Annotated in this window: 415 protein-coding genes, 3 tRNA genes, 9 pseudogenes and 1 riboswitch (1 of these 428 only partly in view); of the genes and pseudogenes, 195 read left to right on the top strand and 232 right to left on the bottom strand. The window is 67.1% G+C overall.

Translation table 11 applies throughout. From position 1 onward, the window contains the following. Positions 1–113: 113 nt before the first annotated feature. The 3 genes from ACFJGT_RS04515 (at position 114) to ACFJGT_RS04505 (ending at position 2,276) form a co-directional block, all read left to right on the top strand. The gene (locus ACFJGT_RS04515) at positions 114–683 is read left to right on the top strand and encodes a F0F1 ATP synthase subunit B' (protein WP_377846310.1); all 570 of its coding nucleotides are present in this window, start codon (positions 114–116) and stop codon (positions 681–683) included. 11 nt (positions 684–694) lie between these two features. Beyond that, positions 695–1,171, top strand: a complete 477-nt coding sequence (locus ACFJGT_RS04510; protein ID WP_173047713.1) for an ATP F0F1 synthase subunit B — start codon at positions 695–697, stop codon at positions 1,169–1,171. A gap of 298 nt (positions 1,172–1,469) precedes the next feature. Next, the gene (locus ACFJGT_RS04505; RefSeq protein ID WP_377846307.1) at positions 1,470–2,276 is read left to right on the top strand and encodes a dienelactone hydrolase family protein; all 807 of its coding nucleotides are present in this window, start codon (positions 1,470–1,472) and stop codon (positions 2,274–2,276) included. 170 nt (positions 2,277–2,446) lie between these two features. Here the strand turns inward: ACFJGT_RS04505 and ACFJGT_RS04500 are convergent, their stop codons facing one another. The 7 genes from ACFJGT_RS04500 to ACFJGT_RS04470 form a co-directional block, all read right to left on the bottom strand. Continuing rightward, a complete protein-coding gene (locus ACFJGT_RS04500) occupies positions 2,447–3,706 on the bottom strand; it encodes a murein L,D-transpeptidase (RefSeq protein ID WP_377846305.1) in 1,260 nt (419 codons plus the stop codon). A 126-nt stretch (positions 3,707–3,832) separates the two neighbouring features. Then, positions 3,833–5,404: an aminomethyl-transferring glycine dehydrogenase subunit GcvPB gene (gene gcvPB / locus ACFJGT_RS04495; RefSeq protein ID WP_377846303.1), complete on the bottom strand. Its 1,572-nt coding sequence runs from the start codon at positions 5,402–5,404 to the stop codon at positions 3,833–3,835. Then, positions 5,404–6,744: an aminomethyl-transferring glycine dehydrogenase subunit GcvPA gene (gcvPA, locus tag ACFJGT_RS04490; protein WP_377846301.1), complete on the bottom strand. Its 1,341-nt coding sequence runs from the start codon at positions 6,742–6,744 to the stop codon at positions 5,404–5,406. Before gcvPA ends, gcvPB begins: the two co-directional genes overlap by 1 nt. 159 nt (positions 6,745–6,903) lie before the next feature. Next, on the bottom strand, positions 6,904–7,278 hold the full coding sequence (gene gcvH, locus ACFJGT_RS04485; protein WP_377846299.1) for a glycine cleavage system protein GcvH: 375 nt from the start codon (positions 7,276–7,278) through the stop codon (positions 6,904–6,906). 35 nt (positions 7,279–7,313) lie between these two features. Next, complete coding sequence (gcvT, locus tag ACFJGT_RS04480; RefSeq protein WP_377846297.1) at positions 7,314–8,468, bottom strand: glycine cleavage system aminomethyltransferase GcvT; 1,155 nt, start codon at positions 8,466–8,468, stop codon at positions 7,314–7,316. Positions 8,469–8,630: 162 nt separating this feature from the next. Beyond that, a riboswitch (glycine riboswitch) is annotated at positions 8,631–8,721 on the bottom strand. Positions 8,722–8,797: 76 nt separating this feature from the next. Then, positions 8,798–9,403, bottom strand: coding sequence for a hypothetical protein (locus ACFJGT_RS04475; RefSeq protein WP_377846295.1), 606 nt, complete (start codon positions 9,401–9,403; stop codon positions 8,798–8,800). Continuing rightward, entirely contained in the window at positions 9,400–9,918 is a 519-nt protein-coding gene (locus ACFJGT_RS04470; protein WP_377846293.1) for an invasion associated locus B family protein, read from the bottom strand. Before ACFJGT_RS04470 ends, ACFJGT_RS04475 begins: the two co-directional genes overlap by 4 nt. Before the next feature lie 337 nt (positions 9,919–10,255). Between ACFJGT_RS04470 and coxB the strand changes: the two genes are divergently transcribed. From coxB to ACFJGT_RS04410, 12 genes are all read left to right on the top strand, one after another. Then, positions 10,256–11,134 (top strand): cytochrome c oxidase subunit II, encoded by an 879-nt coding sequence (gene coxB / locus ACFJGT_RS04465; RefSeq protein WP_377846291.1) that lies wholly within the window; start codon positions 10,256–10,258, stop codon positions 11,132–11,134. A 19-nt stretch (positions 11,135–11,153) separates the two neighbouring features. Further along, on the top strand, positions 11,154–12,776 hold the full coding sequence (gene ctaD / locus ACFJGT_RS04460) for a cytochrome c oxidase subunit I (protein ID WP_377846289.1): 1,623 nt from the start codon (positions 11,154–11,156) through the stop codon (positions 12,774–12,776). 141 nt (positions 12,777–12,917) lie between these two features. Continuing rightward, positions 12,918–13,862 (top strand): heme o synthase, encoded by a 945-nt coding sequence (locus ACFJGT_RS04455; protein ID WP_377846287.1) that lies wholly within the window; start codon positions 12,918–12,920, stop codon positions 13,860–13,862. Continuing rightward, a complete protein-coding gene (locus ACFJGT_RS04450) occupies positions 13,859–14,032 on the top strand; it encodes a hypothetical protein (protein ID WP_377846285.1) in 174 nt (57 codons plus the stop codon). The genes ACFJGT_RS04455 and ACFJGT_RS04450 overlap by 4 nt, the downstream gene beginning before the upstream one ends. Next, positions 14,032–14,643, top strand: coding sequence for a cytochrome c oxidase assembly protein (locus ACFJGT_RS04445; RefSeq protein WP_377846283.1), 612 nt, complete (start codon positions 14,032–14,034; stop codon positions 14,641–14,643). Before ACFJGT_RS04450 ends, ACFJGT_RS04445 begins: the two co-directional genes overlap by 1 nt. A 53-nt stretch (positions 14,644–14,696) precedes the next feature. Continuing rightward, entirely contained in the window at positions 14,697–15,557 is an 861-nt protein-coding gene (locus ACFJGT_RS04440) for a cytochrome c oxidase subunit 3 (RefSeq protein ID WP_377846281.1), read from the top strand. Between the two features lie 143 nt (positions 15,558–15,700). Continuing rightward, positions 15,701–16,075 (top strand): DUF983 domain-containing protein, encoded by a 375-nt coding sequence (locus tag ACFJGT_RS04435; RefSeq protein ID WP_377846279.1) that lies wholly within the window; start codon positions 15,701–15,703, stop codon positions 16,073–16,075. After that, positions 16,072–16,839 (top strand): SURF1 family protein, encoded by a 768-nt coding sequence (locus ACFJGT_RS04430; RefSeq protein WP_377846277.1) that lies wholly within the window; start codon positions 16,072–16,074, stop codon positions 16,837–16,839. The genes ACFJGT_RS04435 and ACFJGT_RS04430 overlap by 4 nt, the downstream gene beginning before the upstream one ends. Before the next feature lie 71 nt (positions 16,840–16,910). Continuing rightward, entirely contained in the window at positions 16,911–18,326 is a 1,416-nt protein-coding gene (gene thrC, locus ACFJGT_RS04425) for a threonine synthase (protein ID WP_377846275.1), read from the top strand. Positions 18,327–18,355: 29 nt separating this feature from the next. Then, on the top strand, positions 18,356–19,663 hold the full coding sequence (locus tag ACFJGT_RS04420) for a M16 family metallopeptidase (protein WP_377848920.1): 1,308 nt from the start codon (positions 18,356–18,358) through the stop codon (positions 19,661–19,663). A 6-nt stretch (positions 19,664–19,669) separates the two neighbouring features. Next, entirely contained in the window at positions 19,670–20,269 is a 600-nt protein-coding gene (locus ACFJGT_RS04415) for a GNAT family N-acetyltransferase (protein ID WP_377846273.1), read from the top strand. Positions 20,270–20,385: 116 nt separating this feature from the next. After that, entirely contained in the window at positions 20,386–23,283 is a 2,898-nt protein-coding gene (locus tag ACFJGT_RS04410) for an EAL domain-containing protein (protein WP_377848919.1), read from the top strand. Positions 23,284–23,466: 183 nt separating this feature from the next. On the opposite strand, the gene ACFJGT_RS04405 is transcribed toward ACFJGT_RS04410, so the two are convergent. Then, the gene (locus ACFJGT_RS04405) at positions 23,467–24,078 is read right to left on the bottom strand and encodes a YqgE/AlgH family protein (RefSeq protein ID WP_377846270.1); all 612 of its coding nucleotides are present in this window, start codon (positions 24,076–24,078) and stop codon (positions 23,467–23,469) included. A gap of 262 nt (positions 24,079–24,340) precedes the next feature. On the opposite strand from ACFJGT_RS04405, the gene ACFJGT_RS04400 reads away from it, so the two are divergent. Both ACFJGT_RS04400 and ACFJGT_RS04395 read left to right on the top strand, forming a co-directional pair. After that, entirely contained in the window at positions 24,341–25,204 is an 864-nt protein-coding gene (locus tag ACFJGT_RS04400) for a protein-disulfide reductase DsbD domain-containing protein (protein WP_377846268.1), read from the top strand. Between the two features lie 53 nt (positions 25,205–25,257). Further along, entirely contained in the window at positions 25,258–25,743 is a 486-nt protein-coding gene (locus ACFJGT_RS04395) for a peroxiredoxin (RefSeq protein WP_377846265.1), read from the top strand. Positions 25,744–25,852: 109 nt separating this feature from the next. On the opposite strand, the gene ACFJGT_RS04390 is transcribed toward ACFJGT_RS04395, so the two are convergent. Next, complete coding sequence (locus ACFJGT_RS04390) at positions 25,853–27,100, bottom strand: MFS transporter (protein ID WP_377846263.1); 1,248 nt, start codon at positions 27,098–27,100, stop codon at positions 25,853–25,855. A 193-nt stretch (positions 27,101–27,293) separates the two neighbouring features. Between ACFJGT_RS04390 and ACFJGT_RS04385 the strand changes: the two genes are divergently transcribed. Beyond that, a complete protein-coding gene (locus ACFJGT_RS04385) occupies positions 27,294–27,524 on the top strand; it encodes a hypothetical protein (protein WP_377846261.1) in 231 nt (76 codons plus the stop codon). Positions 27,525–27,597: 73 nt separating this feature from the next. Continuing rightward, entirely contained in the window at positions 27,598–28,047 is a 450-nt protein-coding gene (locus ACFJGT_RS04380) for a GNAT family N-acetyltransferase (protein ID WP_377846258.1), read from the top strand. Here the strand turns inward: ACFJGT_RS04380 and ACFJGT_RS04375 are convergent. Continuing rightward, on the bottom strand, positions 28,019–28,390 hold the full coding sequence (locus ACFJGT_RS04375; RefSeq protein WP_377846256.1) for a hypothetical protein: 372 nt from the start codon (positions 28,388–28,390) through the stop codon (positions 28,019–28,021). The genes ACFJGT_RS04380 and ACFJGT_RS04375 overlap by 29 nt on opposite strands. 105 nt (positions 28,391–28,495) lie before the next feature. Between ACFJGT_RS04375 and ACFJGT_RS04370 the strand changes: the two are divergent. Then, positions 28,496–28,798, top strand: a pseudogene (locus ACFJGT_RS04370) (GNAT family N-acetyltransferase); the annotation flags it as partial. A 71-nt stretch (positions 28,799–28,869) separates the two neighbouring features. Here the strand turns inward: ACFJGT_RS04370 and rnhA are convergent. The 3 genes from rnhA to ispH form a co-directional block, all read right to left on the bottom strand. Continuing rightward, positions 28,870–29,316: a ribonuclease HI gene (gene rnhA / locus ACFJGT_RS04365; RefSeq protein ID WP_257732444.1), complete on the bottom strand. Its 447-nt coding sequence runs from the start codon at positions 29,314–29,316 to the stop codon at positions 28,870–28,872. A gap of 109 nt (positions 29,317–29,425) precedes the next feature. After that, positions 29,426–30,391: a homoserine kinase gene (locus tag ACFJGT_RS04360; RefSeq protein ID WP_377846253.1), complete on the bottom strand. Its 966-nt coding sequence runs from the start codon at positions 30,389–30,391 to the stop codon at positions 29,426–29,428. A 21-nt stretch (positions 30,392–30,412) separates the two neighbouring features. Beyond that, complete coding sequence (ispH, locus tag ACFJGT_RS04355; protein ID WP_377846251.1) at positions 30,413–31,384, bottom strand: 4-hydroxy-3-methylbut-2-enyl diphosphate reductase; 972 nt, start codon at positions 31,382–31,384, stop codon at positions 30,413–30,415. Between the two features lie 394 nt (positions 31,385–31,778). On the opposite strand from ispH, the gene ACFJGT_RS04350 reads away from it, so the two are divergent. The 3 genes from ACFJGT_RS04350 to ACFJGT_RS04340 are packed head-to-tail and all read left to right on the top strand — an operon-like array spanning position 31,779 to position 35,967. Next, a complete protein-coding gene (locus ACFJGT_RS04350; protein ID WP_377846249.1) occupies positions 31,779–33,695 on the top strand; it encodes a monovalent cation:proton antiporter-2 (CPA2) family protein in 1,917 nt (638 codons plus the stop codon). After that, entirely contained in the window at positions 33,695–35,047 is a 1,353-nt protein-coding gene (locus tag ACFJGT_RS04345; RefSeq protein WP_377846245.1) for an MATE family efflux transporter, read from the top strand. Before ACFJGT_RS04350 ends, ACFJGT_RS04345 begins: the two co-directional genes overlap by 1 nt. Positions 35,048–35,082: 35 nt before the next feature. Next, entirely contained in the window at positions 35,083–35,967 is an 885-nt protein-coding gene (locus ACFJGT_RS04340) for a DUF937 domain-containing protein (RefSeq protein WP_377846243.1), read from the top strand. 85 nt (positions 35,968–36,052) lie between these two features. Here the strand turns inward: ACFJGT_RS04340 and ACFJGT_RS04335 are convergent, their stop codons facing one another. Beyond that, positions 36,053–36,415 (bottom strand): hypothetical protein, encoded by a 363-nt coding sequence (locus tag ACFJGT_RS04335; protein ID WP_377846241.1) that lies wholly within the window; start codon positions 36,413–36,415, stop codon positions 36,053–36,055. Between the two features lie 178 nt (positions 36,416–36,593). On the opposite strand from ACFJGT_RS04335, the pseudogene ACFJGT_RS04330 reads away from it, so the two are divergent. Next, positions 36,594–37,476, top strand: a pseudogene (locus ACFJGT_RS04330) (LysR substrate-binding domain-containing protein). 62 nt (positions 37,477–37,538) lie between these two features. Here ACFJGT_RS04330 and ACFJGT_RS04325 read toward each other — a convergent pair. The 3 genes from ACFJGT_RS04325 to ACFJGT_RS04315 all read right to left on the bottom strand — a co-directional run bounded on the left by ACFJGT_RS04325 (position 37,539) and on the right by ACFJGT_RS04315 (position 40,101). Then, entirely contained in the window at positions 37,539–37,715 is a 177-nt protein-coding gene (locus tag ACFJGT_RS04325) for a Flp family type IVb pilin (protein ID WP_377846239.1), read from the bottom strand. 90 nt (positions 37,716–37,805) lie between these two features. After that, positions 37,806–39,185: a glutamate--cysteine ligase gene (locus tag ACFJGT_RS04320; RefSeq protein ID WP_377846236.1), complete on the bottom strand. Its 1,380-nt coding sequence runs from the start codon at positions 39,183–39,185 to the stop codon at positions 37,806–37,808. 169 nt (positions 39,186–39,354) lie between these two features. Beyond that, positions 39,355–40,101, bottom strand: a complete 747-nt coding sequence (locus ACFJGT_RS04315) for a 16S rRNA (uracil(1498)-N(3))-methyltransferase (RefSeq protein WP_377846234.1) — start codon at positions 40,099–40,101, stop codon at positions 39,355–39,357. A 206-nt stretch (positions 40,102–40,307) separates the two neighbouring features. Here ACFJGT_RS04315 and ACFJGT_RS04310 point away from each other — a divergent pair, with 206 nt between their 5' ends. Continuing rightward, positions 40,308–40,775, top strand: coding sequence for a hypothetical protein (locus ACFJGT_RS04310; RefSeq protein ID WP_377846232.1), 468 nt, complete (start codon positions 40,308–40,310; stop codon positions 40,773–40,775). A 17-nt stretch (positions 40,776–40,792) separates the two neighbouring features. Beyond that, positions 40,793–41,758 carry a 4-hydroxybenzoate octaprenyltransferase gene (gene ubiA, locus ACFJGT_RS04305; protein WP_377846230.1) on the top strand — a complete coding sequence of 322 codons (966 nt, stop codon included), beginning with the start codon at positions 40,793–40,795 and terminating at the stop codon, positions 41,756–41,758. A gap of 3 nt (positions 41,759–41,761) precedes the next feature. On the opposite strand, the gene ACFJGT_RS04300 is transcribed toward ubiA, so the two are convergent. Further along, entirely contained in the window at positions 41,762–42,283 is a 522-nt protein-coding gene (locus ACFJGT_RS04300) for a DUF6101 family protein (RefSeq protein WP_377846227.1), read from the bottom strand. Between the two features lie 249 nt (positions 42,284–42,532). Between ACFJGT_RS04300 and ACFJGT_RS04295 the strand changes: the two genes are divergently transcribed. From ACFJGT_RS04295 to lpxK, 5 genes are all read left to right on the top strand, one after another. Then, on the top strand, positions 42,533–43,360 hold the full coding sequence (locus tag ACFJGT_RS04295) for a 3'(2'),5'-bisphosphate nucleotidase CysQ (protein WP_377846225.1): 828 nt from the start codon (positions 42,533–42,535) through the stop codon (positions 43,358–43,360). An 89-nt stretch (positions 43,361–43,449) separates the two neighbouring features. Continuing rightward, a complete protein-coding gene (locus ACFJGT_RS04290) occupies positions 43,450–43,692 on the top strand; it encodes a DUF4170 domain-containing protein (protein WP_377846222.1) in 243 nt (80 codons plus the stop codon). A gap of 30 nt (positions 43,693–43,722) precedes the next feature. Beyond that, the gene (locus tag ACFJGT_RS04285; RefSeq protein WP_377846220.1) at positions 43,723–44,460 is read left to right on the top strand and encodes a lysophospholipid acyltransferase family protein; all 738 of its coding nucleotides are present in this window, start codon (positions 43,723–43,725) and stop codon (positions 44,458–44,460) included. Beyond that, positions 44,457–45,761 carry a 3-deoxy-D-manno-octulosonic acid transferase gene (locus ACFJGT_RS04280; RefSeq protein ID WP_377846218.1) on the top strand — a complete coding sequence of 435 codons (1,305 nt, stop codon included), beginning with the start codon at positions 44,457–44,459 and terminating at the stop codon, positions 45,759–45,761. Before ACFJGT_RS04285 ends, ACFJGT_RS04280 begins: the two co-directional genes overlap by 4 nt. Continuing rightward, the gene (gene lpxK / locus ACFJGT_RS04275) at positions 45,761–46,765 is read left to right on the top strand and encodes a tetraacyldisaccharide 4'-kinase (RefSeq protein WP_377846216.1); all 1,005 of its coding nucleotides are present in this window, start codon (positions 45,761–45,763) and stop codon (positions 46,763–46,765) included. The genes ACFJGT_RS04280 and lpxK overlap by 1 nt, the downstream gene beginning before the upstream one ends. Here the strand turns inward: lpxK and ACFJGT_RS04270 are convergent. After that, positions 46,762–46,983, bottom strand: a complete 222-nt coding sequence (locus tag ACFJGT_RS04270; RefSeq protein WP_061964934.1) for a DUF2093 domain-containing protein — start codon at positions 46,981–46,983, stop codon at positions 46,762–46,764. The two genes, lpxK and ACFJGT_RS04270, sit on opposite strands and share 4 nt — an antisense overlap. 110 nt (positions 46,984–47,093) lie before the next feature. Here ACFJGT_RS04270 and ACFJGT_RS04265 point away from each other — a divergent pair, with 110 nt between their 5' ends. Beyond that, entirely contained in the window at positions 47,094–47,906 is an 813-nt protein-coding gene (locus ACFJGT_RS04265; protein WP_377846213.1) for a dienelactone hydrolase family protein, read from the top strand. A 3-nt stretch (positions 47,907–47,909) separates the two neighbouring features. Here the strand turns inward: ACFJGT_RS04265 and xseA are convergent, their stop codons facing one another. Then, the gene (gene xseA, locus ACFJGT_RS04260) at positions 47,910–49,505 is read right to left on the bottom strand and encodes an exodeoxyribonuclease VII large subunit (RefSeq protein ID WP_377846210.1); all 1,596 of its coding nucleotides are present in this window, start codon (positions 49,503–49,505) and stop codon (positions 47,910–47,912) included. A 91-nt stretch (positions 49,506–49,596) separates the two neighbouring features. Between xseA and purD the strand changes: the two genes are divergently transcribed. The 3 genes from purD to ACFJGT_RS04245 are packed head-to-tail and all read left to right on the top strand — an operon-like array spanning position 49,597 to position 52,649. After that, complete coding sequence (gene purD / locus ACFJGT_RS04255) at positions 49,597–50,874, top strand: phosphoribosylamine--glycine ligase (protein ID WP_377846208.1); 1,278 nt, start codon at positions 49,597–49,599, stop codon at positions 50,872–50,874. A gap of 33 nt (positions 50,875–50,907) precedes the next feature. Then, the gene (locus ACFJGT_RS04250) at positions 50,908–51,822 is read left to right on the top strand and encodes an alpha/beta fold hydrolase (protein WP_377846206.1); all 915 of its coding nucleotides are present in this window, start codon (positions 50,908–50,910) and stop codon (positions 51,820–51,822) included. Further along, positions 51,819–52,649 carry a patatin-like phospholipase family protein gene (locus ACFJGT_RS04245; RefSeq protein WP_377846203.1) on the top strand — a complete coding sequence of 277 codons (831 nt, stop codon included), beginning with the start codon at positions 51,819–51,821 and terminating at the stop codon, positions 52,647–52,649. The genes ACFJGT_RS04250 and ACFJGT_RS04245 overlap by 4 nt, the downstream gene beginning before the upstream one ends. Here ACFJGT_RS04245 and ACFJGT_RS04240 read toward each other — a convergent pair. Next, the gene (locus ACFJGT_RS04240; RefSeq protein ID WP_377846201.1) at positions 52,609–53,355 is read right to left on the bottom strand and encodes an ArsR/SmtB family transcription factor; all 747 of its coding nucleotides are present in this window, start codon (positions 53,353–53,355) and stop codon (positions 52,609–52,611) included. The two genes, ACFJGT_RS04245 and ACFJGT_RS04240, sit on opposite strands and share 41 nt — an antisense overlap. A gap of 105 nt (positions 53,356–53,460) precedes the next feature. Here ACFJGT_RS04240 and ACFJGT_RS04235 point away from each other — a divergent pair, with 105 nt between their 5' ends. After that, complete coding sequence (locus ACFJGT_RS04235) at positions 53,461–54,204, top strand: sulfite exporter TauE/SafE family protein (protein WP_377846199.1); 744 nt, start codon at positions 53,461–53,463, stop codon at positions 54,202–54,204. 101 nt (positions 54,205–54,305) lie between these two features. Continuing rightward, complete coding sequence (locus tag ACFJGT_RS04230; protein WP_377846197.1) at positions 54,306–54,557, top strand: hypothetical protein; 252 nt, start codon at positions 54,306–54,308, stop codon at positions 54,555–54,557. Between the two features lie 3 nt (positions 54,558–54,560). Here ACFJGT_RS04230 and ACFJGT_RS04225 read toward each other — a convergent pair whose 3' ends face one another. Next, complete coding sequence (locus ACFJGT_RS04225; RefSeq protein ID WP_377846195.1) at positions 54,561–55,025, bottom strand: nucleoside deaminase; 465 nt, start codon at positions 55,023–55,025, stop codon at positions 54,561–54,563. A 123-nt stretch (positions 55,026–55,148) separates the two neighbouring features. Between ACFJGT_RS04225 and ACFJGT_RS04220 the strand changes: the two genes are divergently transcribed. Further along, positions 55,149–57,377, top strand: coding sequence for a pseudouridine synthase (locus ACFJGT_RS04220; RefSeq protein ID WP_377846193.1), 2,229 nt, complete (start codon positions 55,149–55,151; stop codon positions 57,375–57,377). A 3-nt stretch (positions 57,378–57,380) separates the two neighbouring features. Next, positions 57,381–57,944 carry a 16S rRNA (guanine(966)-N(2))-methyltransferase RsmD gene (gene rsmD / locus ACFJGT_RS04215; RefSeq protein ID WP_377846190.1) on the top strand — a complete coding sequence of 188 codons (564 nt, stop codon included), beginning with the start codon at positions 57,381–57,383 and terminating at the stop codon, positions 57,942–57,944. A 29-nt stretch (positions 57,945–57,973) separates the two neighbouring features. On the opposite strand, the gene ACFJGT_RS04210 is transcribed toward rsmD, so the two are convergent. The 10 genes from ACFJGT_RS04210 to ACFJGT_RS04165 all read right to left on the bottom strand — a co-directional run bounded on the left by ACFJGT_RS04210 (position 57,974) and on the right by ACFJGT_RS04165 (position 70,667). Then, a complete protein-coding gene (locus ACFJGT_RS04210) occupies positions 57,974–58,402 on the bottom strand; it encodes a GFA family protein (RefSeq protein ID WP_377846188.1) in 429 nt (142 codons plus the stop codon). Positions 58,403–58,439: 37 nt separating this feature from the next. Beyond that, positions 58,440–60,245, bottom strand: coding sequence for a DNA mismatch repair endonuclease MutL (gene mutL, locus ACFJGT_RS04205; protein WP_377846186.1), 1,806 nt, complete (start codon positions 60,243–60,245; stop codon positions 58,440–58,442). 188 nt (positions 60,246–60,433) lie between these two features. Then, complete coding sequence (locus ACFJGT_RS04200; RefSeq protein WP_377846184.1) at positions 60,434–61,759, bottom strand: glucose-6-phosphate isomerase; 1,326 nt, start codon at positions 61,757–61,759, stop codon at positions 60,434–60,436. Between the two features lie 129 nt (positions 61,760–61,888). After that, positions 61,889–63,184, bottom strand: coding sequence for a M16 family metallopeptidase (locus ACFJGT_RS04195; protein WP_377846182.1), 1,296 nt, complete (start codon positions 63,182–63,184; stop codon positions 61,889–61,891). 58 nt (positions 63,185–63,242) lie between these two features. Continuing rightward, positions 63,243–64,532: a M16 family metallopeptidase gene (locus ACFJGT_RS04190; protein WP_377846180.1), complete on the bottom strand. Its 1,290-nt coding sequence runs from the start codon at positions 64,530–64,532 to the stop codon at positions 63,243–63,245. Positions 64,533–64,676: 144 nt separating this feature from the next. Then, a complete protein-coding gene (locus ACFJGT_RS04185) occupies positions 64,677–65,318 on the bottom strand; it encodes a hypothetical protein (RefSeq protein WP_377846178.1) in 642 nt (213 codons plus the stop codon). A gap of 74 nt (positions 65,319–65,392) precedes the next feature. Continuing rightward, positions 65,393–65,875, bottom strand: coding sequence for a signal peptidase II (gene lspA / locus ACFJGT_RS04180; protein ID WP_377846176.1), 483 nt, complete (start codon positions 65,873–65,875; stop codon positions 65,393–65,395). Further along, entirely contained in the window at positions 65,875–68,928 is a 3,054-nt protein-coding gene (gene ileS, locus ACFJGT_RS04175) for an isoleucine--tRNA ligase (protein WP_377846175.1), read from the bottom strand. The genes lspA and ileS overlap by 1 nt, the downstream gene beginning before the upstream one ends. Before the next feature lie 202 nt (positions 68,929–69,130). Continuing rightward, the gene (locus ACFJGT_RS04170; RefSeq protein WP_377846173.1) at positions 69,131–70,114 is read right to left on the bottom strand and encodes a bifunctional riboflavin kinase/FAD synthetase; all 984 of its coding nucleotides are present in this window, start codon (positions 70,112–70,114) and stop codon (positions 69,131–69,133) included. Positions 70,115–70,211: 97 nt separating this feature from the next. Then, positions 70,212–70,667, bottom strand: a complete 456-nt coding sequence (locus ACFJGT_RS04165) for a MaoC family dehydratase (protein ID WP_377846171.1) — start codon at positions 70,665–70,667, stop codon at positions 70,212–70,214. A gap of 226 nt (positions 70,668–70,893) precedes the next feature. On the opposite strand from ACFJGT_RS04165, the gene ACFJGT_RS04160 reads away from it, so the two are divergent. Beyond that, on the top strand, positions 70,894–71,280 hold the full coding sequence (locus ACFJGT_RS04160) for a response regulator (protein WP_257732403.1): 387 nt from the start codon (positions 70,894–70,896) through the stop codon (positions 71,278–71,280). A gap of 119 nt (positions 71,281–71,399) precedes the next feature. Here ACFJGT_RS04160 and ACFJGT_RS04155 read toward each other — a convergent pair whose 3' ends face one another. From ACFJGT_RS04155 to ACFJGT_RS04145, 3 genes are all read right to left on the bottom strand, one after another. Next, positions 71,400–72,269: a TIGR01459 family HAD-type hydrolase gene (locus ACFJGT_RS04155; protein WP_377846168.1), complete on the bottom strand. Its 870-nt coding sequence runs from the start codon at positions 72,267–72,269 to the stop codon at positions 71,400–71,402. A gap of 113 nt (positions 72,270–72,382) precedes the next feature. Next, a complete protein-coding gene (locus tag ACFJGT_RS04150; protein ID WP_377846166.1) occupies positions 72,383–73,867 on the bottom strand; it encodes an EAL domain-containing protein in 1,485 nt (494 codons plus the stop codon). Between the two features lie 149 nt (positions 73,868–74,016). Then, positions 74,017–75,774 (bottom strand): hypothetical protein, encoded by a 1,758-nt coding sequence (locus ACFJGT_RS04145; RefSeq protein ID WP_377846164.1) that lies wholly within the window; start codon positions 75,772–75,774, stop codon positions 74,017–74,019. 186 nt (positions 75,775–75,960) lie between these two features. On the opposite strand from ACFJGT_RS04145, the gene ACFJGT_RS04140 reads away from it, so the two are divergent. After that, a complete protein-coding gene (locus ACFJGT_RS04140) occupies positions 75,961–77,301 on the top strand; it encodes an aspartate aminotransferase family protein (RefSeq protein WP_377846162.1) in 1,341 nt (446 codons plus the stop codon). Between the two features lie 78 nt (positions 77,302–77,379). Here the strand turns inward: ACFJGT_RS04140 and ACFJGT_RS04135 are convergent, their stop codons facing one another. The 3 genes from ACFJGT_RS04135 to ACFJGT_RS04125 all read right to left on the bottom strand — a co-directional run bounded on the left by ACFJGT_RS04135 (position 77,380) and on the right by ACFJGT_RS04125 (position 79,166). Beyond that, positions 77,380–77,646, bottom strand: coding sequence for a hypothetical protein (locus tag ACFJGT_RS04135; RefSeq protein WP_377846159.1), 267 nt, complete (start codon positions 77,644–77,646; stop codon positions 77,380–77,382). 97 nt (positions 77,647–77,743) lie between these two features. Further along, the gene (locus ACFJGT_RS04130) at positions 77,744–78,238 is read right to left on the bottom strand and encodes a peptide deformylase (protein WP_377846157.1); all 495 of its coding nucleotides are present in this window, start codon (positions 78,236–78,238) and stop codon (positions 77,744–77,746) included. A 154-nt stretch (positions 78,239–78,392) separates the two neighbouring features. Continuing rightward, positions 78,393–79,166: an SDR family oxidoreductase gene (locus ACFJGT_RS04125; protein ID WP_377846155.1), complete on the bottom strand. Its 774-nt coding sequence runs from the start codon at positions 79,164–79,166 to the stop codon at positions 78,393–78,395. A gap of 116 nt (positions 79,167–79,282) precedes the next feature. Here ACFJGT_RS04125 and ACFJGT_RS04120 point away from each other — a divergent pair, with 116 nt between their 5' ends. Next, positions 79,283–80,185, top strand: coding sequence for a LysR family transcriptional regulator (locus ACFJGT_RS04120; protein ID WP_377846153.1), 903 nt, complete (start codon positions 79,283–79,285; stop codon positions 80,183–80,185). Between the two features lie 10 nt (positions 80,186–80,195). On the opposite strand, the gene ACFJGT_RS04115 is transcribed toward ACFJGT_RS04120, so the two are convergent. The 4 genes from ACFJGT_RS04115 to ACFJGT_RS04100 form a co-directional block, all read right to left on the bottom strand. After that, positions 80,196–82,397 (bottom strand): FAD-dependent oxidoreductase, encoded by a 2,202-nt coding sequence (locus tag ACFJGT_RS04115; protein ID WP_377846150.1) that lies wholly within the window; start codon positions 82,395–82,397, stop codon positions 80,196–80,198. Between the two features lie 156 nt (positions 82,398–82,553). Then, positions 82,554–83,762: an acetyl-CoA C-acetyltransferase gene (locus ACFJGT_RS04110; protein ID WP_377846147.1), complete on the bottom strand. Its 1,209-nt coding sequence runs from the start codon at positions 83,760–83,762 to the stop codon at positions 82,554–82,556. Positions 83,763–83,899: 137 nt separating this feature from the next. Next, the gene (locus tag ACFJGT_RS04105; RefSeq protein WP_377846145.1) at positions 83,900–85,687 is read right to left on the bottom strand and encodes an acyl-CoA dehydrogenase C-terminal domain-containing protein; all 1,788 of its coding nucleotides are present in this window, start codon (positions 85,685–85,687) and stop codon (positions 83,900–83,902) included. A 344-nt stretch (positions 85,688–86,031) separates the two neighbouring features. Then, positions 86,032–86,490 (bottom strand): MerR family DNA-binding transcriptional regulator, encoded by a 459-nt coding sequence (locus tag ACFJGT_RS04100; protein WP_377846143.1) that lies wholly within the window; start codon positions 86,488–86,490, stop codon positions 86,032–86,034. A 356-nt stretch (positions 86,491–86,846) separates the two neighbouring features. On the opposite strand from ACFJGT_RS04100, the gene ACFJGT_RS04095 reads away from it, so the two are divergent. The 4 genes from ACFJGT_RS04095 (at position 86,847) to ACFJGT_RS04080 (ending at position 92,109) form a co-directional block, all read left to right on the top strand. After that, on the top strand, positions 86,847–89,642 hold the full coding sequence (locus ACFJGT_RS04095) for a hypothetical protein (RefSeq protein WP_377846141.1): 2,796 nt from the start codon (positions 86,847–86,849) through the stop codon (positions 89,640–89,642). Then, a complete protein-coding gene (locus ACFJGT_RS04090) occupies positions 89,530–90,213 on the top strand; it encodes a tetratricopeptide repeat protein (RefSeq protein WP_377848918.1) in 684 nt (227 codons plus the stop codon). Before ACFJGT_RS04095 ends, ACFJGT_RS04090 begins: the two co-directional genes overlap by 113 nt. Positions 90,214–90,412: 199 nt before the next feature. Next, positions 90,413–91,342, top strand: coding sequence for a sulfite exporter TauE/SafE family protein (locus ACFJGT_RS04085; RefSeq protein ID WP_377846139.1), 930 nt, complete (start codon positions 90,413–90,415; stop codon positions 91,340–91,342). After that, positions 91,339–92,109 (top strand): TIGR02186 family protein, encoded by a 771-nt coding sequence (locus tag ACFJGT_RS04080; RefSeq protein WP_377846136.1) that lies wholly within the window; start codon positions 91,339–91,341, stop codon positions 92,107–92,109. Before ACFJGT_RS04085 ends, ACFJGT_RS04080 begins: the two co-directional genes overlap by 4 nt. Before the next feature lie 63 nt (positions 92,110–92,172). Here the strand turns inward: ACFJGT_RS04080 and glp are convergent, their stop codons facing one another. Beyond that, a complete protein-coding gene (gene glp, locus ACFJGT_RS04075) occupies positions 92,173–93,414 on the bottom strand; it encodes a gephyrin-like molybdotransferase Glp (protein ID WP_377846134.1) in 1,242 nt (413 codons plus the stop codon). 152 nt (positions 93,415–93,566) lie between these two features. Between glp and ACFJGT_RS04070 the strand changes: the two genes are divergently transcribed. The 3 genes from ACFJGT_RS04070 to ACFJGT_RS04060 all read left to right on the top strand — a co-directional run bounded on the left by ACFJGT_RS04070 (position 93,567) and on the right by ACFJGT_RS04060 (position 95,586). Next, positions 93,567–93,824, top strand: coding sequence for a sulfurtransferase TusA family protein (locus tag ACFJGT_RS04070; protein WP_377846132.1), 258 nt, complete (start codon positions 93,567–93,569; stop codon positions 93,822–93,824). 27 nt (positions 93,825–93,851) lie between these two features. Next, positions 93,852–94,967 carry an Mrp/NBP35 family ATP-binding protein gene (locus ACFJGT_RS04065; RefSeq protein WP_377846128.1) on the top strand — a complete coding sequence of 372 codons (1,116 nt, stop codon included), beginning with the start codon at positions 93,852–93,854 and terminating at the stop codon, positions 94,965–94,967. A gap of 220 nt (positions 94,968–95,187) precedes the next feature. Beyond that, on the top strand, positions 95,188–95,586 hold the full coding sequence (locus tag ACFJGT_RS04060) for an SRPBCC family protein (RefSeq protein ID WP_377846126.1): 399 nt from the start codon (positions 95,188–95,190) through the stop codon (positions 95,584–95,586). A gap of 6 nt (positions 95,587–95,592) precedes the next feature. Here ACFJGT_RS04060 and mobA read toward each other — a convergent pair whose 3' ends face one another. After that, entirely contained in the window at positions 95,593–96,210 is a 618-nt protein-coding gene (gene mobA, locus ACFJGT_RS04055; protein ID WP_377846124.1) for a molybdenum cofactor guanylyltransferase MobA, read from the bottom strand. Between the two features lie 8 nt (positions 96,211–96,218). Then, positions 96,219–96,734, bottom strand: coding sequence for a DUF2478 domain-containing protein (locus ACFJGT_RS04050; RefSeq protein WP_377846122.1), 516 nt, complete (start codon positions 96,732–96,734; stop codon positions 96,219–96,221). Positions 96,735–96,944: 210 nt separating this feature from the next. On the opposite strand from ACFJGT_RS04050, the gene ACFJGT_RS04045 reads away from it, so the two are divergent. The 3 genes from ACFJGT_RS04045 to ACFJGT_RS04035 all read left to right on the top strand — a co-directional run bounded on the left by ACFJGT_RS04045 (position 96,945) and on the right by ACFJGT_RS04035 (position 99,827). After that, complete coding sequence (locus ACFJGT_RS04045; RefSeq protein WP_377846120.1) at positions 96,945–98,201, top strand: peptide ABC transporter permease; 1,257 nt, start codon at positions 96,945–96,947, stop codon at positions 98,199–98,201. Between the two features lie 89 nt (positions 98,202–98,290). Continuing rightward, positions 98,291–99,274, top strand: a complete 984-nt coding sequence (locus ACFJGT_RS04040; RefSeq protein WP_377846118.1) for a threonine/serine dehydratase — start codon at positions 98,291–98,293, stop codon at positions 99,272–99,274. 31 nt (positions 99,275–99,305) lie between these two features. Then, complete coding sequence (locus ACFJGT_RS04035) at positions 99,306–99,827, top strand: GNAT family N-acetyltransferase (RefSeq protein ID WP_377846115.1); 522 nt, start codon at positions 99,306–99,308, stop codon at positions 99,825–99,827. Positions 99,828–99,844: 17 nt separating this feature from the next. Here the strand turns inward: ACFJGT_RS04035 and ACFJGT_RS04030 are convergent, their stop codons facing one another. Further along, on the bottom strand, positions 99,845–100,156 hold the full coding sequence (locus tag ACFJGT_RS04030) for a hypothetical protein (protein WP_377846113.1): 312 nt from the start codon (positions 100,154–100,156) through the stop codon (positions 99,845–99,847). 636 nt (positions 100,157–100,792) lie between these two features. Between ACFJGT_RS04030 and ACFJGT_RS04025 the strand changes: the two genes are divergently transcribed. Together ACFJGT_RS04025 and ACFJGT_RS04020 are read left to right on the top strand one after the other, a co-directional pair. Then, entirely contained in the window at positions 100,793–101,965 is a 1,173-nt protein-coding gene (locus ACFJGT_RS04025; protein ID WP_377846111.1) for a M20 aminoacylase family protein, read from the top strand. 11 nt (positions 101,966–101,976) lie between these two features. Then, positions 101,977–103,080: an NAD(P)/FAD-dependent oxidoreductase gene (locus tag ACFJGT_RS04020; protein ID WP_377846109.1), complete on the top strand. Its 1,104-nt coding sequence runs from the start codon at positions 101,977–101,979 to the stop codon at positions 103,078–103,080. A gap of 148 nt (positions 103,081–103,228) precedes the next feature. Here the strand turns inward: ACFJGT_RS04020 and eda are convergent, their stop codons facing one another. The 8 genes from eda to ACFJGT_RS03980 form a co-directional block, all read right to left on the bottom strand. Further along, on the bottom strand, positions 103,229–103,873 hold the full coding sequence (gene eda, locus ACFJGT_RS04015) for a bifunctional 4-hydroxy-2-oxoglutarate aldolase/2-dehydro-3-deoxy-phosphogluconate aldolase (protein WP_199084690.1): 645 nt from the start codon (positions 103,871–103,873) through the stop codon (positions 103,229–103,231). Between the two features lie 39 nt (positions 103,874–103,912). Beyond that, a complete protein-coding gene (locus ACFJGT_RS04010) occupies positions 103,913–104,599 on the bottom strand; it encodes a 6-phosphogluconolactonase (RefSeq protein WP_377846107.1) in 687 nt (228 codons plus the stop codon). Next, the gene (zwf, locus tag ACFJGT_RS04005; RefSeq protein ID WP_377846105.1) at positions 104,599–106,101 is read right to left on the bottom strand and encodes a glucose-6-phosphate dehydrogenase; all 1,503 of its coding nucleotides are present in this window, start codon (positions 106,099–106,101) and stop codon (positions 104,599–104,601) included. The genes ACFJGT_RS04010 and zwf overlap by 1 nt, the downstream gene beginning before the upstream one ends. A gap of 172 nt (positions 106,102–106,273) precedes the next feature. Further along, on the bottom strand, positions 106,274–107,026 hold the full coding sequence (locus ACFJGT_RS04000; protein WP_377846102.1) for an ABC transporter ATP-binding protein: 753 nt from the start codon (positions 107,024–107,026) through the stop codon (positions 106,274–106,276). Further along, on the bottom strand, positions 107,023–107,880 hold the full coding sequence (locus ACFJGT_RS03995; RefSeq protein ID WP_377846100.1) for an ABC transporter ATP-binding protein: 858 nt from the start codon (positions 107,878–107,880) through the stop codon (positions 107,023–107,025). Before ACFJGT_RS03995 ends, ACFJGT_RS04000 begins: the two co-directional genes overlap by 4 nt. A gap of 4 nt (positions 107,881–107,884) precedes the next feature. After that, positions 107,885–108,790 (bottom strand): nickel transporter permease, encoded by a 906-nt coding sequence (nikC, locus tag ACFJGT_RS03990; protein WP_377846098.1) that lies wholly within the window; start codon positions 108,788–108,790, stop codon positions 107,885–107,887. A gap of 10 nt (positions 108,791–108,800) precedes the next feature. Then, positions 108,801–109,865: an ABC transporter permease gene (locus ACFJGT_RS03985; RefSeq protein ID WP_377846096.1), complete on the bottom strand. Its 1,065-nt coding sequence runs from the start codon at positions 109,863–109,865 to the stop codon at positions 108,801–108,803. 211 nt (positions 109,866–110,076) lie between these two features. Beyond that, positions 110,077–111,669, bottom strand: a complete 1,593-nt coding sequence (locus ACFJGT_RS03980; protein WP_377846094.1) for an ABC transporter substrate-binding protein — start codon at positions 111,667–111,669, stop codon at positions 110,077–110,079. 246 nt (positions 111,670–111,915) lie between these two features. On the opposite strand from ACFJGT_RS03980, the gene ACFJGT_RS03975 reads away from it, so the two are divergent. From ACFJGT_RS03975 to ACFJGT_RS03965, 3 genes are read left to right on the top strand one after another with little or no spacing between them, the layout of a single operon-like run. Beyond that, positions 111,916–115,317 (top strand): DUF2126 domain-containing protein, encoded by a 3,402-nt coding sequence (locus ACFJGT_RS03975; protein ID WP_377846092.1) that lies wholly within the window; start codon positions 111,916–111,918, stop codon positions 115,315–115,317. 6 nt (positions 115,318–115,323) lie between these two features. Further along, positions 115,324–117,846 (top strand): circularly permuted type 2 ATP-grasp protein, encoded by a 2,523-nt coding sequence (locus tag ACFJGT_RS03970; protein ID WP_377846090.1) that lies wholly within the window; start codon positions 115,324–115,326, stop codon positions 117,844–117,846. Then, the gene (locus tag ACFJGT_RS03965) at positions 117,843–118,721 is read left to right on the top strand and encodes a transglutaminase N-terminal domain-containing protein (RefSeq protein WP_377846088.1); all 879 of its coding nucleotides are present in this window, start codon (positions 117,843–117,845) and stop codon (positions 118,719–118,721) included. Before ACFJGT_RS03970 ends, ACFJGT_RS03965 begins: the two co-directional genes overlap by 4 nt. A 4-nt stretch (positions 118,722–118,725) precedes the next feature. Here the strand turns inward: ACFJGT_RS03965 and ACFJGT_RS03960 are convergent, their stop codons facing one another. Beyond that, a complete protein-coding gene (locus tag ACFJGT_RS03960; protein WP_377846086.1) occupies positions 118,726–119,088 on the bottom strand; it encodes a winged helix-turn-helix transcriptional regulator in 363 nt (120 codons plus the stop codon). A gap of 99 nt (positions 119,089–119,187) precedes the next feature. On the opposite strand from ACFJGT_RS03960, the gene ACFJGT_RS03955 reads away from it, so the two are divergent. Then, complete coding sequence (locus ACFJGT_RS03955) at positions 119,188–120,201, top strand: zinc-binding alcohol dehydrogenase family protein (protein ID WP_377846083.1); 1,014 nt, start codon at positions 119,188–119,190, stop codon at positions 120,199–120,201. Positions 120,202–120,258: 57 nt separating this feature from the next. On the opposite strand, the gene ACFJGT_RS03950 is transcribed toward ACFJGT_RS03955, so the two are convergent. Together ACFJGT_RS03950 and ACFJGT_RS03945 are read right to left on the bottom strand one after the other, a co-directional pair. Then, a complete protein-coding gene (locus tag ACFJGT_RS03950; protein ID WP_377846081.1) occupies positions 120,259–121,704 on the bottom strand; it encodes an aldehyde dehydrogenase family protein in 1,446 nt (481 codons plus the stop codon). 116 nt (positions 121,705–121,820) lie between these two features. Then, positions 121,821–121,973 carry a hypothetical protein gene (locus ACFJGT_RS03945; RefSeq protein WP_173047845.1) on the bottom strand — a complete coding sequence of 51 codons (153 nt, stop codon included), beginning with the start codon at positions 121,971–121,973 and terminating at the stop codon, positions 121,821–121,823. Positions 121,974–122,144: 171 nt separating this feature from the next. Here ACFJGT_RS03945 and ACFJGT_RS03940 point away from each other — a divergent pair, with 171 nt between their 5' ends. Further along, on the top strand, positions 122,145–122,633 hold the full coding sequence (locus tag ACFJGT_RS03940; RefSeq protein WP_377846078.1) for a pyridoxamine 5'-phosphate oxidase family protein: 489 nt from the start codon (positions 122,145–122,147) through the stop codon (positions 122,631–122,633). 5 nt (positions 122,634–122,638) lie between these two features. On the opposite strand, the gene ACFJGT_RS03935 is transcribed toward ACFJGT_RS03940, so the two are convergent. From ACFJGT_RS03935 to ACFJGT_RS03920, 4 genes are all read right to left on the bottom strand, one after another. After that, positions 122,639–123,289, bottom strand: a complete 651-nt coding sequence (locus ACFJGT_RS03935; RefSeq protein ID WP_377846076.1) for a phosphatase PAP2 family protein — start codon at positions 123,287–123,289, stop codon at positions 122,639–122,641. A gap of 92 nt (positions 123,290–123,381) precedes the next feature. Further along, the gene (locus tag ACFJGT_RS03930; protein WP_377846074.1) at positions 123,382–124,281 is read right to left on the bottom strand and encodes a diacylglycerol/lipid kinase family protein; all 900 of its coding nucleotides are present in this window, start codon (positions 124,279–124,281) and stop codon (positions 123,382–123,384) included. Between the two features lie 44 nt (positions 124,282–124,325). Then, the gene (locus tag ACFJGT_RS03925) at positions 124,326–125,213 is read right to left on the bottom strand and encodes a transglutaminase family protein (RefSeq protein ID WP_377846072.1); all 888 of its coding nucleotides are present in this window, start codon (positions 125,211–125,213) and stop codon (positions 124,326–124,328) included. Between the two features lie 337 nt (positions 125,214–125,550). After that, a complete protein-coding gene (locus ACFJGT_RS03920; protein ID WP_377846070.1) occupies positions 125,551–125,934 on the bottom strand; it encodes a PRC-barrel domain-containing protein in 384 nt (127 codons plus the stop codon). Between the two features lie 259 nt (positions 125,935–126,193). Between ACFJGT_RS03920 and ACFJGT_RS03915 the strand changes: the two genes are divergently transcribed. Then, positions 126,194–126,460 carry a glycine zipper domain-containing protein gene (locus ACFJGT_RS03915; RefSeq protein ID WP_377846068.1) on the top strand — a complete coding sequence of 89 codons (267 nt, stop codon included), beginning with the start codon at positions 126,194–126,196 and terminating at the stop codon, positions 126,458–126,460. 75 nt (positions 126,461–126,535) lie between these two features. On the opposite strand, the gene ACFJGT_RS03910 is transcribed toward ACFJGT_RS03915, so the two are convergent. Together ACFJGT_RS03910 and ACFJGT_RS03905 are read right to left on the bottom strand one after the other, a co-directional pair. Beyond that, positions 126,536–127,285, bottom strand: coding sequence for a UTRA domain-containing protein (locus tag ACFJGT_RS03910; RefSeq protein WP_377846066.1), 750 nt, complete (start codon positions 127,283–127,285; stop codon positions 126,536–126,538). Between the two features lie 12 nt (positions 127,286–127,297). Continuing rightward, the gene (locus ACFJGT_RS03905; protein ID WP_377846064.1) at positions 127,298–128,665 is read right to left on the bottom strand and encodes a formimidoylglutamate deiminase; all 1,368 of its coding nucleotides are present in this window, start codon (positions 128,663–128,665) and stop codon (positions 127,298–127,300) included. A 179-nt stretch (positions 128,666–128,844) separates the two neighbouring features. Here ACFJGT_RS03905 and hutI point away from each other — a divergent pair, with 179 nt between their 5' ends. The 5 genes from hutI (at position 128,845) to ACFJGT_RS03880 (ending at position 134,762) form a co-directional block, all read left to right on the top strand. Next, positions 128,845–130,011, top strand: a complete 1,167-nt coding sequence (hutI, locus tag ACFJGT_RS03900) for an imidazolonepropionase (RefSeq protein WP_377848917.1) — start codon at positions 128,845–128,847, stop codon at positions 130,009–130,011. Continuing rightward, entirely contained in the window at positions 130,008–131,540 is a 1,533-nt protein-coding gene (gene hutH / locus ACFJGT_RS03895) for a histidine ammonia-lyase (RefSeq protein WP_377846062.1), read from the top strand. Before hutI ends, hutH begins: the two co-directional genes overlap by 4 nt. Next, positions 131,537–132,346, top strand: coding sequence for an N-formylglutamate deformylase (gene hutG / locus ACFJGT_RS03890; protein WP_377846060.1), 810 nt, complete (start codon positions 131,537–131,539; stop codon positions 132,344–132,346). Before hutH ends, hutG begins: the two co-directional genes overlap by 4 nt. Beyond that, a complete protein-coding gene (hutU, locus tag ACFJGT_RS03885) occupies positions 132,343–134,010 on the top strand; it encodes a urocanate hydratase (protein ID WP_377846058.1) in 1,668 nt (555 codons plus the stop codon). Before hutG ends, hutU begins: the two co-directional genes overlap by 4 nt. Positions 134,011–134,198: 188 nt before the next feature. After that, positions 134,199–134,762, top strand: coding sequence for a HutD family protein (locus ACFJGT_RS03880; protein ID WP_377846056.1), 564 nt, complete (start codon positions 134,199–134,201; stop codon positions 134,760–134,762). A 124-nt stretch (positions 134,763–134,886) separates the two neighbouring features. Here the strand turns inward: ACFJGT_RS03880 and ACFJGT_RS03875 are convergent, their stop codons facing one another. Further along, positions 134,887–135,966 (bottom strand): citrate synthase/methylcitrate synthase, encoded by a 1,080-nt coding sequence (locus tag ACFJGT_RS03875; RefSeq protein WP_377846054.1) that lies wholly within the window; start codon positions 135,964–135,966, stop codon positions 134,887–134,889. Positions 135,967–136,054: 88 nt separating this feature from the next. On the opposite strand from ACFJGT_RS03875, the gene ACFJGT_RS03870 reads away from it, so the two are divergent. After that, positions 136,055–137,194, top strand: a complete 1,140-nt coding sequence (locus ACFJGT_RS03870; RefSeq protein ID WP_377846051.1) for a citrate synthase family protein — start codon at positions 136,055–136,057, stop codon at positions 137,192–137,194. On the opposite strand, the gene ACFJGT_RS03865 is transcribed toward ACFJGT_RS03870, so the two are convergent. The 5 genes from ACFJGT_RS03865 to ACFJGT_RS03845 form a co-directional block, all read right to left on the bottom strand. Next, entirely contained in the window at positions 137,191–138,411 is a 1,221-nt protein-coding gene (locus ACFJGT_RS03865; RefSeq protein WP_377846049.1) for a class I SAM-dependent methyltransferase, read from the bottom strand. The genes ACFJGT_RS03870 and ACFJGT_RS03865 overlap by 4 nt on opposite strands. Before the next feature lie 174 nt (positions 138,412–138,585). Then, entirely contained in the window at positions 138,586–139,365 is a 780-nt protein-coding gene (locus ACFJGT_RS03860; RefSeq protein WP_377846047.1) for an ABC transporter ATP-binding protein, read from the bottom strand. Continuing rightward, a complete protein-coding gene (locus tag ACFJGT_RS03855) occupies positions 139,362–140,135 on the bottom strand; it encodes an ABC transporter permease (RefSeq protein ID WP_377846045.1) in 774 nt (257 codons plus the stop codon). The genes ACFJGT_RS03860 and ACFJGT_RS03855 overlap by 4 nt, the downstream gene beginning before the upstream one ends. Next, positions 140,132–140,653: a mismatch-specific DNA-glycosylase gene (locus tag ACFJGT_RS03850; RefSeq protein WP_377846043.1), complete on the bottom strand. Its 522-nt coding sequence runs from the start codon at positions 140,651–140,653 to the stop codon at positions 140,132–140,134. Before ACFJGT_RS03850 ends, ACFJGT_RS03855 begins: the two co-directional genes overlap by 4 nt. 123 nt (positions 140,654–140,776) lie before the next feature. Beyond that, positions 140,777–141,736: an ABC transporter substrate-binding protein gene (locus ACFJGT_RS03845; protein WP_377846041.1), complete on the bottom strand. Its 960-nt coding sequence runs from the start codon at positions 141,734–141,736 to the stop codon at positions 140,777–140,779. 242 nt (positions 141,737–141,978) lie between these two features. On the opposite strand from ACFJGT_RS03845, the gene ACFJGT_RS03840 reads away from it, so the two are divergent. Further along, positions 141,979–143,535: an acetolactate synthase large subunit gene (locus ACFJGT_RS03840; RefSeq protein ID WP_377846038.1), complete on the top strand. Its 1,557-nt coding sequence runs from the start codon at positions 141,979–141,981 to the stop codon at positions 143,533–143,535. A gap of 165 nt (positions 143,536–143,700) precedes the next feature. Then, complete coding sequence (locus ACFJGT_RS03835) at positions 143,701–144,447, top strand: acetoacetate decarboxylase (protein ID WP_377846036.1); 747 nt, start codon at positions 143,701–143,703, stop codon at positions 144,445–144,447. A 10-nt stretch (positions 144,448–144,457) separates the two neighbouring features. Here ACFJGT_RS03835 and ACFJGT_RS03830 read toward each other — a convergent pair whose 3' ends face one another. From ACFJGT_RS03830 to ACFJGT_RS03810, 5 genes are all read right to left on the bottom strand, one after another. Next, entirely contained in the window at positions 144,458–145,504 is a 1,047-nt protein-coding gene (locus ACFJGT_RS03830; protein ID WP_377846034.1) for a histone deacetylase family protein, read from the bottom strand. A 127-nt stretch (positions 145,505–145,631) separates the two neighbouring features. Beyond that, positions 145,632–146,234 carry a TetR/AcrR family transcriptional regulator gene (locus tag ACFJGT_RS03825; protein WP_377846031.1) on the bottom strand — a complete coding sequence of 201 codons (603 nt, stop codon included), beginning with the start codon at positions 146,232–146,234 and terminating at the stop codon, positions 145,632–145,634. A gap of 151 nt (positions 146,235–146,385) precedes the next feature. Next, a complete protein-coding gene (locus ACFJGT_RS03820) occupies positions 146,386–147,564 on the bottom strand; it encodes an acyl-CoA dehydrogenase family protein (RefSeq protein WP_377846029.1) in 1,179 nt (392 codons plus the stop codon). Between the two features lie 99 nt (positions 147,565–147,663). Next, a complete protein-coding gene (locus ACFJGT_RS03815) occupies positions 147,664–148,785 on the bottom strand; it encodes a diguanylate cyclase domain-containing protein (protein WP_377846025.1) in 1,122 nt (373 codons plus the stop codon). 169 nt (positions 148,786–148,954) lie between these two features. After that, positions 148,955–149,239: a hypothetical protein gene (locus ACFJGT_RS03810; protein ID WP_377846023.1), complete on the bottom strand. Its 285-nt coding sequence runs from the start codon at positions 149,237–149,239 to the stop codon at positions 148,955–148,957. A 259-nt stretch (positions 149,240–149,498) separates the two neighbouring features. On the opposite strand from ACFJGT_RS03810, the gene ACFJGT_RS03805 reads away from it, so the two are divergent. Further along, entirely contained in the window at positions 149,499–150,527 is a 1,029-nt protein-coding gene (locus tag ACFJGT_RS03805; RefSeq protein WP_377846021.1) for a hypothetical protein, read from the top strand. Positions 150,528–150,817: 290 nt separating this feature from the next. Further along, entirely contained in the window at positions 150,818–151,135 is a 318-nt protein-coding gene (locus ACFJGT_RS03800) for a hypothetical protein (protein WP_377846019.1), read from the top strand. Positions 151,136–151,141: 6 nt separating this feature from the next. Here ACFJGT_RS03800 and ACFJGT_RS03795 read toward each other — a convergent pair whose 3' ends face one another. The 6 genes from ACFJGT_RS03795 to ACFJGT_RS03770 form a co-directional block, all read right to left on the bottom strand. After that, positions 151,142–152,098 carry a succinylglutamate desuccinylase/aspartoacylase family protein gene (locus tag ACFJGT_RS03795; protein WP_377846017.1) on the bottom strand — a complete coding sequence of 319 codons (957 nt, stop codon included), beginning with the start codon at positions 152,096–152,098 and terminating at the stop codon, positions 151,142–151,144. 11 nt (positions 152,099–152,109) lie between these two features. After that, complete coding sequence (locus ACFJGT_RS03790; RefSeq protein ID WP_377846015.1) at positions 152,110–152,931, bottom strand: ABC transporter permease; 822 nt, start codon at positions 152,929–152,931, stop codon at positions 152,110–152,112. Positions 152,932–152,940: 9 nt separating this feature from the next. Continuing rightward, positions 152,941–153,876 carry an ABC transporter permease gene (locus tag ACFJGT_RS03785; protein ID WP_377846013.1) on the bottom strand — a complete coding sequence of 312 codons (936 nt, stop codon included), beginning with the start codon at positions 153,874–153,876 and terminating at the stop codon, positions 152,941–152,943. Positions 153,877–154,009: 133 nt separating this feature from the next. Then, on the bottom strand, positions 154,010–155,599 hold the full coding sequence (locus ACFJGT_RS03780) for an ABC transporter substrate-binding protein (RefSeq protein WP_377848916.1): 1,590 nt from the start codon (positions 155,597–155,599) through the stop codon (positions 154,010–154,012). A gap of 217 nt (positions 155,600–155,816) precedes the next feature. Continuing rightward, the gene (locus tag ACFJGT_RS03775; protein WP_377846011.1) at positions 155,817–157,439 is read right to left on the bottom strand and encodes an amidohydrolase; all 1,623 of its coding nucleotides are present in this window, start codon (positions 157,437–157,439) and stop codon (positions 155,817–155,819) included. A gap of 45 nt (positions 157,440–157,484) precedes the next feature. Next, on the bottom strand, positions 157,485–158,966 hold the full coding sequence (locus ACFJGT_RS03770; protein WP_377846009.1) for a M81 family metallopeptidase: 1,482 nt from the start codon (positions 158,964–158,966) through the stop codon (positions 157,485–157,487). A 189-nt stretch (positions 158,967–159,155) separates the two neighbouring features. On the opposite strand from ACFJGT_RS03770, the gene ACFJGT_RS03765 reads away from it, so the two are divergent. The 3 genes from ACFJGT_RS03765 to ACFJGT_RS03755 all read left to right on the top strand — a co-directional run bounded on the left by ACFJGT_RS03765 (position 159,156) and on the right by ACFJGT_RS03755 (position 160,703). Next, complete coding sequence (locus tag ACFJGT_RS03765; RefSeq protein ID WP_377846006.1) at positions 159,156–160,178, top strand: DNA topoisomerase IB; 1,023 nt, start codon at positions 159,156–159,158, stop codon at positions 160,176–160,178. Between the two features lie 62 nt (positions 160,179–160,240). Beyond that, complete coding sequence (locus tag ACFJGT_RS03760) at positions 160,241–160,534, top strand: hypothetical protein (RefSeq protein ID WP_377846004.1); 294 nt, start codon at positions 160,241–160,243, stop codon at positions 160,532–160,534. A 19-nt stretch (positions 160,535–160,553) separates the two neighbouring features. Beyond that, positions 160,554–160,703, top strand: a complete 150-nt coding sequence (locus tag ACFJGT_RS03755) for a hypothetical protein (protein ID WP_377846002.1) — start codon at positions 160,554–160,556, stop codon at positions 160,701–160,703. Positions 160,704–160,730: 27 nt separating this feature from the next. Here the strand turns inward: ACFJGT_RS03755 and hemC are convergent, their stop codons facing one another. After that, complete coding sequence (hemC, locus tag ACFJGT_RS03750; protein ID WP_377846000.1) at positions 160,731–161,669, bottom strand: hydroxymethylbilane synthase; 939 nt, start codon at positions 161,667–161,669, stop codon at positions 160,731–160,733. A 105-nt stretch (positions 161,670–161,774) separates the two neighbouring features. Then, on the bottom strand, positions 161,775–163,163 hold the full coding sequence (locus tag ACFJGT_RS03745) for a PLP-dependent aminotransferase family protein (RefSeq protein ID WP_377845998.1): 1,389 nt from the start codon (positions 163,161–163,163) through the stop codon (positions 161,775–161,777). 156 nt (positions 163,164–163,319) lie between these two features. Between ACFJGT_RS03745 and ACFJGT_RS03740 the strand changes: the two genes are divergently transcribed. Together ACFJGT_RS03740 and ACFJGT_RS03735 are read left to right on the top strand one after the other, a co-directional pair. Next, a complete protein-coding gene (locus ACFJGT_RS03740; RefSeq protein WP_377845996.1) occupies positions 163,320–164,186 on the top strand; it encodes a DMT family transporter in 867 nt (288 codons plus the stop codon). A 60-nt stretch (positions 164,187–164,246) separates the two neighbouring features. Continuing rightward, the gene (locus ACFJGT_RS03735) at positions 164,247–164,510 is read left to right on the top strand and encodes a DksA/TraR family C4-type zinc finger protein (protein ID WP_377845994.1); all 264 of its coding nucleotides are present in this window, start codon (positions 164,247–164,249) and stop codon (positions 164,508–164,510) included. Positions 164,511–164,557: 47 nt separating this feature from the next. On the opposite strand, the gene ACFJGT_RS03730 is transcribed toward ACFJGT_RS03735, so the two are convergent. Continuing rightward, entirely contained in the window at positions 164,558–165,445 is an 888-nt protein-coding gene (locus ACFJGT_RS03730; protein ID WP_377845992.1) for a LysR family transcriptional regulator, read from the bottom strand. Positions 165,446–165,572: 127 nt separating this feature from the next. On the opposite strand from ACFJGT_RS03730, the gene ACFJGT_RS03725 reads away from it, so the two are divergent. Genes ACFJGT_RS03725 through ACFJGT_RS03715 form a run of 3 tightly spaced genes read left to right on the top strand, consistent with a single transcriptional unit; the run spans position 165,573 to position 168,723 of the window. Next, complete coding sequence (locus ACFJGT_RS03725; RefSeq protein WP_377845990.1) at positions 165,573–166,946, top strand: acyclic terpene utilization AtuA family protein; 1,374 nt, start codon at positions 165,573–165,575, stop codon at positions 166,944–166,946. Then, positions 166,943–167,323 (top strand): hypothetical protein, encoded by a 381-nt coding sequence (locus tag ACFJGT_RS03720; protein WP_377845988.1) that lies wholly within the window; start codon positions 166,943–166,945, stop codon positions 167,321–167,323. The genes ACFJGT_RS03725 and ACFJGT_RS03720 overlap by 4 nt, the downstream gene beginning before the upstream one ends. Continuing rightward, on the top strand, positions 167,320–168,723 hold the full coding sequence (locus ACFJGT_RS03715; protein ID WP_377845986.1) for a dipeptidase: 1,404 nt from the start codon (positions 167,320–167,322) through the stop codon (positions 168,721–168,723). Before ACFJGT_RS03720 ends, ACFJGT_RS03715 begins: the two co-directional genes overlap by 4 nt. A 57-nt stretch (positions 168,724–168,780) precedes the next feature. On the opposite strand, the gene ureG is transcribed toward ACFJGT_RS03715, so the two are convergent. The 14 genes from ureG to ACFJGT_RS03645 all read right to left on the bottom strand — a co-directional run bounded on the left by ureG (position 168,781) and on the right by ACFJGT_RS03645 (position 181,217). Beyond that, the gene (ureG, locus tag ACFJGT_RS03710) at positions 168,781–169,401 is read right to left on the bottom strand and encodes an urease accessory protein UreG (protein ID WP_377845984.1); all 621 of its coding nucleotides are present in this window, start codon (positions 169,399–169,401) and stop codon (positions 168,781–168,783) included. Then, the gene (locus ACFJGT_RS03705) at positions 169,398–170,087 is read right to left on the bottom strand and encodes an urease accessory protein UreF (RefSeq protein WP_377848915.1); all 690 of its coding nucleotides are present in this window, start codon (positions 170,085–170,087) and stop codon (positions 169,398–169,400) included. Before ACFJGT_RS03705 ends, ureG begins: the two co-directional genes overlap by 4 nt. After that, positions 170,050–170,541 carry an urease accessory protein UreE gene (locus ACFJGT_RS03700; protein ID WP_377845982.1) on the bottom strand — a complete coding sequence of 164 codons (492 nt, stop codon included), beginning with the start codon at positions 170,539–170,541 and terminating at the stop codon, positions 170,050–170,052. Before ACFJGT_RS03700 ends, ACFJGT_RS03705 begins: the two co-directional genes overlap by 38 nt. A 13-nt stretch (positions 170,542–170,554) precedes the next feature. Continuing rightward, positions 170,555–172,267 (bottom strand): urease subunit alpha, encoded by a 1,713-nt coding sequence (gene ureC / locus ACFJGT_RS03695; protein ID WP_377845980.1) that lies wholly within the window; start codon positions 172,265–172,267, stop codon positions 170,555–170,557. Continuing rightward, positions 172,267–172,572, bottom strand: coding sequence for an urease subunit beta (locus ACFJGT_RS03690; protein WP_377845978.1), 306 nt, complete (start codon positions 172,570–172,572; stop codon positions 172,267–172,269). The genes ureC and ACFJGT_RS03690 overlap by 1 nt, the downstream gene beginning before the upstream one ends. A 4-nt stretch (positions 172,573–172,576) precedes the next feature. Further along, on the bottom strand, positions 172,577–173,158 hold the full coding sequence (locus ACFJGT_RS03685) for a HupE/UreJ family protein (protein ID WP_377845976.1): 582 nt from the start codon (positions 173,156–173,158) through the stop codon (positions 172,577–172,579). A 21-nt stretch (positions 173,159–173,179) separates the two neighbouring features. Then, positions 173,180–173,482, bottom strand: a complete 303-nt coding sequence (locus ACFJGT_RS03680; RefSeq protein ID WP_199084835.1) for an urease subunit gamma — start codon at positions 173,480–173,482, stop codon at positions 173,180–173,182. Between the two features lie 11 nt (positions 173,483–173,493). Continuing rightward, positions 173,494–174,330 (bottom strand): urease accessory protein UreD, encoded by an 837-nt coding sequence (locus tag ACFJGT_RS03675; RefSeq protein WP_377845974.1) that lies wholly within the window; start codon positions 174,328–174,330, stop codon positions 173,494–173,496. 47 nt (positions 174,331–174,377) lie between these two features. Further along, on the bottom strand, positions 174,378–175,073 hold the full coding sequence (gene urtE, locus ACFJGT_RS03670; RefSeq protein ID WP_377845972.1) for an urea ABC transporter ATP-binding subunit UrtE: 696 nt from the start codon (positions 175,071–175,073) through the stop codon (positions 174,378–174,380). Positions 175,074–175,077: 4 nt separating this feature from the next. After that, complete coding sequence (gene urtD / locus ACFJGT_RS03665) at positions 175,078–175,842, bottom strand: urea ABC transporter ATP-binding protein UrtD (RefSeq protein WP_377845970.1); 765 nt, start codon at positions 175,840–175,842, stop codon at positions 175,078–175,080. Positions 175,843–175,847: 5 nt separating this feature from the next. Then, positions 175,848–176,987 (bottom strand): urea ABC transporter permease subunit UrtC, encoded by a 1,140-nt coding sequence (gene urtC / locus ACFJGT_RS03660; protein WP_377845968.1) that lies wholly within the window; start codon positions 176,985–176,987, stop codon positions 175,848–175,850. Next, positions 176,984–178,585, bottom strand: a complete 1,602-nt coding sequence (gene urtB, locus ACFJGT_RS03655; protein WP_377845966.1) for an urea ABC transporter permease subunit UrtB — start codon at positions 178,583–178,585, stop codon at positions 176,984–176,986. Before urtB ends, urtC begins: the two co-directional genes overlap by 4 nt. Before the next feature lie 108 nt (positions 178,586–178,693). Beyond that, a complete protein-coding gene (urtA, locus tag ACFJGT_RS03650) occupies positions 178,694–179,989 on the bottom strand; it encodes an urea ABC transporter substrate-binding protein (RefSeq protein ID WP_377845964.1) in 1,296 nt (431 codons plus the stop codon). A gap of 445 nt (positions 179,990–180,434) precedes the next feature. After that, the gene (locus tag ACFJGT_RS03645) at positions 180,435–181,217 is read right to left on the bottom strand and encodes a DUF4394 domain-containing protein (RefSeq protein ID WP_377845962.1); all 783 of its coding nucleotides are present in this window, start codon (positions 181,215–181,217) and stop codon (positions 180,435–180,437) included. Positions 181,218–181,404: 187 nt separating this feature from the next. Between ACFJGT_RS03645 and ACFJGT_RS03640 the strand changes: the two genes are divergently transcribed. Both ACFJGT_RS03640 and ACFJGT_RS03635 read left to right on the top strand, forming a co-directional pair. Then, the gene (locus ACFJGT_RS03640; RefSeq protein WP_377845960.1) at positions 181,405–181,965 is read left to right on the top strand and encodes a sigma-70 family RNA polymerase sigma factor; all 561 of its coding nucleotides are present in this window, start codon (positions 181,405–181,407) and stop codon (positions 181,963–181,965) included. Then, positions 181,962–182,684 (top strand): anti-sigma factor domain-containing protein, encoded by a 723-nt coding sequence (locus tag ACFJGT_RS03635; protein ID WP_377845958.1) that lies wholly within the window; start codon positions 181,962–181,964, stop codon positions 182,682–182,684. The genes ACFJGT_RS03640 and ACFJGT_RS03635 overlap by 4 nt, the downstream gene beginning before the upstream one ends. A 62-nt stretch (positions 182,685–182,746) precedes the next feature. Here ACFJGT_RS03635 and ACFJGT_RS03630 read toward each other — a convergent pair. The 4 genes from ACFJGT_RS03630 to ACFJGT_RS03615 form a co-directional block, all read right to left on the bottom strand. Continuing rightward, a tRNA-Thr gene (locus ACFJGT_RS03630) sits at positions 182,747–182,822 on the bottom strand. A 91-nt stretch (positions 182,823–182,913) separates the two neighbouring features. Beyond that, positions 182,914–183,852, bottom strand: coding sequence for a prephenate/arogenate dehydrogenase family protein (locus tag ACFJGT_RS03625; protein WP_377848914.1), 939 nt, complete (start codon positions 183,850–183,852; stop codon positions 182,914–182,916). Positions 183,853–183,857: 5 nt separating this feature from the next. Beyond that, entirely contained in the window at positions 183,858–184,958 is a 1,101-nt protein-coding gene (gene hisC, locus ACFJGT_RS03620; protein ID WP_377848913.1) for a histidinol-phosphate transaminase, read from the bottom strand. 32 nt (positions 184,959–184,990) lie between these two features. Next, positions 184,991–185,824, bottom strand: a complete 834-nt coding sequence (locus ACFJGT_RS03615) for a chorismate mutase (RefSeq protein WP_377845956.1) — start codon at positions 185,822–185,824, stop codon at positions 184,991–184,993. Positions 185,825–185,993: 169 nt separating this feature from the next. Here ACFJGT_RS03615 and ACFJGT_RS03610 point away from each other — a divergent pair, with 169 nt between their 5' ends. Beyond that, positions 185,994–187,163 carry a homoserine O-acetyltransferase gene (locus tag ACFJGT_RS03610; RefSeq protein ID WP_377845954.1) on the top strand — a complete coding sequence of 390 codons (1,170 nt, stop codon included), beginning with the start codon at positions 185,994–185,996 and terminating at the stop codon, positions 187,161–187,163. A gap of 3 nt (positions 187,164–187,166) precedes the next feature. Then, positions 187,167–187,790, top strand: a complete 624-nt coding sequence (gene metW, locus ACFJGT_RS03605; RefSeq protein WP_377845951.1) for a methionine biosynthesis protein MetW — start codon at positions 187,167–187,169, stop codon at positions 187,788–187,790. 172 nt (positions 187,791–187,962) lie between these two features. Here metW and clpB read toward each other — a convergent pair whose 3' ends face one another. Next, positions 187,963–190,581 (bottom strand): ATP-dependent chaperone ClpB, encoded by a 2,619-nt coding sequence (gene clpB / locus ACFJGT_RS03600; RefSeq protein ID WP_377845949.1) that lies wholly within the window; start codon positions 190,579–190,581, stop codon positions 187,963–187,965. Positions 190,582–190,755: 174 nt separating this feature from the next. Between clpB and ACFJGT_RS03595 the strand changes: the two genes are divergently transcribed. Further along, on the top strand, positions 190,756–191,073 hold the full coding sequence (locus ACFJGT_RS03595; protein ID WP_377845947.1) for a DUF2293 domain-containing protein: 318 nt from the start codon (positions 190,756–190,758) through the stop codon (positions 191,071–191,073). 80 nt (positions 191,074–191,153) lie between these two features. Continuing rightward, complete coding sequence (locus tag ACFJGT_RS03590) at positions 191,154–191,939, top strand: MOSC domain-containing protein (RefSeq protein ID WP_377845945.1); 786 nt, start codon at positions 191,154–191,156, stop codon at positions 191,937–191,939. A gap of 70 nt (positions 191,940–192,009) precedes the next feature. On the opposite strand, the gene ACFJGT_RS03585 is transcribed toward ACFJGT_RS03590, so the two are convergent. The 6 genes and pseudogenes from ACFJGT_RS03585 to ACFJGT_RS03560 form a co-directional block, all read right to left on the bottom strand. Further along, a complete protein-coding gene (locus tag ACFJGT_RS03585; RefSeq protein WP_377845943.1) occupies positions 192,010–193,023 on the bottom strand; it encodes a DUF4167 domain-containing protein in 1,014 nt (337 codons plus the stop codon). A gap of 406 nt (positions 193,024–193,429) precedes the next feature. Continuing rightward, positions 193,430–194,320 carry a peptide chain release factor N(5)-glutamine methyltransferase gene (gene prmC, locus ACFJGT_RS03580; RefSeq protein WP_377848912.1) on the bottom strand — a complete coding sequence of 297 codons (891 nt, stop codon included), beginning with the start codon at positions 194,318–194,320 and terminating at the stop codon, positions 193,430–193,432. 14 nt (positions 194,321–194,334) lie between these two features. Then, positions 194,335–194,583: a hypothetical protein gene (locus tag ACFJGT_RS03575; RefSeq protein ID WP_377849084.1), complete on the bottom strand. Its 249-nt coding sequence runs from the start codon at positions 194,581–194,583 to the stop codon at positions 194,335–194,337. Between the two features lie 74 nt (positions 194,584–194,657). After that, positions 194,658–195,744, bottom strand: a pseudogene (prfA, locus tag ACFJGT_RS03570) (peptide chain release factor 1). Between the two features lie 56 nt (positions 195,745–195,800). Continuing rightward, the gene (gene ptsP / locus ACFJGT_RS03565) at positions 195,801–198,068 is read right to left on the bottom strand and encodes a phosphoenolpyruvate--protein phosphotransferase (RefSeq protein ID WP_377845941.1); all 2,268 of its coding nucleotides are present in this window, start codon (positions 198,066–198,068) and stop codon (positions 195,801–195,803) included. A 182-nt stretch (positions 198,069–198,250) separates the two neighbouring features. Then, positions 198,251–199,816: a trehalose-6-phosphate synthase gene (locus ACFJGT_RS03560; RefSeq protein WP_377845939.1), complete on the bottom strand. Its 1,566-nt coding sequence runs from the start codon at positions 199,814–199,816 to the stop codon at positions 198,251–198,253. 289 nt (positions 199,817–200,105) lie between these two features. On the opposite strand from ACFJGT_RS03560, the gene otsB reads away from it, so the two are divergent. Further along, complete coding sequence (otsB, locus tag ACFJGT_RS03555; RefSeq protein WP_377848911.1) at positions 200,106–200,897, top strand: trehalose-phosphatase; 792 nt, start codon at positions 200,106–200,108, stop codon at positions 200,895–200,897. A gap of 3 nt (positions 200,898–200,900) precedes the next feature. Next, positions 200,901–202,742 (top strand): glycoside hydrolase family 15 protein, encoded by a 1,842-nt coding sequence (locus ACFJGT_RS03550; protein WP_377845937.1) that lies wholly within the window; start codon positions 200,901–200,903, stop codon positions 202,740–202,742. A gap of 27 nt (positions 202,743–202,769) precedes the next feature. Here the strand turns inward: ACFJGT_RS03550 and ACFJGT_RS03545 are convergent, their stop codons facing one another. Further along, positions 202,770–202,991 (bottom strand): hypothetical protein, encoded by a 222-nt coding sequence (locus tag ACFJGT_RS03545; RefSeq protein WP_377845935.1) that lies wholly within the window; start codon positions 202,989–202,991, stop codon positions 202,770–202,772. A 104-nt stretch (positions 202,992–203,095) separates the two neighbouring features. On the opposite strand from ACFJGT_RS03545, the gene ACFJGT_RS03540 reads away from it, so the two are divergent. Next, the gene (locus ACFJGT_RS03540; RefSeq protein WP_377845933.1) at positions 203,096–203,677 is read left to right on the top strand and encodes a TetR/AcrR family transcriptional regulator; all 582 of its coding nucleotides are present in this window, start codon (positions 203,096–203,098) and stop codon (positions 203,675–203,677) included. A gap of 7 nt (positions 203,678–203,684) precedes the next feature. Here ACFJGT_RS03540 and ACFJGT_RS03535 read toward each other — a convergent pair whose 3' ends face one another. The 5 genes from ACFJGT_RS03535 to ACFJGT_RS03515 all read right to left on the bottom strand — a co-directional run bounded on the left by ACFJGT_RS03535 (position 203,685) and on the right by ACFJGT_RS03515 (position 209,631). Further along, a complete protein-coding gene (locus ACFJGT_RS03535) occupies positions 203,685–204,893 on the bottom strand; it encodes a M20 family metallopeptidase (RefSeq protein WP_377845931.1) in 1,209 nt (402 codons plus the stop codon). A gap of 118 nt (positions 204,894–205,011) precedes the next feature. Further along, positions 205,012–207,780, bottom strand: coding sequence for a tetratricopeptide repeat protein (locus ACFJGT_RS03530; RefSeq protein WP_377845929.1), 2,769 nt, complete (start codon positions 207,778–207,780; stop codon positions 205,012–205,014). A 103-nt stretch (positions 207,781–207,883) separates the two neighbouring features. Beyond that, complete coding sequence (locus ACFJGT_RS03525; protein WP_377845928.1) at positions 207,884–208,423, bottom strand: chromate transporter; 540 nt, start codon at positions 208,421–208,423, stop codon at positions 207,884–207,886. Beyond that, a complete protein-coding gene (locus tag ACFJGT_RS03520) occupies positions 208,423–208,989 on the bottom strand; it encodes a chromate transporter (RefSeq protein WP_377845926.1) in 567 nt (188 codons plus the stop codon). Before ACFJGT_RS03520 ends, ACFJGT_RS03525 begins: the two co-directional genes overlap by 1 nt. A gap of 9 nt (positions 208,990–208,998) precedes the next feature. Then, positions 208,999–209,631, bottom strand: a complete 633-nt coding sequence (locus tag ACFJGT_RS03515) for a LysE family translocator (protein WP_377845924.1) — start codon at positions 209,629–209,631, stop codon at positions 208,999–209,001. A gap of 172 nt (positions 209,632–209,803) precedes the next feature. Here ACFJGT_RS03515 and ACFJGT_RS03510 point away from each other — a divergent pair, with 172 nt between their 5' ends. Then, positions 209,804–210,361 (top strand): GNAT family acetyltransferase, encoded by a 558-nt coding sequence (locus ACFJGT_RS03510; RefSeq protein WP_377845922.1) that lies wholly within the window; start codon positions 209,804–209,806, stop codon positions 210,359–210,361. On the opposite strand, the gene ACFJGT_RS03505 is transcribed toward ACFJGT_RS03510, so the two are convergent. The 3 genes from ACFJGT_RS03505 to ACFJGT_RS03495 form a co-directional block, all read right to left on the bottom strand. Beyond that, entirely contained in the window at positions 210,358–210,864 is a 507-nt protein-coding gene (locus ACFJGT_RS03505; protein WP_377845921.1) for a DinB family protein, read from the bottom strand. The genes ACFJGT_RS03510 and ACFJGT_RS03505 overlap by 4 nt on opposite strands. 13 nt (positions 210,865–210,877) lie before the next feature. Continuing rightward, positions 210,878–212,101, bottom strand: coding sequence for an NAD(P)/FAD-dependent oxidoreductase (locus ACFJGT_RS03500; protein WP_377845920.1), 1,224 nt, complete (start codon positions 212,099–212,101; stop codon positions 210,878–210,880). Between the two features lie 93 nt (positions 212,102–212,194). Next, a complete protein-coding gene (locus ACFJGT_RS03495; RefSeq protein ID WP_377845918.1) occupies positions 212,195–213,109 on the bottom strand; it encodes a LysR family transcriptional regulator in 915 nt (304 codons plus the stop codon). A 152-nt stretch (positions 213,110–213,261) separates the two neighbouring features. On the opposite strand from ACFJGT_RS03495, the gene ACFJGT_RS03490 reads away from it, so the two are divergent. From ACFJGT_RS03490 to ACFJGT_RS03470, 5 genes are all read left to right on the top strand, one after another. Then, on the top strand, positions 213,262–214,782 hold the full coding sequence (locus ACFJGT_RS03490) for an aldehyde dehydrogenase family protein (protein ID WP_377845916.1): 1,521 nt from the start codon (positions 213,262–213,264) through the stop codon (positions 214,780–214,782). A gap of 195 nt (positions 214,783–214,977) precedes the next feature. Further along, complete coding sequence (locus ACFJGT_RS03485; protein ID WP_377845914.1) at positions 214,978–216,174, top strand: acyl-CoA dehydrogenase; 1,197 nt, start codon at positions 214,978–214,980, stop codon at positions 216,172–216,174. A gap of 139 nt (positions 216,175–216,313) precedes the next feature. Further along, positions 216,314–217,507, top strand: coding sequence for a CaiB/BaiF CoA transferase family protein (locus ACFJGT_RS03480; RefSeq protein WP_377845912.1), 1,194 nt, complete (start codon positions 216,314–216,316; stop codon positions 217,505–217,507). After that, positions 217,500–219,176, top strand: coding sequence for a thiamine pyrophosphate-binding protein (locus tag ACFJGT_RS03475; protein WP_377845910.1), 1,677 nt, complete (start codon positions 217,500–217,502; stop codon positions 219,174–219,176). The genes ACFJGT_RS03480 and ACFJGT_RS03475 overlap by 8 nt, the downstream gene beginning before the upstream one ends. A 95-nt stretch (positions 219,177–219,271) precedes the next feature. After that, positions 219,272–219,772, top strand: coding sequence for a hypothetical protein (locus tag ACFJGT_RS03470; protein ID WP_377845909.1), 501 nt, complete (start codon positions 219,272–219,274; stop codon positions 219,770–219,772). Between the two features lie 10 nt (positions 219,773–219,782). Here ACFJGT_RS03470 and ACFJGT_RS03465 read toward each other — a convergent pair whose 3' ends face one another. The 5 genes from ACFJGT_RS03465 to ACFJGT_RS03445 all read right to left on the bottom strand — a co-directional run bounded on the left by ACFJGT_RS03465 (position 219,783) and on the right by ACFJGT_RS03445 (position 224,924). Continuing rightward, positions 219,783–220,382 carry an HdeD family acid-resistance protein gene (locus tag ACFJGT_RS03465; protein WP_377845907.1) on the bottom strand — a complete coding sequence of 200 codons (600 nt, stop codon included), beginning with the start codon at positions 220,380–220,382 and terminating at the stop codon, positions 219,783–219,785. A 143-nt stretch (positions 220,383–220,525) separates the two neighbouring features. After that, on the bottom strand, positions 220,526–221,494 hold the full coding sequence (gene tal, locus ACFJGT_RS03460; protein ID WP_377845905.1) for a transaldolase: 969 nt from the start codon (positions 221,492–221,494) through the stop codon (positions 220,526–220,528). Between the two features lie 231 nt (positions 221,495–221,725). Continuing rightward, positions 221,726–222,562 (bottom strand): carbohydrate ABC transporter permease, encoded by an 837-nt coding sequence (locus ACFJGT_RS03455; protein ID WP_377845903.1) that lies wholly within the window; start codon positions 222,560–222,562, stop codon positions 221,726–221,728. Continuing rightward, on the bottom strand, positions 222,559–223,434 hold the full coding sequence (locus ACFJGT_RS03450) for a carbohydrate ABC transporter permease (protein ID WP_377848910.1): 876 nt from the start codon (positions 223,432–223,434) through the stop codon (positions 222,559–222,561). The genes ACFJGT_RS03455 and ACFJGT_RS03450 overlap by 4 nt, the downstream gene beginning before the upstream one ends. Positions 223,435–223,541: 107 nt before the next feature. Further along, entirely contained in the window at positions 223,542–224,924 is a 1,383-nt protein-coding gene (locus tag ACFJGT_RS03445) for an ABC transporter substrate-binding protein (protein WP_377845901.1), read from the bottom strand. A 236-nt stretch (positions 224,925–225,160) separates the two neighbouring features. Here ACFJGT_RS03445 and ACFJGT_RS03440 point away from each other — a divergent pair, with 236 nt between their 5' ends. The 3 genes from ACFJGT_RS03440 (at position 225,161) to ACFJGT_RS03430 (ending at position 229,290) form a co-directional block, all read left to right on the top strand. Then, the gene (locus tag ACFJGT_RS03440; protein WP_377845899.1) at positions 225,161–226,141 is read left to right on the top strand and encodes an ABC transporter substrate-binding protein; all 981 of its coding nucleotides are present in this window, start codon (positions 225,161–225,163) and stop codon (positions 226,139–226,141) included. A gap of 31 nt (positions 226,142–226,172) precedes the next feature. After that, a complete protein-coding gene (locus ACFJGT_RS03435; protein ID WP_377845897.1) occupies positions 226,173–227,924 on the top strand; it encodes an ABC transporter permease in 1,752 nt (583 codons plus the stop codon). A 67-nt stretch (positions 227,925–227,991) separates the two neighbouring features. Then, the gene (locus ACFJGT_RS03430) at positions 227,992–229,290 is read left to right on the top strand and encodes a diguanylate cyclase (protein WP_377845895.1); all 1,299 of its coding nucleotides are present in this window, start codon (positions 227,992–227,994) and stop codon (positions 229,288–229,290) included. A gap of 10 nt (positions 229,291–229,300) precedes the next feature. Here ACFJGT_RS03430 and ACFJGT_RS03425 read toward each other — a convergent pair whose 3' ends face one another. After that, positions 229,301–230,230, bottom strand: a complete 930-nt coding sequence (locus tag ACFJGT_RS03425) for a LysR family transcriptional regulator (protein ID WP_377845893.1) — start codon at positions 230,228–230,230, stop codon at positions 229,301–229,303. A 122-nt stretch (positions 230,231–230,352) separates the two neighbouring features. Between ACFJGT_RS03425 and ACFJGT_RS03420 the strand changes: the two genes are divergently transcribed. From ACFJGT_RS03420 to ACFJGT_RS03395, 6 genes are all read left to right on the top strand, one after another. Beyond that, positions 230,353–231,849 (top strand): CoA-acylating methylmalonate-semialdehyde dehydrogenase, encoded by a 1,497-nt coding sequence (locus tag ACFJGT_RS03420; protein WP_377845891.1) that lies wholly within the window; start codon positions 230,353–230,355, stop codon positions 231,847–231,849. Between the two features lie 22 nt (positions 231,850–231,871). After that, complete coding sequence (locus ACFJGT_RS03415; protein WP_377845889.1) at positions 231,872–232,414, top strand: hypothetical protein; 543 nt, start codon at positions 231,872–231,874, stop codon at positions 232,412–232,414. Continuing rightward, the gene (locus ACFJGT_RS03410) at positions 232,411–233,565 is read left to right on the top strand and encodes an isobutyryl-CoA dehydrogenase (protein WP_377845887.1); all 1,155 of its coding nucleotides are present in this window, start codon (positions 232,411–232,413) and stop codon (positions 233,563–233,565) included. The genes ACFJGT_RS03415 and ACFJGT_RS03410 overlap by 4 nt, the downstream gene beginning before the upstream one ends. 136 nt (positions 233,566–233,701) lie before the next feature. Then, on the top strand, positions 233,702–234,589 hold the full coding sequence (gene mmsB / locus ACFJGT_RS03405; protein ID WP_377845885.1) for a 3-hydroxyisobutyrate dehydrogenase: 888 nt from the start codon (positions 233,702–233,704) through the stop codon (positions 234,587–234,589). A gap of 43 nt (positions 234,590–234,632) precedes the next feature. Beyond that, entirely contained in the window at positions 234,633–235,589 is a 957-nt protein-coding gene (gene nudC / locus ACFJGT_RS03400; RefSeq protein ID WP_377845883.1) for an NAD(+) diphosphatase, read from the top strand. A gap of 22 nt (positions 235,590–235,611) precedes the next feature. Beyond that, positions 235,612–236,064: a PaaI family thioesterase gene (locus ACFJGT_RS03395; protein ID WP_377845880.1), complete on the top strand. Its 453-nt coding sequence runs from the start codon at positions 235,612–235,614 to the stop codon at positions 236,062–236,064. A 187-nt stretch (positions 236,065–236,251) separates the two neighbouring features. On the opposite strand, the gene ACFJGT_RS03390 is transcribed toward ACFJGT_RS03395, so the two are convergent. Both ACFJGT_RS03390 and ACFJGT_RS03385 read right to left on the bottom strand, forming a co-directional pair. Next, a complete protein-coding gene (locus tag ACFJGT_RS03390) occupies positions 236,252–237,106 on the bottom strand; it encodes a prephenate dehydratase (RefSeq protein WP_377845878.1) in 855 nt (284 codons plus the stop codon). Between the two features lie 56 nt (positions 237,107–237,162). Beyond that, positions 237,163–237,897, bottom strand: a complete 735-nt coding sequence (locus tag ACFJGT_RS03385) for a 3-deoxy-manno-octulosonate cytidylyltransferase (RefSeq protein WP_377845876.1) — start codon at positions 237,895–237,897, stop codon at positions 237,163–237,165. 202 nt (positions 237,898–238,099) lie between these two features. Here ACFJGT_RS03385 and ACFJGT_RS03380 point away from each other — a divergent pair, with 202 nt between their 5' ends. The 6 genes from ACFJGT_RS03380 (at position 238,100) to ACFJGT_RS03355 (ending at position 245,805) form a co-directional block, all read left to right on the top strand. Beyond that, a complete protein-coding gene (locus ACFJGT_RS03380; RefSeq protein WP_377845874.1) occupies positions 238,100–238,642 on the top strand; it encodes a c-type cytochrome in 543 nt (180 codons plus the stop codon). 178 nt (positions 238,643–238,820) lie between these two features. Next, positions 238,821–240,689, top strand: coding sequence for an extracellular solute-binding protein (locus ACFJGT_RS03375; RefSeq protein ID WP_377845872.1), 1,869 nt, complete (start codon positions 238,821–238,823; stop codon positions 240,687–240,689). Positions 240,690–240,696: 7 nt separating this feature from the next. After that, on the top strand, positions 240,697–241,785 hold the full coding sequence (locus tag ACFJGT_RS03370) for a microcin C ABC transporter permease YejB (protein ID WP_377845870.1): 1,089 nt from the start codon (positions 240,697–240,699) through the stop codon (positions 241,783–241,785). A 2-nt stretch (positions 241,786–241,787) separates the two neighbouring features. Continuing rightward, entirely contained in the window at positions 241,788–242,960 is a 1,173-nt protein-coding gene (locus tag ACFJGT_RS03365) for an ABC transporter permease (RefSeq protein WP_377845868.1), read from the top strand. Next, complete coding sequence (locus ACFJGT_RS03360) at positions 242,957–244,585, top strand: ABC transporter ATP-binding protein (RefSeq protein ID WP_377845867.1); 1,629 nt, start codon at positions 242,957–242,959, stop codon at positions 244,583–244,585. The genes ACFJGT_RS03365 and ACFJGT_RS03360 overlap by 4 nt, the downstream gene beginning before the upstream one ends. Positions 244,586–244,587: 2 nt before the next feature. Continuing rightward, positions 244,588–245,805 (top strand): phosphopentomutase, encoded by a 1,218-nt coding sequence (locus ACFJGT_RS03355; protein WP_377845865.1) that lies wholly within the window; start codon positions 244,588–244,590, stop codon positions 245,803–245,805. 3 nt (positions 245,806–245,808) lie between these two features. Here ACFJGT_RS03355 and ACFJGT_RS03350 read toward each other — a convergent pair whose 3' ends face one another. Both ACFJGT_RS03350 and ACFJGT_RS03345 read right to left on the bottom strand, forming a co-directional pair. Then, entirely contained in the window at positions 245,809–247,266 is a 1,458-nt protein-coding gene (locus ACFJGT_RS03350) for a methyl-accepting chemotaxis protein (protein ID WP_377845863.1), read from the bottom strand. After that, complete coding sequence (locus ACFJGT_RS03345; RefSeq protein ID WP_377845861.1) at positions 247,263–247,637, bottom strand: hypothetical protein; 375 nt, start codon at positions 247,635–247,637, stop codon at positions 247,263–247,265. The genes ACFJGT_RS03350 and ACFJGT_RS03345 overlap by 4 nt, the downstream gene beginning before the upstream one ends. Positions 247,638–247,815: 178 nt before the next feature. Between ACFJGT_RS03345 and ACFJGT_RS03340 the strand changes: the two genes are divergently transcribed. Then, a complete protein-coding gene (locus tag ACFJGT_RS03340) occupies positions 247,816–248,244 on the top strand; it encodes a TadE/TadG family type IV pilus assembly protein (RefSeq protein ID WP_377845859.1) in 429 nt (142 codons plus the stop codon). A 35-nt stretch (positions 248,245–248,279) separates the two neighbouring features. Then, positions 248,280–250,013, top strand: coding sequence for a pilus assembly protein TadG-related protein (locus ACFJGT_RS03335; RefSeq protein ID WP_377845858.1), 1,734 nt, complete (start codon positions 248,280–248,282; stop codon positions 250,011–250,013). 6 nt (positions 250,014–250,019) lie between these two features. Here the strand turns inward: ACFJGT_RS03335 and ACFJGT_RS03330 are convergent, their stop codons facing one another. From ACFJGT_RS03330 to ACFJGT_RS03305, 6 genes are all read right to left on the bottom strand, one after another. Then, positions 250,020–250,424 carry a low molecular weight phosphatase family protein gene (locus ACFJGT_RS03330; protein ID WP_377848909.1) on the bottom strand — a complete coding sequence of 135 codons (405 nt, stop codon included), beginning with the start codon at positions 250,422–250,424 and terminating at the stop codon, positions 250,020–250,022. Positions 250,425–250,465: 41 nt separating this feature from the next. Beyond that, complete coding sequence (locus ACFJGT_RS03325) at positions 250,466–250,954, bottom strand: UPF0262 family protein (RefSeq protein WP_377845855.1); 489 nt, start codon at positions 250,952–250,954, stop codon at positions 250,466–250,468. A gap of 37 nt (positions 250,955–250,991) precedes the next feature. Next, positions 250,992–252,284 carry a histidinol dehydrogenase gene (gene hisD, locus ACFJGT_RS03320; protein WP_377845853.1) on the bottom strand — a complete coding sequence of 431 codons (1,293 nt, stop codon included), beginning with the start codon at positions 252,282–252,284 and terminating at the stop codon, positions 250,992–250,994. Between the two features lie 209 nt (positions 252,285–252,493). Continuing rightward, positions 252,494–252,940, bottom strand: a complete 447-nt coding sequence (locus ACFJGT_RS03315; protein ID WP_377845851.1) for a DUF2948 family protein — start codon at positions 252,938–252,940, stop codon at positions 252,494–252,496. Between the two features lie 45 nt (positions 252,941–252,985). Next, positions 252,986–254,275: a UDP-N-acetylglucosamine 1-carboxyvinyltransferase gene (gene murA, locus ACFJGT_RS03310; RefSeq protein WP_377845849.1), complete on the bottom strand. Its 1,290-nt coding sequence runs from the start codon at positions 254,273–254,275 to the stop codon at positions 252,986–252,988. Positions 254,276–254,336: 61 nt separating this feature from the next. Next, positions 254,337–254,498: a hypothetical protein gene (locus ACFJGT_RS03305; RefSeq protein ID WP_265058095.1), complete on the bottom strand. Its 162-nt coding sequence runs from the start codon at positions 254,496–254,498 to the stop codon at positions 254,337–254,339. A 425-nt stretch (positions 254,499–254,923) separates the two neighbouring features. On the opposite strand from ACFJGT_RS03305, the gene ACFJGT_RS03300 reads away from it, so the two are divergent. From ACFJGT_RS03300 to ACFJGT_RS03285, 4 genes are all read left to right on the top strand, one after another. Further along, positions 254,924–255,865, top strand: a complete 942-nt coding sequence (locus ACFJGT_RS03300; protein ID WP_377845846.1) for an enoyl-CoA hydratase-related protein — start codon at positions 254,924–254,926, stop codon at positions 255,863–255,865. Positions 255,866–256,021: 156 nt separating this feature from the next. Continuing rightward, on the top strand, positions 256,022–258,352 hold the full coding sequence (locus ACFJGT_RS03295; protein WP_377845844.1) for a putative bifunctional diguanylate cyclase/phosphodiesterase: 2,331 nt from the start codon (positions 256,022–256,024) through the stop codon (positions 258,350–258,352). Between the two features lie 106 nt (positions 258,353–258,458). Then, entirely contained in the window at positions 258,459–259,904 is a 1,446-nt protein-coding gene (locus tag ACFJGT_RS03290; RefSeq protein WP_377845842.1) for an FAD-dependent oxidoreductase, read from the top strand. Between the two features lie 11 nt (positions 259,905–259,915). Beyond that, positions 259,916–261,364, top strand: coding sequence for a sensor histidine kinase (locus ACFJGT_RS03285; protein WP_377845840.1), 1,449 nt, complete (start codon positions 259,916–259,918; stop codon positions 261,362–261,364). 15 nt (positions 261,365–261,379) lie between these two features. Here the strand turns inward: ACFJGT_RS03285 and ACFJGT_RS03280 are convergent, their stop codons facing one another. Further along, positions 261,380–262,009 (bottom strand): helix-turn-helix transcriptional regulator, encoded by a 630-nt coding sequence (locus tag ACFJGT_RS03280; protein WP_377845837.1) that lies wholly within the window; start codon positions 262,007–262,009, stop codon positions 261,380–261,382. Between the two features lie 166 nt (positions 262,010–262,175). On the opposite strand from ACFJGT_RS03280, the gene ACFJGT_RS03275 reads away from it, so the two are divergent. Further along, complete coding sequence (locus ACFJGT_RS03275) at positions 262,176–262,520, top strand: DUF952 domain-containing protein (RefSeq protein ID WP_377845835.1); 345 nt, start codon at positions 262,176–262,178, stop codon at positions 262,518–262,520. Continuing rightward, the gene (locus tag ACFJGT_RS03270; RefSeq protein WP_377845833.1) at positions 262,517–263,605 is read left to right on the top strand and encodes a quinone-dependent dihydroorotate dehydrogenase; all 1,089 of its coding nucleotides are present in this window, start codon (positions 262,517–262,519) and stop codon (positions 263,603–263,605) included. Before ACFJGT_RS03275 ends, ACFJGT_RS03270 begins: the two co-directional genes overlap by 4 nt. 178 nt (positions 263,606–263,783) lie before the next feature. Here the strand turns inward: ACFJGT_RS03270 and ACFJGT_RS03265 are convergent, their stop codons facing one another. The 3 genes from ACFJGT_RS03265 to ACFJGT_RS03255 form a co-directional block, all read right to left on the bottom strand. Then, positions 263,784–264,038: a DUF6460 domain-containing protein gene (locus ACFJGT_RS03265; protein ID WP_377845831.1), complete on the bottom strand. Its 255-nt coding sequence runs from the start codon at positions 264,036–264,038 to the stop codon at positions 263,784–263,786. A 104-nt stretch (positions 264,039–264,142) separates the two neighbouring features. Further along, positions 264,143–264,823, bottom strand: coding sequence for a response regulator transcription factor (locus tag ACFJGT_RS03260; protein ID WP_199089256.1), 681 nt, complete (start codon positions 264,821–264,823; stop codon positions 264,143–264,145). A gap of 146 nt (positions 264,824–264,969) precedes the next feature. After that, positions 264,970–266,607, bottom strand: a complete 1,638-nt coding sequence (locus ACFJGT_RS03255; protein WP_377845829.1) for a cisplatin damage response ATP-dependent DNA ligase — start codon at positions 266,605–266,607, stop codon at positions 264,970–264,972. A 107-nt stretch (positions 266,608–266,714) separates the two neighbouring features. Between ACFJGT_RS03255 and ACFJGT_RS03250 the strand changes: the two genes are divergently transcribed. Continuing rightward, positions 266,715–267,491, top strand: a complete 777-nt coding sequence (locus ACFJGT_RS03250; protein WP_377845827.1) for an SGNH/GDSL hydrolase family protein — start codon at positions 266,715–266,717, stop codon at positions 267,489–267,491. Positions 267,492–267,711: 220 nt separating this feature from the next. On the opposite strand, the gene ACFJGT_RS03245 is transcribed toward ACFJGT_RS03250, so the two are convergent. Further along, positions 267,712–268,773, bottom strand: coding sequence for a ligase-associated DNA damage response exonuclease (locus tag ACFJGT_RS03245; protein WP_377848908.1), 1,062 nt, complete (start codon positions 268,771–268,773; stop codon positions 267,712–267,714). Between the two features lie 29 nt (positions 268,774–268,802). On the opposite strand from ACFJGT_RS03245, the gene ACFJGT_RS03240 reads away from it, so the two are divergent. From ACFJGT_RS03240 to ACFJGT_RS03220, 5 genes are all read left to right on the top strand, one after another. Next, positions 268,803–269,762 carry a methyltransferase domain-containing protein gene (locus tag ACFJGT_RS03240; protein ID WP_377845824.1) on the top strand — a complete coding sequence of 320 codons (960 nt, stop codon included), beginning with the start codon at positions 268,803–268,805 and terminating at the stop codon, positions 269,760–269,762. Positions 269,763–269,993: 231 nt separating this feature from the next. Continuing rightward, on the top strand, positions 269,994–272,480 hold the full coding sequence (locus ACFJGT_RS03235; RefSeq protein WP_377845821.1) for a ligase-associated DNA damage response DEXH box helicase: 2,487 nt from the start codon (positions 269,994–269,996) through the stop codon (positions 272,478–272,480). 41 nt (positions 272,481–272,521) lie between these two features. Continuing rightward, entirely contained in the window at positions 272,522–273,184 is a 663-nt protein-coding gene (gene pdeM / locus ACFJGT_RS03230; RefSeq protein ID WP_377845818.1) for a ligase-associated DNA damage response endonuclease PdeM, read from the top strand. Between the two features lie 111 nt (positions 273,185–273,295). Beyond that, positions 273,296–273,370: transfer RNA gene (locus ACFJGT_RS03225), tRNA-Thr, on the top strand. A 130-nt stretch (positions 273,371–273,500) separates the two neighbouring features. Continuing rightward, positions 273,501–273,890, top strand: coding sequence for a RidA family protein (locus ACFJGT_RS03220; protein ID WP_377845815.1), 390 nt, complete (start codon positions 273,501–273,503; stop codon positions 273,888–273,890). Here ACFJGT_RS03220 and ACFJGT_RS03215 read toward each other — a convergent pair. Genes ACFJGT_RS03215 through ACFJGT_RS03205 form a run of 3 tightly spaced genes read right to left on the bottom strand, consistent with a single transcriptional unit; the run spans position 273,869 to position 276,172 of the window. Beyond that, entirely contained in the window at positions 273,869–275,086 is a 1,218-nt protein-coding gene (locus ACFJGT_RS03215) for a cyanate transporter (protein WP_377845813.1), read from the bottom strand. The genes ACFJGT_RS03220 and ACFJGT_RS03215 overlap by 22 nt on opposite strands. A 4-nt stretch (positions 275,087–275,090) precedes the next feature. Further along, a complete protein-coding gene (locus tag ACFJGT_RS03210; RefSeq protein ID WP_377845811.1) occupies positions 275,091–275,564 on the bottom strand; it encodes a nucleoside deaminase in 474 nt (157 codons plus the stop codon). Between the two features lie 14 nt (positions 275,565–275,578). Next, positions 275,579–276,172: an ankyrin repeat domain-containing protein gene (locus ACFJGT_RS03205; RefSeq protein ID WP_377845808.1), complete on the bottom strand. Its 594-nt coding sequence runs from the start codon at positions 276,170–276,172 to the stop codon at positions 275,579–275,581. Between the two features lie 264 nt (positions 276,173–276,436). On the opposite strand from ACFJGT_RS03205, the gene ACFJGT_RS03200 reads away from it, so the two are divergent. Continuing rightward, on the top strand, positions 276,437–277,294 hold the full coding sequence (locus tag ACFJGT_RS03200) for a LysR family transcriptional regulator (RefSeq protein ID WP_377845806.1): 858 nt from the start codon (positions 276,437–276,439) through the stop codon (positions 277,292–277,294). Between the two features lie 6 nt (positions 277,295–277,300). On the opposite strand, the gene ACFJGT_RS03195 is transcribed toward ACFJGT_RS03200, so the two are convergent. The 8 genes from ACFJGT_RS03195 to ACFJGT_RS03160 all read right to left on the bottom strand — a co-directional run bounded on the left by ACFJGT_RS03195 (position 277,301) and on the right by ACFJGT_RS03160 (position 286,042). Continuing rightward, positions 277,301–278,185, bottom strand: a complete 885-nt coding sequence (locus ACFJGT_RS03195) for a DMT family transporter (RefSeq protein WP_377845803.1) — start codon at positions 278,183–278,185, stop codon at positions 277,301–277,303. Then, a complete protein-coding gene (locus ACFJGT_RS03190; RefSeq protein ID WP_377845801.1) occupies positions 278,182–279,471 on the bottom strand; it encodes an ArgE/DapE family deacylase in 1,290 nt (429 codons plus the stop codon). Before ACFJGT_RS03190 ends, ACFJGT_RS03195 begins: the two co-directional genes overlap by 4 nt. A gap of 178 nt (positions 279,472–279,649) precedes the next feature. Next, complete coding sequence (locus ACFJGT_RS03185; RefSeq protein ID WP_377845799.1) at positions 279,650–281,260, bottom strand: ABC transporter ATP-binding protein; 1,611 nt, start codon at positions 281,258–281,260, stop codon at positions 279,650–279,652. Then, positions 281,257–282,093, bottom strand: coding sequence for an ABC transporter permease (locus ACFJGT_RS03180; RefSeq protein ID WP_377845797.1), 837 nt, complete (start codon positions 282,091–282,093; stop codon positions 281,257–281,259). Before ACFJGT_RS03180 ends, ACFJGT_RS03185 begins: the two co-directional genes overlap by 4 nt. After that, positions 282,090–283,067 (bottom strand): ABC transporter permease, encoded by a 978-nt coding sequence (locus ACFJGT_RS03175; protein ID WP_377845795.1) that lies wholly within the window; start codon positions 283,065–283,067, stop codon positions 282,090–282,092. Before ACFJGT_RS03175 ends, ACFJGT_RS03180 begins: the two co-directional genes overlap by 4 nt. 203 nt (positions 283,068–283,270) lie before the next feature. Then, a complete protein-coding gene (locus tag ACFJGT_RS03170; RefSeq protein WP_377848907.1) occupies positions 283,271–284,827 on the bottom strand; it encodes an ABC transporter substrate-binding protein in 1,557 nt (518 codons plus the stop codon). A 135-nt stretch (positions 284,828–284,962) separates the two neighbouring features. Further along, positions 284,963–285,757, bottom strand: coding sequence for a hypothetical protein (locus ACFJGT_RS03165; protein WP_377845792.1), 795 nt, complete (start codon positions 285,755–285,757; stop codon positions 284,963–284,965). 114 nt (positions 285,758–285,871) lie between these two features. Next, positions 285,872–286,042, bottom strand: a complete 171-nt coding sequence (locus ACFJGT_RS03160; protein ID WP_377845790.1) for a LuxR C-terminal-related transcriptional regulator — start codon at positions 286,040–286,042, stop codon at positions 285,872–285,874. Between ACFJGT_RS03160 and ACFJGT_RS03155 the strand changes: the two genes are divergently transcribed. Beyond that, positions 286,041–286,391, top strand: a complete 351-nt coding sequence (locus ACFJGT_RS03155) for a hypothetical protein (protein ID WP_377845788.1) — start codon at positions 286,041–286,043, stop codon at positions 286,389–286,391. The genes ACFJGT_RS03160 and ACFJGT_RS03155 overlap by 2 nt on opposite strands. A 279-nt stretch (positions 286,392–286,670) precedes the next feature. Here the strand turns inward: ACFJGT_RS03155 and ACFJGT_RS03150 are convergent, their stop codons facing one another. After that, the gene (locus ACFJGT_RS03150; RefSeq protein WP_377845784.1) at positions 286,671–287,441 is read right to left on the bottom strand and encodes a GntR family transcriptional regulator; all 771 of its coding nucleotides are present in this window, start codon (positions 287,439–287,441) and stop codon (positions 286,671–286,673) included. Positions 287,442–287,500: 59 nt separating this feature from the next. On the opposite strand from ACFJGT_RS03150, the gene ACFJGT_RS03145 reads away from it, so the two are divergent. Together ACFJGT_RS03145 and ACFJGT_RS03140 are read left to right on the top strand one after the other, a co-directional pair. Continuing rightward, positions 287,501–288,442, top strand: a complete 942-nt coding sequence (locus ACFJGT_RS03145) for a PfkB family carbohydrate kinase (RefSeq protein ID WP_377845781.1) — start codon at positions 287,501–287,503, stop codon at positions 288,440–288,442. A gap of 120 nt (positions 288,443–288,562) precedes the next feature. Further along, on the top strand, positions 288,563–289,702 hold the full coding sequence (locus tag ACFJGT_RS03140; RefSeq protein ID WP_377845779.1) for a helix-turn-helix transcriptional regulator: 1,140 nt from the start codon (positions 288,563–288,565) through the stop codon (positions 289,700–289,702). 331 nt (positions 289,703–290,033) lie between these two features. Here the strand turns inward: ACFJGT_RS03140 and ACFJGT_RS03135 are convergent, their stop codons facing one another. Genes ACFJGT_RS03135 through pyrF form a run of 3 tightly spaced genes read right to left on the bottom strand, consistent with a single transcriptional unit; the run spans position 290,034 to position 291,379 of the window. Next, positions 290,034–290,342: a DUF1330 domain-containing protein gene (locus tag ACFJGT_RS03135; RefSeq protein ID WP_377845776.1), complete on the bottom strand. Its 309-nt coding sequence runs from the start codon at positions 290,340–290,342 to the stop codon at positions 290,034–290,036. A gap of 2 nt (positions 290,343–290,344) precedes the next feature. Beyond that, a complete protein-coding gene (locus ACFJGT_RS03130) occupies positions 290,345–290,632 on the bottom strand; it encodes a DUF1330 domain-containing protein (protein ID WP_377845774.1) in 288 nt (95 codons plus the stop codon). A gap of 42 nt (positions 290,633–290,674) precedes the next feature. Beyond that, positions 290,675–291,379, bottom strand: coding sequence for an orotidine-5'-phosphate decarboxylase (gene pyrF / locus ACFJGT_RS03125; protein ID WP_377845772.1), 705 nt, complete (start codon positions 291,377–291,379; stop codon positions 290,675–290,677). 180 nt (positions 291,380–291,559) lie between these two features. On the opposite strand from pyrF, the gene ACFJGT_RS03120 reads away from it, so the two are divergent. Next, positions 291,560–292,324, top strand: coding sequence for a TSUP family transporter (locus tag ACFJGT_RS03120; RefSeq protein ID WP_377845769.1), 765 nt, complete (start codon positions 291,560–291,562; stop codon positions 292,322–292,324). A 108-nt stretch (positions 292,325–292,432) separates the two neighbouring features. Here the strand turns inward: ACFJGT_RS03120 and ACFJGT_RS03115 are convergent, their stop codons facing one another. From ACFJGT_RS03115 to epmA, 3 genes are read right to left on the bottom strand one after another with little or no spacing between them, the layout of a single operon-like run. Beyond that, positions 292,433–293,095: a DsbA family protein gene (locus ACFJGT_RS03115; protein WP_377845767.1), complete on the bottom strand. Its 663-nt coding sequence runs from the start codon at positions 293,093–293,095 to the stop codon at positions 292,433–292,435. Between the two features lie 16 nt (positions 293,096–293,111). Further along, positions 293,112–294,179, bottom strand: coding sequence for a lysine-2,3-aminomutase-like protein (locus ACFJGT_RS03110; RefSeq protein ID WP_377845765.1), 1,068 nt, complete (start codon positions 294,177–294,179; stop codon positions 293,112–293,114). Continuing rightward, complete coding sequence (epmA, locus tag ACFJGT_RS03105; RefSeq protein WP_377845763.1) at positions 294,176–295,240, bottom strand: EF-P lysine aminoacylase EpmA; 1,065 nt, start codon at positions 295,238–295,240, stop codon at positions 294,176–294,178. Before epmA ends, ACFJGT_RS03110 begins: the two co-directional genes overlap by 4 nt. Positions 295,241–295,356: 116 nt before the next feature. On the opposite strand from epmA, the gene efp reads away from it, so the two are divergent. The 3 genes from efp (at position 295,357) to ACFJGT_RS03090 (ending at position 297,028) form a co-directional block, all read left to right on the top strand. Next, complete coding sequence (efp, locus tag ACFJGT_RS03100; protein WP_377845757.1) at positions 295,357–295,926, top strand: elongation factor P; 570 nt, start codon at positions 295,357–295,359, stop codon at positions 295,924–295,926. A 90-nt stretch (positions 295,927–296,016) separates the two neighbouring features. Continuing rightward, complete coding sequence (locus ACFJGT_RS03095) at positions 296,017–296,535, top strand: DUF1993 family protein (protein ID WP_377845755.1); 519 nt, start codon at positions 296,017–296,019, stop codon at positions 296,533–296,535. Between the two features lie 13 nt (positions 296,536–296,548). Beyond that, positions 296,549–297,028 (top strand): GNAT family N-acetyltransferase, encoded by a 480-nt coding sequence (locus tag ACFJGT_RS03090; protein ID WP_377845753.1) that lies wholly within the window; start codon positions 296,549–296,551, stop codon positions 297,026–297,028. A gap of 295 nt (positions 297,029–297,323) precedes the next feature. Here the strand turns inward: ACFJGT_RS03090 and ACFJGT_RS03085 are convergent, their stop codons facing one another. The 10 genes and pseudogenes from ACFJGT_RS03085 to ACFJGT_RS03040 all read right to left on the bottom strand — a co-directional run bounded on the left by ACFJGT_RS03085 (position 297,324) and on the right by ACFJGT_RS03040 (position 306,157). After that, positions 297,324–297,977 carry an MBL fold metallo-hydrolase gene (locus tag ACFJGT_RS03085; RefSeq protein ID WP_377845749.1) on the bottom strand — a complete coding sequence of 218 codons (654 nt, stop codon included), beginning with the start codon at positions 297,975–297,977 and terminating at the stop codon, positions 297,324–297,326. Positions 297,978–298,007: 30 nt separating this feature from the next. Next, positions 298,008–298,331, bottom strand: a complete 324-nt coding sequence (locus ACFJGT_RS03080; protein WP_377845747.1) for a hypothetical protein — start codon at positions 298,329–298,331, stop codon at positions 298,008–298,010. Beyond that, positions 298,328–299,944, bottom strand: coding sequence for a fumarate hydratase (locus ACFJGT_RS03075; protein ID WP_377845745.1), 1,617 nt, complete (start codon positions 299,942–299,944; stop codon positions 298,328–298,330). Before ACFJGT_RS03075 ends, ACFJGT_RS03080 begins: the two co-directional genes overlap by 4 nt. A 120-nt stretch (positions 299,945–300,064) precedes the next feature. After that, positions 300,065–300,526, bottom strand: a complete 462-nt coding sequence (gene ptsN / locus ACFJGT_RS03070) for a PTS IIA-like nitrogen regulatory protein PtsN (protein WP_377845743.1) — start codon at positions 300,524–300,526, stop codon at positions 300,065–300,067. 85 nt (positions 300,527–300,611) lie between these two features. After that, on the bottom strand, positions 300,612–301,196 hold the full coding sequence (gene hpf / locus ACFJGT_RS03065; RefSeq protein WP_377845740.1) for a ribosome hibernation-promoting factor, HPF/YfiA family: 585 nt from the start codon (positions 301,194–301,196) through the stop codon (positions 300,612–300,614). Positions 301,197–301,326: 130 nt separating this feature from the next. Continuing rightward, positions 301,327–302,855, bottom strand: a pseudogene (gene rpoN, locus ACFJGT_RS03060) (RNA polymerase factor sigma-54). A 157-nt stretch (positions 302,856–303,012) separates the two neighbouring features. After that, positions 303,013–303,867 carry an LPS export ABC transporter ATP-binding protein gene (gene lptB, locus ACFJGT_RS03055; RefSeq protein WP_377845737.1) on the bottom strand — a complete coding sequence of 285 codons (855 nt, stop codon included), beginning with the start codon at positions 303,865–303,867 and terminating at the stop codon, positions 303,013–303,015. Between the two features lie 37 nt (positions 303,868–303,904). Then, positions 303,905–304,588: an LptA/OstA family protein gene (locus tag ACFJGT_RS03050; RefSeq protein ID WP_377845735.1), complete on the bottom strand. Its 684-nt coding sequence runs from the start codon at positions 304,586–304,588 to the stop codon at positions 303,905–303,907. Between the two features lie 19 nt (positions 304,589–304,607). Further along, a complete protein-coding gene (gene lptC / locus ACFJGT_RS03045; protein WP_377845733.1) occupies positions 304,608–305,384 on the bottom strand; it encodes an LPS export ABC transporter periplasmic protein LptC in 777 nt (258 codons plus the stop codon). A gap of 158 nt (positions 305,385–305,542) precedes the next feature. Further along, positions 305,543–306,157: a ribonuclease D gene (locus tag ACFJGT_RS03040; RefSeq protein ID WP_377845731.1), complete on the bottom strand. Its 615-nt coding sequence runs from the start codon at positions 306,155–306,157 to the stop codon at positions 305,543–305,545. A 235-nt stretch (positions 306,158–306,392) separates the two neighbouring features. Between ACFJGT_RS03040 and ACFJGT_RS03035 the strand changes: the two genes are divergently transcribed. From ACFJGT_RS03035 to ACFJGT_RS03025, 3 genes are all read left to right on the top strand, one after another. Next, positions 306,393–306,821, top strand: coding sequence for a hypothetical protein (locus ACFJGT_RS03035; RefSeq protein WP_377845729.1), 429 nt, complete (start codon positions 306,393–306,395; stop codon positions 306,819–306,821). Further along, the gene (gene dapE, locus ACFJGT_RS03030; RefSeq protein ID WP_377845727.1) at positions 306,818–308,029 is read left to right on the top strand and encodes a succinyl-diaminopimelate desuccinylase; all 1,212 of its coding nucleotides are present in this window, start codon (positions 306,818–306,820) and stop codon (positions 308,027–308,029) included. The genes ACFJGT_RS03035 and dapE overlap by 4 nt, the downstream gene beginning before the upstream one ends. A gap of 69 nt (positions 308,030–308,098) precedes the next feature. After that, positions 308,099–308,683, top strand: coding sequence for a hypothetical protein (locus tag ACFJGT_RS03025; RefSeq protein ID WP_377845725.1), 585 nt, complete (start codon positions 308,099–308,101; stop codon positions 308,681–308,683). A 13-nt stretch (positions 308,684–308,696) separates the two neighbouring features. On the opposite strand, the gene truA is transcribed toward ACFJGT_RS03025, so the two are convergent. From truA to def, 3 genes are all read right to left on the bottom strand, one after another. Continuing rightward, on the bottom strand, positions 308,697–309,449 hold the full coding sequence (gene truA, locus ACFJGT_RS03020) for a tRNA pseudouridine(38-40) synthase TruA (protein ID WP_377845723.1): 753 nt from the start codon (positions 309,447–309,449) through the stop codon (positions 308,697–308,699). Continuing rightward, positions 309,449–310,378, bottom strand: coding sequence for a methionyl-tRNA formyltransferase (gene fmt / locus ACFJGT_RS03015; RefSeq protein ID WP_377845721.1), 930 nt, complete (start codon positions 310,376–310,378; stop codon positions 309,449–309,451). Before fmt ends, truA begins: the two co-directional genes overlap by 1 nt. Positions 310,379–310,565: 187 nt before the next feature. Then, positions 310,566–311,102, bottom strand: a complete 537-nt coding sequence (gene def / locus ACFJGT_RS03010) for a peptide deformylase (protein WP_377845719.1) — start codon at positions 311,100–311,102, stop codon at positions 310,566–310,568. Between the two features lie 114 nt (positions 311,103–311,216). Between def and ACFJGT_RS03005 the strand changes: the two genes are divergently transcribed. Then, positions 311,217–312,401 (top strand): DNA recombination protein RmuC, encoded by a 1,185-nt coding sequence (locus tag ACFJGT_RS03005; protein ID WP_377845717.1) that lies wholly within the window; start codon positions 311,217–311,219, stop codon positions 312,399–312,401. Positions 312,402–312,968: 567 nt separating this feature from the next. After that, positions 312,969–314,780 (top strand): methyl-accepting chemotaxis protein, encoded by a 1,812-nt coding sequence (locus tag ACFJGT_RS03000; RefSeq protein ID WP_377845714.1) that lies wholly within the window; start codon positions 312,969–312,971, stop codon positions 314,778–314,780. Between the two features lie 178 nt (positions 314,781–314,958). On the opposite strand, the pseudogene ACFJGT_RS02995 reads toward ACFJGT_RS03000, so the two are convergent. The 5 genes and pseudogenes from ACFJGT_RS02995 to ACFJGT_RS02975 form a co-directional block, all read right to left on the bottom strand. Beyond that, positions 314,959–315,475 (bottom strand): annotated as a pseudogene (locus ACFJGT_RS02995) (OsmC family protein). A 98-nt stretch (positions 315,476–315,573) separates the two neighbouring features. Continuing rightward, positions 315,574–316,284, bottom strand: coding sequence for an ATP-binding cassette domain-containing protein (locus ACFJGT_RS02990; protein ID WP_377845712.1), 711 nt, complete (start codon positions 316,282–316,284; stop codon positions 315,574–315,576). A gap of 160 nt (positions 316,285–316,444) precedes the next feature. Continuing rightward, a complete protein-coding gene (locus ACFJGT_RS02985; protein ID WP_377845710.1) occupies positions 316,445–317,227 on the bottom strand; it encodes an ABC transporter ATP-binding protein in 783 nt (260 codons plus the stop codon). Between the two features lie 15 nt (positions 317,228–317,242). After that, entirely contained in the window at positions 317,243–318,073 is an 831-nt protein-coding gene (locus ACFJGT_RS02980) for an ABC transporter permease (protein WP_377845708.1), read from the bottom strand. 17 nt (positions 318,074–318,090) lie between these two features. Beyond that, complete coding sequence (locus ACFJGT_RS02975; protein ID WP_377845705.1) at positions 318,091–319,053, bottom strand: aliphatic sulfonate ABC transporter substrate-binding protein; 963 nt, start codon at positions 319,051–319,053, stop codon at positions 318,091–318,093. Between the two features lie 306 nt (positions 319,054–319,359). Here ACFJGT_RS02975 and ACFJGT_RS02970 point away from each other — a divergent pair. The 3 genes and pseudogenes from ACFJGT_RS02970 (at position 319,360) to ACFJGT_RS02960 (ending at position 323,449) form a co-directional block, all read left to right on the top strand. Further along, a pseudogene (locus ACFJGT_RS02970) lies at positions 319,360–322,129 on the top strand ([protein-PII] uridylyltransferase). Between the two features lie 92 nt (positions 322,130–322,221). Then, the gene (gene grpE, locus ACFJGT_RS02965; RefSeq protein ID WP_377845703.1) at positions 322,222–322,824 is read left to right on the top strand and encodes a nucleotide exchange factor GrpE; all 603 of its coding nucleotides are present in this window, start codon (positions 322,222–322,224) and stop codon (positions 322,822–322,824) included. A 4-nt stretch (positions 322,825–322,828) separates the two neighbouring features. After that, positions 322,829–323,449: a trimeric intracellular cation channel family protein gene (locus tag ACFJGT_RS02960; protein ID WP_377845701.1), complete on the top strand. Its 621-nt coding sequence runs from the start codon at positions 322,829–322,831 to the stop codon at positions 323,447–323,449. Here the strand turns inward: ACFJGT_RS02960 and ACFJGT_RS02955 are convergent. The 3 genes from ACFJGT_RS02955 to ACFJGT_RS02945 all read right to left on the bottom strand — a co-directional run bounded on the left by ACFJGT_RS02955 (position 323,446) and on the right by ACFJGT_RS02945 (position 326,015). After that, a complete protein-coding gene (locus tag ACFJGT_RS02955) occupies positions 323,446–324,069 on the bottom strand; it encodes an alpha-ketoglutarate-dependent dioxygenase AlkB family protein (protein ID WP_377845698.1) in 624 nt (207 codons plus the stop codon). The genes ACFJGT_RS02960 and ACFJGT_RS02955 overlap by 4 nt on opposite strands. Positions 324,070–324,071: 2 nt before the next feature. Next, positions 324,072–324,878, bottom strand: coding sequence for a 4-hydroxy-tetrahydrodipicolinate reductase (gene dapB, locus ACFJGT_RS02950; RefSeq protein ID WP_377848906.1), 807 nt, complete (start codon positions 324,876–324,878; stop codon positions 324,072–324,074). A gap of 144 nt (positions 324,879–325,022) precedes the next feature. After that, entirely contained in the window at positions 325,023–326,015 is a 993-nt protein-coding gene (locus tag ACFJGT_RS02945) for a Tim44 domain-containing protein (protein ID WP_377845696.1), read from the bottom strand. Between the two features lie 193 nt (positions 326,016–326,208). Here ACFJGT_RS02945 and ACFJGT_RS02940 point away from each other — a divergent pair, with 193 nt between their 5' ends. Next, positions 326,209–326,508, top strand: coding sequence for a hypothetical protein (locus tag ACFJGT_RS02940; protein ID WP_377845694.1), 300 nt, complete (start codon positions 326,209–326,211; stop codon positions 326,506–326,508). A 586-nt stretch (positions 326,509–327,094) separates the two neighbouring features. Further along, the gene (locus tag ACFJGT_RS02935; RefSeq protein WP_377845691.1) at positions 327,095–328,240 is read left to right on the top strand and encodes an extensin family protein; all 1,146 of its coding nucleotides are present in this window, start codon (positions 327,095–327,097) and stop codon (positions 328,238–328,240) included. 104 nt (positions 328,241–328,344) lie between these two features. On the opposite strand, the gene mepA is transcribed toward ACFJGT_RS02935, so the two are convergent. Continuing rightward, entirely contained in the window at positions 328,345–329,283 is a 939-nt protein-coding gene (mepA, locus tag ACFJGT_RS02930; RefSeq protein ID WP_377845689.1) for a penicillin-insensitive murein endopeptidase, read from the bottom strand. A 118-nt stretch (positions 329,284–329,401) separates the two neighbouring features. On the opposite strand from mepA, the gene ACFJGT_RS02925 reads away from it, so the two are divergent. Further along, a complete protein-coding gene (locus tag ACFJGT_RS02925; protein WP_377845686.1) occupies positions 329,402–330,382 on the top strand; it encodes a tripartite tricarboxylate transporter substrate binding protein in 981 nt (326 codons plus the stop codon). 89 nt (positions 330,383–330,471) lie between these two features. Continuing rightward, positions 330,472–330,642 carry a DUF3309 family protein gene (locus ACFJGT_RS02920; RefSeq protein ID WP_377845684.1) on the top strand — a complete coding sequence of 57 codons (171 nt, stop codon included), beginning with the start codon at positions 330,472–330,474 and terminating at the stop codon, positions 330,640–330,642. A 95-nt stretch (positions 330,643–330,737) separates the two neighbouring features. Here ACFJGT_RS02920 and ACFJGT_RS02915 read toward each other — a convergent pair whose 3' ends face one another. From ACFJGT_RS02915 to rpsA, 6 genes and pseudogenes are all read right to left on the bottom strand, one after another. After that, entirely contained in the window at positions 330,738–331,685 is a 948-nt protein-coding gene (locus ACFJGT_RS02915) for an ornithine cyclodeaminase family protein (protein ID WP_377845682.1), read from the bottom strand. Continuing rightward, positions 331,685–332,023 carry a LapA family protein gene (locus tag ACFJGT_RS02910; RefSeq protein ID WP_377845680.1) on the bottom strand — a complete coding sequence of 113 codons (339 nt, stop codon included), beginning with the start codon at positions 332,021–332,023 and terminating at the stop codon, positions 331,685–331,687. The genes ACFJGT_RS02915 and ACFJGT_RS02910 overlap by 1 nt, the downstream gene beginning before the upstream one ends. Positions 332,024–332,199: 176 nt before the next feature. Further along, entirely contained in the window at positions 332,200–332,484 is a 285-nt protein-coding gene (gene ihfB, locus ACFJGT_RS02905) for an integration host factor subunit beta (RefSeq protein WP_199085290.1), read from the bottom strand. Positions 332,485–332,512: 28 nt separating this feature from the next. Continuing rightward, positions 332,513–333,485 (bottom strand): annotated as a pseudogene (gene sppA, locus ACFJGT_RS02900) (signal peptide peptidase SppA). Positions 333,486–333,645: 160 nt separating this feature from the next. Continuing rightward, on the bottom strand, positions 333,646–334,935 hold the full coding sequence (locus ACFJGT_RS02895) for an Hsp70 family protein (RefSeq protein WP_377845677.1): 1,290 nt from the start codon (positions 334,933–334,935) through the stop codon (positions 333,646–333,648). A 238-nt stretch (positions 334,936–335,173) separates the two neighbouring features. Further along, entirely contained in the window at positions 335,174–336,883 is a 1,710-nt protein-coding gene (gene rpsA / locus ACFJGT_RS02890; protein ID WP_199085293.1) for a 30S ribosomal protein S1, read from the bottom strand. 455 nt (positions 336,884–337,338) lie between these two features. Here rpsA and ACFJGT_RS02885 point away from each other — a divergent pair, with 455 nt between their 5' ends. Beyond that, positions 337,339–337,896, top strand: coding sequence for a LemA family protein (locus tag ACFJGT_RS02885; protein WP_199085294.1), 558 nt, complete (start codon positions 337,339–337,341; stop codon positions 337,894–337,896). Positions 337,897–337,930: 34 nt separating this feature from the next. Next, positions 337,931–339,004 (top strand): M48 family metallopeptidase, encoded by a 1,074-nt coding sequence (locus tag ACFJGT_RS02880; RefSeq protein WP_377845674.1) that lies wholly within the window; start codon positions 337,931–337,933, stop codon positions 339,002–339,004. A gap of 242 nt (positions 339,005–339,246) precedes the next feature. On the opposite strand, the gene ACFJGT_RS02875 is transcribed toward ACFJGT_RS02880, so the two are convergent. From ACFJGT_RS02875 to ACFJGT_RS02865, 3 genes are all read right to left on the bottom strand, one after another. After that, positions 339,247–339,522: a hypothetical protein gene (locus ACFJGT_RS02875; RefSeq protein WP_377845671.1), complete on the bottom strand. Its 276-nt coding sequence runs from the start codon at positions 339,520–339,522 to the stop codon at positions 339,247–339,249. Positions 339,523–339,660: 138 nt separating this feature from the next. After that, positions 339,661–340,170, bottom strand: coding sequence for a hypothetical protein (locus ACFJGT_RS02870; RefSeq protein ID WP_377845669.1), 510 nt, complete (start codon positions 340,168–340,170; stop codon positions 339,661–339,663). Continuing rightward, a complete protein-coding gene (locus ACFJGT_RS02865; protein ID WP_377845667.1) occupies positions 340,149–340,757 on the bottom strand; it encodes a 2-hydroxychromene-2-carboxylate isomerase in 609 nt (202 codons plus the stop codon). Before ACFJGT_RS02865 ends, ACFJGT_RS02870 begins: the two co-directional genes overlap by 22 nt. 348 nt (positions 340,758–341,105) lie before the next feature. On the opposite strand from ACFJGT_RS02865, the gene ACFJGT_RS02860 reads away from it, so the two are divergent. Next, positions 341,106–342,338, top strand: a complete 1,233-nt coding sequence (locus ACFJGT_RS02860; RefSeq protein WP_257735359.1) for an argininosuccinate synthase — start codon at positions 341,106–341,108, stop codon at positions 342,336–342,338. A 123-nt stretch (positions 342,339–342,461) separates the two neighbouring features. Here ACFJGT_RS02860 and ACFJGT_RS02855 read toward each other — a convergent pair whose 3' ends face one another. Continuing rightward, positions 342,462–342,887: a GIY-YIG nuclease family protein gene (locus ACFJGT_RS02855; RefSeq protein ID WP_377845665.1), complete on the bottom strand. Its 426-nt coding sequence runs from the start codon at positions 342,885–342,887 to the stop codon at positions 342,462–342,464. Between the two features lie 57 nt (positions 342,888–342,944). Between ACFJGT_RS02855 and ACFJGT_RS02850 the strand changes: the two genes are divergently transcribed. Continuing rightward, positions 342,945–343,301 carry a hypothetical protein gene (locus ACFJGT_RS02850; RefSeq protein ID WP_377845663.1) on the top strand — a complete coding sequence of 119 codons (357 nt, stop codon included), beginning with the start codon at positions 342,945–342,947 and terminating at the stop codon, positions 343,299–343,301. 70 nt (positions 343,302–343,371) lie between these two features. Here the strand turns inward: ACFJGT_RS02850 and ACFJGT_RS02845 are convergent, their stop codons facing one another. The 6 genes from ACFJGT_RS02845 to ACFJGT_RS02820 all read right to left on the bottom strand — a co-directional run bounded on the left by ACFJGT_RS02845 (position 343,372) and on the right by ACFJGT_RS02820 (position 347,516). Continuing rightward, complete coding sequence (locus tag ACFJGT_RS02845; protein WP_377845661.1) at positions 343,372–343,617, bottom strand: DUF2188 domain-containing protein; 246 nt, start codon at positions 343,615–343,617, stop codon at positions 343,372–343,374. Positions 343,618–343,671: 54 nt separating this feature from the next. Next, a complete protein-coding gene (gene fabI, locus ACFJGT_RS02840; RefSeq protein ID WP_377845659.1) occupies positions 343,672–344,505 on the bottom strand; it encodes an enoyl-ACP reductase FabI in 834 nt (277 codons plus the stop codon). 127 nt (positions 344,506–344,632) lie between these two features. Continuing rightward, on the bottom strand, positions 344,633–344,905 hold the full coding sequence (locus tag ACFJGT_RS02835) for a DUF3303 domain-containing protein (RefSeq protein ID WP_257735364.1): 273 nt from the start codon (positions 344,903–344,905) through the stop codon (positions 344,633–344,635). Between the two features lie 8 nt (positions 344,906–344,913). Beyond that, on the bottom strand, positions 344,914–346,140 hold the full coding sequence (fabB, locus tag ACFJGT_RS02830) for a beta-ketoacyl-ACP synthase I (RefSeq protein WP_377845656.1): 1,227 nt from the start codon (positions 346,138–346,140) through the stop codon (positions 344,914–344,916). A gap of 113 nt (positions 346,141–346,253) precedes the next feature. After that, positions 346,254–346,766 (bottom strand): 3-hydroxyacyl-[acyl-carrier-protein] dehydratase FabA, encoded by a 513-nt coding sequence (gene fabA / locus ACFJGT_RS02825; RefSeq protein WP_377845654.1) that lies wholly within the window; start codon positions 346,764–346,766, stop codon positions 346,254–346,256. Between the two features lie 114 nt (positions 346,767–346,880). Beyond that, complete coding sequence (locus ACFJGT_RS02820; RefSeq protein WP_377845652.1) at positions 346,881–347,516, bottom strand: LysE family translocator; 636 nt, start codon at positions 347,514–347,516, stop codon at positions 346,881–346,883. Positions 347,517–347,699: 183 nt separating this feature from the next. On the opposite strand from ACFJGT_RS02820, the gene irrA reads away from it, so the two are divergent. Next, positions 347,700–348,164, top strand: coding sequence for an iron response transcriptional regulator IrrA (gene irrA, locus ACFJGT_RS02815; RefSeq protein WP_113584714.1), 465 nt, complete (start codon positions 347,700–347,702; stop codon positions 348,162–348,164). 32 nt (positions 348,165–348,196) lie between these two features. After that, on the top strand, positions 348,197–348,967 hold the full coding sequence (locus ACFJGT_RS02810; protein ID WP_377845649.1) for a YbaY family lipoprotein: 771 nt from the start codon (positions 348,197–348,199) through the stop codon (positions 348,965–348,967). A gap of 5 nt (positions 348,968–348,972) precedes the next feature. On the opposite strand, the gene ACFJGT_RS02805 is transcribed toward ACFJGT_RS02810, so the two are convergent. After that, positions 348,973–349,503 carry an SH3 domain-containing protein gene (locus ACFJGT_RS02805; RefSeq protein WP_377845647.1) on the bottom strand — a complete coding sequence of 177 codons (531 nt, stop codon included), beginning with the start codon at positions 349,501–349,503 and terminating at the stop codon, positions 348,973–348,975. A 179-nt stretch (positions 349,504–349,682) separates the two neighbouring features. Between ACFJGT_RS02805 and ACFJGT_RS02800 the strand changes: the two genes are divergently transcribed. Then, positions 349,683–350,678: a 2-hydroxyacid dehydrogenase gene (locus ACFJGT_RS02800; RefSeq protein ID WP_377845645.1), complete on the top strand. Its 996-nt coding sequence runs from the start codon at positions 349,683–349,685 to the stop codon at positions 350,676–350,678. A 203-nt stretch (positions 350,679–350,881) separates the two neighbouring features. Here the strand turns inward: ACFJGT_RS02800 and ACFJGT_RS02795 are convergent, their stop codons facing one another. Both ACFJGT_RS02795 and ACFJGT_RS02790 read right to left on the bottom strand, forming a co-directional pair. Next, complete coding sequence (locus ACFJGT_RS02795; protein ID WP_377845643.1) at positions 350,882–351,562, bottom strand: HAD family hydrolase; 681 nt, start codon at positions 351,560–351,562, stop codon at positions 350,882–350,884. 21 nt (positions 351,563–351,583) lie between these two features. Then, positions 351,584–352,588, bottom strand: a complete 1,005-nt coding sequence (locus tag ACFJGT_RS02790; RefSeq protein ID WP_377845641.1) for a complex I NDUFA9 subunit family protein — start codon at positions 352,586–352,588, stop codon at positions 351,584–351,586. 286 nt (positions 352,589–352,874) lie between these two features. Between ACFJGT_RS02790 and ACFJGT_RS02785 the strand changes: the two genes are divergently transcribed. After that, positions 352,875–352,961, top strand: a tRNA-Leu gene (locus ACFJGT_RS02785). A gap of 428 nt (positions 352,962–353,389) precedes the next feature. Here the strand turns inward: ACFJGT_RS02785 and ACFJGT_RS02780 are convergent. From ACFJGT_RS02780 to ACFJGT_RS02730, 11 genes are all read right to left on the bottom strand, one after another. Next, complete coding sequence (locus ACFJGT_RS02780; RefSeq protein WP_377845639.1) at positions 353,390–354,139, bottom strand: HpcH/HpaI aldolase/citrate lyase family protein; 750 nt, start codon at positions 354,137–354,139, stop codon at positions 353,390–353,392. Beyond that, positions 354,136–354,963: a carbon-nitrogen hydrolase family protein gene (locus ACFJGT_RS02775; RefSeq protein ID WP_377845637.1), complete on the bottom strand. Its 828-nt coding sequence runs from the start codon at positions 354,961–354,963 to the stop codon at positions 354,136–354,138. Before ACFJGT_RS02775 ends, ACFJGT_RS02780 begins: the two co-directional genes overlap by 4 nt. Before the next feature lie 67 nt (positions 354,964–355,030). Beyond that, positions 355,031–356,668 carry an ABC transporter ATP-binding protein gene (locus ACFJGT_RS02770; RefSeq protein ID WP_377845635.1) on the bottom strand — a complete coding sequence of 546 codons (1,638 nt, stop codon included), beginning with the start codon at positions 356,666–356,668 and terminating at the stop codon, positions 355,031–355,033. After that, complete coding sequence (locus ACFJGT_RS02765) at positions 356,665–357,483, bottom strand: ABC transporter permease (RefSeq protein WP_377842896.1); 819 nt, start codon at positions 357,481–357,483, stop codon at positions 356,665–356,667. Before ACFJGT_RS02765 ends, ACFJGT_RS02770 begins: the two co-directional genes overlap by 4 nt. Before the next feature lie 50 nt (positions 357,484–357,533). Beyond that, complete coding sequence (locus tag ACFJGT_RS02760) at positions 357,534–358,478, bottom strand: ABC transporter permease (RefSeq protein ID WP_377842893.1); 945 nt, start codon at positions 358,476–358,478, stop codon at positions 357,534–357,536. Between the two features lie 63 nt (positions 358,479–358,541). Continuing rightward, the gene (locus tag ACFJGT_RS02755; RefSeq protein ID WP_377845633.1) at positions 358,542–360,089 is read right to left on the bottom strand and encodes an ABC transporter substrate-binding protein; all 1,548 of its coding nucleotides are present in this window, start codon (positions 360,087–360,089) and stop codon (positions 358,542–358,544) included. A gap of 52 nt (positions 360,090–360,141) precedes the next feature. Further along, positions 360,142–361,257 carry a C45 family autoproteolytic acyltransferase/hydolase gene (locus tag ACFJGT_RS02750; protein WP_377845630.1) on the bottom strand — a complete coding sequence of 372 codons (1,116 nt, stop codon included), beginning with the start codon at positions 361,255–361,257 and terminating at the stop codon, positions 360,142–360,144. A gap of 148 nt (positions 361,258–361,405) precedes the next feature. Continuing rightward, positions 361,406–362,248 carry an alpha/beta hydrolase gene (locus ACFJGT_RS02745; RefSeq protein WP_377845627.1) on the bottom strand — a complete coding sequence of 281 codons (843 nt, stop codon included), beginning with the start codon at positions 362,246–362,248 and terminating at the stop codon, positions 361,406–361,408. Positions 362,249–362,316: 68 nt separating this feature from the next. Continuing rightward, positions 362,317–363,597, bottom strand: coding sequence for an aspartate aminotransferase family protein (locus ACFJGT_RS02740; RefSeq protein WP_377848905.1), 1,281 nt, complete (start codon positions 363,595–363,597; stop codon positions 362,317–362,319). Positions 363,598–363,763: 166 nt separating this feature from the next. Beyond that, positions 363,764–364,657: an FCD domain-containing protein gene (locus ACFJGT_RS02735; RefSeq protein ID WP_377845625.1), complete on the bottom strand. Its 894-nt coding sequence runs from the start codon at positions 364,655–364,657 to the stop codon at positions 363,764–363,766. Between the two features lie 132 nt (positions 364,658–364,789). Next, a complete protein-coding gene (locus ACFJGT_RS02730) occupies positions 364,790–365,677 on the bottom strand; it encodes a LysR family transcriptional regulator (RefSeq protein WP_377845623.1) in 888 nt (295 codons plus the stop codon). Between the two features lie 97 nt (positions 365,678–365,774). Here ACFJGT_RS02730 and ACFJGT_RS02725 point away from each other — a divergent pair, with 97 nt between their 5' ends. Continuing rightward, entirely contained in the window at positions 365,775–366,113 is a 339-nt protein-coding gene (locus tag ACFJGT_RS02725; RefSeq protein ID WP_377845621.1) for a DMT family transporter, read from the top strand. Positions 366,114–366,115: 2 nt separating this feature from the next. Further along, positions 366,116–366,445: a multidrug/spermidine efflux SMR transporter subunit MdtI gene (mdtI, locus tag ACFJGT_RS02720; RefSeq protein WP_377845619.1), complete on the top strand. Its 330-nt coding sequence runs from the start codon at positions 366,116–366,118 to the stop codon at positions 366,443–366,445. 49 nt (positions 366,446–366,494) lie between these two features. Here the strand turns inward: mdtI and ACFJGT_RS02715 are convergent, their stop codons facing one another. From ACFJGT_RS02715 to ACFJGT_RS02705, 3 genes are read right to left on the bottom strand one after another with little or no spacing between them, the layout of a single operon-like run. Next, positions 366,495–367,904, bottom strand: coding sequence for an aldehyde dehydrogenase family protein (locus ACFJGT_RS02715; RefSeq protein ID WP_377845617.1), 1,410 nt, complete (start codon positions 367,902–367,904; stop codon positions 366,495–366,497). Beyond that, positions 367,901–369,187, bottom strand: a complete 1,287-nt coding sequence (locus tag ACFJGT_RS02710; protein WP_377845615.1) for an ArgE/DapE family deacylase — start codon at positions 369,185–369,187, stop codon at positions 367,901–367,903. Before ACFJGT_RS02710 ends, ACFJGT_RS02715 begins: the two co-directional genes overlap by 4 nt. 35 nt (positions 369,188–369,222) lie before the next feature. Beyond that, complete coding sequence (locus tag ACFJGT_RS02705) at positions 369,223–370,626, bottom strand: aspartate aminotransferase family protein (protein WP_377845613.1); 1,404 nt, start codon at positions 370,624–370,626, stop codon at positions 369,223–369,225. Positions 370,627–370,779: 153 nt separating this feature from the next. On the opposite strand from ACFJGT_RS02705, the gene ACFJGT_RS02700 reads away from it, so the two are divergent. Further along, a complete protein-coding gene (locus ACFJGT_RS02700; protein ID WP_377845611.1) occupies positions 370,780–371,244 on the top strand; it encodes an Lrp/AsnC family transcriptional regulator in 465 nt (154 codons plus the stop codon). 44 nt (positions 371,245–371,288) lie between these two features. On the opposite strand, the gene ACFJGT_RS02695 is transcribed toward ACFJGT_RS02700, so the two are convergent. Then, on the bottom strand, positions 371,289–371,828 hold the full coding sequence (locus ACFJGT_RS02695; RefSeq protein ID WP_377845609.1) for a MarR family winged helix-turn-helix transcriptional regulator: 540 nt from the start codon (positions 371,826–371,828) through the stop codon (positions 371,289–371,291). Positions 371,829–372,051: 223 nt separating this feature from the next. Between ACFJGT_RS02695 and ACFJGT_RS02690 the strand changes: the two genes are divergently transcribed. From ACFJGT_RS02690 to ACFJGT_RS02655, 8 genes are read left to right on the top strand one after another with little or no spacing between them, the layout of a single operon-like run. Then, positions 372,052–373,077 (top strand): ABC transporter substrate-binding protein, encoded by a 1,026-nt coding sequence (locus ACFJGT_RS02690; RefSeq protein WP_377845605.1) that lies wholly within the window; start codon positions 372,052–372,054, stop codon positions 373,075–373,077. 25 nt (positions 373,078–373,102) lie between these two features. Continuing rightward, positions 373,103–374,182: an ABC transporter ATP-binding protein gene (locus ACFJGT_RS02685; RefSeq protein ID WP_377845603.1), complete on the top strand. Its 1,080-nt coding sequence runs from the start codon at positions 373,103–373,105 to the stop codon at positions 374,180–374,182. Next, a complete protein-coding gene (locus ACFJGT_RS02680) occupies positions 374,179–375,030 on the top strand; it encodes an ABC transporter permease (RefSeq protein ID WP_377845601.1) in 852 nt (283 codons plus the stop codon). Before ACFJGT_RS02685 ends, ACFJGT_RS02680 begins: the two co-directional genes overlap by 4 nt. Next, positions 375,027–375,824: an ABC transporter permease gene (locus ACFJGT_RS02675; protein ID WP_377845599.1), complete on the top strand. Its 798-nt coding sequence runs from the start codon at positions 375,027–375,029 to the stop codon at positions 375,822–375,824. The genes ACFJGT_RS02680 and ACFJGT_RS02675 overlap by 4 nt, the downstream gene beginning before the upstream one ends. Before the next feature lie 11 nt (positions 375,825–375,835). Then, positions 375,836–376,669 (top strand): polysaccharide deacetylase, encoded by an 834-nt coding sequence (locus ACFJGT_RS02670; RefSeq protein ID WP_377845597.1) that lies wholly within the window; start codon positions 375,836–375,838, stop codon positions 376,667–376,669. After that, positions 376,666–377,427: an SDR family NAD(P)-dependent oxidoreductase gene (locus tag ACFJGT_RS02665; protein ID WP_377845595.1), complete on the top strand. Its 762-nt coding sequence runs from the start codon at positions 376,666–376,668 to the stop codon at positions 377,425–377,427. Before ACFJGT_RS02670 ends, ACFJGT_RS02665 begins: the two co-directional genes overlap by 4 nt. A gap of 19 nt (positions 377,428–377,446) precedes the next feature. Continuing rightward, complete coding sequence (locus tag ACFJGT_RS02660) at positions 377,447–378,199, top strand: SDR family NAD(P)-dependent oxidoreductase (protein ID WP_377845593.1); 753 nt, start codon at positions 377,447–377,449, stop codon at positions 378,197–378,199. Positions 378,200–378,207: 8 nt separating this feature from the next. Continuing rightward, a complete protein-coding gene (locus ACFJGT_RS02655; RefSeq protein ID WP_377845591.1) occupies positions 378,208–379,593 on the top strand; it encodes an amidase in 1,386 nt (461 codons plus the stop codon). Here ACFJGT_RS02655 and ACFJGT_RS02650 read toward each other — a convergent pair. Then, the gene (locus ACFJGT_RS02650; RefSeq protein WP_377845589.1) at positions 379,590–379,982 is read right to left on the bottom strand and encodes a nuclear transport factor 2 family protein; all 393 of its coding nucleotides are present in this window, start codon (positions 379,980–379,982) and stop codon (positions 379,590–379,592) included. The two genes, ACFJGT_RS02655 and ACFJGT_RS02650, sit on opposite strands and share 4 nt — an antisense overlap. A 14-nt stretch (positions 379,983–379,996) precedes the next feature. After that, positions 379,997–380,689, bottom strand: a complete 693-nt coding sequence (locus ACFJGT_RS02645; protein WP_377845587.1) for a GntR family transcriptional regulator — start codon at positions 380,687–380,689, stop codon at positions 379,997–379,999. A gap of 227 nt (positions 380,690–380,916) precedes the next feature. Here ACFJGT_RS02645 and ACFJGT_RS02640 point away from each other — a divergent pair, with 227 nt between their 5' ends. From ACFJGT_RS02640 to ACFJGT_RS02625, 4 genes are all read left to right on the top strand, one after another. Beyond that, complete coding sequence (locus tag ACFJGT_RS02640; RefSeq protein WP_377845585.1) at positions 380,917–382,746, top strand: gamma-glutamyltransferase family protein; 1,830 nt, start codon at positions 380,917–380,919, stop codon at positions 382,744–382,746. A gap of 40 nt (positions 382,747–382,786) precedes the next feature. Continuing rightward, the gene (locus ACFJGT_RS02635; protein ID WP_377845583.1) at positions 382,787–384,307 is read left to right on the top strand and encodes an ABC transporter substrate-binding protein; all 1,521 of its coding nucleotides are present in this window, start codon (positions 382,787–382,789) and stop codon (positions 384,305–384,307) included. A gap of 195 nt (positions 384,308–384,502) precedes the next feature. Further along, the gene (locus ACFJGT_RS02630) at positions 384,503–385,444 is read left to right on the top strand and encodes an ABC transporter permease (RefSeq protein ID WP_377845581.1); all 942 of its coding nucleotides are present in this window, start codon (positions 384,503–384,505) and stop codon (positions 385,442–385,444) included. A 14-nt stretch (positions 385,445–385,458) separates the two neighbouring features. After that, positions 385,459–386,331 (top strand): ABC transporter permease, encoded by an 873-nt coding sequence (locus tag ACFJGT_RS02625; RefSeq protein WP_377845579.1) that lies wholly within the window; start codon positions 385,459–385,461, stop codon positions 386,329–386,331. Positions 386,332–386,426: 95 nt separating this feature from the next. Here the strand turns inward: ACFJGT_RS02625 and ACFJGT_RS02620 are convergent, their stop codons facing one another. From ACFJGT_RS02620 to ACFJGT_RS02605, 4 genes are all read right to left on the bottom strand, one after another. Further along, positions 386,427–387,053: an alpha/beta family hydrolase gene (locus ACFJGT_RS02620; RefSeq protein ID WP_377845576.1), complete on the bottom strand. Its 627-nt coding sequence runs from the start codon at positions 387,051–387,053 to the stop codon at positions 386,427–386,429. A gap of 23 nt (positions 387,054–387,076) precedes the next feature. Further along, positions 387,077–388,546 carry a YdiU family protein gene (locus tag ACFJGT_RS02615; protein WP_377848904.1) on the bottom strand — a complete coding sequence of 490 codons (1,470 nt, stop codon included), beginning with the start codon at positions 388,544–388,546 and terminating at the stop codon, positions 387,077–387,079. 112 nt (positions 388,547–388,658) lie between these two features. After that, positions 388,659–390,185 (bottom strand): M81 family metallopeptidase, encoded by a 1,527-nt coding sequence (locus ACFJGT_RS02610; RefSeq protein ID WP_377845574.1) that lies wholly within the window; start codon positions 390,183–390,185, stop codon positions 388,659–388,661. Then, positions 390,182–391,762 (bottom strand): ABC transporter substrate-binding protein, encoded by a 1,581-nt coding sequence (locus ACFJGT_RS02605; RefSeq protein WP_377845572.1) that lies wholly within the window; start codon positions 391,760–391,762, stop codon positions 390,182–390,184. The genes ACFJGT_RS02610 and ACFJGT_RS02605 overlap by 4 nt, the downstream gene beginning before the upstream one ends. Before the next feature lie 462 nt (positions 391,763–392,224). Between ACFJGT_RS02605 and ACFJGT_RS02600 the strand changes: the two genes are divergently transcribed. Beyond that, positions 392,225–393,112, top strand: a complete 888-nt coding sequence (locus tag ACFJGT_RS02600; protein ID WP_377845570.1) for a DMT family transporter — start codon at positions 392,225–392,227, stop codon at positions 393,110–393,112. A 95-nt stretch (positions 393,113–393,207) separates the two neighbouring features. Here ACFJGT_RS02600 and ald read toward each other — a convergent pair whose 3' ends face one another. Together ald and ACFJGT_RS02590 are read right to left on the bottom strand one after the other, a co-directional pair. Continuing rightward, positions 393,208–394,323 carry an alanine dehydrogenase gene (gene ald, locus ACFJGT_RS02595; protein ID WP_377845568.1) on the bottom strand — a complete coding sequence of 372 codons (1,116 nt, stop codon included), beginning with the start codon at positions 394,321–394,323 and terminating at the stop codon, positions 393,208–393,210. Between the two features lie 57 nt (positions 394,324–394,380). Continuing rightward, on the bottom strand, positions 394,381–396,735 hold the full coding sequence (locus ACFJGT_RS02590) for a xanthine dehydrogenase family protein molybdopterin-binding subunit (protein ID WP_377845566.1): 2,355 nt from the start codon (positions 396,733–396,735) through the stop codon (positions 394,381–394,383). A gap of 502 nt (positions 396,736–397,237) precedes the next feature. On the opposite strand from ACFJGT_RS02590, the gene ACFJGT_RS02585 reads away from it, so the two are divergent. Together ACFJGT_RS02585 and ACFJGT_RS02580 are read left to right on the top strand one after the other, a co-directional pair. Further along, a complete protein-coding gene (locus ACFJGT_RS02585) occupies positions 397,238–398,377 on the top strand; it encodes a GNAT family N-acetyltransferase (RefSeq protein ID WP_377845564.1) in 1,140 nt (379 codons plus the stop codon). Between the two features lie 10 nt (positions 398,378–398,387). After that, positions 398,388–399,386: a glycosyltransferase family 2 protein gene (locus ACFJGT_RS02580; RefSeq protein ID WP_377845562.1), complete on the top strand. Its 999-nt coding sequence runs from the start codon at positions 398,388–398,390 to the stop codon at positions 399,384–399,386. Here the strand turns inward: ACFJGT_RS02580 and ACFJGT_RS02575 are convergent. Next, positions 399,381–400,676: a lipopolysaccharide biosynthesis protein gene (locus ACFJGT_RS02575; protein WP_377845559.1), complete on the bottom strand. Its 1,296-nt coding sequence runs from the start codon at positions 400,674–400,676 to the stop codon at positions 399,381–399,383. The two genes, ACFJGT_RS02580 and ACFJGT_RS02575, sit on opposite strands and share 6 nt — an antisense overlap. A 236-nt stretch (positions 400,677–400,912) precedes the next feature. Between ACFJGT_RS02575 and ACFJGT_RS02570 the strand changes: the two genes are divergently transcribed. Genes ACFJGT_RS02570 through ACFJGT_RS02535 form a run of 8 tightly spaced genes read left to right on the top strand, consistent with a single transcriptional unit; the run spans position 400,913 to position 410,323 of the window. Next, on the top strand, positions 400,913–402,337 hold the full coding sequence (locus ACFJGT_RS02570) for a GumC family protein (RefSeq protein ID WP_377845557.1): 1,425 nt from the start codon (positions 400,913–400,915) through the stop codon (positions 402,335–402,337). Continuing rightward, positions 402,334–403,653: an O-antigen ligase family protein gene (locus ACFJGT_RS02565; RefSeq protein WP_377845555.1), complete on the top strand. Its 1,320-nt coding sequence runs from the start codon at positions 402,334–402,336 to the stop codon at positions 403,651–403,653. The genes ACFJGT_RS02570 and ACFJGT_RS02565 overlap by 4 nt, the downstream gene beginning before the upstream one ends. A 49-nt stretch (positions 403,654–403,702) precedes the next feature. Beyond that, entirely contained in the window at positions 403,703–404,464 is a 762-nt protein-coding gene (locus ACFJGT_RS02560; RefSeq protein WP_377848903.1) for a polysaccharide deacetylase family protein, read from the top strand. Further along, on the top strand, positions 404,461–405,687 hold the full coding sequence (locus ACFJGT_RS02555) for a glycosyltransferase family 4 protein (RefSeq protein ID WP_377845553.1): 1,227 nt from the start codon (positions 404,461–404,463) through the stop codon (positions 405,685–405,687). The genes ACFJGT_RS02560 and ACFJGT_RS02555 overlap by 4 nt, the downstream gene beginning before the upstream one ends. Beyond that, on the top strand, positions 405,687–406,898 hold the full coding sequence (locus tag ACFJGT_RS02550; protein WP_377845550.1) for a glycosyltransferase family 4 protein: 1,212 nt from the start codon (positions 405,687–405,689) through the stop codon (positions 406,896–406,898). The genes ACFJGT_RS02555 and ACFJGT_RS02550 overlap by 1 nt, the downstream gene beginning before the upstream one ends. A 2-nt stretch (positions 406,899–406,900) precedes the next feature. Continuing rightward, the gene (locus tag ACFJGT_RS02545) at positions 406,901–407,806 is read left to right on the top strand and encodes a methyltransferase domain-containing protein (protein WP_377845548.1); all 906 of its coding nucleotides are present in this window, start codon (positions 406,901–406,903) and stop codon (positions 407,804–407,806) included. Continuing rightward, positions 407,803–409,044, top strand: coding sequence for a glycoside hydrolase family 5 protein (locus tag ACFJGT_RS02540; RefSeq protein WP_377845546.1), 1,242 nt, complete (start codon positions 407,803–407,805; stop codon positions 409,042–409,044). The genes ACFJGT_RS02545 and ACFJGT_RS02540 overlap by 4 nt, the downstream gene beginning before the upstream one ends. 7 nt (positions 409,045–409,051) lie before the next feature. After that, on the top strand, positions 409,052–410,323 hold the full coding sequence (locus tag ACFJGT_RS02535) for an acyltransferase family protein (protein ID WP_377845544.1): 1,272 nt from the start codon (positions 409,052–409,054) through the stop codon (positions 410,321–410,323). A gap of 60 nt (positions 410,324–410,383) precedes the next feature. On the opposite strand, the gene ACFJGT_RS02530 is transcribed toward ACFJGT_RS02535, so the two are convergent. Then, complete coding sequence (locus tag ACFJGT_RS02530; protein ID WP_377845543.1) at positions 410,384–411,976, bottom strand: glucan biosynthesis protein G; 1,593 nt, start codon at positions 411,974–411,976, stop codon at positions 410,384–410,386. 325 nt (positions 411,977–412,301) lie between these two features. Between ACFJGT_RS02530 and bglX the strand changes: the two genes are divergently transcribed. Continuing rightward, a complete protein-coding gene (bglX, locus tag ACFJGT_RS02525) occupies positions 412,302–414,698 on the top strand; it encodes a beta-glucosidase BglX (protein WP_377845541.1) in 2,397 nt (798 codons plus the stop codon). 43 nt (positions 414,699–414,741) lie between these two features. Here the strand turns inward: bglX and ACFJGT_RS02520 are convergent, their stop codons facing one another. Next, entirely contained in the window at positions 414,742–415,188 is a 447-nt protein-coding gene (locus tag ACFJGT_RS02520; protein WP_377845539.1) for a VOC family protein, read from the bottom strand. A gap of 263 nt (positions 415,189–415,451) precedes the next feature. On the opposite strand from ACFJGT_RS02520, the gene ACFJGT_RS02515 reads away from it, so the two are divergent. From ACFJGT_RS02515 to ACFJGT_RS02485, 7 genes and pseudogenes are all read left to right on the top strand, one after another. After that, positions 415,452–417,050, top strand: a complete 1,599-nt coding sequence (locus tag ACFJGT_RS02515) for an acyl-CoA carboxylase subunit beta (protein WP_377845537.1) — start codon at positions 415,452–415,454, stop codon at positions 417,048–417,050. 5 nt (positions 417,051–417,055) lie between these two features. Further along, positions 417,056–418,319 (top strand): annotated as a pseudogene (locus tag ACFJGT_RS02510) (acetyl/propionyl/methylcrotonyl-CoA carboxylase subunit alpha); the annotation flags it as partial. Positions 418,320–418,658: 339 nt separating this feature from the next. Further along, complete coding sequence (locus tag ACFJGT_RS02505) at positions 418,659–419,051, top strand: acetyl-CoA carboxylase biotin carboxyl carrier protein subunit (RefSeq protein WP_377848902.1); 393 nt, start codon at positions 418,659–418,661, stop codon at positions 419,049–419,051. A gap of 228 nt (positions 419,052–419,279) precedes the next feature. Beyond that, positions 419,280–420,698 carry a mannose-1-phosphate guanylyltransferase/mannose-6-phosphate isomerase gene (locus ACFJGT_RS02500; RefSeq protein ID WP_377848901.1) on the top strand — a complete coding sequence of 473 codons (1,419 nt, stop codon included), beginning with the start codon at positions 419,280–419,282 and terminating at the stop codon, positions 420,696–420,698. A gap of 228 nt (positions 420,699–420,926) precedes the next feature. Continuing rightward, positions 420,927–422,135 carry an MFS transporter gene (locus tag ACFJGT_RS02495; RefSeq protein ID WP_377845534.1) on the top strand — a complete coding sequence of 403 codons (1,209 nt, stop codon included), beginning with the start codon at positions 420,927–420,929 and terminating at the stop codon, positions 422,133–422,135. Positions 422,136–422,280: 145 nt separating this feature from the next. Continuing rightward, complete coding sequence (locus ACFJGT_RS02490) at positions 422,281–423,228, top strand: N-carbamoyl-D-amino-acid hydrolase (RefSeq protein ID WP_377845532.1); 948 nt, start codon at positions 422,281–422,283, stop codon at positions 423,226–423,228. Positions 423,229–423,246: 18 nt separating this feature from the next. After that, positions 423,247–424,098, top strand: a complete 852-nt coding sequence (locus ACFJGT_RS02485; protein ID WP_377845530.1) for a hypothetical protein — start codon at positions 423,247–423,249, stop codon at positions 424,096–424,098. Positions 424,099–424,116: 18 nt separating this feature from the next. Here the strand turns inward: ACFJGT_RS02485 and ACFJGT_RS02480 are convergent, their stop codons facing one another. From ACFJGT_RS02480 to ACFJGT_RS02460, 5 genes are all read right to left on the bottom strand, one after another. Then, the gene (locus ACFJGT_RS02480; RefSeq protein WP_377845528.1) at positions 424,117–424,791 is read right to left on the bottom strand and encodes an amino acid ABC transporter permease; all 675 of its coding nucleotides are present in this window, start codon (positions 424,789–424,791) and stop codon (positions 424,117–424,119) included. Then, positions 424,791–425,465, bottom strand: a complete 675-nt coding sequence (locus ACFJGT_RS02475; RefSeq protein ID WP_377845526.1) for an amino acid ABC transporter permease — start codon at positions 425,463–425,465, stop codon at positions 424,791–424,793. The genes ACFJGT_RS02480 and ACFJGT_RS02475 overlap by 1 nt, the downstream gene beginning before the upstream one ends. Positions 425,466–425,471: 6 nt before the next feature. Further along, a complete protein-coding gene (locus tag ACFJGT_RS02470; protein ID WP_377848900.1) occupies positions 425,472–426,197 on the bottom strand; it encodes an amino acid ABC transporter ATP-binding protein in 726 nt (241 codons plus the stop codon). Between the two features lie 38 nt (positions 426,198–426,235). Next, on the bottom strand, positions 426,236–427,111 hold the full coding sequence (locus ACFJGT_RS02465; RefSeq protein WP_377845523.1) for a substrate-binding periplasmic protein: 876 nt from the start codon (positions 427,109–427,111) through the stop codon (positions 426,236–426,238). A gap of 143 nt (positions 427,112–427,254) precedes the next feature. Next, positions 427,255–428,181 (bottom strand): LysR family transcriptional regulator, encoded by a 927-nt coding sequence (locus tag ACFJGT_RS02460; protein WP_377845521.1) that lies wholly within the window; start codon positions 428,179–428,181, stop codon positions 427,255–427,257. A 112-nt stretch (positions 428,182–428,293) separates the two neighbouring features. Between ACFJGT_RS02460 and ACFJGT_RS02455 the strand changes: the two genes are divergently transcribed. The 6 genes from ACFJGT_RS02455 to ACFJGT_RS02430 all read left to right on the top strand — a co-directional run bounded on the left by ACFJGT_RS02455 (position 428,294) and on the right by ACFJGT_RS02430 (position 434,254). Continuing rightward, complete coding sequence (locus ACFJGT_RS02455) at positions 428,294–429,391, top strand: DUF917 domain-containing protein (RefSeq protein ID WP_377845519.1); 1,098 nt, start codon at positions 428,294–428,296, stop codon at positions 429,389–429,391. 43 nt (positions 429,392–429,434) lie between these two features. Then, positions 429,435–430,784 (top strand): dihydroorotase family protein, encoded by a 1,350-nt coding sequence (locus tag ACFJGT_RS02450; protein WP_377845517.1) that lies wholly within the window; start codon positions 429,435–429,437, stop codon positions 430,782–430,784. 5 nt (positions 430,785–430,789) lie between these two features. Beyond that, complete coding sequence (locus tag ACFJGT_RS02445; RefSeq protein WP_377845514.1) at positions 430,790–432,034, top strand: Zn-dependent hydrolase; 1,245 nt, start codon at positions 430,790–430,792, stop codon at positions 432,032–432,034. A gap of 4 nt (positions 432,035–432,038) precedes the next feature. Next, positions 432,039–432,698, top strand: a complete 660-nt coding sequence (locus ACFJGT_RS02440) for a flavin reductase family protein (protein ID WP_377845512.1) — start codon at positions 432,039–432,041, stop codon at positions 432,696–432,698. Continuing rightward, complete coding sequence (locus tag ACFJGT_RS02435) at positions 432,695–433,378, top strand: aspartate/glutamate racemase family protein (protein ID WP_377845510.1); 684 nt, start codon at positions 432,695–432,697, stop codon at positions 433,376–433,378. Before ACFJGT_RS02440 ends, ACFJGT_RS02435 begins: the two co-directional genes overlap by 4 nt. Before the next feature lie 90 nt (positions 433,379–433,468). Continuing rightward, positions 433,469–434,254, top strand: a complete 786-nt coding sequence (locus ACFJGT_RS02430; protein ID WP_377845508.1) for an SDR family oxidoreductase — start codon at positions 433,469–433,471, stop codon at positions 434,252–434,254. 66 nt (positions 434,255–434,320) lie between these two features. Here ACFJGT_RS02430 and ACFJGT_RS02425 read toward each other — a convergent pair whose 3' ends face one another. After that, on the bottom strand, positions 434,321–435,427 hold the full coding sequence (locus ACFJGT_RS02425; protein WP_377845506.1) for a right-handed parallel beta-helix repeat-containing protein: 1,107 nt from the start codon (positions 435,425–435,427) through the stop codon (positions 434,321–434,323). A 446-nt stretch (positions 435,428–435,873) separates the two neighbouring features. Between ACFJGT_RS02425 and ACFJGT_RS02420 the strand changes: the two genes are divergently transcribed. The 3 genes from ACFJGT_RS02420 (at position 435,874) to ACFJGT_RS02410 (ending at position 440,016) form a co-directional block, all read left to right on the top strand. Continuing rightward, entirely contained in the window at positions 435,874–437,739 is a 1,866-nt protein-coding gene (locus tag ACFJGT_RS02420) for a type I secretion system permease/ATPase (protein WP_377845503.1), read from the top strand. Further along, a complete protein-coding gene (locus ACFJGT_RS02415; protein WP_377845501.1) occupies positions 437,736–439,064 on the top strand; it encodes an HlyD family type I secretion periplasmic adaptor subunit in 1,329 nt (442 codons plus the stop codon). Before ACFJGT_RS02420 ends, ACFJGT_RS02415 begins: the two co-directional genes overlap by 4 nt. Positions 439,065–439,383: 319 nt before the next feature. Then, on the top strand, positions 439,384–440,016 hold the full coding sequence (locus ACFJGT_RS02410) for a hypothetical protein (RefSeq protein WP_377845499.1): 633 nt from the start codon (positions 439,384–439,386) through the stop codon (positions 440,014–440,016). Between the two features lie 154 nt (positions 440,017–440,170). Here the strand turns inward: ACFJGT_RS02410 and ACFJGT_RS02405 are convergent, their stop codons facing one another. The 3 genes from ACFJGT_RS02405 to ACFJGT_RS02395 form a co-directional block, all read right to left on the bottom strand. Further along, positions 440,171–441,508: an HlyD family type I secretion periplasmic adaptor subunit gene (locus ACFJGT_RS02405; protein ID WP_377845497.1), complete on the bottom strand. Its 1,338-nt coding sequence runs from the start codon at positions 441,506–441,508 to the stop codon at positions 440,171–440,173. Positions 441,509–441,553: 45 nt separating this feature from the next. Beyond that, positions 441,554–443,380: a type I secretion system permease/ATPase gene (locus ACFJGT_RS02400; RefSeq protein WP_377845495.1), complete on the bottom strand. Its 1,827-nt coding sequence runs from the start codon at positions 443,378–443,380 to the stop codon at positions 441,554–441,556. Positions 443,381–443,626: 246 nt separating this feature from the next. After that, entirely contained in the window at positions 443,627–444,271 is a 645-nt protein-coding gene (locus ACFJGT_RS02395) for a hypothetical protein (RefSeq protein ID WP_377845492.1), read from the bottom strand. Positions 444,272–444,718: 447 nt separating this feature from the next. Here ACFJGT_RS02395 and ACFJGT_RS02390 point away from each other — a divergent pair. Both ACFJGT_RS02390 and ACFJGT_RS02385 read left to right on the top strand, forming a co-directional pair. Continuing rightward, a pseudogene (locus ACFJGT_RS02390) lies at positions 444,719–445,066 on the top strand (glycosyltransferase family 2 protein); the annotation flags it as partial. A gap of 52 nt (positions 445,067–445,118) precedes the next feature. After that, on the top strand, positions 445,119–445,614 hold the 5' portion of the coding sequence (locus ACFJGT_RS02385; RefSeq protein WP_377845490.1) for a glycosyltransferase family 2 protein. The gene runs 20 nt beyond the window's last position; only the first 496 of its 516 coding nucleotides appear in the window; it begins with the start codon at positions 445,119–445,121; the stop codon falls past the right edge of the window.

The following is a 445,614-nucleotide window of genomic DNA, read 5'->3' as shown; positions in this document are numbered from 1 at the left end:
TCTCGTCGCGCGTCAGGGCCATCCGGCCAAGCGCGCGACGGTTTCCTATCTTCAGCGCTGAAAGGCACGCTATGCCGGTTCGATCTTCAGGGTTCGCGCGAAAAGGATGGCCTGTGGCTGTCGCCTCGTTCGCTGCTCTGCTGGCGGGTGCGGCGCAGGCTGCCACTCCGGGCCTGAGCGGCGAGAAGGCCTCCTTCCCGCCCTTCGACCCCGCGCATTTCGCCAGCAACCTGTTCTGGCTCGCGATCACCTTCGGCGCCCTGTACTGGCTGATGTCCAAGGTCGCGCTGCCGCGCCTCGGCTCGATCCTGGAAGAGCGCGCCGAGACGATCGGCCGCGATCTCGACCAGGCCACCGCGATGCAGGCCAAGGCCGAGGACATGGCGCAGGCCTATGAGAAGGCCCTCGGCGAAGCCCGCAAGAACGCCCAGGGCATCGCCCAGACGGCGCGCGAGGCCGGTGCCAAGGCCAGCGACGCCCAGCGTCATGCGACCGAGGCCGAGCTTGCCGCCAAGATGGCGCAGGCCGAGGCGACCATCGCCAAGACCAAGACCAAGGCGATGGGCAATGTCCGCGATCTCGGCAGCGACATCGCCGCCGCCATCGTCACCAAGCTGACCGGTCAGGCTCCCAGCGCCACCGAGGCGTCGGCTGCCGTCGACCAGGCCCTGACGCGCGGCTGAGGAGAGATCAGATGGATACTTTCTGGGTCGGCGTCGCCCTCGTCATCTTCCTGGCCATCCTGGTCAAGTTCGGCGTGCCGGGCGCGATCGTGAAGGCGCTCGACGCTCGCGGCGAGAAGGTCGCGCAGGAGCTGGCGGAAGCCCGCCGCCTGCGTCAGGAGGCCGAGAAGCTGCTCGCCGAGTACGATGCCAAGCGCAAGGCCGCCGAGGCCGAAGCCGCCGAGATCGTCTCCTCCGCCAATGACGAGGCCAAGCGCCTCGCGGCGGAAGCCGAGGCCAAGCTCGCCGATTTCGTCGCCCGCCGGACCAAGGCGGCCGAGGAGAAGATCGCGCAGGCCGAGAGCCAGGCCGAGGCCGAGGTTCGCGCCGCGGCTGCGGAGGCCGCCACCAAGGCCGCCGAGACGATCCTGCGCGGCCAGATGGCCGGCAAGGCCGGTGAAGCCGCCTTCGCTGCGGGACTGAACGAGATCAAGGCCAAGCTCAACTGAGCCTGCAGCCGATCGTTACGAAGTTTGACGCCGCGCCCGCAAGGACGCGGCGTTTTTCTTTGGTCCTCTCCCGCCAAAGTCGGGGTGCAGGGTGAGATCGTTCTGCTCATCCACAGCCTCTGATTTCCGGCCAAACCACCGCGTCATCCCGGACAAACTGCGCAGCAGCGCAGATCCGGGATCCATCGGGGGGCTCGGGAGCTTTACGATGGATCCCGGGTCAAGCCCGGGGTGACGGCGTGTTTCCGAGAGCAGCCGGCACGCGTTCATTGAGCATTTGGTCGCCGAGGGGTTTGGGATGATCGGTTCTCTTGTTCGTGCTCTTGTCGTCACCATGCTCCCGTTTGCTGCGGCAGCGGCCCCCCCAAGCGCCTTCGAGAAGGTGAGCTTTCCGTCGCGCGATTCACGCGAACTCGTCGGCTGGCTGGCGCGGCCGACGGGAGCAGGCCCCTTCCCCGTCGTCATCGGGCTGCATGGCTGCGCCGGGCTTTATGCGCGCTCGGGCGAGATCAATGCCCGCGAAAGCGACTGGTCCCAGCGCCTGACCGGCGCGGGCTACGCCGTGCTCCTCGTCGACAGCTTCGGGCCACGCGGCATCAAGGCGCTCTGCAACGAGCGCGAGCGCTCGCTGACGCCGGCCGGCCGCGCCCGCGATGCCTTCGCCGCCATCGACTGGCTGGAGAAGCAGGGCTTTGCCGCGAAGCAGCGCATCGCCTTGATCGGCTGGTCGAATGGCGGCTCGACGGCCTTGCGCGTCGCTGGTGCGCCTGAAGCGAAGCGCCTGCGCCATGTCATCGCCTTCTATCCCGGCTGCCGCGTCATCCTGAAGCGTGGCTGGCAGGCGCAGACCGATACCGCGATCTTCCAGGGCCTGGCCGATGACTGGACGCCGGCTGCGCCTTGCGAGGAGCTGGCCCGCAGCGGCGGGGCACGCTTCGTCGGCTTCCCCGGCGCCTATCACGATTTCGACCATCCGAGCCTGAAGCTGCGCGAGCGCAAGGCGGCCTATTCGCAGCGGCCCGACGGCATGGTCACGATCGGCAGCGATCCGAAGGCTCGGGCGGAAGCGATCGACGCGGTGATGGCGATCCTGAAGCGGCCTTAGGCTGCGGGAGAAATCGCCCTTGTCATTCCGGGGCTCCGCGCAGTGAAGAACCCGGCACCCACGACCGGGTGCGTCGCTCGCAACCGAACACCTGATGTCTGACCCGGTCGTGGATTCCGGGTTCGCGCCTGCGGCGCGCCCCGGAATGACAAGCCCGGAGCTCGAAGGCCTTAGTTGCTGGCGGTCGCCGTCGCGGCCGGCCGATTGCCCGAGGCTGCCATTGGCGCCGCTGCAGGCCTTGCCGGCGGAACAACGGCCGCCTTGGGCTTCGGCTTGCGCGGCTGGATCGTCGAGGTGACGATGCCCTGCGGCGTGTCGAGCCCGTAGATGTCGTCGCGGAACTGGACCTGCCCGTCAGCGCCCTGCCAGCCGGTGAGATAGACCCAGGCGACGGGAACCTGCTTCTTCAGCGCGATGTTCTTGCGCTCGCCCTTGGCGATCTCGTCCTCGATCGACTGGCGGTTCCATTCCGAGCCTTCGAGCAGCCAGGCGGCGAGATCGCGCACGCCCTCGATGCGAGCGCAGCCTGAGGAGTTGAAGCGCACGTCATTGCGGAACAGCGTCTTCTTCGGCGTGTCGTGCATGTAGACCGCGTCGCTGTTGGGCATGTCGATCTTGAGCTGGCCCAGCGAGTTGGTCGGGCCAGGCTCCTGGCGCACGTAGAAATAGGGGTTTTTCAGCGTCGCCCAGTTCACGCTGGCCGGGTCGATTTCCTTGTTCTCGGCGCCGAGCAGCTTCATGTTCGACTTGGCGATGAAGCTCGGGTCCTTGCGCATATGCGGGATGATGTCGGCCTTCACGATCGACATCGGCACCGTCCAGTAAGGGTTCAGGTTGACCGAGGAGATGTTGGCCTGGATCACCGGCGAGGGCCGGTCCGCACGGCCGACGATCGCGAGATGGCGCTGGGCGACCGTGCCGTTCTCGACCGCCTCGACGCTGGCGCCGGGGATATTCACCACGACATAGCGGCTGGCGAAGTTGAAGCCGTTGCCCTTGAGGCGCTCCAGCGTCGCAGTGAGCTGGTTCAGGCGCAGTTCCACCGGCGTGTTCATCGCCTTGAGGGTCAGGCGGCCGACCGTGCCGAGATCCGATAGGCCGTGGCGGCGCTGGAAGCGCTTCACCGCCTCCGTGACGTTGGCATCGTAGACGTCGCCGGCGATAGCCTCAGGCGCGAGGTCCCCGCTGGCGAGCAGGCGCTGCTTCAGCGCGACGACATCGGCGCCTTGCGAATCCGGCTTCAGGGACGCGGCGCTTGCCGGCACCTTGGGCCAGCCCCCGCGACCGGCGACGTCCTCATGAGCGATCAGGGCTTCGAGCGTGCGGTCATAGGTGTTCGGGCCGTAGCTCGGCTCGTTGGCACGAACGAGCGCTGTCGAGGCCAGCAAAGCAGCAGCCGCGAGAGCGAGGATGGAGGGACGCGCAGACATGAAAACCCCCGGGCCGCACAGAGCGGCACCGGGGGATCATTCCGCGACATGGTCAAGGAATGCTTAAGAACCTGCCAGCGCCCTTCACCATGCTGACGAATGTCGTCAGCATGGCCGAAAGGCGCCTTACTCCGCCGCCTTGGCCGGAGCCGGCTTTTCCCATTTCAGCACCGGCGAGCGGGCGGCGCGGGTCTCGTCGAGGCGGCGGATCGGGGCGTGATGCGGGGCGCTGGTGAAGCGCTCCTTGTCGTTGCCCTTGGCCGCGATGGCGAGGTCGCGCAGCGTCGCGATGAAGAGATCGAGCGCCGCCTTCGATTCCGACTCGGTCGGCTCGATCAGCATGGCGCCATGGACGACGAGCGGGAAATACACCGTCATCGGGTGGTAGCCCTCGTCGATCATCGCCTTGGCGAAATCGAGCGTCGAGACGCCCGAGCCCTTCAGCCATTCGTCGTCGAACAGCACTTCGTGCATCGACGGGTGATCCGGGAAGGGCAGCGACATCAGGTCGCTCAAGCCCGCGCGGATGTAGTTCGCGTTCAGAACCGCATCCTCGGAAGCCTGGCGCATGCCGTCCGAGCCGTGGCTGAGCATGTAAGCCAAAGCGCGGACATACATGCCCATCTGGCCGTGGAAGGCGGTCATGCGGCCGAAGGGCTGGTTGCCCGCTGGCGCTTCATCGCGCGACTCGATCAGATGCGGCTTGCCGTTCTCGACATGGATGAAGGGCACCGGCGCGAAGGGCGCCAGACGCTCGGAGAGCACGACCGGGCCGGCACCGGGACCGCCGCCGCCATGGGGCGTCGAGAAGGTCTTGTGCAGGTTGATGTGCATGGCATCGACGCCGAGATCGCCCGGGCGGGCCTTGCCGACGATCGCGTTGAAGTTGGCGCCGTCGCAGTAGAAATAGGCGCCGGCCTCATGCATCGCCGCGGCGATCTCGACGATCTGCGGCTCGAAGATGCCGCAGGTGTTCGGGTTGGTCAGCATGATCGCGGCGACCTCGGGCCCGAGCAGGGCCTTGACGTCCTCGACCGCGACGGTGCCGTCCGGACGGGCGGGAACCGAGCGCACCGAGAAGCCGATCAGGGCAGCCGTCGCCGGGTTGGTGCCATGAGCCGATTCGGGGACGAGCACGACATTGCGGGTCGCGCCCTCGCCCTTGGCGGCAATGGCGGCCTTGATCGCCATCATGCCGCAGGCCTCGCCATGGGCGCCGGCCTTGGGCGACAGCGCCACGGCCGGCATGCCGGTCAGCGTCATCAGATAGCGGGAAAGCTCCAGCATCAGGTCGAGCGCGCCGGGCACGGTCGAGGTCGGCTGCAGCGGATGCACGTCGGAGAAGCCCGGAAGCCGCGCCATCTTCTCGTTGAGGCGGGCATTGTGCTTCATCGTGCAGGAGCCGAGCGGGAAGAGCCCGGTATCGATGCCGTAGTTCTTCTGGCTGAGGCGCACGTAGTGGCGCATCGTCTCGGGCTCGGAGAGGCCGGGCAGGCCGATCTGCTCCTTACGGGCATGCTTGCCGAGGCGCGACTTGAAGGGCGCGGGCTTGTCGATGTCGACGCCGGTCGCCTCGTGATGGCCGATCTCGAAGATCAGCGGCTCGATCTGCTGGAGAGCCTTGTTGCCGGTGAAGGTGAGGTGCTCCTCATGCGAGGCCTCGCCGGCCTGGGTGGGACGTCCCTGACGGTTCAACATCACAGCACCTCCACGAGCGCCGCCACGAGGGCCGCCCGGTCTTCATCGGTATTCACCTCGGTCGAGGCGATGATCAGCAGGTCGTCCAACCCGGCCTTGGGCAGGAGCCGCGAGACGGGGACGCCGGCCAGGATACCCCTGGCGGCGAGCACCTCGACGACCTCGGCGGCGGGCTTCTTCAGCTTCACGGTGAACTCGTTGAAGAAGCTGTCGTTCAGCACGGTCACGCCTTCGACGCCCGCGAGCGCGTCGGCGAGCTTCACGGCATTGGCGTGGTTCACCTCGGCGAGACGGGCGAGGCCAGCCTGGCCCAGCAGCGTCATATGGATGGTGAAGGCCAGCACACAGAGGCCGGAATTGGTGCAGATGTTCGAGGTCGCCTTGTCGCGGCGGATATGCTGCTCGCGGGTCGAGAGCGTCAGCACGAAGCCGCGCTGGCCGGTCGAATCGACCGTCTCGCCGCAGAGCCGGCCCGGCATCTGGCGGATATATTTCGACTTGGCGGCAAAGAGGCCGACATAGGGGCCGCCGAAGTTCAAGGCATTGCCGATCGACTGGCCCTCGCCGACGACGATATCGGCATCCTGGGCGCCCGGGGGCACGACGGCGCCGAGCGAGACGACCTCGGTGAAGACCGCGATCAGCAGCGCGCCATGGGCATGGGCCTTCTCGGCGATCGGCTTCAGGTCGCGCAGGTTGCCGAACACGTCCGGCGACTGGACGACGACGCAGGAGGTGCTGTCGTCGATCTGGGAGAGGATGTCCTCGCTGGCCGAGACGTCGGGTTTCAGGACCACGACGTCGTCATTGGCCATCTCGGAGAGGGTCTCGACGACCGCGGTGTAATGCGGGTGGAGGCCGCCGGAGAGCACCGCCTTGCGGCGCTTGGTGACGCGATGCGCCATCAGCACGGCCTCGCCGGTGCCGGTCGAGCCGTCATACATCGATGCGTTGGCGACCTCCATGCCTGTCAGCGCCGCGACCTGGGTCTGGAACTCGAAGAGATATTGCAGCGTGCCCTGCGCGATCTCGGGCTGGTAGGGCGTGTAGCTGGTCAGGAATTCCGAGCGCTGGATGAGGTGATCGACCGTCGCCGGGACATGGTGCTTGTAAGCGCCGGCGCCGACGAAGAAGGGCACGGCCGAGGCGGCGGTGTTCTTGCCGGCCATCTTGCCCAGGATGCGCTCGACCTCGAGCTCGCCCTTGGCGCGGGGCAGATCGACCGGGGCCTTCAGCAGCTTGCCGGCCGGCACATCGCTGAACAGCGCGTCGACATCGGAAACGCCGATCCGCGCGAGCATGTCCTCGCGGTCGGTATCGGTGAGCGGGAGATAGCGCATGGGGTGATTCCGTTTCGGAGTGTCATTCCGTGCGCGCTGCGGCATGGAATGCCGTTGCGCAGACACGGGATCGCATGACGGGAAGGCGCCTCTTTCGGAAGACGGTCCCGCATCTGCGCCGCAGCACTTCGTGCCGCGGCGCGTGCGGGATGACGCCCGTCAGAGCGACTTCACGTAGTCCTGGTACTCGGCCTCGCCCATCAGGGCGTCGAGCTCGGCCTTGTCCTTGATCCTGATCTTCAGGAACCAGCCCTTGCCGGCCGGGTCCTCGTTGACGGTGCCCGGCGCGGCCTCGAGCTCGCCATTGACCTCGACGACCTCGCCGGAGACCGGGGCATAGACCTCGGACGCGGCCTTCACGCTCTCGACCACGGCAGCTTCGCCGCCCTTGGACAGCGCCTTGCCGACGCTCGGGAGCTCGACGAAGACGACGTCGCCGAGCTGGCCTTGCGCGTAGTCGGAGATGCCGACGGTGCCGACGTCACCCTCGATGCGGATATATTCGTGGTCCTTGCTGTAGCGGGTCTCGGCCATGGTTTCCTCCTGGCGTCAGTTGTCCGGAAAAGGGTTCAGCGCTTGTAGCCGTTCGGCACGAAGGGCATCGTCGCCACGACGGCCGGCAGCGGCTTGCCGCGCACGATCAGGTTGAGCTGCGTGCCCGGCGCGGAATGGGCCTTGGCGACATAGCCCATGGCGCAGGGGCCGTTGAGCGTCGGGCCGAAACCGCCGGATGTCACGACGCCGATCACCTCGCCCTCGGGCGTTGCGATCTCGGTGCCCTCGCGAGCCGGGGCGCGACCTTCCGGCTTCAGGCCGACGCGGATCCGCGAGACGCCCTCGGCCAATTCGCGCTGGACGCGCGCGGCGCCCGGAAAACCGCCCTCCTCGCGACGGCGCTTCTGGATCGACCAGTTGAGCGCGGCCTCGATCGGCGAGGTCGTGGTGTCGATGTCATGGCCGTAGAGGCACAGGCCGGCTTCGAGGCGCAGCGAATCGCGGGCGCCGAGACCGATCGGCTTGACGGTGCCGTCGAGCAGCAGCGTATCCCAGATCTCGCCAATCCTGTTGGCGGCGGCGGAGATCTCGTAGCCGTCCTCGCCGGTATAGCCGGAGCGGCTGACATTGGCCTTGATGCCGGCGACCTTCATGGTGCGCGAGGACATGAAGCCCATCTCGGCCGCTTCGGGGGCGATTTTCGCGAGCGCCGCCTCGGCGCCAGGGCCCTGCAGCGCAATCAGGCCGCGATGCTCGGCCTTGACCAGCTTCACATTGGCCGGCAGGCGCGCCTCGATATGGGCGTAGTCGGCATCCTTGCAGGCGGCGTTGACGACGACATAGAGCGCGCCGTCCTCGTCGGGATCGATCGAGCGCGTCACCATCAGGTCGTCGAGGATGCCGCCCTCCTCGTTGAGGAGCTGCGAATAGCGCTGCTTGCCGGGAGCGAGATTGACGATATCGGCGGGGATCAGCGCTTCCAGCGCCCTGGCCGTGGTCTCGTGATCGGGGCCGATCAGGAAGCACTGCCCCATATGCGAGACGTCGAAGAGACCGGCCTTCTCGCGCGTCCAGTTATGCTCGGTCAGGATGCCCGCGGGATACTGCACCGGCATGTCGTAGCCGGCGAAGGGCACCATGCGGGCGCCGAGCGCGACATGTCGCGCATGGAGCGGGGTCTTCAGCGGCGCGGCAGCGCCGGCGGTGTCGGTATTGGCCTCGGCAGCCATGGCATGCCCCTCCCAGAGTCAAGCGCAAGCCCCGGACGATAGTGTCCGGAACGCGCCCCCTCTGTCTCGGCACCTGAGAGATTTCCCCATCCGACCCATGAGATCGGACAAGTTACACCCGTCGGTGGGCGGGCATCGCTGCCCGCCGCTTTCCAGAGCGCCAAATCCCCAGCGGCCCTTTTGCCTGAGCGTTTCCGGGGCGGTTGCGCCTTCGGCGCCGGGCTCGAAGCCCGGTCTCTCCCGCGGGGATATGCGGCTTGGGCACAGATACAAGACGCGCCGACTGAGTCAATCGGCGCGCCGCCCTCTTTCACGGCAAAGCAGCTTTCTCAGCGGCGCCGGCGTGCCGGCGCAGCAGCCCCGCCGCCGCCCAGGCTGACGAAGATCTCGACATCGCCCTGGCCGGCCGGCACCATGATGCCATCCTCGACATGGACGAAATCGGCGCCGCTCAGACCGGACGGAATCGCCGCGCCGACACGGGCGCTGCGCTTGCCGATGACCTTGTTCGCGCGCGTCACGGTGGTAGTCAGGGTCGCGCCGTAATTGCCCGGGCTGCCGGCAGGGCCAAGCAGCACCCTGCCCTCGACGCCGACCTTGAGGTTGAAGGCGCCGTTGCCCGTCGTCGTGCACTGGCGCGCGACGTTGGCGATCGAGATCTGGTAGCGCAGGCCGCTCGAATCCTGCCCTGCCTGCGCGCGGATCGCGGCACCGCCATCGGCAATGATGACCTCGGGGCACACCAGAGCCCCATCCTCGTCGTCCTTCGGCAGCTGATCAGCCGGCGGCGGCGTCGCGGACTGGAACATGATGACGTTGAGCGCGGTGTTGCCCGCGGAAGAGGACGAGCCCGAGCTCGAGCCGCAGCCGGCAAGGCCGAGGCACAGCAGCGGCAGGGCGAGCCAGCGGCCCCCACGAAGAGTTTGATCGATCACGGCAGCGCCTCCACACCCGGGCCGAAGCCATTGAGGGAGACGGGCACGCCCACCCCCTCTTCCGGCGTCTGGAATACGATGAAAGTCGCGCTCTTGCCGCCCTTGAGCTGGCCAAGCAGAGCGTCGTCCATGACGACCTCCGCCACGCAACCGGTGGTCAGGCAGCGCACGAAGCCGGCGCGGCCGATATCCTTGTCGTCGATCTTGAGGCCGAGGCCGGAAGGCAACAGCACGCCGAGCGGGGCGACGACGCGCAGGAGCCGGCTCTTCTGGTCGGCCGTCTTCAACACGATGACGAGAAGCGTCAGATTCGGACGATCCTCCGCCGCGACGTTCTGGACGAGCGCGCATTGCTCCGCCTTGGCGCCCGGGGGCACCTCGCAGCGCATCTGCCAGTCGCCATGTGTGGAGCGCACCGCGCCCTGCGCGAAAGCGGAGCCGGCGGCGAGGCTCGTCCCCATGAGCGCCAGCGCCAGGGCACCGAGCGCTCCGATGATCCTCATCATCCCTGCCATCCCTTCCAAACCGGACTTAGAAACCGCAGCAGGAGCGCAGAATTCAGGCAAAACGCCGACCGCGCCAGAGAATCCCGCTGCCTCTCAACATAAAACGCGTTCGGACCATGCAGGTCCGGTCCTGTCAAGGCGGCATGGCGGCTCGGTGCGCGCGTCAAGGCCTCGTGCGATTATGCCGCACGGTCGTTGGGGGCAGTCGTCATTGTCCCACTGGCGCAAGCGCGATCTTTGATTTATCGCAATCTCGAAGAATGAGGCGACTTCGCGGTCGCCCCTTCATGCGTGGGGCAAAGCCGGTCGGCTCCCAGGCAAGTCGATTGAGGAGCATGTCGGATCGATGCGATTTCTGAGCAGGACCTTTGCAACAGCGGCCGCCACGGCCCTTGCCGTCGCAGCGCTGGCGACCGTCCCGGCGATCGCCGGCACCGGCATGCCGTCTCCCTGGCAGATGAACCTGCAGGGCGCGGTCACCCCCGTCGCCGAGTTCATCCACTGGTTCCATGACTGGCTGAACATCATCATCACCATCGTCACGCTCTTCGTGCTGGCGCTGATGATCTATGTCGTCTTCCGCTTCAACGAGAAGGCGAACCCGGTCCCCTCCAAGACCACGCATAACGCGCTCCTCGAAGTGTGCTGGACCGTGATCCCGGTTCTCATCCTCGTCGTGATCGCGATTCCCTCCTTCCGCCTGCTCAAGCTGCAGCTCGAGGTGCCGCAGGCCGACATGACCCTGAAGGTCACCGGCAACCAGTGGCGCTGGACCTACGAGTATCCGAAGGAGAACGGCGGCTTCACCTTCGATTCGCTGATGCTGAACGAAGAGGATCGCGCCAAGGCGATCGCCAGCAAGCGCATCGCCGAGGCCGAGGCGCCCCGCCTGCTCGCCGTCGACAACGAGGCCGTGATCCCGGTCGGCAAGATCGTCCGCGTCCAGGTCACCGCTTCCGACGTCATCCACAAGTTCACGGTCCCGTCCTTCGGCATCAAGATCGACGCCATTCCCGGCCGCCTGAACGAAACCTGGTTCAAGGCCGAGCGAGAGGGCATCTATTACGGCCAGTGCTCGTTCATCTGCGGCCAGGACCACGCCTATATGCCGATCGCCGTCCGCGTCGTCAGCCAGGAGCGCTACACCGCCTGGCTCGCGGAAGCGAAGCAGAAATTCGCCAATGCCGAAGACGCGGGCAGCAAGTTCGCTGCCGCGTCCAAGTAAGTCGCCGAGGAGAAGAACGATGGCAACAGCGGCTCACGCCCACGGCCATGACGAGGCCCATCACGCCAATCCGACCGGATGGCGCCGGTGGCTCCTGTCGACCAACCACAAGGACATCGGCACGCTCTACCTGATCTTCTCGATCATGGCGGGCCTCGTCGGCGGCTTCCTCTCGATCATGATGCGCATCGAGCTGCAGCAGCCCGGCCTGCAGATCTTCGCCAACGGCCAGAGCTACAACGTCTTCGTCACCGGCCACGGCCTGATCATGATCTTCTTCATGGTCATGCCCGCCGTCATCGGCGGCTTCGGCAACTGGTTCGTGCCGCTGATGATCGGCGCGCCGGACATGGCCTTCCCGCGCATGAACAACATCTCGTTCTGGCTGACGGTCGCCGCCTTCATCCTGATGATCATCTCGATGTTCGTCGAGGGTGCGCCGGGCGCAAAGGGCGTCGGCACGGGCTGGACGGTCTATCCGCCATTCTCCACCGCCGGCCACCCCGGCCCGTCCGTCGATTTCGGCATCCTGTCGCTGCACCTGGCCGGTGCCGCATCGATCCTGGGCGCGATCAACTTCATCACCACGATCCTGAACATGCGCGCGCCGGGCATGACCATGCACCGCATGCCGCTGTTCGCCTGGGGCGTGCTGGTCACCGCCTTCCTGCTGCTGCTGTCGCTGCCCGTGCTGGCCGGCGCCATCACGATGCTGCTGACGGACCGCAACTTCGGCACGACCTTCTATGACCCGGCCGGCGGCGGCGACCCGATCCTGTACCAGCACCTGTTCTGGTTCTTCGGCCACCCCGAAGTGTACATCATGATTCTGCCGGCCTTCGGCATCGTCAGCCACATCATCTCGACCTTCTCGAAAAAGCCGATCTTCGGCTATCTCGGCATGGCCTATGCCATGGTCGCGATCGGCGTCGTCGGCTTCATCGTGTGGGCGCACCACATGTACACCGCCGGCCTGTCGCTCAACACGCAGCGCTATTTCGTGTTCGCGACGATGGTCATCGCGGTGCCGACCGGGATCAAGATCTTCTCCTGGATCGCGACGATGTGGGGCGGCTCGATCCGCTTCACCGCGCCGATGGTCTGGGCGATGGGCTTCATCTTCCTGTTCACCGTCGGCGGCGTCACCGGCGTCGTGCTGGCCAATGCCGGCGTCGACCGCTCGCTGCATGCGACCTATTACGTCGTGGCTCACTTCCACTACGTGCTGTCGCTGGGCGCCGTGTTCGGCATCTTCGCCGGCTTCTACTACTGGTTCCCGAAGATGAGCGGCTACGTGATTCCGGACTGGATCGGCCGTCTGCATTTCTGGGTCGCCTTCGTCGGCGCGAACCTGCTGTTCTTCCCGCAGCACTTCCTCGGCCTCGCCGGCATGCCGCGTCACTATGTCGACTATCCCGATGCCTTCGCGGGCTGGCATTTCTGGTCGTCGATCGGTTCCTACATCTTCGCCTTCGGCCTGGTGATCTTCTTCTACGGCCTCGTGGTCGCCTTCACGAAGAAGCAGCTCGCCGGCGACAATCCGTGGGGCGAAGGTGCGACGACGCTGGAATGGACCCTGTCCTCGCCGCCGCCGTTCCACCAGTTCGAGACCCTGCCGCGCATCACCGGCTCGGACCACTGAGATCATAGGCGGCGGGCCTCATGGCCCGCCGCCGCCCTTCCCCCGAGCGCCCCGAGGGCGTTCCGGAGATGGGCGGCAACCTGCCGCGAAGACCCAGCGCTCACGGGCGCGGTTCACAAGAGTACGAAGACGATTGGACTGATGTCTGCTGCGTTCGAAACCCGCACCGAGAGCCTGACAGCCTCCACCGGCGAAGCGCGCGATTTCTTCGCGCTGCTGAAGCCGCGCGTGATGTCGCTGGTCATCGTGACGGCGCTGACCGGCATGGCCACTGCACCGGGCTCGGTGCATCCCGTGCTCGGCCTCGCCGCGCTGCTCGCGATCGCGGTCGGGGCCGGCGCGTCCGGCTGCCTCAACATGTGGTACGACGCCGATATCGACGCGTTGATGAGCCGCACCGCCAAGCGGCCGATCCCGGCAGGCCGCATCCAGCCCTCGGAGGCGCTGGCCTTCGGGCTGACGCTCTCGGTCGGCTCGGTGCTGGTGCTCGGGCTCGTCGCGAACGCGCTGGCCGCGGCGATGCTCGCCTTCACGATCTTCTTCTACGCCGTCGTCTATTCGATGTGGCTGAAGCGCTGGACGCCGCAGAACATCGTGATCGGCGGCGCTGCCGGCGCCTTCCCGCCGATGATCGGCGAGGCCGTCGTGACCGGCGATTTCGGCTGGCACTCCATCGTGCTCTGCGCGATCATCTTCCTCTGGACCCCGCCGCATTTCTGGGCGCTGGCGCTGGTGAAGTCGGGCGACTATGCCCGCGCCGGCATCCCGATGATGCCGAATGTCGCCGGCCCGGCCGCGACGCGCCGGCAGATCGTGCTCTATTCGCTGATCATGGCCCCGGTCGCCGTCCTGCCGGCACTGATGGGCTTCGGCGGCCTGCTCTATCTCGCGGTCTCGGTCTCGACCGGCCTCGTCATGATCGCGCTGTCGATCCAGGTCTGGCTGCGGACAGAAGGTCCGGCCGCGACCAAGGCCTGCTGGTCGCTGTTCGGTTTCTCGATCCTCTATCTCTTCCTGCTGTTTGCCGTGCTGATCGTCGAGAACGGCTTCGGGCTGATGTGGGCCCTGCCCAAGGTGCTGGGATGAGCGATCAGCGTCCGCAGCAAACCACCCCCACCCCGTTCTCGCCCGAGGATATGGCGCGCCGCCGCCGCCGCTCGATTGCGCTGGCGCTGGTGCTCGGTGGTCTCGTGATCTTCTTCTTCGTGGTGACGCTGGTGAAGACCGGCCCCGCGATCCTGAACCGGCCGCTGTGATGACGGCGCCCGTTCCCCAGCAGCGCAAGGGCAATCCGGCGCGCATCGCGCTGATCTGCACCGGCGTCGCCTTCAGCATGCTCGGCGCGTCCTTCGCGGCGGTGCCGCTCTACGACCTGTTCTGCAAGGTCACCGGCTTCGGCGGGACGCCGATGATCGGCACGGCCGGCGCCGGCAAGATCCTCGACCGGACGATGGCGGTGCGCTTCGACGCGAATGTCGCGCCGGGGCTCGGCTGGAAATTCGAGGCGGAAAGCCCGGAGATCAAGGTCAGGGTCGGCGAGACCCAGACCGTGTTCTACAAGATGACGAATCGCTCGGACCGCACGGTCACGGGGATCGCGACCTACAATGTCGCCCCCGAGAAGGGCGCGGCCTATTTCGTCAAGATTCAGTGCTTCTGCTTCACCGAGCACACGCTGAAGCCCGGCGAGAGCTTCGAGGCGCCGGTGGTGTTCTATATCGACCCCGAAATCGCTGATAACCGCGAGCTCGACGGGGTGCACGCCATCACGCTGTCCTATACCTATTTCGCCTCCAAGTCGGGCCAGCCCGTCGCGGTGGACAAGGCCGGCCCCGTCAAGGGTGACGCGGGCAATCCGAAACTGTAGAACGCGCTAGAGCAAAAGCGCGAACAAGACGCCGTACGCGGAGACTGAATACGATGGCCGGGGCCCATACGAAGCACCACGATTACCACCTCGTCGATCCGAGCCCGTGGCCGCTCGTCGGCGCCGCCAGCGCGACGATCATGGCGATCGGCGCCGTGATGTGGATGAAGGCCATGTCGGTCGGCGGCATGCATCTCGGCCCGCTCGTCTTCGGCGTCGGCCTGCTCGGCGTGCTCTACACCATGCTCGCCTGGTGGATGGACGTGGTGCGCGAGGCCGAACGCGAAGGCCACCACACCCGCGTCGTTCAGATCCATCACCGCTACGGCATGATCATGTTCATCGCCTCCGAGGTGATGTTCTTCGTCGCCTGGTTCTGGGCCTATTTCGACGCCAGCCTCTTTTCCGGCGAGCACATCAACTATCTCCGCTACGAATTCACCGGCGGGCACTGGCCGCCGAAGGGCATCGAGACCTTCGATCCCTGGCATCTGCCGCTGCTCAACACGCTGATCCTGCTGACCTCGGGTACGACCGTGACCTGGGCCCACTACGCGCTGATCAACGACGATCGCGCCGGCCTGAAGCAGGCCCTGTGGCTGACCGTCATCCTCGGCGTGCTGTTCACGATCTGCCAAGCTTACGAGTATTCGCACGCCACGTTCGCCTTCAAGGGCAACATCTACGGCTCGACGTTCTTCATGGCGACGGGCTTCCACGGCTTCCACGTCATCATCGGCACGATCTTCCTGGCGATCTGCCTGTACCGGGCCTATCTCGGCCACTTCAAGCCGAACCAGCATCTCGGATTCGAATTCGCCGCCTGGTACTGGCACTTCGTCGACGTGGTCTGGCTGTTCCTGTTCGCCGCGATCTATGTCTGGGGCGCGGGCGCGCCTGCCGCCGGACACTGACCCAACGCCCCGCCGCGCCCTCGCGGTATCGTCTGACGAAAGGCGGCCGCGAGGCCGCCTTTCCTGCTTGTATCCGTTGATTTTGCATCGCCTTTCCCGAAAACCGCATTCCACGTTTCGGGCCGATGCTTTGGGAGGCTGCAATGGCCGGTCCTGAACCCACGCTCCCCTCCCCTTACGCCACAGGGCTCGCGGGCCGCTGTCCGCGTTGTGGCGAGGGCGCGCTGTTCGACGGCTTCCTGAAGCTCAAGCCGCGCTGCAGCGCCTGCGGGCTCGACTATAAATTCGCCGATTCGGCCGATGGCCCGGCCGTCTTCATCATGCTGATCGCCGGCTTCATCGTGCTGGGTGCGGCACTCTATGTCGAAATCGCCTATGAGCCGCCGATCTGGCTGCACCTCATGATCTGGATGCCCTTGGCCATCGTGCTCTGCCTCGGCCTGCTCAGGCCGATGAAGGGGCTGGCGGTCGCCCTGCAATACGCCCACAAGGCCGAGGAAGGCAGGCGCAAGCCGTGACCGCCGTGTCGACACCCGCCCCGCGCAAGCCCGGCCTGCTGCTGCCGACGCTGCTGACCGTCGCCGGCACGCTGGTGCTGTGCATGCTCGGCACCTGGCAGATCCAGCGGATGGACGAGAAGCACGCCTATATCGAACGCCTGCAGCGCGAGGCTGCCGGCAAACCCGCACCGATGCCGCCGAGCGCCGACTGGGCCAAGCTCGACCCGGCCACACTCGACCTGACCCATGTCGTCGCCAAAGGCAGCTATGTCGACGACCGCATCGCCGGGGTACGCACCACCATCGCCGCCGGCCCGCCCGGCAGCCGTCAGCTCTCCGGCTTCGGGCGCTGGATCTTCCAGGCCTTCAAGCTGGAGGATGGCGGTATCGTTTTGGTCAATCGCGGCTTCGTGCCGGAAGGCCGGCTCGGCCAGATCGGCGCAGCCAGCGGCCCCGACACGATCAATGGGTTCCTGCGCGCGCCGGAAACCCGCAACAGCTTCACACCGCAGGACCTGCCGGCGATCCGCGAATTCTACACGCGCGACCCCGCCGGGATCGCAGCCTCCCTCGGCCAGCCGCCGGCGCCGTTCTATCTGGAAGCCGCGCGCGAGGGCGACGGCATGACGCCGCCGGCCGGCGTCGATGTGCGCGAGCTGATCGCCCGCATTCCGGACAATCACCTGCAATATGCGCTGACCTGGTTCGGATTGGCGCTGACGCTGCTCGGGGTGTTCGCGGCCTGGGTCTGGCAGACGCGGAAGGGTGCGGCGGCAAGCTGAGCGCGCAACGGTTTTGCCGAATGCGCCGGACCGGCCTATAGCATCAGGCTGAGACCACCGAGGCCAAGATCGTGCTGCATGTTTCCACCCGGGGTGAAGCCCCGGCGCTGAGCTTTTCCGACGCATTGCTGACCGGGCTCGCCCGCGACGGCGGGCTCTACCTGCCGCAGAGCTGGCCCAAACTCTCCGCCACGGAGATCGCCGGTTTCGCCGGAAAGCCCTACACCGCCGTGGCCGAGCGCGTGCTCGGCGCCCTCACCGACGGCGATATCGAGAGCGGCGCGCTTTCGGGCATGATCGATCAGGCCTATGCCGGCTTCCGCCATCCGGCCGTCTGCCCGCTGACGCAGATCGGCGACAATCTCTTCGTGCTGGAGCTGTTCCACGGCCCGACGCTCGCCTTCAAGGACGTGGCGATGCAATTGCTCGGGCGCCTGATGGACCATGTGCTGGGCCAGCGCGGCCAGCGTGCCACCATCGTCGGCGCGACCTCGGGCGACACTGGCGGGGCGGCCATCGACGCCTTCAAAGGGCTGAAGAGCGTCGATGTCTTCATCCTCTATCCTGAGGGACGCGTCTCGGACGTGCAGCGCCGGCAGATGACGACGGTCGATGCCGACAATGTCCACGCCATCGCGGTCGAGGGCACCTTCGACGATTGCCAGAACCTCGTGAAGGCGATGTTCAACCATCACGCCTTCCGCGACGAGATCGGGCTCTCCGGCGTCAACTCGATCAACTGGGCGCGCATCGCCGCGCAGGTGGTCTATTACTTCACGGCGGCGGTCTCGCTGGGCGGGCCCGGCCGCAAGGTCTCCTTCACGGTGCCGACCGGCAATTTCGGCGACATCCTCGCCGGCTGGGTCGCCAAGCAGATGGGCCTGCCGATCGAACGGCTGGGCATTGCGACCAACAGCAACGACATCCTGGTGCGCACGCTCGAAACCGGCGCCTACGAGATGCGCGGCGTGGCGGCGACCACTTCGCCCTCGATGGACATCCAGATCTCCTCGAATTTTGAGCGCCTGCTGTTCGAGGCCCATGGCCGCGACGGCGCAGCCGTCCGCCGGCTGATGCAGTCGCTGCAGCAATCCGGCCGTTTCGAGATCGCCGATGCCGCGCTCCAGCGCATCCGCAGCGAGTTCGACGCAGCATCGCAGAGCGAAGACCAGATCGCCCACGAGATCAGGAAGAGCTGGACCGAGGCCGGCTACCTGCTCGACCCGCATACCGCGATCGGCGTCGGCGCTGCGCGGCAGGCGTTGCAGCGCGATCCCGCAACGCCGATGATCGTGCTCGGCACGGCCCATCCCGCCAAGTTCCCGGCCGCAGTGAAGGCGGCAAGCGGCATCGAGCCGGCGCTTCCCGCCCATCTCGCCGACCTGATGGAGCGCAAGGAACGCACGGCGCTGCTGCCGAACGATCTCGGCGCGATCGAGACCTTCGTGCGCGAGCATGCACGCGCCGTGCGCGGAGCAGCAGCGTGAGCGCGACCCCTCCGGCCGAGGAGCACGAGTTGGCCACGCCTGCCCGGCCCGAGGGTCAACACGACCCCGATGTCGCGCTGACCACCCTGCCCTCGGGGCTGCGCGTCGTGTCGCAGCGCATGGACCATGCAGCGACCGTTTCGCTCGGCATCTGGATCGGCGCCGGTTCGCGCGACGAATTGCCGAACGAACATGGCCTCGCCCATCTCCTCGAGCACATGGCGTTCAAAGGCACGGCGCGTCGCAGCGCGCTGGAGATCGCCGAGCAGATCGAGAGCGTCGGCGGCGACCTCAATGCCGCGACCTCCGTCGAATATACCTGCTACACCGCCCGCGTGCTCGGCTCCGATCTGGGCCTGGCCGTCGACATCCTCGCTGACATCATCACCTCGCCGTCCCTGACGGAGGAGGAATTGAAGCGCGAGAAGGGCGTCATCCTGCAGGAGATATCGGCCGTCCAGGATACGCCTGATGATCTCGTCTATGACCGCTTCCTGCAGGCCGCCTTCCCGGACCAGCCGATCGGCCGGCCGATCCTCGGCACCGCCAAGACGGTGAAGGGCTTCACGCCCGACGCGATCCGGGCCTATCTCGCCCGCAACTACCATGCCGGCAACATGGTGCTCGCGGCTTCCGGCGCCGTCGACCATGACGAACTCGTGGCGCTGGCCAGGGAACATCTCTCGAATCTGCCGGCCGCGCCCGCAGAACCCCTCGCCCGCGAAGCAGGCGAATATCGCGGCGGCGAAGCGCGCATCGGCAGCGACGAGGAGCAGGTCCATCTCGTGCTCGGCCTGCCCGGCCTGCCCTTCACCGGCGGCACGCATTATCCGCTCCAGATCTTCGCCTCGGTGCTTGGCGGCGGCCTGTCGTCGCGCCTGTTCCAGGAGGTGCGCGAGCAGCGCGGCCTCGCCTATGCGATCGACGCCTTCCACTGGCCCTTCTCCGATTGCGGCGTCTTCGGCATCGGGGCCGGCACGGCGCCCGAGGATGCCGGCGAGCTGATCGAGGTCGCGCTCGGCTGCCTGCGCCAGGCGGCGGAGGATGTCAGCGAGGCCGAGGTCGCCCGCGCCCGCGCCCAGATGAAGGTCGGCCTGCTGGCCTCGCTCGAAAGCCCCGGCGGCAAGCTGGAGCAGATGGCGCGGCAGGTGCTGCTCTTCAACCGGGCGATCCCGCGCGAGGAGCTCGCCGCCCGGCTCGATGCGGTGACGCTCGACGACGTGCGCGCCGCCGGCCGCTCCCTGCTGGGGCACCAGCCGACCATCGCCGCCGTCGGGCCGACCCATGGCCTGCCGCCGGCCAAGCGCCTGCGCCACGCAGCCCGGGCGGCGGACTGACCGGCGATGGCGCTCTTCCGTTTCCCGAGCGAGCCGCCGAGCCGCCCGCTGATCCGGACGCCGAATCTCTATCTGCGCGCGCCACAGGCCAGCGACCATGCGGCCTGGGCCGTACTGCGCATGGAAAGCCGGGAGTTCCTGACGCCATGGGAGCCGACCTGGAACGAGGACGACCTGATGCGCGCCTCATTCCGGCTCCGCGCCAAACGCGCGGCCCGCGAGATCTCGACCGACGAGGCCTATTCGCTCTTCATCTTCGAAACGGAGACGGAAACCCTGCTCGGCGGGCTGACGCTCGGGCTGATCCGGCGCGGCGTCGCCCAGGCCTGCACGCTCGGCTACTGGATGGGGCGGCGCCATTCCGGCAGAGGCCATATGACGGAGGCCGTGCGCGGCGCCGTGCGCTTCGCCTTCTCCGATCTCGCCCTGCACCGCGTCGAGGCGGCCTGCCTGCCCAATAACGAGCCGTCGCGGCGCCTGCTGGAGCGCGTCGGCTTCCAGCATGAGGGGCTGGCGCGGGCCTATCTCAAGATCAACGGCAACTGGGCCGATCACCTGCTCTACGGCGTGCTCTCCAGCGACATATTGCCCGGTGGCAGACCGTGACTGCGGCGGTTGACCACAGCCCCGCGCCGCCTTGCCCTTGCCATGAGCGGCCGATAGGGCTTTTCGTTAAACTTCGAACGATCGCTTCCCGCCTGATAGCCGAGCACAGCTTGTCCATTTCCGAGCGCATCTTCCGGGTCGGCCTCGCCCTGGCCGGCCTTGTCCTGTGGTTCTGCGCTGCCGCGCTCCCGGCCCAGGCCGTCGAGCCGGTGCGCGTCCCGGTCGATGTCCCCGTGATCGACCTGACCAATGTCGTCGAGCGCAACAAATCCGACGGCGACGTCATCCAGATCTCGACCGCATCGGGACCGGACGGCATCGTCAGGCGCATCGCGGTCAAGGCGCGCGAGGCCGGTGCGCGCCCGAACTGGATCGTCTTCGCGCTCACCAACGATTCCGACGAGCAGATCGACCGGCTGCTGGTCGCGCCCTTCCACCGGCTGATCGGTTCCGGCGTGATCTGGCCCGATCTCGGCGACAAGCGCATCGAAGCGGTGACCGCGAGCCAGGGCCTCGCGCCCGATCGCGAGCCCAGCCCCGATGCCGACGTCTTCCTGATCACGCTCGACCCCGGCACGACCGTGACCTTCGTCGCCGAGCTGAAATCGCCCAACCTGCCGCAGCTCTATCTCTACGAAGCCGAAGCCTATCGGCAGAAGACCAACGGGTTGACGCTCTACAAGGGCATCATCATCGGCATCGCCGGCCTGCTGGCGCTGTTCCTGACCATCATCTTCGTGGTCAAGGGCGCGGTGATCTTCCCCGCCGCCGCGGCGCTGGCCTGGGCGGTGCTGGCCTATGCCGGCCTCGATTTCGGCTTCTTCCAGCGCCTGTTCCCACTCACACCGGCGATCGAGCGGATCTACCGCGCCGGTGCCGAGGTCGTGCTGGCGGCGACGCTGCTCGTCTTCCTCTTCGCCTATCTCAACCTGTCGCGCTGGCATGTGCGCTACGGCCATGTCACGGCCCTCTGGATCCTCGGCCTCGCCGGATTGATCGGGCTTGCGGTCTTCGACGCGCCGATGGCGTCCGGCATCGCCCGCATCTCGATCGCGGCCGTGGCGGCGATCGGCTTCATCCTCGTCGTGCATCTCGCCACGCATGGTTATGAGCGGGCGGTGATGCTGATCCCGACCTGGTTCTTGCTGGCCGTCTGGGTGACGGCCGCAAGCTTCACCGTGACCGGGCAGTTCCAGCGCGATCTGGTCGCGCCTGCCCTGCTCGGCGGCCTCGTCCTGATCGTGCTGCTGATCGGCTTCACCGTCATCCAGCATGCCTTCGCCGGTGGTGCGATCTCGCAGGGGCTGGTCTCGGATACCGAGCGCCGGGCGCTCGCGCTCTCGGGCTCGGGCGACCTCGTCTTCGACTGGGATGTCAGCTCCGACAAGGTCTTCGTCTCCCCGCAGATCGAGACGCTGCTCGGCCTGCCGAAAGGCTCGCTCGAAGGCTCGGCCGCGCGCTGGCTGGAGCATATGCATGTCTCCGACCGCGACCGCTATCGCGTCACGCTCGACGCCGTGCTGGAGCAGCGCCGCGGCAAGCTCAATCTCGACCTGCGCCTGCGCGCCGCCAGCGGCGCCTATCACTGGATCAACATCAAAGCGCGCCCGGTCATCGGCTCGGACGGCGAGGTCATCCGCGTCATCGGCACGCTCGCCGATGTCACCGAGCAGCGCACGGCGCAGGAGCGCCTGCTGCATGACGCCGTCCATGACAACCTGACCGGCCTGCCCAACCGCAAGCTGTTCCAGGACCGGCTGGGCGCGATCTTCGGCTTCACCCGCGCCGACGACAATATCCGCCCGACCGTGCTGGTCATCGATGTCGACCGCTTCAAGCAGGTCAATGAATCCGTCGGCTTCTCGGCCGGCGATTCGATCCTGCTGACGCTGGCCCGCCGTCTTGGCCGCCTGCTCCGCGCGCAGGACACGCTCGCCCGCATCGGCGGCGACACCTTCGCGATGATCCTCGTCTCGGAGCGCGATCCCGAGCGCATCCTGGCCCTGGCCGAGCTGGTGCGCCGTGCCGTCTCGACGCCGATCACCTATGCCGAGCGCGAGATCGTGCTGACACCCTCGATCGGGCTTGCCCTTTTCGACCCGGCGCCAGCCTCGCGCAAGGAAGACGCGCTGAAGAATGCCGAGCTCGCCATGACCCATGCCAAGCGCCAGGGCGGCAACAAGATCGAGGTCTTCGTGCCGGCGATGCGGACCGACCGCAACGACCGGCTCGCGCTGGAAAGCGACCTGCGCCGGGCGATCGAGCGTAACGAGATCCAGGTCATGTACCAGCCGATCGTCCGGCTGGAGGACCGCACCATCGCGGGCTTCGAGGCGCTGGTGCGCTGGGACCATCCGCGCGAAGGCCGCCTGATGCCGCAGGATTTCCTCGCCATCGCCGAGGAGACCGGGCTGATCGTCGATCTCGGCGTCTATGTCATGGACAAGACGGCGCGCGAGCTGGAGGCCTGGCAGGCGGCGCTGGAAGTCGAGCCGCCGATCTTCGCCAGCGTCAACGTCTCCAGCCGGCAGTTGCTGCGCCACGACCTGCTGCATGACGTGAAGACCGTGCTCGGGCGGCGGCGTGTGCTGCCGGGCACGCTGAAGCTGGAGATCACCGAGAGCCTCGTGATGGAGAACCCGGAATATGCCGCGCAGATGCTGCAGCGCATCCGCGATCTCGGCGCCGGCCTCTCGCTCGACGATTTCGGCACGGGCTATTCCTCGCTGTCCTATCTGCAGCGCTTCCCCTTCGACACGATCAAGATCGACCAGAGCTTCGTGCGCCAGATGGGCAATGGCCGCCCGCCGGTGATCCTGCGCTCGATCGTGCAGCTCGCCGCCGACCTCCACATGGATGTCGTCGCCGAGGGCGCGGAGAGCGAGTCGGATGCGATCGAGCTCTACCAGCTCGGCTGCCAATATGCGCAGGGCTACATCTTCGGCCAGCCGATGACGGCGGCGGAAGCGCGCCGGCTGATGGGCGCGGCGGCGGCTGCGACCGAGGCGGCTTGAGGCCTCATCAGCAGCTTAAGCAGGGCTCCCAGCTCCACCATTGTCATTCCGGGGCGCCCGAAGGGCGAACCCGGAACCCACGACTAGGTATGACGCTTGATATGCGGTTGCCGGCCGCTCACTCAGTCGTGGGTTCCGGGTTCTTCGCTCCGCGAAGCCCCGGAACGACAACGGGATAGCTTCTCAAGCGTGCCCCGCCTCGCGCGACAGGAAGGCCGGGTCGATGCCGATCTTGCCGAGCGCGCGCTGGTATTTCGTCTCGACGCTCTCGTCGAAGAGCAGCTCGGGATCGGCCGGGCAATGCAGCCAGCCGTTCGACTGGATCTCGGCTTCGAGCTGCCCGGCCGCCCAGCCGGCATAGCCCAAGGCCAGCACCGCATTCTCCGGCCCGTCGCCATTGGCGATGGCGCGCAGGATATCCAGCGTCGCCGTCAGGCAGATGCCCTCGTCGATGGGAAGCGTCGCCGATTCCAGGAAGAAATCGGCCGTGTGCAGGACAAAGCCACGCTTGGTCTCGACGGGGCCGCCGCGCAGCACCTGCATGCGCTCGGCCCGGCTCGGCAGCCGGATCACCTCCTCGGAGGGAATCACGTCGAGCTGGACCAGAAGCTCCGGGAATTTCGTGTCGCCCGCCGGCTTGTTGACGATGATGCCCATCGCCCCGTCCTCGGAATGGGCGCAGACATAGACGACGCTGCGGCTGAAGCGTGTATCGGCCATGCCCGGCATCGCGATCAGGCATTGCCCGTCGAGATAGCTGCGGCCGCCGACGCGCGATTGTGAGCCAATCTTCATGAGACATATGCTAGAGGCTGTCGGGCCGGATCGGCAAGGCTCGACTGCCCCCTCGTCTGTGGAGCCAAGCTCCGGCCGCCGCCTTCGCTGGATTCGGGATCACGTTCGCGTGCTTCGGACGGGTGGTGGAAGACCCCGTCGCCGCTATCGCGATTGTGCCCCGATCCTGCGCGAAGTTCCCGGCATGTCGCATAGGCACGGACCGGCGGAGGACGACAGGTTTTGTTCGCTTTTCAGGCTCGCAATCGGTAAAGGCAGGGCCGTGAACCGCATTCTTCCCTTGCTGGCCCTGCTGCCCCTGACGCTCGGCGCCACCGCCCGCGCGCAGGAAGCGGCAAACGAGGCGGCTGCCTCGCCGTGGTCGCCGAGCGAGCACGCGAAGCTTCGCCTGATCGCCGGGCCGACAACCGCGACCGGCAAGCAGCGCGTCGGCGTCGAGATCGTGATGTCGCCGGGCTACAAGACCTATTGGCGCAGCCCCGGCCAGTTCGGTGTGCCGCCAGCCTTCGACTGGTCGGGCTCGACCAATATCGGCGGGCTCGACGTGCGCTGGCCGGTGCCGGAGCGCTTCCAGGATTCGGCCGGCTATTCCATCGGCTATGTCGGCGAGGTCGTGATCCCGATCTCGGTGCAGCCGGTCGATCCCTCGCGGCCGGTGATGGTCGTGCTCAAGCTCGACTATGCCGTCTGCGAGAAGATCTGCATTCCCGCCAAGGGCGAAGCGAGCCTGTGGCTCGAACCCGGCGTGACCACCGTGACCTCGCCGCGGCTCGAAAGCTTCGAAGCGCGCGTGCCGGTCGCCATCAAGCCCGGCGCCCACAAGGAGAAGATCGCGATTGCCGAGGCCGGGCTCGACGACAGCGTGGTCGACCCGGGCCTGCGCCTGATCCTGCAACCGCCGCCGGAAGGCCGGATCGAGGATATCTTCATCGAGGGCTCGGGCATGTGGTCCTTCGGCAAGTCCCGCCTGACGCCGCAGGCGGACGGCACGGTCCTCGCCCAGATCCGGATCGACGAGCGGCCGAAGGGCGCCGCCGGGCCGACGCCGTTCATCTTCACGGTGCGGGGCACGCCGCGGCCGATCGAGACGCGTCTCGACCTCGACATCCCCGCCTCAAAGCCCTAATCCCTCAAGCCGGGCGGCCCCTCTGGCCGCAGGCTTCACGGAGAGACAGGCTCATGACCATCAAGGTGGGTGACAAGCTTCCCCAGGCGACGTTCCGCGTCATGACCGCCGACGGCCCCGCCGCGCGCACGACCGACGACCTGTTCAGCGGCAAGAAAGTGGTGCTCTTCGCCGTTCCCGGCGCCTTCACCCCGACCTGCCACCGCAACCATCTGCCGGGCTATCTGGAGAAGGCGGCCGAGATCAAGGCGAAGGGCGTCGACGCCATCATGGTCACCAGCACCAACGACGTCTTCGTCATGGACGCCTGGTCGAAGGCGACCGGCGGCGCCGGCGTGATCGAGTTCCTCTCGGACGGCAACGCCGATTTCGCCAAGGAGATCGGCCTGTCGCTGGACGGCTCGGGCTTCGGCCTCGGCACCCGCTCGCAGCGCTATTCGATGCTGGTCGAGGACGGCGTGGTGAAGGTGCTCAATGTCGAGGAAGCCGCCGGCAAGGCGGAAGCCTCCGGCGCCGAGGCGATGCTCGCCAAGCTCTGAGCCTCAGGGCACGGAGAGAGATTGGAGCCCGCGCAGCGCTGCGCGGGCTTTTTGTTGGCTGGCCGGATAGGGCAAATGTCTACAATGGTTCGGAAGCGGACCTCGCCGATCAACTGTCGAAGCGCAGTCGGCGCAACGCGTAGATCAGCAGCACGGCGCAGACAACAGAACCCACTAGGTATGGGCTATGTAGGGCCGCAGCACGGCTGAACGCCGGCTCGATGAGCGTCACCAACGCGCCGGCCCCGAGCGCGCCGAACGGCATCGCGCCCCAGCCGAAAAAGCGGTAGACCGAGTTCACGCGCCCTAGCAGGTGGTCCGGGATCAGCCGCTGGCGATAGCTTACCGTCACCACGTTCCACAGCATGCCGCCCGCAGCTTCGAGGAACATCGCGGTGCCGGCTAGCACCACGGAGCTGAACAACCCCAGCATCAGGTTAAACAACACGAAGCAGCCGAGCGCGAGGATCAGGCTCGCGCGCATGCCGAGCCGGCGGGCGATGTCGGGAGCGACGACGCCGCCGAGGACCCCGCCGGCGGCCCCGCACGCGAGCAGGAGGCCGTAACCTGTCGCGGACAGACCAAGCACCTCCTGGGCGTAGAGGACGAGGATCGTCAGCCCACCGATGGCGACCGCGTTGATCGCGCCGAGCATGACGGCAAGGCGCAGGACAGCCTCGTTACCACGCATCCAGCGCAGCCCCTCCACGAGGGCCGGCCAGAAACGCTTACGCTCGCCGGCCTGTCGGGCCGGCAGGCTGATCAGCCAGACGATGCCAATCGAGAGCGCTAGGGTGGTCGCGTTAAACCCGAAGGGCACGGCGATCCCTGCGGCGATCAGCAGACCGGCGAGCGGCGGACCGACGAAACGGCCCATGACCTGCTCGGCGCTCCACATCTGGCCATTGGCTCGTTCCAGGTCCTTCGGGGCCACGATCGAAGGCAACACCGTCTGGGCGGCGTTGTCGCGCACCACCTCTGCGGATCCGAGGAGGAAGGCGATCGCCGCCAACGACAGGACCATGCACGTTCCGCCCCCTTCGGCGATCGGCGAAGCCGGTATCGAGAGTGTCATCGCCACGATGCAGATCGTCAGCGTCAACCGGACCAGATCGGCTCGGATTATCAACAGTCGCCGGTCAACCCTGTCGGTCCAGACGCCTGCGGGCAGCGCGAACAGGAACCACGGCAGTCGCCCGGCCATTGCGACCGCGGCAATCAGCATCGGGTTGCGCGTGAGCAATGCCGCAAGCCACGGCATCGCAACTGCTACGACACCGTCGCCAAGGTTGGAAACGACGCTGCCTGACAGAATCAGCCGATAATTTCGATTTCCTGTGAGAAGCCCGTACCGCACTGCGCTCCCTCCCCACACAACTTGGAATCACGACCTGCTAATCAGGCCATGAAAACTTGATCGGATTGGTTTGAGCAACAGGCTTACAAGGGACGAGTGCCGTCAACCGGTCGGAAACGGACCTAGCTTTTGACATTGCAAGGCGTGCGCTGCCCCTTAAGCTGCTCGTCCTCTTTGGCACATGGGTGAGGATATGCCGTTTCAAGGCCTCGTTGTCGAACCTGCGGAACTGGCAAAATTGGCTGGCGCCTTCGACGCAGCCTGGAGCGCGGTGAACAGCGTCAACACCGTCGGTGGCCAGCAGCAGCGGCGGGCGAGAGCCCGTCTGGCAGCCATCATTCTCGATCTTTGGAGGGAAGACCCTTCTCAGGCTCTGAGCGCCAGCGCTGTCGAGCGCTTCCTCGCATCGGACCAACCCGGTTGATCGATCCGATCTGCGCTTGTCATGAGACAAGCCGGCAAGCCCCGGATAGCTTTCGCGCCGGAGGAGAACACCGATGGCCGAGATCACCATTCGCCCGCTTGCCGCGACCGACCGGGCGGCCTGGACGCCGCTCTGGCGGGGATACCTGACCTTCTACAAGGCGACGCTGCCGCCGGAGATCGACGCCATCACCTTCGGGCGGCTGACCGGCGGCGAGGAGCCGATGGGCGGTTTCCTCGCCTTCGAGGGCGACAAGCCGCTCGGCATGGTCAACTGGGTGCTCCACCGCACGACCTGGAGCGAGAAGCCGATCTGCTATCTGCAGGACCTGTTCACCGTGCCGGAATCGCGCGGCACCGGCGTCGGCCGCAAGCTGATCGAGGCGGTGAACCAGATGGCGCGGGCGAAGAACTGCTACCGCGTCTACTGGCAGACGCATGAATCCAACCTGCAGGGGCAGGCGCTCTACGACAAGGTCGCCGACAAGTCGGGCTTCATCGTCTACCGCCAGCCGCTCGGCTGAGACTGCGGCCGGAGCGAGCATGATCGCGATCCGGGACCGGGACGAGATCGTCGCGCGGCTCGGAAGCGATCCGCTCGGCAATGTCGTGCTGCTGAAGCAGCTCGCAGCCTTCCCGCAGCACACCCGGGCGTTTCAGCGCCTCTCGTCGGCCGGCGCGGCGACGCTCGTCCTGCTCGACACGGCAGCCAGCGACTACGACCGCAAGACCTATCCGACGGCGGCCCATGCCGCCTTCCTCCGCAGCGACGACACCGCACTGACGGAAGCGCTGCTCGGCGAACTCCCCACGGATGGCGGCATCGTCTTCAAGCTCGGCAGCGCAGCCGAGCACGATGCCGTCCACCAGCGCCATCCGCTCACGCGCAAGACCAGCTTCCTCTCGTTCACCTCGCCCGAGCGCCTTCCCGGCCGTGGCGGCGTCATCGTCGCGGAGAGCGCCACGGCCTCCATGTACGCGCTCTATCGCGCCCAGGATCATGCGCGGGACTGGCTCGCGCCACTGCTGGCAAGCGGGCGCGCCTTCACCTGCAGGATCGGCTCAGGCGACGAGCCGTTGTCCGTCTGCCTCGCTTTCGAAAGCCATGCCTCCGTCTGGGAGATCGGCGGCGTGGTCACAAGGCCCGATCAGCGCGGGCGTGGTCTCGGAGCACGCGTGGTCGGCGCGGCGCTCGATGAATTAGCGCGGCGCGGGTTGCTGGCGCGCTATCAGGTCCATGAGGGCAACACCGCCTCGATCCGGCTGTCCGAGGCGCTCGGCATGAAGCCGCTGCTGCGCTTGACCCATTACCTGCACGAGCGACCGGGCGCCGGGCAAAATGGACGTCAGCGCCCCGGTTTGAACGGCGCCATGCCGGCGCGTGCCAGGGCGTCGGCGCGCTCGTTCATCTCGTCGCCGGCATGGCCCTTGACCCATTTCCACTCGATCTTGTGGCGGCCGAGCGCGGCTTCGAGGCGCTGCCAGAGCTCGGCGTTCTTGACCGGCTTGCGATCGGCCGTCTTCCAGCCGTTCTTCTTCCAGCCATGGATCCAGCCGGTGATGCCCTGCCGCAGATACTGGCTGTCGGTGTGGAGCGCGACCGTGACGGGGCGCTTCAGAGCCTCCAGCGCGGCGATCGCCGCCATCAGCTCCATGCGGTTATTGGTGGTCTGCGCCTCGCCGCCGGAGAGCTCCTTCTCGACGCCGTTGAAGGTCAGGATCGCTCCCCAGCCTCCGGGGCCGGGATTGCCCGAGCAGGCGCCGTCCGTCCAGACTTCGACCGTATCGCTCATGACAGGCCCCGGCAGTTTTTAGCTGCGCGAATGGGGCAAGCCCCAAGCGCGCCCGGCCCCGGATTGCCCGAGCAAGCGCCGTCCGTCCAGACTTCGACCGTATCGCCGCTCACCGCTTCAATCCGTATTCGCGGGCGTCCGTGATGCGCTGGTGGAAGACGAGCCGGCGGTCGTATTCGAGCGGGTCGAGCGGCTTGACCAATGCTCCAGCAGGGACGTTCAGCCAGTCGACCAGTCGCGTCACCAGGAAGCGTAAGGCGCTGCCACGGCAGAGCTGCGGCAGCGCCTCGACCTCCGCCGGTGTCAGAGGACGCACGCTCTCGTAGCCGGCGAGCAGCGCCTGGCCCTTGGTGAGGTTGAACGAGGCATCGGCCTCGAAGCACCAGGAGTTCAGGCAGATCGCCAGATCGTAGGCGAAGGCGTCCGTGCAGGCGAAATAGAAGTCGATCAGGCCGGACAGCTTGTCCTTGATGAAGAAGACATTGTTCGGGAAGAGATCGGCATGGATCACGCCGCGCGGCAGGTCCTGCGGCCAGGAGCGCTCATGGACCTCCACCTCCGCCATGACGCGCCGCGCCAGTCCGGGAGACACCGTATCGGCCGCCGCTCCGGCCTGCTCGGCGAGCGGACGCCAGCCGGGAACCGACAGCGAATTGACCCGCTCCATGCCGAAATCGGCGCCGGCCTCGTGCAGCTGGGCCAGCCCGCGCCCCAGCTCGGCGCAATGGGTCACGTTCGGACGCCGAACGGAGAGGCCGTCGAGGAAAGAGACGATCGCCGCCGGGCGGCCGGCCAGCCGGCCGACAGCCTCGCCATCATCCATGCGCAGCGGAACCGGGCAGATCAGGCCGCGCCGGGCGAGATGGTCCATCAGCCCGATGAAGAAGGGCAGCTCCGTCTCGTCGACCCGCTCCTCATAGAGGGTCAGGATGTAGAAGGCCTTGGTCGTATGCAGCAGGAAATTGGAGTTCGAGACGCCTTCGGCGATGCCCTTGACGGAGAGGAGATCGCCGATGCCGTAACGCGCCACGAAGGCGGCCAGCTCGTCATCGGGCACTTCGGTATAGACGGCCACGCTTGCACTCTTCTGCTGGAATTATTCGGCCGCGTCCGGCGTCGCCTCGCCACGCAATTCGCGCGGCAGCGGGAAGAAGACGTTCTCGTCGGCGGTCGAGACGGTCTCGACGCGGACCTCGTAGCGCGCGGCGAAGGCGTCGATGATCTCCTCGACCAGCACCTCGGGCGCGCTCGCGCCGGCGGTGATGCCGAGGCTGCGGATATCGCCGAAGACCGACCAGTCGATCTCGTCGGTACGCAGCACGAGCCGTGCGACCGGGCAGCCGGCGCGCTCGGCGACCTCGCGCAGACGCTGCGAATTCGAGGAATTGGGCGAGCCGACGACGATCAGCCCGTCGACCATCGGGGCGACGTGCTTCACCGCCTCCTGGCGGTTGGTCGTGGCGTAGCAGATGTCTTCCTTGTGCGGAGCGATCAGCTCCGGGAATCGAGCCTGCAGGGCCTCGACGATCTCGCGGGTGTCGTCGACCGAGAGCGTGGTCTGGGTGACATAGGCGAGCGGCTGGCCTTCGGGTGCGGTCAGCGTCGCGACGTCGTCCAGCGTCTCGATCAGCGTGATCGCGCCCTCGGGAAGCTGGCCCATCGTGCCGATCACCTCGGGATGGCCGGCATGGCCGACGAGCAGTATATGGCGGCCGCGTTTGTGATGGACCTCGGCCTCGCGATGGACCTTGGTGACCAGTGGGCAGGTCGCGTCGATGGCGAAGAGATTGCGCGCCTTGGCCGCCGCCGGCACCGCCTTGGCGACGCCGTGGGCCGAGAAGATCACAGGCCGCGTCTCGTCCGGCACCTCGTCGAGCTCGGCGACGAAGACCGCACCCTTCCGCTTCAGGGATTCGACGACGTATTTGTTATGGACGATCTCGTGGCGGACATAGACCGGCGCGCCATGCAGCTTCAGCGCCTTCTCGACGGCGTCGATGGCGCGCACGACCCCGGCGCAGAAGCCGCGCGGGGCGCAAAGCAGGATGTCGAGCGGCGGCTTGGTCACGCGCAGGGGAAACTCCGATCAGTCCGCGTCTTCTTTCGGCGGGATCGGGGCGATGTCAAGGAAGCGAAGCGGCGCAGGCCGACACGATTGTCATTCCGGGGCGCGCCGCAGGCGCGAACCCGGAACCCACGACTGGGTGGAACATCCTGCGCCTCGTTATGAGCCCCTCACCCGGTCGTGGGTTCCTGGTTCTTCGCTCCGCGAAGCCCCGGAATGACAAAGGTCGGGTTTGACCAAGAACGATTCAGCCATCGCCCGCACGGCCCGAAGACTTGGCAGCCATGCCGATTGCCTCTCGCAGGATCGTCATCGAAAGCCTAGATAGAACCACGGCCCGCCACGCCGCGCGTCGCGCCGGACCGCCAAGCCCGTTCCAAAAGCCCCCGAGTTCCGCATGGCCGACGCCGCCTCGCATGCCAGCTATCTCCCGCCGATCCTGACCTTCTGCGCCGGGGCGGTGATCGCCGTCCCGCTGTTCCGCAAGCTCGGCCAGTCGGCGGTGCTGGGCTATCTGGCGGCCGGCATCGTCATCGGCCCCTCGATCCTCGGCGTGATCAAGGACCCCGATGCGATCCGCGGCACGGCCGAAATCGGCGTCGTGCTGCTGCTCTTCCTCGTCGGCCTCGAATTGCAGCCTTCGCGACTCTATTCGATGCGCAAGGACATCCTCGGCTCGGGCCTCGCACAGATGGCGCTCAGCGCCGGCGGCATCGGGCTGGCCGGCTGGTATTTCGGCCTCTCGGTAGCAGGCGCCATCGCGGTCGGCGTGTCGCTCGCGCTCTCGGCGACCTCGATCGCACTGCAATTGCTGGAGGAGCGCGGCGACGCCAGCGAGACCTATGGCCGGCGCACCTTCTCGATCCTGCTGTTCCAGGACATGGCGATCGCGCCCGTACTGGCGCTGCTGCCTTTGCTCGCCACCACAGGCGGGCAGGAAGCCGGGAGCCCGATGCGGGCATTCGCCAGCCTCGGCATCGCGCTCTTTGCGCTCGTGCTGATCGTGCTGGCCGGGCGCTATGTCATGAATCCGTTCTTCCGCATCCTCGCCCATACCGGCGCGAAGGACGTGATGACGGCGGCGGCGCTCCTGATCGTTCTCGGCGCAGCCTTGCTGATGGAGCATGTCGGGCTCTCGATGGCGATGGGCGCTTTCCTCGCCGGCGTGATGCTGGCCGATTCGCATTTCCGGCATGAGCTGGAGGCCGATATCGAGCCGTTCCGCGGCGTGCTGCTCGGCCTGTTCTTCATGGCGGTCGGCATGTCGCTGGACCTCAAGCTCGTCGCCGACAACTGGATACTGCTGGCGCTCGCGGCGCCGCTGCTGGTGCTGTTCAAGATCGCGGTCGTAACCTCGATCCTGCGGCTGTCCTGCTCGTCCTGGCTCGAGGCGGTGCGGGCCGGTGCCCTGCTCTCGCCGGCCGGCGAATTCGCCTTCGTGCTGCTGCCGCTCGGCCTCGCGAACGGGCTGCTCACGGCCCAGCAATCGGCGATGGTCACCGCGCTCGCGGCGATCAGCATGCTGCTCGGCCCGGTCGTCGCCAAGCTGATCGATGCGGTGCTGCTGGCGCGCATCAAGCCCGCGACGATGGACGAGGATTACGAAGGCGCCGGCGACAGCCCGGTGATGGTGATCGGCTTCGGCCGTTTCGGCCAGATCGTGACGCAGGCGCTGCTGCTCCAGCATATCGACGTGACCGTCATCGATTCGGATGTCGAGCGCATTCGCTCGGCATCCCAGTTCGGCTTCAAGATCTATTATGGCGACGGCACGCGGCTCGACGTGCTGCGCGCGGCCGGCGCCGGCAAGGCGCGCGTCCTCTGCATCTGCGTCGACGACAAGCAGGCGGCGCTGCGGATCGTCGAGATGGTCAAGGCCGAATTCCCGAGCGTGCGCCTGCATGTGCGGGCCTATGACCGCATCCACGCGATCGAGCTGATGAAGGCGAATGTCGATTTCCAGATGCGCGAGACCTTCGAATCGGCACTGGGCTTCGGCCGCGTCACCCTGGAGACGCTCGGCCTGACCCGCGACGAGGCCGAGCTCGTGATCGACCATGTCCGCGACCGCGACGCGCAGCGCATGGAGATCCAGTTCCACGAGGGGCTTGCCGCCGCGATCAACCGCGTGCCGCGCGTCTCGCCCGAGCCGCTCGTCGCGCCCAAGGGCAAGTCGAAGCCGCTCACGCCCGAGACGCGGCAGGTCATCGAGGATGGCGGGGCGGAGGTCGCGGTCGGCGGCGTCGGCGAGCCCGAACGATCAGCGAGGCGACCGCGCGGCCGGCACAGGCCGTCTTCCTCGAGGGACCGCTGATGCGCCATGTCGCGGTCATGACCGCGACGAGCTCGGTCGGCCTGATGGCGGTCTTCGTCGTCGACCTGCTGTCGCTGCTCTATGTCTCCTGGCTCGGGCGACCGGAGGCGACGGCCGGCGTCGGCTTCGCCACGATCGTGCTCTACCTGATGATCTCGGTGAATGTCGGGCTGATGATCGCGGTGACGGCGCTGACCTCGCGCAGCATCGGTGCGGGCGACCGCAAGGCAGCCCGGCGCATCGCGGCCTCGACCATGGCGCTGTCGGGGCTCGTGGCGCTCGTGCTTTCGCTCGCAGCCCTGCCGTTCCTGCCGAAACTGCTCAGCCTGCTCGGCGCGCGCGACCAGTCACATGCGGTCGCCCTCTCCTTCCTCTACATCGTGCTGCCGTCCAACGCCCTGATGGCGATCGGCATGGGTTTTTCCGGTATCCTGCGCGCGGTCGGCGACGCCAGGCGGGCGATGTTCGTGACGCTCGGCGGCGGCATCGTCACGGCGGGGCTCGATCCGCTGCTGATCTTCGGCTTCGGGCTCGGGCCGGACGGCGCGGCCATCGCGATCGTGCTGGCGCGGGTCATCATCTGCGCCATCGGCTTTCATGGCTGCGTGACCGTGCACGACATGATCGAGCGGCCGCGCCTCGCGTTCATCCGGCAGGACAGCGCCCGGACCTTCGCGATCGCGGGACCGGCGATCCTGACCAATCTCTCCAACCCGATCGCCAACGCGGTTTTCGCCAGCGTCGTCGCCCGCTTCGGCGATGCGGCGGTGGCAGCGCTCGCGATCATGGACCGGCTCGTACCGGTCGCCTTCGGCGTGCTCTTCGCACTCTCCGGCGCGGTCGGGCCGATTCTGGGCCAGAACTGGGGCGCCGGGCGCTTCGACCGGATGCGCCGGGGCCTGACCGACGCGGCGATCTTCGCCGGCGCCTCCGTCCTCGTCTCCTGGGCGCTGCTCTTCGTCTTCCGCGGTGCCATCGTCTCCGCCTTCCACGCGACGGGGCTGACGGCCGAGCTCGTGCTGTTCTTCTGCCTGATCGCCGGGCCGATGTGGATCTTCGTCGGCATGCTCTTCGTCGCCAATGCCGCCTTCAACAATCTCGGCATGCCCTTCCTGTCGACGCTGTTCAGCTGGGGCCGCGCCACGCTCGGCACCGTGCCGCTCGCCATCCTCGGCGCCCATCTCGCCGGACCGAAGGGCGCGATGGCAGGCTCGGCACTCGGCGCCATCGCCTTCGGCGTGCTGGCGCTGGTCTTCGCCTTTCGCGGCATCACAAGGCTGGAACGCAAGGCCGCGCAGCGCAGCGCCGCAACCGATTTGCCAGGCAAGGACACCCTGCTATCGTCATCCTAGGCACGGAACCAAAGGCCGGCCGGGGAGAAGCGTCGATGATGAACCTGTTCGATATCATGCAATCGGCCCAGAGCGGCCAGGCGCTGCCGAACCTCGCCCAGCAATACGGCCTGACCATGCAGCAGACCCAGGCCGCGCTCGACGCCCTGCTGCCGGCCTTCTCGATGGGGTTGCAGCGCCAGACGCGCGACCCTTACGCCTTCGGGTCGCTCGCGCAGATGATGACGGCCTCGCCCTATGCCCGCTTCTTCGAGGCCGGCGGCTATGGCATCCCGACCGGGGCCCAGACAGCCGGCAACGACGTGCTCAGCCAGCTCTTCGGCTCGCGCGAGGTCAGCCAGGCGATCGCTGCGCAGGCCGCTGCGACCAGCGGCGTCTCCCAGGCGATCCTCAAGCAGATGCTGCCGGTCATCGCCGCGATGCTCATGGGCGGCCTGTCCAAGACGTCGAGCAACGAAGGACTGGGCGGTATCCTCGGCCAGTTCGCCGAGATGATGCGTGGCCAGATGCCGGGCATGCAGCCGGCGCCACAGCAGCCGCAGATGCCGGCCAATCCGTTCGAGGCCATCCTCAAGGGCATGTTCGGCCAGGGCGGCCAGCCGCAGCCTTCTCCGCAGGCCGCTCCCTCCGACCCGTTCGGCGGGCTAGGCCAGATTCTCGGCGGCATGTTCGGCGGCATGGCTCCGCAGCCTCCACCCCAGCCGGCGCCGGCTCCGCGCAGCGCACCGCGGCGTGCGCCCGCGCCGGAACCCGAGCCCGAGGAGGCCCCGTCCGCACCTTCCGGATCAGGTCCGGGCTCGATCGGCCTAGACGCGCTCAACCAGATGTTCGAGCACGGCCGCCAGATCCAGGACGATCACCAGAACGCGTTGAAATCGATCCTCGACGCCATGCTGGGCGGCGGACAGGGCCGTCGCTGAAGCGGCTCTGCCCGTTCAACGCTGAAGACATGAAAAAGGGCGGAAGCACGAAGCTCCCGCCCGCAGGGACGCTGTCGCCAAGGGGTCAGGCGCAGCGTGCAACCGTGATATCGGCCTTACCGGCCAGCATCGGCGCCACGCCGGCATGGCGCAGGGCGTGCTCACGCCGCGCGGCGGCGAGATTCGACGAGGAACGCGAGCGCTCCTCCAGGACGGCGGACGGGTCGTCGAGCCAGGACGTCGCCAGCGCGCCGTCGATATCCGAACGCACGAGGCCGATATCCTTGAGTCCGCGCTCGTCAAGTTCGGCACCCAGTCGCATCACCTCACGGCGATGGATGAGCGCCCGCACGAGTTGAATCGTTCCGGCAGCGGCGATGGTGGCAACACGCGTGACCCCGGCCGAAACGGACGAGAGCGACTTCGCGGTGATGGTCATGAGCAGCATGACGGCCTCCTCTGGCGGTGCGGAACGTTGATCCTTTGCCCCTCCCCCCGCCCGGACGCGCCATTGACAGGGAATTTCGGAGAGCACCCAGACCTTAGCGAGGCACTGGTCATCAGCCAAACGAATGGTTATGATGTCTCGCAACACTGATATTGATGAACAGTGACGGGGATCGCCCATGGCCCATGTGCTCGATGCCGATCAGCTCAAGACCTTCGTCGCGATCGCCGATACCGGCTCCTTCACCCGCGCAGCCGAGATCGTCTTCAAGACGCAATCGGCCGTTTCGATGCAGATGAAGCGGCTCGAAGAGCGGGTCGGAAGGCCCCTGTTCGGGCGCGACGGCCGCCATGCCAAGCTGACCGAGGATGGCGAGCGCCTGCTCGACTATGCCCGCCGGATCGTGCGCCTCAATCTCGAATGCGTGGCATCCTTCGCCGATGCGGATCTCAAGGGCCGCATCCGCCTCGGCGTGCCCGACGATTACGCCGACCGCTACCTGCCGGAGATCCTGGCGCGCTTCGCCCATTCGAACCCGCGCGCCGAGGTCACGGTGGTCTGCGAGCCGACGCCGATGCTGGCCGAGCGGATCGCGACCGGCGATATCGACCTCGCGATCATCACCCATGTCGAAAGCCGCGGCCAGGGCGAGATCATCCGCATCGAGCCGCTGCTCTGGGTCACCTCGGCACGCCATAGCGTGCATGAGGAAGACCCGCTGCCTCTGGCGCTGGGGCGGCCGACCTGCAACTGGCGGCAGGCCGCGGTCGATGCGCTCGAGTTCGAAGGGTCGCCGCTTCCGCGTCCTCTATGCGAGCTGGAACTCCACAGCGGTCGGCGCGGCGGTTCTCGCCGGGTTGGCGATCTCGGTCCTGCCGGAAAGCGCGGTCAGGCCGGGCATGCGCATCCTCGGCCCGTCCGAAGGCTTCGCGACCTTGCCGTCATGCAAGATCGGGCTGCTGCGGACCCGGTTCGATCCCTCGGTTCTGTCGAACGCGCTGGCCGAGCACATCATCCAGAGCCTCGACAACCTGGCGAGCTTCAAGACGGCAGCGGAGTAGGCGCCGGCCACTCCGGCATCGGATTCGGAGAAGCGAGGGGCGCAGCGGCGCTCCTTCAGGCCTCAGGGCGTGAAACCGGCCGCCACGGACTGGAAGAAGCGGATGACGGACTCACCGATCAGCGTGGCGCTCGTGATGATCGTCAGCGAGATCAGGCTGACGACAAAGCCATACTCGATCATCGTCGCGCCGCGTTCGTCGCGAAGAAAAACCGCAGAGCTGGCGCGGAGCTGATCCATGCCGCTAGGTTATCCCCGCAAACTGCAGCCAAATCGTTAATTCACCCGCTGCAATGCGGGAGAAGTCGCGATTTTCCGCGCCGACAGAGCCTACAACGCCAATTCCGTGAAGACCGGCTCGACAGTCCCGCCCCATTCGCCGCGATAGCGCGCGGCGAGATGCTGGGCGAGCGTCTGTCCGCGCCCCACGATTTCGTGGAGGGGATCGAGATAGACGCTTTCGTCCTTGCCGGCGGCATCGTGGAATGCCCGGCGGGCGAGCCCGGCCCGCGACAGCTCCAGCACCTCGCGGGCGATCTCACCGAGCTTGCGCCCGCCGATGGTCGCGGCGAGGCCCTCGCGCGGAACCGCGTCGCGCAACGCCTGCCGCTCCGCCGCATTCCAGCTCTTGACGAGATCCCAGGCCGCATCGAGCGAGGTGGAATCATAGAGGAGCCCGACCCAGAAGGCCGGCATCGCGGCCAGCATGTCGGCGGGGCCGGCATCGGAGCCGCGCATCTCCAGGAAGCGCTTCAGCCGGACCTCGGGGAACAGGGTTCCGAGATGGTTGGCCCAGTCCGATATCGTCGCCTTCTCGCCCGGCAGTTGCGGCAGCTTGCCGGCCAGCAGGTCGCGGAAGGACGAGCCGGCGACGTCGTGATAGGTATCGCCGCGTTTGATGAAATACAGGGGCACGTCGAGGGCCCAATCGACATAGCCCTCATAGGACATGCCTTCGTCGAAGGCGAAGGCCAGCATGCCGGAGCGCGCGTTGTCGGTGTCGCGCCAGATCTCCGAACGCATCGACTGGAAGCCGTTGAGCTTGCCGTCCAGGAAGGGCGAGGACGCGAACAGGGCCGTGGAAAGCGGCTGCAGCGCCAGCGAAACCCTGAGCTTGCGGACCATGTCCGCCTCGCTGGCGAAGTCGAGATTGACCTGCACCGTGCAGGTCCGGAGCATCATGTCGAGGCCGAGCGTACCGACCTTCGGCATGTAGTTTGCCATGATCTTGTAGCGGCTCTTGGGCATCATCGGCGTCTGCGCGCGGGTCCAGAGCGGCGATGCGCCCAGGGCGGCAAAGCCGATACCATGCGGAGCGGCCACGGCCTTGACGTCGGCGAGATGGGCCTGAAGCTCGGCCTGCGTCTCGTGCAGCGTCGCCAGCGGCGCGCCCGACAGTTCGAACTGTCCGCCCGGCTCGAGCGAGATCGCGCCGCCGCCATCCGGCCCGGCCAGCCCGATGATATGACCGGCATCGACGATCGGCTCCCAGCCCAGCCGCTGCTGCATGCCCTCGAGCAAGGCGCGGATGCCGCCGGCACCGCCGCGTCCCTCATAGGGAACGGGGGCGAGATCGCTCCGGTAGAACGGGAATTTCTCGTGCTCGGTGCCGATCCGGAAGGACGAGGCCGGTTTCTCGCCGGCGGCGATCCACGCAATCAATTCGGCCTTGGAACCGATCGGGGTCGAATCGGACACGTCGCGAGCCATGGGTGCTCCGGCAGATGAGGCAAGACGGCTGATCCCCCGCGCCAAGGGCGCGGTGGAAGCCGGCAGAGGATGCACAGACATAGGCGAGCGCCGGGCGCTCGACAACGACCGGGATCGTGCATTCGCGCAAAGGCGACCGGCGCTGGCGGCAGGGCCTGCCGCCCTTTCGTCAGATGCGGGACCAGTCTCCGACAACCGCCTGAACCAGCGCGAGCGCCGCCACCGCGGCGGTGTCCGCCCGCAGGATGCGCGGACCGAGCGAGATCGGCAGCGTGTTGGGCCGTGCGCGGATCAGGGTCCGCTCGGCTTCGTCGAACCCGCCCTCGGGGCCGATCAGGACAGCGAGCGGAGCAGGCTTGCACTGCGCCAGCGCCGGGACCGGGCTCGCATCCGCCAGGCCCTCGTCGCAGAAGATCAGCAGCCGTTCCGGCGCCAGGTCCGAGAGCGCAGCGTCGAGCGGGCGCTCCGGCTCGATCGCCGGAAGGCTCAGGATGCCGCATTGCTCGGCCGCCTCGATGGCGTTGGCGCGCAGCCGATCGAGATTCAGTCGCGAAACCTGGGTGCGCCGGGTCAGGACAGGCTGAAGCAGGCCCGCCCCCATCTCGACCGCCTTCTGCGCCATGTAGTCGAGCCGCGCATGCTTCAACGGCGCAAACAGATAATGCAGATCGGAGGCTGGCGGCTGCGGCCTGGTCTGGCGCACCAATTCGAGATTCGCCTGCTTGCGCCCTTCCGGCACGAGGCGCGCCAGCCATTCGCCGTCGCGTCCGTTGAAGACGAGCACGGTGCCATCCACCCGCAAACGCAGGACGTTGAGCAGATAGTTGGCCTGCTCCCGCTCGAGCGGGAGAGCAGCCCCCGCAGAGAAAGGCTGGTCGAGGAAGAGCCTGTATCGGGCGAAATCGGGAACGGACATGGGCGCAGGCGCCTCCAGAAGTCGATGATATCGGTGGGAGCAACGCAAAAAACGCCACAATCCCCTTGTAACAGGCGGCGTATCCCATAAGGCCACCGATGGACTCGCAAGAGTCGTTGGCGTTAACAGCGCCTGCTGTTAAGGACGTATTTAACGATCGGCCGGGCGGGCCGGCAATCCGGAGTAAGGACACCATGCGGCGTTGGATGGCTTCAGGCGTTATCGCGGTGCTCGGCCTTGCCGTGGCCCCGTTCCTGGCGGCTGCTCCCGCAAACGCGCAGGCCTCGGGCTGCGAGCAGATCCAGAAGCTGCTCGGCGAGCGCCAGTCGATCGTGGCGCGGCTTTCGGCCGCGCAGAAAGCCAAGAAGAAGATGACGCCGCAGGAAGCCTGCAGCTCCTTCGGCCGCCTCGTCAGCAACGGCGACGCCGCGATCAAGTTCGCCACAGCCAACCAGGACTGGTGCCAGATCCCGGCGACCTTCATCGAAGGCATGCAGAACGACAACAAGAAGGTGGCCGGCTTCCGCACCCAGGCCTGCAACGCCGTGAAGCAGCAGGCCCAGATGATGCGCCGCGCCCAGCAGCAGGCCCAGGGCTCAAGCCCGTTCGGCGGCGCCGATTCCATCACCAGCGGCGCCGGCGGCGGGATGCGCGTCCCGCAGGGCGCGCTCTAGACCGGCGCCCCGGCGCCATGCCCGATCCCTCACCCCTAGGGGCGATGCCGGGGCGCAACGCGCCCCTCCCTGATGCGCTCAAGGGGCATTGGGTCGATACGCGGGCGCCTCTCGCGACCCGGCCGTTCCTGAAGCTCGCCCGCATCGAGCGACCGATCGGCTGGTGGCTGCTGCTGATGCCCTGCTGGTGGGCCGCGGGGCTCGCCGCCATCGCCGCCGGCCAGCCCTATCCCGATCCCTGGCACTGCCTGCTGTTCTTCGTTGGCGCAGTGCTGATGCGCGGGGCCGGCTGCACCTTCAACGACATCATCGACCGCAAGCTCGACGCCGAGGTGGCGCGCACGCGTGGCCGCCCGCTCCCGTCCGGACAGGTGACGGCAAAGGCGGCCGCGCTGTTCATGATCGCGCAGGCGCTGGCGGGCCTCGTCGTGCTCATGCAGTTCAACCGCTTCACGATCGTGCTCGGCATCGCCTCGCTCGCGATCGTCGCGATCTATCCGTTCATGAAGCGGATCACCAACATGCCGCAATTCGTGCTCGGCCTTGCCTTCTCCTGGGGCGGGTTGATGGGCTGGAGCGCCGTGTTCGGCCGGCTCGATCCCCCGGCCTACCTGATCTACGCCGCCGCCATCGCCTGGACGGTCGGCTACGACACGATCTACGCGATGCAGGATCTGGAAGACGACGTCATCGCCGGCATCCGCTCGAGCGCACGTTATTTCGGCGACCATACGCGCGAGGCGGTGGCGCTCTGCTTCGCACTGGCGGTGGTGCTCACGGGCACGGCAATCTGGCTGGTCGGCGGCGGACCCGTCGCCTGGCTCGGCTTCGCCGCGTTCGCCCTGCATCTCGGCCGGCAGGTGACGCGGATCAATGGCGCGTCGTCCCCCGAAGCCTTGCGGATCTTCCGGTCGAACCGCGATGCCGGCCTGCTGCTGGCGGCCGGGCTCGCGCTCGATGCGATGAGCCGGTCGCTGTTCTGAAGTTCAGTCGGTCATCCGCTCGCCGCTGACGATCACCGGCAGTTCGGCGAGGCGCCCGGTCTTGCGGCGGGTCAGGAAGCGCGGGCGGCGGCCGTTGAGCAGCCCGTGACGGCGGCGGATACGAACCGCCCCCAGCGCGACGCGGCCGAGCTGCGGGTAAGGCTCACTCACCACGCCATCGGCCCCTTCGAGCAGAAGCGGCAAGCCGCTGGTGCGGCCGAAATCCCGCCAGAGCGCAACCGCGTCCTCCTGATCGACCGAAGCCACCACGATGGAGCGGCCATCACCGGCCGTGAGGGCCAGCTCGAAACGTTCGTCATCCCCGGCCGGGTTGGCCAGACGCAGCGCGACACCGCGCCAATTGGCACCGCCGCGCAGGATCCGCACGGAGCCGACGCGCTCGATCGCCGGAGCGACCGGACGATCCGGCATCGGGTTGCGGGCAACGATCGCTGTGGTGGTCGGACCACCGGAGAGAAGCGGCACAAAACCGCTCTCTCCGGCGGCCGGCGTGACGCTGGCCATCGGTTATAACGCCTCTCTGTAATCCCTGCTGCAACGGAGCCCTCTGTCGATGCCGGGGTTCTCGTGCTTGCCCTGTGAGGATGGCCGCCAGCCGTGTCCGAGCGCTTAAGGGGTTGGGTTAAAGGAAGGTGATTCCGCCCCGATCCGGCCCGGAACGAGCGCTTTCCCGCGGGATGCTTGACGGAATCTTTCGATCGGCAGCCGCATTTTCGGCTTGAAACAGCGACTTTCACGGCCGATAGGAAAGCCATGAACGCCACCACGCTACCGATCGCAGCCGAGCTGCTGAAGGCCGTCGGCGAAAGCTGCCTGGAAGCCGGCACGATCGCCCTGGACCTGTTCCGGCCCGGTGCGACGACGGCGGCACGGACCTGGGCGAAGAGCGGCGGTTCGCCCGTCACCGAAGCCGATATCGGCGTCGATACCTTCCTGCGTATCCGCCTGTCCGAATTGCTGCCGGAGGCCGCCTGGCTCTCCGAGGAGACGGTCGACGATGCGCAGCGGCTCTCGCATCGCTATGTCTGGGTCGTCGATCCGATCGACGGCACGCGCGCCTTCATGCAGGGCTCGCCGGACTGGGCCGTCTGCGTCGCGCTGCTGGATCAGGGCGCGCCGATCCTCGGCATCGTCCATGCGCCGGCCTGCCAGGCGACCTATCGCGCACTCGCCGGCGGCGGTGCGACGCTCAACGGCGAAACCATCCGGGCCTCGTCTGCCGATACGCTGGCCGGCGCGCGCATCGCCGGCCCCAAGCCGATGCTCGACGCGCTCGCGCAGTTCGAGACTTTCGAGGCCGTCGGCCGGATCCCATCGCTGGCGCTGCGTCTGACGCGCATCGCCGACGGCGCCATCGATGCCGGCCTGATCTCGCCCGATGCCCGCGACTGGGATCTGGCTGCCGCCGACCTCGTGCTTAGCGAAGCCGGCGGGCGGCTCACCGATGGAGAGGGCCGGCCCGTCGTCTATAATCGCGAGGTGCCGGTCCACGGCATGCTGGCAGCGAGCAACGGGAAGCTCGCAGCACCGCTGCAGGCGGCGATCGAGCGTTTGCGCGACGGACGGACGCAGCCCGCCTGACGATTTTTTTCGACGCTTCCGGCGCGGCCCGCTCGCATGGGCGGCCGGGATGGCTTATGGGGGCGCCACAGCCCTCGCAGGAGAGTTCGATGAGCACCGAGCCGGAACAGAAGCAGCTTCTTCACCTCGTGCTGGGCGGCGAGCTCGCCTCGCTCGACGGCATCACCTTCAAGGACCTGGCGAAGCTCGACATCGTCGGCGTCTTCCCGAACTATGCGACCGCGCATACGGCCTGGAAGGCCAAGGCGCAGCAGACCGTCGACCAAGCGCAAACGCGCTATTTCATCGTGCATCTCCACCGGCTGCTCGACCCCGAGACCGCCAAGGCCTGAGCCGACAACGGGCTTAGAACGTCAGGAACCATGGGTTTTTCGATCCTCAAGACGCGCGTGGCGCAGGAAACGCTCGGCCGCCTGCTGGCCGGCTATCTGCGCCTCGTCCAGCGCACCAACCGGATCGTCTTCGAGCCCGCCGACATCTACGACCATGTCCGGCCGGACCTGCCGCTCATCTTCGCGATGTGGCACGGCCAGCACCTCATGATCCCCTTCGCCCGGCCGGACTGGATGCCGGCCTGCTCGCTGGTCTCGCGCCATGGCGATGGCGGCTTCAATGCCGTGGCGCTGCGCGAGCTCGGCATCGGCGCGATCCGGGGCTCTGGCGCGCTCGGCAAGAAGATCCGCGAGAAGGGCGGCGCCGCCGCCTTCCTCGCCATGGTCCGCAGGCTAGCGGCGGGCGACACCATGGTATTGACCGCCGATGTGCCGAAGCGCGCCCGCATCGTCGGCCCCGGCATCATCGCCTTGGCCCGCGCCTCCGGCCGGCCGATCCGCGCCGTTGCCGTGGTGACGAGCCGGCGCATCGATTTCAACAGCTGGGACCGCGCCTCGATCGGCCTGCCCTTCGGGCGCTGCGCCATCGTCGTCGGCGAGCCGATCCTGGTCGCGCGCGACGCCGACGAGGCGACGCAGGAGGCCACCCGCCTCGCCGTGCAGGCCAGCCTCGACGATGTCCATGCCCGCGGCTACGCGCTGGTCGGCAGCCGCGATCCGGGCGCCGGCCTGCGCGAGAAGCAGCTCGCTGCCGGGGCGCCGGCATGAGCGGCAAGGGCGCGATCCTCCGCAGCTATCGCTATGCGACGGCGCTGCTGGAGCCAGTCGCGGCGGGGCTCCTGCTCTGGCGCCAGCGGCGCGGCAAGGAAGATTCGACACGCCTTGCCGAGCGACGCGGCCATCCGGGCGTCAAGCGCCCGAACAAGCCACTGATCTGGCTGCACGGCGCCAGCGTCGGCGAGACCGTGACCCTGCTGCCCCTGATCGCCAAACTGCAGAAGCGCGGCTTCGCCGTGCTGGTGACCTCCGGCACGGTGACCTCCGCCAAACTGATGGCGGCGCGGCTGCCAGGTGGCGTGATCCACCAATACATTCCGCTCGACGTGCCCCGCTATATGCGCCGCTTCATGGATCACTGGCGGCCGGACCTGTGCCTGATCTGCGAATCCGAGATCTGGCCGAACCTGCTGATCGAGGCCCAGCGCCGCGACTTGCCCGTGGTGATGGTCAATGGCCGCATGTCGGAGCGCTCCTTCGCGCGCTGGTACAAGACGCCGAAGACATCGCACTTCCTGCTCTCCTGCTTCGAGGCTTGCCTGGCGCAGTCGCAGGGAGATGCCGAGCGGCTGGCCCAGCTCGGCGCCCCGCGCGTCAGCGTCGCCGGCAACCTGAAATTCGACGTGCCGGCCCCGCCCGCCGATCCCGACACGCTCGCCATCCTCGACGGCCAGACGACGGGCCGCCCGGTCTGGATCGCCGCCAGCACGCATCCCGGCGAGGACGAGCTGGTGCTTGCGGCCCATCTCGCGATCAAGCCCTATCTGCCGAAGCTGCTGACCATCATCGCGCCGCGCCATCCGCAGCGCGGCCCGGATATCGAGGCACTGGCCGCGGCCAACGACGTCGCCGTCTCGCGCCGTGCGGCCGGCGGCAGCCCGGAGCGCGACGTCGATCTCTATGTCGCCGACACCGTCAACGAGCTCGGCCTGTTCTACCGGCTGTCGCAGGTCGCCTTCCTCGGCGGCTCGCTGGTCGAGGGCATCGGCGGACACAATCCGATCGAGCCGGCCAAGCTCGGCTGCGCCCTGCTGCACGGCCCCTATGTCCACAACAATGCCGAGATATTCGCCGCCTTCGATCGCGATGGCGGCTCGCGCGAGGTCGCGGATGCGCAGGCGCTGGCCGGCGCGGTCCATCGCTGGCTGAACAACCCGGCCGAGGCCCGGCAGGCGGCGCGCGCCGCCGCGCAGACCGCGACCGAGCTCGGCGGCGCGCTGAACCGCACGCTGCACGCAATCGAGCCCTTGCTGATGCGCGTCGCCATCGGCCAGCGCGAGAGCGCGCCCTGATGCTGCGCGCCCCGCGCTTCTGGTGGCGGGACAAGCCCACGCTGCTCGCCCGGCTGCTCCAACCGCTCGGCGTCCTCTATGGCCGGATCACCTTGCGGCGCATGCGGCAAACCGGAACCGATGCCGGCCTGTCGGTGATCTGCGTCGGCAATTTCATCGCCGGCGGCGCCGGCAAGACGCCGACCGCGATCGCCATCGCGCGCCTGCTGGACGAGCGGGGCGAAAAGCCCTTCGTGCTGATGCGCGGCTATGGCGGCAAGCTTGCCGGGCCGGTCGAGGTCGACCCAGACCGGCATCGCGCGGTCGATGTCGGCGACGAGCCGCTGCTGATGGCCCGCCATACCCGCACCGTCATCGCCCGGGACCGGGTGGCAGGCGCAAGGCTGGCGCGCGGCCTCGGCGCCAGCATCATCGTGATGGATGACGGGTTGCAGAACCCGTCGCTCCTCAAGCATCTCAAGCTGGCAGTGGTCGACGGAGCAAGCGGCGCCGGCAATGGGCTTTGCCTGCCGGCCGGCCCCCTGCGCGCGCCGCTCGCCGAGCAGATGGGTGAAGCGGACGCTGTCATCATGATCGGCCCGGGGGACGCGCGCGAACGCGTCGCCGCTGTCGCGCGGGCGGCGAAGAAACCGGTTCTCGCGGCGACCCTCAAGCCCGCCGATGCCGCGGTCGAGCGCTTGCGCGGGCGGAAAGTCGTGGCGCTGTCAGGGATCGGCCGGCCGGAGAAATTCGTCGCAACGCTGCGCGATGCGGGAGCTACCGTCGTTGCCGAGCAGGCGCATGGCGATCATCACGCCTATCTGGAAAGCGATGTCGCGGCTGCGCTGGCTGCTGCACGCGCGCACGCTGCGCTGGTCGCGACGACGGAGAAGGACTGGACCAAGCTCGCGCCGCTCTGGCCAGAGGCCGCGCGAGGATTGCTGGTCGTGGTACCGGTCTCGCTGGCCTTCGCGGAGCCGGCCGGGATCGAACGGTTGCTGGCAACCCTCGGCAGAACGGGCTAGGCGCGGCCGGCGCGGCGCAACCTCAGCAGCGCGGCTTCCGACGAGGCATAGGCCTCCTGCCACTCGATCGACCAGTAGCGGAGATCGTCGAGGCGGATCGGCGCGCCCGTCACCGCACAGCGCACGAAGGCGCCGGGCTTGACGACGCGGAACTCGCCCGGGCCGTAATCGACCACGGCTTCGGGACCATGAGGCGGAAGGCGCTCGCTGATATTCATCAAAATTGCATCAAATCATTGATCGGGAAACGGAAAGCCGGGATACTCCGGGGTTTGTGATAACCTTCTGGTCGACGATGTCCAGTCTCCAGCGCCTCCTGGCGTTCCTGATGAGCCTTGCGCTGCTCGCAGCGCCGGCCGCCCGCGCCGGTGGCTACGAACGCGTCGCCATTCCCAGCGAACAGGGAACGCTGACCGGCGTCTTCTATCTGCCGGCCGGCCAGGGGCCTTTCCCGGCCGTGATCGCCCTGCATGGTTGCGGCGGCTTGTGGCGTGAGCATGGCCAACTCTCGATGCGGCACGCCGATTGGGGCGAGCGGCTCGCCGCCGCCGGCTTCGCTGTGCTGATGCCGGACAGCTACGGCTCGCGCGGGCTCGGCTCGCAATGCGGCGTGAAGGACCTGACGGTCCGAGCCGGCCGCGAGCGCGTCGCCGATGCCGCCGCAGCGCGAATCTGGCTGCAGCAGCGCAACAATATCAAACGCGATGCCATCTCCCTGCTCGGCTGGTCCAGCGGCGGCCTGACCGTGCTGACGGCGATCCGCAAGGAGCAGACCCCGACCGACGGCAAGCCCGATTTCAAGCGCGCCGCCGCCTTCTACCCTGCCTGCCGGAGCCAGTCGGAATCGCCGAGCTTCTCCGCCCGCATCCCGCTCCTGATCCTGATGGGCGATGCCGACGACTGGACGCCTGCGGCGCCCTGCAGCTATCTCGCCAAGGCGGCGCAGGCGCGCGGCGAGCAGGTCGGGCTCGTGCTCTATCCGGGCGCGCTGCATGATTTCGACCATCCGCGCCTCGAGGTGAAGGAACGCGAGAACATCGCCTATTCCGCCAGCGGCACCGGCAAGGCCACGGTCGGCACCAATATGGCGGCGCGCGAGGACGCGCTGAAGCGGGTCAAGGCCTTCCTGACCGCTCCCTGAGCTTCAGAACAGGTCGCCCTGCGTTCCCGATGGCGGCCCTTTGCGGGCCGGGCGTGGCACCGACGGCTTGGCTCCGCCAGTCTCGCCACCTGAGACGGTCACGCCGAAGCTGCCATCCGCCACCTGCACCGAGAGCCCCCTTCCAGGCTGGGCCGCCTCGACGCTGCGAACCAGCGCCCCGGCCTCGTCGCGGATCAAGGCATAGCCGCGAGACAGCACGGCCTCCGGCCCGAGCGAACGGATCAGCGCCCAGAGCGAGGCCAGCCGGTCGGTGCGGCGATGCAAGGTTTGGCCGAAGGCGCGCTCCGCGCGCTGTGCCAGTACGGACGCCCGTTCGCCGCGCTGAACAAGGCTTTGCCCGAACGCGTTGCGGGCCCGCGTCTCCAGCGTCGCGAGACGATCGCGCGCATTGGCGACCCGGATACGCTCGCCGGCCAGGGCGTTACCTTTGGCGGCGGCTAGCGCACGCCCGAAGCCGTCGAGCTGCGTCCGCAAGCGAACGAGCGCGAGCCGGGGCGAGCGCGCCTCCAGCCGGCGAGACAAGGCCTGCAATTGCTGCTCATGCGTGCGCGCATTGCGGGCAAGGGCTGGCGCCAGCCGCGTCGCGGCGAGATCGAGCCGCTGGCGCGGGCCGGACAGAACCGCCTCGGGACCCGGCAAGGCGCGGGCGAGCGCCCTGAGATCGCTGCGCCGGCGATCCGAGAGGCGCAGCATCGCCCCGGCATGACGGCGCGCGAGATCGGCGACGAAACCCATCAGCTCCGCCCGCACCGGCACGACCTTCTCGGCCGCGCCTGTCGGCGTCGGCGCGCGCAGGTCCGCGGCGTGATCGATCAAGGTCCAGTCCGTCTCGTGGCCGACGGCGGAGACCAGCGGAATCCCGGAAGCCGCGGCGGCGCGGACCACGACCTCCTCGTTGAAGCTCATCAGGTCTTCGAGCGAGCCGCCGCCGCGCGCGACGATGATGACGTCGGGACGCGGGATGCGCCCGCCTGCCGGCAGCGCATTGAAGCCGGCAATGGCATTGGCGACCTCGGCGGCGCTGGTCTCGCCCTGTACACGCACCGGCCAGACCAGGACATGGCGGGGAAAGCGATCCTCAAGGCGGTGCAGGATGTCACGGATGACCGCGCCGGTCGGCGAGGTCACCACGCCGATCACCGAGGGCAGGTAGGGGATGAGCTGCTTGCGCTCCTCGGCGAAGAGCCCCTCTGCGGCGAGGCGCTTGCGGCGCTCCTCCAGCAGCGCCATCAGCGCGCCGGCACCGGCCAGTTCCAGCGAATCGACGACGATCTGGTAGCTCGACTTGCCGGCGAAGGTCGTGATCTTGCCGGTGGCGACGACCTCCAGTCCTTCCTGCGGGCGGGTCTTCAGCCGGCCGAAGACGCCCTTCCAGATCACCGCGTCGATCTTGGCGTTGGTGTCCTTCAGCGAAAAATAGACATGGCCGGAGGCGACCGGGCCGCGATAGCCGGAAATCTCGCCGCGCACGCGCACGAAGCCGAAATTGTCCTCGATCGTACGCTTCAGCGCTCCCGAGAGGTCAGAGACGCTCCATTCGGGCGCATTGCCGGTCGTCTGCTGCGATTCGCTGCTCATGCTCGGACCATAACCGGACGGACGATACAGCAGAAGCGTTGCCCGCAACGCCCGCTGCCGCTATTGCGCCCGTGACGGAGCGGAGAGCGCGATGAAAATTCTTCTGATCGGTTCGGGTGGCCGCGAGCACGCGCTCGCCTGGGCGATTTCGGCCTCGCCGCTCTGCGACACGCTGTTAATCGCGCCGGGCAATCCCGGCACGGCCCATTGCGGCGAGAATGTCGTGATCGATATCGCCGACCACTCCGCCGTGGTCGCCTTTTGCAGGCTGATGAGCGTCGGCCTCGTCGTCGTCGGGCCGGAGGGGCCGCTCGTCGCCGGCATCGCCGACGACCTGAGGGCGGCTGGGATCAAAGTCTTCGGCCCGTCCAAGGCCGCGGCCCAGCTCGAAGGATCGAAGGGCTTCACCAAGGAACTCTGCGCCGAATTCGATATCCCGACCGCCGGCTTCGGCCGCTTCGGCGATGCCGCTTCCGCCAAGGCCTATATCGCCAAGCAGGGTGTGCCGATCGTGATCAAGGCCGATGGGCTCGCCGCCGGCAAGGGCGTGATCATGGCAGAGACCTTGGATGAGGCGAACGAGGCCATCGACATGATGTTCTCGGGCGGCTTCGGCGCGGCCGGCGCCGAGGTCGTGGTCGAGGAATGGATGATCGGCGAGGAAGCCAGCTTCTTCGCGCTCTGCGACGGCACGCATGCCCTGGCGCTCGCCTCGGCTCAGGACCACAAGCGCGTCGGCGACGGCGATACCGGCCCGAATACCGGCGGCATGGGCGCCTATTCGCCCGCCCCCGTGATGACGCCCGCGCTGACCGAGCGCGTCATGGCCGAGATCATCCGGCCGACGCTCGCCGGCATGGCCAAGCGCGGCACGCCGTTCCAGGGCGTGCTCTTCGCCGGGCTGATGATCACGGCGCAGGGGCCGAAGCTGATCGAATACAATACCCGTTTCGGTGATCCCGAATGCGAGGTGCTGATGCCGCGCCTCAAGAGCGACATCGTGCCGGCTCTGCTCGCCGCCTGCGACGGCGTGCTCGACCGGGTCGACCTGCGCTGGCGCGACGAGGCGGCGCTGACCGTGGTGCTCGCGGCCAAGGGCTATCCGGCCAAGCCGGAGACCGGCAGCGTGATCCGCGATGTCGAGAAGGCCGAGGCGCTGGACGATGTCCTCGTCTTCCATGCCGGCACGAAGCTTTCGAACGGCGATCTCGTGGCGCATGGCGGGCGCGTGCTCAACGTGGTCGCGCTCGGCAAGACTGTCGGCGAGGCACAGAAGCGTGCCTATCAGGCAGTCGACAGGATCGACTGGCCCGGCGGCTTCTGCCGCCGCGACATCGGCTGGCAAGCGGTCAAGCGCGAGCAAGGCTGACAGGGCGCTGTGACGGGGGTTATGCTCTCAGACATGGCGAACATCGACAGTCTCTTCCCCGGCTTCAAGGCGCACTGGATCGACGGCCCGGTCGGCAAGATCTTTGCGCGCGTCGGCGGCGAAGGCCCGCTGCTGGTGCTGATCCACGGCTTTCCGCAGACCCATGCCGAATGGCATCGGCTGGCGCCGGAACTGGCCAGGACCCACACGGTCGTCTGCCCGGACCTGCGCGGCTATGGCTGGTCGGCCGCGCCGCATGGCGATGGCGGGCAGGAGACCTACACCAAGCGCGGCATGGGCGAGGACATCGTCGCGGTGATGCAGGCACTCGGCCATATCCGCTTCGGTGTGATCGGCCATGATCGCGGGGCGCGCGTCGCCTATCGCCTCGCGCTCGACCATCCCGGCCGCGTCGAGCGGCTCGTCCTGCTCGACATCCTGCCGACCGTCTCGATGTGGGAGGGCATGAATGCGGCGCGCGCGATGCAGGTCTATCACTGGACCTTCCTGGCCCAGCCCGAGCCGATTCCCGAAAACCTGCTCAAGGCCGATCCGGTCGGCTGGCTCGACCGCACCATCGCGAGCTGGAGCCGGGCGAAGAATCTCGACCTGTTCGATCCCCTGGCGATGCGGTCCTATGCGGAATCCTTCAGCGATCCGTCGCGGACCCATGCGGCCTGCGAGGATTATCGCGCAGGCGCCGCCACCGATATCGAGCACGACAAGGCCGATCTGGCGGAAGGCAAGCGCATTCTCTGCCCGGTGCAAGTGCTCTGGGGCGAGGCCGGGATTCCGGCCAAGGGCGCAAGTCCGCTGGATGTCTGGCGCGAGACCTTCGCGCCGCAGGCCGAGGGACAGGCGATCGATAGCGGCCATTTCCTGCCGGAGGAGAACCCGCAGACGACGCTGGCGGCGCTGAAGCCTTTCCTGGCGCGGGCGGTGCCTTGAGCGAGATCGCGCTTGTGCTCGGGGCCGGCGGAGCGCGCGGCCTCGGCCATATCGCCGTTCTGGAGGCTTTCGACGAACTCGGCCTCAAGCCCGCGCGCATCGCAGGCTGCTCGATCGGCGCCATCATCGGCGCGGCCTATGCCGCCGGGCTCTCCGGCCAGGCGCTGCGCGAGCATGTGCTCACGACCTTCCGCGACCGGGCGCGGGTGATCGCGCGCCTGCTCGACTGCCGCGTCGGCAAACTCGCCGATCTCGTGCGCGGGCTCGGCAACCCCGTGCTGATCGACGGCGAACGCCTGCTCGACCTGTTCTGGCCGGAGGCCGTGCCCGACCGTTTCGAGGAGCTGGCGATCCCGTTCACGGCGATCGCGACCGATTACCACCGCCATGTCGCACTCGCGCTGCATGACGGACCGCTGACGCCGGCCGTCGCCGCCTCGCTCGCCATTCCCGGGCTGGTGCGGCCTGTCGCTCTCGGCGGGCGCGTGCTGATCGATGGCGGCGCGATCGATCCCCTGCCCTATCGGGATTGGCTGGCGCCCGGCCGCATCGTGCTTGCGGTCGACGTCAGCGCGCCGATGACCGAGCCCGGCGAGCCGCGCATTCCCGGCGCGATGGAGGCGCTGGTCGGCGCCTCGCAGATTCTGACGCGCACGCTGGTGCAGCGCGAGATCGAGCAGGAGCCGCCGGACATCCTGATCCGGGCCGGTGCCGACGGCGTCGGTGGGCTCGATTTCTTCAAGGCGAAAGCGATCCTCGCGGCGGCCGAGCCGATCAAGGACGAGGTCAAGCGAGCGCTGGGGCGGGCTCTCGAATCGCGGGGCTGACCGGCTCAGGCGCATCGCAGCGGAAGCCGGGAAGCGCGGCTTCCAGCACCGCCCTGCCATCATCGGTCAGGATCACGGCGCGACTGTCCTTTCGGCGGCGCACCCAGCCCATCTCGAAGCAGCGGCAGGCAAGCGACGCCGCGAGATGGCCGGCGAGATGCGGCCGGCGCTCGCTCCAGTCCAGGCAGGGACGCAAGGCGGCGCGGCGGCTCCTGGCGCTGGCGTCGGGATCGAGCCCGAGCGCCCGGAAGATCGCCTTGCCCGAAGTCGTCAACGCATAGCCGCCCTCGCTGGCAGCGAGATGGCCGCCCGCCATCAGGGCATCGTGGATGCCGATGCCGAGCCTTCCGGCGAAATGGTCGTAGCAGGTGCGGGCCTGGCTCAGTTCGGCGCCGACGCGGGAGGGCAGGCGCCGGCTCGTGCCGTCGAGATTGGCCAGCACCATCAGCCCTTCCAGCGCCGTCGCGACTTCCGGCCCGGCGAGCCGGTAATAGCGGTGGCGCCCCTGCACGGCGACGTCGATCAGACTGCCCTGCATCAACTTGGCGAGGTGGCCGCTTGCCGTCTGCGGCGCGACGCCCGCGATCCAGGCGAGTTCCTTGGCCGTCAGCGCGCGCCCATCCATCAGCGCGTGCAGCATGTTGGCGCGGGCCGGATCGCCCATCAGATGGGCGATCTCCGCAAGATAGGGACCGTGGGTGCTCATGCCGACATGATGCGCCATCCCGCCATCGCCGCAAGCGGGAACACTACGGCGACGGCCGTAGCATCGGGCCGCGACAGCCGCCGCGAGCGATGCCACAAGCGAGACATGGACAACACGACCCTCCTCCTCTTCGTCACCGCGACCTTCGTGCTCGCCGGCTTCGTCAAGGGCGTGATCGGGCTGGGATTGCCGACCATCGCGGTCGGCATCCTCGGCGTGGTCATGGCGCCGGCTCAGGCGGCAGCGCTGCTGGTCGTGCCCAATCTCGTCACCAATGGCTGGCAGATCGCGACCGGGCCGAAGCTCGGCTCCACGCTGAAGCGGCTCTGGCCGATGCTCGCGACCATCTGTCTGGGCACATGGGCCGGCGCGGGGCTGCTGCAGCAGCAGAAGGACGGCAGCGCCACGCTCTGGCTTGGCGCCGCGCTCATTCTCTACGCACTCGTCGGTTTGAAGGCGGCGAAGCTGCGCGTTCCGGCGCGCTGGGAAAGCTGGCTCGGACCTGTCATCGGCTTCACCACGGGCGTCGTCACGGCGGCGACCGGTGTCTTCGTGCTGCCGGCGGTGCCCTATCTGCAGGCGCTCGGCTTCGACAAGGACGAGCTGGTGCAGGCGCTCGGTATCTCCTTCATCGTCTCGACGCTGGCGCTCTCCTTCGGGCTGATCGGGGCCGGGGCGCTCAACGGCACCGTGGCCTGGCAATCGCTGCTGGCGCTGGTTCCGGCTCTGATCGGGATGGGCGGCGGCCAGTTCATCCGCAGCCGGATCTCGCCTGCGACCTTCAAAATCTGTTTCTTCGCCGGGTTGCTGGCGCTGGGTGCCTATCTCTGCTGGCGCAGCCTCGCCTGATGGTGCGGCCCTTGCTTGGCAAAGCGGGCCGGAGCCGGCGGGTTTAACCAAGCGCTAACCATACGGGCGCAGCCTCGACCGGCAGCAACGGGAGCGCCTGCATGGATGCCTTCACCATGGTCATCATGGCCTGCGTCGCCGGCGAGGCGCATTGCGCGACCAGCCGCATCAGCGAAATGAGCTTCACCACAGCACAGGCCTGCGAGGCGCGGATCGACGACATCGCACGCACGATGACCCGGGAATTCGGCAAGCGCCCGGAATTCAAAGGCCGGCAGGTGACCTATGACGTCTCCTGCATGGACCGCGCGCAGCTCGCGGCGAAATTCGGCATCGCCTCGTCGGATACCTGAGCGTCAGCGCCGCTCGCGGAAGAAGTCCCGGAGCAGCGCCGCGGCTTCCGTCTCGCGCAGGCCGCCATAGACCTCCGGCGCATGATGGCAGGTCGGGCTCTCATAGAGCCTGACGCCGTTCTCAACCGCCCCGCCCTTCGGGTCACCCGCGCCGAAATAAAGCCGCCTGATCCGCGAAAACGAGATCGCCGCCGCGCACATCGGGCAGGGTTCGAGTGTGACGTAGAGATCGCAGCCGATCAGGCGCTCGCTGCCGATCGCCTCGCAGGCAAGCCTGAGCGCCAGCATCTCGGCATGGGCGGTCGGGTCCTTCAATTCCAGCGTACGGTTGCCGGCGCTGGCGAGGATCGTTCCGTCACGCACCACGACCGCACCGACCGGCACCTCACCACGCATGGCGGCCGCCTTCGCTTCGTCGAAGGCGAGTGCCATGGCGTCGACGGTGGATGAGTGTTGCGGCAGCGACATCGAAAACCCCAGTTTTGACGCTCGCAGCGAAGGAAAGCCTCTGCTACAAGCGCCGGTCATAGCGAATAAGCGAGCCAGGCCTTTCCCGCAAAGCGGTTGTGCTCGGCCGGCTCAGGAGCAAGCATGAAAGACGACGACAACAACAGAGGCCGCGGCCCACGCAAGGGCGGTGGCGCCGGCGGCCGTGGCCCCGGCTCCGGTGGCAAAGGCTTCGGCGGCAAGCCCTTCGGCAGCCGTTCAGGCGGCGAAAGCCGCGGCCCCGCGCGCGATGGCGAGCGCAAGCCCTTCCGCAGCCGCCCGGCCGGCGATGACCGCCCGGCCCGCGATGGCGAGCGCACGCCTTTTCGCGGCCATTCGGCCAGCGGCGAGCGCCCGGCCCGCCGCTTCGAGCGCCCTGCCGGCACTGAGGGCGAGGCTCCACGTCCGCGCCGCTTCGATGGCGACCGGCCGGTCCGCGCCAGGGCCGAGGGCGAAGGCCGCGGCTTCCGCGAGCGCTCCGGTGATGAGCGTCCGCGCCGCACCGGCGACCGTCCCTTCGCCGGCCGCGACCGGCCGCAGGGTGACCGGCCGCCGCGTGGCGAGAGCCGCGATGGCGAGAAGCGTTTTTCGCGTCCGCGCGCACCGCGCTTCGAGGGCCAGGACGACCGCCCGCGCCGCCCGCGCGAGGATGCGCCCGAGCGCAAGCTGATCACGGCGGATGAGCCGGAGCGGATCGCCAAGGTGATGGCGCGCGCCGGTGTCGCCTCGCGCCGCGACAGCGAGGCGATGATCGCGGAAGGCCGCGTCAGCGTGAACGGCACGGTGCTGGAGAGCCCGGCCCGCGACGTGAAGCCGACCGATATCGTGCTGATCGACGGCGAGCCGTTGCCGGCCCGCGAGCGCACAAGGCTCTGGCTCTACCACAAGCCCCGCGGCGTGGTGACGACCAATTTCGACCCGGAAGGCCGCCCGACCGTCTTCGACGTGCTGCCGGAAGACCTGCCGCGGGTACTGACCATCGGCCGGCTCGACATCAACACCGAAGGCCTGCTGCTGCTGACCAACGATGGCGGGCTGGCGCGGGTTCTGGAGCTGCCGGAGACCGGCTGGCTCCGGCGCTACCGCGTGCGCGCTTTCGGCGAGGTGACGCAGGATGTGCTCGACACGGTGAAGGACGGCGTCACAATCGATGACGTCCATTACGGGCCGGTGATCGCGCGCTTCGAACGCCAGCAGGGCTTCAACACCTGGCTGACGGTCGATTTGCGCGAAGGCAAAAACCGCGAGGTCAAGACCGTGCTCGAGCATCTCGGGCTGACGGTGAACCGCCTGATCCGCATCTCCTTCGGCCCGTTCCAGCTCGGCGAGCTCGAGGAGGGCGAGGCCGACGAGATCCGCTCGCGCGTGCTGCAGGACCAGCTCGGCACCGAGCTCGCAGCCAAGGCCGGCGCCGATTTCGAATCGCCGCGCCGTGACGCCCTGCCCGCCGCGCCGCGCCCGGCGCCTGCCGGCGAGGATCGCCCGCGCCGCCGCCGCGACGAAGCCGGCCGCGATGACGAGCCAGCCCGCGCGCCGCTGCGCGGCGACAAGCCCTGGACCCGCACGGTCTGGCGCGATGCCGAGACCGAGCCGCAGCGCGAGCGCAAGGCCCCGCCGCGCCGCGGTGCCGACCCGAAGCTGGAGCGCCAGGAGCGCGAGGCCACCGGCGACGTGAAGCGCCGCCGCGACACGCCGATCGCCGACCCGAAGGGCCGGCGCGTGCTGGTCGAGCGCGTCCGCGCCCCCGTTTCGGAAGAGCGCGCTGCTCCCGAACGCGAGAGCAAGCGCAGGCCCGACCGCTTACCGCGCCAGGAGCGTGGCCGCGAAGAGCGTGGCGGGGATGAGGCGCGCACGTCACGTCCCCTCTCCCGCACCGGCGGCGATGAGCGGCCGGCGCGGCGCCCGCGCAGCGAAGCCGGCGAACGCGACCGCGGCGGTGATCCCCCGTGGGAGGATCGCGCGCCGCGTGGCGAGCGTCCCGACCGCGCCCCGCGCGACGGCACTGAGCGTCCTGCCCGCGCCTTCCGCGAGCGTTCGTCCGAGGACCGGCCGCGTGGCCGCAGCTTTGGCGACAAGCCCGCCGGCAAGAGCTTTGGGGGCAAGAGCTTCGGCGCTCGCTCTTCGGAGCGCTCGGGCGATGATCGGCCCCGCGGCCGCAGCTTCGGTGACAAGCCGGCCGGTAAAGGCTTCGGGGGCCGCTCCTCCGAGCGCCCTGCCGGCGGCGGGCGGCCCTTCGGCGGCAAGCCGGGCGGGGGGCGACCGGGTGGCGGCAAGGGTCCGCGCCCCGGTGGCGGTGGCAGAGGCCCCCGTCCCGGTGGCGGCAGCCGCGACTAAGCGATGCGGATCGTCGGCGGACGTCTGGGCGGCCGGCCTTTGGCCGGCCCGAAACCGGGGATCGGCAGCATCCGGCCGACCTCGGACCGTCTGCGCGAATCCCTGTTCAACGTGCTCGTCCATGCCTATGGCGAGGCGCTCGAGGGCGCGCGCGTGCTCGATCTCTTCGCCGGCACGGGCGCGCTCGGCTTCGAGGCCTTGTCGCGCGGCGCGGGCTTCGCGCTGCTCGTCGATGACGGCACCGAGGCGCGCGGCATCATCCGCGAGAACCAGATGGCGCTCGGCATTGCCGGCTTTAGCCGCATCTTCCGCCGCGACGCGACCAAGCTCGGCCCGATCACCGGCATGGCGCCCTTCGGCCTCGTCTTCTGCGACCCGCCCTATCGCAAGGGGCTGGGTGAAAAGGCGTTGGTTTCAGCCCGCGAAGGCGGCTGGCTCGCGCCGAACGCGCTGATCGTGCTGGAAGAGGCAGCGGATGCCGAGATCAGCCTGCCGGATGGCTTCGAGGAGCTGGAGCGGCGGGGCTATGGTGAGACGCAGGTTCTGGTGCTGCGGGTCACATCCTAAGCCCTCACGACGTCCCCGCCTCGCAGACCTCAGCCTTGGCTCGGCTCGTAGCGTAGGATGCCGGCTATCCCCGCCTTTGCCCCGGCGGGCCTGTCGCTGGGATGGTTGATGCCGTCATTGACCTGCAGCTCCCGGAAGTCGAACGGGCTGGCACCTTCGATGCAGGCCACGTTCACCCCGAGCTGTCCGGGATTCGAGCGGCGCTGGTGATGGGTGTAGATGCCGCAGCCCAGGCAGAAATAGTGCTTCGCCGTCCGGGTGTTGAACTGATACTCGCCGAGCTTGTCCTGGCCCGAGACGATCCGGACGTCGCTCGCCGATACGACGACTGCGCCGCGCATGCGGCAGAACGAGCAATCGCAGCGGCGCGCCGTTTTCATGCCATCGACCAGGGTCGCTTCGAAGCGGACGCTTTTGCAGTGACAGGCCGCCTGAACAATCTCGTCACCTGCCATCATCGCCTCCTGAACCGCTGTGTCGACGCCTTATACGCGCTTACCGCCGCCCGAACAGTCGCTCGATATCCGAGAGCTTCAGTTCGACATAGGTCGGCCGGCCATGGTTGCACTGGCCGGAATTGGGCGTGATCTCCATTTCGCGCAGCAGCGCATCCATCTCCTCGGGGCGCATGCGGCGGCCGGCGCGGACCGAGTTGTGGCAAGCCATCGTCGCCAGCACATGGTCGAGCCGGCGCTCCAGCGAGCCGGCGGTGCCGTGCTCCGCCAGCGCATCGGCAACATCGCGGACGAGGCGCTGGAGATTGCCGCCGGCAAGCTGGCTCGGCGCCTCGCGGACCAGCACCGCGCCGGGGCCGAAGGATTCGAGCACAAGGCCAAGGCTTTCGAGCTCGCTGCCGGCCGCAATCAGGCGGTCGGCATCGACCGGGTCTAGCTCGACCACTTCCGGCAAGAGCAGGGGCTGGCGGGCGATGCCGTTGCGGGCGCGCTCGGCCTTCAGGCGCTCATAGACCAGCCGCTCATGGGCGGCGTGCTGATCGACGATGACGACGCCCTCGCGGGTCTGGGCGACGATATAGGTCTCGTGGACCTGGGCACGGGCGGCGCCAAGCGGCCGGTCGAGCGCATCGGCGGACGGTTCTGCGAGATGAGCGCGGGCGTCGGCTGAAGGCGCGCCGAAATCGGAGAAGCCGGATTGCGGAGCGCTTGACGGGAACGGAGCCGGCGCGTTCCAGCCCGGCGCCTGGGGGAAGGAAGGACGCGGGATCGCGTTGCCGCTCCCGCCCATCGAGAGCACGGCGCGGAAGGCGTCGAGCGTGCGGGCGCCGCCCGTCGTGGTGGCGCGATGGCCGGCGGCGGCGAGCGCCGCCTTCAGGCCGGAGACGACGAGGCCGCGCACCAGCGCGGGATCGCGAAAGCGCACCTCACTCTTGGCCGGGTGAACGTTGACATCGACCGAGCGCGGATCGCAGCCGATATCGAGGAAGAGCACGGGGTGCCGGTCGGAAGGCACGACATCGGCATAGGCGCCGCGCACCGCCGAGAGCAGCAATTTATCGCGCACCGGGCGGCCGTTGACGGCAAGATGCACGCCGGCCGAGGTGCCGCGATGGAAGGTCGGCAGGCCGGCGAAGCCGGAAATACGGAAGCCCTCGCGCTCGGCGTCGATGCGTAGCGCATTCTCGGGAAAGTCGCGGCCGAGCGCGCGGCCGAGGCGGCGCAGCAGACCCTCCTCGCCGATCGGCTCGGCCGGCCAGTCGAAGGTGCTGATATGCTCGCCCTCGAGCGAGAAGCGGATTTCGGGGTGGGCGATGGCGAGACGCCGCAGCATCTCGGAGACGGCCTGCGCCTCGGCCCGGTCGCTCTTCAGGAATTTCAGGCGGGCCGGGGTGAAGATGAAGAGGTCGCTGACCTCGATGCGCGTGCCGAATGCGGCGGCGACAGGACGGACGACGCCCTTCTCGCCGGCCTCGACGACGAGACCGGAGCCCTGCGCGGCATCGCGCCGGCGCGTTGCGATCGAGAGCCGGGCGACCGAGCCGATCGAGGGCAAGGCCTCGCCGCGGAAGCCGAGCGTGTCGATGGCGAAGAGGTCGCCGTCGGGCAGTTTCGAGGTGGCATGACGGTCGACGGCGAGTTCGAGGTCATCGGGCGTCATGCCGGCGCCGTCATCGACGACGCGGATGAGTTCTCGGCCGCCACCCTGGATGGTCACCGCGATCGACCGCGCGCCGGCATCGATCGCGTTCTCGACCAGTTCCTTCACGGCCGCAGCCGGCCGCTCGATCACCTCGCCGGCGGCGATGCGGTCGACCAGGACGGGATCGAGGCGGCGGACGGTCATGGTCTCTTCGTCGTCATAGGTGCGTCACCTTCAACCTTTGTCATTCCGGGGCTTCGCGTCAGCGAAGAACCCGAAACCCACGACTGGGTGAGAGATTTCTGGCGACACTTATATGGGCTCGCCCAGTCGTGGGTTCCGGGTTCGGCTCTGCGAGCCGCCCCGGAATGACAACGGGCGCGCCCAGCGACTCAGGCCCGCCCCTCGGCAAGATAGCGCTTGGCGAGGAGCTTCGCTTCTTCCACGGCCGGCTGGTCGAACGGATCCACACCCATCGCGTAGCCGGTCAGGATCGTCTCCAGCATGAAATGCATCAGCATCTCGCCATGGCTGGTCTCGTCGATGCGCTCGACATGGAAGCGCCGGACCGCGCAGCCGTTCTTGGCGAAGGTATCGATCATGGCGATGCCTTGCGCCGCGACGAGATCGCCGATGGTCTTGCCGGCGAAATCGGCCTGCCCGATCTTCTCCGCCAAGGCGGCGTCGATCTGCGGGCCCTTGCCCTTCACGCTGTTGGTGATGACCGTGAAGAACTTGTCCTTCGGGCCGGCGAGATAAAGCTGCTGCTGCGAATGCTGGTCGACCGGGCCGAGCGCGCCGACGGGCTGCGTGCCCTGCCCGTCCTTGCCGAGGCTTTCGGCCCAGAGCTGCATCCACCAGCGGGTGAGCAGCGCGAGTTTGTCGGCATAGGGCATGAGCACGGCGATGTTCTTGCCTGAGCGCATGGCCGCGAGATGCAGCGCGGCACCGATGGCGGCCGGCGTCTCGTTGACGCCCTTACCGGCGAAGAGCGGCGCGACCGCGCGGCTGGCGCCGAGCCGGAGCGCCTCGATATCGAGGCCGAGGACGGCGGCGGGCAGCAGACCGCAATTGGTCAGAACGGAATAACGCCCGCCGACATCGGTGTGGTGTTCGAGGAAAGGCGTGCCGAAAGGCTCCAGCAGCGCGCGCAAGGGATGCAGCTTGCCGGGTTTGGCCGGCTCGGACAGGCCCTCGAAATGCGTGCCGATCTCCTGGTCGGTCAGATGCGCGCCCCGCAGAGCCTCGATCGCCGCGATCGACTGCAGCAGCGTCTCGCCGGTGCCGCCCGATTTCGAGATGGCGACGAATTTCGTCGTCTTGAGCGGCAGCTTGGCCAGCAGTGCCGCATAGGTCGCCGGGTCGAGGTTGTCGATGAAATGGACATGCGGGCCGGCGGTGAACTGCGAGAGGCCGGCGATGCCGTGGCCGGTGAGCTGCGCCAGGGTCTGGCCGCCGAGGCTGGAGCCGCCCGTGCCGAGCACCAGCACGTCGGTGGTGCCGCCCGATTTCAGGCGATGGGCCGCGGCCTTGACCGGGCCGAGATCGGCGGTGTCGCTGGGCAGCTTGAGCAACGGGAGCGAACCATCCTTGGCCTGCGCCTGCAGCTTCGCCAGCGCGGGCTTGAGATCGGCCAGCGCCGTCTCGAAGGCCGCATCGGGAATGCCGCCCTTGCCGACCTTGGATTCGAGCGCGAGATCGAAGCTTTGCTGAAGCATGAACCTATCCGTATCGACGAGAAGACGAAGGCTTGAGCAGCGGACTGCATCTCAGTCCGATGCTCAAGCTTTAATATTGCATCGGCTTTCCCGAAAATCGCATTCCACTTTTCGGGCCGATGCTTTGATTCAAACCAGCGCGACGGGCTTGCCAACCGCCTGGACGAGCAGTTCGGGGTTGCCGAACAAGCGCTGCGCGACGCGCCTGACATCGGCCAGCGTCACCGCTGCGAAGAGACTGTTGCGGCGGGCGAGGAAGTCCGGCGTGTCGCCGCGCAGCGCCAGTGACAGCAACTCGCCCGCGATCTTCGGCGAGGTGTCGAAGCGCAGCGGATAGGAGCCGATGATGTAGCGCTTGGCCTCCTCGACCTCGTGCTCGGTCGGCCCTTCCTCGGCGAGCTTCAGCATCTCCTCGCGAATGACCTTCATCGATTCGGCGGCGCGGTCGTTGCGGGTGGCGGTGCCACCGACCAGCATCGCGCTCTCGCGCATCGGCATCAGGCTGGAGGATACGCCATAGGCCAGCCCGCGCTTCTCGCGCACTTCCATGAAGAGGCGCGAGGTGAAGGCCGAACCGCCGAGGATATGGTTCAATACACTCGCCGGGATGAAGTCCGGATCGTGCCACATCAGGCCCGGCCCGACGAAACGCAGCACGGTCTGGGGCACGTCGAGATCGATGACATGGGTCTGGCCGAGGCCCTGGATCGGCAAGGGCTGCGCTGGACGCGGCCGCGCCTTGCCCTTGGGCAATTCACCGAACAGTTCATCCAGCCGCCCGGCCAACTCGGCCGCCGTGATGTCGCCGACGACGACGATCTTGAGACCCGCACGATCCAGCAGCGTGGGCCTGAGCGCCTTCAGCGCCGGCGCTTCAAGCGTCGAGACGCTGTCGATATCGCCCTTCTCGGGCCGGCTGTAGGCGTGCCCCGGGAAGGCCGCGGCATAGAGCGCGTTGCGGCACATCACCTCGGGATTCTTCGCCTGGCGCTGCAGCCCGGCAATGACCTGGGCGCGGACGCGGGCGACGGCGTCGGCATCGAAGCGCGGCTTGTTGAGCGCCAGGCCCAGCAGGTCGAAGGCGGTGTCGCGATGTGTCGAGAGTGTCTGGAGATAGCCGTGGAAATCGTCGCGCCGGGCCTCGAAACCGAGGCTGATGGCATGGTCGGCCATGCGGCCCTGGAAAGCCTCGGCGTCGAGATCGCCGGCGCCCTCGTCGAGCAGGCCGGAGATCAGGTAGGCGCTGCCGGCGGCGTTGTCGGGATCGCGGCTGGCGCCGCCGTCAAAGGCGAAATCGACCGCGATCAAGGGCAGGCTGTGCTCCTCGACCAGCCAGGCCTCGACGCCGCCCGGCGAGCGGACGGTCTGGATGGCGATGGCGGGGCCGGCGGTGTTGAGCTTGGGCGTCGGAATCGGGGCGTTCATGGCGCTTCCTGTCGGCGGGACGCGAAGGCCCCGCCCGTTCGAACACGGGACGGCGGCGTCAGGCCGGCAGCAAGAGGCCGGTGACGCTGCGATCAGGCTTGAGATAGCGCCGCGCGGCCTCGATCACGGCATCGCGGGCGACGGCCTCGATGCGCTGCGGCCAGGCGAGCACATCCTCGACCGTCTCGCCGACGGCCAGCGCCGAGCCGAAGATGCGGGCGAGCGAGGACTGGTTGTCGCGGGCGAAGATGGTCTCCGCTACCAGCCTTGTGCGGGCGCGGGCGAGTTCGAGCTCGCTCGGTCCATCCGCCAGGAAAGCGGCGAGCGCCGCGTCGAGCCCGGCCTCCATCGCCGCCATCTCGACGCCGGGGCGCGGGCTGGCGGAGATCTGGAAGGCGGCGCGATCGACCATCGAGCCCATGAAATAGGCGCTGGCACCGGCGGCCAGTTCGTCCTCGACGCAGAGCCTGCGATAGAGCCGCGAGGTCGTGCCGCCACCGAGGATCTCGGCGACGAGCTCGAGCGCCAGAACCTCGTCGCGCTCGCCGGCCGTATAGGTCGGGGTCAGCCAGCCGCGGCGCAGCGAGGGCTGTTGCACGCGGGGGTCGTTGAGCTGGACGCGGCGCGAGGCGCGGGGCTCCGGCTCGATCGGGCGGGAGCGGACGGGCGCAGCGCCGCGGGCCGCGATCTTGCCGTAGGTCTCCTCGGCAAAACGGCGGACCTCCGTCGCGTCGGTGTCGCCGGCGACGACGAGGATCGCGTTCTCCGGCGTGTAGAAGCGCTGGTAATAGGCGAAGGCGTCATCCCGGCTCAAGCGCTCGATCTCGTGCTCCCAACCGATGATCGGCGTGCCGTAGGGATGGTGGAAGAACAGCGTCGCGGAGAATTCCTCGCCGAGCTGGGCGGAGGGGTCGGAATCGACGCGCATGCGCCGTTCCTCCAGCACCACGTCGCGCTCGGGCGCGACCACGCTCTCGTCGAAGGAGAGGCCGGTCATCCGGTCGGCCTCGTAGTCCATCATCGCGCGCAGGTGTTCCTTCGGCACGCGCTGGAAATAGGCGGTGTAGTCGAAGGAGGTGAAGGCGTTCTCCTGGCCGCCATAGCCCGCGACGATCTTGGAGAATTCGCCGGCGGGCCAGCGCGCCGTGCCCTTGAACATCAGGTGCTCGAGGAAATGCGCGATGCCGGACTTGGCCGCCGGATCGTCGGCCGAGCCGTTGCGATACCAGACCATGTGCGTGACGACCGGAGCACGCCGGTCCTTCACGACGACGACATCGAGGCCATTGGCCAACCGGAAGGATTCGACCGGCTCCGCCGGGTCGGTCCGGTGCGCATGGATGTTCACCTGTTGCCGTCTCCTCGATCGAAAAAAAGGGCGGGCGCGACGCGCCCGCCCTTCATGACAACTTGGTCAGGCGACCCTGCTTCGGCAAGGGGCGACCGGAGCCTGGGGCAGACCCGTGTGATCGCTTTCGCCGAGACCGGCTGATTACTCGATCACCGGTATGCGGCCGGTCGAGAATTCGCGAATGCCTGCAGACTGCTTGTCTTCGACCGGGCCACGCGCGCCCGGACCGACGGGCGCCGTCCCAGCCGGGCGACGATAGCCGGTCGGCGGCTCGGTGAGCGCGCGGCGCGGCGGCTCGGAGCCGTAGGTCACGGCGTTCTCGTCGACCTTGGCCTGACGCGCGGCCATCTCGCGCCCGACCACGATCGGCTTGATGATGTTGTTGTAGTTGTTGTCGTCTTCCGCGAAGCGCGGCCCGACCGGCGCACGCGTCGTCCGGCCGCGGCGAATCTCCTCGGGCGACATGCGCGCGATGTTCTTCAGGCCGAGAGGCTCCTCGTAAGGTGCCGGGTTGGCCGCATCCCTGCGGCGCTGGACGTCCGGATCGCTCGGCCAGGCGGCATTGCGCTCGCTGGCCGCCTGCTGCGGACGCGGCAGCGTCGAGTTCGGCGGCACGACCAGCGGCGCACGGGCGCGATAGTCGATATCGCCCCCCTCTCCCTTGCCGAAGACGCCCTGCATGAAGTTGTAGATGAGCGAGCCTTCCTGAGCGAAGGCCGGCTGCGCCCCGAGCACAAGCCCGCCGGCGATGAGCAGATGAGCCACGCGGATGCGTTTGGCCATGTCAAAACTCCCTTCGGACAATCTCGCCCCGTCTCAAACCCCAGACGAACGGCAAAACAATGGCGAGACCGTCATTAAGCTGCTTTTTCCACGGTCGGGCGGAAGGACTCATATAGCAGGCCGAGCACTCCGACAACGATCGCAACGTCAGCGATGTTGAAGATATACCAGCTAAAGCTGCCCCAGTGGAAATGGACGAAGTCGACCACCGCGCCATAGACGGCGCGGTCGACCCCGTTGCCGAGCGCGCCCCCGATGATCAGCGCGAGGCTGAACACGGAGAAACGCTGCGGCTCGCGCCACATCCAGCGCCAGAGCCAGACGGCCGCGACGAAGGAAATGACGACGAGGAACCAGCGGCCGAGATCGGTGCCCTGCTGGAACAGCCCGTAGGAGATGCCGCGGTTCCAGGCGAGGACGATCGTCAGGAAGGACGTGAGATCATACGGCCCGTTCTCCGCCAGCCGGACGCTGTAGAGCAGCCACGACTTCAGGAGCTGATCGGCGACGAAGACGACCAGGACGACGATCAAGCCGAGGCGGCGGGCGGGCGTCATCAGGCGCGCACTCCCAGCTCCTTCAGGGCCTTGGCATCGCGCGGCGTCACCTGCGGATAAGCCTTGTCGGCCGTCGTCGGGTCGAAATACTTCCAGGAGCGGGCGCATTTGATGCCGGCCGCACGATGCGGCACGACCGCGACGCCCGGCACGTCGGCCAGGCGGAAGGCCTCCGCCGGCCCCTCGCCGCTTTCGATGCGGATGCCGGAGGTGATGCAGATCTCGGCGAGATCGGCGCCGGACAAGGCGGCATGGAGATCGCTGTCGGAGACGAAGACCTGCGGCGCCGCTTCCAGCGAGGAGCCGAGGCGCTTGGCCGCGCGCTCCAGCTCGAGCGCGCCGGTGACGACGCGGCGCACGCGCCGGATCTTGGCCCAGCGCTCGGCCAGCTCCGGATCGAGCCACTCGGCCTTGGCCGCGACGAAGCGCTCGAGATGGACCGAGCCCTCGCCCGCCTTCTGGTCGGGATAGCGATCGAGCCAGGCTTCCTCGGCAGTGAAGACCAGGATCGGCGCGAGCCAGGTCGTCAGGCAGCGGAAGAGATGGTCGACGACCGTCAGCGCGCTCTTGCGGACATGGCTGGAGAGCGGATCGCAATAGAGCGCGTCCTTGCGCACGTCGAAATAGAAGGCCGAGAGCTCGGTGTTCATGAACTGCGAGAGCAGGAACACGACCTTCTTGTAGTCATAGGTGCGGTAGGCTTCCTCGACCTGCGGCCCAAGCTCGGCGAGGCGGTGCAGCATCAGCCGCTCCAGCTCCGGCATGGTCTGCGGATCGGAGACGCGGACATCCTCGCTGAAATGGGCGAGCGTGCCGAGCATCCAGCGCATGGTGTTGCGCAGCTTGCGATAGGTCTCGACGAAGGTCTTGAGGATCTCCTTGCCGATGCGCAGGTCGTCGGAATAATCCGCCGCCGCGACCCAGAGGCGCAGGATATCGGCGCCCGAGTCCTTGATGATGTCCTGCGGGGCGGTGACGTTGCCCTTCGACTTCGACATCTTCTCGCCCTTCTCGTCCAGGCAGAAGCCGTGGGTGAGGACGATGTCGTAGGGCGCCCGGCCGCGCGTGCCGCAGCTTTCGAGCAGGCTCGAATGGAACCAGCCGCGATGCTGGTCCGAGCCTTCGAGATACATCACCCGGTCCTTGCCGCCATCGCCGCGGCGACGGGCGCGCAGGTCGGCCCGCTTCTCCAGCGTGAAGGCATGGGTCGAGCCCGAATCGAACCAGACGTCGAGCACGTCGGTGACGCGCTCGTACTGCGCGGGATCATAGCCGAAGGGCTTGAGGAAGCGGGCGCCATCCGTATCGGTGAACCAGGCATCCGCGCCCTCGGCCTCGAAGGCCTCGGCGATCGCCGCGTTGACCCGGGCATCGACGAGGATGTCCTTGGTCTCCTTCTCGACGAAGACGGTGATCGGCACGCCCCAGGCGCGCTGGCGCGAGACGACCCAGTCCGGTCGGTTGGCGATCATGCCGGTGATGCGGTTCTCGCCGGCGGCGGGCACCCATTCCGTCTCCTTGATCGCTTTCAGCGCGCGGTTGCGCAGCGTATCGGCATTGCCGCCGGCAACCGGCTGCGGATCGGCCGCATTCGGCGCCCCGGCCTCGCCGATCGGCTTGTCCATGGCGATGAACCATTGCGGCGTGTTGCGGAAGATCACCGGCTTCTTCGAGCGCCAGCTATGCGGATACTGATGCTTCAGGCGGCCGCGCGCGATGATGGTGCCGGCCTCGACCAGCGCCTTGATGACGACGTCGTTGGCATTGCCCTTGTCGCCCTTGTCGGTGATGACCTGCGCGCCCTCGAAGCCCGGTGCCTCCTTGGTGAAGCGGCCATCGGCGTCGACGGTATAGGGGATGCGGGTCTCGATACCGCGCTCGGTGAGCTGACGGCCGTTCGCTGTCCAGACGTCGAAGTCCTCGCGGCCATGGCTGGGCGCCGTGTGGACGAAGCCGGTGCCGGCATCATCCGTGACATGGTCGCCATCGAGCAGCGGAACGACGAAGTCGTAGCCGCGGCCGCGCAGCGGATGGGCGACGCTCAAGCTTTCAAGAACTCCCGGAGGGACCCTCCCGAGCGACTCAAAGCCCTCGACCTTGGCTGCCTTGAACACGCTATCAGCGAGGTTTCTGGCGAGGATATATTTCGCGCCCAACTTCGCCCAATTGCCTTCCGCCGCAGCGGTAACGCGATAAATCTCATAGTCGAGCTTGTGATTGAACGCGATCGCGCGGTTGCCAGGGATCGTCCAAGGCGTGGTGGTCCAGATGACAACGGACGCCCCGGAAAGTGCCATCTCCAAAGCCGCATTCTCGGCCTTGCTCTCGCTCGGCCCAGCGAAAGACTGCACCGGAAACGCGACATAGATCGTGTCGCTCGTGTGCTCCTCGTACTCGACCTCGGCCTCGGCCAGCGCGGTCTTCTCGACCACCGACCACATCACCGGCTTGGAGCCGCGATAGAGCTGGCCGGTCTCGGCAAATTTCATGATCTCGCGAGCGATCTGCGCCTCGGCCGGATAGGCCATGGTCAGATAGGGGTTGGCCCAGTCGCCCTCGACGCCCAGGCGCTTGAACTCCTCGCGCTGGACATCGACCCAGTGCTCGGCGAAGGCGCGGCATTCCTTGCGGAACTCGACGACCGGAACGTCGTCCTTGTTCAGGCCCTTGGCGCGATACTGTTCCTCGATCTTCCACTCGATCGGCAGGCCATGACAGTCCCAGCCCGGCACATAGTTGGAATCATAGCCGAGCATCTGCTGCGAGCGCGTGACGAGGTCCTTCAGCACCTTGTTCAGCGCATGGCCGATATGGATGTTGCCGTTGGCATAGGGAGGGCCGTCATGCAGGACGAAACGGTCCCGCCCCTGCCCGGCCTCACGCAGCTTGCGATAAAGGTCGATCTTCGCCCAGCGCGCGAGCAGTTCCGGCTCGCGCTGCGGCAGGCCGGCGCGCATCGGGAACTCGGTCTGGGGCAGGAAGAGCGTCTGCGAATAGTCGAAGCCGTCGGCAGCGGTCTCGGCGGCTTTGGCGGTGCTGGTCTTGTCGGTCATCATCCGGCTCGGACAGTCGGGACGGCGGACCGGACAGGTCTCGGGCGTCCACACTTGAAACGGGAAAAGCGGTCTTCAACCCGGACTGCGCAAGCGCCCGCGCTTGTCTAGCGCGAGGCGGCAGCCGGGCCCGTAATTCGCCGGGACAGATCGATCGACAAGGCGCGTTTGGCGAGCATGAGGGGCTTCTAGCAGGCCCGGCCTACGGAAGGAAGGGCGGCGTTCCCGCCAGAATGTCGCGTGCGCGGGCGCTGTCGGCATCCATCTGGACGATCAGAGCCTCCAGCGAATCGAACTTCTCCTCCCCGCGCAGCCAGTCGACGAAGGCGACATCGACGCGCTGGCCGTAGAGGTCCCCGGAGAAATCGAAGACGAAGGTTTCGAGCCGCGGCGCGCCGTCGTCGAAGGTCGGGCGGCGGCCGAAGCTGGCGACGCCGTCATGCCAGACGCCGTCGATCTTCATGCGCACCGCATAGATGCCGTGGCGCAGCCTGCAATCGCGGGAAAGCTGCATGTTGGCCGTGGGATAGCCGAGCTCGCGCCCGCGCTTGTCGCCATGGGTGACCAGCCCGCGCACCAGCCAGGGCCGGCCGAGGAATTCCGCGGCGCGCGCGACGTCGCCGGCTTCCAGCGCCGTGCGGATCAAGGTCGAGGAGACCGGCTCGCCCTGCCAGGAATAGGGCGGCACGACCGCGACGGGGATATCGGCAGCGAGCCCATGGGCTTGCAGCATCTCCGGCGAACCCGTCCGGCCCTTGCCGAAATGGAAATCATAGCCGCAGACGAGGCCGGCGGCGCCGAGCCGGCCGATCAGCAGGTCATCGATGAATTGTTCCGCCGGAATCGCGGCGATCTCGCGGTCGAAGGGCAGGACGAAGACCTGAGCGAAGCCGGCTTCTGTCAACCCTTCGAGCTTGAGCTGCGGCGAGGTCAGGCGAAAGACCGGCTCTTCGGGGCGGAAGATGCTGCGTGGATGCGGTTCGAAGGTGAAGGCTGCCGGCCGGGTGCCGCGCTCCCCGGCAATGGCGGCGGCCCCGCGCGCGAGCTCGGCATGGCCGCGATGGACACCGTCGAAATTACCCAGCGCCAGGACGGCGCCGCGCAAGGCATCGGGAACGGGCTTGTCGAGGTCGAGGACCACGGCCGCGGGCTCCAGGCGCTGCGGCTCATCGGCTTTGGATGGCATGAATCGGGAACGTCCACCTGCCCCTGACAATGGAGCGATGACCGTCTTTGCGGCGAAGGCCGGCGGGGCGTCAAGGCCAACGCGTCGACTGGAAGCCTTATCCGCGCGGCTTCGGCGGCATGGCGACCCAGGCCTCGCCCTCCATCACGGCCTTGCCGTCGACGAGACATTCGCAGAAGAAGCGCGCCCGCCGGCGTTCCGCCACCAATTCGACGACCTCGACGCAGGCGGTGACCACGTCGCCGATCTTGACCGGCGCCAGGAAGGTCAGCGTCTGCGAGAGATAGACCGCGCCCGGCCCCGGCAGGCGCGTGCCGAGCAGGGCGGAGACCAGGCTCGCCGTCAGCATGCCATGGGCAATGCGCTGGCCGAACTTGGTATTGGCGGCGAAATGGTCGCAGAGATGGATCGGATTGGCATCGCCGGACAGTTCGGCGAAGAGCGCGACGTCCCGCTCCATCACGGTCCGCATCAGGCTTTCGCTCCGGCCGACGGCCAGGTCCTCGAAGGCGTGGACGGTGTAGAGCCCGCCGGGCATCGGCTGAACGGCCATGGATCACGCGCGGCCCGCGGGCCTGCGCCCTCCTGTCTGCGATCCGGTTAAACTTCTCGCAACCGCAACATAAACGCAATTGAACTTTGGTGCAGCGCACCGTGCTGCCCTTGCGTCAGTTCGCAATCAGATTAACCGGTTCGCAAGGCCGCACGGCTATCACTCAGACAAGCGGCGCGGCGCTGGTATCTCCCAGCACCGTGACCGTTATGCCTGGAGCATCAGAATGGCTCTCGATCCATCCATGCCGATCCTCGTCGTCGACGACTACCAGACGATGGTCCGCATCATCCGCAACCTGCTGAAGCAGCTCGGCTTCGAGAATGTCGACGACGCCTCGGATGGCTCGGCGGCCATTTCGAAGATGCGCGACAAGAAATACGGCCTCGTGATCTCCGACTGGAACATGGAGCCGATGAGTGGCTTCGAGCTGCTCCAGAAGGTCCGCGAGGAGACGGCGTTGTCGGAAACGCCGTTCATCATCGTCACCGCCGAATCGAAGACAGAGAATGTCGTTGCCGCCAAGAAGGCCGGCGTGAGCAACTACATCGTCAAGCCGTTCAACGCCCAGACGCTGAAGACGAAGATCGAATCGGTCTGCGCGGCGGCGTAAGGACCGTCATGCTCGGGCTTGAACCGAGCATCTCAGGACGAGAAGGCGCCCTATCCTGACGGAGCTTCTCGGGTCTGCGCTTCGCTCCGCCCGACAATGACGGCGGTGCTCCCCCTTCCTCACCAGACCAGATGCGGCATCGCATAGGCCGGGCGATGCATCTGCCGGCCGAACCAGCCGTGACGCTCCTCCCATGAGGCTTCCATCAGATCCTGGGCGTGGATGCCGGCCAGCACCATGATGCCGGCCGCACCGAAGGCGTCGGCGCCAGCGATATCGGTGCGGATCGCATCGCCGACGGCGCAGATCCGGTCGCGGGGAATCGAAGCGCCGCGCGCCTTTTCGGCCGCGGCCACCGCCGCCTCGTAGATCGGACGGTGCGGCTTGCCGGCATAGATCACCCGGCCACCGATCTCCTCGTAGGCGAGCGCGACCGAGCCGGCGCAGGGAATGATGCGCCCGCCGCGCTCGACGACGAGGTCGGGATTGGCGCAGATCAGAGGCAAATTGCGCGCGGCGAAACCGGCGAGCAGATCGGCATAGGTCGCCGCCGTGTCCTTCTCGTCGTCGAACAGACCGGTGCAGAGCACATAGGCCGCCTCTTCGGGGGAGGTCTCGCGCACGTCGAGCCCGGCGATCAGCGGCAGGTCGCGGTCGGGACCGAGCCGGTACACCGGCTGGCCGGCGCGCTCGCGGATCAGCGACCGGCAGACATCGCCGGAGGTGACGATCGCATCCCAGGCCTCGCGTGGCACGGCGAAGCCGTCGAGCTGACCGACGATGACATCGGCCGGGCGCGGGGCATTGGTGACGAGAACCACGTTGATGCCCTGCTCGCGCATCCGCATCAGGGCGGCGACGGCGTCGCGATAGGCGGCGACGCCGTTATGGACCACGCCCCAGACATCGCACAGGCAGAGATCGAAGCGATCCGCGACCTCGGAGAAACCGGTAAGCGGAAGGGTGGAAGCGATCCCCGATGGCGACACTGTCTCGATCTCCGGCGGTTGCATGGCAAGGGCGAGCTTCGCCCGTCGACAAGGCCTGATCTAGACGGGATTCGCCGGAAGCGGAACCGGAGAGCGCAGGGAGCCGCCGTGCGTCAGGCGCTGGCGCGGCGCAGCACGGATCGGAAGGGCAGCCGCTCCGGACGGGCTTCCTGCGCGGCCGGCCCGGACATGCCGGCTGAGGGTTGTTGCGCGACCCGATCCTGCCCGATCAACCGATCGACGATGCTTTCCGGCGGTCGGGCCGGCTCGGCCGGCACCGTTACCGCGGGCACAGGTTCCGGCTCGGCGAAGACTTCGGGCTTGACCGGACGCGGCGGCGAGAAGGCCTGTCCCTGCCCCATCGTGACGCCGAGCTCGATCATGTCCGCAGCGGCGGGATTGTCCTCGACCTGATCGGCAACGAGGCTGATCGAGACGCGCGCGAGCATGGCGGCGAGATCGCCAGCGTCGATATCGCTCTGGACCCGGCCGTCGAGATGGGCCTGGAGCAGCGCGGCCGGCGCCTTCACATAGCGGACGCCGCGATCGAACAGCGCGCGCGGATCGACGCGCAGGTCGACGAGCTGATCGAGCGCGAAACGCACACCGTTCGCCGACATCGCGCCGAGCAGGCCGAGGCTGGTCGGGTCGAGTTCGCGGAAGACCGCCTGCGGCATCTCGATGACCAGATGCCCGGTGTGCTCGCGGTACTTGTCGAGGATGCGGGTCAAGGCAGCCAGCGCCCGCGACGACGTCCAGGTCGCGTTGCTGAAATTGCAGGAGACGAAGATTCCGCCATCCTTCGACCCGAGATGGCGCGCGATCGCCAGCGCCCGCGTCAGGACGAGCGCATCCAGCGTCGGTCCGAAGCCACGCGCCTCGACCGTCTCGATGAACTCGTGGGGCAGCAGCAGCGTGTTCTCGTCCAGCCGCAGGCGCGCCAGCGCCTCGTAGCCGCAGGTCCGGCGCTGCGGCAGCGAGACGATCGGCTGCAGATGGACCTCAAGCCCGCCTTCGCTGAGCGCCCTGCCGATCAGGGCCGCACGTTCGGCCTCCGCCTCCTCCCGCGCCGCTGCGGCGGCGGCGGCCCGTTCTGCAGCAAGCTTTTCGGCCCGTTCCCGGCGCACCGCTTCCGGATCGAGCACCACCTCCGGCACCGGCGCGGGAAGCGCGGCAGCGGGCTCGGGCAGGCGGGCCAGCACAGTCTCGTGATCGGCAAGCGTCGTCGCGACCTGATGGATCAGGTCGCCGAGCAGACCGACCTCGGCCGTCAGCTCATGGATGGCCGCGCGCGCAGGCGCGGCATCGGCATCGCGCATCGGCATCTGCTGGACGCGCTGCGACAGGGCATCCAGGCGGATGGCGTTGGTGGCGAGCCGGACCTTGACCTCGCCGAGCCCGGCCATGGCCTGCTCGTGCCGGGCGAGACCGCGACGCTCAAAGGCGTGCATCGCCAGCATGCAACCGGCGCCGGACGCGAGCAGGCCGAGCGCAACTCCGAGCCCGCCGGGAAGCAGGATCGCGACCGCGGCGCCGGCCGACAGGCCGGTCACGGCGCCGGCGAGAGGGTGCAGGGCTTTCAGGCGGGCAGGTGCCACGGCAGCGCTCGCGCTAGGGTTGAAAATCGGAAGGGAAACGAATCACGGTCTTGCGCCGCAGATTACCCTTGCCGGCGCGGTTATGCGAGCCAAGCGCCTCATTTCCGCCACAGCAGGCCAGCGCGCCGGCCGTGTCCTGCCGTCTTGCTCTATGGCTTGTTCAGATCGAGCGCGGTGAGGATCCGATCGATCACCGAGGCTGCGAATCCCCTCCGCTGGAGAAAAGCGCGGGGATCCCGCCCGAAAAGCGGAGATATCTCGACCAGTTGAGCGATCGCCCTGGCCTGTTTCTCCGGATCGTTTTCCGCGGCCGCCCTGAGCGCCTGACCGAGCAGGCTGAGCTGGCTCGTATCCGCGGCCAGCATCGCGGCATGGCTTTCCGAGGCTTTCCCCGCATCCAGGAGATAAGCGCCGAGGAACGCGTAGAAATCGTAGCGCGGCGGCCGGGCGACGCTTAGCGAGGTGGCGCGCTCCAGCAGGGGCAGCCCGTCGAGCGGGCGACCGAGCCGGACATACAGCGCGCCGACATCGGCCATGATCTCCGGGTCATAGGGATTGCGGGCCTGCGCCTCGCGGCCCATCTGGATCGCCTCGTCGGTCGCGCCGCGAAGCAGCAGCACGTTCATCAAGGCTTGGTAGGCCCGCGCTCCCGACGGCGCGAGGCGGACCGCCGTCAAGGCCGCCGCGAGCGAGCGATCGAGCGGCGGCCGGGTATTGTCCGCGTATTCCTGCGGGGCGGTGCCTTGCGGAGCAGCGGCAGCATATTCTCCAAGCGTTATGATCGCGAGATGGGCCCAGGCCGGATAAAAGCCCGGATCCTGCTCGACCAGTTGGGCCAGGCAGGTGCGAGCCGCCAGATACATTTCGGGCACCATCGCGCGGCGCGCGTCGAAGGCCTTCAAAATGCAACGGATCGCCGGAGACGGGGGAAGCTGACGCGCATCGGCGGGGATAATGCCGAAAGGCTCGGTCAAGCGCGTTGCCAGCCGCCGCGCCATCTCGGCGAGATCATTCTCCTGAAGCGTCGCGAGCGAGGAGCGGCTCGACGAGGTTGTCCAGACAATGCGACCGTCCCGGACGGAGCGCAGGCGGGCAAGCCCCACCGCCCCACCGTCCAGTCCCTGGGCGTCGATCTCGATGGCATAGTCGACCTCGTCTTCCCAGTTGGAGCCGGGGAGAGGCGCCTTGATCGTCACGATATCATCGAACCGGGCCATGGCGTCGACGAGAAGCGCCGAGAAGCGGCGCACGACATCGGCCAGCTTGGGATCGGACGGCGGGCTGGGATTCGTGATCGCGACGCGCACGAGGAAAGACGCCGACGGAGCCTCGGACTGCGGTGCGGCAGCCTGCTCCGTCACCGCAGGCCTCAACGCCGCGGATTGAGCTGGCTCGCGCGACGGCCTCAGATACCACCAGCTCAGCGCGAGCAGCCCCAGTGCCAACGCGGCAAGGGTCAAGCCGGTCCAGCGGCGCGCCGTGCGCCGGTCCGGCTCCTGCGCCTCATCGGCCGCTTCGTCTGCAATCCGGCTGCCCTCCCCGCCAAACCATGTGAAGACCGGGACATAGCCACCGACCGGCATCGAGATCTGCACGGGGTCGCCGCGGCCGTCACCGGTATAGTACTGCGCCAGCGCCCGCCGCAGCCGGCCGGCCTCGACGCGAACGATGGGATCGAGCTGGGGGTTGAAGTCGGCAGGGCGGCCGAGGCCTTCGACCGCGATCGTATAGCCTTTCAGCTCGGCCGCGCGCCCCTCGACCGTGCGTTCGACGACGAAGCTCAGGAAGGCTGAAAGCTGGGGAGCCGCACGAAAGGCGTCCGAGACGAGGACACGGTCGAGGCCCGCGCGAATGATCGCCGCGGCTCGGACATCCAGCCGTCCAGGATCATCTGCGTCTTCCGTCATCGGGGCCCGTTCAGCTGTCTTTTCTTACCCCCCACGCGGGGAGTTTACGCCATTAGCGACCTAACGTCACCCGCAGGCGGGTTCGAGCCGCCATCCGCAGGACGCAGCCGTGAGGCGCCATGATGGCGATTTACAGGCCGCTGGCTCCTGCTAGCTTTAACCAAGGTTAATCCACAGGGGTCTCGAATGACGTCCGCATCCTCCGCCATCGCCACGCCGAACGACCTCGAAGCCTACTGGATGCCGTTCACCGCCAACCGGTCGTTCAAGAAGAACCCGCGCATGGTCGCGCGCGCCGAGGGAATGTTCTACTACACGCCGGACAACAAGCCGGTCATGGACGGCACGGCGGGCCTGTGGTGCTGCAATGCCGGCCATGCCCGCGAACCGATCATCCAGGCGATCCAGGCCCAGGCGCGGGACCTCGATTACGCGCCGAGCTTCCAGTACGGCCACCCGAAGGTCTTCGCCGCCGCCGCCCGCATCGCGGCGCTGGCGCCGGGCGATCTCGACCATGTCTTCTTCGCCGGCTCGGGCTCGGAGGCGGGTGACTCCGCGCTCAAGATCGCGCTCGCCTATTGGAACATCTCCGGCAAGGCCGCCAAGACCCGCCTGATCGGCCGCGAGCGCGGCTATCACGGCGTCGGCTTCGGCGGCATCTCGGTCGGCGGCATGTCGAACAACCGCAAGTTCTTCGGCTCGCTGCTCACCGGCGTCGACCACCTCGCCCATACCTACGACCGCGAGAAGCAGGCCTTCAGCAAGGGTGAGCCGGATTACGGCGCGCATTTCGCCGATGATCTCGAGCGCATCGTCGCGCTGCACGATGCCTCGACCATCGCCGCCGTGATCGTCGAGCCGATGGCCGGCTCCACCGGCGCCCTGCCGCCGCCGAAAGGCTATCTCAAGCGCCTGCGTGAGACCTGCGACAAGCACAACATCCTGCTGATCTTCGACGAGGTCATCACCGGCTTCGGGCGCCTCGGCTTCGCCTTCGCGGCCGAGCGCTACGGCGTGATCCCGGACATGATCACCTTCGCCAAGGGCGTGACCTCGGGCACCGTGCCGATGGGCGGCGTGATCGTGCGCAAGCATATCTACGACGCCTTCATGGGCGGCCCGGACAACGTCATCGAGCTGTTCCACGGCTACACCTATTCCGGCCATCCGCTGGCGGCGGCCGCCTGCCTGGCGACGCTCGACATCTACCGCGACGAAGGCCTGTTCGAGCGGGCCCGCGCCATGGAAGGCGCCTGGGCCGATGCGGTGATGAGCCTGAAGGGCGAACCGAACGTCGTCGACATCCGCACGCTCGGCATCGTCGGCGCGGTCGACCTGGCGCCCCGTGCCGATGGCGTCGGCAAACGAGCGTTCGAAGCGATGGACCGCCTCTTCCGCGAGGAAGGCCTGATGGTGCGGACCGCTGCCGACACGATCGCCTTCTCGCCGCCGCTGATCATCTCGGAGAGCCAGATCGAAGAGCTGATCGAGAAGCTGCGCCGGGCGATCCGGGCGGTCGCGAACTAGCCGGATAAGGGCGCTGATCTTCCCGGCGCGATAAGACCGAAAGCCGCCTCCTTCCGGGAGGCGGCTTTCGCGCATTTGTCAGCGCGCAAAGCGCCAGGCGATCAGCAGAGCCAGCAAGGCCGGCACGGCGAAGACCAGACCGAGGATCGGCAGCTCCTCGCGCACGGAATAGCCCGCCTTGGTCACGCCGACCCACATGTTGACCAACGTCACGGCCAGCCATACCGGCACGAAAAACTTGGCGGCGAGCGCATAGTCCGGCTGAGCCCCGCCCCACAGCTTTCCGAACAGCAGGAACAGGCCGAGCAGCACCACGCCGCCGCCGATCACCATAGCCATATGCATATGCCTGCTCCTCACCGTCGAATCGTCGAAAACAAATGGTACGAGCTCACGACGCCCGGACGCCAGTCGGGCGAACGCCGGCAAAGCGCGCCTGCGCTCAGCCGCGCCGCTGCTTGTTGTAGCGGGCAATCAGCCGGTCGCGCTTGAGCCGCGAGAGGCGGTCGATCCAGAAGACGCCGTCGAGCTGGTCGATCTCGTGCTGATGGCAGACGGCCTGCAGGCCGTCCGCCTCTTCGACATGCTCCGCCCCGTCGAGATCGCGATAGCGCACGCGGACATGGGCGTGGCGTTCCAGTTCGTCGGTGACGCCAGGCATCGAGACGCTGCCCTCGACATGGCGGATGGTCTCGCGCGAGACGCCGTCAAGCACCGGGTTCACATAGATCCGGACGTCGCCCGGCACCAGCTCCAGCACCACCAGCCGCAGCGACACGCCGACATGCGGCGCGGTGATGCCGATGCCGGGCGCCTCCCGCATCGTATCCAGCAGATCGGCCGCAAGCTCGCGCAGGTCGGCATCGAAGCGCGTGACGGGTGCAGCCGCAACGCGCAAACGCGGATCGGGAAAGCTCAGGATCGGCCTCGACGGCATGGACTTGTTCCGACTTCCTGTTTGCGGCGCCGATTCCGATCCTCCCGGAACCGGCCTCAACCGGCAAACCGCTCCCCAATGTAGCCGGGGAGCGCATCATTCGATCGAACGACGACAGACGCTTCGCAGGCCTGCCGCCGATCCGACAGCGGGCTCACTTCGTGGTGTAGCCGCCATTCACCAGAATCGTCTGGCCCGTCATCCACCAGCCGTCCGAGACGAGGAAGCGGAGCCAGGGCACGATATCCTGGATATCGGTCAGGCCCGTCTTCGAGAAGGGCGAAAGCGCGGCAGCGCTCTTGTGATAGGCGACCGCGTCAGCGCCTTCGGCCGGATAGAAGAACGACGTGTCCATCGGTCCCGGCCCGATCGCCGTCACCGAGATGCCGCGGGCGCCGAATTCCTTGGAGGCGGCGCGGGTATAGTGCTCCACCGGCGCCTTGGTGCCGGCATAGCTCGCGTAGAACGGCGTGTAGGCGCCGAGCAGCGAGGTCACCAGCGTGCAAACCTTGCCGTTGTCGCTGACATGCTTGCCGGCCTCCTTGAGGAAGAAGAACGCCGTCTTCGAATTGACCGCGTTCATCCCGTCGAACTCGGCCTCGCTGATCTCGACCATCGGCTTCTTCAGCACCTTGCCGACCGTGTTGACCGCAATGTCGATCGAGCCCATCGCCGCCTTGGCGTCAGCGAATAGCTTCTCCATCGCGGCGGCCGAGATCAGATCGGCCTGGAAGGCATAGCCCGCCGCACCGGCTGCCTTGATCGCCGCGAGGGTCTCCTCGGCTTCGGCCTTAGTCGGAGCGCTGTTGTAGTGGATGGCGACGGCTTTCGCGCCCTGCGCCGCCAGGTCCTTGGCCAGCAAACCGCCCAGATTCTTGGCGCCGCCGGCGATCAGAACCGTCTTACCCTTAATGCCGTGATCGGCCATCGCATGCTCCTGTTCGCTGCAATCGATGGCGACAAGATATCGTCTCGAAATCGGCTATAAAGACTGCGATCAGGACATCACCGGTCAGAGATTCCGAACAATCAGGGGACACCGAGTTGGACCGCATCGACCTCTTCCGCATCTATGCCCGCGTCGTCGAGTGCGAGAGCTTCACCCAGGCGGCCAAGGCGCTCGGGCTGCCGCGTTCCTCGGTCTCGGCGGCGGTGGCGGCGCTGGAGCAGCGGATCGGCACGAGACTGCTCCAGCGCACGACGCGGCGCGTCTCGGCGACACCGGACGGCGCGGCGTTCTACGAGCATTGCGCCCGGCTCGTCGCCGATGTCGAGGAGACCGAGGCACTGTTTCGCCACAGCGCCGCAAGCCCGGCCGGAAAGCTCAGGATCGACGTGCCCGGCCGGATCGGGCGCCTGATCATCGCGCCGGCCCTGCCCGATTTCCTCGCCCGCTATCCCGAGATCGATGTCGATCTCAGCGTCACCGACCGGGCGGCGAATCTGATCGAGGACGGCATCGATTGCGTGCTGCGGGTCGGCCCCTTGAGCGATTCAGGATTGATCGCACGCTCGGTCGGGGAATTGCCGCTGATCAATGTCGCCAGCCCCGGCTATCTCGCCACGCATGGCACGCCGACACATCCCGGCGAACTGGATGGGCACCGGGCCGTCAACTACGCCTCGCCGACGACGGGGCGGATCGAGCCCTGGGAGTGGCTGGAGGATGGCGCGGTTTATGGCCGCGCCCTGCCCGGCCGCGTCACCGTCAACAGCGCTGAAGCCTATATCGCCTGCTGCCTCGCCGGACTCGGGCTGATCCAGATCCCGGCCTATGACGTCGCCGAGCATCTCGCTGCGGGCGAACTCGTCGAGGTGATGCCCCGGCATCGGGCTGCGCCGATGCCGATGACGTTGCTCTATCCCCACCGCCGGCACCTGTCGCGCCGGCTGCAGGTCTTCGCGGACTGGCTCGTGGCGCTGCTACGCACACGGCTGGCGAACTGAACCCGAAGGCTCAGGCCACCTTCTTCTCGGCCGTGCCGTAGAAGCTCTCGCCGGTCTTGGCCATGCGCTTCAGCAGGCGGTTGGGCTTGAAGCGCTCGCCATGGGCCTTGGCCAGCTTCTCGCAGAGCTTCACGAAGGCGGCCGCGCCCATGTTGTCGATATAGGAGAGCGTGCCGCCGGTGAACGGCGCGAAGCCGAAGCCGATGATCGAGCCCACATCCGCCTCGCGCGGATCGGTGACGACGCCTTCCTCATAGGTCTTCGCCGCTTCGAGAGCCTGCGTGACCAGGAGGCGGTGCTTCAGCTCCTCCATGTCGACGCTGTCGGGATCGAGCCGCGGGCCTGCGAGATCGGCGAGGCCCGGCCAGAGACGCTTCGGCCCGGCTTCCGGATAATCGTAGAAGCCCTTGCGGTTCTTGCGGCCGAGACGGCCATGCTTCTCGACCATGTCGGCGAGCAGCTTTTCCTGCGCCGGATCGACAGCGGCCTCACCGAGCTGGGCCTTGGTCGCCTTCAGCACCTTGTAGGCGAGATCGACCGCGACCTCGTCATTGAGCGAGAGCGGCCCAACCGGCATGCCGGCCTGCTTGCCTGCCGCCTCGATCATCGCCGGCGGCACGCCTTCCATCAGCATCAGATGGCCTTCGCGGATGTAGTTGCCGACGCAGCGATTGGCATAGAAGCCCCGGGTGTCATTGACGACGATCGGCGTTTTCTTGATGGCACGGACGAAGTCCAGCGCCATCGCGAGCGCCTTCTTGCCGGTCTTCTTGGCCATGATGACCTCGACCAGCAGCATCTTCTCGACCGGCGAGAAGAAATGGATGCCGATGAAATTCTTCGGCCGTTGGCTTGACTCAGCAAGGCCGGTGATCGGCAGCGTCGAGGTGTTCGAGCCGAAGATGGTGCGCGGGCCGACGACGGCCTCGACCTTGGCGATGACCTCGGCCTTGACCTTCGGGTCCTCGAACACGGCCTCGACGATCAGGTCGCAGCCCTTGAGATCGGCATAATCGGCCGAGGCCTTGATCCGGCCGAGCAGCGCGTCGCGATCGGCGGTCTTGGCGCGGCCCTTCATGATCTGGTCGGAGACCAGCTTGTGCGAATAGGCCTTGCCCTTCTCGGCCGCCTCGATGTCCTTGTCGACCAGGACGACCTCAAGGCCGGCCTGCGCCGTGACATAGGCGATGCCGGCGCCCATGAAGCCCGCGCCGATGACGCCGACCTTCTTGAGCTTGGAGGGCGGCATGTCGGCCGGGCGGCGGGCGCCCTTGTTCAGCTCCTGCATCGAGACGAAGAGCGAGCGGATCATCGACGCCGCCTCCTTCGTCCGGAGGATCTTGGCGAAGTAGCGGCTCTCGACCTTGAGGCCGAGATCGATCGGGAGCTGGAGGCCCTCATAAACCGCCGAGAGGATGGCACGGGCGGCGGGGTAATTGTCGTTGGTCTCGCGGCGATAGATCGCGCTGGCCGGCGGCCAGATCTGCATGCCGGCGGGCGAATGCACCTTGTTGGAGGGCAGCTTGAAGCCCTTCTGGTCCCAAGGCGCGGTCGCCTGCGGATTGGCCTTGAGCCAGTCCTTGGCGTTCTGGACGATGTCGGCGCGGGGTGCGACGGCGTGCACGAGGCCGGAATTGCGCGCCGGCAGCGCCTTAACCTGCTCGCCCTTGAACATCATCTGGAGCGCGTCGCCGGTCTGCATCAGGCGCGCCACGCGCTGGGTGCCGCCAGCGCCCGGAAACAGACCGACCTTGATCTCGGGCAGGCCGACGCGGGTCGAAGCATCGTCCGAGACAACGCGATACTGGCAGGAGAGCGAGAGCTCGAAGGCGCCGCCCAGGCAGACACCGTGGATCGCGGCGGCGAAGGGCTTCCCGCAGGTCTCGAGCTTGCGATAGAGCAGCGAGAGCTTACGGCTCTCGTCGAAGAAGCTCTGCATCGCGACCGCCTCGCCCTTTTCCTTGGCGAGCGTCACGTAGAGATCGCGCAGGCCCTGGAGCATGGTGAGATCGGCACCGCCGGAGAAGCTCTCCTTGCCGGAGGTGATGACGCAGCCCTTGATGGCCTCGTCGCCCGCGACCTTGTCGACGATCTGGTTCAGCTCTTCCATCACCTCGGGGGTGATGACGTTCATCGAGCGGCCCGGCATGTCCCAGGTCGCCACAGTGATGCCGTCGGCGTCTGTCTCGAAGCGGAAATTGGTGAGGTTCATGGACGGTCCCTCCGGTGGGTCGGGTCATCCCGGACGCCGCCACGCGGCGATCCGGGATCGTCATCAGGAAAAGGCGGTGTTCGGGCGTTCTCTCGTCACGCGGTCCCGTGTCTGCGCAGCGGCATTGCATGCCGCAGCGCGCACGGGATGACGGCGCTAGACCCGCTCGATGATGGTGGCGACGCCCATGCCGACAGCGACGCAGAGCGTCACCAGCGCGACCTGCTTGTCCTGACGCTCCAGCTCGTCGAGCACGGTGCCGAGCACCATCGCCCCGGTCGCGCCGAGCGGATGGCCCATGGCGATGGCGCCGCCGTTCACGTTCAGGATGGCGTCGTCGATGTCGAAGGCCTGCTGGTAGCGCAGCACGACCGAGGAGAAGGCCTCATTCAGCTCGAACAGATCGATATCTTTCAGGCTCATGCTGGCCTTCTTCAGTACGCGCTCGGTGACATCGACTGGACCGGTCAGCATGAGCGCCAGATCGGAGCCGACGGTGGCGAAGGCCTTGATGCGGGCGCGCGGCTTCAGGCCCGCCGCCTTGCCGGCCTTCTTCGAACCGACGAGCACGGCCGCCGCGCCATCGACGATGCCGGACGAATTGCCGGCGTGGTGGACGTGATTGACGAACTCGACATCGGGATGCGCCGAGGTCGCGACCGCATCGAAACCGCCCATCTCGCCCATCTGGACGAAGGAGGCCTTGAGCGCGGCCAGCGTCTGCATGTCGGTGCCGGGCCGGATCGTCTCGTCGCGGTCGAGGATGACGAGGCCGTTCACGTCGGTGACGGGGATCACCGAGTTCTTGAAGCGCCCTTCGGCCCAGGCCTTGGCGGCACGCTGGTGCGAGCGCACGGCGAAGGCGTCGACATCGTCGCGCGAGAAACCGTACTTGGTCGCGATCAGGTCTGCCGCGACGCCCTGCGGCATGAAATAGGTGTCGATAGCGACTGATGGATCGACCGCGATGCCGAAGCCGGAAGCGCCCATGCCGACGCGCGACATCGACTCGACGCCGCCGCCGATCGCCATTTCCTTCTGGCCGGACATGACCTGCGCCGCGGCGAGGTTCACCGCATCGAGGCCCGAGGCGCAGAAGCGGTTGATCTGCACGCCCGGCACTTCCTTGCCGTAGCCGGCCTTGAGCGCGACGGTGCGGGCGATATCGGCGCCGGCCTCGCCGACCGGATCGACGCAGCCCATCACCACGTCCTCGACGAGGAGCGGATCGAGGTTGTTGCGGTCCTTGATGGCCCGCAACGCCTGGGTGCCGAGCTCGATCGCGGTCACTTCGTGAAGCGAACCGTCGGCCTTGCCCTTGCCGCGCGGCGTCCGGACGTGATCGTAGATGAATGCGTCTGCCATTTGGTGGCCTCCCGGGGCGCCGTCGGACGGCGCGTTCTGGTGCCGGACGTCATGGTCGGGCTTGCCCCGACCATCTCGTCATCCAGCAAGTTCTGCAAGAGATGCCCGGGTCAAGCCCGGGCATGACGGCGTTTTCGTCAGAACTGCTCGACGCTCAGCGCCATGGTGGTGTCGGCGCCGGAAGTGATCCGCGCCAGATGGGCGCCCGTCTCCGGGAGCGTGCGGTCCATGAAGAAGCGCGCCGTGACCAGCTTGGCGCTCATCCGCTCGTCGGCGCCGGCCTTTAGCTTCTCCTGCGCCGCCTTGGCCATCTTCACCCACATGTAGCCGAGCGAGACCAGGCCAAGCAGATGCATGAAGTCGGACGCGCCGGCGCCGGCATTGTCCGGCTTGGCGAGCGCGTTGTTCATGAACCACATCGCCGCCTGCTGGAGATGGCCCAATGAGACCTGGAGGGGCCCGAGCAGCGGCTTCAACGCCTCGTCCTCGGCGTTCTCCTTGAGGAAGCCACCGACCTCGTTGAAGAAGGCCATGATGCCACGACCACCATCGCGGCCGAGCTTGCGGCCGACGAGGTCCATCGCCTGCACGCCATTGGCGCCCTCGTAGATCATGGCGATGCGGGCATCGCGGACGAACTGCTCGACGCCGGTCTCGGCGATATAGCCGTGGCCGCCGAACATCTGCTGCGCCTTCACCGCGTTGTCGAAGCCGACATCGGTGAGCACGCCCTTGAGCACCGGGGTCATCAGGCCGAGCTGGTCGTCGGCCGCCTGACGCTCGGCCGCGTCGCCGGAGCGATGGGCGATGTCCGATTTCAGCGCATTCCAGAGCACGAAGGCGCGAGCGGCCTCGTTGAAGGCCTTGATCGACATCAGCGTGCGGCGCACGTCCGGGTGGACGATGATCGGATCGGCCGGCTTGGCCGGCTCCTTGGCACCGGTCAGCGAGCGACCCTGCAGGCGCTCCTTGGCGTAGGCGACGGCGTTCTGATAGGCGACCTCGGACTGGGCGAGCCCCTGGATCGCGACGCCGAGGCGGGCCTCGTTCATCATCACGAACATGGCGTTGAGGCCCTTGTTCTCGGCCCCGACCAGCCAGCCCTGCGCGCCGTCATAATTCATCACGCAGGTGGCATTGCCGTGGATGCCCATCTTGTGCTCGATCGAGCCGCATGACACCCCGTTATTCGCGCCGACCGAGCCGTCCGCGCCCAGCTTGTTGCGCGGCACAACGAAGAGCGAGATGCCCTTCACGCCGGCCGGGGCGCCCTCGATGCGGGCGAGCACGAGATGGACGATGTTCTCGGTGATGTCCTGCTCACCGGCGGAGATGAAGATCTTGGTGCCGGAGATGGCGTAGGAGCCGTCGCCGTTCGGCACGGCCTTGGTCTTGAGCAGGCCGAGATCGGTGCCGCAATGCGGCTCGGTCAGGTTCATGGTGCCCGACCAGGTGCCGTCGATCATCTTCGGCAGATAGGTGCGCTTGATCTCGTCGGAGCCATGGACGTAGAGCGCGGCGATGGCGCCCATGGTCAGGCCCGGATACATGGCGAAGGCCATGTTCGCGGCCGAGGCATATTCGTTCATCACGGCGCCGAGCGTATAGGGCAGGCCCTGGCCGCCATATTCCGGATCCATGGCAAGGCCGATCCAGCCGCCGCCGGCATAGGCCTCATAGGCCGCCTTGAAGCCCTTCGGCGTGGTGACGCGGCCATCGGCATGGCGGGTGCAGCCTTCCTGGTCGCCGGACCAGTTGATCGGCTGGAGGACTTCCTCGCAGAGCTTGGCCCCCTCGCCGAGCACGGCCTCGATCACGTCCGCAGACGCGTCGGCGAAACCCGGCAGGTTGTTGTAGCGCTCGATGTTGAAGACGTCGTTGAGCAGGAAAAGCGTGTCGTCGACGGGTGCCTTGTAGACCGGCATCTGATCCTCCCTCTCGTCGCAAAGGCGGCGCCTGATCGCTGCCGCCGCATCAAGATAGTTCACATATAAACAATCTTGGCGAAGTTGCAACTGTGACGATGCGATTTTGTCGTCGGCCGGATGGCGGGAGCGTGACGCGACCATAAAAAGCCCCGGCGGAGCCGGGGCTTTGGGGATGCAGGTGTCATCCCGTGCGCGCTGCAGCACACAGTGCCGCTGCGCAGACACGGGACCGTCCTCAGAAAGAGGCCCTTTCGTCATGCGATCCCGCATCTGCGCAGCAGCGTTTCACGCTGCGGCGCGTGCGGGATGACACCCTTGAGCCCGCTCCAAAACGAGGCGATTCAAGCCTTCGGCATACGCGAGAGCGAGGCTTCGAGCTCGGTGATCGCGCTTTCGATCTCGGCGCGCTGACTGCGCAGCAGATCGAGCTGCTCGACGATCTGCTCGCGGCTGAGCTGCAGGCCTCCGACGGAAGCGGCCGCGTCGCCGGCGCCGCCCTTCTTGTCCTCGTTGGCCAGCATGGCGCGGATTTCGACGAGGGTGAAACCGAGCTGCTTGCCCTTGAGGATCAGGGCGAGGCGAGCCCGGTCACGCGCCGAATAGATGCGCGTCATGCCGGAACGGCTCGGCGCGATCAGACCCCGCGATTCGTAGAAGCGGAGCGTGCGCAGTGTCACGCCGAAATCGCGGGCGAGGTCGCTGATGGTGAAATCGCCGGCCTGATCGGCATCGGCGGAGTCGGCGGGGGAGCGGGTTTCATGAATCGAGGAACCCGCCATAGCCAAGCTTTGGCGTGACATGAAAGCTGCAATCCTTGCGATGGGACCGAATCGCCGACCTTCTGACGGCATCGATCGATGTCACAGTGATAGGGAAGCTCCTCCCGCTGCGTCAGGTAATACGTCGGCGGGGCGGGGTAAGTTACCGTTACATGATGCCGGCGAGGCGCTTCCCATGGCGCATTCGGAAAAAATTAACGATCGCGACCCCGGATATTAACCTGCTGTTTACCATGCCGGCCAAATGTCGGGAACGCGCATCGGCGTCGTGGCTTCGTCAACGGTATCTTCACGATCAGCCAAGGTTCGCGCGGAAGGCGACGGCACCAGGGGGCCTCGCATGCCGCAGACAAGGTCCCCCTTAGGCGAGCGAGATCATGGCCAATAGCTTGCCCTGGAGCGTGAAGGGCGTCGATCCCCGGACGCGCGATGCGGCAAAGGCGGCGGCCCGCCGGGCGGGCATGACGCTGGGCGAATGGCTCGACCACAAGATCCGCGACGAAAGCGACGAGGCGCATTTCCCTGCCGCAGCACCTGCGCCGGCCGCGCCGGAGCAGCTCGACATCGCCGCCTTGTCCGAGCGGCTGGCCCGCCTGTCGCAGGGCCGGACGGACACCGCGCCGCGCCAGGCAGCCCCCAATCCATCGCGCGAGGCGATCGACAGCCTCGTCGGCCAGGCGGCTGCGCTCGAAAGCCTGACCCGCGAAGCCAATGCCCGCACCGCTGGCGCGCTGGATTCGATCACCCGCTGGATCGAGAAGACCGAGGACCGCCTGTCGTCGAGCGAGCGCGGCTCCGCCGAGCGGCAGGAGCGCGCCACCAACGTCATCGCCGACGCGATCAAGACGATGGGCGAGCGCATCGCCGAGATCGAGCGCCGCGGCATCGAAGCGCAGCAGGCCCGCGCCGAACAGGCGCCCCGCCTCGCCTTCAGCCGCGAAGGCCTTGCCGCCGCCGTCACCGACATCCGCACGCGCCAGCGTTTCCTCGACACCGACGAGATGGCCGCTCCGCGGCAGCCCGCGGTCGCGCCCGAGCGTATCTCGGCGCTGCGCGAGGACCTGCGCGAGATCGGCTCGCGCCTCTCCCATGAAGGCCGCCGCCCGGCGCAGCCGCAGCGGCCCGCCGCCCCGGTCCGCGTCGACACCAGCGCCATCGAGGCCAAGATCGGCCTGCTGGCCGAGCGCCTCGACCGGCTCGACCGGCGCGACCAGTTCGAACCCCTGCTCAAGCCTCTCACCCGCATCGAGGCGGAAGTCTCGCGGCTGTCGCAGGACCGGACAGGCGAGAGCTACCAGCGCTTCCAGCTCGAGATCGCGCATCTGGCCGCCAAGGTCGATGCGCTGGCCACCCGCGGCGGCCAGGTCACCAATCTCGATCCCATCCGGCGCGATATCGCGGAGCTGAGGGACCTCCTCGGCACGGGCGGGCAGGACCACAAGCTGGACGACTTGTCCCAGCAGGTCGCGACGCTCGGCTTCGAGATCGGCCGGCTGCGCGACCACCGCCCCGACATGGGCGAGCTGCGCAGCCTGGCGAGCGCCATCGACGACGTGCGCAGCGTGGTGCTGTCGCAGCGCGGCGAGATCCCCGGCGCGAGCCTCCTGACCTCGCTCGCAGGCCAGGTCGACGCGCTCTCGCGCAAGTTCGACGAGGTCGCAACCCAGAAGCTGGATGAAAGCGGCGCCTCGCGCCAGAGCGATTACCTCGCCAGCCGCATCGATTCCCTGCAGCAGCGGATCGAGGCCCTGGCCGAGCAGGGACCCGCCAACGTCACCCGCCAGATCGAAGCCCTTTCGGACCGGATCGAAAGCCTCGCCGCTTCGAACCAGCTGACGCGCATGGTCGGAGAGGGGGCGACGGCGGTCGACCTCAACCCGATCGAGCAGATGCTGCGCCATCTCGCCGAGAAGATCGACGAGGCCGGCGCGCCCGGCGCGAACGCCGAATCCTTCGATGCCCTCGAACGGCAGATTTCCGGCATCGCCAGCCGCCTCGACGAGGCGTCCGCGACCCGCTCGGCCGAGAACGGCATGGAGCGCACGCTGCAGGACCTCGTCGTCCACCTGCGCTCGATGCGCGAGGAAACGGCCGCCGAACGGGCCGCCCTCGCCCAGGTGGCCAGCACGGCGGCATCCGGCAAGGGCATCGCCGAATTGTCGAGCCTGGTCACGGGCCTGCGCGACACCCATGTCTCCTCCGACAGCCAGACCCGCGACGCGCTCGGTGCCGTCCACGGCTCGCTCGAGACGATCATGTCCCGGCTGGCGAGCCTCGAGGCCGAACTGCAGGGCGAGCGCCGTCCCCAGGCGAACGGGCTGGCTGCGGCGATGCGCGCCGGCGATGGCATCGTCCGGCCCAACGCCGCAGCGGCACGCGACAACCCGAGCCTTTCGGTCGGCGCAGCCATGCAGGATCGTTTCGCCATGCCGGCCGGCGAACCTGCTCGCAGCGAACCGACCCTGCCGGCGAGCACGGCCTTCGACATTCCACTGGAGCCCGGCTCCGGACGCCCGCGTCCCGAAACCACGATCGGCGCAGGCCAGGACCCGCAATCGGTGCGCCAGAGCCTGATCGCCGCCGCGCGGCGCTCGGCCAAGGCCGCGAGCGAAGCCGCCGCAGCGACGCCCTCTCCGGCCGCGGAGCCGTCGGCCAAGACCCCGAGCCGACTTAAGGAGATCCTGGAGAAGCGCAAGCGCCCCCCTGCTGCTCGGCCTGGCCGCGCTGGTCCTCGCCATGGGCACCGCGCATCTCGTGACATCGTCGCTGCGCGGCAATGGCGACAAGACCGCCAACAACGAAGCGCGCAGCCTGATCGCGCCGCCGGCCGCCCAGCCGGAGGCGCCGGTCGCCCCGTCACAGGCTCCCGCCAAGGATCAGTCCTCGGCGCTGCCCGCCGCTTCGCAGGAGGCGCCGACCTCGCCGGCCGCCAGCAATGCTGCGCCCGAGCGATCCATCACCGCCTCGGTCGCATCGGCCACGCCAGCCGCCCCGGCTGCACCCGAAGCCGTTCCCGCCGCGCCGGCCGAACAGACTCAGATCGTGACCGGCATCGGCGACCTGCCGGTCGGGCTCGGCAGTGCGGGCCTGCGCAAGGCAGCCCAGGATGGCGATGCGCGCGCGGTCTACGAACTGGCGAGCAAGGCCGCCGACGGCCCGGCCAACCAGCGTGATCCCAAGCTGGCGCTGCGGCTGTTCGAGCGTGCGGCAGTCGCGGGCCTCGCCCCGGCCCAGTTCCGTGTCGGCAACATGTTCGAGAAGGGCATCGGGACGCAGCGCGACCTGTCGCTTGCCCGGATCTGGTATCAGCGCGCCGCCGAGCGCGGCAACGCCAAGGCGATGCACAACCTCGCCGTGCTCCATGCCGAGGGCGCCGCCGGCAAGCCGGACTACGCCCTGGCGACGGAGTGGTTCCGCCGCGCGGCGGAACTCGGTGTCCGCGACAGCCAGTACAATCTCGCCGTGCTGCTCGGACGCGGCCTCGGTGCGCCGACCGACCTCGCCCAGTCCTTCGTCTGGTTCTCGGTCGCGGCCGGCCAGGGCGACGAGGATGCCGGCCGCAAGCGCGACGAGGTGGCCCAGCGCCTGAAGGCTGAAGATCTCGCCGCGGCCAAGGGCTTGGCGGCGAGCTGGAAGCCCAAGACGCTCGACGCCGCCTCGAACGAGGTGACGCCACCCGCCAAGGGCTGGGATCCCCAGCCGACCGCGGCAGCGCCGAAGCCTAGCAAGCAATCCCGGACCTGAGCCGCATTGCGCAACGTCATGCTTTCGACGTGTTGACGCGGCACGACGAACAATCGTTTCCTAGGGCGGGCCGGAAGCGGCCCGCCTTCATCTTTTCAGGAACCTGCCTTTTCAGGACCTTGTCTTAACCCGGACGGGCTAGTCTGGGGCCAATCAGGCGCATGCAGATGCCCATGCGCCCGCCTTGCGAGGGGTAAGCGTGCAGATCTACCTGCCGATCGCCGAGCTGCCGATCAGCGTCCTGATGGTTCTCGGCCTGAGTGGTGCGGTGGGCTTCATCTCCGGCCTGTTCGGCGTGGGCGGCGGCTTCCTGCTGACGCCGCTGCTGATCTTCCTCGACATCCCGCCAGCGGTGGCCGTCGCGACCGTGGCGGCGCAGGTCGCGGGCTCCTCGATGACCGGCGTCCTGACCTATCTCCGGCGCAAGGCGCTCGATCTCAAGCTCGGCGGCGTGCTGGTCAGCGGCGGCATCCTCGGCACCGTGCTGGGCGTGCTGTTCTTCAACACGATGCGCCGGCTCGGCCAGCTCGAGCTCGTGATCACGCTGTCCTATGTCACGCTGTTCTCGATCATCGGCGGGCTGATGCTCTACGACGCGCTGCGCGCGATGCTGCGCGTCCGGGCCGGCAGGCCGGCGCGGCTGAAGCGGCGCGGCGGCATGCATCCCTGGTGGATGGGGCTGCCCTTCCGCCAGCGCTTCTATCGCTCCGGCCTCTATTGCAGCGTTGTGCCGATCGCCTTGCTCGCCATCGTGATCGGTTTCATCGGCGCCGTGCTCGGCGTCGGCGGCGGCTTCATCCTCGTGCCCGGCCTGATCTACTTCTTCCGCATCCCACCGGCGGTGGTGGTCGGCACCTCGCTGTTCCAGATCCTGGTGACCATGACCGGCGCGACCGTGCTGCATGCCGTCACCAACCAGTCCGTCGACATCGTCCTCGCCGTGCTGCTGCTGGTCGGCGGCGTGATCGGCGCGCAGTTCGGCGGGCGCGCGGCGCGCAATCTCAATGTCGAATCCTTCCGCCTGCTGCTGGCGCTGCTGATCCTGTCGGTCGGCCTGCGCTTCGCCATCGAGCTCTTCATACCGCCGAGCGAACCCTTTTCGGTGGTCGTGCCGGAGAGCGGGCGATGAGGTGGCTCGCCGCAACCCTCGCCGCTCTCGCGATCGGGCTGACCGCCGGCACGGCCCGCGCCGAGACGCTGATCGCGGCGATGTCGAGCCACCAGATCCAGATCACATCGAACTATACCGGCAGCCAGCTCACGGTGTTCGGACTGGTCGAGCGAGACGGCCGGACGGTCGCGCGCGGCGACCCCTACGACATCATCGTCACCGTGCGCGGCCCCCGGCGCATGCTGCTGGTGCGCGAGAAGGAGCGGCTCGGCCCGATCTGGATCAACCGGACGCAGCGGCGCTTCCCGGACAATCCGGTCTTCTTGCATGTCGCCAGCAATCGGCCACTCGCGGAAATGATGAGCAACGAGACGGCGCAGCGCGACCGCATCGGCCTCGTCAACGCCGAGCGTCCCTCGGGCAGTTGGGTCGATCTCGATCCCGGCCTGCAGCGCTTCCGCGAAAGCCTCGTCCGGATCATGCAGGCCAAGGATCTCTACGGCTACGAGGAGCGCGGCGTCACCTTCCTGTCGAGCGCATTGTTCAGCGCGCCGGTCGACATTCCCGCGACGGCACCGACCGGCTCCTACACCGTCGACATCGTGCTCTATTCCGGCGGGGTGCCGCTGGCACGACAGCAGACCAATTTCGAGGTGATCAAGACCGGCATCGAGCAACGCCTGGCCCTGGGCGCCTATGACTGGGCCCTGCTCTACGGCCTCATCACGGTGCTGCTGGCGCTCTTCCTCGGCTGGGGTGCGAGCGTGATCTTCCGACGCGACTAGAGCCTCCGGACGGTTGCGGAAGCGCCCTTGGCTTGAATCCGCGACAACCACGGGATCGCAGACTTAGAATAGTTCGGCATAGGGCAGGAACGGCGCGGAATCGCCCGCATCGACCTGCCCGACATCCTCGGCGAGCACCACGAGCCCATCGGACTGCGCGAGCGAGGCCAGAGAGCCTGCTCCCTCGCCGGGATGTCTGCGGGCAACGACGGCGCCATCGACGCCCTGCTCCAGCGAAACGCGCAGGAATTCGCGGCGACCCGGCTTTCTGGCATACGCGAAGCCCAGCCTGACAGGCCAGGCTCGCGGCGGACGATAGGCCTCTCCGGCCAGCCGGGCGAGCAGCGGACCTGCAACGAAAGCGAAGCCGACGAAGACCGCGACCGGGTTGCCGGGCAGCCCGATGAAGGGCGTCCCGGTGACGCTGCCGATCGCGATCGGCTTGCCGGGCTTGATCGCCACGCGCCAGAGGTCGAGCGTCCCGCAGGCGAGAACCGCATCCCGGACATGATCGGCCTCGCCGACCGAGACGCCGCCGGAGGTGAGCACGAGATCGCAATCGGTAGCGGCCTCGCGCAGCCGCTGCTCCAGCCCCCTCGCCTCGTCACGCAGGATGCCGAGATCGACGACTTCGGCACCGGCCCGCAGCAGCATGCCCCGCAGCATCGCCCGGTTGGCGTCGTAGATCGCGCCGGGGCCGAGCGTCTGACCGGGCTCCGCGAGTTCGTCGCCGGTCGAGAACAGCGCGACACGCGGACGCCGGCGCACGGTGACCTCGACCAATCCAAGCGCCGCGAGCAGGCCTAGATCCTGCGGCCGCAGACGCCGGCCGACCGGCAGAACCTCCTGCCTCCGCGCGACATCCTCGCCGGCCAGGCGCAGGTTGGCGCCTCGTTTGATGCCGGCAGGCAGGGCGACCGCGCCATTCTCCGCGACGACGTCCTCCTGCATCACGATCGTATCGGCGCCCTCGGGAACCGGCGCGCCGGTGAAAATGCGCCAGGCGCCCTGCTCCAGCACCGCAGGAGCCTCGCCGGCCATCGTCCGGCCGAGGACAGGCAGACGGGTCGCCGCGCCGGTCGTGAGATCGGCGAAGCGGACGGCATAGCCATCGACCGCGGAATTGGCGAAGGGGGGCAGGTCGCGCGGCGCGATCAGCGCTTGCGCCAGGACATGACCATCGGCTTCGGCGAGAGGCAGTTCCAGCATGCCGGCAACCGGATGCACGCGCGACACGGCGTCGGCCGCGGCTTCGTCCAATGTGAGGAGCCCGGAATCGGATCTGCCGCCGCCCAGTCTCGCCATCACGGTTCTCGCCTGCTTCGGCCGCCCGAGCCCATCGCCGCCCGCTTCCTCCCGATCGATCGCCTCTTCATCGTCGGCGTGGCGGACGGGGTCAAGCGACCTGCGTCAAGGCGGCGGTTGCTGCCGCCCGTGCAGCCGTCCTATGAAGCAGCATGACGACAACGGCCCCGGCGGGCGCGACCATGGATACGATTCCGCTCGACCTGCGCGGCCTCAAATGCCCGCTCCCGGTGCTGCACGTCCGCAAGGCGCTGATCGCCGCACGGGCCGGCAGCCTCATCGTCGTCCAATGCACCGACCCGATGGCGGCGATCGACCTGCCGAACCTGGCGCGCGAGACCGGCAACGCCGTCGAGCATCAGGGCGATGCGGACGGCACGCTCGTGTTCCATATCCGCAAGGCCGCCTGAAACCGTGAGTGAACGGAGTCCAACGACGTGACCGTCTCCCAAGCCGATGTCCTGCGGGCGCTCGAACTGGTGAAGCTGCCGGCCAGCGGGCAATCGCTCGCCGCCTCCGGTCGCATCGGCGATATCCTCGTCGATGGCGGCAAGGTGATCTTCGCGATCGGCATCGACGCGACCGAGGCTGCGGCGATGGAGCCGGTGCGCAAGGCGGCCGAGAGCGCCGTCGGCGGCCTGCCGGGCGTGACGCAGGTTCTGGTCGGGTTGACCGCCGACAAGGCCGGCCCCTCGGCCGGCATGCAGGCGCGCCAGCAGGCGCAGCGCCCGGGACCGGGCGGTGCACCCAAGCCGGCCGGCGTACCGGGCGTGAAGCAGATCATCGCGGTGGCCAGCGGCAAGGGCGGCGTCGGCAAGTCGACGACCGCCGCCAATCTCGCGGTGGCGCTCGCGACGCTCGGCCTCAAGGTCGGCGTGCTCGATTCCGACATCTACGGGCCGTCCATGCCGAAGATCTTCGGCATCACCGGCAAGCCGCAGATCGTCTCGGGCCGGACGCTCGCGCCGATGGAGGCCTATGGCCTCAAGGTGATGTCGATCGGCTTCCTCGTCGACGAGGAGACGCCGATGATCTGGCGCGGGCCGATGGTGATTTCGGCGATCACCCAGATGCTGCGCGAGGTCGCCTGGGGCGAACTCGACGTGCTCGTCGTCGACATGCCGCCCGGCACCGGCGACGCCCAGCTCACCATGGCCCAGCAGGTGCCGCTCGCCGGGGCCGTCATCGTCTCGACGCCGCAGGACCTCGCCTTGCTCGACGCGCGTCGCGGCGTCGCGATGTTCAGGAAGGTCGCGGTGCCGATCCTCGGCCTCGTCGAGAACATGAGCTATTTCACCTGTCCGGCCTGCGGACATCGCTCCGACATCTTCGCCCATGGCGGCGCCCGGCACGAGGCGGAGCGGCTCGGCATCCCCTTCCTGGGCGAGATCCCGCTGGCGATGCCGATCCGCGAGACCTCCGACGGCGGCCGCCCGATCGTCGCCAGCGATCCCGCGAGCCCCCATGCCAAGGCCTATGTCGCGCTGGCGCGCCAGGTACAGGCCAGTCTCGGCGGTGCGGTCCGGGCCGCACCACGCATCGTCATCGAGTAGCATCCGTCGAGCGCCGTTGCCGGTGACTTGACAGAAGCGCCATTTCGTTCTTCTTTTGTTCTTAACCACCTGCTGACTTTGCAAGGAACCGCGCCGTCATCCCGGGCTTGATCCGGGATCCATGCCGGAACGCTTCCGGTCAAGCTTCAGGAATAGGTCCCGGATCTCGGCTACGCCGCGTCCGGGATGACGTACGGTCGAGTTCAAGAAGGACATTGCCATGGCCGTCCAGCGCGCCCGCCATATCGGGATCGGCATCGATCGCCCGGTTGAAGAGGTCTATGCCTTCCTCGCCGATCCCGTGAACTTTCCCCGCTGGGCCGAAGGTCTCGGCCACAGCTTCGTGCGCGTCGAGGGCATGACCTGGCGTGCCGAAACGCCGATGGGGCCGATGCGCATCCTGTTCAGCGAACCGAACAATCACGGCGTGCTCGACCATGCCGTCATCCCCGAGCACGGCGCGGCCATGCACAACCCGATGCGGGTCGTCGCCAATGGCGACGGGGCCGAGATTGTGTTCACGCTGTTCCAGCGCAACATGTCCGACGACGAGATGGCGCGTGACGCGGCGATGGTCAGCCGCGACCTCGCGGCGCTGAAGAGGTTGCTGGAGGGATAGGCGCGGTCAGGTCGCGGCCGCAACCAGCCGCTCGGCTTCGGCGAGGTCCTCGGGCGTGTTCACATTGAAGAAGGGATCGATCGGCTCGAGCGGCCACTCGGCGACGGCGACGCCGTGGCTTTGCGTCCAGCGGCCGAGTCTGCGTTCCCCTGCAGCCAATGCCCGGCGCAGGTCCTCCCGCAGAGAGACCGGCCAGAGGCCGATGGCGTGATGTTGCTGCCCGCCCGAGGCCGCGCAAGCGAGCGGCGTCCCGGCCGCGACGCGCGCATGGTGCAATCGCGCGGCGAGATCATCCGGAATGAAGGGCGTGTCGGCTGCGACGCTGAGCAGCCACTGGGTCTGCGGTTTTTGCGCGGCGATCCAGTCGAGCCCGGCGAGGATACCGGCGAGAGGACCGGGGAAATCCGGCACCGTGTCGGCGACGACCGGCAGACCGAATGCGGCGAGGCGCGCGGGATCGCCGTTGGCGTTGAGCAGGAGATCGTCGCACTGGCCGCGCAGGCGATCGACGACATGGGAGAGGATCGGCCGGCCGGCGAGCGGTTTCAGCGCCTTGTCGCCGCCACCCATGCGCCGGGCAAGGCCACCCGCGAGGATCAGGCCGATCGTGGGCGCCTCTGCCATGCCGATCGTCAGGCTGCGACGGAGGTCGCAGCCGATGCCCAGCGTTCCACGACGTCCTCGTCCGGCACCAGCTCAAGCCAGTCGTCGCCGGCGAATTCGCGCCAGGCCGGCAGGAAATCGCTGCGCACGGCGATCAGCAGCGGCAGGCCGGCGAGCAGCGCGCCGGCAATCTCCTGGCGCAGGCCCTCGCCCAAGGCCTCCTGCTTGCCGAAGCGGTTGACGATCACGAGATCGACGCGCCCGGCCAGCGCATCGGAGAAAGCCGCCGCCGCAGCCGCCAGACCGGCCGCATCGAGATGGCAGCCCGAGGCACCGGCACCGAGATCCTGGCTGATCGGAAAACGCCGACCGCTCGCGACATCCTCCAGCGACATCGCCATGCAGCGGTCGTCGCAGGTCGCGTCGTTATGCTGGACCACGCCGCCGAGGCGCAGGCCCTGCCGCTTCAGCCGGTCGACGAGCCCGTGCATGAAGGCGTCGATCGCGAAGCCGCTCGCAAAGGGGATGGCTGCCAGCATGGTCATGCCGGTTTCTCTCACGAACGCCGCGACTTCGCCAGAGACCTGTGCCACACCGTGCGCGAACGGCCGCAAGGCATCTCCGGAGATCATCGTGCTCCGCGTCGCCGATTCGACGATATCAAAACAGCTTCCAGTGTTGCGCCGCACCTACAGTCGGGGGCGCCCGCGCCCGCTAGGGTGACAGACTGAGGCCCGTGACTCCCGCCGGAACGCATGATCCGAAACAACGCCCAAGCCCCGCTCGACCCGGCCACCGACGCCGCGCTGCTGCTGCGGCGCATCGGCTTCGGCACGCTGGCGCTCGTCCTGCCGCTGGCCGCGCTGGTCTCGCGCCGGGCCGCCGTCGTGCTGGTGCCGATCGGCATCGCGCTGCTGATCATCGCGGCCTTGATCGAGGACCCCCGCAGGTTCGTCGGCACATTCCGGGCACTTCTGGTCAGCCGCCCCGGCCTGATCCTGATCGGCCTGATCGCCTGGGCCTTCCTGTCGCTGGTCTGGAGTCCGTTCCCGGCCGCAGCCGCCGAGAAGGCCGGCAATCTCATGCTGGCGGCCGTGCTCGGCTTCGTCGGCCTTTCCGCCTTGCCGGAGCGGATGCGCTCCTCGAACCTCAACCTCGTCGCACTCGGCACCGGCAGCGCCGGCATCTTTGCGCTCGGGCTGATCGCGGTCGCGGCGCTGCGCCATGCCGAGACGCCGCCCGGCGCGGTCGAGCGCGGCGTCTCGATCATCCTGATCATGGCCTGGCCGGCGCTGGCCTGGCTGCTCTCGCGCGAACGCGGATTGAGCGCACTCGGGCTGGCGCTCGTCGTGACGCTGCTGGCGCTGACGCGGTTCGAGGACGGCGAGACGCTGGCGATGATCTTCGGCGCGGTCGCCTTCGGCGCGGTCACCGCCAGCCCCGAGCGCGCGACGCAGATCATCGCGGCGATCGTCGCGGGGCTGATGCTGTTCGCCCCGGTCCTGCCCTTCCTGATGGCGCCGCTGGTCGCGATCCTGCCGGACAGCGCCGATGATTTCGCGCAGATGCTCTCGATCTGGGCCGATGTGATCCGGCAGTCGCCGATCGAGGTGATCACCGGCCATGGCCTCGACACCGTCCTGCGCGGCCAGATGAACGGCACCTTGCCGCAGCCCGCCCCGGCAACCCTGCTGTTCGAGACCTGGTATGAGCTCGGGCTGGTCGGGGCCGCTGCCGCCGCGGCCTGCCTCTATTTCGCGATCCGCGCCGCCGGGCGCATGACCGGAGCGCTCGCCGCCGGTGGCGTCGCAGCCTTCACCACCGCCTTCGCGCTCAGCGTCTTCGGCTTCGCGCCGCTGCTGCCCTGGTGGCTGATGACGCTGACCGCCGTGATGCTCCTGTTCGGCGCCATTGCACGAGGCCAGTACCGCACCGACCGCCCCGCCGTGCCGCTGCCGACGCGCGCGCCCAACCATACGCGTCCGAAAGCCGGTCAGCCGCCGCGCGCCTAGCTGCCCGAACGGCCGACGCTTGACGGCCGGGCATCCGCTGCGCTCTCGTGCCGCCGAACCGGAATCGCCCGGCAGAGGACCAGAGCGCCATGACCATCGACGTCACCACATTCGACGTCAGCCTTGCCGACGTCCAGGCCGCTGCGGCGCGCATTGCCGGCAAGGTCCGCCGCACGCCGACCTATTACAGCGCAGGGCTTTCCGCGCGGCTTGGCGTCGAGACCTGGGTGAAGGTCGAGAGCCTGCAGCTCGGCGGCTCGTTCAAGGTCCGCGGCTGCTACAACAAGATGATGGGGCTGAGCGAGGCGGAGCTGCAGCGCGGCGTCGTCACAGTGTCGGGCGGGAACCATGCGATTGCCGTCTCGCTCGTTGCGAAGGCCGTCGGCACGCGGGCGCTGGTCCTGATGCCGCAGGCGACGCCGGCACTGAATATCCGCCTGACGGAAGAAGCCGGGGGGCAGGTCGAGCTCTGCGAGGATTCCGTCGCCGCCTTCGCCAAGGCCGAGACTTACGCCGCGCAGGGCATGACCCACGTTCATTCCTATGACGACCCGGCCATCATCGCCGGCCACGGCACGCTCGGCCTCGAAATGGCGGCCGATGCCGGCGGGCGGCTCGACCACGTCTTCATCTCGGTCGGCGGCGGCGGCTTCTCGGCCGGTGTCGGCGCGGCCCTGAAGGGGCTCGACCCGGCCGTGCGCCTGCACGGCGTCGAGACCGAGGGCGCGACGACGATGACGCAGGCGCTGGCGGCCGGCGAGCCGGTGGCGATCCGCCCGACCTCGATCGCGCGCACGCTTGGCGCCCCCTTTGCGACCAGGCGCACCATGGCTGCGGCGCGGCAGTTCCTCGAGGAGATCGTCGTCGTGCCCGACGCGGACGCCGTCCGCGAACTCGTCTGGGTGCTTCAGAACGGACGGGTGCTGCTGGAGCCGGCGGCGGCCTGCGTCGTCGCCGCGGCGCTGGCGCGGAAGGACAGCTTCCGGCCGGGCGAGCGCATCTGCCTCGTGCTCTGCGGCTCGAATGTCGCGCTTGAGGATATTGCAAGCTGGCGAACCAGCTTCGGCGTCTGACGCCGATCCCGCCGCCATTCCGGAACCAGCCATGAGCAGCCGATCGATCCCCACGCTGCAGACGCAGCGCCTTGTGCTGCGCCCGATGGTGGAGGCGGATTTTCCCGCCTATGCCGCTTTCCTGGCGTCACCGCGTGCGGCAGGGCTCGGCGGTCCGCTGTCGCTGCGCCAGGCCTGGGGTCTGTTCTGCCACGACATCGCGTGCTGGAGCCTGTACGGCCATGGCGGGCTGATGATCGACCGGCGCGCGGACGGCGCCTGCATCGGCCAGGTCGGCATCAGCCACGGCCCGCTCTTCCCGGAGAAGGAGCTGGGCTGGCTACTCTATGAGGGCCACGAGGGACAGGGTTACGCTACCGAAGCCGCCATCGCACTGCGCGGCTGGGCCGCGCAGGCGCTGGGGGTTGCCGAATTGGTCAGCTATATCGCGCCCGACAACGCAGGCTCGGCCGCAGTGGCGGAACGGCTCGGCGCCGTTCGCGACCTTGTCGCCGACAGGCCCGACCCGAACGATCTGGTCTATCGGCACAGGCTCACGACCGCGCCCCGCTAAGGGCGCGGCAGGCTTCGTCAGTTGCTGTTGCGAGCGAGCCTCGCATAACGGCTGCGCTTGCTGGCGGAGGCGTAACGGCTGCGCTTGTGGCCGTACCAGGACAGCTCGCGCGCGCCGACATCGGCATGGACCAGGCCATTGGAATAGGTGCCGACGCCACCGACGCTCTCGATCGCGCGGGCGGCAGCCGCAGCCTTGCGCGACGAGGTCGCCATCGGCCGGAAATCGATCGCCCGGCCGCTGTAGTGCTGGGAGTGGCGGGCATGACGGCCGCCGCAGGTCGAGGTGATCTGGATCGGACCGATCTTGGCGACGAGCTCGGCGATCATCGCCTTCGTTTCGGGCTTCAGGCAGCCGAGGCCTTTGACCTGCGGCTGAAAGGAGATTTTCTCGGGCGTAACATCAGCCAGGGCGGCGGCAGGCAAGAAACCGCACAGTAACGCAAGCAACGACAAGCGACGCATCATCAACCAGACATGTAAGGGGGAATTGGAAAGGATCAGGCCAGATAATCTCGATGGCCCGAGCGGATGGCGCGCTCTCTATGCGTGAAGCAAGGCCGAATCATGGCTGTCGCCTTTTCAGGTTATTTCACTATCGTGACCCAGATCGCTCATGGCCCTTGGTCACGTAGGAATGAGACCGGGGAAGCCGACGACGAAGCGCTGTCATCCCGTGCGCGGTGCAGCGCGCAGCGGTGCGCCGCAGACACGGGACCGCGCGACGAGAAAGCGCCTTTCCTCGCGGCCTCCGAGAAGGCGCCCCTTTTGGGAGACGGTCCCGTGTCTGCGCAGCGGCATTCCATGCCGCAGCGCGCACGGGATGACCCGTGGGTGGCCCCCGCCATTCCGCGAAGGCCCATCCCCTGCGCGCCACCGGCTTGGACAGGCGGGGCGTGGCTGGGCTAGCCTGCGCGACGGCACCCGCTTTCTGCGCGGTCGCCCCATACCATCTCAGAGGATACGATGCCCAAGACCGACATCATCGCGGCGCTGACCCCGGAAATCACCGCAATCCGCCGCGACATCCATCGCCACCCCGAGCTGATGTACGACGTCCACCGGACCGCCGGCCTCGTCGCCGACAAGCTCCGGGAATGGGGCGTCGACGAAGTCGCCACCGGCGTGGGCCAGACCGGCGTCGTCGGCGTCATCAAGGGCAAGGGCCAGGATTCCGGCCGCGTCATCGCCATGCGCGCCGACATGGACGCGCTGCCGATCCATGAGGAGACCAATCTCCCGCACCGCTCGACCGTGCCCGGCAAGATGCATGCCTGCGGCCATGACGGCCATACCGCCATGCTGCTCGGCGCCGCCAAGTACCTGAGCGAGACCCGCGATTTCGACGGCACCGCCGTGCTGATCTTCCAGCCCGCCGAAGAGGGCGGCGCCGGCGCCAAGGCGATGATCGACGACGGGCTGATCACCCGCTTCGGCATCCAGGAAGTCTACGGCATGCACAACAAGCCGGGTGTGCCCGTCGGCAAGTTCGAGATCCGCAAGGGTCCCGCGATGGCCGCGGCCGACCAGCTCCACATCAAGATCGAGGGCCTCGGCGGCCATGCGGCCGCGCCACATCGCGTCAACGACCCGATCGTCGCCTCCTGCGCGCTCGTCTCGGCGTTGCAGACGGTCGCCTCGCGCAATGCCGACCCGCTCGAGTCGATCGTCGTCTCGGTGACAGCGCTCAATGCCGGCGAGGCCTTCAACGTCATCCCGCAGACCGCGGAGATCAAGGGCTCGGTGCGCACGCTGACACCGGAAACCCGCGACCTCGCCGAGAAGCGCATCGCCGAGATCGTCGAGGGCGTGATGAAGGCCTTCGGCATGAAGTACCAGCTCAACTATCGCCGCGGCTATCCGGTGACCTTCAACCATGCCGGCCAGACCGATTTCGCCACCAGCGTGACGAAGGAGGCCTTCGGCTCGGACGCGATCAACACCGAGGTGCCGCCGACCATGGGCTCGGAGGATTTCTCCTACATGCTGGAGGAGCGCCCCGGCGCCTTCATCAATATCGGCAACGGCGACTCGGCCGGCCTGCACAACCCGGCCTACGAGTTCAACGATGCGGCGATCCCGGTGGGCGTGAACTACTGGGCGAGCCTCATCGAGATCGCGATGCCGCAGCGCGGCTGACGGCTCAGGCGATGAGCGACATCGATTGTCTGGTGATCGGGGCCGGCGTCGTCGGCCTCGCGGTCGCCCGCGAGCTGGCGCTGGCCGGACGCGAGGTCGTCATCGCTGAGGCTGCCGAAGGCATCGGCACCCAGACCTCGGCCCGCAATTCCGAGGTCATCCATGCCGGGATCTATTATCCGCCCGGCTCGCTGAAGGCCCGCGTCTGCGTCGCGGGCCGTGAGCTACTCTACCGCTACCTTGGGGAGCGTGGCTTGCCGCACAAGGCCTGCGGCAAGCTGATCGTCGCCACCTCCGAGAGCCAGAAGCCGGCGCTGGAGACTATCATGGCTCGCGCGCAGGCTTCCGGCGTCGACACGTTGCGCTGGCTTTCCGGCGCCGAGGCGAAGGCGCTGGAGCCAGAGGTGCGCTGCGAGATCGCCTTGCTCTCGCCCGAGACCGGCGTGGTCGACAGCCATGCGCTGATGCTGTCGCTGCTCGGCGAATGCGAGGCGGCCGGCGGCTCGCTTGCCTTGAACACGCCGATCACCGGCTGGCGGCGCGAGGCGGAAGGCTTCAGCGTCGATTTCGGCGGCGACGATCCCGCGACCTATTCGGTTCGGACCGTGGTCAATTCGGCCGGCCATGGCGCGCCGAAGCTGCTCGGCCTGCTCGACGGCTTTCCGGCTGAGCATGTGCCGGTGCAGCATTATGCCAAGGGCAATTACTTCGCGCTGACCGGCAAGCAGCCGTTCAGCCATCTGGTCTATCCGGTGCCGGAAGCGGCAGGGCTCGGCATCCACGCCACGATCGACATGGGCGGGCGGGTGAAGTTCGGGCCGGATGTCGAATGGGTCGAGAGCGATCAGGATCTGGTGGTCGACCCGGCGCGGGCGGAGAAGTTCTACGCGGCTATCCGGACCTACTGGCCGGGGCTGGCGGATGGGGCTTTGGTCGCGGATTACGCCGGCATCCGGCCGAAGCTGCACGGACCGACCGAGCCCATGCCGGATTTCCGCATCGACGGACCGGAGGTGCATGGCGTGGCCGGGTTGGTCAACCTGCTGGGGATCGAGAGCCCGGGGCTGACCAGTTCGCTGGCGATTGCCGAGATGGTGCGCGAGAAGCTGTCATAGGGTGTCATCCCGCACGCGCTGCGGCACGCAGTGCTGCTGCGCAGATGCGGGATCGTTCTCAGGAAAAGGCGCCTTCTCGTCACGCGGTCCCGTGTCTGCGCAGCAGCGTTACACGCTGCAGCGCGCACGGGATGACAGCCGCGAGTGATTACCCCCGCGCCTTCACGAACGCTTCCTTCGCCTCACGGGCCAGCGTCTCGATCCGCTTCCAGTCACCGGCCGCGATCGCATCGGCCGGGACCAGCCAGGAACCGCCGACGCAGATGACCTGCGGCAGGGCGAGATAATCGCCGAGGTTCTTCAAGCCCACGCCGCCAGTCGGGCAGAAGGTCATCTGCGGGAATGGGCCGGAAAGCGCCTTCAAGGCCGGGGGACCACCCGCCTGCTCGGCCGGAAAGAACTTCGCCGTCGTGCGCCCGGCCGCGACCGCGCGCATGCAATCGGACGCCGTGGCGACGCCCGGCAGCCAGGGCAGGCCCGCCTTGCGCAGGGCCTCGTCGACGCTCTCGCTGAAGCCGGGGCTGACCACGGCCTGCGCGCCGGCATCCTTGACCTGCTGGGCCTGCGCCGGCGTTACCACCGTGCCGGCGACCGCCAAAGCCTTCGGCACCGATTTCGCGATGGCCGCCAGAGCTTCCATCGCAGCGGGACGGCGCAGCGTGACTTCGACGACATCGATGCCGCCGGCGACCAGCGCATGGGCGAGATCGACGGCGCGCGAGGCGTCCTCGATCACCACGACGGGGATCACGCCGCAGCTCTTCAACCGGGCAATCGCGGCAGTCTCGTCCATGGCCTCGTCTTTCAATCGATTTGAACTGGAAACCGGGCTCTACTCCTTCGCCCAGTAGACGTCGAGCCCTCGCGGGCTGCCGAGCAGAAGATCGACCGGCAGGGGCCGCTGCCCGCGCTCGGGGGCGGCCTTGAGCACGGCTTCCTTGGCGGCGCCGGAGACGAGCAGGCTCGCCCAGCCCGCGCCGAGCAGGCGAGCAGGCGAGAGCGACAAGCGCGGCGGCAGGCCCGGCGGGCGCGCGACGACGATGCCGCTATCCGGCACCGCATTGAAGGCAGCCTCCCCACCCGGAAAGAGCGAGGCAATATGCCCGTCCGCGCCCATGCCGCTGACGAGCAAGTCGATATCAGGCAATTCGGCGAGCTTCGTACAGAGCACGGCGGCGGCAGCCTCTATGTCGCTGCCATGATCGTGGAAGGACAGGAAGGCGGCGCGCCCATCGGCCAGAGGGGCAAATTGCGCGCGGATCATGCGCTCGTTCGAGGCGGCGTCATCGGCCGCGACGAAGCGCTCGTCGGTCGGCAGCAGCGTGACCTCCTCCCAGGCCAGATCATGTCGGCCGAGCGCGGCGAGGAAGCCGGCCGGTGTCGTGCCACCGGGCACGGCGAGAAGCGCCCTGCCCTGCCCTGCTAGCAAATCCTTCAGCCGGATCGCGACGGCCTCTGCCAGCGCCTCCGAGGCATCGGCCAGCGTGGCGAAGCGGTGCCAGGCGAGCGGGCCGGCCATCAGACCAGATCCGGATCGGCCCAGGAACGGCCGTCACGCTCGATCAGGCCGATCGCCTGCGACGGGCCCCAGGAGCCGGCGGCATAGCGATGCGGATGCGGGTAGTAATCCTGCCAGCCGGCGATGATCGGATCGACCCAGGTCCAGGCCTGCTCGACCTCGTCGCGATGCATGAACAGGGTCTGGTCGCCGCGGATCACGTCCGTCAGCAGACGCTCGTAGGCGTCCGGCGTGCGCTCGTCGAAGGCGGTGGAATAGCGCAGGTCGAGCTGGCGTGGCACGATCTTGAGCCGGCCGGAGCCCGGCACCTTCATCATCAACTGGAGCTGCACGCCGTCGTTCGGCTGCAGGCGGATGAAGAGGCGGTTGGCGTCGAGCCGGTCTCCGCCGCCATTGCCGAAGATCGAATGCGGCACAGGCTTGAAGGTGACGGCGATCTCGGAATAGCGCTGCGCCATGCGTTTTCCCGTGCGCAGGTAGATCGGCACGCCGGCCCAGCGCCAGTTGTCGACCTCGCAGCGGATGGCGACGAAGGTCTCGGTGTTCGAGGCGTGGCCGAGCTCGTCGGCGTAGCCCTTGACGCGCTGGCCGTCGATCTGGCCGGGTCCGTACTGCCCGCGCACGGTATAGCGCTGGACATCCGGCCCGACGATCGGGCGCAGCGCCTTCAAGACCTTGATCTTCTCATCGCGGACGGCGCCCGCCTCCAGCATGTTCGGCGGCTCGATGGCGAAGAGGGTCAAGAGCTGCATGAGATGGTTCTGGACCATGTCGCGCATATGCCCGGACTTGTCGTAATAGCCGGCGCGCTGCTCCAGGCCGACCGTCTCGGCCACCGTGATCTGGACATGATCGATGTCACGGCTCGACCATGTCCGCTCGAACAGCGTGTTGGCGAAGCGCAGGACGAGCAGGTTCTGCACGGTCTCCTTGCCGAGATAATGATCGATCCGGTAGGTGCGGCTTTCCGGCAGGATGCGCGCGACGGCATCGTTGATCGCCCGGGCCGAAGCGAGATCGCGCCCGAGCGGCTTCTCCAGGATGACGCGCGAGGTCGGCGTCAGGATATCGGCCTTGGCGAGGTTTTCGCAGATCGGGATGAAGAGGTCCGGCGGCGTCGAGAGATAGAAGGAGCGGACGCGGTCGCTATCTCCCAGCGCCTTCTTCAGGGTCTTGTAGGTCTCGGGCTTCAGTGCATCGAGCAGCACCATGGTCAGCCTGCGCAGGAAAGGCTCGACCTGGTCCTTGGGGATGCCCTCCTCGTCGAGGCGCTTGGCGATCTGCTTCGGCAGGCCCTCGACATCCTCCTCCTTGCGGACGATGGCGAGGATGCGGCTCTCACCGGGCAGCACGCCCTCGCGGTTGCGCTGCGCGAGTGCCGGGAAGAGCTTGCGCAGGGCGAGATCGCCGCCCGCGCCGAAGATCACGAGATCGAACGGCGGGACTGGCGTCCGCTCCGGAATGGTCTCGGGCCGAAGCGCGTTGTCCACGATGGCGTCCATAGGTCCTGTAACTCCGTCAGGCGGTGCCGGTTCGCTGGACCGGCGCGAAGGCCTCGCCAGCCGGTCGCAATCCGAACCGGACACGAAGCAGCTAGCGCAAGGCTGCGACCAGAGTGAGACGGATTTGCCGCGCTGCAAAGAGGGCGCGGCGCAGGGCCGCTGCCCTCATTGATCAGCCCGCGCGCCGGAAGCCCGCGCTCGCGGTCAGCAATTGCTGGGCATAGGCCGTCTGCGGCTGGCGCGCGGCCAGCGTCTCGACCGTCATTTCCTCGACGGCGCGGCCGAACTGCATGACCAGCAAACGCTCGCACATATGGCCGACGACCGAGAGGTCGTGGCTGACGAGGATATAGGTCAGCTTGCGCTCCTGCCGGAGCGCCGCGAGCAGGTTCAGCACCTCCGCCTGGATCGAGACGTCGAGCGCCGAGGTCGGCTCGTCCAGCAGCAGGATCGAGGGTTCTAGCACCAGCGCCCGCGCGATCGCGACGCGCTGGCGCTGGCCGCCCGAGAGCTGGTGCGGAAAGCGGAAGCGGAACGAGGCCGGCAAACCGACATCGGAGAGCGCCTTGCCGATGCGGACCTCGGCACTGTCCAGGCCATGGATGGCGAGCGGCTCGGCCAACGTGTCGTCGACCGTCTTCTTGGGATGCAGCGAGCCATAGGGGTCCTGGAAGACCATCTGGACGTTGCGGTAGAAGGCCTTGTCGCGGACCTTGGGCTGCACCGCGCCCTCGATCGTGACATTGCCGCTCCATTCCCGGTTGAGGCCGGAGAGCACGCGCAAGACTGTCGACTTGCCCGAGCCGGACTCGCCGACGAGGCCGTAGCTCTCGCCCTTGCGGACGTCGAAGGAGAGGTCCTTCACGACATGGGAATCGCCGAAGGAGACGTTGAGCTTGTCGACGGAGATCGCTGCGTTCGTCATGCCAGCCACGCCGGGTCACGGTTGAGGGTGGCGAGCTTCGCCCTGGGATGGTCGAGGTCCGGCAGGCATTCGAGCAGGCCGAGCGTATAGGGATGGCGGCGGCTGCGCGCGGCCGTGTCGGCGAGCTCGGCCGCCGGCAGCGTCTCCATGACCTTGCCGCCATACATGACGATGACGCGGTCGCAGAAGGACTGCACCAGATGCAGATCGTGGCTGATGAAGATCAGCCCCATGCCGCGCTCGGTGACGAGATCGTCGAGGATCTTGAGGATCTGGAGCTGGACGGTGACGTCCAGCGCCGAGGTCGGCTCGTCGGCGATCAGCACCTCCGGCTCGGCAATCAGCATCATCGCGATCATGACGCGCTGGCCCATGCCGCCCGAGACCTCGTGCGGGTAGAGATCGTAGACGCGGGCGGGCTCGCGGATCTGCACCTGCTCCAGCATGGCGAGGCTGCGCTCGCGCGCTTCGCGGGTGCCAGCCTTGCGGTGGATGCGATAGGCCTCGGCGATCTGGCTGCCCACGGTCTCGACCGGGTTCAGCGAGAATTTCGGGTCCTGCATCACCATGGAGATATGGCGGCCGCGCAATTTGCGGCGCGCGCCCTTGTCCATCGCCGTCAGGTCCTGCCCGCGGAAGCGCATACGGTCGGCGCTGACGACGCCCGGATGCGGGATCAGGTCGAGGATGGCGCGGCCGGTCATCGACTTGCCCGAGCCGGATTCGCCGACGATGCCGAGGCGCTCGCGGCCGAGCGTGAAGGACAGGCCGCGCACGGCGCGGACGATGCCGGTCGCCGTATGAAAATCGACCTTGAGATTGTCGACTTCGAGAAGAGGCTGTTCGCTCGTCATCGACTTACCTCGCATCCATGACGTCGCGGAGCCCGTCGCCGAGCAGGTTGAAGCCGAGCGCGACAATGCAGATCGCGACGCCGGGGAAGGTCGCGACCCACCACTGGTCGAAGATCTGCTCGCGGCCGGCCGAGATCATCGCGCCCCATTCCGGCATGGGCGGCTGCGCGCCGAGGCCGAGGAAGCCGAGGCCGGCGGCGGTCAGGATGATGCCGGCCATGTCGAAGGTGGTGCGCACGATCAGCGAGGACATGCACATCGGCACGACATGCTTCCAGATGATGCGCGCCTGCGAGGCGCCCTGCAGGCGCATCGCAGCGATGTAGTCCTGGTTGCGGATCACCATCGTCTCGGCGCGGGCGACGCGGGCGTAAGGCGGCCAGGTCGTGATCGCGATGGCGATGATGGCGTTGACGATGCCGGGGCCGAGCGCCGCGACGAAGGCCAGCGCCAGCACGAGGCGCGGGAAGGCGAGGAAGACATCGGTGATGCGCATCAGCAGACGGTCGACCCAGCCGCCGTAATAGCCGGAGATCGCGCCGATCAGCAGCCCGAAGGGGCCGACGGTGACGACCACCAGCAGCACGATGACCAGCGTGATCCGGGTGCCGTAGACGATGCGGCTGAAGATGTCGCGCCCGAGCGCATCGGTGCCGAACCAGTTGGTGGCCGAGGGCGGCATGAGCCGCTTGTCGAGCGCCTGGGCGATCGGATCGAAGGGCGCGATGACAGGCGCAAAGGCGGCGATCAGCAGCAGCAGGACGATGATGACGAGGCCCGCCACGGCCATCGGGTTGCGCTTGAAGGCGAGCCATTGCCGGTAGAGCTGGCCGAGACGGGCCTGGCGGCGCGACTCAGGTGAGTCGCTGATCAGCCAGGCATGCAGGCCGGGAGAGGAGGTATCGCTCATGTCCTGCTCCTCAGCGCACGCGCGGATCGGCCAGGCGGCCGATGATGTCGGTCAGCAGATTGACCGCGATGAAGACGACGCCGACCACCAGCGTGCCACCGAGCACCGCATTCATGTCGGCGTTGAGCAGCGCATTGGTGAGATAACGGCCGAGGCCCGGCCAGGCGAAGATCGTCTCGGTCAGCACCGAACCCTCCAGCAGATGCATGTAGGAGAGCGCGATCACGGTGAAGAGCGGCACGGCGGCGTTGCGCAGCGCGTGGCGCCAGATCACGGCGGTCTCGGAGACGCCCTTCACCCGGGCGGCGATGACATATTGCTGCTGCAGCTCGGTGATCATGAAGCTGCGCGTCATGCGGCTGATATAGGCGACGGAGAGCAGGCCAAGCACCAGCGCCGGCAGGATCAGGTGCGAGAGCGCGTCCCAGAACGCCTCCCATTCGCCCTCCAGCGCGGCGTCGATCATGATGACGCCGGTGCGGGTGGTGACGATGTCCTGCCAGACCACGGAAATACGGCCTGGGCCTGAGACCCAGCCGAGCTTGGCGTAGAACAGCAGCAGCGCCATCAGGCCGATCCAGAAGACCGGGACGGAATAGCCGACGAGGCCGACGACGCGGGCGACCTGGTCCTGCCAGCGGCCCTGGTTGACGGCGGCGAGGATGCCGAGCGGGACGCCGATGAGGACGCCGATCAGCGTACCCAGTGTGGCAAGCTCCAGCGTCGCCGGGAAGACGCGCTTGATGTCCTCGACGACCGGGTTCGAGGTCAGCACGGAGGTGCCGAGATTCCCGGTGAAGACCTTGCCGATATAGATGGCGAATTGCTGCCAGAGCGGCTTGTCGAGACCGAGCTCGATGCGCGCCGCCTCATAGGTCTCGGGCCGGGCGTTGTCACCGACCACCGCGAGCACCGGATCGATCGGGATCACGCGGGCGATGAAGAAGGTGACCAGCAGCAGGCCGAACATGGTGATGACCACGGTCGTCAGCTCGCGCGAAAGCGCGCGGCTCCAGCGGCCGAGCCTTCCCGACGCCGCCGCCTTGGCTGGGGGAGCTTGTGTCACGGCTGTCATGACCCGCCTCCGTTTCTAGAGTTCGTTGATTTTCACGGAACCACGGGGTCATCCCGGGCTTGACCCGGGATCCATTCCAGAGCGTGGCCGATGGCCGCTCAGGCATGGATCCCGGGTCTCCCTTCGGTCGCCCGGGATGACAATGCCCTACCGCCAAAGGAAATCCGCCGCGGCATCATGATGCCGCGGCGGTTCCCGGCCCTCACAGGCCTCAGTTCTTGACGATGGTGGCGTAGCGGTTGGTGTCGGAGCTCGGTCCGATGACCCAGCCGTTCACGTTCTTGCGCTCGGCCGAGACCTCGATCTGCTGGAACATGATGACGAAGGGCGAGACCTTCTGGTGCTCGCGCTGCAGACCTTCATAGGTGGTCTTGCGCTTGCCCGCGTCCGCTTCCAGCACGGCGCCTTGCGTCACCTTGGTCATCTCCGGGATGTTCCAGGCATTGCGCCAGGCCAGCGTCTTCGACTTCGCCTCTTCGCCATTGTCTTCGTTGATGGCGAAGGTCTCGGCATTGGTGTGCGGGTCGAGATAGTCCGGGCCCCACTGGCCGATATAGATGTCGTGGGTGCGGGCACGGTACTTGGTCAGGGTCTGCTTGCCGTCGCCGGGGACGATCTCCAGCTTGACGTTGGCCTGGGCCCAGGTCGCCTGGATCGCCTGCGCGATATCGGTGATCGGGGAGACCGAGCGGGTGTCCATGGTCACGGTGAAGCCGTTGCTGAGGCCGGCCTTGGCGAGCAGCTCCTTCGCCTTGGCGACGTTGAGCTGGTAGGGCTTGTCCGAGATCGCGCCGAGGAAGCCCTGCGGCAGGAAGGACTCGTGGCCCTTGTAGGTGCCCTCGAGGATGTTCTTCTCGATCGAGCCGTAATCGACCAGCAGCTTCAGCGCCTCGCGGACCTCGGGCTTGGCCAGGTTCGGGTTCTTCTGGTTCAGGCCGAGATAGAGGATGTAACCCTTGTCGCCCTGGACGATCTTGATCGCGTCGTTGGTCTTGACCGCCGCGAGCTGGTCCTTCGAGAGGTTGCGGGCGATGTCCACGTCACCCTTCTCGACGAGGAGGCGCTGCGAGGCCGGCTCGGCGACATGGCGCACGACGATGCGCTTGCTCTTCGGCGCGCCCCGGAACCAGGTCTCGTTGGCGTCCAGCGTATACTGCTCGTTCGGGCGGTAGCTGCGGACCTTGTAGGCGCCGGAGCCGGCCGAGTTCAGCTTCAGCCAGCCATTGCCCCAGTCGCCGTCCTTCTCGTTGGCCTTGACCAGCTTGGAATCGACGATGGCGGCGACGCCGGAGGTCAGGCAGTTATAGAAGAAGGTCGGCGCGAAGGGCTTCGAGACCGTGATCTGGACGGTGTTCTCGTCGACGGCCTTGACCTTGTCGAGCACGTTCTCAGCGACGAAGCCGAACTGGCGCAGGATGAAGCCGGGCGACTTGTTGAGCGTGACCGCGCGCTGGAAGGAATAGACCACGTCGGCGGCCGTCACCGGGTTGCCGGAGTGGAACTTGACGCCTTTGCGCAGCTTGAACGTGTAGGTCAGATTGTCGGGAGCGACGCTCCAGCTCTCGGCGAGATCCGGGATCAGCTCGTTGTTCTTGGAGATGTCGATGTTGATCAGCTTGTCGTAGACATTCGCGCCGACCTCGACGCCCGAGAACTCGAAAGCCTCGGCCGGATCGAGCGTGATGATGTCGTCGATCTGCTTGGCCATCACGATCGTGTCCTTCGGCGTCTGCGCGAAGGCGGCGGTGGTCGACATCAGGGCCGTAAAGGCCGAAACCGCCATCAATTTGGCTACGTGACGCATTGCGTTCCCCATCGTTCGTGTTGCGCGGGCGCTTGCCGCCCGTTGGGCGCTATCTGCAACCAGTCCGGTGTGACTGTCCAGTCGACCAACGGCGATCCGAAGGGCGGAGTGGATCATTTTGCACATCTCTTGAGCAGTAAGACGGGGCCTCAGCGCCATCCGGGCGCTCGCAACGCCTTGCGCATGCCAACCGCCTCGCTAACCTGACGTTGCAGGCGGCTATCGCCTCGGACTAGGGGGCGAAACTTGGCCATCATCGCCGCGCTGAACCATGCCACGCATTATCGCTACGACCGGCCGGTCACGCTCGGGCCGCAGATCGTGCGGCTGCGGCCGGCGCCGCATTGCCGCGCCGCGATCGAGAGCTATTCGCTGAAGGTCACGCCGGCGCAGCATTTCGTGAACTGGCAGCAGGACCCGGCCGGCAACTGGCTGGCGCGCTTTGTCTTTCCCGAACCGGTCATGGAATTCCGGATCGAGGTCGACGTCGTCACAGAGCTGTCGATCATCAATCCCTTCGACTTCTTCGTCGAGGCGCAGGCCGATACCTTCCCCTTCGCCTATACGCCGGAGCAGACCGAGGAGCTCGCGCCCTATCTGGCGAAGGAGCCGGCCGGGCCGCTGCTCTCGGCCTTCCTCGCCGAACTGCCGCGCGAACCGATGAACACGGTCAACTTCATCGTCGACCTCAACGCGCGCCTGCAGCGGCGGATCGCCTATGGCATCCGCATGGAGCCCGGCGTGCAGGAGCCGGAGCATACGCTTTCGATCGGCTCGGGCTCCTGCCGCGACACGAGCTGGCTTTTGGTCCAGGCGCTCCGGCATCTCGGCCTCGCGGCGCGCTTCGTCTCCGGCTACCTGATCCAGATGAAGGCGGACATCGACCCGCTCGAAGGCCCGCGCGGCACGGACAAGGACTTCACCGACCTGCATGCCTGGGCCGAGGTCTACATTCCCGGCGCGGGCTGGGTCGGGCTCGATCCGACCTCGGGGCTGCTCACCGGCGAAGGCCACCTGCCGCTGGCGGCAACGGCGCATTACCGCGCGGCCGCACCGGTCTCGGGCGTGGCGAGCTATGCCGAGACGACGTTCGACTTCCAGATGAGCGTGACGCGCGTGCATGAGGTGCCGCGCATCACCCTGCCCTTCTCCGATGCATCCTGGACCGAGCTCGATGCGCTCGGCGAGAAGGTCGAGGCCGATCTCAAGGCACAGGATGTCCGGCTCACCATGGGCGGCGAGCCGACCTTCGTCTCGATCGACGACCAGACTGGCGAAGAATGGAACATCGCCGCCGTCGGGCCAACCAAGCGCCAGCGCGCCGACACCCTGATCCGGCGCCTGCGCGCGCGCTTCGCGCCGGGCGGGATGCTGCATTACGGCCAGGGCAAATGGTATCCGGGCGAAACCCTGCCGCGCTGGGCCTTCGCCTTGTACTGGCGCCGCGACGGCCAGCCGATCTGGCGCAACGCCGATCTGATCGCCCGCGAGCCGGAGGCGCAGACAGGCGGCGACCGCGAGCTGGAGGTCACAGCGACCATCCGCGATGCCGAGGCCCTGGCGCAGGGGCTCTCCGAAAAGCTCGGGCTCGGCGCCGATTACGTCATGCCGGCCTATGAGGATACCGGCGTCTGGCTGCTCAAGGAGGCGCAGCTCCCCGACAATGTCGATCCGCTGGATTCGCGCCTCTCCGATCCGGAGGAACGTTCGCGGATGGCGCGGGTCTTCGAGCTCGGCCTCGGCAATCCGCGCGGCTATGTCATCCCGGTGCAGCGCTGGCAGGCCGGCGCGAGCGACCCGCGCTGGCGCTCCGAGAAGTGGAAGCTGCGCCGCGGCAAGCTCTTCCTCGTGCCTGGCGACTCGCCGGTGGGCTACCGTTTGCCACTGGGTTCGCTGCCGGTCGTGCCCAAGGCCGCGTATCCGCATATCTACCCGCAGGACCCGCTGGAGCCGCGCCCGCCATTGGCGGCGGCCGGGCCGGTCGGAGCGAGCTGGACCGATCATCCCGAAGCGCGGCCGGCAGAGCCGGCTTCCACGGAAGAGCGGCCCGGCCCCGCGCAGATGAGCATCGGGGCGACGGCCGCGTCAGGCCCCGTCCAGGACCGGCGCGAGCAGGAGATCGGCGGCGATCATGTCCGCACCGCGCTCAGCCTCGAAATCCGCGACAACGTGCTCTGCGTTTTCCTGCCCCCGGTCGAGCGGCTGGAGGATTATCTCGACCTCGTCGCCTCGGTCGAAGCCGTGGCGGAAGAGCTTGGCCAGCCCGTGCATATCGAGGGCTATGCGCCGCCCTTCGACCCGCGCCTCGACGTCATCAAGGTGACGCCCGATCCCGGCGTGATCGAGGTCAATATCCATCCGGCGACGGATTGGCGCGAGGCTGCGGCCATCACGCAGGGCGTCTATGAGGAGGCGCGGCTGGCGCGGCTCTGCGCCGAGAAGTTCATGGTTGACGGCCGCCATACCGGTACCGGCGGCGGCAACCATGTCGTGCTCGGCGGCGTGACCCCGGCCGATTCGCCCTTCCTGCGCCGGCCGGACCTGCTGAAGAGCATCATCCTCTACTGGAACCGGCACCCGTCCCTGTCCTACCTGTTCTCCGGCCTGTTCATCGGCCCGACCAGCCAGGCGCCGCGCATCGACGAAGCCCGGCAGGATGGGCTTTACGAACTGGAGATCGCGCTGGCGCAGGTGCCGAAGCCCGGCGAGAAGCCGATCCCGCTCTGGCTGGTCGATCGCCTGTTCCGCAATCTCCTCGTCGACGTCTCCGGCAACACGCACCGCACCGAGATCTGCATCGACAAGCTCTATTCGCCTGATGGCCCGACCGGCCGGCTCGGGCTCGTCGAGTTCCGCGGTTTCGAGATGCCGCCGGATGCGCGGATGTCGCTCGCCCAGCAATTGCTGCTGCGCGCGCTGATCGCCTGGTTCTGGCGCGAGCCGCTGGAGGGCAAGCTGGTCCGGTGGGGCACCGCCCTGCATGACCGCTTCATGCTGCCCGAGATGGTCTGGCAGGATTTCAAGGACGTGCTCGGCGATCTCCAGCGCGCCGGCTACGCTTTCGATCCCGTCTGGTTCGAGGCGCAGGCCGAGTTCCGCTTCCCCTTCTTCGGCAAGGTCGCGCATGGCGGCGTCGAGATCGAGATCCGGCAGGCGCTCGAACCCTGGCATGTCATGGGCGAGGAAGGCGCGATCGGCGGCACGGTGCGCTATGTCGACAGCTCGATCGAGCGCCTGCAGGTCAAGGCGACCGGGCTGGTGCCGGGCCGCCATCTCGTCACCTGCAACGGCCGGCGCCTGCCGATGACGCAGACCGGCACATCCGGCGAGGCCGTCGCGGCGGTGCGCTTCAAGGCCTGGCAGCCGGCCGCGGGCCTGCATCCGACGATCCCCGTGCATGCGCCCCTGACCTTCGACATCGTCGATCTCTGGTCCGGCCGCTCGCTCGGCGGCTGCGTCTATCATGTCGCCCATCCCGGGGGTCGCAATTACGAGACACCCCCGGTCAATTCCTACGAGGCGGAGGCAAGACGGCTCGCACGTTTCGAGTCGATCGGTCATAGTCCCGGCCCTCTGGCGATTCCGCCGGAGGAACGCAGCGCCGAATTCCCGCTCACGCTGGACCTGAGGCGCCCGACAGGGATTTAGCGCGAAATGCCGGTGCAGGGCCGCACCCGATCGGGACGCAGCAGGGCCGAGCGACGCGCGGCGCTGCTCGCCGGCTATCGCCCGCTGCCCGGCGTGTTCGACGAATTCATCGACGGCAGCGGCAATGTGCGCCCGCATTGGGAGCCGTTCCTGTCGGGATGGTGTGCGCTGTCGCCCTCCGAATTGACCCAGCGCTTCGGGCTCGCCGACCGGCATGTTCGCGACACCGGCGTCTCCTATCGCGTCCATGGCGATATCGACGAGCGCGATCCCGGCGTCGGCGAGCGGGCCTGGCCGCTCTCGCATGTGCCGCTCGTCATCCCCGAGGCGGAATGGCAGGTGATCGCCGCCGGCGTGACGCAGCGCGCCGAACTGCTCTCGACCGTTCTCGACGACATCTACGGGCCGGGCGAATTGATCGCGGAAGGCCATCTGCCGGCCGCCGTCGTCACCGGCACCCCCGATTACCTGCGCCCGCTTCACGGCATCGCGGGTGGCGGCACGCTCCAGCTCTATGCCGCCGATCTCGGCCGCGGCCCTGACGGACGCTGGTGGGTGCTGCAGGATCGCACACAAGCGCCGTCCGGCACCGGCTATGCGCTGGAGAACCGACTGGCGCTGGCGCGCGCCTTTCCGGACATGTTCCGCAGCATGAATATCGAGCGGCTGGCGGCCTTCTTCCAGAGCTTGCGGGCCGGGCTGGTCGCGCGCTCCAAGCGCGTCGAGCCGCGCATCGCGCTGCTGACGCCGGGTGCGCTCAACGAAAGCTATTTCGAGCAGGCCTATCTCGCACGCTATCTCGGCTTCCTGCTGGTCGAGGGCGGCGACCTGCTGATGCGCGACGGCCGGGTGCATGTGCGCACCATCGCCGGACTGAAACGGGCCGACGTGATCTGGCGGCGCATCGACGGCGATTTCGCCGATCCGCTGGAGCTCAACGCGCGCTCGGCGCTCGGCGTCGCCGGGCTGGTCGAGGCCGTCAGGCAGGGCCAGGTCCATGTCGCCAACGGGCTCGGCTCCGGCGTCGTCGAGGCGCGCGCCCTGATGGGCTTCCTGCCGGCGCTCGCCCGGCATGTACTGGGCCAGGACTTGATCCTGCCGAATATCGCGACCTGGTGGTGCGGGCAGCCGCAGGAACGCCGGACCGTGCTCGACCGGCTCGGCGAGATGAGCATTGCGCCTGCCTTCCGCGGCGCCGGCAATGGCGCGGATTCGACGCAGGTTGTCGCCGGGGAATTGCCGGAGGCGGAGCGCGCGGCCCTGCGGGAACGCATCGAGGCGCGCGGCATGGACTATGTCGGACAGGAGGTCGTCAGGCTCTCGACCATGCCGGTCTTCCAGAACGGGCGGCTCGAACCGCATCCGATGACGCTGCGCGTCTTCGCCGCCGCGACGCCGGACGGCTGGAAGGTGATGCCGGGCGGGTTCTGCCGCATCTCCGACGAGCCCGATGCCCGCGCCGTCAGCATGCGCAACGGCGTGCGCTCCAGCGACGTCTGGGTCACCTCGGAGGAGCCCGTCGCCCAGGTCAGCCTGCTGCCGACGCCGGACCGGGTCAGCATCCGCCGCGTCACCGGCACACTGCCGAGCCGGGCCGCCGACAACCTGTTCTGGCTTGGACGCTATCTGGAGCGCGGCGAGGCGACCTTGCGTCTCGTGCGAGCACTGCTCGGCCGGCAGATCGATCCCGATCCGGCTCCGGGGCGCAACGACACCGTGCGCCAGCTCGCCGGCATGCTCGTCGCCTCCGGTGCCGCACCCGGCGGGCAGGAGAAGCGGACACCGGCAGCGCAGGCCTATGCCGCGATCTACAGCCTGGACGATTATGGCTCGGCCGCCGCCTCGCTGCGCGAAGCCCGCCGCACGGCTTCCGTCATTCGTGAGCGCCTCTCCGTCGATGCCTGGCGGCTGTTCGGCGATCTCCAGCACCAGCTCGATCCCGAGGACGGCCGCAGGCCGAGCGAGGGCGAGACCTATGAGATCGCCGACCGGGCGCTGAAATCGCTCGCCGCCTTCTCCGGCCTCGGCCAGGAGAACATGGTGCGCGGCAATGGCTGGCGCTTCCTCGATATCGGCCGGCGCCTGGAACGCGGCATCGCGACCTGCCGCTTCGCCCGGCAACTCGCCGACAGCAACGCCTCCGGCGACAACCTGGACGCCTTGCTCGACCTGACGGATTCGCAGATCACCTACCGCTCGCGCTACCTGCTCGGCGCCAGCCTGCAGCCGGTGCTCGATCTCGTGATGCTCGATCCGTACAACCCGCGCTCCGTCGCCTTCCAGGTCGAGCGGCTCGATACCGAGATCGCCAACCTGCCGGCGCTTGCCGATGACGGCATGCTGGAGGCGCCCCGCCGGCTGGTGCTGCGGCTCGCGGCCGATTGCCGGACGATGGAGGCGAGCCGGCTCGACCGGACCAGCATCCTGCTGTTCGAGCAATTGCTGATGGGGCTCTCGGGCGCGATCGCCGATCGCTATTTCCTTCAGAACAGCGGCCCCGAAGGCTCGCGGATGACGAGCATCGCGTGATCTACGAGCTGCGCCACGTCACCACCTACGGCTACAGCCGGCCGGTGCCCTTTTCGCGCTGCATCCTGCGATTGCTGCCGCGCGACGGGGGCGGCCAGCGCGTGCTGAAGAGCGAATTGCTGATCACACCCCGCCCGGCCGAGCGCAATAACGGCATCTGCTTCTTCGGCAACCAGATGACCACGATCACCATCACCAAGCCGCATCGCGAGCTGAAGCTCGAGATGCGGGCGCGGATCGAGGTCGACCGGCCGCTGCCGCCCCATGCAGGGCTGACGCGGAACTGGGAGGATGTCGCTGTGCTGGCGCTCGATTCCCGGAGCCTCGCGCCGGATTCGCCGGCACATCACCTCTATCCCAGCCGGCTCGTGCCGCAGGTTCCGGTCGTGGTCGACTACGCACGGTCGAGCTTCGAGGCGGGACGCCCTGTGCTGGAAGCGGCCTGCGAACTGATGGCCCGGATCAGGCGCGATTTCACCTATGACCCCGAGGCGACGGAGGTGACGACGCCGCTGGCCGAGGCCTTCGAGCAGCGCCACGGCGTCTGCCAGGATTTCGCGCATATCATGATCGCCGGCCTTAGGGGGCTCGGCCTGCCGGCGGCCTATGTCTCAGGCTATATCCGCACCATCCCGCCGCCGGGCCAGAAGCGGCTCGAAGGCGCCGATGCCAGCCATGCCTGGGCGATGCTGTGGTGCGGGCCGGAGATCGGCTGGGTCGGGCTCGATCCGACCAACGACCTGATCGTCGCCGACGACCATATCGTCACCGCCTTCGGCCGCGACTATGCCGATGTCGCCCCGCTCGACGGTGTGGTGATCGGGCCGGGCACGCAGAAGGTCGGCGTCGCCGTTGACGTCGTCCCGGTCGGCTGAGCCTTCAGGCCGCCGCTTCTGCCGCCTGAGACTGCGGCGCGCGGGCATGCGCCTCGCCCCAGCTCTTCAGCGCCATGATCACCGGCTCCAGCGTCCGGCCTTTGACTGAGAGGCTGTATTCCACTCGCGGCGGCACTTCCGGATAGACGACGCGCACGATCAGGCCGTCCGCCTCCAGCTCTCGCAACTGCGTCGTCAGCATGCGCTGGGTGACGCCGGGAATGCGCCGGCGGATCTCGTTGAAGCGCAAGGTGCCGCCCATCAGGTGATAGAGCGCGATGCCCTTCCACTTGCCGCCGATCAGGCCGAGCGCCGCCTCGACGGGGCAGCCGGCCGAGCAATAGGGCTCCTTGAAGCGCGGCGGCATGACGGTATCCTTTTCGACACTATAGGCTGAAATTGTGCGTTCTTGCGTATTTTCGATGTTATGCGCATCTCGGCTGTATCGCAATGCAGGAGAGACGCCATGCGCGCCGTCGGATATCGCCAATCGCAACCCATCACGGCCGAGACCAGCCTGATCGATCTCGACCTGCCCGAGCCGAAGGCGGCCGGACGCGACCTCTTGGTCGAGGTCAAGGCGATCTCGGTCAATCCGGTCGACACCAAGGTCCGCGTTCGCAGCCAGCCGGCGGAAGGCCAGACCAGCGTGCTCGGCTGGGATGCGGCGGGCATCGTCAAGGCTGTCGGGCCGGAGGTGACCGGCTTCAAGCCGGGCGATGCCGTGTTCTATGCCGGGGCGATCGACCGGCCGGGCTCGAATGCGGAATTCCATCTCGTCGACGAGCGCATCGTCGGACAGAAGCCGAAGAGCCTCGGCTTCGCCGAAGCCGCCGCCCTGCCGCTGACCGCGATCACCGCCTGGGAAATGCTGTTCGACCGGCTCGACATCCGCAAGCCCGTGCCCGGCGCGGCGCATGCCCTACTCATCATCGGCGGCGCGGGCGGCGTCGGCTCGATCGCGATCCAGCTCGCGCGCCAGCTCACCGATGTCACGGTGATCGCCACCGCCTCACGGCCCGAGACCCGCGCCTGGGCGCAGGAACTCGGCGCGCATCATGTGATCGACCATACCAAGCCACTGCCGGCGCAGATCGCGGCGCTCGGCATCGGCGCGCCGGCCTTCGTCTTCTCGACGACGCATAGCGACACCCATCTGGAGGGCATCGTCGAACTGATGGCGCCGCAGGGACGGTTCGGCCTGATCGACGATCCGAAGACGCTCGATGTCAATCCGCTGAAGCGCAAGAGCCTGTCACTGCACTGGGAGCTGATGTTCACGCGCTCGCTGTTCAAGACCGCGGACATGAGCGAGCAGGGCAAGCTCCTGGCCGAGGTCTCGCGGCTGGTCGATGAAGGCCAGATCCGCACGACGCTGGCCGAGCATTTCGGCACGATCAACGCGAGCAATCTCAAGCGGGCGCATGCCCTGATCAAGAGCAACCGCGCCAAGGGCAAGATCGTTCTGGAAGGCTTCTGAACGAGAAGGGCCGCGCCTCGCGGCGCGGCCCTCGAATCGTCATCGGTTCCGAACCGATCAGGCCAGCGTGTAGGCCGTCTTGACCGTGGTGTAGAACTCCTTGGCGTAGGCGCCCTGCTCGCGCGGGCCGTAGCTGGAGCCCTTCCGGCCACCGAACGGGACGTGATAATCGACGCCCGCCGTCGGCAGGTTGACCATCACCATGCCGGCCTCGCTGTTGCGCTTGAAATGCGTCGCATGCTTCAGCGAGGTCGTGCAGATGCCGGAGGAGAGGCCGAACTCGGTATCGTTGGCGACGGCCAGCGCCTCGTCATAGTCCTTGACGCGGACGATGTTGGCGACCGGTCCGAAGACCTCCTCGCGCGAGATGCGCATGGCATTGGTGGTCTCGGTGAACAGCGCCGGGGCCAGGTAGAAGCCGGGGGTGTCGCGCTTCAGGAGCTCGCCGCCGAAGACCAGCTTGCCGCCCTCGTCCTTGGCGATCTGGATGTATTTCAGGTTCTGGTCGAGCTGGCTCTGGTCGACCACCGGCCCGATATGGGTGCCGGCCTTCAGCGCATCGTCGACGACGACGCTCTTGAGGCGCTCGATGCAGGCCTCGACGAACTTGTCGTGGATGCCGGCCTGGACGATCAGGCGCGAGGAGGCCGTGCAGCGCTGGCCAGTCGAGAAAAAGGCGCCGTTGACGGCAACCTCGACCGCGACCTTTAGGTCGGCATCGTCCAGCACGACGAGCGGGTTCTTGCCGCCCATCTCGAGCTGGACCTTCTTCATCGGGTTCGAGGCGATGCAGGCAGCCGCGACCTTGCGGCCGGTCCCGACCGAGCCGGTGAAGGAGATGGCAGAGACGTCCTTGTGCTCCAGCAGCGCCTGGCCGACGACCGAGCCGCGGCCCATGACGAGGTTGAGCGCGCCCTTGGGCAGACCGGCACGCTGAAGGATGTCGACCAACGCCCAGGCCGAGCCCGGCACCAGATCGGCGGGCTTGAGGACGACGCAATTGCCCCAGGCCAGCGCCGGCGCGATCTTCCAGGCCGGGATCGCGATCGGGAAGTTCCAGGGCGTAATCATGCCGACGATGCCGACCGCCTCGCGGGTGATCTCGACACCGACGCCGGGACGCACCGACGGAACCATCTCGCCGCCGAGGCGCAGGCACTCACCGGCGAAGAAGGCGAAGACCTGGCCGGCGCGGGTCGCCTCGCCGATGCCTTCGGCCAGCGTCTTGCCCTCCTCGCGCGAAAGCAGGCGGCCGAGCTCGTCCTTGCGGGCGAGGATCTCGTCGGAGGCCTTTTTCAGGATGTCGTAGCGCTCCTGCGGGGTGGAGCGGCTCCAGGCCGGGAAGGCGGCCTTGGCGGCGGCGACAGCGTTGTTCAGGTCCTCGGCCGAGCCTTGCGTGTACTCGCCGACGACGTCGTTCGTGTTCGAGGGGTTGATGTTGCGCGAGGCGTTGGACCCGCCGGCCCATTCGCCGGCGATGAGGTTCTTGAAGGGCGCGTTCATCTGGTTCTCCCACGACACAGGTTCGTGGTTCGGGTGTTAGCGCCTTTGCACCGGCAAGGCCAATGCCCTGGGCAGCCCGCTCCCCGTTGGCCGCATCGTGGGCCATGGCTACGGGGTTACTTCTCCTTGATCGACAGCCCGTTCTTGCCGACCGAGATCTCGACGCCATCGGGCTGCTTCTTCTCCTGGTAGAGCGAATAGCCGGTCACCGCGAGCGCGGCGACGAGGATGAGGACCAAAACGGCCAGGAGATTACGCGAGAGAGCCATGGACAATTCCCGATAATGGCGGCCGAGCCGCGAGCCCATTCACAACGCGGAGCGGGTCGCGATGTTCCCGACAAGTCGGGAACGATGCCTCTCGCGCGGCGTTGGCATGACGCACAGGCCGGTTTCCATGCGGGGCCGGGCGTGACAGGATCGCACCGGCAGGAGGTTGCCATGCCCGACACCGAACTGCAGGAACGCATCTGGGCGGCGCTGGCGGCGCACCCGGTCTACATGGTCTCGCTGGTCGCCGAGGGCGACATCAGGACCCGGCCGATGTCGGGACAGCTCGACCGCGACCACCATCGCCTGCTCTTCATCACGCACCGGCATACCGGCATCATCGGGGCGGCTCTGCGCTCGCCCTCCGTCAGCGTGGCGATCAGCCATGAGGACCGCAATTTCTACGCCGCGATCTCCTGCTCGGCCTCCGAGGTCCCGGGCCGCGAGACGCTGCGGCAGGTCTGGACGCCGATGGCCAGCGCCTGGTTCCCGAACGGGCCTGACGATCCCGACGCGACGCTGCTGGCGCTGACGCCGACCTCGGCCGAAATCTGGGACGGACCGTCGAGCAGCGTCCTCGTCGCCTTCAAGCTGGCGACCGCCAAGATCCTCGGCCGCACGCCCGATCTCGGCGTCAACGCCACCATCGACATGCGCTGAGCCGATCAGGCCGGATCGGAATCCGCCATCCTGCGGCCGAGCCAGGCCGTCGCGACGCTCGACCAGACGATGCCGAGGGCCCAGCCGCCGATGACGTCCGACGGCCAGTGCACGCCGAGATAGATGCGGCTCAGCCCGATTAGGCCGACCATGACCACGGCCATGATCATGCAGAAGCGGGCGATATCCGTCCGCCGCGAGGCGAGGCCGACGAATCCGGCGATGGTCAGCAGCGTCACCGCCGAGAGGAAGGCATGGCCGCTCGGAAAGCTCGCGGTGAAGGTCAAGGCGGCATGCTCGACGATATCCGGCCGCTCGCGAGCGATCGCGATCTTCAGGCCGGTGCTCGCCAGGAAGGCGGCGGCGAGGCTGACGACGAGCCCGATCGCGAGATGGCGATAGCCGCAGAGCCAGAGCGCCAGCGTCGCCGTCAGCGCCATGAAGAACAGGCCGATGAAGCTGCCGAGCGCCGTCATGTCGCGCACCGCCTCCTGGAACCAGGCCGGCCCGAGCGGAACCGCCGGATTGGCCGCGTCGCGGAACAGCATGATCAGCGTCGTATCGAGGGAGAAGCTGCGCCCGGAGACGATCAGCAGCGCCAGCCCGAGAAAGACGAGGGCCGCAGCGGCAGGAACCAGGATACGAGGCTGAGGCAAGAAAGGCGGTCTCCGGGATGGATCGGGGTGGAGATTAGCAGGGACTGGCGAGCGCCGAACAGGCGGCGTTCTGCCGCCCTGACCGGCTCCATTCACTGGCTTACGGGGCGCGCCGCGATCACCCGCAACGCCTTCGGCAGCAGGCCGTAGCTCAGCGGCCCGGCCTTGCGCTCGACCTCGCCGTCGAAGGTGATATGGCCGCGTCGCTTGTCGCGCCGGATCAGCGTCACGGCGTCGCCGGTGAAGGAGGTCAGGTTATGCGAGTCGCGCCAATGGCCCGACACCACCGAAAGCGCCGCCTTGCTGCGCGAATAGAGCCCGCCGGCATTGAGCACATGGACTTCGAATATACCGTCATCGAGCCTTGGGCGGCGCCAGTCCGCACCTTCGAAGCGGTTGACGGTGACCAGCACGGCATCCGCCTCGACGATGCGATGATCGTCGCCGACGGTGATGTCGAGCGTCACCGGCCGCGTGAACAGGATCGAGCGCGTCGCGGCGACGCCGAAAGCGGCAGCGCGGCTGAAGGGGAAGCGGCGGCGGGCATATTCGCGCTCGCGCGCCATCAGACTGAAGAAGCCCATGCCGGAGATCGAGTGGAACAGGCGATCGTTGACCCGGCCGACATCCATCTCGACCGGCTCCCCGCCACACAGCGCCGCAACCTGCTGCTCCAGCGTGCCAATCAGGCCGAGATCACGGCCGAGCACGTTCACCGTACCCATCGGCAGGATGCCGATCGGGCGATCGGCCTGGATCAGGACCGGCAGGGCGCCGTTGATCGTGCCGTCGCCGCCGGCCAGGACCGGCAGCGCATGCTGGTCCTCGATCGCGAGCGAGAGCGCGTCGTCAATCTCGCGCGGCGGCACGAGCTTGACCTCCGCGCCGCAGCCATGGTTGGCGAAAGCCGCCGCCAGCCGCGCTGCGAATGCATCGGCGCCGGCTTCGAGAACCGTTCCGGCGCGGGCATTGACGATGACGGTGTAGCGCATGGTGCTGAGGTAGATGGGTGGCGCTCGACCACGCGCAAGGGCGCTCAGGCCGCGGCCGGTTGGGCGTCGAACTGTTGCGGCACCAGCGGCATCAACGGCATCGGCACGTCCTCGACTTCCTCGGTGACGACTTCGAAGCGCTGCAGCGTGTGCATCCCGAAGGAACTGATCATCGCGACATCGGTGGCGTCGCGGCCGCGGGCGATGACGACGCGGCCGATGCGCGGCTCGTTATGTCGGGCATCGAAGGTATACCAGCGCCCGCCGAGGAAGACCTCGAACCAGGCGTTGAAATCCATTGGCGCGGGATTGGCGGGTACGCCGATATCGCCGAGATAGCCGTTGCAGTAGCGCGCCGGGATATTCATGCAGCGGCACAGCGCCACGGCGAGATGCGCGAAGTCGCGGCACACGCCGATCCGCTCCTCGAAGGCCTCGGCGGCGGTGCGGGTGTTGCGGGCGTAATGGTAACCGAAGGTCAGGTGGTTGTGGACGAAATCGACGATCGCCTGTACGCGCGGCCAGCCCGGCTGGACTGCGCCGAACAGGCTCCAGGCCTGATCGTAAAGCTTGTCGGTCTCGCAATAGCGGCTGCCGAGCAGGTAGACGAGCGCCGAATCTGGCAGACGCGACGGCGACACTTCGCGGGCCATGGGATTGATGATGTCGGGCTCGCCGGAATCGTGAACGATCCCCTCCGATTCGAGGCGGATGCCGCCGGGCGGCGCGATCATGCGGCGGCGGATATTGCCGAAAGAGTCGAGGTCCTGCGTCATCGCGATCGGCATGGAGGGATCAGCCAGCGCGGTCAGCTTCATCTCGTCAGGCGTCGTCAGATCGTGTCGGCGCGACGGATGCACGTCCAGCAAGGTGATCAAGGGCATGTCATGGGCACAGACCAGCTCGATCCGATAGCCGTAACGGATGCGCATCTCACGTTCTCCTGATGTGAGGGCCGGACCGCCTCGCTCAGGGGCTGCGGCGGATCATCGGGCGTCGTATTTCCCTGCCGACTAGACGCGCGAAGAGGCTCAGCTGTTCCCGCCGGTCGACGAAAAATGGTCGCGAAACCGCGAAATCCCGGTATTGGCGTACACGCCAAAAAGAAGATGCGGGCCTTTCGGCCCGCATCCCGCCGCCACGACGGTTCGGCTGGGGGGATAGCAACCGCCGCGACCTGCGCTCTGGTCGTTTCGGCACTTCCCCGAAGCGCCAAAACGATTCAAATCGTCGATCTATCGCGATCTTTCACGCGAAACCGCGCTGCGGTCACATCATCCAGTAGGGCATTGTGCCGTAGTAGTCGTGGACACGCTTGCCATAAGCCTTGTCGTCCCAGTCGGGCTCGCCTTCGCTGTCATACATCGGCGCGGCCTCGAGCTGCTCCTTGGTCAGCGGGACGACATAACCGCCACGCTGGGTGTCGTAATCGAGCACGCTCCACGGGATCGGGTGATACTTCTCGCCCAGCCCCAGAAACCCGCCGAAGGACATGATCGCGTAGGCGACCTTCCCCGTCAGCTTGTCGAGCATCACGTCGTAGATCTCGCCGAGATGGTCGCCGGCGGTGTTGTAGATATCGGTGCCCGCAACACGGGCGCCCGCAATCAACGGGTTGGCCGTGGCGGCAGCGGTCATGGGAACATCGGTCATCGTCTTCCCCCTTTGTCTCGCGATGGGATGCCGGAGAAAGTGCCCTCCGGCGGGACTTGCCTCACCAACCGGCGCTAGGGTGATAGGTTCCGGCACGACCCGGAAAATTCGCGGCCGTTGTGCGGACACAAAACCCGTCTCCAGACCCGAAGCCCCCCGGAAAGCAGCGATGGCGGTTCGCCGACCCGGCGGGAACCTTAAGCGCGCAGCGCTGTTGGGTGCTTCGAGCGACCCGTTACCTCACGGAGGAGGAGAGACCATGATCATCAAGAAGCTGCTGCTCGTTGCGGCACTCGGCGCTGCACTGGGTGCCTGTACGGCCCGCGAACAGAATGCCGGCACGGGTGCGCTGATCGGCGCGGGCGCGGGCGCCATCATCGGCGGAGCGGCCACCGGACGCGCCGGCGGCGCGCTGGCCGGTGCCGCGATCGGCGGCGCGAGCGGCGCGATCATCGGCGGCGCGGCAACGCCGCAGCGCTGCTACGGGCGCGACGAATGGGGCCGCCGCTACGTCTACGACTGCTGAGGCAGCATCACTTAAAACGAAGGCCCGCCCGACCGGCGGGCCTTTTCTTTTGCGCGGAAGCGAGAGCCCTTGCCCTCAGGCGGCACCATAGGGACCGAAGCGCCCGACGAAGCGATGGCGGAAGCCGGGATAGAGCAGGCGCACGGCGGTCACCGACTGCGACTGGTTCCAGGTCCGGCGCTCGACCAGCAGGCAGGGCTCGCCCTCCGCGATCTCCAGCAGGGCGGCCTGCTCCTCGCCCGCCCCGATCGCGCTGATCGCATGCTCGGCCTGCGACCAGAGGCTGTGCTGCAGCAGCCAGTCCCCCGGCGGCGTCTCGGCGAAGTTCTCATCCGCCAGTCCGGTCACGCCGGCTACATGGATGACGCGCTCCTCCAGGACGTGGGGCTTGCCGTCGGCGCGGTGCAGCACGATGAGATGCGCCACCTTGTCGGAGCGCTTCAGGCCGAAGAGCTCGGCGACCTCCGGCGAAGGCCGGCCATCGGTGCGGGCCAGCACCTCATAGGCGTAGGCCTGGCCGAGCTGGCGCACCTCTTCCGGGATCGAGAGGATGTCGAGCATGGCGTGGCTCGCCGGGGGCGTTGCGACCACAGTGCCCGAGCGGCGGCGGCGGACGATCAAGCCCTCGCGGGCAAGCTGGACGAGGGCGCGATGCACGGTCATGCGCGAGGCGCCGAGCTGCTCCATCAGCGCATGCTCGGGCGGCACGCTCGTCCCCGGTTGCCATTCCCCGCTGACGACGAGGTCGCGGATCGCCCGTCGGATCTGGTCATAGACCGGCCCGGCGCCGTCCAGTTTCACCGCGTCGAGCCGGGTTTCCGTCATCGTCGTCCCTGGTTACTCCGTTGCGAGGAGGCGCCGCATCACGCCGGCAAAGCGCTTGCGCACCGAATCGCGGGCGAGATGGCGCCCCTCGGTCACCACCCTCCTGCCACCGACGACGACATCGCGCAAAGGCATGGCGTTGGCGGCGAAGATCGCGCTGTCGATGGCCTCGGCGCCGGAGCGGCCGACCAGAGCCGGATGATCAGTGTCGAGCGTGATGAAATCGGCGCGGTGGCCGGGCGCGATGGCACCGATGGCGCGGCCGCAAGCGCGGGCGCCGCCGGCACAGGCCGCCTGCCAGAGCGCGAGGCCGGTCGAAGCCTTCTCCTCCGCGAAAAGCGCGCGGCGGCGGTCGCGCAGGCGCTGCGAATATTCGAGCTGGCGCAGTTCCGAGCCCGCATCGATCTGGATGTTGGAATCGCTGCCGACGCCATAGGCGCCGCCCGCTTGTGCATAGCGAATGCCATCGAAGATGCCGTCGCCGAGGCTGGACTCGGTGATCGGGCAAAGCCCAGCTACCGCGCCGCTGCGCGCGATGCCGTCCCGCTCGGCATCGCTCAGATGCGTCGCGTGGATCAGGCACCAGCGCTTGTCGAGCGGGATCGTGTCCATCAGCAATTCGACCGGGCGCTTGCCGGTGATCTTCAGGCTGGCCTCGACCTCCGGCACCTGCTCGGCGACATGGATATGCACGGGGTCGTTCGGACGCAGAGACGAGACCCAGCCGAGATCGTCGAGCGCGACGGCACGCAATGAATGCGGGGCGACGCCGAGCCGCGCGTCGGGCAGGTCGCGGATCGCGGCGGCGCTGCCCTCCAACAGGCGTTGATAGGCGTCGCGCTCGTTGACGAAGCGGCGCTGGCCATGGACCGAGGGCGCCTGCCCGAAATTGCCGAAGCGATAGAGCACCGGCAGAAGCGTGAGGCCGAGGCCGGTCTCGTGCGCGGCCGAGGCGATCGCCTGCCCCATCGTCGCGATATTGGCGTAGGCGCGCCCATCCTTGTCGTGATGCAGATAGTGGAACTCGGCGAGCGCGGTGAAGCCGCCTTCCAGCATCTCGACGAAGGCCTGTGCCGCGACGGCCTGCACGTCGTCGGGATCGAGCCGGTCGAGGAAGCGGTACATCACCTCGCGCCAGGTCCAGAAGGAATCCTCCGGCGCGCCGCGGCGCTCGGACAAGCCGGCCATGCCGCGCTGGAAGGCATGGCTGTGCAGGTTCGGCATGCCGGGCAACGCGATGCCTGAGAAGCTGCTCTGATCCCGCGCCGGCTTCACCCCAGTCTCGACGGACGCGATCGTGCCGTCCGAGACGGTCAGCTTCACATCGCTGGCAAAGCCTTCGGGCAGAAGAGCCTCGGCCAGATGCAGGGTCTCGGTCACCGTTTCGCTCCGTCGCTCGCTGGCGCTTAATTGCATATGCAAATACCACTTGCCAATTGCATATGCAATTGGATAGCATGGCTTCAATTCAAAGAGTAGCGGGAGGACGCACGGTGGCGAAAGCGCCTGGTGAAGCGATTGTCTGCGACAAGCTCTGGACGAATGCGCGGCTGGCGACGATGTCGGCCGCGGTCGATGCGCCCTATGGCGCGATCGAGGACGGCGTCATCGCCGCCCGCGACGGACGCATCGTCTATGCCGGGCCGCGCAGCGCGGCGCCCTCCTTCCAGGCGGCCGAGACCATCGATTGCGCGGGACGCTGGATCACCCCCGGCCTGATCGATTGCCACACCCATCTCGTCTATGGCGGTGACCGGGCGCATGAGTTCGAGTTGCGCCTGCAGGGCGCGACCTATGAGGAGATCGCGCGGGCCGGCGGCGGCATCCTTTCCACCGTCAAGGCGACGCGCGAGGCGAGCGAGGACACGCTCTTCGCCTCTGCGGACAAGCGCCTCGCGGCGCTGATGGCCGAGGGCGTCACCACCGTCGAGATCAAGTCCGGCTACGGGCTGGAGCAGCAGGCCGAGCTCAAGCAATTGCGCGTCGCCCGCCGGATCGGCCGCGAGCGCCCCGTCACCGTCCGCACCACCTTCCTCGGCGCCCATGCCGTGCCGCCGGAATACAAGGGCCGCTCCGGCAATTACACCGCGCTCGTCGCCGGACCTCTGCTCGATGCCGTCGCAGCCGAGGAGCTGGCGGATGCGGTCGACGTCTTCTGCGAGGGCATCGCCTTCTCGCCCGAAGAGACCCAGGCCGTGTTCGAGGCCGCCAAGGCCAAGGGCCTCGCGATCAAGATCCATGCCGAGCAGCTCTCCAACCTGCATGGCGCCAAGCTCGCAGCCGAGATGGGCGCGCTCTCCGCCGACCATCTCGAATATCTCGACGAGGACGGCGTCATCGCCATGGCCAAGGCCGGTACGGTCGCGGTCGTGCTGCCCGGCGCCTTCTACTTCCTGCGCGAGACGCAGAAGCCGCCGATCGATCTTCTACGCAAGCATGGCGCGGCGATCGCGCTGGCGACCGACGCCAATCCCGGCTCCTCGCCGCTGACCTCGCCGCTCCTCGTGCTCAACATGGCCTGCACGCTCTTCCGCATGACGCCGGAAGAGGCGCTGGCTGGCCTCACCCGCCATGCCGCGACCGCGCTTGGGCTCCAGGACGAGATCGGCACGCTCGAATCCGGCAAAAGCTGCGATCTCGCGATCTGGGAGATCGAGCGCCCGGCCGAGCTCGCCTACCGCATCGGTTTCAATCCCCTTCACACCCGCATCTGGAACGGACAATGACCACGGTTTCGCTGAACCCGGGCGCAGCCCATCTCACCGATTGGCGCGCGATCCTCGACGGCGCCGTCGCCTCGCTCGGTGGCGAGAGCGCGAAGAACATCGCCTCCGGCCAGAAGATCGTCGAGGAGATCGTCGCCGCCGGCACCGTGACCTATGGCGTCAATACCGGCTTCGGCAAGCTCGCCAGCGTGCGCATCGCCGATGCCGATCTCGCCAAGCTCCAGAGCAACCTGATCCTCTCGCATGCGGTCGGCACCGGCCCGGCCCTGCCCGACGGCGTGGTGCGCCTGCTGCTGGCGATGAAGGCGGCGAGCCTGGCGCGCGGCGCCTCGGGCGTGCGTCCCATCGTGATCGAGGCGCTGACCAACGCACTCAAGGCCGATGCCCTGCCGGTGATCCCGGCCAAGGGCTCGGTCGGTGCGTCCGGTGACCTGGCCCCGCTCGCCCATATGACCGCAGCCCTGATGGGCTACGGCGAGATCCGCCTGAAGGGCGAGACGCTGCCGGCAGCCGAGGCGCTGAAGCGCGCCGGCCTGACCACGCTGGCGCTCGGCGCCAAGGAAGGCCTCGCGCTGATCAACGGCACGCAGGTCTCGACCACGCTGGCGCTCACGGGCCTTGCCGCGATCGCCCGCGTCTTCGACGCCGCGCTGGTCGCCGGCGCGCTCTCGGTCGATGCGCTTAAGGGCTCCGATACTCCGTTCGACCCACGCATCCAGACGCTGCGCGGCCAGCCCGGCCAGATCAAGGTCGCCAAGATCCTGCTCGACCTCATCGCCGGCAGCGCGATCCGCGAGAGCCATCGCCACGGCGACAGCAAGGTGCAGGACCCCTACTCGCTGCGCTGCCAGCCGCAGGTGATGGGCGCCGTTCATGGGCTGCTGGCGAATGTCGCCGCGACGCTCTCGATCGAGGCCAACGCGGTCACCGACAACCCGCTGGTGCTCGGCCCCGGCGAGATCGTCTCGGGCGGCAATTTCCACGCCGAGCCGGTCGCCTTCGCCGCCGATATCCTGGCGATGGCCGTCTGCGAGATCGGCAACCTCTCGGAGCGCCGCATGGCGCTGCTGGTCGACCCCGTGATGAGCGGCCTGCCGCCCTTCCTCGCCCGCGATGCCGGCCTGAACTCGGGCTTCATGATCGCGCAGGTCACCGCTGCCGCGCTCGCCTCCGAGAACAAGCAGAAGGCCTATCCGGCCTCGGTCGACACCATCCCGACCTCGGCCAACCAGGAAGACCATGTCTCGATGGCGACGCATGGCGCCTTCCGCCTGATCGACATGGCCAAGAACGCGGCGAGCATCATCGGCGTCGAACTGATGGCGGCTGCCGAAGCGATCGAGCATCACCGACCGCTCAAGACCAGCGCGCGGCTGGAGCCGGTGCTCGCCCTGCTGCGCAGCAAGATCGCGCCGCTGACCGAGGACCGCTATCTCGCTCCCGATCTCGCGGCCGCGACCGAGTTCGTGCTCTCCGGCGCCGTCGGCAAGGCGGCGGGCCTCGACAGCTTCGCCGAGTGCAGCGCATGAGCGCCGAGATCGTCACCGTCACGCGGGGCACCTCCCCGCTGATCCTCTCGATGCCGCATCCCGGCACCGGCGTTCCGCCGGAAGTCGCGACGCAGCTCAACGCGCGCGGCAAGCTGGTCGAGGATACCGACTGGCATATGCGCCAGCTTTACAGCTTCGCTGAGCGCTTTGCCCCCACCATCGTCGAGGCGCAGCTCTCGCGTTTCGTCATCGACCTCAACCGCGACCCGGCCGGCGTCTCGCTCTATCCGGGCCAGGCGACGACCGAACTCGTGCCGAGCACGACCTTCGACGGCGCGCCGATCTGGCAGACTACGCCGGACGCGAACGAGATCGAGCGGCGCAAGGCGGCCTATTTCCAGCCCTATCACACGGAGCTCGCCGCCGAGATCGCGCGGGTGAAAGCCGAGCACGGCTATTGCGTGCTGTGGGATTGCCACTCGATCAAGTCGGTGATCCCGCGCCTGTTCGAGGGCACGCTGCCGACGCTCAACCTCGGTACGAATTCCGGCGAGAGTTGCGCCGGGAGCGTCGAGGCCGCCGCCGTCGCCGCGATGGCCGGGCATCACCTGACCCAGATCGCCAATGGCCGTTTCAAGGGCGGCTGGATCACGCGCCATTACGGGCGCCCCTCAAGCCAAGTCCACGCGCTCCAGATGGAAATCGCGCTCTCGGCCTACCTGACCGACGAGACCGCGCCCTGGGCCTTCGACGCGCCGAAGGCCGCCGCCTTGCAAACCGCCTTGTCCGCCATCATCGCCGCCGCCCTCGACGCGGCCAAGGAACTCGAACGGAGCCGTTCATGACCCGCCTCGACAATACCCGCGTCATCCGCCCCGCCACCGGCACCGAACTCAGCGCCAAGAGCTGGCTGACGGAAGCGCCGCTGCGTATGCTGATGAACAACCTGCATCCGGATGTCGCCGAGAATCCGCAGGAGCTCGTGGTCTATGGCGGCATCGGCCGCGCCGCCCGCTCCTGGGAGGATTTCGACCGCATCGTCGCGACGCTGCGCCAGCTCGAAGCCGACGAGACCCTACTCGTCCAGTCGGGCAAGCCGGTCGGCGTGTTCCGCACCCATAAGGATGCTCCCCGCGTCCTGATCGCCAACTCGAACCTCGTGCCGCATTGGGCGACCTGGGACCATTTCAACGAGCTCGATAAGAAGGGGCTCGCGATGTACGGCCAGATGACGGCCGGCTCCTGGATCTATATCGGCACGCAAGGGATCGTGCAGGGCACTTACGAGACCTTCGTCGAGGCCGGGCGCCAGCATTATGGCGGCAATCTCAAGGGCAAATGGGTCCTGACCGGCGGCCTCGGCGGCATGGGCGGCGCCCAGCCTCTGGCGGCGGTGATGGCCGGCGCCTCCTGCCTCGCCGTCGAGTGCAATCCGGACTCGATCGATTTCCGCCTGCGTACCCGCTATCTCGACGAGAAGGCCGAGACGCTCGACGAGGCGCTGGAGATGGTAGCCCGCTGGACCAGGAACGGCGAGGCGAAGTCGGTCGGCCTGCTCGGCAACTGCGCCGAGATCCTGCCCGAGATGGTCCGCCGCGGCATCCGCCCGGACATGGTCACCGACCAGACCTCGGCGCATGACCCGATCAACGGCTACCTGCCGAAGGCCTGGACCATGGGCCAGTGGAAGCAGGCGCGCGAGGCCAATCCGAAATCCGTCGAGACCGCGGCCCGCGCCTCGATGCGCGAGCATGTCGAGGCGATGATCGCCTTCCAGGACATGGGCATTCCGACCTTCGACTACGGCAACAATATCCGCCAGGTCGCCAAGGACGAGGGGCTCGAGAACGCCTTCGCCTTCCCGGGCTTCGTGCCGGCCTATATCCGCCCGCTGTTCTGCCGCGGCATCGGCCCGTTCCGCTGGGCCGCGCTCTCGGGCGATCCGGAGGATATCTACAAGACCGACGCCAAGGTGAAGGAGCTCACGCCCGGCAACACGCATCTGCATAACTGGCTCGACATGGCGCGCGAACGCATCGCCTTCCAGGGCGTGCCGGCGCGCATCTGCTGGGTCGGCCTCGGCGATCGCCATCGGCTGGGCCTCGCCTTCAACGAGATGGTCAGGAGCGGCGAGCTCAAGGCGCCCGTCGTGATCGGCCGCGACCATCTCGATTCCGGCTCGGTCGCCTCGCCGAACCGCGAGACCGAAGCGATGAAGGACGGCTCGGACGCGGTCTCCGACTGGCCGCTGCTCAACGCCCTGCTCAACACGGCGTCCGGCGCGACCTGGGTCTCGCTGCACCATGGCGGCGGCGTCGGCATGGGCTTCTCGCAGCATGCGGGCGTGGTGATCTGCGCCGACGGCACGGATGACGCGGCCGCCCGCCTCTCGCGCGTGCTCTGGAACGACCCGGCGACCGGCGTGATGCGCCATGCCGATGCCGGCTACGACATCGCCCTGGACTGCGCCCGCGAGAAGGGGCTCAACCTGCCGGGGATTCTGGGCTGAAGAACCCCCGCTGTCATTCCGGGGCGGCGCGTCAGCGCCGAGCCCGGAATCCAGAACCGAAGCCGATCTTCGCATCGGCTCGGCAAACCCGCCGATCATTCGGATAGGGTATCGGTTCTGGGTTCCGGGCTCATGGCTTCGCCATGCCCCGGAATGACGCTGTGGTTCCGAGCGGAGAAACAAGTACGATGCGCATCATCCGCGCTGCCGATTGCAAGGTCATGCCGTGGAAGAACGGCGGCGGCACCACGACCGAAATCGCGGTGGCGCCTGAAGGCGGCTCGCTCGGCGATTTCGATTGGCGGATATCGATGGCCCACGTGGGCGCCGACGGACCGTTCTCGTCCTTTCCCGGCATCGACCGAACGCTGTCGGTGCTGACCGGCAATGGCATCCGGCTGGCCTTCGGCGATGGCGAGACGGTTTCGCTCGACCGCGCGACCGCACCGTTCTCCTTCGCCGCCGACCGGGCGGTGGACGGGGTGCTGGTCGATGGTGCGATCGACGATCTCAACGTGATGAGCCGGCGCGGGGCGTGGAGCCATCGCGTCGAGCGCCTGAGCGGCGGATCGCATGAGGTCGCGGTTGAGCGTGGCGTGCTGGTCCTGGTGGCTCGGCATGGTGAGTGGCGAGCGGATGGAGCGGCTCTGGCGGCTGGGGACAGCGCGGTGATCGACGCGCCCGTCACCGTAAAGCTCGCTGCCGGGAACGGCGGCGAGCTGTTCGTCGTGAAGCTAACCTCACAAGCCTGAACTCCGTCATTCCGGCCAAGCCGCGCCAGCGGCGCAGAGCCGAAATCCATCGTAGAGCACATCGCCCTTCGATCGGATTCCGGGTCTCCCTTTGGTCGCCCGGAATGACGCGCGAGTGGGCGGCTCAGGCCGCCTGGCGCGGCTGCGGGCCGACATAGACCGATTGCGGGCGGATCAGACGGCCGCCGGCGATCTGCTCCTTGGCATGGGCGAGCCAGCCCGTCGTCCGCCCCAGCGCGAAGACGCAGGTGAAGGAATCCGGCGTGAACCCGAGCGCCTCCAGCAGGAGAGCCGTGTAGAACTCGACATTGGTCTCCAGCGTGCGGTTGGGTTTGCGCTCGCGCAGGATGGCGAGCGCCGCCTGTTCCACCGCCTCGGCCAGTGCGAGGCGCCCGCTATCGGCACCGAGCCGGCGGATCGCGCCCTTCAGCGCATCGGCACGCGGATCGCGGACGCGATAGATGCGGTGGCCGAAGCCCATCAGCCGGTCGCCGCGATCGAGCGCGTTTTCCAGCCAGGACCGCGCATTGCCGGGCGCGCCGATCGCATCGAGCATCTCGATGACCGGGCCGGGCGCGCCGCCATGGAGCGGCCCCTTGAGCGCACCGATGCCGGCGAGCACCGCCGAGACCAGCCCGGCGCGGGTCGAGGCGACGACGCGGGAGGCGAAGGTCGAGGCGTTGAGGCCGTGATCGGCGACCGTGACGAGATAGGTATCGAGCGCCGCCGCCTGCTGCTTCGTCGGCGCCTTGCCCGTCAGCATGCGCAATGTGTCGGCCGCCTGCGACAGCGACGAATCAGGCGCGATCGGCGCCAGACCTTGCCGCAGACGCAAGGACGCAGCCGTGAACACGGCCGGCGCCGCCAGCAGCCGCAGGACCGTGCCGGCATCCTCGCCATCGGGTATCAGCGCGGTCATCGCGCGGATCATCTCGACCGGGCCGTGCGTGACGGGGACGACGGCTTTCTGCACCACGGTCTCGAACAGCTCCTGCCGCGCCGCGCCGAGCGCTGCGGCTAAGTCCTTCATGGCGGGCAGGTCCGGCACGAAGCCGTCAAGCATCAGCGCGGCCATCTCCTCGAAGGAAGTATGGCCCGCGAGCTCGTAGAGGCTGTGGCCGCGCATTACCAGCCGGCCCGCCGCTCCATCGACTTCCGAGAGCACGGTATGGGCGGCAACGACATCTTCAAGTCCATCGGACATGGCGGTTCTCCTGAACATCTGAGGCCTTGAAGATTGATAGCTTCGCCAGTAGAATCAATCTTGAACAATATAATCAATATATTTTCCGATGACCGACTGGCTGACAGCGCAACAGGTGATGCAGCGGCTCGGGCTGAAGCCGCAGACGCTCTACGCCTATGTCAGCCGCGGGCTGATCGAGGCGCGCGGCGATGCGGGCGATTCGCGCCGCCGGCTCTACCGGGCCGAGGATGTGGCGCGGCTGGAGCATCGCAAGGCGCGGGGGCGCAAGCCCGCGACAATCGCCGAAGATGCGATCGCCTTCGGCGAGCCGATCCTGGCCTCGGGCATCGCCACGATCCAGCGCGGCAAGCTCTGGTATCGCGGGCAGGATGCCGAAAAGCTGGCCGAGACGGCGAAGCTGGAGGATGTCGCAAGATTGCTCTGGGATTGCGGCTCGCAGCGCTTTCCGCCGCTGTTCACGATTGTGCCGGAGGCGCCGGCAAGGCAGCGCATGTTCGCGGTGATCGCGGCGCGCGCCGCCAGCGACCCCGCGATGGCCGGCCGCACGAAGAAAGCGCTTTACCTGGAGGCCGCGTCTGTCATCGACTCGCTCGTCGATGCCATCGCCGGGCGACCGGGCCAGGGGCCGATCCATCACCGGCTGGCGCAGGCCTGGGGCTGCGACGAACGCGGCGCCGACCTGATCCGCCGCGCGCTGGTGCTGCTGGCCGATCATGAGCTCAACGCCTCGACCTTCGCGGTGCGCGTCGCGGCCTCGACGCGCGCCTCGCTCGCCGCCTGCATCCTGGCCGGGCTCGCGACATTGTCGGGGCCGCTGCATGGCGGGATGACGCCGCGCGTGCTTGGCCTGATGCGCGAGATCGCCAGCGAGGGCGTGGAGATGGCGGTCTCTGCTCGGCTTGCAACGGGCATGCCCCTGCCCGGCTTCGGCCACCCGCTCTATCCGGACGGCGATGCGCGGGCTCGCGCCTTGCTCACCGCCTTTACGCTGCCGCCGGCCTATGAGGAGACGCGCCGGGCCGTCACGGCGCTGACCGGCGAGGAGCCGAATATCGATTTCGTGCTGACGGCGATCGCGACTGAACTCGGGCTCGCGCCGGATGTGCCGTTCCAACTCTTCGCCGCGGCACGCTGCGCCGGCTGGATCGCGCATGCGCTGGAGCAAGGCGAGACCGGACGCCTGATCCGGCCTCGCGCCCGCTATGTCGGGCCGGAGCCGGCCTAAGCCGGCTCGGCGACCTTCGCCTGCGTCGCCTTCCGTCCAAGCTCGGCCTCGCGCTCCGCGATATAGCCGCGCGTGATCGGCAGGCCGTCGAGCTTCTTGGCGAGCTGGAACTGGAACACCACCAGATCGTCATGCCGGAAGCTCGCCTCGCAGGCCGCGAGATAGAATTCCCACATCCGGGCGAAGCGCTCGTCATACATCGCCACCGCCTCGTCGCGCCGGGCGAGGAAGTTCTCGCGCCACACCTTCAGCGTCTCGGCATAGTGCAGGCGCAGCACCTCGACATCGGTGATGACGAGCCCTTCCAGCTCGACCGCCGCTGCCACCTCCGACATGGCGGGGATATAGCCGCCCGGGAAGATGTACTTGGCGATGAAGGGATTGGTCGCGCCGGGCGGGGTCGAGCGGCCGATCGTGTGGACCAACGCCACGCCATCGTCGCTCAGCAATTCCCGGATCTTGCGGAAATAGTCGCGGTAGTAGCCGACGCCGACATGCTCGAACATGCCGACCGAGACGATACGGTCGAAGGGCTCGTTCAGATGGCGATAGTCCTGCAGGCGGAATTCGACCGGCAGGCCGGATTCGGCGCCGCGCTGCTTGGCGATGGCGAGCTGTTCCTCGGAGAGCGTGATGCCCGTGACCGAGGCGCCGGTCTCGCCGGCGATCGAGAGCGCCATGCCGCCCCAGCCGCAGCCGATATCGAGCACGCGCTGACCGGGCTTGAGATCGAGCTTGCCCATGATGTGGCGCTTCTTGGCGAGCTGCGCCTGCGCCAACGTCATGCCGGGCTCAGCGAAATACGCGCAGGAATACTGCATGTCCGGATCGAGAAAGAGCCGGAAGAAGTCGCTCTTGAGATCGTAGTGATGCGCGACATTGCGCCGGGCGAGCGCCGGCGTGTTGTGCTGGTGGAAGCGTCGCACCGCGGTGCGCAGCCCCTCCAGGACCTTGCCCCAGCCCTTGGGGCGGGCGCGATGCACGGCGGCAACGAGCGCGTCGAGCAGGTCGTAGAGCGAGCCCTGCTCGACCACGACGCGGCCGTCCATCACCGCCTCGCCCAGGGCGAGCTCGGGATTGAGCGCGAGTTTCAGCTCGGTCGGGGAATCAACGATGCGCATCCGCAAGCGCGGCGCAGCGCCCTGCCCGACCGATTGCAATGTGCCATCGGGAAATACGACATCGATACGTGGCTCGATCGCGAGCCGAGACAACATCCTGGCAATCAGCGAATGCATTGGCCCCACCTTCGGCAGCGCCCCTTTCGCTAAAGATGGCAATTCCGCGCTTCGCCGTAACGGCCCTTCGGCGCAAGGCAGCCCTTCGCCTGCGACATGACAACGCAGGCAAGATCGCCCGGTTCCGCTACGGAAGCATGGCGGACCGTCCGGCTAGTGATCCGCCGCAATCACCTCCGCGCGGATCTCTTCGACCAGCCGCTCCTTCAGGGCGACGAATTCCGGGGTCGTCTTGATGGTGTAGGGCCGCGGATGCGGCAGGTCGACCGCGATATCGGCCTTGATCCGGCCAGGCCGCGCGCTCATCACCACGACGCGGGAGCCGACGAAGATCGCCTCCTCGATGTCATGGGTGACGAAGAGCACGGTCTTCTGCTCGCGCTCCCAGATGCCGAGCAGCATTTCCTGCATCAGGGCGCGCGTCTGGTTGTCGAGCGCGCCGAAGGGCTCGTCGAGCAAGAGGATTTTCGGGTCGTTGGCAAGGGCGCGGGCGATCGCAGTGCGCTGCTGCATGCCGCCGGAAAGCTGCTTCGGAAAATGGTCGACGAAGCTGCCCAGACCGACGCGCGCCGCCCAGTCCCGCGCGATCTTCAGGCGCTCTGCTTCCGGCACGCCCTTCTCGCGCAGGCCGAAGGCGATGTTCTGCTGCACCGTCAGCCAGGGGAAGAGCGTGTAGCTCTGGAAGACGAAGCCGCGATCGGCGCCCGGCCCGGAAACGGCTGAGCCATCCAGCAGGACGCGGCCCTCGCTTGCCGTCTCCAGCCCCCCGATGATGCGCAGCCAGGTCGACTTGCCGCAGCCGGAGGGGCCGAGGATAGTGATGAAGTCGTTGTCGGCGACAGTGAGCGAGGTCGGCATCAGGGCGCGCGTCGGCTCAGCCCCGCGCTGCGCCGGAAAGACCTTGCCGACATTCTCGATGACAAGCTTGCTCATGCGCGCGCCCACGGGAACAGGCGCTGGTTGACCGCCTTGAAGAGGAAATCGGAGACGAGGCCGATCAGGCCGATGACGATGATGCCGAAGATGATCTGCCCGGTGTTCAGCAGCGCCTGGCTGTCGGTGATCATGTGCCCGATGCCGGAGGAGGAGCCGATCAGCTCGGCGACGATGACATAGGTCCAGGCCCAGCCAAGCACGAGCCGGAAGATCTCGGCGATCTCCGGCGCAGCATTGGGCAGCATCACGCGGCGCACCACGGAGCTGTCGGTCGCGCCCAGCGTGTAGGCGGCGTCGACGAGGTCGCGCCGGATCGAGCCGACGGAGACCGCGATCATCAGGATGAGCTGGAAGACCGAGCCGATGAAGATGACGAGCAATTTCTGCGTCTCGCCGATGCCGGCCCAGAGTATCAGCAGCGGGATGAAGGCCGAGGCCGGCAGGTAGCGCGCGAAGGAGACGAAGGGCTCCAGGAAGGCCTCGACCGGCTTGTAGGCCCCCATCATGATGCCGATCGGCAGGGCGACGAGGACGGCGAGGATGAAGCCGCCGACGACGCGCCAGATCGTCATCAGAATGTCGAAGCTGAAGCCGTAGCGGACCATCAGGCTGTAGCCCTCGCCGACCATGGTCAGCGGATCGGCCAGGAAGAGGCGCTGGACATAACCGCCGAAGGTCGCGACCGACCAGAGCGCGACGAAGAGCGCGAAGAAGGCCAGGCCATAGCCGATACGGGCCGAGGCGGAGACGGGTTGCAAGGGTCTCATCGCGATTGGATTCCGGTCACGGCCATGGCCAGTTGCTTCCAGGGTTCGATCGACCAGAAGCCGGCGGCGGCGCCGGAGGTCGAGGGCAGGATGTAGATGTCGGCATCGGCCAGTCTGTGCGCCTGCGGCCCGTAGGCGAGCCGGCCCTCGCGGATGCCGAGAGCGGCTTGGGCCGCACGCTTGCCGTTGAAGGCGAGAATGCGGGGCCGGCTCGCAGCGATCCGCGCGGTGAAACCGGCCACGTCGAAATGGCCGCCGCGCAGCGCGGAATCCGGGCCCGAGCTGCGCTTGGCGACATCGGTCAGGCCGATGCCATAGCGCAGGATGGTCCGGAACTCCTCCGGCCGAAGCCTTTCCGGGACGAGTCCGATCTCATGAAGCACCGGCCAGAACTTGTTGCCCGGCCCGGCATAATAGGCGCCGAGCCTGGCCGAGGCGGCGCCGGCCTGCGTACCGCAGAAGACGACATCCAGGCCGGGCTCCAGAACATCCGGGAGGATCGGCTGCTGCTCCGTCATGGTCGGGCTTGTCCCGACCATCCACGTCTTTGCCGATCGAGACCGGTGTTCAAGACGTGGATGCTCGCCACAAGGGCGAGCATGACGGTGGTAGCCGATCCATCCGGCCTCACTTGCTTGCGTTCACTTGCCGGTGACGAACTTCGTGTCGACCAGCGTGGCGAGATCGGGCTTGGCCTTGATCAGACCGATCTCCAGCAGCAGATCGGCGGCCTTGGTCGAGAAGGCTTGCCAGTCACCGGCGAAGAACGTCTTGTTGCCCTCGGCATCCGACCAACGCAGGAACGCCGCCGACTTGCCGAACTGCTCGCCGGTCTGCTTCACATCGGCGCCCATGATCTCATAGGCCTTGGCCTGGTCCTTCTTGATCATCTCCAGAGCCTCGAAATAGCTCTGGGTCAGCGCCGCTGCGGCCTTGTCGTTGACGAGGAAGGCCGGGGTGCAGCCGAAGGTGTCAATCACCATCGGATAGTCGAGCGTGGTGGCGATGATCTGGCCGGCATCCGGCTTGTCGCGGACGGTGGAGAGATAGGGCTCGTAGGTCATGGCCGCATCGTTCTGGCCGGCAATGAAGGCCTGCGCGGCCGGGCCGGGCTCCATGTTGACGACCTTGACGTCCTTCACCGAGAGGCCGTTCTCCTTGAGCATCCAGGCGAGCGCGAAATAGGGCGAGGTGCCCGGCGCCGAGGCCGCAACGGTCTTGCCCTTCAGGTCCTTGATCGCGGCGACATCCTTGCGCACGGCCATGCCGTCGGCGCCATAGCTCTTGTCGAGCTGGAAGATCTGCTTGGTCTTGATGCCGGCGGCATCCCAGACGATCCAGGTCTCGACCGTGGTCGCGGCGCACTGGATGTCGCCCGAGGCGATAGCGAGATGGCGGTCCTTCTGCGGGATCTTCTTGATGGTCACGTCGAGACCGTTCTTGGCGAAGATGCCGGCCTCCTTGGCGAGCACCAGCGGGGCGAAGCCGGTCCAGCCGGAAATGCCGATATTGACCTTGGTCTGCGCCTGGGCGCCGCCTGCCGCGAGAAGCGCCGCGAGGCCAAGACCGACCGCCGCGCCGACGCGCTTTAAAACTGCCATGGTTGAAACCCTTCCCCTGTTTTATCGGCTGACGCCTCACTCGGACGCCTAGACGTCCTTCATGCTGCGATGCAACTTTCATTCCGATTCAGACTAATTGCATATGCAAAAACGTCAAGCGGCCGATCAGCGCCGCTTGGGCAAGTCATGACATTCTCTCGTTTGACAGGGCAGAGGGAATTTCCTCCTCTTTCGCCGGCTGGCGCGAGGGGCGCCTTCTTTCTGTGAGTCGAGGTTTTCCAATGAACGGCGCCGACCGCCTTTGCGACACGCTTTTGATCAACGGCGTCGATACCTGCTTCGCCAATCCCGGAACCTCCGAGATGCATTTCGTCGCGGCGCTCGACCGCAAGCCGGAGATGCGCTGCGTGCTCGGCCTGTTCGAGGGCGTGGTGACGGGTGCGGCCGACGGCTATGCCCGCATGGCCGACAAGCCGGCGGCAACGCTGCTGCATTGCGGCCCGGGCATGGCGAACGCGCTCGCCAACATGCACAACGCGCGGCGCGCCCGCACGCCGATGATCAACGTGGTCGGCGATCACGCTACCTATCACCTCCAGCATGATGCGCCGCTGACCAGCGATATCGAGAGCCTGGCCGAGCCGATGTCGCATTTCGTCCGCCGCATCGCGACGCCGGAGGATGTCGGCCCGGCGATCGGGGAAGCCTATGTCGCCTCGCTGACCCTGCCCGGCGTCACCACCGTGATCCTGCCGGCGGACTGCGCCTGGGGCAGCGTCGAACCCGCCACGCTGAAGCCGACGGAGCTGCCGGCGCTGAAGAACGTCGATGGCGCGACGATCCGCGAGGTCGCGGCCGGCCTGCGCAAGCATGGCGCCCGCGCTGCGATCATGCTGACCGGCCTGGCGCTGCGCGAAAAGCCGATGGAGATGGCCGCCCGCATCTGCGCCGTGACCGGCGCCCAGATCTTCAGCCAGATGTCGAACGGGCGCATCCAGCGCGGCGCCGGCCGCGTCGCCATGCCGAAGGTGTTCTACCCGATCGACAAGGCGCTCGAGCAGCTCAAGGATGTCGACTACCTCGTGCTGGTCGGCGCGCAGGTTCCGGTCGGCTTCTTCGCCTATCCCGGCAAGCCCGGCCGCCTGATCCATGACGGCTGCGAGGTCGCCAAGCTCGCGATCCCCGGCGACGACCTGCCGGCCGCGATCACCGGGCTTGCCGAGGAGATGGGCGCGACCAAGACCGCCCCGCTCTACATCGCACCGGCGCGCAAGGAGCAGCCCGGCCTGCCGACCGGCAAGCTCGATGCCGACAAGGCCTGCGCCATCGTCTCGGCCCTGCTGCCGGAGAACTGCATCGTCTGCGACGAGTCGGTCTCGTCCGGCCGCAGCTTCTACTACGACTGCCACAGCGCGCCGCAGCACGACTATATCCAGCTCACCGGCGGCGCGATCGGCGAAGGCATTCCGCTCGCCATCGGCGCGGCCGTCGCCTGCCCCGACCGCAAGGTGATCGGCATGCAGGCCGACGGCTCGGGCATGTACACGGTGCAGGGCCTGTGGACGCAGGCGCGCGAGAACCTCGACATCGTCACGGTCGTCTTCGCCAACCGGACCTACCAGATCCTGCATGGCGAAATGCGCGCCGTCGGCGTCAACGATTTCGGCCGCAACGCCACGCTGATGCTGAATATCGACGAGCCGGCGCTCGACTGGGTGATGATGGCCAAGGGCATGGGCGTCGAAGCGGCGCGCGCGACCACGGCCGAGGAGTTCACCAGCCTGTTCAAGGCGGCGCTTGCGAAGAAGGGGCCGTTCCTGATCGAAGCGGCGATCTAAGAGTCCGTTCGAGAAAAACGCCCTCCCCCTCGGCAAAACGCCTGAGGGTGGAGGGCGATCTTTGTGCGCGCAGTGAGGAGAAGCTTTTCTATTCGTCCGGTCACCATCAATCTGTCGCAGGGCCCCTGCCAGAATTACGGCTGATTTCGAGAAGGAGCGACCAGCATGAACCGGGACGAGATCCTCAAGGCGCCGTCAATGCCCGTCTTCAGCCCGAGCTACCCGCATCCGCCGAACCGCTTCATCAAGCGCGAATACCTGATCATCACCTACGAGACCGACCCCGAGGTCATCCGCGCCGCGCTGCCGGAGCCGCTCGAACCGGCACCCGGCAATCTCGTCTTTTACGAATGGATGAAGATGCCGGATTCCTCCGGCTTCGGCGACTACGAGGAAAGCGGAACCGGCATCCGCGCGATCTACAAGGACGAGCCCTGCAATTTCTCCGTCCAGATGTATCTCGACGACGAGCCGCCGATCACCGGCGGACGCGAGATCTGGGGCTTTCCCAAGAAATACGGCGTACCGCGGCTCAAGGTCATGAAGGACACGCTGACCGGCACGCTACATTACGACGGGGAGCGCGTGGCGATGGGCACGATGACCTACAAGCATCGCAGCCTCGGGGACCAGCTCGACAAGGTCCGCGACGGAATCGGCGGCCTGAACGTCAACCTGAAGTTGCTGCCTGACGTCGACGGCTCGCCGAAGGTCGCGCAGCTCGTCGGCTATAACCTCTCCGACATCACGGTGCATGGCGCCTGGGAGGGCGAGGCGAGGCTGCACCTCATACCTCACGTCAATTGCCGGGTCGCCGATTTCCCGGTGCGCAGGATCGTGAGCGCCCGCCACCAGGTCGTCGACTTCACCCTGCCCTACGGCAGGGTGCTGCACGACTACCTGGCGACGTGAGGCCGGCGCGTTATCCCTTGAACCCGCCCAGGAAGGCGTCGAGGCAATCGCCGATCGCCTCGATCGCGTAGCCACCCTCCTGCACCACCAGCGTCGGCAGGCCGAAGCCCTTCACCTGCCGGCCGATCGTGCCGAAATCCGAAGCCTCCAGCTTCAAGACGCCGATCGGGTCGTCCTTGTGGGCGTCGTAGCCGAGCGCGATCACCACGACCTCGGCGCCGAAATCGCGGATCGCCTTGCCGGCCTCGGCCACCGCCGCCTCCATCGCGGCGCCACCCGCACCATGCGCCAGCGGCAGGTTGAGGTTGAAGCCCTCGCCCGGGCCGTTGCCGCGCTCGTCGGCATAGCCGGTGAAGAACGGATAGTAGTTCGACGGGTCGGCATGGACCGAAATCGTCAGCACGTCGTTGCGGCGATAGAAGATCTGCTGCGTGCCGTCGCCGTGATGGGCGTCGACATCGAGGATCGCGACCTTGCCGAATTTGGAGCGCAGGCGCTGGGCCGCGATCGCGGTGTTGTTGAGATAGCAGAAGCCGGTGGCGCGATCGGCGCGGGCATGGTGGCCGGACGGGCGGCAGAGCGAGTAGACGGCGCGCTCGCCGGCGAGGATCGCGTCGGCTGCGGAGACCGCCGTCTCCGAGGAGCGCAGCGTCGAGTGCCAGCAATGCTCGCCGATCGGCACCGAGAGATCGCCGAGATACCAGCCGAGCTGGCCGATAAAGCCGGTCGGGCGGCAGGGCGGGCGGACATCCTCGTCCGGGCGCCCGCTCCAATAGGGGAAAGTGCTCGGCCAGACCTCCGGGCCGCGCTCGGCCGGCAGGTCCTGCCAGCGCGCCCAAGCGGTTTCGAGGAACGTGACGAAGCCGGCATCGTGGATCGCCAGGACCGGCTCCTTGCCATGCGCCGCCGGCTTCTCCGGCGCGATGCCGTGTTTCCCGAGCGCGCCGAGCAGGCGTTCCGTCCGCTCCGGCAGGTCCTTGGGGGCCACGACCTTGCCGAAGCGCATATATTGCTGGGGATCGTGAAGGGCTTGGTCGGGGTGATAGAAGGCACGCATCGGGCGAAGAATCCTCGTCAGATCGCGAGGCGACCGTCAGCCCCGCGCCGGGGATGCTAGCAATCGCCGGAGCATCGGTCAGCCATGGCGATGCCGCCCGCCCCTGCGTGGAGGGCGGGACTACCGGTCAATGCGGCGAGAGCAGCGCCACGAATTCGCGCGCCAGCGCATCGATCGCGTGGCGCTCAGGCCGGTACCAGTCGGTCGAGCCGTTGAGCGCGCCGAGGAGGAAGAGCCTGAGCACATCCGGCGAATTGCCGGCCGGCATGCCGCCCGCCTTCTGCCATTCGGCGATCAGGCGGCGCCAGACATCCTCATAGGCGCGACGTACGGCACGCACGCTCTCCGGCACCGGCGCCGCACCGAAGGTGAAGACCTTGATGCTGGCGGAGGTGTAGTCGCCATGACCGTGCAGGGCGCAGAGATGCGCCCGGATCGCCGCTTCCAGCCGCACGCGCGGCGAGGCGCCCTCCTCTGCCGCAAGCGCCGCGACGACCGCCTCATGGACGAAGCGCACGCCGTCATTGACGACGGCCTCGACGATCTCCTCCTTCGAGCCGAAATGGTAATAGAGGCTCGCCTTGCGGATGCCGACCGCCTCGGCGATCTCGCGCAAGGTCGTCTGATGGTAGCCGCCGCCGCGCAGCAGCCGCGCGGCATGGTCGAGGATCAAACGGCGCGAGCCGCCTTCGGTTGTTGGCCGGGGAGTTAGCGCTTCGGTCATAGGCATGGCGTGTCTTCCCGTGCGCGCTGCAGCGTGAAACGCTGCTGCGCAGACACGGGACCGTGCACAAGAAAAGGCGCCTTCTCGTCACGCGGTCCCGTGTCTGCGCAGCAGCGTTTCACGCTGCGGCGCGCACGGGATGACAGGCGCCTCTGGTTCACAGCCGCTTCGCCACTTCCTCGAGCATGACCTCGGTCGCGCCGCCGCCGATCGACTGGACGCGGGCGTCGCGGGTCATGCGCTCGATCGCGCTCTCGCGCATGTAGCCCATGCCGCCATGGAACTGCAGGCAGTCATACATCACTTCGTTGACCAGCTCTCCGCAATAGGCCTTGGCCATCGAGACCTCGCGGGTGGCATCGAAGCCCTGCGCGTCGAGCCAGGCGGCGTGATAGACGAGCTGACGGCCGGCCTCGACCTTGCCCGCAAGATCGGCGAGACGCTGGCGGATCGCCTGCTTCTCCCACAGCGGCGCGCCGAAAGCTTTTCGCGTCTTCACATAATCCAGCGTCAGGTCGATGGCGGCCTGCGCCTCGCCCATCGCCATGGCGCCAATCACGGTGCGCTCGTTCTGGAAATTGCTCATGATCGCGTAGAAGCCGCGACCTTCCTGTCCAAGGATGTTCTCGGCCGGCACCTTGCAATCGACGAAGGAGAGCTCGGCGGTGTCGGATGAGCGCCAGCCATGCTTGTCGAGCGCGCGCGAGACCGAGAAGCCCGGCGTGCCCTTCTCCACGAGGAAGATCGAGACCGATTGCGAGGGCCGCGCTTGCGGGTCCGTCTTGGCGGCGACGCAGTAGAGATCGGCATGGACGCCGTTGGTGATGAACATCTTGGCGCCGTTGAGGACGAAATGATCGCCCTCGCGCCGCGCGGTGGTACGGATGCCCTTCACGTCCGAGCCGGCATCGGGCTCGGTCACGGCGACAGCGACGATCTTCTCGCCGGCGATGATCGCGGGCAGGTATTTGTCCTTTTGCGCCTGGCTGCCGGCATTGGCGATATGGACCGAAGCCATGTCGGTATGGACCAGCGCGGTGATCGCGACACCGGAGAAGGTCGAGCGGCCCAGCTCCTCGGCCAGCACGACGGTCGCCATCGTGTCCATCTCGGAGCCGCCATACGCGCCGGGATAGCGGATGCCGAAGAAGCCGAGCTCCCCCATCTTGCGCAGCACGGCGCGCGGGACGAAGCCGTCCTCCTCCCATTGCAGGGCATGCGGCTTGATCTCGGCCTCGACGAAACGGCGCACCTGGTCGCGCAGCGCCTCATGTTCCTCGGTGAAGTAAGGCGAGCGGCGCGCGCCCTCCGCGACAAGCTTTCCGCCTGATGACATCGCCTTCTCCCGCTAGTGCACCGCGCCGCCGCACAGCTACCTGCCGGACGGTAGGTGAATGAGCAGCCGAGATCAAGCTATCGTCATTCGGATGCGATGTCAGGCGACGTCGTCCCAGTGCGCGACCATGCTGCGCCCCTTGCCGGCACGTTTGGCGCCATAAAGTGCTTGGTCGGCGGCGCGCGTCAGCACCTCGACCGTCCAATGCCCGGCATCCTGCTCCGACTTGACGGAGACCCCGACGCTGGCGCCGACCGAGACCAGTTGACCCGCCAGCATGAACGGCGCCTTGACGACCGAGACCGCCCGTTCGGCAACCTCCGAGAGCGCGACCGCATCGGCAACGCCACGCACGACGAGAGCGAACTCGTCGCCGCCGAGCCGCGCCACGCTGTCGCCGGGACGGACGACGCCCTTCAGCCGCATCGCGACCTGTTGCAGCAGCTCGTCGCCGGCCTGGTGGCCATGGCGATCGTTGATCAGCTTGAAGCCGTCGAGATCGAGCAGCAGGAGGCCGAGCGCCTCGCCGCTCTCGCCGGCCTCGCGCAGCACGCGGTCGAGCCCCCGGCGATTGACGAGCCCGGTCAAGGGGTCGTGGCTCGCGGCGAAGTCGAGCTCGCGGCGCACCATCAGCAACTCCTCGAACTGGCCGATGATATGGTCGGAGCTCTCGTAGATCGAATAGAGATAGACGAGGAGAAGCACGCTGAGCGCCTGATAGAGCGGATCGCCGGAGACCAGAAAGGCGACGACCAGCGTGCCGATCGCGATGGTCGAAAGCACGGCGCAGATCCAGTAGCGCAGCGTGCGGAGATAGGACCCGGCCGTCAGCGCCATGGTGAGCCCGAGGCTGAGCACGAAGCCGCCGGCATGGTCGGTGGCAGCGGCGGCCAGCGTCAGCGCAGCGATGACGAGTGTGAAGGCGAAGGCGGAATAGGCATAGCCCGCCTCCCAGCGCCGCGCCTCTGCGAGGCTCAGCTTGCGCGCGGGATCGCGGCGCTTGAAGGCCACGATGTTGGCGATGCGGAGGAATGTGGTGACGACCCCTGCCCCGGTCAGCCACCAGAAGACCACTTGGCCCGTCTGCACGGCCATGATGGCGGAACCGACGATCAACCCTGCGGCGATGCAGAGAATCTGAGGCAGCGCCGCGAAGAGACGCGAGATGATCTCGACCTCGATATCCGCGGGGAGCTGCGCGGCACGTTTGCGGGGCCTCATCAGCAGATGCATGGCGATGGCTTTACGCGTGACGCTCTAAGAACCCGTCAGCCCGATCTCCGGCATTTTAGGCATCGGATCACCTGCGGCCGCGCCCGCAACGAAAGAGGGGCCAGCCCATGGCCAGCCCCGTTCCAAGTTGCAGATGGGGAGGTCGAACGTGTGGCGATCAGTTGCAGCCGCAGCCGTGGCCGAGCCCGCCGAGCAGACCGCCGATGATGCCGTTCTTGCTGACGATCGCCTTCACGGGAGCGACCACGCCGATCTTGTTGCCATTGGCGATGCCGTTGCCGCTGAGGACGCTGACATTGTTGAGCGCATTGATCTTGACGCCCGACACCGCCGTCGTCACCGGAGCGACGATGCCCCCGAGAAGAGAACCGCCGCGTCCGCCGGCCATGGCCGGAGAAACGGCGAAGGCTGCAACCGTAGCGAGAACAACCGCGTATTTCATCTTGCTTCTCCCTGTCTTCGCCTCCGGGCCGGAAGCGATGACACTCGTATAAGTTGCAACAACTCAATTGAACAACCTTGTCTCAACATTAACCATACCGAGTAAAGTTAACCGACACCACGAGACTTACTTACAACACATTATTGGATTCATCGTGAAACAAACCGAATAAAGATAGATACATTCTACAGTAACAACTGAGGTATTCTCGATTCATTAACCAATATCATCGCATGATCACGTCAGCATTGGTGAGATCATGGCGATAGCGACGCGCATCATCATCCTTTCAGCCCTGGCCCTGCATTCGCCATCTGCGCTGGCGACCGATAAATCCGGCAAAGAGAAGGAAAGCTCGATCGCCGTCATCGGGCTTCGCGGCGGCTTCGACAGCAATCCGGCCGGCATCCAGGGAGCGAACGGCACGCCTGTCGCCACAACCTATGCAACCTGGGATTACCTCCACGGGACGTTGCAGGACGGCTACGGGCTGAACCTCTCGCTGGTCGAGACGCAGTACGACCCGCGCGCGCTCGCCTCGGCCCGCGCCCATTCGCTGACGCTGAAGCACGGTTTCAGCCTGGGCGAGGCCAGCGCGATTCAATCCTCCTTGTCAGTCAATAACGAGCAGAGCTGGTCGCGCCGGAAAAGCGCCCTGTCCTGGCGCGAACGCCTCGACCATGGCATCGGCCCATTCCGCCTCTTCGCCAGCGGAGAAGCGCGCATCACCGCGCTGAACGAGCGCAATGTCTTCAATCTCGGCGACTTCCTGCCGCGCGACGAGAATTTCGGCACGCTGGGGCTGACGACCGGCGCGGCCTGGCGCTCGGGCGAGACCGAGATCGGCCTCTCCTTCAGCGCCTCGCGCGTCCATTACATCGAAGGCGTCGACTATCTCGGCTTCCGCCGCGACCATAACCGGCTGCAGCCCAACCTGTTCTTCTCGACGGTGCTGGGCGGGGCTGCGATCGAAGCGTCGCTCTCGCCGTTCCGGGCCTATTTCCCGGAGAAGGAATTCGATGCGGTCGCAAGCCTGCTCTACACGGCGAAGCTGCGCCTGCCCTATGAGCGCTTCACGCTCGATCTCGGCTCGACCCGTACGGTGGAGGACACCACCCTGCCCTTCTCCGTCATCAATGTGACGACGGCGCATGAGGCGAAGCTGACAGCCCGGATCGACGACGACAATGCCGTGAGCCTCTCCGCCCGGCGCAAGACCGACGACTATGTCGGCTCGATGCCCGCTCGGACCAGAAGGGCATCGGCATCGATTACCAGCGCAGCTTAAGCAAGGGCTTCACCGCCACGGCCTCCGGCGCCTGGCGCAAGACCAAGGAGACCGAGCTCACGCCGGTAACCTCGTTCAGCGTCATGCTCGGCCTGCAAAAGCAGATCGACCTCAGCCGCATCGGCAAACCTGACAAGAGCGGCGGATAGGGACTTCAGGCGCGGCAGAACCCATCAGCCTGCTCCGCGCCTCCCAGCCGCCTCAGCCTCCGTTCATGATTGGCCCGTTAGGAGACAGCGAAACGCCTCGCCATGGCCTGCTTGCCGGCGAGGAAACGGAAAGGAAGAACCATGCTGCGTCGCCAGCTCACGGTTTCGGCCCTCGCCTGCGCCGTCCTGCTCAGCGCAATCCCGGCTCAGGCCCAGTATTATGGCGGCCCCTATCGCGGCTCGCCGTCCTATAGCGACGATGACGAAGATGACGACGATCGCCCGCCGCGGCCCTCTTACCGCCGCGACTACGGCTACGAGCGTCCCTATTACCGGCCGCGCTATGGCAATATCTGCGTGACCGGCCGGGGCGAGTGCCCGACGCCACCCCTGCCCTATGGCTCCGGCTGCGGCTGCCATATCCCCGGCTTCGGCAGCAAGCGCGGCGTCGTGCAATAGCTGGTTTTAGACCCGGCGCGCGCTTTCCGTCCCGAGATAGCAGATGCCCTCGCCAAGCTTGGCCTTGGGATTGGGAAAGATGATGAAGCCGTCGCGCGGCATCGTCACGACGCGGCCATCGGCGCGGCGGGCGATCGGCGTGCCCTTGGCGACGCGGTCGCCGGTCTTCCAGTTGCCCTCGACGCGGTCGCCCTCGGCCTCGCAGATGACGAGATCGTCCATGTGGACGACGGTCCGGGCAGCGGCAGCCGGCGGCGGCTCGTTGGTCAGGCCGAGATGGGCGAGCACGTTGCGGATCGCCTTGTAGCCGACATCGACCGAGGCCGGATCGTCGTGGCGCCCGCATTCGAGCGTCACGCCATAGCCGCCGGCGAAGCGCATGAACTCCGTCGTGCCGAAGCCTTCGGTGACGGCAAGCCGCGGCAGGTTCAGCCGCTCGCGCGCCGCGATCAGCCGGACATAGATGTCGAGCCAGCCATGGATCATCAGGTCGACGCCGAGGCAGGCGGCGAAGGCGGCCTCGGCCGCACCATGGCGGAAGGGTTCGAGCGTGCCGCGATTGTCGTCCGGCCCGAAGAAGACGAAGGGCACGCCCTCCCCGGTGAAGGAATGCACGTCGAGCAGCATGTCGTGCTGGCGCAGGATGGCCGAGAGGCGGTTGCCGAGCCGATCCTCGTTGTCGACGGGCTGCGGCCGCTCGCGCAAGTCGCGGTTGAGGTTGCGGTCGCCCTCGCGGGTGTTCTGCCTGTAGGCCTTGGGATTGGCGACGGGCAGGAAGGTGACCTCGCCGCGCTGGATCGACACACGGCCGGCCCGGCAATCCTCGATCACGCGGGCGATGGCGTTCGGCCCGCAGGTCTCGTTGCCGTGGACGGCACCGAGGACAAGGAGCTTCGGGCCCGCCTTCAGTCCGTGGAAGCGGATGGTCTCGAGCGGCGGATCGATCAGGGCTGGCGTGGTCATAGGCTCTACTGTCAGGCTTTGCGAAGCTGCGAATGCGGGTCGAGGATGTCGCGCAGGCCGTCACCCAGCAGGTTGAGGCCGAGCACGGTCATGAAGATGGCGAGGCCCGGGAAGATCGAGATCCAGGGCGCGGTGGTGATCTGGTCGCGCGCGTCGGAGAGCATCGAGCCCCAGCTCGGGAAGGGCGGACGGATGCCGAGCCCCAGGAAGGAGAGCGCGGCCTCCGCCAGCACGGCGCCGCCCATGCCGAGCGTGCCGATGACGATGATCGGGCCGGCGATGTTCGGCAGGATCTGCAGCAGCATGATGCGCAGGTTGCTGGAGCCGAAGGAGCGCGCCGCCTCGACATAGCCCTGCTGCTTGATCGACAGCGTCGCGGCCCGCGACAGCCGGCAGGTATAGGACCAGTTGGTCAGGCCGAGCGCGATCAGCAGGCTGGTCAGGCCTGGCTGGAGGATCGCCATGATGGCGAGCGCGAAGACCAGCGAGGGGATCGACAGCATGAGGTTGGTCAGGCCGTTGACGAAATCATCCCACCAGCCGCCGAAATACCCGGCCGACATGCCCAGCGCCACGCCGATCACCGTGTTGATCAATTGCGAGACGATGCCGACCGTCAGCGAGATGCGCGCGCCGTAGAGCACGCGGCTGTAGATGTCGCGGCCCTGCGCATCCGTGCCGAACCAGAACTCGCTGCCGGGCGGAACCTCGGCATTCATCAGATTGGCGTCCATGACGGGGTCGGTATGCGCCAGCCAGGGCGCCAGCGTCCCGCCGACCACGACGGCGGCGAAAAGCACGCCGCCGATCCACAGATTAGCCCGGAATTTCATGCCCCGCCCCTAGGTGTATTTGATGCGCGGATCGATCAGAGCGCAGAGCACGTCCACGATGATGTTCACGACGAGAAAGAAGAGCACGAGCAGCAGGATGCAGGCCTGGACGACGGGGATGTCGCGCAGCGACACGCTGTCGACCAGCAGCGAGCCGATGCCCGGCCAGGCGAAGAGCTTCTCGATCACGACGGCGCCGCCCATGATCGAGCCGAACTGCAGGCCCAGCGTCGTCAGCACGATGACCATCGCGTTGCGCGCGACATGCCAGCGCATCACCCGGACCTCGCTGTTGCCCTTGGCGCGGGCGGTGCGGACGAAATCGGCGTTCATGACCTCGAGCACGGCAGCGCGCGTCGTGCGGGCGAGCAATGCGAGCGGCGCGACGCCGAGCGCGACCGCCGGCAGCACGATGTAGCGCGGATTGCCGTCGCCATAGCCGAAGCTTGGGAACCAGCCGAGAACCAGGGCGAAAGCGTACATCAGCATCAGCCCGAGCCAGAACTGCGGCAGGGACAGGCCGGACACCGCGACGAACATCGACTGCATGTCGAGCCAGCCGCCCGGTTTCAGCGCCGCCAGGAAGCCGAGCGGAACGCCGAGGATGATGGCGAACGCCATGGCGGCGATGGCCAATTGAAGACTGGGCCAGATGCGCTCCATCAGTGAATTGATCACCGGCTGGCGGGTGCGGAACGACGTGCCGAGATCGAAGGTCGCGAGCTTCATGGCATAATTCGCGAAGCGCACATGAACGGGATCATCGAGGCCGAACTGCTTGTTCATCCGCGCGACCTGGTCGGCATCGACGACCGAGCGGCCATCGGACATCTGGGTCGAGGCGAAGTCGCCGGGGATGACGCTGAACATCACGAAGATGAGCGCGGCGACCGCAAGCAGGATCGGGATGGCCTGCAGCAGGCGGCGAAAGACATAGGGCAGCATGGACAACTCCTGATCGCCGCCGCTGGGCGGACTCAGGTCAAGGCTCGAAAATCGTCGTCACCCCGGACGGGCAGCATGGCCGCCGGTCCGGGGGACGGGTATCGTCGAGCTGCGGGAACCTCCGCGGAGGCGCTTACTTCGCCGCGGGCGAAGAGGCGTCGACCCAGAGATCCTCGTAACGCTGGAGCGCAAGCTCCGTCGCATTCGGCTGGAGGCCGTGCAGCCAGGGCTGATAGGCCAGAACCGCCTTGTTGTAGTTGAAGAACCAGACCGGAGCCTCGTCCTGCAGCATGGCATTGGCCTTCTTCAGCAGATCGAGCTTCTTGCCGGCGTCCTTCTCGGCCGCGGCATCGTCGAGCAGCTTGTCATAGGCCGTGTTCTTGAAGGTGGTGTAGTTGCAGGATGAGCGCGGCGTCGTCGAGTGGAAGCACTTCAGCGCGGTCAGCGCGTCGGGACCCGAGGTGTTCGACCAGATATAAGCCTGGAAGTCGCCCTTCGCGATGACGCCACCAAGCGCCGAGGTCTCGACCGGCTTGACCTTCACCTTGATGCCGACCTTGGCGAGCATGGGAATGGTCGCCTCGACGATCGGGATGCCCCAGCTCTCGTTCGGCGTCGCGGTCCATTCGAACTCGAAACCGTCCGGATAGCCCGCTTCGGTGAGCAGCTTCTTCGCCTTCTCGGGATCGAAGGCGTAGGGCTTGGCGTCCTTGTCGAAAGCCGGGACCGAGCTGGGCAGCCAGCTCACCGCGCGATAGGCCTTGTCGCGGACGAGGCGCTTGATGATCAGCTCGCTGTCGATCGCATAGTTGATCGCCTGACGCACCCGCTTGTCGGAGAAGGGCTTGAACTCCGGGTTCATGCCCATGTTGCGGGTGAAGACCTCCGCAACCTCGAGAATGCCCTTGGAGAGGTTCGGGTCGGCCTTGTAGGCGACATACTGGGTCGAGCCCAGGATCGAGACGTCGATCTCCTTGTTGCGGAAGGCGACGTCGCGGGCGGCGGCCTCACCCATCGGCGAGATCACGAGCTTGTCGGCATAGGGCTTGCCGGCCTTGTAGTACTTCTCCCAGCGCTCGAAGACCATCCGCGAGCCGGGAACGTGCTCGACAAACTTGAACGGCCCGAGACCGATCGGCTTGTTGAAGAAGTCGGGCTCCTGCGCTTCCTTGGCCGGCAGGATCGCCGTCGGGGCGCTGAAGTACAGGAAGCCGGGATCGACGGCGTCGGTCATCGTCATCTCGATGGTGAAATCATCGATCTTCTTGAGACCGGAAATCTCCTTGGCCTCACCCTTGCGGACCTCGGCACCACCCTTGATGCGCGAGACGTGGCGCGCGCCCGGATAGTTCTTGGAGCCGTCGACCAGGCGATGGAACGACCAGATGACGTCGTCGGCCGTCATCTTGCGGCCGTTGTGGAAGAAGGCGTCGTCGCGGAGCTTCAGCGTGTGCGTCAGCCCGTCTGTCGAGGTGGTGTAGCTCTTGACGAGCTCGGGCTCCGGCTTGCCGGCGTTCGAATCCCAGCGGAACAGCATGCCGTGCAGCGCATAGCCGTAGATCTCGTCCTGGATCTGGTTCGAGACGTGGCTGTCATTGCTGACGAAGGAGGCGCCATAAGGCGCCGTGAAGCGGATCGTTCCGCCACGGCGCGGCTCCTGAGCCTGCGCCGAGATCGTAAAGGCCGCCAGCGTCAACGCAGTGGCGAAGGCAAATTTCTTCAACAACACGATCAATCCTCCCGTTTTCCGATGTGCTCCGGTTGGCCCGGAGTTGTTTGCTTTCAAGTGGAACCATAACGGCTTTACCGCGCTTGTCTTCCCCCGCACGGTCAAATTCCCCGCGCAGCCACGCGATTCACGGTGCCGCGAAGCTGCTCGGGTGTCCTTTTCGCATTTTCTTCACGCGGACCGGCCTTTTTCGCTCGAAGATGCTTCTCCCTCAAGCACCCCGTTCGTAGACCACCTCGCCGCCGAGAATGGTCAGATCGCAGCGCGTGTCCTTGAGGATATCGGCCGGAGCGGCGCTCAGCAGATCGCGCGAGAACACCGCGACATCGGCCAGGAAGCCCGGCGCGAGCCGGCCCTTCACATGTTCCTGCTTCTGCGAGAAGGCGCCGAACTCGGTATAGGCCTGCAGGGCTTCCTCGATCGAGACGCGCTGGGCCGCATCCATCACCGTGCCCTTCCAGGTCTCACGCGTCAGCATGGTGTGGAAATTCGGGAAGGGGTTGGGGTCGCAGACCGGCGCGTCGCTCCCGGTCGCCGGCTTCAGGCCGAGATCGAACCAGGTGCGGAACGGATAGCTCGGCAGCGCCCGCTCGGGGCCGAGCACCTTCACATAGGCATCGCCGAAATCGTGGATGAAGACCTGCTGCGGGCAGGGATAGATGCCGGCCTTGACCATGCGCTCGTGCTGCTCCGGGGTCGAGAAGCCGCAATGCTCGATGCGGTGGCGGCGGTCTGGATCGGGATAGGCAGCGAGCGCCTTCTCATAGGCCGTGATCAACTGCTCGATCGCGGCATCGCCGATGGCGTGGCAGGCGAGCTGATAGCCCTTCTTATGGGCATCGAGCACCATGCGCTCGAGCTCGGCATCCTCCCACATCCAGACGCCGGTGGTCTTGTCCTCGCCGAGATAGGGCTCGGTCATCCAGGCGGTGCGGCCACCGGCCGAGCCGTCCAGGAAGAGCTTGACCGCGCCGATCATCAGCATCTCGTCGCCGGTGCCGGAGATCAGGCCGGCGTCGTAGCAATCAGGCACGATCGAGCGGCCGTCGTCGCCGAGCAGGGTCAGCCAGGTGCGGACCGGCAGGCGCCCGTCGCGCTTGGCGCGGTGATAGGCAGCGATTTCGCGGAAGCCGCCCTTCTGGCCGACGGCGGCATCCATGCAGCTGGTGATGCCGAGTGAGAGCAAATACTGCCCGCCGCGCTCGATGCCGGCGATGATGTCTTCTTCGGTCGCGGCGGGAATTGCCGCCTGGACCGGCGCGCGTGCGTTCTCGGCGAGCAGTCCGGTGAGGCGGCCGTTCTGCTGCTCGATCAGGCCGCCCTGAGGCGTCGGTGATTGCTCGTCGATGCCACCGAGGCGCAACGCCTCCGAATTGCAGATCGCGATATGGCCGCAAGCGCGCACCAGCATCACAGGATTGTTCGGCGCGGCGCGGTCGAGCTCCTCGCGATAGGGATGGCGGCCGGTATCGAGCTTGGTCTGGTCGTAGCCGCGCGAGAGAATCCATTCGCCGGGCTTCGACTGTGCGGCGCGGGCCGAAATGGCGCCCAGCAGGGCTTCCAGCGTCGGCGCGCTCTCCGGCTTGGAATCGACCCAGCCCATGGTCATGCCGAGCGAGACGAGATGCAGATGGGAATCATTCAGGCCCGGCGTCGCCAGCCGGCCCTTCAGGTCGATGACGCGGGTTTTAGGCCCGATCAGCGGCTTGATCTCGGCATCGTTGCCGGCAGCCAGCACCTTGTCCCGGAAGATCGCCAGCGCCTCGACGACGCCCTCCTCGCGCCCGCACCAGATCGGTCCGTTGCGCAATACGATATCGGCCTGAATCGCCATGGTGTTCTCCTCAAGTCCAGTCGTCGCGGCTCGTGAGAGCGGCGGTCAGATATCGTCGAGCGGGAAGATCGGGCGGCGGACCTTCTTATAGGGCCGCTCCTTGAAATTGCGGGTCGAGAGCGCGCCGGTATCGACCTCCAGCACCTCGCGCGCGATCGGCTCGAAGGCGGCGCGGAAATGCTGCATCGACTTGACGATCACCGTCGATTTCCGGGTCGGGTCGACGCCCAGCGAAGTAAACTGCGCGAGGTCCGTCGCCTGGCCGTTATGGGTGATGACGATGATCTCGACATCGTCGACGCGCAGCAGGGCCGAGAGCCCGTAATTGCGCCAGACGCCGCCGGCCATCGGGCCATGGCAGAGGAAATAGCCGTCCGTTATGGCGACGACATGGGCGTCGAGATCGAGCGGGCCGCCGCCCATGCTCGGATCGACCTTGCCGCCGAGCTTGATCCGGCCGCGCTTGCCGACGCCGATCGCCTGCGCGGCGAGCACGGCCTCGGGGTCGTTGATCGCGTGGAAGCCGACATTCTTCAGCCCGGCATCGAGAACGGCGCGCAGCAGGTTGGTGGCATCGCCATAGGCGCCGGAGCCGGGATTGTCGGAATAGTCCGAGATCACCACCGGCTTGTAGCCGGGCTTGCCCGTATCGGCCTCGCCTGCCTTGGCGCGGGCCATGGCCTCGGCCAGCGGCGTGAAATGGATCGAGGAGAAGCGGCGCTGTTCCCAGGCATAGTCCATCAGCTCTTCGGCGATGCCTTGAGCCTTGCCGCGATCATCGGCCGTGACCGCGATCGAGGGGCCGATATCGTGGACGTCGGCCGAGGAGAAACCCGCCTGGACGCTGACGACGAGCGCGTCGCCGGATGCTTCGAGCGCATCGCCGCGGCGCAGCAATTCGAGGAAGGGCGGCGAGGTCGTGCGCCCGCCATCGAGCGCATAGAGGATCGGCCGGCGGGCGAGCGCGACCTTGGGCTTGATCTCGCCCTTGATCGCACGCTGCAGCAGTTCGGCCGCCTGCCAGGTCCGCTCGTATTGGTCGATATGCGGATAGGTGCGGTAGGAGATCAGCGCATTGGCGTTGTCGGCCATGAGCTGCGTGACCGTCGCGTGCAGGTCGAGCACCGCGACGACGGGAACATCGGGACCGATCCGCTTGCGCAGCCGCGCCAGCAATTCGCCCTCGCCATCGTCCGAGCTTTCGGTCGACATGGCGCCATGGAGGTGCAGCAGCACGCCATCGACGCCCGGAGCGGCATCGACGATCTGGCCGGCGAAGAGATCGAAGGCGGCATCGGTGACGCGGCCGGACGGGTTGGCGCCGGTCACCAGCGGATGGACGAGGCTCCAGCCGAACTTGTCGGCCGCCTCGAAGGCCGCCCCCATCGAGGTGCGCGTGCCGCGGAAGGCGCCGGGAATTTCGTTGTCACTGAAAGCGCCATGCGCCCTGAAGGTGGCCTCGTCCGTGAGCTGAACACTGAAGGTGTTCGTCTCATGCATGAACTCGGCAATCAAAACGCGCGGCACCGTCATCTCCCCAGATAGCGTTCAATTTTTTTGACAATGTGGGCGAGGAACCTGCGCCCTGGCCACTGATTTTCGCGCATGCATCCCCAGAAACCTGCGCGCTTGTCGAAATGTGGTGAATATGCTCGACTGAGCGGAACCAACTGGGCGATGGCGCGGTTTCCGCAGCGGACCTCTGCGAGCCAGCCAATGCCGGTTTCCCCGCACGCTAAACGCCCTTCCGCCGCGACGCGACTGCGACGCGTTTCGTCTGACGAACTTGCGATCCGCCGCATCCGCCACGGCCGCTCCTTCGGCTATCGCGATGCGGAGGGCGGCAAGGTCACGGATGAGGACACGCTTGCCCGCATCCGCTCGCTGGCCATCCCGCCGGCTTATGTGGATGTCAGGATCGCAGCCGATCCGCGCGCCCATCTTCAGGCCATCGGGCATGACGAGGCCGGCCGCATCCAGCATCGCTACCATCCCGATTGGGAGAAGGTGCGCGAGCGGCGCAAGCTCAAGCGGCTCGCCCGTCTGATCGAGGCCCTGCCCAAGCTGCGCGCCCGCATCGCGGCCGACGTCAAGGCGCGGGTGCTGTCGCGCGACAAGGCGCTGGCCTGCGCGGCGGCCATCATCGACCGTGGCCATCTGCGCGTCGGCAACGAAACCTATGCCAGGAAGAATGGCAGCCACGGCACCTCGACGCTGCTCAAGCGCCATGTCTCGCTGACGGGCACCCGGGTCGCGCTGCATTTCCGCGGCAAGAGCGGCAAGGAGATTTCCTGCGCGATCGACGATGCGCCGCTGGCGCGCGCGATCGCGCGGATCATCACCCTGCCCGGCCGGCGCCTGCTGCAACATCGGAACGAAGACGGCTCCGTCGCGCCAATCCATGCGGCCGAGATCAACGCCTATCTCAAACGCGCCTGCGGCTTGCCGGTCAGCAGCAAGGATTTGCGCATGCTTGCAGCCAATGCCGCCGCCGCGGAACTGCTGCTCGCCGGCGAGGCGGTGGCGAGCGAAGCCGGACGCAAGCGCCAGCTCGCCGACATCATGCGCTCGATCTCGGAGAAGCTGGTTAACACGCCGGCCGTCGTCCGCAAGAGCTATGTCCACGCGATCGTCATCGACGCCTATGCCAGCGGCCGCCTGCAGAAGACCTATGCGAAGGCGCGCGCCAAGCCCGGCTGCTCGCGGATCGAGCGCGCGCTCGGGCTGCTGGCCGCCTGACATCGCGGGAACAATGCCGCCGCTGAGAGCTTGCTCCTGAAACCCTTCAAAGGAGAGCCGCCATGGCCCCGGCCGATAGGAATCGCGAGAACCTAGCCCCGCTCGAGGATGAGCGCGGACCCGCAAACACCAACCAGACCGCCGTCGAGGCTGACCCGACCGAGAGCCACCGCGTCAGCGACCGCACCAATGTCCATGATGCCGGCAGCGATGCCAACGACACCCCGGACGGGCTGACGGAAACGGAAGAGGCCGTGCGTCAGGCCGTCGAGGATGTGCCTGTCGGCATGCCATTGCGCGGCAAGACGGAATCGATCCCTGTCTTCGATCGGGGCTCGCTTCCACCCAAGGTTTGAGCTGCGCTAGAGGACAGCCGTGACAGGTGATTGGAGCTTTATCTTCTGGATCATCCTGATCGCCGTGCCGATCGGGATCGCCCTCGCAACCTTCTGGGCGCGCTCAAGCGGCCCTGGCGAGGCGATGCTGGGCAAGCCCAGTATCGATGATCCGCGCGATCCGCCCTGAGCGACGCGCCAAGGCCGAGGTAGTGACCTAGATCGACTTGAAGCTCGGATAGTGGCCGCGATAGCTCTTCTCGAGGATCGCGACGCCGCCCCGCTCCTTCAGGATCTGCGCAACGGTGAGGCCAAGCTCGCGCGCCTGCTCGGGTGCCGCGCTCTGATCCGCGACGACGCGTTCCGTGCCCTCGATCGAGGTCACCTGCGCGTGCAGCGTCAGGCGCCCGTCCTGCCATGTCGCGCAGGCACCGACCGGCAGGCTGCACCCTGCCCCCAGCGCATGCATCATCTCGCGTTCGGCCTCGGCCTCGGCACGGGCCTTGGGACATTCGATCGCCTTCAGCACCTCGATCACCGCCGTATCCTCGGCGCGGGCTTCGAGCCCGAGCGCGCCCTGTCCGACCGCATAGGGGAACAGGGACGGGGCCAGCGCCTCCGACGAGGCCTCGTCCAGTCCCAGCCGGCGCAAGCCGGCTTGGGCAAGGATGACCGCATCGAGCGCATCCTCCCCGCCGATCTTGGCGAGGCGTGGGCCGACATTGCCGCGGATCGGAACGACGGTGACATCCGGCCGCAGATTCAGGATCTGGGCACGACGGCGCAGCGAACCCGTGCCGACGCGCGCGCCCTGGCGCAGCGAGGCCATGGTCGCACCACAAAGCGCATCGCGCGGATCCTCGCGCGGCGGCACCGAGGCAAGGACGAGACCCTCATGCAATGTGGTCGGCAAGTCCTTCAGCGAATGGACGACGAAATCGACCTCGCGCTTCACCAGCTGCTGCTCGTGCTCGACCGCGAAGACGCCGACCATGCCGAACTGGTGGAACTCGGAAACGCGGTCGCGATCGGCGATCGTGGCGATCTGGCAGAGGGTGAATTCCGCCTGCGGGAACTTCTCCCGGATCAGGCCCATGACGTGGTTGGTCTGGGCCATCGCCAGCGGGCTGCGGCGCGTGCCGATCCTCAGATGCATGATCTCAAAGCTTTCGGTCCTGTCCGGCCGGGCCGGTTATTGCCGCGGTCTATAACAGGGGGGCAGCGGGCTGACGAGTGCGGCATAGGCCCATCCTGCGCTGGATCAATCGCGGGCGGCTGGTCCGCCCTGCCGGCGCATGGTCGCCATCGCCTGCCCGAGCACCGCGAAGACGCGCGGATCGCGTGACTGGGCGACGTTGAAGCGCATGAAGCTGCCGGCCGTCTGGGCGACGCTGAAGACATTGCCCGGCGCCAGCACCACGCCCTGCATCACGGCGAGCTGGGCCAGTTCGGCGGAATCGATGCCTTCAGGCAAACGGCACCAGAGATAGAAGCCACCACGCGGCATCAGCCAGGGGCGAATCCCGAGCGGCTCAAGCCTTGCGGCGACCTCCCGCCGTGCCTGGGCCAGGCGGCGGTGCAGCTCTTCCATATGCTTGCGATAGCTGCCGCCGGCGAGGACGCCCGCCAGAAGCTCAGTGGAGACCGGGCTTGGCCCACCGAAATTGGTCGCGACCTGCAGGTCGACAAGTCCTTCGATCCAATCGGCGCGCGCGGCGATATAGCCGCAGCGGGTAGCCGCCGAGAGCGTCTTCGAGAAGCTGCCGATCCGGATGACGCGCTCCAGCCCGTCGAGCGCCGCCAGCCGCGACGACGGCTCGGGCTCGAAATCGGCGAAGATGTCGTCCTCGACGATGATCATGTCGTTGGCGGCAGCCGTGCTGAGCACGCGATAGGCGGCCTGCGGCGACAGGCCGGCGCCGGTCGGATTGTGCAATCCGGAATTGGTCAGGTAGAGGCGCGGACGCTCGGCCGCGACCACCGCCTCGAACGCCGCGATATCGGGGCCGGCAGGCGTATAAGGCGTGCTCAGCACACGCACCTGATGCGCTCGCAGCAACGCCTGGAAGTTGAAGTAGCAGGGGTCGTCGACGAGGACGGCATCGCCGGGTCGCAGCAGGAAACGGCAGATCAGGTCGAGCGCCTGCGTCCCCGAGCCGGTCAGCATGAGCTGTTCCGGCGAAACCGCGAGCCCGGCCTCGGCGAAGCGCCCGAGCAGGAGCCGGCGCAGGACGGAAGCACCGCGCGTGCCGCCGTAATCGGTGAGGATCGCGCCATCGGCACGGGCCAGCGCCCGGAAGCCGCGGCGCAAGGCCTCGTCCGGCATCCAGTCGGGCGGGAGCCAGCCGCAGCCGGGCTTCAGCGCACCGGGCTCGGCATCGAGCGACTGGCGCGAAACCCAGAACGGATCGACCACGAGTTCCTGCGGCGAGGCAGCCTGCGTCAGCGCCAAGGGTGGCAGACCACCGCCGGTCACGTAGAAGCCGGAACCCTGCCGGGCACGGATCAGGCCCTCGGCCGCGAGGCGATCATAGGCCTCGACCACGGTGGAGGGCGAAACCTTCATCGTCGCGGCGAAGCCGCGGATCGAAGGCAGGCGGTCGCCGGGCGTCAGTGTCCGCGCCGCCAGCCGGCCGCGGATCGCGGCCATCACCGCCTCCGTTCGCGTCGATCCAGTTTCGCTCCAGCTGATTGTATGGCTATCCATAGGCATACAGTTTGCCATGAATGTATCGGTCTGTCGCTGGTCCTGTCCGGCGCAGATGCCTAGAGCACGGCTTCCGGTGCAGAAGCAGGGCGGACGCGCATGATCAAGGATTGGGGCGGCAAGGGCTGGGGCAGCGGGCTGATCGGCGTGCTGATCTTCAGCGGCTCTTTGCCGGCGACGCGCGTGGCGGTGGCCGGCTTTTCGCCGTTGTTCCTGACAGGCGCCCGCGCCGCGATCGCGGCGCTGCTGGGGGCGGCCTGTCTCATGCTGCTGCGCCAGCAATGGCCTGCTCGCTCGGATATCCGCCCGCTCGCGATCGTCGCTCTCGGCGTCGTGCTCGGCTTCCCGCTGCTGACGGCGCTCGCCCTCCAGCATATCCCCTCGGCGCGTTCGATCGTCTTCATAGGGCTGCTGCCGCTCGCGACCGCGCTGTTCGGCGTGCTGCGCGGCGGCGAGCGTCCGAACCCGGTGTTCTGGCTGTTTTCGGGGATCGGCAGCGCTACCGTCGCAGGTTTCGCGCTCGCCAACAGCGACAGCGGCTCGCTGACGGGGGACCTGCTGATGGTCGCGGCCGTCCTGCTCTGCGGGCTCGGCTATGCCGAAGGCGCGACGCTGTCGCGCCGGCTGGGGGGCTGGCAGGTGATCTCCTGGGCGCTCCTGCTGTCGTTGCCGGCGATGGCCGCGGTCGCACTGCTGTTCTGGCCTCCGACATGGCAAGGCATCGGCACGCCGGCCTGGATCGGCCTTGCCTACGTCTCGGTCTTCAGCATGCTGGTCGGCTTCGTGTTCTGGTATCGAGGCCTGGCGCTCGGCGGCATCGCCAGCGTCGGCCAGCTCCAGCTCCTGCAACCGTTCTTCGGGCTCATGCTGGCAGGCTGGCTGCTAGGCGAGCCGGTTGCCTGGACGATGATCGCGGCGACCGCCGTGGTCGTGCTCTGCGTCGCTGGAGCCAAGCGCTTCGCCTGAGCGGAAGCTCTTGGATTTCGCGCGGCCCAAGGCCATCTTAAGGGCCAAGGAGATGGCGCGATGGCGAGCGGATGGGCTCCGGACGGAGCGGTTCAGGACCAGATCGACGGCTCGATCTCGGATGCGGTTCGGCTGGCACGCTCGCGGCTGCCGAGCGGCCCCGGCGAAATCCATTGCAGGGAATGCGGCGACGAAATTCCGGAAGCGCGGCGCCTCGCCATGCCCGGCGCGCGGCTCTGCGTCGCCTGCCAGTCCGGCCATGACCGCTCGGCGGCGCAATCCGGCTACAATCGGCGCGGCAGCAAGGACAGCCAGCTGAAATAAGCCGGCCATGCCGGCCGCCATTCTCGCGAAAAGACACCCTGTCGACCTCAAGCGCTCGCGGAGCGCAGGACGGCGGCGAACTTGATCGCGCTGGCCGAAAGCGGCCGGTCCTTCAGCCAGGCCATGCCGATGCTGCGCTCGATCGTCGGCGCGACCAGCGGGATCATCGCCAGCTCATCGGCCCTGAACATGGCGAATGTCATCGTCGGCAGCGCCGTCACGCCGAGCCCGGCCGCGGCCAGTGCCGCTGCGCAGGAAATCTGGTCGACCTCATAAGCCGGCGCCACCGGCAGATTGGCATGGATGAAGCCCGCATCGGTGAGGCGCCGGACGGAGGAGGACGGCGACATCGCGATGAATTCGCAAGCCGCCAAGTCGCTCCAGTCGACGCTGCCGCGCCCGGACAAGGGATGCCGGCGCGACACGACCAGCGTGAGTCGATCATTCGCGATCTCTTCGAAGACGAAGGCGCCCTGGCCGTCGGGCCGGCCGGCAATGACGAGATCGACGCTTCCCTCCTGCAGCATCGCCATCGCACGATCCTGCAAGGCATCGCGCACCGCGACCGCGATGCCCGGATAGCGGTCGCGGAAGGCACGCAGCACCGGCGGCAGCAAGGTGCAGACGGCTGACGGCAATGCGGCGATGGACAAGCGACCATGCACGCCGTCGCCGCGCCGCGCGATGGCTTCGAAGGTGCCTGCCAGGCTTCGCATCGCTTCGCGTGCGCTCGCCACGACATGCTGGCCTTCATAGGTCAGCGCCAGTTGCCGCGTCGTGCGGTCGACCAGCCTGCAACCCAGCTCGGCCTCGACCCGCCTCAGGGTTTCGCTGACCGATGGCTGCGAGACGCCGAGCTTCTCGGCCGCGCCAGTCAGGCTCAGCGTATCGCCGATGGCGACGAGAATTTCGAGCTGGCGCAGTGTCAGGTTCATTGACGAAGCCGCATTCAAAGGCACTCCAATTCATAGCTTAACCCTATGAATAGATTAACTGTCATTATTTGACATTTTTCCGCTGGAGCGTTTGCTGGGCCGACCTCGCAGACGGCGGAACGCAGCGATGACAGAGCAGGTTTGGATCGGAGCCGCGGCCGGGTTTGCCGGCGATCGTTCCGACGCTTCGGGGCCGTTGATCGAAACGCTCGCGCGCCATGACGGCCCGCGCTTCCTGATTTTCGAGACCCTCGCGGAACGCACCCTCGCGCTCGCGCAGCTCGATCGCCTGGCTGATCCGGCGCGCGGCGAGGTGCCCGCGCTGCAACGCCTGCTCTGGCCGGCGCTGGCGCCCTGCGCCGCCGCAGGCATCAAGATCATCGGCAATTTTGGCGGGGCCAATCCCTTTGGCGCCGCCGCGAAAATAAGGAGCTGGGCCATCGAGCTCGGCTGCCCCGGTCTGAAGATCGCGGTGGTGACCGGCGACGATCTGCGGGACGCGTTCAGCTCCGCCGATTTCGCCGGCATGGAGACGGATGGTGCCTTGCTCAGCGCCAAACCCGCCATCATTTCGGCGAATGCCTATCTGGGGGCTGATGCGATCGCAAAAGCGCTCGGCGCGGGCGCCGATATCGTCGTGACAGGGCGCGTCGCCGATCCCGCCCTCGTGCTCGGCCCGCTGAAATACAGCTTCGGCTGGGCGGATGACGATTGGGACAGGCTCGCGGCCGGCATCCTCGCGGGCCACCTTCTCGAATGCGGATCGCAGGTGACAGGCGGCTATTTCGCCGATCCCGGCGTCAAGGACGTGCCGGGCCTGGATGTGCTGGGTTATCCGATCGCGGAGGTCGAGCCGGACGGTAGCTTCGTGGTCACCAAGCCAGCGGGGACGGGCGGCCTCGTCGACCGCCGGACGGTCACGGAACAGATGCTCTACGAGATCCACGATCCGGCCGCCTATCTGACGCCGGATGTGATCCTCGATCTCACGCAGGCCGAGATCGCGGAAATCGGGCCTGATCGCGTCCGGGTGAGCGGCGCGCGTGGACGAGCGCGGCCCGAGACGCTGAAGGCGACGGTGTGCTTCGACGGCGGATGGCTGGCCGAGGCCGAGATTTCCTATGCCGGCCCCAACGCGAAATCCCGCGCCGCCCTCGCCATCGAGACGGTGATGAAGCGCCTCGCCCGCCTCCACCCCAGCTTGCGGGTTCGCGCCGACCTGATCGGTGTGGTCAGCGTCTTCGGCGATACGAACGGAATGCGATTGGCGGCAGAGGTGCCGGATGTCACTGACAGCGACCTGCGCGTCCGGTTCGCGGCCGAGTCCACCGATCGCGCCGCGGCTGAATGCCTGCTCGACGAGGTCGAGGCGCTGTATTGCGCCGGCCCCGCCGGTGGCGGCGGCGTCCGCAGGCGCCTGACGCCCCGGCTGCGCAGCGCGTCCTGCCTGGTGGATCGCAAGCACGTCGTACCGCAAGTCTCGTTTCTGGAGATGGCATGACCCGCACGGTTTCGCTGTACCGGCTCGCCCATGCCCGCTCCGGCGACAAGGGCAACCGGCTCAACATCGCCGTCATCTGCCGCGAACCGCGTTTCTTCGCGCCCCTGCGCGAACGATTGACGGAGGCGTTCGTCGCGCGCGTCTTCCGCGAGCGCCAGCCCACCGCCGTCAGGCGCTATGAGCTACCGAAGCTCAACGCCTTCAACTTCGTTCTCGACGATGTGCTGGATGGCGGCGTCAATGGCAGCCTCGGGCTGGACGGCCACGGCAAGACGCTCTCCTTCCTGCTGCTCTCGGCCGAGATCGAGATGCCGGCCGACCTGCTGGCCCCGACCGAAGAGCCATCTCCCGAACCCATGAGCGGAGGCTCGCGATGAGCGCCGAACCCGTCGTCGACTACTTGCAGCGGCGCCATGACGACGTGATGGCCCGCCTCGATGCCTTCCTCAGGCTGCCGAGCGTCAGCACCGACCCCGCCTATGCGCAGGGCATGGCCGATACGCGCGCTTTTCTGCTGGACTGGCTGACGGGCATCGGCCTCGCCGACGTCCAGCTGCTCGACGGCGGCGGACAACCTGCCGTTTACGGCGCCTGGCTGGGTGCGCCGGGGGCGCCGACGATCATCGTCTACGGTCATTACGACGTGCAGCCGCCGGACCCGCTGGCGCTCTGGCAATCGCCGCCCTTCGAGCCGACGATCCGCGACGGACGCCTCTATGCGCGCGGTGCCTCCGATGTGAAGGGCTCGACCACGATCGCGATCGAGACCGTCGCGGCCTTCCTCGCGGTCGAGGGGCGCTGCCCGGTCAATATCAAGCTGTTCATCGAGGGCGAGGAGGAGACCGGCAGCCCGAGCCTGCACGAGATCGTCCGCCGCTACGGCGACCTGCTCAAGGCCGATGCGATGATCTCGGCCGATGGCGGCCGGGCGAGCCCGACCGTACCCACGATCAATGTCGGCGCGCGCGGCCTGACCAAGCTCGAGCTCGTCGTGCGGACCGCCGACAAGGAGCTGCATTCCGGCCGCTATGGCGGCTCTGTGCGCAATGCCCTGCACGAGCTCTCCGCCATCGTCGCCTCCCTCCACGATGCGGAGGGCGCCATCGCCGTCCCTGCCCTGATGGATGCGGTGCGGCCGCTGTCGGAACGCGACCGGAGCGATACGGCCGCCCTGCCCTTCGACGAGGCTGCTTTCATCGCCGATATCGGCGGGCTCGATGCGGGCGAGGCCGGCTACAGCATCCGCGAACGCCTGACGCTGCGCCCCGCGATCGACGTGAACGGACTGTGGGGCGGCTATACCGGCGCCGGCTCCAAGACCGTCATCCCGGATGAGGCGAGGGCCAAGATCACCATCCGCCTGGCGCCGGGGCAAGACCCCGACCAGGCGGCCCAGTCCCTGAAGGACCATATCCTCGCAGCCGCGCGACCGGGCGTCCGGATCCGCTTCGAGGCGATCGGCGGAGGATCGCCGGCCTCCACGCTCGCAGCGGACCACCCGCTCGTGCAGGCGGCGACAGCCGTGCTGCGCCAGACCTCCGGGCAGGAGCCGGTGCATGTCCGGCTCGGCGCCACCGTGCCGATCACCGCGATCTTCAAGGAAACGCTGGGTCTGGACACGCTGATGTTCGGCTTCAACCTGCCGGACGAGGACGTGCATGCGCCCAACGAATTCTTCCACATCCCCTCGGTCGCGCTCGGCCTCAGGGCCTGGCCGATGCTGCTGCAGGAACTGGCGAGCTTCGCCCCTTCGGCCTTCCGCCCGCAGGCAGGGTGAGGAGCGCGCAGCGCCAGCGCCGCCCACCATCGCTGAGGCCGAAACGGCCGGGACTGCCTAGGCAGCGGCGAGGCCGCCGTTCTTCTCGATGAAGGCGACGATCTCCTCGACCCCGGTGAGCCGGTTGAGGTCGCTGAAGACGAACGGACGACCGGCGCGCTGCTTTTCGGTGTCCGAACGCATCACGTCGAGATTGGCACCGACATAGGGCGCGAGGTCGATCTTGTTGATGATCAGCAGGTCCGAGCGCGTGATCCCCGGCCCGCCCTTGCGCGGGATCTTCTCGCCGCCCGCGACGTCGATGACATAGAGCGTGATGTCGGCGAGATCGGGCGAGAAGGTCGCGGCGAGATTGTCGCCGCCGGATTCGATGAAGACGATATCGAGATCGGGGAAGCGCCGCCGCATCTCGGCGATGGCCGCGAGATTGATCGAGGCGTCCTCGCGGATCGCAGTATGCGGGCAGCCTCCGGTCTCGACGCCGATGATGCGCTCTTCCGGCAAGGCCTGCAGCCGGTTGAGGATCAGCTCGTCTTCCTTGGTGAAGATGTCGTTGGTGACGACGGCGACCGAGTAGCGCTCGCGCATCGCCTTGCAGAGCTTCTCTGTGAGCGTGGTCTTGCCGACGCCGACCGGGCCGCCGATGCCAACGCGGAGCGGACCATTGGGGGAGTTCACGAGCGAAAGACCCTTGAATACTGCGTTTCGTGGTTCATCGACAGGATGTCGGCGCGAATGGTGCAGGAGCCGAGATCGTCCAGCGTCGAGGCGGCGGCGCGCCGGGCGGTGCGCAGGATGACAGGCTCAAGCGCGGCAAGCGTCGCCACCCCGTCGCGCTGGCCGAGCGGCACCAGCCGCACGCAGGCCTGGACAAGGTTGGACGCGAAGGCGTGGAGATAAGCGGTGAGCGCATCGGTGATCGCGATGCCGTGGCGCGCCGCAGCCGAGCCGACGGCCACCGGATAGGCGATCGGCCCCTCCCCGCCTGCCGCGTCGCCGCTCCAGGCAGCCATCGCATCGACGAAAGCGCCGCCTTGCAGCGTGGTTTCCATGTGGCGCTCTCGCGAGCCTGACATGGCCTCGGCCAGTTCTGCGACGTCTGCGATGTCATCGCCCGCGCCGATCGTGCGCCAGGCTTCGGCCAGCAGCACAGCGTCATTCCAGGCGGAGCCCTGTTCCAGCAGCGTCTCCAGCCATTCGCGCAGGCTCTGCCGATCCCGGATCAATCCGTCATGGACCGCCCGTTCCAGCCCATGGCTATAGGCGAACGATCCGACCGGGAAGGCCGGAGAGAGCCAGGTCATCAGGCGGGCGAGCGTAGTGGCCTCAGTCATGGTTGTGGTGATGGTCGTGGCAATGACCATGATGATGGCTGTGCCCGTGATCATGCCCATGAGCGTGATAGGCGCCATGCACCGGCTGGAAGCGTGCGACCACCTCGCGCAGGGAAGCGCCGAGGCCTTCCAGCATCGCCCGGATGACATGGTCTCGCTGGATTAGGATGCGGGTTTCGTCGATCTGCGCCGGCAGGTGGCGGTTGCCCAGATGCCAGGCGAGATGGCGCAGCGGGCATCCCGGACCGGGAAACACCTCGTAGAGCTCCTCCTCTGCCGCGACGATCGCTACGCTGCGGCCATCCTGCAGCACGAGCCGGTCACCATCGGCGAAGAGCACCGGCTCAGGCAGATCGACCATGATCTCCTCGCCCTGATCGGTGGTGACGAGCTTGCGGCGCAGGTGGCGGGCGGCATGGTCGAGCCGGAGTGTGCCGGCAGGCTCGCCGCTGCCGCCGTGGCTATGGGAAATGGCGCGGAGCATCGCAGGCCTCGGATCAGAACAGGAAATAGCGCTGCGCCATCGGCAGCACGATCGCGGGTTCGCAGGTCAGGAGCTCGCCATCGGCGCGGACCTCGTAGGTCTCGGAATCGACCTCCATATGCGGCGTCGCGTCGTTGAGGATCATCGAGGCCTTGGAGATGCCGCCGCGCGTGTTCTCGACCGCGAGCATGCCCTTGGCGACACCGAGCTTCTCCTTGAGCCCATTGGCGATCGCGGCTCCGCTGACGAAGGTCACCGAGGACATCGCTGGCGCGCGCCCCATGGCGCCGAACATCGGCCGGTAGTGCATCGGCTGCGGGGTCGGGATCGAGGCGTTGGGATCGCCCATCGGGGCTGCCGCAATCATGCCGCCAACCAGCACCATCTCCGGCTTCACGCCGAAGAAGGCCGGGTTCCAGAGCACGAGATCGGCGCGCTTCCCCACCTCGACCGAGCCGACATGCTTCGACAAGCCCTGCGCAATCGCCGGGTTGATCGTGTATTTCGCGATATAGCGGCGCACGCGAAGATTATCGTTGTCGCCGGTCTCGCTGGCTAAGCGCCCGCGCTGGACCTTCATCTTGTGAGCTGTCTGCCAGGTCCGGATCGGCACTTCGCCGACGCGGCCCATGGCCTGACTGTCCGACGAGATGATCGAGAAGGCGCCGATATCGTGCAGGATATCCTCGGCTGCGATGGTCTCCTTGCGGATGCGGCTCTCGGCGAAGGCGATATCCTCGGGAATCGAGGGCGAGAGGTGATGGCAGACCATCAGCATGTCGAGATGCTCGGCGATGGTGTTTTGCGTGTAGGGCCGCGTCGGATTGGTCGAGGACGGGATGACGTTCGGGAGACCGCAGACCTTGATGATATCGGGCGCGTGGCCGCCACCGGCGCCTTCCGTGTGGAAGGCATGGATGGTGCGGCCCTTGAAGGCCGCGACCGTATCCTCGACGAAGCCGCTCTCGTTCAGCGTGTCAGTGTGGATCATGACCTGGACGTCGTAACCGTCGGCAACGCTGAGGCAGTTGTCGATCGCTGCCGGCGTCGTGCCCCAGTCCTCGTGGAGCTTGAGCGCGCAGGCGCCGCCCTCGATCATCTCGATCAACGCGGCCGGCTTCGAGGCGTTGCCCTTGCCGGAGAGGCCGAGATTGATCGGCACCGCGTCGAAGGACTGGATCATCCGGCCGAGATGCCAGGGGCCGGGCGTGCAGGTGGTCGCCAGCGTGCCATGGGCCGGGCCGGTGCCACCGCCGAGCATGGTGGTGATACCGGCCATCAGCGCCTCGTCAATCTGCTGCGGGCAGATGAAATGGATATGCGCGTCGACGCCGCCGGCGGTCAGGATCTTGCCCTCGCCGGCGATGGCTTCCGTTCCAGGGCCGATGACGATGGTGACGCCTGGCTGCGTATCCGGGTTGCCGGCCTTGCCGATGGCGACGATCCGCCCATCCTTCAGGCCGATATCGGCCTTCACGATGCCCCAGTGGTCGACGATCAGCGCGTTGGTGATGACGGTATCGACCGCGCCTTCGGCGCGGCTCGCCTGGCTCTGGCCCATGCCGTCGCGGATGACCTTGCCGCCGCCGAACTTCACCTCCTCGCCATAGACGGTGAAGTCCTTCTCGACCTCGATGATGAGATCGGTGTCGGCGAGACGGACGCGGTCTCCGACCGTCGGCCCATACATCTGCGCGTAAGCGGCGTGGGAGAGCTTGGCCGGCATCAGAGTTTCCCCATCACCTTCTGCTGGAAGCCGTAGACGGCGCGCCCGCCCCCGAATGGCACGAGGCGGACCTCGCGCTGCTGGCCGGGCTCGAAGCGAACGGCCGTGCCGGCAGCGATATCGAGCCGCATGCCGCGAGCGGAAGTGCGGTCGAAATCGAGCGCGTCGTTGGTCTCGAAGAAATGGTAGTGCGAGCCGACCTGGATCGGCCGGTCGCCGGTATTGGCGACCAGCAGCGTGACCTGCTGCGCGCCCGCGTTGAGGATTATGTCGCCCGCCGCGGGAAAGACCTCTCCGGGGATCATCGCCTCAGGCTCCCGTGACCAGCCAGAGGCCGCCGAGCGCGGTTAGGCCGCCGGCGATGCGCGCCGCGATCCGGCCGCGACGCGAGAGCGCGTTGCCGGCAAGGCCGATGCCGAGGCCGACCGCGTGCAGCAGGGCTGTCGCCAGCGCGAAGCCGATCATGAAGGACTGGCTCGTCGCCTCGCCCATCTCACCGCCATGGGCATAGCCGTGGAACAGCGCGAAGAAGCCGACAACCGCCATGCCGACCGCGACCTGGACCTGCAGCGCAACCAAAGCCAGCAGGCCGAGCACCACGACCGAGGCCGCGATGGTCGGCTCGACGAAAGGCAGGCCGATGCCGGCCAGCGCGGCTCCAAAGCCCAGCATCATCGTGACGACGAAGGCAGCGGGAATGGCCCAGATGGCGCGCCCGCCGACGAGGAAGGCCCAGAGGCCGACGCCGACCATCGCCAGGATATGGTCCACGCCGAACAAGGGATGCGAGAAGCCGGCGGCAAAGGAGCCGTGCTCGGCCGGGTTGAGATGGGCAAAGGCCGGGCTTGCGGCACCGACGCTCAGGATCAGGGCGATCGACAATCTCTTCATGGCAGCCTCCGGCTTGCGCGCTCAGCGGATGGGTTCGTGGACGGTGACGAGCTTGGTGCCGTCCGGGAAGGTGGCTTCGACCTGCACGTCGTGGATCATCTCGGCGACGCCCTCCATGACCTGCGCGCGGCCGACGACATGGGCGCCGGCCTCCATCAGATCTGCGACGCTGCGGCCGTCGCGCGCGCCCTCGACGACGAAGTCGCTGATCAGGGCGATCGCTTCGGGATGGTTGAGCTTCACGCCGCGCTCGAGCCGGCGCCGGGCGACCATGGCTGCCATGGAGATCAGGAGCTTGTCCTTCTCGCGCGGTGTCAGGTTCATGCCGTCAGTCCCTAGAGTTGCCAGACCTTGGGCAGCGGCCGGCCGCCCAGGAGAAGGGTGAGCAGCGGCTCCAGCCGCCGCCGGAGCGCGAGCCCGGTCTCCTCGACCAGCCGCGCGAGAAACTTGCCGTTCCAGGCGCTGGCGCCGCCGCCCGGCCCGATGATCGACCGGGCCTGATCCAGGAAGCGCTCGGGTGCCGGACCGCTGAACAGCACCGTCGCCATGGCGCGGCAGCCGGCCATGGCGGGCTGTGGCGAGAGCCGGGCGGCGATATCGCCCTCGACGCGCAGATCGTCGGCGAAGATCAGGCGGCCATCGCGCCTGATGCGCCAGCGGTCGTGCAGGTGGCCGCTATGCAAGGTCTCGCCCATCGCCTGCCGGCCGAACAGCACGGCCTCCACCGCGACAAGTTCGGCATCGCCAGCCAGGTCGGCATCGAGCTTGCGGGACAGGCGCCCGCCCTCGAACAGGATCGTCTCCTGCGGCAGCCAGGCGAGCCTCGCGCCGGCCGAGAGCCGCAGGCGATTGGTGACGACGGCATCCGCCCCCGTCGAGCGATAGACGCGCTCGCAGGCCTGGGTGGTGACGCAGGCCTGCGCGTTTTCTGCCAGATCAACCTCCGTGCCGAAGCGGTCTCCGCCGGTCAGCCCGCCTGCCGTGTTGATGAGGATCGCCTGCGGGGCCTCGTTGCCGAGCGGGCGCGGGAAGCGAAGTTTTGCGCAGCCCTCCTGGAACAACCGATCGAGACGAGTCCGGCCGTCACGCGCATGGAAGGAGACGCTCGCCTGCCCGTGGGCGCGCTGCATCCGCGCCGGTGCGAGGGTCTGGAGATCGGTTATCGCCAGCATCGTCAGGGCAGCTTCCCGTCAGGCATGGTCGGTAAGGCACAGGCGCATCAGACCTGAATCAGTCTCTGAACCTGCGCGCCGTCAAGCTCGCTCATCGGCCCGGACAGCACGACCTCGCCACGGTCCATCACGAACATCGTGTCGGCAAGGTCGCAGGCAAAGTCGAAATACTGCTCGACCAGCACGATCGCCATGCCGCCCTTGCCGCGCAAGTATTCGATGGCGCGGCCGATATCCTTGATGATCGAGGGCTGGATGCCCTCGGTCGGCTCGTCCAACACCAGCAGCCTGGGTCGGGTGACCAGCGCTCGCGCAATGGCGAGTTGCTGCTGCTGGCCACCCGAGAGGTCTCCGCCGCGCCGGCCCAGCATGGTCTTCAGCACGGGGAAGAGGTCGAAGAGTTCATCCGGGACGAAGCGCTCGCGACGCTTCAGCGGCGCGTAGCCGGTCTCCAGATTCTCTTTCACCGTCAGCAGCGGGAAGATCTCCCGCCCCTGCGGCACATAGGCGATGCCGGCCCGCGCGCGATCCTCGCTGCGCAGGGCCGAGATGTCTTCTCCGTCGAGGCGGATGTGGCCGCCGGAAATCGGCTGGTGGCCGACGATGGCGCGCATCAGCGAGGTCTTTCCGACGCCGTTGCGGCCCATCACGCAAGTGACCTTGCCGGTCTCGGCCACGACGGAGACGCGGCGCAGCGCCTGGGCGGCGCCGTAGTGGAGGTTGATGGCGTCGACGGTCAGCATGTGATCACCGCCCCAGATAGACTTCGACGACGCGCTCGTTGGCGCTGACATGGTCGAGCGGCCCTTCGGCCAGCACCGCGCCCTCGTGCAGCACCGTGACCTTCACGCCGAGCTCGCGGATGAAGCCCATGTCGTGCTCGACGACGATCACCGAATGATCCCGCGCGATCTCCTTGAGCAGCACCGCCGTCTCCGCCGTCTCGCCATCGGTCATGCCGGCGGCCGGCTCGTCGACGAGCAGGAGCCTGGGGTCCTGGGCGAGCAGCATGCCGATCTCCAGCCACTGCTTCTGGCCGTGCGAGAGCGAGCCTGCGAGCCTGTCTCGCCGGTCGGCAAGGCGGATGATGCCGAGGATGTCGTCGATGCGCTTCTGCTGCGGCGCCTCGGTCTTCCAGAACAGCGTCTTGCCGACCGTGCGCTTCGATTTCAGCGCGAGCAGGATGTTGTCCTCGATCGTGTGGAAGTCGAAGACGGTCGGCTTCTGGAACTTGCGGCCGATGCCGAGATTGGCGATCGCGGCTTCGTCGAGCTTCGTCAGGTCGACTGAGCCGCCGAACATCACGGTGCCGATATCGGGCTTCGTCTTGCCGGTGATGATGTCCATCATCGTGGTCTTGCCGGCGCCGTTCGGGCCGATGATGGCGCGCATCTCGCCGGGCTCGATGGTCAGCGACAGGCCCCGGATGGCCTTGAAGCCGTCGAAGGAGACGCTGACGCCGTCGAGATAGAGCAGCGAGGAGGTCAGTGCGCCGGGCACGGGAGCGTTCATCGCAACTACTCCGCCGGGGCCGGCTCGGCGGCCGGTGTCGCATCGGGCTTACGGCGGCGTGCCCACAAGGCTTCGGCGGTGCCGAGGATGCCCTTGGGCAGGAAGAGCGTGACGACGACGAAGAGCCCGCCGAGCGCGAAGAGCCAGTACGGCGCCATGAAGCCGGAGGTGAACATGGTCTTGGCCCAATTGACCACGACGGCGCCCAAGGCCGCGCCGACCAGCGTGCCGCGCCCGCCGACCGCAACCCAGATCACGGTCTCGATCGAGTTGGCCGGGGCGAATTCGCTGGGATTGATGATGCCGACCTGCGGCACGTAGAGAGCGCCCGCGACGCCCGCCATGCAGGCCGAGACGGTGAAGACGAAGAGCTTGAAGCGGTCCACCCGGTAGCCGAGGAAGCGGGTGCGGGATTCGGCGTCGCGGATCGCGATCACGACCTTGCCGAGCTTCGAGACGACGATGCCGCGCGCGATCAGGAAGCCCGCCGCCAGCATGACACAGGTCATCGAGAACAGGGCGGCACGCGTGGTCTGCGCCTGGATGTTGAAGCCGAGGATGTCCTTGAAATCGGTCAGCCCGTTATTGCCGCCGAAGCCCATGTCGTTGCGGAAGAAGGCGAGCAGCAGCGCATAGGTGAGGGCCTGCGTGATGATCGAGAGATAGACGCCGGTGACGCGCGAGCGGAAGGCGAACCAGCCGAAGACAAAGGCGAGCAGACCGGGCACGGCCAGCACCATCAGCATCGCGAAGGGGAAGGAGGAGAAGCCCCACCAGTACCAGGGCAATTCCTGCCAGTTCAGGAAGACCATGAAATCCGGCAGGATCGGGTTGCCATAGACCCCGCGCGAGCCGATCTGACGCATCAGGTAGAGGCCCATGGCGTAGCCGCCGAGCGCGAAGAAGGCGCCGTGGCCGAGGCTGAGGATGCCGCAATAGCCCCAGACGAGATCGAGCGAGACCGCGAGCAGCGCGTAGCAGAGGTACTTGCCCCAGAGCGACATGGTCGAGGTCGGCACATGGAAGGGCGAGGATGCCGGTAGCAGCAGATTCGACAGCGGCACCAGCACGGCCAGGCCCAGCAGGATCGCGAGGAAGATGCCGCCGCGCTTGTCCATGTTCTGGAGGAGGAAGCGGGTGATCATGCTTCCACCGCCCTGCCCTTGAGCGCGAACAGGCCGCGCGGGCGCTTCTGGATGAAGAGGATGATGCAGACGAGCAGCGCGATCTTGCCGAGCACGGCGCCGGCATAGGGTTCGAGCAGCTTGTTGGCGACGCCGAGCGTCATGGCGCCGACCAGCGTGCCCCACAGGTTCCCGACGCCGCCGAAGACCACGACCATGAAGCTATCGATGATGTAGCTCTGGCCGAGATTGGGGCTGACATTGTCGATCTGCGAGAGCGCGACGCCGGCCAGCCCCGCGACGCCCGAACCCAACCCGAAGGTCAGCGCGTCGATGCGGCCGGTGCGGATGCCCATGGCCGAGGCCATGCGCCGGTTCTGGGTGACCGCGCGCATCTGCAGGCCCATCGGCGTGAGCTTCAGGATGGCGAGCAGCGCGGCGAAGACCAGCGCGGCAAAGACGATGATCCAGAGCCGATTATAGGTGATCGCGAGGCCGCCGAGTTCGAAGGCGCCGGACATGAAGGAGGGCGCGCCGACCTCGCGATTGGTCGGGCCGAAGGCGGTGCGCACCGCCTGCTGCAAGATCAGGCTGATGCCCCAGGTCGCGAGCAGCGTCTCCAGCGGCCGGCCGTAGAGGAAGCGGATGATGCCGCGCTCGATGGCGATGCCGACCGCGCCCGCAACGACGAACGCCGCCGGCAGCGCGATCGCCAGCGACCAGTCGAACAGCCAGGGCGCATTCGTGCGGATCAGCTCCTGCACCACGAACGTCGTGTAGGCGCCGAGCATGACCATCTCGCCATGTGCCATGTTGATCACGCCCATCACGCCGAAGGTGATGGCCAGCCCGATGGCGGCGAGCAGCAGGACCGAACCGAGCGAGAGCCCGTACCAGAGGTTCTGCGCGGCGGCCCACAGCTTCAAACGACCTTCGATGGCGGTGATCGCCTTGGCCTGCGCCTCCTTGAGGGCCGGCGTCGCGTCGCCCGGCAGAGCGCGCAGCGTCGCCAGCGCGTCCTGGTCGCCACGCTCGCGCAGGACTTCGATTGCGGCGAAGCGATCCAGCGGCTGCGTGTCCGGCTTGGCAATCAGGATCGCGGCCTGGGCCTGGCGCAAGGCGGCGAGCGCACGGGCATTGGTTTCCTTGCCGATCGCGGCTTCGACGACCGGCAGCAGGCTGGCATCGCGGGATTTGAACACGGCTTCGGCCGCAGCGGCGCGCCTCGCCGGATCGGGATTGAGCAAGCCAAGACCGCCGAGCGCGGCCTGTACGGCGCGACGTACGGCGTTGTTCAGGCGAACGGGCTTCACACCGGCGGGAGCGGCGGCCAAAGCCTGCCCTGTGCGGGCATCGACAAAGCCTCCGGCAGCCGTCTTCACCGCCACACCGCCCGGCCCCGCCTGCAAGCGTCCGTCATTGAGAGCTTCGACGATCAGCGCCGCATTCGGATGGGCGGTCGAGACGAGGATCTCGATGGCGCGGGAGGTATCGGAATAGCTGTCGGCAGCGAGCCGCGTGAAGGCTTCGTCGGCGGTCTGCGCGATCGACGCGACCGAGGCCACGACCAGCGCGACGAGGATGACGAGCGCATGCTTCAGGCGGTGGAAGATCGGCATCGATCCGGTTCGCATATCCGCTGGTGATTGCCTGGAAAAGCCGTGCCGCAGGGCGGCGAATGAAGGGCGGCCGGGATGTTTCCCGTGCCGCCCTTCCCCCTCAGGAACTCAGACGCCGCCGCACTTGCCGGTCTTGACGTTGAAATTGCCGCATTTTTTCTCGACCCAGTCGCCGACGAGGTCCTTGGAGCCGTCGAGTTCCTTCGACCAGGCGTCGCCGGGGACGAGGCCAGAGGTCTTCCAGACCACGTCGAACTGGCCGTCATCCTTGATCTCGCCGATGAAGACCGGCTTGGTGATGTGGTGGTTGGGGAGCATCTTCGAGATGCCGCCGGTGAGGTTCGGCGCCTCGATGCCGGGCAGCGCGTCAATGACCTTGTCCGGATCGACGGTTCCTGCCTTCTGGACCGCCTTCACCCACATGGCGAAGCCGACGACATGGGCTTCCATCGGGTCGTTGGTGACGCGCTTCGGGTTCTTGGTGAAGGCCTGCCATTGCTTGATGAAGGCCTCGTTCTCCGGCGTCTTGATCGACTGGAAGTAGTTCCAGGCGGCGAGATGGCCGAGCAGCGGCTTGGTGTCGATGCCGGCCAACTCCTCCTCGCCGACCGAGAAGGCCACGACCGGAATGTCGGTCGCCTTGATGCCCTGGTTGCCGAGTTCCTTGTAGAACGGCACGTTGGCGTCGCCGTTGATGGTCGAGACCACCGCCGTCTTCTTGCCGGCCGAACCGAACTTCTTGATGTCGGAGACGATGGTCTGCCAGTCGGAATGACCGAAGGGCGTGTAGTTGATCATGATGTCCTCGGGCTTCACGCCCTTGGACTTGAGATAGGCCTCGAGGATCTTGTTGGTCGTGCGCGGATAGACATAGTCGGTGCCGGCCAGCACCCACCGCTCGACCTTCTCGTCCTTGGCGAGATAGTCGACCGCCGGGATCGCCTGCTGGTTCGGCGCGGCGCCGGTGTAGAAGACATTGCGCTCGCTCTCCTCGCCCTCGTACTGGACGGGGTAGAACAGGATGTTGTTGAGCTCCTTGAAGACCGGCAGCACCGATTTGCGCGAGACGGAGGTCCAGCAGCCGAAGGTGGCGGCGACCTTGTCCTTGGTGATCAGCTCGCGCGCCTTTTCGGCGAAGAGCGGCCAGTTCGAGGCGGGGTCGACGACGACGGCCTCGAGCTTCTTGCCGAGCAGGCCGCCCTTCTTGTTCTGCTCCTCGATGAGCATGAGCATGACGTCCTTCAGCGTCGTCTCGGAGATCGCCATCGTGCCCGAGAGCGAATGAAGGATACCGACCTTGATGGTGTCCTGCTGCGCCACTGCCGGCAGGTGGGACGATCCGAGGAAAGCGGCGCCCGCCAGAGCGGTGCCGAGGAATTCGCGACGATTGCTGTTCACGGCCATCTCCCGAAGGATTGTTGTTGGCGGCGCCCCCTCGACGCCGACGGACCGTGCGGCCCATGACCCCAAGCTTCGCAAGCGATGTGCCAACACATCCGGCCGCGGCCGTTTTCGCGGCGGCGTGGCGGTTTTCAAGGGTTGCGCTACGTCATCCGGCGTTCGATCACAGCACGGGCCCAGCACGACGATCCGATTTCGATTATTTTCTAGGCAAATTTGACCAACAGAGAGTAATTGGCGCGATATTAGGCGAATTCGTTGAGGCGCGAGGTCAGCCATATTGGCAGGCCGGAACAACAGCAGCGCTCCGGCGGCAGGCGACGAACAAAAAGCCGCCCTTGCGGGGCGGCATGGCATGCGACGCGAGAAGCGCGAAACCACCCGGCATAGACGGCGGGCAGCAACCGAGACGCCCGTCGAAGCGGGCGTCTCGGCCCTCGGGACGAATTTACATCGCAAGCAGGACCGCAACATCCCGCGCCGAGGCGCCGAGCCCTGCAACCTTGCCCATCGCCGTCGCCTTGCCGGTCGCGAGATCGACCTTGTGGAGTGCGCCGTCAGCGAGCAGCCAGCCGGTATTGGAGCCGTCGGCGGCGGTCTCGATATCGAATGCGATCGCCTTCGGCATGATCCCGAGCTTGCCGACCGCGCCGAGGACGCCGTCATTGGGCGGCGCCTGCTTGATCAGGCCGCCGATCTTGCCGTCGATATCGTAGAGCGCCGTCTCCTTCGTGCCCTTGACGGAGTTGGTGTAGGCGCCGGCCACGATCATCGGCGCTTCGCCCTTGTGCATGTCCGTCTCGGCGAATTTCAGCTTGCCGTCGACCGTCGTCTTGCCGTCATCGACATTGACCCGCAGGTTGGTGCCGTCCGAGCCGATCACGCGGAGCCGATCGGCAGCCGGGTTGAAATCGACGGTGGCCATGGCACTGGCCGGGAGCATGGTATCCATCTTGGATTTCATCGTCGCCTTGCCGGCCTTGTCGATCACATAGATCGTGCCATCGACGGCGAGCGCGTAAAGCATGCCGTCGGCCGGCCTGACGTCGATGCCGGCGATCTTGCCGGCAATGCCGGTAACCTTCATCTGCTTGCCGGCCTTGAGGGTCGCGGTGTCGACCATGGTGAGCGTGTCGTCTCCGGTCAGGGCTGCGAGCATGGCAGCCTGCGCGGCAACCCCGCTGCCGAGGATGGTGGAAACAACGAGCGCGAAACGGATCGTCTTGGTCATCTTGTCCTCCGGTTCTGTCAGGCGCCGCTGCATGATGTCAGCTCGCGGCGCTCCTTCCGGATAGAGATGAGACAAGGCACCGGATGCGCTCGAAAAAATAAATCGGGCGGGGTGCATCCAACGCGACCGGCGCCGCGTATCCTCCCATTGCCCAGTCCAGCCGGGACTGCCGAGCAAAGGATTCCGCATGGCCGTCAATGCCGCGCAGTCGCACGGGGCCGATATCGAGCAGGCGCTGGCTGCCTGCGCAGGCGGCGATAAAAATGCACTCCGGCGCATCTACGACCAGGAATGCCCGCGTATGATCGGTGTGGCGCAGCGCATGCTGAAGCGCCGCGCCCTGGCGGAGGAAGCGGTGCAGGACAGTTTTATCCTGATCTGGCGGCATGCGGGACGCTTCGATCCCCAACGCGGTTCGGGCCTGACCTGGATCTACGCCATCCTGCGCAACCGCTCGCTCTCGATCCTGCGCGACGAGCGGCGCATGGACACCGACGAGAATCCGATCGCCGCCGAGGCAGCCAGCGAGGAGGACGACCCGGAGACGGTGATGGCGAAGCTATCCGACGCCAAGGCGCTGCGCGGCTGCCTGGAAACCCTGCCCTCCCCGCGGCGGAGCATGGTGCTGCTCGCCTTCGTGCAGGGGCTGAGCCATGGCGAGATCGCCGGCAGGCTCGGCATGCCGCTCGGCACGGTGAAGTCCTGGATCCGTCGATCTCTGATCGCGCTCAAGGAGTGCTTGGGATGACCCAGGAACCTGATCGCGAGATCCTCGCCGGAGAATATGTGCTGGGCCTGATCGAGGGAGCCGAGAAGGCGACCTTCGAGAGGCGGATGGCGGATGACGCCGCGCTGCATGCCGCGGTCTCGCGCTGGCAGACGAGGCTGGCACCGATCGACGCCACCGCGCAGCCGGCCGAACCATCGCCGGGGCTCTGGCTGCGCATCGCGGGCGGGCTCGATGGAGCGACTTCTTCGCGCCGGAGCGCGGTCGAACGGCCGGGACTTCGCATCCGGCTGGCGCAATGGTGGACCAATCTCTGGCTCTGGCGCGGTGCCGCCTTTGCCGGAGCAGTCGCTTCAATCCTGCTTGCAGCCGGGCTCGTCGCCGCCCTCGATCGTGCCCGCCGCCAGCCCGTGATGGTCGCCGTCCTGCTGACGGATACCAATATCGCCGCCGCGGTGGTGAATACCTTCGCCGACGGGCGCGTCGAATTGCTGCCGCTGCAGGACATCGCGGTGCCGCAGGGACGCGCCCTCGAAATCTGGACCTTGTGGGATCGGGCCGCCGGGCCGCGCTCGGTCGGGCTGATCGATCGTGCGCGCGCCGTGCCGCTGCGACTGGATAACCTGCCGCTGGGCGCCGACCAGCTCTTCGAGATCACGGTGGAGCCGGCTTCCGGGTCTCCGACGGGACGTCCCACGGGCCCCATCGTCGCCAAAGGCCTGACCGCGCGGCGCCTTTAGGAGGCGCGGGCCGGCCGCGACGAGATCGCGAGCAAATCGACGGGAAAGGGCGGGAGGGAAAGTGGTGCCGCTTGAGGGATTCGAACCCCCGACCCCCTCATTACGAATGAGGTGCTCTACCAGCTGAGCTAAAGCGGCAACGGGTGGCGCTGTACCAGCAGGCGCCGAGCTTGGCAAGCCAATCTCGACGTCATGCACAGTGCCTCCGCACGGCTTTGTGCGACAGACCTCAATCCTTGCGCAGCTTCTCCGTCTCCGGCTTCTCCTGGCCGAGCGCGACGATGCCGCGGCGGATGGCGCGGGTGCGGGTGAAGTGCTTGTGCAGCGTCTCGCCGTCGCCATAGCGGATGGCCCGGGTGAGCAAGGCGAGGTCCTCGTTGAAGCGGCCGAGCATCTCCAGCACCGCTTCCTTGTTATGCAGGAAGACGTCGCGCCACATCGTCGGGTCGGAGGCGGCGATGCGGGTGAAGTCGCGGAAGCCGCCGGCCGAGAACTTGATCACCTCGGACTGCGTCACCGCCTCCAGATCCTCGGCCGTGCCGACGATGTTGTAGGCGATGAGATGCGGCAGGTGGCTGGTGACGGCCAGCACGAGATCATGATGCTGCGCGCTCATCACCTCGACCAGCGCGCCCATCCCCTCCCAGAACTGGCGGGTTTTCGCGATGGCCGAAGCGTCGGTGCCTTCCGGCGGGGTCAGGATGCACCAGCGGTTGAGGAAGAGGCTCGGGAAGCCGGCATCGGGGCCGGAATTCTCCGTGCCCGCGACCGGGTGGGCCGGTACGAAGGCGACACCCTCGGGTAGATGCGGCGAGACGGCGTCGACGACCGAGCCCTTGACCGAGCCGACATCGGAGACGATCGCGCCCGGCTTCAGCGAGGATGCAATCTCGGCCGCGACCGGCCCACAGGCACCGACCGGAACGCAGAAGATGATGTGGTCGGCATCAACAGCCGCTTCCGCCGCCGTCTCGGCAACAGCGTGGCCGAGGCCGAGTTCGCGCGCCCGCTGGCGGACGGCTTCGTCGCGATCGGCCAGCACGATCGTGCCGGCGAGGTTCAGCTCCTTCGCCGCGCGCGCGATGGAGGAGCCGATCAGCCCGATGCCGATGATGGCGAGGCGGGCAAAGACCGGTGTGGGCCGGCGCGGCGCGAAGCTTTCCGCCATCTCGCTCATGCCTTGAGGAAATCGGCGAGCGCGGCAACGACGAGGCGGTTCGCCTCCTCGGAGCCGATGGTCATGCGCAGCGCGTCCGGCAGGCCGTAGCCACCGACGGCACGCAGGATCAGGCCGCGCTGGGTCAGGAATGCATCGGCGTCCTTGGCGGTCTTGCCGGGCGTCCTGGTGAAATGGATCAGCACGAAATTGCCAACCGACGGGGTGACGGTCAGGCCGAGCTTCTCCAGCTCCGCCGTCGTCCAGGCGAGCCATTTTTCGTTGTGCTCAAGGGCGGCAGAGACATGAGCGTCGTCGGCCACAGCGGCGGCACCGGCCTCGATCGCGGCGCCGTTGACGTTGAAGGGGCCGCGGATCCGCTCCAGCGCATCGATGATATGAGCCGGAGCATACATCCAGCCGATGCGCAGATTGGCGAGGCCGTAGATCTTCGAGAAGGTGCGGGTCATCACCACATTCTCGCTCTCGGCGACGAGCTCGATGCCGGAAGCGTAGTCGTTGCGGCGGACATATTCGGCATAGGCCGCGTCGAGCACGAGCAGGACATGCGGCGGCAGGCCGGCCTGCAGGCGCTTGACCTCGTCGAAGGGCAGATAGGTGCCGGTCGGGTTGTTGGGGTTGGCGAGGAAGACGATCTTCGTTTTCGGCGTCACCGCCGCGAGGATGCCGTCGACATCGGCCGTGTAGTTCTTCTCGGGCACGACGACCGGCTTGCCGCCCATGGCGAGGATGGCGATGCGGTAAACCAGGAAGCCGTACTGGCTGTAGATGCCCTCGTCGCCCGCGCCGAGATAGGCCTTGGTGACGAGCTCCAGCAGCTCATCCGAGCCGTTGCCGCAGATGATCCGCGCGGGATCGAGGCCGTAGCGGCCGGCGATCGCCTGCTTGAGCTTGGTCGACGTGCCGTCGGGATAAAGCTCCAGCTTGGCGGCGAGGCCCTCGAAGGCGGCGATCGCCTTCGGGCTCGGGCCGAGCGGCGTTTCGTTGGAGGAGAGCTTGTGCAGCTTCACGCCGGCGGGCGCGGCGGATTTGCCGGGAACATAGGCCTCGATATCGAGGACGCCGGGACGCGGGACAGGACGGGTCGCCATGACGATTGACCTTGCAGCAGGGAGCGATGCGAGCCCGTTCAGCGGGCGGATTTGACGGAGAAGCGGGCGGCGTGGCTGCCGATCTCGGCGAAGTCGCTGAGACCCGCCGGCACGAGGGCTTGCCGGATCGCGGCCTGATCGACCTCGCCGGAGGCCGCTACCAGCAGCGAGAGATGCGAGCCGTCTGCAGCCGAGGCCGAGACCTCGGCCAGATGCTCGGCGAGGCCGTGCCGCAAGCCTTCAGACCAGCGCTCGACGCGGGCGGCGTAGAGCACGATCTCGCGAACGGCGGCGTCCGCCAGCGGCTTGGCGATGCAGTAGACCGGCGTTCCCGCGGGATGGTTCGGGCGCTCGACGAAAGGCAGCCGCGCGATGATCTTCGGCGCATCGGCCCCGATCAGGTCGCGCCACCAGATGCCGGCGCTGGCGCCCTGGTCCATGCGGAAGATGCCGAGATCACCGGCCGATTCCGCGACCGCGCCGATGACGGAGCGCGCATCCTCATGCGGGATGTAGGGCACTGTGAAGCCGAAATGGAAGCGGGCGGAATCGCGCATCGCCGCATCGCCGCCGGAGGTGTCGGCATGAACCGAATAATTCGCCTGAACATAGGTGAAGGTGGCGATGATGATGCGCCAGACGCTCTCGACCGTATCGAGCGGCAAGAGGCCCTTATGGCTCAGCGCGAGGCGCTTCATGATGTCGGCCTCGCGGCCGGGGCGGAAGGCGGAGCCGGAGGCCTGCGTCTTCTTGATCGAGATCAGCGTTTCGATGACCTGCGAGCGCTCCATCAGCAGCGCATGCATCGCGCTGTCGATGCGGTCGATTTCACCGCGCAGGTCGGCGAGAGACGTGGGGGCGGCTTCGGTCATGGCAACGCGCTTTCCGGCAAGGCCACGCTCCTTAGCGCTCCCGCCGCGCCTTGGCAAAGCCGGCAGCGCAGTCCCGCGTTGACAGAAGCGCTCCGGCGCGGCATCGCTAGAGTTCGATTTTCCGAACGCCTGGACCGGCAAGACAAATCCTACTGCCGAAGCGGACGACATGAGCGATCTCTCCCCCAGCCTGGCCGATCCGCAAAAGGAAGCGAACGAACCTTCCAGCCCGGTCGCGCGCTTCGGGCCCGATACGCCCTTGCTGATGGATTGCGGCATCGTGCTCGACCACTGGCAGATCGCCTACCAGACCTATGGCACGTTGAATGAAGAGAAATCGAACGCGATTCTGGTCTGCCATGCCTTGACCGGCGACCAGTATGTCGCGAGCCGCAACCCGATCACCGGCAAGGGCGGCTGGTGGACGGCGATGATCGGGCCGGGCAAGCCTGTCGATACCGACCGCTTCTTCGTGATCTGCGCCAATGTGATCGGCGGCTGCACGGGCACGACGGGGCCGGCCTCGACCAACCCGGCGACGGGCAAGCCGTGGGGCCTGTCCTTCCCGGTCGTGACCATCCGCGACATGGTGCGGGCGCAGGCCGCACTCGTCGACTCGCTGGGCATCGAGACGCTGTTCTGCGTTGCGGGCGGCTCGATGGGCGGCATGCAGGTGCTGCAATGGGCGGCGAGCTATCCCAACCGCGTCTTCTCGGCGCTGCCACTCGCAACCGGCGCGAAGCACTCGGCCCAGAACATCGCCTTCCACGAGGTCGGCAGGCAGGCGGTGATGGCCGACCCGGAATGGCGGCGCGGCCGCTACCTCGAAGAGGGCACGCGGCCCGCAAAGGGGCTGTCGGTCGCGCGGATGGGCGCGCATATCACCTATCTCTCGGAGCAGGCGCTGCACCGCAAGTTCGGCCGCAAATTGCAGGACCGGGAGGCGCCGACCTTCTCCTTCGACGCGGACTTTCAGGTCGAGAGTTATCTTCGCCACCAGGGGCTGAGCTTCGTCGAGCGCTTCGACGCCAATTCCTATCTCTACGTGACGCGGGCGATGGATTATTTCGACCTCGCCGCCGATCATGACGGCGTGCTGGCGCGGGCCTTCACGGGCACCAAGACGCGCTTCTGCGTGGCCTCCTTCACCTCGGACTGGCTGTTCCCGACAACGGATTCGCGCGCGATCGTGCATGCGCTGAACGCGGCGGGCGCCTCGGTCTCCTTCGTCGAGCTGGAAAGCGACAAGGGCCACGACGCCTTCCTGCTGGAAGAGCCCAACCTCTTTGCCACGACGCGCGGCTTCATCGGCGCGGCGGCACGGGCGCGCGGACTTTAGACCATGGCCTTCAGCGACAACCAGACCAACCGCATCGACCTCAAGCTCGTCGCCGAGATGGTGCAGCCCGGCACGCGCGTGCTCGATGTCGGCTGCGGCGACGGTGCACTGCTCGCGCTTCTGGCCGAGAGCCGGCAAGTCGATGCGCGCGGCATCGAATTGTCGCGCGAGGGCGTGGCCGATTGCGTGGCGCGCGGGCTTTCGGTGATCCAGGGAGACGCCGATACCGATCTCGGCGATTACCCGGACGATAGCTTCGACTACGTGATCCTCTCCCAGACGATCCAGGCGACGCGCAATCCCCGCCTCGTGCTGGAGCAGATGCTACGCATCGGCCGGCACGCCATCGTCTCCTTCCCGAATTTCGGGCATTGGCGGATGCGCTCGCAGGTGTTCTTCCAGGGGCGGATGCCGGTGACGGATTCCCTGCCCTATGCCTGGTGGGACACGCCCAACATCCATTTCTGCACGATCCGCGACTTCGTGACCCTGTGCGACCAGATCGGCGCCAGGAAGGAGCGCGCGGTCGCGCTCGACGCCGCAGGCGGCAAGGTCGGCGTCAAAGCGCCGTGGTGGTTCTGGAACCTGTTCGGCGCGCAGGCGGTGTTTCTGTTGAAGCGGGGCTAAGTCGCCGCGGACGCCTTCCCTTCTCCCCTCGGGGGAGAAGGTGGCGGCGCGAAGCGCTCACGGATGAGGGCAGCGCTTCGATCAAAAGAAAAGGGCCGCTTGCGCGACCCTTCCCTCATCCGTCTGCTTCGCAGACGCCTTCTACCCCGGAGGGAGAAGGAAGCCATCCGCATCAGTTCAGCGCGACACCAACCGGCCGCTTCTCCTTCACGGTGGGAACCGAACCCAGCATCAGCGAGCCCGGGCCGACGGTGATCGGCACGTCCTCGCCGTCGACGATCTCGCCCGCGAGGATCGCCTCGGCCAGCGGGTCCTGCACCGATTTCTGGATCACGCGCTTCAGCGGGCGCGCGCCATAGGCGGGGTCGTAGCCCTTCTCCGCCAGCCACTCGCGCGCCTCCTTCGAGAGCTCGAGCGTGATCTTGCGATCGGTCAGCAGCTTCGCGAGCCGAGCCATCTGGATATCGACGATCGCGCCCATGTCCTGCCGCCGCAGGCGGTGGAACAGGATGATGTCGTCGATCCGGTTCAGGAACTCGGGCCGGAAGGCGTGGCGGACCACGCCCATGACCTCGTCGCGAACCGCATCGCTGTCCTGCCCCTCGGGCTGGTTCACCAGGAACTCCGAACCAAGGTTCGAGGTCATGATGATCAGCACGTTGCGGAAATCGACGGTGCGGCCCTGGCCATCGGTCAGGCGGCCGTCGTCGAGCACCTGCAGCAGGACGTTGAACACGTCCGGATGCGCCTTCTCGACCTCGTCGAACAGCACGACCTGATAAGGCCGCCGCCGCACGGCCTCCGTCAAGGCGCCGCCCTCCTCATAGCCGACATAGCCGGGAGGCGCGCCGATCAGCCGAGCGACCGAGTGCTTCTCCATGTACTCGGACATGTCGATGCGCACGAGCGCTGTGTCGTCGTCGAAGAGGAACGAGGCCAAAGCCTTGGTCAATTCGGTCTTGCCGACGCCGGTGGGGCCGAGGAACATGAAGGAGCCGATCGGGCGGTTCGGGTCCTGCAGGCCGGCGCGGGCGCGACGGACCGCGGTCGAGACCGCCTCCACCGCTTCGCGCTGGCCGACGACGCGGGAGGCCAGAACATCCTCCATGCGGAGCAGCTTCTCCTTCTCGCCTTGGAGCATCCGATCGACCGGCACGCCGGTCCAGCGGCTGACGACCTGCGCGACATGGTCCGGCGTCACCGCCTCCTCGACCATGCCGGCGCTGTCGCCCTTCTCCTCGATCTCGGCCAGGCGCTTCTCGAGCTGCGGGATCTCGCCATAAGCGAGCTCGCCCGCCCGCTGGTACTCGCCCTTGCGCTGCGCCTGGGCGAGTTCGTTGCGGGCATTGTCGAGCTTGGTCTTGATCTCCGCGGCCGCGCCCAGCTTGTCCTTCTCGGCCTTCCACTTGGTCGTGATGGTGTCGGAGCGCGTCTCGAGGTCGGCCAGTTCGGATTCGAGCCGCTTCAGCCGCTCCTTCGAGCCGGCATCGCTCTCCTTCTTGAGCGCCTCCTGCTCGATCTTGAGACGGACAATCTCGCGATCGATCGAATCCAGCTCCTCAGGCTTGGAATCGACCTGCATACGCAGCCGTGCCCCGGCCTCGTCGACGAGGTCGATCGCCTTGTCGGGCAGGAAGCGGTCGGTGATGTAGCGGTTCGACAGGGTCGCAGCCGAGACCAGCGCCGAATCCGTGATGCGGACGCGGTGATGCTGCTCGTATTTCTCCTTGAGGCCGCGCAGGATCGAGATGGTGTCCTCGACCGTCGGCTCGTCGACGAAGACCGGCTGGAAGCGCCGCGCCAGCGCCGCGTCCTTCTCGACATATTTGCGGTACTCGTCGAGCGTGGTCGCGCCGACGCAGTGCAGTTCGCCGCGCGCGAGCGCCGGCTTCAGCAGGTTCGACGCATCCATCGCGCCATCGGTCTTGCCCGCACCGACCAGGGTATGCATCTCGTCGATGAACAGGATGACGCCGCCATCCGAGGAGGAGACCTCGGTCAGCACGGCCTTCAGCCGCTCCTCGAACTCGCCGCGATATTTCGCGCCGGCGATGAGCGAGCCCATGTCGAGCGCGAGCAGTTCCTTGTCCTTCAGGCTCTCGGGCACGTCGCCATTGACGATGCGCAGCGCGAGGCCCTCGGCGATGGCGGTCTTGCCGACGCCGGGTTCGCCGATCAGGACGGGATTGTTCTTGGTCCGGCGCGAGAGAACCTGAATCGTGCGGCGGATCTCCTCGTCACGGCCGATGACCGGGTCGAGCTTGCCCTCACGCGCCGCGGCGGTGAGGTCGCGGGCGTATTTCTTCAGCGCGTCATAGGCCTGTTCGGCCGACGCGGAATCGGCGGTGCGGCCCTTGCGGATCGCCTCGATCGCGGCATTCAGCGCCTGCGGCGTCACGCCGGCCTTGGAGAGCGCCTTGCCGGCATCGGTATCCTTCTCGATCGCCAGCGCGAGCAAGAGCCGCTCGACCGTGACGAAGCTATCGCCGGCCTTCTCCGCCGCCTTCTCGGCGGTGTCGAAGACGCGGGCGAGGCCCGGCGTCAGGTTGAGCCCGCCCGAGCCGCCCGAGACCTTCGGGAGCTTCGCCAGCGCCTGGTCGACAGCCTGCAAGGCGACGCGCGACTGGCCGCCGGCCCGGTCGATGAGACCGGCCGCCATGCCCTCGTTGTCGTCGAGCAAGGCCTTCAGAAGATGCTCGGGGGTGAACTGCTGGTTGCCCTCGCGCAAGGCGATCGTCTGCGCCGCCTGGAGGAAACCCTTCGCCCGATCCGTATATTTCTCGATGTTCATTCAGATATCTCCGCCCGCAGGCCGCGCCCCGTAGCGACGTGAACCTGCTGCCCTTTCGTCAGGATGGAGCGCCCAATGGGCCGCCCCTCGCCCTCCAAGATAGTGTGGCTTTCACGCAACGGAAGAGGCCCGGCCCAGAATTGACCTGGCGCAAGCGGCAGGCACAGATCGGGCATGGCCGGGACCAAGCGACAGCAGGCGATTCGGAAAGCGCTGAGGGCGCAGGCGCCGGGCATTCCGCTCTCGGATGCCGAGGCGGTGGTCACGCTGGCAGAACGGCGCCACATGAAGGACCTGCCGCCCTCGACCGCGCTGTGGCTCGCGCTCGGCAGCCATGTCCGCCATGTCCATACCGATTACGAACGCCTCCTGGGCGAAGGCTACGACCGCGACGCCGCCCGTTTCTTCGTCGCCGAAGACACCGACGCCGTGCTCGCCGGCTGGGGCTGCCAGCGCTCGGTGAGCGACAGCGAGGACGACGCATCCGATTGATGGAAACGGATACAAGATTTGATCTGTCAGGATCGGTCGACAAGGCTATGGTCCGCGACCTTGCCTGAACGGACCCGACCATGCGCATCGAAACGCTCTATCGCTATCCTGTGAAGGGGCTCTCGCCGGAACGGCTCAAGCGCGCCGCGCTTTCGACCGGGAGCTATTTCCCCGGCGATCGGCTCTTCGCCATCGAGAACGGTCCGTCGAGCTTCGATGCGGCCGAGCCCGTGCACCAGCCCAAGATCAAGTACCTGATGCTGATGCGCAACGAGTCGCTCGCCCGGCTGAAGACGCGCTATGACGATGCCAGCGGCGATCTCGTCATCCGTGAAGACGGGCGGGAGGTGCTGCGCGCGGCGACCGCCAGCGACGAGGGCCATGCCGCGATTACCAGCTTCTTCTCCGGCTTCATGCCCGAGGAATTGCGCGGCGAGCCCAAGTTGCTGACGGCACCGCCGAGCTATCGGTTCACCGATTCGCGCTCGGGCTTCGTCTCGATCATCAACCTCGCCAGCGTCGCCGACCTCGAAGCGCGCCTGGGCCAGCCGGTCGACCCCTTGCGCTTCCGCGGCAACCTGATGGTCAGCGGTCTCGCGCCCTGGGTCGAGAACGAGCTCGTCGACCGCGAGTTGACCGGCCCCGGCGGCCTGCGCCTGCAGGTGATCAAGCGGATCGAGCGCTGCGCGGCGACCAATGTCGACCCCGAGACCGGCGCGCGCGACATGCAGATCCCGAAGGCGCTGATGAAGAATTACGGCCATGTCGATTGCGGCATCTATTGCCGCGTGCTCGCCGATGGCGCGCTCGGCGAAGGCGACAGCCTGACGGCCGCGGACGCGCCGGCCGAACTCGGCATCGCCTGATACTCAGCAGGCAATGAAAAAGGGCCCGAAAGGGCCCTTTTTCATATCCAATCGCCGATCCGAAAACGGCTTACTCGGCCGAGCCGTCCGTTTCCGAACCCAACGCATCCATGACCTCGCGCGGCGAGCGGCGGCGGCGGGTACGCTTGGGCGCAGCCTCATCCCCGGCCGGTTCAGCCGAAGCTGCAGCCGGCTCAGCGGCGGGGGCCTCGACCGGCTCCGACGCGGGAACACGCACGGGGTTGGTCAGGAAGGACGGCAGCGCGGCGGCGACGTCATCATTCGCATCGGCCTCGACCTCGCGCTCGCGGCGCGGACGACGCTCACGCTGGGGACGCTCGCTGCGCTCGGGACGCGGCTCGAAGCGGCGCTGTTCGCCCTGGGCCTGCTCGGGAGCCGCCTCGACGGCGCCACCCTCGCTGACCGGGATGTCGGAACGCGGCGCATCGGGACGCGGCGCATAGCCGCCGGGAGCACCCTGACCGCCTTCGGCATTGCGGTCGAAACGGCGCTCGCCGCGATCCTGGCGATCGAAGCGGCGCTCGCTGTTGTTGCTGTTGCGGTCGTTGTTGAAGCGCTCGCGACGGCCCTGGCGGTCGAAACGCTGGCCGCCCTGCTGCTGGCCCTCGCCGCCTTCGCCCTCAGGGCGCTGACCGCCGCCATGGCCGTTATAGCCATTGACGTTGGCGTTGGCATAGCCGTTGGAGCGCATCTCCGGCTGCGGCCCGGTGCCGGGCTGGAAGGACTGGCCGTCCTCGTCGCCCTCTTCCTCACCGTCATCCGCGTCTTCGACGAAGGCGCGATTCGGCGGGAAGGAATGACCGAATTGCTGAGCCATCTGCTCCTGCGCCGCGAGCAGGATGCGATAGTAATGTTCGGCGAACTGGAAATAGCTCTCGGCAGCAACGGTATCGCCCGAAGACTGGGCATCACGCGCAAGCTGAAGATACTTCTCCGCAACGTGCTGCGCCGTGCCGCGAACCTTTACGTCCGGACCGTTGGATTCGTAGCTACGCTGCAACGGGTTGGGAGATTTGCGATTGCCGTTATTGTTGCCGCCGCCGCTATTATTACGGCCGCGCATACGCCGGTTCTGACCTGGTCTCATTCGCGTCTGTCTCGCGCTTCTATGTTCAAAGCAACCGTGGTGCCGTCATGCGCGTTGCGAAGCACAGCGGGTTGCGACGCTGTGTCGGACGAAGGTGACCTGAAGGGGCGATCCGCCGTTCCTGGTCTTCACGCGCTCTTTTCCAAAAAAGGGGGTTTCAACCCCATGAGCCGATCGGCGCCACGCGCCTTCGGGGCTCCATCCGGCTTATCAGTTGCATCGTCTCGGGAACACGCCCGCAAACAATGCCGAACTCGAGCAAATCCTGTAAAATCGGGAACTGCCCAGAGGCCCGGCTCTGACGCCACCAGCTTCGGCTGGGTGTTGCATAGCTGCTTTTGGCTGCTTCTCCAAGCGAAATCGACCAAAAGCCTGTGCATTATCAAGCGAGCGTGAAGATCAACGCCCGCTCATGCCCACCCAGATCGTTGCGGCTGCCACGGAATTCAAACCCTCCCGCCCGCATCAGCGCGACGACATCCGGCCCTTGCCCCGCGCCGATCTCGAAGACGATGACGCCGCCGGGCGTCAGCAGGGGCGGCAGGGTCGACGCGAAGAACCGATAGGGTCCAAGCCCGTCGGCGCCACCGTCGAGCGCCAGCAACGGATCATGCTCGCGCACCTCGACGGAGAGCGTCGCGATCTCGGCCGAGGGGATATAGGGGGGGTTTGAGACGATGAGGTCGAAACGGCCGGTCAGGCCTTCGGTCCAGCTGCCCTGCCGGAATGTTGCGCGGTCATCGACGCCGTTGAGCGCGGCGTTCCCGGCCGCCGTGCGGCAGGCTTCATCGGACAGGTCGATGCCGAGGCCGCGCGCGCGCTGCAGTTCGCTGAGCAGCGCGATCAGCAGGCAGCCGGTGCCGGTCCCGAGATCGAGCAACTCCAGTTTCTCGTCACGGCGCCCGGCAAACTGCGCGAGAGCGGTCTCCACGATCGTCTCGCTGTCGGGCCGCGGCTCCAGCGTCGCCCGCGACAGTCGGAACGGCAGCCCCCAGAACTCGCGCTCTCCAAGGATGCGCCAGACCGGCTCTCCGGCGACACGGCGCGCCGAAAAATCGTCCAGCCGGGCGAGCGCCTCGGCGCTCAAGACCATGGTGGGATCGAGATGCTCTGCGCCGAGGCTCCCTTCGACCAGCAGCCGCGCATCTAGGCCCGGACTGGCCGAGCCCGCGCGCAGGAACCTTTGCGCAAGCAGGCGCCGCGCCTCCCTGACGGTCGACGCGGCGCCCTCCCCTCGTGCGTTTCCAGCAAAGCCCGTGACGGGCTCCGCAATTTCCGAAACGAGACCTAGTTGCCGTTCATCTTCAGATCCATGCAGGTCCGCATCTTCTTGTTGATCGCGGCCTTGCTTTCGCGGGTGCCAGCCATCTCCATCCGGCAGGCCTTGCGGGCCTGCGACTGCGTCATCGCGCCCTGCAGCGCGGCCGGCTGGCCCGACGTGATCTTCTTGAAAGTGCGCTCCTGAGCCTGCGAGACGCCGCTCATCGCCAGCGCCATCAGACCGGTCACAGCTATCGTCGAAAACATCTTGATCATGAGAGGGTCCCCCCTTGCCTGGTGTCGATAGCTCATCAACGCGGGACGGGGGTTTTGGTTTCATCGCCCGTGCCTCACGCCATGCCTTCGGCGGACAGCAGCTTCGCCTGCTGTTCGGCCGTGAGCGCGTCGATGATCTCGTCGAGGACGAGGCCCTGCATCATCTCGTCGAGTTTGTAGAGCGTCAGGTTGATGCGGTGATCGGTGACGCGCCCTTGCGGGAAGTTATAGGTGCGGATGCGTTCCGAGCGATCACCCGAGCCGACCTGCGAACGCCGGTCGGCCGAGCGCTCGGCATCGATGCGCAGGCGCTCCATGTCGAAGAGTTTTGCGCGCAGCAATTCGTAGGCGCGCGCCTTGTTCTTGTGCTGGGAGCGCTCGTCCTGGACCAGCACGACGGTGTTGGTCGGGATATGGGTGAGGCGCACCGCCGATTCCGTCTTGTTGACGTGCTGGCCGCCGGCGCCGCCGGAACGCAGGGTGTCGGTGCGGATGTCGGCCTCGTTGAGGGTAACATCGACATCGGTGGCCAGCGGCAGCGTCGCGACCGTCGCGGCGGAGGTATGGATGCGCCCGCTCGCCTCCGTATCCGGCACGCGCTGGACGCGATGGACGCCGGATTCGAATTTCAGCCTGGCATAGACGCCGCGGCCGTTGATCTCGGCGACAAGCTCCTTGTAGCCCCCCATCGTTCCCCTCGCTCTCCGAGAGGACATCGACGCTCCAGCCCTTCTGGGCGGCGTGGCGCTGGTACATGCGCCAGAGGTCGCCGGCGAAGAGCGAGGCTTCGTCGCCGCCGGTGCCGGCCCTGATTTCCAGAATGACGCCGCGCTCGTCGGCGGCATCCTTCGGCAGCAAGGCGACGAGGATCTCGCGGGCACGCGCCTCGATCTCGACGCGAGCCGCGTCGCGCTCCTCATAGGCGAGATCGCGGAAATCAGGGTCGGTCGCGGGATCGGCGATCAGCGCCTCGGCCTCCTCCAGCGAAGCCTGTGCCTGCCGCCAGGAGGCGATCGCCGCGACCACGGGATCGAGCTCCGCCAGTTCCTTGGCCAACTCGACGGTGCGCGCCGCCTCGGTCGCATGGTTGATCTCGTCGGTCGCGGCGGCATGGCGCGCCACGATGACATCGAGACGATCCTGGGGGAGCTGGAGAGACATCAATTGAACTCTTGGAACGAAGAGGAAAAGCGGCAGCGACGGCGCAGGCAGCGTCGCTAGACCGGGACCTTGAACTCGGTCGCGAAAGCGGCGAGCTGCGGACGCAGATTGGTGACGCCTTCCGGCGAGGCCAGCATCCAGTCCATGCGTTCGCGCAGCTTAGCCGTATCAAGCGCCCGCAGCATCGCCTTGACCGGTCCGATCGAAGCCGCCGACATCGAGAAGCCGCGATAGCCCAGGCCGATCAGCGCCATGGTCTCCAGCGGCTTGCCACCCATCTCGCCGCAGACGGTGACCGGGCAGCCGGTCTCGGCGGCTGCCTCGACGATGCGCCGGAGCGCCCGAAGCGGACCGACGCCAAGCGGATCGAAGCGGTCGGCGACGCGCTTATTCTCGCGATCGGCGGCGAAGAGGAACTGCATGAGGTCGTTGGTGCCGATCGACAGGAAATCGGCTTCGCGCGCGATCTCCGGCAATTCGAAGAGCAGCGAGGGCACCTCAACCATGACGCCGACCCTGAGATCGCGCGGCGGCGTGACGCCTTGCTTCTCCAGCATCACCTGCTCGCGCCGGATGATCATGCGGGCGCGGCGGAACTCATCGGTGGTCGCGACCATCGGCAGCATGATCTTGAGATCGCGACCAGCGCCCGCCCGCAGCATCGCGCGCACCTGCGCACGCAGCAGCCGCGGCTTGTCGAGGCCGATGCGGATCGCGCGCCAGCCGAGCGCCGGATTTTCCTCCTCGACGCGCTCCATATAGGGCAGCACCTTGTCGCCGCCGATATCGAGCGTGCGGAAGGTGACCGGCAGGTCCGCTGCCGCTTCCAGCACGGCCGCATAGAGCGCCTGCTGCTCGGCGGTGGTCGGCATGTGCTGCGCCACCATGAACTGCAATTCGGTGCGGAACAGGCCGATGCCGGCGGCAGCGGTCGCCTCGATATTCGGCATGTCGACGATCAAGCCGGCATTGATCTGCAGGGTGATATCGACGCCGTCGCGGGTGACGGCCGGAAGTTCCTTGAGCTTCTGATACTGCTTCTGCTTGCGGGCGCGCAGCCGCGCCTTGTCCTTATAGGCGTTCTCGACATCGGGCTGCGGGCGGATCTGCACCTCGCCCGCCTGGCCATCGACGATGATGGCATCGCCCCCCTCGATCAGCGCGGTGGCGTTGACGACCTCGCCAACGGCGGGGATGCCGAGCGCGCGGGCGACGATGGCGATATGACTGGTCGGTCCGCCTTCCTCCAGCACGAGCCCGCGCAGGTGAGCTCGGTCGTAGTCGAGCAGTGCCGCCGGCCCCATCGAGCGGGCGACGAGGATGGCGTTCTCCGGCAGGTTCTCGCGGGCGACGCCATTGGCCTTGCCGACCAGCGTTCGCAGCAGCCGGTTCGCGAGATCGTCGAGATCATGCAGCCGCTCGCGCAGATAGGGGTCGGTCTGGCGCAGCATCTTGGCGCGGGTGTCGGACTGGACGCGCTCGACCGCCGCCTCGGCGGTGAGGCCGGTCATCACGACCTCGCGCATGCGGCGCAGCCAGCCCTGATCATGGGCGAACATGCGGAAGGTCTCGAGCACGTCGCGATGCTCGCCGGTATGAGCGACGTCGCCGCGCTCGACCAGTTCGTCGATCGAGGCACGCATCTCGCCGATCGCGGCTTCGAGGCGCCCGACCTCGGCCGCGGGGTTCTCGGCGATGAGATTGGTGATCGCGACGCGCGGCTCGTGCAGCACGGCATGGCCGAGGCCGACGCCGTCGGCCAGCGCCACGCCGATGCCGTGGATCGGCCGATCGAGGCCGATCGAGGCGCCGGGCGCCGCCAGGGATTTCAGTCCGCCGGCCGCGATCATCTCCGCCATCAGCATGGCGGTGGTCTGGAGGCTCTCGACCTCTTCCTCGGAATAGAGCCGCGACGCCCGGTTCTGGATGACGAGCACGCCCATGACAGCGCCGCCGCGCAGGATCGGCACGCCGAGGAAAGAACGATAGACCTCTTCGCCCGTCTCCGGACGGTAGGAGAAGGAGGGATGCGCCTGCGCATCCGACAGCGCCAGAGGCTCGGCCTCGCTCGCGATCAGGCCGACGAGACCCTCGCCCGCACGCATGGTGGTAAGGTGGACGGCCTCGCGGTTGAGGCCTTCTGTGGCGTAGAGTTCGAGAGAGCCGTCCTCGCGCAGGACATAGACGGAGCAGACTTCGGCGACGAGATTGCCGGCGATCAGCACGACGAGCCGATCCAACCGCTCCTGCGGGCTGATCGATGCCGCCATAACCTCGCGGAGACGGCGCAACAGAACGCCCGGTCCTCCGAGAGCGCCTCGCATCGATCTCAGCCCTCCGCCCGCCTCCTCAGCCATCGATGATACGATGCCTGTCCAGACCTGAGTCGCCCACTCCGATCATGCTGCCTTCTAGCGACCAAAGACCTTATTCGGCAAGGGCCGCGAAGGGGGCAGGCAGCATCCCCCCAAGATTTCAGCCGTTTTCCTGACCTAAGTGCAAAGTCTCAAGGTCGCACCAAGGCGAGATGAGAGCCCTTGCCAGCACTCCGCTTGCCGCGGGTTCCTGCCGACATCTTGCGTACAGCGACGTCCGGGGGCGCCGATGACGCGGCCGATGCCTCGCCCCGCCCTGCCCGTCGCACGCCCCGGCGCGGCTCATTATGCGGTTCGCCTGCGACCGAAGTGTCTTTGGCGGCGCCCTCTCCCGCAAGCGCGGCAAGATACTGGCGGGTCCACCAGTCGATATCGGTGCCGGCAATGACCGCATAGAGCCGCTCGAAACGGCGGATACGCTCCGCCTTCGGCATTGCGAGCGCCGTGCGGATCGCCTCCGCCACCTCATGGGAATCGAAGGGATTGACGATCAGCGCCTCGCCCATCTGCTGGGCGGCCCCGGCGAAGCGCGAGAGCACGAGCACGCCGGGATCGGCCGGGTCCTGCGCCGCGATATATTCCTTGGCGACGAGGTTCATCCCGTCGCGCATCGGCGTGACCAGCCCGACCTGGGCGCGGCGGTAGAAGCCGGCCAGCGCCTTGCGCGAATAGGCCTTCTTGACCACGCGGATCGGCGTCCAGTCGAATTCGCCGAGCTGGGCGTTGAGGCGCCCGGCGACCTCGTCGGACTGGCGGTCGAGCTCGGCATATTCCGGCACGTCGCTGCGCGAAGGCGGCGCGATCTGCAACAGGCTGACCCGGCCGCGATCCTCGGGGTGGTTGCGCAGGAACTCGCCGAAGGCCTCCAGCCGCTGCACGATGCCCTTGGAATAATCGAGCCGGTCGACGCCGATGACGAGCTTGCGCTCGCCGAGCGATTCCTGCGTCGCCCGCAAAGGCGTCGTCGCCTTGCGGACGGACGCGGCGGCGAGTTTCCGGAAGCCCTCGACATCGATGCCGATCGGGAAGGCCTGCACCGCGGTCTCGCGCGCGCCCAGCCGAACGCGCCTGCCATCGGAGCGGGCGCCGCAGAGCGAAACCAGCCCGCCGATCAGGTTGCGGGCATCGACCTCGGTCTGCATGCCGACGAGATCGTAGGCGGCCATGGTGCGGATCAGCGTCGCGCTGAAGGGCAAGGCGCCGATGACCTCGGCTGCCGGCCATGGAATGTGATGGAAATAGCCGATGCGGTTGGTGACGCCACGCCGACGCAGCTCCGCCGCCAGAGGGATCAGATGGTAGTCGTGGATCCAGATCAGGTCGTCGGGCTTGATCAGCGCGGCAAGCGCCCGGGCGAAGCGGCGGTTGACGCCGAGATAGCCCATGTAGTCGCTGCGCTGGAACTCGGTCAGGCCGAGGCGGTAATGCATCAGCGGCCAGAGCGCCCGGTTCGAGAAGCCGAGATAGTAACTCTGGCGCTCCGCCTCGCTGAGATCGGTCACGGCATAGGTGACATTGCCCTGCTCGACCTGCCTGACCTGCGCCGGCGCGCCCTCGCTCACCGCCCCGCTCCAGCCGAACCAGAGGCCGCCGCGCTGCTCCAGCGCCTCGCGCAAGGCGACTGCCAGCCCCCCAGCCATCACCTTTTCATGGCGATCGGGAATCGTTACGCGATTGGAAACGACGACAAGACGCATAGAGCAGCATTCTCCGGCAGGGCCGCCCGCATTTCGCCATCGGCGGCAGGAACAGAACGCTTCCGAAAGCGTAATGTTTCCGAGGTGCGGACGCGGTCACATGGCAGCCCTGTGGCAGCCGTGCGGTGAAATCGCGACTGCCATGGTAGGCTTTCGACAGATCGAGGCAACCCCTCGGGCCCAATTTTCGACGAAGCCATGGCCAACCGATCAATCAGAAAAGGATATCATTGGCCGGACGGCCGCTCTTCTGCCGCCTTCTCTGCCCAGATACGAAATGATGACGACTTTGATCGAACCCGATATTGCCGCACGGCCCCATGAGATCGCTTCCCCGGATCGCGAAATCGCTCTGTTTTTGGATTTCGACGGAACCCTCGTGGAAATCGCGCCCTCGCCGGAGGACGTACATCTCGACCGGCGCGTGGCGGCGGCGCTGACGACGCTGCGCGCGCAGCTCGGCGGCGCGCTGGCGCTGGTCTCGGGCCGGCCGATCGCCTTTCTCGACGGCGTGCTGGCGCCGCACCGCTTCGATATCGCCGGGCTGCATGGCGCCCAGATCCGCGTCGACGACGAAATCCGCTCGCAGGCCGATACGCACGAGGGGATGCGCGCGGCCCTGCGCGACCTCGTCCGCTTCGCCAACAGCCATGTCGGCATCATCGTCGAGGACAAGCGCATTTCCGTCGCCCTGCACTGGCGCCTCGCGCCCGCGCTGGAGGACGAGGCCCTCGCGCTGATGCGCGCCATCGCCAAGCGGATGGGGCCGGGCATGCGCCTGCAGGAAGGAAAAGCCGTTGCCGAGCTGGTTCCGGCCGGCGCCAGCAAGGGCAGCGCCATCGCCTGGCTGATGGCGACCCCGGTCTATGCCGGCCGGCAGCCCGTCTTCATCGGCGACGACATCACCGACGAGGACGGTTTCGAGGCGGTCAACGCGATGGGCGGCGTCTCCGTCCGCATCGGCGCCGACCGCGAGAGCCATGCGACCTGCCGGCTCGCCTCGCCGACGGCGCTGCGCCATATCCTTCTCGAAGCCGCCGAAAGCGGCCGCCTCTCCGCTTCAAGCTTCAAGCAGGATTGATCCATGACTGTAACGACCTCGACCGCGGGGCAGCACTCCGCCTCGCTCGACCTCGGCGTGATCGGTAACTGCTCCATCGCCGCCCTCATCGACCGCCGCGCCCGCATCGTCTGGGGCTGCTTCCCACGCTTCGACCGCGACCCCGTGTTCTGCTCGCTGATCGACAACCGGGCCGAGGACGGCGATGCCGAGCCCGAGAAGGGCGTCTTCGCCATCGAGCTCGTCGGCATGACGCGGTGCGAGCAGAGCTATCTCGACAACACCGCGATCCTGTCCTCCGTGCTCTCCGACGACCAGGGCAATGCGATCGAGATCCTCGATTTCGCGCCGCGCTTCGTGCGCTACGAGCGCTTCTTCCGGCCGCCGCAGCTCGTCCGGCGGGTCCGGCGCGTTTCCGGGCGGCCGCGCATCCGCGTGCTGGTCAAGCCCTGCCTCGGCATCGGCGAGGAACCGGACGAGATGACGCGCGGCTCCAACCATGTCCGCTTCGTCGGCGCCGACCAGACGATCCGCCTGACCACCAACGCGCCGCTTTCCTATGTCGTTGAAGGCACGCCCTTCGCGGTGGACCAGGCCTATTCCTTCTTCATCGGCTCGGACGAGGCCCTGCGCGCCGAGATCGAGACGACCTCGCGCGAGTTCCTCGACAAGACCACCGACTATTGGCGCGACTGGGTGCGCTCGCTCTCGGTGCCCTTCGAATATCAGCGGGAGGTGATCCGGGCCGCGATCACACTGAAGCTCTGCTCCTTCGAGGAAACCGGCGCGATCGTCGCTGCGTTGACGACCTCGATCCCGGAGGCGCCGGGCACGCAGCGCAACTGGGATTATCGCTATTGCTGGCTGCGCGACGCCTATTTCGTCGTACACGCGCTGAACCGGCTCGGCACGACGCGGACGATGGAGGATTATCTCGGCTTCATCACCAATATCGTCGACACCTTCACCGAAAGCGGGGCCGAGCATCTGCCGCCGCTCTACCCGATCACGCGCGGCGGCACGCTGGACGAGTTCGAGGCGAGCAATCTCTCAGGCTATCGCGGGCACAAGCCGGTGCGGTTCGGCAACGGTGCGGCGACGCAGATCCAGAACGACGGCTACGGAGCCGTCGTGCTGGCGGCGACGCATTCCTTCTTCGACCGGCGTCTGATCCAGCCGGGCAAGGAGGCCTTGTTCGGACAGCTCGAACGCATGGGCGAGCTCGCCATCGCCTATTTCGACAAGCCCGATGCCGGTCCCTGGGAACTGCGCGAGAAGGAGGCGGTGCATTCCTTCTCCAGCGTGATGTGCTGGGCCGCTTGCGACCGGCTCGCCCGCATCGCCGGCACGCTCGGGCGCGCCGACCGCAAGGAATACTGGAAGGGCGAGGCCAAGCGCCTGAAGAACACCATCGCCGAGCAGATCTGGAACGAGACGAAGGGCCATTTCGTCTCGACCTTCGGCGGCGAGGACCTCGACGCCACCCTGCTTCTGCTGGCCGAGCTCGGCTTCGTCAAAGCCGACGATGCCCGCTTCGTCGCCACCGTCGAGGCCATCGGCCGCGATCTCAAGCGCGGCGACCTCCTGCTGCGCTACGCCACGCAGGACGATTTCGGATACATGCATACCGGCTTCCTGATCTGCGCCTTCTGGTATGTCGATGCGCTGAATGCGATCGGCCGCCGGGACGAGGCGAAGGAGCTGTTCGAGCGCGTCTTGAAGCGCCGCAACAGCTTCGGGTTGCTCTCGGAGGATGCCGATCTCAAGACCGGCGAGCTCTGGGGCAATTTCCCGCAGACCTATTCCCATGTCGGCCTGATCAACTGCGCGATGCGGCTGAGCCGCGATTGGGAAGAGGCGTTCTGAGACGACCCGCTTCACGCGGTAGCCCGCTTAGCGCGGGGCACCGAAGCGGAAGGCGATCGGGATCACCCCGTAGACCATCGCCACAACCATGGGCGGCACGGCCAGCGCCGTGACGCCAAAGATCGGCCAGCCCGCGGTGAAGGGCGCCAGCGCGGCCAGCACGAGATTGATCGCGGCATACGCACCGACGATTGCGACCATCAGGAAGCGCAGGCGTGAGCCGAGGCGCGACAAGAATGAAAGAGCCATCGGGCATCTCCATATAACGAAACGTTCCGTTTCTATTTGTTGATCTAAACGGCCCGTTTCGTTATGTCAAGAAGCGAGACGATGGATTGGCGAGGTTCGAGCGAGTGGAAACGAAACCGAAGCGCCGGGCCTCGATCGGGGCTCGCCGCAGCCCCGACACGGAAGCCGCGGTGAAGGCAGCGGCGCGCGAATTGCTGGCTGAGAAGGGCTATGCCGGCTTCTCGATCGAGGAGGTCGCGCGCCGTGCGGGCGCCGGCAAGCCGACGATCTATCGCTGGTGGCCGAACAAGGCCGACCTGTTCATCGCGATCTACGGAGCGAACAAGGATGCCGCCATCCCCGTGCCGGACGAGGGCTCCCTGCGCGCCGATCTGTTGCGCTATACGCGGGATCTCTGGCGCTTCTGGCGTGAGGATACGGCCGGGCGCGTCTTCAAGGGACTGATCGCGGAAGCGCAGACCAGCGACAGCGCGCTCGCCGCGCTGCGCTTCAAGTTCATGCCGGAACGGCTGGCGGCCCCCCGGGAGATGTTCGTGCGCGCGGCCGGGCGCGGCGAATTCGCGCCCGAAGAGGTCGACGACCGGCTGGAATTATGGGTTGCCTTCAACTGGTTGCACGCGCTGACCGACCGGCTGAGCGAGGACGAGCCCTCGCTCAGCCGCAAGATCGAGCTGCTCTGCCGCTAGCGACCGGTTATTCCACCCTGGCGGCAGCCCGCATCACGGCGAGCGCCAGCGTCTGTGCGGCGGGGACGATGCTCTCGACCTCCAGGAACTCGTCCGGCGTATGGGCCATGCCGCCGATCGGGCCGACGCTGCACAAAGTCGGCGTGCCCTGCGCGGCCGTGAAGCCGGAATCGGCGCAGCCGCCGGTGAATTCCGCGGTGACGCCGATGCCGAAGGCGGAAGCCGCCTCGCGATAGGTGTCGTAGAGCGCGGCCGAGTCCGAGGAGCGCTCCAGCGGCAGGAATTCGCCCTTGATCGACAGCACGGCGCTGGTGCCGGCGACCTCGGGCGTCTCGATGATCGCCTTGATCTTGCTGACCATCTCGTCGCGCTGCGCGGCGGTGACATAACGCAGGTCGATCTCGCACCAGGCGCTGGGCGCGATGGTGTTGACGGTCTGGCCGCCGCCGATCAGGCCGACATTGACGGTGATGCCCTTCTCCAGATCGGTGAGGCCCTGGAGCTTCGGAATCTTGTGGCCGAGATCGACGATGGCCGAGGCGCCCTTCTCGTAATTCGCACCGGAATGGGCCGGCTTGCCGGTGAATTCGGCGCGCATGAAGACGCCGCCCTTGCGGCCGCTGGTGACCGACTGCCTGTGGTCCTTCGCGAAATCAGTACCGGCCGGCAGGCGGCTGGGCTCAGCATTGAAGACGCAGCGCGACTCGCGCGCCGCCGCCTCGATGACCGGACGCGAGGACGGCGAGCCAATCTCCTCGTCGCTGGTCGTCAGCATCAGGAGCGGTGCGGCAAGGCCACCGCATTCGGCGAAGGCTGCGGCGACGAAGGCCGAGATCATCACGCCCGCCTTCATGTCGGCGACGCCCGGCCCATAGGCGCGCGAGCCCTTGATGGTGAAGGGCCGGCGCGTCGGCTCGCCCTGCGGGAAGACGGTGTCGCGATGGCCGAGCAGCATGACCGGGCGCTGGTCGTTGGCCGTCGGGTTGGGCAGGCGCGCCCGGACGGCGTCACCGAAGCGGCTGTCCGGCACGATCTCGACCTCGAGCCCGTTCGCCTTGTGGAAGCGCGCGACGACATTGCCCGCCCGGTCGACGCCGGCCTTGTCGTAGGAGCCCGAGTCGGTGTCGACCAGCTCGCGCAGCAGCGCGACCATGCCTTCCTTGCGGCTCGCCAGCCACTCGGTGACCTTCTTCTCCTCGGGGGTCAGGGCGCTCATCGCTTCACTCGCATTCGTTCCGGATGGGACAATGCGGGCGAGCTTAGCGCCATTGCCGCGAGCGGCAATGGCGGGAGGTGGCGGCCATGCCATTCATGCGATGCATGCCGCGCCCCGCTTATTTCGGCGCCGCCATCCGCCGGATCAGCGCGTCGCGGGCCGCGCGGGCCGCATCGCGGGTGGCTTCATCGGATGGCGCGCGCGCCGGCTGCTCCAGTGCCTTGGCGTAATAGCCGAGCGCGAGCTGATCCGAGGCGATCCCGGCATAGAGATCACCCAACCGCTTATTGGCCTGGAGCGAGGCTTCGGGCCGTGCCGCTGCGGCCTCGAAGGCGCCGATCGCTCCCGGCACGTCGCCCAGCTTGGCCTTGAGTTCCGCACGCGCGAGCAGCAGGCGCGGATCGCCTGCCTTCACGGCGATCGCCGTCTCGATATCGGCGAGCGCGGCGGTCGCATCGCCCTGCCCGAGCCGGGCATCGCTGCGCAGCAGAAGAGCCTCGGCATCATTCGGCGCAGCCGCGAGCCGGGCGGTCGCATCCTCCACCGCTTCAGGAAAACGCCCGAGGCCGAGCCTCGCTTTGGCGCGCAACAGCGCCAGGTCCGCTTCCGGCGAAGGCGCGGCCAGTGCAGCCGTGGCGAAGCGCTCCGCCGCGGCCGCATCCCCGGTCGCGAGATTGATGCGAGCGGCGAGCGCCTGCCAGCGCGGCTCGTCCGGTTCGATCCGCAAGGCCATGGCGATATCGGTCAGGGCCGCCGGATTGTCGGAGCGCAGGTTCAGCGCCGCCCGCTCGGCATAGGCGCGCGCCCGGTCCGGCGCCCGCCTGATGGCCTCGGCGAGATCGCCGCGGGCCGCATTGACCCGGTTGAGCTGCACGCGGGCGATGCCGCGCCAGAGGAAGAGATCGGCGACATGGCCCGGCGTCATGCCGGAGGTCCGGGCTCGGAAGGGAATCGGCGCGATATCGTCGATGACCTTGCTCAAATCCGTTTCCGCGTCGAGCGCATCGCCCAATCGAGCCGCAACGAGTCCACGCACGGCCTGCGCTCCGGCGTTGAAGCGGTTATCGGCAAGGGCCGCGGCGGCCAGCTCCCGAGCGGTCGCCGCATCGCCACGGGCCAGCGCAACGCGCGCCCGCAGGGCCTGCTCGGCATAGGCGCCGGGCAAGCGCCTGGTCCGCCAGTCGTCGAGAACGGTGACGGCCTCGTCGAGCCCGCCGGTTTCAATGAGCGCGACGACGAGATCATCCTCGCCCTGCAGCCCTTCAGGCACGTCCGTCGGGAGGCGCGCCTTTTCGCGCAAATCCTCCAGCGCCTGAGCGGGCTTGCCGGCCATGAGCAAGGCGCTTGCGCGGTCCGCGCGATAGAACCGTGCCGTTGGATCGCTTGCGACGAGTTCGGTGAGGTCGGCAACCGCCGCCTCGTAATTCCCCCTGCCCTGGGAGACAGAGGCGCGCGCCAGCATCGCCCGCGCCCAGATTTCCTTGTCGGCGCCGGAGCGCCGAACCGCGCTATCGGCATCGGCCCAAGCGCGATCGAACGGCGTCAGATCTTTGCCGTAGCGGTAATCCGCCAGATGGGCGTAGGCGCGGGCAAGCGTGGCGGGCAGGTAGTCTGGCGCCGCAGCGACGGCCAGATCGAAATCGCCCATCCGGCTGTCGAAGGGCCGAGCGTTGGCGCGTTGGATCAGCCTGTCCGCCTTGTCCTGTGGCGTGGCAGCCGTTTCGACGAGACGGTCGCAGCTCTGCATGCGCAAGGGATCGTCACGCGTCGCACAGCGCTTCTTCAGCTCGGCCTCATCGAGATCGGCGACGACGATCGGCTTCGGCTTGTCGAACGCGGCGACGCGCGCCGCATGGCGCTCCCGCGAGGCGATGTCATAGGCCATTTTCGCGTCGGTCCGCGCCGCGGAGCGGGCGAGGATGGCGCGGGCGCCGGGCTGATCGCCCGAAGCGAGCAGGATGTCCGCCTTCAGTTCATGGGCGTCGAACAGGCCGGGATCGAGCTCGATCGCCTTGTCGGCATCGACTGTTGCGGCGGCGACATCCTTCATCGCGAATTTCACCGCCCCGCGCGTCGCATGAGCCCGCCCGGAGCGGGGCTGAGCCTCGGCGACCACCTCGGCATCGGCAAGAGCCTCGGGCCATTCGCGCCGCGCCAATCGCGCCCGGGCCCGGATCTCGATCAGGTCGACCTGCTTCGGGAAGGCGACAAGTCCCTCGGTCGCCTCCTTCGCGACGGCTTCGAACAGGCCGAGATAGTACAGGCTGCGGGCGCGGGTGATGAAGGTCTCGGAGGTGCGGAAACCGCCCTCGCGCCCCTTGTCGATATGCGCGACCGCGTCGGTATAGCGGCCGGTGGCATAGGCGAGCAGGCCGAGGAGATAGTCGCTGCGCGGATGCTGCTTCTGCCAGAACAGGCCCTTGCGCAGATCCTCGCCAGCGCCGGCGAAATCATACTGCATCAGCCTGAGATAGCCGCGATTGGCGTGGTTGTCCGGATCGAAGGGATCATTTTCGATGGCCGCGGTGAAGTCCGCCATCGCTCCGTCACGGTTGCCGAGCGTGAAGCGGACGCGGCCACGATCCCGGTAGAGCGCCGCGAAATTCGGCGCGAGAGCCAGCGCTTCCGAGTAGTCCTTCTCCGCCTCGGCCGGACGGCCGAGCGCCAACTGGGTGTGGCCGCGCGCGACATGGGCCATCGCCTTGACCTTGCGATCGGGGCGGCCCTTCAGGATGGCGTTGCAGGCGGCGAGCCCCTTCTCGGTGCGGTCATCCTTGCAGAGCGCCACCGTCTCGGCCTTCTGAGCCTGGGCCGTCTGCGAGCCGAGCATGGCGAGCATCGGCAGCAGGAGGACAAGGAACGCCATCCGCGAGAGCAAGCATGCCATGCCGACCTCCCTGACAACGTCCCCAGAGTGACGTTGCGAGAGCGTAGCATGGCGGCGGGGGTAGCGTCATGCCGTCCCACGAATGAACGACCCGGCGCCGTGGTCAGACGATGCCGACGGACCAGGCGAGGACATAGGCCAATGTGCCGATCGCCATCGGTACGAGCGGGTTGACCTTCGAGCGATAGGTCACGAGCGCGGTCGCTGCCGTGATCGCATAGCCGACGATGCCGGCATCGGCCGCGAGCGTCGCGACCACGCCGCTCGCCAGCATCAGGCCGAGCGCGATCGGCACCAGCGCGAGCGTCATGATCCGGACCACGCGGCTGCCGCCGAAGCGCTGCAGGCCGCGGCTGGAGGCGAGTGCCAGCAGACAGGAGGGCAGCAAGAGCGCCGCCGTCGCCACCAGCAGACCGGCCGTACCGGCGACATGCCAGCCGATAATGCTGCCGAGCATGATGTTGGGGCCGGGCGCCGTCTGCGCGATGGCGAAGAGCCGGGCGAAGGTCGGCGCATCCATCCAGCCGAGGATATCGACGACCTGACGATGGATCTCCGGCACCACGGCATTGGCGCCACCGATGGCCATCAGGGAGATCGTGCCGAAGGTGACGATGAGCTGGAAGAAGACGCCGCGCTCCATCAGACCCGCCGAGCGCCCAGCGTCGCCGCGACCAAGCCGAGCGGCACGAGCACCAGCAGGGTCGGCAGCATGGGCAGCCGCAGCACACCGACCGCGACGAAAGCGGCCGCGGCCATCAGCCAGGCCCAGCGCGCAAGGCCGGCCTTCGTCAGGAGCCGGAGCGCAGTGCCCAGGATGAGCCCGGCGGCGCTGGCGGCCGCGCCGGTCAGGGCAGTCTGCGCCAGTGGATGACCGGAGACGGCATCATAGCCATTCGCGAGCGCAACCAGGCAGAGCAGCGGCATCGCCATCAGCGCGAAGACGCAGGTCAGCGCGCCGATTCCGCCGCGGAAGCGATCGCCCAGCATCACCGCCGCATTGACGGTGTTGGCGCCGGGCAAGGCCTGGCAAATGCCCATCAGTTCGGCATAGGCGCGATCGTCGAGCCAGTTGCGCTCGGCGACGATGATGTGGCGCGCCACAGGCCCGACGCCGCCGAAGCCCATCAGGCCGATCTTGAGGAAGCCGGTGAACAGGTCCGGCAGGCTCGGCCGCGGGGTTTCCGATGCGGTCTCTAAGCTCGACATCGCGGCTTGCTAGCGCCGCGATTCCATCGCCATGCGCAGCGCGAAGCCGGCCAGCACCGTCCCCATCAGCCAGCGCTGCACCAGCGACCAGAAAGGTCGCGTTTTCAGGAACAGCGCGATGCTGCCGGCCGCCGTCGCGATCAGGGCGTTGACGCTGCCGCTGATCGCGATCTGGACGAAGCCGAGCACGACCGACTGGGAAAGCACGTTGCCGGCGGCCGGATCGATGAATTGCGGCAGCAGCGCGAGGTAGAACATCGCGATCTTCGGATTGAGCAGGCTGGTCAGGAAGCCCATGGCGAAGAGCTTGCGCGGCCCGTCATGGGGCAAATCGCGGACATGGAAGGGCGAGCTGCCGCCCGGCCGCACCGCCTGCCAGGCGAGCCAGAGCAGATAGGCCGCGCCGCCGAGCCGGAGCACGTCATAGGCATAGGGCACGGCGAAAAGCAGCGCGGTGATGCCGAAGGCCGCACAGAACATGTAGACGAAGAAGCCAAGGATGACGCCGCCGAGCGAGATCAGGCCGGCGCCTCTGCCCTGCGCGATCGAGCGCGAGATCAGGTAGATCATGTTGGGGCCGGGCGTCAGCACCATGCCGAGCGCGATCAGCGAGAAGGTGATGAGGGTCGTCGTCTCGGGCATGCGAAGCGCTCCGGCGGAACTCAGCGCTTGGACCATGGATCGCGAGAACCGGCAATCGGCTGTGTCATGGGAGCGGCCATGCAAGCCTCGCTGCACCGGCAGCCCAGCCCCACCGCAACGGAACCCATCGGCCCATAGGCGGTTGTCGCCTGCAAGCGCATTGGGGGGAAACATGACGCTGTTCAGCAGGCTGCTCTACACCATCATCTCCATCGCGTTGCTTGGCGCCTCCATCGTGCTGATCGGCGTCGCGGTCTGGCGCACGTCGAACGGCTTCTGGACCGGCGACGGCGCGCTCGACACCATGCTGGACGCGATCGGTCTCGTGATCATCGCGGTCGCCGTCGCCGATGTCGGCAAGTTCCTGTACGAGGAGGAGGTCGTCGCCGATCGCGAGATGCGCCGCCCGGCCGAGGCGCGGGGATCGCTGACCAAGTTCATGTCGATCATGATCGTGGCGCTCTCGCTGGAATCGCTGGTGCTGATCGCCAAGACCTCGCGCGAGACGATGGGGGATGTCGTCTACCCCGCCCTGCTGATGCTGCTCGCCGTGCTGGCCTTGGTCGGGCTCGGGCTGTTCCAGAAGCTCAGCCAGAACGCGACGGCGGCCGTGCCGCCCGATCGGGAGGAGGATGAGGAAGACGAAATCGATGATCGCCCGATCGCAGCCAGCAAACCGCCCGCGCGCGCCAGACGCCGGAATTCCTCGCCTGTTGCAGGCCCTGCCTAGCGCGGCTCATCGACCAAAAAGAGATCGGTATCATCAGGCTTCGCGCCCGCCGCCGTGAGCATGGCGTGGATCTGGCCGCGGTGATGGGTCTGGTGGTTGAAGAAATGCGCGATCACGAAGCCGCGCGGCCTGCCCATCTCGCGGCCGGCCGCGCCCGAATACCAGATCAGCGTCCCGCGCAGCCAATCGGCCGTGACCTTGTCCGCCCAATCGAGAATGAACTGGTCGCGCTGGCGCCGGCGCGCGCAGAACTGCGCCCACCCTTCGAAATAAGCAGCCGAATCGCGCCCGCCGACGGAGGGCTTCTCGCTGCCGGCGAGGCGGCTGAGCCAGGTCTCGTCGGCCCAGAGGAGATGGTTGAAGGTGCCGTGGATCGACTTGAAGAAGGCGCCGCGATCGAGCTTGCGCGCCTCGTCGGTCAGGCCGTCCGCCGCCGCTATCAGGCTGCGGTTCTGCCACGCATTGTAGCGGGCCATGGTCTGGACGAAAGCGGGATCGACCATGGCGGCCTCCTCGTCAGATGACGTTGGCCTCCTTGAGCGGCCGGTTCGCAACGATGCGCTCGTGGCCGAGATCGGCAAGGTCGAGCGAGCGATAGCGGCCATGCGCGATATGCTCGGCAAGGCCGCGGCCCACCGCCGGCGATTGCTGCAGGCCGTGGCCGGAGAAGCCGTTGGCGAGATAGAGATTGGGCAGGCCGACGGCCGGGCCGATGATGGCGTTATGGTCGAGCCCGCACATGTCGTAGGGTCCCGCCCAGGCGCGGCCGGGCTTGATCTGCTCGAAAGCCGGGATGCGGGTTGCGAGCGAAGGCCAGACCACCTCCTCGAAGAAGCCCCAGTCGACATCCTCGGCCGCGGGATTGTTCTCGAGCCATTCGACGTCCTGCTCCGGCGTCAGGGGCGAGCAACTGCCGATGAAGAGCTGGCCCTCCGCCGTGCGCTTGCCCTCCTGCCGGCACCAGGCGCCGGTCGTGTCGATCAGGAGCGGGCAGCCATCGACATCGCCCTTGCAGGTGAAGGTGAAGACATAGCGCTTCATCGACTTCACCGGGATATCAATCCCCGCCGTCGCGGCGAGCTTCGCGCCATGGGTGCCGCTGGCATTGACCACCGCGCTGCAGGCGATGCGGCTGCCGTCGGCGAGCTCGACGGCCGTGACCCGGCCGCCTTCCGTGACATAGCGGGCAACCTCGCCCTGCCGGTATTGGACGCCGAGGCTGCGCGCCTTCTTGCGAAAGGCCTGGAGCAGCGCCCAGCCGTCGAACCAGCCCTCGCCGCTGACGCCGAAGGTGCCGCAGGCGAGATCCTCGGTATTGAGCCAGGGGAAGCGCTGCTTCAGCGTGGCGGGATCGTAGAGGGCGATATCGGCGCCCTCGGCGGCCTGGAGCTTCTGGTTGGCTTCGAGGATCGGCGCGCCGGCTTCGCTGGCGAGATAGAGATAGCCGCCCTCGTGCAGATCGATAGCGGGCACGTCGCCATCGACCGCGAGGTGCTGGCCGATATTGCGCAGGAAATCGACGCCGAAGAGCGAGATGCGGATATTCACCGCGCTCGAAAACTGCTGCCGGATCGAGGCGGCGGAAAGCGCCGAGGCCGAGAAGCGATAGGTCGGGTCCTTCTCGATCACCACGACCTTGCCAGTGAAGCCGGGATCGGCGGCAAGATGATAGGCGACGGAGGAGCCGATCGCGGCGCCCCCGCAGATCACGACATCGGCGCTTTCGGAGACGGGCGGCATGGCAGGCCTCGCGCAGCCGGCTTCGCTGGGAAAGCCGGGTTGGTGAATTTCGCGCATGAATGAACGAGCACGAAGCGCTTGTCGAGAGGCGCCTCAATTAGCCGGGGCGCATTCCCCGAGGAGCCAGTCACGGAAAGCGATGACTGTCGGCAGATTGGCCTTCTCCTCGGGATAGACGAGATAGTAGCCTTCCTTGCCGGTTACCGGTCGATCGATCGGGATGACCAGCGAGCCGGAGCGCAATTCCTCTTCAACCAGGAAGCGCGGCACGATGGCCAAGCCCAGCCCTGCCACCGCCGCCTGCGCGATCATGGCGAACTGCTCGAAGCGCGGCCCCATCAAGGCCCGCTCCGGCGCCAGACCCTGCTGCTCCAGCCAATTCGCCCAGGCGCGCGGCCGGGTCGATTGCTGCAACAGCGGCGCGCGCAACATGTCTGCCGCTTCCGTGATGCCGACGCGCGCCAGCAGGGAGGGCGCGGCTACGGGCACCACCTCCTCGCCCATCAGGCGATGGAGCCGCGCGCCCGGCCAGTTCTCCGCACCGAAATGCACGGCGGCATCGACCTGCTCGCGGGCGAAATCGAAAGGCACCAACCGCGTCGTGAAATTGATGGTGATGCCGGGATGCGCCTCGGTGAAGCGCGGCAGGCGCGGGATCAGCCAGCGCGTGCCGAAGGTCGGCAAGGTCGCGAGATTGAGCACGCCGGCGGCACCGCGAAAGGCCATGGCGGAGACAGTCGCGGCCGCGAGTCGGGACAGGCCGTCACGGATATCGTTGGCATAGGCCGCGCCCGCCGCCGTCAGGCTGACGCGCTTCTTGACGCGCTCGAACAGGCTGACGCCCAGTGCCTTTTCGAGATGCGCGACCTGCCGGCTGACCGCGCCCTGCGTCAGGTTCAGTTCCTCCGCCGCACGCGTGAAGCTGCCATGCCGGGCCGCGGCCTCGAAGGCGGCGAGCGCGGAGAGCGAGGGCACCGACAAGCGGCCGGGAACGAGCGCATCATCCATGATAAAATCTCATCAAGTGGTGAGAACATATCGGTTGCCGTCGCGCCATGAAAGAGGGCATTCTGCCGGCCTCAAGCGCGGCGGCCTCCGGTTCCCGCGCTTTTACGTCATGCGCCCTTGGGCACCCGCTCGCGACCGCTGGAAGACTAAAGATGGCCACATCCCTGCCGAAAGACACGCTCGCCCTGCTCAAGCGCCTCGGCGTCTCCGAGAGCGCCTATGCCGATGCCGGCCTTTCGGCCCGCTCGCCGATCACCGGCGAGACCGTGACCACGCTGCGCGAGACCACTCCGGGCGAAGCCGAGGCCGCGATCGGCCGGGCCCAATCCGCCTATCTCGCCTGGCGCAAGGTGCCGGCCCCGCGCCGCGGCGAGTTCGTCCGCCTGCTCGGCGAGGAGTTGCGCGCCGCCAAGACCGATCTCGGCCTGCTGGTGACGCTCGAAGCCGGCAAGGTGACCTCCGAGGGCCTCGGCGAGGTCCAGGAGATGATCGACATCTGCGACTTCGCCGTCGGCCTGTCGCGCCAGCTCTACGGCTTGACCATCGCCACCGAGCGCCCGAACCATCGCATGATGGAGACCTGGCACCCGATCGGCATCTGCGGCGTGATCTCGGCCTTCAACTTCCCGGTCGCGGTCTGGTCGTGGAACGCGGCGCTCGCCTTCGTCTGCGGCGACAGCGTCGTCTGGAAGCCCTCCGAGAAGACCCCGCTCACCGCACTCGCCGTGCAGGCCATCGTCGAGAAGACGATGAAGCGCTTCGGCCCCGAGGCCCCGATCGGCCTTTCCGAGGTCCTGATCGGCGGCCGCGAGCTCGGCGACATCCTGGTCCAGGATCATCGCGTCCCGGTCGTCTCGGCCACCGGCTCGACCCGCATGGGCAAGGAAGTCGGCCAGAAGCTGGCGGCTCGCTTCGCGCGCGCCATCCTGGAGCTCGGCGGCAACAATGCCGCGATCGTCGCTCCCTCGGCCGATCTCGACATCGCGCTGCGCGGCATCGCCTTCGCGGCGATGGGAACCGCCGGCCAGCGCTGCACCACGTTACGCCGCCTGATCGTGCATGAAAGCGTCTATGACGCGCTCGTGCCGAAGCTCGCCAAGGTCTACGGCTCGGTGAAGATCGGGGATCCGCGCGAGGCCGGCGTCCTGGTCGGCCCGCTGGTCGACGAGGCCGCCTATCAGGGCATGCAGAAGGCGCTGTCCGAGGCCAAGGCCGAGGGCGGCAAGGTCCATGGCGGCGAGAAGGTCGATGTCGGTTCCGGCGGCTTCTATGTCCGTCCGGCACTGGTCGAGATGCCCAAGCAGTGCGGCCCGGTCGAGCGCGAGACCTTCGCGCCCATCCTCTATGTGATGAAGTACAAGTCCATCGACGAGGCGATCTCGATCCAGAACGCGGTCGGCGCCGGCCTGTCCTCCTCGATCTTCACGCTCAACATGCGCGAGGCCGAGCTCTTCGTCTCCGACGAGGGTTCCGACTGCGGCATCGCCAACGTCAATATCGGCCCCTCGGGCGCCGAGATCGGCGGCGCGTTCGGCGGCGAGAAGGAGACGGGCGGCGGCCGCGAGGCCGGCTCCGACGCCTGGAAGGCCTATATGCGCCGCGCCACCAACACCGTGAACTACGGCACCACGCTGCCGCTGGCGCAGGGCGTCAGCTTCGACCTGGACGCGTGACCGGTCGATAGGAAACACTGCCGTCATTCCGGGGCGCCGCGTGAGCGGCGAGCCCGGAATCCAGAACCGACGCCCTCCCCGAGAGGGACAAACCGATCCACTGATCTGGATTCTGTTCCGCGGTTCTGGATTCCGGGCTCTTCGCTCCGCGAAGCCCCGAAATGACGGTTCTGGAATCTGAGGGAGACGAACACCATGGCCGGCAGCCACAAGCTCGCGAAGTTCACCTGGGACGATGCCTATCTGCTCGACGAGCAGCTGAACGAGGACGAGCGGCTGATCCGCGACACGGCCCGCGCCTATGCGCAGGAGAAGCTCGCACCGCGTATCCATGACGCCTATCTCGACGAGAAGACCGACCGCTCGATCTTCAACGAGATGGGCGAGCTCGGCCTGCTCGGCGTGACCGTCCCCGAGGAGTACGGCTGCGCCGGCGCCAATTACGTCTCCTACGGGCTCGTCGCCCGCGAGGTCGAGCGCATAGACTCGGGCTATCGCTCGATGATGTCGGTGCAGTCCTCCCTCGTGATGTTCCCGATCTATGCCTATGGCAGCGAGGAGCAGCGCAAGAAGTACCTGCCCAAGCTCGGCTCGGGCGAATGGGTCGGCTGCTTCGGCCTGACCGAGCCGGATGCCGGCTCCGATCCCGGCGGGATGAAGACCCGCGCCGAGAAGGTCGCCGACGGCTATAAGCTGACGGGATCCAAGATGTGGATCTCGAATTCGCCGATCGCCGACGTCTTCGTCGTCTGGGCGAAATCATCAGCGCATGACAACCAGATCCGCGGCTTCATCCTCGAAAAGGGCATGAAGGGTCTCTCCGCGCCGAAGATCGGCGGCAAGCTTTCGCTCCGCGCCTCGATCACCGGCGAGGTTGTCATGGACGGCGTCATCGTTCCCGAAGAGAACCTGCTGCCGAACGTCTCGGGCCTGTCGGGTCCGTTCGGCTGCCTCAACCGCGCCCGCTATGGCATCTCCTGGGGCGTGATGGGCGCCGCCGAGGATTGCTTCCACCGCGCCCGCCAGTACGGGCTCGACCGCAAGCAGTTCAACAAGCCGCTCGCCCAGACGCAGCTCTACCAGAAGAAGCTCGCGGACATGCTGACCGAGATCACGCTCGGCCTGCAGGGTTCGTTGCGCGTCGGGCGCCTGCTCGACGACGGTAAGATGGCCCCGGAGATGATCTCGCTGGTCAAGCGCAACAATTGCGGCAAGGCGCTCGACATCGCCCGCCAGGCCCGCGACATGCACGGCGGCAACGGCATCCAGATCGAGTATCATGTGATGCGCCACGCCGCGAACCTCGAGACGGTGAACACCTATGAGGGTACGCATGACGTTCATGCGCTGATCCTTGGCCGGGCGATCACCGGCCTGCAGGCGTTCTTCTGAGCCCTTCCGACACCCTCCGCGTCATCCCGGGCGACCGCAGGTCGACCCGGGATCCATGCCAGAGCATCGCCGATCAGCGTTCAGGCATGGATCCCGGCTCTGCGCTTCGCTCCGGCCGGGATGACGGCGCGGATATACGATGATGTCTCAATCCCCTCCCCTCGCCGGCCTGCGCGTTCTCGAACTGGCGCGCATCCTTGCAGGTCCCTGGATCGGCCAGTTGTTGGCCGATCTCGGCGCCGATGTCGTCAAGGTCGAGGCGCCGGAAGGCGACGATACCCGCAAATGGGGCCCTCCCTTCGTCGAGGGCACTGGCGACGAGCATCTCTCCGCCGCCTATTTCCACGCCGCCAATCGCGGCAAGCGTTCGATCACCGCCGATTTCCGCACGCCGCAGGGGCAGGCACTGGTCCGGCAGCTCGCCGCCCATGCCGATGTCGTGATCGAGAACTTCAAGGTCGGCGGCCTCTCGAAATACGGGCTTGATGCGGCCTCGTTGCGCAAGGAGTTCCCGCGCCTCGTCTATTGCTCGGTCACCGGCTTCGGGCAGGACGGCCCCTACGCGCCGCGCGCCGGCTACGACTTCCTAGTGCAGGGCATGGGCGGGGCGATGTCGATCACCGGCGAGCCGGCGGGTGCACCGATGAAGGCGGGCTATGCCGTCGCGGACATCTATACCGGGCTCTATGCCACGGTCGGCATCCTCTCGGCCCTGCGCCAGCGCGACGCCACCGGCGAAGGCGCGACGCTCGACCTCGCCCTGCTCGACTCGCAGGTCGCGGTGCTCGGCAACCAGGCGATGAACTATCTCGTCGGCGGCAACCCGCCGCCGCGGCTCGGCAACGCGCATCCGAACATCGTGCCCTATGACGTGTTCCCGGTCGCGGACGGCCATATCATCATCGCGACCGGCAATGACGGGCAGTGGCGCAAGCTCTGCGAAGTGCTGGGCGAGCCGGCGCTGGCCGACCATCCCGATTACCTCGACAACAAGTCGCGCGTGAAGAACCGCGTCGCACTGACGGAGCGTCTGCACCTGCTCTGCCAGCGCTATGCCAAGCTCGATCTGCTGGCCGCGCTGGAGAAGGTCGGCGTGCCCGCCGGCCCTATCAACGATATCGCCGAGGTCTTCGCCGACCCGCAGATCGTCGCGCGCGGCGTCAGGGTCGACCTGCCGAGCGCAGCGGCGAAGGCGGGCAGCATTCCGACCGTCGCCTCGCCGATCGTCATGAACGGCGTGCGGCAGGTGGCGGGACGTCCGAGCCCAAGGCTCGGCGAACATACCGACGACATCTTGAACGACCCGGCCTGGGGAGGGCCGCAGCATGGCTAATCGCACTGGCGGGCAGATCCTCGTCGACCAGCTTCTGATCCACGGCGCCACCGACGCCTTCTGCGTGCCGGGCGAGAGCTATCTCGCCGTGCTCGACGCGCTGCACGACGCCTCGATGAAGGTCACCATCTGCCGGGCCGAGGGCGGCGCCTGCATGATGGCCGAAGCCGCCGGCAAGCTCACAGGCAAGCCCGGCATCTGCTTCGTCACGCGCGGCCCCGGCGCCACCAATGCCTCGCCCGGCGTCCATATCGCCGACCAGGACTCGACGCCGCTCATCCTCTTCGTCGGCCAGATCGACGGCAGCATGCGCGAGCGCGAAGCCTTCCAGGAGCTCGACTACCGCGCCGTGTTCGGCACGATGACGAAATGGGCGACCGAGATCGACGATGCCGCGCGCATCCCGGAGATCATCAGCCGCGCCTTCCATGTCGCGACCTCGGGCCGGCCGGGCCCGGTCGTGATCGCGCTGCCCGAGGACGTGCTGACGGACCTCGCGGATGTCGCTGATGCCGAGCCCTATCAGGTTACGGAGCAGCACCCTGCCCCGGCGCAGATGGCCGATCTCGCCCAGCGCTTCGCAGCGGCCAAGTCGCCGATCGCGATCCTCGGCGGCTCGCGCTGGAGCCCGGAAGCGATCGCCGATTTCCAGGCCTTCGCCGAGCGTTTCGACCTGCCGGTCGCGGTCTCGTTCCGCCGGCAGATGCTGTTCCCGGCCGATCATCCGAACTTCGCCGGGGATCTCGGCATCGGCCCGAATCCGAAGCTGCTCGCCCGGATCAAGGAGAGCGACCTCGTCCTGCTGGTCGGCGGGCGCCTGTCGGAAATGCCGAGCCAGTCCTACACGCTGTTCGGCATTCCCAATCCGGGCCGGCCGCTGGTGCATGTCCATGCCGATCCGGAAGAGCTCGGCCGGGTCTATCGGCCGACGCTGGCGATCAACGCTTCGCCGGCCGGCTTCTGCGCCGCGCTCAAGACGATCGAGCCGCCGAAGGCTCCGGCCTGGAAGGGCGCCGGTGCGGCCGCGCATGAAGCCTATATCGCCTGGAGCGAGCAGCCGGCGCCCGTGCCCGGCGAGTTCCACCCCGGCGAGATGGTGCGCTGGCTGCGCAGCCAGCTCCCCGACGACGCCATCCTCTGCAATGGCGCCGGCAATTACGCGACCTGGGTGCACCGCTTCCACCGCTTCAACAAATTCGCGACGCAGCTCGCCCCGACCTGCGGCTCGATGGGCTATGGCGTGCCGGCTGCGATCGGCGCCAAGCGGATCTTCCCGGAGCGCACCGTCATCGCCTTTGCGGGCGACGGCTGCTTCCTGATGAACGGCCAGGATTTCGCGACGGCCGTGCAATACGATCTGCCCGTCATCGTCGTCGTGGTCGATAACGGCATGTACGGCACGATCCGCATGCATCAAGAGCGCGAATATCCCGGCCGCGTCTCGGCGACGACGCTGAAGAACCCCGACTTCGCGGCTTATGCCAAGGCCTTCGGCGGCCATGGCGAGCGCGTCGAGAAGACCTCGGAGTTCGCGCCGGCCTTCGAACGCGCGGTGAAGAGCGGCAAGCCGGCGATCATCCACTGCCTGCTCGACCCCGAGGCGATCACCCCGGCGAAGTCGCTCTCGACGATCCGGGCCGAGGCTTTCGCGGCGCAAGCCAAAAAGTAAACGTCCCGGACGAGCATCTTAACCTCGTCCGTGAACCTGAACCGAACCTTTCGCGACCATTCAGCGTTGAGCTGGTGGTAGCGGAGGGCAAGGCGATGGCACGCAACGGGATGGCGCGGTTCGGACTCGCGGCGGCACTCCTCGTGGCCGCCGCGCCCGCGGCCGAGGCGGCCGGCCTGTTCGACGATCTCGCTCGCGCGCTGTTCGGTGGCGGCCCGCGCCTGCGGGCTTCCCCGATCTACGAATATGACGACGAGCCGCGCATGCGGGCGCCGCGCGCCCGAGCCCCGGCGCCGGAGGTTTCATCGAAGCCGAAGCCGCCCGTCGTCCAGCTCGATCCCCAGGCCGACAAGCACTGGTACCTGAAGGACCCGACGCTGCGGCGCGGCGACATCGTCGTCACCGCGCGGGGCGTGATGGTCTATCAGGGCCGTGACGCAGATGCCTCGCGCCCGGCCGATTTCGTCGCGCTCGGCGGCAACGATGCCAAGGGCTGGAAGCAGCAATTGCAGACGGCAGCTGCCGGCGGACGCGCCCGATTCAGCGACCTCGGTACGCCGATCAAGGCTGCCGTGACAGCCGAAGCAGCAGAGTAAGCGACAGGACTCAGCGCGGCTTCACGCCATCGAAGGTCGAGCGGATCGCGCGGGCCAGCGCGATCGCGGCCCAGCCCTGGAAGATCAACTCGACCGCGAAGAAGGTGCCAAGCACCCAGAGGCTCGAACCGGGCCATTGGGCCAGGATCATGCCGCCGAGCAGCAGCGACAGCGCGCCCGAAAAGGCGATCCAACCCCAGGCGGGCAATTCCCGGTTCTGGAAGGCGACGACGAGGCGCAGCACGCCGGTCGCAACGAGCGCCGCGCCGGCAAGCAGCGTCAGCGAAGCCGTGGCAAGAAGCGGATTGGCGAAAGTCAGCAGGCCGATTGCGACATAAAGCAGGCCGATGAGGATGTGCAGCAGGCGGCTCTTCCAGCCCTGATGCCGGAAAGCGTCGATCAGCACGACGACACCGCCGACCAGGATCATCGCGCCGAACCAGATCGCGCTGGCGAGGCTGAGCAGCGCAACCGCGCCAAGGCCAAGCACGCCGAGAATGACGAGAGCGATGCCCGCCGCCATCAACCAGCCGGAATTGCGCCGCAGCGGGACGAGATGGGTGGCGAGCGAGGAGCCCGAGCGGGGCGCGGATTCTGCGGGGGTGGTCATGGCCGACTCCGGTTGGGCGGGCCGCGACAGCCGGGGCGGCCTCGTCAGGACATCGATCCATCAGAGGCCTGCCCGAGGCCCGCGTCAATGATCTGCCGCAAAGCGGCAGATCAGACCACGCTGCCGCTCAGCCGGAAATCGCCTCAGCCAAGCTTGGCGGCGACGAGCTTGCGCAGGCCGCGCAGGTCCTTGACGAAGCCGCGGATGCCCTCCGCCAGCTTCTCGGTCCCCATCGCATCCTCGTTCATGGCGAAGCGGAAGGCCTTCTCGTCGAAGCCGAGCTTCCTGCTGACACCCCCCTCCATTTGCGGCGAGGCGGCCGGCGAGAGGCGACGCGGCAGGTCGCCGGTCGCGGCGGCGAGTTCGTCGAGCAAGCCCGGTCCGATGGTCAGGCGGTCGCAGCCGGCCAGCGCCTCGATCTCGCCGGTGTTGCGGAAGGACGCGCCCATCACCACGGTCTTGATGCCGAAGGCCTTGTAATAGGCGTAGATGCTCTTGACCGAGACCACGCCGGGATCGGTCTCGGCGGTGTAGGGGCCGCCGCCGGCCTTGACGTGCCAGTCGAGGATGCGGCCGACGAAGGGCGAGATCAGGAAGGCGTTCGCCTCGGCCGCCGCAACCGCCTGCGGCAGAGCGAAGAGCAGCGTCAGGTTGCAGTCGATGCCCTCGCCCTGCAGCACCTTGGCGGCCTGCAGGCCCTCCCAGGTCGAGGCGATCTTGATGAGGATGCGGTCCTTCTCGACGCCGCGTTCCTTATAGGCGGCGATGACGGCGCGCGCCTTCGCGATGGTTGCTTCCGTGTCGAAGGAGAGATCGGCATCGACCTCGGTCGAGACCCGGCCGGGGACGATCTTGGTCAGCTCCGCACCGAAGCTCACGGCGAGGCGGTCGCAGACGGCATGGACCGCCTTCTCGCCGCCGCCCTGCTTCTTGCCCCAGCCGATCGCCTCGTCGACGAGATCGCTGTAGGCTGGCGTCTCCACCGCCTTGAGGATCAGGGTCGGGTTGGTGGTGCAGTCGACGGGCTTCAGGCGCCGCACGGCCTCGATGTCGCCGGTATCGGCGACGACGGTGGTCATCTGGCGGAGCTGGTCGAGCTTGGAGGCGGTCATCGGTCTATCCTCGGCAATTCGTCTTGTCGTAACGCATTCACTGTGGCGCCTGTTCGCTGCGATTGCGAGAGCGATGAAGCAATCCGGCCATGCGGCGAGCTGACGCCGCCTGAAGCCGCACGTCATACCCGGGCTTGACCCAGGCATCTCTTGGAGGAGAAGCGCCCTTTCCAGCCCGAGATTCTCGGGTCGAAGCTGCGCTTCGCCCGAGAATGGCGCGCGCCGCCAGCCTCAGCTCTTCACCGCGCCCGAGGTCAAGCCGCCGACCATGTTCTTGCGGAACAGGTAGTAGATCGCCGCCGGCGGGATGGCATAGAGCAGGCCCGCCGCCATCAGCAGGTTCCAGGGCGCGTCATCGGCCGAGAGGAAGAGACCGAGGCCCACCGCGAGCGGCACCGCCTTCTCCGAGGAGAGCAGCAGGAAGGCGTAGAGATACTCGTTCCAGGCGAGCAGCAGCGCGTAGATGCCGATCACCACCATCGAGGGCTTCATCAGCGGCAGATAGACCAGCCGGAAGAGCTGGATCGAGGTCGCGCCGTCCATCACCGCGGCCTCGTCGAGTTCCTTCGGCAGTTTGTCGGAAGCCTGCTTCAGCACCCAGATCGCATAGGGCGAGGCGAGCGCGACCATCGCCAGGATCAGCGAGGCCTGCGTGTTGAGCAGGCCGTAGGAGCCCATCGCCTTGTACATGGGGATCGCGAGGAAGGCGGCCGGGATCAGGTAGGTCGCGAGCGCGAGGTTCATGATCGTGCGCCCGCCCTTCACCTTGAGGCGCGCGATGGCGAAGGCCGCGAAGGTCGCGACGAAGAGCGTGATCAGCCCCGTCGCCACCGCGATGAAGAAGCTGTTGAACATCTGCCGCCAGAAATTGTGCAGGTAATAGTGCTGTTGGGCGAAGACGATCTGGAAATTCTGCAGCGTCGGCTGGTCGGGCCAGAGCTTGCCGGCCAGCATCGATTCCTGGTTGGAGATCGACAGCACGAACAGGTGGTAGATCGGCAGCAGCGTCCAGACCAGGACGGGGACCGCGACCAGCAGCAACTTGCCTTCGTCGAGGAACTTCTTCATGCGTCCGGCCCCTTCGACAGGCGCTTCACCATCACGAAGACCATCGGCAGGATCAGCGGCATGGCGACGATGATCGAGGCGATACCGAGATCGAGATTGTTGTTGCGCATGTAGCGGATGCCGAGCGTCGCCAGCACATGGTTCAGGTCGCCCGGCCCGCCGCCGGTGAGCAGGTAGACGCTGTTGAAGTCGCCCAGCGTCCAGATCATCGAGAGCATGGTCGAGGTGACGTAGAGCGTCGCCAGCGACGGCCAGGTGATGAAGCGGAATTGCTGCCAGCGATTGGCGCCGTCGACGCTGGCGGCCTCGTAGAGGTCCTGCGCGATGGCGAGCCGGCCGGTGATCAGAATCAGCGTCCAGAACGGCAGCGACTTCCAGATATGGACGAAGATCGAGGAGATGAAGGCGAGCTTGGGATCGGTGAGCCAGCCCGGTCCCTCCATGATGCCGAACCACTGGAAGAGCTGCTGGTTCAGCATGCCGTTCTCGGGGTTCAGCATCACCCGGAAGGACAGGATGGTCGGGATCGACGGCACCGCCCAGGGCAGGATGAACAGCACCAGGACGATGCGGATCCAGGCCCGCTGCTGCACGAAGAAGCCCGACAGCATGAGCGCGATCAGGAATTTCAGGTTCACCGCCACGAACAGGAAGATGATCGTGTTGACGACGGTGCGGATGAAGATCGGGTCGGCGAAGAGCGCCCGGTAGGAATTCCAGTTGAGGCCGAGCCAGAGGCCGTAGGCCACCGGGTAGACCACCATGACGGCGAAGACGAGCACGTAGGGGGCCAGCATGATGGCTCCCCACATCGCGCGATCACGCGTGAAGCCCGATGCATCCTCGCGCGGTGCTGCAAGCGGCGCGGTCATGGCGGCTGAGCTCATGGACTCTCCGTCGAATTGTCATCCTGTGAAAGATACGCCGCGGCAAGGATTGCCGCGGCGGGTCGTCGATGCAAGCAAAACGAGCGCGGAGGTCAGCCGGCGATCTGTTTGATGCGGGCGATCATCTCGTCCACGGCCTGCTCGGCCGGGATCTTGTCCTGGACGACGCGGTTCACCGCCTTGGCCCAGACGTTCTCGGCGTTCACGGTCGTGAAATTGTAGTTGTAGACGAACTGGAACGGCACGGTGCCGTCCTTGTATTGCTTGTAGACCACCGCGCGATGCGGGTCCTTGCCATCGGACCAGAACGGCGCCTCGATCGCCTTCAGCGTCGTCGGCACCCAGCGGCCGGCCGAGCCCTCGACGAAGGGCCGCAGGTTCTCGTCCTTCATGAAGAAGGCCATGAACTCCTTGGCGCGCTTCTTGTTCTTGGCCTCGGCGAAGATCACCGCGGTCTTCACGGCGGCGAGGTTGGTCATCTTGCTGCCGTCGGCCTTGAGCGGGAACTCGGCGGTGCGGATGTTGTCCTCGTAGTTCTTCTTGGCCGTCGCCCGCTGCTCGGCGGTGAGCGCCTGGTTGTTCATGTCGTCCATGTGCTTGCCGGCGATCGAGATCGTGGCGTTGTGCGTGGCGACGGTGGTGCGGTTGTGGAAGGCGACGTTGTTGTCGGGATCGAGCCAGTTCACCGAGGAGGGCGGCGTGCAGCCGCGCTGGAAGATGTTGGCGTAGGACTTCACCGCCTCGACCATCGCCTTCTTGTTCTCGGGCTGGTCGAGCACGATCTTGCCGTTCTCGTCCACGACCTTGGCGTTATAGGCATTGGCGAAGGTCAGGAACGAATAGAAGGTATCGGAGGCCGCAATGCCCATCGGGTGGCCGATGCCATAGACGCGCTTGCCCTTGGCGCGCATCGCGCCCTGGACCTTGTCGCACCAGAAATCCCAGTAGCCGTTCCAGGTCTTCGGGATATCGGCTTCCTTGAAGCCGGCCTCCTCCAGCATGTCCTTCCAGTAGGTGATGTGCATCATCTGCTGCTCGACCGGGAAGGCATAGTATGACTTCTTGCCGGCCTTGCCGTTCATCAGGAAGGTGGTCGAGAGCGCCATCGGCTGGAACTCCGACTTCAGCGGCTCGATCACGTCCGAGACGTCCTCGAGCTTGCCGTCATAGGCCCATTTGCCGGTGGTGCGGAAATCATAGGTGGTGCAGAAGCCGACATCCGGCGGGGTGCCGGCATCGACCGCGCCGACCGACTTTGTGACGCAGTCCTCGGTCGCGTAGAGCGAGAGCTCGACCTTGACGCCCGTCGCCTTCTGGAACTTGTCGACGACGGCGAGCAGCGCGTCGTCCTCGCCCTTGTAGAAGCCCTTGGTGAACCAGGCCGTCAGCGTCTCCTGCGCCATGGCGGCGCCGGACCAGCCCGCGACCACCGCCGCGACAGCCGTTCCCATGGCAAAATGCCGTACCAGCTTCATCCGATATCCTCCCGTTTAAACCGTTTTAAAGCGACCTTATGATCGTCTTGCCGCGACCCTAATCGAAAAGCCCCGCACGAAACAAGCCGGGTGATCCCCGCCAAATAGTATTGCTAGTTCCAGAGTGCGCAAGCGACCGGAAGCGTGGAAACCGGCAGCCTTTTCATGGAACTGTCATGTGCCGGGACTACCGGCAGCGCCATCTCGCAATCGCGATCGAAAGATGGAGTTCCGACATGCAGCGCAAGGCCCTGAGCGCCTTCATCCTTGCCGCCGGCCTCGCCGCCGCGCCGCAGGTCCTCGCCACTGAGGGCAAGCTGGTGCTCTATACCAGCCAGCCCAATACCGACGCCCAGCAGACGATCGACGCCTTCAAGGCGAAATACCCCAGGGTCGATGTTTCCTTCGTGCGTGACGGCACGCCGCGCGTCACGGCGAAGCTCAAGGCCGAGTTCGAGGCCGGCGCCCCGCAGGCCGACGTGCTGCTCATCGCCGATGCGGTGACCATGGAAGGCCTGAAGAAGGACGGGCGGCTTCTCGCCCATGACAAGGCTGATCTCGGCGCCTATCCGGCCGGCATCCACGACCCGCAGAAGATGTGGTTCGCGACCAAGCTGATCACCACCGGCATCGTCTACAACACCAAGGCGGCGATGAAGCCCACGAGCTGGACGGACCTCGTCAAGCCTGAGGCGAAGAACCAACTGGCCATGCCGAGCCCGCTGAACTCGGGCGCGGCGCTGATCCACACGATCACGCTGACCAGCAATCTCGGAGACGGCTGGGGCTTCTACGAGAAGCTCCGGGAGAACGGCACGCTGGCCGCCGGCGCCAATGGCGACATCCTGCGCCAGGTCGCGACCGGCGAGAAGCTCTACGGCATGATCGTCGACTTCATGCCGATCCGCGAGAAGGCCAAGGGCGCGCCGGTCGAGTTCGTCTTCCCGAGCGAGGGCGTCTCGGCCGTCAGCGAGCCGGTCGCGATCCTGAAGAGCAGCAAGAACCCGGAAGCCGCCAAGGCCTTCATCGACTTCCTGCTCTCCAAGGAGGGCCAGGAGCTGGCGCTGAAGCAGGGCTATGTCGCCGCGCATCCGGACGTCGCGCTGCCGGCCGGCTATCCCGCCCGCAGCGCGATCAAGCTGATGGCCTTCGACGCCGCCAAGGCGCTGACCGAGGAGGCCGCTGCCCGCAAGCGCTTCGGTTCGATCTTCGAGTGATGACGAAATTGCTGTCGCAGCGGCCGGCGCGATGACGCTGGCCCTTGCCCGAAACAGCCGGCGGGAGTCCGCAATCGCGGCCCCGCCGGTTTCGCGTCTGCGCCTGCCGGAAGGCTGGGGCCTGCCGGCGTTCGTCGTCGCGGTCGCGCTGCTGCTCGGCGGCCTGCCCTTCTTCCGGCTGGTCGTGGCTGCCTTCACCCCCGGCTGGCAATTCGCGCCGGGCGAGGCCTTCGCGGAGATGACGAGCCGCGCGGCTGTCACCGCGACCTGGCACACGCTGGAAACGGCCTCGCTCTCGGCGCTGGGCGCGCTCCTTGTCGGCGGCATCGTCGCGCTGGCGCTCGGCGTCACCGATGTCAGGGGCAAGCGCCCGCTCGCCTTCGCCTTCGTCTTCTCGATGATGATCGCGCCGCAGGTGGCGGCGCTCGCCTTCCTGAGCCTGCTCGCGCCGAATTCGCCCATCCTGTCGCTGATCGGTCTCGCGCCGCCGCCGGGCACGCCGAACCCGCTGCTCGGACGTGGCGGCATCATCCTCGTCATGGCGCTGCATCATGCGCCGCTCGTCGCGATCACGCTCTGGACCGGCCTGCGCAGCATTCCGCAATCGCTGGTCGAGGCGGCGCAGATGGAAGGCGCCGCGCCCGCGACCATTACAACCCGGATCGTGATCCCGGTGCTGCGGCCGCAGATCATCGCCGCCGGGCTGATCGCCTTCGTCGCGGGCGTCGGCAATTTCGGCATTCCCGCCCTGCTCGGCCTGCCCGTGAATTATCTCACGCTGCCGACGCTGATCTATCGCCGGCTGTCGAGCTTCGGCCCGTCGAGCCTCGGCGAGACGGCGGCTCTCGCCGTACTCGTCGGCGTGGTCGCGGCGCTCGGCATCGTCGCGGCGGCGCTTGCCGCCCGCAACCAGCGCGGCAAGGTCGAGATCGAGCGCCCACTCGAGCCCTATTGGCTGCTCGGCCCGGCCCGCCCCTTCGTCGCAGCGGGCTTATGGTTGCTGCTCACCTTGAAGCTGGGCTTGCCGCTGCTCGCGCTCCTCAGCGAAGCATTGACGCCGGCGCTTGGCGTCGCCCTCTCCTGGCAGACGCTGACTTTCGACAAGTTCGCGGAGGTTCTGTTCCGGCAGGCCGTGACCATGCGCGCCTTTCGCAACTCGCTCATCTTCGCCGGCAGCGCAGCGCTGATCCTCGCCATCCTCGCGATCGTCTTCGCCTATGCGCTGGAGCGGCGGCTCGGCAAGCTCCGGCGCGCCGTCGAACTGATGATCGAACTGCCCTATGCCCTGCCGGGCATCGTGCTCGCCATCGCCTGCATCCTGATCTTCCTGAAGCCGCTGCCATTGATCGGCGTCAGCATCTACGGCACGCCCTTCATCATCCTCTTCGCCTATCTCGCCCGCTTCCTGCCGCTGGCACTGAAAGCGCCGGTCGCGGCGATGGCCCAGATCGAGGCGCATCACGAGGATGCCGCCAAGCTCGACGGCGCCGGCCTCACACAGATGCTGCGCTTCATCGTTGCCCCGATCCTGGCGCCGGCAGCGGCCGTCTCGGCCCTGATGGTCTTCCTCATCGCCTTCAACGAGCTCACCGTCTCCGCCCTGCTCTGGTCCTCGGGGACGGAGACGCTCGGCGTCGTGCTGTTCAGCCTCAAGGAAGCGGGCCTCGCCGGCGAGGCGGCAGCGGTCGCGATCAGCGCCTGTGCGGTCATTCTCCTCGTGATGCTGGCGCTCGACCTGATCGGCCGTAACCGGCAGCACAACATCCTGCCCTGGCGAATTTAACGCCCGGACGCGGGTCTGACGGGCAGATGTGACGGAAAATTAAACTTGCAGGCGCCCTAAATGGAGCATGAGTGCCCATCAGACTCTGCAGGCCAGGCCGGAGCCCGTACCGGACGACCGCCAGATCCTCGTCATCGAGGACTCGCGAACCTTCTCGCTCGCACTGCGGCAGCTCCTCCAGGCCGAGACCGGACTGCCTGTCACGACCTGCGCTTCGCTGAAGGAGGTCAGCGACCTCATCGTCGCGGCGCCCGGCGCCTATGCGATTGCCGTGGTCGACCTGAACCTGCCCGACGCGCCGCGCGGCGAGGCGCTCGACTGGACCGTGACGCACGGCATCCCCTCGGTCGTCTTCACCGCGACCTTCGATCTCGCCACGCGCGGCCGGATCATGGAGCGGGAGGTCATCGACTACGTCCTCAAGGACAATGAATTCGCCCTCCCCAACATCGTCGGCACGGTCAAGCGGGCGCTGAACAACCGCAATACCCGCATCCTCGTCGTCGACGACACCCGCACCACCCGCAAGGTGCTGGCGCGGATGCTGTCGATCCAGCAATATGCCGTGGTCGAAGCCGGGTCCGGACAGGAAGCGCTGACGATCCTGGAGAGCAATCCCGACATCCAGCTCGTGGTCAGCGACTATTACATGCCCGACATGGACGGGTTCGAGCTGGCCCGGCGCATCCGCAGACAACGTCCGGACGTGCGTGTGCTCGGCATCTCCTCATCGACCGACCGGCAGACCTCGGCAGGCTTCCTCAAGGCCGGCGCGCATGACTTCGTCTCGCGGCCCTTCGTGCTGGAAGAGCTGCAATGCCGCATCGCCTCCAATGTCGAGGTTCTCGACCAGCTCCGCCAATTGCAGGATCTCGCGGCGCGCGACTTCCTCACCGCGCTGTTCAACCGCCGCCATTTCTTCGCGCGCGGCCGGCAGCTCGTCTGCGAAGCGCGCGAGATGGGCCTGCCGATCTCGGTCGCCATTCTCGACATCGACCATTTCAAGCGGCTCAACGACCGTCACGGCCATGATGGCGGCGACAAGGCGCTGATAGCCGTCGCGCGGACGCTGAGCTCCATGGCCGAGCGCGGCTTCAACCTGCTTGCCCGGATCGGCGGCGAGGAATTCGCGATCATCTTCCCGGGCGCCGATCTCGCCGAGGCCGAGCGCCTGTGCGACGATATCCGGGCTGCCATCGCGGGTGCTCCCCTCATCATCAACGGTGACACCCTGCCGCTCACCGTTTCGATCGGCGTCGCGACGCTCGCACCCGACGCCATGCTTGAAACCTGTCTCGGCCAGGCGGACGAGGCGCTCTACGTCGCCAAGCAGGACGGTCGCGACAGGGTCCGGTCCGCCGCCTGACAGGCCTGCGCTATTCCGCCGCGATGCGTGGCTCGGCCCTCGGCTCACCCATCAGGAGGGCGCGCGAGGCCTTCGCTTCGCGCACGATGAAATCGACGATCGCGCGCACCCGCGCGACGTCCTTCAGGTCGGCATGGACCAAGAGCCAGAAGGAACGCGTGATCGAGACCGTCTCGGGCAGGACGGGCACGAGCCGCTTCTCGCCCTCGGCCATGAAGTGATGGATCACGCCGATGCCGGCGCCCGCCGTCACGGCGTTCATCTGGGCGATGACGCTGGAGCTCTGGACATGGGCGCGCAGGCCCTTGGCGACCTCGTCGAGATAGTCGAGCTCCGGCGAGAAGATGAGGTCGTCGATATAGCCGATGATGCGGTGCTCGAAGAGATCCTCAGGCTTCGTCACCGGCGGCATCGCGGCCAGGTATTCCGGCGAAGCATAGAGCCCGAGGCGATAGTCGGAGAGCTTGCGGGCGACGACCTTGCCCTCCTTGGGCGGCGCCAGCGTGATCGCGACATCGGCCTCGCGCTTCGACAGCGACAGCAGGCGCGGCATGGCGATGAGCTGGATTTCCAGACCCGGATAGGACTTCGCGAACAGCGCCAGACGCGGTGCCAGAAACGAGGTGCCGAAGCCGTCGGGCGCGCCGATCCTGACCGTGCCGGAGAGCGCCATATCGGCACCGCCGATATCGCTCTGGATCGCCAGCGCTTCGGTCTCCATGCTCTCGGCCTTGGCGAGCAGGCGTTCGCCATGGGCGGTCAGCGTGTAGCCTTGCGGGCGGCGCTCGAAGAGCTTGGCCTTCAGCGCCTCCTCCAGCGAGGTGATGCGGCGCGAGACGGTGGCGTGGTCGGCGCCCAGCCGACGCGCGGCTGCAGTCAGGCGACCGGAACGCGCCACGGCCAGAAAGAAGCGGAGGTCGTCCCAGTCGAAGCGCTCCAAGGCTCTCTCCCATATTCGTGTTTTCGCACGACCAGCGTTTCGCTCTCGCTATAGCCGTGCGCAAACGAGAATGGTAGGGAGGTGACAAGATCAACGCACCATCAGTTCGTAGGGAGGGCGCGATGCGTCAGGTTGGGCATTTCATCGGCGGCAAGCATGTCGCGGGCACCTCGGGCCGCACGGCCGACATCTACCAGCCGATGGACGGCACGATCATCGGCAAGGTCGCCCTCGCCTCGACCGCCGAACTCGACGCCGCCGTGCAGAACGCCGCCGAGGCGCAGCCGAAATGGGCTGCGACCAATCCGCAGCGCCGCGCCCGCGTGCTGATGAAGTTCCTCGACCTGATCGCGCAGAACAATGACGAGCTCGCAGAACTCCTCGCCCGCGAGCACGGCAAGACCATTCCCGACGCCAAGGGCGACATCCAGCGCGGCGTCGAGGTGATCGAATATTCGCTCGGCGTCCCCGGCCTGATGAAGGGCGAGTACACCGACGGCGCCGGCCCGGGCATCGACATCTACTCGATGCGCCAGCCGCTCGGCGTCTGCGCCGGCATCACGCCGTTCAACTTCCCGGCGATGATCCCGCTCTGGAAGCTCGGCCCCGCGATCGCTTGCGGCAACGCCTTCATCCTGAAGCCCTCCGAGCGGGACCCGGGCGTGCCGATGCGCCTCGCCGAGCTCTTCATCGAGGCCGGCGGCCCTCCCGGCATCCTCAACGTCGTCAACGGCGACAAGGAATCGGTCGACGCCATCCTCGACAATCCCGAGATCAAGGCTGTCGGCTTCGTGGGCTCGACCCCGATCGCGGAGTACATCTACAGCCGCGGCTGCGCCAACGGTAAGCGCGTCCAGTGCTTCGGCGGCGCCAAGAACCACATGATCATCATGCCCGACGCCGACATGGACCAGACGGTCGATGCCCTGATCGGCGCCGGCTACGGCTCGGCCGGCGAGCGCTGCATGGCGATCTCGGTCGCCGTTCCCGTCGGCAAGGCGACCGCCGACGAGCTGGTCAAGCGCCTGATCCCGCGCGTCGAGAGCCTCAAGATCGGCCCTTCGACCGACGTCAATGCCGATTACGGCCCGGTCGTGACCAAGGCGGCGATGGAGAAGATCAAGCAATACGTCGATGTCGGCGTCCAGGAAGGCGCCAAGCTCCTGGTCGACGGCCGCGACTTCAAGATGCAGGGCTACGAGAACGGCTTCTATGTCGGCGGCTGCCTGTTCGACAACGTCACCAAGGACATGCGCATCTACAAGGAAGAGATCTTCGGGCCGGTGCTCTCGGTGCTGCGTGCCGACACCTATGAAGAGGCGCTGAAGCTGACCAACGACCACGAATACGGCAACGGCACCGCGATCTTCACCCGCGACGGCGATGCGGCGCGCGATTTCGCCTCGAAGGTCCAGGTCGGCATGGTCGGCATCAACCTGCCGATCCCGGTTCCGCTGGCCTATTACACCTTCGGCGGCTGGAAGCGCTCCTCCTTCGGCGACCTCAACCAGCACGGCCCGGACTCGATCCGCTTCTACACCAAGACCAAGACGGTGACGGCGCGCTGGCCGAGCGGTATCAAGGATGGTGCGAGCTTCGTCATCCCGACGATGAACTGAGGCGCCACCGACGGAGGAGGCCATGGAGCGACCGCTGCGCATTATCGCAACGTCGCTCGCCCTCCTCTGCGGCATGGGGCAGGCCCTCGCGACCGGCCCCGCTTCCCCTGCCGAGGATGCGCTCTGCGAACCGGGCGCAGCGGAGAACGCGCCCCTCACCGAGACGCAGCTCGCCCGCTGCCGCCAGCTCTGGCAGGAGCGGCTGCAGGCGGCGCGGGAAAGAAACCGGCTGTTCCACGAGCAGGCGGTCGCGGACAGGGAGCATCAGCGTGCCGCAACGGCCAGCCGGGCGCCGCGCTCGGCCGCGCCGGTGACCGTCGAAACCTTCATCAGAACCGGCGACGTCGCCTATGGCGACGTGGTGGTGACAGACAAGGGACCGCGCGTTTTCGTCGGCAAGACCGGGGAACCGGCCACGGAGCAGGATTTCGTGGCGCTCGATTCGCCGCGGTCCCCGCATCGCAGCCGCACCGGCGCTTATGACGGGGCCTATCCGCAGCCCCAAAGACCTCAGGCCGCGAAGCCGCGGCCCGTCGCCCCCAGCCAGCAGGAGCGCAAGCCTTGAGCCCGTTTTCCCTGACCGAGGACCAGATCGCCATCCGCGACATGGCGCAGGATTTCGCTGCAGAGACCCTGGCCCCCCATGCGGCGCGCTGGGACGAGGAGAAGCATTTCCCGATCGAGGAGATGCGCGCTGCTGCCGCGCTCGGCATGGGCGGCATCTATATCGGGGATGATGTCGGCGGCTCCGGCCTCACCCGGCTCGACGCGGCGCTGATCTTCGAGGCGCTGTCGACCGGCTGCCCGACGGTGGCGGCCTATATCTCGATCCACAACATGTGCGCCTGGATGATCGACCGCTACGGCTCACAGGAGCAGCGGCAGCAATTTCTGCCGAAGCTCTGCACGATGGAGCATCTGGCGAGCTACTGCCTGACCGAGCCCGGCGCGGGCTCGGATGCCGCGGCGCTGAAGACGAAGGCGGTGCTGGACGGGGACCACTATGTCCTCGACGGGCAGAAACAGTTCATCTCCGGTGCCGGCGTTTCCGACATCTATGTCGTGATGGCGCGCACCAGCGAGGCCGGCCCCGGCGGCATCTCGACCATCGTCGTCGAGAAGGACACGCCCGGGCTCTCCTTCGGCGCCAACGAGAAGAAGATGGGCTGGAATGCCCAGCCGACGCGGGCCGTGATCTTCGAGAACTGCCGCGTGCCGGTGGCCAACCGTCTCGGCCCGGAGGGCATCGGCTTCAAGATCGCCATGGCCGGGCTCGACGGCGGCCGGCTCAATATCGGCGCCTGCTCGCTCGGCGGCGCACAAGGCGCGCTCGACCGCTCGCTCGCCTATGCCAAGGAGCGGAAAGCCTTCGGCTCGGCCATCGCCGACTTCCAGGCCCTGCAGTTCAAGCTCGCCGACATGGCGACCGAGCTGGAGGCGGCCCGCAGCCTGCTCTGGCGCGCGGCAGCTGCCCTCGACGCCAAGACGCCGGATGCGACCAAGCTCTGCGCCATGGCCAAGCGCGTCGCCACCGATACCGGTTTCGAAGTCGCCAACCACGCCCTGCAGATCCATGGCGGCTATGGCTATCTCGCCGATTACGGCATCGAGAAGATCGTCCGCGACCTGCGCGTCCACCAGATCCTCGAAGGAACCAACGAGGTGATGCGGATGATCGTGGCGCGCGGGCTGGTGGGGCGGGCTAAGGGGAACTGACGCAAAGGGTGTCATCCCTGACGCCGAAGGCGATCCGGGATCGCAAGACGAGAAGGCGCCTTTTTCTGATGACGATCCGGGGTCCACTCTTCGAGCGGCCCGGGATGACAGCAAGAACGACGGGAGGAAACGCAGCATGACCAACATCGCCTTCATCGGCCTCGGCAATATGGGCGGCCCGATGGCCGGGAACCTCGTCAAGGCCGGGCATATCGTCAAAGCCTTCGATCTCGCGCAGGCCTCGAAGGATGCCGCGGCCGAGATGGGCGTCGGCATCGCCGGTTCGGCGAAGGAGGCTGTGGCCGAGGCGGAAGTCGTGGTCACGATGCTGCCGGCCGGCAAGCATGTCCTCACGGTCTGGGCCGATATCCTGCCGGCGGTGAAGCCCGGCACGCTGCTGATCGATTCCTCGACCATCGATGTCGAGAGCGCCCGCAAGGCGCATGCGCTGGCGGCGGAGCGCGGCTGCCTCTCGCTCGATGCCCCGGTCTCGGGCGGCACCGGCGGCGCCAAGGGCGCGACGCTGACCTTCATGGTCGGCGGCACGGAGGACGCCTTCGCCAAGGGCGAGCCGATCCTCGCCAGGATGGGCCGCAAGATCGTGCATTGCGGCGGCGCCGGCAACGGACAGGCGGCGAAGATCTGCAACAACATGATCCTGGGCATCTCGATGATCGGCGTCTCCGAGGCCTTCGTGCTCGGCGAGAAGCTCGGCCTGTCGCACCAGGCGCTGTTCGACGTCGCCTCGACCTCGTCCGGCCAGTGCTGGTCCCTGACGACCTATTGCCCGGTGCCCGGCCCCGTGCCGACCTCGCCGGCCAACAACGAGTACAAGCCGGGCTTCGCCTCGGCACTGATGCTGAAGGACCTGAAGCTGGCGCAGGAAGCGGCGCAGGCGGCGGGCGCCTCGACCCCCCTCGGCGCGGCCGCCGCGCAGCTCTTCGGGCTGCACAATGCCTGGGGCGAAGGCGGTACGGATTTCTCCGGTATCATCCACCTTCTGCGCGGGCGCGGGGAGGCGTGAGACGCGCTTGCGCGGCAGGGCTGAGCGGGTTTAGACCCGAAGCATGAACGACGCCCTGCCCCGCCGCGAACGCTCCTCCCTCACCGGCTTCGCGATCAACCGGCTCGACCGGCGCGAAGACCTGCGCAACAAGCCCGATGCGGTGACGGCGCTCCGCCACCGCTCGGATACGCGGATCGCGGTGGTCGCCGGCGAAACGCCGATCCTGAAGCGCCTCGACGGCGAGGCGCTCACGGTCTGGTTCAGCCATGGCGAGACCGAGATGCTCGGCCCGGCCACTGAGGAAATCTTCATGGGGATGGCCGAGGACGGGTCGCCGCGCTTCGGGCGCCTGCTCGACAAGGCCTTGGCCGAGCCGCTGAAGGAGCGGGCCGAGCTGTTCGTCACCGATCTGCGCTCGGTCGCGCTGAAGCGCATCGTGCCGGAGGACGAGGTCGGGCCGCTCGGCGAGGCGAAAGCCGTGCTCGACTGGCATGCCCGCCACCGATTCTGTGCCCAGTGCGGCGGCAAAACGGTTGCCGGAGCCTCGGGCTGGCGGCGCGAATGCACATCCTGCGGCGCGATGCATTTCCCGCGCACCGATCCGGTCGTGATCATGCTGGTGACGCGCGGCGATGCCTGCCTGCTGGCACGACAGGCGCGGTTCGCGCCGGGCATGTATTCCTGCATTGCCGGCTTCGTCGAGCCGGGCGAGACGATCGAAGACGCGGTCAGGCGCGAGAGCTGGGAAGAGGCCGGGCTCCGGGTGGGCAATGTCCGCTACCTCGCCTCGCAACCCTGGCCCTTCCCCTCCTCCATCATGATGGGTTGCATTGCGGAATCGCTCGGCGACGAGATCACGCTCGACATGACCGAGCTGGAAGAGGGCCGCTGGTTCCTGCGCGCGGAGGTGCTGCAGATGCTGGAGGGCAAGCACCCCGACGGGCTCGCCTGCCCGCAGCATATCGCCATTGCCAACACGCTGGTGCGCGCCTGGGCCCTCGAAGGCGAGCGGATCTAGCCCCCATCCCGGAGAGAACGGAATGCCCTCCGAGCTGCGCAGCGTCGATGTCGAGGAGCGCATCCGGTCGAGCTTCGCCAAGCAGGGCCTGATGGCGACGCTGGGGGCCAGCCTGGGTGCGGTCGCACCGGGCAAGGTCGAGATCATCCTGATACCGGGCCCGGCCGTTTCGCAGCAGCACGGCTTCGTCCATGCCGGCGCCGTCAGCGCCATCGCGGATTCCGCCGCCGGCTATGCGGGCTTGAGCCTGATGCCGCCCGGGCGCGGCGTGCTGACGACGGAGTTCAAGATCAATCTGGTCGCGCCAGCCATAGGCGATCGGATCATCGCGCGCGGCGAGGTCGTGAAGAGCGGCCGGACGCTGACGCTCGCCCAGGCCAAGGTGTTCGCGCAGAGCGGCGGGCAGGAGAAGCTCGTCGCGCTGCTGACCGCGACGCTTATGGCGATCGAAGGGCAAGAGGGCGTCAGCGACTGACGCCCCTGTCCACGGCACTCATGCCATCGACGGAACCGCGCCGTCATCCCGGACAAGCTGCGTAGCAGCGCAGATCCGGGATCCATCGTAGGGCTCAGCGCTCGACGATGGATCCCGGGGGCAAGCCCGGGATGACGGCGTGTTTCGGGGAACCTGCCTAAGCGAAGCGAAATGCGCCGGGCGCGCCTTACTCGCCCGCTTCCTCGATCGTCGAGCGGAAGTCGTTGGCGGGGTAGACGCCCATGATCTTCATCTCCTTGGAGAAATAGGAGAGCTCGTCGAGCGCGCGCCGCAGCGCCGGGTCGTCGGGATGGCCCTCGACATCGGCATAGAACATCGTCGCCGAGAAATGGCCGTCGACCATGTAGCTTTCCAGCTTGGTCATGTTGATGCCGTTGGTGGCGAAGCCGCCCATCGCCTTGTAGAGCGCGGCCGGGATGTTGCGGACGCGGAACATCAGCGTCGTGACGGTCCTGGCCCCGCCCTGGCGGGCATATTCCGGATATTTCGAGAGCACGACGAAGCGCGTGGTGTTGTGCTTCTCGTCCTCGATATCCTCCATCAGGATGTCGAGGCCGTAGACCTCCGCGGCGATGCGCGGGGCGATGGCCGCGCGCGTCGGGTCGTTGGCCTCGGCGACCTGGCGGGCGGAGCCGGCGGTGTCGGCGGCGACCTCGGCCTTGAGGCCGAGCTTGCGGATGATCTTCCGGCACTGGCCGAGCGCATGGATATGGCTCTGCACGGTCTGGATCGTGGCGAGCGTCGCGCCCTTCGCCGCCATCAGGTGGAAGCGGATCGGCAGGAAATGCTCGCCGATGATGTGCAGGCCCGAGCGCGGCAGCAGATGGTGGATATCGGCGACGCGGCCGGCGATCGAGTTGTCGATCGGGATCATGCCGTAGCGGGCCTTGCCGTCGCTGACGGCAGAAAGCGCGTCCTCGAAGGTGGCGCAGGGCAGAAGCTCGCAGTCCGGAAACACCTGGAGGGCTGCCTGCGACGAGAAGGCTCCGGGTTCACCCTGATAAGACACGACGAAGGACATGGGACGACTTCAGGCTCCTCAGCTTCTTATTGTAACGCGGCTTGGCCGGTCGGGCCTCAGCGCGCTTTCAGGACTGCGCGGACACGATCGAGATCGGGCGGGGTGTCGACGCCGCGCGGCACATGATCGATGACCATGACGTCGATGCGCATGCCATCTTCCAGCGCGCGCAATTGCTCGAGCTTCTCGCGCAGTTCCAGCGGTGATTGCGGCAGGCTGACGAAACGATCGAGCGCAGCGCGGCGATAGGCGTAGAGGCCGACATGGTGATAGAGCGGCCCCTCGCCGTAAGGCGCAGTGGCGCGGGTGAAATAGAGCGCGCGCATGTGGCCCGGCGCGATCTCGCTGCCGATCAGCTTCACGACGCTCGGCGCCGTCTTCTCCTCCTCGTCGTCGATCACGCCGGCCAGCGTCGCGATATCCACAGCGGGATCGGCGAGCGGCTTCACCGCTGCGGCGATGGCGGAGGGCGCCAGGGTCGGAAAATCGCCCTGCACATTGACGATGATGTCGTAGTGCCTGTCGGGGTCGAGGATGTCGGCAGCTTCCTTGATCCGGTCAGAGCCGGTCTGATGGCCGGCGCTGGTCATCACCGCCTTGCCGCCGGCGGCCTCGATCGCGGCGGCGATTTCCGGCGCATCGGTCGCGACGGCGACGTCTCCGGCGCCGGATTCGACCGCGCGGCGCCAGACATGGACGATCATCGGCGCGCCATGGATATCGGCGAGCGGCTTGCCGGGCAGGCGCGTCGCCTGCATGCGGGCGGGGATCAGGATCAGCGGACGGGCCATTTTCTGAAGCGTGCTCGGCTGGGCCGCCGCCGGTGAAAGCCGGTGGCGGCAAAAGTCTCAAACGGTGCGTGCTTATACGAGTTGCAATGAAGCGCGCAAAGCGGTTAAGCAACGGCGGAAGCTGGAGCCTTTCAAGACTCCGGCCAAGCGCTATCTCGTCTCCCGGGCCTCGGCCGCGGAGGGCACCCAGGGTTCGGACACGATGAATATCGAAGCCAACAAGATTGCCGGCGCGGTTCTGTCCACGCTGCTCGTCGTGATGGGCCTCAACATGACGGCCGGCATCGTCTTCGCGCCGAAGAAGCCTGCCGTGCCGGGCTTCGACCTGCCGAGCGAGGAGCCGGCCGCCGCGGGCGGTGGCGCCGCCGCTGCCGCAGCCGAGGAGCCGATCGCGGTGCGCCTCGCCAAGGCCGACGTCGCCAAGGGCGAGAAAGCCACCGCCGCCTGCAAGGCCTGCCACACCTTCGACAAGGGCGGCGCCAACAAGGTCGGCCCGCATCTCTACGACGTCTATGGCCGCCCGGAAGGATCGGTCGCTGGCTTCGGCTACTCGGCCGCGATGAAGGGCCGCAACGACAAGTCCTGGGACGCCGACGCGCTCGACCACTTCCTGAAGAGCCCGAAGGCGTACGTGCCCGGCACGATCATGGCGTTCGCCGGCATCGCCAAGCCCGAGACCCGCGCCGATGTCGTCGCCTATCTGAACTCGCTGGCCGACGCGCCGAAGCCGCTGCCGAAGCCCTGAGGCAGGCGGCCAGACGACTGATCAGCGATCACGAAGCCGGGCCTTGCCCGGCTTTTTCGTTTCCATGCCTTGCTCACGCCCCGCGCCTGCCCGCACAATCCGCCTCCCGCCAGCCATTGCCGTGGCGCTGCGCGCAGGCGAGATAGAACAACGGCGAATCAGACGGAGACGCGAAACGATGGCGATGCGCATCACACGCCGCAGATTGCTGGAAGCCGCAGGAGCCGCGACCGTCGCGGGCGCCCTGCCCCAGCTTCCCCAGGCGGCGCTGGCGCAGGATGCCGAATCGCATGGGCTCTCGACTTTCGGCGAGCTCGCCCTGCCGCCGGATTTTCCGCATTTCGCCTATGTGAACCCCAAGGCGCCGAAGGGCGGCCTGCTCACCGTCCAGATCAAGCGCGGTGGCGGCAACCAGAGCTTCGACACCTTCAACACGCTCAACACCTTCGTCCTCCAGGGCGATGGCGCCGCGGGAATGGATGCCTGCTTCGACAGCCTGATGGCCGGCTCCGGCGACGAGCCTGGATCGGTTTACGGGTTGCTGGCGAAGAGCGTCGCGGTCTCCGCGGACAAGCTGACCTATCGCTTCCGCTTGCGGCCCGAAGCCAGGTTCCATGACGGCTCGCGCGTCACGGCCCGGGACGTCGCCTTCTCGATGAACATCCTGAAGGCGAAGGGGCATCCGTCCTACCGCCTGCTGCTCAACGAGCTCGTCTCGGCGGAAGCGGAAGGCGACGACATCTTCGTGGCGAAGTTCTCGCCGAAGCGCGGACGCGACCTGCACCTCGTCGTCGCCGGCCTGCCGGTGTTTTCGGAGAAATATTGGTCGACGCGCGATTTCACCGCCTCGACGCTGGAGGCCCCGCTCGGCTCGGGCGCCTACAAGGTCGGGCGCCTCGAACAGGGCCGCCTCATCGAGTTCGAGCGCGTGCCGGATTACTGGGCCAAGGACCTGCCGGTGAATATCGGCACCAATAATTTCGACCGGGTGCGCTGGGAGTATTTCCGCGACCGGCAGGTGGCGTTCGAGGCCTTCAAGGGCGGTGCCATCACCTTCCAGGAGGAATTCACCTCGCGCATCTGGGCGACGGGCTACGATTTCCCGGCCGTGCATGAAGGCAAGGTCAAGAAGGAGACCCTGCCGAAGACCGAGCCGGTCGGCTCGCAGGGCTGGGTCTACAATACGAGGCGCGAGAAATTCGCCGATCCACGCATCCGCGAGGCGCTGGGCCTCGCCTTCGATTTCGAGTGGACGCGCAAGAACATCATGTTCGGCTCGTTCGAGCGCATGACCTCCTATTTCGAGAACGCGGATTCGAAGGCGGTCGGCAAGCCTTCCCCCGAAGAGCTCAAGCTGCTGGAGCCCTGGCGCGGCAAGGTGCCGGACGAGGTCTTCGGCGAGCCCTTCCTGCCGCCGGTCTCGGACGGCTCCGGCAGCGACCGCAACCTCCTGCGCAAGGCCGACGAGATGCTGCGCGCCGCCGGCTGCAAGCGCGACGGCAATGTGATGAAGCTGCCGAACGGCCAGCCCTTCGAGATCGAGTTCCTCGATTCAAGCCCCGCCCTGCAGCCGCATACCCAGCCCTTCCAGGCCAATCTGAAGCGGCTCGGCATCAATGCCACCTCGCGCCTCGTCGATCCCGCGCAGTATCAGCGCCGCCTCGACGAGTTCGATTTCGACATCATCAGCCGGGCGCTCTCGGGCGGCTCGATCCCCAGCGACACGCTCAGCATCGTCTATGGCTCGGAAGCCGCAAAGACCAAGGGCTCGCGCAATGTCGGCGGCATCAGCCACCCCGCCATCGACGCGATGATCGAGACGATCGGCCAGGCCAAGACCTATGCCGATTGCGTCATTGCCGCGAAATGCCTCGACCGCCTGCTGCGGGCCGGGCGCTACTGGATTCCGATGTGGTGGAACGACGAGGAATGGCTGGCCTATTGGGACATGTACGACCGGCCTGCGACCAAGCCGAAATACTCGTCCGGCGCGCCGGGCATCTGGTGGTACGATGCCGAGAAGGCCAAGCGGATCGGAAAGGCGTGACCCGGGCATGCTGAGCTATATCGCCCGGCGCCTCGCGCTGATGGTGCCGACCCTGTTCGGCATCCTGCTCGTGTCCTTCGTCATCGTGCAGTTCGCGCCGGGCGGGCCGGTCGAGCGCGTGATCTCGCAGCTCCAGAACCCCAATAGCGGCGGCGCGGCCGATCGCGTCGGCGGCGGCCAGGGCGGCGATGCCGGCGCGCAGGGCGAGGCCAGCGCCTACCGCGGCGCGCAGGGTCTCGACCCCGCCTTCATCAAGGAGCTGGAGAAGCAGTTCGGCTTCGACAAGCCCGCGCATGAGCGTTTCCTGAAGATGCTCGGCGACTATGCCCGCTTCGATTTCGGCCGCAGCTATTTCCGCGACGCGCCGGTGCTGCAGCTGATCAAGGAGAAGCTGCCGGTCTCGATCACGCTGGGCCTGTGGATGACCTTGATCTCCTATGCGATCTCGATCCCGCTCGGCATCCGCAAGGCGATGAAGGAGGGCTCGCGCTTCGACACCTGGACGAGCGCCGTCGTCATCGTCGGCTATGCCATCCCGAGCTTCCTGTTCGCGATCCTGCTGATCGTGCTCTTCGCCGGCGGTTCGTTCTGGCAGATTTTTCCGCTGCGGGGCCTGACCTCGGACAACTGGGCCGAGCTCAGCCTGATCGGCAAGGCCAAGGACTATCTCTGGCATATCGCCCTGCCGGTGCTGGCGATGGCGCTCGGCGCCTTCGCGACCTCGACGTTGCTGACCAAGAATTCCTTCCTCGACGAGATCAGGAAGCAATACGTCCTGACCGCCCGGATGAAGGGCCTCAGCGAGCGGCGCGTGCTCTACGGCCATGTCTTCCGCAACGCCATGCTGATCGTCATCGCCGGCTTCCCCGGCGCCTTCGTGCATGCGCTCTTCGCGGGATCGCTGCTGATCGAGACGATCTTCTCGCTCGACGGGCTCGGCCTCCTCTCCTTCGAGGCGATCGTCAACCGCGACTATCCGGTCGTCTTCGCCAATCTCTTCATCTTCTCGCTGATCGGCCTCGTCGTGCACCTGATCACCGACCTGACCTATAGCTGGGTCGATCCCCGCATCGATTTCGAGAGCCGGGAGGCGTGAGCATGGACACGCTGATCGATGCTCCCCCGCCGGCCCTGCGCAGCGATATCCCGCTCGCGCCGGCCGAGGCCAAGCAGGGCTGGCTCAAGCTCTCGCCGATCAACCGGCGCAGGCTCAACAACTTCAAGGCCAACAAGCGCGGCTGGTGGTCGCTCTGGCTGTTTCTGGCGCTGTTCGTGCTGACCCTCTTCGCCGAGTTGATCGCCAACGACCGGCCGCTCGTCGTGCGCTACAAGGACGAGTGGCTGTTCCCCGTCGCGGTGAACTATCCGGAAGAGAAGTTCGGCGGCTTCCTCGCCACGACCGACTACCGCGATCCCGTCATCGCCAAGGAGATCGCAGCGAACGGCTTCGCGATCTGGCCGCCGATCCGCTATTCCTACCGCACGCATAATCTCGACCTGCCGGTGCCGGCCCCCGCCCCGCCGACCTGGCTGCTCAAGGACGAGCAATGCCGGGTGATCGCCGAGCGCACCGGCGGCAAGACCTGCCGCGACCTCGAATGGAACTGGCTCGGTACCGACGACCAGGGCCGCGATGTGGTCGCTCGCCTGATCTACGGCTTCCGCATCTCGGTGCTGTTCGGGCTGATCCTCTGTGCCTTCTCCTCGGTGATCGGCATCGCGGCGGGCGCCATCCAGGGCTATTTCGGCGGCTGGACCGACCTGATCTTCCAGCGCCTGATCGAAATCTGGACCTCCATACCCGCGCTCTACCTGCTGATCATCGTCGCGGCGATCATCACGCCGAGCTTCTTCGTGCTGCTCGGCATCCTGCTGCTGTTCTCCTGGGTCGCATTGGTCGGCGTCGTGCGCGCCGAGTTCCTGCGGGCGCGCAATTTCGAATATGTCCGGGCAGCCCGCGCGCTCGGCCTCTCCAATCGCACCATCATGATCCGGCACCTGCTGCCGAACGCGATGGTGGCAACGCTGACCTTCCTGCCCTTCATCCTGAACGGCTCGATCACCACGCTGACCTCGCTCGACTTCCTCGGCTTCGGCCTGCCGCCCGGCTCGCCCTCGCTCGGCGAATTGCTGGCGCAGGGCAAGGCGAACCTGCAGGCGCCCTGGCTTGGCCTCTCCGGCTTCTTCGTGATCGCCCTGATGCTGTCGCTGCTGATCTTCATCGGCGAAGCGGTGCGCGACGCCTTCGACCCGCGGAAGACCTTTGCATGAGCGCGCCGCTGCTTTCCGTCGAAGACCTCTCGGTCGCCTTCCGCCAGGGCGGGCGGGAGACGTTGGCCGTCGACCATGTCTCCTTCTCGATCGCCAAGGGCGAGACGCTGGCGCTGGTCGGCGAATCCGGTTCGGGCAAGTCCGTCTCGGCGCTGTCGATCCTCAAACTTCTGAACTACCCGGCAGCGCATCATCCCTCCGGCAAGGTCATGTTCAACGGACAGGACCTGATCGCCGCCGACGAAGACGCAATGCGCAAGGTGCGCGGCAACGACATCACCATGGTGTTCCAGGAGCCGATGACCTCGCTGAACCCGCTCCATACGATCGAGCGGCAGATCGGCGAGATCCTCGAACTGCACAAGGGCCTGCGCGGCGAGAAGGCGCGCGCCCGCACGCTGGAACTGCTGGACCTCGTCGGCATTCGCGACGCCGCGAGCCGGCTCGATGCCTATCCGCACCAGCTCTCCGGCGGGCAACGTCAGCGCGTGATGATCGCGATGGCGCTCGCCAACGAACCCGAATTGCTGGTTGCCGACGAGCCGACGACCGCGCTCGACGTCACCGTGCAGGCGCAGATCCTGAAGCTGCTCAAGGAGCTGCAGGGCCGGCTCGGCATGGCGATGCTGTTCATCACCCATGATCTCGGCATCGTCCGGCGTATCGCCGACCGGGTCTGCGTCATGCTGAAGGGCAAGATCGTCGAGCACGGCCCTGTCGCCGAGATCTTCGGCAACCCGCAGCACGACTACACCAGGCGCCTGCTCGCAGCCGAGCCGAAGGGGCGGCCCTCCCCTGTCCCGAGCGATGCGGCAACGCTGCTGGAGGCCGGGCCGGTCAAGGTCTGGTTCCCGATCAAGTCCGGCCTGCTGCGCCGCACAACCGGCCATGTGAAGGCGGTGGACGGCATCTCGGTCAAGGTGCGCGAAGGCGAGACGCTGGGCGTCGTCGGCGAATCCGGTTCGGGCAAGACCACGTTGGGCCTCGCCATCCTTCGGCTGATCGCTTCGGAAGGTCCGATCGTCTTCCTCGGCGACCGGATCGACGGGCTCTCCAGCAAGCAGGTGCGGCCGAAGCGCAAGGATTTGCAGGTCGTCTTCCAGGACCCCTATGGCTCGCTCTCGCCGCGCATGTCGGTGGCCGAGATCGTGGCGGAAGGCCTCGCCATCCAGCAGCCGAACCTGACCTACCAGCAGCGCCGGGAGATCGTGGCGCAGGCGCTTGTGGATGTCGGGCTCGATCCGGCAGCGATGGATCGCTATCCGCACGAGTTCTCCGGCGGCCAGCGCCAGCGCATCGCGATCGCGCGGGCCATGGCGCTCGATCCGAAATTCGTGGTGCTGGACGAGCCGACCTCTGCGCTCGACATGTCCGTGCAGGCGCAGATCGTCGAGTTGCTGCGCGGCCTGCAGACGAAGCGTAAGCTCGGCTATCTCTTCATCAGCCATGACCTCAAGGTGGTCAGGGCGCTGTCGCATCGGGTGGTGGTGATGCAGAACGGCAAGGTGGTCGAGGAAGGCCCGGCGGAGGCGATCTTCGCATCGCCGCGCGAGGCCTATACCCAGGCGCTGCTGGCGGCGGCGCTCAACCTCGATACGCCCAGCGCTGCCGCGGTGAGGGACTGAGCATGGCGCGCGCGCTCCTGATCGTGCTGGATTCGGTCGGCTGCGGTGGCGCGGCGGATGCGGCCGCCTATGGCGATGCCGGCTCGGACACGCTCGGCCATATCGCGGAAGCCTGCGCCGATGGGCGCGGCGACCGCGAGGGCCTGCGCAGCGGGCCGCTTCAGCTTCCGAACCTCGTGCGACTCGGCCTCGCCCATGCCTGCGAGACCTCGACCGGCCGGCCGCTCGCCGGCGTCGCGAAGCCCGCCAGGTCCGAAGGACGCTGGGGCTACGGCGTCGAGCTCAGCCAGGGCAAGGACACACCGTCCGGCCATTGGGAGATCGCCGGCTGCCCGGTGCCGTTCCAGTGGGGCTATTTCACCGACCTGGAGAACTCTTTCCCTGCGGAGCTTGTCGCGGGCATCGTCGCGCAAGGCGCCCTGCCCGGCATCCTCGGCAACAAGCATGCCTCGGGCACCGCGATCATCGACGAGCTCGGGCCGGAGCATATCCGAACGGGCAAGCCGATCTGCTACACCTCGGTCGATTCCGTGCTGCAGATCGCGGCGCATGAGGAGCATTTCGGGCTCGACCGGCTCTATGCCCTCTGCAAGGTCGCGCGCGGCCTCGTCGATCCCCTGCGGATCGGGCGCGTCATCGCGCGGCCCTTCGTGGGATCGCCGGAGGAAGGCTTCACCCGCACCGGCAACCGCAAGGATTTCGCGATCCCGCCGCCGGACGAGACGATCCTCGACCGGTTGACGGCGCAGGGACGCATGGTCGTCACCGTCGGCAAGATCGGCGACATCTTCGCCCATCGTGCCACCGGCACAGAGATCAAGCCTTTCGGCAATGCGGCGATGCTCGACGCGGCGCTGGAAGCCTGGGACGGCCTGCCGGATGGCGGGTTCTGCTTCGTCAATCTCGTCGATTTCGACACGGAGTTCGGCCACCGGCGCGACATTCCCGGCTATGCGGCGGCGCTGGAAGCCTTCGACCGCCGCCTGCCGCATATCGAAGCCGTGCTGCGACCGGGCGACATCGCCGTCGTCACGGCGGATCACGGCAACGATCCGAGCTGGCCCGGCACCGACCATACGCGCGAGCATGTGCCGATCCTCGCCTTCGGCCCCGGTATCGGCGCCGAACCGCTCGGGCGCCGCGGCAGCTTCGCCGATATCGCGGCGAGCCTTGGCACCTTCCTCGGCATCGGGCCGGTCGGTCCCGGCCGCCCCTGGTAGCCGTCAGGCCGCAGCCACCCGGCCGCAGAAGCTCGCGACCTCGTGGCGGATGTCCTGCGCCTGCTGTGCAAGCGCGCTGGCGGCGCTCTGCAGTTGCTGGGCGGCGCCATGGGTCTGGCGGGTCATGACCTCGAAGCCGCCCGCGACATCGGCGCTGCGCTGCGCGCCCTCGAAGGACAGTCGGACCTGATGGGCGATCTCGGCCGTCGCTCGGCTCTGCTCGTCGACGGAGAGCGCGATCGCATTGGCGACGCTCTCGACATCGCCGATCGCCTCGACGATGTCCCGGATCGCCTTGAGCGAGCGCTGCGAGGCCTGCTGCATCGTGCCGATCTGCTGCGAAACCTCGTCGGTCGCCTTGGCGGTCTGGGCCGAGAGCGTCTTGACCTCGCTGGCGACGACGGCAAAGCCGCGCCCCATCTCGCCGGCGCGCGCCGCCTCGATCGTGGCGTTGAGCGCCAGCATGCTGGTCTGGGCGGCGATGCCGCGGATGATCTCGACGACGGCGCCGACATTCTCGCTGCTCTGGGCGAGATGCTCGATCTCGGCGCTGGCGCGCCGCGCCAGTTCCGCCGCCGCCTTGGAACCATCGGCCGACTGGCCAGCATTGCGGCCGATCTCACCAATGGAGGCGACAAGCTCCGTGCTGGCGGCCGAGAGATGGTCGATGCTGTCCATCGTGCCGGCAGCGGAATCGGAGACCATCGCGGTCTGACGCCGGACATGGTCGGAGGTTTCGGTCAGCGCCCCGGCCTCGGTGTTCATCGCCGCAGCGGAATGATCGAGCACGGCCATCGCCTGCTCCATCTGGGCGCGGAAGCCGGAGACGACGTCGCGCAGCATCTCGGCACGCCGCCCCAGCTCTTCAGCGAGATTGCGCTCCTTCTCGCCGGCGATGCGCTCGCGCTCGGCCACTTCCTGCGCCCGCGCGAGATTCTGCTCGTTGACGGCGAACATGCGCTGCAGCACCACGGCGAAGACCGCGAGGAAGGCCGTCTCGATGATGACGATCACCGCATGGAGCAGCACGCGCAGCAGGCTGCCTCCCTGATAGAATACAGCTGCCGGCAGGGCATATTGCAGCACGAGATGGTGCGCGGCCGTCAGCGCGGCGCCCATCAGGATCGGCCGCCAGTCGCAGAAGCCGGCGAGCAGCGCCAGCACTGCGAAATAATACATGTGGATGTCCGGCTGCCAGGGGTGGCCGGCAAAGCTGAACACCAGGATCGAGACCTGCCCGATCAGCACGGCCGCGATGACGAGGCGCGTCACGATGGCCGGGCCAGCCATACGGTAGATCAGCACGGCTGCCAGCGCTGCGAGCGCCGCCATCAGCACCGGGACAAGGCCTGATGTTCCATTGACCCAGAAGCCCAGCGCGAGCAGCGGCACATGAAGCAGGCAAAGCGCGAGCAGGGCTTGCGCAACCCTGTGGCGCACCGCTGACAGGGACCAGATCATGACGATGCTTCCGTTCGGCCGGGGCTATCGAGGCATCCGGCAAGACCCGCCAGAACGAGGGAGAACCACGCGCCTTTCGGCAACGAAGGTGCCTGCCCGTTCAACGTCGGCGCCACGACGACGATCGCGCCCAAGCGGCCGCTGCGCAGGACGCGGTGGCCGGCCGCGAAGCTCAGCGCCACGGCTTCGGCACCATCGGTCCAGGGCGGAAAAACGATCGCCACCGGCTTGGTGCCGTCGGTTGCGCCAGGCAGACCTGCGAGCGCTCCGAAGCTGACGAGCAGGCAGACGAGGCCGACGAGGAGCCCAGCACCGGGCGACAGCCGCTCCGCGCGAGCCGCATCGGGTTCCGCTGGAGATGTCGAAGGCATTGGCAGGGATCACCCGGGGCAACGGCGGCGTACAGGCGAAGCAACCTTAGCTGCGTAAAATTTTACTTAACCCGTTCAGTCCGGCTGAACGGCGATTGCTCCTGGCGAGGGGCGTTTACCTTTCATCAAGGGGAGAGATTTACAACTTTTAGTTGTATCTACTTATCGAGGAACGGCCATGCTGCCTGCCCTGTCCCGCTTCTCCCGGAACCAGCGCGCGACCAGCGCGATCGAGTTCGCCTTCGTCGCACCAATCCTGCTGCTGCTCCTCTTCGGCATCATGGGATACGGCTATGTCTTCGGCATCTATCACAGCATCCAGCAGATCGCAGCCGAGGCGGCACGCTCGTCCGTATCGGGCTTGAGCGACACCGAACGAGCCCAGATCGCCCGCGATTTCATCACGGCCCATGCCGGCTCCTATGCCTTCATCGATCCGGCGAAACTGCGGGTGCGGACCGGCCAGACCGGCCCGCAGATGCAGAGTTTCGAGGTCGCGGTCGCCTATGACATGAGCGGCTCGGTCTATGACAGCCTGAGCCGGATGGTGTCATTGCCACAACCCATGATTGAGCGCCGGGCGATCGTCCAGCGCGGTGGGTATTGAACAGGTTTCGCGATCTCAAGGCCAAGGGGGCACGCATGCTCAGGCTCAGGAACTTCGTCGGGGATCAGCGAGGCGGCACCGCGATCCTCTTCGCCGTCTCCGCCACGCTCCTGTTCGGCTTCGGCGCCCTGGCCGTCGATGTCGGCAACTTCTTCTACGAGAAACGCAAACTCCAGACCGCCAACGACCTCGCCGTTCTCGCAGCCGCGAGCGATCTGCCGCGGGCAAGGGCCGCGGCCCAGTCCAGCACCATCCAGAACGGCTTTCCAGGCAATGCGATCCAGACGCTGCAGACCGGCGTGTATACGCCCGACCCGAAGCTGGCTCCCGGAGCGAGGTTCGTTCCGAGCGCGGCCTCGGTTGCGAATGCCGTCAGGATCGACATGCGGACCACGGCGCCGCTGCTGCTCGGCCGCGCGCTGACCTCATCCGCGGCTGCGCAAGCGCCGAGCACCACCCCGCGCCCGCCGGGCAGCGCACCAACCGTTGCGAGCCTCGCCAGCGGTGACGTGCCGATCGGCTCCAGCGCCATCGCCTTCCAGGATGCCCAGGCCTCGTTCGCCGTCGGCTCCCGCCTGCTCAAGCTCGATGGCGGCCTGCTCAACAGTCTGCTGGGCGGCCTGCTCGGGGGCGGCGTGTCGCTCTCCGTCATGGATTACGACGCCCTGATCAAGGCACGGGTCGACCTGTTCGATTTCTCGAAGCGCCTGGCCACCCGCCTCAACCTGACGGCCGCGACCTATGACGACGTGCTGAAGGCCGATGCCCGCCTCGGCGACGTGCTCGCAGCCATCGTCGACGCCTCCCGCGACCATGATACGCGCAGCGGCACCGCCACCGCAGCGCTCGGCCGGCTCGCGACCGCATCAGTGAGCAACCTGCCGGTCAAGCTCGGCTCGCTGATCTCCTTCGGGCCGGCCGGCGACAAGCCGCTCTCCGGGCCCAAGCCGCTCGCGGCCTCGCTCTCGGCGCTCGACATCGTCTCCGCGGTTGCCCAGATCGCCAATGGCAATCGCCAGATCGATGTGGGCCTCAATCTGAATCTGCCGGGGGTCGCCGCCGTCTCGCTCAAGCTCGGCATCGGCGAACGCCCGATCGGCACCAGCCTCGTGCGGGTCGGGCGTGCCGGATCCAGCGTCCATACCGCACAGACGCGGCTTTTGCTGACCGTCGACCTCGTCGGCTCCGGTGCGGCCTCACTGGTCAGGCTGCCACTCTATCTCGAACTCGCCGCCGCGACGGCCCGGCTCACCGGCATCCAATGCTCGCCCGGCGACGTTTCGACCTCGCGGGTCACGCTGGGCGTCACGCCCGCCGTGGTCGATGCCTGGATCGGACAGGTCTCGATGGCGGAGTTCAACAATTTCAGCAGGGCGCCGAACCCGCCCGCCGCGACCCTCGTCAACGCCGCCGGACTCGCCAAGGTCACGGGCCGCGCCCATGTGACGATGACCAATCTCTCCGAGGCCGCCGTCAGCTTCAGCTATCCGGAAATCCAGCGCAGCGACAAGAAGACGACCTCGACCCAGAATTTCGTCGCCACCCTGCTGGGGCGGCTGGTCGGTGACCTGGAGTTGCGCGTGGAGGCTCTGGGGCTCGGCCTCGGCCTGCCCGGTCTGGACGGGCTGGTCAGCGGCGTGATCGCCAATGCAGCGACGCCGCTCGACCAGATCCTGAACGGCGTGCTCGGCACGCTCGGCATCGGGCTCGGCCAGGCCGATAGCTGGGTCAGCGGCGTGCGCTGCGGCGGGGCGGTGCTGGTGCGGTGAGCGTACTCAGCTCTGCAGCCGCTGCTTGATCCGCTTCATCAGGCCGTCGCGGACGTCGCGATAGGCGTCGAGCTTCTGCTCGCGCGAGCCCTGAAACACGGTGGGATCGACGGTCGGCCAGTATTCCACCTCGGCGGCGTGGGTCCGCGTCAGGTCGAGAGCCTTATGATGCGCTTCCGGCGAAAGCGTGATGATCAGGTCGAAATTGAGCCCTTCCCACTCCTCCAGCTCCTCGATCGATTTCGGCTTGTGCTTGCTGAGATCGATGCCGATCTCGTCAAGTACGGTCGACACGAAACCGTCGAGCTCCCCCTTCCGGGCACCGGCCGACTGGACATAGATCGATTTGCCGAAGAAGTGCTTGGCCAGGGCCTCGGCCATGGGCGAGCGCACGGCATTCATCGCGCACATGAAGAGCACGCTTTGTACCTTGCGCGGGGGCTCCAAGCGCGTCAGCCCTTCCAGTGCAGGGCGTAGATCAGCGTGAAGAGGCGGCGCGCCGTGTCGAAATCGACCTCGACCTTGTTCGCCAGCCGTTCCGCCAGAATGCCGGCAGCCTCGTCATGCAGGCCGCGCCGGCCCATGTCGATCGCCTCGATCTGCGACGGGGTCGAGGTCCGAATCGCTGCATAGTAGCTGTCGCAGACCATCTCGTAGTCCTTGATGATGCGTCGGAACGGACTGAGCGAGAGATGATGCGTCACCACCGGCGCACCATCCGCCGCCTTGATCTCGAAGACGAGGCGCCGCTCGACCATGGCGAGATGCGCCATGTACGGCCCGCCATCATGCTCGGGGATGACGAAGCTGTTGCGCTCGATCAGGTCGTAGATGGCGACGGCGCGCTCGTGCTCCTGATCGGGCGTGCCCCGGCCGAGGGAGTTCTCGTCGAGGGTCAGGCCGACCAGGCGCTGGTTCGTGGCAGTCGAGACGTCGGACATCGCTCCTCCGGCCGTGGCGCCGCCCGTCGGACAACGCTCAAAGATTGAGTCTGATCGTCACGGATCGGCCGTGCGCCTGCAAGCCCTCTGCCTCAGCCAATTGCGTCGCGGCGGAAGCAAGCGCGCGCAGGCCCTCAGGGCCGCATTTCAGCAGCGAGGTCCGCTTCATGAAATCGCCGACGCCGAGACCCGACGAGAAGCGGGCCGAGCGCGCCGTCGGCAGGACATGGTTGGGGCCACCGACATAGTCGCCGATCGCCTCCGGCGTATGGCCGCCGAGGAAAATCGCGCCGGCATTGCGGATCAGCCCCGCGAGCCGGTCCGGATCGGCCGTCATGATCTCGAGATGCTCGGGCGCGAGGCGGTCGACCAGCGGCACGGCGGCTTCGAGATCCGCGACGAGCAGGATCGCGCCAAACTCCTGCCAGCTCCTGCCGGCGATTTCGGCGCGCGGCAGCGTCGCGAGCTGCACCGTGACCGCCTTCTCGACTTCGGTGGCGAGCGCGGCATCGTCGGTCATCAGGATCGACTGGGCGGAGACGTCATGCTCGGCCTGCGCCAGCAGGTCGGCGGCGATCCAGTCTGGATTGGCGCTGCGGTCGGCGATCACCAGCACCTCGGAGGGGCCCGCGATCATGTCGATGCCGACCTGGCCGAAGACTCGACGCTTGGCAGCGGCGACATAGGCATTGCCGGGACCGACGATCTTGGCGACCGGCGCGATCGTGGCGGTGCCGTAGGCCAGCGCGGCGACGGCCTGCGCGCCGCCGATCCGGTAGACCTCGTCGACGCCGGCGAGCCGGGAGGCCGCGAGCACGAGCGGATTGGTCTCACCGCGCGGCGTCGGCGCGACCATGACGATGCGCGGCACGCCGGCGACCTTCGCTGGGATGGCGTTCATCAGCACGGAGGACGGGTAGCTCGCGGTGCCGCCGGGCACATAGAGCCCGACGGCCTCGATCGCGCTCCAGCGCCAGCCGGCGCCGACGCCAGCCGCATCCACGACCCAGGAATCGGCCGGCTTCTGGCGGCGGTGATAGGTCTCGATGCGCTCGCGCGCCGTCTCCAGCGCCGCCAGCAATTCGGGCGAGCAGGCCGCGACGGCCGCATCGATCTCGGCTTCGGAGACGCGCAAGGTCTCAGGCGTCAGGTCGAGTGCGTCGAAGCGGGAGGTATAGTCGATCAGCGCTGCGTCGCCCTTCGCGCGGACATCGGCGATGATGTCGGCAGCGATGCGATCGACCTCCTCGGAGACCTCGCGCTTGGCGGAGAGCAGCGCCGCGAAGCCCTCAGTGAAGCCGGCATCCCTGTCGTCGAGCCTGATGGGCATGGGTATCCTCAGGAAATCCGAACTCTCGGTCGTCATTCCGGGCGTAGCGCAGCGAAGACCCGGAATCGATCATGGAGCGCAACGCCCTTCGATGGATCCCGGATCGGCGCCGCTTTGCGGCTTGTCCGGGATGACGGCGCGTTCTTAGACGAAGGGTGCCGAAGGTTGAAGCGGTGACTGGCCGAAAAGCGTCGAGGCGCCGGCAGCGTTCAGGCGCCGTCGGGATGGCCGGGGGTCGCCACGGCTTCCCAGACCGGGCCGAGATCCTTCATCTGGGCCTCGATGCATTCGACCGAAAGGCGGATCGCCGCCCCTTCCGAGAAGTGCAGCGTCACTTCCCCGGCCGGGTCCTCGCCCAGGTCGAAAGTAACGGCGAGGAGGTTGAGGACCTTGTCGGGATCGTTCTTGTCGAGCTTGGCGCTGCGCACGGCCTGGACGCGATCGAAATGCAGCGCGGTCAGGCGCCGCCGGCGCTGGCCGCGCTGGGCGCCTTCCCAATCGAAGCGGCGCAATGCGAGCGCGAAGCGCTGCTCGCGCGGGAGATAGACGAGGTCGGCCGCCTTCAGCACCGCATCCTGGAGATGGGCTGAGACAATCGCGAGGTCATCCGCATCGAGCGCGATGAGCTTGAGCGGGTCGGCGGCATCGTCTGACATGGTCTTGTTCTGACGAGCCGCCCCCGGAAAATCAACAGCAGAGAATCAACTGCTGATGCGTTCCACCAGTGCGCCGCAGCGGCTGAGCTTGGCTTCCAGCGCCTCGAAGCCGCGATCGAGATGGTAGACGCGGTTGATCGTGGTATCGCCTTCGGCGGCGAGACCACCGATGACCAGCGAGACCGAGGCGCGCAGATCCGTCGCCATCACCGGCGCGCCGGTCAGCTTCTCGACGCCCTCGACATGGGCGACGTCGCCGTCCAGCCGGATCTTCGCGCCGAGGCGGGCGAGCTCCTGCACATGCATGAAGCGGTTCTCGAAAATGGTCTCGCGAATGCGCGAGGTGCCCTTGGCCCGGGTCATCAGCGCCATGAACTGCGCCTGCAGGTCGGTCGGGAAGCCCGGGAAGGGGTCGGTATCGACATCGACCGCCTCAAGGCCGCGGCCGTTGCGGCGCACGCGGATGCCTTCATTGGTCGAGTCGATCTCGACGCCGGCCCTGGTCAGCACGTCGAGCGCCGATTGCAGCAGCTCCGGCCGGGCGCCCTCAAGCAATACGTCGCCGCCGGTCATCGCCACAGCCATCGCATAGGTGCCGGCCTCGATGCGATCCGGCAGGACGGCATGGTGCGCGCCACCAAGGCGCGCCACGCCCGTCACCACGATGCGCGGAGTCCCGGCACCCTCGATCTTGGCACCCATCTTGACGAGGCAGGCGGCGAGATCGGTGACCTCCGGCTCGCAGGCCGCGTTCTCGATCACCGTGGTGCCCTGCGCCAGCACGGCGGCCATCAGCGCGGTATGGGTGCCGCCGACCGTGACCTTCGGGAAGACGATCTCGCCGCCCTTCAGTCCCTTGGGGGCGCGGGCCAGCGCATAGCCGTTCTCGATCACGATCTCGGCGCCCAGCTTCTCCAGCGCCATGAGCAGCAGGTCGACCGGGCGCGTGCCGATGGCGCAGCCACCCGGCAGCGAGACCTTGGCCTCGCCCATGCGGGCGAGGATCGGCGCGATCACCCAGAAGCTCGCCCGCATGGTCGAGACCAGCTCATAGGGCGCGCAGGTGTCGACGATCTGGCGGGCCGTCATCGAGATGGTCTGGCCGGTCTCGGCCGACTGGCCGATGCGCTTGCCGGCCACCGTGCGGTCGACGCCCTGGTTGGACAGAATGCGCGAGAGCGCGGTCACGTCCGACAGGCGCGGGACGTTGGTCAGCGTCAGCGTCTCGTCCGTCAGCAGGCTCGCGATCATCAGCGGCAAGGCGGCGTTCTTCGCGCCTGAAATCGGAATGGCGCCATTGAGGCGCTGGCCGCCGGTGATGCGGATCTTGTCCATCGTCGGGTCCTGCTCGGCCGGCCGGGCACAAGGCCGGCGGCGCATGGGAGAATAAGGAAATTCAGGTCCGGGAGGTATCGGCCTGAGAGGGCGGCTCCGGCTCACGCGTTTGCGCCTCGTCCGAACGGCGAGCGCGAGCCTGGGCCTTGCGGCGCTTCAGGTTCTCGCGGAGCGCGGCGGCAAGGCGCGCCTGCTTCTCGTCCTCGGCTGTCTGGCGGGTCACGGCATCAGCTCGGCATGGGGTGTTTGAACGCGGGAACGCGGCGAATTCGCGGCGATATCGTTAGACCCACAGCCGCCGGTGGACAAGCACCGTCGATCACCGCCCGGGCCTGCCCCATGACGGGCCAGCAGCGTGCCGGAGCGAGCCAGCCTGCGGCCCCGCTTTCCGCTCGGGGCATGATCCTTCTCCCGCAAACCGCAGCGCTGCCCGTTTGTTTCCAAGATCAGGCTCCGCCGCGAAATTTTCGTTCGCATGACAGTGGTGCGGCTCTTGCTCGACCAGCGGCCAAGGCGTCCCAGAATGCGCCGCATGACGCTGCGTCATCCAAAAAAGCTTAATGCTATTAACCATTTCTGGGAGATTTCGTTTACACTTCGTTAAGCTCGTTTACCCTGCCGGCATCAAGGAGTTCCGGGGGTAGCGTCATGTTGCAGTCCTTGAAGTTGGGAGCCGGGAGCCTCGCGCCGACCCTGCTCGAGAGTTGCGAAGTCATCGATGCGATCCGCTACAAGACAGGCTTCTTGCCGGAGGTGGAGATCGCCTATGAGCCGGACATCAAGACGCTCTGGGTCACGATCCGGCCGGAGCTGAAGCCCGTCTTCACGCTGCAGCTGCTCGACAGCCTGGTGAAGATCCAGAGCGCGATCGTGGCGCTGTGGGGCGCGCCGGACCAGTATCACCGCGCGCCGGTGCGCTTCCTCGCCTTCCGCGGCACGGGGCCGTTCTTCACGCTCGGCGGCGATCTCGATTTCTACCTGGATTGCCTGGCCAAGAACGACCGCGCCTCGCTGGCGGAATACGCCAGGCTTTCGGCGGAAGGCGCGATCTGGAATTCCGGCGGCCTCAACGGCCTCGTGGTGACGCTCTCGACGATCCATGCCAAGGCGATCGGCGGCGGCATCGATGCGCCGCGCTCATGCAACGTGATGATCGCCGAGGAACAGGCCTCGTTCGTCTACCCGGAGATCAAGTTCAACCACTTCCCGATCACGGCGGTGGCGATCCTGTCGCGGCGCATGGGCCAGCGCGCGGCCGAGCAGATGCTGCTCTCCGGCGAGGAGATGAGCGCGCAGGAGTTCATGGCGGCGGGCGGTCTCGAGGCGGTGGTCCCGACCGGCACGGGCGAGAGCTGGATCCGCAAATACTGCGCCGACTCGCTGCCGATCCATGCGGCCAAGACAGCGCTGTTCTCGGCCTTCAACCGTCGCTCCGGCGACCTGCGCGAAGAGCTCGGCCATCTCGGCGAGATCTGGACGAATTGCATGTTGCGCCTCAGCCCGAGCGCGATCTCGAAGCTGCAGCGCATCGCCCAGACCCAGGACCGGATGCTGGCGCGGGTCTACCAGCGCCACCTCGCTCCGATCTGACCGGAGGCGGGCAACGCGCCCGCCTTCCCCGATGCCCGGCGCGCGTCGGAAAACCACACGAAGCATTTACCTCTGCTCTCGTACAACCCTCCGGCATGATGCGCGACGTGTGGATGTCACGCGTCGCGCCGCTTGGGGCGGCAAAGGCGGGAGTAGATGGCAGGCGCGCTCAAGCGACTGATGACGGCTGGCGGGCGCGAGCAGGGCGAGGATATCGACCTGACCGGCTATACGCTGCTGGTCAGTTCGCTGTTTTCCTCGCCGGCCTCGATCATTCCCGGCGGCATCGCCGGGATCCTGACGCCGTTCCTCTGCTGGGTTTCGACCGGCATGGACATCTTCATGAGCCTCACCATCCTGGTGACGCTCATCGTCGTCCTGCGCATCATGACGGTGGTGGCCTACCGTCGGCGCAACCACGCCCATGACAGCTATGCGGAGACCCGTCGCTGGGACCGCGACTATTTCCTCGGCGCGACCGTGTTCAGCGCCGTGCTCGGCTATAGCTGCTATGTCGCGCTGGTCCAGACCGACGACCCCGCCGCGCATATCACCTCGGTCGCCTCGACCATCGCTCTCGCCTCGGGCTATGTCGCGCGCAATGCCGGGCGGCCGAAATTCGTCGCGGTGCAGCTCCTGACCTTCTGCATCCCGATGGCGATCGGCCTGATCGGCGCCCATAATCCCTATTATCGCTATATCGGCTATTTCGCCTTCCTCTACGTGGCGGCCAATATCGCGATCACCAACTCGCTGCACCGGAACCTGCTCGCACTCAGCGACGCCAACAAGCAGTCCAAGGCGCTCGCCTCCGCCCTCCATTCGCAGAACCTGACACTCGACGCCGCGCTCAACACCATGATCGACGGGCTGGCGATGTTCGACCGCAGCCTCAAGCTCGCGGTCAGCAACGCACCGCACAGCACGCTCTACGGCCTGCCGGAGACGCTCGCCCTGCCCGGCACGCCGCTGACGGCGATCGCGCGCTTCCTGGTGGAGCGACAGGTGATCAGCCAGGAGCAACTCCGCGACATCCGGACGGCGCTGACCGAGGTGCAGGCCACCCAGCAGGCCACCAGCCGTGAACTGGTGACGCGCAGCGGGCTCGTCCTCGTCGTGACGCTCGCGCCCGCCGCCGAAGGCGGCATCCTGATGCTCACCGAGGACGCCACCGAGCGCAAGGCGACGGAGGCGCGCATCGAGCAGATGGCGCGCTTCGACGAATTGACCGGGCTTGCGAACCGCTTCGAATACACCACCCAGATCACGGAGGTCTTCGCCAAGCTGGAGCGCACGGGCGATGGCTTCGCGCTGCTCTATCTCGATCTCGACGGCTTCAAGCAGGTCAATGACAGCCTCGGCCACGATATCGGCGACCATGTGCTGATGGAGACCGCGAGCCGCCTGCGCAGCGCGATCCGCAGCAACGACATGCTCGCGCGCTTCGGTGGCGACGAGTTCCTGCTGATCCTGCCATCCTCCGACCATGTCGTCGTCACGGCCATCGCCCAGCGGATGATCGACGTGATGGCGCCGGCCTTCGATGTCGACGGCAAGACCGTCTACGTGACCGCCAGCATCGGCATCGCGATGGCCCCGCTCGACGGCGCCAACCCGGCCGACCTGCTGCGCCATGCCGATACGGCGCTTTACAAGGCGAAGTCCGCCGGCCGGAACACGCTGATGTTCTTCAACCCGGCCATGGCCGAGGAGATGATGGAACGGCACGAGATCGAGGTCGATCTGCGCAAGGCCTGCGCCGACGGCACGCTCGAGCTCTACTATCAGCCGATCATCGACCTGAAGACCCAGAAAATCGTGTCGCGCGAGGCGCTGATGCGCTGGCGCCACCCGACCCGCGGCATGGTGCCGCCCGGCGTCTTCATCCCGATCGCCGAGCAGTCCGGCCTGATCGCCGGCATGGGCGACTGGGCGATCCGCCAGGCCTGCCGGGATGCGGCGAGCTGGGAGCCGGGCATCGGCGTCTCCGTCAACGTCTCGCCCCTGCAGTTCCGCGAGCCGCGCCGGATCGTCGAGACGGTCAAGGAAGCGCTCCTCGCCTCGCATCTCGAATCGCGGCGCCTGATGCTCGAAGTCACGGAATCGCTGCTGATCGAGGACGACAAGCTGGCGCTTTCGGTGCTCGACGAATTGCGGGCGCTGGGCGTGACCTTCGCGCTCGACGATTTCGGGACCGGCTATTCGTCGCTCGCCTATCTCTCGACCTATCCGTTCGCGCAGGTGAAGATCGATCAAAGCTTCTCGCGCGAGGTCCATACCAACGAAGCCTCGAAGGCCGTCATCGAGGCGGTCTGCCAATTGGCGCGCCGCCTGCAGATGAACGTCGTGGTCGAAGGCATCGAGACGGAGCAGCAGCGCATCGCCGTGCAACTGCTCGGCGCCCATCGCGCCCAGGGCTTCCTGTTCGGCCGCCCGGAGGCGCTGGCCAGCATCAAGGGCCAGAACGGCAACCGCAGCGTCGCCTGAGCGGGCGGGCCTTTCTCTTTAATGCGGGAACGGCTGCGCAACGGCCTTGATTCCGCCGGCCCGGCAACGCATCAGCGATGGTGAAGCGAGCGAAACGGGACATCCGGTGAGCGACGGCACGGCCAAGGCGGCGAAACCAGCCGCGTTGACACCCGATATCTGCGTCATCGGCGCGGGCGGAAACGGCGTTGCGCTGGCGATCGCCGCGGCAGCCTTCGGCGTCCCCGTCGTGCTGATCGAGCGGGATGTCATCGGTGGGGACAGCGGGCCGCTTGCCAGCCGCGCGCTGATCGAGATCGGAGCCCGCGCGCAGGCGCTGCGCGATGCCGGCCGTTTCGGCCTCGCGGCGACCGAACCGCAGCCGAACCCGGCTCTGATCCACGACCATGTCCAGCGTGCATTGGCGACCGACCGGGCGAATCACTCCGCCGAGCGGCTGGCCACGCTCGGCATCACCGTCATCCGGGGCGAAGCGCGTTTCACCAGCCGCAGCACGGTCACGGCCGACGGGCGTCCGATCAAGGCGCGCCGCTTCGTCATCGCCACCGGCGCACGCGTCGCCTCGCCTGCGATACCCGGGCTCGAATCCGTACCGGTTGTTCATGAGGCCGACCTTGCAGGTCTCTCCCGACTACCCGAACGGCCGATCGTCATCGGCGGCGCGGGCGCCGCGCTGGCCCAGGCCCTGCGCCGTATCGGCCACGCCGCGCCCCTCATTGCCCCCGAGGGTTTGCTGGCAGGTCACGACGCCGAAGCCGCGATGATCCTGCGGCGCCGGTTGCTGCGCGAGGGACTGGAGCTGCATGAAGGCAGTGCCCCCTTACGCGCCGAGCGCGGCCGGTCCGGGCTTCGCCTCGTCCTCGCCACCGCTTCGGGGGAAACGACGATCGAGGGCTCGCATCTTCTTGTCTGCGGCCCGCGCCGACCCGAAATCGGCAATCTCGACCTCGATCTCGCCGGCATTCGCTGGGACGCCTCGGGCATCGCCGTCGACAGGAGCCTGCGGACGAGCAACCGCCGCGTCCATGCCCTGGGAGCCTGTGCCGGCGGCGCGGCGACTGCCCCTGGAGCTCGTGCCGGCGACGACCATGTCGGGCTCCTGCTGCGCAGCATCCTGTTCCGCCAGCCGAAAAAGATCGATCCGGGAAGCGAGCCGCGCGTCGCCTGGAGCCAGCCGCAGGTCGCCTCGATCGGACATTCGGAGGCAGAGGCCCGGAAAGCAGCCGGGGCTATCCGGGTGCTGCGCTGGCCATTTTCGGAGAATGCCGCAGCCCAAGCGGCCGGAGAGACCGAAGGCTTCGTCAAGGCGATCGTCGATCGCAAAGGCCGCATCCTCGGCGTCACCATTGTCGGCGAGGATGCAGGCGAGCAGATCGCGCCCTGGTGCATCGCGATGCGGGCCGGGCTCAGCATCGGCGATGTCGCCGGCGTGCCGCTGCCCGCCATCAGCCGCTCCGATGCCTCGCGCCGTGCTGCGCTGTCCTTCCATGCGGCTTTGACGACGCGGCCGGGCTTGCGCCGCATCATCGGCTTTCTGCGTCGTTTCGGCTAAGATCACCGACGATGCATGCACCCAAGTCAGCCTTGTCGGTCAGCCAGCCGCGCGGCCTCACGCGCCTCGGCCTCTCGGCCAAGCTGCTGCTCGTCACCGTGCTCTTCGTCATGCTGGCGGAGGTGCTGATCTACCTGCCCTCCATCGCGAATTTCCGACGCAACTGGCTGCATGACCGGATCGCCGCCGCACAGGTCGCGGCGCTGGTGCTGGAAGGCGCCCCCGAGGACGGCCTGCCCGAGGGCAGCGAGAACCGCCTGCTGATGGGCGTCGGTGCGCGCGCGATCGCGGCGCGCGTCGGCGGCGCGCGGCGCCTGCTCAGCCTCGATTCGATGCCGCCGCCGGAGGTCTCGCGTTCGGTCGATCTGCGCAACCTGAGTTGGATGAGCGCGATCAACGAGGCCCTGGCCGTGCTCGTCTCGCCCGCAACCATGCCGATCCGCGTGGTCGGCGAGGCTGTCGGCGGCGCCGATTTCGTCGAGATCGTCATCGACGAGGCGCCGTTGCGCCGGGCGATGCTGAAATTCTCCTGGAGCCTGCTGCTGATCTCGCTGCTGCTGACCGGGCTCACCGCGCTTGCCGTCTATATCGCGCTCAATGCGCTGATCATCGGGCCGATCCGGCATCTGGCCGCCAATGTCATGGAATTCGAGGCCGATCCGGAAAACCCGCGACGAATCATCGAGCCTTCGCTGCGCGCCGACGAGATCGGCGAAGCGGAACGCGCGCTTGCCCGCATGCAAGGGACGCTCGCCGACGAATTGCGCACCAAGAAGCACCTCGCCGAGCTCGGCCTCGCCGTCTCCAAGATCAACCACGACCTGCGCAACATGCTGGCGGCGGCGCAGCTCATGTCCGACCAATTGATCGAGACCCGCGACGTCAAGATCCGCCGCTTCGCGCCGCGCCTGATCGCGACGCTCGGCCGCGCCATCGATTTCTGCCAGGCCACCCTCGCCTATGGCCGCGCGGCCGAGGCGACGCCCGCGATCCGCGACGTCCCATTGCGCCAGCTCGTCGCCGAGCAGGCAGAGATGCTCGGCCTCGGCGACGGCAAGCAGCCGCGTTTCGAGAACCGCGTTCCGCCCGAATTGTCGGCGCCCTGCGACCCCGACCAGATGGCCCGTGTGCTGACCAACCTGATGCGCAACGCGGTCCAGGCGCTGACGCGGGCGGGGGCGGATGCCGGCGACCTGCCGGTGCTGACGGTGACGGCCGGGCCGGAGAACGGCTCGGTCGCCCTGCGCATCATCGACAACGGCCCGGGCGTGCCGGAGCGGGCGCGGGCCAACCTGTTCCAGGCCTTCCGGGGCTCGGTGACGCCCGGCGGGACCGGGCTCGGCCTCGCGGTCGCGGCCGAGCTGGTCCGGCTCCATGGCGGCTCGATCACGCTCGAAACATCCGAGGTCGGCGCTGTCTTCGCCGTCATGCTGCCGGCGCGGCGCGCCAACGGACACTGACGGCCGGCGAAGCGCCTACTGGCTCGCCCAGATCACCCGCGCCATGAAGGCGATCTCGGCGAGGTTCAGGACACGGTCGGCATGCTCGGGATTGAGCGAGGCGAGCTCGACCGTCTTGGCGGTCTGGCGCCTGAGCTGCTTGGCCAGCACCTCGCCCTCAACCGTCTTGACCACGACCCGGTCGCCGCGCCGGACCGTCGCGGTCGGCGAGACGATGATGGTGTCGCCATCGCGATAGAGCGGCAGCATCGAATCGCCTGATATCTCCAGCGCATAGGCCTTCTCGTCGGCGACGCCGGGAAAGGCGACCTCCTCCCAGCCTGTGCCGGCCGGAAAGCCGCCATCGTCGAAGAAGCCGCCGGAACCCGCCTGGGCGAAGCCGATCAAGGGAATCGTGCGCGCCGGCGCCGGCTCGCGCCGCAGCACCACGCTCATGAACTCGTCGAAGGAGGCGCCGGTCGCGGCCAGGATCTTCGAGATCGATTCGGTCGAGGGCCAGCGCTCGCGCCCGTCGGGAGCGACGCGCTTGGAGCGGTTGAAGGTCGTCGCGTCGAGCCCGGCCTTGCGCGCCAGCCCAGAGGCAGTGAAGCCATAGCGCTGGGCGAGCGTGTCGATCGCCCCCCAGATCTGGTCATGTGACAGCATCGCTGAGGACCTCGCTTCGCTCTTGCCGTTCGGCGGGGATTGGAGATAGGAAATATCCCCTATCGTATAAGATTTCAATCCGAATCTCGCCACAATCGGACAACGGCTTGCGGAATCCTCCTGCCAGCGTTTAAGCCGTTGCCGACATCCGCGCGCGAGACCTCCGGTGCCCCTGATCTACAAGATATGCCCTGCCGCGCTCTGGTCGGAAGCCGAGGCCCAGGGCCGCTTCGACGGCGCGCCCGTCGACCTCGCCGACGGCTATATCCATTTCTCCACGGCTGCGCAGGTCGCCGAGACCGCGGCGAAGCATTTCGCCGGGCAGGACGGGCTCCTGCTCATCGCAATCGACGACGGGCGCCTCAATCCAGAGCTGCGCTACGAGCCCTCGCGCGGCGGCGCCCTGTTCCCGCATCTTTACGCCCCGCTCGATCCGAAGGTCGTCCGCTGGATCGCCCCCATGCCGCTGAAGACCGACGGCAGCCATATTCTACCGGAGACGCTCGCATGATCGGCGGCCTGTTCAACCTCGCCCGGCCTCTGATCCACCGCATGGATGCGGAGACGGCGCATCGCCTGACCGTCACCGCGCTCGCTACGGCGCCTGCCTTGAAGCCCGGCGCGGACGATCCGGTGCTCGCCACCGAGGCGTTCGGGCTGTCCTTCTCCAACCCGGTCGGGCTTGCGGCCGGCTTCGACAAGAATGCCGAGGCGGTCGATGGCGCGCTGGGGCTCGGCTTCGGCTTCGTCGAGGTCGGCGGCGTGACGCCGCTGCCGCAGCCCGGCAACCCGCGCCCGCGCGTGTTCCGCCTGCTGGAGGACGAGGCCGTCATCAACCGCTACGGCCTCAACAGCGAGGGCATGGAGGCCGTGGCCAAGCGGCTCGGGTCCCGCCTGCGCCGCAATGGGCTCGTCGGCGTCAATCTCGGCGCCAACAAGGAATCGGCCGACCGCGCCGCCGACTACGCCACGCTGGCGCGCCGGCTCGCCCCGCTGGCGGATTTCCTGACGATCAACGTCTCCTCACCGAACACGCCCGGCCTGCGCGACCTGCAGGCGGAAAGCGCGCTCGACGATCTCGTGGCGCGCACGCTCGCGGCGCGGGACGAGGTCGCGACCGTTGGCCAGCGCACACCGATCCTGATCAAGATCGCGCCGGACCTGACGATACCCGAGCTCGACGGCATGATCGCCGTCGCCCGCAAGCGCGGGATCGACGGGCTGATCGTCTCGAACACCACGATCGCGCGCCCGGACAGCCTGCGCAGCGCCAGCAAGGCCGAGACGGGCGGGCTTTCCGGCAAACCGCTCTTCACCGCCTCGACCCGCATCCTGGCCGAGGCCTTCCTGCGCGTCGAAGGGCAGTTTCCGCTGATCGGCGTCGGCGGCGTCGATTCCGTCGAGACGGCCTTCGCCAAGATTCGCGCCGGCGCGACGCTGGTGCAGTTCTATTCGGCGATGGTGTTCAAGGGACCGGGGCTGGCGAAGGAGATCAAGACCGGCCTCGCCACGCGGGCGCGCCGCGCCGGCCTGACGCGCCTCACCGCCCTGATCGGGCGCGACGCAGCGGCGATCGCGCGCGGCGAAGGGCTTTAAAGCTCAAGAACCACGGCGTCATTCCGGGGCTTCGCGAAGCGAAGAGCCCGGAACCCAGAACCGATGCGGTTAACAGGAGAAGCAACCGGCCGTCCGTGCCTTCTTTATGAAGGGCATCGGTTCTGGGTTCCGGGCTCGCCCTTCGGGCGCCCCGGAATGACGACGTGGTTCGGGTGAATTACTTCCGCGCCGCGAAAAGCCGCATCAGCAGCCAGAGCGGCACGACGATCAGCGCGCCGGCAATGACCCATTGGCCGACCTCGCGGATCGCGCCGAAGCCGAGCCCGGTGATCGAGCGCAGGAAGCGCGCCGCAGCCTCGTAGAGACTCTGCGGGGACAGGCCCAGGAAAGCCAGCGCTGCGCCGACGAGCAGCGAAATGAAGATCAGGCGGACGAGGACGCTGAGAGGCGAGCCGCCGAGAAACCGTTCCATGAAAGCAATCGTCATCCTGTTGCGCCCCATGCCGATCCGAGGCGCCTCCGCGCTGTCTTAACCTGAAACAGGCGGCGCTTGAACGGGGTGTGAACGGGCGACCGTCAGGCCGTCGCGCTGGCCCCCGCCGTCGCCCAGGCGGTGCCGGCGATCTTGGAGGCGGCGATCACGGCCTGCGTGCGGCTGTCGACGTCGAGCTTGGTCAGGATCGCCGAGACATGGGCTTTCACCGTCGCCTCGGAGACGCCGAGTTCATAGGCGATCTGCTTGTTGAGAAGCCCCTCCGACAGCATCATCAGCACGCGCACCTGCTGCGGCGTCAGCGTCGACATGCGGCGGACCATGTCGGCGATCTCGGCATCGACCGGGGCGGAGAGGTCGACGCCGGGCGGTGTCCAGACGCCGCCGTCGAGCACGGCGCGGATCGCCTCGCCCATCTGCGCCACATCCGCCGTCTTAGGCAGGAAGCCGAGGGCGCCAAATTCGATGCAGCGGCGAATCACCGCCGGATCGTCATTGGCCGAGACGACGATCACCGGGATCTCGGGATGGTCGGCGCGCAGGAAGAGCAGGCCCGAAAAGCCCTGGACACCCGGCATGGTCAGATCGAGCAGGACGAGATCGGCATCGCCGCCGCTGGCCAGCGCCTCGGTCAGGGCTTCCAGCGAGCCGACTTCGCTGACATCGGCCCCGCCGAGCGCGCTCGACACGGCCTGGCGCAGCGCCCCGCGAAACAGCGGATGATCGTCCGCGATGACGATCCGCGTCGAAGGCTGCTTGCTCATCGCCCCACTCCTTAAAGCCTGCATCGCCCCCGCCCGAAGCCGGGTTACCCGCTTCGAGCCGATGCATTCGTCCCACCCGGACATTTTGCCTCAGGCCGACCGCGCATCACAAGCATTGCAAGCGCAAGGCTGCAACCCATTCCGGTTCAACCATTGGTCGGCAACAGCGCTTCGAGCACCTCGATATGGTCGGCCTCGCGTGGCGGCTTGTCCCAGCGGATGCGGTTGATCCGGGGGAAACGCATGGCGAGGCCGGATTTATGCCGGGTCGAGCGCTGCAAACCCTCGAAGGCCACCTCGAAGACCAGGCCGGCTTCCGCCTCATGCGTGACCTCGCGCACCGGGCCGAAGCGGTTGAACGTGTTCTTGCGGACATATCTGTCGATCTCGATCAGTTCCTCGTCGGTGAAGCCGAAATAGGCCTTGCCGACCGGGACGAGTTCCTGCCCGCCATCCTCGCCCACGCGCCAGACGCCGAAGGTGTAATCGGAATAGAAGGAGGAGCGCTTGCCGTGGCCGCGCTGGGCGTACATCAGCACGCAGTCGACGAGCCGGGCATCGCGCTTCCATTTCCACCAATAGCCCTTGGGTCGCCCGGGCAGATAGGGCGAATCGCGGCGCTTGATCATGCAGCCCTCGACCGCTTCCGCATCGGCGCCCGCCCCGGCCCCGGCCGGATCGGCGCGGGCCGCCGTCAATTCATCCCAGGACGCGAAGGGGATCACCGGCGAGAGATCGAAACGGATGCTGGACAGCCGCGACAGGAAGGCCTCCAGCCGCTGGCGCCGCTCTTCCAGAGGCAGATGCCGGATATCCTCCTCGCCATCGACGAGCAGGTCGTAGACGCGGATATGGGCGGGGAATTCGCCCAGCATCTTCGCCGTGACGGTCTTGCGGTTGAGCCTTTGCTGCAGCGTATTGAAGCTCTGGACCGCGCTCTCGCGCATCACCAGCAATTCGCCGTCGAGCGCGCCGTCGATCGTCAGTTGCTCGACGAGATCGGGGAAGGCGCCCGCGATGTCCTCGCCGGTGCGGGAATAGAGACGGGTCACGCGGGTGCCGTCGGGCTTGCGCCCGCTCACCGCCTGAACGCGGATGCCGTCCCATTTCCATTCGGCTGAGAATTCGGCCGGGTCGAGCTTGTCGAAATCGCCGTCCTCGATCGGGTGCGAGAGCATGACAGGGCGGAACGGTGCGGGATCGCGCGCCTCGGGCCGGGCGCCCTTGCCCTCCAGCCAGGCGAAGAGCTCGGCATAGGGCGGCTCCAGCCCGTGCCAGACCTGCTCGACCTCGTCAGGCGGCACGCCGCCGATACTGGCGGCCGCCGTCTTGGCGAGCCGGGCCGAGACGCCGATGCGCAAGGACCCGGTGATGAGCTTGAGCAAGGCCCAGCGGCCGGTCTCGTCGAGCGCATCGAGCCAGCCGGCGACGAGGCGCGGCAGATCGGTCTTGCCGGCTTCGCGCAGGCTCTCGACCACCTCCGGCAGATGTGGCACCGCATTGGCGCCGTGCCGGGCCGGCCACATCAGCGCGACGGTCTCGGAGAGATCGCCGACATAGTCGTAGGACAGCGCAAAGAGCACCGGGTCGGCGCGCTCCGCGATCAGCGCGCGGATCAGCCCGGCCTTGGCGTTGCGGAAGACCAGCCCGCCGGTCATCGCCGCCAGCGCATAGCCGCGATCGGGATCGGGCGTCGTGCGCAGATAGTCCGCGATCAGCGCGATCTTGGCGTTGCGGCGGGGCTCATAAGCGAGGCGGTCGAGCAGCCAGGCGAAGCGATTCATCCTGTCGCCTCCGCGCCACACCCTGCTCGTTCGTTCGTGCTGCAGCGCATCGTTCAGATACCGTTCATGAAGCAAACCTTAACGGCAGTGGAGTAGTCAGGAGAGACATGCCGATGCGTGCCGCGATGCGGTTCCTTGCCTTGCCTGTCATCGCTGCAATGGTATCGGCCGGAGCCCCCGCGCAGGCGGCGAGCTTCTCCTGCCGCGAGACGCCAATCGTGCGCTCGAACAGTGCTCTTGCGCCGCTTTCCACCAAGGTCTCGCAGGGCCAGACCCTGACGATCCTCGCCATTGGCTCGTCCTCGACCGAAGGCATCGGCGCCAGCGCCAAGGACAAGACTTATCCCGCCCGCCTCCAGGCGCTGCTCGGCAAGGCCTGGCCGAAGTCCAAGGTCGAGATCGTCAATGCCGGAATCGGCGGCGAAACCGCCCCGCAGACGCTCGCCCGTTTGAAGGCCGCATTGGCCGCGCGTCCCTACGATATCGTGATCTGGCAGGTCGGCACCAACGACGCCGTCAAGGGCGGCGATCTCGACGCCTTCAAGGCGATGATCGGCGAAGGTATCGCGCTCGTCCGCGAGGCCGGCCCGGCGCTCGCCATCCTCGATCCGCAATATTTCCCCTCGGTGCGCGATCCGCAGCGCTACGGTCAATATGTCGAGGCGGTCGGGGAGGTCGCCCGCCGCGAGGCCGTGCCGGTCTTCGGCCGCTACGATGCGATGCGCGAATGGCACCGCAGCGATGCCGAGGCCTTCAAGGCCGCGCTCTGGACCGACGGCTTCCATATGAGCGATGCGGGGTATGACTGCCTTGCCCGCGACATGGCCAATGCCATGGTCGGCATGGCCGCACCGTCGCGCCCGGTCGTCGCCGCGTCGCGGTAAGCTGAAGCTCCAGCCTTCCAAGGGAACCGCAGCGTCATTCCGGGGCATTGCGCAGCAATGAGCCCGGAACCCAGAACCGATGCGCTTTCCCGTTATGACCTTGCCATCGAACCACTTCTTTCTGGGCCGGCATCGGTTCTGGGTTCCGGGCTCGGCCCTCCGGGCCGCCCCGGAATGACGGCTTGGTTCTGATGCCACTCGACGCATCGCCATAGCTCTTTCAAACCGCCGCATCGGCCGCCTCCTCGACCGGATCGGCCTCGCCCTCGTCGCCATAGCCGACGAGATGCAGCGGCTTCGCTTTAAGCCCCGCCGTTCCGCACCAATGGACGAGCGCCTCGGCCTCGCCATGCGTCACCCAGATCTCGCCCGCCTGAACCTCCTTGATCGTCGCGAGCAGGTCGTCCCAATCGGCATGGTCGGAGATGACGAGCGGGAGCTCGACGCCCTTCTGGCGTGCGCGGGCCCTGATCCGCATCCAGCCCGAAGCGAAGGCAGTGACCGGGTCGGGGAAGCGGCGCGCCCACAGGTCCTGCGTGGCGCTCGGCGGGCAGATGACGATCTCGCCGCCCAGCGTCTTGCGATCGGTCTCCGAGACCAGCCTGACCTCGCCGAGCGGGATGCCCTCGGCCTCGTAGAAGGCGGTGATCTTCTCGACGGCGCCATGAATATAGATCGGCCTGTTGTAACCGGCCTCGCGGATCAGGGCCATGACGCGCTGCGCCTTCCCCAGCGAATAGGCGCCGACGATATGCGTGCGCTCTGGGAAGAGCCTGACGGATTCCAGGAGCTTGGCCACCTCCCCCGCCGCCGGCGGATGGCGGAAGACCGGCAGGCCAAAGGTCGCCTCGGTGATGAAGATATCGCAGGGCACCGGCTCGAAGCCGGCGCAGGTCGGGTCGCGCTCGCGCTTGTAGTCGCCGGAGGCGACGATCCGCAGCCCACGGCTCTCGACCGCGATCTGGGCGGAGCCGAGGACATGACCGGCGGGCACGAAGGTGAAATCGACCTCTCCGATACGAATGCTCTCGCCGGGCACCGCGATCTGCTGCGAGCAGGTAAAGCCCTCGCCATAGCGCAGGGCCATGATCGCCAGCGTCTCCCGCGTCGCCAGCACGGCGCCATGACCGGCGCGGGCATGGTCGGAATGGCCGTGGGTGATCAGCGCCCGCCCCACGGGGCGGACGGGATCGATATGGATGTCGGCCGGTGGGCAATAGAGCCCGGCCGGCGTCGGCAGCAGCAATTCGGAGGGGCGCCAGCGGGCGCTTTGTCTGGCCAGCGTCACACTCCTGGGCTAGATCGGTCGGTATGACCGATACAGGCTCGACCACGCATTTCGCCTCGTCCGGCGACCCCGTGCTCGACCGCCGTTATGGCTGGGCCGAAGCTGCGCTGAAGGACGGGGACGCGCAAGCGGCTGTCGATATCCTCGACCAGACGCTGTCGCAGGCCTATCATTTCACGGCCGCCTGGCATCTCTACGGGCTGGCGCAGGAGGCGCTCGGCCACCGAGAGGACGCGGCCACTGCCTGGCGGCAATGCCTCGACCTCGATCCCAACGACCATTTCGGCGCGAGGCTCGACCTCGCCCGCATCGGCGCTTTGCCGGCAGAACAAGCCACCTCGGAGAATTTCTCCGGCGCGCTGTTCGACGCCTATGCCGACCGCTTCGACAGCCATCTCACGCAAACCCTGCAATACAACGCGCCCGACCTGCTGAAGGCTGCGCTGGTCCGTTGCTGCAGCAACGCCGGCCGGCCCTTCCGGTTCGACATCGTCTACGATCTCGGCTGCGGCACCGGCCTGATGGGCGAGGCGATCCATGAGCAGAGCGGCTTCATCGCCGGCTGCGATCTCTCGCCACGCATGATCGAACGGGCGCGGACCAAGCTCGCGCCCGACGGCACGCTGCTCTACGACAAGCTCGCGGTCGCCGGGCTCACGGCCTTCCTGACCAGCCGGCCGGACGCCTCCGCCGATCTCGTCGTCGCGGCCGATGTCTTCGTCTATCTCGGCGAGCTCGCGCCCTGCTTCGCCCAGAGCGCGCGCGTGCTGGAGCCGGACGGGCTGCTGGCCTTCACGGTGCAGAGCCATGACGGCGACGGCGTGGTCGTGGGTGATGACAGGCGGTTTGCGCATGCGGAGAGCTGGCTGAGGGAGCGGCTCGCTGAAGCCGGGCTCACACCGATACTCGTCGAACCCGCCAGCACGCGGCAGGATCGCGGCACGCCCGTGCCGGGGCTGCTGGTGGTGGCGGAGCGGCACTGAAAGCCTTCCAACTCGATCGCCATATGAGAGACCCGGCCGCAAAGGGGGGTTCGCGGCCGGGCCAGCCCCAAGATGCGGCTTTGAGGCGGGGCTACACCTCACTGGGTGTACATTCCGACAGCGGCTTTGGATGCACGACGGAAGCGACGCTTGGCTCTTTGAGCCAGTCGATTGAAGTGATGGCTTCATTCCCCTTTCGTTCTCCCTCATCACCCCCTATCTTCGGCCGGCATGGCCGCTCCCTCCCCGCTCCCTCCCGCTTTCGAGGCCTGGTTCACTGGCCGCGGCTGGGGCGTGCGGCCGCATCAGCTCGCGCTGCTGGAGGAAGCCCGCGCCGGACGCTCGACGCTGCTGGTGGCGCCGACCGGGGCCGGCAAGACGCTCGCCGGCTTCCTCCCCTCGCTGGTCGAACTGGCCGAGCGGAAAGGCCGGCATGACGGTTTGCATACGCTCTATATCTCGCCGCTGAAGGCGCTCGCCGTCGACATCGCCCGCAATCTCGAAGCGCCCGTGCGCGAGATGGCGCTACCGATCACGATCGAGACGCGCACCGGCGACACCTCCGCCGCCAAGCGCACGCGGCAGATCCAGCGTCCGCCCGATATCCTGCTGACGACGCCGGAGCAGCTCGCGCTGCTGGTCTCGCATCGCGACGCCGCGCCGTTCTTCTCATCCTTACGCCGCATCGTGCTCGACGAGTTGCATGCACTGGTCACCTCCAAGCGCGGCGACCTGCTTTCGCTCGATCTCGCGCGACTGAAGGCGCTGGCGCCCCAGGTCTCGGCCGTCGGGCTCTCGGCAACGGTGCGCGAGCCGGCCGACCTGCAACGTTATCTCGGCGGCGCCGAGACGCCGGCAGGCCTTGTCACGGTCGCTGGTGGCGCGAAGCCACGCATCGGCATCCTCGACACGGAGCGGCGCCTGCCGATCGCTGGCCACACCACCCTGCACGCGATGGCCGAGGTCTACGAGGCCATCCGCACGCACAAGCTGACGCTGGTCTTCGTCAACACGCGGATGCAGGCGGAATTCGCCTTCCAGGCGCTGTGGAACCTGAACGACGACAACCTGCCGATCGCCCTGCATCACGGCTCGCTCGATGCCCAGCAGCGCCGCAAGGTCGAGGCAGCGATGGCGGATGGACGGCTCAAGGCCGTGGTCTGCACCGCGACGCTCGACCTCGGCATCGACTGGGGCGATGTCGACCTCGTCGTCAATCTCGGCGCACCCAAGGGCGCAAGCCGGCTGATCCAGCGCATCGGCCGCTCCAACCACCGCATGGACGAGCCCTCGGAGGCGCTGCTGGTGCCCTCCAACCGCTTCGAGCTGCTGGAGTGCCGCGCTGCGCTCGAAGCCGTGCACGAGGCCGCGCAGGACACGCCGCCGCCGCGCGTCGGCGCGCTCGACGTGCTCGCCCAGCATGTCCTCGGCGTCGCCTGCTCGGACGGGTTCGAGGCGGATGCGCTCTACGAGGAGGTCCGCACCGCCTCCCCTTACGCCGATCTCACGCGCGCGGATTTCGATGCCGTTGTCAATTTCGTCGCGACCGGTGGCTATGCGCTGAAGAGCTATGAGCGCTTCGCCAAGCTCCGGCAGGACAAGGCGGGCGTCTTTCGCGCCAGCCATGCCCGCGTCATCCAGCAATACCGCATGAATGTCGGCACCATCGTCGAGGCGACGATGCTGAAGGTCCGGCTCGGCCGGGCACGCGCCGGAAAGCCCGGCCAGCCCGGCATGATCACCCGCGGCGGGCGCGTACTCGGCGAGATCGAGGAGTACTTTGCCGAGACGATGGTGTCCGGCGACACCTTCGTCTTCGCCGGAGAAGTCCTGCGCTTCGAGGGCATCGTCGAGAACGAGGCGGTCTGCTCGCGCACCGCCGCCGGCACCGATCCGAAGATTCCGTCCTATGACGGCGGCAAGTTCCCGCTCTCGACCTTCCTCGCTGCCCGCGTGCGCGCCATCCTGGCCTCGCCCGGCCTCTGGCACACATTACCGGAGGAGGTCTCCGCCTGGCTGCATGCACAGAAGCGGATATCGCGGCTGCCACAGCCCGGCGAACTCCTGGTCGAGACCTTTCCGCGCGGCGGGCGCTTCTATCTCGCCGCCTATCCGTTCGAGGGGCGCCTCGCCCACCAGACGCTCGGCATGCTGCTGACGCGCCGGCTGGAGCGCGCCCGCATGCGCCCGCTCGGCTTCGTCTGCAACGATTACGGCATGGCCTGCTGGACGCTCGGCGACATGAGTGCCGCGATCGCGCGCGGCGCGCTCGATCTCGACGATTTGTTCGCGCAGGACATGCTCGGCGACGACCTCGAAGACTGGATGGCGGAATCGGCGCTGATGAAGCGCACCTTCCGCTCCTGCGCCATCATCGGCGGGTTGATCGAGCGGCGCTTTCCCGGACAGGAGAAGAGTGGACGGCAAGTGACGATCTCGACCGACCTCGTCTACGATGTGCTGCGCCGGCACGAGCCCGACCATATCCTGCTGAAGGCCGCGCGGGCCGATGCGGCGACGGGCCTGCTCGACATTCGCCGACTTGGTGAGATGCTGACACGGATCAGCGGCCGAATCGTGCATCAGCCGCTCGACCATGTCTCGCCGCTCGGCGTGTCCGTGATGCTCGAGATCGGGCGCGAGGCGGTCTTTGGCGAGGCGGCGGACGAGATCCTGGCGGAAGCAGAGGCGATGCTGACGGAAGAGGCGATGGCGTGACGGCTGCAGCGGCAGTTCCAGCGAGGACGAACGAGGCCTTCATGCTGGGCCGGCTTGCACTCGTCCCCGATCTGTCCGGCGCGCTCTGGCTGCCGGAGGAGCGCACGCTCGTCGTCGCGGACCTGCATCTCGAGAAGGGATCGGCCTATGCGGCGCGCGGCGTGATGCTGCCGCCCTATGATTCGACCGCGACGCTCGCCGCACTCACCGCCGCGATCCGGCGCCATCAGCCCGCCCGCGTCATTGCTCTCGGCGATAGCTTCCATGACCGTGATGCCGAAAATCGCCTCGCCCCGGAGACGCGTGTCGTGCTTGGCGCGATGCAGCAGGGCCGCGAATGGCTCTGGATCACCGGCAATCATGACCCGGCAATCAGCCGCGCCGTGGGGGGCGAGAGCGCTGCGGAGGTCGCGCTCGCTGGCGTGGTCCTGCGCCACGAGCCGTCCGCTTCCGAAGGCGGCTACGAGATCGCCGGGCATCTGCACCCGGCCGCCAAGGTCAGGATGCGCGGGCGGGCGATCCGACGTCGCTGTTTCGCACTCTCAGCGCGGCGCTGCGTCATGCCGGCGATGGGCGCCTATGCCGGCGGCCTCAACCTGCGCGACGCGGCTTTCCGGCCCTTGTTCCGCGAGGGATTGAGCGCGCATCTCCTCGGCGACGGCCGGCTCTTCCGGATCGATCCACGGTTATTGTTGCCGGATTGAGAGAGCGGGTTGCGTCCGCCGCGCGCTTGTGGCATCAGGGCGCCGCTTCGGAACGACGCCAGCGCCCGCAACCGCCTCAGAGCAATCGCGAACGCCCCGGCCGCCGGACCTGCTGCGGTAGCTCAGTGGTAGAGCACTCCATTGGTAATGGAGAGGTCGAGAGTTCAATCCTCTCTCGCAGCACCAGCATTTCCCTGATGACATCGACACTTGGCTCCTGCAGCGCTCGCTGGCTGGCATCAGTCCTTTGTCGATAGGCCGCATTTCGCTCCGCCGGGCTGCGCCTTAGGGTGGGCCGTCACTGACGGAGCCTGCCATGCCCAAGCGCATCATCACCTCGGACCGCATCCACAAGGGCCGCCTGCCCTTCGCCCAGGCGACTGTCGCCGGCGGCTTCATGTTCGTCTGCTGCGTCGGCACCGACCAGGACGGCAAGCTCGCCATCGGCGATCCCAAGGCGCAGACACAGCAATGCATCGACAACATCAAGGCGCTGCTCGAAGAGGCCGGCGGCAGCCTCGACGATGTCGTGAAATGCACGGTCTACGTTACCGACCGGGCCTATTGGGAGCCGATGAACGAGGTCTATTTCGCGAATTTTGCCGAAGCGACGCCGCATCGCGTCTCCTGCATCGTCAACGGGCTGGGCTCGCCGAACTGCCTCGTCGAGATCGACGCGACCGCCTATCTCGGCGACAAGGCCTGATCGGCCTCCGGCGCGAGCCGCATCGCGCGGGCGTAGCCGCGCGGCGCGAAGCGCAGCGCCATGAGGCCCGCCAGCACGGCGCAAGCCAGATGCATCAGCCAGCCGGCGGTGAAGCTGCCACCGGCATCGCGCAGCAGCGCGACGACCCAGGGCGGGATGGCGGAGATCAGGAAGCCGCCGCCCTGCATCAGCGCCGACAGCGCCCCGGCATTGGCGGGATTGTCGATATGGTCGAGCGCGACGATCAGGAAGAGTGCGAAGCCGGCGCCTAAACCGACACCGATCGCCACGACCCAGAGTGTCGGTGCGGCGAGCGGCCACCAGGCCAACCCCGCGAAGCCGGCGACCTGACAGGCGAGCGCGAGCCAGACCCAGAAGCGGCGATCGGGATTGCGGGCCGCCAACGCGGGAATGCCGAGCGCCGCCACGGCCTGGCTCGCCGCCATCACGGCCAGCAGGCCGCCGCTCTCAGCGCCCGACCAGCCCATCGCCTGATAGGCGGGCGCGAGCCAGGCGACGACCGAGGCATAGCCGCCATTCACCAGCCCGAAGCAGATCATCAGGAGCCATGTGCGCGGGCGGCGCAGCAGCGCCAGCACCGGCAGCCCCCCGCCCTGCCCTGACCGGCCTGGTGGTAACGCCACCGCCGAGACCAGAGCCGCCAAGGCGGCCGGCAAGGCGATCCAGCCGAGGCCGAGGTGCCAGCTTCCGGTCTGTTGAGCGATCAGCGGCGAAAGCTGCGCGCCTAGGGCGCCGCCGCCCATCAGCATGGCCGAATAGAGCCCCATCACCAGCGCGACCCGATCGGGGAATTCGGCCTTCACGATGCCGGGGAAGACCGACTGCACCACCGCGACGCCAAGGCCGCAGACAGCCGCCGTCGCAATCAGGGCCTCACCGCTCGTGGCGACCAGCCGCAGGGCCGCGGCCGCACAAAGGATGCAGAGCGCGCCGGCCACCGCCACCCGCGCCCCGAGCACGCGCTGGAGCCAGGGGCCGGCAAAGGCGCAGAGGCCCATCAACAGCATCGGCACCAACGTGAACAGCGACAGGCTGCCATAGCCCAGTCCGGTCACGGCCCGTATCTCCGCCGCGAGCGGGCCGATACCAGTCAGGAACGGGCGCAGGTTCAGGCCGACCAGCACCACGGCCGCGAGCAACAGCGCGCGGGACGCGCCGGATCGTTCAGAATTCATCGCGTCAGACCGGCTTAGCCTGACGGCGCTTCCACTCAGCATAGAGGTCAGGGCCGTCTTCGAGACGGACGGGCATATAGGCGATCTTCATCGACTGCTCGGCGAAGGGCTTTGCCAGATCGGCATAGATCGCCGCCGTCGACAGGCCGAAGGGTGCGCCGTCGTCGTTGGAATAGGCGTAATAGACTTCGCTGACGCCGGAGAGCCGCATCGCCGCCATGCACATCGGGCAGGGATGGCCGCTGGCATAGACCGCGCAGCCGGCGAGGTTCGGCGAGCCAAGCTTGCGGCTGGCCGCGCGCAAGGCCGTCATCTCGGCATGGGCGGTCGGGTCGTTGGTCGCGACGATCTCGTTGACGCCGGTCGCGACGACCTCGCCGTCCTTGACGACCACGGCGCCGAAAGGCCGGCCACCGTGCTCCATATTGGTTTGAGCTAGCTCGATGGCCTCACAAAGGAAACGCTGTGCCTGGCTCATGATCGTCATCCCGTTCAACGGCCGCCGGCAGCCTGCAGGATCTGCTGCATCTTCGTCTGGCCGCGGCTGCGGGCATGCTGGAGCGGGGTGACGCCGTCGCGATCGGCGAGGTTCACATCGGCGCCGGCCGCGAGCAGATCCTTGACGATCTGCTGATGCTTCTCGCCGCCGTCGCTGAGGATGATCGCCTCCAGCAGGCCGGTCCAGCCGAGATTGTTGATGTGATCGACCTTGACGCCCGCCGCGATCAGGGTGCGGACCGTCTCGACATGGCCTCGCTCGCAGGCCGGGATCAACGCCGTGCCGCCATAGCGGTTGGTGCTCTTCAGGTCAGCGCCATGTTCGAGCGTCAGCTTGAGGATGGCGAGGTGGCCTCGCGCCCCGGCATAGAGATAGGGGCTGTCGTTCATCGCGTCCTTGGCGTTGACGTCGGCACCGGCCTCGATCAGGGCGCGGGCGGCGTTGACGCGGTTCTCGTGGGTCGCAACCAGCAATGCGGTCTGCGCCCGGCTGTCGCGCCCATCAATCGCGACGCCCTCAGTGAGGAGCCGCTTGATCGCTGCAACATCATCCTTGGCCGCGGCGGCGTGCAATCTGGTGTCGGTCATGGCTTGTCCGGAGGCTGTCTGCGGGCCGATGGCCAGCAGGAGAAGAACGAAGGCGAGGATCGGCGAAAATCGGGTCAATTCCGTCTCCCTGGGAGGCGCGGACGGCATCGGCCGGCACGGCGCATCCCTGTCGATCTTGGCAAGGCAAGCTTGCCTTGATCCCTGGATAACAACGCCCTCGTCCATCTGAAAATTAAATATCTGGATATCGCCCAGTCGCTTTGCGAATGTAGTCGGTATCCCCGCTTCAGCCACGCGGCACCGATGCTCGATCCTCGCCTGCTCCGCTCCTTCGTCGCCATCGCCGATACCGGTAGCTTCACCCAGGCGGCCGAGCGACTCAACATGACGCAATCGACCATCAGCCAGCAGCTCGCGCGGCTGGAGGAAGCGGTCGGACGTGGCTTGATCGACCGCGTCGCCAGGCCCGTTCGCGCGACGGCGTCAGGCGAGCGGCTGCTCGGCTATGCCCGGCGCATCCTGACGCTGCAGCAGGAGGCCGAAACCATGCTCGGCGATTCCGCCGGCACCGCTTCGATCCGCATCGGCGTACCCGACGACATCGTCACCGGCAACATGGCCCAGGTCTTCGCCGGCTTCACCCGCCAGCATCGCGAAATCCGGCTCGACATCGTCGCCGGCCTGAGCCGCGAGTTGACACGGCGCTACCGGGCCGGCGAGTTCGACGTCGTCATCGTCAAGGAGCCCTCGGCAAGCTCGGATCACCGTGCCAGTTATCCCGAGGCCATGGCGTGGTTCGAGAGCATCGACGCGCCGGAAACCTGGCCGGAACCGCTGCCATTGGTGACCTTCCCGCCCGGAGGCCTCTATCGCGACGCGATGTTCGAGCGGATCGAGCGCGAGCGGCATCGCTGGTACATCGCCCTGTCGAGCAGCAATCTCTATAATGTCATCGTCGCTGTCGAAGCCGGACTCGGCCTTTCCCTCTTGCCTGTCGGCACCACGCCCGGCCGCCGGGTCAGGCCCTACGCGCCCTTCGGCATGGAGCCGGCGATGGTCGTCTCGATCTATTCCTGGGAGAAGGGCGGCCTGATCGCCGAGCTCGTCGCCGCGATGAGCGCGGTGCTCGCGCAGCGCTACAGCATCCCCGGCCAGAGCTGAGCGGCGTCAGGCGCGGCGGGCCGGGATCAGGATCGCGCCGGAAGCGGCGATCACGAGACAAAGACCAAGCCAATCGGTAGGCGTCGGCCGTTCGCCGAGCAGCAGCACCGAGCCGAGCACGCCGATTGCCGGCACCATCAATGTGCCCAGGCTGGCGATACCCGCGGGCAGACGCGCCACCACCGTGAACCAGAGGAAATAGGCAAGCGCCTGCGCGCCGATGATGTGGAAGCTCAGCGCCGTCAGCACGCGCGGCGAGAGCAACTTCGGCACGGGCAGGCCTTCGAATACGAGCATGCCGATGCCGGCGACCACGCCGCCGATCAGCAATTGCCAGGCAGCGATTGCGAGCGCCGGGGCCGATACCGGCCAGCGCTTGGTCACGATCGTGCCGAATGCCCAGCTCACTGCGGCGCAGAGCGCCAGCGTCAGCCCGAAGGAGAGTTGCCCGGCGAGGATCAACGGCAAACCCAGGCAGATGAGGCCGGCGATGCCGAGCGCAAGCCCGGCAAGGCGCCGGCTGTCGAAGGCCTCGCCCAGCACGAAGCGCGCGAGCAATGTCGCCCAGATCGGCATGGTGAAGGTCAGGATCGCCGCACGCGAGGTCGGCGCGGCAAGCTGCGCGAAGGCGAGCAGCACATTGAAGGCGGCGATCGAGAGAAAGCCGGCGACGACCAGCCGGGGCCACTGCGCACGCGGCACAGCAAGTGGAACACCACGCGCCAACGCGATGGCAACGAGCACGAGCCCCGCGAAGCTCATGCCTGCGGCGCGCAGGGTCCAGGGCGCGATCTCGGTCAGCGAGATCCGCACCGCCGGCCAGTTGAAGCCCCAGAGCAGCCCGAGCAGGGGAACGAGCAGCAGCGCCCTGCCCGGCTTGCCTTCGCTCACCCCTCGATGCTTTCGAGCCCGCACCATTCGGCGACGAAGAGCGCCATGGCGCCGGTGATGCGCTTCACCGAAGCGAGGCTGACGCGCTCGTCGAAGGCATGGATGTTCTCGCCCATCGGGCCGTAGCAGAGCGCCGGGATCTTGTCATAGAGCGCGTGGACGCGGGTATCGAGATAGGCCGCCGTCATGAAGCTCTTCAACGGCTTGCCAAGCGCCGCCTCATGGGCACGGGCGAGCACGGCTTCCGCCTCGCTGCCGGGCTCCAGCACATAGCCCTCGGCCCAGAAGCCGTTGAAGGTGACCTTCGGCGGATTGTTCGCCAGGAAGGAATCGCCCCGTGCGGCGTCGCGGATGCAGTCCTCGATGCGCTGCGCCGTCTCCTTGGCGGTGACGCCGGGATAGAGCCCGACGCGGCAATCGACACGGCACCAGCACGGCACGGAGGAGGCCCAGTCGCCGCCCTCGATCTTGCCGATGTTCAGGTTGATCGGATGCGGATCATCCTCGAAATGCTCGCGACCGGCCTTCTCAAGATTGAACTGCTCCTCGAGCTTGCGCAAAGCTGCGACGACGCGATAGGCGGCGTCGATCGCGTTGGCGCCGGTGCCCATCTCGCGGACATGGGCAGGGATGCCGCGCACCTCGAACTGGAACCAGAGCACGCCGGCATTGGCGCGGGCCAGCATCTCGTATTCCGGCTCGGGAATCAGCGCGGCCTCGGCGCGATAGCCGCGCAGATGCGTCATCAGCGCGCCGTTGCCGGTCGATTCCTCCTCGACGACGGATTCGACATAGACCGTCGCCGCCGGCTGCATGCCGATACGGCGCAGCGCATCGAGGCAGAAGAGATTGGCGGCAGAGCCCGCCTTCATGTCGGCGCTGCCGCGGCCATACATCCAGTCGCCCTCGATCACGGGATCGAAGGGCGCATGCTTCCACTGATCGGCGGGGCCGGTCGGGACGACGTCGACATGGGCCTGCAGGATCAGCGAACGCCCCTTCTCCTCGCGGGGATGGTGGATGCCGACGACGATCGGGGCGTCGGAATGCGTGTCGGAGAAAGGCGCGCCGCCGGGATGGGCCGCGATCGCCTCCTTGTCCATGGCGAAGCGGTCCATGGTGAAGCCGCGGTGCTTCATCGCCCGGAAGATGAAATCCTGGACCGTATGCTCCTCCCCGCGTGTCGAAGCGAAGCGGATCAGCTCCTGCGTATAGGCGACCTGCTCATCGAAGCCCGCCTCGACGGCAGCGAGGATTTTTTCGCGCAAGGCGGGATCGAGAGGCATGGGCAGGCTCCGAGGAAAGACAAAGTCGATGGCCACACTCAGCCCTCATCCTGAGGAGCCGTGAAACGGCGTCTCGAAGGATGCTCCAGAGCGCGCTGGAACATCCTTCGAGACGCGCTCTCCGAGCGCTCCTCAGGATGAGGGCTGAGGATACGAAACGCGACGCAACCCGCGTCCATTAGTGCCCGAAGTGCCCGCCGCCCGGCACCGCCGCCAGCAGCTGCCGCGTATACGCGTGCTGCGGGTCGGCGAAGATCGCCGCCGTCGGCCCGCTCTCGACGATGCGCCCGCGCTGCATCACCGCGATGCGGTCGCAGATCTGCGCGGCGACACGCAGATCATGCGTGACGAAGAGGATCGCGAGGCCGAGCCGGGCCTGGATGTCCTTGATCAGCTTGAGGATTTGCGCCTGCACGGAAACGTCGAGCGCCGAGACCGCCTCGTCCGCGACCAGCACATCCGGTTCGAGCGCAAGCGCCCTTGCAATGCCCACGCGCTGGCGCTGGCCGCCGGAGAACTCGTGCGGATAGCGGTCGATGGCATTGGCGGAGAGGTCGACGAGCTCCAGCAATTCCTTCGCCCGCGCCAGCGCCTCCTTGCGCGGCGTGCCATGCGCGACGGGGCCGTCCGAGATGATGCGGCCGACGGTCTGGCGCGGGTTGAGCGAGGCGAAGGGGTCCTGGAAGACCATCTGAATGCGCTTGCGGTGGCGGCGCAGTTCGGCCGGCTTCAGTTCGGAGAGCACGAGATCACCGAGCGCGATGCGGCCGCGATCGGGCTCGATCAGGCGCAGGCAGCAGCGCCCGACCGTCGACTTGCCCGAGCCGGATTCGCCGACAAGGCCGAGCGTCTCGCCGCGGACGAGCGCGAAGGAGATGTCGTCGGCCGCCTTGACCTCGCGTGCGACGCCGAAGAGCGAGCGCTTGCGATAGGTCTTGCCGAGGCCCTCGACGCTGATCACGGGCGCGGTATCCGGCAGCGGCGGCAGCACAGCCGGTGTCAGCGAGGGCACCGCGGCGAGCAGCTTCTGGGTATAGGGATGGGCGGGCGAGCCCAGCACCTGATCGGCCGTGCCCTCCTCGACCAGAATGCCCTGCTCCAGCACGGCGATGCGGTCGGCAATCTCGGCGACCACGCCCATGTCGTGGGTGATGAAGAGCACGGCCGTGCCGTGGCGATGGCGCAGGTTGTCGATCAGCTTGAGGATCTGCGCCTGCGTGGTGACGTCGAGCGCGGTGGTCGGCTCGTCGGCGATCAGGAGCTTGGGTTCGAGCGCGAGCGCCATCGCGATCATCACGCGCTGGCGCTGGCCGCCCGAGAGCTCGTGCGGGTAGGCCTTGGCGAGGCGCGGCGGATCCGGCAGCCCGACCTCAGTGAGGAGGTCGATGGCGCGGGCGCGCCGCGTCGCCCTGTCGTGCAGGCCATGGGCCTCGAAGGTCTCGACGATCTGGTCGGAGATGCGCATGACCGGGTTGAGCGAGGTCATCGGCTCCTGGAAGATCATGCCGACCTCGCGGCCGCGCACATCCTGCATCGCCTGTTCGTCGAGGGCGAGAATGTCGCGACCGGCGAGCCTGATCGCGCCGGCGACCGGCTTCACCGCCTTCGGCAAAAGGCCCATCACGGCATGGGCGATCATCGACTTGCCGGAGCCGGATTCGCCGACGACGCAGAGCGTCTCGCCGGGCTGGATGGCGAGCGTGACCTTTTCGACCGCGTTGGCGCGATCGGCCATCGCCGGCAATGCCAGTGTCAGCCCTTCGATGGAGAGCGCGGGAGTGGCGGTCATTCCCGCCCCCTGGCCAGGCGCGGGTTCAGCGCATCGTTCAGCCCCTCGCCGGCGAGGTTGAGCGCGAGCACCGTCAGGAAGATCGCGAAGCCCGGGAAGAACGAGATCCACCAGGCGTCGAGCAGGCGCGTGCGGCCGGCGCCGACCATATAGCCCCAGCTCATCAGGTTGGGATCGCCCAGGCCCAGGAAGGACAGCGAGGATTCCAGCAGGATCGCCGAGCCGATCATCAGCGAGCCCATGACAATGATCGGCGCGATGGTGTTGGGCAGGACCTGGCTGAAGATGATCCGCGGCGTCGACTGGCCGATGGTGACCGCCGCCTGGACATATTCGCGACTTCGGAGCGAGAGCACCTCCCCTCGCACCAGCCGCGCCACCGGCGGCCAACTGACGACGCCTATCGCCAGCACGATCGAGCCGAGCTGCGGCTGCAGGATCGCGACCAGCACGATGGCGAGCGCGAAGGAGGGAATGGTCTGGAAGAACTCGGTGAAGCGCATCAGCGCATCATCGACGAAGCCGCCGGCATAGCCTGCCATCGCGCCAAGCGGCACGCCGATGACCAGCGCGACCAGCGTCGAGACCACGCCGATCATCAGTGAGACGCGCGCGCCATGGACAAGGCCGGAAGCGAGGTTGCGGCCGAGCGTGTCGGTGCCGAGCGGGAAACGCTCGTTGACGAAGGGCGCGAGGAAGGGCCGCGCCACCGGGCGCCAGGGCGATTGCGGATAGAGTGTCGGCGCCAGGATCGCGAAGGCGACAACGGCGAGCAGGATGAGGATGCCGATGACGGCGCCGCGATTGCGGATGAAGCGCTTGAGGAAGTTCATGCGTGCGCCTCGATGCGCGGATCGACGATCCGGTAGACCAGATCGGTCGCAATGTTGAAGCAGACGACCATCGCCGAGGAGACGAAGAAGACGCCGAGCAGGACGGAATAGTCGCGCTGGACCAGCGCATCGAACATCAGCCGGCCGATGCCCGGCCAGGCGAAGACGGTCTCGGTTAGCACCGCGCCGCCGACGAGCTGGCCCGCCTGGAGGCCGGCCAGCGTCACCACCGGCAGGATGGCGTTGCGGGCGACGTGCCGGCGCCAGACTCTGGACTGCGACACGCCCTTGGCGCGAGCCGTCTTGACGAAATCGGCGCCCGCCACCTCCAGCATCGAAGCGCGCATCATCCGGGCATAGAGCGCGGTGAAGAACAGGCCGAGCGTGAGGGAAGGCAAGATGAGGTGCTGGCCGATATCGAGCGCGCGGGCGAGACCGGTATAGTTCGCGCCGATGGTCTCGTAGCCGACATTGGGCACGAGCCCGAGCTTCAGCGCGAAGACGATCTGGCTCATCAGCGCGATCCAGAACAGCGGCGTCGCGTAGAAGGCCAGCGCCAGCGTGGTGATCAGGCTGTCCGACCATCTGCCGGCGCGGCGCGCCGCGAGCGCGCCCATCGCCGTGCCGACGACGAGCGAGACGATGAAGGCTGCGCCGGTCAGCAGCAGCGTCGCCGGTAGGCGCTCCATGATCAGGTTCAGAACCGGCTGCTGCTGGCGATAGCTGAAGCCGAGATCGAAGGTGAGATAGCCCTTCAGATAAATCCAGAGCTGGGTCAGGAAGGGCTGATCGAGGCCGAAACGGGCGCGTAGCTGTTCCAGCAATTGCGCATCGGCGGCGCCCGCCTCGCCGGCGAGCACCTGCGCGGGATCGCCGGGCGCGGCCCGGATCAGCAGGAAATTCAGCACGGCGATGGCGAAGAGGACGATGACGCCCTTCACGAGCCGGCCGGCGAGAAATTGCGCGAGGTTCATTCAGGGTACCCGGCTGGGCGCGCCTCCCTTCTCCCCTTGCGGGAGAAGGTGGCAGCGCGCAGCGCTGACGGATGAGGGGTCGCGCGACGATAGCCTCGTCGGCGAATGACGTGATCGAAACCCGGACAGGGTAGCGCGACCCCTCATCCGGCGCTGCGCGCCACCTTCTCCCGCAAGGGGAGAAGGAAAGGCGCTCGCGTTCCTCACTCCTTCCAGGCGTCGCGGAAGCCGTCATCGACGCCGATGCCGGTGGTGACGAGGTTCTTGACGTTGCAGCGGTAGATGGTCGGAAAGTCCATCTCCAGCAGCCAGAGCACCGGCAGTTCGTCGGCCAGGACCTTCTGGATCTTGGTGTAGAGCTCCTGCCGCTCCTTGTCGGTCGGCGCGATCGCGGCATCGGCGAAGAGCTTGTCGACCTCCGGATTGGAGTAACCGCCGACATTGGCGAAGGGATTGCCCTTGGCGATGTTGGAGGAGATGTAGGAGCGCGCCACGCCCATGGCGGGGTCGCCGAGCTGGTAGAGGAAGTTGAAGTTCAGGTCGAAGTCCCAGTTCGACGCCTTCTGCGTCCAACCGGGCACGTCGGTGTTCTCGATCTGCACCTTGACGCCGACATCCTCGAGATTCTGCTTGATCGCCTCGGACCAGCGGCTCCAGGTCTCGCCATAGGGCAGGTTGAGCAGCTTGATCGTCTCGCCCTTGTAGCCGGAGGCCTTGATCAGTTCCTTCGCCTTGGCGGGGTCGTAGGTGTATTTCGGCACGTCGTCCGAATAGAACTTGGTCTTGGACGAGATCGGCCCGGTCGGCAGCTTGCCGAGGCCGCCCCAGACCACGTCCTTCCCGAATTCGCGGTCGATCGCGTACATCAGCCCCTGGCGGAACTGCTTGTTGCCGAGGATGCCGTTGCGCACGTTGGGCGTGAGCCAGGCATGGGGGGCGAACATCTCCCAGCCCTTGGTCGTCATGCAGGTATTGGGCAGCTTCGACAGCCGCGCGACGTCGTAGACATCGACCGAGCCGCCGGTCAGCACGTCGACCTTGCCCGTCTCGTAGGCAACGGCGCGGGCGGCTGCATCGGGAATGATCTGCCAGTAGATCTCGTCGAGGTTCGGCTTGCCCTTCAGCCAGTAATCCTCGTTCTTGACGAGGTGGATATAGGAACCCTTCTTCCATTCCTTGAGCTTGAAGGGGCCGGTGCCGATCGGCGTGTTGTTGGCGGGGTTCGCGCGGTAATCCGTGCCGTCGTAGATATGCTTCGGGATCATCGGCGCGGAGGCGACCTCCTGCGTCATGATCATCGGGCCGAAGGGCTGCTTCAGCGTGATCTTCACCGTGAGGTCATCGACCTTCTCGATCTTTTCGACCTGCGCATTGACGATCGGGCGCCAGCGCGGATGGACGTCGCGCAGGAACTTGTCGAGGGTGAAGACGACATCATCGGCCGTGAACGGCTTGCCGTCATGCCATTTCACGCCTTCCTGCAAGTGGAAGGTGTAGGTCTTCGCGTCCGGCGAGATTTCCCAGCTCTTGGCGAGCGAGGGCTGCGGCTCGAGCTTTTCGTTATAGCGCAGCAGCGACTCGTAGATGTTGCCGGCGACCATGTTGGTCGGGCCATTCTGATTGAGGCCCTGCATCAGCATCGGCGGCTCGGGCTGGACGACGACATGGACCGTCCCGCCCTTCTTCGGCTCCTGGGCCTGCGCCACGCACAGCGCGAGAACCGACGCCGCCAGCGCCAGACTCAACCGCAATCCCGTCATCCCACGCACCATCAGCCTGTTCCCCTGCCTCGTATCGAGATCATATCGTTTGAATCGGATCCGTTCGGACCGTCCGAGGCCATCGCACCCGATCACGCGTCTCTTGGCAAGCGCCGCGCCAACCGCCCGGATGCCTCAGCGGGACATGCTCGCGAGAGCATCGCGCATCGAAGCGCTGGAGATGCCGAACAGGCCGCCGTAATGCGTCTCGAGATCGGCGATCACGAACATCACGGTCGAGATCGAGACGATGCCGATCGCCAGAACGATCGCGGCCAGGCGCCGCCGCGGGATCTGCAGGCCGAAACTCAGGAAGACCAGCATCAGCCAGAAAGTCATGACACTGGTGAACAGCGGCGAGACAGGGCCGCGCACATCCTCGATCACAGCCCAGCGCCGTTCCTGCACCCGCTGGTAGAGCGCCCGGCATTCGGCTGCGAGGTTGGCGTGAAACGTATCGGCCGGCGCCAATCCATTGATGGCCCGGCCAATGCGGAGGATGAGGGCACCGAGCGACGGGTCGGCCCCCTCGCGCGCCATCGCGGTCGTATCGGGATAGGAGACGCCTGCGGGCTTCGGCTCGCCGGGCCAGGTGCTGGCGATGACGCCGGCAGTATAGCTGCGCAGGTCGAGACGGATCGGCCCCACCTCCGCCCCGTAACTGCGGAGGCATTCGTCGAGCTGGGCGAGCCCGGCCGCATCGGCATTGCGGTCGCGGTAGGCCTTATCGAAAGCCCCTTTGACGCTGGAGAGCTGCAGGCTGAGGACGAGCGCGGCGAAGGTCACGAGCAGGCTCGTCACCAGCCTGATCGCCTCCAGGGTGTGCTCGGATAGATGCTCTTCAGAGAGCCAGCCACGGAGCTTGATGCCGAAGATGGCGCTGCCGCTCATCAGCGCGCAGAAGATGAAGGCTGCCAGCGTCTCGGCCATGATCGCGATCACCCTGGAGAGATGCGGTGCTTCCGCATGTCGATCCAGATGGGCGTGCGATGACCGGCCCTGTCAACAGGTCCGGCAGCGATCATCGCTGCCGGCGCCGCGCGATCAGCGGAGCTCCTCGACATAGGTCGCGACGAAGCGGACGAGCTCACTCTGCCGCGCCGTGCCGGTCTTGGCGAAGAGCCGCTGGAGATGGGTGCGGGCCGTAGTCGGCGCGATGCCCAGCCGCTTGGCGGCGATGATCGTGTCGAGCCCCTCGACCATCAGGACGAGCATGCGCTCCTCGGTCGGCGTCAGGCCGCAGGAACTCGCTGACCCGGGCGATGTTGCGGTCGATCGCGCTCTCGGGATCGTCCACCGTCAGGACGAACAGCTCGATACTGGCCAGGTGAACGGCGTCGACGGCGATCTGCCGGCCATTGCGCAACACCAGCGGCAGGCGCGTCTCGCCGGCCGCGCTGCCATTGCGACAACGCTTCAGCCAGACCTGCAGCCGCGCCATGAAATCCTTGTCGCTGGCGGTGAAGCGGTCGAGACCGCCCAGGCCGTCTCGGGCCAGTGCCTCCGCGCCGCGATTGCCGAAGCGCTGATTCAGCTCGGCATCGATGACGAAAACCGGCCTTGATGCGCGGCCGAAGGGCTCGGGGGCCACGTCATGCCGCGGGGGAAACGGGGTGTAGCTCGTCCTGCCGACAATCGAGACATGAAGCGACATCGCAATATCCATCCCTGCAATCAGCGGATCGCCGCACCGTGTCGCCGGAAGAACCAAAGGCCGGCCGGATGCAGCTCCGTTTCTCTTGGTCGCAGCGAGCTGCGAGCAGGTTCAAAGCGATCTTCGATTTTGGACTGCTATTGGATATCGAATCCGGACACCTGCGACGGTGTCCTCTACCGCAGGCTGTCAGGCGGTCAGCGTCAGCCTGTAGGTATAGGTATCGCCGCGGAACAGGCCTTCGACATATTCGAGCATGTCGCCGTCGGCGCCATAGCTGCGCCGCTTGATCAGCAGGCAGGGCACGGGCGCATCGAAGCCGAAGATGGCGCATTCCTCAGCCGTCGGGGCCGCCGCCTCGATGGTCTGGTCGCAGCGCGTCAACGGCAGGCCGAGCGCGGCGAAGCGGGCGTAGACCGAGCCCGAGAGATCGCCCTCCGCCAGCTCGGGCGCCCGTTCCAGGTTGTACCAGGCGACCTCGCGCGACATCGGGATGCCGTCACCCGAGCGGACGCGCACCAGCTTGAGGAAGCGCACATGCGAGGAGCGGCCGAAGATCGAGGCGATCGAGCGATCGTTGACCACGGAGCGCTCGACGATGCGGGACGACGGCACACGGCCGAGCTCCTGCATCTCCTCGGTGAAGCCCTTGAGCCGGTCCATGCCGGAATGCAGGCGCGGCCCCTCGCCCTGAACGATCGAGCCCAGGCGCCCCTGCGCGCTCAGCAATTTACGCTCGCGCAAGGCATTGTAGGAGCGCTGCACGGTGGCGCGGCTGACATTGAGGCGCTCGGCAAGCTGGCGCTCGGCCGGCAGGGTCGTGCCAGGGGGCAGCGTGCCGTCTCCGATCAGTCGAGTCAGCTGGTCCTCAAGCTGCTGGTAGAGCGGCTTGGCGGTGTCCGTGCGCAGGTCCAGCAGGTTCTGGAACGGCGGTTTTGCAATCTGCTTAGGCACTGTCATCGATAGCATGAGCGTGACACAACCCGCGTAGCAGTTCGTGAATGGGAAAATCAAATCCTATGGCCGGCAAACCCATCTTCGTGCTCGGAAGCTTCGTCGTCTCCTGCTCGGCGAAGGTCGTCCGGTTCCCGCACCCGGGAGAATCGCTTGCGGCCGAGACCGTGACGATCGAACCCGGCGGCAAGGGGCTGAACCAGGCGATCATGGCGCGCCGCCTCGGCGCCGCGGTCGACGGCCTGCTCGCCGTGGGCGACGATCTCGCCGCTGCCTTCGCCCCGCCGGCGCTCGAACGCGCCGGCCTGCCGCAATCGATGCTGGTCAGGCTTGCGGGCAGCACGGGCAGCGGCATCGGTTTCACGGATGCGAGCGGCGAGACCTGCCTTGCCGTCGCCTCCGGCGCCAATCTCGCCCTTACGGCCGAGCATGTCGAGCAAAGGGCGCAAGCCATCGCCAGCGCCGCTCTGGTCACGGCCCAGTTCGAGATCGGCGACGCACCGATCGAAACGGCCTTCCGGCTGGCCCGGCAAGCCGGCGTTCCGACCCTGCTCAATCCGTCGCCCTATCGGGCGATTTCTGCCGCCATCCTGGCAGCAACCTCGATCCTGATCATCAACGAGACCGAGGCGCGGGGCCTCGCCGCCACGCTCGGGCGGGAGCATGCCGGGGCCACCGAACCGGAACGCTTCGCAAGGGAACTCGGCCCCACCCTGCTGGAACGGGGACCGGAACTTGTCGTCCTGACCAGCGGCGCGGCCGGAGCCCTCGCCGTGGCAGCCGATACCCCTGCGGTCACGCAGGCGGGCTTTCCGGTCGATACCGTCGATTCGCTCGGCGCAGGCGACGCCTTTGCCACGACGCTCGGCGTCCGGCTGGCGATGGGGCGGCCCTTGGCGGAAGCCTTGCGCGATGCCGCTGCGGCCGGCGCCCTGACCACCACGCGGCACGGCGTCTTCGACGCACTGCCGACGGCCGATGCCATCGCCGCGATGAGCAGAAGATGAAACGGCTCGGAACCGATAAAAAACTTTGGATTGTTTTTGGACTTTTTCTGAGCGCCCCATGCTGCTAGCTTCGGACGCGCGCATCATGCATGCGCCTTCCGTGGCCAGCCGGGACCTCTCATGCCGCGCCTCGACGTCGATACCGTCATGTCCGCGATCGACCAGTTGCTGGTCGGGGCGATGGACGAAGGACAGATGCAGGCGGCTGCCGAAACCATGCGGCAGCTCTTCAACGGCTCGAAAGCCTGCTTCGCCGGATTCGGGCCCAATCCCGAGGACTGGGCTTCCTACGCGACCAATCCCGATCCCACGCTGCAGGAGCGTTGCTTCGGCGAGCTTGCGCCCGATTTCATCGAGATGGGCGGGGCATTGCGCGATATCCCGCTCGGCGCGATCTATCATGACCATGACGTGTTCGGCGCTGAAACCCTGCGCAACTCGCGCGTCTGGCAGGAATGGATGCGCCCGCAGGACATGTATGGCGGCATGGCCTGCCGCCTCGCCAAGAACGGGCAGGCCTTCTGGTTCTTCGACGTGCAGCGCGGCCGGCAGCAGGAGGGTTTCGACGCCGAGGACATCGCCCTGCTCGAAAAGCTCTATCCGGTGCTGCGACGCGTCGTCGAATTGCGGCGCCATATCGGCCGGGTGACCATCCAGCGGGACGAGGCGCGCAGCGCTCTCGACCAGATCGCGATGGGCATCGCGATTCTCGACCAGGACATGCGGATCAGCTACGCCAATGAAGGCGCCGACGAGATCCTGTCCGACCCCGAGAGCGCGCTCGGCCTGCGGCAGGGGCGCCTGTACGCGCGCCAGCCGGCCGATCAGCGACAGCTCCGGCAACTGGTCGAAGGCGCCTTGCGCAGCACGCAAGACCCGCTCGCCCCCACCCAGGCCAGCATGATCCTGCATGGCGAGGACGGCTCTCATTCGCTTTCCGCCTGCGCCATGCCGGCGCCCCCCTCCATCATGCAGACTGACACAGCCGGAAAGGTATTGATCGCATTGCGGCGGCTGGAAATGGCGACCAATCTCGTCGCCTGCGCCCGCCAGCTCTTCGATCTCACCGATACCGAAGCCAAATTCGCATCCGCGCTGGCGAGCGGATCATCGCTGACCGAAGCAGCGGAAACCCAGGGCGTCCGCATCTCGACCGCGCGCACGCATCTGGCGCGGATCTTCCAGAAGACCAACACCCGCCAGCAAAGCCAGCTCGTCTCACTGCTGCGCAGCGCGGCGCTCCCCCTCAGGCCGCGCTGAAACGTCGCTATGCCGGACAGAGCGAGGCAAAGGCCGCGCGCTCTTCAGCCAGCCTTCCCGTCTTCCGTTCGGGAAGGCCATGAAAAGCAACCTAGAAGAAGCGGAACGATACTTTCGTCATCCAAATGACGGAGACGAATTCAGCGGAGCGACGGAAACGGCCGGCGGAGCAACCGCTGCCGGACCGTGCTCCTTTCAATGAGAGCAGCCGTCATTCCGGGGCTTCGCGGTAGCGAAGAGCCCGGAATGGCAACAGGACTCAGGCCAGAGCCCCGGCATCGATCCCGAACTGCGCTTCGCTCCGTCCGATGACAGTGCGGGAACCCGCTGCCTATTCGCCCGGCTGCGGACCGTCATAACCGCCGATGATGACGAGATCGGACTGGCCGGCGCTGCTCAGGTGCTTCACCGCCTCCTGATATTCAGGCGAGGCGTAGCAGGCGCGCGCCGTCTCCTCGTCCTTGAACTCGATGACGACGTTGTGCTTGCGGCCTTCGCCGCGCGCGAGCTTGTACTCGCCGCCGCGGACCAGGAACTTCGCCCCGTATTTGGCGAAGGCCACCGCATTGAGCGAACGGTACGTGGCATAGGCCTCGGCGTTCTCGACGTCGACGCGCGCGATCCAGTAGCCCTTGGCCACGATCAGAGCCCCTCGACGGCGACGAGATCGATCTCGCCTGCGCCCTCGCGCAGCTTCCGCGCCTCGGCATATTCGGGGGAGAAGAGGTAGGCGCGCGCCGTCTCGAAATCCTTGAATTCGAGGATGATGTTGCGGGCGCGGCCCTCGCCTTCGCCGACCGTCATCTGGCCGCCGCGCACCACCGGCGTGCCGCCATATTGCTTGATGACCTCGGAGGCCTTGGCGGCATAGCTCGCCCATTTGGTCGCGTCGGAGACCTTGGCGCGGCCGATGACATATCCCTTGGGCATGGTGCAGTCCGTTGGCTGAATCGGGTTTGCGATCGGGGAAGCTTACGAAGCCGCGACGATCTCGTCCATGACCGCGCCCGCCGCCGCACGCGGGTCCGCCGCGCGGATGATGGGACGCCCGACGACGAGGTGATCGGCGCCGATGCGGATCGCCTCGGCCGGGGTCAGCGTGCGCTTCTGGTCACCCGCGGCGCTGCCGGAGGGGCGGATGCCCGGCGTGACGATGACCATGTCCTTACCGATGACCTCGCGCACGATCTCGGCCTCGGCGGCCGAGCAGACGATGCCGTCGATGCCGGCCGTGCGGGCCTGCTCGGCGCGCAGGCGCACGAGATCGCGCACCGCGAGGCCATAGCCGGCATCGCGCAGATCGCCATCGTCGTAAGAGGTCAGCGCGGTGACCGCGAGCAGCTTGAGCGCGGCATCGCCGCGCCCCTCGACCGCGCCGCGCATGGTCTGCGGATAGGCGTGGACGGTGAGGAAGGTGACGCCGAGCTTGGTCAGCGAATCCACGCCCTCGGTCACGGTGTTGCCGATGTCGTGCAGCTTGAGATCGAGGAAGACCTTCTTGCCTTCGGCGACGAGCTGGCGCGCGAGATCGAGCCCGCCGGCGAAAGCAAGGCGATAGCCGATCTTGTAGAAGGTGACGCCGTCTCCGAGCGTCGAGACTAGGCGATATGCATCCCACACAGTGGGTACATCGAGCGCGACGATCAGGCGGTCGCGGACATCGTTGATCTTCTGCATCGGTCAGTTCCCTGAGTTTCGAGGGAAGGCGCACGATTCGAAGCGGGATGCAAGGGCGGGAATCCCAGCGCCGATGCGTAGAACATCATCCTACGCATCGGCGCTTTGCCGAGAAATCTATTCCCGCTTCCGAGGCAATCCTCTAGGCCTCGCGCTCCGCTTCATCGGATACGCTTGACCATGTCCATGGCTGCCCTGATCGGTTTTCTGCTGCTGACCGGCATGGCGGCCTACGTGCAGACGCTGACCGGCTTCGCCTTCGGTCTGATCGCGATGGGCGGCGTCGGCCTGACCGGGCTGCTCTCGCTGCCGGATGCGGCGATGCTCATCAGCGCCCTGACGCTGGTCAACGCGACGCAGATGCTGCTCAAAGGCTGGCGCGACGTCGACTGGCGCAAGTTCGGGCTGGTGATGGTCGCGAGCTGGCCCTTTGTCTTCATCGGCTTCCACTTGTTGGAATGGCTCGCCGCGAGCCGCGCCGATCTTCTTCGGCTGGCGCTGGGTTTGGTCATCATCGTCTCCAGCCTGCAACTGGCGCGGAAGCCCGAACCACTCAAGCAGCCGTCAGGCGCGCCCAGCTATCTGTTCTTCGGCAGCATCGCGGGATTGATGAGCGGAATGTTCTCCACCGGCGGCCCGCCGCTGGTCTACCATTTCTACCGCCAGCCGATGCCGCTGGTCGTGGTCCGGGAAACGCTGGTGACGATCTTTGCGCTGAACGCGCTATTCCGCACGGGCTTGGTCGCGACATCGGGCCAGATTCCCCATGCCTCGACGCTGACGGGCCTTTTCGCCATTCCGGCGGTGATGCTGGGCACGCATCTCGCGCGGCGCTATCCGCCGCCACTGACCCAGGCCGCCATGCGCCAGATCGTATTCCTGCTGCTGTTCCTGTCGGGCGTCTCGCTCGGCGCGCCGGCGGTCATTCACCTGCTCGGCTTGTGAAACGTCATGCTCGCCCTTGTGGCGAGCATCCACGTCTTGAACACCGCATCGCATCGATGAAGACGTGAATGGTCGGGACAAGCCCGACCATGACGAAAGCGGCGTGCCCTAGAACTGCGACTCCTGCGGGGCCTGCGCGGCGAAGACCTGCTGGAAGACCTGCGCCCAGACTTCCGGTGGCTGCGCGCCGGAGACCGCAAGCTTGCTGTCGACAATAAAGAAGGGCACGCCGGTGACGCCGACCTTGCGGGCGTGATCCTCGAGCCCGATCACCGTCTCGCGCAACTCGTCATTGGCGAGCTCGTCGCGGGCGGCCTGCTCGTCGAAGCCCTGCTCGACGGCGATCTGGACCAGCGTCTCAAGATCGCCGATATCGCGTCCGTCCTGCCAATAGGCTTTGAACAGGGCGGCCGTCATGTCGCCGCCACGCTGGACGGTCGAAGCGGCAGCGACCAGCATATGCGCCATGCGGGTGTTGACGCTCTTCGTCACCTTCGCCCAGTTGAAGGTGACCCCGCTCTCCAGCGCCGCTTCCGACAGCCGGACCTCAATCTCCTTGCGCTTGCCCGGGCCGAACTTGCTTTCGAGGTATTGGGTGCGATCCATGCCCTCCTCAGGCATGTCCGGGTTCAATTCATAAGGCAGCCAGGTGATGGCGAAGCGCTCGGCCACGCCGTAGCGCTCCAGAGCGGTCTCCAGCCGGGCCTTGCCGATGAAGCACCAGGGGCAGGCGATATCGGAGACGATCGCGAGCGGCAGCTTGTCCTGCATATCAACGTCCTTCGTATCAGGCGGGCGGATAGACGTGCTGCCCGCCATGACGGTCTTCGGCGACCGCTTCCGCGCCCGGCGTCTCGCAACCGGAGAGGAAGGCGGGGCCGACCGGAATCTTGCCGGCACCGCCGGGGATGTCGAGGATATAGGTCGGCTGGCACAGCCCGGAAAGGTTGCCGCGCAGGCTTTTGACCAGCGCCTGCCCCTCTTCCAGCGTCAGGCGGAAATGCGAGGTGCCCGGCGCGAGATCGGGATGGTGCAGGTAATAGGGCTTGATGCGGTTCTCGACGAAGGCGCGCATCAGGGCACCGAGCGTCTCGATATCGGCATTGACGCCCTTGAGCAGCACGGACTGGCTCAGCAGGACATGGCCGGCATCGGCCAGCGTCGCGATCGCGGCGCGGGCATCGTCGGTGAATTCGCGCGGATGGTTGGCGTGGATGGCGATATAGCTCGCCTTGCCGGGGATGCGCAGCGCCCTCGCATAATCCGGCGTGATCCGGCCGGGATCGACGACCGGCACGCGGGTGTGCCAGCGCGCGACCTTGATATGCGGGATGCCGGCCAGACGCTTCGCGACCTCGCGAACGCGACGGGCGGAGAGGATGAAGGGATCGCCGCCCGTCATGATCACCTCCCAGATCTCGGGATGGGAGGCGAGGTATGCGAGCGCGGCGTCGAGCTTCTGGCCCGTCAGCGCATCGCCGCCGGGGCCGACCATTTCGCGCCGGAAGCAAAAGCGGCAATAGACCGGGCAGGCATGGACGAGCTTGAGCAGGGCGCGGTCAGGGTAGCGATGGACCACGCCTTCGACCGGGGAATGAGCGTCGTCGCCGATCGGGTCGACCAGTTCCTGCGGCAGCGTCGTGAGTTCAGCCGCATCGGGGATGAACTGGCGCGCGATCGGATCGGCAGCGTCGTTCGGATCGATCAAACCCGCGACGGCCGACGTGACTGAAACCGCATAGCGCTCCGCCACCTCCTGCAAGGCCTCGCGGCGCGCGAGCGCGGTAAGGCCGGCCTCGACGAGCGCGTCGATGCTGCGCAAAGGCTGGCCGCCGGGGGGCTGATGAACGGTCATGCCCCTCCCCTGCCCGGTTCCGCGACCGGCGTCCAGAGCACATCCTCGATCCGGCGCGCGCCCACGCAGAGCATGACGAGCCGGTCGAAGCCGAGCGCGATGCCGGACGCCGCCGGCATCAGCGCCAGCGCCTCCAGGAAATCCTCGTCGACAGGATAGCGCTCGCCATAGATGCGCTCCTTCTCGTCCATATCGGCCTCGAAGCGGCGGCGCTGCTCGGCCGGATCGGTGAGCTCGCCAAAGGCGTTCGCAAGCTCGACGCCGCAGGCATAGAGCTCGAAACGCTCGGCCACGCGCGGATCGCCGGGCTTCGGCCGGGCCAGTGCCGCCTCGCTGATCGGGTATTCGCAGAGGATCGTGGCACGGCCGCGGCCGAGATGCGGCTCGACGCGCTCGGAGAGGATGCGGCTGAAGATGTCGGACCAGGTGTCGTCGTCCGTAACCCGGATGCCGGCCTCGATCGCATCGGCAGCGAGCCCGCCCCGGTCGACCTCCTGATCGGCCGTGACCATGCGCAACAGGTCGATACCGGCATGGCGCTTGAAGGCTTCCTGCAGGGTCAGCCGCTCGGGCGCGGCAAAGGGATCGGCCTCGATGCCGCGCCAGCGCAGCATGGTCGCGCCCGCGGCGCGGGCAGCTTCGGCCATCAGCGCCGCGCAATCCTGCATCAGCGCGTCATAATCCTCGCCGGCGCGATACCATTCCAGCATCGTGAATTCCGGATGATGCAGGGCCGTGCGCTCGCGATTGCGGAAGACGCGGGCGAAATCGAAGATGCGGCTTTCGCCGGCCGCCAGCAGCTTCTTGGCGGCGAATTCCGGCGAGGTGTGCAGGTAATAGGGATGCGGCACAGCCGCGTTGTCGATCAGCGTCGTACTGAACCCGTGCAGATGCGTCTCGTTGCCGGGCGAGAGCTGCAGGATCGCCGCCTCGACCTCGGTGAAGTCGCGGGCCTCGAACCAGCGCCTGAACGCAGCCTTGATCCGCCCGCGCGCCAGCAGGGCCGGGCGGCGGTCGGCATGGATGTCGGGCCGCCAGAACGGCGTCGGGGACGAACTCATCGAAACTCGCATCGAATGCGTCGGAAAGCTTTCGTTTCGCGCGCGAATGCGGTAGTTGCGCGGCGACAGAATTCGCATAGCGCGGGGGAACGCCGCGCACCAGCAAGGACATTCAAGTGGTCAAGGTCATCGCCTCTTCCGTCCGCAAGGGCAACGTCCTCGAGCTCGACGGACATCTCTGCACGGTCATCTCGGCCGAGAGCTTCTTCCCGGGCAAGGGCACCCCGACGACGCAGATCGACATGCGCCGCATCTCCGACGGCACCAAGATGACCCAGCGCTACAAGACGACCGAGCAGGTCGAGCGCGCCTATGTCGAGGATCGTGACTTCACCTATCTCTACCAGGACGGCGAACAGTACGTCTTCATGAACCCGGAGACCTACGACCAGATCCCGGTCGACAAGGACGTGGTCGGCGATGCCGCTCCCTATCTCCAGGAGAACATGAAGGTCTCGCTCTCGGTGTTCGAGGACAAGGCCGTCGCGATCGAATTGCCGCAGCGCGTCACGCTCGAGGTCGTCGAGACCGAGCCGGTGACCAAGGGCCAGACGGCCTCCTCCTCCTACAAGCCGGCGATCCTCTCGAACGGCGTGCGCAGCGCCGTGCCGCCGCATGTCGGCGTCGGCACCCGCGTCGTCGTGATGACCGCTGACGGGTCCTATGTCGAGCGCGCGAAGGATTGATCTGCTGGCGCAGAGCGCCGCGGAAAATTCTCCTCTATAGCTTTACGCAGCGGGCCCTTTCCGGGCCCGTTGTCGTTTTTCGAGGACATCATGACGCTCACAGTCAAGGCCGCCGCCCTTTCCGGCTTCGTGCAGACGCTCAAGGCGCTCGACGCCATTCTCGACAAGGCCGTGGACCAGGCCGAGACCCGCAAGATCCAGCCGGAAGTCCTGCTCTCCGCCCGGCTTGCGCCGGACATGCTGGCCTTCACCCGCCAGGTCCAGCTCTGCTGCGACTTCGCCAAGAATGCGGTCGCGCGCCTCTCGGGCGGCGAGAACCCGCGCTTCCCCGACGAGGAAAAGAGCTTCCCGGAGCTGAAGGAGCGCATCGCCAAGACGCTCGCCTTCATCGCCGCGGCCGATGGCGCCACGCTCGATGCCGGGCTTGGCCGCGAGGTCACCTTCCCGCGCGGCCCTTCGGCGACCGTGACCATGACCGGCGAGGCCTATCTCACCCGCTTCGCCATCCCGAACTTCTATTTCCACGCCACCACGGCCTACGACATCCTGCGCCAGAACGGCTTCCAGATCGGCAAGCAGGACTTCCTGCTCGGCGTCTTCGACGCCTGAGTTCGGCAAAGGCATGAGCGCGACGCCGACCATCACGATCGAACGCGCTTCTCCCCGGGATGCCGGGGAGATTGCCGCGCTTTATCTGGCGTCGCGCGCGGAGGCCCTGCCCTATCTGCGCCGCGTCCATAGCGACGACGAGGTCAGGGGCTGGATCACGCATGTCAGGCTCGCAACCGGCGAGACCTGGGTCGCGCGGGAGGCCGGGCGCATCCTCGGCTTCCTCTGCCTCGACGGAGAAGATCTCGACCAGCTCTACCTGTTGCCGGGCGAGGTCAGGCGCGGTATCGGCTCTCTGCTGCTGGCGAAGGCCAGGGAGCGCAGCCCGGAACGGCTCCATCTGTTCACCTTCCAGCGCAATGCGGCCGCCCGCGCCTTCTATGAGCGCCACGGCTTCCAGCTCGTCGATCTCAACGACGGCGACCGCAATGAGGAAGGCGAGCCGGACGCGCTCTACGCGTGGCGCCGATCTTTTTCGGATGAGCCCTTGTAATCGGGAAGGCCCGTTCCCATCTTGGGATCACGGCGATGTCGAGAGCGTTCCACAGCTCTCCAGCGCCGTTGAAGACGGCCATGAGCCGAACGTTTGACGCCGGATGTACGCGCACCCGTTCAGGACATGGCCGTTGGTTCATACCGAGGCCCGTAGCGGACATCCGCTGCGGGTCTTTTCGTTTCACCGTCCGCATCGGCCGGATTGATCCCGACCCTTACGTTTGGTTGATGCAAGGCAGCTTTCGAGACGTGGATGCTCGCCACAAGGGCGAGCATGACGCGGGGGCTTTCTCTCAACCCTGCAGGAACGGGTTGTTCTGCCGCTCCTCGCCAAGCGTGCTCGCCGGGCCGTGACCGGGCAGGAACTGGACGTCGTCACCGAGCGGCAGCAGCTTGGTCTTGATGCCCGAGATCAGAGCCTCATGGTCGCCATACGGGAAATCGGTGCGGCCGACTGAGCCGGCGAAGACGGTATCGCCCGCCAGCAGGAAGCGCAGGTCCTTCTGGAAGAACGTGACATGCCCGGGCGAATGGCCGGGCACATGCGCGACCGCGAAGGTCAGGTCACCGAGCGAGACGGTGTCGCCCTCCTTCAGCCACTGCGTCGGTGTGACCGCCTTCATCCCGAGGATGTCGAAGCGCAGGCCCTGCTCCGGCAAGGCGTCGAGCAGGGGCTTGTCGCCCTCATGCGGCCCGATGATCGGGATCGACAGCGCCTGCGCCAGTTCGGTCGCACCGCCGGCATGATCGAGATGGCCGTGCGTCAGCCAGATCGCGACCGGCGTGACACCGAGCTCCTTCAGGGCACCCAGGATCTGCGGCACGTCGCCGCCGGGGTCGACGATAGCTGCCTCGTTGGATTTGGGCTCCCAGACGATCGCGCAGTTCTGCTGGAATGGCGTCACCGGCACGATGGCGATCTGGAGCGGCGGCTGCTGGTCGGTCATGAGAGGCCTTTCGACGATCTGGGAAGGCTTCTAGCGCCCGCCGCAGCGATTGGCGATCAGCGCGCGGTAGTTCACGAGATCACCATCCATCTCCGCGACATTGCGCTCGCGCTCCGCTCCGCTCTGGCAGGTCGCGAAAACGGTGCGGGCCTTCTGGAGATAGCCGACATGCTCGCGCCAGGTCCGGCATTGCGTCGCCTGGTCGGCGCTCCCCACGGCCGCAAGCCGCGTCTGCTGCAGGCGGAAACCGGCTTCGTTCTGGAAGAGATCACGCGAGCAGGTCGCCGGGCGCGGCTGCTGGGCCAGCGCCGGAGCGGCCAGCAGCAGCGCCGCGACAGTCAGAGCGAACCTCATCCGAGGTTCAACTCCTTGAAGAAGTCGTTGCCCTTGTCGTCGATGACGATGAAGGCCGGGAAATCCTCGACCTCGATCCGCCAGACCGCTTCCATGCCGAGCTCGGGATATTCGAGAACCTCGACCTTGCGGATGCAATCCTGCGCGAGACGCGCCGCCGGGCCGCCGATCGAGCCGAGATAGAAGCCGCCATGGGCCTTGCAGGCCTCGCGCACCGCCGCCGAGCGGTTGCCCTTGGCCAGCATCACCATCGAGCCACCGAAGGACTGGAACTGGTCGACGAAGGAATCCATGCGGCCGGCCGTGGTCGGGCCGAAGGAGCCCGAGGCGAAGCCCTCCGGCGTCTTGGCGGGACCGGCATAGTAGACCGGGTGGTTCTTGAAATAGTCGGGCATGCCCTCGCCGCGCTCCAGCCGCTCGCGGATCTTGGCATGGGCGAGGTCGCGGGCAACGACGATCGTGCCGGTCAGCGAGAGGCGCGTCTTGACCGGGTGCCGCGACAGCGTGGCGAGTATCTCACTCATCGGCTGGTTGAGGTCGATCCTGACGACATCGCCCCCAAGCTTGGCCTCGTCGACATCAGGCAGGTATTTGGACGGATCGGTCTCCAGCGCCTCCAGGAAGATGCCGTCTTTGGTGATCTTGCCCTTTGCCTGACGATCAGCCGAGCAGGACACGCCGAGCCCGATCGGCAGCGAGGCGCCGTGGCGCGGCAGGCGGATGACGCGCACATCGTGGCAGAAATACTTGCCGCCGAACTGCGCGCCGACGCCGAGCGCCTGCGTCATCTTATGGACCTCTTCCTCCATCTCGATGTCGCGGAAGGCGTGGCCCGAAGGCGAGCCCTTCGTCGGCAGCGCGTCGAGATATTTGGTCGAGGCGAGCTTGACCGTCTTGAGGTTCTGCTCGGCCGAGGTGCCGCCGATGACGATGGCGAGGTGATAGGGCGGGCAGGCTGCGGTGCCGAGCGTCAGAATCTTCTCCTTCAGGAACGCCATCATGCGGTCCTTGGTCAGGAGCGAGGGGGTCGCTTGGTAGAGGAAGGTCTTGTTGGCCGAGCCGCCGCCCTTGCAGACGAAGAGGAACTTATAGGCGTCCTCGCCCTCGGCATAGATGTCGATCTGCGCCGGCAGGTTGGTCGCGGTGTTCTTCTCCTCGAACATCGAGAGCGGCGCGAGCTGCGAATAGCGCAGGTTGCGCTTGAAATAGGCGTCCGCGACGCCCTCCCCCAGCGCGGCCTCGTCCTCGCCATCGGTCCAGACCTTGCGGCCCTTCTTGCCCATGATGATGGCCGTGCCGGTGTCCTGGCACATCGGCAGCACGCCGCCGGCCGCGATATTGGCGTTCTTCAGCAGGTCATAGGCGACGAACTTGTCGTTCGAGGTCGCCTCGGGATCATCCAGTATCTTGCCGAGCTGGGCGAGATGGCCGGGGCGCAGCAGATGATTGATGTCGATGAAGGCCTGCTCGGAGAGCTGGCGGATCGCCTCACGCGAGACGCTCAGGACCTCGCGATCGCCGATCTTCTCGACGCTGACGCCTTCGCTGCCGAGCTTGCGATAGGGCGTCGTATCCTCGCCGAGCGGGAAGAGATCGACATGCGTATAGGCCATGACCAGCGGCTCCGAAACAAGCTGCGCCGCGATCAGGACATGGAAAGACGCGACGCCGATCCAGCCGGCGTCATAGCCCGTCGGCCGGCATCGTCCAAGCAGTCTTTAGTGCGTTTAAGTCTAGGCCGCCTGCGCGGCCGATTCGGCGAGGATCGCGTAGATCGCAGAGGGATCGCGGACCTTGCGGACCTGTTCGAGAACGGACTGGTTGCGCAGCACGCGCGCGACGCGGGCGAGCGCCTTGAGATGGTCGGCGCCTGCACCCTCGGGCGCGATCAGCACGAAGATGATGTCGACCGGCTGGCCGTCGAGCGCGTCGAAATCGATCGGCTTCTCGGTGCGGGCGAAGAGCCCGACGAGACGATCGATGCCCGGCATCCGGCCGTGCGGGATCGCGATGCCATCACCGATGCCGGTCGAGCCGAGGCGCTCGCGCTGGAGCAAGGCTTCGAACAACTCGCGATCGGGCAGGCCCGTCAGCGTGGCGGCATGCTGGGCAAGCTCCTGCAGAGCCTGCTTCTTGCCGTTGGCCCGCAGCGGCGAAATCACCGCGGCGGGGCTCAGAAGATCGGTCAGCGTCATTCGCCCGTCCATGCATGTCCCATGCCGGCTGAAATGCCGTCGGCATGGGTCAGGTTCGACGGCCGGAGCGGAAAGCCCGCCGGCCTCAGGACAACGATGCCGGTGGGTCGATCCAGCCGATATTGCCGTCGCCGCGGCGATATACGATGTTCATGCGGCCATTGCCAGCGTGCCGGAAGACGACGACCGGCGCGCCGGTCAGATCGAGCTCGGCCACGGCGTCGCTCACCGTCCTGACATGCAGGGATTTGGTCGATTCCGCGACGATCACCGGGTTGTCACCGGCCGCAACCCCATCGAAATCCTCGACATCGTCATCGGGGGCCGCGATCACATAGCTGGGGATTTCGATTCCGACATCGCGGCCATTGGCACTCGAACGGTCTTTCAACCGTCGCTTGTAGCGTCGCAGCCGCTTTTCGATGCGTTCAGCCATCTTGTCGAGGCTGGCATAGGGATCGTGGGCGGTGGCGGAGGCTTCCAGCGTGATCCCGGAGGAGAGGTGCAGGACACCGTCGGTCCGGAAGGCGGAGCCGTCCTTGTCGACCGTGACATGGCCCTGATAGCCACCCTCGTAATATTTGCTGACCGCCGCAGCGACCCGCTCCTCGGCCTGGCCGCGAAGGGCCTCGCCGACATCGAGATTCTTGCCGGAGATTCGCAAGCTCATGGAGTGCTTCCCCTTGGTTTAGCCATGGCCGTGTTCGGCCATCCCTGGGAGCTAAGAACCGGGAGTCGGGGTTGTCAATGAGCCCCGGCAATCATGGCGCGCATGCGCAGGGCCTTTGGAACAAATTCGCCTAACGTTCACCCGCCGCCATGGCGACCTTCTCCCGCCGCCGCTCCATCGAGGACGGGATTCTCGGGATTCGCGGTATTTCGCCACAGTGCGCCGGGCGATATCGATGCCGCCGTCCTTCAGACGGGTCACGATGGCATCGTCCGAGAGAACGGCCGAGGGGCTCTCGTCGTCGATCATCTGCTTGATCCGGAAGCGCACGGCCTCGGCCGAATGCGCCTCGCCATAGCCGGTGGCGGCGATCGCAGCCGAGAAAAAATATTTCATTTCGAAGACCCCGCGCGAGCAGGTCAGGTATTTGTTCGACGTGACGCGCGAGACGGTTGATTCGTGCATGCCGATGGCGTCTGCCACGGTCTTGAGGTTGAGCGGGCGCAGATGCTCGACGCCATGGGCGAAGAAGCCGTCCTGCTGGCGCACGATCTCGCTCGCGACCTTCAGGATCGTCCGGGCGCGCTGCTCCAGCGAGCGGGTCAGCCAGTTCGCCGTCTGCAGGCATTCGGCGATGAAGGCCTTGTCCGCGTCGTTGCGGGCCGCCCTGGACACGCGCGCATGATAGGTCTGGTTGACGAGCAGCCGCGGCAAGGTGTCGGGGTTGAGGTCGATCAGCCAGGAGCCGTCCGGCGCGGCGCGGATGAAGACATCCGGCACCACGGTCTCCGCGGCCGAGCCGCCGAAGGCGCGACCGGGCTTGGGGTCGAGACGGCGGATCTCCCCGACCATGTCGGCGATATCCTCGTCGTCGACGCCGCAGATGCGCTTCAGCGCGGCGAAATCACGCTTGGCGACGAGGTGCAGGTTCGCGACCAATGCCTGCATGGCCGGGTCGAAGCGGTTGCGATCGCGCAGCTGGATGGCGAGGCATTCAGCGACATCGCGGGCCGCAACACCTGACGGATCGAAGCTCTGGACGACGCGCAGCACCGCCTCGACCCTGTCGATGGCGATGCCGAGGCGCTCGGCTATCTCAGCGAGAGGCTCGCCAAGATAGCCGCTGTCATCGACCGCATCGATGATGTGGCGGCCGATGATGCGCTCGGCCGGCTCGATGACGGAGAGATCGAGCTGCGCGACCAGATGATCGTGCAGCGAGAGATCCGCCGTCAGGCTGCTCTCGAAGCCCTCGGGATCGCCGTCGAAGGAGCCGCCCGTCGCGCCATAGGCCCCGCCGACGATCGGCAGGCTGTCGGCGCCGTTCGCCTCGCTGCGCGCCGCCGTCGGCTGTTCGTTCTGGAAGACATTGTCGAGGCCGGTGCCGAGCCTGCCCTCCATGCCCTCCTGCGTGTGCAGGCTCTCGGCCCTGGCGAAGCTCTCGGCATCGGCGGCGTGGTGGCTGTCGGCATCATCGGGTCGCGCCGGCAGTTCGGCGGCCTCGTCGCGCTCCAGCAAAGGATTGCGCTCAAGCTCGCCCTCGACGAAGTTCTGGAGTTCGAGATGCGAGAGCTGCAGGAGCTTGATCGCCTGCAGCAGCTGCGGCGTCATCACCAGGGACTGCCCCTGGCGCAGCTCCATGCGTGGCATCATCGCCATACGCGAAAGGCCCTTCCCGCTCGCGCACCATCGGCACGCTTCTTGCTTGCGAAAGGGACACTAGCGCCGGCTCATCGCCGCGTCAAAGGCTCAGCCATGCCCGCGGACAGAAAAATGTTGCGCCGCAACAAACCTCCGCCGCGGCGACCAGCGCAGCTTAAAGGCGGAAATCCTCGCCGAGATAGACGCGCCGGACGTCCGGGTTGGCAATGATCTCGGCCGGGGAACCTTCGGTCAGCACCCGCCCGGAATGGATGATATAGGCGCGATCGACGAGGCCGAGCGTCTCGCGGACATTGTGGTCCGTGATCAGCACGCCGATGCCGCGATCGGTGAGCTGCCGCACCAGCGCCTGGATGTCGCCGACCGCGATCGGATCGATGCCGGCGAAGGGCTCGTCGAGCAGGACGAAGGAGGGCTTTCCTGCCAACGCGCGCGCGATCTCGCAGCGCCGCCGCTCGCCGCCCGAGAGCGCAATCGAAGGCGCCTTGCGCAGGCGCGCGATGGTGAACTCCTCGAGCAGCTGGTCGAGCTGGCGCTCACGCGCCTTGCGATCGGGCTCGACCACTTCCAGCACCGAGCGGATATTGTCCTCAACCGACAGGCCGCGGAAGATCGAGGCCTCCTGCGGGAGATAGCCGATGCCGAGGCGCGCGCGCTGGTACATCGGCAAGGCGGTGATGTCGTTGCCTTCGAGTGAGATGATGCCGGCATCGGCGGCGACGAGGCCGGTGATCATATAGAAGATCGTGGTCTTGCCGGCGCCGTTGGGGCCGAGCAGCCCGACCGCCTCGCCCTGGCGCAGGTGGAGGCTTGCATCCGAGACGACGGCGCGCCCGCCATAGCTCTTGCGCAGGCCCTCGACCGCGAGGATACCTGGGCCGCCGAGCCCGGCGACCGTGCCCGGCATCTGCCGGGCCTTCTCCCGGCCCTGGCTGCCGAAGAGCCCGCGGAGCCGGCCGAAAACCCCCGGCTGCGGCAGAGACGGGGCCGGCCGCGCCGGGGCAGCCATGGGACGAGGCGCTTCGGAAACAGTCACTGCGGCACGATCAGTTGGTGGGCTTCGGAGCCGGCTTTGCGCCTGGCTTGCCGGCATCGGCCTTGCTGGCGTCGTTCGGCACGAACAAGCCCTGCACGCGCCCGCCTTCGACATTGGCGACGCCGGTGACCGTATCGTAGACCAGCTTCTGGCCGCGCGTGACGTTGGGCCCGTCGTTCAGCGCGACGTTGCCGGTCATGATGACGAGGTTGCGAGCCCGGTCGAACTCGGCATTGTCGGAGGTCGCGGCCTGCGTCTTCGAGACCACGGTCACCGGGCCCTTGCACAGGATGCGCTTGATCGAGCTGTCATTGCTCTGACCGCCCGCGCCCGCTGCTGCAGGAGCCGGGGTCGGCGCCGGAGCCGGCGTCGCCGGGCGACCGGCGGTTCCGCCCGGGCCGCCGCGACCTTCGTACAGAACGGTCATCACCGTGCAACGGACCGTCGTCTCGCCCTGCACGGCCACGACATTGCCCGAGAAGACCGCCTTGTTCTCCTTGTCGAGCACATCGAGCTTGTCGGCGTCGATCTTGATCGGTTCCTTGCTGTCACCGCCGAGGCCGCCCAGCGCCGAGGAGGCGCCCCGTGCCTTGGCCGGGGCGGCCTGCGCAAAGGCCTCCTGCGGCGCGCCGAGCAGCGCGAAGCCGGCGGCGAGAAGCAGCGCGGCGTCGCGGGCATGCGCAAAACGAAGCATCTGGCCAGTCCTGATCATGTCACTGTCTCTTCCCGTTACCAGCATCGTCAGCCGGCACTGCATCTGCGGGGGGAACCCGATTCGCGTTCAGCAGTTCCAGCATCGGCTTGCTGCCCTCGCGTTCGGGGCCGGCGAGCGTACCTGCCGGCGCGTTACGGATAAAGACCCGCACCCGCCCCTCGAAAGCGATCAACTCGCCATTGTTCTTCACGTCAAGTGTGTCGGCATCGACGGTGGTTTCGCCGAGGCTGACCTTGACCGGTTCCTTCGAGACCACCGTGCCGGATTTGAAGTCGACATCGGCGGTCTTCATCTGCATGTCGTGGCCGTTCTCGGTGCGGATCTTGACGTCGTCGACGAGGCGCAGCTTCTCCTTCTGCGTATCGAACAGACCCGTCTTCGCGTTCACCGTCACCCAGCCCTCCCGCTCCATCTGGATGCGTGCCGTCAGCGTCTGGAGTTCGACCTGCGTCGGGTTGCGGATCTCCTGGAAGGCGTTCTCGGCGGTGACCTGATAGGGCCGGTTGTCCTTCCGGTATCCGGAGAGCTTCGGCGTCTCCATCCTGACCTTGCCGCCGGTGATGCCGACCGAGCTGATCGAGACATTGGCGAGCTTGCCGCCGAGGGGCGACAGGAAGGGAATCACGACAAGCGCCAGCACCAGGGCCACGGCGGCGACGGGAATCACGCGGCGCAGGAGATGCACCAGCCGCGTGTGACGCCGTGCCGCGCCGAAGGCCGCACGCCGGCGCAGCGCCTGCGCGGACAGCCCCGCCGCCGGGTCGTTAAAGGTCATCGCCAAAGTCATGCCCCGCGCAATGGCAGCCGCTCACGGCATTTTCGTGTCACAGGACAGGCCACATCGCGCCCCCGCGCGGCTCGTCCAGGGAGGCTCGAGCCCATGCCCGCGCGCTCCACCCGCGCGCAGACTGACGCAAGAAGCCTTAGAAATTGTCAAGTGTGGGCGAAGATATCGGTCTCGTCCCAGCCCGCGAGATCGAGCTCGGCACGATACGGCAGGAACTGGAAACAGGCCTGGGCGAGATGTCGGCGCCCCTCGCGCGCCAGCATCGTCTCCAGCTTCTCGTGCAGCGCATGGAGATGCAGGACGTCGGAAGCGGCGTAGGCGAGCTGGGCTTCGCTCAGCGTGTCCGCGCCCCAGTCGGACGACTGCTGCTGCTTCGACAGATCGACGCCAAGCAGTTCGCGAACGAGGTCCTTGAGCCCATGCCGGTCGGTATAGGTGCGGGTCAGCTTCGAGGCGATCTTGGTGCAGTAGACCGGCGTGGTGACCACGCCGAAAGCATGCTTGAGCACGGCGACGTCGAACCGGGCGAAGTGGAAGAGCTTCAGCACCGCCGGATCCTCCAACAGGCGGATCAGGTTCTTCGGCCGCTCGCCGTCCTTCGGGATCTGCACGACATCGGCGGTGCCGTCGCCGCGCGACAACTGGACGACGCAGAGCCGGTCGCGATGCGGGTTGAGGCCGAGCGTCTCGGTGTCGATCGCGACGCTCGATCCGGCGTCATAGCCGTCCGGCAGGTCGCCGCGATGGAAACGGATGGTCATGCTCGAAACCTCACTCGGGCCGCGCGAACGCGCCCTTCGACTGCACTTCACGGAAACGGGAAACGACAGGCCGCGCGCCGTTGGCGCCGCGCATTTCGCAGCTAACGGCCAGCCCCGCCCCGTTCAAGCCCTTTCTGCGCCGAGATAAACTCTTAGGCGCCGCGTTAACCCTTTATTCACCATAGGCTTCAACCCGGCGGCCCGCCATGCGACAACAGTCGCTGGAGTTCGCCCGATGTCCCTGGTCCGCCTTTTCAGCGATTTCGAAGGCCGCATCGGCTTGCGGACCTTCTGGCTCGGCAGCATCGCGGTCGCGCTGACGCTGCTCGCCATCGAGCGCACCCTGCCTCTCCTGGTGGATCGTCACGCCACGATCACGACCATCGCCTTCCTCAAGGCCTTCGCCCTGTTTCCCTGGGCCGCGCTCGCGGCGAAGCGTGCCAATGACCGCGGCAGCACGCCGCTGTTCGGCATCCTGCTGATCTGCGCGATCGTGCTGCCGGACCATCTGAGACCCCTCATCTCGATCGGCTGGCGCCCATCGCTGGAAGCGATCGCGACCATGGCCTGGGTCGTCGCCTTCATCGATCTCGGCCTGATGCCTTCGGCCGTGCATCGGAGTGGGGTTGCGGCTGCGCCTGCGGGTGCTAAAGCGGCGGAATGAGCGCCGCACCGACCTCCTCCGCCCCTGCCCTGCCCTTCGACCCGACCGATCCGGTGGCCCTGACACAGGCGCTGGTGCGCTGCCCCTCGGTGACCCCAGAGGAAGGCGGCGCACTTGCACTGCTCGCCGCCGTGCTGACGGCAGAAGGCTACGACGTGCATCGCCCTGTCTTCAGCGAGCCGTGCACGCCCGATGTCGAGAACCTCTATGCGCGCATCGGCGACACCGCTCCCGTCTTCGTGATCGCCGGTCACACGGACGTCGTGCCCGTCGGCGATGCGGCGGCCTGGACGCGCGAGCCCTTCGGCGGTGCGATCGAGAACGGCGCGCTCTACGGGCGCGGCGCCTGCGACATGAAGGGCGGGCTCGCAGCCATGGTCTCAGCCGCGATCCGCTACCGGCGCGGCAATCCGGATGCTCCCGGCTCGATCGCCTTCCTGGTCACCGGCGACGAGGAAGGCCCCTCCGTCAACGGGACGGTCAAGCTGCTCGCCTGGGCGCATGAGCGCGGCGAGCGCTTCGACCATTGCATCCTCGGCGAGCCGACCAATCCGGCTGCGATGAGCGACATGATCAAGATCGGCCGGCGGGGCTCGCTGACCGGCAAACTGACCGTGCAGGGCACGCAGGGCCATGTCGGCTATCCCCATCTCGCCGACAACCCGATCCGCGGCATGGTGCGCCTGCTCGCCGCCCTCGACGCTACGCCGCTCGACGGCGGGACCACGCATTTCGACCCGAGCAACCTCGAAGTCACGACGCTCGACGTCGGCAACCCCGCGACGAACGTCATCCCGGCGCAGGCGAAAGCGGCCTTCAATATCCGCTTCAACGACACCTGGACGCCGGAGACGCTCGCAGCCGAGCTAGAACGGCGCCTGCGCGAGGCGGCCGGCAACCAGGTGCGCTATACGCTTGAGGTGCAGCCGACCAATGCCGTCGCCTTCCTGACCCAGCCCGGCCCCTTCGTGGCGATCGTCGCTGACGCCATCGAGACCGAGACCGGCAAACGCCCTGCGCTCTCGACCACGGGCGGCACTTCCGATGCGCGCTTCATCAAGGATTATTGCCCCGTCGTCGAATACGGCGTCGTCGGCAAGACGATGCATCAGATCGACGAATGCGTCGCCGTCGCGGACCTCGTATCGCTCGAGCGGATCACACATCGTTTGCTCGCCAGCTATTTCGCGGCGCAGCGCCAGGCTTGACGGGCTGGAACCACGGCTCAATTATCGCGATTAGACGAAAGTCTAAGATCGCAGATGATGGAGACCGTGATGAGGCTGGCAGCCGATGACGTCGCGCGTTCGCTGCGCGGCTCCTGGCACCTGATGACCCGCGGCGCCGAGGCCCTGCCCGAGCTCGACCTGACGCGGGACGGGTTCTGGCGCTCCTTCCTCGCCTTCGCGCTGATGCTGCCGGCGACCATCGCCATTCTCGCCGCGGTGCGGCTGACCGCCGGCCTGCCGAACAGCGCCGGGCTGTTCACCGCGCCGGCGCTGGCGCTGTCCGTGATCGCCGCGCTCGCCCTGACGATCCTGGCGGTCCCGGCCCTCTTGATCGCATTGCGCCCGGAACTCGTACAAAGCCCGCGCTTCACCAGCTTCGTCATCGCCTGGAACTGGGCCGGCATCGTCTCGGCCAGCCTGATGGCGATTCCCGCGGCTGTCTTCGCGGTCGGCTGGGCACCGCCCGCGCTGGCGATCACGCAGTCGCTCTTCTTCGCCGCGATCGTGCTGCGGCTGCGCTATTGCGTGGCGCGCGCCGTCTTCGGGCCGGAGAGCCGCGGCATCGCCATGACGCTGGTCGTCGCCAGCGTGATGCTCGACTACGGCGTTAGCCGGCTCTTCGGCCTGTTCTGAGGCGCCTTACGCCTCAGCCCGACTGTTCGGCGTAGTCGACGCCAGCGAGATAAAGCCCGCAGGACGGCGCCAAAGCCCCGCATTGCGAGCGGTCGCGCGCGGCCAGCACCTTGCCGAGCTTGTTCTCCGGCCAGCGCCCCATCCCGACCATCTTCAGGCAGCCGACGATCGAACGGACCTGATGATGCAGGAAGGAGCGGGCGTGGACATAGACCACGATCTCGGAGCCTTCGCGGCGGACATCGCAGCGGTCGAGCGTGCGGATCGGGCTGTTGGCCTGGCATTCGGCGGCACGGAAGGTGGTGAAATCGTGCTGGCCGAGCAGCGCCTTGGCGGCGCGGTCCATTGCCTCGTGATCGAGCTTGACCGGCACATGCCAGACCCGGTCGCGATCGAGCGCGGGCTGAGCCCGGCGGTCGAGGATGCGGTAGATGTAATAGCGGCGCCGCGCCGAGATGCGCGCGTCGAAAGTGTCGGGCACGGTCTCGGCGCTGAGGACCGCGACCGGAAGCCGCTTCAGCCGGGCATTGGTCGCGTCGCGCACGACATCGGTGCGCCAGTCCTTGTCGATGTCGACATGGGCGACCTGATGGGTGGCGTGGACGCCGGCATCGGTCCGGCCGGCGCAATGCAGGCGGACGGGATGGCCGCAGAAGGCCTCGACCGCCTCCTCGACGCTCTGCTGGACGGACGGGCCGTTGAGCTGGCGCTGCCAACCCGAGAACGGCGTGCCGTCATATTCGATGACGAGCTTGTAGCGCGGCATCAGAGCTTGCCGCCGGCTCCGAGCCGGGCGCCGCGCAGGAACTCGGCCCCGCTCATTGGAGCCTTGCCGGCGCGCTGGACCTGCAGCAGCTTCACCGCCCCGACCGCGCAGGCAACGGTGCCTTCGTCGTCGAGCAGCGTGCCGGGCTCGGCCGCGCCGCCGGCACGCGCCGTGCGCAGGATCTTGAGCCGTTCCGGCCCCTTGCCGAGATCGATCTCGGCGAAGGCGCCCGGGAAGGGCGAGAGGCCGCGGACGAGGTCATGGACCTGCTGCGCCGGCAGCGCCCAGCTCAGCTTGGCCTCGGCATTGGTGATCTTGCTGGCATAGGTCACGCCCTCGTCCGGCTGTGGCGTGAACTGCAAGCCGCCGCGGCCGAGCGCCGCCAGCGCGCGCACCATCAGGTCGGCACCGAGAGGGCTCAATCGGTCGTGCAATTCGCCGGCTGTCATGTCCGGGCCGATGGCGAGGCTCTCGACCATGGCGACGGGGCCGGTATCGAGGCCGGCTTCCATCTTCATCACGCAGACGCCGCTCTCGGCATCGCCGGCCATGATCGCGCGCTGGATCGGGGCGGCGCCCCGCCAGCGCGGCAGCAGCGAGGCATGGAGGTTCAGGCAGCCGAGCTCGGGCAGATCGAGAATCGCCTGCGGCAGGATCATGCCATAGGCGACGACGACTGCGACATCGGCCTGATGCGAGGCGATGATCTCCGCCTGCTCCGGCGTCCTAAGCGTTGCGGGCGTGAAGACCGGGATGCCGAAGCGTTCGGCGGCGCGATACACCGGCGAGGGCTTCAGTTCGAGGCCGCGACCGGCCTGCGCCGGAGCGCGGGTGTAGCAGGAGACGACCTCATGCCCCTGGCCAACGATCTCGGTCAGCACCGGCACGGCGAAATCCGGCGTGCCCATGAAGATGACGCGCAAACTCATATGCTGAACTTGTCTCCATAGCGGCGGTCATCCCGGGCGACCCGCCGGGTCCGACCTTGGGTCGGCCCGATGGCAGGCTCCGGGGGACCCGGGATCCACTCCGGAACCTCTCCTGCCGGCACTCCGGCATGGATCCCGAATCTGCGCTTCGCTCCGTCCGGGATGACGGGGCGCGGGTTGGAAAACCTCAGGCCGCCGAGCGCTTGGCCGCCTTGGCGAATTTCTTGGTGACGCGCTCGCGCTTCAGGCGCGAGAGATGATCGATGAAAAGCACGCCGTCGAGATGGTCGATCTCGTGCTGCAGGCAGGTGGCGAGCAGACCATCGGCCGCAATCTCCTGCGTCTTGCCGTCGAGATCCAGGTAGCGGACCTTGACCTCGGCGGGGCGCTCGACCTCCTCGTAATATTCGGGAATCGAGAGGCAGCCCTCCTCATAGGCACTGAACTCTTCCGAGGACCAGGTGACCTCCGGATTGATGAAGACCTGCGGCTTCTTCGCTTCCGGCTCCTCGCCCTCCTTCGCCTCGGGCTTCGACAGGTCGATCGTCACGACGCGCAGCGGCACGCCGATCTGGATCGCGGCAAGGCCGATGCCGGGCGCGTCGTACATCGTCTCGAACATGTCCGCGACCAGCGCCTTGATCTCGGGCGTGACGGCCTCGACCGGCTTCGAGACGAGGCGAAGCTGGGCGTCGGGCAGGATGACGAGCGGGCGAACGGACATGGGATTCCAAGAGAAAAGGGCTGTTGAACCGGGGACATAAGCATTTGTGGGAGAGCGGTCAAACTGTTCCGCTTTCGTTCGCAATTCCCCCTCGAATCGGCTAGGCTCCCGCGCATGAACGAGATCGCCTTCACCTTGCTGGAACGCCCGGTGACCTGGGCCGAGGCCGTCATGGGCTTCGGCGCCCTGAGCCTCGTCCTGCTATCGATGGCGGTGATCGTCGGCTGGCGCGGCGGCCGGAGCCGCGCGATCGAGGCCGCGATAGCGACCGAACGCGCCCGCGAGATGGACGACAAGGTCGCGGAGATGAACCGCCAGCAGGCCGAACTCGCCGGCCGGATGCAGTCGATGGCCGAGATTCTCTCGACCCGGCAGGGCGATCTCGCCCGGCTGGTCGCCGACCGCATGGACGGCCTGAGCCACAAGGTCGGGCAAGGGCTGGAGCGGAACGTCCAGCAGACCACCGAGAGCCTCGGCAAGCTGCAGGAGCGGCTGGCGGTGATCGACAGCGCCCAGAAGAACCTGACCGACCTCACATCCGAAGTCGTGACGCTGCGCGACGTGCTTTCCAACAAGCAGGCGCGCGGCGCCTATGGCCAGGGCCGGATGGAGGCGATCATCCGCGACGGCCTGCCCGCCGCCTTCTTCTCCTTCCAGCCGCAGCTCTCGAATGGCAAGCGGCCGGACTGCCTGGTGACGCTACCCGGCGACGGGCGCGGCCTCGTCATCGATGCCAAGTTCCCGCTGGAGAGCTTCACGCTGCTGCGCGAGGCGCGCGGCGACGATGCCAGGAAGGCGGCCGGCCAGCGCGTCCGCAGCGATGTCGGCGTGCATGTGAAGGATATCGCCGAACGCTATTTCCTGCCGGGCGAGACGCAGGACATCGCCCTGCTCTTCGTGCCGTCTGAGTCGATCTATGCCGATCTGCACGAGCATTTCGACGATGTCGTGCAGCGGGCGCACCGCGCCCGGATCATGATCGTCTCGCCCTCTCTGCTGGCGCTGGCGATCCAGCTGATGCAGTCGCTGGTGCGCGATGCACGGATGCGCGAGGAAGCGCAGGTGATCCAGAGCGAGGTCGGCAAATTGCTCGACGATGTGCGCCGTCTTGGCGAGCGCGTCGACAAGCTCGACACGCATTTCCGGCAGGCGCAGGACGATGTCGGCCAGATCAAGACCTCGGCCGGCAAGGTGACGAGCCGCGCCGAGAGGATCGGCGCGCTCGATTTCGACGACGAGAAGAGCGAGCCGAAGCTGCCCTTCGCCAAGGGCCTAGACCTCAAACGCGCCGCCGAGTGACCCCGCGAACGCTTCCGCGCCTCCGGGCCGCCTGAAGCAGATCGCGTGCATGCGAGGGTGGTGCCGAGGCGGCGCTGCCTGGCCCGCCTTGCACAGCCATGCATGGTTGCGCCGGCGCGCCGCGACCTCCCTGTACCCTTGCGGCATTAGAACCGCCTTAAGCATTCTCTGGAAGAACAAGAGGCGCTTCCGAGGCCGAATACGATCGGATTCCGACCTCGGAGCAGTAAAAAGCAAAGATTGCCTACAAATTAGACACCTCGACTACGCCTGCCGCCTCAGCCCCACATCTTGAACGACGTCTTCCCAGAAGGTCCGTCATGACAATGAGCATCAAGACGAAGCTGGCAACCGCGCTGGTTGCCCTGGCATTCTGCGTCCTCGCCACCGGCGCCTGCGGCTACCTGGCGCTGCGGTCGGCGACCGAACGGATCGACAGCGTCGTCCAGAACAACGTCGTCCCAATGGAGCAGTTGCGGATCGTCAGCGACATGTACGCGGTCAATATCGTCGACACCATCTGGAAGGCGCAGAGCAATCAGATCACCTGGACGAATGAGCTCAAGAGTGTTTCAGGAGGCTGGGGGGGCTATCGACCAGAGCTGGAAAGCGTATCTGCCCAGCGTTGGCGATGCCGAGGAGAAACGGCTCGCGGACGAGGCCACGGCCTTGATGAAGAGCGGCAACGTCGCCGTCGCCAAGCTGATCGGCATCCTGAAGGAACGCGACGAAAGCGCGCTGCGCATGTTTGCGACCGACGAGCTCTACAAGGCGATCGACCCGATCACCGCCAAGGTCGGGGAACTGACCACGCTGCAACTGTCGCAGGCGCGCAGCCAGGGCATGGAGGCCCAGTCGATCGCCCACTCCGCCGGTCTCCTCCTGCTGGCCGTCGCCGGTGTCGCCCTGCTGATGGGCGCGCTGGCCCTGGCCTTCGTCATCCGCGGCGTCGTGCGCCCGCTCGGCGGCATGACCGATGCGATGAAGCGCCTTGCGAATGGCGAGCAGGACGTGACCGTGCCCAGCATCGGCCGGCGCGACGAGATCGGCGAGATGGCAGGCGCGCTGCAGATCTTCCAGGAGAATGCCGCACGCGTGCGGGCGCTGGAGGAGCAGGAGCGCGCGGCCGCTGCGGCGCGGCTGGCGCGGGCGCAGTCGATGGAAGCGGTGGTCTCGGATGTCAGCGAGGTCGTCGCGGCTGCGGCTGCGGGCGATTTCTCGGCGCGGCTCCAGATCGACGACAGCGACGAGCAGATGCAGCGGCTGGTGGCCGGCATCAACGAGATCAATCGGGTCGTGGATGGTGCAACGACGGAGTTCGCGGAGATCCTGCAGGGGATCGCGGGCGGCGACCTGACGAACCGGGTCGAGACGGCCTATCGCGGCCGTTTCGCCGATCTCAAGGGCGCGATCAACGAGACGGTGGATCGTCTCTCGGACACCGTCGCGACGATCCAGACGACCGCCGCCGATGTCGGCCTGGCCGCGCGCGAGATCAGCATGGGCGCCGACGACCTGTCGAAGCGCACCGAGGAGCAGGCCTCCTCGTTGGAGCAGACCGCCGCAACGACCGAGGAACTCGCAGCCTCGGTCAAGGCTTCGGCCCAGGCCTCACGCTCGGCAGCGACCGTGGCTGACGAGGCTGCGAGTGCCGCGCGCTCGGGCGGCACCATCGCCGGTGAGGCGGTCGAGGCCATGGCCCGCATCGAGACCGCCTCTCAGAAGATCGCCGATATCATCCGCGTGATCGACGACATCGCCTTCCAGACCAATCTGCTGGCGCTCAACGCGGCGGTCGAGGCGGCGCGTGCCGGTGACGCCGGCAAGGGTTTTGCCGTCGTCGCCTCGGAAGTGCGCACGCTGGCGCAGCGTTCGAGCGAGGCGGCCAAGGACATCTCGACCCTGATCTCCTCGTCCAATGCCGAGGTCGGCGAAGGCGTGAAGCTGGTGCGCAAGGCCGGCGAATCCCTGACCCAGATCCTCGCGGCCTCGCAGAAAGTGGCGGCCACCATCGCCGACATCTCGGCGGCGTCGGGCGAACAGGCCAACGGCATCGACGAGATGAGCCAGGCGGTGGCGCATCTCGACGAGATGACCCAGCAGAACGCCGCCCTGTCGGAACAGAGCGCGGCCTCGGCCAATTCGCTGTCGGGCCGGATCGAGCAGCTCAACACGCTGGTCGCGACCTTCAGGACCAGCCAGGGTGGCGGCGCGGCACGCGCGCCCGTCCCGGCCGCGACGGAGCCGGACCGCCTGCGCCAGCTCGCCGAAGCGGCCTTCCAGCAGTCGCGGCGCCCCGCTGCGACGGAAGCCAGGCCCGCCCCCGCCAAGCGCGCGGCGAATGCCCGCAACGGCAGCACCGGCTGGGAAGAGTTCTAGGCCGGCTTGCCTGTCATTCCGGGGCTTCACGCAGTGAAGAACCCGGAACCCACGACCGGGTGAGCGGCCTGCAACCGGGCATCAGATGTCCCACCCAGTCGTGGGTTCCGGGTTCGCGCCTGCGGCGCGCGCCGGAATGACAAATGGCACGGCTGCTTCAGGCGCCTCCTGACCCCTGTCAGGAGGCGTTGCTGTGCAGGCTCGCCGACAGCTCCGGCTTCACATTCAGCGTCTGGAAGACCACGCAATAGCGCTCGGTGAGCTTGAGCAGCGTGTCGAGCTTGTCCTGCGGCGCATCGCTCTCGACGTCGAAGGTGAGGCGGATCGCCTTGAAGCCGACGGCTGCATCCCTGGCGACGCCGAGCGTGCCGCGGAAGTCGAGATCGCCTTCGGCCCGGACCACGCCCTTCTTCAATTCGATCTCGAGCGCGGTCGCAACCGCCTTGAGCGTCACGCCGGCGCAGGCGACCAGCGCCTCCAGCAGCATGTCGCCGGAGCAGAGTTCCGCCCCCCGAGCCGCCGGTGGCGGGATGCAGGCCGGCAAGCGCGATGGCACGGCCGGTCTCGACCTTGCAGGCGATATGCTGGTCGTCGAGTTCGCCATGGGCCTTGAGCGTGATGACCGCCGCCTCTGGATTGGTCCGGTATTCGTCCTTGAGGGGAGCCTGCAAGGCGCGCAGCGCGGTGACGTCCATGATCGTGTTTCTCCTGAGGCGGCCCGCCGGCTTTTAGAGCATCGGCCCGAAACGTGGCACGCGGTTTTCGGGCAAAGCCGATGCCAAATCAAACAGCTTCAGGCCGCAGCCTCCACCTCCGGCGCGACGGGCCGGGTTTCCTTTTCGAGCGCCCGGCGCAATTCGCGGCGCAGCGTCACGAAGCCGACGGAGCCCTCCTGGCGCGGGCGCGCCAGGAGATTGTCGAGACTGAACGCGATCGGCCCCGCCTCCCGCGGCAGGACGTGGATGCGGTCGGCCAGGCGCAGGGCCTCCTCGACCGAGCCGGTGGCGACGACCACGGCAGGACGCGCCTGCGTACAGAGTTCCGGCAGGAAGGCGCTGAGCCGGGCGCGGGCCTCGGCATCGAGCGCCGCGAAGGGCTCGTCGATCAGCAGCAGACGCGGCCTCACCAGCAGGAGCCGGGCAATGGCAAGCCGCAGCAGCCCTTCCGGCGAGAGCTCGGACGGCCGCTGCTTCGCCTGTCCGGCAAGGCCGAGGCGCACCAGCACATTGGCGATCAGCCCCTCGCGCTCGAACGGCGTCACATGCGGCAGGGCGAAGGCCAGGTTCCCGGTCAGGTCGAGCCAGGCAAAGAAGCGCGGCCGGGCGCAGAGCAGGCCGATCTCAGCGGTCGGGATCGCCCCCTCATCGGTTTTCAGGCCAGCGAAAACGCGCAGAGCCGCGCCCCGCACCTCGGGCGCGCCGAGCAGGGCTATGACCTCGCCGGCCCTGGGGCGCGCCGGAGTAGTCTCGAGAGAGCGGGAGAAATCGTGAAGAGAGGCCGACATCGCTGGCTCCATCCATGGACAAGGCGGAAGGAGCGCTGACGGCATGAGGCCGTCCCGTCGTCCCGCGCTTTAGCTGCATTTGTTTCGCGCCCGCAAGCTGAGGCTCAAATCGGCGCGTATCCTCTTTTAAGGTCCGGTCGTCCGTTTTGTCAAACGTCACTCACCACCACATCCCGGCTGTCTCGGCCGCCTTCTGCTGATGCGGAGCCTCGTCGCGCAGCGAGCGGTCGAGCGCGCGCAACGCCTCGCGCTTCGTCGCCTCGAAGGCCGGCGAGAGCCGGTCGCGCGGGCGGGCGAGCGGGTTGTCGAGCTCGTCGAAGATGCGGCCGGGCTTGGGCTGCATCACGACGATGCGATCGGCCAGCGTCACCGCTTCCTCGACATCATGCGTGACCATGACCACGGTCGGGCGGCTTTCCTGCCAGAGCGCCAGGAGATGGTCGTGCAGGCTCGCCCGCGTCGTTGCGTCGAGCGCCGAGAAGGGCTCGTCCATCAGCAGGAGCTTGGGCCGCGTGACGAGGGCGCGGGCGATGGCGACGCGCTGCTGCTGCCCGCCGGAGAGTTCGCGCGGCCAGCGCTTCTCGTGACCGGCGAGGCCGACGCGGACCAGCGCATTGCTCACCAGCCCTTCCCGCTCCGCGGCAGAGAGATGCGACAGGCCGAAGCCGGCATTCTCGGCGACGCTAAGCCAGGGGAAGAGCCGCGGTTCCTGGAAGATGACGCCGACATCGGCGCGCGGCTCGGCGATCGCCTCGCCCTCGAGGCGGATCGCGCCCTCGCTCGGCCGGTCGAGCCCGGCGACGAGACGCAACAGGGTGGTCTTGCCGCAGCCGGAACCGCCGAGCAGGGCGACGATCTCGCCGCGCCCGACATCGAGCGTGATCGCCGACAGGGCGCGCGTGCCGTCGGCATAGGTCTTGGAGAGCCGGTCGAAACTCAGCATGACGTTATCGCGCCTTCAGAGCTTGTCGCGCGCCGTATCCTGCCAGGCGAGGAAGGGCCGCGTGATGGCGACGAGCAGACCGTCCGCCAGCTTGCCGAGCACGGCGAAGCTGATGATGGCCGCGATGATGGTGCCGGGGCGGCCGAGCTGCTGGCCGTCCACGAGCAGATAGCCCAGCCCCTCGCTCGCCCCCATGATCTCGGCCGCGACCACGAACATGAAGCCGAGGCCGAGGCCGGAGCGCAGCGCGACGATCCAGGCCGGCAGGATCGCCGGCAGAAGGACGCGGCGCACCATGGCGAGGCGCGACAGGCGAAAGACCCGGCCGACCTCGACGATCTTGCGGTCGATGCCCTGGATCGCGGCGGCGACGCCGAGATAGACCGGGAAGAACACGCCGACCGCGATCAGCGCCACCTTCGAGGCCTCGAAGATGCCGAGCCAGAGGATGAAGAGCGGCACCCAGGCGATCGAGGGGATCGCGCGCAGCGCCTGCAAGGTGGGATCGAGCAGGCTGCGGGCGACGGGCAGAGCCCCTGTCACCGCGCCGAGGACCGTGCCAGCGAGCGCGCCGAGGCCGAAGCCGGCAGCGACCCGCCAGAGCGTCGCGCCGGCATGGGTCAACAACTCGCCGGAGGCCGCGAGGCCCCAGAGCGTGCGCCCGACGACGCTGGGCGGCGGCATCAGGCGGCCATTGGCGATGCCGGCCGCGACGAGCCATTCCCAGAGGATGGCCAGCACGACCGGCAGGACGAAGCCGGCAACCGCAAGCCCGTAACCGCGGCGCGGGGCGGCGGGGCGCCGCTCCGGCTCGTCCACGGCTGTTGCGATTTCTAGGACGCTCATCGCCGCGCGCTTGCCTGTCAGTTGGTGGCGGCGAAGCGCCTGTCGATGAGGCTATCGACGGCAGCCTTCACATCGGTCGTGGCCGGCAGCACGCCCGCCTCCTTGAGAGCGAGCCCGGCGGCGGTGATGGTATCGACCTGCGCCCGGCCGATCGCCGAATGGGTCAATTCGGTGCGGGTGAGCTGGCGCTCGATCACCGGCTCGGAGAGCTTGGTGTACTCGACCAGAACCTTCTTGAGCTCGACCGGATTGGCGCGTGCATAGGCGCGAGCCTCCTCGTAGGCCGCCAGCACCTTCTTCACCAAAGCCGGGTTCTCGTTGGCGAAGGCTTCGCGGACATTGAGGATGCCCCAGGTGTTGTCCTCGGCCTTGCGATAGAACAGCTTCGCGCCGCTCTCGACCTCTGCGGCCGCCATCAGCGGATCGAGCCCGGCCCAGGCATCGACGTCGCCGTGCTCCAACGCCAGACGGCCATCGGCATGCTGGAGCAGGACGAGCTTGACGTCCTTTTCGGTCAGCTTGGCATCGGCCAGCGCCCGGACGAGGAAGATATGCGGGTCGGTGCCGCGGGTGACGGCGACGCGCTTGCCCTTGAGATCGGCGACCTTGGCGATCTCGCTCTTGGCGCCGGTGACCAGCGCCGTCCATTCCGGCCGGGAATAGACATAGATCGACTTGATCGGATTGCCGTTGATCTTGCCGATCAGCGCGGCGGCGCCGGCGGTCGAGCCGAAATCGATCGAGCCGGCGTTGAGGAATTCGAGCGCCTTGTTCGATCCGGCGGACAGGACCCAGCGCACCTTGATGCTATCGGCCTCGAGCGCCTTCTCGAGGAGGCCGCGCTCCTTCAGCACGAGGCTGACCGGGTTGTAGGTCGCGTAATCCAGCCGGATTTCCTTGGGCGCCTGCGCGAAGGCCGGCGCGGCGAGGCCGGCGGCGGCGACTAAAGCGAGCGCGAGGCGGCGGGTGATGCTGGTCATGGGCTTATCCCTCTGGCGATGGTGCGAGGGATCGGGACGGGTGGCGTCCCTGGCCCCACGCTTTAGCTGCACTTGTTTCGCGCCCGCAAGCTGGTGGCTCAAATCGGCGCGTATCCGACTTTAAGGTCCAATCGTTCTGTCTGTCAAACAACACATGGGGTAGCGTCTTTTTTCATAATTCACATAATTTCATGTTTAAATTTACCCTCTCACCCGCCCTCTCCTCATGTTACGAAAGGCAATGCCCGCTGGAACGGAGCCTACGTGACCACGCCTCCCGCCAAGCCTGCCTTGCCCCTCGCCGAGATGCTGCAAAGCCCCGAGGCCGGGGTCGCGCGGCTGTTCGAGCCGATCAGCCGGCGCGACAAGACCAAGATGCGGCAGGCGCTCATTGCCGGGCTGCGGCAGGTTCTCGACGAAGGCCATGCCTCGGCCCGGGCGATCCTGGCCGGGCCGCGCGGCGGGTTGGCCTGTGCGCATCGGCTCTCTGCCGTGATGGATGCCGTGGTGCGGGCGCTGCATAGCGCCGCGACCAGCTATTTCTATCCGGCCGACAATCCCTCGCAGTCCGAGCGGATCGCGGTCGTCGCCGTCGGCGGCTATGGACGCGGCACGCTGGCGCCGGGCTCGGATGTCGACCTGCTCTTCCTGTTCCCGCACAAGCAGACAGCCTGGGGCGAGAGCGTGGTCGAATCCATGCTCTACCCGCTCTGGGACCTGAAGCTGAAGACCGGCCATTCCGTGCGCTCGATCGACGATTGCGTGCGCGAGGCCCGTGCCGACATGACGATCCGCACGGCACTGCTGGAGGCGCGCTTCCTCGTGGGCGACCGCGCGCTGTTCGAGGAGATGGTCCGCCGCTTCGATGCCGAGGTGGTCGAGGGCACGGCCCAGGCCTTCACCGAGGCCAAGCTCGCCGAGCGCGAACTCAGGGTGCAGCGGGCCGGCGCTTCGCGCTATCTGGTCGAGCCCAACGTCAAGGACGGCAAGGGCGGCCTGCGCGACCTCAACACGCTGTTCTGGATCGCCAAATATTCCTACCGCGTCCATGACGTGCGCGAGCTGGTCGAGGCCGGATTGTTCGACGAGCAGGAACTGCAGATGTTCCAGCGCTCAGAGGAATTCCTCTGGCGCGTGCGCTGCTGGCTGCATTTCATCACCGGCCGGGCTGAGGAGCGACTGTCCTTCGACCTGCAAAGGCAGGTCGCGGCGGAGATCGGTTATGCCGGCCGCAGCGGGCAGGCGCCGGTCGAGCGCTTCATGAAGGCCTATTTCCTGATCGCCAAGGATGTCGGCGACCTCACGGCCATCGTCTGCGCCGCCCTGGAGGCGCGCCAGCAGAAGCCGCGCGCGACGCTGTCGCGGCTGTTCGAACTCGCTCGCCAAGCGCAAGCGCGAGCGTTCGCTCGGCCATCCCGATTTCAAGCTGACCAGCCAGCGCCTCGATGTCGTCGATGACAGCGCCTTCGAGCGCGATCCGGTCAATCTGCTGCGACTCTACGCCATCGCCAGCCGCGAGGACCTCGCGATCCACCCGGATGCCAGCCGGCTGGTGACGCAGTCGCTCCGGCTGGTCACGCCCGGCCTGCGCAACGAACCCGAAGCCAACCGCATCTTCCTGGAGATCGTGACCGGCCGGCGCTCGCCGGAAGTCGTGCTCAGGCGCATGAACGAATCCGGGCTGCTCGGCCGGTTCGTCCCGGATTTCGGCCGCGTCGTCGCGATGATGCAGTTCAACATGTACCACCACTACACGGTGGACGAGCACCTGATCCGCGCCATGGGCGTGCTGGCCGAGATCGATGCTGGCACCCTGGAGGCCGAGCATCCGCTCGCCAACGAGATCATGCCAACCATCTCCAACCGGCGGGCGCTCTATGTCGCGCTTTTCCTGCACGACATCGCCAAGGGGCGCCCGGAAGACCATTCGGTCGCGGGGGCCCGGATCGCGCGCAAGCTCTGCCCCCGCCTCGGCCTGACAAGCGCGCAGACGGAGACCGTCGCCTGGCTGGTCGAGCATCATCTGGACATGTCGACCACCGCGCAGAGCCGCGATCTCGGTGACCCCAAGACGATCGAGAGCTTCGCCGCCACTGTGCAGACGCTGGAGCGCCTGAAGCTGCTGCTGATCCTCACCGTTGCCGATATCAAGGCGGTCGGCCCCGGCGTCTGGAACGGCTGGAAGGGGCAGCTGCTGCGCACGCTCTATTACGAGACGGAGCTCGTGCTCACCGGCGGTCATTCCGGGGTCGAGCGCAAGGCGCGCATCGCCATGAAGCAGGACGAATTGCGCCGGCGCCTGTCCGATTGGAACGAGGCGGAGCGCGACGCCTATGTGGCGCGACATTACCCCGCCTACTGGATCAAGGTCGATCCCGAGCAGCAGGAGAAGCATGCGCGCTTCCTGCGCGAGGCGGAAGCTGCCGGGCGCACCACGGCGACCATCGTCGAGACCGACAAGTTCCGCGGCGTGACCGAGCTCACCGTGCTCGCGCCGGATCATCCGCGACTGCTCGCCATCGTCACCGGCGCCTGCGCCGCGGCCGGCGGCAACATCGTCGACGCGCAGATCTTCACGACCAGCGACGGGCTCGTGCTCGACACGATCTCGGTCTCGCGCGCCTTCGAGCGCGACGATGACGAACTGCGCCGCGCCGAGCGCATCGCCGCCGCCATCGAGCGGGCGCTGAAGGGCGAGATCAAGATCGCCGATCTCGTCGCCCAGCGCCGCGCCCCGCCGCCGCGGGGCCAAACCTTCCAGGTCGAGCCCGAGGTGGTGATCGACAACGTGCTCTCGGCGCGCCACACGGTGCTGGAGGTCTCCGGCCTCGACCGGCCGGGGCTGCTCTACGACCTCACCACCGCGATCGGTAAGCTCAACCTCAACATCGCCTCGGCCCATATCGCGACCTTCGGCGAGAAGGCCGTCGACGTGTTCTACGTCACCGACCTGACCCATGCGAAGATCGTCTCGACCGGCCGGCAACTGACGATCCGCAAGGCGCTCATCGACGTGTTCAAGTTCGAGGCGGAGAAGCCGGCTCCGGCGAAGGCGAAAGTGCCGGCCCGCGCTTGATTTAACCGGCCATAAGGCCGATATCCGGCACGAACGCGGCTGCGGCCCCGCAAGGGCGGCGCAGCCAGCCAGGAAAGGGACGTGACGATAAAATGACGCAGAACCCTGCGACGGAAGACCCCAACCTCGAAGCCGGCGCGGACGCGCCCGAGCAGGCGGCCACCGCCGAGGCAGGCCTCGCGGCTGAGTTTGCCAAGCTCCAGGCCGAACGCGACGACCTCAAGGACAAGCTGCTGCGCACGCTCGCCGAGATGGAGAACCTGCGCCGGCGCACCGAGCGCGAGATCGCCGATGCCAAGGCCTATGCGGTGACCAGCTTCGCCCGCGACATGCTCGGCTCCTCCGACAATCTGCGCCGGGCGATGGAAAGCCTGCCGGCCGATACCCTGAAGGCGGCCGACGCAGCCGTGAAGACGCTGCATGAAGGTGTCGAACTGACCGAGCGCGAACTGGTCAAGACGCTGGAGCGCCATGGCGTGCGCCGCATCGATCCGCAGGGCGAAAAGTTCGACCCCAACCTGCACCAGGCGATGTTCGAGGCGCCCGACACCGAGATCGCCAAGGGCTTGGTCTCGAAGGTCGTGCAGGTCGGCTACAAGATCGGCGAGCGCGTCCTGCGCCCGGCTCTGGTCGGCGTCTCCGCCGGAGCCCCCAAGGCTCCGGACGCGCCGGCCGGCGACCCGACCCAGCACTGACGCCGTGTTCGAGGCCGCCGGCGTCGCCATCTTCGCGCTGACCGGCGCCCTCGTCGCCGCCCGCAAGGGCATGGACCCGTTCGGCTTCATCCTGCTGGCGGTCGTCACCGGCGTCGGCGGCGGGACCTTGCGCGACGTCCTGCTCGGGCGCGGCATCTTCTGGGTGCGCGATCCCAGCGACGTCATCGTCTGCACATTGGTCGCGCTCAGTGCCTGGACGCTCGCCTATCTCAGGCCTGGCGTCCTCGAAGGCTGGGCCGGCCGCAAGCTGCTGATCTGGGCCGACGCCGCCGGCCTCTCGCTCTTCGCCGTCATCGGCACGCTCAAGGGGCTCGACGCGGCCGTGCCCGTGCTCTCGGCCGTCGCGCTCGGCGCGATGACCGCGACCTTCGGCGGCATCCTGCGCGACATCCTCGCCGGCGACCGGCCGATGGTGCTGTGGAGCCGCGATTTCTACGTCACCGCCGCGACGGCAGGCGCCGCCATGACGGCGCTGCTCACCGGGCTGGGGCTCTCCGGCCCGGCCGTGATGCTTGGCGGCCTGGCAGCCTGCTTCGGCCTGCGGGCGGGCTCGCTGCTGTTCGGCTGGTCGTTTCCGAGCCTGCCCGGCAAAGCGGCCGATTAGGGCTTCGGCTTCGTCACGCGCCGCATGGTCAGGTTGATCCGCCCGCCCTCCGGCAGCAGCGTCGAGGAGCCCGTCAGGATGCGGTCGATGCCGTGATAGGCCAGCCGTGCTTCGCCGCCGAAGAGCAGAACGTCGCCGGACGCGAGCTTGAGCGAGGTCGTCTTGCCGCCGCGCGTCGTGCCGCCGATGCGGAAGAGCGCGGCGTCACCGAGCGAGACTGACAGGACCGGCGCGTCGAAATCCTGCTCGTCGCGATCCTGGTGCAGGCCCATCTTGGCGCCGGCCGCGTAGAAATTGACAAGGCAGGCCTCGGGCGGATGCGGATAATCCGCCAGTTCCCGCCAGAGATCGAGCAGCGGCGCCGGCATCATCGGCCAGGGCTCGCCGGTTTCGGGATGCTCGGGCTGATAGCGATAGCCACGCTCGTCCGACACCCAGCCGAGCGAGCCGCAATTGGTCATGCGGACCGAGAACGGCGTGCCGCTCTTGGGCATGCGCGGCTGGAAGAACGGCGCCTTGCGCGCCACCGCACGCAACTCCGCCACCAGCGCCGCCTGCTCCTCCGGCGCCAACCTGCCCGGCCAGTGGACGACGCCCGGCGCGACGACAACCCGGGTCATGGTCAGAGCGCGTCGAGGCCGAGAACATCGGCCATGGAGTAAAGCCGCGCTTCACGCCCCCTGCCCCAGAGCGCGGCCTTGACCGCACCCTGCGCGAAGAGGCTGCGATCTTCGGCGACATGGGCGAGCTCGAGCCGCTCGCCGGCGCCTGCGAAGATCACCTTGTGGTCGCCGACGACCGTGCCGCCACGCAAGGCAGCGAAGCCGATCGTGCCAGGCTCACGCGCGCCGGTGATGCCGTCGCGGCCGGCGACGCGCGCCTTCGCGAGATCGACGGCGCGGCCCTCGGCCGCCACCTCGCCGAGCAGGACGGCGGTGCCGGAGGGCGCATCGACCTTCATGCGGTGATGCATCTCGACGATCTCGATGTCCCAGTCGGTGCCGAGCGTGGCGGCGACCTTGCGCACCAGCGCCGCCAGCAGGTTGACGCCGAGGCTCATGTTGCCGGAGCGGATGATCGGGGTGCGCTGGGCCGACTCGGCCAGCTCAGCGAGATGCCTGGGCTCCAGCCCGGTCGTGCCGACGACGTGGAGAATGCCGGCCTCGGCCGCCAGTCTGGCGAAGGCGACCGTCGCATCCGGAGCGGTGAAGTCGAGCACGCCATCGGCGGAAGCGAAGGCAGCGGCGGCATCGCTGGTCACCTTGATGCCGGAGGCCGGCAGGCCAGCCAGAATGCCGGCGTCTTCGCCGAGCGCGGCGGAACCGGGACGCTCGATCGCAGCCACGAGCGTGCAGCCCTGCGCCTGATCGATGGCGCGGATCAGCATCCGCCCCATCCGCCCGGCGGCACCGACGACGACGAGACGCATATCACTCATGGAAGGGGCTCCGGGCTGGCTCTGTTCGCCAGTAGCGCAATAGACCGGGCTCCGCCAGCCGCCCACCCGAAAGCCCGCAAAAGCAAAACGGCCGGGTCGCCCCGGCCGTCTGTCATTCTTTCACGCTGCCGGCGTTCAGGCCGCCTGCTGGATGCCCGAGAGCTTCCAGGCGGCGCCGCGCTCGCGGACGAAGGTCCAGTACTCGCTGACCTCCTGGGTCTGCGCGGCATTGCCGTCGACGATCTTGCCGGACTTGCGGTCATAGAGCGCATTGATCAGGCTGAAGCGCATCGCCACGGTCGCGTAATCGGCACCGCCCTCGCTCCAGGCCTGCGACAGGTCGCCCTGCAGCAGCTTGACATCGGAGACGCGGTCGGCGACGCCGCGGCGGGCGTTGTCGCTGAGATCCTCGTCGAAATAGCCGAACATCTCAGGTGTCGTCCGCTGACGCAGGCCAGCCTCGTCCTCGTTGGAATAGGCCGTGTTGATCTCGCCGAGCAGGCGCTCGAAGGCGTTGAAATCCTCGCCCGAGAGCTCGATCGGCTGCGGCTGCACGGCGGCAGCGGCGGCGCCACCGCCAAAACCACCCATGCGGGCAGCGTTCTGCTGGGGCTGCGGCGCGTCATAGCCTTGGCGGGCATAGGGCGCACCCGCACCGGCCAGCTGCGGCTCGGAACGGCGACGGAAGAAGCGGATCGCGAGCATGATGATGCCGGCGATCAGGCCGATCTGCAGCAGGAAGCCGAGCATGCCGGCGAGCGAGGCGAGGCCACCGAAGAAGCCCGAGCCCGAGAGCATGCCGAACAGGCCCGCGCCAAGCAGGCCGGCGCCGATGCCCATCATCATGTTGCGCGCGAAGGACGGGCGCGCTGCCTGCGCCGCCGCGCCGGCGGCCGCGGGGCCAGCCATGGACGGCGAAGCCGGCGAGGCCGGAGCCGAGCGCTGGAAAGTCTGGGCGCCACCCGGCGTCGTATTGGTCGACGGCGGTGCGCTATTGGTGAACGACCCACGGCTGCCCGAGCTGCGGCCACCGCCCGGACGGGCTTCGGCAACGAGCGGCACGAGCAACAGGGCCCCGGCGACCAGGGCGACGGCACGTCCACGACGGGCGAGCGAAATCAGAGACATTGTTCCTCCCGGAGCCCACAATGGGCCCACCGCCCGACAATATGGAGAGAGCCGGCATCCCACGCAAGGCCCCTCTCGGCTAACAGACTGAAACTCCTGACTATTTCAAATCGGCACATAATCATTCGTTGCAATCGGGCCGATATGCTAAGCTGACGCATCGCTTCGCCCTGCGAGGCGCGGGAAGAGAGCCATGACCGGATCCGGACCGAGGCCTCACCGACACCGCGTGCTGAGCTGGATGCTCGCGCTCGCCGTGCTGTTCCTGATCAGCGAGGCTGCTGCGGCCGGCGAGCCTGCCATTGCGCTCGACAAGCCACGCCTTGCCCAGGCGCCGGAGCCGCTCTGTTTCTGCTGGAACGACGGCCGCAAGATCGCCGAGGGCTCGATGTCCTGCATCAAGACCACGCAGGGGCGGCGTGTCGCGACCTGCGGGCGGGTGATCAACATGATGTCGTGGCAGCTGACGGAAACCGCCTGCCCGGAAAGCTGACCGCTCCCGCCTGAAGCCATCCTTTCCAACAGAAACGCCGCCGGGATGGGCCCCGGCGGCGTTGTTTTCATTGCTCTTGTGGTCCTAGCGACTTCGAGACTGACCCGTTGTCAGAACGCTCCCAGAACGATCGCCATCATGAAAACGAAGGCCGCACCCATGATCAATCGGTCGAGACGTAGCGTGACACTCATCACACCCTCCTGTGTCATTGACCTGTCACCGAGGCTACCAGAACTGACGAAGGCCGCAAGGGGGCTGCATCGTGGCAACCTGGGGACGGAGGCTAGATCACCCTTAATCAGCGGTTAAATCATTGATTAGATTTGGGGATATTCCTGGCTGCGAAAATTCGTCGCGAGCCCTCACCAGCGCCCCGCCACAGCTTCGCCACGGTTCGACCGGCGATACCCGCGCACTGATCTTACCGACATCTGAGGCAAGGTCCGCGACGGCGGAATCGGCCCCGGTTAAGGCCGGATTCGGCTGATTAAGGCGCGATTCACCACGGTGCCAAAGTTAATCCGCCTGTGGCGGCCTGGACGCAGTCGGTTGAGAAACCGTTCACCAAGCGGTTCGCATTTGAATGGTCATGCGACGCGCTCATCTCGCCCTCATCGCACTCGGCATCGTCGGCGCAACCGGCCTTGCGGGCTGCGGCAAGTTCCAGAAGCCCCAGCGCGCCGCCTGGCGCGACCAGGCGGAAGCCGCCTGCATGGCCTCGCGCCAGGTGCAGATCTCGTCCTATGTCAGCCTGCGCGGCAAGGCGATCGACGGGCCAGGTACCTGCGGCATGCAGCAGCCGTTGAAAGTTTCCGCCTTCTCCAATGGCGGCATCGGGCTGACCAGCTCGGCCACGCTCTCCTGCCCGGTCGTCGTGACCACCGACAAATGGCTCGCCGAAGTCGTGCAGCCGGCGGCGATGAACGTGCTCGGCGCCCAGGTCATCGAAATACGCGCCGGCTCCTATTCCTGCCGCGCGATGAACAACGGCACGGCAACGTCGCGCACGTCGGAACATGCCTTCGGCAACGCCGTCGACGTCTTCTCCTTCCGGCTTAACGACAACCGCGTGGTCACGGTGAAGGACGGCTGGCGCGGCTCGCCCGAGGAGCAGAACTTCCTGCGCGAGGTCTTCGTCGGCGCCTGCCAGCATTTCTCGACGGTGCTCGGCCCCGGCGCCGACCCGATGCATTACGACCATTTCCATATCGACCTGGCCCGGCATTCGAAGGGCCGGCACATCTGCAAGCCGGTCATCAAGTACACGCCGAACTACAACCTGCCCCCGCCGGACCCGACGCGGCCCTATTCGATGGCCCAGACCCTGCCGCGCGGTTCGGCGCCGCCGGCCGGCACCATGGTCGCGGGCGGCGGATTGCTGCGCCAGCCCGGCGACGGCTTGCGGCCCCCCGGCGCAGTCCAGGGCGGTTATCCGGTTGCGAGCTATGCCCAGGGCCAGACTCAAGGGCTCGATGCGCAGCAGCGCTTCCTGGAGCAATACGACGCGCGCCAGCGGCAAGGGCACTTCCAGCCGCAGCCGCTGCCCAGCGAAAACCGCGGCCCGTTGACGCTGCCGGGCGCCGTCGAACCGTCGGAGGAAGAGGCCGCCCTGGGCGATGGTGGCGGCTCCGGCGTCATGGACCAGCAGGACTCGGAGGAAGCGTTGCCGATCAACCCCCGGAACGATCCCTTCGCCTATAGCTCCGGGCGCGTACCGCCGCGACGCTAGATCGCCACGTCCTATCGGACGCAAAAAGTGGCGACCTAGCCTTCTGCTAGCATCCGATTTTTCCGAAAAGTGGTCCCACTTTTCGGTCCGATGCTTAGCTCCGCTCAGCGCGAGACCAGCACCTGCCGGCATTCCGGCGGCAGGGCATCGAGCGACATCGGCGGCTTCGGCTTGGGCTTCGGTCCCGGCTTCGGCTTCGGCGGATTGAAGATCGCGTTGTGCTGGCGCTCGATCCAGCCGCTGAGCTCCGCGCCGCAGCCATCGCCGAAATTCGGCGGTTCCTGGCCCTGGCAGCTCGCCATGCCGGCCGGACAGGCCAGGCGGATGTGGAAATGGTAGTTGTGGCCCCAGATCGGCCTGACCTTCTCCAGCCAGCTCTTGTCGGCGCCGGCCTCGCGGCAGAGCGCGACCTTGAGCGCCGGGTTGACGAAGATGCGCTCGACCTTGGGCTCGGCTGCGACGGTGCGGATCAACCTCGTATGGGCCGGAGTCCAGTTGCGCGGATCGATGTCGCGCCAGTCGGAACGCGCCATATTGACCGCCGACATGTTCTCGCGCTGCTCGCGGTCGAGGCGGCCGCGCGGCATCGGCGTCAGCCAGACATCGGCGTCGAGCCCGATCTGGTGCGAGGCATGGCCGGTCAGCATCGGCCCGCCGCGCGGCTGCGACATGTCGCCGACGAGCAGGCCCGCCCAACCGGTGATGCGCGGCACGTCGCGGGCGAGCTTCTCCAGATAGTCGATCAGGGCCGGATGGCCCCAGTTGCGGTTGCGGTTCAGCCGCATGACCTGCCAGCTCGGGCCGTCGACCGGCAGCGCCTCGGCACCGGCCAAGCAGCCGCGCGCATAGGAGCCGATGGCGCGCGCCTGCATGCTCGCGGGCTCCGTCTTCTGGCCGAAGAGCGAGCGGGCGGCGTCGGGCCAGGCGGCGATGTTCGCGGCGCGGGTCTTCGCCTCCTGATCCGCGGTCGACTGGGCAAGGCCCGTGGCCGGCAGGAGAGCGAGCGGGGCGAGGAGACCTGCGATTCGGGCGATGGTGCGCATTCCCGGAGAATCGCCGCGACCCGCCATGGCGGTCAAGCGCGATGGCTGGACAAGCGGCGCGACGAATTGCAGCCTTGCATGATGGCGCCGCGAGACGCGCCCTTCAGGGAGGATATCGATGACGGCACGGATCGACCGCCGCAGCATTCTTGCCGGCGCAGGCGCGCTTATGGCAGCGCCGACGGCCGGTTTCGGGCAGCAGCCCTGGCCGCAGGGGCGGCTGCTCAAGCTCGTCGTGCCGTTTCCGCCGGCGGGCGCGACCGACGTGCTGGCGCGGCTCGTCGCCGACAAGCTCGGCCAGACATGGGGCAACACCATCGTCATCGAGAACCGGCCGGGTGCCGGCGGCAATATCGGAACGGATGCGGTCGCCAAGGCCGAGCCGACCGGCGACACCTTCCTGATCGTCTCGGTCGGCATGGCGACCAACCAGTATCTCTACCAGAAGCTGACCTATGATCCCGCCAAGGACCTGACGCCGATCACCATGGTCGCGATGGTCCCCAACCTGCTGGTGGTCAACAAGACGGTGCCGGCGAACAACGTCGCCGAGCTGATCGCCTATGCGAAGGCCAATCCCGGCAAGCTCACCTATGGCTCCTCCGGGGTCGGCACCTCCGTGCATCTCTGCGGCGAGCTGTTCCAGAAGCTGACCGGTACCAAGATGGTGCATGTGCCCTATCGCGGCACGGCGCAGGCGACGCAGGACCTGATCGGCGGCCGCATCGACCTGATCTTCGATAATATCCCGCAGGCGCTGCCGCATGTGCGCGCCGGCTCGATCCGCGGCTTCGGCATCACCACGGCAAAACGCTCGCCGACGGCGCCCGAATTCGCGCCGATCGCCGATACCGTGCCGGGTTTCGACGTCTCCTCCTGGTTCGCGCTGTTCGCGCCGGCCAGGACGCCGCCCGCCGTCATCGCCAAGATCCAGGCCGACACCAAGGCGGGGATCGCCGACCCGGCCGTGCGGGCGAAGATGGATGCGCTCGCGGCAGAGCCGGTCGGCAACAGCCCGGAAGAGCTCGGCGCTTTCCTGCAGGCGGAGATGAAGCGCTGGGGCGACCTGATCAACGAGGTCGGACTCAAGGTGGAGTGACCGGCTCGCCGATGCGGAACCGAGGGTTCGCAGCCGGCGTTTCCCGCTAGACCGCGCCCGGAACGGGCGCCACGAAACGGGAGTTCGCCATGTCCACCCTCCTCATCGTCGTGCTGCTCGTGCTGCTTCTGGGCGGTGGCGGCTATTACGGCCATCGCAGCTATGGAACGGCGGGGCTCGGCGGCGTGCTCGGGCTCGTGCTCGTGATCGTCCTGATCCTGTGGCTGCTCGGCGCCATCGGCGGCGCGCGGATCGCCTAACGCTGGCGGGCGAACTGCCCGCCAGTCTGCAGGAGAGTGCGGGCGCTTCGCGATCGGGCCGATGGAATTTTCCCTCGGCCCGGTTGGTATGAAAATCAGGAACGGTTGTCCCAGACAGCCACCGCGGCCGCCAGATCCTCAAGCGCGACACCAACCGACTTGAACAGCGTGATCCCGCCGCCCTCGACCGGCCCGGCGATCCGGCCATGGCAGAGATCGGCCAGCGTGCCCGCCACCTTGTCGGCGCTGTAGCTGCCTTCAGCGATCGCGACGGCGACATCGCCGCCCTCGTCGATCGCCTTGCTGGAATCGACGATGACCCGCGCACGGTGCAGCGCATCGGCATCCGCCTCGCGCATCTGCATGGTGAAGCCGCCGATCAGGTCGAGATGGGCCTCGCGCTTCAGCCAGTGGCCGTGGATCAAGGGCTCGGTCGCGTTGGTGGCGCAGGAGATGATGTCGGCGGTGCGGGCCTCGCCTTCGAGATCGGTGGTGGCGCGGGCCTCGATGCCGTCCTTCGCCAGCTCGGCGACGGTCGCCTCGGCGGCTTCGGGCCGCCGCGCCCAGACCGCAATCTCGGTCAGCGGGCGGACGGCGCGATGGGCCTTGATGATGAAGGGCGCGAGCGCGCCGGCCCCGACCATCAGCATGCGGCTGGATTCGGGGTTGGACATGTAGCGCGAGGCCAGCGCGGAGGCCGCGGCCGTGCGCCATGTCGTCAGCCGGTTGCCATCCATCACCGCGAGCGGCTTGCCGGTCGTGCCGTCCATCAGGAGGTAGGCGCCCATGACGCCCGGCAGGTTGCGCTTGCCGTTGCCGAAGAAGACCGAGACGATCTTGGTGCCGATATAGGGGTTGGCGACGTCCGGCCCGCTCCAGGCCGGCATGGTCAGCAGGATGGCGTCGATCTCGTCCGGTCGCTGGATCGCATACTGGCCGCGCTTGGGCGCGATGACCTCGCTGCGGAAGGCGTCGTCGAGGATGTCGATCAGGCCGGGATAGCTCAGGGCCGCATCGATTTCGGCCACGTCGAAAAGTCGCATCAATTCCGTCCGTTGGTCAGCGCCGGCAGCGCGGAGTCGGGCACGGCCGAACGCAGCGCCTGGGTTTCGGAGCGCAGCGCCTCGGCCTCTCGGCGGTTGCGGCGTGCCGCCTTGCGGTGCTTGCCCTGCGCGACCCATGAGGCCAGGCCGCCGACGAGCACGCCGACGGCGATGGCGGCCAGCACCACCGCGAAAAGCGGCAGCTCGACTGAGAACATCGGCAGGTCGCGGCTGAAGGGATCGAGCGAGACGCGCACCGCGCCGCGATTGGCGACCGAGAACAATACGATCACCAGCGCGATGGGAACCAGCACCAGCGCCTTGAAGAAGGCCTTCATCGGGATTGTTCCCTTTGCATCTGCGAGCCCTCAGCCTGAGGAGCAAGCCGGTAGGCTTGTGTCTCGAAGGATGCTCCAGATACCATCGGAGCCTCCTGGGCCATCCTTCGAGATGCCGATCGCGGCTCCTCAGGATGAGAGCTGGACATGGAACCAGCCTTGAAAAGCGCCTGCGCTCAATCCTTGCCGTTGAGGCGCAGCCGCAGCTCCTTGCCCGTCTTGAAGACGGGGACGAACTTCTCCTCGACCTCGACCGCGTCGCCCGTGCGGGGATTGCGGCCGATGCGGGCCGAGCGGCCCTTGCGCGAGAAGGCGCCGAAGCCGCGCAGCTCCACCCGGTCACCCCGCGCCAGCGCCTTCACGATCTCGTCCAGGATGGCTGAGACGATGTTCTCGATGTCGCGCTGGTAGAGATGGGTGTTGCGGTCGGCGATCCGCTGAACGAGTTCGGATTTAATCATCGCTGGAGCATAACCATTTGTATCAAAATCACTTTTCAGCGGCAGGCTGCCAGAGCGCCAAGGGCGCGTCAAGCCGCAAGCCGACCGGCTGGTCCGCCGCCCGCGCGATCGTCGCCGCGAGCGCATCGAGACCGGCGCCGCGCGCCATCGCCTCGGCGAAGCTCCACAGGCCGTAGGAGGAGGATTTCACTGCGGCGGCGCCAGTCGCGGACCTTCAGGTCCTTGGCGACGCTCTTCTCGCGCTCCAGCCAGGCGATGGCGTCCTGCTCGCCGCCGATTTGGTCGACGAGCTTCAGGCCCAGGGCCTGGCGGCCGGAATAGACCCGCCCGTCCGAAGCGGTCGTCACCTCGCCCTCGGCGAGATGGCGGCGGTCGCGCACCATGTCCTTGAACCAGGTGTAGTTGTCGTTGACGACGCGCTGCAGGGCCTCGCGCGCTTCCGGCGAGGTCGGCTCGAAGCCGCTCGGCGCGGCCTTGAGCGGGCTCGACTTGATCGACTCGACCTTGACGCCGACGGTGTCGAGCAACTGCGAGACGTTCGGGAACTGGAAGAGCACGCCGATCGAGCCGACGAGCGAGGTCTGGCGGGCGACGATGCGGTCGGCGCCCATCGCGGCGATGTAGCCGCCCGAAGCCGCAAGGCCGTCGACGACCGCGACCATCGGCTTCTTCGCGGCGAGCTGGCGCAGGGCGATATGCAGCGCCTCGGAGCCGGACGTGGTGCCGCCGGGGCTGTCGACGCGCAGGACGACGGCGGAGACGGCCTTGCTGTCCTCGACCGACTTGATCAGGTCTAGCGTGCGGCGGTCGCCGGAGATGAAGCCGGAAATCGTGATGCGTGCGATATGGGGGCTCGACAGGCCGGACAGGCTGTCTCCCTTCCAGGCGAAGCCGGCGACCACCGCCGCGACGATGACGCCAAGCACGGCGAGGACGCGCCAGAGCGTCAGCTTACGGCGCAAGCTGCGGCGGTCTGCGAGCAGATCGGCATCGGACGACATCGGTTACTCCTGGAGCAGGTTCGATCCGAACATGCTCAACTTTTTGATTTCGCGCGAATTCTTTTCGTTCGACCGGTTCCGGCCGAACGGAAAGCGCGCGGCGGCTGCAGGTCCGTGATGTAGACCCGCCGGGCCGGCCGGGCAAGGCAGGACGGGCGCCTCAGGCCGCGACCGAGGCGCGCGCCCGATCGAGCGCAAGCAGCGCGAGACCGCTCGCCACGGAACGGAAGGCATCGCCGATATGCACCTTGCCGGCGCCGAAGCGGCGATCGAACAGGCTGCGCACCGCCGGGACGTAAGAGGTGCCGCCGGTCATGAAAACCGCCTCGATGCGATCGCCACCGAGTCCGGCCTCGGCCAGCGCGCGGTCGAGCGCGGCTTCGATGGCGCCGACATCCTCGGCGATCCAGCTGTTGAAATCGGTACGACGGATCGGCTTCTCGATCGTGACGCCCATCTGATTGAAGCTCAGCGTCGTCGCCTCCTTGTCGGAGAGCGCGACCTTGGTTGCGGAGACCGCGCGATAGAGCTCGTAGCCGAGATCGTATTCGATCACCGTCAGCAGGTCCTCGAGCTTGCCGGGCTCGACGGCCTCGCGGATCAGGGCGTTCAGCTCTGCCATGGTCTCGCGGCTCTTCATCAGGGAGAGCTTGTGCCATTGCGCGAAGGCGGCGTGGTAATGCGCCGGAACCGGCAGGAGCTTGCCGAAGGAGCGGTAATCCGTGCCCTTGCCGAGCGCCGGGGACACCGCATGCTCGATGATGCGGTAATCGAAGGTGTCGCCGGCGACGCCGACACCGGCATGGGAGAGCGGGATCGCTTCCAGGCCGCCGCGCTTGCCGGGCTCGAAGCGCATCACCGAGAAGTCGCTGGTGCCGCCGCCGAAATCGGCGACCAGCATGGTCTGCGGCGTCTTGAGATCGCGGGCGTACCAATAGGCGGCGCCGAGCGGCTCATAGGCGAAATCGACCTGGTTCATGCCGGCCTTGCCATAGGAGCCCTTCAGGCGGCCGACCGCCAGTTCCTCGTCCGGACGCTCGCCGGCGAAGACGACCGGGCGGCCGGAGACCAGCGGCAGCGTGTCATGGCCGGAGAGGCCGGTCGTGAGATCGGACAAGAAAACGCCGATCAGGTCCTCCAGCCGGAAGAGCTTGCCGAAGAGCCGGGTCTCCTGGAAGGCGCGGCTGGAGAGATGGGTCTTGAGCGATTGCAGGAAGCGATGCTCGGTCGTCATGCCCAAGGCCATGTCGAGGGCATCAGGGCCGCTGACATGGGTGATGCGGGTCTCAGGGGGACGCCCTTCGCGCCAGAACATCAGCGCCGAGCGATAGGCATCGACCGCGCCCTGCTTGGTGGCGAAGGAGCGCGTCATGACCGAGCCGTCGGCGCCAGCCAGCGCGACGACGCTGTTGGTGGTGCCGAAGTCGATGCCGATGGCGGCGGGGGTCATGGCGAGCTCCTTTTTGCAATGAGCGCATTGTCATTCCGGGGCTTCGCATCAGCGAAGAACCCGGAACCCACGACTGGGCGAGGTTCCCCGCCGCGGTGGCCAGGGCTCGCCCAGTCGTGGGTTCCGGGTTCGGCCCTGCGGGCCGCCCCGGAATGACAACGTGTTTCGAAACAAAAGCCCGCGCGGATCGCTCCGCGCGGGCTGTCTTGGATGTCCGGCTGCTGACGCAGCCGAAACCTCACTTCTTGTCGGTGGTCGTGGCCTTCTTGAGGGCCGCGCCCAGGATGTCGCCGAGCGAGGCACCGGAATCGGCGGAGCCGTACTGGGCCATCGCTTCCTTCTCCTCGGCCATCTCGAGAGCCTTGACCGAGACCTGGATCTTGCGGGCCTTCTTGTCGAAGAGCACGACGCGGGCGTCGATGCGCTCGCCGGCCGCGAAGCGCTCGGGGCGCTGCTCGGAGCGATCGCGGGCCAGCTCGGCGCGCTTGATGAAGGTCATCATGTCGGTGTCGGCGATCTTCACGTCGAGACCCGACTCCTTCACCTCGACCACCTCACAGGTGACGATCTGACCCTTCTTGAACTCGCCGGCATCCACGAAGGGATCGCCGCCGAGCTGCTTCAGGCCGAGCGAGATACGCTCCTTCTCGACGTCCACATCGAGAACGACGGCCTGCAGGACGTCGCCCTTCTTGTATTCCTCGATGACCTGCTCGCCCGGACGGTTCCAGTCGAGATCCGAGAGATGGATCATGCCGTCGATATCGCCTTCGAGACCCAGGAACAGGCCGAACTCGGTCTTGTTCTTGACCTCGCCCTCGACCGTCGAACCGGCCGGGTGCTGCTCCGCGAAGAGCTCCCACGGGTTGCGCAGGGTCTGCTTGAGGCCGAGCGAGATGCGGCGCTTGACCGGATCGACCTCGAGGATCGCGACGTCGACTTCCTGCGAGGTCGAGACGATCTTGCCGGGGTGGACGTTCTTCTTGGTCCAGGACATCTCGGAGACGTGGATCAGGCCTTCGATGCCCGGCTCCACTTCGACGAACGCGCCGTAGTCCGTGATGTTGGTCACGCGGCCCTTGAGACGGGTGCCGACCGGGTAACGCTCGGCGATGCCATCCCACGGATCGGCCAGCAGCTGCTTGATGCCGAGCGAGATGCGGTGCGTGTCCTGGTTGATCTTGATGATCTTGACCTTGACCGTCTGGCCGATGGTCACGACCTCGGACGGATGGTTCACGCGGCGCCACGCCATGTCGGTGACGTGCAGCAGGCCGTCGATGCCGCCGAGGTCAACGAACGCACCGTATTCGGTGATGTTCTTGACGACGCCGTCGATGACCTGGCCCTCTTCGAGCGAGGCGACCAGCTCGGAACGAGCCTCGGCGCGGGTCTCTTCGAGGACGGTGCGGCGCGACACGACGATGTTGCCGCGGCGGCGATCCATCTTGAGGATCTCGAAGGGCTGCGGCTGGCCCATCAGCGGGCCGACGTCGCGGATCGGACGGATGTCGACCTGCGAGCGCGGCAGGAAGGCCACGGCGCCGTCGAGATCGACGGTGTAGCCGCCCTTGACGGTGTTGAAGATCATGCCGGTGACCTTCTCGCGGGCCTCGAAGGCCTTCTCGAGCTTGACCCAGCTCTCTTCGCGGCGAGCCTTGTCGCGCGAGATGACGGCTTCGCCGAGCGCGTTCTCGATCCGGTCCAGATAGACCTCGACCTCGTCGCCGACGTTCAGTTCCTGCTCACGGCCGGGGCCGGTGAATTCCTTGAGCGCGACGCGACCTTCGGTCTTCAGACCGACGTCGATGATCGCCATATCCTTCTCGATGGCGACGACCTTGCCCTTGATGACGGAGCCTTCGAGGGCCTCGTTCCGGGTGAAGGACTCTTCGAGCAGGGCGGCGAAATCCTCGCGACCCGCGCTGTAGCTTTCAACTGCAGACATGTAATCTCCTGGGAGCCGGCCGCGTATCCCGCGGATGTCCGGCATGGGCGCCGTGGTTGGTGCTGCGATCCGGATCGCGGCCGTCGGCACCTCCTCTCGGAGATTTCCGCCTCCCCGTCAGGCGGGGGCTGCGGAGGCGCCAGGACCAGCGGCTCGATCCGTATCCGGCAGGCCCGGCTCAAACACGAAACGGGAGCAGGTCTTGGAGACCGCCCCCGGCGCATGATCGATCACGGCCCCTCGGACAGGGGCGATGTACTGCAAGCCGGGCGCCGGAGCAAGGCCGAAGCCCGGCCCAAAGCATCAATATCGCCCCATTCGGCCCGCACGAGGCCGCATAACGCGGCATCCCCTATTCGAGGGAGCCCGCACCGCCCGATATCGCGTAGCTTCCCCGGACTCACACTTCGTGCGAGGTTGCGGGCAGATTTCGTCCGCATGTTGGGAGGGGTGCCATGGGCTGGGCCATTCTGGGGCTGATCGTCGTTCTCGTCGTCTACCTGATCATGACCTATAACGGGCTCGTCGCGATGCGGCAGCGGGTCAACCAGGCCTTCGCCGATATCGACGTCCAGCTGAAGCAGCGCCACGACCTGATCCCGAACCTCGTCGAGACGGTGAAGGGCTATGCGACCCACGAGAAATCGACGCTCGACGCGGTGATCGCGGCCCGCAACGCGGCGCAGGGCGCGAGCAGCGTCCACGACAAGGCCGCCGCCGAGCAGCAGCTTTCCGGCGCCGTCGGCCGGTTGCTCGCACTGGGCGAGGCCTATCCCGACCTCAAGGCATCAGCCAATTTCCAGCAGTTGCAGGTCGATCTCGGCAATGTCGAAGACAAGCTCGCGGCGGCGCGACGCTTCTTCAACAACGCGGTCGGCGAATTCAACGCCGCGATCCAGGCCTTTCCGGCCGTGCTGTTCGCGCCGCAGATGGGTTTCACCCAGCGCGAATTCTTCGATGTCGGCCCCGAGACCCGTGCCCAGATCGAGGTCGCGCCCAGCGTGAAGTTCTGACGGCGCGTCCTTCGAGGCAGCGGGAGCGGCTGCGATGGCCCAGGCCTTCGGGCTCTATACCCACCAGCGCAACAACCGGATCAGGTCGAACCTCCTGATCGCCGGACTTTTCCTGCTGGTCTATCTCACCGCCTGGGGCCTGCTGCTGATCGCCTTCGGCTATGGCGGCGTGCCGCGCGGGCGCACCGTCTTCGGTGAGGCTGGCCGCATCTTCCGCTCCTGGTTCCCCTTCATCACCGCGGCGGCGATGCTCTGGGTCTTCATCGGCTTCCGCATGAATGTCGCGATGATCAATGCGGTGACGGGCGCGAAGGGGCTCGCCCGCGAGGACAATCCCAAGCTCTACCGGATGCTGGAGAACCTCTGCATCTCGCGCGGCCTGCCGATGCCCAAGCTCGCCATCGTCGAGAGCGACGCGCTCAACGCCTTCGCCAGCGGCGTCAACGACAGCCAGTTCACGGTCAGCGTCACGACCGGGCTCCTCGCCCAGCTCAACGACGCCGAGGTCGAGGCCGTTCTGGCACATGAACTCACCCATATCCGCAATGGCGACGTCCGCCTGATGGTGATCGCGGTGGTGATCGCCGGGGTGATCTCCTTCATCGGCGAGATCGTCTTCCGCGGCTTCGGCCGCAGCCGGATCAGGGTTTCGTCGGACGATGCCAAGAAGGGCAGCGGCATCGCCATCGTCGTCGGCATCGCCGTGATCGCGATTTCCTGGTTCCTGGCGGTGCTGATCCGCTTGTCGCTGTCCCGTTCGCGCGAGTATCTCGCCGATGCCGGGGCCGTCGAACTGACCAAGAACCCGGATGCGATGATCTCCGCCCTGCTCAAGATTTCCGGCCGCGCCGATATCGAGGGCGTACCGTCAGGCGTGATGGACATGTGCTTCGAGAACGACCCGGACGATTTCGCCGACCTGTTCTCGACCCACCCCTCCGTCACCAAGCGCGTTCAGGCGCTGATCGAAACCGCAGGCGGGCGGATGCCGGCGATGCCGCCCCATCCGCCGAAGATCGGCGAGCGGCAGGACCTGCCGACCATGGTCGAGGAGACTGCAGCGCGCGGGCCGTGGGCACGGCCACCGCAGGGGCCGGGGCCGGGATAGACGGCTTTGATAGTCGCCGGAGAGGAAGCTACCGGCTCCCCGCTGTCATTCCGGGGCAGGCCGCAGGCCTGAGCCCGGAACCCAGTGCCGATGGGGCTATGAATTCAAGCGCTGGCCCGAACGCGCCTATTGCAGAGACGGCATCGGTTCTGGATTCCGGGCTCTTCGCTCTCGCGAAGCCCCGGAATGACGGCAGAGCCTAACAAACCGAGGAGCGAGCCCCTGCCCATAGCGCCTCGGGCTCAGGCGACAAGCTTCGTTGGATCGATCTCGAAGACCACGGGATAGAAGGTGCTCCAGCGATTCCAGCGCTGCGTGCCGGCCTCTCCAACGGCCCATAGCTTGCCATCCGCTGCAAGGCCGAGGTCCTCGATGCCGCCCGGAGCCGGATAGCGCGCCAGGACGGCGCCCGTCGCGGGATCGAGCTGGGACAGGAAGGCAGGCCGGTTGCCGGAACTCTGCGATATCCAGACCTTGCCCGCCTTGTCGAAGGTCGCGCCCTGCGCGAAAAGCGGCAATGGCAGGATAGCCCGACTTCTCGGCGAGCCCGATCGGCGCCTCCGCGCCGGCGAGGATGCGATCGACCGGGACAGCGTGCAGGTTCGGCGCGCCTTCGCGACGATAGGGACCGAACCAGAGCGCGTCACCGGATGCCGTCAGGAAGGATGGCCCCATCGCCTTGTCGACGCGAACCTCCTGAGCGGCGCACACTCGCCGGTGCGGCAGGATTCCTTGAAGTCGAGCGCCAGCAGCCGGCCGGAATTGGCGACGAACAGCGTCTCGCGAGCCGTGGCGAGACCACCGGGATGGCCATAGGTCGCCGGCAGCGCGAAGCTGCCGAGCAGGCGCCCGTCGCCGCGGGCGAGTCGGAACACGCGCGCCGGGCCATTGTCCTGCTCGCGCTCGGTGCTGCGATAACAGGCGATCAGGATCTCGTCGCCGAAGACCGTCAGCCCCTGCGGGACATAGCCCTCGTTGAGGCCAGGCGACCAGTAGCGGCGGCCGATCGCCGCGGCGTTCGGCACGGCGGTCAGCTCGCGGGTGTCGTAGATCGGGGCATCGCCGGGCAAGGCAGGCCGCGCCCCCGCGGCCGAAGCCAGGCAGAGGCCGGCCCCTGCCAGCAGCAGCCGCCGCCGGTCGAGGATCACCGCCCGTCCTGTGCCCATTCCAGGGCTTCCTCCAGGCGGTCGTCGCCCCAGAAGAGCTCGCCGTCGCCGGCCACGAAGAAGGGCGCACCGAAGATGCCGATCGACTTGGCGTACTCGATCTCGGCCTTGAGGCGCCCTTTGACCTCCTCGCTGCGCGAGAGCGGCAGCACGACATTCGGATCGCTGCCGGCTTCCTTGAGCGCGGCACTCAGAACAGCCTCCTCGGCGATGTTGCGGCCCTCGCAGAAATGCGCCCGGAACAGTGCCTTGGAGAAGGTCGGCGTCCAGCCGCCATCGCGACCGGCCAGTGCCAGCCGGGCGGCCGTCAGCGAATTCTGGGGAAAATTCTCGGGCTTGACGATGGCGACCCCCTGCCGGCGCCCGCGCCGCGCCGTATCGCGCCACATGTAGCGGCCCTTGCTGGGATAGAGCGCGAAGGGCGAGGTGTTCCAGCCCTGAGCCGCGAAGATCGGCCCGAGCAGGAAGGGGCGCCAGCGCAGGGCGACACCGGCTTCCTCGGCCAATTTCTCGATTCTGAGGGCGCTCAGGCAGGAATAGGGCGACGCGAACTCATACCAGAAGTCCAGAACGGGACGATTCGGCATTCAGCCTCCGAACAGGTCGTCATGTCGTGTCGCGCCCGATCGAGCCTGCGCTCTTCGCAACGCGACCGCAAGCGCCGCGAATGGCGCCTGTGGGATGGAGGGACGACGCGCTCGTCCGCATCGATCCATCAGCGGACGACGCGGGATCGATCAGAAGGTTCCGATTGCTTCGCCCCGAGTGCTGCGATAGTGCGCCATTGCGTCCGAAACGCGGCCCATGGGGGCTGTTGACGCATCTTCGCGTTTCTCCGAACCGCGGAGATGCTCTAGGTCGTTGTTTTGTCGCATTTTCTTCATGCGAACCGGCATCCACTTCGCTTGAAAACGCTCTAGCAGGAAAATGAACAGATGGCTGACAGCAGCGTGAAAAAGGTCGTCCTCGCCTATTCCGGCGGTCTCGACACCTCGATCATCCTCAAATGGCTGCAGACCACCTATCGATGCGAGGTCGTGACCTTCACCGCCGATCTCGGCCAGGGCGAGGAGCTCGGCCCGGCGCGCGACAAGGCGCTGCTGCTCGGCATCAAGCCGGAGAACATCTATATCGAGGACCTGCGCGAGGAATTCGTGCGCGACTACGTCTTCCCGATGTTCCGCGCGAATGCCGCCTATGAGGGCGTCTACCTGCTGGGAACCTCGATCGCCCGTCCGCTGATCGCCAAGAAGCTGATCGAGATCGCCGAGAAGACCGGCGCCGACGCCGTCTCCCACGGCGCGACCGGCAAGGGCAACGATCAGGTCCGCTTCGAGCTGACGGCCTATGCGCTGAAGCCCGACGTCGTGGTGATCGCGCCCTGGCGTGAATGGGACCTGCGCTCGCGCGAGCAGCTGATCGCCTTTGCCGAGCAGCACCAGATCCCGATCGCCAAGAACAAGCGCGGCGAGGCGCCCTTCTCCGTCGACGCCAACCTGCTGCATGCCTCCTCGGAAGGTCGCGTGCTGGAGGACCCGGCGGTCGAGGTGCCCGACTACGTCTATTCGCGCACGATCTCGCCGGAAGACGCGCCGGACAAGCCGACGATCGTCACCGTCTCCTTCGAGAAGGGCGACGCGGTCGCGATCGATGGCGAGAAGCTCTCGCCCGCGACGCTGCTCGCCAAGCTCAACGATCTCGGCCGCGACAACGGCATCGGCCGGCTCGACCTCGTCGAGAACCGCTTCGTCGGCATGAAGTCGCGCGGCATGTACGAGACGCCCGGCGGCACGATCCTGCATGCGGCCCATCGCGCCATCGAGTCGATCACGCTCGACCGCGGCGCGGCGCATCTCAAGGACCAGATCATGCCGCAATATGCCGAGCTGATCTATAACGGCTTCTGGTTCTCGCCGGAGCGCGAGATGCTGCAGGCCCTGATCGACAAGAGCCAGGAATTCGTCACCGGCGACGTGCGCCTCAAGCTCTACAAGGGCGGCGTGCATGTCATCGGCCGTTCCAGCGACTACTCGCTCTACGACCAGGACCTCGTCACCTTCGAGGAAGGCGCCGTGGCCTATGACCACCGCGACGCGGCCGGCTTCATCAAGCTCAACGCGCTGCGCCTGCGCACGCTCGGGCAGCGCAAGAAGAAGCTCGGGCTCTGAAGCCCGACTATCGCGGCGCGCCTAGCGCGCGCTGCGACGCGGCTCCCTGGTGTCATCCCGTGCGCGCTGCGGCATGCAATGCCGCTGCGCAGACACGGGACCGCATAACGACAAAAGCTCCAATCACCCGGCGAGGTCAGACCACGCCGGGTTTTCCTTTTCGATCAGCGCGATTTTCCAATCACGGCGCCACTTCTTCAGAACCTTCTCGCGCTCGATCGCCTCGTTCGGGTCATCGAAGGTCTCGACGTAGACGAGCCGGTCGATGTTGTACTTGGCCGCGTGTCCCTTGATCGTATGGGCCTTATGCTCGGAAACCCGGCGTTCGAGATCGTTCGTGATGCCGACATAGAGCGGCCCGTCCTTACGCGTCGCGAGGATGTAGACGGCATAGATGCGTGCGGCCATGCAGACCTCGCGGTGAGGGCGAGGCAATACCCTATTCTGCACACGGTCCCGTGTCTGCGCAGCGGCACTTCGCGCCGCAGCGCGCACGGGAAGACGCGCTTCATCAATCTTCGCTTCAGGAACCGCCGCAAGCTGCTGCATGAACCTGCGCCGCGTTCGCGCGTTCAGCACTCACCGATCAACCCGAGTACTCCCCGCATGCTTCGCCTTCTCGCCCCTGCCCTGATCTCCTTCGCCCTCTGCGCGCCCGTCGCGGCATTCGCCCAGGAAGTCCCGCCCAAAAGCGAAAAGCCGGCGACGCCGGAGGTCGCGACCTGCAAGGCCGCCGCGCTGCAGACGCTCCATGCCAAGGAGCCGGAGATCAAGGATATCTATATCGATGAAGACAGCGCCACGGTCGCCGTGTCGGAATCGAAGATCGAGGACATTCCGATCACGCGCATCGTCATGGGGGAGGCCTATCTGCGGACCGACCGCTCGGACAAGCCGCGCCGCTTCCTCTGCCTGCTCGGCGAGAAGAACAAGGTGCTATTGACCTTCTTCACGGCGCGCTGAGACCTGCCAGGGAGCAAAGCGAAAAGGGCCGCTTGACGGCCCTGTTGCTCTCCTCGGAACGATCCGCCTCTCAGCCGCCGTCGACGACCCGGGTCGCCGGCCGGTCATGGCCATCCGCCAGCTCCTCGTGCCAGCGGCCGTTCTGGTCCTGATAGACGATCCCGTCGGTGCTCCCCGCCACCGTCTGGCGGGCTGCGGCCCGGGTCGCGGCCTTCAGTGCCGCATCATGCGTCGGAAAGGTCTCCGACAGTGCGCCGCCTGCCTTGTAGGCCCAGCCGCCGTCGTGCTCGACCACCTCGTATTTGACCATGACCATCGCGCACCTTCCTTTCGATCAAAGGAAAACCGCGCTCCGGCCTGCGGGTTCCGGCTATTCGCCGTTGCCGCTATCGGCCGCGCGCAGCGAATCCAGCACCGGCATCGAGGTGATGTGATAGCCGGCATCGACATGATGGATATCGCCGGTGACACCTCCGGAGAGATCCGAGAGGTAATAGAGCGCCGAGCCGCCGATCTCTTCAAGCGAAACCGACTTGCGCAAGGGCGAATTGGCGCGCTGCCAGGAGAGCATGGCGCGCGCGTCCGAGATGCCGGCGCCGGCCAGCGTCCGCACCGGCCCAGGCGAGAGCGCGTTCACGCGAATGCCGCGCGGGCCGTAATCACCCGCGAGATAGCGCACGCTCGCCTCCAGCGCCGCCTTGGCGACGCCCATGACGTTGTAGTTCGGCATGATCCGGGTCGAGCCGCCATAGGTCAGCGTGATCATGCTACCGCCCTTGGGCATGCGCTCCGCCGCGCGCCTGGCGATCTCGGTGAAGGAGAAGCAGGAGATCACCATGGTCCGCGAGAAATTCTCGCGGGTGGTGTCGGCATAGAGGCCCTTGAGCTCGTTCTTGTCGGAGAAGCCGATGGCATGAACGATGAAATCGAGCGTGTTGCGCTCGGGATCGCCACCCCAGGCCTCGTCCAGCGCCGCGAAGGTGGCATCGACCGAAGCGGTGTCCTCGACATCGCACGGCACGACCAGCGTCGAGCCGATGCTCTCCGCCAGCGGCCGGACGCGCTTGCCGAGCGCGTCGCCCTGATAGGTGAAGGCGATCTCGGCGCCATGGGCGTGCAGGGTGCGGGCAATGCCCCAGGCAATCGAATTCTGATTGGCGACGCCCATGATGAGGCCGCGCTTGTTGTGCATCAGCGGGAGCATGGCAAACTCGGAAGGGGCTTCAGGATCTGGTCCGGAAGCGGGAAAACGGAGGAAGTCGGCTGGTCGGGTCGGTCGAACTCTGAACGGCGTATCAGCATTGCCGGGCCATTGCCGGTGCCGGCAACGATTAGTCGGTCTTGGTGATGGCAGCCGCGGCGGCCTTCGAGGTGGAGACCGGCACGATCTCGAAACGGACGAGGTCGTTCCACTGCAGAACCCATTCCTGCAGCAGGGCGATATCGTCGCATTCCATGATCTGGAAGCAGCGGCCGAGATCGGCCGAGACCCAGCTCTCGACATAGCGCACGCCGGCCGGTGCCATTCGCCCGCTATGCTGAAAGCGGGCGTAGACATCCTTCACGCGGGCCTGATCGAAATGCTCGATCACCATGAAGAGCATCGCGCTTCTCAGACCTCCAGCCGCTTCATCACGATGGTGGCATTGGTGCCGCCGAAACCGAAGGAGTTCGAGAGCACGGTGCCCAGGCCCGCATTGTCGATGCGCTTGCGCACGATCGGCATGTCGGCGAAGGCCGGGTCGAGCTCGTCGATATGGGCGCTCTCGCAGATGAAGTCGTTGTTGAGCATCAGCAGCGAGTAGATCGCCTCCTGCACGCCGGTGGCGCCGAGCGAGTGGCCGGTCAGCGACTTGGTCGCCGAGATCGGCGGCGCCTTGTCGCCGGCGCCGAAGACCTCGCGGATCGCCTCGATTTCCTTGCCGTCGCCGACCGGGGTCGAGGTGCCGTGCGGGTTGATGTAGTCGACCTTGGACTTCACGCCTTCGAGCGCCATGCGCATGCAGCGCACCGCGCCCTCGCCGGACGGAGCGACCATGTCGTAGCCATCAGAAGTGGCGCCATAGCCGACGATCTCGCCATAGATCTTGGCGCCGCGGGCCTTGGCGTGCTCCAGCTCTTCAAGCACGACGACGCCGGCGCCGCCGGCGATGACGAAGCCGTCGCGAGCGGCGTCATAGGCGCGCGAGGCGCGCGCGGGCGTGCCGTTGAAATCGGAAGACATCGCGCCCATCGCGTCGAAGAGGACCGAGAGCGTCCAGTCCAGCTCCTCGCAGCCGCCGGCGAAGATCATGTCCTGCTTGCCCCACTGGATCAGCTCGTAGGCATTGCCGATGCAGTGATTCGAGGTCGCGCAGGCCGAGGAGATCGAATAGTTGACGCCCTTGATCTTGAACCAGGTCGCCAGCGTCGCCGAAGCGGTCGAAGACATGCCCTTGGGCACGGCGAAGGGGCCGACCTTCTTCGAGGAGCCGCTCTCGCGCGCCTTGTCATAGGCGTCGATCAGGGCGCGGGTCGAGGGGCCGCCGGAGCCCATGATGATGCCAGTGCGCTCGTTGCTGATCTCGGCCTGCTCAAGGCCGGCATCGGCGATCGCCTGCTCCATCGCGACCTGGTTCCAGGCCGAGCCGCCGCCATGGAAGCGCATGGCGCGCCGGTCGAGCACCGTCGCGGGATCGAGCGTCGGCACGCCGGCAACCTGGCTGCGGAAGCCGTGCTCGGCGAAATCCGGCACGAAGGAGATGCCCGATTTGGCTGTTTGCAGCGAGGCCAGGACCTCCTGCGTGTTGTTGCCGATGGACGAGACGATGCCCATCCCGGTGACCACGACGCGTCTCATGCTCGCTACTCCAGCTGTCAGCACGCGGCGGTGCTAAGCCCGGCCGCTTCTGGATTCCTATCGCGCAAATGGACCGAGCGGCAGCTGCACGCAAGGCCGGGTTGCGTTTTTCCTCAGGCCGCTTCCGGCTTGAACAGGCCGACGCGCATGTCGCTGACCGTATAGATGCGCTTGCCGTCGGCCTCCAGCCAGCCATCGGCGATGCCGAGGACGAGCTTGGACTTGAAGACGCGCTTGAAGTCGACGCCATAGACGACCTTCTTGACGGATGGCAGGACCTGATCGGCGAACTTGACCTCGCCGACGCCGAGCGCGCGGCCGCGGCCCGGCAGGCCGAGCCAGCCGAGGAAGAAGCCGGTGAGCTGCCAGAGCGCATCGAGCCCGAGGCAGCCCGGCATCACCGGATCGCCCTTGAAGTGGCAATCGAAGAACCAGAGATCGGGCTTGATGTCGAACTCGGCGCGGACCATGCCCTTGCCGTGCTCGCCGCCCTCTTCAGCGATCGCGACGATGCGGTCGAACATCAGCATCGGCGGCAACGGCAGTTGTGCATTGCCCGGCCCGAACAGTTCCCCACGACCGCAGGCGAGGATCTCCTCGTAGCTGAAAGACGACTGACGCTGCATTCCCGTGAGGCTCCCTGGCACCCGCCGGATTCGGCCGGTGTCTCGTCTGCCGTGCCTAACACGGCGGAAGCCGGAAACGAAAGGGCGCAGGCGATCTTCAGCCCGGCGGATCCCTCAAAATCCACGCCATCCCTGCCAGAGCGTCCAGGCTGCGACCGCGATCAGCAGTACGCCGACACCGCGCCCGATCCGGTCGACAGCGGCGTCCCTCCCCGCCCACACGCTCCGCGCCTGCGAAACGGCCAGCGCCAGCCCGCCATAGACCACCAATTGCGTGGCCGCGATGACCAGCCCGAGCACCACCGCCTGGATCCCGATCCAGCCGCGCTCCGGCCGCAGGAACTGGGGAAAGACCGCCAGCATGAACAGATAGGCCTTGGGATTGAGCAGGTTGGTGAGGGCGCCGCTGCGAAAGGCTGCCCAGGCACCGGCAGGCCGGCGCTCGCGGATCGCCTGCATCGCCGCGCCGCTCCGCAACAGCCCGAAGCCGAGCCAGGCGACATAGACCGCGCCGGCCAGCAACATCAGGCGGAAGGCTGCGGGCCAGAGCTGCAGCACGAGACCTATGCCCAGCGCCCCGACGACGACATGGCAGACCCCGCCGGCCATGACGCCGAACGTCGCCAACAGGCCGTCGCGCCGGCCGCCGCCAAGTGCATTGGCCAGCACGACGGTCATATCCATGCCTGGAACGATGACGATCCCGAAGACGAACAGGAAGAACAGCCAGAGATGCGCCGCCTCGATCATGACCGCTCTCGCCTGCGACAGGTTCCGCCTTATGCGGACGATGCCGGACAAGGCTCGTCAGGAGCCGGTCGAGGCTTGCGAACTTGCGACGCGTCAACCGAGACCTTACATTTGTCGAAGCAAAATCCACTCGACTGGCGGAGCGTCCGAACGTTCGTTGCGGATAAGGGGTAAGAACAAGGCATGAGCGACCTGACCTCCCAGGACCAGGGCTACGGGACGCCAGCGCGGCAGGGCTGCCCCTTCCACGACATCCGCCAGAAGCTGCGGCGCGTGGGCTTGCGCCCAACCCGCCAGCGCGTCTCGTTGGGCTGGGTGCTCTTTGCCAAGGGCCAGCGCCATGTCAGCGCCGAGATGCTGTTCGAAGAGGCGATGAAGGAGCGGATTCCGGTCTCGCTCGCGACGATCTACAACACGCTGCGCCAGTTCACCGAGGCCGGCCTGCTGCGCGAGCTCACCCTCGACGGCGCCAAGGCCTATTTCGACACGGCCGATCACGACCATCACCATTTCGTCGTCGATGGCGAGAACCGGGTGATCGACATCCCCGCCGACGAGATCGATGTCGCGAGCCTCCCGGTTCCACCCGCAGGCTACGAGATCGCGCGGGTCGACGTCGTGGTGCGGCTGCGCAAGATCGACGGCTGATCGCCGCTCGGCCGTCTCGGGAGACGATGGGAATGCACGCCACCGATTCGCCGATCTCGCGACGCGCGTTTGCAGGCCTCCTGTTCGCAGCCGCTGTTCCCGCCACGCCTGCGCTCGCCGCACCGCGCGTTCTTCGCGGCACCGTCGCCCATCGCGAACGCATGGCGCTGCCGCCAGGCGCGATCGTCGAGGTCAAACTGCTCGACGTCTCGCTGGCCGATGCGCCTTCCCGCACCATCGCCGAGACCCGCGTCTCCGGCCGGCGCATCCCGGCGCCGTGGACCCTTCGCTACGATTCGCGGCGTATAGAGCCCCGGAACAGCTATGCGCTCCAGGCGCGCATTCTCGACGGCGACCGGCTGCTCTTCATCACCACCGAACGGCACAGCGTCTTCACGGGCGGGCCGGACAAGACCGATATCTGGGTCCAGCGCGTCTCGGGTGATGATCGGCCGCCCGCCGCAGCCCCCTCCCCGGTCGGAAGCTGGCGTCTCGCCGGCCTCGGCGGCGCCGAGACCCTGGCCTCGATCGCGACCACGCTCGTCATCGGTGCGGACGGCAAGGTGTCGGGCCGCGGCGGCTGCAACGGCTTCGGCGGCAACGCGATGCTCAAAGGCCGGACGATCCGGTTCTCGCGGATGGTTTCGACGATGATGGCCTGCGCGCCGGACGTGATGGCGCAGGAGCGCGGCTTCCTCGACGGGCTCGCCAAGGTCCGCCGCTGGGATATCCATCGCGGCTCCGGCCTGCTCGCGCTGCTCGACGGCCGCGGCCGACCGGTGATGACGCTGACGCGGCAGTAAGGTCGTCAGTCGACCTTCTCGTTGGGATAGACGCCCCAGAGGCGTTCCTGGCGGATGAAGCCGTTGATGTTGCCGACGCTGACGCGGCACCAGGCATTGGTGCAGGAGGCGACGCTGGCGACGACGCCGGGCTGCAGTCTGGCCACCACGGCTCCCTCCTCGTTCGCGGCGTTGCGCATCGGGAAATTCTCGTCCTTCTTCTTCGACCAGGGCGCGACGAGAGCTGTCCGGCGGCCGGAGAGCAGGCTGTGCAGCACCCAGCCTTCCGTGCCGTCGGCATCGCGCACACGGCGCCAGGTCTCGAATTCCGCGGTGACCTCCACCGGCAGGCCGGCACGCTGATAGACCCAGCGCGTCCGGTGCTCCTTGGAGGGTCCTTCGCGCAGGTTCACGCGATCCGTCTTCAGGCTGACATAGCGCGGCACCGGCAGCCCGGTGACCGATCCGGCCTGCATGTCCTGGGCGGAGGCGATCGCGGGCAGACCGATGAGGGTCAGTGCCGCCAGGGCCAGGCAGCGCATCGACGAGACCATCATGACGCCATTCTCCTTCGCATCCCGCTCACCCCCGGCGAAGGGGCAAGTTGTCATCAGCCGCGCCGCCGCCTAGACAACGATCATGGTGCCGCGCAACAATTCCCATTCCTGGGCCACCAGGGTTAATGGCGGGTTGAGGATATCGGGCCGATACGGCCAATGACGGAGGGGTGACCGCCATGTCGAAGAAGAAGCCGCTGGTGGTGGTGACGCGCAAATTGCCCGCCGTGGTCGAAACCCGGATGCGCGAATTGTTCGACGCCCGGCTCAATATCGACGACAAGCCGATGTCGCAGGCCGCCCTGGTCGAGGCCGTGAAGACCGCCGACGTGCTCGTCCCGACCGTGACCGACAAGATCGATGCCGCCGTGATCGCGCAGGCCGGCGACCAGTTGCGCCTGATCGCCAATTTCGGCAACGGCGTCGACAATATCGACGTCGCCAGCGCGGTGCAGCGCGGCATCACCGTGACCAACACGCCGGGCGTGCTGACCGACGATACCGCCGACATGACGATCGCCCTGATCCTCGCCGTCGCCCGCCGCATCGCCGAAGGCGCCCGTGTCATTCCGGATGACGACTGGGCCGGCTGGTCGCCGACCTGGATGCTCGGCCGGCGCATCACCGGCAAGCGCCTCGGCATCGTCGGCATGGGCCGCATCGGCCAGGCGCTGGCGAAGCGCGCCGCCGCCTTCGGCCTGTCGATCCACTACCACAACCGCCGCCGGGTCGATCCGCGCATCGAGGAGCAGCTCGACGCGACCTATTGGGATTCGCTCGACCAGATGCTGGCGCGGATGGATATCGTCTCGGTCAACTGCCCGCATACGCCGGCGACCTATCACCTGCTCTCGGCCCGGCGCCTCAAGCTGATGAAGCCTGATGCCATCCTGGTGAACACCGCCCGCGGCGAGGTCGTCGACGAGACTGCGCTTTCCCGCATGCTGGAAGCCGGCGAGCTCGCCGGCGCCGGGCTCGACGTGTTCGAGAGCGAGCCGGCGGTCAATCCGCGCCTGCTCAAGCTCGCGCGCCAGCACAAGGTCGTGGTGCTCCCGCATATGGGCTCGGCCACGCATGAAGGCCGCGCCGACATGGGCGAGAAGGTCATCGTCAACATCAAGACCTTCATGGACGGCCACAAGCCGCCGGACCGCGTGCTGCCGAGCATGCTCTGAGGTCCGTTGTGCGTCTCACCCTTGTCATTCCGGGGCGCGCCGCAGGCGCGAACCCGGAACCGACGACCGGGTGAGACCGTACAAAAGCGTGAATAGTAGACGCTCACCCAGTCGTGGCTTCCGGGTTCTTCGCTACGCGAAGCCCCGGAATGACAAGGGTGGTTGAGACCACGAACGATCCGGCGGGTACCTAGGTCAGCAGCTCAGGCGGCGCGCAGTTCCGCGAGGCGCGCCGCTTCCCCCGGCCACTCCCTGAAATCGTCGATCACGGCGGCCGCGCCGGCGGCCAGCAGGCGCTCGCGCATGCGCGCCTTGTCATGGGCGACGCCGGTGAAGCCGGCGACCTGCATGCCCGCGGCCTTCGCCGCCAGCACGCCCGGCACCGAATCCTCGAGCACCAGGCAGCGCCCGGCCTGCGCACCCATCTGCGACGCCGCGAACAGGAAGACATCCGGCGACGGCTTGCCGCGCGCCACCTGCGAGGCCGAGAAGACATGGGGATCGAACAGATCGATCAGGCCGGCCAGCGCGAGGTTGCGCCTGAGCGGCTCAAGCACCGTCGAGGACGCGACGCAGCGCCGCCCGGCCATCAGGGTCAGCGCCTCCCGCACGCCGGGAAGTGCGCGCAATTCGGCTTCCAGCCGCAGCGCGACCGCATCCTCGATACGCGCTTCGAAATCGGCAGGGAGAGGCCGTCCGAGAGCGGCTTCGATGATCTTCATGCCATCGGCCCAGGGGATGCCGACGAGCTGCTCGACATAGTGGTTGAGCGTCCAATGGCTCAGGCCGATCTCCTGGCACATGGCGAGGCTGATATCGCCATAGAGCGTCTCGGTGTCGATCAGCGTGCCGTCGCAATCGTAGATGACAAGGTCGAACGACACGAGGCCAGCTCCGTCGGCGGCTCAGCGAACCTGAAGCGTGTCGAACTGGCCGGTCTTGCGGAACCGCCAGAGATAGGACGAGACGATGGCCTCGGACGAGGTCGGGGCCAGTCCGAGCCCGGCGAAGTCCCGCCCCTCGGCCTTGGCTTCCGGCGAGACGACGTTGTCGCTCGCAAGCAGCGTGACCTGATCGCGGGTCATGACCAACTCGTCCGGGATCAGGCCGAGCGTCAGCTTATCCGCGACCTGCAGGACGCCGCCCATGATCCGCGCCAGCGGGAAGGGCAGCGGCGCGAGCAGGCGCTTGCGGCCGGTCACCTTGCAGACCTCCGCGACGATCTCGCGCAGGCTCTGCACCTCCGGCCCGCCGAGTTCGTAGACCCGGCCGGCCTGGGCGGAGCCATCGACGGCGCGGGCGACGATCTCGGCGACATCGCCGACGAAGGCCGGCTGGAACTTGGTCGCGCCGTCGCCGACCAGCGGCACCACCGGCAGCATCCGGGCAAGCGAGGCGAAGCGATTGAAGAACGTGTCTTCCGGGCCGAACATCACCGACGGACGCAGCACGATCGCGCCCGGCACGGAGGCGAACATCGCCGCCTCGCCCTCGGCCTTGGACCGGGCATAGGTCGAAGCCGAATCGGTGGAAGCACCCAGTGCCGAGACATGGACGAGGCGGGCGATGCCGGCAGCGGCACAGGCCTGGGCGATGGCGCGCGCGCCGTTCGCCTGCACGGCCACGAAGCTCTGACGCCCCTGCTCCTGCATGATGCCGACGAGATTGACGACGGCGTCAGCGCCCTTCACGGCGGCAGCGACCGAAGCGGGATAGCGCAGATTGGCCTGCACGGCATGGATCTGGCCGACGGTGCCGATCGGCTGCAGGAAATTGGCGAGATCGGGCCGGCGCACGGCGACGCGCACCCGATAGCCGCGCTTGACGAGCGCACGCACGACATGGCGGCCGACGAAACCGGAGCCGCCGAAGACCGTGACGAGTTGCTGGGCCGGGGCCTGGGAAGCCATCGCGAAAGCTCCGTTTAGAATGCTTCTGCCCTCCTAGATCATGTTCCGCCAAAGTGGAAATGCCTTTTGCGGCCGGCGGCTCCGATATCCCGGCCCTGCGGCGTTCCGTCCTATCGGAGAGGCGGCGTTGCGTCCGTTCGGCGCCGATCAGCCGCTTTCGAGCCGAAACGACCCGAAATCCACCAGGTCCGCGAAAGCGATTTCCACAGGGCCGCGAAAACAAAATCATTTCGCCGCGACAGGGCCGTTGACAGGACGACTCGGCCCCCGTAAACGAACCGCCGTTGCCCAGGTGGCGGAATTGGTAGACGCACCAGCTTCAGGTGCTGGCGCTCGCAAGGGCGTGGAGGTTCGAGTCCTCTCCTGGGCACCACTCTTTTTCCTCAGCAGGAGAAAGAGCTGAACGTTGACAAGAGTTTGGCTGATATCCGCGCTCACGCTGCGGCTTCACATCAGAGCCCTTGCAACGCTTCATCCCGCCCCTGCCAAGGCGGGATCCGACGTCTCGATGGAAGAGGCCACGGGCCTTTTGCCCGCTCGCAAGGGGCGGCGGGCCAGTGGCGCTCTGTCCCTGTGAGCGGCAAGCTCTTCCTTAAGCCCGGGGCCGAGGTTGCCAGGGCGCGCTTTTCCCTCACGCTGAACGCCCTTCCCACCTTTTCGAATCGCTTGGGCAGCCTTCCGATTCTCGTCAAGGAAGGTGCCTCAGGACTCGCCGGCAAACTCTACCGGCAGGCCATCTGAGAGATCGACGCCGACTCGCGCCGCAAGCCGCTCCATGCCGTCGAGGCGACCGGACAGGCCCTATCGACGCTGGCCCGATCGGGCCTGATCGAGGGCTGCCTTCATCCCGCTCCCCATTGCGGATTGCTGCTCGACGATGACCTGCAGCTTCGCGCCGTGAGCTGACGCAAAGGACCGCTCCGCCGTGGTCCAGGCCGGCATGATCCACGGCTTGCGCGCCGCTGCGCAGGCCGTGGCGATGCGGGCGATGTCGGCTTGGTCGTCTTCGGTAAAGCGATAGGCACCCCGCCCGCGCGTCAGCGAGAGATCCGAGGGGCCGACGAACACGCCGTCCACGGTCGGCAGGGCGAGGATGGCCTCGACATCGGCCAGCGCCTCCGCCGTTTCGATCATGGGATAGCAGGCGGTCACCCGATTGTCGGCGTCGAAATAATCCTCGGACGGAGCTCCATAGCGGACAGGGCGCGCACCGGCATAGCTGCGGGTGCCCAGCAGGGGGTATTTGGCAGCCCGGCAGATCGCAGCGGCATGGGCCACTGTTCCGATATGCGGAATGACGACGGCGTTCGCGCCGAAGTCGAGGGCCTGCTGGATCGGCTCGGCCTGCGGTCCCGCGACTTTGACCAGAACGGTGAGACCGAGTGCCCGCGCGAGCGGAATGAGCTTGTCGAGATCGGCAAGCGACAATGTCCCGTGCTCGACATCGAGCACCAGCGTCTTGTAGCCGATATCGGCGGCCATCTCGATGAAGACCACATCGGGGGCCGAGAGCCAGCAGCCGAATGCGGTCAGATCGGTCATCGCGGTCATGCCTGCCTCGCGAAAGGCAGGCGGCGATGCTGCGCCAGCGGGATACGCTGGCGGGCGGTTTCGACAGCCGCCAGATCCAGCCGGGTGGCGATGATCCCGTCGCCGAGTGCGCGGCGGGCGACGACCGTGCCCCATGGCTCGACCACGAGCGAATGGCCGTAATTGTACAGGATCTGTCCGTCCTCTTCGTAGGCTCCTTCCTGCCCGGGTGCGAGAATGAAGCATTGGCTTTCGATCGCGCGGGCTCGCAGCAGCGCCTCCCAATGCTCCTTGCCCGTGTGCAGGGTGAAGGCGGCGGGAACCGTGATGACCTGGCAGCCGGCATCCGCCAATGCGCGGAAGAGCTCCGGGAAGCGCAGGTCGTAGCAGATTGTGCAGCCGACCCTGACGCCGTCGAGATCGAAGGTGACGATCTCGTTGCCGGCCCCGTAGATCTTGCCTTCGTCGTAGACCGTGCCGTCCGGCGCCGTGATGGCGAAGAGATGGATCTTGCGATAGCGCGCGACCTCCCGCCCCGCTCTGTCGAAGACGACACTGGTGTTGAAGATCGTCTCGCCGTCGCGCTCATTGATCGAGCCGCCATGGATGTAGATCTTGTGCCGCGCCGCGAGCGTCTGCAGCATCGTGTAGGCGTCGCCGCCGGGGCACGGCTCCGCTGCGTCGCGCTGCGCCTGGGCATCGCCGCCATAGAGGGTGAAGCACTCCGGAAGCACGACGAGATCCGGCCTCTCCTCGGCGCAGGCCTGTTCGATCAGGCGCTGCGCCTTGGCCAGGTTGGCGGCCTTGTCCTGGCCGGCGTTCATTTGAATGAGCGCTACTTTCATCTCTGCTTCTATCCAGTTGCGATGGTGGAGTTGGGTGAGCCGCTGCGCGAGTGCCCGATGGGCTGAACTACTTCGTTCTCCAGAAGAGCCTGACGCCGCCCTCTGCGGTGCTTTCGAGTCCCGGGACGGCGGCGAGGAGCTTCTGGGTGTAGGGGTGTTTTGGGTTGTCGAAGATGTCGTCGCGGGGACCTTCCTCGACGATCTTGCCGTCCTGCATGACGATGACGCGGTCTGCGACCTGCTCGACCACGCCGAGATCGTGGCTGATGAACAGGCAGGAGAAGCCGTGCTTCTTCTGGAGCTCGTCGAAGAGCTCGAGCACCTGCGCGCGCACGGTGACGTCGAGCGCCGAGACCGGCTCGTCGGCGATGACGAAGCTCGGACGGCGCACGATCGCACGCGCGATCGCGATGCGCTGGCGCTGGCCGCCCGAGAGTTCGTGCGGATAGCGCTCGGCGAAGCCGTCGCCCAGGCCCACTTCGCTCAGCACCTCGGCGACGCGGGCCTTGCGCTCGGCCGGTGTCATGTCGGGGACCAGCCGCAGCGGTTCGGCCACGAGCTGCCGGATCGTCATGCGCGGGTCGAGCGAGGAGTACGGGTCCTGGAAAACCATCTGGCAGTTCAGCCGGTAGTCCCAGTAGGCCGCGTCGCTCTTCTGGATCGGCTTGCCGTTGAAGCGGATCTCGCCACCGGTCGGCTTGACCAGCCCGGCGATCGACTGGCCGAGCGTGGTCTTGCCCGAGCCCGAGCCGCCGACCACCGCGACGACCTCGCCGGGCCTGACATCGATGCTGATGCCGTGCAGCGCGCGCTTCGCCTCCCCCTTGCGGAAGAAGCCCTGCCGGCCGGGGTACTCGACGACGAGGTCGCGGACCGCGACGATCGGCGTCTTCGCCTCCGGGAGGAGGCGGGCCGGCAGGCGATGCGGCATCGCCGAGAGCAGCTTGCGGGTATAGGGGTGCTGCGGCCGGGCGAGGATGTCCTCGCTTTGGCCCTGCTCGACCACGTCGCCCTGGCACATCACGACGATGCGGCTGCAATAGCGCGCGACCATGCCGAGATCATGCGAGATCAGCAGCACGGCGGTGTCGTTGGCCTTGGTCAGCTCGACCATCAGCTCCATCACGTCGCGCTGGACGACGGCGTCGAGCGCCGTGGTCGGCTCGTCCGCCAGCAGCAGCGCGGGCTTCAGCAGCATCACCGAGGCCAGCATGATGCGCTGGCGCATGCCGCCGGAGAACTGGTGCGGATAGGCGGTGAGCGCGCCCTCCGGATCGCGCAGGCCGACGCTCCTGAGCATGTCGAGGATCAGGGCGCGCCGGGCGGGCGTGTCGAGCTTGCGATGCAGCGCCAGCCCCTCGTCGAGCTGGCGCCCGATCAGCATCGAGGGGTTGAGCGAGGTCATCGGCTCCTGGAAGACCATGCCGACCTTGGAGCCGCGCATGGTGCGCAGGTCCTTGGCGGACATCGCCATCACGTCCTGGCCGTCGAAGCGGATCGTGCCGCCCTCCAGCCGGACCGCCGGCGGGATGAAGCCCATCACGGCGCGGGCCGCGAGCGTCTTGCCCGAACCGGATTCGCCGACGATGCCGACGATCTCGCCGGGGAAGACCTGGAAGGAGACGTCGTTGACCACCGTGCGGCCGGAGCCGCCGATCCTGAGCGTGAGATTGGCGACATCGAGAAGCGGTTTGGTGACGGTCATCGCGAGCCCCTCATCCGCGGGTCGAGCCTGTCGCGCACGGCGTCGCCGAGCAGGTTGATGCCGAGCAGGGTCAGCGAGATGCACAGGCCCGGGAAGATGCCGAGCCAGACCGCCTGGCCGATATAGGGCCTGGAACCGGCGAGCATGTTGCCCCAGGTCGGGGCCGGCGGCGGCACGCCGAGGCCCAGGAAGGAGAGCGCGCTCTCGGCCAGCAGCACGTAGCCGAACATCGAGGTCGCCAGCACGGTGAGCGGTGCGATGCAGTTCGGCAGGATGTGGCGGGCCATGGTGAAGCCCTCGGAATTGCCCATCACGCGGGAGGCCGCGATGAACTCGCGCTCGCGCAGCGAGAGCACCGTGCCGCGCACGACGCGGGCGACCGAGGGCGTATAGGCGATGCCCAGCGCAACGATGATGCCGTATTTGTTGGCGCCGACCACCGCGAGCAGGCCGAGCGCCAGCAGGATGCCGGGGAAGGCGAGCAGCGCATCGTTGAAGGCCATGATGATGCGGTCGGTCCAGCCGCGCATATAGCCGGAGAACAGGCCGATCGTGGTGCCCGCGATGACGGCGAGCGTCACCGTCAGGATCGAGATCCAGACCGAGGTCGCCGCTCCCGCCATCAGGCGCGAGAGCACGTCGCGGCCGAACTCGTCGGTGCCGAGCCAGTGCAGGCCTGAGGGTGCCGCCAGCTTCTCGCGGAAGGAGAGCTTCAGCGGATCATAGGGCGTCCAGAGCGCGCCCGTGCAGGCGGTCACGAGCAGGATGCCGATCAGCGTGCCGCCGACGATCGCATTGGGAGCCGGGAGTTTCATGCGGCTCGGCTTCTTCAGGGTGCTGCCGCCCGTCGTTGTGCTGTCGCTGCTCATTGGGCCGTCACCCTTGGATCGAAGACCGGGTAGCAGAGGTCGATGACGAGGTTCACCAGCACATAGGTGAAGGCGACGAAGAGCATGCAGCCCTGGATGACCGGATAGTCGCGGGCGAAGATCGCATCGACGAGCAGGCGGCCGAGGCCGGGGATGGTGAAGACGGTCTCGACCACCGCGATGCCGCCGAGCAGGTTGCCGAGCACGAGGCCGATCAGCGTCCAGGTCGGGCCGAAGGCGTTCTTGAAGGCATGGCGCCAGAGCACCGCGCGCTCCGAGAGGCCCTTGGCGCGGGCATGGGTGATGTAGTCGAGGCGCAGCACCTCGAGCGTCGAGGCGCGGGCCATGCGCAGGATCACGCCGATCTCGTGCAGGAACAGCGTCATGATCGGCATGACCAGATAGAGGATGCCGGCCCACGGGTTCTCGGCGATCGAGACATAGCCGACCACCGGCAGCCATTCGAGCTTGAGCCCGAAGAACAGCAGCAGCAGCAGGCCGAGCCAGAAGGTCGGGATCGAGAGCAGGAGCGTCGCGGTCGCGACGAGGCCGAGATCCAACGCCGAATCCTGCTTCCAGGCGGCGATGACGCCGGCCGGCACCGCGACGCAGCTTGCGAGCAGCACCGCGACCAGCACGATCTGGGCCGAGACCCAGAAGCGCTGCAGGATCAGCGGCAGCACCGCCTGCTGCGACGAGATCGACTGGCCGAAATCCCCGGTCACGACATTGCCGATCCAGATCCCGAACTGGACCGGCAGCGACTGGTCGAGCCCCAGACGCGCGCGCAGGTCGGCGAGGCTTGCCGGCGTCGCCAGGTCGCCCAGCATCAGCTGGGCGGGGTCGCCCGGGATCAGGCGGATCAGCACGAAGACCGACACCGCCACGATCAGCAGCGTCGGCAACGCCATCCCTATCCGCGTCAGCGCAAAGCGAAACATCAAAGGCCCTCCCAAGCCTCAGGACAAAACGGGCCCCGCCTCACGACGGAGACGGAACACGCATCACCGCGTGACGCTAACTTCCCAAAGGCGTGGTTTCGGCATGGTCGAGGCGGCGAAGCCCTTGACGCGCTTCGAGGCTGCGGAAACCTCGACGCCGTTGAAGAGCATCAGGAAGGGAGCCTGTTCGAGGAAGAGCCCGTGGAGCTTGTCGAAAAGGGCCTGCCGCTCGTCTTCCTTGGTCGTGGCGACGATCTTGCGCAGCAGGTCTTCCGCCTGGGCATCGTCCCAGATGCGGTTGGGGCGGGCGTCCTTCGAGCCGATCACGGCCGAATAGGCCAAAGCGGGGTCATAGCGCGCCGAATAGGAGAAGGACTGCATCTGGTAGTTGCCCTTGCTGTAACGGTCGAGCTGCGTCGCCCATTCGACGATCTCCAGGTCCACATTGAGACCCACCGCCTGCAGCATCGACTGGGCGATCACGGCAGTTTCGAAATTGTCCCGCTCGTTCTTGTTCGCCATCAGCACGATGCGCTGGCCGGCATAGCCGGCCTCCTTGAGCAGACGGGTGGCCTTTGCCGGATCGTGTGCAAATCCGCGCTTCTGCTCGCTGGAATAGTAGCGCGATGCCGTCGCGACGATGGAGGCGTTCGCAGGCGCGAGACCGTCGGTTACGGATTGCGCGATCTGGCCGAAATCGAGAGCCGCCGCGATCGCCTGCCGCATCTTGACGTTCGAGAGCAGCGGATCGCGCGTCTGCAGCAGGATCGTGCTGAACATCATCGTCGGTGCCGTGGTCACCGCGAGATCGGGCTTGGCCTTCAGTTCCAGCACATCGGCGGCGCTGACCGATGCGAAGATATCGATCTTGCCGCTCATCAGCGCAGCCTTTGCCGTCGCATCATCGGGAATGACAATGAACTGGACTGAATCGACCAATGGCTTCTTGCCGCCGACATAGCCGTCGGCCGGGCCGCCGCGATCCGCGTAGTCGGCGAAGCGGTCGAGCCGGATGTACTCGCCGCGGCGCCATTCGCCGAACTTGAACGGCCCCGTGCCGACCGGGGTCTTGAACGAGCCGTCGGGATTGACCGAGGAGCGTGCGATGATCGCGGTCTGGCCGCATTGGCTGCGCGCTATCCCCGCCAGAAAGACGGAGCTCGGCTGGTTCAGGGTGAAGACCACGGTATCGGCGTCGGGCGCGGCCGCCTCCGCTTTCAGACCGTTCGCGCCATTATATTCGCCGGTGCAGAGCCAGCCGGTCTTCGGGTTCATGTAGCGCTGCCAGTTCCAGACCACGTCCTCGGCCGTCAGCGTCGTGCCGTCGTGGAACTTGACCCCCTTCCGCAGCTTAAACGTATAGGTCAGGCCGTCCGGCGAGGTCTCGACCGTCTCCGCCAGGAGAGGCTTCGGCGTGCCGTTCGCGGAGTTGGCCACCAACCCCTCCACCATGTGCAGCACGATGCCATCCGTTGAATCGTCCCGGTTCACGCCGGGATTGATGCTGCGGATATCCGTGTTGAGCCGGCTGCGGAGCGTATCCGCCGCAGCCTCCGAAGCACCGAAGCCGGCGGCGAGCGCCAGCAGAAGAGCCGCAGTTCGTTTTTCCATCGGTTTTCCTCCCAGGATGTGTTGCTCGTCCAGGCGAAAGCTCTTGCGGCTCTTATGCCAGGCTGTAGCGCGTGAATTCCCGATTGAGCGCCGGCAGAGGCGCCACTTCCATGACCCCCGCGGCCGGGCGCATCACCACCATGGCGACCGTGGCGGACAGATTGGCGTCGCGCAGGCCGGCGCGAGGCGGGCGGCAGACGCTGTAGGGCGTGCCGAAATCGTCGAAGAGAGCGGATTTGACGTCGGCGACGGTCAGGCTGTCCCCCGCCTGGTCGAGCAGCTTCTTGACGCGCCAGTCGCGGTAGATGCTCTCCGGCACATTCGCCAGTCCGGTTTCCCGCAGCTTCGTCAATGCGACCGGGCTGACCCAGTGATTGGCGTGAACGATCAGCCCTTCGTCCGGATAAAGCGAGAAGGCCTCATCGGGCGCGCATTCGAAATTGATCGCGAAGCCGGTCGCGACCGACAACATCATGTTGTTCGAGCAGGTCTTGGGCGTCGCCGCGACGGCCTTGATCGCGAAGGCGAGATGGCTCTGTTCGAGCACCTTCCGGCGGATCAGGCCGAGCGGCACGCCGAACTGGCGATAGTCGCGGTCGCTGTCGAGATAATTGGCGGTAATGGCGATGCCGGCCGCGTTGAGGCCCGAGCGCGCCAGCCCGCCGGCCTCGACGAAGGTGAGGAAATCCGGGCCGTCCGGCTGCTGCACGCGGAGCACGATGCCGGTCTCGGCGCAATCGGCGCGCCAATCCCAGTTCTGGGCATGGATGAGCTCGCCGGTCTGGCTGCGCTCCGGCATGACGACGAGGCCGGTGCAGCCATCATCGGCTTCGTCGAGCTCGCGGCGCGGGCGCTTCTTGTCCAGCCGCGCCCGGGCGATCACCTCGGTGCGCGCATTGACGAGAACGACGTCCTGGAGCGAGACGCCCGCGCCCTCGGCGATGCCGCGCATCTCCTCGATGTAATGGGCACCGAAGGCTTCGATCTCGTTGGCAAAGGGCATGATGAGATCAGCCTGCTCCGCAGCCGAGCAGCCGAACTCACCGAGCTGGTCGCCATAGAGAGCAATGCTGCGCCTGACGCGGTCGCGCGCGATCTCGCCATATTGGCGGCCGCGCTCGCGCGGCGGGCCGGAGATCGAGACGAGGGGAAAGGGAGTGTGGGTCATCGCGTCGGGCTTCATTCCGGGTTGCAGCGGTCGGTTTTGGACGAGCGAGCGCGGCGGCGGCAGCGAGCCATCCGGGCGTCATGCTTGTCTTCATTCAGGGAGCCGTCCGGCACGCGGCCGGGCGGCGAAGGCGGATGCCGAGTGGCCGCTATGTCTGCAGCCTGTTACGAAGCGCCTCGGTGAAGAACGCCTTCACCGGCGGCTGGACGAGATGTCCGATATGCTCGACGCCGGGCACGACATCGAAACGCACCGGTATCTCCAGTGACTGGAATGCCTTTTCGAGCGAGCGCAGGCGCTCGACACGCGTCGCACCGGTCTCGTTGATCCCCTCCATCCAGTTCGGGGATTTGGGCGAGACCGTCACGTCCCAGGTCTCGATATCGTCGCCACCGACGACCATCTGGACGGCGACCTTGCGCATGGCGGCGAGATCGGGCTCGCGCCCGAAAATCTCCTTCATGTCGCCTGTGCCGCGCCACCACGGCTTGTCCGGATCGGGCAATGTCACCACGCCCGGCGCGCCGATCGACACGGCGGAAAGCAGCTCCGGATAGAGATAGAAGAAGCGGTGCACGAACTGGCCGCCGCCCGAGAAGCCGTGCATCAGGAGATTGTCGGTCTCGAGCCGGTAGATGCCGGCCACTTCCTCGACCATCGACAGCAGGATCTGATCGTAGCGGATGCCGCGATAGAGGATGCGCTTGTAGTTATGGGTGTCGCCGGGCTCCTCGATCCCGCAGGGGAAGAGCGGCGCCAGCAATGCGCACTGGTTGGCCTCGGCGAAATCGATGAACTGGTCGCGCAGGCCGGTCGCGTCGCGCAGACTGCCATGGACGAGAACCGCCAGCGGATAACGCCTGGTCCCGGCCTCCTCGTAGCTTTCCGGCAGATAGCAGCAATAGGAGAAGCGCTGGTCGGCCTGGCAGGCGGCAAGAGCCGTGCGGCCGAGCAGATAGTAGGAGATGTTCTTTCCGTGGCCCTTGCGCATGTCTAGCTTTCTTTCGCATGTCGGTCGGCCTGGGTGGCGATCGCGGTGGCGTCGCCCCGGCGCTGAATTCAGGCGATTCCGTCGAGCGCCTTGCGGATGCTGGCGAAGATCCGGTCGATCTCGTCGGGCTCGATGGTCAGCGGCGGCGACAGCACGATGAGATCGGCGCCGGCCCGGACGAGCACGCCGTCCTGGTAGCAGGCCTCGGCGCATTCGGCGCTGCGCTGGCCCGGGGCGCCGGGGCGCGGCGCGAACTCGATCGCAGCGACGAGGCCGATGTTGCGGATGTCGACGACATGCGGCGCGCCCTTGAGCGCATGCGCCGCCTGCTCCCAATGACCGGCGATCTTCCGGGTGCGCTCGAAGAGGCCTTCCTCCTCGTAGACCTGCAGCGTGGCGAGGCCGGCGGCACAGGCCAGTGGATGGCCGGAATAGGTATAGCCATGGAACAGTTCGATCGCGGAATCCGGCCCGGTCATGAAGGCGTCGTAGATATGCTTGCCGACGACGGTCGCGCCCATCGGCACGGCGCCATTGGTCAGGCCCTTGGCGCAGGTGATCATGTCGGGCGTGACGCCGAAGGCCTCCGCCGCGCAGGAGGCGCCGAGCCGCCCGAAGCCGGAGATCACCTCATCGAAGATCAAGAGGATGCCGTGCCTGTCGCAGATCTCGCGCAGGCGCTTCAGATAGCCCTTCGGCGGCGGCAGCACGCCGGTCGAGCCGGCGACGGGCTCGACGATCACGGCGGCGATGGTCGAGGCATCATGGATCTGGACGAGCCGCTCGAGATCGTCGGCGAGTTCGACGCCATGATCCGGCTCGCCGCGCGAGAAGGCATTGCGCGCGAGATCGAGCGTATGCGGCAGATGCGCGGTGCCGGGCAGCAATGGCCCGAAATCGCGGCGGTGGCGGCTGATTCCGGCGACCGACAAGCCGCCGAAGCCCATGCCGTGATAGCCCCGCGCCCGCCCGATCAACCGGTAGCGGCCACCCTCGCCGCGCTGGCGATGATAGGCGAGTGCGACCTTCAGCGCGGTGTCGACGGCTTCCGAACCGGAATTCGAGAACAGGACATGGTCGAGCCCGTCCGGCAGCATGCCGACCATGCGGTTCGCCAGCGTGAAGGCTTCGGGATGCCCCATCTGGAAGCAGGAGACATAGTCGAGCCCGTCGGCTTGCGCCTTGATCGCCTCGCGGATGCGGGGATGGCCATGGCCGGCATTGACGCACCAGAGGCCGGCCATGCCGTCGAGGATCCGGCGCCCGTCCGACGAGATGTAATAGTTGCCTTCCGCCCCGACGAAGAGCCGCGGATCGCTCTTGAAGCGGCGGTTCGCGGTGAAGGGCATCCAATGCGCGTCGAGATCATTGGGGTGGGAGACGGTGGCGTGCACGACGAGCCTCGGTGTGGATCAATCTTGATGTGTATCATTTTCAAAAAAAGTACAATGTCAAGCGACCGTGCTGATCTCGATGCCGGCCGCGCAGCGCCGCGATGGGCGGATCGCGCGCCCGCTATCGGGGGCGCATCGGGCGGGTCAGGTGCTGACGCATCAGGATGGCCGCCCAATTGGGATCGCCATTCTCCAGAGCGTCGAGGATCGCCAGATGCTCCTGGCAGGATTTCAGCAAGGCATCCGCGTCGAGCGCTCCGTAGTCGGCGTACTCGGTCAGGCGCCTCAATGCGTTCTGGTTCTCCATGGCCTGCTGCAGGAAGCGGTTACCCGAACAGGCGGAGAGCATCGCATGAAACCCGGCATTGATCTCGAAGAAGCGCTCAGCGGCGGGCGGGCGAGCGAGATCGGCGATGAAGGCTTCGTGGGCGGCACGACAGCGGTCGAACTGGACCTGGTCGATCCGGAAGCTCGGCTCCAGCAGGCCCATGCATTCGATGATCATGCGGAAGCGGTAACTTTCCTCGCGAGCCCGGCTCGACGATAGTGACGGCACGAAGCTCCAGCCGTGCCCCCTGCGGCGCTTGATCAGGCCATCCTCGGCAAGCTGCAGCAGGACCTTCTTCAGGGCGCTGGGGCCGATCCGGTAGGTTTCCTGAAGCTCCGTCTCGATGAGGTTCTCGGGGAGGTGGCCCGCCTCCCGATCGCGCAAGATGGCGTGGATGACGTTCTCCTCCCGGGCCGCCGGCAGGGATTGCTCGGCCGCCGCGAGGTCCGCAGCTTCGCTGACCAGGAAAAACCCCTGATTGACCCGCGCCTCGACCACGCCCTGCTCCGCCAGCAGGCCGAGAGCCGCCCGCACCGGCGTACGCGACACCTCGAAGGTGCGCGCGATCTCGGTCTCCCGCAGATGATATCCGGCCGGCCATGCCTGCTCCGCCGCGAGGGCGACGATCCGCCTCGCCAGGGACAGATGGAGGCTGCTGCGCTTTTTGCCGGGCTCGTCGGGATTCATCGAAGTCCAGTCAGGATGCTAGAACGAGATATTGTACTATTATTCCATCAGGTACATAATGCTGCACGCAGCATCTGTGAAGCATCATGCGCTGGGCGGCGGAAGCGCCCCAATGGGCGAACTCCGTTCGGGTCACATCGAGCCTTCTGCGTTGTCGCAGAGCAATTCGCTGAAGCGCTTCTCCACCCATTTTTCCGGCGGGCGCAATGGCCGTCCCTGGCGCCAGAGCATCCGCACCGAGAGCGGCGGCAAGGCCAGGAAAGGGCACTCCACCGGATAGAGGCGCCTGGAGCCGTTCGCGGCCGCGGCGATGTTGGTCGGCAGGATCGCCCAGCCGAGATCGTCCGCCACCATCTCGGCGATATTGTAGAAGCTGTCCGAGCGCCACACCCTCGGGCTATACGCGATCGGCTCGACATCGTCGGCATGGATCAGGAGCTGGCGATAGCGGGCGAGGTCGCGGCGCGCGACAGGCTGGCGGCTGAGCAGCGAATGCCCGGCGGCGACGAAAACGCCCTGCTGAACAGCCCCGATATGGCGCCCATCGAACCCGGCGCGCAACGGGCCCCGGTCGAAATGAATGGCGAGCTCGGCGCGCTCCTGGTCGATATAGTCGGTGACCTCCGCCGGCGTGCCGTTGAGCAGCGTCAGCTCCATCATCGGATAGCGGGTCGACAGCTCCAGGATCAGCCTGTTCACGGCCGGACGCGGCAAGGCCTCGTCCAGCGCCAGGGCCACTTTCGCATCATCGCCACCGGCCAGGAACTGGGCACGCTGGCCGAGCTCCTCCGCCTGGCGCAGGACCTCCGTCGCCTCGAGCAGCAGCAACCGCCCCGCGTCGGTCAGCATGGCATTGCGCCGGGACCGATCGAACAGCTCCACGCCCAGGTCGATTTCGAACAGCGCGATCGCAGTGCTGACCGCCGATTGCGCCCGGCCGAGCTTGCGTGCCGCCGCGCTGAACGAGCCGCATTCCGCCGCCGTCACGAACTGGCGCAGTTGATCCAGGGACCATTCCATGCGGCCAACCTATCGATATTCAAGATGCTTTCCATCTTTTTCAATCGGCAGAGTTGGTGCTTCAAGCCGCCCGCGTGCAATTTCTGAGGGCTGCTCAATGAGCTTGCGTCCGTGGCTATTCTTGTCTGCAGCGGTCGGCGCCGAGCTGATCGGCGTAACGATGATGAAGTTGATGGCGGATGGGAGCGGTCCGCATGCGATTGCTCTGGTGTATATATCGATGGCAGCGAGCTTCTTCTTCCTCTCCCTCGCCGTGAAGGTTCTTCCTATCGCCATTGCTTACGCCACCTGGGAAACGGTCGGCCTTATCGCAGTAACGGCCATCAGCTACCAGTTTTTCGGCGAGAATTTGAGCTGGCCGAAGCTGGCAGGGATCGCGCTGCTGGTCTCGGGAGTGGTGCTCGTCAACACCGGCGCGCCGGAAGAGGAGGCGTGACGATGCAACATACCCAATTCGTCCATGTCCTCTGGATGCTCATCGCGATCGGGCTGGAGGTCGCAGCCAATGTCTTCATCAAGCTGTCCGACGGGTTCCGGCGGCTCACTGTCGGAGTTCTGGGAATCGGATGCATCCTGCTGTCCGTGACGGCGCTCTCTCAGGCAATCCGCGGCATCGACCTGTCGGTCGCCTACGCGCTTTGGGGCGGAGCCGGGATCGTTCTCACCGCACTGGCAGCCTTCGTGCTCTTCAAGCAGAAGCTGACCGGCAGCGGATGGACCGGTGTCGGGCTTGTGGTCGCAGGCATCGCTTTGCTGAGACTCGCCTGAAGACGTCCACCTGCCCGATAGGGACATACGCGCATCGACGCCGAAGCGGCTACCCGCGATTGATGCAGACGACCTTGGGCTGGGTCATGTCCTCGAACGCGAACCGCACGCCTTCCCGCCCCATGCTGCCATATTTGAAGCCGCCGAACGGCATGGCGTCGAACCGATAATCGGAGGAGTCGTTGATCATGACGCCGCCCGCGTCGATGCGCCGGGCGCCCTCGAGCGCCTTTGACAGGTCGCTCGTGAAGATGCCGGCATGCAGGCTGTACTCGGGATCATTGGCCATTTCGATGGCCTGATCGAATGTCTCGAACGACGCGAGCATCACGACGGGGGCGAAGACCTCCTCGCACCAGAGGGAGCAGGCCGGAGGCGTGCCCTCCAGGACCGTGGGGTGATAGAGCGACCCCTCCCGCAGATTGCCGCAAAGCACGTTCGCGCCGGCTGCGATGGCGTCGTCGACCGCGGCTTCGGCCCGCTTCGCCATGGCCTCCGAGATCATCGGGCCGACATCGGTGTCGGCGCGCGACGGGTCGCCCGCCTTGAGCTTTCGGGTGGCTCCGACGAAGGCGTCGCGAAAGCGCTCGTAGAGCTGCGCCTGCACGAGAATGCGCTGGGCGCCGATGCAGTTCTGCCCGGCAGCCCAGAATGCGCCGGACACGCAGCTTTCGACGGCCCTGTCGACGTCGCAGTCGGCCATGACGATGACCGGGGCATTGCCGCCGAGTTCCATGGCGAGCTTCTTCAAGCCAGCGGAGCGCGTGATCGCCTCCCCTGCCGCGAAGCCGCCGGTGAACGACACCATGCGAACGTCACGCGCGGAGACGAGCGCCTTGCCGAGATCGACGCCGCCGATCGCGATCGTGACGACATCCTCGGGCAAGCCGGCCTCGACGAGAACCGCGACCAGCTTCATCGCCGAAAGCGGCGTCAGCTCGGACGGTTTGAGGAGGACCGCGTTCCCACCGGCGATGGCCGGCCCGAGCTTGTGCGCCACAAGGTTGAGCGGATCGTTGTAGGGCGTGATCGCGGTGATGACCCCAAGCGGTTCGCGCGTGAACCAGCCTTGACGCTGCTCCGATCCCGGATAGGCGTCGAAGGGAATGACCTCGCCCGCGCTGCGCTTCGCCTCCTCGGCCGAGAGCTTCAGCGTGTTGACGCAGCGCATGACCTCCTTGCGTGCCTGAACGATCGTCTTTCCGGCCTCGGCGACGATGGTGCCGGCGAAGGCATCGCGGCGAGCATCGATGAGGGCCGCAGCGCCTTCCAGAATGCTGGCGCGCGCGTGACGCGGCAGGTGCCGGGACGCGACTGCGCCGCGACGGGCGCGAGCGAGCAGATCGTCGACGGCTGACGCGTTGGTCAACGGGACACGACCGACGATCGCGCCGTCGAACGGGCTCACGACGTCGATCATGGCGCGACACTCATGGCTTTCGCGCTTGGCGGCGATCATGCGTGGTTCTCCCGGACGCCGCACCAGTCGGCAGCGAACAGCGCCAGGGCTTTCGTGACCCGCTTGAGCGAAGGCAGGCTGACCCGCTCGTCGATGCCGTGAATGTTCTCGGCGATCGGACCATAGACCAGCGAGGGGATGTTGCCGTGCACGGCGAAGACTGCGGCATCGAGGTAGCAGGTCATGACATAGGCATTCAGCTCGGCGCCATCCTGAACCCGGCGATGAGCCGCGCGCAGGGACGCCTCCGCCGGCGAGCCTTCAGGCAATTCGTAACCGGCATGCATGACGCCGACCCATTCCACATCGACGAGGCCGCCACCGGCGAAAGCCTCCTCGCTGTCCTGAATCCCGGCGACGAAGGCCTCGAATTCCGCCGCACGTGCCTTCGGGTCCTCGCCGGGATAGAAGCCGATGCGCCCTTCGACCACGCAGTCGCTGGGGATCGAGGCGATCCAATCGCCGCCGCTGATCGTCCCGAAAGTCAGCGCGACCGGATTCCGGATATCGGCAAACCACCGCTTGTCCTTGGCCTCGCCGATCCACCGGCGTTCCAGCTCGCGCAGATGGCCCATCAACCGGATCATCAGGTCGATCGCACTTTGGCCTGTCTCGGGCTCACGCGGATGGGCCGGGCGCCCCCTGGTGGTCAGGCGGAACTTGATCACCCCGGAATTGGCGCGCACCAGCTGCTCGTCGGTCGGCTCCGGGCTAACGATGACATCCGCCACATGGCCGTTGGCGAAAGCCGTTGCCGCCCCGTTGCCGGTAATTTCCTCCTCGACCACCGACTGGATCTGCACGTCGCCGCGCAGCGACAGGCCAGCCTGCGCAATCGCGTCCAATGCGAAGATGGACGCCACAAGGCCGCCCTTCATGTCGCCAGCGCCACGGCCATAGAGCCAGTCACCGTCTCGCCGCGGCTTGAACGGCGGAGATGTCCAGCGCGACGCGCTGCCGGCAGGAACCACATCCATGTGGGAGTTGAAGGCCAGCGAGCGGCCGCCACGGCCCCCGGCATCCTTCCGGCCGACGACGTTCCAGCTCGAATCGTAGCCGACCGTCGCGGGCGAGAAGGCCGGGTGCCTGCCGATCCGGGCAGCATCCGTCCGGAAGCGGGTGACGGCGTAGCCGCGCTCGATGAGAGCCGCCTCCAGGACGCTTTGGGCCTCCGCCTCCTCATTGCGGAGGGTTCGGAACCCCACAAGCTCGCCGAGGAAGGCAACCTGCTTCTCGAACAGGTCGTCGACGGCTTGCAGGATGCGGTCTTCCAGGGAGGCCATGACGGATATCCAGGCTGTGCGGTCGGCGGTATGGCTCAGGCGATCGCGGCTTCGCGCGACAGCTCGTCCATGACCTCGCGCACGGCGGCCTCGGCGATCCCGACGATCTCGTCGACCTCGTCCTGGGTGGTCACCAGCGGCGGCGCGAAACCAAGGATGTCGCCATGCGGCATCGCACGGGCGATCAGGCCGCGGTCGCGAGCCGCCTTCGAGATCCGGGCCCCGACCTTCAATCCGGCGTCGAAGCGGGTCTTGCGATCCCGATCAGCGACGAACTCGACCGCCCCCATCAACCCGACGCCGCGAACTTCGCCGACGATCGGCAACTGCGCGAAAGCAGCAGCGAGCCGCTTCTGGAAATACGCGCCGACGACGCGGGCGTTGCCCGGCAGGTTCTCCTTCTCGACGATGTCGAGGACCGCGTTCGCCGCAGCCGCCCCGATCGGATGCCCCGAATAGGTATAGCCGTGGGAGAAGGCTCCGACCTTTGCCGCGCCCTCTTCCATCACCTGGTAGATCTTCTCGCTCACGATCGACCCGGAGAGCGGGAAATAGGCCGAGGTCAGACCCTTGGCGATGGTGATCAGGTCCGGCTCGATTCCGTAGTGATGGCAGCCGAACAGCGAGCCGGTGCGCCCGAAGCCGGTGATCACCTCATCCGCAATGAGAAGCACGTCGTGCTTCCTGAGGACCTCCTGGATGGCGGCCCAATAGCCTTCCGGCGGCGGCGTGATGCCGCCCGTGCCCAGGACCGGCTCCGCGATGAAGGCGGCAACGGTGTCAGCGCCCTCGCGCTGGATCAGTTCGTCCAGCTCGGCCGCCCGGCGGGCCGAAAAGGCGAGCTCCGTCTCGCCGGCTTCCGCACCCCAATAATGATGCGGCGCGCCGGTGTGGATGATCCCCGACACCGGCAGGTCCATGTGATCATGGTAGAAGCTCATCCCGGTCAGCGAGCCCGCCACGACGCTGCAACCGTGATAGCCCCGCATGCGCGAAATGATCTTCTTCTTTTTCGGCTTGCCGCGGAGGTTGTTGTAGTACCAGACGAGCTTGGCATTCGTTTCGTTGGCGTCGGACCCCGACATGCCATAGAAGACCTTGCTCATCTGGCCGGGCGCCATCCGCACCAGGCGGTCGGAGAGGATCGCCAGCTCGTCGGTCGTGTGCGCGGCATAGGTGTGGTAGTAGGCGAGCCGGTAGGTCTGACGGGAAATCGCCTCCGCCACCTCCGTCCGGCCATAGCCGATATTCATGCAGTAGAGCCCGGCAAAGCCGTCGATGAATTCCCTGCCCGTGGCATCCTGGATTCGGATGCCCTTGCCGGTCTCGACGATGGTCGGATCACCGATCTTGCCGCTCGCGAAGTCGGCGAGCTGCGTGAACGGGTGAAGGACGCTGGCGCGATCCAGCCTGCTGATCTCGGCGATGTCGAGCTTCATCGGGTAGCCCCTTCATGGTTGGCCTGATCGGCACAAACGTGCCTTGACCGTTGGAGCCGTTATACAAAAGCCGCGCGCAGGTTGACGGCGATGATGGCGCCTCGATAGAGGAATTCCTGCGTCATTGGCCTTCTGGCGCAGGAATCCTGTGCCATGACGCTCGACCAGATCGATATCAAGCTTCTGAGGGCCGTGCAGGCGAATAACCGCCTCACATCGGAAGAGCTCGCCACGCTGGCGAACCTGTCGCCCACCGCGTGCCAGCGCCGCATGAAGAGGTTGCGTGCGGCCGGCATCATCGAGGGAGACGTCTCGATCGTATCCCCGAAGGCGGTTGGCCGCCCTGTCTCGATGCTGGTCCTCGTCTCGCTCGAACGGGAGCGGGCCGACATCGTCGACCGCTTCAAGGCGGCCATCCGGGCCACCACCGAAGTGATGATCGGGTTCTACGTGACGGGCGACGCCGATTTCGTCCTCGTCGTCACCGCGCGCGACATGGAAGACTACGAGCAGTTCACCCGGCGGTTCTTCTACGAAAATCCCGACATCAAGGGTTTCAAGACGATGGTCGTCATGGACCGCGTCAAGGCGGGTTTCTCGCTGCCGATCGAACTCTAGAGACGGCGCGCTGCCTGGCGAGGGCGCAGATCAGCGGGCTCCCGTCAGCGGCCGGCCAGCATCATCTTGCCGAGCGCGCTCGCGACCAGGACCTGCTCGGCCGGCGGCAGCATGGCGACGAGGCGCCGTTCCGTCTCGGCATGGTCGCGCATCGCGGGCTCGACCAGAAGCCGGCCCTTCTCGGTGAGCTCGACGATCACGCCGCGGCCGTCGGTCTCGTCTGCCATGCGGCGGACATGGCCCGCCTTCTCCAGGCGCCGCAGCAGGTTCGACAAGCCGCCGGAGGTCAGGATCAGCGTGTCGAGCAGCGCCTTCGGCGACATGCGATAGGGCGCACCCTGCACGCGCAGCGTCGCGAGCACCGCGAAGCTCGGGTATTTGAGCTTATGTCGTGCGAGGGTCCGGTTGATCGCGACCTGCAACACCTCGTTGAGATGGAGCAGCCGGCCGACGATCGCCTTGCCCGAACAATCGACATCCGGAAACTCGCGCCGCCAGCGCTGCATGCCGGCGCCGACGCGGTCGTCCTGCCAGAGCGTATCAGGCGTTTCGAACGTCAGGTTTCGCGCGGCCTCGTTGCGCATTCCAATCCTCCAGGACAGCCCTTTCCGACCACGCCGGAGCACGCGATGCAAGCGTGCGCCGCCGCCGTCGTGGCGTCACGATATCTTTCATTTATCTTTCTTGAAAGATAAATCGAGCCATGCCATGCTTTCCTCCGGCCGATGGGAGGGGAATTCCGTCGACCAAGGGACAAGCCGCGCCAACAGCGGTGCGCCTTGAGGCCACAGACGGGAACCAGCAACCATGCACCAGATGCTTCGTCATGCGACCGCCGCCGCCGTGTTCGGCGTCGCCCTCGCCTCCGCCGCCCAGGCCGAGGAGCTCGTCGTGGGCGCCTTCGGCGGCTCCTTCGCCGAGAACGTCAAGGCCTGCCATGTCGCCGCCTTCGAGAAGGCGACAGGCGCCACCGTCTCGCTGAAACTCGGCAATTCCTCGCAATTCGCCGCGGCCTTGCGCGCCACCGCCGGCAAGCCGGACATGGACATCGCCTATATCGACAACTCGCTGGCGGCCCAGACCGCCAACGAGAAGCTCAACGACACCATCGACCGCGCGAAGCTGAAGAACGCCGCCGACGTGATCCCGACCGCCTGGGGCAAGGACGACAGCTATGTGGTCGCGATGGTGAGCGCGACCACGCTGGTCTACAATCCCAAGCTGGTGAAGGCGCCGCCGACCTCCTGGCTCGACCTGGCCGATCCGGCCTATGCCGGCAAATACGCAATCGGCGACATCAGCGGCACCTCCGGCCTGCAGTTCCTGCTGGCGCTGAACAAGCTCAAGGGCGGCACGCTCGACAATATCGACCCCGGCATCGAGGCGATCAAGCCGCTCGCGAAGGGCTCCGCCGTGCTTTACACCCAGGCCGACCAGCTCCTGTCCCTGTTCGAGCGTGGCGAGATCGCGATCGCGCCCTGGTATCCGGACCGCGCCGGCGTCGCCATGGACAAGGGCCTCTCGCTTGCCGTCGCCTATCCGAAGGAAGGCGCGGTCGGCATCCTGCCGGCGGTCGTCCTGCCCAAGGGTTCGACCAAGACCGAACTCGCCTACAAGTTCCTCGATCAGGTGCTCTCGGCCGAGGGTCAGGGCTGCTTCTCCGAGCGGGCCTATATCGGCGCGGTCAACACCAAGGTGAAGCTCTCCGACAAGCTCAAGAGCATCGTCCCCAATGGCGAGAGCCTGGAGAAGGCCTGGTTCATCGACCCGGACGTGATCGCCAGGAACAGCGCGACCTGGACGCGACGCTGGCAGCGCGAAGTCGCGCGCTGAGCCGCGCCGCGACGGGAGACGGGCAATGGGTTCGCTGACCTTCGAAGGGCTGGGCAAGTCCTATGGCGAGGTCGAGGTCGTCAGGGATGTCTCCCTGACGATCAATGAGGGCGAGTTCGTCTCGCTGCTCGGCCCCTCCGGCTGCGGCAAGACCACGATCCTGCGCATGGTCGCGGGCCTCGTCGAGCCGAGCCGGGGGCGCATCCTGATCGGCAGCGACGACGTCACCGCCCTGCCCCCGAACAAGCGGGGCCTCGGCCTCGTCTTCCAGTCCTATGCCCTGTTCCCGCATATGACCGTGTTCGAGAACGTCGCCTTCGGCCTGCGCCGCCGCAAGGTCGCCGGCGCCGAACTCGAAAAGCGCGTCAAGGAAGCGCTCGAGATGGTCAGGCTCGGCACCTTCGACGAGCGCTATCCGCGCCAGCTTTCCGGCGGCCAGCAGCAACGCGTGGCCATTGCCCGAGCCCTCGCGCCGCATCCACGCGTGCTGCTCTTCGACGAGCCGCTCTCCAATCTCGATGCGCAACTGCGCGACGAAATGCAGATCGAGCTGAAGCGCCTGCAGCGCAATCTCGGCATCACTACGCTCTTCGTCACCCACGACCAGGGCGAGGCCTTGTCGCTGTCGGACCGCGTCGGCGTGATGGCAAAGGGCGTGATGCAGCAATTCGCTGCGCCTGAGGACATCTATCACCGCCCGGCGACCGGCTTCGTCGCGAGCTTCATCGGCAAGCCGAACCGACTCGCGGGCTCCGTCGCTATGCGGGAAGGCCCGGGCGGGCGCCTCGTCGTCGGCGGCGTCGAGATCCCGGCCGCGCGCATCGACCAGCCGGCCGGCGCGGAGGTCGCTGTCGTCATCCGGCAGGAGGCTGTCGCGATCCGTAGCGGCATGACGTACCCCGGCGAAGTCGCCGGCGAGGTCGTGCTGCGCTCCTTCAGCGGCGCGCGCGTGCAATATGTCGTGCGGCTGGCGGAAGGCGTCGAGATCGTCGCGGAGACGGCTTCGCACGGGGCGGAATCAGCTCTCGCCGCGGGCGCGCCGGTCGCGCTCGCGATCGATCCCACCGCCGTCTTCGCGATGCCGCCCGAAGGCACCACGCCATGATGTCGCGGCGGCACGGGCTCCTGCTGGTCGCGCCGCTGCTCTTGGTGCTGGCGGGGTTCTTCCTCGTGCCGGTGCTGATGCTGCTGCCGACGAGCTTCGGCGTCTACGAGCCGGGTGCGGGGCTCGTCAAAGGCGCTTGGTCGCTCAGGAACTACAGCCAGATCATCACCGACGACTATTATCGCGAGGTGATCTGGCGCACGCTCGGCCTCGGCTTTTCCGTCACGCTGATCTGCCTGCTGCTCGGCTACCCGCTCGCCTATCTCATCGCGCGCGGACCGGAGCGCTGGCGCGTGCCGCTGATCCTGCTCGTCATCTTCCCGATGCTGCTCAACCTCGTCGTGCGTTCCTTCGGCTGGATCGCGCTGCTCGCCAATCGCGGCCTGATCAACAACCTGCTGATGCAGCTCGGCGTCATCGGGGCGCCGGTGAAGCTGCTGTTCAACTTCGTCGGGCTCTTCATCGGGCTCACCCATATCTACCTGCCCTTCATGGTGCTGATGCTGGTCGCGGCGATCCGCAACGTGCCGCGCGACGTGGAATCGGCCGCCGCGACGCTCGGCTCCAGCCGCGCCCATGTCTTCATGGCGGTGACGCTGCCCTTGTCGGCGTCCGGTATCCTCGCCGGCTCGATCCTCGTCTTCGTGCTGACGATCAGCGCGCTGGTGACGCCGCGCATGCTGGGCGGGCCGACCTATCAGGTCATGGCGACGCTGATCTACGACGAGTACATGCAGCTTCTCGACTGGCCGAGCGGCTCGGCGCTCTCCTTCGCGCTGACCTTCATGGCGGTGGCGATCATCTGGCTGTCGAGCCGATTGACCAGGCGATGGGCGGGCATGGCATGAGCGACATGAGCGAGAACCGCCCCGGCTGGGGGCTGACCGCCACGGCCTTCACGGTCGTCGCCTTCCTGCAATTGCCGGTGGTCGTCGTCGTGCTGGCGGCGTTCTCGACCACCTCCTACCTCACCATCCCGCCGCAGGGGCTGACGCTCGCATGGTTCGGCAAGGTCTTGAGCGACCCGACCTATCTCTCGGCCATCCGCATGAGCCTCATCCTGGCCTGCGGCTCGACGCTGATCTCGCTCGTGCTCGGTGTGGCCGCCGCCTACGCGCTGTTCCGCAAGGTGCTGCCGGGCTCTGAAGCCGTCACCTCCTTCCTGATGGCGCCGCTGGTGATGCCGGCCGTGGTCGTCGGCGTCGCGCTCCTGCAGTTCTACAGCATGACCGGCCTGCGCGGTTCGCTCGTCGGGCTCCTGCTCGCCCATGTCGTCATCACCGTGCCCTATGTCGTGCGTTCCGCGCTGGCGAGCCTGTCGGGGCTCGATCTTGCCGTCGAGGAAGCGGCACGGGTGCTCGGCGCCAGCGGCTTCGAGGCCTTCCGCCTGGTCACGCTGCCCTTGATCGCGCCGGGGCTGGTGGCGGGCGGCCTGTTCTCCTTCATCACCTCGCTCGACAACGTACCCGTCACGATCTTTCTGATCAGCGCCAGCCAGACCACCCTGCCGGTGCTGATCTTCTCCTCGGTCGAGATGGGCATCGACCCCAGCGTCGCCGCCGTCTCGACGCTGCTGATCCTCGCCACCGGCATCGTGCTCCTCCTCGCCGAGCGCCGCTTCGGCTTCCACCGCTTCGTCTGAACGGAACCGCCATGCCGCTGACCTCCAAGGGCTTCCCGCTCTTCCTCACCTTCGATCTCGACGCGGAGACGATGTGGACCGGCCGCGATCCCGCCTATGCCGAGCGGCCGATCCTGATGTCGCAGGGCGCCTATGGCTGGAAGGTCGGTACCGGCCGCGTGCTCGATCTGCTCGATCGCTACGGCATCAAGGCGACCTTCTTCGTGCCCGGCCTGATCATCGACCAGCGCGAGGGGCTGATGGAGGAGATCCTGAAGCGCGGCCACGAGCTCGCCCATCACAGCTACAGCCACACCTGGATCCTCAACCTCTCGCCCGAGGAGGAGCGCGAGGAGATGGAGAAGGGCTTCCAGTCGATCAAGCGGGTGAGTGGTCGCGCCCCGCGCGGCTGGCGCTCGCCGGCGGCCGAGATCAGCCCGGTCACCATGCCGATGCTGGTCGAGTACGGCTTCGACTATTCCTCGAACTTCTTCGACGACGACTCGCCCTATCTCCACACCGTCGCGGGCAAGGAGACCAAGATCGTCGAATTGCCCTTCCGCTGGGTGCTCGATGACGCGCCCTTCTTCCAGTACTCGATCGTGCTGCCCGGCCGCACCATGCAGGCCCCCTCGGCCGTGCTCGAAGCCTGGAAAGGCGAGTTCGACGTGCTCTATGCCGAGGACCGGATGATGATGGTCGGCATGCACCCCGAGATGATCGGCCAGCCCTCGCGGATCAAGGCGCTGGAGGGGCTGATCGAGCACGCGCTGAAGCACCCCAATGTCTGGATCGGCCGCTGCGACGAGATGGTCGACGACATGCGCCCCGGCCTAGAGAAGGCTCGCGCGGAGGCAAGGCGGTGAGCGGCGCGCTGGCCGGCCGGCGCATCCTGATCACCGGCGCGGCCAAGGGCATCGGGCTCGCGACCGTCGAACGCTTCGTCAAGGAAGGGGCGCGGATCGCAGCGCTTGATCGCGATGTGGAAACGCTGGCAGCTTGCGCCGGACGTTTCGGTGCGAGCGAGTTCGTGCCCTTCAGGGTCGATGTCTCCGATCCGGCTTCTGTTCAGACCGCCGTATCCAATGCCGCGGCCGCGCTCGGCGGGCTCGACGGTGTCGTGAACTCGGCCGGCATCGATCTCATCGCCGATATCGAGAGCATGGCATTGGCCGACTGGAACCGCATCATCGCCGTCAACCTGACCGGCCCGATGCTGGTGGCGCAGGCATCCTATCCGCATCTCAAGGCGGCCGGCGGCGGCACCATCGTCAATGTCTCGTCCGGCGCCGGCCTCTCGCCGCTGAAGCACCGCACCGCCTATTGCGCCTCCAAGGCGGGCCTGCAGATGGCCGCCAAGGCGCTCGCGATGGAGGCCGCCGAGTTCGGCATCCGAGTCAACACGATCTGCCCCGGCGCGGTCGAGACGGAACTGTTCCGCACGAGCATCGACACCGCGCCCGACCCCGTCGCCGCCTATGAAGCGGTACGCGCCCGCTATGCGCTCCAGCGCGTCGCCTCGCCCGACGAGATCGCCGCCGCAATCCTGTGGCTGACCAGCGCGGAATCCTCCTATGTCACCGGCACCGCCATCGCCGTCGATGGCGGCCGGACCTTCCACTAGCGATCATCGGGAGCCGGCCATGACGAGCGGACGCTTCACCGGCAAAACCGTCGCCATCACCGGCGCGGCCCATGGCATTGGCGCGGCGACAGCACGCCGCTTCCTTGACGAGGGCGCGCGGGTCGCCGTGATCGACCGCGAGGCCGACGGGTTCGCTGAAAGCTTCGCCGGCCAGCCGGCCGACCGTCTGCTGACCATGGCCGGGGACTGCACCGATGCGGCCGTGCTCGCCGATTTCCATGATCGTGCTGTTGGAGCCTTCGGCCCGATCGATATCCTCTTCAACAATGTAGGCCAGAGCGGCCGCGAGCGCGCGGCGCAATTCCATGAATCGCAGGAAGAGGTCTGGCGCTTCGTGCTGGAGGTCTCGCTCTTCACGGCCATGCGGATGAGCCATCTCGTCGTACCCGCGATGCGCGAGCGGGGCGGGCGGATCGTCAACATGTCGAGCGATGCCGCCCTCGTCGGTGATGCCGGCCTCACCGATTACGCCGCCGCCAAGATGGGCATCATCGGATTCACCCGCTCGCTGGCGCGCGAGCTGGCGCCGCATCGCGTCACCGTCAATGCGGTCGCGCCCGGCGCCATCCGCACCCGCGCCCATGACCGGCTGACACCGGCCGTGATCGAGCGCATCAAGGCGACGACGCCGGCCGGCTTCATCGCCGAGCCGGAGGATGTCGCCGGCTGCGTCGCCTTCCTCGCCAGCGAGGACGCCCGCTATGTCACCGGCCAGACGCTGCTGATCGATGGCGGACGCTGGATGATCTGAGGACAGCCATGACCGATATCGCCGATCTTTCCGCCGTCGACCTCGCTGCCGCGATCCGCGCGAAAGCCATTTCGCCGGTCGAGGCCGTGGAAGCCACTCTCGCCCGCATCGATGAGAAGGCCGAGCTCAACGCCTTCATGGCGATCCCGGCCGAACGGGCGCGAACTGAGGCCAGGGAAGCCGAAGCAAAGGTGATGCGCGGCGAGGCGCTTGGCGCCCTCCACGGCATTCCGTTCTCGGTCAAGGACCTGACCAATACCGAGGGCGTCACGACCACGCAGGGCTCGGCCCTGTTTGCGGACAACGTCCCGAAGGCCGACGCGGTTGCGGTCGCGCGTGCGCGGGCTGCCGGCGCGATCCTGATCGGCAAGACGACGACGCCGGAATTCGGCCACAAGCCCTTCACCGAAGGTCCCTTCTTCGGCCGGACGCTCAATCCGCATAGCCATGCCCATACCTGCGGCGGTTCCTCGGGCGGTGCGGCGGTCGCGGTCGCGGCCGGCATGGGGCAGCTCGCGCTCGGCTCTGACGGCGGCGGCTCGATCCGCATCCCCGCCGCGTGCTGCGGTGTCGTGGGCCTGAAGGCAACGCTCGGGGCAATCCCGAACCTGCAGGCCCCGGACCTCTTCGGCGCCAATTCCTTCGTCGGGCCAATGGCGCGCGATGTCGCCGATACCGCGCTGCTGTTCGAGGCACTCGTCGGCCCCGATCGGCGCGATCCTTACGGCCAGGTTCCGGCCTTCCCGGAACGCCGGCTCAGCCAAAGCGAGAAACCGCGGATCGGCTTCCTCCTGCGCTGCGGCAACATCCTCGACCCGCAAGTCGAGGCTGCCGTCGTGGCTGCGATGCGGCGGGCGGAAGCTTTGGGCTGGATCGTCGAGCCGATCGAGCTCGACCTGGTTTCGCTGGAACCGCATTTTCTTGTCTTCCTGCGCTCGCTTCTGCTGGCACGATTGCGGAGCCATGCCGAGAGAGCGCCGGAGAATCTCGATCCGACCCTGCTCGCCACGATCGAGGCTGGGCGCGGCTATAGCGCCGCAGATCTCTGCCAGGCGCAGTTCGCGCGGACGGATTGCTTTGCGAAGGTGCAGGATATCCTCGCGCGTTTCGACCTGATCGCCTCACCGACTTTGTCGGCGCCGGCCCTGCCGGTCGGGCTCGATCCGCTGGGCCAGATCGACATCGCAGGCAAACCGGCCGGGACCATCCGCGGCGCCTGGTATCCCTACACCTTCCCGTTCAACCTGACCGGCCATCCGGCCTTGTCGCTGCCATGCGGCCGCAGTTCGAGGGGATTGCCGATCGGCCTTCAGCTCGTCGCGAGCTGGCATGCCGATCGATATCTTCTCGATGTCGCGGCGCGACTGCAAAGCGCCCTGGCCGCACCGCATTAGGAGCGGTCCTCGATCTGAGAAACGTGGTTGAGTGCGATCACCCATTGGCCGCCGCGCTTGCGCATCAGCCGCGTGTTGACGCCGGTCTGATTGCCGGCGGCACGCACCAGCCTGTAATCGCTGATCAACTGGGCGGCATCCGGCGCCAGCATCTCGACGCGGATGTTTGTGAAGGCGAGCTGCCCTTGCGAACCAGGCGCGCCGCCATAATCGGCGATGTAATGGTCGAGCGTTGCCTGCCAGTCCTTCTGGATGCGCCCGCGCGAGACGAAGATGACATCGGGATTGGCGAAGCCCGCCATGTAGCCGTGGAAGTCACCACGGTTCCAGGCCGCCTGCATGGTGGCGATCACCGAGCGGATGGCATCCGCCTCCGTCACATCGGACATTTGGTATCTGCCTTTCAGGGAGTGGTTGCGGAGACGGTTTCGTCTTCCTGTCGCTGCCGTCGGGTCAGGACCTCCTGCGCGGCCGAGACAAGGTGGCGGCGCAGCGCGCTTTCCGCGGCCTTGGCGTCCTGATCGAGGATCGCATCGACGATCTGCTGGTGCTCACGGCAGGACTGCTTGATCCGCCCCTTGTCCTTGAGCTGAAACTTGCGGAACGGCGCCAGCTTGAGCCGCAGGGTCTGGGCGGCAGCGATCAGGTCGCTGTTGTGGCTGCCCTGGAACAGGAGGTTGTGGAACCGCGTGTTGAGGTCGTTATAGCCGTCATTGTCGCCCTCTTCGGCGAGCACGTTCATCTGGCGGTGCAGGCTTTCGAGTTCGCCGCGTTCGCTCATGGTCATCCTGTGCGAGGCCAGCCGGCCGCATGTCGCCTCAAGCTCGGCCATTGCCTCGAACATCTCGTCGATGCGCTCGGCCGAGATCTGCGTCACGACCACGCCCTTGAAGGGTTCGCGCTCAGCCCAACCCCGGCCGCACAGGATATGCAATGCTTCGCGGACAGGTGTGCGCGACACGCCGAACTGCAGGGCGATCGAGGCCTCGTCGAGCCTTGCACCGGCAGGGAAGGCGCCGTTGATGACAGCCTCTTCGAGCTGTTCAGCGATGAAATCGCTCCGGCTTTTCCGGGTTGCGGCGGCTATCTCCGACATCGATCGCTCCTCTGCTCACACGCCAACCATTCCAGAGACCACCATCGCGATCGAGTCCGAGGATTACACAATCCTATTGCAATGTGGACAAATAATATACAAAAAGGCGCGCCGCGCGCGCCCAGCAGCGCGGCCTCCTGAGGCCTGCCTAAACTCTCTCGCGCGATAACCGGCCTTGTCGGCAGCTTTTTCGGGCGGCTGCAAACGGCTGGAATTGAGGAACCGCCATGACATTCACGACGCGACCGGAACTCAGGGGTACATTCGGGGCGGTGTCCTCGACGCACTGGCTGGCTTCGACCGTCGGCATGTCCATCCTGGAGAAGGGGCACACGGCTTTCGACGCCGCGGTCGCCACCGGCTTCGTCCTCCAGATCGTCGAGCCGCATCTCAACGGCCCCGCCGGTGAGGTGCCGATCATCGTGACGCCGGCCGGCGCCGACACGCCGATCGTGATCTCCGGCCAGGGCCCCTCGCCTGCCAAGGCAACCGTCGCGCATTTCAAGGGCCTCGGCCTCGACATCATTCCGGGCACCGGCCTGCTGGCTGCCTGCATTCCCGGCGCCTTCGGCGCCTGGCTCACCCTGCTGCGCGACTACGGCACCGCCGAGCTCGAAGACGTGCTGGCGCCGGCGATCTACTACGCCCGTACCGGCCATCCGCTGGTGCCGCGTATTGCCCGAACGATCGGCGAAATGCGGGAGCTGTTCGAAACTCATTGGCCGAGCTCCGCCGAGCTCTACCTGCCGGGCGGTGTCGCCCCCCAGTCGGGCAAGCTGTTCCGCAATCCGCAGATCGCCGCGCTCTACCAGCAGATCATCGACCACGCGAAATCCGGCAAGAACCGGGAGGCGCGCATCGATGCCGCCCTCGATTTCTGGTATCGCGGGCCGGTCGCCGAGCGGATCGAGGAATTCTGCGCGACCGAGGAGGTCTGGGACGTCTCGGGCCGCCGCCACAAGGGCCTGATCACGGCCCAGGACATGGCCGATTACCAGCCGCAGGTCGAGAAGCCGGTCTCCGTGACCTATGGCGACTATGAGGTCTTCAAATGCGGGCCGTGGTCGCAGGGACCCGTGCTGCTGCAGATGCTGCAGATCCTCAAGGGCACGGATATCGCCGATCTCGATCCGATGAGCGCGGATTTCGTGCATCTCGTCGTAGAGGCGACCAAGCTCGCGATGGCCGACCGCGATTCCTGGTATGGCGACAGCTCCGACGTACCGATGAAGGCGCTGCTCTCCTCCGGCTATGCCGATATCCGGCGGGCGCTGATCACGGAGACGGCGTCGATGGACGTGCTCCCCGGCACGCCCGACGGCCGCAACCCCAACCTGCCGCCGCTGCGCAAGGTCGGCACGATCGCGCAGCCCGGCCTCGGCGGCGGCGAGCCGACCGTCCGCGAAGCCAAACTGCCGAATGACCGGCAAGGCGAGCCGGCGCTGACCCGCGAAGGCGCGCAGCGCGGCGACACCGTGCAGGTCAGCGCCGTCGATCGCTGGGGCAACATGGTCTCCGCGACGCCGTCGGGCGGCTGGTTCCAGTCGAGCCCGGTCATTCCGGGTCTCGGCTTCAGCCTGACGACCCGCGCGCAGATGTTCTGGCTCGAAGAGGGCCTGAACTCCACCCTGGCGCCGTCGAAGCGCCCGCGCACGACGCTGACGCCGTCCACCGTCTATCGCAACGGCCAGCCCTACATGGCTTTCGGCACGCCGGGCGGCGACCAGCAGGACCAGTGGCAGCTGATCATGCTGCTGCGCCATCTCCACAAGGGCATGAACCTCCAGGAAGCGATCGACGCCCCGTCCTTCCACACGGACCATCTGGCAAGCTCGTTCTGGCCGCGCGAGATCAGCTATGGCGCTGTCACGCTCGAGTCCCGCTTTCCGGAAGCGGTCCGCGAGGACCTCGCGGCGCGCGGGCACAAGATCACGGTCGGCGATGCCTGGTCCGAAGGGCGCCTCTCCGCGGTCGCCCGCGAAATGGACGGGGACGTGCAGCTGATCAAGGCCGGCGCCAATCCGCGCGGCATCCAGGGTTACGCGGTCGCCCGCTGATCGCGCGGTCGGCTCACGAAAACAGAAGAGGGGACTATCGATGAAACCAGCTTTTCTTGCTCTCGCCGCGGCCCTGGCGCTCGGCAACCTCGCGGTGACGGCAGCTCCCGCCACCGCCCAATCCGTTCTCAGGATCGGCCTGCAGGACGATCCCGACACGCTCGACCCGGTCTCCAACTGGAGCTTCGTCGGCCGCCACGTCCTGCAATCGCTCTGCGACAAGATCGTCGATATCGACGACACCGGGAAGATCATCCCGATGCTGGCGGAGAGCTGGGAATGGAGCCCGGACAGCACCGTGCTGACCCTGAAGCTGCGCAAGGGCGCCGTCTTCCATGACGGAACGCCCGTGGACGCCGCGGCGATCAAGTACAATCTGGAGCGCGCGCTCACCTCGGGCATCTCGCGCCGCAAGGCCGAGATCAGCGCGATCAAGACCGTCGAGGCCGTCGATGCGGCCACCGTCAAGATCAACCTCAAGGAGCCCTCGGTTCCGCTGCTCGCCGCGCTCAGCGATCGCGCCGGCATGATCATCAGCCCGGCAGCGGGCGCCAAGCTCGGCGACAAGTTCACCGATGCGCCGGTCTGCTCGGGCCCGTACAAGTTCCAGGAGCGCGTCATCCAGGACCGCATCGTCCTCGAGAAATTCCCGCAATATTACGATGCGGCGAAGTATCATTTCGATCGCCTGATCTATCGCGGCATGCCGGATTCCAACGTCCGCCTGCTCAACCTGCGCTCCCGCCAGCTCGACCTGATCGAGCGCCTCGCGGCGACCGACGTCGAAGCGGTCAAGAAGGACAAGGCGCTCGCCGTCGCTCCGGTGGTCGGCCTCGGCTATTACGGCATCACCTTCAGCATCGGCGGCGACGGCGCCAATCTCGACGCCGGCAAGAAGGCCGCGATCCGCGAAGCCTTCAGCCTCGCGATCGATCGCCAGGCGATCAGCAACGTCGTCTTCGACGGCCAGGCCTCGACCGGCAACCAGCCGTTCCCGCCGTCCAGCCCGTTCTACGACAAGAAATTCCCGGTTCCGGCCCGTGACCTGGACGCCGCGAAGAAGAAGATGGCTGAGGCCGGCGTGAAGTCGGTCGATCTCGAACTGCTCGTCCCCACCGACGCCGAGCGCCAGCAGGTCGCCCAGCTCGTTCAGGCGATGGTGCAGGAGATCGGCATCAAGGTCTCGATCAAGCCGACCGAGCTGATGACGCTGCTCGACATCGCCCGCCAGGGCAAGTTCCAGGCTCACCTCGTCGGCTGGAGCGGCCGCGTCGATCCCGACCTCAACGTCACGCCGATGCTCTCCTGCGGCGCGGCGACGAACGATGCCAAGTACTGCAACGAGGCCCTCGATTCGATCCTGGCGAAAGCCCGCTCGCTCGGCGATGTCGAAGCGCGCAAGGCCGAATACGCCAAGGCGGTCGCGATCCTGCTCAAGGACCTGCCGATCGTCTATCTCTACCACTCGCAGTGGATCTTCGCGCACAACTCCGCGCTGACCGGGTTCAAGCCGGCGCCGGACGGCATCATCCGCCTGACCAATGTCAGCCGCAAGAACTGAACCGGCGCCGGGGCCGCGATGAGCATCTCATCCTCGATCCGTTCAAGCTCCGGGCGCATTCGCGCCCGGAACTGCCACGGCCGGCCCGCACTTCGACCTATCCATGAAATGCCTCTGCCCACGCTCGACAGGCTGCGACCGGCTCCCGAAGCCACGGTCGCGCCTCCGGGCCTGCGCATGACGGGCGCTTGAACCATGACGACATTGATCGCCCGCCGCCTCGCGCAGCTCGTCCCGACAGTCCTGCTGCTGTCGATCATCATCTTTTCGCTGCAGCATCTCCTGCCGGGCGATCCGGCACTGGTGCTCGCCGGCGAGAATCCGGACGAGGCGACGCTCGCCGCCATCCGCGCCCAGTACCATCTCGATCAGCCGCTGATCGTCCAGTATCTCTACTGGCTGAAGGGCGTGGCGACCGGCGATCTCGGCGAATCCATGCGCCATAACCGCCCCGTGCTCGACCTGATCCTGCTCAAGCTGCCGGTGACGCTGCAGCTCGCGGTGATGGGCATCTGCATCGCGCTCGTGGTCGGCATCGCGGCCGGCGTGATCTCGGCCCTGCGCCATAACAGCACGATCGACTATGCGACCAATATCGCGTCGCTGGCCGGCATTTCGGTGCCCAATTTCTGGCTCGGCATCATGCTGATCCTGTTCTTCTCGGTCTATCTCGGCTGGCTGCCTGCTTCCGGCTTCGTCAGCCCGTGGGAGGACCTGAAGATGAACCTCGCCACCACGATCATGCCCGCCTTCGTGCTCGGCACCGGGATCGCCGGCGTCATCATGCGCCATACCCGCGGCGCGATGCTGCAGGCGCTGAGCAGCGACTATGTCCGTACCGCGCGCGCAAAGGGGCTGGGCGAACGGACCGTCGTGCTGAAGCACGCGATGCGCAACGCTTTGACGCCGATCATCACGCTGGGTGCGCTGGAATTCGGCGCGCTCCTGTCCGGCGCCGTCCTGACCGAGCAGATCTTCACGATCCCGGGCTTCGGCAAGCTGATCGTCGATGCGGTCTTCACCCGCGATTACCCGGTGGTGCAGGGCGTCGTTCTCGTGACCTCGCTGTTCTACATCATCCTCAATCTGCTGGCCGATATCGGATACATCCTCGTCAACCCGAGACTGAGAAGCTGACGCCCGTGTCGACGATGACGAAAACCAGATCCTCGACCAATCCCCTGGCGAACTTCTTCCGCGACCCGCTCTGGCAGCGCCTGGCGAAGCGCAAGAGCGCGCTGGTCGGGCTCGCGGTCGTGCTCCTCATGGTATCCGTGGCGATCTTCGCGCCGCTGCTGGCGCCTTATGATCCGACCGCGCAGAGCTGGACGGCCGTGCGCAAGGCTCCCTCCGCCGCGCATTGGTTCGGAACCGACGAAGCCGGCCGCGATATCCTGTCGCGCATCATCTGGGGCGCAAGGGCCTCGCTGATGGCCGGGCTCACGTCGGTCGGCATCGCCATGGCGATCGGCGTTCCCCTCGGGCTCGCAGCGGGCTTTCTCGGCGGCTTCGTCGACGGGCTCATCAGCCGCTTCACGGATGCGATGCTCGCCTGCCCGTTCCTGATCCTCGCGATCGCGCTCGCCGCCTTCCTGGGCCCCAGCCTGACGAATGCGATGCTGGCGATCGGCATCACCGCCACGCCGTTCTTCATCCGCCTGACGCGCGGCCAGGTGCTGTCGATCAAGGGCGAGGACTATGTCGAGGCGGCGCGCGCCATGGGCAATCCGCAATGGCGCGTCGCAGCGCGGCATATCCTGCCGAACATCCTGCCGCAGCTGATGGTCCAGGCGACGCTGACCATCGCGATGGCGATCATCGCGGAAGCCAGCATGTCCTTCCTCGGCCTCGGCCTCCAGCCGCCGGCGCCATCCTGGGGCTCGATGCTGAACTCGGCCCAGCGCTTCCTCAGCAACGCGCCCTGGATGGCACTCTGGCCCGGCATCGCCATTTTCGCGACGGTCTTGTCGTTCAACCTTCTGGGCGACGGCCTGAGGGACGCTCTCGATCCGCGCTCGCGCTGATCGTCAGATCCCGTCGAGACCCTGCGCATGGGACCGACCGCAAGTTGCGGTCGCGAAGCGTGATCGTGTCGCCCCTCCGTGTCCCCCACGGCGTCCTACCTGAGGCGCCCGGCCCAGGCGGAAACGGCCTCGGCCATGGTGCCAAGATGATCGGCGGCCGAAAACCCGGAAATCCGCTTGCGAGGCTTCAGGTCGTGGTCGCCGTCCTCCAGCCAGAGGATGTCGATCGCCGGTGAAAGCCGATAGGCCGGGACCTCGTCACGGGTGCCGAACTCATCCCGCGTTCCCTGCACGATGAGCGCCGGGGCCTTCAGATCGGCGAGATGCGCGGTCCGCAACTGCTCCGGCTTGCCGGGCGGGTGAAACGGATAACCGAGGCAAAGCAGGCCATTGATCCGGCCGCTTTCGAACAGCCCGTCGGCCACCATGCTCGCGACGCGGCCACCCATCGACTTGCCGCCGATGACGAGCCTGCCCGTGGCCCCGAGCGCTTCGATCGCGGCGAGATATTGAGGGTTCAGCTTTTCGGCGCGCGGCGGCGGGCGAGCGGTTCCGCTGCGCCGCGCCGCCATATAGTCGAACTCGAAGCGGGCGACGCGAAAGCCCGCTCCAGCCAGCGCTTGCGCAGCCGCGGTCATCGATGGCGAGTCCATCGGGGCGCCGGCTCCATGGGCCAGGAGGATGGTCAGATCGGCAGTATTCGGGCCGTCGAAAAGAAACATCGCGTTGCCCCGTATCGAGTCGGTCAGGTTCCGCAAAACGTCGCTAGCACGCGCTCGTGCACGGCCGGCGGACGTTCATAATCCTCCCGGCCCGGCTGCGCCTCGAAAGGCCTCGCCAGGACGCCGAGGAGCGTCTCGAACGGGGCGAAATCGTCGCGCTCGACCGCGGCTTCGATGACCGCCTCGACCTGATGGTTGCGCGGGATGTAGAGCGGATTGACCTGCAGCATCGCCTGCCGGCGCGCCTCGGCCGAAGCGGGCTCCTTACGCAGGCGATCACGCCAGCGGATTTCCCAGGCGTCGAAGGCCACCGGGTCCCTGAAGAGGCTGCGGCAGGTTTCCGCGCTGTCCTGCCCGGCCTCCTCGCTCAGGCGGCGAAAGACCAGGGTGAAATCGGCCTCGCCGTCCTGCATCGCATCGAGCAGGCCCTTGATGAGCACGACATCCTCCGCCTCTTCTGTGGCGAGGCCGAGCTTGCGGCGGAAGCCGGCGATCAGATGCGCCTGGAACTGCAGATCGAACCGGTCGAGCGCTCCTTGTGCGATCGGCACGGCCTTGTCGATATCGTCGTCCAGCAGCGGCAGCAGCGTCTCGGCGAAGCGGGTCAGATTCCAGCGGGCGATCGGCGGCTGGTTGGCATAGGCGTAGCGGCCATGCTCGTCGATCGAGCTGAACACGGTCGTCGGGTGGTAGACGTCCATGAAGGCGCAGGGGCCGTAATCGATGGTTTCGCCGGCGATCGACATGTTGTCGGTGTTCATCACGCCGTGGATGAAGCCGATCGTCATCCATTGCGCGATGAGCGCAGCCTGCGCGGCAACCACGGCTTCGAGCAAGGCGAGATAACGCTCCTCGCCGGTGCAGGCCGGGTAGTGCCTGACGATGACATGGTCGGCGAGCAGGCGCAGCCCTTCGACATCGCCGCGCGCGGCGAAATACTGGAAGGTGCCGATCCGGATATGGCTGGAGGCCACGCGGGTCAGGACCGCGCCGGGCAGCGAGGTTTCGCGCCGGACGGATTCGCCGGTCAGGACAGCGGCGAGCGCACGCGTCGTCGGCACGCCCAGCGCCGCCATCGCCTCGCTAACGATATATTCGCGCAGGACCGGCCCGAGCGCGGCGCGGCCATCGCCGCGGCGCGAGAACGGGGTCGGCCCCGCACCCTTGAGCTGGAGATCACGGCGCTTGCCGTCCCGGTCGACGACCTCACCGAGCAGGATGGCGCGGCCATCGCCGAGCTGCGGGCTGAAGCCGCCGAACTGATGGCCGGCATAGGCGGTCGCGATCGAGGCGGCCCCGACCGGCAGGCCGTTGCCTGCCAACATCGCCACGCCTTCCGGATCCTTCAGCCAGTCGGCATCGAGCCCGAGCTGCACTGCGAGCGGCGCATTCAACCGGAGCAGCCGCGGCGCCACGACCGGCGTCGGCGCGACCGTCGCGTAGAAGCGCTCCGGCAGGCGCGCGTAGGAATTGTCGAAAGCGATCGGGTTCATCGCTGGAAGATAGGCCCGGAATGCCGCCACGCAACTCGCGGGCCCGGGCAGGCGCCCATGCGATCAGTTCGCATGGGCCTGTCTTCGTCCATCGCGTGGCCGATCCAGCCCCTCAGTCGGATTGCTTGCCCCAGTCGGCCGGTGGAAAGCTCGGGCTGCCATAGGGGTAGTAATCCGTCAGGGTCAGGTTCTCGTAAGCCAGCGCGTCGAGATGGACCGTGCCCATGAAGGGCTCGGGCGGCTCGACCAGCAGGATTGTCGGCGTGAAGCCGCTATCGTCGAAGCCCCGGCGGAAATGCACCCGCGACTTGATCGCGATCACGTCGAACTCGTCCGGCGCGAGCCCGAGCTGCCAGAGTTCCGAAGGCTCGATGATCTGGACGAGATAGGGGCTGAGCACCAGCAGGTTGCCCTTGCCGAACTCGACGCAGATCCAGTCCTTGCCTTGGCCGCGCGCGGTCGTCGCCGGCCCGATCGAGCGCAGCTTGCCGGCAATGCGGACGGGCGCGCCGGCCGATTCATCGAAGAGGCCGCCGATCTCGGCATCGAACGGATCGCCCGGCTTCGCGCCTGACGCGATGACGGAGCGGACCACATCGGGTGAGGCGATGGTGGCGACCAGCGTGCGCTCGAGCTTCTGCGCGACGATCTCCTGAAGCAGCCAGGTCGCATAGCCGGAGCGGTCGCTGTAGTCGGCCAGCAGGACCGGCCCCTTGCCGTCAGACACCGCCTTGCGGGCCTCGGCCACCGCCTCCTTCGTCTTGTAGATCTTGACGGTGTCGAGCAACGACTGGCGACGGCGCCAGGTCCATTCCGCCATGTCGCGGATGACGCGCTCGGCGAGATCCGGGTCGTTGTTGGTCAAAACCTGCAGCGCCATCCCGGCATCGGGAACGTCCGACCAGGGGAAGCCGAAGAACACGTTGACGAAGACGTCCGGCTCGCGCGCCTCCCAGATCAGCGCGCGCTGGATCAGGTCGGACCAGGGCGAGGCGCCGGTCCACATCACCACCGTCGGCGCGATGATCGGGATGCGCAGGGTGCGATGCACCGGCTTGAAGCTGCCGCGGATCGCCCGGACCAGCATACGCGCCGCGCGCTCGCCCTGCAGGTGCATGTCGTAATGCGGGAAATACTTCACGCAGAACGCCATGTCGGCATGGGCGAGGAAATTCTCGTCCTCGTTGCCATGCGGGTCGAAGGTCGCGGTGATGAAGGCCTTCTTGCCCACGGCCTCGCGCACGCGCCGGGCGATGTCGGCCTCCGGCCGCGGCACGCCACGCACCGCGAGCGCCCCGTGCAGCGCAAGGTAGACGCCGTCGAGCCCGGGCTGCGCCTTCAACTCCGCGATGATGGTGCCCATGAAATGCTCGTAGGCATCCTCGGTCACCCAGCCCGAGCCCGTGCCGGTGCGCGGGAAGAGCGGCGAGGTGATGCCGATCAGCTCGACATCCTCGAACTCGCGCGCGACCTGGACGAAGCCGCCCATATAGCCCTTGGGATCGGTGGCAAGCAGCGCTTCGCCTGAGGCCGGGGAGCCCGGGTAGATGAAATCCTCCCGCGTGGTGTCGTTGGGGAGGAAGGTGACCGTCTCGTGGGAGAACTGAAGAACGGCGATACGAAGCTTGGAATGTGTCACAGCGGCCTTACGTCGTAGAATTGAGCGAACCCGATACGCATTCCCGTGATCCCGCGCGAAGCCGTCTTCTCGTAATAGGCGCCAAGCGGGATGTAGGGCACGTCGATGAAGAACTGTTTCTGGATCTCGGCGCAGATCGCCTTCTGCGACGCGAGATCCTTGGCCGCGAACCAGTCGAGCCGGAGCTCTTCGAGGCGCGGCGATTTCGGCCAGCCGAACCAGGCCTGGTCGCCATTGCCGCGGATGCCGAGCTGGCTCGCCGGGTCGAAATTATTAGTGCCGTTCAGGTAGGTGACGAAGATGCTCCAGCCGCCCTTGTCGATCGGCTGGCGGCTGGCACGGCGCTGGACGACCGTACCCCAGTCGGTCGAGACCAGATCGACATTCATGCCGGATTTCTGCAGGGCATCGGCCGCGACCGCTGCGAGCGGGTGGGTCGAGGGATAGTCGGTCGGGTCGAGCAGCACGACGCGCTCGCCCTTGTAGCCGGCCGCTTCCAGGGCGCGCTTGACGGCGGCGAAGTCGCGCTTGCCGACCAGCACCTCGGTCCCGGCCGTCGTCGCCATCGGCGTGTCCGGGCTGAAGACGCCGACATGATCCTTCCAGAGCGAACGCTCGTCGCCGGCGACCGCCGTCATGCACTCGACCTGATCGATGGCGCCGAGCAGGGCCCGCCGGATCGCCGGATTGTCGAAGGGCGGATGCAGCGCGTTGAAGCGCAGGCAGCCGATGCCGCCGGCCGGATCGAGCACCTCCAGCGTGAGGCCCGGCTTGCCCTTGAGCGTGCCCTGGAGATCGGGCGTCGGATTCTGCCACCAGTCGACCTCGCCGTTGCCGAGCGCGCTCGCGGCGGTTTGCGGATCGGGGATGATGCGCCACTCGATGCGATCGAAATGGACCTGCTTCGGACCGGCGGTGAAGGTGGCGGAGCCGTCGGCGCGCGGGACATAGCCGGCGAAGCGCTCGTAGACCGTCAGCGCGCCCGGGATCCGCTCGTCGGCCTTGAAGCGGAACGGCCCGCTGCCGATCATCTCCGTGACCTGCTTGTTGGGGTCGGTGACGGCGAAGCGCTCCGGCATGATGCAGGGCATCGAGGTGCCGGTCTTGCCGAGCGCCGCCGGCAGCAGCGGGAACGGGCGCTTCAGCCGGAACTTCACGACGCGGTCGGATTCGACCGATAATTCGTCGGTGGCATCCATCAGCGCGCGGCCGAAGGCGTCGCGCGCCGAGAAGCGGCGGATGCTCGGTACGACATCCTGCGCCCGCACCGGCTCGCCATCGTGGAAGCGCAGGCCTTCGCGCAGCGTCAGCCGCCAGGTCTTGCCGTCATCCTCGACCGTATGGCCGGCGACCATCTGGGGCTCGAAACCGTAACTGGCGTTCTGGCCATAGAGCGTGTCGAAGACCAGATAGCCGTGATTGCGCGTCACCGTCGCGGTCGTCCAGACCGGGTCGACGATCGCGACATCCGATTCCGGAATGAATTTCAGCACCTTCGCCGGCTGTGCGAGGCTGGGCCTCGCCAAGGTGGAGACGGCTGCACCGGCAGCGACACCCAGGAATGTCCGACGCTTCATGCAGGGAACCCTCTCTGGAGAAGGTGGAAAGCCGCTTGGACAGCGCCGCTGCGACCCCGATGCATCGATCCTAGGATGGCGGAAATGGCGGGGGCAAGCGCTTTGGCCCTGACGTGAACGCAGGACGGCCCCTCATTGGAGCAGCCTGCGTCCATCCGGCGCGCGAGCTCAGCGCATGGCTGGACTGATCCAACCGGGCGTTGAGATCGCGCAGCGGCGACCTATATCCCGGATGCGGTCGACGGCCCCTCCGCTTTCTCCTCCCCGCGGAGCCTTGCCGTCCCGTTCCCCTCGAGACCTTCCGGCCGCGTGCCGATGGTTTCCCCTTGGCCGGCTCCTTTCGAGGATGCCGGCCTTTTTTGCCTTGGCCCCCTTCGCGCCCCGCAGGGCGAAGCCATTGACGAAAGGCCGCCGGACCGCTGTGGCTTCCCGTCGCTTTTCACTCTGCTCCCGCGTGTGACCTTGACGCCCAGACCGCCTTCATCGACCAACCACTCCCGCGGCGTCCTCCTCGTCTTCGCGGCAACCGTCGCCTGGAGCGCCAGCGGCATCTATGCGCGCCTGCTGACGACGGATGCCTGGACGGCGATCGCCTGGCGCTCGCTGTTCGCCGCGATCTTCCTGATCGTTCCGATGGTCCTGTTCGGCGGCGCCGGGACGCGGCGGCAGTGGAAAAGGACGTTCGCTCCCGCCGGCCTTGCCCTGATCGTCTGCCAGACCATCAGCCAGGCCGCTTTCATCGGCGCCTATTACACGACCAGCGTGGCCAATGTGGCGGTGATCTACGCGACCGCGCCCTTCATCGCCGCGATTCTGGGCTGGCTGCTGCTGAAGGAGCCGATCGCATGGCGCGCGATGGTGGCGGGGCTCGGCTGCCTGATCGGCGTCGGGATCATCATCTCGGCCTCGATGGGCGCCGGGCGGGTCATCGGCGACCTGCTCGCCCTGCTGATGACGGTGACCTTCGCCGTCGTCATCGTCGTTCCACGGCTCGACCAGGAATTGCCGGCGATGCCGCCGATCTTCGTCAGCGCGGTGCTCGCCTTCGCGATCTTCGCGCCATTCGGCTCCACGGCCTCGCTCGATACCCATAACCTGCTGGTGCTGGCGGCCTTCGGCGCAACGAATTTCTCGATCGCGCTGGTGCTGTTCATCATCGGCGCGCGGCATCTGCCGCCGGCCGAGTCGGCCCTGATCGGCACGACCGAGATCGTCATGACGCCCGTCTGGGTGTGGCTCCTGTTCTCCGAGCAGCCGCCGGTCGCCACCCTGATCGGCGGCACGGTGATCCTTGCGGCGGTGCTCTGGTACACGCTCTCCGAACTCAGGCGCGGCAAGGAGCGGCACTGAGGCGCGGGATCGCCTCAGGTGATATCGGCAGAGCCTGTATCCACGGCATCACAAGCCGGGCGAAGCGGAGCCCGACACGGCCGTGGCCGAAGCTCTCAGGCAGCGAGCGCGGTCTGGGCCGGCTCGTAGGATTGGCGCAGGCTCTCCGCGACTTGCGCATTGGTGATCCGGCCTCGGTGGATGTTCAGCCCCGCGGCAAGATGCGGATCGCTGCGAATGGCATCCAGGCCGCGCGCGGCCAGAGCCAGACCGAAGGGAAGCGTGGCGTTGTTCAGCGCATAGCTCGAGGTCAGCGGCACGGCGCCCGGCATGTTAGCGACGCAGTAATGGATCACGCCGTCGACCTCGAAGGTCGGGTCCGCATGTGTTGTCGCCCGCGAGGTTTCGAAGCAGCCGCCCTGGTCGATCGCGACATCCACGAGCACCGCGCCGCGCTTCATCCGGGAGAGCTGCGCGCGTGACACGAGCCGCGGCGCCGCCGCGCCGGGGATGAGCACGGCGCCGATCACGACATCCGCTGCGAGGATCTCCTCCTCGATCGCATGGAGGGTGGAAAAGCGCGTGCGCGCCCTGCCCCCGAAATGCTCGTCGAGCTGCCGGAGCCTCGGCAGGGAGCGATCGAGGATCACGACATCGGCGCCAAGCCCGGCCGCCATGCGCGCCGCATGGGTGCCGACGACGCCGCCGCCGATGATGGCGATGCGCGCCGGCGGCACGCCCGGCACGCCGCCGATCAGCACGCCGCGGCCGCCGGCATGGCGCTGCAGGCAGCGGCCCGCAGCCTCGATCGCGAGCCGCCCGGCAACCTCGCTCATCGGGGCGAGCAGAGGCAGACCGCCGGCCTTGTCGGTCACGGTCTCATAGGCGACCGCCGTCACGCCGGACTTGAGGAGCCCCTCCGTCTGCTTCGGATCGGGCGCGAGATGGAGATAGGTGAACAGGATCTGCCCTTCGCGGAGCTGCGCCCATTCCGAGGGCTGCGGTTCCTTGACCTTCACGACCAACTCGGCCCTGGCGAAGACCTCCGCTGCGCTCGCGACGATCTTCGCGCCAGCCGCTTCATAAGCTGCGTCAGGGGCGGATATGCCCGCCCCGGCGCCGGTCTCGACAAGGACCTCATGGCCCGCCGCTGCGTATTCCCGCACGGCCTCCGGAGTCAGCCCGACCCGGTATTCGTGAACCTTGATCTCCCTGGGCACACCGACGCGCATCACTTCCTCCCCGTTATTGTTGGAATATTGCGATCCTGCGCCAATGTCGGCGCGCTGTCAGGCCTTCGCGTGGATCGCCCTCCAGATCGCCTGCGGCGTCGCCGGCATGTCGATATGGCGCACGCCATGCGGCGATAGGGCATCGACGATCGCGTTCATCACCGAAGGCAGCGAGCCGGCGCAGCCGGCCTCACCGCAGCCCTTGGCGCCGACTGGGTTGGTGCGGGTCGGCACGCCCTCGCTGATGAAGGTGAAGAAGGGCACGTCGGCGGCGCGCGGCATCGCATAGTCCATGTAGGAGCCGGTCCTGAGCTGGCCCTCCTCGTCATAGGAGGTCATCTCGCAGATCGCCTGGCCGATGCCCTGCACGACGCCGCCATGGAGCTGCCCCTCGACGATCATCGGGTTCACCAGCACCCCGAAATCATTGACCATGACATAGCTCGCGATCTCGACATGGCCGGTATCGGGATCGATCTCGACCTCGGCGATATGACAGCCATTGGGATAGGCCGAAGGAGCCGCCTTGAAGACGTGATCGACATCGAGCGTGCTGGGCAGATCATCGGGCAGCGACGCGCCTTCCTGCAGCTTCCGGGCGAGTTCCATGATGCCGATCGAGCGGTCGGTCCCGGCGATGGCGAAGCGGCCATCCACGAACTCGATATCGGCGGCGGCCGCTTCCAGGAAATGGGCGCTCAGCAGCTTGCCCTTCTCGATGACGCGCTCGCTCGCCTCGATGATGGCCGAGCCGCTCGCCATGATCGATTTCGAGCCGCCGGTGCCGCCGCCCGCGATCAGGCGGTCGCTGTCGCCCTGCACCAGTTTGATCTTGTCGAAGGGCACGCCGAGCTGGCTGGTCAGGACCTGGGCGAAGGGTGTCCAGTGCCCCTGCCCGTAATCGAGCGTGCCGGTGACGATAGTGACCGTTCCGTCCGGCTCGAAATGGATGCCGCCCATCTCGTTGCTCGGCGGCGCGGTGACCTCGAGATAGCAGCCGATGCCGCGGCCGCGCAGCTTGCCGGCCTTGCGGCTGGCGCGTTCGCGCGCCCGGTAGCCCTTCCAGTCGGCCGCCTCCAGCGCCCTCGCAAACAGCGCCGGGAAGTCGCCGCTGTCATAGACCGTGCCGATCGGGGTCTTCCACGGCAGTTGCGCGGGCGCGATCAGGTTGCGTTGGCGGATGACGGCCCGGTCGATACCCATCTCGCGGGCGGCGGTGTCGATCAGCCGCTCCATGAAATAATTGCCCTCGGGGCGCCCCGCCCCGCGATAGGCGGCGATCGGCACGGTGTTGGTGACGGCGCAGCGCGTCTGCACCTCGACCAGCGGGGTGCGGTACATGCCGACGCTGTTCTTGCCGATGTTCAGCGTCGCCATCAGCGGACCGGGCTGCGAGAGATAGCCGCCCATATTGCCGAAGCCGGTGAAGCGCGTCGCCAGGAAGCGCCCGCGCGCATCGAGGGCAAGCTCGGCCTCGAACACCATGTCGCGGCCGTGATGGTCGGAGACGAAGCTCTCCGAGCGCTGGTCGGCCCATTTCACGGGCTTCTTCAGCAGGCGCGCCGCATGGAGCAGCACGACATATTCCGGGAAAACCGCCGATTTCATGCCGAAGGAGCCGCCGACATGGCCGGTCAGCAGGTGCATCCGCTCCTGCGGCACGCCCATCGCCGCCGCCAGATTGTTGCGCATGCCGAAGGCGCCCTGGCTCGGGGCATGCAGGGTGTAGCGCTTGGTCTTGCGGTCATAGGCGCCGATGGCGGCGCGCGGCTCGAGCGGGTTCACGATGATGCGGTTGTTGACGATCCGCACCCTGGCGACATGCGCCGCATCGGCGAAGGCGGCCGCGACCTTGCCGGCATCGCCGAACTGGTAATCGAGGACGAGGTTGCCGGGCACGTCGTCGAAGAGCTCGGGCGCGCCGGGCGCCAGCGCCGCCTCGGCGGAGGTGACAGCGGGCAGGATGTCGATGTCGAGCGCCACCGCCTCGGCGGCATCGCGCGCCTGCTGCACCGTGCGGGCGACGACCATCGCGACAGGGTCTCCGACGAAGCGCACCTTGTCGGCCGTCAGCGCGTGCCGGACCGGCTTTTTCATCGCCGTTCCGTCGCGATTCGGCAGGTCCACCGCGCATTTCAACGCGCCGTAGCCCTGGCCTTCGAGATCATCGGCCGTGTAGACCGCGACGACGCCCTTCATCGCCCTGGCATCGGCGGTGTCGATGCCGCGGATGACGCCATGCGCATGCGGGCTGCGGACGAAGGCTGCGTAAAGCTGGCCGTCCAGCGCGAGATCGTCGGTATAGCGTCCCTCGCCGCGCACGAGGATCGCATCCTCCTTACGGGGAAGCGACTGGCCGATGCCGGCCGCGCGTCCTGCCAGGCGATCGGCCTGAGAAACATGCATGTTCATCGCAAGGCACCATCGTCGCATGACGGCCGCAGCGGTGACCCTGAGCGGATCAGCAAGGAGCGCTTCGGCCTCGTGCCGGCACCGCCTCGTCTTTCGAGATGCAGCCCCGGGCGCGGTGATCATAGGCATGCTCGCGCCGATTGGCGCCTGTCCCCGCGACATAGCTCCATTGACCGTGAGGTAGCTCGACGGGGTGCGCCTTTCAAGAATCGGCCGCCGGCCGGCTGCGGTCCGGACGGGCCGGCCCGATCCGTGTCCATTCTCGGAACAGCGACTGTCTTCGCCGACGGCCGTGCAGTGTCTGACACGTCCATTCTTTACGGATATCTCATAATTTAATCGTATAGGTTGTATTACGCAGTGCGATCGCCTCGCCCCGAGATGGCCCCGCCCTGCTTCGCCGGGGCACAGGCGCCGGGCATGAGGAGGTCGTTGCAATGCCGGATCGGCCCATTCCCATACCGAAGCCGCTTCTCAGCCTCGCCCTGAAGGCCACGACCCGATGACGCTGGTCGAGCCGGACAGGCGCGCGGACAGGCGCCCCCCGCAGCGCGGCATGGTCAGGCCGATCCGGGCTTCGGATGTGCCGGCCGTCGCACGGCTGTTCCTGAAAGTCTTCAGGCAAGCCGACAAGCCGGCCGGCGCCGACCTCCAACATTACCTGCGGACGCTGCTGCTGGCCTCCCCATCCTACAGCGAAGCCGCAGGCACGCAGATCTACGAGCAGCAGGATGGGCGAATCCGGAGCGCGCTGCTCGCCGTGCCCATGCGCTTCGTGGCCTACGGAAACATCGTGCCGGGGCGGCTGCTCGGCGTCTTCATGACGGATGCCGAAAGGGAAGCCGCCGGAGCCGCGCAACTCATCCTCGCCCTGCGCCCAAAACGTGCCGACTTGGCCTTTTGCGACAGCGCGTCGCCGACGAGCAGCCATCATCTCCTCGCCATCGGCGGCAAGCCGATCACCCTGCAGAACCTGGAATGGTCCCGCAGCTTCCGCCCCTTCGGAGCCTTGGCCGGGCGCTTCGACACGCGCGTCCTGCGCGGCAAGGTCCCGAACCTGCCCGTTCTCGCGCGCCCGCTCGACAGCCTGCTGCGGCGCCTGCTGCCCCAGCGGGACATCCGGGACCACGGTGGCCTGCGCGTCGCGGAGATGCCCGTCCCGACATTCCTGGTCCATGCGCCGCGGCTGATCGCCCATTACGCGGTGCGGCCGCTCTGGGCGGAGGAAGAACTCTTCTGGCTGGTGTCGCTCGCCGCGCAGAACACCGGGCTCGGTGCCTTCACCATCCGCTCGGTGCTCGACCGCGGCAGCGCGATCATCGGCTGCTTCGTCTATTACGCGGCGCCGGGACGGACGGCGCATGTCCTCAACATCCTGGCGCTTCCCGGCAGGGAGCCTGCCGTGCTCGACGCGATGTTCCACCATCTCGACGAGACCGGCCATGTCGAGGCGCGCGGCCGGGCGCAACCCGCCCTGATGGCCGGGCTCTCGCTGCAGCGCTGGCTCGTCTTCCGGCATCGGGCCTTCGCCCTCGCGCTGACGCGGGTTCCCGAGATCAACGACGCGATCGCGCGCGGCGACATCTATATCGGCGGCCTCGCCGGTGAGGACTGGAGCCGGCTCCTCACCGATTTCCACTGAGGCAGATGCGATGGCGGTCTCGGTCATCCTCAAGACGCTCAACGAGGAGGCGCGGATCGGCGCCGCCATCGAGAGCGTGCTTGCCGCGCTCGATGGCATCGGCGGCGAGATCATCATCGCCGATGGCGGATCGCGCGACCGCACGCTCGCCATCGCCGCGGACTACCCTGTCCGTGTCGTTCAGCTCGACCCGGCGACTGCACCGAGCTGCGGCATCGGCCCGCAGCTCGGCTTCCAGTACAGCCGCGAGCCCTTCATCTGCCTGATGGACGGCGACATGCTGCTCGATTCCGGTTTCCTGCCCGAGGCGCTCGCCTTCCTTGACGCCCATCCGCGCATCGCCGGCGTCACCGGTCATGTCGAGGAGATGAACCAGACGAGCCTAGAATATCTCCGGCGCGGGCGCCGCGCCGCGCCGGAGAACCGCACGGGGCCGATCGACCGCATGAATGGCGGCGGTCTCTATCGGCGGGCGGCGGTCGAACAGGCCGGCTATCTCTCGGACCGCAACCTGCACGGCTATGAGGAATTCGACCTCGGCGTCAGATTGCGGCTGCATGGCTGGAGCCTGCATCGCCTCGACCGCCGCTTCGTCCGGCATTTCGGGCACGCGCTCAATGCCTACGCCCTGCTGCTGCGGCGCTGGAAATCGGGCTATCTGCGCGGGATCGGGGAATTGCTGCGCGGGGCGCTCGGCCAGCCGCGCTGGCGCCATCTCGTCCGCGAGCTGCCGGAGCTGAAGCTCTGGACCGGCGTCTATGCCTGGCTCGCCGTGATGATCGCGCTGCCTTTCGCGATGCCGAGCCCGCTGGCCGGGCTTGCGATCGATGCCGCCCTGACGGCCGGTATCATCGGCGCGATGAGCCTGAAGCAGCGCAGCCTGTCGCTCGGGCTCTATGCCGTCGTCGCCTGGCTGTTCCACGCCGCCGCCTTGCCGCTCGGCTTCCTGCAGGCGCGCAAGGCTCCCGATGCCTGGATCGAGAGCCGGATCGTCAGGGACGGGTCATAGCGCCCGGCGGGCTTCTGCCTGCACGCGACTGCGTTGCGCGAGACGAAGCAGCACGAGCCAGGCGGCAGCGACGATCGCCCCCTCGATGAGATAGAGCGCGATGAAGGTGCCGAGCGGAGCGGCCAGCCAGGTCGCGGCCGCGATGAGGACGCTGCCCGACAGGTTGGCGCCGTTCAGGACCCAGGCCCGCGCATCCTGCCGCCCGGAGGCTCCGAGCAGGTCGATCGCCGCAGCCCAGGCGCCGACGAGAACGATCGTGCCCGACAGGCAGCGCACGAAGAAGGATAGCTCCGGATATTGCCGCCCGAACAGGACAGGCAGCTCAGGCGCAAGCAGGAACAGGGCAAGCCAGGTCGCCAGGCCGAGCCCCAGCGCCGCGACCAGCGCCCGTTTCGCCACCGGCAGGGCGAGATGCAGACCGTCGCGGCTCTCCCGTGCCAGGCGCGGATAGAGCAAACGGTTGAGGGCATCGATTGCCAGATAGCTCGAATCCACGATCCGCCGGGCGACGCCATAGCTGCCCACCGTCGCGAGCGGCGCGAATAGGCCGATCGCCAGCAGGTCGACATTGGCGCGGACGGCCCGCATCACGAATTGCGAGCTGAACAGGATGCCGGGCTTCAGTTCCTCGCGCAGGATCGCGAAGCGGGGCCGGCCGAGAGGGCGGAGCCAGGCGGCCCCGATCGCGGCGTAGAGCAGATTCCCCGCGCATTGCCACAGCGCCCACTCCGACAGGGTGGAGACCCGGAAGGCCTGGCAAGCCAGCGCCGCGGTCGCCATGCGCGCCAGGGCGAAGCCGATGACGGCGCGATTGGCGGCATGAAGTCGGCCGAGGGCGAGAAAGGCGGTTTCGACGAGCAGGATCACCCTGACGAGGACGACGTTGCCCAGGAGCAGCAACACCAATGTCGCGGTGTCGACCGATGAGCCGGAACTCAACCGGAGCCAACCCGACAGCGCGGCGACGCCGCCGACGACGAGCACCGCTCCTGTGGCTCCGATGAGGCAGAGATTATGGCCGAGCAGGTCTGCATAGAGCCCCGGTTCGCGCGAGATCCGGCGCAGCAGGCAATCGGAGGCGCCGAGGCCGCAGAGCTGGACCGCAACGGTGGCGACGGCCGAAATCTGCACGAACAAGCCGAACTCGGTCGGCCCGAGCGCCCGGGCGAGAATCGCAAAGGTCACCAGTTGCGATAGCGCGGCCGAGGCCAGAGCACCGCTCGATTGCAGATAACTGACAACGGCCGGGCGGGCGGATCGCGATTTCCCGCCCGCAAGCAACCTCGACATCGTCAGCCGCCCCGAAGTTAAGGTTAACGTTTAATTGAGAACACTACCATAGGTTGCATTTAACTATCAGAGAATGATTACTTCAATCTGAAGATGTGATTTCTAGACTGATGTGAGACCGGAGGACCCATGCTCATGATTGCCGCGGCCAGTCCTGCCCGCCCGCACGGCGCACTCCCCAGGCCGGCCCTGGCAAGGCTCGAAATCAGTTCGCCCTCCAGCTGACGCAAACCGACATGTACGTCACCACCGAGACCAGCCCGATGCCGGGCGGAAACGATGCCCGTTATCGACGCGCCGTCGACAGGGCTCTCCCGCCGGCCCATGCGATCAGCCCCACAAGGGTCCTGGGCTGGCTCCTGCGCGGCTGGCCCTGGCTGGCGATGGCCGCGCTCGCCGGCGCCGCCGCGGCCGTTGGGGCCGGCCAGCTTGTCACGCCGCGCTTCACCGCGGCGACGGAGCTGACGATTGCGCCATCGAACCTGCTGATCGCCCCGAACGACCTCTACGCCACCAATATCCAGAGCGACAGCCAGATCCTGGATGTCGAGAGCAAGATGCGGATGATCACCTCGGGCAATGTCCTGCGGCGGGTCGTCGACGCGCTCGATCTCGGGACCGATCCCGAATTCGCGCCCAGCCCGTGGCTGCCGGACTTCCTGCGCGCCTCCGACCCGCCGGCTGATGCGGCCGAGCTCGCCCGCACCATCGCAAGGCGCGTCACCGTCACCCGGCAGGAGCGCTCCTATGTCGTGTCCGTCTCGGCCTGGGCTGGTGATGCGACGCTGTCGGCACGGCTTGCCAATGCCATCGCCGAAACCTTCCGGGCCGAGATCGTGCGAGCCGATGCCGAGCGGGTCGGGCGCGCGGCGCAGGGACTGAGCGCCCGGCTCGGCGAGATCAAGGCCGCGGCGTCTGCCGCAGAAGACCAGGTCGAGGATTTCCGCCGCGCACATGGCCTGCAGCAGGGGCTCTCGAAGCAGCCGCTCAGTTCGGAAGCGCTGGAGCGGATGAGCGCCAAGCTGACCGATGCCAAGGCGCGCCTGGCCGAGGCGGAGGCGCGCTACGGCGAGGTCTCGCGCTCGGTCTCGGCCCAGGGCGTACAGGGCGGCGGCGTCCAGTCGCAGACGCTGGCCGGATTGCTCGCCGACGAGGCGGGACTGCGCCGGCAGGTCGCGGTGCTGTCCAAGACGATGGGGCCGCGCCACCCGTCCCTGCTCAACGTGCTGGCCGAGGCTGATGCGCTGGCCAAGGCGATCAGATCCGAGACCGAGCGGCTGCGCCGCGCCGCCCGCATCGAGGTCGACCAGGCGAGGCGCGCGCTCGACACGCTGAACGGCGAGACCAAGGCGCTGCGCGGCAGCGTCTCCGTCGACGACCAGGCCCTGGTCAAGCTGCGCGAGCTCGAACGCGAAGCCGCGGCCCGGACCGCGCTCTACCAGACCTTCCTGACGCGGGCCGGCGAGACCGCGCAGCGCCAGCAGATCGACGCGACGGATGTGCGCGTGATCACGCCGGCGACCGCGCTCTCGCGGCCGACCTGGCCGCCCCGCCCGATCGTCGCAGCCGCCGCCGGCACGGTTCTCGGCCTGCTGCTCGCGGCGGGCGTGCTCGCGGGGCTCGGCTACCTCCGCGCCATCCGCAGGAGCGCAACGCCATGATGGACCAGACCCAGACACGCCCGGCTGCCGGCATCGCCGCGCCCCTGCTCTTCACCGCGACGCTGCTGTTCTATCTGGTCACGCTGACGCCGTTCATCGATCTCTCGGCAGCCGCCGCGGGCGATGCCGCGACGGCCAAGTCGAACACGCTCAACCAGGTCGTCTATCTCGGGCTGACGGCGGCGCTGTGGCTCACCGTCTTCCGATCGAGCGCGCGCCACCTGGCTGCCCGGCCTCGCGGCATCCTGATCGTGATGCTGATATGGTTCGGCTTCGTCTCGGCCCTCTCGGCACAGCCCGACCTCGCGCTGAAGCGCGTCTTCCTGGCGATGCTGACGCTCGTGAACGGCAGCATCCTGCTCCTGCTGCCCCGCTCCGAGCGCCAGTTCGCCGGCATGCTCACGCTCTGCTGTCTCGGGGCGCTTGCGCTCGCCTATCTCGGCGTCGCGCTGATGCCGCATCTGGCGATCCATCAGGCCGGCGAAATCCGCGAGCCGATGAATGCCGGGCTCTGGCGCGGCCATTTCGCCCATAAGAACGTCGCCGCCGCGGCGATGGTGGTGATCAGCTTCGTCGGCCTGTACCTGTTCGGCACGGGCCGACGCATCCTCGGCGGCGCGATGGTCCTGCCGGCGGCCGTGTTCCTCGCGCAGACCGGTGGGAAATCCGCGATCGCCGCCCTGCCCGGGATCCTCGCCATCGCCTGGGCTTTCGAGCGCTGGCGCACCCTGCGGGTGCCGATGGTCGTGCTGGGGATCGCGGCCATCAACATCCTGACCATCGGCTGCGCGATGTCGCCAACCCTGCGCGGCCTGATCGCCCAGCTCGGCATCGACCCGACCTTCACCAACCGCGTCGACATCTGGAAGATCGGCGCCAACGCCGTCCTCGACAAGCCGCTGACCGGCCACGGTTTCCAGCTGTTCTGGCAGACCGACGCGATGGTCCACAAGGGCGGCGCGGCGGCCGGCTGGGCCTACGCTGCCTTCAACGGCCACAACGCCTATCTCGACATGGCGATCACCACCGGGATTCCCGGCCTCGCCCTGACGCTGGTTCTCATCGTCTGGCTGCCGCTGCGCGCCATCGCCCGGGCCGAAGCGACCGCCAACGACCCGGCGCTGACCCGCCTGTTCGTGCGAATCTGGCTTTACGGAATCCTGGCGGCCTGCGTCGAGAGCCTGTTCTTCCAGTCCGGCAGCCTGATCTGGTTCATGCTCGTCGTCGCGATCTTCGGCCTGCATCTCCAGGCCAGCGCTCATGAGATCCGGGAGCCGGCGAACCACCCCCACGGCATGGAGCCGGCTCATGCCTGATCCAGACGCGACGATGACGTCTGCCCCGGCCGACGCGGCCCGCCTGCCGATGCTGATCGACCGCTACGCCGCGCGGCTGGAGAACCGGCTGATCCGCGCCCTTCCGCGAGAGATCATGCAGGTTCCGACCCGGGAGCCGATCGTCTCCTTCACCTTCGACGACGTGCCGGATTCGGCCCTCGATATCGGCGCCGCGATCCTCGAAGCGAACGGCGCCCGCGGGACCTTCTACATTTCGGGAGGGCTGGAGGGGCGGGTCGAGCCCGGCCGCAGGCTGATCGACCGCTCCGGCTGCCGGGAGCTCGCGGCACGCGGCCACGAGATCGGCTGCCACAGCTTCGCCCATCACGACCTGCGCCATGTCGGCGCGCAAGCCCTGACCGAGGACCTCGCCCGCAACGCACGCTATCTCGACGCGGTCGACCCGCGCCCGATGCCGCGGAATTTCGCCTATCCCTACAATAGCGGCTCCCTCGGGAAACGGGCCCTGCTCGCGCGCAGCTTCCGCAGTTGCCGGGCCGGCGGCGAAGGGGTCAATCGCGGGCCGACCGACCCCACCTTCCTGCGGGCGGTCGAAATCCGGCAGCCGCAAGAGCATGTGCTGGGGCTGGCCCGCTGGATCGACGGATTGGTCGCGCATCCCGGCTGGCTGATCTTCTTCACGCATGACGTCTCGCCGCGGCCGACGCCGCATGGCTGCTCGGCGCCGAGCTTCCACCTGCTCGTCGCCTATGCGGTCACGCGCGGCTGCCGGGTGCTGAGCGTCGATGCCGCGCTCGACCATATGGGCCTGAGGGGGCCGGTGCGATGACCGGCCCCCGGCGGCTCCTGGCGATCAACAACTACTTCTACCGGCGCGGCGGCGCGGAGAGCGTCTTCCTGGACCATATCGACCTGTTCACCGCCGCCGGCTGGGACGTGGTGCCCTTCGCGATGCAGCACCCCGCCAACCTCCCGAGCCCCTGGTCCGGGCATTTCGTCTCCGAGATCGAATATGGCGGGGCCGATGGGTCCTTCACCAAGGCAAGGCAGGCGGCCAAGATCATCTTCTCGCTGGAGGCGCGCCGGAAAATCCGCGCGCTGATCGGCCAGGCACGCCCGAACGTGGCCCATGCCCACAACGTCTACCACCATATCTCGCCGTCGATCTTCAGCGCGCTGAAGGCCGAGGGTGTGCCGCTGGTGATGACGGCGCACGATCTCAAGATCGCCTGCCCGGCCTACAAGATGCTGAGCCATGGCAGCGTCTGCGAGCGCTGCCATGGCGGGCGCATCCACAACGTCCTGCTGCATCGCTGCGTCAAGGATTCGGCCATGGTGAGCGGGCTCGTGCTGATGGAGACGCTGGTCCATCGCAGCCTCGGCCTCTACCGCGACACGCTCGACCGCCTGATCGCGCCCAGCCGCTTCTATCGCGACAAGCTGATCGCATGGGGCTGGGACGCCGGTCGCATCGCCCATATCCCGAATTGCATCGATATCAGCGGATTTGCGCCCGCAACCGATGAAGGCGCGTATTTCGTCTATGCGGGGCGGCTGGCGCCGGAGAAGGGCCTGGCCACGCTCCTGCGTGCCGCCGCGCTGGCGCGCCAGAAGCTTGTCCTGGCCGGCACCGGCCCCGAAGAATCGCGCCTGCGCCGGCTCGCCGGGGATTTCGGCGCCGATGTCAGCTTTGCCGGCCATCTCGGCAAGCCGGAACTGCAGCGGCTGATCGGCGAAGCGCTGGCGCTGGTCCTACCCTCCGAATGGTACGAGAACGCCCCCGTCAGCATCCTCGAAGCCTATGCAATCGGACGGCCGGTGATCGGCGCCGATATCGGCGGCATTCCCGAACTGGTCGCCGACGGCGAAACCGGCCTGCTGGTCGAAGCCGGCAATGCCGCCGGCCTCGCCGAGGCGCTGGTCGCCCTGGCTGCGCTGCCGCCCACCGCCCGCGCCGCGATGGGCGCCGCCGGGCGCGCCTGGGTCGGCCGGGAATTCTCGCCCGACCAATATCGCGAACGCACCCTCAATCTCTACGAGGCGATCTGCTGATGTACACCCTGATCCCGCCGATCGGCGCCAATCCACCGGACAGAAAAGTCGTCTTCGTCGGCCTGCGCGGCGTCCCCGAGATCCAGGGTGGGATCGAGACCCATGTCGCCGCGATCTCGACGCGCCTGGCGGAGCGAGGCTGGCGCGTCGAAGTGCTCGGCCGCTCGCCCTATCTCAGGTCACGCAAGCCCTATCGCTGGAAAGGCGTCACCGTCACGCCGGTCTGGTCGCCCCGCTCCCGCAGCTTCGAGACGCTGCTGCACACCGCCTTGAGCCTGTTCGTCGCGGCGCGGCAGAACCCGGATCTGGTGCATATCCACGCGATCGGGCCGGCCCTGCTGACGCCGCTCGCACGCCTGCTCGGCCTGCATGTCGTGGTGACGCATCACGGCTTCGACTACGAGCGCCAGAAATGGGGGGCGGTCGCCAGGTCCATCCTGCGGGCGGGCGAGGCGATGGGGATGCTGTTCTCCCATGCGAATATCGGCGTATCGAAGGCGATCACGGACAGTGTCAGGCGCAGGTTCAGCGTCGGCGCGACCTTCATCCCGAACGGCGTCGAGGCGCCACCGCCCGGCCTCGACACATCCTATCTCGATCGCATCGCGGTCGCGCCGCAACGCTACATCCTGTCAGTCGGCAGGATCGTCGAGGAGAAACGGCATCTCGACCTGATCAAGGCCTTCGCGCATCTGAACGATCCCGGCCTCAGGCTTGTCATCACCGGCGCGGCCGATCACGCCGGGAGCTACCAGCGCGAGGTCGAGGCGGCAGCAGAGGCGACGCCCGGCGTGATCATGACCGGGTTTCAGCACGGCGACGCGCTGTTCCAGCTCTACCGGCACGCGGCCCTGTTCGTCCTGCCATCGAGCCATGAAGGCATGCCGATGGTGCTGCTCGAGGCGCTCAGCTACGGCGTGCCCTGCCTCGTGAGCGATATCGACGCCCATCTCGCGCTCGATCTCGGGCCGGACAGCTATTTCCCGTTGGGAGCGGTCGATCGGCTGGCCGGCGCTATGCGCGCGAGGCTGGCAGTGCCCGACCCCGCGCAGAAGGCACAGCGCGCCGCCCGGATCATCGCCGCCTTCGGATGGGGCGCTATCGTCGACCGCACCATGGAAGTCTACGAAAGCGCGCTGCGCGGCTTGAAGCCGGGCGTTGCACGCCAGCCCGGCTCCGGCCTCCGCAAACATGTCGAGCTCGGAGGCTGACGATGAAGCCCGTCCTGCGCAACCTCGAAATGACCGTGCTCGGCCTCGGCTTCCTCGGCCTGGCCTGGGGCAAAAACAAGCTCAACGGCTACACCACGCCGAACGGCGTGGCGAAATCCGACCCCGAAGGGCAGATCGCCTACCTGCTCGACATCTTCGCCGCGCTGCGCCGCTTCATGCCGCCGGGCTTCGACCTGCGCGGACGGGATGTGCTGGAGCTGAGCCCCGGCGCCTCGCGCGGCAACGGCGTGCTCTTCCTGGCGCTTGGCGCCCGGTCCTATCACGCCATCGACGTGTTCGATCTCGCCGGCGGCGAAGATCCCGGCTTCTACGGGCGCCTGCTCGACCGGTTTCCCGAAGGCCGCGCGGCCGACCGCGCACGGGCACGAGCCTTCGCCGGCACGTCCGGCTTGCGCGAGTTCGGGTATGCGGTCGGGCGGGATTTCGACATCCCGCGCCTGGCTGACGGCCGGATGTTCGACCTGATCGTCAGCTGCGCCGCCTTCGAGCATTACGACGACCCCGCGAGCGCCATCGCGGCGATGACGCAGGTGGCGAGACCCGGCTGCGAGGCCGTCCATATCATCGACCTGCAGACGCATTCACGCTGGATCCGCGAGCGCGACCCCAACAACATCTATCGTTACCCGGAGCCGCTCTACCGGCTCTTCGCCTTTCCCGGACAGCCGAACCGGCAACGCCCCACCGATTATGTCCGAAGCTGCAAGGCCGCGGGCTGGAGCGATGTCCGCTTCGTGCCGTCGCGGAGGATCGATCCCGCCCTGCGCGAGACTTCGCTGCGCGGCCTCGCTGCTCCTTTCGCCGGCCAGGCCGACATGGCGATCCTCGATGGCGCCTTGACGGCGCATTATCCCGGCAAGGCTGGCGGCGCGGGGCTGTCGCCGTGACGAGCCGCCGTTCTGTTCTCTCCGGCCTGGCCGGCCTCGCGACGCTGGCCTCGCTCGACGCCGCGCAAGCCGCACAGGGAGCCGGCACGGACATCCCGCTGTTTCGCCGCGGCATCGGCGTCTCGCATGCGCTGGGCTGGGCCGAGGTCGCGGCCGACGGCTCCTATGGGGATGCGCCCTTCTCGGCGTCGCGCTTTCGCTTCCATACCGCGCAACGGCAGGCGATCCGCGCCGCCGGCTTCGATTTCGTGCGCCTCGCCGTCGATGTCGGGCCCTTCCTCGCTTTTCGCGACGCGGCCCGCGACACGCTCGACGCGCTTCTGCTCAGGGTGGTTCGCGACCTGCTCGATGCCGGTCTCGGCGTCATCGTCGACCTGCATCCGAGTGCGATGCATCAGGAGTACCGGCCGGCAGCCTTGGTCGCCGGGATCGAGACGCAGCGTTTCCGCGCCGTGCTCGCCTTGCAGGAGCGGCTGGCCGGCCTGCTGGGACAACTTGTCGAAGACCGGGCCGCCACCGGAGCGCCGCGGCTCGCCTTCGAGCTGATGAACGAGCCGGAGATGTCCCAGTCGGCCTGGCAGCCGATGCTCGAAGCCTGCTACCGGGCGGCCCGCAAGGGCTCAACCCGGCTGCCGCTGGTGCTGGGCGGCGGAGCGATGAACGCGGCGCCTGCCCTGACCTCCATCGACATGCGCCCCTTCGCGCATGATCCGCGCCTGATCTATACCTATCACGACTATGCGCCCTGGCAGTTCACCCACCAGGGCGTGCGCGGCAGCCCGGCCCATGCGCTGGATGCGATCCCCTATCCGGCGCCGCCCTCGACCGAGGCGATGACGGCCGCAACCCGGCGGCGCATCGCCAGCCTCGGGCTCGATGGTCCCGCCCTGGAGCAGGCGCACAAGGCGGAGCGGTCGCTCGCCCGCTATGCCGGCTTCGATCGGTCAAGCCTCGAGAAGACCTTTCGGCAGGTGAACGCCTGGCGCATTGCGCAGCGGCTCCCTGCCCATGCCGTGCTGCTCGGCGAATTCGGCGTCCACCGGACGCCCTACATGGCGACGCCCGAAGGGGCCGTCGCACGTGCGCGCTGGCTGCGCGACATGCGCGAGCTTGCCGAAGCTTATGGCTTCGCCTGGGCCGCATGGACCTATGCGGGAGCCGGCGGTTTCGCGCTCGCCGAGGGCGCGACCGGGCCGGGCTTCGATGCCGCCACCTGTCGCGCGCTGGGCCTGCGATGAGTCCGGCATGACCCGACAGCGCTATGTCCATCTCGACGGATTGCGGGCCATCGCGGCGCTCGCCGTCATGGTCGAGCACCTGTTCGGGGATCTGCTCCGGCAGGCTCCTGCCGCGACCGGCCCGATGAGCCTCGCCGCCCGGGCGACCGTCGAGAACCTGAGCCTCGGCCGGTTCGGCGTGGCACTGTTCTTCCTGATCAGTGGTTTCGTCGTGCCATTCAGCATTCAGGGCGAGCGGCCGCTCAGGCATTTTGCGATCTCGCGGCTGTTCCGGCTCTATCCGGCGCTGTGGCTGGCGCTGGCCGTGCTGGCGACAGCGACCTGGCTGTCCGGCGACGCAGCGCCGATCGTGGCCGTGCTGGCCAACATGACGATGGCACCGCCGCTGTTCGGCCAGCCCTGGCTCTCGCCGATCTACTGGACCCTCTTCGTCGAACTCGTCTTCTACGTCCTCGTCGCGCTGCTGTTCGCCGCGGGAGGGCTACGCAACATCGGCGCCCTGCTCGGCGTCAGCCTTTGCATGATCGCAACGACCGTCCTGCCCGTGCAACTGCGCGTGCATGGCGCCGCGGCGCTGCCGGTGCAGTATCTCGGCCTGCACCTGTCATTCCTGTTTCTCGGGCTGCTGCTGCGGCTCTGGCTCGTCGAGCGGCGACCGGGCGCAACGCTCCCGGCCTTGATTCTCGGCCTCGCACAGCTCGCCGCGGTGCTCGCGGTCGCGCCGTTCTCGCTGGCGCGCGGCGACAATTTCATCATGGAGGGACTCAAGCCCGTCGTCAGTGCGTATCTCATCGCCATCGCGGTCTTCATCGCTGCGGTCAGGCTGGAGCGACCGCGATCCGCCCTGCTCGCGCGGATCGGGCTGATCAGCTACGCGATGTACCTGTTCCACGGCCCGGTCAACGCCGCCGTCTATCGCGCCATGCCCCTGACCGGGCGATTGGGCGACCTCGCCACGATGCTCGTCTGCATTGGCCTGACCCTGGCACTGTCGCAGCTCGTCCATCACGCGGTCGAGCGCCCAATGATCCGGCTCGGGCGCAGAATCGCGTCGCGACGTGAAGGCGCCGCTCATCAGGCGTCGAAGCCACCGGCCGAAGGCGAAGGGCGCGGGAAACAGGATGATTCCCGAGCGACAGCCCCGGTCGAAGCCGATCACGGCGCACATGCCAGCGACCGCGCCCTCACCACCATCATTGGAACGGCGATCGCCAGCGTCATGCTGAGCTGGCTGGTGTTGCTCGGCTATGTCGCCTGGAAGATCGCCGATCTGCTGTGATGCAGCATCCCTACGTGCATTCGATGACGTAGCGGAACAAGCCGTCGACACCGCCGGCAGCTATTCCATCGCCTTGAAGCGATTGAGATAGGTTTCCTTGTTCGTCGCGGCCTGCGACGCCGGCAGCCGGAACTTCCAGGTCTCGGTCAGCGTGCGGTCACCGAGCTTCAGCACCGCGTCGAGATCCGACGAGACGGCCGGGTTCCTGACCTTGATCCGATAGCTCAGGCGCCAGCCCTGGATGGCCGGATTGGGCTGCAATTCGGTGCCGACGATCTCGATATTGTCGTTGGCGCCAACCACGGCCGTGGGGCGGGCGTCCTTCGGCAGCTTGCGCAGCGAGGGGCCTTTGAAGTCGATCAGGAAGGCCAGCGTGCCGTCCCCGGCGCGGATCAGGTTGGACTGGTAGAACTCGCCGGCCGAGCGCATCGTCTGCCAGACATGGGAGATGTCACCCTTCATCAGGGCCGGCTCGTCCATGGTCCAGTGCATCCGGTAATCGAAACGCATCGGCTCGCCGAACGGGGGCCTGCTGTCGGGCACCCAGAGCGTGACGATATTGTCGTTGGTCTCGTCGGCGGTCGGGATCTCGACCAGGCGGACATTGCCCTTGCCCCAGTCGTTGGTCGGCTCGATCCAGGCGCTCGGGCGCAGATCGTAGCGATCCTTCAGGTCCTCGTAGCGCGAGAAATCGCGCCCGCGCTGGAGCAGGCCGAAGCCCTTCGGGTTCTCAGCCGGGATATCGCTGATCGCGACCATCGACGGGTTGACCAACGGCCGCCAGATCCACTCGCCATTGCCACCGCGCACGGCGAGCCCGTTGGAATCGTGAATGGCGGGGCGGAAATTCGGCGTCGGCGACGGCTGCTGCGGGCCATAGAGGAACATGCTGGTCAAGGGCGCGATGCCCAGCGTCGTCGGCGAGGCACCCTGGCGCAGGAAGACCCGCGACTTGACGCTCAGCACGGCATCGGAGCCCGGCATCAGCGTGAACTCGTAGGCGCCGGATGCGCGCACCGAATCCATCAGCGCATAGAAGGTCAGGTGCTTGTCCTTCGGCTTCGGGCGGCGCAGCCAGAACTCGCGGAAGGCCGGAAACTCCTCGGCGATCGGCAGGCCGGTATCGATCGCGAGGCCCCGCCCGGACAGGCCATAGATCTGGTTCTTGCCGATGACGCGGAAATAGCTCGCGCCGAGCACGCTCATGATCTCGTCGAGCTTGCCGGCCTGGTTGATCGGGTAGACCACGCGGAAGCCGGCCCAGCCGAGCTTGCTGGTCGCGTCGCGGTCGAAATGCAGGTCGGCGAAGTCGAAACGCCCGGAATCGTAGGGGATTTCGTGAGCGGCACCGTCGACGATCTCGCTGATCTTCACCGGCGTGTTGAACTGCATGCCCTGATGATAGAAGGCGAGCTTGAACGGCGTCTTGTATTCCATCCAGGCGAAGCGATCGCGCTTCGGCTGCATCTTCTGGTAGTCGGCGAACTGCATCTTGCTGAAGACGTCGGGCAGGTTGCTGACCGGCGCGACATAGGCCGCATCCGCCAGCGCCTTCGCCTTGGCGACGACGTCGTCGAGCCCGAATTTCGGACGCTGCTGGGCGAAGGCGGACGGCCCGGCGACCGCCGCGACGGCGAACAAACCGAGCGCCATGCCCAACCGCGCGAAGCACGATCTGCTGCGGACCTGTCCGCACCGGTCCAGCAGCCGCATCAGCATACGACTGGCTGAAGAGGAAGATCGGGCCATGAGCGGGGCCCCGTCGGCAGAACGGGTCGACAAGTTCACACTACCTCCTTAAAGGTGGGCGTCGGCGGGACGGAGCGCTCGTCCTGTATTGGCAGCGGCGCACCCGAGCACACATGCCCATCATCGACACAAGGGTCAAGGAATGAGCGCCGTTCTCCGCGAACCGCTCCCATAAGCCCCTTCACCGCCCCAATTCCAGCCGCCCTCTATCTAGGTGAACGAAATCAGCATGGATCCCAAGAACGCTGCGCCGGTCGTCGAAGGACTGGAGACGGTGTCCCCTGAGGAGGCCGCTGCCGGCCTCTCCCGCCGGCAGGCGCTCGGTGCCATGGCCTCGGCCGCCTTCGTGGCCGGAATGGCCGCGCTTCCCGCCGCAGCCAAGCCGAAACAGGCACGCGCCACCGACCGGGCGGCGACGAAGAAGGCTTTCGTCGACAAGCTGATCGCGCAGATGACGGTGGACGAGAAGGTCGGGCAGTTGCGCCTGATCAGCATCGGCCCGGAGATGCCCCATGCGCAGCTCATGGATGAGGTCGCGGCCGGACGGATCGCCGGCTCGTTCAACACCGTGGTCCGGCGCGACAATCGGCCGCTCCAGGAAGCCGCCGTCAAGCGCTCGCGCCTGAAGATCCCGCTCTTCTTCGCTTATGACGTGGTGCATGGCCACCGCACCACCTTCCCGATTCCGCTCGGGCTGGCGTCGAGCTTCGACATGGCCGTGATCGAGCGGATGGCCCGCGTCTCGGCGGTCGAGGCCTGCAATGACGGCGTCGACATGACCTTCGCGCCGATGGTCGACATCAGCCACGATCCGCGCTGGGGCCGCACCTCCGAGGGCTTCGGCGAGGACCCCTATCTCGTCAGCGAATGCGCGCGGGCCAGCGTGCGCGGCTTCCAGGGCACATCGCCCGACCAGCCGGACACGATCATGGCCGCGGTCAAGCATTTCGCGCTCTACGGCGCGGTCGAGGGCGGACGCGACTACAACACGGTCGACATGAGTCCGCTGCGCATGCACCAGGTCTATCTGCCGCCTTACAAGGCAGCGATCGATGCCGGTTCGGGCGGCGTCATGGTTGCGCTGAACTCGGTCAACGGCGTGCCGGCGACCTCCAATACCTGGCTGATGCAGGACCTCTTGCGCAAGCAATGGGGCTTCAAGGGCGTCACCGTCAGCGACCATGGCGCGATCACGGAGCTGACGCGGCACGGCGTCGCCCGCGACAATCGCGAGGCCGCCAGGCTTGCGATCAAGGCTGGCATCGACCTCAGCATGGCCGACCAGGTCTACCTGGCCGAAGTGTCCGGTCTGATCGCCTCCGGCGAGATCAAGATGGCCGAGCTCGACGCCTGCGTGCGCGAGGTGCTCGGGGCCAAATACGACATGGGCCTGTTCGCCAATCCCTTCGTTCGCATGGGCAAGGCTGAGGACGATCCGGTCGACGTCCGTTCCAACGATCGCCTGCACCGCGAGCCGGCGCGCGAGATCGCCCGCGACAGCATCGTTCTGCTGGAAAACCGCAACCAAACCCTACCGCTGAAGAAGCAAGGCACGATCGCGCTGGTCGGCCCGCTCGCCGATTCCGGTCTCGATATCCTCGGCAGCTGGTCGGCGCAGGGCGTCGCCGAGCAGGCCGTCACGGTCAAGGCGGGTATCGAGAAGGCGATCGGCGACAAGGCCAAGCTCCTCACCGCACGCGGCGCCAACGTGCTCGACGACCAGAAGGTGGTCGACTACCTGAACTTCCTGAACTGGGACAAGCCCGAGGTCATCCAGGACCCCCGCCCGCTCGATATGATGATCGAGGAGGCCGTGGCGGTCGCGAACCAGTCCGACGTGGTGATCGCCGTCGTCGGCGAGGTGCGCGGCATGTCGCATGAATCCTCGAGCCGCGTCACGATCGAGATGCCGGGCTCGCAGCGCAAGCTGCTGCAGGCGCTGAAGGCGACGGGCAAGCCGCTCGTCGTCCTCCTGATGAACGGCCGCCCGCTCGCGATCGGCTGGGAAAAGGACAATGCCGACGCGCTGCTGGAGACCTGGTATGCCGGCACCGAGGGCGGCAACGCCATCGCCGACATTCTGTTCGGCGACCACAACCCCTCGGCCAAGCTGCCGATCAGCTTCCCGCGCTCGGCCGGCCAGATCCCGACCTATTACAACGCGCTGCGTATCGGCCGGCCTTATACCGCAGGCAAGCCCGGCAACTACACCTCGCAATACTTCGAGGAGGAGCAGGGCGCGCTCTACCCCTTCGGCTTCGGCCGCAGCTTCAGCACGTTCACTTTGACAGACCTCAAGCTTTCGGCTGCCCGCATCAAGCGGGGCGAAAAGCTGACAGCCGAGGCGACGCTGACCAATACCGGCAGCTTCGCCGGCGCCGATGTCGTGCAGCTCTACATCGCCGACCCCTACGCCTCGATCGCGCGGCCGGTGAAGGAGCTCAAGGGCTTCCAGAAGGTGGCGCTGAAGCCCGGCGAAGCCAGAGTCGTGCGCTTCGAGATCGGTCCGGACCAGCTCAAGTTCATCAATGGCGACCTGAAGGAAGTGGTCGAGAGCGGCCAGTTCGACGTCCAGCTCGGGCTGGATTCGCGCGACGTGCTGCAGCAGTCGTTCCATCTCGCGTGAGCATTCCGCCCCGCGGCTAGCCGCGGAGCGCTTTCTGGCATGATCAGCCCTGCGCCGGCTTCCAGTCCGCCGCGGGGATGGTGTTGATCATCCAGGGCACGCCGAACTTGTCGGTCAGCGAACCGAAGCCGGGCGACCAGAAGGTCTCGCCGAACGGCATGCCGGCCCGCCCGCCCTCGGACAGCTGATCGTACCAGCGCTGGCCTTCAGCCCGGTCATTGGTGTGCAGGGTGACGTCGAAGCCGTTCTTGGGCTTGTCAACATTCGGGGCCCAGGCGGTGTCCATGTCGGCGCCCATCAGGGCCTGGTCTCCGACTTCCAGCCAGCAATGCATCAGCCAGCTCTTGTACTTCTCGTCCGTGATCGGCATGCCGGGCGGGGCGTCGCCATAAGGCATGGCGGCGGTGATCTTGCCGCCGAGGACCTTGGCGTAGAACTCGAACGCCGCGCGGCATTCCCCCTGGAAACTCAGGCTGGTCACGATCTTCATGGTCGTCTCCATTGTGACGGGAGCTTCGGCGCCCCTCAAATGGCTTGATATCAATATATCGACACGCGTGTGTCAGCATGACGAATGCCGGCCGCCGCCGAATGTTCCGCAGCTTCCCTCTCCCCTTCACCAAACTCTGTTCGCCTGCGATCCAAAGCAAAGGCCCGTCAATACTCCTTGCCGAACTGCCTACCGGCAGGTAGGTAATTGACATCGCCCGCGGACGGACCAGCCGCCGGGACTTCCGAGGAGGCTCCGCACGCATGCCGATCATCGAAAGCCGAATCGGCACGGGGGCCGAGCAGCAGCAGAAGCGGGACGCCTATGAAGCGCTGATCCACACCTTGCGGGAGCGCCATGCACGCGTCCTTGCCGGTGGCGGCGAGAAGCTGCAGGCGCGCCATCGCGAACGCGGCAAGATCCCGGTGCGCGAGCGCATCGACCTCTTGGTCGACCCGCTGTCGCCCTTTCTCGAACTGTCCCCTCTCGCGGCCTGGGAACTCTATGGCAACGCGGTGCCGGGCGCCGGCATCGTCACTGGCATCGGTGTGGTCCACTGCACGCCCTGCATGATCATCGCCAATGACGCGACGGTGAAGGGCGGCTCCTTCTTCCACGAAACGGTCAAGAAGCATCTGCGGGCGCAGGAGATCGCCTTCGAGAACCGCTTGCCTTGCGTCTATCTCGTCGATTGCGGCGGCGCCTTCCTGCCGGAGCAGGACCGCGTCTTCCCGGACCGCGATCATTTCGGCGGGGCGTTCCTGCAGCAATGCCGGATGTCGGCGGCCGGGCTGCCGCAGATCTCGGCGGTGTTCGGCGGCTGCACGGCCGGCGGGGCCTATATCCCCGCGCTCTCCGACGAGGTCGTGATGGTGCGCGGCACCGGCCGCATCCATCTCGGCGGCCCGCCGATCGTCAAGGCCGCGATCAACGAGATCGTCGATGGCGAGACGCTGGGCGGCGCCGAGATGCATACGCAGGTCTCCGGCGTCAGCGACTATCTCGCCGAGGACGAGCATGAGGCAATCGCCAAGCTCCGCGACATCGTCGGCGCGCTCAACTGGCCGGCACCGCCGCGCATCCCGGCGCGTCCCGTCACCGCGCCGCTCTACGACCCCGCCGAGATCGACGCCATCGTCGGCACCGACCTGAAACAGCCCTTCGACGTGCGCGAGGTTATCGCCCGCATGGTCGACGGCAGCGTCTTCGATGCCTTCAAGCCGGATTTCGGCGCGACGCTGGTCACCGGCTTCGCCCATATCCACGGCCAGCCCGTCGGCATCATCGCCAATAACGGCGTGCTGTTCTCCGACAGCGCGCTCAAGGGCGCGCATTTCATCGAACTCTGCGACCAGCGCCGCATCCCGCTGCTGTTCCTGCAGAACATCACCGGCTTCATGGTCGGTACCGAGGCCGAGCGCGGCGGCATCGCCAAGCATTCGGCCAAGCTAGTCTATGCCGTCTCCAATGCACGCGTGCCGCGCTACACCGTGATCATCGGCGGCTCCTACGGCGCCGGCAATTACGGCATGTGCGGCCGGGGCTTTCAGCCGCGCTTCCTCTTCGCCTGGCCGAATGCGCGCATCGCGACGATGTCGCCTGATGTCGCCGCGACGGTGGTGACCGAGTTGCGCCGTTCGAGCCTGACGCGCGGCAATGCCGATGAGGCCGATATCGAAAAACTCGACCGCGAAACGCGCCGCCAGTTCGAGGAGCAGAGCACGCCTTATTACGCCACGGCCCGGCTCTGGGACGACGGCATCATCGAGCCGGCCCAGACCCGCGACGTCATCGGCCTGTGCCTCTCGCTCGCCGCCCGCGAGATCGAGCTGCCCGGGCATCGGCCCGTCTACCGGATGTGATCCCGATGATCGGTTCCCTGCTCATAGCCAATCGCGGCGAAATCGCCGTGCGGATCATGCGGACCTGCCGGCGCCTCGGCATCCGCACCGTCGCCGTCTTTTCCGATGCCGATCGCGATGCGCAGCATGTGGCCTTCGCCGACGAGGCCGTGCGCATCGGCCCTGCCGCCGCGCGCGACAGCTATCTGCGGGCGGAAGCCATCATGGAAGCGGCCGCGCGCAGCGGCGCGGAGGCGATCCATCCCGGCTACGGTTTCCTCTCCGAGAAGCCGGACCTGCCGCTGCTCTGCCGTCAGGCGGGGCGCATCTTCGTCGGCCCTTCCGCCGAATGCATCACTGCGATGGGGCCGAAGATCGGCTCGAAGCTGATCGCCGAAAGGGCCGGCGTGCCAAGCGTGCCCGGCTATGCCGGCGATGAGCAATCGAACGCGGCGCTGGCCGATGCGGCAGCGCGGATCGGCTATCCCGTGATGATCAAGGCCTCCGCCGGCGGCGGCGGCAAGGGCATGCGCCGTGTGTTTGCGGCAGAGGAACTGGTGCCGGCGCTCGAAATGGCACGCGCAGAGGCGCAGGCCGCCTTCGGCGACCCTGCGCTGCTGATCGAGAAGCTGGTGATGCGCCCGCGCCATCTCGAAGTGCAGGTGGCTGGCGACAAGCACGGCAATATCGTGCATCTGTTCGAGCGCGACTGCTCGGTCCAGCGCAACAACCAGAAGGTGCTGGAAGAGGCGCCCGCCCCATCTCGCGCCCGCAATCCGGGCGAAGCTGCTGGAGCGCGGCGTCGCGCTGGCAAAGGCCATCGGCTACGATAATCTCGGCACGGTCGAGTTCATCCTGGAAGACGGTTTCGACGAGCCGTGGTTCCTCGAAATGAACACGCGCCTCCAGGTCGAGCACCCCGTCACCGAGGCTATCACCGGCTACGACCTCGTCGAATGGCAGATCCGGATCGCATCCGGCGAACGACTGCCGGCGCTGCAGTCCGAGATCCGCGAGAGCGGGCACGCGATCGAGGCTCGCATCACCGCCGAGCGGGCCGATCAGGGTTTTCGACCGGATACCGGCCGGATCGAGGGTTATGCCGAACCCGCTTCGATCCGCGTCGACAGCGGCGTGCGGGCCGGCTCCGAGGTGACCCTGTTCTACGACTCGCTGCTGGCCAAGGCGATCGCCGCGGGACCGGATCGCGCCACGGCCTGCGCGCGGCTGGCGGCGGGCCTGCGCGATTTCGCCATTCTCGGCCCCGCGACCACCCTGCCCTTCCTGATCGACGCGGTCGAGCATCCGCTCTTCGCCGCGGGCCAGGCGACGACGCGCTTCATCGAGGAGGCCTTCCCCGATGGCTGGACGGCGAAGCGGCCAGCGCAGCGTCTGGCGCGCGCCGTCGCAGCCCTGCTCTGGCTGGAGCAGCAAGGGAAGGCGCGACCGCGCATCGATGCCTGGAGCAGCCTCGCGGGTTTCCGCCTGCTGGCGCCCGCCGGCGGCGTGGCGACGAGCCGCCTGATCGCCGAGGAAGAGGATGGCGCGACCAAGCTGGAGATCCGGTTGCTGCCGGACGGGCGGCGGATCGTTCTCGACGCGGACGGCGAGATCGAACTGGCCTTGCGCATGAACGCCGAGATCTTCGAACTGACCTTCGCGGACAGACTCCTGCGCGGCAGCCATGCCACGACCGGCGAGCGAGTCCGGCTGACGCTCGAGGGCGAGACCTTCACCATCGGCATCGGCAGCGAGGCGCGGCCCGCAGCGGCAGCCGGCAGCGGTGGAGCCGGTTCCGGGGCGATCCTCGCGCCGATGCCGGGCGTGGTGGCCGAGGTCCGCGTCGCGCCGGGCGACACGGTGGAGGCCGGACAGGTCGTCGTCGTGCTGGAATCGATGAAGCTCTTCACCTCGCTCTCGGCCGGCATCGGCGGCGTGGTGACCGACATTGCTTACCAGCAGGGCGACACAGTGCAAGCGGGCAAGCGAGTCCTCCTGATCGAACCGTCGTCTAGATCGTAGGCCTGGTTCCGGAGCGGCAAGGGCGGCGCCATCACGAACAAGGCCTTCACATCTAGCCGATCAGCGAAGCCGCTGGCGCAGAAGGTTGGAAGAACATTTCCGAACGGCCGCCCTATCAAATCATCCCCTCGACATTGACGCACCCACGTCGCAACGCGATACCCGATGGTGCGCTTTCTCCGGCGTGGTATTTGCCCCCGTTTCACTCCCAGCCGAGCTGAAGCCCAGATGACGACCTCGACGATCATTCCCCTCATCATGGCCGGTGGAGCGGGAACGCGGCTTTGGCCGGTATCGCGCGATTCCATGCCCAAGCAGTTCATCCAGCTGCTGGATGATGGGCTGTCGACGTTCCAGGCGACTTTGCTGCGCGTGAAGGGGGCGCCATTCGGGCGCCCCATCGTCGTGACGAACCACGAATTTCGTTTCGTCGCGGCGGAGCAGATGCAGGCGCTGGGCATCGCGGGCGATATCGTGATCGAGCCGGAACGGCGGGATTCGGCCGCGGCTGTCGCGATCGGTGCGCTGCTCGCTCAGGCGCAGGACCCAGCTGCCGTCGCGATCGCGCTTGCCGCCGATCACGTCATCATGGATACGGCGAACTTTCGCGCCGATTGCGCAGCCGCCGGGACGATTGCGGCCTCGGGCCTCATCATGACGCTCGGGATCGCGCCGACGGAGCCGTCTTCGGCTTATGGCTATGTCGCACCCGGCGAGTCGCTCGGCGTGCCGAATGCTTCCCGGCTCCTGCGGTTCGTCGAGAAGCCAGACGAGGCAACCGCGGAGGGGTATCTCGCACGCGGCTTCCTGTGGAACAGTGGCAACTTCGTCTTTTCGGTCGCCACCATGCTCGGCGAACTGGAGCGCTTCGCGCCTGAGATTCTGGCAGGCGCTGCCGCCGCCATCGCCGCGGCGAAGACCGACCTGGATTTCGTCCGCCTCGACCCAGACGCCTTTGGCCGGATTCCGAAGACCTCGATCGACTACGCGGTCATGGAAAAGACCGACAAGGCCGGTGTCCTTGCCGCGAGCTTCGACTGGTCGGATATCGGCTCCTGGGATTCCATTCATGCCGTGGCCGCCAAGGACGATGCCGGCAACGTCCTGCAAGGGCGTGTCGTCGCAGTCGATACGACGAATTCGCTACTGCGCAGCGACGACATGCTGCTCACCGCGATAGGCATGAAGGATATCGTGGCTGTCGCTACGCGCGACGCCGTGCTGATCGCTCCCAAATCCGAAGCCGGCAAGGTCAAGACCCTGGTCGAGCTGCTCAAGAAGCAGGGTGTCCCGGAGGCGACCGAGCATCTGCGGATGTACCGGCCTTGGGGCTGGTACCAGCGCATCGACCTCGGCTCCCGTTTTCAGGTCAAGCGCATCAACGTCAAGCCCGATGGCAAGCTGAGCCTGCAAAAGCACTTCCACCGCTCCGAGCATTGGATTGTCGTCCGCGGCACCGCCGAGGTAACGCTAGACGGTCAGGTCAGCCATGTGCACGAGAACGAGTCGATCTACCTTCCGATCGGCTGCACTCACCGCCTCGCCAACCCCGGCAAGATCGCTCTCGAGCTCATAGAAGTGCAGGTCGGGAGTTATACCGGAGAAGACGATATCGTCCGGCTCGAAGATGCCTATGCCCGCACTTGATCGGGCCTCCCGTAGCGGCTTCCGATATGGCCCGCCGTCGCACGCCCTGATCTGAAGCGCCTTCGCGGGCCTGAGAGCCCGCATGCTCCTGGCGCAGCCCCGCCAGCCCATCAATCCATCTCGACCGCCTGCGGCCCTTGCCGGAAGAACGTTTCGGACGCTGCCGTCCTCACCCGCTCGATCCCAGAAGCGGGACAGGCGTGCGGCGACGGGATCGGGGGAACCGCCTTGAAGCTGCCTTTGTGGGGAAGCGCGCTCAGCGCCACTCTGCTCGTCCAGGTCGTGAGTTCCTTCGCCGGGGCCGCCATCCCGCTTCTCGGCCCGCTCCTGACGCTACGCTGGGGTCTCGCGCCCGAAAGCATCGGCTATGTCTCGGCCGTGGTCTCGGTCGGCATCTGCTGGTTCCTCGCCTGCGGCAACCCGATGCTCGACCATCACGGGCCGGTCCGGGCCTTGCAGATCGGGCTCGCCTTCGTCGCAGCCGGACTTCTGCTCCTGTCGCAACCGTTCGGTGCCGTTGGCTTCATCGGCGCCCTGCTGGTGGGGCTCGGCCTTGCGCCCAACACCCCGGCCGGCAGCCAGATCCTGATGCGCACCGCGCCGGCCGACCACCGGACGTTGGTCTTCTCGATCAAGCAGGCCGGCGTTCCGCTCGGCGGTGCGATCGCGGGCTTCGTCATCGCGCCGATGGTGTCGGGGCTCGGCCTCGTCGGCGCGATCTGGGCAGCGGGCGCTATCGCCCTGGTCAGCGCGCTCGCGGTCCAGCCTTTCCGGAAGAGCCTCGATGCCGAGAAAGGCACGCAGAACCGGGCCTGGGCGCGGATGTTCCTGTCGCCCTCGTCGCTGTCGCGATCGGCGCGGGTGCTGAGTTCGCATGCCGCGCTGCCGATGCTCACCGCGCTCGGCGTCTCCTTCTCGATCACGCAGGCCAGCATCACCGCCTTCACCGCGACCTACATGGTCACGCAGCACGGCAAGACGCTGGCGCAGGCCGGGCATCTGGTCGCGACCCTGCTCGTCGCCAGCACCTTCGCGCGCATCTTCTTCGGCTGGCTGGCAGACCGGACGGGCAGCGGCCTGCACCTGCTCTGCCTGCTGGCTTTGGCCGCAGGCTCCGCCATCGCCCTGCTGATCGGGATGGGCAGCACCAACCCCTGGCTGATCTATCCCTGCATGGCGCTGGTCGGCGCGACATCGATGGGCTGGAACGGCGTGCATATGGCCGAGCTGGCGCGGGTCTCGCCGCCGGCCCTCATCGGAGACGTGACCTCCGGGGCAAGCCTGTTCGGCTTCGTCGGCTCGATCTGCGGCCCGCTGGCCTTCGCCGTGATCGCGAACCGGACCGGCAGCTTCGACTGGCCTTTCCTACTGGTCGCCGGCCAGCTCGCGGTGTCCGGCGCCTTCGCGCTCTGGTATCTGCGCCACCGGCCGGTTTGAGCGCTGGCGCAATAACATCAGGTTATGCCTGATCCCGAATAAAGCATGTGAACAATGGAGGCAGGGCCTCTAGAGCTTGTCGCTGGAACAGGCCTCCCGGCCGGTTCCCGAAAATCAGGTCACAGGCCACATCAGGACATTGCCGATGCCCCGCCTCATCACCGTCGCCGCTGCACAGTTGGGACCGATCCAGCGCGCCGACAGCCGCAAGCAGGTCGTCGGCCGGATGATCGCGCTGCTGGAGAAAGCCAAGGCGCAGAGCGCCACACTCGTGGTTTTCCCCGAACTGGCGCTGACCACCTTCTTCCCGCGCTGGTATCATGAGGATCGTGCCGAGGCGGATCAATGGTTCGAGCGCAGCATGCCCGGCCCCGAGACGCAGCCCCTGTTCGACAAGGCGCGGGAACTCGGCCTCGCCATGAATTTCGGCTATGCCGAGCTGACGCCCGAGGGCCGGCATTTCAACAGCTCGATCCTGGTCGATCGGAGCGGCCGGATCGTCGCCAAATACCGCAAGGTCCACCTGCCCGGCCATGTCGAGCTCGATCCGGACCGGGCGCACCAGCATCTCGAGAAGCGCTATTTCGAGCCGGGCGATCTTGGCTTCCCGGTCTGGGAATTCGAGGGCGGGCTGTTCGGCATGGCGATCTGCAACGACCGGCGCTGGCCCGAGACCTATCGCGTCATGGGGCTGCAAGGCGTCGAGATGATCGTGCTCGGCTACAACACCCCTTCCGCCAACGGGCACTCGCTCACCGAGACGACCGCCGATCGGCTGTTCCACCATCGCCTGTCGGTGCAGGCGGGCGCCTACCAGAACTCGACCTGGGTCGTCGCCGTCGCCAAGGCCGGCAACGAGGACGGCTATCCTCTCTTCGGGGGAACGCTGATCGCGGGGCCGGACGGCAAGATCGTCGGCGAGCTCGATCATGAGGAGGACGGCGTGCTCGTCCATCCCTGCGATCTCGACGATACCCGCTTCGGCAAGGCGACGATCTTCGATTTCGCCAGGCATCGCCGCATCGAGCATTACCGCCTGCTGACCGAGCGGACCGGCGTCGGCGCTCCGCTCGGAAAGCCCGAGGGCGCCTGAGCATTCTCCGAGGTCGGGATGAAGACGGAACTGCGCGTCGCGCTCGGCGACAGGCTCTACGGCATCGAACGCCCCTGGGGCGCCCTGCCCGCGACGCCCGGGCGGATCACCGATCTTGCGGTCGGCCAGGACGGGCTGGTGCATGTCCTGCTGCGCCGCGACAGCGCCGTCGATCCGGAGGGGCCTTGCATCGTCACGCTCGCGGCCGATGGCAGCTTCGTCCGGAGCTGGGGTGAAAAGCTGTGCGTCGATGCCCACAAGATCGCGATGATGCCCGAGGGCGGCCTCGCCATCGTCGACCGCGACGCCCATCGCATCTTCTTCTGCGATAGCGAAGGCCAGGTGCACAGGCAGATCGGCGAGAGCCATCGGCCAGGCCAGCCGTTCAACCATCCCAGCGACATCGCCTTTGTGCCCGATGGCGGCTTCTATGTCGCCGATGGTTATGGCAACGGGCTCATTCACCGCTTCGACGCCAGTGGTAGCCTGCTTGCGAACTGGGGCTCGGTCGGAACCGCTCCCGGTGCGTTCCTGACGCCGCACGGCATCTGCGTGCTCAGCGATGGACGCGTCATCGTCGCCGACCGCGAGAACAGCCGGGTGCAAAGCTTCACGGCCGGGGGCGAACTTCTCGCCGTGTGGGACGCGTTCCTACGTCCTCAGGATGTCGTCGCCGATGCGCAGGACCGCATCTATGTCTGCGATTCCATTCCGACGCTGAGCCTGCTTTCGGCGGATGGTGCCCTGCTCGGCCGCTGCCGCCCAGTGCTCAACGGCGCCCATGGTCTGTGGCTCGGACCAAGCGGGGATATCTTCCTCGCCGAGACCAACCCGAACCGCATCACCCGCCTTTATCCCGTCGCGGCCTGAGCGACGGGGCTGCAGCCCTCACGCGGCGGACATGGCCGTGCGGTTCTGCAGGCGCGAGACCAGCCGGACGAACGGCCAGAACATCAGGAAATAGACGATCGCCGCCGCGATCAGCGGGGTCGGATTGTAGAGCAGACCCTGAGCGAGCTGGGCCGATCGCAGCAGTTCCTGCAAAGCGACGGCCGAGGCGATCGAGGTCTGCTTCACGAGTTCGACCGTGTTGCTGATCAGATCCGGCAGCACATTGCGCGTGCCCTGGGGCACGACGACATGGATCATGCTCTTGTACCAGCTCAAGCCGGTCGAACGGGCCGCTTCGCGCTGGCCTTTCGGTACGGATTCGATGCCGGCGCGGAAGATCTCGGCGAAATAGCTGGAGCCGTTCAGGGTGAGCGCCAGCACGGCGGCGGTGAACTCGTTCAGCTTCAGGCCGAGGAAGGGCAGGCCAAAGAAGATGAAGATCAGCAGCAACAGCGGCGGGATCGCGCGCATCACGTCGACATAGGCGATCAGGAAGAAGCGCAGCAGCTTGTTGGGCACATCCTGCGCCATGGCGATGGCGATGCCTGCGAGCACCGAGAGCGGCACGGCGACGGCGGCCAGCGCCAGCGTCATCCAGAAGCCCTGCAGCAGCAGCGGCCAGACCTGCTTGAGCACGTCGAGATTGAAGAAGGTCGTGACGAGATCGTCCATCATGACCTCGGATGCGCATAGGCGCGTTCGAGCCAGCGCGTGAAGCGCACGAAGGGCAGGAACAGCAGCAGGAAGAGAAGAGCGCCGACGGTCAGCGCGGTCGGGTTGGCGACGTTGGATTGGATGCTGGAGGTCACGTTGAGCAGTTCCGGCACCGCGACGACCGAGCCCAGCGTCGTGCCCTTGCTGATACCGATGGCGCGGTTGGTCAAAGGCGGTATCGAGATGCGCACCACCTGCGGCAGGATGATGTAGGCCAGCGTTTTCGTGAAGGAGAGGCCGGTCGAACGGCCGGCTTCCCACTGGCCTTTCGGCACGGCGTTGATGCCGGCCCAGAAGATCTCCTCGGCGAAGGCCGACAGCACGATCGCCAGTGCCACCACGGTCGCGGTGATCGGCTCCAGCACCAGCCCAAAATAGGGCAGCGCGAAATAGGCCAGCACGATCAGGACGAGCTGCGGGATCGAGCGGAAGAAGTCGATATAGAAGATGATCAGCCAGTTCAGCGGCCGGATGCCGTAGAGCCTGAGGATCGCGAGGCCGAGGCCAAGCGGAATGCCGATGACGACCGTCAGGATCGACATCTGCACGGTGATCAGAAAGCCGCGCAGGATGTCCGGCCAGAAGGCCGACATCAGCGAGAAATCGAAGAAATAGCGGACGATCTGGTCCATGTACCGTCAGCCGTGCGAGCGCATCACGAAATCGCGGATGCGCTGGTGCTGCGGGTTGACCAGGATCTCCTGCGGCGTGCCCTCGGCCAGGATCGCGCCATGGTCCATGAAGACGACGCGGTCGGCGACATCGCGCGCGAACTTCATCTCATGGGTCACCACGATCATGGTCATGCCCATTTCCTTGGTGCGGACCATGACGTTGAGCACTTCGCCGACGAGCTCGGGGTCGAGCGCCGAGGTCGGCTCGTCGAAGAGCATGACCTGCGGCTCCAGCGCCATGGCGCGAGCAATGCCGACGCGCTGCTGCTGGCCGCCGGACAATTCGGCTGGATAGGCATCGGCCTTGTGCGCAAGGCCGACGACCTCGAGGTGATGGCGGGCCTTGGTCTCGGCCGCCTCCTTGCTCAAGCCCACGACCTTGCGCAGCGCCAGCGAGACATTCCCCAGCGCCGTCTTGTGGGGGTAGAGATGGATGCCCTGGAAAACCATGCCGATGCCGCGGCGCAGGCGGTCGAGATCGACCTTGGGGCCGGTGGCTTCCTGCCCGCCAAGGCGGATCGTGCCCGCCGTCGGCTCCTCAAGCCGGTTGATGCAGCGCAGGCAGGTGCTCTTGCCCGAACCGGAGGAGCCGACGATCACGACGGCCTCGCCCTTGCCGACCTTGAGGTCGACGCCGCGCAGAACCTCGACCTGGCCGAAGCTCTTGCGCAGCCCCTCGATCGACACGATCGTCTCGGAGGGCGTTGTCGCCATGGCGGGCACTGAGGTCACTTGCAGGCGGCCTTGTGCGGGGTCGCGTCATAGCCCTCGAAATCCGGCGCGCCGATGCCCGGATAGACCTTGCTGCTGGACGAATCCGCCGCAGGCTTCACGCCGAACCACTTCTCGTGGATCTTGGCCAGCGTGCCGTCGGTCTTGATGCATTCGAGCGCCGCCTCGACCTTGGCGCGGAACGCGGCATCCTCCTTGCGGAAAGCGATGCCGAAATTGCGGCCGCCGTCGAGCACGAAGGCCACGTCCGCCATCGGGGTCTGCGTCGAGACATAGCGGGAGACGGGGACGTCGGCCACATTGGCGAAAGCGCGCCCGATCATCACCGCCTGCACGGCGTCGGCATTCTTGTTGTAGCGCTGGATCGTATAGCCGTACTTGGCTTCGTTGTCGGTCAGCCACTTGTCCGAGATCGAGCCGTTATTGACGGTCAGCGCCTTGCCCTTGAGTTCCTCCAGATTGCCGATCTTCGCGCCCTTCTTGACGAGGAAGCCGAGGCCCGTCGGCATATAGGGCTCGCTGAACAGCATCTGCGCCGCGCGCTCGGTCGTGATGTTGGTCGGCGCCGGGATCATCTCGTAGCGCTTGGAGAACAGGCCGGCGAAGATCGCCGAGAAGTTCGAATCCGTCACGTCGACGCCGGGGCGGCCAAGCTGCTTCGCCAGAGCTTCCGACATGTCGTAGGTGAAGCCGGTGGTCTCGCCTGCCGGCGTCTTGAAGCAGAAGGGTGCGAAGCCGAGATCGCAGGCCACCTTCAATTTCTCGCCCTGCGGATGGTCGGCGTCCTGCGCCATGGCCGGCATGGCGAGCATGGCGGCCAGCCCCGCGCCCGCGACAAAGGCCCGCGTCAGCTTGATCGACTTCAGCTTCATGATTCCCGCTCCCGTTATGCGTTACGGCTGCGCCGTGATCGCTGCGCCCCTTCTTGCAACAATCCGGCCATGTCCAAGCGGAGCCTAACAGGGCGAAATCATGCCCAGCCAATCATTTATTGTCGGGTGGCCATAACCTGATGTTAAGCAGCATCCTCGCCTTCGCCGCCGGGCTTCGCGAGCGGAGGCGGCACCAGCCCGCGCAGGATGTCGACGAAAGCGCTCGCCGTGCGCGACAGCGGCTCGAAGCGCGGTGTCAGCAGATGGGCGCGCACGCGCGTCTTCGGTGCGAGCGGGCGCGAGACCAGCTCCGGCCAGGTTCGGCCGCGCAGCACGAACTCGTCGACGACGGCAATGCCGGCGCCGGCCCGCACCATCGCGCAGGCAACCGGCGTGAAGCGGACGACGGTGCTGATCCTGAGCGGCGCGGATTTCGAAGCGAGAGCACGGCCGACTACGTCGCCATAGGGCGTCTGCGGCCCGAACCCGACGAGCGGATAGGGCGCAAGATCGGCCGGGCGCACAACGCGCAATCGCGCGAGCGCGTGGTCGCGCGGCATGATGACCATGAGCCGTCCCTCCGTCAGAACCTCCGTATTGAGCGTGGGCTCGTCGACGGGGATGATCGAGACCCCGAGATCGGCGCGGCCGGCCACGACCTTGGCGACGACCTCCAGAAGGGTGAGTACCTCGAATTCGACGCGCAGGTCCGGGAAGCGCTCACGCAGGCGGGCGATGGCATCCGGCACCAGCGCCTGCCCGACGCTGGGGCTCGCGACGATCCGCACCGAGCCGGTGCCCCGCTCGCGCAGTTCGTCGGCGAGCTCGTTGACCCGAACCACGCCCTGATGGACCTGGTCGACCTCCTGGAACAGGCGACGCGCCTCCGGTGTCGGCTGCACGCGGCCGCGCACGCGCTCGAACAGGCGCAGCGCCAGCCGGTCCTCGGTATAGGCCAGCAGGCGGCTGATGGCGGGCTGGGAGACCGAGAGCAGGCGCGCCGCGCCGCTGATCGAGCCCGTGATCATGATGGCCCGGAAGACTTCGATCTGCCGGAGATTGAGGCGCATGGCGATAACATCCGATTATGGTCGGCCGCATAATAAGCATGATTCATTTCGCGCCTAGCGCTCTAAGTTCGGCCTGCCGGCACGACCGGTGGACGAGGGACGAGGCCGGCCGATGAGACGCTTTCTGACGAGCAGGGATGTCGAGGCGGCCGTGGCCGGCGGTTCGGTCTTCGCGGCGGGCGGCGGCGGCTGGGCCGATCACGGCCGCATGCTCGGCACCGCCGCGGTCAATACCGGCAGGCCCGAGCTCGTCACGATGGACGAGATTCCCGACGACGCGATCATCGCCACCGCCGCCGCCATCGGCGCGCCCGGCGGCACGACCGAGTGGGAGATGTGGGGCATCGACTACGTCAAGGCCGTGCAATTGCTGCAGGAGGCGCTGGGCAAGCCGATCTACGGCCTGATCATCGGCCAGAACGGCATGTCGAGCACGCTGAACGCCTGGCTGCCCAGCGCCATCCTCGGCGTGAAGGTGGTCGATGCAGTCGGCGACATCCGTGCCCATCCCACCGGCGACATGGGCTCGATCGGTCTCGCCAACAGCCCGGAAGCGACGATCCAGGTCGCGGTCGGCGGCAACCGTTCGAAGAACCAGTATATCGAGCTGGTGACGCGCGGCGCGACCGCCAAGGTCTCGCCGATCCTGCGCACGGCCTCGGACATGTCGGGCGGCTTCATCGCCTCCTGCCGCAATCCCGTCTCGGCTGCCTATGTCCGGAAGAACGCCGCGCTCGGCGGCATCTCGATGGCGCTGGCGCTGGGCGAGCGCATCCTCGCCGCCAAGCCGAAGGGCGGCAGCGCGGTGATCAATGCGATCTGCGACGAGACCGGCGGCTCGATCATCGCGCGCGGCACCGTCGCGAAGAAGGACGTGCGCTACACCAACGAGGCCTTCGATATCGGCACGATCCAGGTCGGCACCGGGGCAGCCGCCCGCACCATCCATGTCATGAACGAATACATGGCGGTGACCGATCCCGACGGCGCCCGCCATGCCTGTTTCCCGGACGTGATCACCACGCTCGACACAGACGGCCAGCCGGTCAGTTCCGGCCATGTCCGCGAGGGCATGGAGCTCTCGGTGCTGCGCGTGCCCAAGGACAAGATCCCGCTGAGCTCCAGCGTGACCGACCCCAGCGTCTATCCGATCGTCGAGAAGGCGCTCGGCATGAACTTCACCGATTACGCGCTCGGCCGGGAAGGCTGAGCGCGCTCCTTCGCCTATCCTGCAGGATCACCGGATACCCGACATGAGCGATTTCGATCTCGTCCTCCGCGGCAATATCGTGCTGTCCGACCGGATCATCGAGGACGGCTATGTCGCCGTCAGCGGCGGCAAGGTCGGCAAGGTCGGCCAGGGCACGCCGCCCTCGGCCCGTGAGACGCAGGATTTCCGGGGACAGTGGATCATCCCCGGCGTCATCGACGGGCAGGTCCATTCCGGCAGCCAGGCCAATCACGAGGGCATCGGCATGTGCTCGCGGGCAGCCGCAGCCGGCGGCGTCACCGTGATGGTCGACATGCCCTATGACGAGCCGGAGCCGGTCACCAATGCGAAGCTCTTCAACGAGAAGGTCGCGGTGGTCGAGCGCGATGCCCATGTCGACGTTGCGCTCTATGCCACGATCACCATCGAGAACGGCCTGCATGCCATTCCCGGCCTGGTCGAGGCCGGTGCCTGCGCCTTCAAGTTCTCGACCTTCGAGGCCAATCCGACGCGCTTTCCCCGCATCGGCGACGACACGCTCTACGAGGCCTTCAAGCTGATCGAGCCAACCGGCCTGCTCTGCGGCGTCCATAACCAGGACCAGGAAATGACAAGGCGCAATATCGCCCGGCTGGTCGAGGCCGGCGATACCGGCGCGGACGCCTTCCTGCGCGCCCACCCTCCCCTCGTCGAGAACCTCGCCACCGCCCGCATCTACGAGATCGGCGCCGAGACCGGCGCCCGGGCCCATGCCGTCCATGTATCGACCTCGCGCGGCTTCGAGATCTGCAACATGTACAAGCAGGCCGGCCACAAGGCGACGGTCGAGAGCTGCGTGCAGTATTTCATGCTCAATGCCGAGGAGCACGGCCCGCGCTTCGGCGCCAAGATCAAGCATTACCCGCCGATCCGCCCGAAGGCCGAGAGCGACCTGCTCTGGAGCCATCTCGCCGCCGGCCATTGCGACTTCATCTCGTCGGACCATGTCTCCTGGGGGCTGGAGAAGAAGGGCGATCCGATGATCTTCAAGAATACCTCGGGCGGACCGGGCATCGAGACCCTGCTGCCGGCGCTTTGGACCGGCTGCGAGGAGCACGGCCTGTCCCCGACCATCGTGGTGAAGCAGCTCTGCGAGGGGCCGGCCAAGGCCTTTTTGCTTGCCGACAAGGGCCGGCTCGAAGCCGGCGCCGATGCCGACATCACCGTGCTGGAGCCCGGCCGCTTCATCCATGATCCCGGCAAGAGCCTGTCGGCGGTGAAGTGGAGCTCGATGGAGGGCCGCGAGTTCCGCGTCCGCGTCGCGGCGACCTATGTCCGCGGCCAGCTCGCCTGGGACGGCAAGGCAATCCGCAACAAGGCCGGCGACGGCCGCTTCCTGCGCCCGGCGGCGTGACCGCCATGGCGATCGATCAGGACCGGCTCTGGCGCCGTATCGAGGCACTCTCCGAAATCACCGACCCGGAGCGCCCGTGGACGCGCCGCTCCTTCACCCCACGTTTCCTCGAAGGCCGGGAATGGCTCGCGGCGGAATTCCGCGAGGCCGGGCTGGAAACGGAGCTCGATGCCGCCGGCAACCTGATCGGCCGGCTTGCCGGCGCCGATCCGACGCTGAAGCCGATTCTGATCGGCTCGCATTCCGACACCGTGCCCTCGGGCGGGCGCTATGACGGCATGCTCGGGGTGCTCGCCGCGCTGGAAGTCGCACAGAGCTTCAGCGAGCGGGGCGACCGCCTGCGTCACACGCTGGAGGTCTTCGATTTCCTGGCTGAGGAGCCGAGCGAGTTCGGCCTCTCCTGCATCGGCAGCCGCGCGCTCGCGGGAACGTTGAGCGAAGAGCATCTGGCGATGACCCGCCCGGACGGCATGACGCTGCGCGAAGGCATCGCCTTCGTCGGCGGCCGGCCGGAGGAGCTGGCCTCGGTCAAGCGGCCGGCCGACGGCATCGCGGCCTATGTCGAGGTCCATATCGAGCAGGGCCGCGTGCTGGAAAACGAGCGCGTCCCGATCGGCATCGTCACCGATATCGTCGGCATCCGCCGCGAGCGCATCATCGTCACCGGCCGGGCCGACCATGCCGGCGCAACGCCGATGCCGCTGCGGGCCGATGCGCTGGTCGGCGCCGCGAAGCTGATCGAGGCCGCCTATAAGCGCGCGCTCGCGACGGCGCGGGACAACCAGCCGCTGGTCGCCACCTTCGGGCGCATCGAGGTCAGCCCCAATGCGGCGAATGCCGTGCCGGGCGAGGCTGTGCTGACGCTCGAAGTCCGCTCCGGCAACGAGGCGGCGGTCAAGGCCTTCGGCGAGGCGCTGGTGCGCGATCTGCGCCCTGCCCTCGAAGAACTGCGCCTCACCATCGCAGTCGAGCCGCTCAGCCATGTGGCGCCGACAGCTTGCGCGCCGGAGGTTCGCTCGGCCATCGCCAATGCGTCCGCCGTGCTCGGGCTCGCCACGCGCGACCTGCCAAGCGGAGCCGGCCATGACGGCGTCCACATCGCCCATATTGGCCCGGTCGGCATGATCTTCGTGCCCTGCCTCGAGGGACGCAGCCATGCGCCGGAGGAATCGATCACACCGGACCAGGCCGGCGACGGCGCCCGCGTGCTGGCCGAAACGGTGCGCCTGCTCGACGCGCAACTGGGCTGAAGCGATGGACTGGGCCGCGAGCGACCTCGGGGAGCGTGATCTCTACAAGCTCCTCGTCAACACGGTGCTGCCGCGCCCGATCGCGCTGGTCACCACGGTCGACGAGAAGGGCCGCGCCAATGCCGCGCCCTTCAGTTTCTTCAATGTGTTCAGCCATGCGCCGCCGCTGGTCGTGCTCGGTATCGAGGGCCGCAGTGGCACGGCGCCGCTAAAGGACACGATGCGCAATATCCGCGAGACCGGCAGCTTCGTCGTCAATCTCGTCGACCGGGCCATGGTCGCGGCGATGCAGGTCTGCGCCATCGATTTCCCTTCCGAGATCGACGAGATCGCGGCCGCCGGGCTCGATACCGTGGCGAGCGCCAAGGTCGCGGCACCGCGGCTCGCCGTCTCCCCGGTCCAGCTCGAATGCCGCGAGACGGTGTCTCTCTCGTTCGGCACCAGGCATCGCAATCTCGTCATCGGCGAGATCGTCCATCTCCATATCCGCGACGGCATCGTCGACGATCGCCTGCATGTCGATATCGACAAGCTCGATCTCGTCGGCCGTTTGCATGGCGCCGACTGGTATCTCGGCCTGGGCGACCGCTTCCAGGAGCCGCGCCAGACGCTGGACGGCTGGCGCGAACGGACGCAGGCCAACCCTGAGGGAGAGATATCGTGAGCGGCACGATCTACGTCATCAACCCCAATTCGACCGAGCGCGTGACCCGCGAGATCGACGTCGCTGTCGCGCCCCTGCGCCTAGCAGGCGGCCCTGCGATCGAGTGCCTGACGCTCGCCGAGGGGCCGCCCGGCATCCAGTCGCAACGCGATGTGGACGGGCTGATCCCCGCCCTCCTCCAGCGGGCCGCCGGCCTCGAAAACGAAGCAGCCGCCTTCGTCATCGCCTGCTTTTCCGACCCTGGCATGCATGCCCTGCGCGAGCAGAGCACCAAGCCGGTGCTCGGCATCGCCGAATCCGGCGTCCTGACGGCACTGACGCTGGGCCAACGCTTCGGCATCGTCGCGATGCTGCAGAATTCGATCCCGCGCCATCTGCGCTATCTCGGCGCCATGGGCGTGATGGGCCGCTTTGCCGGCGATCTGCCGGTCAACCTCACCATCGCCGAGATGGCCGATGATGAGCTCACGCTCGGCCGCATGATCACCGTCGGACGCACCTTGCGCGATACGCATCATGCCGATGTGCTGGTGATGGGCTGCGCCGGTATGGCGCGCTTCCGCGAACCGTTGGAGCGCGAACTCGGCGTGCCGGTCGTCGAGCCGACGCAAGCTGCGGTGACCATGGCGCTCGGGCGCGTCAGACTGGGCTGGGGCGGGCGCCCTCTCGAAAAGGGCTGACGCGTTCCTAGCCGCGTATTGTCGCAGGCTAAGAACGCCGATATCGAACCGCACAGCGCGACGGGATCGGCGGCTCAGGGAGATTGATTGATGGACCTCGGACTTTCCGGAAAGCGTGCCCTTGTGCTCGGCGCCAGCCGCGGGCTTGGCGCGGTGATCGCGCAGACGCTCGTCGCTGAAGGCGCGACGGTGATCGCCGCGGCGCGCAGCACCGATGTGACCGATGGCTGGATCGCCAGCCTGCCGGCGGAGCAGCGTGGCCGCGCCAGCGCCGCCAACCTCGACCTCACCGATCTTGCCTCGGTCGATGCTCTTGCGGAGAAGCTGATCGCGGAAGGCGGCGTCGACATCCTGATCGGCAACTCAGGCGGTCCGCCGCCCGGCGAGGCACGCGATGCCAAGCGCGACGACTGGTTGAAGCATTTCGAGGGCATGGCCGCCAACCTGTTCCATCTGGCGCAGCGCCTGTTGCCAGCGATGACGGAGCGCGGCTTCGGCCGCATCGTCACCATCGCCTCCTCGGGCGTCGAGCAACCGATTCCGCGCCTTGCGCTTTCCAACGGCATCCGCGCCGCCGTGATCGGCTGGTCGAAGACGCTGGCCTCCGAGGTCGCCGGCAGCGGGGTCACGGTCAATGTCGTGCTGCCCGGCCGCATCCATACCGAGCGCGTCGACCAGCTCGACGATGTGGCGGCGGCGCGCAGCGGCGGGACCCGCGAGGCGGTGGCCAAGGCCTCGATGGCGGCGATTCCGGCCGGCCGTTATGGCAAGCCGCAGGAATTCGCCGATGTCGTCACCTTCCTCGCCAGCGAACGGGCGAGCTATGTAACGGGCGCAAAGATCCGCATCGATGGCGGGTTGATCCGCAGCGTGTGACGTCCCGGCGAAGCGTGCAGGCGGTTACATATCGCCTGCACGGCCGGCCAGCGGAGCTCGAATGGATCAAGGTCGTGGGCCGGCGGCGCGATGTTCGGGCAGAACCGAGTGCCCGGCATGCACCGGATAAGCGGCCGCGCCCTGCTGTTTCAGCCCGTCCAGCAAGCGCTCCACAATCCGGCGACGGGTCGCACTGTTTTGGCGCGGCACCGTGACGTTGCGCAGCGACACGATGCCTTGACTGGCATTATAGCCATAGGCCACTGCGAGGTTGCGACTGACATCGCCTTTTCTGGCGTTCTGCAGGCGGATGGCGTTGTTGTAGATCGACTGGACGGAATCCAGGACCATGTTATCCGTGATCGAGGCATTGGTCGCGTAATCGACCGTGATGCCGTGCGGAGCACCGATGACGATGATGTTCTTGGACACCTCGACATTCTCGTAGGGTCGCTTTTCTTCGTTTCCCAGGAAGATGCCGTTGATCGGCTCCCCTTCCATCTGAAGCATGACGTTGCGCGTAATCCGGATGTTCCGGGACGGCGCGGTCGTCTGCCGCGTCGACATCGTCAGGAAGTGACGAGCGCCAACCGGCTCCGGCCGGAATTCGTCGAGCCGGTTGCTGTCGAAGGTCAGGCCGTCCGTCTGCGTGGCGGTCAGCCCATTCACGTCGAGCCGGCGAAACCGATTATGCTCTATGACAACGGCCTTGCTGCGCTCGACCAGGATGCCACGGCGCAGGTTCTCGAAGACGCTATCTGCCACTTGCAGCGTGTCGACGTCGACAACCCGTAGCGCGCCAGCGTTGTTCGCGGCCTGGCCTTGAGGCGAGGTGAACTCGGATTTCCGGATCCGGATATTCTGGCTCTGCTGGATCTCCGCCAGGAAGGCCTCCGGCGTTTCGCGCCCCGTACCGACGAAGCGAAGCCCTTCCAGCGTGATGTTGCGCGAGCCGGAGATCGACAGCTTGTGGATGACGGGGCGGTTGGCCGGCTCGGCGGCGACGACCAAGACTGCCGTTACCGCGGACGCCGCTCGAATCGTTAGCGTGTCATAGATGCCCGGCTTCAGCGCGATGATCTTGGTTTCGCCGGCCGCGGCGAGCGCCTGATCGAATTCCGCGACCGAACCCACCGCCACGCGATCTGCTGGGCGGCTTGCGGTCTGGGCCATGACGGGAGCGGAGGACGCGACCCCGATCGACAACATGCAAGTCAGGATCAAAAATCGAATCGACACACTTACAGTCCTCGGCCGTCGGGCGCGCTGCTCGCGCCTATCGGGAGTATTCGGCTGAATTTCGCAGCATGTCCAGTTAGGTGATGCGTTCCGAATACGCGCGGACGCGGCCGATCGGAACCGCCCGGATGACCATCGCAACCAGTGCTTGCCAGGGGCAAGATCCTTGGATCCGCCACGGGCGATCGGCACTGGCTTCGTCCTTGCGCGTCGCAGCCCGTCGCGGATAGGCCGGCTTGCCCCCTCCGCACATGACCTAGCGTTCCGGCGGGCAGTTCTCTTCAAAAAAGCGCATTACGGAAAGGTTTTTTACACCATGCTCGACCATTCTGCGGCGAGGCGGGGCGTCGTCAAGATCGTCCGGTACCCGGTGTCAAGTTATGGTTCGCGACGATTCAGTCTCAGGCAACGTCGTTTCCGCTGCGCTGCGAGGCACCTCGCGGGCGTGGATCCACGTCGCTGTCTTCTCGACCATCGTCAATCTCCTGATGCTGACCGGCTCGATCTACATGATGCAGGTCTATGACCGCGTCCTGGCGAGCCGATCGGTGGCGACGCTGGTTGGCGTCTCGGTCATCGCGTTGGCGGCCTATGCCCTGCAAGGCTGGCTCGATCACATCCGACTCCAGATGCTCGGCCGCATCGGTGCCGCCGTCGATGCAGAGCTTGCACCGCTGACGGTCCGCGCCGCCATGAGCGCCCCGGTGAACGGCGCCAATCCGACCGACTCGCTCCAACCCTTCCGGGATCTGGCTGCACTCAGGACCTTCCTGAGCAGCCTGGGGCCGACGGCGCTGATCGACATTCCCTTCGCCCCGGTGTTCCTGTTCGTCTGCTTCATGCTGCATCCCTGGCTCGGCTGGCTGGCAATCGGCGGCATGCTGATGATCGTCGGGCTGACGGTGCTGACCGAGCGCTTCTCGGTCGCTCCCGGCAAGCGGGTCGCGCAGAGCGGCTCCGCCCAGTTCGCGATGCTGGAAACCGGCCGGCGCAATGCCGAAGCGATCTCGGCGCTGGGCATGAGCAGCTCATTCTCGGAGCGCTTCGACCTGATCCACGCCCGCCATGTCGATGACTACATGCAGCTTTCCCAGACGACGGGCCGCGTCAACTCCTTCGCTAAGATGTTCCGCCTCACCCTGCAATCGGCCGTTCTGGGGCTCGGCGCGCTCCTGGTGATCCGCGGCGAAATGTCGGGCGGTTCGATGCTGGCGGCTTCGGTCCTGACCAGCCGCGCGCTTGCGCCAGTCGAACTCGCGGTCGCCCATCTCAAGGCGTTCATCGCCGCACGGCAGGGCTATGCCAGGCTGAAGGCGATCCTGCCAGAGCATGAAGCGTCTCGGCGCGCCTTGTCTCTGCCGGCGCCCAGCCGCACGATCAGCGTCGAGGACGTCACCCTGAACCCGCCCAGCAGCCGCCGCTTCATCGTGATGAGCGTCCGCTTCCAATTGAGCGCCGGCCAGTCGCTCGGCCTGATCGGCCCTTCGGGCTCGGGGAAATCCAGCCTTGCTCGGGCTCTGGTGGGCATCTGGCAGCCGGCCCGCGGCGCGGTGCGGCTCGACGGCGCATTGATGACGCAATGGGATGGCGATAGCCTCGGCCGCTCGATCGGCTACCTGCCCCAGGATGTCGAACTATTCCCCGGCACCATCGCCGAGAACATCGCGCGCTTCGATCCTGAGGCCACCAGCGAGCGCATTCTGGCCGCGACCGCGATCGCCGGGGCCCATGACATGATCGTCGCCCTGCCGGAAGGCTATGAAACCGTCGTCGGCGAAGGCGGCGCGGCACTGTCGGGCGGCCAACGCCAGCGGATCGCGCTGGCGCGCGCGCTTTACGGCGATCCCTTCCTCGTCGTGCTTGACGAGCCGAACTCCAGCCTCGATGCGGATGGCGACAACGCGCTTGCCGCCGCGATCCAGTCGGTGAAGGCGCGACGCGGCGTCGTCATCGTGATCACGCATCGTCCCTCCGGTCTGTCAGCCGTCGATCTGGTGGGTGTCATGAACGAAGGCAGGCTCCAGGCCTTCGGGCCCCGCGACGAAGTGCTGGCCGCCACGACCCGCAGCGAACCGATGCCCGAGCGCGCGCCCCGTCCAGCCGCAGCCGCCGCCCCCGACACCGGCCCGCGCACGGCGGACGCGCTGGAGCCGTCCATCCGCGAGCTCCGGCGCATGGCCCGCACCATGCGCGACGCTGAAGAAGCGCGGGAAATGCTGGCGCAGGAACAGAGGGCCCATTCATGACCTCGTCATCCGGCCGCGACACGACCCGCTCGGGCACCCATGAACGCGCCATCAGGCGGCTGCGCCGCAGCGGCTATATCGCATCCAGCCTGTTCATCGGCACGGTCGGGGTATGGACAACCACAGTGTCGATCTCCGGGGCCGTCGTGGCTGCGGCGCAGTTCGTCGTCGAGAACAGCACCAAGAAAGTACAGCATCTGACCGGCGGTGTGGTCAGCGACATCAAGGTGCGCGAGGGTGCGCTCGTCCATCAGGGTGACGTCCTGATCCGCCTCGACGAGACAGTGACGCGCACCAATCTGCAGATCATCAGCCACCAGCTCGACGAGGCACGCGTCCGCTCCGCTCGTCTCGAAGCGGAACGCGACCAAGCGTCTCGACTGGAGTTCCCGGAGGCCCTCGCGTCGCGCAGCGCCGAGCCGAATTTCGCCGTGCTGCTGGCCGCCGAAAGGCGCCTTTTCGACGCCAGGGCCGCGGCCCGCAACGGCACGCGCTCGCAGCTGACGCGGCGCATCGACCAGCTCGGCAGCGAGATCACGGGCCTGAAAGGGCAGATGGAGGCCAAGGTGCGCGAAGCGGCGCTCACGGCGCGCGAACTAGAAGGCGTGCGCGGCCTCTACAAGCGCAATCTCGTCAGCCTCAGCCGCCTGTCGGGACTGGAGCGCGATGCCGTCGCGATCGATGGCGTTCATGGTCAGCTCGCGGCCCAGATCGCCCAGGCGGAAGGGAAGATCGCCGAGACGGAACTCCAGATCCTCCAGATCAACGAGGATCTCCGGACCGAGGTTCTACGCGATCTGCGCGAGAACGAAGCCAAGATCTCCGAGCTGGTGCAGCGCCGCGCCGCTGCAGAGGACCAGTTCAAGCGGATGGAAATCCGGGCGCCCTCCTCCGGCTATGTACATCAGCTCGCGGTCCACAATGTCGGCGGGGTGATCAATCCCGCCGAGCCGGTGATGCTGATCGTGCCGAGCGAGGAGCAGCTCAATCTCGAAGCGAAGGTCTCGCCGCTGGACTATGACCAGTTGCGGCTAGGCCAGCCCGTCATCGTTCGTATCCACGCCTTCAACCAGCGCACGACCCCGGAATTGCGCGGCAAGATCGCGCGCATGGCCCCCGACGTCTCGAAGGAACAGCAGACCGGGGCCAGCCTCTACACAATCCGGATTGCACTGCTGGAGGGCGAAATCGAGCGGCTCGCTCCGCTCGAAGTCAAGTCGGGCATGCAGGCTGAAGCCCTGGTCAAGACCGGCGACAGGACACCGCTGACCTTCCTGCTCAAGCCGCTCTCGGACCAGATCGCCAGGGCTTTCCGGGAACGCTGAGGCGCAAGCGCCTCAACCGCGATGGGGCAGTCGGGCAAGACACTCCCCTCACTGATAGATCTAAGGTCCCGTCGACGCATGGCGGCAGCGGCAGCGCTCGCATACCCCTGAAGATCAGGCATCGGATCGGCTCTGAAATTCGTTCGCCGCGTCGCCGCCCGCCTACCGACATCTACGGCAGGGTAGCGATAATGCTACCGCCAGCAAGAAGACAAATTAATGATTATTTAACAGTGCGATTGACGCTTTCAAACCCCTCAGTAAACAATTCATTAACCAGTAAAATCGGTTTACTGGTTAGGTGAGGGGAGTTAGTTGAATGGCGATCCCAGGACAACAAAACAAAATATACGGAACAGCGAAAAGCGACTTTCTCCGCGGAAGCAGCCAGGATGATTCGATCTTTGGCGGGGACAGAAGCGACATCCTCCTCGGGAAGAAGGGTAACGACTATATCGACGGCGGCAATGGCAACGATCTGCTGTTCGGCGGCGATGGCGACGACTGGCTGCTCGGTGGCGGCGGTGACGACATCTTGATCGGCGGCTGCGGCGCGGACCAGTTTCGCTTCGACGGCGCGCAGGTCTCGGGCTGCCGCGACACCGATGTCGTGGCCGACCTCAACTTCTCGCAGGGCGACAAACTCGTCGTCTACGGCTTCAAGGCCGGGACGTTCGACGACAAGGACGGCATCACGGAGACCGGTATCGGCAACGATCTCGACATCACCGTGCCCTACCCCGTCAACCCCGCTCGCTATGGCGAGGGCTTCGTGGCGGATTCGGTCGACGACCTCGTCGAGCTCGTCAAGTATTCGACCGGCGCAACCGCCCAGAAGGGCTTCTGCAATGCGCTGATCCTGAAGCTCGATGACGGCGTCCATCAGCAGACCATCGTGCTGAACGGCTGGGCCGACGCATTCGTCACCGCCGGCGGCGCCTACGGCATCTAATGCCGAAGGGGTATCGCGCGCTCCAGCGCGCGGTGCCCTGCCCTGTCGGTCTCCGCTCACCGACCTAGCCGGGACGGCTGTAGTCAGCTTAACCGGCGCAATCTCCTCCGCCCACCGACTTCGACAAACGGCCGGTCTTTGCGAATTACAAAGACTACTCCTCGCGGAACGCGCGATTCATGTGCTCGAACAGCGGCTTCATCAGAAAATTGGCAACCGTCCGCTCGGATGTCTTGATGAAGACCTCGGCCGGCATGCCGGGAATCAGCCGCAACTTGCCGAGACGCGCGCTTTCCTGGTCGCTGACGCGAACGCCGACGACATAGTACATCGCTCCGGTGCGGTCATCGCGCAGGATATCGGCGCCGATTCTGAAGATCGAGCCCTGCAACTCGGGTGTCGTGCGGCTGTTGAAGGCAGTGAAGCGCACGCGCGCCGACTGATCGGCATGGATCTGATCGATATCGATCGGGTTCACCTTGGCCTCGATGACCAGCGTGTCGCGCTCCGGCACGATGCTCATGACCGGCGAACCGGGCCCAATGACGCCGCCGACATTATGAATCTGCATCTGATGCACGATGCCGTCGCTGGGCGAGCGCAGGTCGATCCGACGCAGCTGGTCATCGGCCGTCGCGAGCTTTTCATTGAGCTCCGAAATCTTCGCTTCCGCTTCGCGACTGTCCTTCGCGACCTCCGTTTCAAGCGCCCTGTCGATCTGCAGGATCTGCAACTCGGTTTCGCTAATCCGCGCGTTGATCTGCGCGCCACGCGCCGTGAGTTCCCCGATCGTGCCCCGAATGCGGGCAACCTCGCGCTCCAACTGCGTCACGCGCGGCTTGGCGACGAGATTCTTGGCGAGCAGGCTGCGCATGTCGACGAGCTCGAGCTCGGCAACGCGCACCTGCTCCAAGGCCGACTTGTACTGCGCGTCCGTGCCCCTGATCTCCTGCTGCGACTGCTTGATCTGCTCGGCCAGCTGGGCGCGCTGGCCGACGCGGGTCCGTGCGCGCGCCGCGAACAGCGCCGTCTCGCTGGCCAATGCCTGCTTGATGTCGGGATCGGTAGCAGCCAGGGCCTTCAGATCGGCAGGGACAGTGATCGTGGCCGCCTGCTCCCGCTCGGCATTCAGGCGCGCCTGGCGAATCCGCTGGCTGTTGAGGTCGTTCACGATGATCTGCCGGTTGACCCGCGTGGCCGTCTCGTCAAGCCGCATCACGACGTCTCCGGCCGCGACACGCTGGCCTTCCTGAACCAGGATCGCGCCGACCACGCCGCCGACCGCGTGCTGCACCTTGTTGATATTGTGTTCGAGCACCACGGTGCCTGAGGCGATGACCGCACCTTCGAGCGGCGCCATCGTGCCCCAGGCCATCCCTGCGCCGACGAAGGTGACGCTGGCGATCAGTCCAAGCCGGATATACCAGCCCATTTCCCGGGGGCGCCGTCCCTCCACGGCATCCTTGCCTTTGAATTCGAGCAGCTCGGTCATGGCGAAACCCTCGATACGGCCTTGCGCGGGGACAAGCTGCTCATCTCACACTCCGGGGCGGCCCGAGGGGCCATTTTCGACACGCGGCAAACCCGGATTATTGCGAGCCGAAGCGAGGCCCGCCGGCGGAGCATCGCCGGTCGCAACCTGGGTCGCCGCCGTGTTGGCCATATTTTCCCGCAGGACTTCATTCTTGTCGCCATAGCCAACTACGAAGCCATCGCGCAATACAAGCAGAACATCCACAGCGGCGATCGCACTGGGCCGATGCGCGATAACGATCGCGATACCGCCGCGCTGCCGCACCTGCAGGATCGCGGCAGTCACGGCCTGCTCGCCATCGGCGTCGAGATTTGAATTCGGCTCGTCGAGGACGACGAGGAAGGGATCGTCATAGAGCGCCCGGGCCAGGCCGATGCGCTGCCGTTGGCCGGCCGAAAGATACAGTCCACCGGCCCCGACCCGCGTGTTCATGCCTTGCGGCATCGCCAGCAGCTGCTCGTAGCAGCCCGCCGCCAGGGCCGCCCGGTGGATCTTGTCGGCAGGCGCGTTCGGCTTGAACCGGCTGATGTTCTCGGCGATCGTTCCCTCGAACAATTGCACGTCATGCGGCAGATAGCCGACATGCTGTCCGAGCTGATCGGCGTTCCAATGCAGCAGCGAGGCCCCATCCAGCAACACCTGGCCGCGGGCGGGATGCCAGAGACCGACGAGCGCCCGACCAAGCGTCGATTTCCCGGAGGCCGAGTGACCGATAATGCCCAGACCCTGCCCGGCAGCGAGACGGAAATTAGCGCCCTTAATCAGCGGCCGCCCGTCCCCGGGGGCAACGACGACGATGTTCTCGACGCTCAGGGAGCGGTGCGGCGCCATGAGCAGCAGCTTGTCGTTGGACTGCCGCGCACCCTTCAGCAGCTCGGCGAGGCGGTTATAGCCGAACCGCGCCTGCTGGAAGCTGCGATAGCTCGACACGGCCATGTCGATCGGTGCGATGGTTCGTGAACTGATGATCGAGCCCGCGATGATCGTGCCGGCGGTCATCTCGCCCTTGATGACCAGATAGGCACCGAGACCGAGCGTCGCCGACTGGATGACCATGCGCAGCGTGCGCGAAGCCGAAGCCAGGCCGCTGGAAACGTCGTTGGCCTTCAGGGCCAGGGTGGAATAGCGATTGTTCTGCCCTTCCCAGCGCTGGCGCATGGCATCCAGCATGCCCATCGAGAGGATAGCCTCCGCCGCCTGCAGCGAGTTCGCCGCCAGCACGTTGCGGCGGGACGCCGCCTCGTAGGCGACCATCGTGGGCTTGTGCTGCTTGGCTTCGCTGACGACCGCCACAGTGAGCAGCAGCACGACGCAGAACACTGCAAACAGCCCGATGATCGGATGAAGCAGGAAGCACAGCACAAGATAGATCGGCAACCAGGGAAAGTCGAAGAATGCGACGGGGCCAGCCCCCGAGAGGAAACCGCGTATGGCCTCCAGATCGCGAAACGGCTGCATCTGTTCACCAGCCATCCCCGGACGGGAAGCCTGCAGCCTGACGAGATGGTTGTAGAGTACCGGGCCGGTGGCCAGATCGACCCGCTCCGCCACGCGCCCGAAGATGCGGGTCCGAATGATCTCGAGGGCACCCTGGAACGTAAAGGCGATCAGCGCCATGATGCTGAGCATGATCAGGGTCGGCACGCTTCCACTGAGCAGCACCCGGTCATAGACCTGCAGCATGTAGAACGAGCCGGTCAACATCAGGATGTTGATCAGGCCGCTGAAGAAAAACAGCGCCCAAAACGCTTGGCGGCAGGTCCGGAGAGCATCGGCCATGGGCGTGCTGGCCCGATCGCGGCCAAGCTGGATTGCATCGCCGAACGCCATTACAACTCCATGGGCAGTCGTGATCGCCAAGAAGAGCGTCGATTTGGCGTGCGCATCGCCAGTTCAGCCAGCGACTGTCCGGTTATAGCAGTACAATAGCCTTATTTCCAAGGCTCCGATGAGACCTCGTCTCCTTCACATGCCGTAGAGGTTAATCGGTCAGGCCCATGATGACCAACCCTGCGTCAAGGCAGCGTGCGGGCCACCGGCGATAGCGGCGGTGGCCGCGCCATGTGCAGGCCACGCTCAGCGATGCGCAGCCAGGACGAGATCGTTGCGGGTTTCAGCGTCGGCCCACATGCCGCGCTCGGAGCTGCGCGCTTCGCGCACGGCCGCGACATGCACACCGTCGACGGTCGGCCGGCCGATCCCGGAGCGGACGATCCACTCGGCCACGTCCACGCCATCGATCGCGCAGGAGATCACCTTCGGCACCGCGCCAGTGGGAGCCGACATGGTGCAGGTCATCTCCTTGCGCGTCACGAAGTTCACAAGCTGGACCCGCGCCCGCGACCCGCAAGCCGTCCGAACGCCGTCCGCGGTGCGGCAGACCTTGTTGAACGACATTCCGACGACACCCGGCAGATCGATCGTGCGCTCTTCCTGGGTGTCGAGCGCCACCACCGAGATAGCGACGCTGTCCCTCCGGATTGCCGAGCGATGCACGAGGAAGCGCTCCGTCGTCTCAGCGGCGACGACGCTCTTGGCCGGGAGAGAGCCCGTGGTGAGCACGGGAGCTTCGAACCCGACGGACGCAACCTGCTCCGCGGCGGGGGCCGGTTCATCGGCGCGGCTGGCGTCGATGCCATGGAACGAGGCGAAAGCCGCAATCATCGAGCCAGCGACAATCGCGCTAACCTTGCGACCAGACGTAACAACGAACGTATTCATGATGCTTCCCTGTCATTTTCAGTTCTTATCCTCAGCTAACACCTGAAAGTTTAAATCGACGTGTGGGAGCGTAGTTAAGTTTCCTCGCGATAATTCAGTTAATTGTTCCTATTTCATCGCCATCACTCGGCGAAATCGACAACTTTAATCATGCCGCTAACATTTGATTATCAAGGTCACGTAAACCATTGAGATTCCGGCAGTCCGATGGCAGGAAGCGTCGCCATGTCAGATGAGAACCGCCGATACAGACTGACCGGAAGCGCGGGTCGGCAAGTGCCCCAAGGTTTGCCGCTGCTCCGTACCGTCGGATACAATGCGACAGCGGACCGCCGTAAGACAGGCGCGATCGATATCGATCCGGCGTGTCGCGCCATCGCTCCATGCCGTTTGGCGGAACTGGCTTCGGAAGCCTGAAGTGGAATCCCTCACGTGACCCAGGCCAGCATGAAGCGCGTTTCCGTCATCATTCCCCATTTCGACGACCTGGACAGGCTTCGACACTGTCTCGACAGGCTCGACCACCAGACAGGTGGCCATGACGCGTATCGCGTCATCGTCGTCGACAACAATTCGCGTTGCGGGCTGGGAGAGGTCCGTCGGGTCGTCGGCGGATCCGCCGAGGTCATACTGGCCACCGAGCAGGGAGCGGGGCCGGCGCGGAATGCCGGAGTCGCGGCTTCCGATGGCGAGGTTCTCGCCTTTATCGATTCCGATTGCGTGCCGGCTGCGGATTGGATCGCCAAGGGCGTCCTGAGGCTTGAAGACGCGGATGTCGTCGGAGGCCGGGTTGATGTCCTGCCAGAGAAGCCGGGACATCTCAGCGCGACAGAAGCTTTCGAGTTCGGTGTTCGCGTTCGACTTCGAACGCTACATCACGAAGAAGCAGTTCACCGGCTCAGGCAACATGTTCGTTACGCGGGCGGTGTTCGACGCCGTGGGCGGCTTTCGGAAAGCGATATCCGAGGATGTCGATTGGAGCCACCGCGCGGTGGCGGCCGGCTATCGGTTGCGTTACGCGCCAGACGTCGTGATCGGCCACCCCGCCCGGCGCAATTGGGCCGAGCTGGTCTCGAAATGGCGCCGGCTGACGCGAGAAGGCTATCTTTACGCGCGTTCGCGCGGGCAGTCCCGATCGGCTTGGATCATGCGTTCGTTCTTCGTCCTCGCCTCGCCAATCCCGCATGCATGGAATGCAGCCGTCAGCTCGAAATTAACTTCCCCGACCGATCGCCTGAAGGCAATCGGCGTCCTGTTCGCGATCCGCGGCTATCGTTTTGTCGAAATGTGGCGGGTGATGCTGCGCGATGGCTCTCCATTCAACCACTCCAGCAGATCCGGCA

This window comes from Allobosea sp. UC22_33, from assembly GCF_042700715.1.
In the GTDB taxonomy this organism is placed as follows: Bacteria; Pseudomonadota; Alphaproteobacteria; order Rhizobiales; family Beijerinckiaceae; genus Allobosea.
Note: the sequence above shows the minus strand (reverse complement) of the source record. Positions and strands in the feature narration are given on the sequence as shown.

Bases quoted from the DNA above. Each gene is read 5' to 3' on its own strand.
- ACFJGT_RS04510 (WP_173047713.1), top strand. From the start codon at position 695: ATGGATACTTTCTGGGTCGGCGTCGCCCTCGTCATCTTCCTGGCCATC.
- ACFJGT_RS04505 (WP_377846307.1), top strand. From the start codon at position 1,470: ATGATCGGTTCTCTTGTTCGTGCTCTTGTCGTCACCATGCTCCCGTTT.
- ACFJGT_RS04500 (WP_377846305.1), bottom strand. From the start codon at position 3,706: ATGTCTGCGCGTCCCTCCATCCTCGCTCTCGCGGCTGCTGCTTTGCTG.
- gcvPB (WP_377846303.1), bottom strand. From the start codon at position 5,404: ATGTTGAACCGTCAGGGACGTCCCACCCAGGCCGGCGAGGCCTCGCAT.
- gcvPA (WP_377846301.1), bottom strand. From the start codon at position 6,744: ATGCGCTATCTCCCGCTCACCGATACCGACCGCGAGGACATGCTCGCG.
- gcvH (WP_377846299.1), bottom strand. From the start codon at position 7,278: ATGGCCGAGACCCGCTACAGCAAGGACCACGAATATATCCGCATCGAG.
- gcvT (WP_377846297.1), bottom strand. From the start codon at position 8,468: ATGGCTGCCGAGGCCAATACCGACACCGCCGGCGCTGCCGCGCCGCTG.
- ACFJGT_RS04470 (WP_377846293.1), bottom strand. From the start codon at position 9,918: ATGGCAGGGATGATGAGGATCATCGGAGCGCTCGGTGCCCTGGCGCTG.
- coxB (WP_377846291.1), top strand. From the start codon at position 10,256: ATGCGATTTCTGAGCAGGACCTTTGCAACAGCGGCCGCCACGGCCCTT.
- ctaD (WP_377846289.1), top strand. From the start codon at position 11,154: ATGGCAACAGCGGCTCACGCCCACGGCCATGACGAGGCCCATCACGCC.
- ACFJGT_RS04455 (WP_377846287.1), top strand. From the start codon at position 12,918: ATGTCTGCTGCGTTCGAAACCCGCACCGAGAGCCTGACAGCCTCCACC.
- ACFJGT_RS04450 (WP_377846285.1), top strand. From the start codon at position 13,859: ATGAGCGATCAGCGTCCGCAGCAAACCACCCCCACCCCGTTCTCGCCC.
- ACFJGT_RS04445 (WP_377846283.1), top strand. From the start codon at position 14,032: ATGACGGCGCCCGTTCCCCAGCAGCGCAAGGGCAATCCGGCGCGCATC.
- ACFJGT_RS04440 (WP_377846281.1), top strand. From the start codon at position 14,697: ATGGCCGGGGCCCATACGAAGCACCACGATTACCACCTCGTCGATCCG.
- ACFJGT_RS04435 (WP_377846279.1), top strand. From the start codon at position 15,701: ATGGCCGGTCCTGAACCCACGCTCCCCTCCCCTTACGCCACAGGGCTC.
- ACFJGT_RS04415 (WP_377846273.1), top strand. From the start codon at position 19,670: ATGGCGCTCTTCCGTTTCCCGAGCGAGCCGCCGAGCCGCCCGCTGATC.
- ACFJGT_RS04405 (WP_377846270.1), bottom strand. From the start codon at position 24,078: ATGAAGATTGGCTCACAATCGCGCGTCGGCGGCCGCAGCTATCTCGAC.
- ACFJGT_RS04395 (WP_377846265.1), top strand. From the start codon at position 25,258: ATGACCATCAAGGTGGGTGACAAGCTTCCCCAGGCGACGTTCCGCGTC.
- ACFJGT_RS04385 (WP_377846261.1), top strand. From the start codon at position 27,294: ATGCCGTTTCAAGGCCTCGTTGTCGAACCTGCGGAACTGGCAAAATTG.
- ACFJGT_RS04380 (WP_377846258.1), top strand. From the start codon at position 27,598: ATGGCCGAGATCACCATTCGCCCGCTTGCCGCGACCGACCGGGCGGCC.
- rnhA (WP_257732444.1), bottom strand. From the start codon at position 29,316: ATGAGCGATACGGTCGAAGTCTGGACGGACGGCGCCTGCTCGGGCAAT.
- ACFJGT_RS04350 (WP_377846249.1), top strand. From the start codon at position 31,779: ATGGCCGACGCCGCCTCGCATGCCAGCTATCTCCCGCCGATCCTGACC.
- ACFJGT_RS04345 (WP_377846245.1), top strand. From the start codon at position 33,695: ATGCGCCATGTCGCGGTCATGACCGCGACGAGCTCGGTCGGCCTGATG.
- ACFJGT_RS04340 (WP_377846243.1), top strand. From the start codon at position 35,083: ATGATGAACCTGTTCGATATCATGCAATCGGCCCAGAGCGGCCAGGCG.
- ACFJGT_RS04335 (WP_377846241.1), bottom strand. From the start codon at position 36,415: ATGCTGCTCATGACCATCACCGCGAAGTCGCTCTCGTCCGTTTCGGCC.
- ACFJGT_RS04325 (WP_377846239.1), bottom strand. From the start codon at position 37,715: ATGGATCAGCTCCGCGCCAGCTCTGCGGTTTTTCTTCGCGACGAACGC.
- ACFJGT_RS04320 (WP_377846236.1), bottom strand. From the start codon at position 39,185: ATGGCTCGCGACGTGTCCGATTCGACCCCGATCGGTTCCAAGGCCGAA.
- ACFJGT_RS04315 (WP_377846234.1), bottom strand. From the start codon at position 40,101: ATGTCCGTTCCCGATTTCGCCCGATACAGGCTCTTCCTCGACCAGCCT.
- ACFJGT_RS04310 (WP_377846232.1), top strand. From the start codon at position 40,308: ATGGCTTCAGGCGTTATCGCGGTGCTCGGCCTTGCCGTGGCCCCGTTC.
- ubiA (WP_377846230.1), top strand. From the start codon at position 40,793: ATGCCCGATCCCTCACCCCTAGGGGCGATGCCGGGGCGCAACGCGCCC.
- ACFJGT_RS04300 (WP_377846227.1), bottom strand. From the start codon at position 42,283: ATGGCCAGCGTCACGCCGGCCGCCGGAGAGAGCGGTTTTGTGCCGCTT.
- ACFJGT_RS04295 (WP_377846225.1), top strand. From the start codon at position 42,533: ATGAACGCCACCACGCTACCGATCGCAGCCGAGCTGCTGAAGGCCGTC.
- ACFJGT_RS04290 (WP_377846222.1), top strand. From the start codon at position 43,450: ATGAGCACCGAGCCGGAACAGAAGCAGCTTCTTCACCTCGTGCTGGGC.
- ACFJGT_RS04285 (WP_377846220.1), top strand. From the start codon at position 43,723: ATGGGTTTTTCGATCCTCAAGACGCGCGTGGCGCAGGAAACGCTCGGC.
- ACFJGT_RS04280 (WP_377846218.1), top strand. From the start codon at position 44,457: ATGAGCGGCAAGGGCGCGATCCTCCGCAGCTATCGCTATGCGACGGCG.
- lpxK (WP_377846216.1), top strand. From the start codon at position 45,761: ATGCTGCGCGCCCCGCGCTTCTGGTGGCGGGACAAGCCCACGCTGCTC.
- ACFJGT_RS04270 (WP_061964934.1), bottom strand. From the start codon at position 46,983: ATGAATATCAGCGAGCGCCTTCCGCCTCATGGTCCCGAAGCCGTGGTC.
- ACFJGT_RS04265 (WP_377846213.1), top strand. From the start codon at position 47,094: ATGAGCCTTGCGCTGCTCGCAGCGCCGGCCGCCCGCGCCGGTGGCTAC.
- xseA (WP_377846210.1), bottom strand. From the start codon at position 49,505: ATGAGCAGCGAATCGCAGCAGACGACCGGCAATGCGCCCGAATGGAGC.
- purD (WP_377846208.1), top strand. From the start codon at position 49,597: ATGAAAATTCTTCTGATCGGTTCGGGTGGCCGCGAGCACGCGCTCGCC.
- ACFJGT_RS04250 (WP_377846206.1), top strand. From the start codon at position 50,908: ATGGCGAACATCGACAGTCTCTTCCCCGGCTTCAAGGCGCACTGGATC.
- ACFJGT_RS04240 (WP_377846201.1), bottom strand. From the start codon at position 53,355: ATGAGCACCCACGGTCCCTATCTTGCGGAGATCGCCCATCTGATGGGC.
- ACFJGT_RS04235 (WP_377846199.1), top strand. From the start codon at position 53,461: ATGGACAACACGACCCTCCTCCTCTTCGTCACCGCGACCTTCGTGCTC.
- ACFJGT_RS04230 (WP_377846197.1), top strand. From the start codon at position 54,306: ATGGATGCCTTCACCATGGTCATCATGGCCTGCGTCGCCGGCGAGGCG.
- ACFJGT_RS04225 (WP_377846195.1), bottom strand. From the start codon at position 55,025: ATGTCGCTGCCGCAACACTCATCCACCGTCGACGCCATGGCACTCGCC.
- ACFJGT_RS04220 (WP_377846193.1), top strand. From the start codon at position 55,149: ATGAAAGACGACGACAACAACAGAGGCCGCGGCCCACGCAAGGGCGGT.
- rsmD (WP_377846190.1), top strand. From the start codon at position 57,381: ATGCGGATCGTCGGCGGACGTCTGGGCGGCCGGCCTTTGGCCGGCCCG.
- ACFJGT_RS04210 (WP_377846188.1), bottom strand. From the start codon at position 58,402: ATGATGGCAGGTGACGAGATTGTTCAGGCGGCCTGTCACTGCAAAAGC.
- mutL (WP_377846186.1), bottom strand. From the start codon at position 60,245: ATGACCGTCCGCCGCCTCGATCCCGTCCTGGTCGACCGCATCGCCGCC.
- ACFJGT_RS04200 (WP_377846184.1), bottom strand. From the start codon at position 61,759: ATGCTTCAGCAAAGCTTCGATCTCGCGCTCGAATCCAAGGTCGGCAAG.
- ACFJGT_RS04195 (WP_377846182.1), bottom strand. From the start codon at position 63,184: ATGAACGCCCCGATTCCGACGCCCAAGCTCAACACCGCCGGCCCCGCC.
- ACFJGT_RS04185 (WP_377846178.1), bottom strand. From the start codon at position 65,318: ATGGCCAAACGCATCCGCGTGGCTCATCTGCTCATCGCCGGCGGGCTT.
- lspA (WP_377846176.1), bottom strand. From the start codon at position 65,875: ATGACGCCCGCCCGCCGCCTCGGCTTGATCGTCGTCCTGGTCGTCTTC.
- ileS (WP_377846175.1), bottom strand. From the start codon at position 68,928: ATGACCGACAAGACCAGCACCGCCAAAGCCGCCGAGACCGCTGCCGAC.
- ACFJGT_RS04170 (WP_377846173.1), bottom strand. From the start codon at position 70,114: ATGCCATCCAAAGCCGATGAGCCGCAGCGCCTGGAGCCCGCGGCCGTG.
- ACFJGT_RS04165 (WP_377846171.1), bottom strand. From the start codon at position 70,667: ATGGCCGTTCAGCCGATGCCCGGCGGGCTCTACACCGTCCACGCCTTC.
- ACFJGT_RS04160 (WP_257732403.1), top strand. From the start codon at position 70,894: ATGGCTCTCGATCCATCCATGCCGATCCTCGTCGTCGACGACTACCAG.
- ACFJGT_RS04145 (WP_377846164.1), bottom strand. From the start codon at position 75,774: ATGACGGAAGACGCAGATGATCCTGGACGGCTGGATGTCCGAGCCGCG.
- ACFJGT_RS04140 (WP_377846162.1), top strand. From the start codon at position 75,961: ATGACGTCCGCATCCTCCGCCATCGCCACGCCGAACGACCTCGAAGCC.
- ACFJGT_RS04135 (WP_377846159.1), bottom strand. From the start codon at position 77,646: ATGCATATGGCTATGGTGATCGGCGGCGGCGTGGTGCTGCTCGGCCTG.
- ACFJGT_RS04130 (WP_377846157.1), bottom strand. From the start codon at position 78,238: ATGCCGTCGAGGCCGATCCTGAGCTTTCCCGATCCGCGTTTGCGCGTT.
- ACFJGT_RS04125 (WP_377846155.1), bottom strand. From the start codon at position 79,166: ATGGCCGATCACGGCATTAAGGGTAAGACGGTTCTGATCGCCGGCGGC.
- ACFJGT_RS04115 (WP_377846150.1), bottom strand. From the start codon at position 82,397: ATGAACCTCACCAATTTCCGCTTCGAGACAGACGCCGACGGCATCACT.
- ACFJGT_RS04110 (WP_377846147.1), bottom strand. From the start codon at position 83,762: ATGGCAGACGCATTCATCTACGATCACGTCCGGACGCCGCGCGGCAAG.
- ACFJGT_RS04105 (WP_377846145.1), bottom strand. From the start codon at position 85,687: ATGCCGGTCTACAAGGCACCCGTCGACGACACGCTTTTCCTGCTCAAC.
- ACFJGT_RS04100 (WP_377846143.1), bottom strand. From the start codon at position 86,490: ATGTCACGCCAAAGCTTGGCTATGGCGGGTTCCTCGATTCATGAAACC.
- ACFJGT_RS04095 (WP_377846141.1), top strand. From the start codon at position 86,847: ATGGCCAATAGCTTGCCCTGGAGCGTGAAGGGCGTCGATCCCCGGACG.
- ACFJGT_RS04080 (WP_377846136.1), top strand. From the start codon at position 91,339: ATGAGGTGGCTCGCCGCAACCCTCGCCGCTCTCGCGATCGGGCTGACC.
- glp (WP_377846134.1), bottom strand. From the start codon at position 93,414: ATGGCGAGACTGGGCGGCGGCAGATCCGATTCCGGGCTCCTCACATTG.
- ACFJGT_RS04070 (WP_377846132.1), top strand. From the start codon at position 93,567: ATGACGACAACGGCCCCGGCGGGCGCGACCATGGATACGATTCCGCTC.
- ACFJGT_RS04060 (WP_377846126.1), top strand. From the start codon at position 95,188: ATGGCCGTCCAGCGCGCCCGCCATATCGGGATCGGCATCGATCGCCCG.
- mobA (WP_377846124.1), bottom strand. From the start codon at position 96,210: ATGGCAGAGGCGCCCACGATCGGCCTGATCCTCGCGGGTGGCCTTGCC.
- ACFJGT_RS04050 (WP_377846122.1), bottom strand. From the start codon at position 96,734: ATGACCATGCTGGCAGCCATCCCCTTTGCGAGCGGCTTCGCGATCGAC.
- ACFJGT_RS04045 (WP_377846120.1), top strand. From the start codon at position 96,945: ATGATCCGAAACAACGCCCAAGCCCCGCTCGACCCGGCCACCGACGCC.
- ACFJGT_RS04040 (WP_377846118.1), top strand. From the start codon at position 98,291: ATGACCATCGACGTCACCACATTCGACGTCAGCCTTGCCGACGTCCAG.
- ACFJGT_RS04035 (WP_377846115.1), top strand. From the start codon at position 99,306: ATGAGCAGCCGATCGATCCCCACGCTGCAGACGCAGCGCCTTGTGCTG.
- ACFJGT_RS04030 (WP_377846113.1), bottom strand. From the start codon at position 100,156: ATGATCGCCGAGCTCGTCGCCAAGATCGGTCCGATCCAGATCACCTCG.
- ACFJGT_RS04025 (WP_377846111.1), top strand. From the start codon at position 100,793: ATGCCCAAGACCGACATCATCGCGGCGCTGACCCCGGAAATCACCGCA.
- ACFJGT_RS04020 (WP_377846109.1), top strand. From the start codon at position 101,977: ATGAGCGACATCGATTGTCTGGTGATCGGGGCCGGCGTCGTCGGCCTC.
- eda (WP_199084690.1), bottom strand. From the start codon at position 103,873: ATGGACGAGACTGCCGCGATTGCCCGGTTGAAGAGCTGCGGCGTGATC.
- ACFJGT_RS04010 (WP_377846107.1), bottom strand. From the start codon at position 104,599: ATGGCCGGCCCGCTCGCCTGGCACCGCTTCGCCACGCTGGCCGATGCC.
- zwf (WP_377846105.1), bottom strand. From the start codon at position 106,101: ATGGACGCCATCGTGGACAACGCGCTTCGGCCCGAGACCATTCCGGAG.
- ACFJGT_RS04000 (WP_377846102.1), bottom strand. From the start codon at position 107,026: ATGACGAACGCAGCGATCTCCGTCGACAAGCTCAACGTCTCCTTCGGC.
- ACFJGT_RS03995 (WP_377846100.1), bottom strand. From the start codon at position 107,880: ATGACGAGCGAACAGCCTCTTCTCGAAGTCGACAATCTCAAGGTCGAT.
- nikC (WP_377846098.1), bottom strand. From the start codon at position 108,790: ATGAGCGATACCTCCTCTCCCGGCCTGCATGCCTGGCTGATCAGCGAC.
- ACFJGT_RS03985 (WP_377846096.1), bottom strand. From the start codon at position 109,865: ATGACAGCCGTGACACAAGCTCCCCCAGCCAAGGCGGCGGCGTCGGGA.
- ACFJGT_RS03980 (WP_377846094.1), bottom strand. From the start codon at position 111,669: ATGCGTCACGTAGCCAAATTGATGGCGGTTTCGGCCTTTACGGCCCTG.
- ACFJGT_RS03970 (WP_377846090.1), top strand. From the start codon at position 115,324: ATGCCGGTGCAGGGCCGCACCCGATCGGGACGCAGCAGGGCCGAGCGA.
- ACFJGT_RS03960 (WP_377846086.1), bottom strand. From the start codon at position 119,088: ATGCCGCCGCGCTTCAAGGAGCCCTATTGCTCGGCCGGCTGCCCCGTC.
- ACFJGT_RS03955 (WP_377846083.1), top strand. From the start codon at position 119,188: ATGCGCGCCGTCGGATATCGCCAATCGCAACCCATCACGGCCGAGACC.
- ACFJGT_RS03950 (WP_377846081.1), bottom strand. From the start codon at position 121,704: ATGAACGCGCCCTTCAAGAACCTCATCGCCGGCGAATGGGCCGGCGGG.
- ACFJGT_RS03945 (WP_173047845.1), bottom strand. From the start codon at position 121,973: ATGGCTCTCTCGCGTAATCTCCTGGCCGTTTTGGTCCTCATCCTCGTC.
- ACFJGT_RS03940 (WP_377846078.1), top strand. From the start codon at position 122,145: ATGCCCGACACCGAACTGCAGGAACGCATCTGGGCGGCGCTGGCGGCG.
- ACFJGT_RS03930 (WP_377846074.1), bottom strand. From the start codon at position 124,281: ATGCGCTACACCGTCATCGTCAATGCCCGCGCCGGAACGGTTCTCGAA.
- ACFJGT_RS03925 (WP_377846072.1), bottom strand. From the start codon at position 125,213: ATGCGCATCCGTTACGGCTATCGGATCGAGCTGGTCTGTGCCCATGAC.
- ACFJGT_RS03920 (WP_377846070.1), bottom strand. From the start codon at position 125,934: ATGACCGATGTTCCCATGACCGCTGCCGCCACGGCCAACCCGTTGATT.
- ACFJGT_RS03915 (WP_377846068.1), top strand. From the start codon at position 126,194: ATGATCATCAAGAAGCTGCTGCTCGTTGCGGCACTCGGCGCTGCACTG.
- ACFJGT_RS03910 (WP_377846066.1), bottom strand. From the start codon at position 127,285: ATGACGGAAACCCGGCTCGACGCGGTGAAACTGGACGGCGCCGGGCCG.
- hutI (WP_377848917.1), top strand. From the start codon at position 128,845: ATGTCGGCCGCGGTCGATGCGCCCTATGGCGCGATCGAGGACGGCGTC.
- hutH (WP_377846062.1), top strand. From the start codon at position 130,008: ATGACCACGGTTTCGCTGAACCCGGGCGCAGCCCATCTCACCGATTGG.
- hutG (WP_377846060.1), top strand. From the start codon at position 131,537: ATGAGCGCCGAGATCGTCACCGTCACGCGGGGCACCTCCCCGCTGATC.
- hutU (WP_377846058.1), top strand. From the start codon at position 132,343: ATGACCCGCCTCGACAATACCCGCGTCATCCGCCCCGCCACCGGCACC.
- ACFJGT_RS03880 (WP_377846056.1), top strand. From the start codon at position 134,199: ATGCGCATCATCCGCGCTGCCGATTGCAAGGTCATGCCGTGGAAGAAC.
- ACFJGT_RS03875 (WP_377846054.1), bottom strand. From the start codon at position 135,966: ATGTCCGATGGACTTGAAGATGTCGTTGCCGCCCATACCGTGCTCTCG.
- ACFJGT_RS03870 (WP_377846051.1), top strand. From the start codon at position 136,055: ATGACCGACTGGCTGACAGCGCAACAGGTGATGCAGCGGCTCGGGCTG.
- ACFJGT_RS03865 (WP_377846049.1), bottom strand. From the start codon at position 138,411: ATGTTGTCTCGGCTCGCGATCGAGCCACGTATCGATGTCGTATTTCCC.
- ACFJGT_RS03860 (WP_377846047.1), bottom strand. From the start codon at position 139,365: ATGAGCAAGCTTGTCATCGAGAATGTCGGCAAGGTCTTTCCGGCGCAG.
- ACFJGT_RS03855 (WP_377846045.1), bottom strand. From the start codon at position 140,135: ATGAGACCCTTGCAACCCGTCTCCGCCTCGGCCCGTATCGGCTATGGC.
- ACFJGT_RS03850 (WP_377846043.1), bottom strand. From the start codon at position 140,653: ATGACGGAGCAGCAGCCGATCCTCCCGGATGTTCTGGAGCCCGGCCTG.
- ACFJGT_RS03845 (WP_377846041.1), bottom strand. From the start codon at position 141,736: ATGGCAGTTTTAAAGCGCGTCGGCGCGGCGGTCGGTCTTGGCCTCGCG.
- ACFJGT_RS03840 (WP_377846038.1), top strand. From the start codon at position 141,979: ATGAACGGCGCCGACCGCCTTTGCGACACGCTTTTGATCAACGGCGTC.
- ACFJGT_RS03835 (WP_377846036.1), top strand. From the start codon at position 143,701: ATGAACCGGGACGAGATCCTCAAGGCGCCGTCAATGCCCGTCTTCAGC.
- ACFJGT_RS03830 (WP_377846034.1), bottom strand. From the start codon at position 145,504: ATGCGTGCCTTCTATCACCCCGACCAAGCCCTTCACGATCCCCAGCAA.
- ACFJGT_RS03825 (WP_377846031.1), bottom strand. From the start codon at position 146,234: ATGCCTATGACCGAAGCGCTAACTCCCCGGCCAACAACCGAAGGCGGC.
- ACFJGT_RS03820 (WP_377846029.1), bottom strand. From the start codon at position 147,564: ATGTCATCAGGCGGAAAGCTTGTCGCGGAGGGCGCGCGCCGCTCGCCT.
- ACFJGT_RS03815 (WP_377846025.1), bottom strand. From the start codon at position 148,785: ATGAGGCCCCGCAAACGTGCCGCGCAGCTCCCCGCGGATATCGAGGTC.
- ACFJGT_RS03810 (WP_377846023.1), bottom strand. From the start codon at position 149,239: ATGAAATACGCGGTTGTTCTCGCTACGGTTGCAGCCTTCGCCGTTTCT.
- ACFJGT_RS03805 (WP_377846021.1), top strand. From the start codon at position 149,499: ATGGCGATAGCGACGCGCATCATCATCCTTTCAGCCCTGGCCCTGCAT.
- ACFJGT_RS03800 (WP_377846019.1), top strand. From the start codon at position 150,818: ATGCTGCGTCGCCAGCTCACGGTTTCGGCCCTCGCCTGCGCCGTCCTG.
- ACFJGT_RS03795 (WP_377846017.1), bottom strand. From the start codon at position 152,098: ATGACCACGCCAGCCCTGATCGATCCGCCGCTCGAGACCATCCGCTTC.
- ACFJGT_RS03790 (WP_377846015.1), bottom strand. From the start codon at position 152,931: ATGAAATTCCGGGCTAATCTGTGGATCGGCGGCGTGCTTTTCGCCGCC.
- ACFJGT_RS03785 (WP_377846013.1), bottom strand. From the start codon at position 153,876: ATGCTGCCCTATGTCTTTCGCCGCCTGCTGCAGGCCATCCCGATCCTG.
- ACFJGT_RS03775 (WP_377846011.1), bottom strand. From the start codon at position 157,439: ATGGCGATTCAGGCCGATATCGTATTGCGCAACGGACCGATCTGGTGC.
- ACFJGT_RS03765 (WP_377846006.1), top strand. From the start codon at position 159,156: ATGCCGGTTTCCCCGCACGCTAAACGCCCTTCCGCCGCGACGCGACTG.
- ACFJGT_RS03760 (WP_377846004.1), top strand. From the start codon at position 160,241: ATGGCCCCGGCCGATAGGAATCGCGAGAACCTAGCCCCGCTCGAGGAT.
- hemC (WP_377846000.1), bottom strand. From the start codon at position 161,669: ATGCATCTGAGGATCGGCACGCGCCGCAGCCCGCTGGCGATGGCCCAG.
- ACFJGT_RS03745 (WP_377845998.1), bottom strand. From the start codon at position 163,163: ATGGCCGCGATCCGCGGCCGGCTGGCGGCGCGGACACTGACGCCCGGC.
- ACFJGT_RS03740 (WP_377845996.1), top strand. From the start codon at position 163,320: ATGATCAAGGATTGGGGCGGCAAGGGCTGGGGCAGCGGGCTGATCGGC.
- ACFJGT_RS03735 (WP_377845994.1), top strand. From the start codon at position 164,247: ATGGCGAGCGGATGGGCTCCGGACGGAGCGGTTCAGGACCAGATCGAC.
- ACFJGT_RS03730 (WP_377845992.1), bottom strand. From the start codon at position 165,445: ATGAACCTGACACTGCGCCAGCTCGAAATTCTCGTCGCCATCGGCGAT.
- ACFJGT_RS03725 (WP_377845990.1), top strand. From the start codon at position 165,573: ATGACAGAGCAGGTTTGGATCGGAGCCGCGGCCGGGTTTGCCGGCGAT.
- ACFJGT_RS03720 (WP_377845988.1), top strand. From the start codon at position 166,943: ATGACCCGCACGGTTTCGCTGTACCGGCTCGCCCATGCCCGCTCCGGC.
- ACFJGT_RS03715 (WP_377845986.1), top strand. From the start codon at position 167,320: ATGAGCGCCGAACCCGTCGTCGACTACTTGCAGCGGCGCCATGACGAC.
- ACFJGT_RS03705 (WP_377848915.1), bottom strand. From the start codon at position 170,087: ATGGTCATTGCCACGACCATCACCACAACCATGACTGAGGCCACTACG.
- ACFJGT_RS03700 (WP_377845982.1), bottom strand. From the start codon at position 170,541: ATGCTCCGCGCCATTTCCCATAGCCACGGCGGCAGCGGCGAGCCTGCC.
- ureC (WP_377845980.1), bottom strand. From the start codon at position 172,267: ATGCCGGCCAAGCTCTCCCACGCCGCTTACGCGCAGATGTATGGGCCG.
- ACFJGT_RS03690 (WP_377845978.1), bottom strand. From the start codon at position 172,572: ATGATCCCCGGAGAGGTCTTTCCCGCGGCGGGCGACATAATCCTCAAC.
- ACFJGT_RS03685 (WP_377845976.1), bottom strand. From the start codon at position 173,158: ATGAAGAGATTGTCGATCGCCCTGATCCTGAGCGTCGGTGCCGCAAGC.
- ACFJGT_RS03680 (WP_199084835.1), bottom strand. From the start codon at position 173,482: ATGAACCTGACACCGCGCGAGAAGGACAAGCTCCTGATCTCCATGGCA.
- ACFJGT_RS03675 (WP_377845974.1), bottom strand. From the start codon at position 174,330: ATGCTGGCGATAACCGATCTCCAGACCCTCGCACCGGCGCGGATGCAG.
- urtE (WP_377845972.1), bottom strand. From the start codon at position 175,073: ATGCTGACCGTCGACGCCATCAACCTCCACTACGGCGCCGCCCAGGCG.
- urtD (WP_377845970.1), bottom strand. From the start codon at position 175,842: ATGAACGCTCCCGTGCCCGGCGCACTGACCTCCTCGCTGCTCTATCTC.
- urtC (WP_377845968.1), bottom strand. From the start codon at position 176,987: ATGATCACCCGCTTCCTCCTCCAGAACATGGACAAGCGCGGCGGCATC.
- urtB (WP_377845966.1), bottom strand. From the start codon at position 178,585: ATGCCGATCTTCCACCGCCTGAAGCATGCGCTCGTCATCCTCGTCGCG.
- urtA (WP_377845964.1), bottom strand. From the start codon at position 179,989: ATGGCCGTGAACAGCAATCGTCGCGAATTCCTCGGCACCGCTCTGGCG.
- ACFJGT_RS03645 (WP_377845962.1), bottom strand. From the start codon at position 181,217: ATGACCAAGACGATCCGTTTCGCGCTCGTTGTTTCCACCATCCTCGGC.
- ACFJGT_RS03640 (WP_377845960.1), top strand. From the start codon at position 181,405: ATGGCCGTCAATGCCGCGCAGTCGCACGGGGCCGATATCGAGCAGGCG.
- ACFJGT_RS03635 (WP_377845958.1), top strand. From the start codon at position 181,962: ATGACCCAGGAACCTGATCGCGAGATCCTCGCCGGAGAATATGTGCTG.
- ACFJGT_RS03625 (WP_377848914.1), bottom strand. From the start codon at position 183,852: ATGGCGGAAAGCTTCGCGCCGCGCCGGCCCACACCGGTCTTTGCCCGC.
- ACFJGT_RS03615 (WP_377845956.1), bottom strand. From the start codon at position 185,824: ATGACCGAAGCCGCCCCCACGTCTCTCGCCGACCTGCGCGGTGAAATC.
- ACFJGT_RS03610 (WP_377845954.1), top strand. From the start codon at position 185,994: ATGAGCGATCTCTCCCCCAGCCTGGCCGATCCGCAAAAGGAAGCGAAC.
- metW (WP_377845951.1), top strand. From the start codon at position 187,167: ATGGCCTTCAGCGACAACCAGACCAACCGCATCGACCTCAAGCTCGTC.
- clpB (WP_377845949.1), bottom strand. From the start codon at position 190,581: ATGAACATCGAGAAATATACGGATCGGGCGAAGGGTTTCCTCCAGGCG.
- ACFJGT_RS03595 (WP_377845947.1), top strand. From the start codon at position 190,756: ATGGCCGGGACCAAGCGACAGCAGGCGATTCGGAAAGCGCTGAGGGCG.
- ACFJGT_RS03590 (WP_377845945.1), top strand. From the start codon at position 191,154: ATGCGCATCGAAACGCTCTATCGCTATCCTGTGAAGGGGCTCTCGCCG.
- ACFJGT_RS03585 (WP_377845943.1), bottom strand. From the start codon at position 193,023: ATGCGCGGCCGTAATAATAGCGGCGGCGGCAACAATAACGGCAATCGC.
- ACFJGT_RS03575 (WP_377849084.1), bottom strand. From the start codon at position 194,583: ATGATCAAGATGTTTTCGACGATAGCTGTGACCGGTCTGATGGCGCTG.
- ptsP (WP_377845941.1), bottom strand. From the start codon at position 198,068: ATGCGAGGCGCTCTCGGAGGACCGGGCGTTCTGTTGCGCCGTCTCCGC.
- ACFJGT_RS03560 (WP_377845939.1), bottom strand. From the start codon at position 199,816: ATGCGTCTTGTCGTCGTTTCCAATCGCGTAACGATTCCCGATCGCCAT.
- ACFJGT_RS03550 (WP_377845937.1), top strand. From the start codon at position 200,901: ATGACTGTAACGACCTCGACCGCGGGGCAGCACTCCGCCTCGCTCGAC.
- ACFJGT_RS03545 (WP_377845935.1), bottom strand. From the start codon at position 202,991: ATGGCTCTTTCATTCTTGTCGCGCCTCGGCTCACGCCTGCGCTTCCTG.
- ACFJGT_RS03535 (WP_377845931.1), bottom strand. From the start codon at position 204,893: ATGAGCGCCCTGACCCCCGAGGAGAAGAAGGTCACCGAGTGGCTGGCG.
- ACFJGT_RS03530 (WP_377845929.1), bottom strand. From the start codon at position 207,780: ATGGCATGCTTGCTCTCGCGGATGGCGTTCCTTGTCCTCCTGCTGCCG.
- ACFJGT_RS03525 (WP_377845928.1), bottom strand. From the start codon at position 208,423: ATGGAGCGCGGCGTCTTCTTCCAGCTCATCGTCACCTTCGGCACGATC.
- ACFJGT_RS03520 (WP_377845926.1), bottom strand. From the start codon at position 208,989: ATGTCGAGCTTAGAGACCGCATCGGAAACCCCGCGGCCGAGCCTGCCG.
- ACFJGT_RS03515 (WP_377845924.1), bottom strand. From the start codon at position 209,631: ATGCCCGAGACGACGACCCTCATCACCTTCTCGCTGATCGCGCTCGGC.
- ACFJGT_RS03510 (WP_377845922.1), top strand. From the start codon at position 209,804: ATGACGCTGTTCAGCAGGCTGCTCTACACCATCATCTCCATCGCGTTG.
- ACFJGT_RS03505 (WP_377845921.1), bottom strand. From the start codon at position 210,864: ATGGTCGATCCCGCTTTCGTCCAGACCATGGCCCGCTACAATGCGTGG.
- ACFJGT_RS03500 (WP_377845920.1), bottom strand. From the start codon at position 212,101: ATGCCGCCCGTCTCCGAAAGCGCCGATGTCGTGATCTGCGGGGGCGCC.
- ACFJGT_RS03495 (WP_377845918.1), bottom strand. From the start codon at position 213,109: ATGGATGATGCGCTCGTTCCCGGCCGCTTGTCGGTGCCCTCGCTCTCC.
- ACFJGT_RS03490 (WP_377845916.1), top strand. From the start codon at position 213,262: ATGGCCACATCCCTGCCGAAAGACACGCTCGCCCTGCTCAAGCGCCTC.
- ACFJGT_RS03485 (WP_377845914.1), top strand. From the start codon at position 214,978: ATGGCCGGCAGCCACAAGCTCGCGAAGTTCACCTGGGACGATGCCTAT.
- ACFJGT_RS03480 (WP_377845912.1), top strand. From the start codon at position 216,314: ATGATGTCTCAATCCCCTCCCCTCGCCGGCCTGCGCGTTCTCGAACTG.
- ACFJGT_RS03475 (WP_377845910.1), top strand. From the start codon at position 217,500: ATGGCTAATCGCACTGGCGGGCAGATCCTCGTCGACCAGCTTCTGATC.
- ACFJGT_RS03470 (WP_377845909.1), top strand. From the start codon at position 219,272: ATGGCACGCAACGGGATGGCGCGGTTCGGACTCGCGGCGGCACTCCTC.
- ACFJGT_RS03465 (WP_377845907.1), bottom strand. From the start codon at position 220,382: ATGACCACCCCCGCAGAATCCGCGCCCCGCTCGGGCTCCTCGCTCGCC.
- tal (WP_377845905.1), bottom strand. From the start codon at position 221,494: ATGACCGCCTCCAAGCTCGACCAGCTCCGCCAGATGACCACCGTCGTC.
- ACFJGT_RS03455 (WP_377845903.1), bottom strand. From the start codon at position 222,562: ATGAAGAAGTTCCTCGACGAAGGCAAGTTGCTGCTGGTCGCGGTCCCC.
- ACFJGT_RS03450 (WP_377848910.1), bottom strand. From the start codon at position 223,434: ATGACCGCGCCGCTTGCAGCACCGCGCGAGGATGCATCGGGCTTCACG.
- ACFJGT_RS03445 (WP_377845901.1), bottom strand. From the start codon at position 224,924: ATGAAGCTGGTACGGCATTTTGCCATGGGAACGGCTGTCGCGGCGGTG.
- ACFJGT_RS03440 (WP_377845899.1), top strand. From the start codon at position 225,161: ATGCAGCGCAAGGCCCTGAGCGCCTTCATCCTTGCCGCCGGCCTCGCC.
- ACFJGT_RS03435 (WP_377845897.1), top strand. From the start codon at position 226,173: ATGACGCTGGCCCTTGCCCGAAACAGCCGGCGGGAGTCCGCAATCGCG.
- ACFJGT_RS03430 (WP_377845895.1), top strand. From the start codon at position 227,992: ATGAGTGCCCATCAGACTCTGCAGGCCAGGCCGGAGCCCGTACCGGAC.
- ACFJGT_RS03420 (WP_377845891.1), top strand. From the start codon at position 230,353: ATGCGTCAGGTTGGGCATTTCATCGGCGGCAAGCATGTCGCGGGCACC.
- ACFJGT_RS03415 (WP_377845889.1), top strand. From the start codon at position 231,872: ATGGAGCGACCGCTGCGCATTATCGCAACGTCGCTCGCCCTCCTCTGC.
- mmsB (WP_377845885.1), top strand. From the start codon at position 233,702: ATGACCAACATCGCCTTCATCGGCCTCGGCAATATGGGCGGCCCGATG.
- nudC (WP_377845883.1), top strand. From the start codon at position 234,633: ATGAACGACGCCCTGCCCCGCCGCGAACGCTCCTCCCTCACCGGCTTC.
- ACFJGT_RS03395 (WP_377845880.1), top strand. From the start codon at position 235,612: ATGCCCTCCGAGCTGCGCAGCGTCGATGTCGAGGAGCGCATCCGGTCG.
- ACFJGT_RS03390 (WP_377845878.1), bottom strand. From the start codon at position 237,106: ATGTCCTTCGTCGTGTCTTATCAGGGTGAACCCGGAGCCTTCTCGTCG.
- ACFJGT_RS03385 (WP_377845876.1), bottom strand. From the start codon at position 237,897: ATGGCCCGTCCGCTGATCCTGATCCCCGCCCGCATGCAGGCGACGCGC.
- ACFJGT_RS03380 (WP_377845874.1), top strand. From the start codon at position 238,100: ATGAATATCGAAGCCAACAAGATTGCCGGCGCGGTTCTGTCCACGCTG.
- ACFJGT_RS03375 (WP_377845872.1), top strand. From the start codon at position 238,821: ATGGCGATGCGCATCACACGCCGCAGATTGCTGGAAGCCGCAGGAGCC.
- ACFJGT_RS03370 (WP_377845870.1), top strand. From the start codon at position 240,697: ATGCTGAGCTATATCGCCCGGCGCCTCGCGCTGATGGTGCCGACCCTG.
- ACFJGT_RS03365 (WP_377845868.1), top strand. From the start codon at position 241,788: ATGGACACGCTGATCGATGCTCCCCCGCCGGCCCTGCGCAGCGATATC.
- ACFJGT_RS03360 (WP_377845867.1), top strand. From the start codon at position 242,957: ATGAGCGCGCCGCTGCTTTCCGTCGAAGACCTCTCGGTCGCCTTCCGC.
- ACFJGT_RS03355 (WP_377845865.1), top strand. From the start codon at position 244,588: ATGGCGCGCGCGCTCCTGATCGTGCTGGATTCGGTCGGCTGCGGTGGC.
- ACFJGT_RS03350 (WP_377845863.1), bottom strand. From the start codon at position 247,266: ATGATCTGGTCCCTGTCAGCGGTGCGCCACAGGGTTGCGCAAGCCCTG.
- ACFJGT_RS03345 (WP_377845861.1), bottom strand. From the start codon at position 247,637: ATGCCTTCGACATCTCCAGCGGAACCCGATGCGGCTCGCGCGGAGCGG.
- ACFJGT_RS03340 (WP_377845859.1), top strand. From the start codon at position 247,816: ATGCTGCCTGCCCTGTCCCGCTTCTCCCGGAACCAGCGCGCGACCAGC.
- ACFJGT_RS03335 (WP_377845858.1), top strand. From the start codon at position 248,280: ATGCTCAGGCTCAGGAACTTCGTCGGGGATCAGCGAGGCGGCACCGCG.
- ACFJGT_RS03330 (WP_377848909.1), bottom strand. From the start codon at position 250,424: ATGTGCGCGATGAATGCCGTGCGCTCGCCCATGGCCGAGGCCCTGGCC.
- ACFJGT_RS03325 (WP_377845855.1), bottom strand. From the start codon at position 250,954: ATGTCCGACGTCTCGACTGCCACGAACCAGCGCCTGGTCGGCCTGACC.
- hisD (WP_377845853.1), bottom strand. From the start codon at position 252,284: ATGCCCATCAGGCTCGACGACAGGGATGCCGGCTTCACTGAGGGCTTC.
- ACFJGT_RS03315 (WP_377845851.1), bottom strand. From the start codon at position 252,940: ATGTCAGACGATGCCGCCGACCCGCTCAAGCTCATCGCGCTCGATGCG.
- murA (WP_377845849.1), bottom strand. From the start codon at position 254,275: ATGGACAAGATCCGCATCACCGGCGGCCAGCGCCTCAATGGCGCCATT.
- ACFJGT_RS03300 (WP_377845846.1), top strand. From the start codon at position 254,924: ATGTTGCAGTCCTTGAAGTTGGGAGCCGGGAGCCTCGCGCCGACCCTG.
- ACFJGT_RS03295 (WP_377845844.1), top strand. From the start codon at position 256,022: ATGGCAGGCGCGCTCAAGCGACTGATGACGGCTGGCGGGCGCGAGCAG.
- ACFJGT_RS03285 (WP_377845840.1), top strand. From the start codon at position 259,916: ATGCATGCACCCAAGTCAGCCTTGTCGGTCAGCCAGCCGCGCGGCCTC.
- ACFJGT_RS03280 (WP_377845837.1), bottom strand. From the start codon at position 262,009: ATGCTGTCACATGACCAGATCTGGGGGGCGATCGACACGCTCGCCCAG.
- ACFJGT_RS03270 (WP_377845833.1), top strand. From the start codon at position 262,517: ATGATCGGCGGCCTGTTCAACCTCGCCCGGCCTCTGATCCACCGCATG.
- ACFJGT_RS03265 (WP_377845831.1), bottom strand. From the start codon at position 264,038: ATGGAACGGTTTCTCGGCGGCTCGCCTCTCAGCGTCCTCGTCCGCCTG.
- ACFJGT_RS03260 (WP_199089256.1), bottom strand. From the start codon at position 264,823: ATGAGCAAGCAGCCTTCGACGCGGATCGTCATCGCGGACGATCATCCG.
- ACFJGT_RS03255 (WP_377845829.1), bottom strand. From the start codon at position 266,607: ATGAATCGCTTCGCCTGGCTGCTCGACCGCCTCGCTTATGAGCCCCGC.
- ACFJGT_RS03250 (WP_377845827.1), top strand. From the start codon at position 266,715: ATGCCGATGCGTGCCGCGATGCGGTTCCTTGCCTTGCCTGTCATCGCT.
- ACFJGT_RS03240 (WP_377845824.1), top strand. From the start codon at position 268,803: ATGACCGATACAGGCTCGACCACGCATTTCGCCTCGTCCGGCGACCCC.
- ACFJGT_RS03235 (WP_377845821.1), top strand. From the start codon at position 269,994: ATGGCCGCTCCCTCCCCGCTCCCTCCCGCTTTCGAGGCCTGGTTCACT.
- pdeM (WP_377845818.1), top strand. From the start codon at position 272,522: ATGCTGGGCCGGCTTGCACTCGTCCCCGATCTGTCCGGCGCGCTCTGG.
- ACFJGT_RS03220 (WP_377845815.1), top strand. From the start codon at position 273,501: ATGCCCAAGCGCATCATCACCTCGGACCGCATCCACAAGGGCCGCCTG.
- ACFJGT_RS03215 (WP_377845813.1), bottom strand. From the start codon at position 275,086: ATGAATTCTGAACGATCCGGCGCGTCCCGCGCGCTGTTGCTCGCGGCC.
- ACFJGT_RS03210 (WP_377845811.1), bottom strand. From the start codon at position 275,564: ATGAGCCAGGCACAGCGTTTCCTTTGTGAGGCCATCGAGCTAGCTCAA.
- ACFJGT_RS03205 (WP_377845808.1), bottom strand. From the start codon at position 276,172: ATGACCGACACCAGATTGCACGCCGCCGCGGCCAAGGATGATGTTGCA.
- ACFJGT_RS03200 (WP_377845806.1), top strand. From the start codon at position 276,437: ATGCTCGATCCTCGCCTGCTCCGCTCCTTCGTCGCCATCGCCGATACC.
- ACFJGT_RS03190 (WP_377845801.1), bottom strand. From the start codon at position 279,471: ATGCCTCTCGATCCCGCCTTGCGCGAAAAAATCCTCGCTGCCGTCGAG.
- ACFJGT_RS03185 (WP_377845799.1), bottom strand. From the start codon at position 281,260: ATGACCGCCACTCCCGCGCTCTCCATCGAAGGGCTGACACTGGCATTG.
- ACFJGT_RS03180 (WP_377845797.1), bottom strand. From the start codon at position 282,093: ATGAACTTCCTCAAGCGCTTCATCCGCAATCGCGGCGCCGTCATCGGC.
- ACFJGT_RS03175 (WP_377845795.1), bottom strand. From the start codon at position 283,067: ATGAACCTCGCGCAATTTCTCGCCGGCCGGCTCGTGAAGGGCGTCATC.
- ACFJGT_RS03170 (WP_377848907.1), bottom strand. From the start codon at position 284,827: ATGACGGGATTGCGGTTGAGTCTGGCGCTGGCGGCGTCGGTTCTCGCG.
- ACFJGT_RS03165 (WP_377845792.1), bottom strand. From the start codon at position 285,757: ATGGCCGAGACGCTGGCAGCCTTCATCTTCTGCGCGCTGATGAGCGGC.
- ACFJGT_RS03155 (WP_377845788.1), top strand. From the start codon at position 286,041: ATGCGCTCCTCGGTCGGCGTCAGGCCGCAGGAACTCGCTGACCCGGGC.
- ACFJGT_RS03160 (WP_377845790.1), bottom strand. From the start codon at position 286,042: ATGCTCGTCCTGATGGTCGAGGGGCTCGACACGATCATCGCCGCCAAG.
- ACFJGT_RS03150 (WP_377845784.1), bottom strand. From the start codon at position 287,441: ATGACAGTGCCTAAGCAGATTGCAAAACCGCCGTTCCAGAACCTGCTG.
- ACFJGT_RS03145 (WP_377845781.1), top strand. From the start codon at position 287,501: ATGGCCGGCAAACCCATCTTCGTGCTCGGAAGCTTCGTCGTCTCCTGC.
- ACFJGT_RS03140 (WP_377845779.1), top strand. From the start codon at position 288,563: ATGCCGCGCCTCGACGTCGATACCGTCATGTCCGCGATCGACCAGTTG.
- ACFJGT_RS03130 (WP_377845774.1), bottom strand. From the start codon at position 290,632: ATGCCCAAGGGATATGTCATCGGCCGCGCCAAGGTCTCCGACGCGACC.
- pyrF (WP_377845772.1), bottom strand. From the start codon at position 291,379: ATGCAGAAGATCAACGATGTCCGCGACCGCCTGATCGTCGCGCTCGAT.
- ACFJGT_RS03120 (WP_377845769.1), top strand. From the start codon at position 291,560: ATGTCCATGGCTGCCCTGATCGGTTTTCTGCTGCTGACCGGCATGGCG.
- ACFJGT_RS03115 (WP_377845767.1), bottom strand. From the start codon at position 293,095: ATGCAGGACAAGCTGCCGCTCGCGATCGTCTCCGATATCGCCTGCCCC.
- ACFJGT_RS03110 (WP_377845765.1), bottom strand. From the start codon at position 294,179: ATGACCGTTCATCAGCCCCCCGGCGGCCAGCCTTTGCGCAGCATCGAC.
- epmA (WP_377845763.1), bottom strand. From the start codon at position 295,240: ATGAGTTCGTCCCCGACGCCGTTCTGGCGGCCCGACATCCATGCCGAC.
- ACFJGT_RS03095 (WP_377845755.1), top strand. From the start codon at position 296,017: ATGACGCTCACAGTCAAGGCCGCCGCCCTTTCCGGCTTCGTGCAGACG.
- ACFJGT_RS03090 (WP_377845753.1), top strand. From the start codon at position 296,549: ATGAGCGCGACGCCGACCATCACGATCGAACGCGCTTCTCCCCGGGAT.
- ACFJGT_RS03085 (WP_377845749.1), bottom strand. From the start codon at position 297,977: ATGACCGACCAGCAGCCGCCGCTCCAGATCGCCATCGTGCCGGTGACG.
- ACFJGT_RS03080 (WP_377845747.1), bottom strand. From the start codon at position 298,331: ATGAGGTTCGCTCTGACTGTCGCGGCGCTGCTGCTGGCCGCTCCGGCG.
- ACFJGT_RS03075 (WP_377845745.1), bottom strand. From the start codon at position 299,944: ATGGCCTATACGCATGTCGATCTCTTCCCGCTCGGCGAGGATACGACG.
- ptsN (WP_377845743.1), bottom strand. From the start codon at position 300,526: ATGACGCTGACCGATCTTCTGAGCCCCGCCGCGGTGATTTCGCCGCTG.
- hpf (WP_377845740.1), bottom strand. From the start codon at position 301,196: ATGAGCTTGCGAATCTCCGGCAAGAATCTCGATGTCGGCGAGGCCCTT.
- lptB (WP_377845737.1), bottom strand. From the start codon at position 303,867: ATGGCTGCCCCGGCGCGGCCGGCCCCGTCTCTGCCGCAGCCGGGGGTT.
- ACFJGT_RS03050 (WP_377845735.1), bottom strand. From the start codon at position 304,588: ATGCTTCGTTTTGCGCATGCCCGCGACGCCGCGCTGCTTCTCGCCGCC.
- lptC (WP_377845733.1), bottom strand. From the start codon at position 305,384: ATGACCTTTAACGACCCGGCGGCGGGGCTGTCCGCGCAGGCGCTGCGC.
- ACFJGT_RS03040 (WP_377845731.1), bottom strand. From the start codon at position 306,157: ATGACCATCCGTTTCCATCGCGGCGACCTGCCGGACGGCTATGACGCC.
- ACFJGT_RS03035 (WP_377845729.1), top strand. From the start codon at position 306,393: ATGTCCCTGGTCCGCCTTTTCAGCGATTTCGAAGGCCGCATCGGCTTG.
- dapE (WP_377845727.1), top strand. From the start codon at position 306,818: ATGAGCGCCGCACCGACCTCCTCCGCCCCTGCCCTGCCCTTCGACCCG.
- ACFJGT_RS03025 (WP_377845725.1), top strand. From the start codon at position 308,099: ATGAGGCTGGCAGCCGATGACGTCGCGCGTTCGCTGCGCGGCTCCTGG.
- truA (WP_377845723.1), bottom strand. From the start codon at position 309,449: ATGCCGCGCTACAAGCTCGTCATCGAATATGACGGCACGCCGTTCTCG.
- fmt (WP_377845721.1), bottom strand. From the start codon at position 310,378: ATGAGTTTGCGCGTCATCTTCATGGGCACGCCGGATTTCGCCGTGCCG.
- def (WP_377845719.1), bottom strand. From the start codon at position 311,102: ATGTCCGTTCGCCCGCTCGTCATCCTGCCCGACGCCCAGCTTCGCCTC.
- ACFJGT_RS03005 (WP_377845717.1), top strand. From the start codon at position 311,217: ATGAACGAGATCGCCTTCACCTTGCTGGAACGCCCGGTGACCTGGGCC.
- ACFJGT_RS02990 (WP_377845712.1), bottom strand. From the start codon at position 316,284: ATGTCGGCCTCTCTTCACGATTTCTCCCGCTCTCTCGAGACTACTCCG.
- ACFJGT_RS02985 (WP_377845710.1), bottom strand. From the start codon at position 317,227: ATGCTGAGTTTCGACCGGCTCTCCAAGACCTATGCCGACGGCACGCGC.
- ACFJGT_RS02980 (WP_377845708.1), bottom strand. From the start codon at position 318,073: ATGAGCGTCCTAGAAATCGCAACAGCCGTGGACGAGCCGGAGCGGCGC.
- ACFJGT_RS02975 (WP_377845705.1), bottom strand. From the start codon at position 319,053: ATGACCAGCATCACCCGCCGCCTCGCGCTCGCTTTAGTCGCCGCCGCC.
- grpE (WP_377845703.1), top strand. From the start codon at position 322,222: ATGACGCAGAACCCTGCGACGGAAGACCCCAACCTCGAAGCCGGCGCG.
- ACFJGT_RS02955 (WP_377845698.1), bottom strand. From the start codon at position 324,069: ATGACCCGGGTTGTCGTCGCGCCGGGCGTCGTCCACTGGCCGGGCAGG.
- dapB (WP_377848906.1), bottom strand. From the start codon at position 324,878: ATGCGTCTCGTCGTCGTCGGTGCCGCCGGGCGGATGGGGCGGATGCTG.
- ACFJGT_RS02945 (WP_377845696.1), bottom strand. From the start codon at position 326,015: ATGTCTCTGATTTCGCTCGCCCGTCGTGGACGTGCCGTCGCCCTGGTC.
- ACFJGT_RS02940 (WP_377845694.1), top strand. From the start codon at position 326,209: ATGACCGGATCCGGACCGAGGCCTCACCGACACCGCGTGCTGAGCTGG.
- ACFJGT_RS02935 (WP_377845691.1), top strand. From the start codon at position 327,095: ATGGTCATGCGACGCGCTCATCTCGCCCTCATCGCACTCGGCATCGTC.
- mepA (WP_377845689.1), bottom strand. From the start codon at position 329,283: ATGCGCACCATCGCCCGAATCGCAGGTCTCCTCGCCCCGCTCGCTCTC.
- ACFJGT_RS02925 (WP_377845686.1), top strand. From the start codon at position 329,402: ATGACGGCACGGATCGACCGCCGCAGCATTCTTGCCGGCGCAGGCGCG.
- ACFJGT_RS02920 (WP_377845684.1), top strand. From the start codon at position 330,472: ATGTCCACCCTCCTCATCGTCGTGCTGCTCGTGCTGCTTCTGGGCGGT.
- ACFJGT_RS02915 (WP_377845682.1), bottom strand. From the start codon at position 331,685: ATGCGACTTTTCGACGTGGCCGAAATCGATGCGGCCCTGAGCTATCCC.
- ACFJGT_RS02910 (WP_377845680.1), bottom strand. From the start codon at position 332,023: ATGAAGGCCTTCTTCAAGGCGCTGGTGCTGGTTCCCATCGCGCTGGTG.
- ihfB (WP_199085290.1), bottom strand. From the start codon at position 332,484: ATGATTAAATCCGAACTCGTTCAGCGGATCGCCGACCGCAACACCCAT.
- ACFJGT_RS02895 (WP_377845677.1), bottom strand. From the start codon at position 334,935: ATGACCCCCGCCGCCATCGGCATCGACTTCGGCACCACCAACAGCGTC.
- rpsA (WP_199085293.1), bottom strand. From the start codon at position 336,883: ATGTCTGCAGTTGAAAGCTACAGCGCGGGTCGCGAGGATTTCGCCGCC.
- ACFJGT_RS02885 (WP_199085294.1), top strand. From the start codon at position 337,339: ATGGGCTGGGCCATTCTGGGGCTGATCGTCGTTCTCGTCGTCTACCTG.
- ACFJGT_RS02880 (WP_377845674.1), top strand. From the start codon at position 337,931: ATGGCCCAGGCCTTCGGGCTCTATACCCACCAGCGCAACAACCGGATC.
- ACFJGT_RS02870 (WP_377845669.1), bottom strand. From the start codon at position 340,170: ATGGGCACAGGACGGGCGGTGATCCTCGACCGGCGGCGGCTGCTGCTG.
- ACFJGT_RS02865 (WP_377845667.1), bottom strand. From the start codon at position 340,757: ATGCCGAATCGTCCCGTTCTGGACTTCTGGTATGAGTTCGCGTCGCCC.
- ACFJGT_RS02860 (WP_257735359.1), top strand. From the start codon at position 341,106: ATGGCTGACAGCAGCGTGAAAAAGGTCGTCCTCGCCTATTCCGGCGGT.
- ACFJGT_RS02855 (WP_377845665.1), bottom strand. From the start codon at position 342,887: ATGCAGCAGCTTGCGGCGGTTCCTGAAGCGAAGATTGATGAAGCGCGT.
- ACFJGT_RS02850 (WP_377845663.1), top strand. From the start codon at position 342,945: ATGCTTCGCCTTCTCGCCCCTGCCCTGATCTCCTTCGCCCTCTGCGCG.
- ACFJGT_RS02845 (WP_377845661.1), bottom strand. From the start codon at position 343,617: ATGGTCATGGTCAAATACGAGGTGGTCGAGCACGACGGCGGCTGGGCC.
- fabI (WP_377845659.1), bottom strand. From the start codon at position 344,505: ATGCTCCCGCTGATGCACAACAAGCGCGGCCTCATCATGGGCGTCGCC.
- ACFJGT_RS02835 (WP_257735364.1), bottom strand. From the start codon at position 344,905: ATGCTCTTCATGGTGATCGAGCATTTCGATCAGGCCCGCGTGAAGGAT.
- fabB (WP_377845656.1), bottom strand. From the start codon at position 346,140: ATGAGACGCGTCGTGGTCACCGGGATGGGCATCGTCTCGTCCATCGGC.
- fabA (WP_377845654.1), bottom strand. From the start codon at position 346,766: ATGCAGCGTCAGTCGTCTTTCAGCTACGAGGAGATCCTCGCCTGCGGT.
- ACFJGT_RS02820 (WP_377845652.1), bottom strand. From the start codon at position 347,516: ATGATCGAGGCGGCGCATCTCTGGCTGTTCTTCCTGTTCGTCTTCGGG.
- irrA (WP_113584714.1), top strand. From the start codon at position 347,700: ATGAGCGACCTGACCTCCCAGGACCAGGGCTACGGGACGCCAGCGCGG.
- ACFJGT_RS02810 (WP_377845649.1), top strand. From the start codon at position 348,197: ATGCACGCCACCGATTCGCCGATCTCGCGACGCGCGTTTGCAGGCCTC.
- ACFJGT_RS02805 (WP_377845647.1), bottom strand. From the start codon at position 349,503: ATGATGGTCTCGTCGATGCGCTGCCTGGCCCTGGCGGCACTGACCCTC.
- ACFJGT_RS02800 (WP_377845645.1), top strand. From the start codon at position 349,683: ATGTCGAAGAAGAAGCCGCTGGTGGTGGTGACGCGCAAATTGCCCGCC.
- ACFJGT_RS02790 (WP_377845641.1), bottom strand. From the start codon at position 352,588: ATGGCTTCCCAGGCCCCGGCCCAGCAACTCGTCACGGTCTTCGGCGGC.
- ACFJGT_RS02780 (WP_377845639.1), bottom strand. From the start codon at position 354,139: ATGACCGCGATGACCGATCTGACCGCATTCGGCTGCTGGCTCTCGGCC.
- ACFJGT_RS02775 (WP_377845637.1), bottom strand. From the start codon at position 354,963: ATGAAAGTAGCGCTCATTCAAATGAACGCCGGCCAGGACAAGGCCGCC.
- ACFJGT_RS02770 (WP_377845635.1), bottom strand. From the start codon at position 356,668: ATGACCGTCACCAAACCGCTTCTCGATGTCGCCAATCTCACGCTCAGG.
- ACFJGT_RS02765 (WP_377842896.1), bottom strand. From the start codon at position 357,483: ATGAAACTCCCGGCTCCCAATGCGATCGTCGGCGGCACGCTGATCGGC.
- ACFJGT_RS02760 (WP_377842893.1), bottom strand. From the start codon at position 358,478: ATGTTTCGCTTTGCGCTGACGCGGATAGGGATGGCGTTGCCGACGCTG.
- ACFJGT_RS02755 (WP_377845633.1), bottom strand. From the start codon at position 360,089: ATGGAAAAACGAACTGCGGCTCTTCTGCTGGCGCTCGCCGCCGGCTTC.
- ACFJGT_RS02750 (WP_377845630.1), bottom strand. From the start codon at position 361,257: ATGACCCACACTCCCTTTCCCCTCGTCTCGATCTCCGGCCCGCCGCGC.
- ACFJGT_RS02745 (WP_377845627.1), bottom strand. From the start codon at position 362,248: ATGCGCAAGGGCCACGGAAAGAACATCTCCTACTATCTGCTCGGCCGC.
- ACFJGT_RS02740 (WP_377848905.1), bottom strand. From the start codon at position 363,597: ATGCCCTTCACCGCGAACCGCCGCTTCAAGAGCGATCCGCGGCTCTTC.
- ACFJGT_RS02735 (WP_377845625.1), bottom strand. From the start codon at position 364,657: ATGAATCCCGACGAGCCCGGCAAAAAGCGCAGCAGCCTCCATCTGTCC.
- ACFJGT_RS02730 (WP_377845623.1), bottom strand. From the start codon at position 365,677: ATGGAATGGTCCCTGGATCAACTGCGCCAGTTCGTGACGGCGGCGGAA.
- ACFJGT_RS02725 (WP_377845621.1), top strand. From the start codon at position 365,775: ATGAGCTTGCGTCCGTGGCTATTCTTGTCTGCAGCGGTCGGCGCCGAG.
- mdtI (WP_377845619.1), top strand. From the start codon at position 366,116: ATGCAACATACCCAATTCGTCCATGTCCTCTGGATGCTCATCGCGATC.
- ACFJGT_RS02715 (WP_377845617.1), bottom strand. From the start codon at position 367,904: ATGATCGCCGCCAAGCGCGAAAGCCATGAGTGTCGCGCCATGATCGAC.
- ACFJGT_RS02710 (WP_377845615.1), bottom strand. From the start codon at position 369,187: ATGGCCTCCCTGGAAGACCGCATCCTGCAAGCCGTCGACGACCTGTTC.
- ACFJGT_RS02705 (WP_377845613.1), bottom strand. From the start codon at position 370,626: ATGAAGCTCGACATCGCCGAGATCAGCAGGCTGGATCGCGCCAGCGTC.
- ACFJGT_RS02700 (WP_377845611.1), top strand. From the start codon at position 370,780: ATGACGCTCGACCAGATCGATATCAAGCTTCTGAGGGCCGTGCAGGCG.
- ACFJGT_RS02695 (WP_377845609.1), bottom strand. From the start codon at position 371,828: ATGCGCAACGAGGCCGCGCGAAACCTGACGTTCGAAACGCCTGATACG.
- ACFJGT_RS02690 (WP_377845605.1), top strand. From the start codon at position 372,052: ATGCACCAGATGCTTCGTCATGCGACCGCCGCCGCCGTGTTCGGCGTC.
- ACFJGT_RS02685 (WP_377845603.1), top strand. From the start codon at position 373,103: ATGGGTTCGCTGACCTTCGAAGGGCTGGGCAAGTCCTATGGCGAGGTC.
- ACFJGT_RS02680 (WP_377845601.1), top strand. From the start codon at position 374,179: ATGATGTCGCGGCGGCACGGGCTCCTGCTGGTCGCGCCGCTGCTCTTG.
- ACFJGT_RS02675 (WP_377845599.1), top strand. From the start codon at position 375,027: ATGAGCGACATGAGCGAGAACCGCCCCGGCTGGGGGCTGACCGCCACG.
- ACFJGT_RS02670 (WP_377845597.1), top strand. From the start codon at position 375,836: ATGCCGCTGACCTCCAAGGGCTTCCCGCTCTTCCTCACCTTCGATCTC.
- ACFJGT_RS02660 (WP_377845593.1), top strand. From the start codon at position 377,447: ATGACGAGCGGACGCTTCACCGGCAAAACCGTCGCCATCACCGGCGCG.
- ACFJGT_RS02655 (WP_377845591.1), top strand. From the start codon at position 378,208: ATGACCGATATCGCCGATCTTTCCGCCGTCGACCTCGCTGCCGCGATC.
- ACFJGT_RS02650 (WP_377845589.1), bottom strand. From the start codon at position 379,982: ATGTCCGATGTGACGGAGGCGGATGCCATCCGCTCGGTGATCGCCACC.
- ACFJGT_RS02645 (WP_377845587.1), bottom strand. From the start codon at position 380,689: ATGTCGGAGATAGCCGCCGCAACCCGGAAAAGCCGGAGCGATTTCATC.
- ACFJGT_RS02640 (WP_377845585.1), top strand. From the start codon at position 380,917: ATGACATTCACGACGCGACCGGAACTCAGGGGTACATTCGGGGCGGTG.
- ACFJGT_RS02635 (WP_377845583.1), top strand. From the start codon at position 382,787: ATGAAACCAGCTTTTCTTGCTCTCGCCGCGGCCCTGGCGCTCGGCAAC.
- ACFJGT_RS02630 (WP_377845581.1), top strand. From the start codon at position 384,503: ATGACGACATTGATCGCCCGCCGCCTCGCGCAGCTCGTCCCGACAGTC.
- ACFJGT_RS02625 (WP_377845579.1), top strand. From the start codon at position 385,459: ATGACGAAAACCAGATCCTCGACCAATCCCCTGGCGAACTTCTTCCGC.
- ACFJGT_RS02620 (WP_377845576.1), bottom strand. From the start codon at position 387,053: ATGTTTCTTTTCGACGGCCCGAATACTGCCGATCTGACCATCCTCCTG.
- ACFJGT_RS02615 (WP_377848904.1), bottom strand. From the start codon at position 388,546: ATGAACCCGATCGCTTTCGACAATTCCTACGCGCGCCTGCCGGAGCGC.
- ACFJGT_RS02605 (WP_377845572.1), bottom strand. From the start codon at position 391,762: ATGAAGCGTCGGACATTCCTGGGTGTCGCTGCCGGTGCAGCCGTCTCC.
- ald (WP_377845568.1), bottom strand. From the start codon at position 394,323: ATGCGCGTCGGTGTGCCCAGGGAGATCAAGGTTCACGAATACCGGGTC.
- ACFJGT_RS02590 (WP_377845566.1), bottom strand. From the start codon at position 396,735: ATGAACATGCATGTTTCTCAGGCCGATCGCCTGGCAGGACGCGCGGCC.
- ACFJGT_RS02585 (WP_377845564.1), top strand. From the start codon at position 397,238: ATGACGCTGGTCGAGCCGGACAGGCGCGCGGACAGGCGCCCCCCGCAG.
- ACFJGT_RS02580 (WP_377845562.1), top strand. From the start codon at position 398,388: ATGGCGGTCTCGGTCATCCTCAAGACGCTCAACGAGGAGGCGCGGATC.
- ACFJGT_RS02575 (WP_377845559.1), bottom strand. From the start codon at position 400,676: ATGTCGAGGTTGCTTGCGGGCGGGAAATCGCGATCCGCCCGCCCGGCC.
- ACFJGT_RS02570 (WP_377845557.1), top strand. From the start codon at position 400,913: ATGTACGTCACCACCGAGACCAGCCCGATGCCGGGCGGAAACGATGCC.
- ACFJGT_RS02565 (WP_377845555.1), top strand. From the start codon at position 402,334: ATGATGGACCAGACCCAGACACGCCCGGCTGCCGGCATCGCCGCGCCC.
- ACFJGT_RS02560 (WP_377848903.1), top strand. From the start codon at position 403,703: ATGCTGATCGACCGCTACGCCGCGCGGCTGGAGAACCGGCTGATCCGC.
- ACFJGT_RS02555 (WP_377845553.1), top strand. From the start codon at position 404,461: ATGACCGGCCCCCGGCGGCTCCTGGCGATCAACAACTACTTCTACCGG.
- ACFJGT_RS02550 (WP_377845550.1), top strand. From the start codon at position 405,687: ATGTACACCCTGATCCCGCCGATCGGCGCCAATCCACCGGACAGAAAA.
- ACFJGT_RS02545 (WP_377845548.1), top strand. From the start codon at position 406,901: ATGAAGCCCGTCCTGCGCAACCTCGAAATGACCGTGCTCGGCCTCGGC.
- ACFJGT_RS02535 (WP_377845544.1), top strand. From the start codon at position 409,052: ATGACCCGACAGCGCTATGTCCATCTCGACGGATTGCGGGCCATCGCG.
- ACFJGT_RS02530 (WP_377845543.1), bottom strand. From the start codon at position 411,976: ATGGCGCTCGGTTTGTTCGCCGTCGCGGCGGTCGCCGGGCCGTCCGCC.
- bglX (WP_377845541.1), top strand. From the start codon at position 412,302: ATGGATCCCAAGAACGCTGCGCCGGTCGTCGAAGGACTGGAGACGGTG.
- ACFJGT_RS02520 (WP_377845539.1), bottom strand. From the start codon at position 415,188: ATGAAGATCGTGACCAGCCTGAGTTTCCAGGGGGAATGCCGCGCGGCG.
- ACFJGT_RS02515 (WP_377845537.1), top strand. From the start codon at position 415,452: ATGCCGATCATCGAAAGCCGAATCGGCACGGGGGCCGAGCAGCAGCAG.
- ACFJGT_RS02505 (WP_377848902.1), top strand. From the start codon at position 418,659: ATGAACGCCGAGATCTTCGAACTGACCTTCGCGGACAGACTCCTGCGC.
- ACFJGT_RS02500 (WP_377848901.1), top strand. From the start codon at position 419,280: ATGACGACCTCGACGATCATTCCCCTCATCATGGCCGGTGGAGCGGGA.
- ACFJGT_RS02490 (WP_377845532.1), top strand. From the start codon at position 422,281: ATGCCCCGCCTCATCACCGTCGCCGCTGCACAGTTGGGACCGATCCAG.
- ACFJGT_RS02485 (WP_377845530.1), top strand. From the start codon at position 423,247: ATGAAGACGGAACTGCGCGTCGCGCTCGGCGACAGGCTCTACGGCATC.
- ACFJGT_RS02480 (WP_377845528.1), bottom strand. From the start codon at position 424,791: ATGGACGATCTCGTCACGACCTTCTTCAATCTCGACGTGCTCAAGCAG.
- ACFJGT_RS02475 (WP_377845526.1), bottom strand. From the start codon at position 425,465: ATGGACCAGATCGTCCGCTATTTCTTCGATTTCTCGCTGATGTCGGCC.
- ACFJGT_RS02465 (WP_377845523.1), bottom strand. From the start codon at position 427,111: ATGAAGCTGAAGTCGATCAAGCTGACGCGGGCCTTTGTCGCGGGCGCG.
- ACFJGT_RS02460 (WP_377845521.1), bottom strand. From the start codon at position 428,181: ATGCGCCTCAATCTCCGGCAGATCGAAGTCTTCCGGGCCATCATGATC.
- ACFJGT_RS02455 (WP_377845519.1), top strand. From the start codon at position 428,294: ATGAGACGCTTTCTGACGAGCAGGGATGTCGAGGCGGCCGTGGCCGGC.
- ACFJGT_RS02450 (WP_377845517.1), top strand. From the start codon at position 429,435: ATGAGCGATTTCGATCTCGTCCTCCGCGGCAATATCGTGCTGTCCGAC.
- ACFJGT_RS02445 (WP_377845514.1), top strand. From the start codon at position 430,790: ATGGCGATCGATCAGGACCGGCTCTGGCGCCGTATCGAGGCACTCTCC.
- ACFJGT_RS02440 (WP_377845512.1), top strand. From the start codon at position 432,039: ATGGACTGGGCCGCGAGCGACCTCGGGGAGCGTGATCTCTACAAGCTC.
- ACFJGT_RS02430 (WP_377845508.1), top strand. From the start codon at position 433,469: ATGGACCTCGGACTTTCCGGAAAGCGTGCCCTTGTGCTCGGCGCCAGC.
- ACFJGT_RS02425 (WP_377845506.1), bottom strand. From the start codon at position 435,427: ATGGCCCAGACCGCAAGCCGCCCAGCAGATCGCGTGGCGGTGGGTTCG.
- ACFJGT_RS02420 (WP_377845503.1), top strand. From the start codon at position 435,874: ATGGTTCGCGACGATTCAGTCTCAGGCAACGTCGTTTCCGCTGCGCTG.
- ACFJGT_RS02415 (WP_377845501.1), top strand. From the start codon at position 437,736: ATGACCTCGTCATCCGGCCGCGACACGACCCGCTCGGGCACCCATGAA.
- ACFJGT_RS02410 (WP_377845499.1), top strand. From the start codon at position 439,384: ATGGCGATCCCAGGACAACAAAACAAAATATACGGAACAGCGAAAAGC.
- ACFJGT_RS02405 (WP_377845497.1), bottom strand. From the start codon at position 441,508: ATGACCGAGCTGCTCGAATTCAAAGGCAAGGATGCCGTGGAGGGACGG.
- ACFJGT_RS02400 (WP_377845495.1), bottom strand. From the start codon at position 443,380: ATGGCGTTCGGCGATGCAATCCAGCTTGGCCGCGATCGGGCCAGCACG.
- ACFJGT_RS02395 (WP_377845492.1), bottom strand. From the start codon at position 444,271: ATGAATACGTTCGTTGTTACGTCTGGTCGCAAGGTTAGCGCGATTGTC.